The 360,472-nt window shown below is 56.0% G+C and carries 309 protein-coding genes, 2 tRNA genes and 8 pseudogenes; 142 read left to right on the forward strand and 177 right to left on the reverse strand.

Going from position 1 to position 360,472, the window contains the following annotated elements:
- Positions 1–78: 78 nt before the first annotated feature.
- Positions 79–542 (forward strand): annotated as a pseudogene (locus tag AC2FIM_RS07365) (IS5 family transposase); the annotation flags it as partial.
- A gap of 74 nt (positions 543–616) precedes the next feature.
- Here AC2FIM_RS07365 and AC2FIM_RS07370 read toward each other — a convergent pair.
- The 4 genes from AC2FIM_RS07370 to AC2FIM_RS07385 form a co-directional block, all read right to left on the reverse strand.
- Positions 617–1,627, reverse strand: a complete 1,011-nt coding sequence (locus tag AC2FIM_RS07370) for a DUF2955 domain-containing protein (protein ID WP_142636062.1) — start codon at positions 1,625–1,627, stop codon at positions 617–619.
- Positions 1,617–2,681: an HlyD family secretion protein gene (locus AC2FIM_RS07375; RefSeq protein WP_496705702.1), complete on the reverse strand. Its 1,065-nt coding sequence runs from the start codon at positions 2,679–2,681 to the stop codon at positions 1,617–1,619. The genes AC2FIM_RS07370 and AC2FIM_RS07375 overlap by 11 nt, the downstream gene beginning before the upstream one ends.
- The gene (locus AC2FIM_RS07380; protein ID WP_142636066.1) at positions 2,678–3,757 is read right to left on the reverse strand and encodes an AI-2E family transporter; all 1,080 of its coding nucleotides are present in this window, start codon (positions 3,755–3,757) and stop codon (positions 2,678–2,680) included. Before AC2FIM_RS07380 ends, AC2FIM_RS07375 begins: the two co-directional genes overlap by 4 nt.
- A 179-nt stretch (positions 3,758–3,936) precedes the next feature.
- Positions 3,937–4,203 carry a potassium channel family protein gene (locus tag AC2FIM_RS07385; RefSeq protein ID WP_246097203.1) on the reverse strand — a complete coding sequence of 89 codons (267 nt, stop codon included), beginning with the start codon at positions 4,201–4,203 and terminating at the stop codon, positions 3,937–3,939.
- Between the two features lie 422 nt (positions 4,204–4,625).
- On the opposite strand from AC2FIM_RS07385, the gene AC2FIM_RS07390 reads away from it, so the two are divergent.
- Positions 4,626–7,274, forward strand: a complete 2,649-nt coding sequence (locus AC2FIM_RS07390) for an AsmA family protein (RefSeq protein ID WP_496677282.1) — start codon at positions 4,626–4,628, stop codon at positions 7,272–7,274.
- A gap of 157 nt (positions 7,275–7,431) precedes the next feature.
- Here AC2FIM_RS07390 and AC2FIM_RS07395 read toward each other — a convergent pair whose 3' ends face one another.
- From AC2FIM_RS07395 to AC2FIM_RS07405, 3 genes and pseudogenes are all read right to left on the reverse strand, one after another.
- Positions 7,432–7,581, reverse strand: a complete 150-nt coding sequence (locus AC2FIM_RS07395) for a hypothetical protein (protein ID WP_271948684.1) — start codon at positions 7,579–7,581, stop codon at positions 7,432–7,434.
- Positions 7,582–7,671: 90 nt separating this feature from the next.
- On the reverse strand, positions 7,672–8,469 hold the full coding sequence (locus AC2FIM_RS07400) for a GNAT family N-acetyltransferase (protein ID WP_271948686.1): 798 nt from the start codon (positions 8,467–8,469) through the stop codon (positions 7,672–7,674).
- Positions 8,470–8,687: 218 nt separating this feature from the next.
- Positions 8,688–9,371, reverse strand: a pseudogene (locus AC2FIM_RS07405) (IS6 family transposase).
- Between the two features lie 219 nt (positions 9,372–9,590).
- Here AC2FIM_RS07405 and AC2FIM_RS07410 point away from each other — a divergent pair.
- Entirely contained in the window at positions 9,591–10,478 is an 888-nt protein-coding gene (locus tag AC2FIM_RS07410; RefSeq protein ID WP_496677278.1) for a LysR family transcriptional regulator, read from the forward strand.
- A gap of 79 nt (positions 10,479–10,557) precedes the next feature.
- Here AC2FIM_RS07410 and AC2FIM_RS07415 read toward each other — a convergent pair.
- From AC2FIM_RS07415 to AC2FIM_RS07430, 4 genes and pseudogenes are all read right to left on the reverse strand, one after another.
- Positions 10,558–10,650, reverse strand: a pseudogene (locus AC2FIM_RS07415) (DDE-type integrase/transposase/recombinase); the annotation flags it as partial.
- Between the two features lie 446 nt (positions 10,651–11,096).
- Positions 11,097–11,747: a hypothetical protein gene (locus tag AC2FIM_RS07420; RefSeq protein ID WP_496677275.1), complete on the reverse strand. Its 651-nt coding sequence runs from the start codon at positions 11,745–11,747 to the stop codon at positions 11,097–11,099.
- Between the two features lie 21 nt (positions 11,748–11,768).
- Positions 11,769–13,169, reverse strand: a complete 1,401-nt coding sequence (locus AC2FIM_RS07425; RefSeq protein WP_142636082.1) for a selenium-binding protein SBP56-related protein — start codon at positions 13,167–13,169, stop codon at positions 11,769–11,771.
- An 81-nt stretch (positions 13,170–13,250) separates the two neighbouring features.
- The gene (locus AC2FIM_RS07430; protein ID WP_496677271.1) at positions 13,251–14,009 is read right to left on the reverse strand and encodes an IclR family transcriptional regulator; all 759 of its coding nucleotides are present in this window, start codon (positions 14,007–14,009) and stop codon (positions 13,251–13,253) included.
- An 87-nt stretch (positions 14,010–14,096) separates the two neighbouring features.
- Between AC2FIM_RS07430 and AC2FIM_RS07435 the strand changes: the two genes are divergently transcribed.
- Both AC2FIM_RS07435 and AC2FIM_RS07440 read left to right on the forward strand, forming a co-directional pair.
- Entirely contained in the window at positions 14,097–14,252 is a 156-nt protein-coding gene (locus tag AC2FIM_RS07435) for a hypothetical protein (protein WP_271948696.1), read from the forward strand.
- A 485-nt stretch (positions 14,253–14,737) separates the two neighbouring features.
- Positions 14,738–16,564, forward strand: a complete 1,827-nt coding sequence (locus AC2FIM_RS07440; RefSeq protein WP_496677268.1) for a BCCT family transporter — start codon at positions 14,738–14,740, stop codon at positions 16,562–16,564.
- 371 nt (positions 16,565–16,935) lie between these two features.
- Here the strand turns inward: AC2FIM_RS07440 and AC2FIM_RS07445 are convergent, their stop codons facing one another.
- Complete coding sequence (locus AC2FIM_RS07445) at positions 16,936–17,697, reverse strand: helix-turn-helix transcriptional regulator (RefSeq protein WP_281972993.1); 762 nt, start codon at positions 17,695–17,697, stop codon at positions 16,936–16,938.
- Between the two features lie 128 nt (positions 17,698–17,825).
- On the opposite strand from AC2FIM_RS07445, the gene AC2FIM_RS07450 reads away from it, so the two are divergent.
- The 8 genes from AC2FIM_RS07450 to AC2FIM_RS07485 all read left to right on the forward strand — a co-directional run bounded on the left by AC2FIM_RS07450 (position 17,826) and on the right by AC2FIM_RS07485 (position 28,350).
- On the forward strand, positions 17,826–19,802 hold the full coding sequence (locus AC2FIM_RS07450; RefSeq protein WP_142636089.1) for a CocE/NonD family hydrolase: 1,977 nt from the start codon (positions 17,826–17,828) through the stop codon (positions 19,800–19,802).
- A gap of 21 nt (positions 19,803–19,823) precedes the next feature.
- Positions 19,824–21,389 (forward strand): ABC transporter substrate-binding protein, encoded by a 1,566-nt coding sequence (locus AC2FIM_RS07455; RefSeq protein WP_142636091.1) that lies wholly within the window; start codon positions 19,824–19,826, stop codon positions 21,387–21,389.
- A gap of 86 nt (positions 21,390–21,475) precedes the next feature.
- Positions 21,476–22,414: an ABC transporter permease gene (locus AC2FIM_RS07460; protein WP_496708038.1), complete on the forward strand. Its 939-nt coding sequence runs from the start codon at positions 21,476–21,478 to the stop codon at positions 22,412–22,414.
- A 12-nt stretch (positions 22,415–22,426) separates the two neighbouring features.
- Positions 22,427–23,284, forward strand: coding sequence for an ABC transporter permease (locus AC2FIM_RS07465; protein ID WP_271948708.1), 858 nt, complete (start codon positions 22,427–22,429; stop codon positions 23,282–23,284).
- The gene (locus AC2FIM_RS07470; RefSeq protein ID WP_142636097.1) at positions 23,281–24,261 is read left to right on the forward strand and encodes an ABC transporter ATP-binding protein; all 981 of its coding nucleotides are present in this window, start codon (positions 23,281–23,283) and stop codon (positions 24,259–24,261) included. The genes AC2FIM_RS07465 and AC2FIM_RS07470 overlap by 4 nt, the downstream gene beginning before the upstream one ends.
- On the forward strand, positions 24,258–25,181 hold the full coding sequence (locus tag AC2FIM_RS07475) for an oligopeptide/dipeptide ABC transporter ATP-binding protein (RefSeq protein ID WP_142636099.1): 924 nt from the start codon (positions 24,258–24,260) through the stop codon (positions 25,179–25,181). Before AC2FIM_RS07470 ends, AC2FIM_RS07475 begins: the two co-directional genes overlap by 4 nt.
- Positions 25,182–25,192: 11 nt before the next feature.
- A complete protein-coding gene (locus tag AC2FIM_RS07480) occupies positions 25,193–26,839 on the forward strand; it encodes an amidohydrolase (protein WP_271948714.1) in 1,647 nt (548 codons plus the stop codon).
- The gene (locus AC2FIM_RS07485; protein WP_496731933.1) at positions 26,839–28,350 is read left to right on the forward strand and encodes a M81 family metallopeptidase; all 1,512 of its coding nucleotides are present in this window, start codon (positions 26,839–26,841) and stop codon (positions 28,348–28,350) included. The genes AC2FIM_RS07480 and AC2FIM_RS07485 overlap by 1 nt, the downstream gene beginning before the upstream one ends.
- A gap of 151 nt (positions 28,351–28,501) precedes the next feature.
- Here the strand turns inward: AC2FIM_RS07485 and AC2FIM_RS07490 are convergent, their stop codons facing one another.
- A complete protein-coding gene (locus AC2FIM_RS07490) occupies positions 28,502–28,645 on the reverse strand; it encodes a hypothetical protein (protein WP_496693718.1) in 144 nt (47 codons plus the stop codon).
- A 237-nt stretch (positions 28,646–28,882) separates the two neighbouring features.
- On the opposite strand from AC2FIM_RS07490, the gene AC2FIM_RS07495 reads away from it, so the two are divergent.
- The 5 genes from AC2FIM_RS07495 to AC2FIM_RS07515 all read left to right on the forward strand — a co-directional run bounded on the left by AC2FIM_RS07495 (position 28,883) and on the right by AC2FIM_RS07515 (position 34,429).
- Entirely contained in the window at positions 28,883–29,479 is a 597-nt protein-coding gene (locus AC2FIM_RS07495; protein ID WP_246097204.1) for an RNA polymerase sigma factor, read from the forward strand.
- Positions 29,476–30,216 carry a hypothetical protein gene (locus tag AC2FIM_RS07500; RefSeq protein WP_496708036.1) on the forward strand — a complete coding sequence of 247 codons (741 nt, stop codon included), beginning with the start codon at positions 29,476–29,478 and terminating at the stop codon, positions 30,214–30,216. Before AC2FIM_RS07495 ends, AC2FIM_RS07500 begins: the two co-directional genes overlap by 4 nt.
- Before the next feature lie 54 nt (positions 30,217–30,270).
- Entirely contained in the window at positions 30,271–31,347 is a 1,077-nt protein-coding gene (locus tag AC2FIM_RS07505) for a helix-turn-helix domain-containing protein (RefSeq protein WP_496731856.1), read from the forward strand.
- 522 nt (positions 31,348–31,869) lie between these two features.
- On the forward strand, positions 31,870–33,264 hold the full coding sequence (locus AC2FIM_RS07510) for a bifunctional enoyl-CoA hydratase/phosphate acetyltransferase (protein WP_496677245.1): 1,395 nt from the start codon (positions 31,870–31,872) through the stop codon (positions 33,262–33,264).
- Positions 33,257–34,429: an acetate/propionate family kinase gene (locus tag AC2FIM_RS07515; RefSeq protein WP_496677242.1), complete on the forward strand. Its 1,173-nt coding sequence runs from the start codon at positions 33,257–33,259 to the stop codon at positions 34,427–34,429. The genes AC2FIM_RS07510 and AC2FIM_RS07515 overlap by 8 nt, the downstream gene beginning before the upstream one ends.
- Positions 34,430–34,432: 3 nt before the next feature.
- On the opposite strand, the gene AC2FIM_RS07520 is transcribed toward AC2FIM_RS07515, so the two are convergent.
- The 7 genes and pseudogenes from AC2FIM_RS07520 to AC2FIM_RS07550 form a co-directional block, all read right to left on the reverse strand.
- On the reverse strand, positions 34,433–34,906 hold the full coding sequence (locus tag AC2FIM_RS07520; RefSeq protein WP_281972981.1) for a hypothetical protein: 474 nt from the start codon (positions 34,904–34,906) through the stop codon (positions 34,433–34,435).
- Between the two features lie 9 nt (positions 34,907–34,915).
- On the reverse strand, positions 34,916–35,185 hold the full coding sequence (locus AC2FIM_RS07525; protein ID WP_496677238.1) for a hypothetical protein: 270 nt from the start codon (positions 35,183–35,185) through the stop codon (positions 34,916–34,918).
- Between the two features lie 127 nt (positions 35,186–35,312).
- Entirely contained in the window at positions 35,313–35,978 is a 666-nt protein-coding gene (locus AC2FIM_RS07530) for a D-lyxose/D-mannose family sugar isomerase (RefSeq protein WP_271948728.1), read from the reverse strand.
- Between the two features lie 16 nt (positions 35,979–35,994).
- Positions 35,995–36,921 carry a carbohydrate kinase family protein gene (locus tag AC2FIM_RS07535; RefSeq protein ID WP_142636120.1) on the reverse strand — a complete coding sequence of 309 codons (927 nt, stop codon included), beginning with the start codon at positions 36,919–36,921 and terminating at the stop codon, positions 35,995–35,997.
- A gap of 36 nt (positions 36,922–36,957) precedes the next feature.
- Entirely contained in the window at positions 36,958–37,938 is a 981-nt protein-coding gene (locus AC2FIM_RS07540; protein WP_271949123.1) for a glucokinase, read from the reverse strand.
- Between the two features lie 39 nt (positions 37,939–37,977).
- Positions 37,978–39,282: pseudogene (locus AC2FIM_RS07545) on the reverse strand (GH1 family beta-glucosidase); the annotation flags it as partial.
- A gap of 2 nt (positions 39,283–39,284) precedes the next feature.
- Positions 39,285–40,316 (reverse strand): LacI family DNA-binding transcriptional regulator, encoded by a 1,032-nt coding sequence (locus AC2FIM_RS07550; RefSeq protein ID WP_271948730.1) that lies wholly within the window; start codon positions 40,314–40,316, stop codon positions 39,285–39,287.
- A 222-nt stretch (positions 40,317–40,538) separates the two neighbouring features.
- Here AC2FIM_RS07550 and AC2FIM_RS07555 point away from each other — a divergent pair, with 222 nt between their 5' ends.
- From AC2FIM_RS07555 to AC2FIM_RS07620, 14 genes are all read left to right on the forward strand, one after another.
- Positions 40,539–41,807 carry an ABC transporter substrate-binding protein gene (locus AC2FIM_RS07555; protein ID WP_142636126.1) on the forward strand — a complete coding sequence of 423 codons (1,269 nt, stop codon included), beginning with the start codon at positions 40,539–40,541 and terminating at the stop codon, positions 41,805–41,807.
- A 66-nt stretch (positions 41,808–41,873) separates the two neighbouring features.
- A complete protein-coding gene (locus tag AC2FIM_RS07560) occupies positions 41,874–42,881 on the forward strand; it encodes a carbohydrate ABC transporter permease (RefSeq protein ID WP_142636127.1) in 1,008 nt (335 codons plus the stop codon).
- Between the two features lie 3 nt (positions 42,882–42,884).
- Positions 42,885–44,033: a carbohydrate ABC transporter permease gene (locus AC2FIM_RS07565; RefSeq protein WP_142636129.1), complete on the forward strand. Its 1,149-nt coding sequence runs from the start codon at positions 42,885–42,887 to the stop codon at positions 44,031–44,033.
- Between the two features lie 9 nt (positions 44,034–44,042).
- Complete coding sequence (locus AC2FIM_RS07570; RefSeq protein WP_496708035.1) at positions 44,043–45,698, forward strand: alpha-amylase family glycosyl hydrolase; 1,656 nt, start codon at positions 44,043–44,045, stop codon at positions 45,696–45,698.
- A 3-nt stretch (positions 45,699–45,701) separates the two neighbouring features.
- Positions 45,702–46,784 (forward strand): ABC transporter ATP-binding protein, encoded by a 1,083-nt coding sequence (locus AC2FIM_RS07575; protein ID WP_142636133.1) that lies wholly within the window; start codon positions 45,702–45,704, stop codon positions 46,782–46,784.
- 84 nt (positions 46,785–46,868) lie between these two features.
- Positions 46,869–47,621, forward strand: a complete 753-nt coding sequence (locus tag AC2FIM_RS07580; protein WP_496677230.1) for a sugar phosphate isomerase/epimerase family protein — start codon at positions 46,869–46,871, stop codon at positions 47,619–47,621.
- On the forward strand, positions 47,621–48,667 hold the full coding sequence (locus tag AC2FIM_RS07585; RefSeq protein WP_496677227.1) for a LacI family DNA-binding transcriptional regulator: 1,047 nt from the start codon (positions 47,621–47,623) through the stop codon (positions 48,665–48,667). Before AC2FIM_RS07580 ends, AC2FIM_RS07585 begins: the two co-directional genes overlap by 1 nt.
- 22 nt (positions 48,668–48,689) lie before the next feature.
- Entirely contained in the window at positions 48,690–49,439 is a 750-nt protein-coding gene (locus AC2FIM_RS07590; protein ID WP_142636138.1) for a basic amino acid ABC transporter substrate-binding protein, read from the forward strand.
- A 65-nt stretch (positions 49,440–49,504) separates the two neighbouring features.
- A complete protein-coding gene (locus AC2FIM_RS07595; RefSeq protein WP_496677224.1) occupies positions 49,505–51,151 on the forward strand; it encodes an amino acid ABC transporter permease in 1,647 nt (548 codons plus the stop codon).
- A complete protein-coding gene (locus AC2FIM_RS07600) occupies positions 51,115–53,112 on the forward strand; it encodes a beta-galactosidase (protein ID WP_271948746.1) in 1,998 nt (665 codons plus the stop codon). Before AC2FIM_RS07595 ends, AC2FIM_RS07600 begins: the two co-directional genes overlap by 37 nt.
- 141 nt (positions 53,113–53,253) lie before the next feature.
- Complete coding sequence (locus AC2FIM_RS07605; RefSeq protein WP_142636144.1) at positions 53,254–54,378, forward strand: extracellular solute-binding protein; 1,125 nt, start codon at positions 53,254–53,256, stop codon at positions 54,376–54,378.
- Positions 54,379–54,494: 116 nt separating this feature from the next.
- Positions 54,495–55,607: an ABC transporter ATP-binding protein gene (locus AC2FIM_RS07610; protein WP_142636146.1), complete on the forward strand. Its 1,113-nt coding sequence runs from the start codon at positions 54,495–54,497 to the stop codon at positions 55,605–55,607.
- 12 nt (positions 55,608–55,619) lie between these two features.
- A complete protein-coding gene (locus tag AC2FIM_RS07615) occupies positions 55,620–56,540 on the forward strand; it encodes an ABC transporter permease (protein ID WP_142636148.1) in 921 nt (306 codons plus the stop codon).
- Positions 56,537–57,787: an ABC transporter permease gene (locus tag AC2FIM_RS07620; protein ID WP_496677216.1), complete on the forward strand. Its 1,251-nt coding sequence runs from the start codon at positions 56,537–56,539 to the stop codon at positions 57,785–57,787. The genes AC2FIM_RS07615 and AC2FIM_RS07620 overlap by 4 nt, the downstream gene beginning before the upstream one ends.
- A 27-nt stretch (positions 57,788–57,814) precedes the next feature.
- Here the strand turns inward: AC2FIM_RS07620 and AC2FIM_RS07625 are convergent, their stop codons facing one another.
- The 10 genes from AC2FIM_RS07625 to AC2FIM_RS07670 form a co-directional block, all read right to left on the reverse strand.
- Complete coding sequence (locus AC2FIM_RS07625; protein ID WP_496731859.1) at positions 57,815–59,734, reverse strand: beta-galactosidase; 1,920 nt, start codon at positions 59,732–59,734, stop codon at positions 57,815–57,817.
- Positions 59,731–60,591: an SMP-30/gluconolactonase/LRE family protein gene (locus tag AC2FIM_RS07630; protein WP_142636154.1), complete on the reverse strand. Its 861-nt coding sequence runs from the start codon at positions 60,589–60,591 to the stop codon at positions 59,731–59,733. The genes AC2FIM_RS07625 and AC2FIM_RS07630 overlap by 4 nt, the downstream gene beginning before the upstream one ends.
- Positions 60,588–61,193: a 2-dehydro-3-deoxy-6-phosphogalactonate aldolase gene (locus tag AC2FIM_RS07635; protein ID WP_142636156.1), complete on the reverse strand. Its 606-nt coding sequence runs from the start codon at positions 61,191–61,193 to the stop codon at positions 60,588–60,590. The genes AC2FIM_RS07630 and AC2FIM_RS07635 overlap by 4 nt, the downstream gene beginning before the upstream one ends.
- Positions 61,190–62,083, reverse strand: a complete 894-nt coding sequence (locus tag AC2FIM_RS07640) for a 2-dehydro-3-deoxygalactonokinase (protein WP_496677208.1) — start codon at positions 62,081–62,083, stop codon at positions 61,190–61,192. Before AC2FIM_RS07640 ends, AC2FIM_RS07635 begins: the two co-directional genes overlap by 4 nt.
- A gap of 4 nt (positions 62,084–62,087) precedes the next feature.
- The gene (locus tag AC2FIM_RS07645; RefSeq protein WP_496708033.1) at positions 62,088–62,855 is read right to left on the reverse strand and encodes an SDR family NAD(P)-dependent oxidoreductase; all 768 of its coding nucleotides are present in this window, start codon (positions 62,853–62,855) and stop codon (positions 62,088–62,090) included.
- Positions 62,855–64,564 (reverse strand): IlvD/Edd family dehydratase, encoded by a 1,710-nt coding sequence (locus tag AC2FIM_RS07650; RefSeq protein ID WP_496708032.1) that lies wholly within the window; start codon positions 64,562–64,564, stop codon positions 62,855–62,857. Before AC2FIM_RS07650 ends, AC2FIM_RS07645 begins: the two co-directional genes overlap by 1 nt.
- Positions 64,565–64,588: 24 nt before the next feature.
- Complete coding sequence (locus AC2FIM_RS07655; RefSeq protein WP_496708031.1) at positions 64,589–65,929, reverse strand: alpha-glucosidase/alpha-galactosidase; 1,341 nt, start codon at positions 65,927–65,929, stop codon at positions 64,589–64,591.
- Between the two features lie 22 nt (positions 65,930–65,951).
- Positions 65,952–66,800 carry a carbohydrate ABC transporter permease gene (locus AC2FIM_RS07660; RefSeq protein WP_142636166.1) on the reverse strand — a complete coding sequence of 283 codons (849 nt, stop codon included), beginning with the start codon at positions 66,798–66,800 and terminating at the stop codon, positions 65,952–65,954.
- Between the two features lies 1 nt (position 66,801).
- Complete coding sequence (locus AC2FIM_RS07665; RefSeq protein ID WP_142636168.1) at positions 66,802–67,725, reverse strand: carbohydrate ABC transporter permease; 924 nt, start codon at positions 67,723–67,725, stop codon at positions 66,802–66,804.
- Between the two features lie 94 nt (positions 67,726–67,819).
- The gene (locus tag AC2FIM_RS07670; RefSeq protein ID WP_496677194.1) at positions 67,820–69,079 is read right to left on the reverse strand and encodes an ABC transporter substrate-binding protein; all 1,260 of its coding nucleotides are present in this window, start codon (positions 69,077–69,079) and stop codon (positions 67,820–67,822) included.
- Positions 69,080–69,219: 140 nt separating this feature from the next.
- On the opposite strand from AC2FIM_RS07670, the gene AC2FIM_RS07675 reads away from it, so the two are divergent.
- The 15 genes from AC2FIM_RS07675 (at position 69,220) to AC2FIM_RS07745 (ending at position 89,638) form a co-directional block, all read left to right on the forward strand.
- Complete coding sequence (locus tag AC2FIM_RS07675) at positions 69,220–70,026, forward strand: IclR family transcriptional regulator (RefSeq protein ID WP_496677192.1); 807 nt, start codon at positions 69,220–69,222, stop codon at positions 70,024–70,026.
- Entirely contained in the window at positions 70,023–71,081 is a 1,059-nt protein-coding gene (locus AC2FIM_RS07680; protein WP_496677189.1) for an ABC transporter ATP-binding protein, read from the forward strand. The genes AC2FIM_RS07675 and AC2FIM_RS07680 overlap by 4 nt, the downstream gene beginning before the upstream one ends.
- Positions 71,082–71,240: 159 nt before the next feature.
- Positions 71,241–72,200 (forward strand): dihydrodipicolinate synthase family protein, encoded by a 960-nt coding sequence (locus AC2FIM_RS07685; RefSeq protein ID WP_281995060.1) that lies wholly within the window; start codon positions 71,241–71,243, stop codon positions 72,198–72,200.
- Positions 72,191–73,123 (forward strand): 4-hydroxyproline epimerase, encoded by a 933-nt coding sequence (locus tag AC2FIM_RS07690; RefSeq protein WP_496677183.1) that lies wholly within the window; start codon positions 72,191–72,193, stop codon positions 73,121–73,123. Before AC2FIM_RS07685 ends, AC2FIM_RS07690 begins: the two co-directional genes overlap by 10 nt.
- Complete coding sequence (locus AC2FIM_RS07695; protein ID WP_496677180.1) at positions 73,120–74,358, forward strand: NAD(P)/FAD-dependent oxidoreductase; 1,239 nt, start codon at positions 73,120–73,122, stop codon at positions 74,356–74,358. The genes AC2FIM_RS07690 and AC2FIM_RS07695 overlap by 4 nt, the downstream gene beginning before the upstream one ends.
- An 11-nt stretch (positions 74,359–74,369) precedes the next feature.
- Positions 74,370–75,395, forward strand: a complete 1,026-nt coding sequence (locus AC2FIM_RS07700) for a trans-3-hydroxy-L-proline dehydratase (protein WP_496677177.1) — start codon at positions 74,370–74,372, stop codon at positions 75,393–75,395.
- A 220-nt stretch (positions 75,396–75,615) separates the two neighbouring features.
- The gene (locus tag AC2FIM_RS07705) at positions 75,616–77,832 is read left to right on the forward strand and encodes an NADP-dependent isocitrate dehydrogenase (protein WP_271948771.1); all 2,217 of its coding nucleotides are present in this window, start codon (positions 75,616–75,618) and stop codon (positions 77,830–77,832) included.
- 604 nt (positions 77,833–78,436) lie between these two features.
- Complete coding sequence (locus AC2FIM_RS07710; protein ID WP_496731862.1) at positions 78,437–79,759, forward strand: alginate O-acetyltransferase AlgX-related protein; 1,323 nt, start codon at positions 78,437–78,439, stop codon at positions 79,757–79,759.
- A 54-nt stretch (positions 79,760–79,813) separates the two neighbouring features.
- Positions 79,814–81,379, forward strand: a complete 1,566-nt coding sequence (locus tag AC2FIM_RS07715; protein ID WP_496677171.1) for a carbamoyltransferase C-terminal domain-containing protein — start codon at positions 79,814–79,816, stop codon at positions 81,377–81,379.
- Between the two features lie 290 nt (positions 81,380–81,669).
- On the forward strand, positions 81,670–83,526 hold the full coding sequence (locus tag AC2FIM_RS07720; RefSeq protein WP_271948779.1) for a GumC family protein: 1,857 nt from the start codon (positions 81,670–81,672) through the stop codon (positions 83,524–83,526).
- Between the two features lie 173 nt (positions 83,527–83,699).
- Positions 83,700–85,046 (forward strand): lipopolysaccharide biosynthesis protein, encoded by a 1,347-nt coding sequence (locus tag AC2FIM_RS07725; RefSeq protein WP_142636192.1) that lies wholly within the window; start codon positions 83,700–83,702, stop codon positions 85,044–85,046.
- Complete coding sequence (locus AC2FIM_RS07730; RefSeq protein ID WP_142636194.1) at positions 85,043–86,320, forward strand: O-antigen ligase family protein; 1,278 nt, start codon at positions 85,043–85,045, stop codon at positions 86,318–86,320. The genes AC2FIM_RS07725 and AC2FIM_RS07730 overlap by 4 nt, the downstream gene beginning before the upstream one ends.
- On the forward strand, positions 86,317–87,528 hold the full coding sequence (locus AC2FIM_RS07735) for a polysaccharide biosynthesis/export family protein (protein ID WP_496677167.1): 1,212 nt from the start codon (positions 86,317–86,319) through the stop codon (positions 87,526–87,528). The genes AC2FIM_RS07730 and AC2FIM_RS07735 overlap by 4 nt, the downstream gene beginning before the upstream one ends.
- A gap of 76 nt (positions 87,529–87,604) precedes the next feature.
- Positions 87,605–88,768 (forward strand): glycosyltransferase family 4 protein, encoded by a 1,164-nt coding sequence (locus AC2FIM_RS07740; RefSeq protein WP_496677164.1) that lies wholly within the window; start codon positions 87,605–87,607, stop codon positions 88,766–88,768.
- 33 nt (positions 88,769–88,801) lie between these two features.
- Positions 88,802–89,638 carry a sulfotransferase family protein gene (locus AC2FIM_RS07745; RefSeq protein ID WP_496677161.1) on the forward strand — a complete coding sequence of 279 codons (837 nt, stop codon included), beginning with the start codon at positions 88,802–88,804 and terminating at the stop codon, positions 89,636–89,638.
- A 24-nt stretch (positions 89,639–89,662) separates the two neighbouring features.
- Here AC2FIM_RS07745 and AC2FIM_RS07750 read toward each other — a convergent pair whose 3' ends face one another.
- Positions 89,663–90,895 carry a glycosyltransferase family 4 protein gene (locus tag AC2FIM_RS07750; RefSeq protein WP_496677158.1) on the reverse strand — a complete coding sequence of 411 codons (1,233 nt, stop codon included), beginning with the start codon at positions 90,893–90,895 and terminating at the stop codon, positions 89,663–89,665.
- Between the two features lie 424 nt (positions 90,896–91,319).
- Between AC2FIM_RS07750 and AC2FIM_RS07755 the strand changes: the two genes are divergently transcribed.
- From AC2FIM_RS07755 to asnB, 3 genes are all read left to right on the forward strand, one after another.
- Positions 91,320–92,483: a DegT/DnrJ/EryC1/StrS family aminotransferase gene (locus AC2FIM_RS07755; RefSeq protein ID WP_496677155.1), complete on the forward strand. Its 1,164-nt coding sequence runs from the start codon at positions 91,320–91,322 to the stop codon at positions 92,481–92,483.
- Positions 92,484–92,577: 94 nt separating this feature from the next.
- On the forward strand, positions 92,578–93,708 hold the full coding sequence (locus tag AC2FIM_RS07760) for a glycosyltransferase (protein ID WP_496711173.1): 1,131 nt from the start codon (positions 92,578–92,580) through the stop codon (positions 93,706–93,708).
- A gap of 3 nt (positions 93,709–93,711) precedes the next feature.
- Positions 93,712–95,661 (forward strand): asparagine synthase (glutamine-hydrolyzing), encoded by a 1,950-nt coding sequence (gene asnB / locus AC2FIM_RS07765; RefSeq protein ID WP_271948795.1) that lies wholly within the window; start codon positions 93,712–93,714, stop codon positions 95,659–95,661.
- A gap of 30 nt (positions 95,662–95,691) precedes the next feature.
- On the opposite strand, the gene AC2FIM_RS07770 is transcribed toward asnB, so the two are convergent.
- Genes AC2FIM_RS07770 through AC2FIM_RS07780 form a run of 3 tightly spaced genes read right to left on the reverse strand, consistent with a single transcriptional unit; the run spans position 95,692 to position 97,900 of the window.
- The gene (locus AC2FIM_RS07770) at positions 95,692–96,387 is read right to left on the reverse strand and encodes a PIG-L deacetylase family protein (protein ID WP_496677150.1); all 696 of its coding nucleotides are present in this window, start codon (positions 96,385–96,387) and stop codon (positions 95,692–95,694) included.
- Positions 96,384–97,298 carry a methionyl-tRNA formyltransferase gene (locus AC2FIM_RS07775; protein ID WP_271948799.1) on the reverse strand — a complete coding sequence of 305 codons (915 nt, stop codon included), beginning with the start codon at positions 97,296–97,298 and terminating at the stop codon, positions 96,384–96,386. The genes AC2FIM_RS07770 and AC2FIM_RS07775 overlap by 4 nt, the downstream gene beginning before the upstream one ends.
- Complete coding sequence (locus AC2FIM_RS07780) at positions 97,295–97,900, reverse strand: sugar transferase (RefSeq protein WP_142636214.1); 606 nt, start codon at positions 97,898–97,900, stop codon at positions 97,295–97,297. Before AC2FIM_RS07780 ends, AC2FIM_RS07775 begins: the two co-directional genes overlap by 4 nt.
- Positions 97,901–98,962: 1,062 nt before the next feature.
- Between AC2FIM_RS07780 and AC2FIM_RS07785 the strand changes: the two genes are divergently transcribed.
- The 10 genes from AC2FIM_RS07785 (at position 98,963) to AC2FIM_RS07830 (ending at position 110,577) form a co-directional block, all read left to right on the forward strand.
- Positions 98,963–100,855: a polysaccharide biosynthesis protein gene (locus AC2FIM_RS07785; protein ID WP_282027187.1), complete on the forward strand. Its 1,893-nt coding sequence runs from the start codon at positions 98,963–98,965 to the stop codon at positions 100,853–100,855.
- 84 nt (positions 100,856–100,939) lie between these two features.
- A complete protein-coding gene (locus AC2FIM_RS07790) occupies positions 100,940–101,362 on the forward strand; it encodes a GtrA family protein (RefSeq protein ID WP_271948803.1) in 423 nt (140 codons plus the stop codon).
- 1 nt (position 101,363) lies between these two features.
- Entirely contained in the window at positions 101,364–102,998 is a 1,635-nt protein-coding gene (locus AC2FIM_RS07795) for a glycosyltransferase family protein (RefSeq protein WP_281995075.1), read from the forward strand.
- A gap of 96 nt (positions 102,999–103,094) precedes the next feature.
- Entirely contained in the window at positions 103,095–103,904 is an 810-nt protein-coding gene (rfbF, locus tag AC2FIM_RS07800; protein WP_142636222.1) for a glucose-1-phosphate cytidylyltransferase, read from the forward strand.
- Between the two features lie 8 nt (positions 103,905–103,912).
- Positions 103,913–105,046 (forward strand): CDP-glucose 4,6-dehydratase, encoded by a 1,134-nt coding sequence (gene rfbG / locus AC2FIM_RS07805; RefSeq protein ID WP_271948809.1) that lies wholly within the window; start codon positions 103,913–103,915, stop codon positions 105,044–105,046.
- Positions 105,047–105,070: 24 nt separating this feature from the next.
- Positions 105,071–106,273, forward strand: a complete 1,203-nt coding sequence (locus tag AC2FIM_RS07810) for a DegT/DnrJ/EryC1/StrS family aminotransferase (RefSeq protein WP_142636227.1) — start codon at positions 105,071–105,073, stop codon at positions 106,271–106,273.
- Positions 106,273–107,517, forward strand: a complete 1,245-nt coding sequence (locus AC2FIM_RS07815; RefSeq protein ID WP_496677139.1) for a methyltransferase domain-containing protein — start codon at positions 106,273–106,275, stop codon at positions 107,515–107,517. Before AC2FIM_RS07810 ends, AC2FIM_RS07815 begins: the two co-directional genes overlap by 1 nt.
- Before the next feature lie 10 nt (positions 107,518–107,527).
- A complete protein-coding gene (locus AC2FIM_RS07820) occupies positions 107,528–108,475 on the forward strand; it encodes an NAD-dependent epimerase/dehydratase family protein (protein WP_496677136.1) in 948 nt (315 codons plus the stop codon).
- A complete protein-coding gene (locus AC2FIM_RS07825) occupies positions 108,436–109,455 on the forward strand; it encodes a glycosyltransferase family 2 protein (RefSeq protein ID WP_185956666.1) in 1,020 nt (339 codons plus the stop codon). Before AC2FIM_RS07820 ends, AC2FIM_RS07825 begins: the two co-directional genes overlap by 40 nt.
- A 3-nt stretch (positions 109,456–109,458) precedes the next feature.
- Complete coding sequence (locus AC2FIM_RS07830; protein ID WP_271948817.1) at positions 109,459–110,577, forward strand: glycosyltransferase family 4 protein; 1,119 nt, start codon at positions 109,459–109,461, stop codon at positions 110,575–110,577.
- On the opposite strand, the gene AC2FIM_RS07835 is transcribed toward AC2FIM_RS07830, so the two are convergent.
- The 16 genes from AC2FIM_RS07835 to AC2FIM_RS07910 all read right to left on the reverse strand — a co-directional run bounded on the left by AC2FIM_RS07835 (position 110,552) and on the right by AC2FIM_RS07910 (position 133,256).
- Positions 110,552–111,208, reverse strand: coding sequence for an HAD family hydrolase (locus AC2FIM_RS07835; protein WP_271948819.1), 657 nt, complete (start codon positions 111,206–111,208; stop codon positions 110,552–110,554). The two genes, AC2FIM_RS07830 and AC2FIM_RS07835, sit on opposite strands and share 26 nt — an antisense overlap.
- The gene (locus AC2FIM_RS07840; RefSeq protein WP_221929479.1) at positions 111,208–112,179 is read right to left on the reverse strand and encodes an ATP-grasp domain-containing protein; all 972 of its coding nucleotides are present in this window, start codon (positions 112,177–112,179) and stop codon (positions 111,208–111,210) included. The genes AC2FIM_RS07835 and AC2FIM_RS07840 overlap by 1 nt, the downstream gene beginning before the upstream one ends.
- Before the next feature lie 155 nt (positions 112,180–112,334).
- A complete protein-coding gene (locus AC2FIM_RS07845) occupies positions 112,335–115,709 on the reverse strand; it encodes an error-prone DNA polymerase (protein WP_142636238.1) in 3,375 nt (1,124 codons plus the stop codon).
- Positions 115,706–117,184: a Y-family DNA polymerase gene (locus AC2FIM_RS07850; protein ID WP_142636239.1), complete on the reverse strand. Its 1,479-nt coding sequence runs from the start codon at positions 117,182–117,184 to the stop codon at positions 115,706–115,708. The genes AC2FIM_RS07845 and AC2FIM_RS07850 overlap by 4 nt, the downstream gene beginning before the upstream one ends.
- 258 nt (positions 117,185–117,442) lie before the next feature.
- Positions 117,443–118,549, reverse strand: coding sequence for a transporter substrate-binding domain-containing protein (locus AC2FIM_RS07855; protein WP_142636241.1), 1,107 nt, complete (start codon positions 118,547–118,549; stop codon positions 117,443–117,445).
- A 44-nt stretch (positions 118,550–118,593) separates the two neighbouring features.
- Positions 118,594–119,835, reverse strand: coding sequence for a peptidoglycan-binding protein LysM (locus tag AC2FIM_RS07860; protein WP_496677129.1), 1,242 nt, complete (start codon positions 119,833–119,835; stop codon positions 118,594–118,596).
- Positions 119,836–119,854: 19 nt separating this feature from the next.
- Positions 119,855–120,643, reverse strand: a complete 789-nt coding sequence (locus AC2FIM_RS07865) for a PP2C family protein-serine/threonine phosphatase (RefSeq protein WP_496708026.1) — start codon at positions 120,641–120,643, stop codon at positions 119,855–119,857.
- Positions 120,644–120,646: 3 nt separating this feature from the next.
- On the reverse strand, positions 120,647–121,618 hold the full coding sequence (locus tag AC2FIM_RS07870) for an FHA domain-containing protein (protein WP_496708024.1): 972 nt from the start codon (positions 121,616–121,618) through the stop codon (positions 120,647–120,649).
- 202 nt (positions 121,619–121,820) lie between these two features.
- On the reverse strand, positions 121,821–123,980 hold the full coding sequence (locus tag AC2FIM_RS07875; protein ID WP_496677123.1) for a serine/threonine protein kinase: 2,160 nt from the start codon (positions 123,978–123,980) through the stop codon (positions 121,821–121,823).
- A gap of 334 nt (positions 123,981–124,314) precedes the next feature.
- On the reverse strand, positions 124,315–125,601 hold the full coding sequence (locus AC2FIM_RS07880) for a dynamin family protein (RefSeq protein ID WP_271948831.1): 1,287 nt from the start codon (positions 125,599–125,601) through the stop codon (positions 124,315–124,317).
- Positions 125,598–127,640 (reverse strand): dynamin family protein, encoded by a 2,043-nt coding sequence (locus AC2FIM_RS07885; RefSeq protein ID WP_271948834.1) that lies wholly within the window; start codon positions 127,638–127,640, stop codon positions 125,598–125,600. The genes AC2FIM_RS07880 and AC2FIM_RS07885 overlap by 4 nt, the downstream gene beginning before the upstream one ends.
- Positions 127,641–127,707: 67 nt before the next feature.
- On the reverse strand, positions 127,708–128,580 hold the full coding sequence (locus AC2FIM_RS07890) for a hypothetical protein (RefSeq protein WP_271948836.1): 873 nt from the start codon (positions 128,578–128,580) through the stop codon (positions 127,708–127,710).
- 22 nt (positions 128,581–128,602) lie between these two features.
- The gene (locus tag AC2FIM_RS07895) at positions 128,603–129,004 is read right to left on the reverse strand and encodes a hypothetical protein (RefSeq protein ID WP_142636257.1); all 402 of its coding nucleotides are present in this window, start codon (positions 129,002–129,004) and stop codon (positions 128,603–128,605) included.
- 30 nt (positions 129,005–129,034) lie between these two features.
- Positions 129,035–130,750, reverse strand: a complete 1,716-nt coding sequence (locus AC2FIM_RS07900; protein ID WP_496677117.1) for a dynamin family protein — start codon at positions 130,748–130,750, stop codon at positions 129,035–129,037.
- An 8-nt stretch (positions 130,751–130,758) separates the two neighbouring features.
- Positions 130,759–132,771 (reverse strand): dynamin family protein, encoded by a 2,013-nt coding sequence (locus AC2FIM_RS07905; protein ID WP_142636261.1) that lies wholly within the window; start codon positions 132,769–132,771, stop codon positions 130,759–130,761.
- Between the two features lie 2 nt (positions 132,772–132,773).
- The gene (locus tag AC2FIM_RS07910) at positions 132,774–133,256 is read right to left on the reverse strand and encodes a hypothetical protein (RefSeq protein WP_246097206.1); all 483 of its coding nucleotides are present in this window, start codon (positions 133,254–133,256) and stop codon (positions 132,774–132,776) included.
- A 664-nt stretch (positions 133,257–133,920) separates the two neighbouring features.
- Here AC2FIM_RS07910 and AC2FIM_RS07915 point away from each other — a divergent pair.
- The 5 genes from AC2FIM_RS07915 (at position 133,921) to AC2FIM_RS07935 (ending at position 138,993) form a co-directional block, all read left to right on the forward strand.
- Positions 133,921–134,005: transfer RNA gene (locus AC2FIM_RS07915), tRNA-Leu, on the forward strand.
- A 404-nt stretch (positions 134,006–134,409) separates the two neighbouring features.
- A complete protein-coding gene (locus AC2FIM_RS07920; RefSeq protein WP_142636285.1) occupies positions 134,410–135,615 on the forward strand; it encodes a YcaO-like family protein in 1,206 nt (401 codons plus the stop codon).
- Positions 135,612–136,934 (forward strand): TfuA-like protein, encoded by a 1,323-nt coding sequence (locus AC2FIM_RS07925; RefSeq protein WP_496731912.1) that lies wholly within the window; start codon positions 135,612–135,614, stop codon positions 136,932–136,934. Before AC2FIM_RS07920 ends, AC2FIM_RS07925 begins: the two co-directional genes overlap by 4 nt.
- Before the next feature lie 44 nt (positions 136,935–136,978).
- On the forward strand, positions 136,979–138,274 hold the full coding sequence (locus tag AC2FIM_RS07930; RefSeq protein WP_281972927.1) for a gluzincin family metallopeptidase: 1,296 nt from the start codon (positions 136,979–136,981) through the stop codon (positions 138,272–138,274).
- A gap of 113 nt (positions 138,275–138,387) precedes the next feature.
- Complete coding sequence (locus AC2FIM_RS07935; protein WP_246097208.1) at positions 138,388–138,993, forward strand: pentapeptide repeat-containing protein; 606 nt, start codon at positions 138,388–138,390, stop codon at positions 138,991–138,993.
- 52 nt (positions 138,994–139,045) lie between these two features.
- Here the strand turns inward: AC2FIM_RS07935 and AC2FIM_RS07940 are convergent, their stop codons facing one another.
- The 6 genes from AC2FIM_RS07940 to AC2FIM_RS07965 form a co-directional block, all read right to left on the reverse strand.
- A complete protein-coding gene (locus AC2FIM_RS07940; RefSeq protein ID WP_281286267.1) occupies positions 139,046–140,815 on the reverse strand; it encodes an adenylate/guanylate cyclase domain-containing protein in 1,770 nt (589 codons plus the stop codon).
- Between the two features lie 85 nt (positions 140,816–140,900).
- A complete protein-coding gene (locus AC2FIM_RS07945; protein WP_246097210.1) occupies positions 140,901–141,548 on the reverse strand; it encodes a GNAT family N-acetyltransferase in 648 nt (215 codons plus the stop codon).
- 153 nt (positions 141,549–141,701) lie between these two features.
- A complete protein-coding gene (locus AC2FIM_RS07950) occupies positions 141,702–142,646 on the reverse strand; it encodes an ABC transporter substrate-binding protein (protein ID WP_271948847.1) in 945 nt (314 codons plus the stop codon).
- Positions 142,647–142,694: 48 nt separating this feature from the next.
- Positions 142,695–143,702 carry an ABC transporter permease gene (locus tag AC2FIM_RS07955; RefSeq protein ID WP_496677104.1) on the reverse strand — a complete coding sequence of 336 codons (1,008 nt, stop codon included), beginning with the start codon at positions 143,700–143,702 and terminating at the stop codon, positions 142,695–142,697.
- Complete coding sequence (locus AC2FIM_RS07960) at positions 143,699–145,225, reverse strand: sugar ABC transporter ATP-binding protein (protein WP_142636298.1); 1,527 nt, start codon at positions 145,223–145,225, stop codon at positions 143,699–143,701. Before AC2FIM_RS07960 ends, AC2FIM_RS07955 begins: the two co-directional genes overlap by 4 nt.
- A 40-nt stretch (positions 145,226–145,265) precedes the next feature.
- Positions 145,266–146,819, reverse strand: coding sequence for a UxaA family hydrolase (locus tag AC2FIM_RS07965; protein WP_496708043.1), 1,554 nt, complete (start codon positions 146,817–146,819; stop codon positions 145,266–145,268).
- 83 nt (positions 146,820–146,902) lie between these two features.
- On the opposite strand from AC2FIM_RS07965, the gene AC2FIM_RS07970 reads away from it, so the two are divergent.
- The 6 genes from AC2FIM_RS07970 to AC2FIM_RS07995 all read left to right on the forward strand — a co-directional run bounded on the left by AC2FIM_RS07970 (position 146,903) and on the right by AC2FIM_RS07995 (position 151,638).
- Entirely contained in the window at positions 146,903–147,640 is a 738-nt protein-coding gene (locus AC2FIM_RS07970; RefSeq protein WP_282021760.1) for a GntR family transcriptional regulator, read from the forward strand.
- Positions 147,637–148,689 (forward strand): aldo/keto reductase, encoded by a 1,053-nt coding sequence (locus tag AC2FIM_RS07975; protein WP_142636300.1) that lies wholly within the window; start codon positions 147,637–147,639, stop codon positions 148,687–148,689. The genes AC2FIM_RS07970 and AC2FIM_RS07975 overlap by 4 nt, the downstream gene beginning before the upstream one ends.
- On the forward strand, positions 148,679–149,107 hold the full coding sequence (locus AC2FIM_RS07980) for an RbsD/FucU family protein (protein ID WP_142636301.1): 429 nt from the start codon (positions 148,679–148,681) through the stop codon (positions 149,105–149,107). Before AC2FIM_RS07975 ends, AC2FIM_RS07980 begins: the two co-directional genes overlap by 11 nt.
- On the forward strand, positions 149,104–149,934 hold the full coding sequence (locus AC2FIM_RS07985) for an amidohydrolase family protein (protein WP_142636303.1): 831 nt from the start codon (positions 149,104–149,106) through the stop codon (positions 149,932–149,934). The genes AC2FIM_RS07980 and AC2FIM_RS07985 overlap by 4 nt, the downstream gene beginning before the upstream one ends.
- 86 nt (positions 149,935–150,020) lie before the next feature.
- Entirely contained in the window at positions 150,021–150,776 is a 756-nt protein-coding gene (locus AC2FIM_RS07990; protein WP_142636305.1) for an SDR family oxidoreductase, read from the forward strand.
- A gap of 19 nt (positions 150,777–150,795) precedes the next feature.
- Positions 150,796–151,638, forward strand: coding sequence for a fumarylacetoacetate hydrolase family protein (locus AC2FIM_RS07995; RefSeq protein ID WP_496708015.1), 843 nt, complete (start codon positions 150,796–150,798; stop codon positions 151,636–151,638).
- A 32-nt stretch (positions 151,639–151,670) separates the two neighbouring features.
- Here AC2FIM_RS07995 and AC2FIM_RS08000 read toward each other — a convergent pair whose 3' ends face one another.
- A complete protein-coding gene (locus AC2FIM_RS08000) occupies positions 151,671–152,708 on the reverse strand; it encodes a GlxA family transcriptional regulator (RefSeq protein WP_246097212.1) in 1,038 nt (345 codons plus the stop codon).
- Between the two features lie 157 nt (positions 152,709–152,865).
- On the opposite strand from AC2FIM_RS08000, the gene AC2FIM_RS08005 reads away from it, so the two are divergent.
- On the forward strand, positions 152,866–153,543 hold the full coding sequence (locus AC2FIM_RS08005; protein ID WP_271948861.1) for a GntR family transcriptional regulator: 678 nt from the start codon (positions 152,866–152,868) through the stop codon (positions 153,541–153,543).
- Between the two features lies 1 nt (position 153,544).
- Here AC2FIM_RS08005 and AC2FIM_RS08010 read toward each other — a convergent pair whose 3' ends face one another.
- The 7 genes from AC2FIM_RS08010 to AC2FIM_RS08040 all read right to left on the reverse strand — a co-directional run bounded on the left by AC2FIM_RS08010 (position 153,545) and on the right by AC2FIM_RS08040 (position 161,118).
- Positions 153,545–154,501, reverse strand: coding sequence for an ABC transporter ATP-binding protein (locus AC2FIM_RS08010; protein ID WP_271948863.1), 957 nt, complete (start codon positions 154,499–154,501; stop codon positions 153,545–153,547).
- Complete coding sequence (locus tag AC2FIM_RS08015; RefSeq protein WP_142636312.1) at positions 154,498–155,475, reverse strand: ABC transporter ATP-binding protein; 978 nt, start codon at positions 155,473–155,475, stop codon at positions 154,498–154,500. The genes AC2FIM_RS08010 and AC2FIM_RS08015 overlap by 4 nt, the downstream gene beginning before the upstream one ends.
- 4 nt (positions 155,476–155,479) lie before the next feature.
- Positions 155,480–156,382 (reverse strand): ABC transporter permease subunit, encoded by a 903-nt coding sequence (locus tag AC2FIM_RS08020; RefSeq protein WP_185956667.1) that lies wholly within the window; start codon positions 156,380–156,382, stop codon positions 155,480–155,482.
- Positions 156,382–157,389: an ABC transporter permease subunit gene (locus tag AC2FIM_RS08025; protein WP_142636316.1), complete on the reverse strand. Its 1,008-nt coding sequence runs from the start codon at positions 157,387–157,389 to the stop codon at positions 156,382–156,384. The genes AC2FIM_RS08020 and AC2FIM_RS08025 overlap by 1 nt, the downstream gene beginning before the upstream one ends.
- Positions 157,389–158,483: a M24 family metallopeptidase gene (locus AC2FIM_RS08030; protein WP_271948866.1), complete on the reverse strand. Its 1,095-nt coding sequence runs from the start codon at positions 158,481–158,483 to the stop codon at positions 157,389–157,391. The genes AC2FIM_RS08025 and AC2FIM_RS08030 overlap by 1 nt, the downstream gene beginning before the upstream one ends.
- A 65-nt stretch (positions 158,484–158,548) precedes the next feature.
- The gene (locus AC2FIM_RS08035; RefSeq protein ID WP_142636319.1) at positions 158,549–160,132 is read right to left on the reverse strand and encodes an ABC transporter substrate-binding protein; all 1,584 of its coding nucleotides are present in this window, start codon (positions 160,130–160,132) and stop codon (positions 158,549–158,551) included.
- Between the two features lie 368 nt (positions 160,133–160,500).
- Positions 160,501–161,118: a TetR/AcrR family transcriptional regulator gene (locus AC2FIM_RS08040; protein WP_142636321.1), complete on the reverse strand. Its 618-nt coding sequence runs from the start codon at positions 161,116–161,118 to the stop codon at positions 160,501–160,503.
- Between the two features lie 193 nt (positions 161,119–161,311).
- On the opposite strand from AC2FIM_RS08040, the gene AC2FIM_RS08045 reads away from it, so the two are divergent.
- From AC2FIM_RS08045 to AC2FIM_RS08065, 5 genes are all read left to right on the forward strand, one after another.
- The gene (locus AC2FIM_RS08045) at positions 161,312–162,241 is read left to right on the forward strand and encodes an AEC family transporter (protein ID WP_271948868.1); all 930 of its coding nucleotides are present in this window, start codon (positions 161,312–161,314) and stop codon (positions 162,239–162,241) included.
- Between the two features lie 103 nt (positions 162,242–162,344).
- Positions 162,345–163,178 (forward strand): S-formylglutathione hydrolase, encoded by an 834-nt coding sequence (gene fghA, locus AC2FIM_RS08050; protein WP_142636325.1) that lies wholly within the window; start codon positions 162,345–162,347, stop codon positions 163,176–163,178.
- A 3-nt stretch (positions 163,179–163,181) separates the two neighbouring features.
- A complete protein-coding gene (sthA, locus tag AC2FIM_RS08055; protein ID WP_496708014.1) occupies positions 163,182–164,630 on the forward strand; it encodes a Si-specific NAD(P)(+) transhydrogenase in 1,449 nt (482 codons plus the stop codon).
- Positions 164,627–165,082, forward strand: coding sequence for a YaiI/YqxD family protein (locus AC2FIM_RS08060; RefSeq protein ID WP_142636329.1), 456 nt, complete (start codon positions 164,627–164,629; stop codon positions 165,080–165,082). The genes sthA and AC2FIM_RS08060 overlap by 4 nt, the downstream gene beginning before the upstream one ends.
- Before the next feature lie 142 nt (positions 165,083–165,224).
- Positions 165,225–165,845, forward strand: a complete 621-nt coding sequence (locus tag AC2FIM_RS08065; protein ID WP_496677076.1) for an HAD family hydrolase — start codon at positions 165,225–165,227, stop codon at positions 165,843–165,845.
- 1 nt (position 165,846) lies between these two features.
- Here the strand turns inward: AC2FIM_RS08065 and AC2FIM_RS08070 are convergent, their stop codons facing one another.
- On the reverse strand, positions 165,847–167,085 hold the full coding sequence (locus AC2FIM_RS08070; protein WP_496708013.1) for an MFS transporter: 1,239 nt from the start codon (positions 167,083–167,085) through the stop codon (positions 165,847–165,849).
- A 146-nt stretch (positions 167,086–167,231) separates the two neighbouring features.
- Between AC2FIM_RS08070 and zapE the strand changes: the two genes are divergently transcribed.
- A complete protein-coding gene (zapE, locus tag AC2FIM_RS08075) occupies positions 167,232–168,290 on the forward strand; it encodes a cell division protein ZapE (protein ID WP_496708012.1) in 1,059 nt (352 codons plus the stop codon).
- A 59-nt stretch (positions 168,291–168,349) separates the two neighbouring features.
- Here zapE and AC2FIM_RS08080 read toward each other — a convergent pair whose 3' ends face one another.
- Genes AC2FIM_RS08080 through AC2FIM_RS08095 form a run of 4 tightly spaced genes read right to left on the reverse strand, consistent with a single transcriptional unit; the run spans position 168,350 to position 174,585 of the window.
- Positions 168,350–169,624: a bifunctional folylpolyglutamate synthase/dihydrofolate synthase gene (locus AC2FIM_RS08080; RefSeq protein ID WP_271948878.1), complete on the reverse strand. Its 1,275-nt coding sequence runs from the start codon at positions 169,622–169,624 to the stop codon at positions 168,350–168,352.
- Positions 169,621–170,538 (reverse strand): acetyl-CoA carboxylase, carboxyltransferase subunit beta, encoded by a 918-nt coding sequence (gene accD, locus AC2FIM_RS08085; protein WP_142636339.1) that lies wholly within the window; start codon positions 170,536–170,538, stop codon positions 169,621–169,623. Before accD ends, AC2FIM_RS08080 begins: the two co-directional genes overlap by 4 nt.
- 59 nt (positions 170,539–170,597) lie before the next feature.
- A complete protein-coding gene (locus tag AC2FIM_RS08090; protein WP_142636342.1) occupies positions 170,598–171,494 on the reverse strand; it encodes a CPBP family intramembrane glutamic endopeptidase in 897 nt (298 codons plus the stop codon).
- Positions 171,487–174,585, reverse strand: coding sequence for an ABC transporter transmembrane domain-containing protein (locus AC2FIM_RS08095; protein WP_496677063.1), 3,099 nt, complete (start codon positions 174,583–174,585; stop codon positions 171,487–171,489). Before AC2FIM_RS08095 ends, AC2FIM_RS08090 begins: the two co-directional genes overlap by 8 nt.
- A gap of 246 nt (positions 174,586–174,831) precedes the next feature.
- Here AC2FIM_RS08095 and AC2FIM_RS08100 point away from each other — a divergent pair, with 246 nt between their 5' ends.
- Positions 174,832–175,593 (forward strand): DUF6478 family protein, encoded by a 762-nt coding sequence (locus AC2FIM_RS08100; protein WP_496677060.1) that lies wholly within the window; start codon positions 174,832–174,834, stop codon positions 175,591–175,593.
- A gap of 10 nt (positions 175,594–175,603) precedes the next feature.
- A complete protein-coding gene (locus AC2FIM_RS08105) occupies positions 175,604–175,951 on the forward strand; it encodes a hypothetical protein (protein ID WP_142636351.1) in 348 nt (115 codons plus the stop codon).
- Between the two features lie 63 nt (positions 175,952–176,014).
- Here the strand turns inward: AC2FIM_RS08105 and AC2FIM_RS08110 are convergent, their stop codons facing one another.
- Complete coding sequence (locus tag AC2FIM_RS08110; protein WP_496677057.1) at positions 176,015–176,749, reverse strand: helix-turn-helix transcriptional regulator; 735 nt, start codon at positions 176,747–176,749, stop codon at positions 176,015–176,017.
- A 97-nt stretch (positions 176,750–176,846) separates the two neighbouring features.
- Between AC2FIM_RS08110 and AC2FIM_RS08115 the strand changes: the two genes are divergently transcribed.
- Positions 176,847–177,203 carry a VOC family protein gene (locus AC2FIM_RS08115; RefSeq protein WP_271948890.1) on the forward strand — a complete coding sequence of 119 codons (357 nt, stop codon included), beginning with the start codon at positions 176,847–176,849 and terminating at the stop codon, positions 177,201–177,203.
- Positions 177,204–177,328: 125 nt separating this feature from the next.
- On the opposite strand, the gene AC2FIM_RS08120 is transcribed toward AC2FIM_RS08115, so the two are convergent.
- The 6 genes from AC2FIM_RS08120 to AC2FIM_RS08145 form a co-directional block, all read right to left on the reverse strand.
- On the reverse strand, positions 177,329–178,669 hold the full coding sequence (locus AC2FIM_RS08120; protein WP_142636359.1) for a S41 family peptidase: 1,341 nt from the start codon (positions 178,667–178,669) through the stop codon (positions 177,329–177,331).
- Positions 178,670–178,675: 6 nt separating this feature from the next.
- Complete coding sequence (locus AC2FIM_RS08125) at positions 178,676–179,806, reverse strand: murein hydrolase activator EnvC family protein (RefSeq protein ID WP_271948894.1); 1,131 nt, start codon at positions 179,804–179,806, stop codon at positions 178,676–178,678.
- A complete protein-coding gene (gpmI, locus tag AC2FIM_RS08130) occupies positions 179,803–181,320 on the reverse strand; it encodes a 2,3-bisphosphoglycerate-independent phosphoglycerate mutase (protein WP_271948897.1) in 1,518 nt (505 codons plus the stop codon). Before gpmI ends, AC2FIM_RS08125 begins: the two co-directional genes overlap by 4 nt.
- Before the next feature lie 103 nt (positions 181,321–181,423).
- The gene (locus tag AC2FIM_RS08135; RefSeq protein WP_496677051.1) at positions 181,424–183,097 is read right to left on the reverse strand and encodes a sulfatase-like hydrolase/transferase; all 1,674 of its coding nucleotides are present in this window, start codon (positions 183,095–183,097) and stop codon (positions 181,424–181,426) included.
- Between the two features lie 66 nt (positions 183,098–183,163).
- Positions 183,164–183,400: a (Na+)-NQR maturation NqrM gene (gene nqrM / locus AC2FIM_RS08140; RefSeq protein WP_271948901.1), complete on the reverse strand. Its 237-nt coding sequence runs from the start codon at positions 183,398–183,400 to the stop codon at positions 183,164–183,166.
- A 14-nt stretch (positions 183,401–183,414) separates the two neighbouring features.
- Entirely contained in the window at positions 183,415–184,440 is a 1,026-nt protein-coding gene (locus tag AC2FIM_RS08145) for an FAD:protein FMN transferase (protein ID WP_496708011.1), read from the reverse strand.
- 363 nt (positions 184,441–184,803) lie between these two features.
- On the opposite strand from AC2FIM_RS08145, the gene AC2FIM_RS08150 reads away from it, so the two are divergent.
- Complete coding sequence (locus AC2FIM_RS08150; RefSeq protein ID WP_271948907.1) at positions 184,804–185,328, forward strand: CBS domain-containing protein; 525 nt, start codon at positions 184,804–184,806, stop codon at positions 185,326–185,328.
- 3 nt (positions 185,329–185,331) lie between these two features.
- On the opposite strand, the gene AC2FIM_RS08155 is transcribed toward AC2FIM_RS08150, so the two are convergent.
- Positions 185,332–186,102, reverse strand: coding sequence for a metallophosphoesterase family protein (locus AC2FIM_RS08155; protein ID WP_271948909.1), 771 nt, complete (start codon positions 186,100–186,102; stop codon positions 185,332–185,334).
- A 159-nt stretch (positions 186,103–186,261) separates the two neighbouring features.
- Here AC2FIM_RS08155 and AC2FIM_RS08160 point away from each other — a divergent pair, with 159 nt between their 5' ends.
- Together AC2FIM_RS08160 and tviB are read left to right on the forward strand one after the other, a co-directional pair.
- Positions 186,262–187,275 (forward strand): GDP-mannose 4,6-dehydratase, encoded by a 1,014-nt coding sequence (locus AC2FIM_RS08160; protein ID WP_282021771.1) that lies wholly within the window; start codon positions 186,262–186,264, stop codon positions 187,273–187,275.
- Between the two features lie 5 nt (positions 187,276–187,280).
- Positions 187,281–188,564 carry a Vi polysaccharide biosynthesis UDP-N-acetylglucosamine C-6 dehydrogenase TviB gene (gene tviB / locus AC2FIM_RS08165; protein ID WP_496708041.1) on the forward strand — a complete coding sequence of 428 codons (1,284 nt, stop codon included), beginning with the start codon at positions 187,281–187,283 and terminating at the stop codon, positions 188,562–188,564.
- 53 nt (positions 188,565–188,617) lie between these two features.
- Here the strand turns inward: tviB and nqrF are convergent, their stop codons facing one another.
- The 6 genes from nqrF to AC2FIM_RS08195 are packed head-to-tail and all read right to left on the reverse strand — an operon-like array spanning position 188,618 to position 194,478.
- Positions 188,618–189,841 (reverse strand): NADH:ubiquinone reductase (Na(+)-transporting) subunit F, encoded by a 1,224-nt coding sequence (nqrF, locus tag AC2FIM_RS08170; RefSeq protein WP_281972904.1) that lies wholly within the window; start codon positions 189,839–189,841, stop codon positions 188,618–188,620.
- A 10-nt stretch (positions 189,842–189,851) separates the two neighbouring features.
- Positions 189,852–190,460 (reverse strand): NADH:ubiquinone reductase (Na(+)-transporting) subunit E, encoded by a 609-nt coding sequence (gene nqrE, locus AC2FIM_RS08175; RefSeq protein WP_496677037.1) that lies wholly within the window; start codon positions 190,458–190,460, stop codon positions 189,852–189,854.
- Positions 190,460–191,113, reverse strand: coding sequence for an NADH:ubiquinone reductase (Na(+)-transporting) subunit D (locus AC2FIM_RS08180; RefSeq protein ID WP_282021773.1), 654 nt, complete (start codon positions 191,111–191,113; stop codon positions 190,460–190,462). Before AC2FIM_RS08180 ends, nqrE begins: the two co-directional genes overlap by 1 nt.
- On the reverse strand, positions 191,113–191,928 hold the full coding sequence (locus AC2FIM_RS08185; RefSeq protein WP_496677034.1) for a Na(+)-translocating NADH-quinone reductase subunit C: 816 nt from the start codon (positions 191,926–191,928) through the stop codon (positions 191,113–191,115). The genes AC2FIM_RS08180 and AC2FIM_RS08185 overlap by 1 nt, the downstream gene beginning before the upstream one ends.
- Positions 191,921–193,129, reverse strand: coding sequence for an NADH:ubiquinone reductase (Na(+)-transporting) subunit B (locus AC2FIM_RS08190; RefSeq protein ID WP_282027194.1), 1,209 nt, complete (start codon positions 193,127–193,129; stop codon positions 191,921–191,923). The genes AC2FIM_RS08185 and AC2FIM_RS08190 overlap by 8 nt, the downstream gene beginning before the upstream one ends.
- Before the next feature lie 5 nt (positions 193,130–193,134).
- On the reverse strand, positions 193,135–194,478 hold the full coding sequence (locus AC2FIM_RS08195) for a Na(+)-translocating NADH-quinone reductase subunit A (RefSeq protein WP_496708010.1): 1,344 nt from the start codon (positions 194,476–194,478) through the stop codon (positions 193,135–193,137).
- A 276-nt stretch (positions 194,479–194,754) separates the two neighbouring features.
- Between AC2FIM_RS08195 and AC2FIM_RS08200 the strand changes: the two genes are divergently transcribed.
- The 5 genes from AC2FIM_RS08200 to AC2FIM_RS08220 all read left to right on the forward strand — a co-directional run bounded on the left by AC2FIM_RS08200 (position 194,755) and on the right by AC2FIM_RS08220 (position 199,023).
- Complete coding sequence (locus AC2FIM_RS08200) at positions 194,755–195,870, forward strand: THUMP domain-containing class I SAM-dependent RNA methyltransferase (RefSeq protein WP_271948930.1); 1,116 nt, start codon at positions 194,755–194,757, stop codon at positions 195,868–195,870.
- A gap of 115 nt (positions 195,871–195,985) precedes the next feature.
- Positions 195,986–196,062 (forward strand) — tRNA-Pro (locus AC2FIM_RS08205).
- Positions 196,063–196,086: 24 nt separating this feature from the next.
- Positions 196,087–197,007 carry a hypothetical protein gene (locus AC2FIM_RS08210; RefSeq protein WP_496677025.1) on the forward strand — a complete coding sequence of 307 codons (921 nt, stop codon included), beginning with the start codon at positions 196,087–196,089 and terminating at the stop codon, positions 197,005–197,007.
- A gap of 19 nt (positions 197,008–197,026) precedes the next feature.
- Positions 197,027–197,455, forward strand: coding sequence for a plasmid mobilization protein (locus tag AC2FIM_RS08215; RefSeq protein ID WP_082643591.1), 429 nt, complete (start codon positions 197,027–197,029; stop codon positions 197,453–197,455).
- Positions 197,449–199,023 carry a relaxase family protein gene (locus AC2FIM_RS08220; RefSeq protein WP_496677021.1) on the forward strand — a complete coding sequence of 525 codons (1,575 nt, stop codon included), beginning with the start codon at positions 197,449–197,451 and terminating at the stop codon, positions 199,021–199,023. Before AC2FIM_RS08215 ends, AC2FIM_RS08220 begins: the two co-directional genes overlap by 7 nt.
- A gap of 829 nt (positions 199,024–199,852) precedes the next feature.
- On the opposite strand, the gene AC2FIM_RS08225 is transcribed toward AC2FIM_RS08220, so the two are convergent.
- The 11 genes from AC2FIM_RS08225 to dctP form a co-directional block, all read right to left on the reverse strand.
- Positions 199,853–200,416, reverse strand: a complete 564-nt coding sequence (locus AC2FIM_RS08225) for a sarcosine oxidase subunit gamma (RefSeq protein ID WP_142638799.1) — start codon at positions 200,414–200,416, stop codon at positions 199,853–199,855.
- Complete coding sequence (locus tag AC2FIM_RS08230) at positions 200,409–203,366, reverse strand: sarcosine oxidase subunit alpha family protein (protein ID WP_496677010.1); 2,958 nt, start codon at positions 203,364–203,366, stop codon at positions 200,409–200,411. Before AC2FIM_RS08230 ends, AC2FIM_RS08225 begins: the two co-directional genes overlap by 8 nt.
- Positions 203,363–203,650: a sarcosine oxidase subunit delta gene (locus tag AC2FIM_RS08235; protein WP_106607275.1), complete on the reverse strand. Its 288-nt coding sequence runs from the start codon at positions 203,648–203,650 to the stop codon at positions 203,363–203,365. The genes AC2FIM_RS08230 and AC2FIM_RS08235 overlap by 4 nt, the downstream gene beginning before the upstream one ends.
- Positions 203,651–203,661: 11 nt before the next feature.
- On the reverse strand, positions 203,662–204,909 hold the full coding sequence (locus AC2FIM_RS08240) for a sarcosine oxidase subunit beta family protein (RefSeq protein ID WP_106607585.1): 1,248 nt from the start codon (positions 204,907–204,909) through the stop codon (positions 203,662–203,664).
- Positions 204,910–205,229: 320 nt separating this feature from the next.
- A complete protein-coding gene (locus AC2FIM_RS08245) occupies positions 205,230–206,330 on the reverse strand; it encodes an Ldh family oxidoreductase (protein ID WP_496677006.1) in 1,101 nt (366 codons plus the stop codon).
- Between the two features lie 30 nt (positions 206,331–206,360).
- Complete coding sequence (locus tag AC2FIM_RS08250) at positions 206,361–207,275, reverse strand: dihydrodipicolinate synthase family protein (protein WP_496705072.1); 915 nt, start codon at positions 207,273–207,275, stop codon at positions 206,361–206,363.
- Positions 207,272–208,420 carry a mandelate racemase/muconate lactonizing enzyme family protein gene (locus AC2FIM_RS08255; protein ID WP_496677000.1) on the reverse strand — a complete coding sequence of 383 codons (1,149 nt, stop codon included), beginning with the start codon at positions 208,418–208,420 and terminating at the stop codon, positions 207,272–207,274. The genes AC2FIM_RS08250 and AC2FIM_RS08255 overlap by 4 nt, the downstream gene beginning before the upstream one ends.
- A 31-nt stretch (positions 208,421–208,451) precedes the next feature.
- On the reverse strand, positions 208,452–209,717 hold the full coding sequence (locus AC2FIM_RS08260; protein ID WP_496676997.1) for an FAD-dependent oxidoreductase: 1,266 nt from the start codon (positions 209,715–209,717) through the stop codon (positions 208,452–208,454).
- A gap of 148 nt (positions 209,718–209,865) precedes the next feature.
- Positions 209,866–211,158 carry a TRAP transporter large permease gene (locus AC2FIM_RS08265; RefSeq protein WP_496676995.1) on the reverse strand — a complete coding sequence of 431 codons (1,293 nt, stop codon included), beginning with the start codon at positions 211,156–211,158 and terminating at the stop codon, positions 209,866–209,868.
- Positions 211,152–211,739, reverse strand: a complete 588-nt coding sequence (locus AC2FIM_RS08270; RefSeq protein WP_496676992.1) for a TRAP transporter small permease — start codon at positions 211,737–211,739, stop codon at positions 211,152–211,154. Before AC2FIM_RS08270 ends, AC2FIM_RS08265 begins: the two co-directional genes overlap by 7 nt.
- Before the next feature lie 81 nt (positions 211,740–211,820).
- The gene (gene dctP, locus AC2FIM_RS08275) at positions 211,821–212,822 is read right to left on the reverse strand and encodes a TRAP transporter substrate-binding protein DctP (RefSeq protein WP_496676989.1); all 1,002 of its coding nucleotides are present in this window, start codon (positions 212,820–212,822) and stop codon (positions 211,821–211,823) included.
- A gap of 197 nt (positions 212,823–213,019) precedes the next feature.
- Between dctP and AC2FIM_RS08280 the strand changes: the two genes are divergently transcribed.
- Positions 213,020–214,030, forward strand: coding sequence for a LacI family DNA-binding transcriptional regulator (locus AC2FIM_RS08280; RefSeq protein ID WP_106607283.1), 1,011 nt, complete (start codon positions 213,020–213,022; stop codon positions 214,028–214,030).
- Positions 214,031–214,249: 219 nt separating this feature from the next.
- Here the strand turns inward: AC2FIM_RS08280 and AC2FIM_RS08285 are convergent.
- From AC2FIM_RS08285 to AC2FIM_RS08320, 8 genes and pseudogenes are all read right to left on the reverse strand, one after another.
- A pseudogene (locus AC2FIM_RS08285) lies at positions 214,250–215,162 on the reverse strand (dihydrodipicolinate synthase family protein).
- A gap of 18 nt (positions 215,163–215,180) precedes the next feature.
- Positions 215,181–216,686, reverse strand: coding sequence for an aldehyde dehydrogenase (NADP(+)) (locus AC2FIM_RS08290; protein WP_496705071.1), 1,506 nt, complete (start codon positions 216,684–216,686; stop codon positions 215,181–215,183).
- Between the two features lie 12 nt (positions 216,687–216,698).
- Complete coding sequence (locus AC2FIM_RS08295; RefSeq protein ID WP_106607286.1) at positions 216,699–217,847, reverse strand: fumarylacetoacetate hydrolase family protein; 1,149 nt, start codon at positions 217,845–217,847, stop codon at positions 216,699–216,701.
- A 38-nt stretch (positions 217,848–217,885) separates the two neighbouring features.
- Positions 217,886–218,551 carry an RraA family protein gene (locus tag AC2FIM_RS08300; protein ID WP_106607287.1) on the reverse strand — a complete coding sequence of 222 codons (666 nt, stop codon included), beginning with the start codon at positions 218,549–218,551 and terminating at the stop codon, positions 217,886–217,888.
- Between the two features lie 33 nt (positions 218,552–218,584).
- A complete protein-coding gene (locus AC2FIM_RS08305) occupies positions 218,585–219,313 on the reverse strand; it encodes an SDR family NAD(P)-dependent oxidoreductase (protein ID WP_106607586.1) in 729 nt (242 codons plus the stop codon).
- 169 nt (positions 219,314–219,482) lie between these two features.
- On the reverse strand, positions 219,483–220,325 hold the full coding sequence (locus AC2FIM_RS08310) for a fumarylacetoacetate hydrolase family protein (protein WP_106607288.1): 843 nt from the start codon (positions 220,323–220,325) through the stop codon (positions 219,483–219,485).
- A 12-nt stretch (positions 220,326–220,337) separates the two neighbouring features.
- Entirely contained in the window at positions 220,338–221,084 is a 747-nt protein-coding gene (locus tag AC2FIM_RS08315; RefSeq protein ID WP_106607289.1) for an SDR family oxidoreductase, read from the reverse strand.
- Positions 221,085–221,109: 25 nt separating this feature from the next.
- Positions 221,110–222,300, reverse strand: a complete 1,191-nt coding sequence (locus tag AC2FIM_RS08320; RefSeq protein WP_496708008.1) for a pyridoxal phosphate-dependent aminotransferase — start codon at positions 222,298–222,300, stop codon at positions 221,110–221,112.
- A 95-nt stretch (positions 222,301–222,395) separates the two neighbouring features.
- On the opposite strand from AC2FIM_RS08320, the gene AC2FIM_RS08325 reads away from it, so the two are divergent.
- Positions 222,396–222,821 (forward strand): Lrp/AsnC family transcriptional regulator, encoded by a 426-nt coding sequence (locus tag AC2FIM_RS08325; RefSeq protein WP_496676975.1) that lies wholly within the window; start codon positions 222,396–222,398, stop codon positions 222,819–222,821.
- Between the two features lie 61 nt (positions 222,822–222,882).
- Here the strand turns inward: AC2FIM_RS08325 and AC2FIM_RS08330 are convergent.
- The 5 genes and pseudogenes from AC2FIM_RS08330 to AC2FIM_RS08350 form a co-directional block, all read right to left on the reverse strand.
- Positions 222,883–223,182 (reverse strand): annotated as a pseudogene (locus AC2FIM_RS08330) (IS3 family transposase); the annotation flags it as partial.
- 125 nt (positions 223,183–223,307) lie between these two features.
- Positions 223,308–223,394, reverse strand: a complete 87-nt coding sequence (mobC, locus tag AC2FIM_RS08335; RefSeq protein ID WP_367575553.1) for a plasmid mobilization relaxosome protein MobC — start codon at positions 223,392–223,394, stop codon at positions 223,308–223,310.
- Between the two features lie 4 nt (positions 223,395–223,398).
- Positions 223,399–223,485, reverse strand: a pseudogene (locus AC2FIM_RS08340) (RidA family protein); the annotation flags it as partial.
- Positions 223,479–223,733, reverse strand: a pseudogene (locus AC2FIM_RS08345) (IS110 family transposase); the annotation flags it as partial. The pseudogenes AC2FIM_RS08340 and AC2FIM_RS08345, both read right to left, overlap by 7 nt.
- Before the next feature lie 18 nt (positions 223,734–223,751).
- Positions 223,752–224,000, reverse strand: a complete 249-nt coding sequence (locus tag AC2FIM_RS08350; protein WP_496728787.1) for a hypothetical protein — start codon at positions 223,998–224,000, stop codon at positions 223,752–223,754.
- 512 nt (positions 224,001–224,512) lie between these two features.
- On the opposite strand from AC2FIM_RS08350, the gene AC2FIM_RS08355 reads away from it, so the two are divergent.
- The 9 genes from AC2FIM_RS08355 (at position 224,513) to AC2FIM_RS08395 (ending at position 233,256) form a co-directional block, all read left to right on the forward strand.
- On the forward strand, positions 224,513–225,589 hold the full coding sequence (locus tag AC2FIM_RS08355) for a sugar ABC transporter substrate-binding protein (protein ID WP_299664530.1): 1,077 nt from the start codon (positions 224,513–224,515) through the stop codon (positions 225,587–225,589).
- Positions 225,590–225,669: 80 nt separating this feature from the next.
- Positions 225,670–227,157: a family 43 glycosylhydrolase gene (locus tag AC2FIM_RS08360; protein ID WP_299985811.1), complete on the forward strand. Its 1,488-nt coding sequence runs from the start codon at positions 225,670–225,672 to the stop codon at positions 227,155–227,157.
- 10 nt (positions 227,158–227,167) lie between these two features.
- On the forward strand, positions 227,168–228,241 hold the full coding sequence (fba, locus tag AC2FIM_RS08365) for a class II fructose-bisphosphate aldolase (RefSeq protein ID WP_299664535.1): 1,074 nt from the start codon (positions 227,168–227,170) through the stop codon (positions 228,239–228,241).
- Complete coding sequence (locus AC2FIM_RS08370; protein ID WP_496731918.1) at positions 228,238–229,089, forward strand: PfkB family carbohydrate kinase; 852 nt, start codon at positions 228,238–228,240, stop codon at positions 229,087–229,089. The genes fba and AC2FIM_RS08370 overlap by 4 nt, the downstream gene beginning before the upstream one ends.
- Positions 229,082–229,726, forward strand: a complete 645-nt coding sequence (locus tag AC2FIM_RS08375; RefSeq protein WP_299664539.1) for an AAA family ATPase — start codon at positions 229,082–229,084, stop codon at positions 229,724–229,726. Before AC2FIM_RS08370 ends, AC2FIM_RS08375 begins: the two co-directional genes overlap by 8 nt.
- 75 nt (positions 229,727–229,801) lie before the next feature.
- Complete coding sequence (locus AC2FIM_RS08380; RefSeq protein WP_299664541.1) at positions 229,802–231,034, forward strand: ROK family transcriptional regulator; 1,233 nt, start codon at positions 229,802–229,804, stop codon at positions 231,032–231,034.
- A gap of 19 nt (positions 231,035–231,053) precedes the next feature.
- Positions 231,054–231,809, forward strand: a complete 756-nt coding sequence (locus tag AC2FIM_RS08385; RefSeq protein WP_299664544.1) for an ATP-binding cassette domain-containing protein — start codon at positions 231,054–231,056, stop codon at positions 231,807–231,809.
- Between the two features lie 10 nt (positions 231,810–231,819).
- On the forward strand, positions 231,820–232,821 hold the full coding sequence (locus tag AC2FIM_RS08390) for an ABC transporter permease (protein WP_299664546.1): 1,002 nt from the start codon (positions 231,820–231,822) through the stop codon (positions 232,819–232,821).
- Between the two features lie 228 nt (positions 232,822–233,049).
- Entirely contained in the window at positions 233,050–233,256 is a 207-nt protein-coding gene (locus AC2FIM_RS08395; protein WP_496676962.1) for a hypothetical protein, read from the forward strand.
- A gap of 215 nt (positions 233,257–233,471) precedes the next feature.
- On the opposite strand, the gene AC2FIM_RS08400 is transcribed toward AC2FIM_RS08395, so the two are convergent.
- A complete protein-coding gene (locus tag AC2FIM_RS08400) occupies positions 233,472–234,107 on the reverse strand; it encodes a cation efflux transmembrane domain-containing protein (RefSeq protein ID WP_496726907.1) in 636 nt (211 codons plus the stop codon).
- 72 nt (positions 234,108–234,179) lie between these two features.
- Between AC2FIM_RS08400 and AC2FIM_RS08405 the strand changes: the two genes are divergently transcribed.
- Positions 234,180–234,596, forward strand: coding sequence for a MerR family transcriptional regulator (locus tag AC2FIM_RS08405; protein ID WP_496673991.1), 417 nt, complete (start codon positions 234,180–234,182; stop codon positions 234,594–234,596).
- A 366-nt stretch (positions 234,597–234,962) separates the two neighbouring features.
- Here the strand turns inward: AC2FIM_RS08405 and AC2FIM_RS08410 are convergent, their stop codons facing one another.
- Together AC2FIM_RS08410 and AC2FIM_RS08415 are read right to left on the reverse strand one after the other, a co-directional pair.
- Entirely contained in the window at positions 234,963–235,550 is a 588-nt protein-coding gene (locus tag AC2FIM_RS08410) for a hypothetical protein (protein WP_058281576.1), read from the reverse strand.
- The gene (locus AC2FIM_RS08415) at positions 235,550–235,984 is read right to left on the reverse strand and encodes a helix-turn-helix domain-containing protein (RefSeq protein ID WP_131726293.1); all 435 of its coding nucleotides are present in this window, start codon (positions 235,982–235,984) and stop codon (positions 235,550–235,552) included. The genes AC2FIM_RS08410 and AC2FIM_RS08415 overlap by 1 nt, the downstream gene beginning before the upstream one ends.
- A 353-nt stretch (positions 235,985–236,337) precedes the next feature.
- Between AC2FIM_RS08415 and AC2FIM_RS08420 the strand changes: the two genes are divergently transcribed.
- A complete protein-coding gene (locus tag AC2FIM_RS08420; protein ID WP_058281578.1) occupies positions 236,338–237,432 on the forward strand; it encodes a tyrosine-type recombinase/integrase in 1,095 nt (364 codons plus the stop codon).
- 230 nt (positions 237,433–237,662) lie between these two features.
- On the opposite strand, the gene AC2FIM_RS08425 is transcribed toward AC2FIM_RS08420, so the two are convergent.
- A complete protein-coding gene (locus tag AC2FIM_RS08425; RefSeq protein ID WP_271948933.1) occupies positions 237,663–237,923 on the reverse strand; it encodes a hypothetical protein in 261 nt (86 codons plus the stop codon).
- Positions 237,924–238,557: 634 nt separating this feature from the next.
- Between AC2FIM_RS08425 and AC2FIM_RS08430 the strand changes: the two genes are divergently transcribed.
- Positions 238,558–239,637 (forward strand): extracellular solute-binding protein, encoded by a 1,080-nt coding sequence (locus tag AC2FIM_RS08430; protein WP_271948936.1) that lies wholly within the window; start codon positions 238,558–238,560, stop codon positions 239,635–239,637.
- A gap of 29 nt (positions 239,638–239,666) precedes the next feature.
- The gene (locus AC2FIM_RS08435) at positions 239,667–241,268 is read left to right on the forward strand and encodes a BCCT family transporter (protein ID WP_271948938.1); all 1,602 of its coding nucleotides are present in this window, start codon (positions 239,667–239,669) and stop codon (positions 241,266–241,268) included.
- Between the two features lie 382 nt (positions 241,269–241,650).
- On the opposite strand, the gene AC2FIM_RS08440 is transcribed toward AC2FIM_RS08435, so the two are convergent.
- Together AC2FIM_RS08440 and AC2FIM_RS08445 are read right to left on the reverse strand one after the other, a co-directional pair.
- Complete coding sequence (locus AC2FIM_RS08440; protein ID WP_271948940.1) at positions 241,651–243,672, reverse strand: DEAD/DEAH box helicase; 2,022 nt, start codon at positions 243,670–243,672, stop codon at positions 241,651–241,653.
- Positions 243,673–244,082: 410 nt separating this feature from the next.
- Complete coding sequence (locus tag AC2FIM_RS08445) at positions 244,083–245,246, reverse strand: ATP-binding protein (protein WP_496676951.1); 1,164 nt, start codon at positions 245,244–245,246, stop codon at positions 244,083–244,085.
- A gap of 335 nt (positions 245,247–245,581) precedes the next feature.
- On the opposite strand from AC2FIM_RS08445, the gene speD reads away from it, so the two are divergent.
- A complete protein-coding gene (gene speD / locus AC2FIM_RS08450) occupies positions 245,582–245,983 on the forward strand; it encodes an adenosylmethionine decarboxylase (RefSeq protein WP_142636388.1) in 402 nt (133 codons plus the stop codon).
- Here speD and AC2FIM_RS08455 read toward each other — a convergent pair.
- Genes AC2FIM_RS08455 through AC2FIM_RS08475 form a run of 5 tightly spaced genes read right to left on the reverse strand, consistent with a single transcriptional unit; the run spans position 245,954 to position 249,709 of the window.
- Entirely contained in the window at positions 245,954–247,495 is a 1,542-nt protein-coding gene (locus AC2FIM_RS08455) for a polyamine aminopropyltransferase (protein ID WP_496676948.1), read from the reverse strand. The two genes, speD and AC2FIM_RS08455, sit on opposite strands and share 30 nt — an antisense overlap.
- Positions 247,492–247,716: a DUF350 domain-containing protein gene (locus AC2FIM_RS08460; protein ID WP_142636390.1), complete on the reverse strand. Its 225-nt coding sequence runs from the start codon at positions 247,714–247,716 to the stop codon at positions 247,492–247,494. Before AC2FIM_RS08460 ends, AC2FIM_RS08455 begins: the two co-directional genes overlap by 4 nt.
- A gap of 10 nt (positions 247,717–247,726) precedes the next feature.
- Positions 247,727–247,891, reverse strand: a complete 165-nt coding sequence (locus AC2FIM_RS08465; RefSeq protein ID WP_185956671.1) for a hypothetical protein — start codon at positions 247,889–247,891, stop codon at positions 247,727–247,729.
- A 1-nt stretch (position 247,892) separates the two neighbouring features.
- Positions 247,893–249,194 (reverse strand): DUF4178 domain-containing protein, encoded by a 1,302-nt coding sequence (locus tag AC2FIM_RS08470; RefSeq protein WP_496676943.1) that lies wholly within the window; start codon positions 249,192–249,194, stop codon positions 247,893–247,895.
- Complete coding sequence (locus AC2FIM_RS08475) at positions 249,191–249,709, reverse strand: DUF4178 domain-containing protein (RefSeq protein WP_496710031.1); 519 nt, start codon at positions 249,707–249,709, stop codon at positions 249,191–249,193. Before AC2FIM_RS08475 ends, AC2FIM_RS08470 begins: the two co-directional genes overlap by 4 nt.
- Before the next feature lie 25 nt (positions 249,710–249,734).
- Here AC2FIM_RS08475 and AC2FIM_RS08480 point away from each other — a divergent pair, with 25 nt between their 5' ends.
- A complete protein-coding gene (locus AC2FIM_RS08480; protein WP_496731920.1) occupies positions 249,735–249,980 on the forward strand; it encodes a hypothetical protein in 246 nt (81 codons plus the stop codon).
- Here AC2FIM_RS08480 and arcC read toward each other — a convergent pair.
- Genes arcC through AC2FIM_RS08505 form a run of 5 tightly spaced genes read right to left on the reverse strand, consistent with a single transcriptional unit; the run spans position 249,977 to position 255,923 of the window.
- Positions 249,977–250,909: a carbamate kinase gene (arcC, locus tag AC2FIM_RS08485; protein ID WP_496676937.1), complete on the reverse strand. Its 933-nt coding sequence runs from the start codon at positions 250,907–250,909 to the stop codon at positions 249,977–249,979. The two genes, AC2FIM_RS08480 and arcC, sit on opposite strands and share 4 nt — an antisense overlap.
- A 3-nt stretch (positions 250,910–250,912) precedes the next feature.
- Positions 250,913–251,914 (reverse strand): ornithine carbamoyltransferase, encoded by a 1,002-nt coding sequence (argF, locus tag AC2FIM_RS08490; protein WP_496676934.1) that lies wholly within the window; start codon positions 251,912–251,914, stop codon positions 250,913–250,915.
- A 29-nt stretch (positions 251,915–251,943) separates the two neighbouring features.
- Positions 251,944–253,173 (reverse strand): arginine deiminase, encoded by a 1,230-nt coding sequence (locus tag AC2FIM_RS08495; protein ID WP_282021776.1) that lies wholly within the window; start codon positions 253,171–253,173, stop codon positions 251,944–251,946.
- The gene (locus tag AC2FIM_RS08500; RefSeq protein ID WP_281972892.1) at positions 253,170–254,507 is read right to left on the reverse strand and encodes an amino acid permease; all 1,338 of its coding nucleotides are present in this window, start codon (positions 254,505–254,507) and stop codon (positions 253,170–253,172) included. The genes AC2FIM_RS08495 and AC2FIM_RS08500 overlap by 4 nt, the downstream gene beginning before the upstream one ends.
- A 9-nt stretch (positions 254,508–254,516) precedes the next feature.
- Entirely contained in the window at positions 254,517–255,923 is a 1,407-nt protein-coding gene (locus AC2FIM_RS08505) for a YfcC family protein (RefSeq protein WP_496676931.1), read from the reverse strand.
- Positions 255,924–256,349: 426 nt separating this feature from the next.
- On the opposite strand from AC2FIM_RS08505, the gene AC2FIM_RS08510 reads away from it, so the two are divergent.
- Complete coding sequence (locus AC2FIM_RS08510; RefSeq protein WP_416383920.1) at positions 256,350–258,089, forward strand: type I secretion system permease/ATPase; 1,740 nt, start codon at positions 256,350–256,352, stop codon at positions 258,087–258,089.
- A complete protein-coding gene (locus AC2FIM_RS08515; protein WP_496731922.1) occupies positions 258,089–259,405 on the forward strand; it encodes an HlyD family type I secretion periplasmic adaptor subunit in 1,317 nt (438 codons plus the stop codon). The genes AC2FIM_RS08510 and AC2FIM_RS08515 overlap by 1 nt, the downstream gene beginning before the upstream one ends.
- Positions 259,406–259,417: 12 nt before the next feature.
- Here AC2FIM_RS08515 and AC2FIM_RS08520 read toward each other — a convergent pair whose 3' ends face one another.
- The gene (locus AC2FIM_RS08520; protein ID WP_496676925.1) at positions 259,418–261,469 is read right to left on the reverse strand and encodes a beta-propeller fold lactonase family protein; all 2,052 of its coding nucleotides are present in this window, start codon (positions 261,467–261,469) and stop codon (positions 259,418–259,420) included.
- A gap of 143 nt (positions 261,470–261,612) precedes the next feature.
- Between AC2FIM_RS08520 and AC2FIM_RS08525 the strand changes: the two genes are divergently transcribed.
- From AC2FIM_RS08525 to AC2FIM_RS08545, 5 genes are all read left to right on the forward strand, one after another.
- Entirely contained in the window at positions 261,613–265,512 is a 3,900-nt protein-coding gene (locus AC2FIM_RS08525; RefSeq protein ID WP_496676922.1) for a beta strand repeat-containing protein, read from the forward strand.
- 60 nt (positions 265,513–265,572) lie between these two features.
- Positions 265,573–266,367 carry a SapC family protein gene (locus tag AC2FIM_RS08530; RefSeq protein ID WP_271948974.1) on the forward strand — a complete coding sequence of 265 codons (795 nt, stop codon included), beginning with the start codon at positions 265,573–265,575 and terminating at the stop codon, positions 266,365–266,367.
- Between the two features lie 137 nt (positions 266,368–266,504).
- Positions 266,505–267,728 (forward strand): TolC family protein, encoded by a 1,224-nt coding sequence (locus AC2FIM_RS08535; protein ID WP_271948977.1) that lies wholly within the window; start codon positions 266,505–266,507, stop codon positions 267,726–267,728.
- Complete coding sequence (locus tag AC2FIM_RS08540; protein WP_271948980.1) at positions 267,725–269,872, forward strand: type I secretion system permease/ATPase; 2,148 nt, start codon at positions 267,725–267,727, stop codon at positions 269,870–269,872. The genes AC2FIM_RS08535 and AC2FIM_RS08540 overlap by 4 nt, the downstream gene beginning before the upstream one ends.
- Before the next feature lie 52 nt (positions 269,873–269,924).
- Positions 269,925–271,166 carry an HlyD family type I secretion periplasmic adaptor subunit gene (locus AC2FIM_RS08545; RefSeq protein WP_496676917.1) on the forward strand — a complete coding sequence of 414 codons (1,242 nt, stop codon included), beginning with the start codon at positions 269,925–269,927 and terminating at the stop codon, positions 271,164–271,166.
- Positions 271,167–271,243: 77 nt separating this feature from the next.
- Here the strand turns inward: AC2FIM_RS08545 and AC2FIM_RS08550 are convergent, their stop codons facing one another.
- The 7 genes from AC2FIM_RS08550 to AC2FIM_RS08580 form a co-directional block, all read right to left on the reverse strand.
- Positions 271,244–273,010, reverse strand: coding sequence for an ABC transporter ATP-binding protein (locus tag AC2FIM_RS08550; RefSeq protein WP_281995122.1), 1,767 nt, complete (start codon positions 273,008–273,010; stop codon positions 271,244–271,246).
- Between the two features lie 252 nt (positions 273,011–273,262).
- Positions 273,263–273,964 (reverse strand): response regulator transcription factor, encoded by a 702-nt coding sequence (locus tag AC2FIM_RS08555; protein ID WP_142636417.1) that lies wholly within the window; start codon positions 273,962–273,964, stop codon positions 273,263–273,265.
- A complete protein-coding gene (locus tag AC2FIM_RS08560) occupies positions 273,964–275,829 on the reverse strand; it encodes a PAS-domain containing protein (RefSeq protein ID WP_271948990.1) in 1,866 nt (621 codons plus the stop codon). Before AC2FIM_RS08560 ends, AC2FIM_RS08555 begins: the two co-directional genes overlap by 1 nt.
- A gap of 104 nt (positions 275,830–275,933) precedes the next feature.
- Positions 275,934–277,466 carry a sulfatase-like hydrolase/transferase gene (locus AC2FIM_RS08565; RefSeq protein WP_496676912.1) on the reverse strand — a complete coding sequence of 511 codons (1,533 nt, stop codon included), beginning with the start codon at positions 277,464–277,466 and terminating at the stop codon, positions 275,934–275,936.
- A gap of 72 nt (positions 277,467–277,538) precedes the next feature.
- On the reverse strand, positions 277,539–279,374 hold the full coding sequence (locus AC2FIM_RS08570) for a carbamoyltransferase family protein (RefSeq protein ID WP_271948996.1): 1,836 nt from the start codon (positions 279,372–279,374) through the stop codon (positions 277,539–277,541).
- Positions 279,375–279,378: 4 nt separating this feature from the next.
- Entirely contained in the window at positions 279,379–279,528 is a 150-nt protein-coding gene (locus AC2FIM_RS08575; RefSeq protein ID WP_142636421.1) for a DUF5989 family protein, read from the reverse strand.
- 16 nt (positions 279,529–279,544) lie between these two features.
- Positions 279,545–279,949 carry an SxtJ family membrane protein gene (locus AC2FIM_RS08580; protein WP_281972881.1) on the reverse strand — a complete coding sequence of 135 codons (405 nt, stop codon included), beginning with the start codon at positions 279,947–279,949 and terminating at the stop codon, positions 279,545–279,547.
- Between the two features lie 191 nt (positions 279,950–280,140).
- Here AC2FIM_RS08580 and AC2FIM_RS08585 point away from each other — a divergent pair, with 191 nt between their 5' ends.
- Genes AC2FIM_RS08585 through AC2FIM_RS08600 form a run of 4 tightly spaced genes read left to right on the forward strand, consistent with a single transcriptional unit; the run spans position 280,141 to position 284,051 of the window.
- Positions 280,141–281,265: an MlaE family lipid ABC transporter permease subunit gene (locus AC2FIM_RS08585; RefSeq protein WP_496691555.1), complete on the forward strand. Its 1,125-nt coding sequence runs from the start codon at positions 280,141–280,143 to the stop codon at positions 281,263–281,265.
- 1 nt (position 281,266) lies between these two features.
- Positions 281,267–282,082, forward strand: coding sequence for an ABC transporter ATP-binding protein (locus AC2FIM_RS08590; protein WP_271949003.1), 816 nt, complete (start codon positions 281,267–281,269; stop codon positions 282,080–282,082).
- A 5-nt stretch (positions 282,083–282,087) separates the two neighbouring features.
- Entirely contained in the window at positions 282,088–283,404 is a 1,317-nt protein-coding gene (locus tag AC2FIM_RS08595) for an MlaD family protein (RefSeq protein WP_496676904.1), read from the forward strand.
- A gap of 14 nt (positions 283,405–283,418) precedes the next feature.
- Positions 283,419–284,051 (forward strand): ABC-type transport auxiliary lipoprotein family protein, encoded by a 633-nt coding sequence (locus AC2FIM_RS08600; RefSeq protein WP_496691553.1) that lies wholly within the window; start codon positions 283,419–283,421, stop codon positions 284,049–284,051.
- Positions 284,052–284,070: 19 nt separating this feature from the next.
- Here AC2FIM_RS08600 and AC2FIM_RS08605 read toward each other — a convergent pair whose 3' ends face one another.
- The 3 genes from AC2FIM_RS08605 to AC2FIM_RS08615 form a co-directional block, all read right to left on the reverse strand.
- Positions 284,071–286,008 carry a vWA domain-containing protein gene (locus tag AC2FIM_RS08605; protein WP_496676896.1) on the reverse strand — a complete coding sequence of 646 codons (1,938 nt, stop codon included), beginning with the start codon at positions 286,006–286,008 and terminating at the stop codon, positions 284,071–284,073.
- Positions 286,005–286,544, reverse strand: a complete 540-nt coding sequence (locus AC2FIM_RS08610; RefSeq protein WP_496677288.1) for an RNA polymerase sigma factor — start codon at positions 286,542–286,544, stop codon at positions 286,005–286,007. The genes AC2FIM_RS08605 and AC2FIM_RS08610 overlap by 4 nt, the downstream gene beginning before the upstream one ends.
- A 61-nt stretch (positions 286,545–286,605) precedes the next feature.
- Entirely contained in the window at positions 286,606–288,186 is a 1,581-nt protein-coding gene (locus AC2FIM_RS08615; protein WP_496676893.1) for an FMN-binding glutamate synthase family protein, read from the reverse strand.
- 87 nt (positions 288,187–288,273) lie between these two features.
- Between AC2FIM_RS08615 and AC2FIM_RS08620 the strand changes: the two genes are divergently transcribed.
- On the forward strand, positions 288,274–288,765 hold the full coding sequence (locus AC2FIM_RS08620) for a fluoride efflux transporter FluC (RefSeq protein ID WP_246097338.1): 492 nt from the start codon (positions 288,274–288,276) through the stop codon (positions 288,763–288,765).
- 2 nt (positions 288,766–288,767) lie between these two features.
- On the forward strand, positions 288,768–289,130 hold the full coding sequence (locus tag AC2FIM_RS08625) for a fluoride efflux transporter FluC (protein WP_142639818.1): 363 nt from the start codon (positions 288,768–288,770) through the stop codon (positions 289,128–289,130).
- Between the two features lie 16 nt (positions 289,131–289,146).
- Here the strand turns inward: AC2FIM_RS08625 and AC2FIM_RS08630 are convergent, their stop codons facing one another.
- Genes AC2FIM_RS08630 through AC2FIM_RS08645 form a run of 4 tightly spaced genes read right to left on the reverse strand, consistent with a single transcriptional unit; the run spans position 289,147 to position 293,144 of the window.
- Positions 289,147–289,455 (reverse strand): cytochrome o ubiquinol oxidase subunit IV, encoded by a 309-nt coding sequence (locus AC2FIM_RS08630; protein WP_496676890.1) that lies wholly within the window; start codon positions 289,453–289,455, stop codon positions 289,147–289,149.
- A gap of 10 nt (positions 289,456–289,465) precedes the next feature.
- A complete protein-coding gene (locus tag AC2FIM_RS08635; RefSeq protein ID WP_142639822.1) occupies positions 289,466–290,098 on the reverse strand; it encodes a cytochrome c oxidase subunit 3 in 633 nt (210 codons plus the stop codon).
- On the reverse strand, positions 290,095–292,185 hold the full coding sequence (locus tag AC2FIM_RS08640; RefSeq protein WP_271949013.1) for a cbb3-type cytochrome c oxidase subunit I: 2,091 nt from the start codon (positions 292,183–292,185) through the stop codon (positions 290,095–290,097). Before AC2FIM_RS08640 ends, AC2FIM_RS08635 begins: the two co-directional genes overlap by 4 nt.
- Complete coding sequence (locus AC2FIM_RS08645; RefSeq protein WP_496676884.1) at positions 292,182–293,144, reverse strand: cytochrome ubiquinol oxidase subunit II family protein; 963 nt, start codon at positions 293,142–293,144, stop codon at positions 292,182–292,184. Before AC2FIM_RS08645 ends, AC2FIM_RS08640 begins: the two co-directional genes overlap by 4 nt.
- A gap of 183 nt (positions 293,145–293,327) precedes the next feature.
- On the opposite strand from AC2FIM_RS08645, the gene AC2FIM_RS08650 reads away from it, so the two are divergent.
- The 8 genes from AC2FIM_RS08650 (at position 293,328) to AC2FIM_RS08685 (ending at position 304,321) form a co-directional block, all read left to right on the forward strand.
- Positions 293,328–294,563, forward strand: a complete 1,236-nt coding sequence (locus AC2FIM_RS08650; RefSeq protein WP_496676881.1) for a lytic murein transglycosylase — start codon at positions 293,328–293,330, stop codon at positions 294,561–294,563.
- A 401-nt stretch (positions 294,564–294,964) separates the two neighbouring features.
- Positions 294,965–296,593 carry a peptide ABC transporter substrate-binding protein gene (locus AC2FIM_RS08655; protein WP_496676879.1) on the forward strand — a complete coding sequence of 543 codons (1,629 nt, stop codon included), beginning with the start codon at positions 294,965–294,967 and terminating at the stop codon, positions 296,591–296,593.
- A 65-nt stretch (positions 296,594–296,658) separates the two neighbouring features.
- Positions 296,659–297,582, forward strand: a complete 924-nt coding sequence (oppB, locus tag AC2FIM_RS08660; protein WP_142639832.1) for an oligopeptide ABC transporter permease OppB — start codon at positions 296,659–296,661, stop codon at positions 297,580–297,582.
- Positions 297,583–297,592: 10 nt separating this feature from the next.
- Positions 297,593–298,522, forward strand: coding sequence for an ABC transporter permease subunit (locus AC2FIM_RS08665; RefSeq protein WP_142639834.1), 930 nt, complete (start codon positions 297,593–297,595; stop codon positions 298,520–298,522).
- 1 nt (position 298,523) lies between these two features.
- Positions 298,524–300,329 carry an ABC transporter ATP-binding protein gene (locus AC2FIM_RS08670; RefSeq protein WP_142639836.1) on the forward strand — a complete coding sequence of 602 codons (1,806 nt, stop codon included), beginning with the start codon at positions 298,524–298,526 and terminating at the stop codon, positions 300,327–300,329.
- A 311-nt stretch (positions 300,330–300,640) separates the two neighbouring features.
- On the forward strand, positions 300,641–301,534 hold the full coding sequence (gene galU / locus AC2FIM_RS08675; RefSeq protein WP_281995135.1) for a UTP--glucose-1-phosphate uridylyltransferase GalU: 894 nt from the start codon (positions 300,641–300,643) through the stop codon (positions 301,532–301,534).
- A 66-nt stretch (positions 301,535–301,600) separates the two neighbouring features.
- Positions 301,601–303,037 carry a mannose-1-phosphate guanylyltransferase/mannose-6-phosphate isomerase gene (locus AC2FIM_RS08680; protein WP_271949025.1) on the forward strand — a complete coding sequence of 479 codons (1,437 nt, stop codon included), beginning with the start codon at positions 301,601–301,603 and terminating at the stop codon, positions 303,035–303,037.
- A gap of 207 nt (positions 303,038–303,244) precedes the next feature.
- Positions 303,245–304,321 carry a DUF2793 domain-containing protein gene (locus AC2FIM_RS08685; RefSeq protein ID WP_496708005.1) on the forward strand — a complete coding sequence of 359 codons (1,077 nt, stop codon included), beginning with the start codon at positions 303,245–303,247 and terminating at the stop codon, positions 304,319–304,321.
- Positions 304,322–304,353: 32 nt separating this feature from the next.
- Here the strand turns inward: AC2FIM_RS08685 and fcl are convergent, their stop codons facing one another.
- A complete protein-coding gene (fcl, locus tag AC2FIM_RS08690) occupies positions 304,354–305,331 on the reverse strand; it encodes a GDP-L-fucose synthase (protein ID WP_281972867.1) in 978 nt (325 codons plus the stop codon).
- Between the two features lie 10 nt (positions 305,332–305,341).
- Positions 305,342–306,466 (reverse strand): GDP-mannose 4,6-dehydratase, encoded by a 1,125-nt coding sequence (gmd, locus tag AC2FIM_RS08695; protein WP_142639846.1) that lies wholly within the window; start codon positions 306,464–306,466, stop codon positions 305,342–305,344.
- A gap of 160 nt (positions 306,467–306,626) precedes the next feature.
- On the opposite strand from gmd, the gene AC2FIM_RS08700 reads away from it, so the two are divergent.
- The gene (locus tag AC2FIM_RS08700; RefSeq protein ID WP_142639848.1) at positions 306,627–307,931 is read left to right on the forward strand and encodes a UDP-glucose dehydrogenase family protein; all 1,305 of its coding nucleotides are present in this window, start codon (positions 306,627–306,629) and stop codon (positions 307,929–307,931) included.
- 59 nt (positions 307,932–307,990) lie between these two features.
- Here the strand turns inward: AC2FIM_RS08700 and AC2FIM_RS08705 are convergent, their stop codons facing one another.
- From AC2FIM_RS08705 to AC2FIM_RS08720, 4 genes are all read right to left on the reverse strand, one after another.
- Positions 307,991–309,274 carry a TRAP transporter large permease gene (locus AC2FIM_RS08705; protein WP_416383921.1) on the reverse strand — a complete coding sequence of 428 codons (1,284 nt, stop codon included), beginning with the start codon at positions 309,272–309,274 and terminating at the stop codon, positions 307,991–307,993.
- Positions 309,275–309,335: 61 nt separating this feature from the next.
- Complete coding sequence (locus AC2FIM_RS08710) at positions 309,336–309,872, reverse strand: TRAP transporter small permease (protein ID WP_271949035.1); 537 nt, start codon at positions 309,870–309,872, stop codon at positions 309,336–309,338.
- Between the two features lie 92 nt (positions 309,873–309,964).
- Positions 309,965–311,017 carry a TRAP transporter substrate-binding protein gene (locus AC2FIM_RS08715; protein WP_271949037.1) on the reverse strand — a complete coding sequence of 351 codons (1,053 nt, stop codon included), beginning with the start codon at positions 311,015–311,017 and terminating at the stop codon, positions 309,965–309,967.
- 23 nt (positions 311,018–311,040) lie between these two features.
- On the reverse strand, positions 311,041–312,114 hold the full coding sequence (locus AC2FIM_RS08720) for a pyridoxal-phosphate dependent enzyme (protein ID WP_496731926.1): 1,074 nt from the start codon (positions 312,112–312,114) through the stop codon (positions 311,041–311,043).
- 101 nt (positions 312,115–312,215) lie between these two features.
- Between AC2FIM_RS08720 and AC2FIM_RS08725 the strand changes: the two genes are divergently transcribed.
- The 4 genes from AC2FIM_RS08725 (at position 312,216) to AC2FIM_RS08740 (ending at position 315,849) form a co-directional block, all read left to right on the forward strand.
- Entirely contained in the window at positions 312,216–312,680 is a 465-nt protein-coding gene (locus AC2FIM_RS08725; protein WP_271949042.1) for an Lrp/AsnC family transcriptional regulator, read from the forward strand.
- A gap of 105 nt (positions 312,681–312,785) precedes the next feature.
- A complete protein-coding gene (locus AC2FIM_RS08730; RefSeq protein WP_496676863.1) occupies positions 312,786–313,940 on the forward strand; it encodes an amidohydrolase in 1,155 nt (384 codons plus the stop codon).
- Positions 313,937–315,100, forward strand: coding sequence for a M24 family metallopeptidase (locus tag AC2FIM_RS08735; protein WP_281972863.1), 1,164 nt, complete (start codon positions 313,937–313,939; stop codon positions 315,098–315,100). Before AC2FIM_RS08730 ends, AC2FIM_RS08735 begins: the two co-directional genes overlap by 4 nt.
- Positions 315,101–315,108: 8 nt before the next feature.
- A complete protein-coding gene (locus AC2FIM_RS08740) occupies positions 315,109–315,849 on the forward strand; it encodes a maleate cis-trans isomerase family protein (protein ID WP_142639862.1) in 741 nt (246 codons plus the stop codon).
- A 33-nt stretch (positions 315,850–315,882) separates the two neighbouring features.
- Here AC2FIM_RS08740 and AC2FIM_RS08745 read toward each other — a convergent pair whose 3' ends face one another.
- The 14 genes from AC2FIM_RS08745 to AC2FIM_RS08810 form a co-directional block, all read right to left on the reverse strand.
- On the reverse strand, positions 315,883–316,644 hold the full coding sequence (locus tag AC2FIM_RS08745) for a Phenylacetic acid catabolic protein (protein WP_271949049.1): 762 nt from the start codon (positions 316,642–316,644) through the stop codon (positions 315,883–315,885).
- 13 nt (positions 316,645–316,657) lie between these two features.
- Entirely contained in the window at positions 316,658–317,731 is a 1,074-nt protein-coding gene (locus tag AC2FIM_RS08750) for a 2Fe-2S iron-sulfur cluster-binding protein (protein WP_496731928.1), read from the reverse strand.
- Between the two features lie 13 nt (positions 317,732–317,744).
- A complete protein-coding gene (gene paaD / locus AC2FIM_RS08755) occupies positions 317,745–318,206 on the reverse strand; it encodes a 1,2-phenylacetyl-CoA epoxidase subunit PaaD (RefSeq protein WP_142639942.1) in 462 nt (153 codons plus the stop codon).
- Positions 318,207–318,211: 5 nt separating this feature from the next.
- Positions 318,212–318,970 carry a 1,2-phenylacetyl-CoA epoxidase subunit PaaC gene (gene paaC, locus AC2FIM_RS08760; RefSeq protein ID WP_271949058.1) on the reverse strand — a complete coding sequence of 253 codons (759 nt, stop codon included), beginning with the start codon at positions 318,968–318,970 and terminating at the stop codon, positions 318,212–318,214.
- The gene (paaB, locus tag AC2FIM_RS08765) at positions 318,970–319,254 is read right to left on the reverse strand and encodes a 1,2-phenylacetyl-CoA epoxidase subunit PaaB (protein ID WP_142639870.1); all 285 of its coding nucleotides are present in this window, start codon (positions 319,252–319,254) and stop codon (positions 318,970–318,972) included. The genes paaC and paaB overlap by 1 nt, the downstream gene beginning before the upstream one ends.
- 23 nt (positions 319,255–319,277) lie before the next feature.
- Positions 319,278–320,255, reverse strand: coding sequence for a 1,2-phenylacetyl-CoA epoxidase subunit PaaA (gene paaA / locus AC2FIM_RS08770; RefSeq protein ID WP_271949060.1), 978 nt, complete (start codon positions 320,253–320,255; stop codon positions 319,278–319,280).
- A 15-nt stretch (positions 320,256–320,270) separates the two neighbouring features.
- Positions 320,271–321,473 carry a 3-oxoadipyl-CoA thiolase gene (gene pcaF / locus AC2FIM_RS08775; protein WP_496676849.1) on the reverse strand — a complete coding sequence of 401 codons (1,203 nt, stop codon included), beginning with the start codon at positions 321,471–321,473 and terminating at the stop codon, positions 320,271–320,273.
- A gap of 203 nt (positions 321,474–321,676) precedes the next feature.
- Positions 321,677–322,492, reverse strand: coding sequence for a PaaX family transcriptional regulator C-terminal domain-containing protein (locus AC2FIM_RS08780; RefSeq protein ID WP_271949065.1), 816 nt, complete (start codon positions 322,490–322,492; stop codon positions 321,677–321,679).
- A 49-nt stretch (positions 322,493–322,541) separates the two neighbouring features.
- Positions 322,542–324,572 (reverse strand): phenylacetic acid degradation bifunctional protein PaaZ, encoded by a 2,031-nt coding sequence (gene paaZ, locus AC2FIM_RS08785; protein ID WP_271949067.1) that lies wholly within the window; start codon positions 324,570–324,572, stop codon positions 322,542–322,544.
- Between the two features lie 106 nt (positions 324,573–324,678).
- A complete protein-coding gene (locus AC2FIM_RS08790) occupies positions 324,679–325,866 on the reverse strand; it encodes a cytochrome P450 (RefSeq protein ID WP_271949069.1) in 1,188 nt (395 codons plus the stop codon).
- Positions 325,866–327,218 (reverse strand): TRAP transporter large permease, encoded by a 1,353-nt coding sequence (locus AC2FIM_RS08795; RefSeq protein WP_496731930.1) that lies wholly within the window; start codon positions 327,216–327,218, stop codon positions 325,866–325,868. The genes AC2FIM_RS08790 and AC2FIM_RS08795 overlap by 1 nt, the downstream gene beginning before the upstream one ends.
- Positions 327,215–327,721 (reverse strand): TRAP transporter small permease, encoded by a 507-nt coding sequence (locus AC2FIM_RS08800; RefSeq protein ID WP_281972856.1) that lies wholly within the window; start codon positions 327,719–327,721, stop codon positions 327,215–327,217. The genes AC2FIM_RS08795 and AC2FIM_RS08800 overlap by 4 nt, the downstream gene beginning before the upstream one ends.
- A gap of 57 nt (positions 327,722–327,778) precedes the next feature.
- Positions 327,779–328,798, reverse strand: coding sequence for a TRAP transporter substrate-binding protein (locus AC2FIM_RS08805; RefSeq protein ID WP_142639885.1), 1,020 nt, complete (start codon positions 328,796–328,798; stop codon positions 327,779–327,781).
- Positions 328,799–328,867: 69 nt separating this feature from the next.
- Positions 328,868–330,901 (reverse strand): FAD-dependent oxidoreductase, encoded by a 2,034-nt coding sequence (locus AC2FIM_RS08810; RefSeq protein ID WP_496676841.1) that lies wholly within the window; start codon positions 330,899–330,901, stop codon positions 328,868–328,870.
- Between the two features lie 103 nt (positions 330,902–331,004).
- On the opposite strand from AC2FIM_RS08810, the gene paaG reads away from it, so the two are divergent.
- From paaG to AC2FIM_RS08830, 4 genes are read left to right on the forward strand one after another with little or no spacing between them, the layout of a single operon-like run.
- Positions 331,005–331,790, forward strand: a complete 786-nt coding sequence (gene paaG, locus AC2FIM_RS08815; RefSeq protein ID WP_496676838.1) for a 2-(1,2-epoxy-1,2-dihydrophenyl)acetyl-CoA isomerase PaaG — start codon at positions 331,005–331,007, stop codon at positions 331,788–331,790.
- A 2-nt stretch (positions 331,791–331,792) separates the two neighbouring features.
- Positions 331,793–332,218, forward strand: coding sequence for a hydroxyphenylacetyl-CoA thioesterase PaaI (paaI, locus tag AC2FIM_RS08820; RefSeq protein WP_142639944.1), 426 nt, complete (start codon positions 331,793–331,795; stop codon positions 332,216–332,218).
- Positions 332,219–332,242: 24 nt separating this feature from the next.
- Complete coding sequence (gene paaK, locus AC2FIM_RS08825) at positions 332,243–333,553, forward strand: phenylacetate--CoA ligase PaaK (RefSeq protein WP_142639891.1); 1,311 nt, start codon at positions 332,243–332,245, stop codon at positions 333,551–333,553.
- A 3-nt stretch (positions 333,554–333,556) separates the two neighbouring features.
- Complete coding sequence (locus AC2FIM_RS08830; protein ID WP_142639893.1) at positions 333,557–334,153, forward strand: TetR/AcrR family transcriptional regulator; 597 nt, start codon at positions 333,557–333,559, stop codon at positions 334,151–334,153.
- Between the two features lie 116 nt (positions 334,154–334,269).
- Here the strand turns inward: AC2FIM_RS08830 and AC2FIM_RS08835 are convergent, their stop codons facing one another.
- Together AC2FIM_RS08835 and AC2FIM_RS08840 are read right to left on the reverse strand one after the other, a co-directional pair.
- Positions 334,270–336,249, reverse strand: coding sequence for a bifunctional 2',3'-cyclic-nucleotide 2'-phosphodiesterase/3'-nucleotidase (locus AC2FIM_RS08835; RefSeq protein WP_282021800.1), 1,980 nt, complete (start codon positions 336,247–336,249; stop codon positions 334,270–334,272).
- 239 nt (positions 336,250–336,488) lie between these two features.
- Entirely contained in the window at positions 336,489–337,394 is a 906-nt protein-coding gene (locus AC2FIM_RS08840; protein ID WP_142639895.1) for a LysR substrate-binding domain-containing protein, read from the reverse strand.
- 181 nt (positions 337,395–337,575) lie between these two features.
- Here AC2FIM_RS08840 and ugpB point away from each other — a divergent pair, with 181 nt between their 5' ends.
- The 5 genes from ugpB to AC2FIM_RS08865 are packed head-to-tail and all read left to right on the forward strand — an operon-like array spanning position 337,576 to position 342,676.
- Entirely contained in the window at positions 337,576–338,886 is a 1,311-nt protein-coding gene (gene ugpB, locus AC2FIM_RS08845; protein WP_271949090.1) for a sn-glycerol-3-phosphate ABC transporter substrate-binding protein UgpB, read from the forward strand.
- A gap of 57 nt (positions 338,887–338,943) precedes the next feature.
- Positions 338,944–339,825, forward strand: a complete 882-nt coding sequence (ugpA, locus tag AC2FIM_RS08850) for a sn-glycerol-3-phosphate ABC transporter permease UgpA (protein ID WP_142639899.1) — start codon at positions 338,944–338,946, stop codon at positions 339,823–339,825.
- A 20-nt stretch (positions 339,826–339,845) separates the two neighbouring features.
- On the forward strand, positions 339,846–340,682 hold the full coding sequence (gene ugpE, locus AC2FIM_RS08855) for a sn-glycerol-3-phosphate ABC transporter permease UgpE (protein WP_271949133.1): 837 nt from the start codon (positions 339,846–339,848) through the stop codon (positions 340,680–340,682).
- Positions 340,683–340,685: 3 nt separating this feature from the next.
- On the forward strand, positions 340,686–341,741 hold the full coding sequence (ugpC, locus tag AC2FIM_RS08860; RefSeq protein ID WP_496676831.1) for a sn-glycerol-3-phosphate ABC transporter ATP-binding protein UgpC: 1,056 nt from the start codon (positions 340,686–340,688) through the stop codon (positions 341,739–341,741).
- Positions 341,741–342,676 carry a glycerophosphodiester phosphodiesterase family protein gene (locus AC2FIM_RS08865; RefSeq protein WP_496676828.1) on the forward strand — a complete coding sequence of 312 codons (936 nt, stop codon included), beginning with the start codon at positions 341,741–341,743 and terminating at the stop codon, positions 342,674–342,676. The genes ugpC and AC2FIM_RS08865 overlap by 1 nt, the downstream gene beginning before the upstream one ends.
- Positions 342,677–342,786: 110 nt before the next feature.
- Here AC2FIM_RS08865 and AC2FIM_RS08870 read toward each other — a convergent pair whose 3' ends face one another.
- The 15 genes from AC2FIM_RS08870 to AC2FIM_RS08940 all read right to left on the reverse strand — a co-directional run bounded on the left by AC2FIM_RS08870 (position 342,787) and on the right by AC2FIM_RS08940 (position 357,890).
- Positions 342,787–343,482 (reverse strand): RraA family protein, encoded by a 696-nt coding sequence (locus tag AC2FIM_RS08870; RefSeq protein WP_496708004.1) that lies wholly within the window; start codon positions 343,480–343,482, stop codon positions 342,787–342,789.
- The gene (locus tag AC2FIM_RS08875; protein ID WP_496676822.1) at positions 343,479–344,174 is read right to left on the reverse strand and encodes an alpha/beta fold hydrolase; all 696 of its coding nucleotides are present in this window, start codon (positions 344,172–344,174) and stop codon (positions 343,479–343,481) included. The genes AC2FIM_RS08870 and AC2FIM_RS08875 overlap by 4 nt, the downstream gene beginning before the upstream one ends.
- Positions 344,171–345,295, reverse strand: coding sequence for a cobalamin-independent methionine synthase II family protein (locus AC2FIM_RS08880; RefSeq protein ID WP_496676820.1), 1,125 nt, complete (start codon positions 345,293–345,295; stop codon positions 344,171–344,173). The genes AC2FIM_RS08875 and AC2FIM_RS08880 overlap by 4 nt, the downstream gene beginning before the upstream one ends.
- 58 nt (positions 345,296–345,353) lie before the next feature.
- Positions 345,354–346,316, reverse strand: coding sequence for a cupin domain-containing protein (locus AC2FIM_RS08885; RefSeq protein WP_281972845.1), 963 nt, complete (start codon positions 346,314–346,316; stop codon positions 345,354–345,356).
- 151 nt (positions 346,317–346,467) lie between these two features.
- Positions 346,468–347,442 carry a nuclear transport factor 2 family protein gene (locus tag AC2FIM_RS08890; RefSeq protein ID WP_281972844.1) on the reverse strand — a complete coding sequence of 325 codons (975 nt, stop codon included), beginning with the start codon at positions 347,440–347,442 and terminating at the stop codon, positions 346,468–346,470.
- Positions 347,439–348,458, reverse strand: coding sequence for a LacI family DNA-binding transcriptional regulator (locus AC2FIM_RS08895; RefSeq protein WP_142639914.1), 1,020 nt, complete (start codon positions 348,456–348,458; stop codon positions 347,439–347,441). The genes AC2FIM_RS08890 and AC2FIM_RS08895 overlap by 4 nt, the downstream gene beginning before the upstream one ends.
- Positions 348,458–349,225 (reverse strand): SDR family NAD(P)-dependent oxidoreductase, encoded by a 768-nt coding sequence (locus tag AC2FIM_RS08900; protein ID WP_271949099.1) that lies wholly within the window; start codon positions 349,223–349,225, stop codon positions 348,458–348,460. Before AC2FIM_RS08900 ends, AC2FIM_RS08895 begins: the two co-directional genes overlap by 1 nt.
- Before the next feature lies 1 nt (position 349,226).
- On the reverse strand, positions 349,227–350,291 hold the full coding sequence (locus AC2FIM_RS08905) for an ester cyclase (protein WP_496708003.1): 1,065 nt from the start codon (positions 350,289–350,291) through the stop codon (positions 349,227–349,229).
- Positions 350,292–350,370: 79 nt separating this feature from the next.
- Positions 350,371–351,711 carry a histidinol dehydrogenase gene (gene hisD, locus AC2FIM_RS08910; protein ID WP_496676812.1) on the reverse strand — a complete coding sequence of 447 codons (1,341 nt, stop codon included), beginning with the start codon at positions 351,709–351,711 and terminating at the stop codon, positions 350,371–350,373.
- Positions 351,712–351,722: 11 nt separating this feature from the next.
- A complete protein-coding gene (locus tag AC2FIM_RS08915; protein ID WP_142639920.1) occupies positions 351,723–352,253 on the reverse strand; it encodes an ester cyclase in 531 nt (176 codons plus the stop codon).
- Positions 352,254–352,385: 132 nt separating this feature from the next.
- A complete protein-coding gene (locus tag AC2FIM_RS08920; protein ID WP_496676809.1) occupies positions 352,386–353,375 on the reverse strand; it encodes a nuclear transport factor 2 family protein in 990 nt (329 codons plus the stop codon).
- Positions 353,376–353,553: 178 nt separating this feature from the next.
- The gene (locus AC2FIM_RS08925; RefSeq protein ID WP_496676806.1) at positions 353,554–354,435 is read right to left on the reverse strand and encodes a carbohydrate ABC transporter permease; all 882 of its coding nucleotides are present in this window, start codon (positions 354,433–354,435) and stop codon (positions 353,554–353,556) included.
- Between the two features lies 1 nt (position 354,436).
- Positions 354,437–355,465, reverse strand: coding sequence for a carbohydrate ABC transporter permease (locus tag AC2FIM_RS08930; RefSeq protein ID WP_142639926.1), 1,029 nt, complete (start codon positions 355,463–355,465; stop codon positions 354,437–354,439).
- Positions 355,466–355,530: 65 nt separating this feature from the next.
- On the reverse strand, positions 355,531–356,757 hold the full coding sequence (locus tag AC2FIM_RS08935) for an ABC transporter substrate-binding protein (RefSeq protein WP_271949112.1): 1,227 nt from the start codon (positions 356,755–356,757) through the stop codon (positions 355,531–355,533).
- An 83-nt stretch (positions 356,758–356,840) separates the two neighbouring features.
- Positions 356,841–357,890 carry an ABC transporter ATP-binding protein gene (locus AC2FIM_RS08940; RefSeq protein ID WP_142639930.1) on the reverse strand — a complete coding sequence of 350 codons (1,050 nt, stop codon included), beginning with the start codon at positions 357,888–357,890 and terminating at the stop codon, positions 356,841–356,843.
- Positions 357,891–358,048: 158 nt separating this feature from the next.
- Between AC2FIM_RS08940 and AC2FIM_RS08945 the strand changes: the two genes are divergently transcribed.
- The gene (locus AC2FIM_RS08945) at positions 358,049–359,050 is read left to right on the forward strand and encodes a nuclear transport factor 2 family protein (protein ID WP_496676799.1); all 1,002 of its coding nucleotides are present in this window, start codon (positions 358,049–358,051) and stop codon (positions 359,048–359,050) included.
- A gap of 201 nt (positions 359,051–359,251) precedes the next feature.
- Here AC2FIM_RS08945 and AC2FIM_RS08950 read toward each other — a convergent pair whose 3' ends face one another.
- Both AC2FIM_RS08950 and AC2FIM_RS08955 read right to left on the reverse strand, forming a co-directional pair.
- Positions 359,252–359,986, reverse strand: coding sequence for a DUF3726 domain-containing protein (locus AC2FIM_RS08950; protein ID WP_496676796.1), 735 nt, complete (start codon positions 359,984–359,986; stop codon positions 359,252–359,254).
- Positions 359,983–360,360 (reverse strand): hypothetical protein, encoded by a 378-nt coding sequence (locus tag AC2FIM_RS08955; protein ID WP_271949120.1) that lies wholly within the window; start codon positions 360,358–360,360, stop codon positions 359,983–359,985. Before AC2FIM_RS08955 ends, AC2FIM_RS08950 begins: the two co-directional genes overlap by 4 nt.
- Between the last annotated feature and the right edge of the window lie 112 nt (positions 360,361–360,472).

Genomic DNA, 360,472 nt, shown 5'->3' on the forward strand with positions numbered 1-360,472 from the left:
TGTTATACCCCTGAAACTCACGGGTATGAATCACGCAGGCGGGATGACGGCAACCAAATTAATAGGTCCAGAACCTAAGCCCATCGCACGGCGTCCAGCTTGGGCGTCAAAAAGGGGGGCGTGGCCGCCTGATTGGCAGAACCAAAGGCGGCATGAATACCAAGCTGCAAGCTATCTGTGATAGCCAAGGTCGCCCGCTCAACCTGTTCGTTACCGCCGGGCAGGTCAGCGATTACATCGATGCTCGGGCTCTGCTCAGCAGCATACTGAACGTGTATTGGCTGCTCGGGGATCGCGGCTATGACGCCGACTGGTTCCGTGAAGCGTTAAAAGACAAAAGGATACGCGCCTGCATCCCAGGCCGTAAGCAACGCAAGACACCGGTCAAATACGATAAGCGCAAATACAAACGCCGCAACCGGATCGAGATCATGTTCGGCAGGCTCAAGGATTGGAGGCGCGTGGCGACACGTTATGACGGTAGTCCCAAGGTCTTCCTCTCAGCCTTCGCACTCGAGGCAACCGTTATGTACTGGTTATGAATCCTGACCCTAAGTAGAATTGGTCAAGTTGAGAACTCTGTCGGTTTCAGCGCCAAGCCTTGTTGCAACAAACGTCATTGAGCCGCCTGGCGCTCTTTTTCCGGCCAGAATTCATCTACCACGACATATGCGATGATTACAAAGAAGGCGGCGCTGGCAACTTGCAAAACTCGAATGATGCTCTTGACGTCAGCCTCGTCTGAAAACGGCGCAACCGACCCGCCATATACTATGAGAGCCGTTGTAATAGCAGAGCCGGCAGCGGTGGCGAGCGGGGCTTGAGATTTACCGAGTGCTCCGAGTGTCAGGCAAAAGAAAAAACACAGCAGAATGGGCGTTAGAATAACCGGCGCTATTACGTTTATCTCATAGCAAATGATGGATACTGCCGCCCCAAGCAGGTTTGCCGTCAGCATAGCTTTTGCAACCGATTTACCCGCGGCAGGCATCGCTGCAAGTTGTTGGCTCAGCAGCGCGACAAAGAACAGAACCAGCAATGCAGACGCGCCGGAAACAAAAAATGCCATAGCAAACGGGACTGTGACAAGCGACATCCTGACTATGCGACGATATGGGTCGAAGCTTGGCGGCGCTGCAGCTTTTTTTTGAGCCGCCGTTTGAGGTTCAGCGGGTATCAATACGAACATCAGTGTCGATACGAAGCCTGCGAACAGCAGGTTCAACGGTATCCAATACACGAGCACCAAAGCCAGGTCCTGTGATTGCAGAACCAGGTTCGGAATCATCAATGCGCCCATGAGAGCTATGACACCGGGTAATACTCCGGCGCCGGAAACTGACCACATGAAAGACAGGATTATTCCAATCGCCACCAGCATCAGAAATACAAGCGGATATGGTGAGAAGATTGACGACAACAGGAACGAAATGAACATCAACCCAATAGAGAAGACAAAGAGCTTCGCAAATGCTGTCAAAGGCAATGCGGCAGGTGCTTGCAGAAAAAGGGCGGCGAACACCGCCCCAACGACGGCAAGCGGCCACCCAAGAAATAGGCCCAATGAAAAGACGCCGGTAACACCCAGCGCAAGCCGGGTGACAGAGCGTTGGTCCTCAGTACGCATAGGACAGAATTGAAACCACGTGGATATAGGTGCGACCTACGAGGTTCAGCAACGAGTTGTCGCTTAGGTACATGATCACATCGGCTTGCCCATTCAGTTGAAAGCGAAGGTCATCTTCGGTGCTTCCGGCTTCATAGCCAGGTAAAACGATCCTGACTGGGAACCTCTCAGGCTCCCGCAAAAAACCTTTTGTGCTTGGCGGGCTCGCTAATTGCCCGGGCACATCACCGCCACTTAGGGAAACAGCTGCACTAAAGCTCTCAATGACGCCCGGAATAACCTGACCTGGATGCATGTCCAACACTACATCAACCGGAGACCCTATCGAGGCTCTTCCTAGGTTGTTCTCGGAAAAATACGCCTCAATCCAGACGTCAGTTGCGTCCAGAAACGTCAACAGATCCTGACCGGATCGCGCATATGTTCCGGGGGCTATCAGCAAATTAGAGATGACACCTGTCGCCGGAGCGCGCAACTCAGTCCACTCAAGGTTAAGCTCTGCATCCGCCAAGGCGGCCAACGCGCGCTGGATTTTCGGGTTTTCAATCCCGTCGTCACCAAGTCTCTGTTTTGCTTTTTCCAGATCTGCTTTTGCGTTCTCATAGTTTGCCTCGGACTCTGCCAGTTGCCCTCGCGCATCATCGGCCTTTGAGACGGCAATCAACCCTTTCTTTTCGAGCGCAAATACGCGTTCTGTTTGAATGCGCATCGTATCCAGATCGCTCTGCGCCCTTGCTAGTTTGGCCTGTGCCGCTCTTACTTCTGCCGAAGATGCACCGACTTCTTGAGTGGCTGCTTCGAGATCAGCTTCCGCCTTGTCGCGCTGAATTTCGTAGGGTCGCGCGTCGATCCGGACGAGGACATCTCCGGCCGAGACGATTTGACCATTTTCGACCAAGACTTCAGTCACAGTTCCAGTCACCTGCGGGACGATCTGGGTCGCCACGGCTTTTACTCTGGCGTTCCCGGTGAATGGCGTTTTCCGATCAGCGACCAGGTACCAGACAAGAAAAATCAGAATGACCGCCAGGGTTGTCCAAATTGTCTTCCTCATTTCGCCGCGCCTTCAGCAGTGCCCTCGGCTTCGGGCGAGGTATCAATCCAAACTTTGAATAGCTCATAGAAAACAGCGAAGAGAACCGGCCCCATAAAGACGCCGATCAAACCGTACGCCATCATACCTCCGAGAACACCGATGAGGATGACCAACATGGGAGTCTCAAGGCCTTTTGAAATGAACACGGGTCTTAGAAAACTGTCCATTATCATGACGGGAACGGCCAATATGGTGAAGATCAAAGCAGTCCCGCCGGACATGGAACTCCAAGCGTAGATAATTACCGGTATTAGAACCAATCCGGGCCCGATTTGGATAATCGAGAGTATCAGGCAGATGAATGCCAACGTGGCGGCCGAAGAAATCCCAAACAAAGCCAACAGTATCCAAACGCAGACCGCTTGAATGGCAGCTACGCCAATCACGCCTTTTGTAACGTTCCGAATTGTTGCGCCTGCCAGTGTTACGAATTCTCCACCGCGCGGAGCGAAAACACGGTTGGCAAAGCGCTGAAGACCTTGGACCATATTTGGCCCGGGGCTGAACAACGCCCCCATTATCAATACGGACAGAGCTAAGCCAAGAAGCCCGATGCCGATGCCCAACACCTTTCCAAACAGCGACTTGGTGATCTCAAGGATTTGCGCGCCATATTTCGTAAGCGCGCCGTCAAGATTGCGCTCAAACATCCCCCAGACATCGGAAATTTTGTCTCCAACCAATGGTAATTCCTTGAGGCCCTCGGGCGCAGGAGGGACTTTCAGCTCACCCTTGTCTGCTTGTTCCGCGAATTCAGCCCCTAGTTCTGCAGCACCAGACACCGCAGTTGCGACTGGCCCCAGGGTCAAAACAAGGCCGAGCAAAACCAAGATCGTTGTGGCAAGCTTTTTCCGACCTCCCAGCTTGGACTGCAGCCAATCAAATGCCGGGTAAAGCGCCACACAGAGGATAGTTGCCCAGATAACCACGCTTGCAAGCGGGGCCACCATGACCAAAGCGCTGTAGAGAAATAGTCCGAGAAAGAGCAATCGTATTGCCAGATCGACAATCTTTGCGTCCTGTGTCTTTTCCATTCCATCCCTCCATATGTTTCTTGAATGTTATACTCAAAAAACATAATATGTATATTTTTTTAGTTTTAGTGATCATCTATCAGCTTGAAGACGCAAATGAATCCAGGCCGCAGCTTGAGATGCACAAACGGGCCAATGCCTGTGCAGGAACTCGGTTTGGCTCATTTGAGTGCAGTCTATTAGTCCGCTTTTTTGTCGTCCTGGGACAAGATTGTATCCGCCACTGTGGTCGCCGCGGTCACGAAGACACCGAGGCCCACTATGATGTAAATCATTGTGAAGATCTTCCCTGCCGCGGTTTCAGGTGAGAAGTCACCAAACCCCACAGTCGAAATCGTCACGACAGAAAAGTAGATTGAGTCGAGCCAACTCCAACCCTCGACAAAGTGGTAAAAGACCGAGGCCCATAAAATCATTCCAACCGTGAAGGCAAGAATGCCTTTCACTCTACCGTCTTTGAAAGCGACGCCTATCCCACGTGTTATTCTAGTTAGTGAGTTCATCCTGTCCTCGTCGTTTGAAGAATTCACATATAACAGTAATTAGATAAATGTGGGAAATCGAGGAAATCTGGCTGCCAATAGCTTGGGGATGCGTCGAGCCGCTGAAATCGCAACCCCTGCAACGTGTCCAGTTCTGGTCGGTCAAACTCGCTTCAAGCCAGCTGATTGGAAGCTGGGTCAGCGGTACAAAAGTTATTTTGTCATCTACCCGTGATTTAGCTGTCCGACCAAATCAGCGAGAGTTATCAGCTGTACGGTCAAGATCATTCAGAGGTCGGGAAATCTTTCGACCATATAATCCATTAACCTAACAAATAAATGGTTTAGGTTGCCCAAGGTATGAATCGGAACATTAGGAGAAAAGCGTGCGATACGTTGCAAAAGGTGTATTGGTTTGTTGCGCTGTCGCGTTTATGGCTGTGTTAGCAGCTTGGCTTTTCCTGTCTTCTACGTTGTTTTCTTCTGTAAGGACCACCTTCGTCGAAAACCTGATCTCCAAGAAACTTGGTCAGGACGTCATCATAGAGGATGAAGTGCGTCTGGGCCTTGGCCGGCACTTGCAGGTGTCAGCGGCGGGGCTGGTACTACCCGGTTCGCGGAGAGCGAACGAGAATCTGGCAGCTATCGACGAACTTGAGTTCGAAATTTCCACGCGCGACCTCTGGAACAGTAATCTATCGCTGAGCAACCTTTTTCTCTCGGGCGTTCACCTGAACCTGATCACAGGCAAAGACGGCGTCGGAAACTGGCAGTCCCTTTCCCAATCAGATGTAGAAGCCGGGCAAGCTGCTAAGTCTCCGAAAATGCCGTTGGCTGGAGTTCTAACGGACCATAAAATTGACCTGACCGATATCACCGTTTTTTACCAAAACGATCTAAACGGGCTTGAGCTGGATCTGCAGCTTTCTGAGCTGCTTCTAGAACGCGATACGGAAACCGACGTTGCGACCGCAGTTGGGGCCGGTTCGCTAAACGGAGAGAGGTTTGATCTGTACGCGACATTCCCTGCGGAAGACCCGTTTCAGGTAGCGGTGAGCTTCGAACAGATTTCGATTACCGCAGAGGAATCCCCCATAGAAGACGGGCTGCAAGTGAAGACGACCCTAGAGGTTGTAGAACTTGGCCAGCTTCTCGATATCCTGAAGCTTGACCGTGTCCTGGAAGGTTCAGGAAGTATTGGTGCAACATTCAAATCGGTCGACGGCGTTGCTCGGATTGATGATCTAAGTGTTTTGACGGAGTTGGATGGCGGGCAAAGCCTGACGCTGACAGGACAAATCGGAGAATTGGGAAATCCGGAAGACGTATCGTTGACAACCCGCATTCGGTTGTATCCTGAAGATGCTGAACCAGCCCCCGCCGCATCGCGGTATGATCTTAAACTTATCGCTGTCGACATGGTTATCGACAGCGTCCCCGGGCAGATTCCGCAGCGGCAAATGGTCATTAAGACCAACGGATTCACATTGGACACGTCTGGCGAGGGCCCGCCTCCGATCAAGTTCTCCGAACTTTCCAGAACACCAGAAGGCAGCTTAAGGGTCGGAAGCATCAACTTGAGAATTGGGGACCCGGCTGATCCGTTTATCATTTTGGACGGTTCGGTCGATGACGCGCTGCAGTTACAAGGAATATCAGCAGAAGGTCTAATGGATATTCCGGCAAGCAGTTTGATCTCACCAGAACTGTTAGGACCGGACGACCAACTCGGCAGATTTTCCGGCGACTTTCATTTGAATGGCGACATCAATCAGCTATCGCTGACGAATTTAGATGGAAAGACAAGTGAAACAGAAGTCTGGAACCTCGAAGTACATGGCACTGTGAAGAATGTACTCAAATTCGAGGACCTGGATTTAGCAATTGATGTCGAAGTCCCATCAGGAGCGGACCTTTTGGAGGCACTATCGCTTGAACGTGTGGAAACCGGACAGGCTCGCCTTGAGATTGACCTCGCTAGCGAAGGCACCGATTGGAACGCGAGTGCCAATGTAGAGGTTGCTGAATCTGTCCTCGAAATTGTCGCCGATCTTGATGATGCAACAAGTGATCCTGTGCTGAAGGGTTCCATAGAGAGTGACCTGATAAAGATAGATCATATCCGAACCATCGTTCAGGCCGCCGCACAGTTGCGGAAGCTAGGCGGTACGGAGCCCGATGAGGAAGATGTCAATCAAGAAGCAGATGACACTGGCCCTTTGAGAGATGTGACGCTTAAACCAATTGGACGTTCAGTTCTCTTGTCCGGTATGGATATGGATGTCGACATTGACCTTCGGCACATAGAGGGCGCCAAAGGCATTAGCAGTTTGCAGAGCGAACTGACGCTTAACAAAAATGAGCTTAAGGCCGGACCTTTGAAATTTGAATACGGTGGCGCTCATTTCGACGTCAGCGGGCAAATGGATCTATCGAACGATGCGCACCTGCTCACGTTGACCGGCAAGGCAGGCGGCTGGCAGCTGGATGACATTCTTCACGGACTGAACTTCAAAAAAGGTGCAAACGGTACGATTTATGCAGATTTTTCGGTGTCAGGAGGAACCGATTCACCCAAGCACTTTGCCAACAGCATGAACGGCAACGCCACAGTTTCATTACGTGATGGCTCGATCGAGACCCAGCTTTTGGATTTGGCGGGGCTGGGTGTGCTACCTTGGGTGTTTACCAAAGAAAAACAAAAGGTTGCTCCGATCGTGTGCTTGCGCGCGCCGATTAGTATCTCCAATGGAAGTATTTCGACGAAACAAACGACTTTGGAAACGGATCATGTCCAAGTTGTCGTTTTTGGCGGGGTCGATGTGGCTGGCAAGGTCTTGGATTTAGATCTACAGCCCCGCAAGATTGGCGAACCTCTTTCGAAAAGCCCCTGGCCAGTGACTCTAAAAGGCCCGCTAGCTAAGCCGAAAATCAAGGTCAAGGACGGCCCGAAGCGACTGAAACGATCAGATGGTGCAGACAAAATGCCTGCCAAAAGAAAACTCTGCGTCCCGGATATTTTGCAACTGCAGTAGTAGTAGTGGAGGCAGTTGGTTCGGGAATATATCTAGAATTAAAGAAAGATGGCAGTGCTCCCGAAAATGGATTTCCGCTTTGAGACCAAAGCGGACACCAAAGAAAATGCCAGGCGACGCCAACAATTAGCGTCGCCCGATAGTCGTGGCCGTCGCTTTATTCTACCAATTTCAGATCACCAGGACGCCAGGTTTTGTCGAACCAAGGCTCGAGCGGTCCGTTGAGGCGCATCATCACGTTGAAGCTTTGCCCTGGCATGGTTTGCGCCCAGTTGTTCTCCCAACCTTCTGGGGCTTTTGGTCCCATATGCGCTGACTTCAGACAGCTTTTTCAAGAGACCAACTCAGGCTCTTGGTAATATTGCTTACACAATGCGACCACAGACAGCCGGATGGGTCACTTGGTTAACCGATCTTCTGAGTATACGTGAGGGTCAATGATCGCGACTATGTCGTTTCCACTGTCCTCCAAGCCAAGTCTTTCGCAAAGCCGTGCAGAGGGAATGTTACCCGGAGCGATGCCTGTCTTGAACCCTGTGGCGCCAAGCTTTTCATGCGAGTGTATTAGAGCTATCGCCCCCAAGACTTTTGCAATGCCCTCGCCCATGCGTTCAGGTTTGGTCGAGAGTTGCCCCCATTGTGCGCGACTATGCAGCCGACTGCTGGAGGGATGACACAGAACTGAACCCGCAGTTGCAATTGGAGCACCTGATCGATCAACGACGACCATAGCAAACCCGGGACGAGACAATCCGCGCATCACCGGCCCTATTGGCGGTAGAACACCATGGCTCAACGCGACTTCCGCGAAAGCTTCAAGCCATTCTGGTGGAGAGCTGCGATCAATCACTCGTAGCGTTAAATCCTCGGGCAAAGCATGAGTTGCGACCACTTGGCGAGCGGCTTCGACACAGTTCAGACCGCCAAGATAGCAAGCAATCGTGTCGGTTTTTAAACCCTCGCTTTCAATTCGTTCTCGCGCCGTCGCCACCTCCTCACGCGGTATGCTTTCTATCGCCGTGATGCCAAGAATTCGGGCCATTGCGACGGCATCATCCAACGCCCCGCTATACTCGTTGGCAATCTGTATACCACGCCCATGGCTACAAAACCGAGGGTCATCACCCAACAGCTGCATAAGATGCTCGCCCATGGTTGACATGCGTCGCTGTGCTTCACTTCCGAATACTTCCATGAGATCTCCCTTGAAGTACCACATGACAGTTCTGAGATGATCGTTTGATAGGGGTCGTGTCGTCAAGCGGACGTCACGCGCAAGACTGCGACACAAAGAGGATTTTGGGAAAGGGCGAATTGCAGCTATGTCCGCAGGGCCGCCGTTCGTTCCTCATTGTGAACTGGATGTGTCGCAAACTTTTGCAACGACCATAGGCAGTCAACTACCGGACACACCTATTCTGCGATCTCGGCAAACAGCCGAAAGCCCGACGTGGTAGTGCTGGGGAATTGCCGCTTCCGGATCATTTTGGCGACCTAGATGCCGTCCAAAGTAGCTGATGCGGATCTGAACGATTTGAACCCACACATATGCCGTACACGACGCTTGATAAACCGATGACCCTGTTCGATTAGGTTATTCAAATACTTGGACCTGACCGTTTGGATTTTGGCTGGGCAGCCAAACCGATTAAGGATTTTGTTCACCACTCGAATGCCAGCCGCGTTGGCGCCGCTTTTGTCGATGACGATCTTGCTCGGGATTCCATTTGAAGACAGCGCTTTGGCAAAGAACCTTGCTGCTGCTGGACGGTTCCTGCGCTCAGACAACATGAAATCAAGAGTATTCCCAGCTTTGTCGACGGCCCGATAGAGGTACATCCAGTTGCCGCGAACACGAATATAGGTTTCGTCCATGCGCCATGAACTCGGCGTTGGACGCTTCTTTGACAGCGCACGAGCTGCGACGATTGGCGAGTATTTCACCACCCACCTATAAAAAGTGGCATGGTCAACTCGGACACCGCGCTCAGCCATGATCTCTTCCAAGTCACGATAGGACACCGTGTACCGCAGATAGAAGAAAACAGCGTACAAAACTGCATCCTTGGGGAAATGACAGCCCTTTAACGAGATCATGCTCAAATAACCTGTTCGAAAATTATTCGACCAGTAAAAACCTCAGATCATGCATGCTCGTCAACTAGACACCAGAGTTTGCGACACATCCTGTTTTTTTCAGTCATGTCCGTATCTCCTGTTCGAGCGAAAGAACAAAACCAGACCAAATTTGGGAACTTGCTGATAGAAGAAAATTGATAGATAAAACGATCTATCGCGAATTTTTCTTGGTGGTAAATGCCGTCCAACCAGATAAGTCTAACCTGGCTGCGTAGCTTTGAAGCCGCGGCCCGACATCTGAATTTTACCAGTGCAAGCGTCGAATTGGGGCTGACGCAGGCTGCCGTCAGCCTGCACATCCGATCATTGGAACAGCAGTTGCAGCACAAGTTATTTGTGAGGCGCGCAAGACACCTGTCTCTCACAGAGCTTGGTCAGGCTTATTGTTCAACTGTCCGGCAGGCGCTTGCTGATATCGATATGGCCTCGGCAAACCTTTTCGGGTCGATGGCGACGAAGACAGTTACGATCAAAGCGCCGATATCGACCGCTTCACTTTGGCTTGCGCCCCGTCTTCCGTCGTTCAAGAAAGACCACCCGACGATAAATCTTCGCCTTGTGACAAATATCTGGACAGAGACCACCAATTTAGAAGAGATCGACGTAGAGCTGCGCTTGGGTCGTGGCAACTGGACCGACGCACTCTCCGAGAAACTCTCTGATGAAGCGATCGTCCCGATATGCGCTAAAGGCCGGAAGAACAGTTCAAAGCAAGTGCAGGATCTGCTGTCTGGTCCATTTGTTCACATATTAGGCCATGAAGGCCATTGGGAACGATACTTGAGCGCATATGACTGCACCAAGCCGCAAGACGCCCCGCAATACCTGGTAGACACAACCATTTCTGCGCTGCAACTTGTCGCGAGTGGCGGTGGCTATGCCCTAGTGTTCTCGCGACTGGTTAATACCGAAAATGGGCTCGCCTCGGGCGTTCGATTTGCCGGCAAACCGTTGCCACACCCGGATGCACATTTCCTAATGCAACCTGTTTCCAAAAAAGCTGTACGACCAGAGGTCGAGATCTTTGTGGACTGGTTGCGTAACCAGTATAAAGAAGATGTTTGATCTTGGAATGAAAACAGATTTTGCAGCGAGAGGGGCGGTTTTGTCGACCACGATCTGCAACGGAATGCCTTTGTTGGCCAATGCCTCCGCGAAGAATTGCTTGGCCGTCGCGATCAACCGCCCGATACCGATACATCCAATGGCCGCGCACTTTGAGATAGGTTTCGTCCATGCGCCATGAAACTGCACCAGGGCGCTTACGTTTATGCGTCTCAATCTTGACCTGGGGCGAGAATTTCACCACCCAATCTGCTGATTGTCACATGATCAACCGCAACGCACCGCTCAGCCAATATCTGCTCCAGGTCGCGTTAAGGCACTGAGTATCGTGAGTAAAAGTAGATTGCGTGAACAACGATGTGCTTTGGAAAATGGCATCCTTTGAACGAGAGCGTGTTGAGCGTCCGCTTTGCAGATTGACTCACGCATCATGCCGGTCGGGGTTATTCCAGGCAATCAAGTTGAAAAGTTTGCGGCAGAGCCTGCAGGCGAAATTCCACCTGACTAAACCGGCAACGCGGTGCTTCAGGTGCCACTAGATGCGTTGAAAGATTAACTGTCGGGATTGCTGGTTTCTGCCAGCTCGTGAACAGGTGGCATTTGGTCGGGTAACCGATTTCAATGGCCAAAAAGTGCTGCATAGAGTCCGAATGCTCCGACGGCGATGAGGCTGAGTGCCCAAACGACATCAAGATTGAACCATGTCTTTGAGAGGAACCTGAGCCCCAGCCAAAGGTAGATCACAACTGCGATGGTGCCGCCAGCAACTGTCATCGACAACGTGTGTACCGCTGCAACAAGAAACGCAGTCGTCACGTTGCTGCTCATAAGTGTTTGTGCTGCGGCATGACCGGTTTCGTTCGCTCCAATCGCACAGATGCCCAGAAAAATCGGCACCAGCATCAAACCAGCCCCATGCGCCATCGCAGCGAGGAATGACCAGAGCGCCAACCGGGCAGGGTGCACGCGCGCCAGAATTCTCGGATGTCTTCGGTTGATCAGCAGATAGAGGCCCATGGCGATAACCAAAAGCCCGGCGACCACGCGGATTTGAACTTCCCACTGAACAAGGAACATCATCAGTGAGAATGGCAACAAGATGCCAATCATCGCGAGGAAATGCCCCGTGGCCAACATTGCCAGCGCTTTTGGCAGGGCGCTGTGCTTTCGCTCCATCAACGCCGCCGTAACGGCCAACGGCCAACCCATGCCGGGGTTGATACCGTGGTAGAGTCCAGAAAAAATGACAGCCCACCAAAGGGCTGTCATTGTTGTTATGTCGCCCATTTCTTAGACGGACGGATAGCAGAAGCTGTCGGTCGAACAGTCACCGCCTTCTAGGCGAATTTGGTGGCTGCGCAGACCTTTGGGGAAGTCGACATAAAAGTCATTGTTCAGAGTCAGCCCCCCGTTTTCGCCCACATCGGCCATCACCATTTGTCCGCCTTCGTCGTCGGGATAGAATTGGTTGTCCCAGGTGGAATAAAGCGAGTTGGTCCAGTAGACGCGCTTGCCGTCGCGGCTGATTTCTACCATTTGCGGGCCATAGGCAAAATCCTTGCCGTTGGAGTGCTTGGTGCCGCGGGCGATGCCGCCCAGCTCGACTTTTCCGGTCAGCTTCGGGTTCATCGGGTCGCTGACATCGTATTGATGCATCTCGCCCAGCCCCCAGCACGCAACATAGAGGTATTTGTCGTCTAGGCTCAGGTCGATATCGGTGACCAGCGGCGGCACGGCCTCGAACCCTTGCAACAGTGGCGGCAGGTTCTCGGGCTTTTCGGGGCGCGGGTCGATGGTGATCGTTTTCTTGGACTGCCATTTGCCGTCGTCACCGCGCCACCATGTGAAAATTGCGCCTTGCAGGTTGGTGGTGTCCACTACGACACCACAGAAACCATAAGATTTTGTCGGGTCATGCGCAGGGCGAATTTCCAGTGCCATCTGGTAATTGTCGCCGAAATCCATCGTCTGGATATTCTTGCGCGCGCGCAAGTCCCAGAAGTGGATCGAATGGCCATACTTGTTCGACAACAGGTCCTCGGGCACCACACCGTTTTCAAACTGCGGCGGCAAACCCCATTCGGAACTAACCATGTAGTCCTGCGGCAGATTCCACCAGAAATCATAGTGCTTGTCCTGCTTGCCGCGATCCATCTCGTATTGCCCGATTATTTCGAACGTCTCGCAATCCATGATGAAGATGCCCGGAGGTCCGTCTGTACCGTCTTCGCCGCCACCTCCAAGGCAGGAAACATAGATCCCTTCGGGACCGCAATGGATGGTGTGCGGGCGCGAATAACCGGTTTTTGCAAATAGTTCTTCGGGTTCGATCGTCTTGTGGATCTTGGCCTTCAACGGGTCTTTCACGTCGATGACGTAAATACGTGAGGATCGGATTCCAGGTACGATCAGATAACGACGTTCCAGAAAGGCGTGCCCGGTCAGAGGAGACAGAGATGACGAACAGGCGTTCCAGCCGAAATGGTGAAATTCGTCGCCTTTGTTGGGAACAATGACCTGATGTACGATCTGGCCATAGGTGTCGGAGTCCGGTTTGAGGTCAATGACCGCGATGCCATCAGATTGCGATCCGTCCGGGCTGAGCATTACAGTGAAGGCGTAGTTTTCCACCGGTGCCTGCATTGCAAGCTTAGGCGAGGCGTGAAACGTTGGATCTGGTCTCAGGTTCATTTGGTTTCCTCCGGTTTGTTGAATTTTTCCTATTCTCAGTGTCATCCTTTTGGCCAAAAGGGCCCTTAGTTATTCGTTTCCTTATGTATCCGTTACGTTGCACAGCTGGATTGCGCCACTGACCTTCTTGGACAAGCCTTTCAGTTTCTCGCCGATCTCGATGCGGTATTCGGTGCGGAACCGGCGAATGGGGCCAACCGCACCAATACTGAACGTAGCTCCGATGTTGCCGATCGATACCGGTGCCGCAACGCTGGCAATTCCGATGTCGATTTCCTGATCACAATCGGCAAAGCCGCGTTCGCTAATTATCTCGAATTCGCGGCGTAGCTCATCTTCGGTCGTCTTGGTGTGTTCAGTATACGCCTTCAGGCTCCCTGACATGATGCTTTCGCGAAATTCCGGTTCCGCAAAGGCGGCAATGGCTTTCGAGCACGAGCAGGCATGCATGGGACGTACGCCCAAGCCCGGATGAATGAAGGCACGAGCGGGATCATCGGGTGTTTCTACGTGGATGATTTCAACTTTGTTGTCGCGAAAGCGCGCAAGAAAAACCGTTTCATTAAAATTTGTCGCTGCGAGGCGCATGAGGGGGGCTGCACAGCGTCGGACATCGGCATCGGACTTTCCAAGCAAGGCAATCCTGATCATCCGCTCGCCAATGATGTATTTTCCGTCATCAGAGGGTTCGTCGAGGAGATTTTGTTCAACAAGTGACTGAATGAGCCGGTAACATGTGGGCTTGGGCAGATCGGTTGCACGCTGAACCTCTGCCACCGAAACAGGGCGTCCGGCGACTGCGATGATTTCAAGTATCTGGATCAGACGTTCTAGGTGCATGTTAACGAGATTCTCACAATACGAGACTGAATATCGAATGATGGGAATCTTTCGTCCAAACGCAAGTATAATCTTTGGGAAATCTATATGCGGACAATGGCGGTGGCTGCGATTGAGACCGAAAAATTCCTTGAGATCATTGAGGTGGAGTTAGATGGATCACAGGCTGGCGAAGCCCTGATAGAGATCTATGCGACGGGGACTGTAGCTGTTACCAACCCGGCCGAGGCCGAAATTGACTGAACCGGTTTCGCGTCGGATAGGGCGGGATAGGCCCAACGCTATACAAAGGTTACGACTTGTTGGCGCGGTTCAGATCATTAGTATCGACCCTATGCATGCACCTAAGTAGATCCGTGCGGTTGTTGAATTCTGGCAAGGAAAGTTACCGACTTCATCTTTGCTGAAGTTAATTAAAGCTAATTGAGTTTGACTGATATCGCCCTGTAGCTGCATTCTGCTCTGAATCGGAATTGCCGAATTTGGAGCCAGACGTGACCACTTCTGAACCTGATCGCGTCGTTTCAGTCGGCGAGCAATGCTCGCCTGCCAGATGTGAACCGTCGGTAATCCTTGAATGTGCCGCTACCGGAGACGTAGCGCTAACCGCCACGCTGCATGAGAAGATCGGCACGTGTGTTCGAACCAAAGGCCCGTCGGGTTCATGGTACAAAGCCAACTAACCTGTGCGGAAAAATAATGAAAAAGTGACAACTGGGAGGAACCTTATGTCATTACCTGAACCATTTACGGATCTAGAGATAGAAACGGCGGATGCCGGTTTCTATGAGAATTACAGCGTACCGATTGCGCTGATCAGCAAGGGCATCATGGTTGCCCTTGTGCTATGGGCACTTGTCTTTCCGGCCAATGCCAACAGCACACTTGGCAGCTGGAACGGAAAGTTGCTGGAAGTCTTCAACAGCTTCTACGTGGTCATTGTCGGCCTGTTTGTCATCTTCCTCGTCATTGTTGCCGTCCTTCCGTCGACCGGAAAACGGGTTATGGGAACAGCGGGCGAAAAGCCCGAGTTTTCGAACTTCTCCTGGTTCTCGATGATGTTCGGAGCAGGTCTGGGTGTCGGCCTGATGGTTTTTGCCACCGCTGAACCGTTGGGTCTGTGGGGATCGAACCCCGAGGTCGTCGCCGGTGCAGTTGCAGGCAATGATCCAGAGTCCGTTCAATCCGCGTATCGGTATACCTTCCTGCATTATGGCTTTCATGCCTGGGCAATTTACGTGGTGACCGGCCTGTCGCTGGCCTACTACGCCTATACCCGTGACATGCCTCTGACCATTCGCGCGGCTCTTACCCCGCTTTTTGGTCGTCTGATGAACGGTTTCCTCGGCCACGTCGTTGACGTTCTGGGCGTTGTTGCAACGATCCTGGGTGTGTCCGTTACGATCGGATTTGGTGTCAGCCAGTTCATCGATGGTCTGTATGCAATCACCGGCATGGAATGGATCATGGATTTTGGTGGTGAAGTACCCACACCAAGCAAAGTTGGTCTGATCGCAGGTCTGGTCGTCATCATGGGTCTGTCGATTATTTCGGCGGTTTCGGGTGTGGGACGCGGTGTTAAATACCTCTCGAACCTGAACCTTGTCCTGTCGATCATCCTGTTGGGCACGTTCGTGATCTTCGGGTCCTTCGTCTTTGCCATGACCACATATGGTACGGCCCTGGTTGACTACCTTCTGCACTTCCTTTCGCTGAGCTTTGGTGCATATGGTCCGTTGTCGACCGAAGCCTTTGCGGCGGCTCTTCCGGCCGAAGCGCAGGCGCATGCGGACGCCCTGATGGGTGGCGCTACCAATGCCTGGGGCAGCTTTGACGGCTTCAAGAGCGGTCTGGAAGGCGCAGCTGCGGAGTTGGACGAAGCAACTTTGGCCGCAGCTTATGCAGCGGGCGAGCAGGGCCGTCAATTCGGCTGGCAGTCTGGCTGGACCACGTTCTACTGGGCCTGGTGGATTGCGTTCTCGCCGTTTGTGGGCCTGTTCCTGGCGCGTATCTCCAAAGGTCGCTCCGTGCGTGAGTTCATTCTGGGCTGTGTCTTCGCACCGGCACTGGTGTGCTTCGCCTGGATGACAGTACTGGGTGGCACCGCGATTGATCTGGAACTGGCCGGTGCCGCAGAAGGCGCGATCATTGGTGCCTCGAACACCAACAAGCTGTTCGTGACTCTGTCCTACATGATCGACGGAGGGCTGCTGTCCATGCTGAACGTCATGTGCGTGATCCTGATCATGACCTTCCTGGTGACCTCAGCTGACTCGGGCATTCTGGTGATGAACACCATCATGTCCGGCGGCAGCCAGGAGACCGGCATCAAGCACCGCATCATCTGGGGGGTGATCCTGACGGCTGTGATCGGCGCGCTGATCCTTGCTGCAGGGGAAAACAACCCGATGGATGCGTTGCGCAACGCGATGATCATCGGTGCATTGCCATTTACCATGGTGATGGCCCTGATGATGGTCTCGCTGACCAAAGCGCTTTACCGCGACGGACAGCGTGACAAGCATGCTGACGCAAGCACACAGGCTGCCGAGTAATCAACCTATAGCGTTACGAACCTTGCGCCGCCCCTTTGATCGGGGGTGGCGTTTTCGTGCAGCGGTGGGTTAAGTTCTGACCAGTGTTTCGTGCCAGACGTCAGACAGGCAGCATGTTTGCAGAAGCAGCACAAATGCTACTGCACACACATGGTATTGCCAGATCGGTGGTGATGCCTGGGTCATAATCCGCCTCTTCGCTGCAATCAGAGACGAACATTACCCGTTGCACGAGCTAGACTTGCGGCATTGTCAGTGCTGTCTCGAAGAACTGGTACGAATTGATCTCGTACAGTTTGGACGAAAAATTGCTATCGGAATTGGAGTCGGCACCTAAAGAACGGTGCTGCCGCTTATGTGAATCCGGCGATTCAGACCTCGGTCAGGTGCTTTCTGACAGTTGGATCAATCCTATTACTTTGAATTGGGTAAATGCCACAAGCTGCGATCGCCTCGCGCGCTGTTACACGTTCGTGCAGACGTTTCCAGATTGTTTTGGCTGCGTATGGATGGGGGTATGGGCGCCAAGCAACGCCCATGGTCATCCCTCGCAAATACTTCAGTTGCTGGCGATGCGCCGAGTACAAGATTGTATTGGAAACGCTGCCTTCGCGCGCGAGCTCGTGTTCGGTCACGAATATCCTGTTCCCGCGCATAGTTACAAAGCCAGCGTAGCGCGAAATCTGATGCATGCTCTTGTCTGGAGACGTGGCAATTTCACGGGACCGGATCGTGATTAGCCCTTCAACTTCCTGAATGCGGATCAATGAACAGAAGATTTTTCCTTCCCAAGATGGCGTGCAGAAATAGGAATGATAAAAACCTATATAGCGCCTCAGGTTCTTCTGTTGCCCCCGGAAGGGTTCCAAAAATGCATCTGTGGGCGTTTTCCCAACTTGTGGCAGGACGCCTCTTAGCATTCGTTCGAAGCTTGCAGTTTCCTCGAAAAGCTGTGCTTCGGTCAGGTCGAAATGACGTGCAATGCGGCGCATGTTATGGGCAGAGGGCAGGCTGGAGCCATTCAAATAGCGATTGAATTGCTGTCTATTGACGCCGATTTCGCGGCAAATCTGCGAAATGTTTCCATGCTCTGCGCACAACGATCGTAAGTTGGCAGAAAAATACTCGGACACAAGAAAAACCTTTCGCGTTTTGACGCTATATCACTGCAAACTGCGTCAACTCGCATAAGATTGCACAATTTGATTTATCTGCAAATCGGTTTCTTCTTCAGCATCAGATCGTAACAGACAAGCTTCAGATGCCAATCGAAACAATCGAAAACACATGGATCACACTCGCCGATGGGCGACGGCTTGCGGCGCGCCTCTGGTTGCCCGAGACAGGCCCCACACCGGCCATTCTGGAATATCTGCCATATCGCAAACGTGACGGTACCGCGCCCAGAGACGAAACAACACACACGGTTTTTGCAAAGGCGGGCTATGCCTGTATTCGGGTCGACATAGCTGGCACCGGGGACAGCGAAGGGCAATTCGACGACGAATACTCGGAACAGGAACTGCATGATGGTGAGCAAGTCATAGCCTGGATTGCCGCGCAGGATTGGTGTGACGGCAATGTCGGGATGATTGGGATATCTTGGGGCGGGTTTAATGGTCTGCAGCTGGCCTTCAGGCAACCACCTGCACTGAAAGCCATCGTCAGTGTCGCTTCGACTGTGGATCGATATGCCGATGACATCCATTTCATGGGTGGGTGCCTGCTGAGTGACAACATGAATTGGGGCAGTCAGATGTTTGCCTATCTGACGCGCCCAGCTGATCCAGAGCTTCGAGCAGATTGGCGACAGGACTGGCTTGCCCGACTGCAAAACGTCCCATTCTCTTCTGCAGATTGGCTGCGACATCAGACGCGCGACCCATATTGGAAGCACGGCTCAGTTTGCGAGGATTGGACCGCGATCCAAACCCCTGTCTTGGCGATTACAGGCTGGGCAGATGCTTACGTCAATGCGCCTCCGGCTTTGGCAGCCAACCTGACGGCGCCAACCAAAGCTATCATTGGGCCGTGGGAACACCGCTATCCGCACATCTCAAAGCTTGATCCCGCAGATTTTCATTCCGAAGTCGTCGGATGGTTTGACCGCTGGCTGAAGGGACAACAAAACGGCGCCGAGGACTTGCCTGCCTATCGGACATACATGCAGGAACACTTCAATCCGACTGCGCAAAACGGTCCTCGGAAAGGTCGTTGGATTGCAGAGACGGCATGGCCGTCACCTCATGTCTCAGAACGGGTCTGGCATCTGGTTCCTGGTGGGTTTTCGCGGGACCCGGTGGTTGGCACGGTCGTTGTCACGTCGCCCAACCATGTTGGTGGGGAAGGCGGATATTTCTGTGCGGGCATGCGTATCGACAATGAACTTGCAGGGGATCAGTCCGGTGATGATGCCTTATCGGTCTGTTTTGACAGCTCGCCGCTGCAAGCACCGCTCGAGCTGCTGGGTCGGGCAAAGCTAAAGTTCCAGTTTTCAGTGGATCAGCCTGTTGCCCAGCTTGTCGCGCGGCTGTGTGATGTTTCACCCGAAGGTGTGTCACAGCGGATCAGCTATCGTCCGTTGAACCTGTGTCACTCCCACAGTCATGAGACGCCGCAGGCCCTGCAACCAGGTGAGCTCTACGAGGCTGAAATCACGCTGAACGAATGTGCGCACCATTTGCGCGAGGGCCACGTTTTGCGACTGGCGTTGTCGACGTCTTATTGGCCGATTGTCTGGCCAGCACCTCAATCGGCCACGGTAACTTTACACTTGCTGGATTGTGCTCTTCATCTGCCGGTGCGCGAAGTTGCGCATGAAATTCAAGCCTCTGAACCCGGCCCGGCGCAGGCGTATCCGGTTCTGGCAGCTGAGCAGTTGCGTTTACCTTCAGCGCAATCAGAACGCACGGTGACGGAAAGCGGTTGCGTGGTTCTGGAGACGTTTGATGACTATGGTAAAACGCGCGATCCCTACCACGATCTGATTGTTGGTAGCGACGTACGCATGCTTTACCGCATTCACCCCGATGATCCGAAAATCGCGTATTTCGAGACCGCTTGGAGTTTTTCGTTCGAGCGCGAAGAATGGCAGGTCGCCATCACGACCGAGTGCCGCATGAGCTGTGACACCGAGAATTTCTATCTCTACCGCAAACTACGCGCCGCTGAAGGCGCAAATGAAATCGAAGTCCTAACAAGGGAATGGTCCGAAACCGTTCCACGCGGACTTCTCTGACTTAATCTAAGGGAGGATACTATGAAGATCGAATGGACAAAGGCCAATGTTGGTCGCCGGAGGTTTCTGAAAGGTGCAACTGCGCTAGGGGCCGCTACAGCGCTTCCGATGGGGTGGGCGAACCGCGCGTTTGCAGCAGACGACGGTGTTCTGCGGGTGCGGGCTTATGGTGATGCACAGAACATGGATCCAGCACATTCCGTTGGTGTCGTTGAAGAAGAAGTGCATGCCTCCATCTACAACAAGCTGATCCAATACAAGCCGGGCGAGGAATGGGGTTGGCAAATGGATGCGGCAACTATGATCGAGCAGGTTGACCCGACCCATATCAAGTTTGCATTGCGTGACGATATTGGATTCACTAACGGATTTGGCGCGATGACTGCTGAAGACGTCAAATTCAGCATGGAACGGATCGTGGACGACGCGACCGACAGTCCGAATAAGCCCGACCTAGGGCCATTCAGCCATGTTGAAGTGACAGGAGACCGTGAAGGGACAATCGTTCTGAACAGCCCGTTTGCCCCGATCTGGTCGATTGCCCTGCCGTATATTACTGGCAACATCGTCTCCAAGGCAGCGGTCGAAGCCGCCGGTGGCCGGATCGGTGCTGATCCGGTTGCGGAATCCGGCCCGTATCTGCGAGACAGTTGGTCGCCCAAAGAAAAGACCGTTCTAAAGCGCAACCCTGACTGGAAAGGGGATGCCCCCGCTTGGGATACCGTCGAGATCTATCCGATCGATGATGAAAACACGGCCGAGATTGCGTTCGAGGCAGGCGAGTTGGACGTAACTCGCGTGTCGCTGGGCTCAGTTGAGCGGTATCGCGCCGGGGTTCCCAATGGTGGGTCGCTGGTTGAGAAACCCTCGCTTTACTATGTCTGGATGGGAATGAACGTCGAGCATCCAAAGCTGCAAAATCAAAAACTGCGGCAGGCAATTCAGCACGCAGTGGATGTTCCGAGCATCCTGGAGGCAGCATATTTTGGAGCTGCTGAACCGGCTACCGGCATCATCGCACCGGGCCTTGCTGGCCATCGGCCATCTTCGCTTGTACCACCTGAGGCGAACTTCGAGAAAGCCGCGCAGTTGCTCGCGGAATCCGGTGAAACCAATGTCACGCTAACCCTCGATACGTTGAACAAGACGACCTTTACAACAACTGCACAGATTATTCAGGCGACGCTGGCGCAGATCGGAATCACGGTTGAGGTTAACGTTCTGGAATCCGGGGCATTCTGGGCGTCTGGTGACAATGAGAACCTACAGCTTGTTCTGAACCGTTTCTCGATGACGCCTGATCCGTATTATGCGACGTCGTGGTTCACACCAGAACAGATCGGGAAATGGAACTGGGAACGGTTTAACAGCCCGGAATTTAACGAAATCCATGAATCTGCGGCTGCTGAAACGGACATCGCAAAGCGAGCTGAAATGTATCAGCGTGCGCAGGATCTGATGGAAGAAAGCGGTGCTTATCGCTTTATCACTCACGAGGCGACACCGGTTATTCACAGCGCACGCGTCATTCCAGCGCTGCGGCCAGATGGCCTGTCCCTGCTTCGCTATTTTGGCAAGGCGACCTGATCTCCCCAGGTCGACCAGGTGCGGCGGGTGCATAACGCTCGCCGTGCCAACACCAACGCCATCAAGCCAAAAGGAGCCAGTTGGCCATGCTGAAATTCGCAACCCGTCGGTTCGGGCTGTCGCTGCTTATCCTGTTCGTGGCGGTCACCGTCATGTTCCTGATGATCCGCGCCGTGCCAGGCGACCCGGTCCAAATCATGCTCGGCCCACGCGCCACGCCCGAGCTTCAGGCCCAACTCACAGTAGCGTTGGGGCTGGACCAGCCAATCTGGAAACAGCTTTTGATTTTTTACGGAAACCTCTTGCAGGGAGACTTGGGAACCGATGTCTTTTCGGGTCGTTCCGTGACTGACATCGTGTTCCAGCAACTACCATTCACATTGGAACTGATTTTCGCGTCGATCCTGTGGTCAGCTACGCTGGGCATCGCACTCGGCGCCTATGCGGCTGCGCATCCCAATACGTTGGTCGACCGGGTTGCCGCCGCGATATCTGTTAGTTTTGTGGCCGCTCCGGCCTTTGTTGTCGCGCTCTTGGCTCTTTTGGTTTTTGCAGTGCATCTACAGTGGTTTCCCGCGATCGGTGCCGGGGAAGGCTTCCTTGACCGTCTTGACCATTTGGTCCTGCCCGCCTTTGCCATCGGGCTCAGTTGGGTTGGCTATATTGCCCGGTTGGTACGCGCCTCGATGCTGGAGGTTATGGGTGAAAGCCATGTCCGCACGGCCCGAGCCTTTGGTATCGCCGAACGTCGCGTGGTCATGGTGTACGCGCTGCGGATCGCCATTTTGCCCGTGGTTACCGTGATCGGTGTTGGGATGGGTTTTCTTCTCAGCTCGGCGGTTTTCGCTGAAATCGTCTTTGCCCGACCTGGTTTGGGCAAACTGGTCATCGACAGCATTACGACCCGAAACTACCCGATTGTGATGGGCTCTGTCCTAGTATCTACAGCTTTGTTCGTGGTGTCGACCGCATTGGCCGATCTGATCAATGCGCTGCTTGATCCACGCGCGCGCACGGCTCATTGAGGAGGCAGGCACATGGAAAAATCTCGTTCCGAAATGGGCCAGATCATAGTCGGCGTTGCGCGCGACCCGCTTGGTCTCATGGGCTTAATCATCGTCGGTGTCATCGTTTTCTGCGCAATCTTTGCGTATTGGATCGTACCCTATGATCCGATTGCGATGGATATCAAATCCCGCTTGCAGGGACCGTCTATGGCACACCTGCTGGGCACAGATCAGTTAGGGCGCGATACGTTTTCGCGGGTCATCGCGGGGGGCCAAGTTGCGCTCAAGGTGGCATTGCCCGCCGTGTTCGGAGCAATGGCGATTGGCCTGACACTGGGCATGATTGCAGGGTATGGGCCGAAATGGCTCGATAATCTTCTAATGCTGTTCTTCGATACCATCCGGTCCTTTCCGACAGTGATGTTCGCGCTGGCCGTTGTGGCCCTGATCGGGCCCAGTCTGCAGACGGTCGTGTTTGTCGTCATGGCGACATCGATCCCAACATATGGGCGTGTGGCGCGGACCCAAACGCTGACACTTCGCAACTCTGAGTTCATCCTGGCTGAACGTTCAATGGGGGCCAGCATGGCGCGCATTCTAGGCGTTCATATGCTGCCCAACATCATTGGCGTTCTGGCTGTGTTGGCAGCCATGGATATCCCTACAGTCATCGCGCTTGAGGCCGGCCTGTCCTTCCTGGGTCTGGGCGTTAAGCCTCCGACCCCAAGCTGGGGTGCTTTGCTTAAGGATGGCTATTCCCTGATCCGCCAAACTCCTTGGTTGGTTGTTGGCGGAGGCCTGCCGATCATTCTGGCAACGCTTGGCTTCACGTTTCTGGGTGAAAGCCTGCGCGATGTAGTTGACCCGAAACTGAGGAAACAGCGATGACCGAGACACTTCTGGAAATCGACCAGCTTTGCGTCGATTACGAAACAGGCCGTGGCGACCTCAGGGCATTGAGGGACATCACATTCAACGTCAACAAAGGTGAAATCGTTGGCATCGTGGGAGAGTCCGGTTGTGGTAAATCCACATTGATCTCATCCATTCTGCGTTTGACCGCGCCCAATACCCGGTTCCGTGAAGGAGAAATTAGGTTCAAGGGGAAGGATTTGCTGCAAGCTTCTGATCGGCACATGCGGGACCTGCGCGGGGCGGATATATCCATCGTCTTTCAGGATCCGATGCAAACGCACAACCCGGTTCTGACTATCGGTCAGCAGATGCTGGATATTCAGCACCGATCCAGACAGTCCAAGGCTGACAAGTTGGCGCACGCGGCCAAAATGTTGGGCGCTGTTGGCATTCCTGACCCTGAGGCGCGTCTGGCGCAATATCCGCATGAATTCTCTGGCGGGATGCGTCAACGGATCGCCATCGCGATGGCGTTGATGTCCGAACCTGATCTTTTGATTGCGGATGAGCCGACAACTGCACTGGATGCGACACTGGAGGTGCAGATCATTGAGCGCCTGCAAGAGCTGCAGCGCGAGTTTCACTGTGCCATCCTGTTCATCTCGCACCATTTGGGCGTGATCGCAGAACTCTGCGACCGGGTTGTTGTGATGTATGCTGGCGCAGTTGTTGAAAGCGGGGACGTGCGGGAGATTTTTCACAATCCTAAACACCCTTACACACGCCGACTGATCGAATGCGACCCCGGTCACATCAAAGAGCGAGCCCGTGTATTGCCAACCATTCCCGGTGAAGTGCCCGACTTGGCCAACCTGCCTGGGGGCTGCATTTTCAGGGATCGTTGTGATCAGGCCATGGCGCGCTGCGCCACCGAAGTGCCGCCACTGGATCAATTGAAAGAAGGCCATCACGCTGCGTGCTGGCTGAACCATCAGGAGGTCGCATCATGAGCTTGCTGAACGTTGTGGACCTCAATACCAGCTATGGCCCGGTCAATGTACTGGCGGGTGTCAGCTTTACCGTAGAACCCGGAGAGACTTACGCGCTGGTTGGTGAAAGTGGGTCTGGTAAAACCACGGTCATTCGCGCCATTGCCGGGTTAGCACCTGCGCAAGATGGCTCGGTCACCTTCGAAGGTCAGGAAATTCGGGGCGCACCCGAAAGTGTCATGCGCCCGTTGCGCAAAGACATGGCGATGATGTTTCAAGACCCGGTTGGAAGCCTGTCGCCGCGTCTGACCATCCGCAGTCTGATTACCGAGCCTTACCGCATTCAGGGCATGAAAGACCGTGACATGGACGCCGAAGCCAAGCGCCTGTTGGAAATGGTCAACTTGCCCACGCATTTCGCGGACCGCTATCCTTATCAGCTATCTGGTGGCCAAGCTCGGCGTGTGGGTGTGGCACGTGCACTGGCACTGGAACCCAAATTGATCCTTGCGGATGAGCCCACTGCAGGTCTCGATGTGTCGGTTCAGGGCGAGCTGCTGAACCTGCTCAACGACCTGCGCGAAAGGCTGGGGCTTGCGATGGTGATTATCACGCATAACCTTAGCGTCGTACGCCATGTGGCTGACAGAATGGGCATCATGTATTTGGGCCGATTGGTTGAAGAAGGTACAACCGAGGCCATCTTTAACGAGCCGCGCCATCCCTATACCCGCTGCCTGCTGAGTGCCAACCCAGAGCCGGACCCGGATGCGCGGTTGGAACGGATCGCTCTCAAAGGTGAGCCCCCCAGTTTGCTCAAACGCCCGTCCGGTTGTGAGTTCCGCGAGCGTTGTCCCTTTGCCAAGGATATCTGCACCCAGACTCCGGAATGGGAAGTAAATGGCGGCCACGGGCTGCGTTGTCTGGCCCCGCTGTCGTAGTAGGAAACCCAATGCCAAGCACACTATATTTTAACGGCACAATCCTGACTATGGATGCACAGAACTCCTCTCCCGAGGCCGTTCTGACCGAGGGCAAAAGAATTCAGGCCGTCGGTGCTGAAGCAGATCTGCGCGCACGCATGCCGGCTGACTCACATGAGTATAACCTACAAGGTCGTACACTGATGCCGGCGTTTATCGACCCGCACGGGCATTTCCCGGATCCAGGGTTCATACGGCTGTTCCGTGTCGACTTATCTTCGCCCCCTTTAGGGGACTGCAAGCACATGGCGCAGGCGTTGAACAGGATTCGGGAAAAGGCTGGCGAGACGCCCGAGGGTGAGTGGGTCATGGGCGTGTTGTTTGATAATACTGCCATTCGCGAAGGCCGCATGCCTACGCGGGCTGAGCTGGACGATGTATCACAGCGTCATCCAATCTGGGTTATTCATGCGTCGGGGCACTGTGGCGTGGCCAATTCTGTTGCCCTTCAGAGGCGCGGGTTAACCTGTCAAACACCTGATCCAGAAGGCGGCCGCTTTGGCCGTGATCCTGAAACCGGAGCCCTGACGGGATTGATCGAAGGATTATCGGCCATGGGCGAGATGGGCGATACTGATTTCCTGATCGACCGCGAAAGGTTCTGGCTAGGCTTTGAGGCCTGTCGTGACGAATACCTATCCTATGGTGTGACCTATGCCCAAAACGCCTGGGCGTCGCAAACCATGTTGGAACACTTTGCCAGCCAGCCCGCGGATCTGGATCCGGGAATAGACATTGAGCTCTTACCCGTCGGAAGTCTGGAACCCGAATTGTCCGAGCATTGGATCGGTACGAACTGGCCCGGCAACCCGCATTTCACACTGGGTCCGCGCAAATTGTTCACGGACGGGGCTTTTCAGTTGCAGACCGCGTTTTTGTCTACCCCGTATTTCAAGCCGTCCGATCCCTGCCACCCTTGTGGGATGGTTTACACCTCACAAGAACAGCTAGATGCCGACGTCAGAAAACTCCACGGCAAGGGCTTCCAAATGCATTGCCACTGCAATGGTGATGCCGGTGCCGAGATGTTCATAGATGCGGTGGAAAAGGCGCTTATTGCGCATCCTCGCCAAGATCATCGCCACACCATTATCCACGGTCAGGCTCTGCGGGATGATCAGTTGGAGCGTATGGCCCAGCTTGGACTTACCGTCAGTTTCTTTCCGGCTCATATACATTTTTGGGGTGATCGCCACTACGATACATTCTTGGGGCCGCAGCGCTCCGAGCGGATATCCCCTGCGGCGTCTGCCGAGCGGTTTGGCTTGCGATATACAATCCACAATGATGCCTCGGTCACTCCGACGCGTCCGATCCATCTGGCCCACTGTGCGGTAAATCGAAAATCCGTTTCTGGTCGCGTGCTCGGTGAAGATCAGAAGATCAGCGTTCTGTCAGCCTTACGCGCTCAGACCATCGACGCTGCTTGGCAAGTCTTCAAGGACGAGCAGCGCGGTTCTGTCGAACCGGGTAAAGTTGCTGACTTTGTTGTCCTTTCGCGTAATCCACTGCACGATCCGGACCGCCTGACAGATACGCGGGTGCTTGAAACGATCCGCAATGGCCAAAGTGTTTTTGCTGCGCCCCATGCCGAACAAGAAATCGAGCACACATGATGGCGACCAAGCGTATTGCAATCGCGGGTTTTCAGCATGAAACTAATTGCTTTGGTGTGACGCAGGCCGGTCTGCACGAGTTTGAGATGGCCGATTCCTGGCCCAGCATGTTGCACGGTGCGCAGGTGATATCGGAAACGTTTGGCATGAACCTACCTATCGCCGGTTTTGCGAAGGCTGCAGCGGCAGCAGGATTTGAAGTCGCACCAACCCTGTGGTGTTCTGCCGAACCGTCCGCACATGTAACCGATCACGCATTCGAAACAATTTGCGAGATGTTGTTGGATCGCATCCGGGATGTGGGCGACATTGATGGCGTTTATCTCGATCTCCACGGGGCAATGGTCACCGAAAGCTTCGCTGACGGTGAGGGAGAGCTTCTGCGTCGTGTACGTGAAGTTGTGGGCTTCGAAGTGCCAGTGGTCGCAAGTTTGGACCTTCACGCCAACATCTCGGCTGAGATGGTCGACAATGCAGACTATTTGTCTGTTTTCAGAACCTATCCCCACTTGGATATGGCGGAAACGGGCGCACGATGCGTTCCTGTCCTGCAGCGGTTGCTAGCGGGCGAAACGCTCTACAAGGCTTTCCAACCGGTGCCTTACCTCATCCCTCTGCATGCGCAACATACGGGCTCCAAGCCATTCAGCGAGATCTATCAATTGCCGAAAAGATTTGAGAAGCAGGAAATTCTGGCAGAAATCGCCCTTGGCTTCACCGCTGCGGACTTCTCAGACACAGGCCCATCATGTCTTGCCTACGCGGCCACAGCCCAGAAAGCTGCTGCTGCCGCGGAAGAAGTCGTGCATTTGTTCGTATCTCGCGAAGCCGATCTTGATTGTTCAATGTTGTCTCTAGAGGAAACGGTTTCGATATGTCGCGAGAGGCGGGGAAAACCCATTGTTGTCGCAGATGTCCAGGACAACGCTGGTGCGGGCGGGACATCAGATACTACTGGCCTGCTGGCAGCACTGATTGAGGGCGGGACAAAGAGTGTCTTAATGGGTCTGTTCCATGACCCTGAAAGTGCAAAACAAGCCCATAAGGCCGGAGAAGGTGCACGGATAAAACTTGCGGTCGGTGCAAAGTCCAACTTGGCTGGGCACGTTCCAGTCAAAGCAGAGTTTGAAGTTCTGGCTTTGGGTGATGGCGTTTGTCGCTATACCGGAAAAATGTATGGCGGTGGGGTAGCTATGCTGGGCGAGACAGCTGCCCTACGTTTGGTTGGGCACGAGGCAAGTATTGACCTTGTTGTCACAAGTATACGGAACCAATGTCTTGATCGCGCGCATTTTACTCATATCGGATTAGACCCAACGAACTACGCGGTTATCTGTGTAAAAAGCACCGTACATTTCCGAGCGGACTTCGAACCTATTGCAGGAGATATCTGTTCCGTTTCTTCGCCAGGTGCCTTTCTCTGCGACCTGAAAGAAATCCCCTACACATGTATCACCAGAAGGCTGGCGAACACTCGCTGCGGTACCGTTGCCTCAACTGGCACAGGCTAGCGAATTCCGCTGATCTTGCGGGTCCATTATCATCTGTGAAGCGCGCCTTTTGCGGGCTGTGTGGGGTTTTGAGCGAGGCAGTTAACTGCCTCGCATTGTGCCCTTATTCTCGACGGTCAAAGTCTAGGTGGTGATTTCGGCCAAGAGAGTTTCAGCTCTCTGCCAGCAGACAATAGATGATCATCGTCATCCGCTCGGTTGGAATGTGAAACCAGGCGAACTTCTCAAAGACGGATAACGGATTTTGCGCCAGGACTTCATCCATGGACATGCCCTGATCGACGAGGGGTTTCATCGTGTCCTTGATCGCAAGCATCAAATCGACCGAAGCCTGCATGTCGAACTTGTTATGTACGTGTATCTTCGCGACCTAAACCCATCTCCTTGATCCGACTGTCTGGATGTAGACTCCGTTCCTAGTGAGGATGTTTCGATCAGAGCCTGCGGATTTCCGATCAGATCACGGGAAATTTCAAAGACCGCATGGTACTTTCCTTTTCAACATAAGTTCCATTTCTTTCCCGCGCAGGGTATGTCAGGCCTGACCCAGCGAACCTGGTTCGTGAAAATGATAGAGGTCGTGAAGCAAACTATGGTCGGTGAATTGAGTTCCGAGCAGGCCGTGCGCGGCGCGATCCAGACGCATTCGAGGCGCGTCTGGCGGTTTGGGCTTGCCCTGTCGGGTGCTTCCGATGTGGCCGATGATCTGTTGCAGGCCACTTGCCTGCGTGCACTTGAACGCCACCACCAGGTGACGTCATTTGAGCGGTTGGACAGTTGGCTGATGACGATCTGCCGTTCAATCTGGTTGAATGAGCTGCGTGCCCGCTCGGTCCGAAAAGCGCAGGCACTGTCGTTGACCCCAGAGTCAGAGCTGATTGCATCCGGACCGGACTCGGAAACGAATATATTCGCCGCCGAAGTGTTTACCCAAGTGATGCAGTTGCCAGAAGCACAGCGAGAAACGGTGATGCTGGTCTATGTCGAAGGCTATAGCTACCGCGAGGCCGCAGCATTGCTGGAGGTGCCAATAGGAACGATCATGAGCAGGCTGTCCAATGCGCGACAAAAACTGAAAGTCGTGATGCAGCATGAGGCGGCAGATGCCGTTCGACGGAGTCGCAAATGAAGTTTTCCGATGAAGTTCTCAAAGCGTACCTGGAAGGCAAAGCGAATGAAGCCGAGGCTCAGGCGATAGAAGCTGCGGTTGCGGCCGAACCCGAGCTTGAGGCGCGCCTGATGGGGCTTGATCCATTCGCACCGGTGGTACAAGCGGTGTTTGAACATGTCCCGGCCGAGATGCCCCGGATGGTTTTGCCTGACCCAAATGCCGAGATACAAACCAGTGGCGGTCCTCTGCGCCTGTTGGCAGTAGCTGCATCTGTCGCGGTGATTTCTGTGTCGGCCACATATTGGGTAACCAGGCCTCAGCCCATGGGGTGGGCTGAGCAGGCGGCGATCTATCAATCACTATATGCGGCGGACACGATCGCGGGGATGGACAGCTCGGAACAGGCGTTGACAACTCAGTTTGATCAGGCCGAGGCACAGCTGGGTCTGTCCTTGAGACGTGACACTCTTGAGGCGTTGCCGGGGATGGAATTGAAGCGTGCGCAGGTGTTGTCCTTCAGGGGCAAACCGTTGGTTCAAGTGGTCTTTGCGAATGAACAGGGCCAGCCTTTTGCCTTCTGTGTCATTCGTCAGGGTGAAGGCGCGCCAAGCAAGGATTTGAAAGAGGCAGTGCTCAGTGGGTTGGCGACGGCGACCTGGTCCAAAGACGGTTATGGCTATATGTTGATTGGTGACAGCGATCAGACTGACCTGGAAAGTAAGCTGGATATTCTGACCGCGACCTTTGCAAGCTGAGGTCGCGTCAAAAACGCCTTGTGAACCTGCGGAAATACCAGAAATATAGCGGACATGACCACCACACCCGTCATTCCCGATCCGGATGAGGACGAGGACCCCCTCGGCCCGCGCAGCATCTATGATGATGACGACGCTGATGAGGATGATCTGTGGTTCCTGCCACCTGACGAAGAGGCTGTCGAGGATTTCCTGCCGCCCGGTCCAAGGGTCGACCGCAGTCTTTTGTTTGATCCCAGGGACTGGCGTGCGGCGCAGGCAGATCTGTCGTTGGAACTGGCCGACCTGGCAGTTAGTTTCGGCGCCTTGGACGAACGTTTGCGCGCCGGTCCGGATGGGTGGACACACCGGCTGGCGCTGATGGATGTATCCGATTTGGGATGGTGGACCGGAGACCGGATCAGCGTTGATCGGCTGGCGCTTTGGACCGGGCTTCGGATTGGTGCAACCGGGGATGATGTGCAGGCCCTGTACCGCGCGGGTTGGGCCGTACGGCGGCTAACATCCGGCGCCGCGCCATCGGATGGCGGGTGGGAGACCGGCCTGACAGCCTTTTTAGATCGTATTGCGCAGGGGATTGACGAAGTCCCCGAAGCCATCGCCGATCTTGCCGAAGTCATGCGCAATTCCGAGGGGCTGCATCCGGTGACGCAGGCCGCCATCGGTTTTCATGCCTGGCGGGCCCTGTCTCAAGGCATCGGACAGGATACCGAGGCTGCAATCATTGCCGCCCGTCATGCGGCCAAGATGGGGCGGGGCGGGGCTGTGTTCATGCCCTTGGTTCTGTCGGGTCCGGGTGCGTTGAGAGGTGTTGGTGAACCATCAGAAAAGCTTGCTGCCTGGATCAGGGGAACAGGGCAGGCGGTATTGTCCGCCTTGCTGCACCTGGACCGGGTCAGCGCCTGGGAGCAGCGCGCCAGAGAGACCACTGCAGAGTTGAGCGGGCGCACACCACCAAGACTGATCGACATGTTTACGGCCTGGCCAATGGTTTCGGCCCCATTGGCGGAAGAGCTGACTAAAGCCTCACGCGCTGCGGTTCAGCGCAACATTGACCGTTTCAGCCGGAGGGGCTTGATCCGCGAGGTGACAGGGCAGGGACGTTACAGAGTTTGGACAGCGGCGCTGTAGCCCAAACAGGGCCATCAGACCAAAATGCCCGGTCTGCCGCATTGAATACTAGCTTCCGCAGGTTTTTGCCTGTGCAGATGTGAATGCCCGTCCCATTTTTGCCCCCGCATTACTGGCTAGTGGGAACAGGTCTGAGGGCGGCAAAGTGTTTGGCCGGGTCGTATATATGTCAAAAGTGGTTCTTAAATCAAAAGTTTAACTCGCAATTTGTGAAAACTATTCTTGGTTGACGGTGTGGATGGCAAGCCACCTCAGGAGCAGTACTCCTTCGAAGGGTCCGGGCAGTGCTGTTGTCGAACAAACCATCATTTTAAATTGGGCTGCTGAAACATTGTCCGGCCTATTGCCGTCAGCAGAGGATCGGCTAGAGGTAGGTGAACGTGTTATTGGCGAAGGTATGGATCCGCCATCCGATCTGGAGGATTTGGCACAGGTCGAATAGTGACCGAGAATGCCCCGCTCCGCGACCCGCCGCCAATTCCGAGGCATGCCGATGCACCGTCTGAAAAAAGGCCTGACCAAATGAAGATCCAGGAAAACCGAACCTTTTCACAGCTCGAGGTCGGAGACGAAGCCCAGCTGACACGATTGTGCACGGTTGACGATCTTTACGCCTTCGCCTCGGCATCGGGGGATCACAATCCTCTGCATCTGGCGGCCTATGATGGTGACGGCGACGGCCACCCCGAGGCGGTGGCCCCTGCGCTTTGGCCCGCCGGTCTGGTGGCTGCCGTCTTGGGGAATACTTTGCCGGGTGCGGGAACCCAGACCCGAGCGGCCAATCTACGGTTTCACGCGATCGTTCTGGCCGGAGATGAGTTGACCGCAGTTGTTCGGGTTACAGAAAAATCCGACGATGGTGATGTTATCTGCACCGCCGAGGTTCGGCGTGTTGGCGACAGCACCCTGGTCCTGAGCGGAGATGTCCGAGTCACGCCGCCCGCAAAGCATATGGAATTCGATTCGATCGAGGTGCCGGGACTTATCGTTCAACGCCACCGCCATTTCGAAGCGTTACTGGCGAAAGCCAGACCCCTTGACCCGATGCCAACTGCTGTTGTTGCACCTGAAGAGCCAAACTCATTGGGGGGTGCTTTGCTGGGGTATAGCAACAGCATTATCACGCCGATCCTTGTGGGTGATCCCGGCAAAATCGCTGCCGCAGCCGAGGCACTGGGTGCCGATCTGTCCGGATTTGAAATTATCGAGGCCTATGGCCACCAAGCCGCCGCCCATCGCGCGGTTGACCTGGTGGTTGAGGGCAGGGCGCAAACACTGATGAAGGGGCATTTGCACACCGATGACCTGTTGCGCGCGGTTCTGCGCCGCGAAAACGGGTTGAGAACCGGGCGAAGGCTGTCACATATATTCGTTATGGATGTTCCAGGGATGTCGCGTCCGATCATGGTCACTGACGCGGCCGTGAATATTGCCCCTGACCTCGAAACCAAGGCTGATATTGTTCAGAATGCGATCCATCTGGCACATTCCATCGGGATTGAGACCCCAAAGGTAGGCGTGCTTTCAGCCATTGAGACGATCAACCCGCGCATGGCGTCGTCAGTTGATGCCGCCTTGCTGTCGAAGATGGCCGAACGGGGTCAGATCACAGGAGGGTTGGTTGACGGCCCCCTGGCTATGGACAACGCGGTCGATCTGAATGCGGCACGCACCAAAGGGATTACGTCCGAGGTGGCTGGTGCAGCGGACATTCTTGTCGCCCCAAACATAGAAGCAGGCAATATGGTGGCGAAACAACTGACATTCATCTCTCATGCCGAGGCGGCAGGGATCGTGGTCGGGGCTGCGGCTCCGATTATCCTGACCTCGCGTTCGGATGATGACGACTCGCGTCTGGCGTCCTGCGCGGTGGCGGCGCTTCATGCATATGCAAGTAAAGGCAAACTCCATGGCTGACCATGTTCTGGCACTGAACGCCGGGTCCTCATCACTGAAATTCGCGCTGTACGAACTGGTTGACGACAACCGTCCCAGCATGCGGTGGCGCGGACAAATAGAACGTTTAGGTGATGCACCACGCCTATTGGCCCAGTCGGCAGGCGGCAGATCAGTAGATCGTCCCCTGTCGAGCACCAAAAGCCATGATGAAGCAATCCACGCATTTCTTGAAATGGCGCGGGAATATCTTCCTGACATTCATGTGTGCGCGATAGGTCATCGCGTAGTGCATGGGGGCACGGTCTATTCCGAGCCTGTGCGCGTGGATGACACCGTCATCAACACTTTAGAAGGGTTTATTCCCTTTGCTCCTTTGCATCAGCCCTACAGTCTTGCGGGTATTCGCGCAGCCAGCGCTGCCTTCCCCGGAACAACTCAGGTTGCCTGTTTTGACACGGCGTTTCATCGCACCCATCCGTGGGTAAACGACACCTTTGCCTTGCCGAAAAGCTACTATGACAAAGGCGTTCGCCGCTATGGGTTCCATGGGCTGAGCTATGACTACATTTCGAACAAGCTGAAAAAAACGGCACCGGGTCTGTATGATGGCCGTGTGGTTATCGCCCATCTTGGAAACGGGGCATCCATGTGCGCGGTTTCAGGTGGGCGCGCTGTGGCTTCGACCATGGGGTTCTCGGCGCTTGACGGGTTGCCGATGGGCACGCGCTGCGGTCAGCTGGATCCAGGTGTCGTGCTGTATATGCTGCAGCAGGACGGAATGACCGCAGAAGAGATTGCCGAAATGTTGTACAGAAAATCCGGCCTGCTGGGCCTGTCGGGGATATCATCGGATATGCGCACGTTGCTGGCCGCTGATACGCCCGAAGCCCGAAAGGCAATCGACTATTACGTCTTCCGTATTCGGCGAGAGCTTGGCGCCCTGTCCGCTGCACTTGAAGGGATTGATGCGCTTGTCTTCACCGGTGGCGTTGGTGAGAACGCTGCCCAGATCCGGCAGATGGTGTGTGATGGAATGCGATGGATCGGGATTGAAATGGATCACGCCAGGAATGCCGATGGTGGAACAGTCCTGTCCACGGATTTCAGCCGTGTCCGGATTCTGACGATCCCCACAAATGAGGAGATGGTGATCGCGCGGGCTGCGGTGAATTTTCTGGAATAGGTCTTATTCGTTCGGCGTTTCTTTCCGGCGCCGGGCGTATTTCAGCAGCATGCTCAGCAAGGTCGTGATGGCTTCGGGCGCCAGTACGCCAACCGGGTCGCGGCGAATTCCGGCTACGGTGTTTTGGACCTCGGCCAGGGAATCCCTGATTTCAGATTCAATGTCTTGCAGCGCCATATCCCGAAGTTCGACTGCGGCCGAGGCATCGCCGTGTTGGTTTATCGAATTGGCGAGCAGAACCAGAATCAAAGCAAGTACCAGATTGGTCCCCGCCACAAGTATCGCAGCAACGGGTTTCGACAGGATCGCGGAAAGCCAGAAAAATCCGGCGAGATTCAGCATGATGATCGCCAGGCCCACCGCCACTCCGGCGGCTATGTAAAACCCGGCCCGTTTCACGGAGATCGCAAGCTGTGCGCGTGCGATCAAGCGTTCAGCGCGCAAAATGACTGAGACATTGCGGGATATGCGGCTCATGGGCGTCTCCTAGCGTGACCGGCCAAGCATGTAGCCTAGGGCAAAAATACCAGCGGCAAACAGAATTGATTTTCTGTGCGGCAGATCTTCGAATTCCTCAAGTATATCGTCAAGCTGTGTGGACCAGGATTCGAGGTTATCTGTAAGCCGGTCGGCGATGGTTTCGCGCGGCGGGGCGTCAGCCCCTTTATCTGGCGAAGCGTTTTTTGCCGGTGGCTGCTCGGCAAGCTGCCGTCGCAACTCTGCGATCTCTGCTTCAAGCTCGGCTTTTGTCACCATTGCTCAGGCTCCTTCCCGGCAGACCACTATCTGCGTGCCAGTATCGCCCATGGTAGACTGATTTTCCGATTTAGTAAAAGGGGCTTATCGGGTTCAAAGCCGGTGCCAGCGCGCCTATGCGCCAATGTCAATAATCCGCAACCAGCAGGAAATCCGGGATGGCGTCTTCCTCGATTGTCGCAAAGCGAGGGATCGGCTGTTCGAAGACGTTGTCGGTTCGGTCGTCATTGACGGTAGACACTTCGCCAATCAAACAATCGCCTTTTTCCGCCCAGAACGCGTGCCAGATACCCGGCATCAAGGTCACGCTTTGACCGGGCTTTAGCCGCAGCAGTTCGCCAGGTTGAAGCGTCACAGGGCAGTTGTCGCTAGGCACGGTCACAGGGGTATCGCGGTCAATGCCGCCCTGAGGGTCTGAGGCGTAGATTTCCATCACCAGATCGCCACCGCCCCGGTTGATGATATCCTCGGCTTTGACGATGTGCCGGTGCATCGGCGAAAGCTGCTTGTCCCGCGACACCAGCAGTTTCTCGGCATAGAGCATGCCTTGCCCCTTGTTCAGATCGCTGACATCGCCATTGCGTAGGGTGAACAGGAACAGGCCAAGTTCGTCAAACCGACCCTGGCCATAGTCGGTTATGTCCCACCCAAGCCCGCGTTCACGGATACCGGCGGCCTGTTCGCTGCGCATTTTCTCGGGCGACCAATCCGCAAAGGGCGGCAGCACCGCGCCAAAGGAACGGATAAAGGCCTCGGCCTCGGATTTGATTTCGTTGATTTCGGAACGTTTCATCGGCTTCTTCGTTGGGTCAGAGTTCATGGGCCCAGGGCGGGTTTGCCCCGGCGCGCGCGACAGTTACAGCGGCGACTTCCGCCCCTTTCGAAAGGGCTACGCGCAGGGCGTTTGCTGGCAATGTGCGCAATTCGGATTTTGTTAAGTGGCCTGATTGATCTAGGGCGGACAAGACGCCTGCGTTGAAAGTGTCACCGGCGCCAACGGTGTCGACGACCTCGACCTTTTTTACGGGAACAGAAACGTCGGACCCGTCCGCCAGATACCCGATCGCGCCTTCGCTGCCCCGGGTGACGATCACCACCGAAGGTCCTGCCTGCAGCAACAGCGGAACTTTCTCAGCAAGGCTTTCTGGGCCCGGAATGATCCAGTTCAGATCTTCGTCCGAGACCTTGACGATATCCGCTTGCGCAATCATGCGGTTCAGCCGGGTGCGATACCGGGTCTGATCCCGGATGAAATCCGGGCGAATGTTTGGGTCCAACATGACGGCGCGCTCTGATCCAAAGCGGTCAAGCACCGCCGCATAGGCATCTGCGCAAGGCTCGCATGCCAGACTGATCCCGCCCAGATACAGCGCCGAGACCGAGGGCAGATGGGTTGGCATATCCTCTGGCGTCAACATCCGTCCGGCCGAGTTTTCATCGACGAAACTGTAGGCTGCCTGCCCATCCTTGAGCTGTACAAATGCCAATGTAGTCGGGCGGTCCGAGTGGATTACCCGGTCGGAGTCAACATGGCTGGCCTTGAGGGCGGCCATAAGCTGTTGCCCGAACATGTCAGAGGAAAGCCCGGTCAGCAGACCCACCGGCGTATCCAATCGACCCAGGGCAATAGCCGTGTTGAAAATCGCACCGCCAGAATGGGGCACAAACCCCAGTTCGCCCGAGATCGTGGGCGTCTCGATCATATCGATCAGGGCTTCACCACAGCATAGGATCATGCCGGGACCTTTCTGTTTCTGAAACGTGCGGTCAGACTACCGCCTTAGCGCATTTTTACAGAAATTGTTAGCGCCAACAATGCCAAATTCATCCTGTTCCGAGACATACAGGTTCATGGATCGGCGCAACTCGCTGAACCGGCCTCCGGCATTAAAGGCGTCTCGGAAGGCGTCCTTGAACAGCCAGCGGTTCTTTTCGGCCACGCCGCCCACAAGGAACACGCCACCGGCAGGCATCATGACGACCGCCAGATCGCCCATGACCGCGCCTAGATGTGTGGTGAACATATGCGCGGCCTTGACGGCATGGGCATCGGTTCCGTCGCGTGCATCCTGAAGGATATCGCGCGCGGTTCGGGGCTCGGCCTTTGCCCGACCCCCTGCCAGTTCGATGGCCTGATAGAGGATCGGCAAACCCGTACCGCTGAGAAACATTTCCGCCTCAAGTGTCAGGGTGTCGTCAAAAAAACACTCGGGGGCCACCAGCCGCGCGGCGTTGAATATTTCGACCTCGTCCTGACTTCGGGGCGAGAGGCCGATATGGCCGCCTTCGCCGGACACCGTGTGATAGCGGCCATTCGAATATAGCAGCGATCCGACACCTAGCCCGGTTCCAGGCCCGACGACCAGACGAGTGCCGGTCGGCGGATGCTTGGCCCCTTGCAAGACTTCAACATTGTCATGGGAAATTTCGGCAACAGACCACGCAGCGGCAGTGAAGTCGTTGATCACAAAGGTATGTCGGGCGCCCGTTGCCCGGGCGATATCATCCTCTGACAGATCAAGTTGGGCGTTGGTCAGCCTGATTGTACCGTTGCGGACAGGTCCTGCCCCGGCGGCAACCACGGCCCGTGGGTCGGTTCCGATCTCGTCGCGCAGGCTATGAAAGGCCTCAAGCAATTCGGGCAGTTTGCCGGTGGGGTATTTGCGCAGGTCCGTCAGTTCACCATTGGTGATAACGCCAAGCCGCGTATTGGTGCCGCCGATATCGGCCACGAGGTTCCAATGGTCGTGCATGGCCCCAGCCGGTTGCGCCAGCGGTAAGGACACTGTGCTTCCCGTCAGGGCGTTTTGTACTGCGGTATAGGACGCCTTGGGTGTGCGCTCCATCGTCTGAAAGTCCACATCCACAAGGCCAAACCTCTTCTCATATCCCAGCGCCCATTCGTAATTGTCCAGCAGGGACCAGATGAAGTAGCCCTTGATCGGCGCGCCCTGTGCCAAGGCGTCCTGTACCGCCGAAAGATGTTGGTTCAGATAGTCGATCCGGTCGCTATCCTGCTGCCGTTCGGGGCTGGCCATGCCATTTTCCGTCACCAGAATCGGCAGGTCCCCGGTGTAATCCTGCTTGGTGCGGGTCAGAAACCGGGTCAGGGCGGCGGGTTCGATCTCCCACCCCATCTGAGTTTTGGGCAGCGGTCCGGCGATTTCCTGCAGACTGGGCCAGGTGGTCTCCGAAGGCGCAATCAACTTGCGGGTATAGTAGTTCAGACCACACCAATCGACCGGCGTACCGATGATGTCGAAATCATCCTGCCAGCCAGCGGGCAGGTAGGGCTCTAACCCCTCCAGAACGTTGTCTGGATAGGCCTTGTTGAAAACGCCGCCCAGAAAGAACCGGTTGTAGATGCCGTCATACAGATCAGCCGCGCGGCGCGCTTCGGGGCTGTCATCTGCGGGTTCGGCCCATTCCAGGTTGAAAACCGCGCCCAGGTTGGACATGCCAAGGCCCCGCATCGCGTCGATGGCGCTGCCATGGGCCAGAAGGACGTGGTGCATCGCGCGGGCGGTTGCACGGATGTCGCGCAGACCCGGGGCGTGATGGCCTTCGAAATGGCTCAGCCAGCTGACGCACCACGGCTCATTTATGGGGGCGACGCTGTACATCCGATCGCCGATGCGGCCCATGATGACCTCGGTGAAATCGGCGAACCACCCGGCGATATCTCGATTGCGCCAGCCGCCCAGATCGGCCAGAAACGAAGGTAGTTCCCAATGGTAAAGCGTGGCGCAGGGGCGGATACCGCGTTCCAGCAGCGCATCGGCCAGCCGATCATAGTAATCCAGCCCGGCCTCATTCACCTGACCACGGCCTTCGGGCAGAACCCGCGCCCAGCTGGTTGAAAACCGGTAGCAATCAAAGCCGCCATCGCGCACCAGATCCAGATCCTGCGGGAACCGGTTCAGGTGGTCACAGGCCAGATCCCCGTTTTCATTTCGCACAACATTGCCGGGGGTCCTGGCAAAGGTATCCCAATGGGTTTGCCCGGCCCCTCCCTGTGCGTGGCCTTCGATCTGATAGGCCGAGGTTGCGACGCCAAAGAGGAAATCTTTGGGGAAATCAGTGCGGTTGTATTTCATATTCAGAACCTGTTGGGGGCGGGGCCGGTCGAGCCGCCAACTACCAGCTCAGCCTCCAGCAATCTAGTTTTGGCCGGGTCTTCGGGCGCATTTATTCGTTCGATCAGCATTTCGGCAGCTATTTCACCGGCCAACCGAACCGAGGATCGCGTGGCGGTGAAGATCGGTACATCCTGCCCGTTTTTCAGATAGGACAGGTCGTCATCATGGGCGATCACCGAAACATCGCGGCCCATCTGCAGCCCTGCTTCGTTCAATGCCCGCCGAACTCCGATGGCCGAAATCATTGACGAAACCAGGATGGCGGTCGGAGGATTCTTAAGTTGAGCCATATCGCGCGCTTCGTGGTGGCCATATACCTCTGTCATCTCGGCGCTGCGCATCAATTCAGGGTCCGGTGACAGACCGGCTTGATTCAGGGCCTGCAGGTAACCGGCCCGGCGGCGTTGGGCAAAATCCATATCTTCAAGTCCGTTGATAAGGGCGATCCGTCGATGCCCCAGGTCGATCAGAAACTGGGTGGCGCGCTTGAACGAGCTTTTGTTGTTCACATCAACCCAGTCATAGGGCGCGTCTATTCCAGTGGATCGTCCGTGCACAATGAATGGCGCGCCCATGCGATTGAGGACTTCAATCCGCTGCTCGTTCACCTTGGGTCCCTGCAGAACGACACCGTCCACGGCACCACGCTGAAACAGGTCGCGATAAGCGCGTTCAATAGATGTGTCATCGGCGCTGGTGAACATCATGTCATAGCCGTGTTCGGCATATCTACGAGCAGCCCCGGCGACAAAATCGCCAAAGATTGGGTTCACCATTTCATGCTGGGATGAGCTGGGAATCACGTGCCCGATCACGTGTGATCGACCTGTCGCAAGACCCTTGGCCCGGCTGTTCGGGCGGTACCCGTGTTTTGTTGCGGCGGCCTGAACCCTTGTGCGCGTGGCTTCGCTGACCTCGGGGTATCCGTTCAGTGCGCGGCTGACGGTTGTTTGGGACAAACCAAGGATTTCAGAGAGCTGCTTTAGGTTCATATTTGTTCAAAGCGCCTACAAATTACTGCGTATTCCTGTTTTTGCGGGCATTTTCTCTGGTGGTCAACAGATTTCACGAACATCTCGTTTGATATTTATATTTATGGTCCTTCGCAAAGCAATCGTTGACAGGTGGAGGCTGTTAGCGCATAAACTCACTCCAGCCAAAGCGCTTTGGATATTTAAGACCAAAGGCCGAGATATCGTTGGGAGGAGAAATTCATGAAACACTCGCTTTATGCTGGCGTCGCCGCATTTACCCTGATCGGGGGCGTCGCACAGGCCGACAAGGTTACCGTATTCGGCCCGTGGCTGGGGCCGGACCAAGAGAATGTCGAAAAGGTTCTGGATGGGTTCGCGGCGGCGACCGGGCATGAGTACAGCTATGTCGGCTCGGACAGCTTTGAGCAGCAAATCAGAATTGATGCCGAAGCCGGATCGGCTCCCAACGTAGCAGTGTTCCCTCAGCCCGGTCTGGCGTCAGATATGGCCAAGGCAGGTTTCCTGACTCCCCTGAGTGAAGGAACCGCGGATTGGATTCGCGACAACTATGCGGCTGGTCAGTCCTGGGTGGATCTGGGAACCTACCAAGGTCCGGACGGGCAGGATCACCTATATGGCTTCTTCTACAAGGTCGACGTGAAGTCGCTGGTTTGGTTCGTGCCGGAAAACTTCGAAGATGCCGGTTATGAGATTCCGACTACGATGGAAGAGCTCAAGGCGCTGTCCGATCAGATCGTTGCTGATGGCGAAACGCCATGGTGCATCGGGCTGGGTTCCGGCGGAGCGACAGGTTGGCCAGCGACTGACTGGGTTGAAGACATGATGCTGCGCACGTTGCCGCCCGAAGATTATGACGCCTGGGTCGCCAACAAATTGAAATTTAACGATCCTAAGGTTGTCGCCGCGATTGAAGAATTCGGAGCGTTTGCGCGCAACGATGATTACGTGGCCGGCGGAGCCGGCGCGGTTGCAACGACTGACTTCCGTGACAGCCCGAAGGGCATGTTCAGCTCGCCTCCGCAATGCTACATGCACCGTCAGGCTTCGTTCATTCCGGCCTTCTTCCCTGAAGGCACGGTTGTGGGCGAGGATGCCGATTTCTTCTATTTCCCGGCCTATGAAGGTAAGGATCTCGGCAGCCCGGTCCTTGGGGCCGGAACAGTTTGGGCAATCACCAATGACAGCCCGGGCGCGCATGCGCTGATGAAATACCTGGAGACACCCGAGGCGCATGAAGCCTGGATGGCTCTGACCGGGTTCCTGACGCCGCACAAAGGCGTCGATACCTCGGTCTTCTCAGACCCAACGCTGAAGAAGATGAACGACATTCTTCTTGGTGCAACGACGTTCCGGTTTGACGGTTCTGACCTGATGCCGGGCGGCGTGGGTGCAGGCACCTTCTGGACTGGTATGGTCGACTATACGGGCGGAACACCTGCCCAGGACGTCGCCGACGAAATCCAATCCTCGTGGGACGCGCTGGACTAAAGCGTCTGAGATTGGGCAACCCGCTCTGCCGGGTTGCCCGAACCTATCGTCGCAAGGGAGAGCGGCATGCACCCGGCATTTCAAGGCCTGCTGACCATCGCCATCGGCGTGTCAGGTTGCGTGGGCTACTTCTATCTATCCAATCAGTTTCTGGACAAAGTTCTGTTCCCGCCTCGGGGGCCGAATGCTGGCCGGAATATCAACCGCGCGAACATGATCCGGCCTTGGTTGTTTCTGTTCCCAGCGCTGGCTGCTTTGGGCTTGTATCTGGCCTATCCGGTTGTCGAAACCCTACGCCTGTCACTGACTGATCGTGTCCCGGGCGGCGGCTACAAATGGGTCGGGCTGGACAACTATATCCAGATGGCCAAGGAGCCCAAGTTTTGGGAAGCCATGCGCAACAACATGTTATGGCTGATCGTGGTGCCTGCAATGTCGACAGCGTTTGGCCTATTGGTGGCTCAGCTGACCGACCGCATCCGCTGGGGCAACATCGCCAAGTCTCTGATTTTCATGCCGATGGCCATCTCGTTCGTGGGGGCCTCGGTGATCTGGAAGCTGGTCTATGACACCCGTCCGGTTGAGCAGGACCAGATCGGGATGCTGAACGCGCTTTACATCTTTTTCGGAGGGGTCGAGCCGCAGACATGGTTGACCATTCCCTTCTGGAACAGCTTTTTTCTTATGGTTGTGCTGGTCTGGATTCAGACTGGTTTTGCCATGGTCATCCTGTCAGCCGCCCTGCGCGGCATTCCCGAGGAAACCATCGAAGCTGCCATTCTGGATGGGGCCAATCCGTTCCAGATTTTCTTCCGTATCAAGGTGCCGCAGATCAAGACCACCATCCTGGTGGTCTGGACCACGATCACCATCACTGTGCTCAAGGTATTTGACATCGTGTTTGCCATGACAAACGGCCAGTGGGAAACGCAGGTTCTGGCCAATTACATGTATGACAAGCTGTTCCGCACCAATGACTGGGGCGTGGGCTCGGCTTCGGCCATGGTGATCATGCTGCTGGTGGCACCGATCCTTGTCTGGAATGTGCGCAATGCGCGCAAAGAGATGGAGTAGGCCATGAGCGAAATAGCAGGAACCAAACCCGCCCTTCGCTGGGCTGTCCATGCCTCGGTTCTTTTTCTGGTCGTGCTCTGGGTGGTGCCGACGCTGGGGCTGTTGATCTCATCCTTTCGTACTGCCGACCAGATTGCCACAAGCGGCTGGTGGCGGTCGTTGTTCCCATCCGAGCAGAACCTGACCCTGCGCGCTGCAGCACCTGAAACTCAGGTGCTGGAGAATGGCGTTTACGTGATCGAAGGCAACCTGTTCGAGGCGGGCACACAGGCGGCGATCTCAAAATGGGGCACCAGTTCCCGGGCGATTGATGATTTTGTACCCGGTGACACGGCAGAGCTGCGCAAGGGTGGCACGATCACGGTGGATGCCGACGGCAAATACCGGATGGAAAACACCGAAGAATTCACCGGCAGTCGCGGCACGCGCGTCTTTGTGACGGCGGAACTGCCTCCCGAGTTCACCCTGGCCAATTACCACAAGGTCCTGCTTGCTGAAGACAGCACTGACAGTATGGGGCGGGCGTTTTTCAACACGCTGACGGTCACGATACCGGCGACGATCATTCCGATCCTAGTAGCCGCCTTTGCCGCTTATGCGCTGGCTTGGATGGATTTCCCAGGTCGGGCACTGTTAATCGCCGCGGTTGTTGGCCTGTTGGTGGTGCCGCTGCAACTGGCACTGATCCCACTGCTGAAATTTCACCTGAGCATCGGAATTGAGAAAGGCTATCTGGGCGTCTGGATGGCCCATACCGGGTTCGGGATGCCATTGGCCATCTACCTGTTGCGCAACTACATGGCCGGGCTGCCGCGCGATCTGATCGAAAACGCACGTGTAGACGGCGCGACCGAGTTCCAGATCTTTACCAAACTGATCCTGCCACTCAGCTTTCCGGCATTGGCGTCTTTTGCCATCTTCCAATTTCTCTGGACTTGGAATGATCTGTTGGTTGCCAAAGTGTTCCTAATCGATGCGTCCGGCCAGACCACAGTGATGACAAACCGGATTGTCGAGCTGCTTGGAACGCGGGGTGGAAACTGGGAAATCCTTGCCACGGCGGCGTTCGTCTCGATCGCTGTGCCGTTGGCTGTTTTCTTCGCAATGCAAAAATACCTGGTCCGTGGTCTGCTGGCCGGGTCGGTCAAATAGAGGCGTCTGATGAACGTGCAGAACACAGCAGAACTTTCCAATGCAACCAAGGTGGCCGCTGACTGGTGGCGTGGTGGCGTCATCTATCAGATCTATCCGCGCAGCTTTCAGGACAGCAATGGTGACGGGATCGGAGACCTGAAAGGCATCACCCAGCGATTGGGGTACATTGCCTCTCTGGGCGTTGATGCGATCTGGATTTCGCCCTTCTTCAAATCTCCGATGAAGGATTTCGGATATGACGTCAGCGACTATCGCGATGTTGATCCGATGTTCGGCACGATGGAGGATTTTCGGGACCTGCTGGATCACGCCCATGCCCAGGGGTTGAAGGTGATGATTGATCTGGTTCTGTCGCACACGTCAGACCAGCACCCTTGGTTCAGCGAAAGCTGCGCCAGCCGTGAAAACGCCAAATCCGATTGGTATGTCTGGGCCGATCCAAAACCGGACGGTACGCCGCCGAACAACTGGTTGTCGATTTTCGGGGGCTCGGCCTGGCAGTGGGACTCGCGACGTTTGCAGTATTATTTGCACAACTTCCTCACCTCGCAGCCGGATCTGAACTTTCACTGTCCGGATGTGCAAGACGCCTTGCTGGATGTTGCCAGGTTCTGGCTTGATCTGGGTGTCGATGGGTTTCGTCTGGATACAATCAACTTCTATTTCCACGACGAACAGTTGCGAGATAATCCTGCCCTGCCCGTCGATCAGCGCAATGCCTCAATCGCGCCGATGGTAAACCCGTATAACCATCAGGACCACCTGTTCTCCAAAAGCCAGCCCGAGAACATTGCCTTTCTGGAACGCCTGCGGGCCCTGACCGATCAATATGAAGGTCGCGCCTGTCTGGGCGAGGTGGGCGACGCACAGCGCGGGCTTGAGATAATGGGCGAATACACCAGCGGTAATAAGCGCATGCACATGTGCTATGCGTTTGAGTTCCTTGAAAAGCGCGCTTTGACTGCCAGCTATGCACAGCAGGTATTTGATCAGCTCGAGGACAAAGCAGGTGATGCCTGGCCTTGCTGGGCATTTTCGAACCATGACGTGGAACGTCACGCGTCGCGCTGGCGTCTGGACGATGCAGCCGCCAGACAGCATGCAGTTTTGATGATGTGCATGCGCGGCTCGGCCTGCTTGTATCAAGGCGAAGAGTTGGGCCTGCCCGAGGCGGACGTGGCCTTTGACGATCTGCAAGACCCGTATGGCGTCGAATTCTGGCCTGAGTTCAAGGGCCGCGACGGATGCCGGACGCCGATGGTTTGGGCTGCGCAGGATGAACAATCGGGCTTTAGCACCGGCAAGCCTTGGTTGCCTGTCAGTGACCCTCAGGCCGAGCGTGCCGTGGATCGATCAGAGGCCGAGCCCGAATCTATGCTTCACCATTATCGTCGTGCGATTGCATTCCGCCATGCCCATTCGGCTTTGATGTTGGGGGCGCAAAAGAACATGACGCAGATCGGGACCGTTCTGACCTTCACACGTGAAGATCAAGCGGAAGAGGTGTTCTGCGCATTTAACCTCGGTACCGAACGTTCCGAAGTAATCTTGCCAGGCGGGAACTGGCGCGTGATCGGAGAAGAGCTGGGTGGCGTCGCGGGAACGGGGACAGTGTCTCTGGGTGCTGCACAATTCTGCCTGCTGTTGAGGGAGAAGGAATAAACCATGTCAGAGCTAAACCTCACAGATGTAGCCAAAACCTATGGCAATGTGGATGTTCTGAAGAACATCAATCTTGAGATTGAGCGGGGCGAGTTGATCGTTTTCGTCGGGCCTTCGGGCTGTGGCAAATCCACCTTGCTGCGCATGGTCGCCGGGTTGGAAAAGATCTCGGGCGGAACGCTCGAGATTGAAGGGCAGGTGATGAACGATGTGCCGCCAGCACAGCGAGGTATCGCGATGGTGTTCCAAAGCTATGCGCTGTACCCGCATATGACCGTTCGCGAAAACATGGCCTTTGCGCTGAAGATAGCCAAAATGCCGGCGGCTGAAGTTGGCGCCGCGGTCGATCGGGCGGCCCGCATCCTACAGCTTGAACCTTATCTGGACCGGCTGCCCAAAGCGCTATCCGGCGGTCAGCGTCAGCGTGTCGCAATCGGGCGCGCCATTGTTCGTGACCCCAAGGTTTACCTGTTCGACGAACCGCTTTCGAACCTGGACGCGGCGCTGCGTGTCGCCACCCGGATCGAAATCGCTCGCCTGAAAGAGGCGATGCCGGACAGCACGATGATCTATGTCACCCATGATCAGGTCGAAGCGATGACATTGGCCAGTCGGATCGTCGTGCTGGCCAACAAGGGGATCGCTCAGGTTGGGACGCCGTTGGAACTATATGAGACGCCCGACAATGAGTTTGTCGCGCAATTCATCGGTTCACCAGCAATGAACCTGCTGCCCGGAGTGATCACTCAAACTGGTGCGCAGACTGTCGTAAAACTGGACGGTGGCGGAAAGGCCGTTTCGGCGATTGCAACCGAGGCCGATGACGAAGGCAAGCAGGTGAAGATTGGCGTGCGCCCGGAAGATTTTGTGTCTGTTGACGGCGATCCAATTCTCGAAGGAGTCGTGGACTTTACCGAAGCCCTGGGTGAGGTGACGTTGTTATATTTCGCGGTCGAGGATGGGACGGATGCCCTTATTGCCAAGCTTCCGGGCGTTCAGAAGAATATGCGGGGCAAGACCGTGATGGTCTCTGCGAATCCTGACAAGGTTCATTTGTTCCATCAGGGTGTTTCCATGCGGAAATAACCCTTTCCAACACGGTTCTTGACAAGACCCCTGATGCTGTTTCAACTTGATTGAAACGTTTCATTTTGTGGTAGAACCGTGGAAATGCGAGTTTCAGCGCAGTTATACACAGTCCGGCAGGTTGGGGATTTGGCGGCCCAGCTTGACTTGGTGCGTGCCTGCGGGTTCACCGATATTGAAACGGTCGGGTTCCACGATCTTACCCCCAAGCAGGTTACCAATGTGGTTAGACAGGCTGGTTTCACTGTTCGATCGGCCCATTTTGACTGGGAAGAATTTGAAACACGGTTTGATGACATTCTTAGAATGCTTGAAGCTTTGGAATGCCCTGTGGCGGTCATGCCTTGGCTGTCGCCCAAGGCTCGGCCCGGCACCGCCGAGGGGTGGAAGGCAGTGTCGGGCCGGTTGGCGAAATGGGCTGATGCCCTGTCTGCCGACGGTGTGCGCCTTGCCTATCATAACCACGATTTTGACCTTGTCGATCTTGGGCAGGGCTCGCCATTGGATATGGTCCTGTCGCATGAGGCCATTGGATGGCAGCCGGATATCGGTTGGCTGTATTCGGCGCTTTCTGACCCCGCTGCACTGCTGAGCCGTTATTCCGACCGGATCGTTTCCGTCCATGCTAAAGACGTTGATCCATTGGCCGGACAAGGCGACGAGCGCTGGCGAAATCTGGGGCAGGGGGTTGTGGACTGGCCTCTGGTCCTGCGTGTTCTGGCTGACAGTCCCTGCGCTGACCTTTTTGTGGAACATGATGAAACTGCCGATCACGCGCAAACATTGCAGACGGGACATGACCTGTTGATGCGAATGCGCAGCGTTGAGGTGACATAGTGGCGCGCGCGACGATCAAGTCGATTGCAAAGCAGACGGGGTTTTCTGTCGGAACCGTCTCGAACGCGCTGCGTGGTGCGGAAACCGTCAAGAAAGAAACGCGGCAGCAGATTCAGTCCGCCGCCGAACAGCTTGGATACCGGGTCAATCTGGACGGGCTGAAGCTGCGGACAAAAAAGTCCTATCGCATCGGCGTTCTGGTCAGCGTGTCACCTGATTCAGATGAAGAATGGGAAGGTGTCGAATTCACACGCATTGTTGCGGGTATTTCGCGGGCTTTGAATGGGTCGCGTTATGAACTTGGCGTTCACAGCGTGGCGGGCCTGCAGGGAACGATGGCGACGCTGAAGGAAATCGTTCAGAACGGATTGGCGGACGGGGTGATATTCTCGGGTACGCGCCACGCCGATCCGCGCATTGCCTATCTGCAACAGAATGGTTTCCCCTTTGTCACCATGGGTATGAGCGACAGCGGCAGATCACATGCCTATGTCGATATCGACAGTCAGGCAGCAGGTCACGATGCAACGCAACGATTGCTAGCCTTGGGGCATAGCCGGATTGCCCTGGTGAACCCGCCGGATGACCTGGTTTATGCGACGCAACGCCGAACGGGCTATGCCCAGGCGTTCAGAGCGTCCGGTCTGACCGTTGACCCGGCCCTGATCTTCAGCGGGCCTACGACCGCACGAACGGGGTATAATGCCTTTGAGGCTTTGATGCGGCTATCCGACAGGCCAACCGCGATCATCTGCGCGAACGAAGCCATGACCTTGGGTGTGCTTTCTGCTGCCCATGCGGCGGGTGTTGAGGTCGGTCGCGAACTGACCGTGATCTCGACCGATGATCTGCAACTTAGCCGTTATTTTGTCCCTCCGCCCAGCACCTATTACGTCCCTATTGAGGAAACCAGTCGATTGCTGGGTGAGTATATGCTCAAGGCTTTGGACGGGGTTGACCCTTCCGAAACACAAAAAAAGATCAGGGCCATTTTGATCGAGCGGCAACCTGACACAGTCGCGCCGGAAGCGGCGCTAAACACCTGAACCAACAAAGGAGTAACCGGAGATGTTAAGAAACCTATTTGCCGCCGCCGCCCTGACCGCGCTTGCCGCGCCTGCTGTGTTTGCAGCGGATCTTGAAGGGCGCGTACTTAAGATCGGAACAGATGCCACCTATCCGCCCATGGAGACGGTCGATGAGTCCACGGGTCAGATTGTGGGATTTGATGTCGATGTCATGAATGCGATCTGTGAAAAGGTGAACTGCGTCCCGAATTTCGTAAATACAGCCTGGGATGGGATCTTTGCCGCGCTTCAGCAAGGGGAGTTCGACCTCGTGATCTCGGGCGTCTCGATCACGCCTGAACGCGAAGAAAACATGGATTTTTCCGAGCCTTATATCATTGTAAGTCAGGCGATCCTGCTGCAGGTCGACAATGCTGACATGACGTTGGATGACTTCAAAGCAGGTGGTCAGAAGCTAGCCGCGCAGACTGGCACCACCAATGCCCAGCTGGCCGAAGAACTGGTGGGACGCGAGAATGTCAGCCTGTATGACAATTTCTCTGCTGCGATCCTGGCGTTGCAGAATGCTGACGTACAGGGGGTAATCATTGATGGAACCTCGGCATCGGCATATGAACAGGAATTTGCCGGGGAATTGGCTGTAGGCATCACAGGCCTTCAGTCTGATCCGCTGGGTATTGTGTTTCAGGAAGGTGACGCAACCGTTGACGCCATAAACGAAGGGCTGGCCGCCATTCAGGCTGACGGTACGATGGACGCATTGGTTGCCAAATACTGGGGCACTGATTGAGCCGTTGAAACCCTTTCTGACCCGGCGGGAAAACCTGCCGGGTCACGCATAACCCGAGGGACGCCATGATCCGCCTAAGCTCGATCCGGCCGAGTAATCTTGTTTTGCTCGCCGCTGCCCCGTTCATCATCTACCTGTTTGCCTCATCCTCGAAATATCTGAGGTCATTGGTTGCCATTTTGGGGATTGGTGAAAATGCGGGGCCCATTTTTGTTGGGTTTCTTCTGATACTGGCCGTGGCCATATTGACCTATCTCTCGGCGCGCCGCATCCGGTTTCAAACCATCGCGCCGAACTGGTTGAGGATTGCGGCGGTTTTGGCAATCCCGGCCTCGGCCGGGTTGGCGATCCTTGGACTTTTCCAGCCTCAGGTGCTGATGCCCTTTGCGGAATCCGTCTTCTTTAATGCGCTCAGCGAAAATACGTCTGAGTTCATTGACCGATCTTCGCAACCTTGGGTCTTGTTTCCCGAGATCGTCGCAAAGGTGCAAATGAGACTACAGGCCCTGCTGGTAGGGTTTGCGATGGTGGTCGCGGTGATCCCTCTGACGGCCCGTTTCCCACGATCCATGAAAGCCTATGTTCAGATTGGACTCGAACTGCTGACCGGGCTGGTTTTGTTTTACCTGTTGTTTCTTGCGCATTGGCAATTTGCGACCGGGGTCGCGATAACGTTCCGTGCAGCGATCTTTGCCTATATCTTTGCGGCCATTATGGGTCTGGTCTGGGTCGGTTTGCAGTCCTTCAAGCCCAAAGCTCGGACAACCGTTGTCTATGGGTCCGTCAGCCTGACACTATTGGCCGTGTCGGCGTTCTTTTTTATGCAACCAAAGGTGAGCTTTGTTCTGGTTGGCAGTACTGAAGCAAGAATTGCCATTGTTCGGGGTACGCCGCAGGCCCAGGCGGATTTGATCCGCTTCGGAGAGTTCGACGGAGGTGAAGGCCAACAGTATCGCATTCGCAGCGCCCCCGATGCCGTCTCTGCGCTGGATCAGATCGCAACCGTCGACAGCGTATCTGGTGCTTTTGTTCCGGCTGGCGTTCATACGCAGGGCTATCCGGTGATCTGGCAATCCAGTTTTCTGCCAGACAAGTTTCGTAACCCGGCGCTGACTTTTGCGGTTTTTGGGTTTTTGCTTCTGACACTGACGGTCGGAGGCGCACAGCATAAGCTACATCCGCTGGCTGTAGGGGCCGAGTTTTTTGTCGATACCATTCGCGGCATTCCAATGCTGGTCATCATCCTCTATATCGGCTTGCCGCTTGCCGGTGCGGTCAAGGATGCGACAGGTGGCGGCATCGACATGACCAACATGACTCGCGGCATCATCGCCATTTCCATAGGGTATTCGGCCTATATGGCCGAGATTTTCCGATCAGGGATTGAGGCCATCCCACGAGGTCAGATCGAAGCAGGCGGCTCGCTTGGGCTGTCCCGCTGGCAAACTGCCCGGCTTATTATCCTGCCACAGGCATTGCGCATAGTGACGCCACCTTTGGGCAATGAATTTATCGCGATGATCAAGGATACCTCATTGCTGTCCATCCTGTCGGTCCGCGACATGACTCAGCGCATGCGCGAGTTTCAGGCCTCAAGTTTTCTGCCCTTCGCACCATTCAACACAGCGGCGATCCTCTATGTCGTGGTGACGCTTGGTTGCGCTAGTTTCCTCAAATGGATCGAACGCCGCAGCGCACGGGAAAACCGATGAGCAGGCTTGAGCTGGGCGTTTGCTATTACCCCGAGCAATGGGACAAATCGCAGTGGCGCGACGATGCTAAGCGCATGGTCGATATGGGTCTGGATTGGGTTCGGATTGCCGAGTTTACCTGGGGCCTGATCGAGCCGGAAAGAGGCCGGTTCGAATGGGGCTGGCTGGACGAGGTGATCGGCATTCTGGGCGATGCTGGTTTGCGCGTGATGATGTCGACGCCTACGGCTGCACCTCCGAAATGGCTAGTGGATGACTGCCCTGAGATTCTGCCAGTGGGGCCGGATGGCCGGGTGCGTGGGTTCGGGTCGCGCCGACACTATTGTTTTTCCAGCGATATCTACCTGACCGAGGCCCGTCGGATCACCACGGAATATGCCCGTCGATATGGCGAAAATCCATTTGTTTGTGCCTGGCAGATCGACAATGAATATAACGATCACGATACGGTTCTGAGCTATTCCAATGCCGCTCGCACCGGTTTTCGCAGATGGTTGCAAGACCGCTATGGCACGATTGAGGCGCTTAACCGAACATGGGGGACAGTGTTTTGGGGGTCGCTCTATTCCGATTTTGATCAGATCGAACTGCCTATAAGTTTGGTGGCCAGCCCGAACCCGACCCATGCTCTGGATTTTGCCCGCTATTCTTCGGACCGGGTGCGGGATTTCAATCGCGCTCAGGCGGATATTCTGCGCAGGTTTGCGCCGGGCCGCGATATTACCCATAATTTCATGGCAGGCAGCTTTGAGTTCGACCATCACGCTGTTGCGGCGGATCTGGATGTAGTCGGTTTTGACAGCTATCCGCTTGGCAACCTGTTGGGATCGTCGCTGTCTGATGAAGACAAACGTCGATACCTGCGAACAGGCGCGCCGGACTATCAGGGGTTTCACTGCGATTTGTATCGCAGCCAGGGCAGGGGCCGAATGTGGGTTCTGGAACAACAGCCCGGCCCGGTGGACTGGGCCGAAAAGAACCCCTCACCAGCGGATGGGATGGTCAGGCTTTGGACGTGGGCCGCTTTTGCCCACGGTGCACAGGCAGTGATGTTCTTCCGATGGCGTCAGGCGAAGTTCGCGCAGGAACAATTCCACACGGCGCTTCTGCGATCGGATGGCAGCCCGGATCAGGCCGCGCTTGAACTGGCGCAGGTTGCAAAAGAGCGTGCTGCCCTGCCGGAAGTCACCCGGCAGAAGGCAGCTGTGGCAATTCTGTTGGATTACGAATCCATCTGGGCTGCAGATATCCTGCCGCATGACGACGCATTCCCGAATGCCGGGATTTTCCGGGTTTGGTATGCTGGCCTGCGTGCATTGGGGGTCGATCTGGATTTCGTTGGTCCCGATGATGATCTGACGGGGTATTCATTGATCGTATTGCCGCAAAACATGATCATCTCGCCAGATCTGGCAAAGAGATTGCACCACAGCCAGGCCAAATTGCTGATCGGTGCCCGTGCGGGCAGCAAGACTGTGGACATGTGGACCCCTGAAAATCTCGCTCCCGGAGAGTTGGCCGATCTTGCAGGGATAAAAGTCATACGCGTCGAATCCCTGCCGGATCTGGCGGGTGAATCCGTAAGCCTCGAGAGCACCGGAACCTTTGATTTTAAAGGCTGGCGGGAAGTCATCGAGACCGAAAATCAGGTAATCGCGCATTTCGTAAGTGCTTACAGGGCTGGCAGCCCGGCGATTGTGCAATCGGACCGGGCTATGTATCTGGCGATGATCCCAAACGGGCCGTTGCTACGGGCGATCCTGATTAAAGCGCTGACATGGGCGGGCCTTCCGATACGGGAATGTGGCCCGGACCTTCGTGTTACACAGCGGGGTGACCTCGGCTTTGGGTTCAACTTCGGGGCTGCCGCACAGGTTCTGCCGGATGACGAAAATCGGCAATATATTGTTGGTACTTCAGAAATCCCATCCTATGGTGTCTCAGTCTGGAAGTGGAAGTAAACCAGAGCTTGCGGACATGATTGCAAACTGGACCTATGAATTCTGCAAACTGTCCCTTTTGGACTGACAGCTTTGCAGCAACCCTCTAGCCTGTGATTGCATAACAATAGGACTGAAAGTCCAACTATGGGAGAATCGAATATGGCCGAACGGAAAAACCTTTCCAGACGTACTATCTTGAAGAGCGCAGGGGCGGCAGCACTTGCTGCACCGCTGTACAGCAAAAGCGCGCTGGCGTCCTCGGGTGAGATCAACATCTTGATGTGGTCCGATTACCTGCCGCCAGCATTCTTGCAGGAATTCGAGACACTGACCGGAATTAAGGTGAACTATACCGGTATCGGGTCGAACGAAGAAATCATCAACAAGATGAAGGCCACCAAGGGTCAGGGTTTCGACATCGTGTCGCCGACCAATAACCGGTCTTTGCAGTGGGAACCGCTTGAGCTGTTGCAGCCTTTTGACATGAACAAGGTTCCGATTGATCTGGTGAACCCGGCGATGGCCGCGATTGGTACAGATGCCTGGAACTTTGCCGACTCGGGCGTGCACTGGTTGCCGCATATCTGGGGCACCGAAGGCATCGCATATCGGACTGACCTGTGGCTGCCTGAAGGTGATGCACCGTCCTATGGCGATGTCTGGTCCGAGGCAAACGCAGGTAAAACCATGGGCCGCGCGCACTCGATGATGCTGGGCGCAGGCCTGTACATGGAGCGCGCAGGCGAGATGGAGCCCGGTTCCGTCTGGGCCGCTTATGGCGACGAAGATACCATGCGCAAGGTTTGGGGTCAGATCGCAGATTGGTGTATCGAACGTAAGAACCGCATCAAGCTGATCTGGAACGACGCCGACACACAGAAGAACGGTCTGTTGAACGAAGGCGTGATTGTTGGCCAGACATGGGATGGCCCGCCGCTGGCACTTAAATCTGCAGGTGAGCCTGTGCATTATCAGGCTCCGGTTGAAGGGGCGATGGCCTGGGTTGATGGTATGGCAATTCCAACAGGTGCTGCCAATATCGACCAGATTTATGCCTTCATCGACTTTGCCTACCAGGCCAAACCGGCCGGTGTTGCGATCGACAGCCACGGGTACAACTCGCCCGTTCTGGGTGCCGACCAATATTCGGGCGACACCTACAAGAAGAACTTCGCCGAAGCCTATCCGGGCGACTCGCTGGCCAACCTCAACCCGTGGCCGGCCGAAGCGCCTTGGTATGCGGAAACCCGGACCGAGTTCGTCAACAAGTTCAAAAGCGCCTGATAGCTTTTCAAAGAAGTGCCCTCCGCTAAACGCGGGGGGCTCCCAACCCGCACGCCACTGCGTGACGGAACCCATTTGGGTGCGCACCACCAGCGCATCAATCGGAGATACCAAAAATGAGTGCAGGGGTCGGTGTAGATCTTGAAAACCTGTGGATCCGTTTCGGCGATTTTGTCGCGGTGCGGGACGCAAATGTGAACATAAACGGGGGCGATTTCTTTTCGTTCCTGGGACCATCCGGTTGCGGCAAGACAACGATTTTGCGCGCTGTTTCGGGGTTTCTGGACCCCAGCGAGGGTAAGGTTCTGATCGGTGGTAATGACATGCGCGGCATCGGGCCCAACAAGCGCCCGACTGCCCTGATCTTTCAGAACCTCGCGCTGTTCCCCCTGATGAAAGTCTGGGAAAACATCACTTTCTCGATGGAGATCAAAGGCGCCAGCGCGGCCGAGCGCCGCAAGCGGGCCGATGAGCTGTTGGACATGATCGCGCTGCCGGGACAGGGTGACAAGCTGCCCAGCGAGCTTTCGGGTGGTCAGCGTCAGCGCGTGGCGATTGCCCGCGCCCTATGTGCCGAACCCGATGTACTGCTGCTGGACGAACCGCTTTCGGCGTTGGACCTCAAGCTGCGCCAGCATATGCGCACCGAGCTGCGCGAGATTCAGAAGCGTGTCGGTATCACCTTCATCTATATCACCCACGACCAGGGCGAAGCGCTGACCATGTCGGACAATATCGCCGTAATGCGTGCAGGAGTGATCGACCAGATTGCCGATGGCAAGACAATTTACAATGACCCCAACACGGCTTTTGCGGCCTCGTTCGTGGGCGAAAACAACGTTTTCCGCGGCAAGATCAAGCAAGTCATGGGAGATGAGGCGCTGATTGCAACCAACCGATCCGGCGATCTGGTTGCACGGATTTCCACTGTAAATCAGGGCAAGCTGAAAGAAGGCGATGACGCGATGATGTTCATTCGCCCCGAGGCGCTGGCGATTGCCCCGGACGGTGCAGTGGGCGACCATTTTGTAACCGCCCGCGTGAACCATGAAGAATTCGAAGGTAACGCCTTCAATATTTTCACCGAAGGCGATGGCGGCAAGGAAATTAAGGTATCGCTGCCCAATCTAGGCCAATCTTTCGATGACCATACCGGGCAGACCATCACGTTGGAATATCAGACCCATAATGCGGTTCTGGTTCCAGCGGGTGAGCTGGCCGCGGAATAAGGGGATAAAAATATGCCCCATTTTCTGAAAGAATTCTTCAACCGCAACGGCACCGGCATGGGATTGATGATACTGGGTTTGGTCCTGTTCTGGACCATCGGCCTGATCATCCTGCCGCAGCTGTCGATGCTGGATTTCTCATTCCGGCCAAACCTGCCCCCGCCCGAGATCGGGGGGCCAAAAGATGTCTATACGCTGGAGAACTACAAATACCTGATCTATGGCCCGGAAGGCGGCAGCCAGGACTATAACGCCGTCGATCTGAGGGTGTTTTTCCGCACCCTTCTGGCCGCGGTATGCGTTACGATTTTCAACCTGATCCTGTGCTATCCGATCGCCTATTATCTGGGTCAGTCCAAGGGCAGTCACATCCGCATCTTTGCGATCATGCTGATCATCCCCTACTGGATCAATGAGATCCTGCGCGCCTTTGCCCTGCGGATCATCTTTGGCGAAACCGGTGTACTGAACACGCTGTTCACTGGGCTGGGGGTCTGGGATATGCCGTTTGATTTCATCCGCAATGACATCGCGCTCTATGCCGGGCTGGGCTATGCCTATATCTTGCTGATGATCTTCCCGATGTATAACGTCATAGAAAGTCTGGATAAAAACCAGATCGAGGCGGCGCGAGATTTGGGAGCCCCCTGGTGGCGTATCCATTGGCGCGTGGTCATTCCCTATGCCAAGCCAGGGATCAGTTCGGGCTGTACTATGGTGTTCATGCTGTCCGCGGGTGCGCTGGCCGCGCCGCAAATTCTGGGCGGGCCGTCCTCCCTGTGGTTCACGCAGCTGATCTATCAGCAGTTCAACGACAACAATGACTGGCCGCAGGGTGCCGCCTACGCCATCGTTCTGCTGGTGACCTGTATCTTGTTCGTGCTGGCCGTTATGCGCCTGTTCAAGGTGAATATGGGGGATATAGGGAAATGAATTTGTCCTTCCTCCGTGTAAGCATTTGGGTCTACCTGGTGCTGTTCTTCCTGTACCTTCTGGGTCCGCTGGTGATCATGTCGGTCACGGCCTTCAACTCGTCCGAATTCCCAAGGATGACACCGTGGGAGTGTCTGACCTTCCAGTGGTTTGGCGAATTGTTTCAGGACCAACGTATCCTGAACGGCATCAAGAACTCACTGATCATCGGCGCCGGAACGGTGGTTCTATCGGTGGCGATGGGTCTTGCGGGCGCGCTGATGCTGACGCAGATCTGGCCAAAACTGCGCGCGACCTACTATACGGTCATCATCGCGCCGATCCTGATCCCGGGCGTTGTTCTGGGTATCTCGACACTGGTGTTCTGGGACCGGATCAACCGGATGTTGGGCTTGGGTGCCGACAGTTTCCTGTCAAACGGGATATTCCTGACGGTGATCGGCCAATCCACCTTTATCGCCAGCTATTGCATGCTGGTGCTGGTGGCACGGTTGCAGCGCTATGATATGGCGCTGACCGAGGCCGCGCTGGATCTGGGTGCAACCCATGCTCAGGCGTTCCGCAAGATCATGCTTCCGTTCATGCGTCCGGCGATTGCCAGCGCGGCAGTGCTGGCGTTCTTGGCCTCGTTTGAGAACTACAACACCACCACCTTCACCTTTGGTGAATACCCGACGCTGACCATCGAACTGGCGCAGAAGGTGCGCTATGGCATCACGCCCTCGATCTCGGCGCTGGCCTTCATCATCGTGGCGCTGACGGTGTTCTTTGCCCTGCTGAACGAGGCCAAGCTGAAGCGACAGGAACTGGTGGCTGCTGCACGCAAGAACGCCACGGTCGAGGAACTGGCGGGCAAAATCAAGCTTCCCAGCTTCTTTGCCGGGAACCTTGCTGCGGTTCTGCTGGTTGTCTTTGCGGTTGCCACGATCACTGTGGTCGGAACCGCAACCGCCTATAATCCGGCTCAGTGTGTCGCAGATGTCAAAGAGCAAAAGCGCCTTGAAGCTGACCTGCGTATTCAAGAGCTGCGCAATCAGCGCGAAGAACAGCGCAAAAAGCGCGAGGCGGAAGCGGCTGAGCAAGAGGGAGAGGGTGCGCAGGAATCGGCCCCGAAACCCTCGAATAACAGCGGTTTCGGCAATGTGTTTGCGCCGAATACTCTGGGTGACGAAGAAGAGGATTCTGGTACTGAAACGCCTTCGGGCAATGGCGGTGCCTTTGATCCCAACAGTTTGCAGGCGAACTAAGCGCCTCGCAGTTTGCGCCCGCCGAGGTTACCCCTCGGCGGGCGTGTCATTTTCCTGAATGAACACATCACAGGCTTCGATCATCCGGCCGTTCCATTCAACCGGCGCCGAATTGTAGTTGATCAGGAATGTATGCCCGGACGTCTGGCGTCGCCGCAGACCCTGAGGCATCGGATGCAAGGCAATGCCTGTCCGAGCAGCGGCCTTGCTGATCACGCGATCCCATAACGTGTCATTCGGGAACCCGGCCAGATACCACATGTGGTCGGTCCCTTTCAGGGCAGGTGTTCCGTCTTGAAATGTCAAAATGTCCGGGGCCTTTCCTGACAGGCGATCGACCCAGTGAAGGGCTGCGCCGCCACCATCAACTTCCCGGGTCACCTGAGGGGGCAGGGTTTCCACAAGATCGACAGTGCAATCCAGTGCAGTCAGCCCGGGGCGACCAGTTGCGGGTATCTGAAAGTCCTGCGTGATGGCGCCAGAGCGCGGGCCCAGAACAGCCAGATCACAACCATCGGTCAGGCGCTGTTCCAGATCGGGTCCGATGGTCGCCAGACCCGGTGCAAGGATCACCTTATATCCCGCCTTTGGGATGTTATCCGCAGGCAGGAAGTCCACTGACAATCCAGCCCGGCGCAGGGCTTGGTAGGTTGAAAAGACCAGTTTGAAATAGTCGAACCCAGCCCCTTGAGGTTGCGTCGCCCAGGCCCAATCCGAGGCATAGTCGAACAGGATCGCGACATCCGCTCTGGCCTGTGTGATTGCTCCCAGCCCGGCCAGATCATCGGCGGTTTGGCGCGCCTCGGCCAAAGCCGGGGCAGAGCGGTTGTCCGGCGTCAGCAGTCCTGCATGCATCTGTTCTTGCGCAAAGGGCGCCTGCCGCCAGCGGAAATAGCTGACCACCTCGGCCCCATGCGCCACGGCCTCAAGCGACCACAGGCGCACCATGCCGGGCAGAGGTGCAGGGTTGTAAGGGGCCCAGTTCACCGGGCCGGGTTGCTGTTCCATCACCCACCAACGCCCGCGCCCCACAGCGCGATACAGATCGTGATGAAAGGCCTGCATGTCGGGATCGCCTTGCTGCAGAAAGGCCGACTTATGTGCCTTATCCGCCTCAAGCCGGTCAGATAGAAACCCGATCGGATAGCTGTCCCATGTGGCGACATCCAGATCGGTACCCACTGCGAAGTGGTCGAAATCGAGCACACGCCCCATGTAATTGTGCAGCAAAGGCGCATCGGTCAGGGGCCGCAGCACTTCGACCTGTGCCCTGTTGAAGGCCACCACCTGATCTGAACTGAACCGCCGGAAGGCCAGAACATGGGCCGGGTTGGGTTCTGTCACAGTCAGGTTCGGCAGGTCGATCTGATCAAACCTGTCATATTCCATTGACCAGAACACATTTCCCCACGCTGCATTCAGGGTTTCAATCGTGCTGTATTGACCTTCCAGCCAGTTTTGAAAGGCGTGTAGGGCGGGTTGGCTATAGCTGACAGTGGTTTCGTGGCAGCCATATTCATTGTCGATCTGCCATGCTGCGACATGCGGGTTGCGCCCATAGCGTTCGCCCATGACACGTGCGATCCGAACGCATTCTTCGATATACCCGGTGTGGCTAAAGCAATAATGTCTGCGTGAGCCGAACTTGCGCGGCTGACCCTGCGCATCCACGGCAAGCATGTCCGGGTGTTTGTCCAGCATCCAGCGTGGCGGCGTCGCTGTTGGCGTGCCCAGCACCACTTTCAACCCGGCAGAACCTAAGGTTTCGATTGCGCGATCCAGCCAGTCGAAGTGCAGATCGTCCGACGTGGGCTCCATCCGGCTCCAGCCGAACTCGCCTATCCGCACCCATGTCAGGCCGGTTTCGACCATACGTGCTGCATCGTCCGCCCACATCGCCTCTGGCCAATGTTCGGGGTAATAGCAAACGCCAAGTTCGGGGTTCATAGGATGACTCTGTGCTCTGCCTGACCTTTGCCTGCGTCGGGCGCGGCAAAGGTCATTCCGTTGGTAGGTTGGGTTTCAATCTGTGTCGCATCCAGCCCTTGGCGAGCGGTGGTGCAGAACAGCGTTGTCAGGTCTGGCCCGCCAAAAGCCGGGCACGAGGCATGGGCCGCGTCAAAACCGACCGCCTTCAGGAACCGACCCTCAGGCGAGTAAGCAGCCACGCGGTTGGCGCCCCATTGGGCGATCCAGATATTTCCGCTCGTATCGACCACTGCTCCATCAGGGTTCAGCTGGTCTTTGGTAAGGTCGAGGAACACGGTGCTTTGGCCTTCTGGCCACCCGGTTTCCGGGTCCAAACTCCAGCGCATGACCTGTCTGGTGACCGTGTCGGTGAAATAGGCGCAAGAGCGATCCGGCGCAAAACAGATGGCGTTCGAGATCGTGACATCCGGCACCAGCCGCCGCAGTTCTCCGCGCCAGAACCGATAGATGGACCCAGCGCCGGGTTCGGCGTTCTTGCCCATGGTGCCGATCCAGAAACCGCCCCAGGGATCAGCGCGGCCATCGTTGGAACGGGTGACCGTATCGTCCGCCTCTAGATGGGTGACCAAGCTACGCGCGCCGGTTTTCTGGTCAAAGCGCCACAGCCCGGTCTCGGAAGCCATCAACAGCGTGTCCCTGTCCACCCAGCCCGCTGCTGAAACATTTTCCGGGAACTGCCAGCTTTGCTGATGCCCGTCCTTCTGGGTCATCAGGCGGTTGCCGGTGATGTCGAACCAGAATAGCTGCGCCCGTTCCGGGTGCCACAAAGGCCCTTCGCCCAGATCGCAGGGACGGTCGTCAAACACGACACTCATTGGGCGGCCTTGTCATAGGCCAAGACGATCTTTCGCGCGCGCTCTGCAATGTCGGCAACGGCCATTCCCGGTTTATACAGGGCCGACCCGATCCCGAACCCGTCCGTCCCGGCCTTGAGCCATTCGGCAAAGTTTTCGGGGCCTGCCCCACCGACGGCAAAGACCAGCGCGTCCTTGGGCAGGATCGGGCGTATTGCGGCCAGGCCCGAGGGCCCCGCCATCACGCCCGGAAACAGTTTGAGCCCGGTTGCCCCTGCCCTGAGCGCGCCAAAGGCCTCGGTCGGGGTATAGACGCCTGGCCAGCTTTGTATGCCCAGTTTGATCGTCTGCTGTATCACCTCAGCGTCGAAATTTGGCGAGACAATCAGCTTGCCGCCGACCCCGGCCACCGCATCGACCTGTTCGATGGTCAGGACGGTTCCGGCGCCGATCAATGCGCGATCGCCGAAACGTTCCGCCAGAATGCCGATGCTGGTCAACGGATCGGGTGAGTTCAGGGGCACCTCGATCCGGTCTATGCCCGCGTCGATCAGGGCCTGCCCGACCTCGGCGGCCTCGGTGGGTTGCAGACCGCGCAGAATTGCAATGATAGGACGGCTCATGCGGTTTGCCTCGTCAGATTTCGGGCCTGCAAAAGACCTGCCAATGTAGATTGCGTGCTGTCGGCTATTTCAACAAATGCACCCTGCTGTTTCAGCGCGATGGCATAGATTTCCGAGAGGCTTTGGTCCCCGATAATGGCAATCTGCTGGCCCAACCAATAGGGACGGGACGCGGCCAGTTCCGCTCCGATCAGGTATCCCGACAGACGCGCGCGTGCGACACCGGAGTCCTGACCCTGCAGCAGATCAGTGGCCCGCAGGCCGAAAAGGCGCGCGGCAAGTTGTTCCGGTCGGGACAGGGAATCCGCCACAGCCTCGGCAAAAGCTGCGTCGTCCCAGCCTTCGCTGACCGTATGTTTCAGGACGGATTGATTGCTGAGCAATCCGAAGATTTCGCCTGTCATGAATGTGCGGAAGCTGACGACTTCATCCGCGCTGACCTGTACCCATTTGGTATGCGTTCCGGGCAGGCAAATGATGCCGTCCCAGTTTGGCCGGTGGGCCAGAAAACCGGCGATCTGTGTCTCTTCTCCGCGCATGACATCGGGGGGGCTTGTTTGCTTTAGCCCGGGTACGACAAAGGCGCGGATACGGGGATCTGTTGCCGGAACGCGGACAGGTGCATCGGGAACAGGAACCGAAGGTACAGCGGAATATGGTGCCTCGACCCAGCCTTGGCGCGCGCCCACCATACCGCAGGCGACCACATCCATGACCGTATCGCCAAGCCAGCCCACGATCAGGTCCAGCAGTGCTTTTTGAAACCCATCCCGGGGAATTTGATCCATGCCGCTTGCGGACTGAGCCTGGTCCAGAATGGTGTCACCCTGCATTGCCCATGCCCGCAGATGAGTTGTTCCCCAATCAACAGCGATCCATTCGATTGTCATGTTCTCATCCTGTTACTACAACACCGCCATCAACGGCCATGCATTGCCCGGTCATGGCGCGACTGGCTTCCGACGCAAGAAACAGGGTCGGTGCGATCATATCCTCGGGCGTCAGGTGGTCCTTTAGGCATTGGCGTTCCAGATGTGCGGACAGATCTTCTCGCGTGGCCCACATGTCCAGCTGTTTCTGTGTCAGAACCCATCCGGGGGCCAGCGCATTAACGCGGATTTTCTGCGGGCCAAGCTCGCGCGCCAACGACCGGGTCATCCCGGTGATCCCGGCATTTGATGTCGTATAGATCGGATAACCGGAATTACCCATCATATAGCTGATCGAGCTGAAATTGATGATTGATCCGCCCTTGTCCTGCATTTGACGTGCGGCTTCTTGGCAGGCAAAGAAATACGCCTTCAGATTCACCTCGATCATCCAGTCCCAGAATTTGGGCGTGGTTTCGTCAAGCGAATGGCGCTTGTCGTTGGCGGCATTGTTGATCAGCACACCAAGGGGGCCATGGGCCTCGGCGGCTTTGGCCATTGAGGCGCGCAACAGGTCGGTATCCGTCATGTCGCCCTGCAGGAACAGCGGCGCGCGCCCGTGTTTGGCGCGCATCTCTTCGACAAAATCGCTGGCGTCGGACCGGCCAATAAAGGCGACTTGTGCACCTTGGGCCAGAAACCCATCGGTCAATGCGGCCCCGACGCCGGAGCCTCCACCGGTGATAAAGACCGACGCACCGTTCAGGTCGTGGAAAGTGGCGGATTGGTCCATCAGTGGCTCTCTCTGGTCACAAGGCGGGTGTCTTTGCCGACAAGGAAATCAAGGTCCGCACCCTGATCGGCCTGCAGGACGTGGTCTATGTAAAGCTTGGCATAGCCGCGGGTGTAATGCGGAGCGTCCGGTTGCCATGCGGCGCGCCGGGCGTCCAGTTCGGTTTGGTCTACCAGCAGATCAAGCTGTCCGGTGCTGGCCGATACGCGGATACGGTCACCGGTCTTGACCAGCGCGAGCGTGCCGCCCGCCTGCGCCTCGGGGCTGACATGCAGGATGACCGTGCCAAAGGCCGTGCCGGACATCCGCGCGTCCGAGATGCGGATCATGTCACGCACGCCGTCCTTCACCAGCTTGGCCGGGATCGGCATATTGCCCACCTCGGGCATACCCGGATAGCCCTTGGGGCCACAGCCTTTCAGCACCAATAGGGTCTCGGGCGTAACCGGCAGGTCATCCCGGTCGATATTGGCCTTCATGTCTTCGATGTTTTCAAAGACATAGGCCTCAGCCTCGGTCTCCAAAAGCGCGTCGGTGGCTGCCGAGGGTTTCACAATGGCCCCATTCGGTGCCAGATTGCCGCGCAGCACACGCAGACCCGCAGCAGGTTTCACCGGGTCGTCAAAGGGGCGGATTACATCACGGTTGAAGCATTCCGCGCCCTCGTAATGGGCTGCGATGTCCTTGTTCAAAACCGTCTTGGTCGGGCGCAGGAACGGTTTGAGCTCGTTCAGAACAACCGGTACACCGCCTGCGTAACAGAAATCCTCCATCAGATATTGGCCCGAGGGCATGCAGTTCACCAGCAGCGGTATGTCCGACCCGATCTCAAAATCCTTGAGCGTCAGGTCGACGCCAACACGGCCTGCCAGGGCCAGCAAATGTACGACGGCGTTGGTTGATCCGCCCACGGCCGCATTGGCCAGAATGGCGTTTTCAAAGGCTTCTTTGGTCAGAATGTCAGAGGGTTTGAGGTCTTCATCCACCATCTCGACAATCCGCTTGCCGGTCAGATGCGCCAGCGCCATGCGGCGGGCATCGACGGCGGGCAGGGCGGCGTTTGTGGGCAGGGACATGCCCATCGCCTCGACCAGCGAGGCCATGGTGCTGGCGGTGCCCATGGTCATGCAGACCCCGGCGCTGCGCGACATGCCGGATTCAGCATTCATGAAATCTTGCAGGGTCATTTCCCCGGCGCGCACGGCTTCGGAAAACTTCCATACATCCGTGCCCGAGCCGATATCCTGCCCGCGATACTTACCGTTCAGCATCGGACCGGAACTGACAACGATGGCGGGCAGATCGACCGAGGCGGCACCCATAAGTTGCCCCGGCGTAGTTTTGTCACAGCCACCCAGCAGAACCACGCCGTCAATCCCATAGGCGCGGATGGATTCTTCGACATCCATGGCCAGTAGGTTGCGAAACAGCATGGCGGTGGGCTTCATCTGGGTTTCACCCAGCGACATGACCGGGAATTCGACCGGGAAGCCGCCGGCCTCCCACACGCCGCGTTTGACGCCTTCGGCCAGATCGCGCAGGCCGGAATTGCACGGCGTCAGTTCGGACCATGTATTGCAGATGCCGATAATGGGACGCCCGTCAAAGGCATGGTCGGGAAAGCCCTGGTTCTTCATCCAGGACCGGTGGATGAAACCATCCTTGTCCAGCTTGCCATACCAATGCTGCGAGCGGCGTTTTTTTGTCATTATTGTCAGCCCTTTAATATTTGGTCATGCCGCTTTGGCCGGTTTGCACCAGTCTGGCAACCAATCCGCATGCGCGATCAAAAGATCGCTGACCAGATTACGGATCTGGCGCAGGTCGAGCTCGGCGGCTGTGTGTGGGTCCATCATGGCGGCGTGGTAAATGTATTCGGGGTTCTGGTCGGTCAGCGCCCGCACGGTCAGTTCCTGCACGTTGATCTGGGTGCGCATCAGCGCAATCAGCTGCGGTGGGATGTCGGTCACGACCGAGGGTTGCACCCCGTTGCTGTCCACCAGGCATGGCGTTTCCACAGCAGCCCCCAAGGGCAGTTGCGGGATCTGGCCGGAATTGGGCAGGTTGCCATAGGCGGTGTAGGGCGTATTGGTCACGATGGCGTTCATCAGGTCCGCCGCGAATTCGTGGCTGCGGCACACCTCAACCGCACGCCCGTCGGTCAGGGTCTTGGCCTGTTCTTTCCAGTCCTCGACCTGCTCGACGCAGCGGGTGGGATATTCATCCAGTGGGATCGAGAACTGCTCGATCAGATCGTCGCGCCCGTCCTTGATGAACCAGGGCACATATTCGGCCAGATGTTCCGAGCTTTCGGTGCAGAAATAGCCCAGATGATCCATCACTTCGTATCGGACCTTGTTGGGGCAGCGTGGCATCAAAAGGGGCGGTTTCGGCAGCTGTCCACCGGCATATCCCTGTCGGAGCGCAGGATAGAGATCGCGGCCCCGATGCTCGAGCTTGAGGAAGAAAGCCACATGGTTGACGCCTGCGACCTTATAGCGAAACTCGTGCTTGGGCAGGTCCAGATCATGGGCCAGTTCCTCGACCGTATTTTGCACCGAATGGCACAGGCCGACATGTTTCAATGTCGGAAACCGTTCGGCCAAAGCCCACGTGTTGATCGCCATCGGGTTCACATATTGCAACAGCGTCGCGTTGGGGCAGAGCTGCATCATGTCCTGGGCCACGTCCCACAGGACCGGAACGGTGCGTAACCCGCGCATGATCCCTCCTACGCCCAGCGTATCGGCGATGGTCTGACGCAGGCCATATTGCTTGGGGATCTCGAAGTCAGTCACTGTGCAGGGGTCATACCCTCCGATCTGAAAGGCGGTAATCACGAAATCCGCCCCCTCCAATGCGGCGCGTCGATCGGTGTGGGTGGTTATGGTGGCCCCCGTGCCGACCGAGCGCACCATGGCGCGGGCCACGGATTCGCTCTCAGCCAGGCGCTGTGTGTCGATATCCATTAAGGCAAAATGGCTGTCGGCCAGGGCGGGGGTCAAAAGGGCATCGCCCACGATATTGCGCATGAAGATCGTGGAACCGGCCCCGATAAAAGTGATTTTGGTCATCAGGCAAACCTTTAGCTTGATGTTATTTCACGGCACCGAGTGTCAGGCCCGCGATAAAATGTTTCTGCATCAGAAAGAACATGGCAACCGGCGGCAGCGCCGCGACAATGGAACCGGCACTCATCAGCTGATAGGCGGCGCGGAACTGCGCGTTAAAGCTGGTGATCCCTGCGGTTACAGGCTGGCTCTCAGCACCTTGCGTCAGCACTACAGCCCAGAAATAGTCGTTCCATATGAAGGTAAAGATCAGCACACTGAGCGCCGCAATGGCGGGCTTCATCAGCGGCAGCACCACGTACCAGAAGATACGCCATTCACTGATCCCTTCGACCCGCGCCGCCTCGATCAGTTCAAAGGGCAGGGCGCGGATGAAATTCCGCATGAACAGGGTGCAAAACCCGGTCTGGAACGCGATGTGGAACAAGACCAGCCCGGTCTTGGTGTTGTACAGGCCCAGGTCCAGCGTCAGGTCGCGCACGGGCACCATGAGGATTTGGAAAGGCACGAAATTGCCCGCTACGAACAGGAAGAAGATCCAAAGGTTCGATTTGAATTTGTAGATGCCGAGTGCAAACCCCGTCATGCTACTGAGCGCGACGCACCCGATGACCGTGGGAACGGTGATCAGGAAGGAATTCATCAGATAGCGCGGCATATCCGAATTGAAAAACACCTGCCCGTAGTTGAATGCGCCCTCAAAGCTGGACGGCATCCCCCAGTAGTTGGCATTGGTGAAATCCGCGGCGGGTTTGACCGAGAACAGGGCGACGGCCAGCAGCGGCCCGAGCCACAAAAGCAAGGCCAGCGGCAGCAACGCCTGATAGGTGATCTGCGCTGCACGAGGTTGTTTTTCGATTGGCTTGGGAAACATCTCAGTGCCCCCTTTCTTCGCGGTACATTGACCACAGGAAATAACCGATGAAACACAGCATGATCAGGAACAGGATCACCGCGATAGCCGCGCCATATCCCATGCGGAATCCGTATTCGGACAAGGCGACCTCGAACATGTAATAGGCCAGCACGCGCGATGATCCGAACGGACCGCCCTGTGTCATGATTGAGATCAGGTCAAAGCTGCGAAGCGCACCAATGATGGTGACGACAAAGGCAATGAAGGTGGCGGGGCGCAGTTGCGGCAGGATGATATGCCACAACATCCGCCAGCTCTTGGCACCGTCCAGCCGCCCGGCTTCGATTTGTTCGGGGTCCACGGCGTTGAGGCCGGTCAGGTACAGGATCATGCAATAGGCGGTTTGTGGCCAGAGGCCAGCAAAGATGATGCCATAGGTGACGAAACGCTCGTCGCCCAGCACGTTCACCGGGCCCATGCCAAAGAATCCGAGGAATTCGTTCAACAGGCCGAATGTGGGGTCATAGAACCATGTGAACACTAGGCCAACGACCACCTGAGAAATCACGAAGGGGAAGAAAAACAGGGATTTATACAGGCGGATGCCCCAGACCGTCTGGTTCAGGAACAGCGCAATGAACAGACCCGCCGGAATCGCCGCCAGATAGAGCAGCAGCCAGATCAGGTTGTTTTTGAGCGAGATGTAAAAGGCATCCCGGTCCGACCATTCCCAGTACAGGTCTTCATAATTGCGAAAGCCGACATATTCGGCAGCCCCCAGGCCGTCCCATTCGTAAAGCGACAGGTTGAAGGACTGAAAGACCGGAATGATCACATAGACCATAAAGAACAACAGGCCTGGGGCCAAAAATAACCAGGGCGCGATGCGCTGTTGGTTTCGGTGGAACCAGCTTTCTTGTTCGTGGGTATCGACGGCGGTCATGGGCGTCCCCGGTTCTGGTAGGCGGAGTAAGGCGGGTTGATACCCGCCTTACGCAGGTCATGGCTCAGGATTGGCTTTGCCAATCCTGACCGGTTCAGTTGTCGTAGATGCGCTGACGCGCCCGTTCGAGTTTGGCCAGGATTTTGTCCGCATTGTCTGGCTTGACCATGAATTCCTGGAAGCCTTCCATCGACGCCTTGGCCATTTCTGCCGGTGCGTCGCGGTCCCAGAACTGGGCGACTCCGCCCGGGCTGTTTGACGACAGCATGGTAAAGCCCTGCTGCAGGAACTTGTCGGCATCTACCGAGGACTGAGCATTGACCGGCAACTGGCCGAGATTCGAGCCATTGTTGATCTCGGTCTGTTCATCCGCAGACACAACGAAGCGCAGGAATTCACGGGCGGCTTCTTTGTTCGCCGCGTTTGACGGGATGTGGAACGTGTCGGTCGGTGCATCTTCGGCCAGTTCGACATCGGGGTTGATGGCAACAAACTGGTAGAAGTCCAGCTGGTCGTCACTCAGGCCCGCCTCACGCAGCGGCGCCACGGCGAAGTTGCCCATCAGATAAGCCGCCGCATCACCGTTGACCATGAAGGGCAGAGCTTCTTGCCAGCTATAGGTCTGGTGGTTGTCGATGAAGGCACCCATATCGATCAGCTGCTTCCAGTTGGCGAAGGTCTGCTTGACCCGGTCATCCTCCCAGCTGATTTCACCATTGGCCAGCTCGTTGTGGAAGTCATAGCCGTTGGTGCGCATGTTCAGGTAGTCGAACCAGCCACCGGCAGTCCACAGGAACTTGGTGCCGATCGTATAGCAGGCGCGACCGGAATCGACGATCTTTTGGCAATTCGCCAGCTCTTCTTCCCAGGTTGCGGGCTCGGTCAGACCCAACTCGTCAAAGATGTCTTTGCGGTAATAAACGCCCCACTGATAGTAGGTGTAGGGCACGCCCCATTGTTTGCCGTCGATCGTCATCGCACCTTTGGTTGAGGCCAGATTGTCCGCAATCGCAGGTTCCGCCCACAGGTCCGAGACGTCTTCGAACAGGCCAGCCTCGACATAGGGTTTCATCCGATTCGCCGCGTACCACGTGGCGACATCCGGCGTATCCGCAGTCAAGAAGTTGCGGATCTGGGTTTTGTAGGCCTCGCGGTCGATCACCGTTGTCTCGATGGCCAAATCCGGATGCTGTTGCTGAAATCTGTCGATCATTGCTTCCATCGTGGCCCGGGGTGCCGGGTTCGATGTGTCCAGGAATATCCGCAATTCGCCGGTAAGCTCGGCAGAGGCGGGAACAGCAAGTGCAACGCTCATGGCCAGAGCGGCCGTGGTGCGCTTGTAGATGGAATGCATGGTTTCCTCCCTTAGCTTCCATTTTAGTTCCATATATTGGAACTTAGTTTTATATGTTGAAAACTACACATCGACTCGGTTAGTCTTGTCAAGACCCTCTTGGCTGAGGCCGAAGGTTAACTGGAGGAGACAGAGCGCCCGTGGCAGGTGATGGAACGATAGGGAAAGCATGTGACGTGCTTGATCAGGTGGCCGCGTTTCAGCGGCCGGTTCGCTTTGCGGAACTGCTGGAAAGCAGCCGCTTTCCCAAGGCAACGCTCTATCGGTTTCTGCAATCCCTGACCAATCAGGGGATGTTGTCCTATGACCCGGATAGGCAGACCTATGCACCGGGTTTGAGGCTGGTTCGGCTGGCCCATGCGGCGTGGACGCAAAGCTCACTGGCGCCGATTGCCAGGCCTTTTCTCGATACGCTCAGCGGTGAAACGGGCGAGACTGTGCATCTGGCGCAGCTCGATTCTGGTCAGGTTCTGTATGTCGATAAGCGCAATGCCGCCCAGCCGGTTGAGATGTATTCCCAGGCGGGCAAGGTCGGACCGGCCTATTGTACGGGTGTGGGCAAGGCGATGATGGCCTTTCTGGATGAGGCCGAGCTGAACAAGGTGATCTCACAGCAAAGCTTTCACCGGTTTACGGAAAAGACCCTAGCTTCGGAAGCTGCGCTGCGGTCCGATCTGGAACTGATCCGCAGCCGGGGCTACGCCCTGGATGATGAAGAACACGAGACGGGGATCATTTGTGTTGCCTGCCCGATCCGAACGCCGGGCGGGCGGATGCTGGGTGCTATATCGGTGACCGGCTCGACCGAGCGGATGAATTTCGACCAGCTCGAGGCTTGGATTCCCCGCGTGCGCCGGGTGGCCGATCAAATCGCGGCCGAAGCTCAGGCCTGGCGGTTCCCTGAAACACGCCCCGATGGCCAGAAGGACAGGATACAAGCGACATGACCGGAGTAACTCTGAACCAAACGATTAAGCGGTATGGCCAGACACAGGTGATTCACGGGATCGACCTCGAAATCGAGGATGGTGAATTCTGTGTCTTTGTCGGCCCATCAGGATGTGGGAAGTCCACCTTGTTGCGGATGATCGCAGGGCTTGAGGAAACGACCGAGGGCCAAATTCACATCGGCGCGCGCGAGGTGACACATCAGGACCCTGCGAAACGGGGCGTGGCGATGGTGTTCCAGACCTATGCCCTGTACCCGCATATGACTGTGGCCGAGAATATGGGGTTTGGCCTGCGGATGAACGGCGTGGCAAAATCCGAGATCGACAGGAAGGTTCAGGAAGCCTCGGGTATCCTGAAGCTGGACCAGTATCTGAAACGCAAACCCAAGGCTCTGTCGGGTGGTCAGCGTCAACGCGTTGCCATCGGGCGTGCGATTGTGCGCGGCCCCGAGGTGTTTCTGTTCGATGAACCTCTGTCCAACCTGGACGCCGAATTGCGCGTTGAGATGCGTGTGGAAATTGCCCGGCTTCACAATGAAATTGGCGCGACCATGATCTATGTGACTCACGATCAGGTCGAGGCGATGACCATGGCCGATAAGATCGTGGTGCTGCGCGATGGTCGGATCGAACAGGTTGGTGCGCCGATGGATCTGTATCGGGATCCAGATAACAAGTTTGTAGCAGGGTTCATTGGCTCGCCTGCCATGAATTTTCTGGATTGCGACATCGTTGATGGTCAGGTGACTCATCCGGCGATCACTCAGCCTCTGCCTGTCCCAGCATCGGTTCCTTTGGGTCTGTCTCGGGTCACGCTGGGTATCCGCCCGGAACATATTCAGGTTGATCGGTCAGGCGATACCTGCACCGTTGATCTGACCGAGGCGCTTGGTGGCGTCAGCTATTCCTATTTGCTGACATCGAATGGCGACAAGCTGATCGTTGAAGAGCGCGAAGACGAGCGCAGTAAGCAGGGTACACGCATCGGTATTTCGATCCGCCCGGAACGCACCATGCTGTTTGATCCTGAAACCGGCCTGCGGTTGAGATAATCGCCGTTTAGACGGTCAAAAACACCCGCGTCAGACAAAAGGTCCAACGCGGGCTTTTTGCGTCGAATTATATATGGATTTTGTATCCAATATCCGTTATCGCGTGAAAACGGGCGCCTGACGCCTATCTGGACCCCTGTAACTAGAGGATAGCACCGTATGTCGACCAATGTATTTAGCGGTACGATGCCCGCGCTCATGACCCCTTGCTCGGCGGATAGGCAGCCGGATTTCAACGCACTTGTTCGGAAGGGCAAGCAAATGATCGACGCAGGCATGTCTGCGGTTGTCTATTGCGGATCCATGGGCGACTGGCCGCTTTTGACGGATGCACAGCGCATGGAAGGGGTGGAACGTCTGGTGGATGCCGGGTTGCCGGTTGTGGTCGGAACCGGGGCAATCAACACCAAATCCGCCGAGGCCCACGCAGCACATGCGCAAAAGGTCGGCGCTGTCGGGTTGATGGTCATTCCCCGGGTTCTGTCCCGAGGGAGCTCATCAACTGCGCAAAAGAACCATTTCAAGGCAATCCTGTCTGCTGCGCCGGACGTGCCGGCAATTATCTACAACAGCCCATATTATGGTTTCGCAACAAAGGCTGATCTGTTCTTTGCCCTGCGCGCCGAACACCCTAACCTCATTGGGTTCAAGGAATTCGGAGGCAAGGACGATCTGCGCTATGCAGCGGAAAACATCACCAGTCAGGATGATGATGTGACGTTGATGGTGGGTGTGGACACCGAGGTTTACCACGGTTTCGTCAACTGTGGTGCAACCGGGTCGATCACCGGGATCGGAACGGCCCTCCCACGTGAGGCGTTGCTGTTGGCTGCGCTTTCTCAAAAGGCCGCGCGGGGCGATGCCGAAGCCCGGTTACGGGCGCAAGAACTGACCGAGGCCATTCAGGTGCTGTCCAGTTTTGATGAGGGTCCGGATCTTGTGCTGTATTACAAGCATCTTCTGGTGTTGAACGGGGAAGAGGAATACCGCCTGCATTTCAATGAAACTGATGCCCTGACAGATGCACAGCGGAATTATTGCGAACAGCAATACGCGTTGTTTGGGGCTTGGTTCGCCGATTGGTTGAAACAAGGTGGGGTGATCGCAGAATGCATGTGATCGACAGCCACACCGGAGGAGAACCGACCCGGGTCATCCTCGATGGCGCACCAGATCTGGGCTCTGGCCCTCTGGCTGAACGCGCCCGGCGGCTGGACACCGAATACAGGGATTTCTATCGTTCGGTCATGCTTGAACCGCGCGGACAACCGGCCATGGTCGCGGCCTTGTTGGTGGAACCGGTTGATCCAACCTGTGTCACCGGCGTGATCTATTTTGATGTCGATGCTGTTTTGGGAATGTGCGGCCACGGAACCATTGGCCTGACCGTGACGCTGGCGCATCTTGGTCGGATCGATGTTGGAATACATCGGATCGAAACGCCAGCCGGAGTTGTCACGGTCGAGCTGCACGATGCAAATACTGTCACGGTCACGAATATCGAAAGCCGCCGCGTTCACAGCGACATTTCACTTCATGTGCCCGGTTTCGGTGAGGTTGCAGGGGATGTGGCCTATGGTGGAAACTGGTTCTTTATCGTCGATCCAAGCCCGCTTTCCGTCATTCCGGCCAATATTCTGGAACTGACCGATAGGGCCGTTGCTATCCGCAAAGCCTCGATCGCGCAGGGGGTTGGCGGCGAGAAGGGTGAACCGATTGACCATGTAATCTTTCAGGACGCATCGCCCGAGCACGCGATTCACAGCCGCAACTTTGTTCTGTGCCCGGATGACAATTACGACCGGTCGCCCTGTGGCACCGGCAGCTCTGCTCGGCTGGCCTGTCTGGCCGCTGAGGGTCTATTGGCCCCGGGGGAGGAAATCGTCCAGCAAAGTGTGATCGGCAGCACCTATCGCTTGTCCTATCAGGCTGGGTCCAATGGCGGTGTCATCCCCTCGATCACCGGGCAGGCCTATGTCATGGCGGAGTCGCGGTTGATTTTTGAAGCGGCTGATCCATTCCGTTCGGGGATTGAGGTATGACCCAGCAGATCGTCGTCATCGGAGCTGGTGTGATTGGCATGACCATTGCGCTGGAACTACAGCGCCGGGGTCATGCCGTGTTGGTCCTGGACAAGGAAGGCGTCGCCGCGCAGACCTCGGCCGGAAATGCCGGGGCCTTTGCTTTTTCCGAGGTTGAGCCTCTGGCAACGCCCGGCATCATGAAAAAGGCACCGAAGTGGCTGCTGGACCCGTTGGGGCCGTTGTCGATCCCGCCTGCATATGCATTGCAGATTGCGCCCTGGATGTACCGTTTCTGGCGCGCGAGCCAGCCCGGTCGCTATGCCGAGCTGTTGGCCGCTCAGGCCAGCCTCATGCAACTGTCCAGTGCCGCGCTTGAACGGTTGATCCCAGCGGTTGACGGCGAGGCGATGATGCAGCGCGACGGTCAGATGCAGCTCTATGAATCCGAGGCCGAATACCGTGCAAGCCTGCCCGCCTGGGAGGTGCGCCGCCAGCATGGTATCGACTTTGAACTGCTGGAAAGCCCCGAGGCGATTGCCGAAAAACAGCCGGGTCTCAGTCCTCGGTTCACTCATGCGGGATTTACGCCCAACTGGTTGAATACTGTTGATCCCAAGAAATGGGTCGAGCGCCTTGCCCAGACCTTTCAAAACCGGCAAGGCCGGATCGAGCGGCGCGATATTCAGGCGTTGGTGCCACAGCAAAGTGGCATGCGCCTTGAAACGGCGGAAGGGCCCGTGGACGCGACGAAAGTGGTCGTGGCTGCCGGCGCATGGTCGCATCATATCGCCCGAACTCTTGGTGACCGATTCCCGCTTGAAACCGAGCGTGGATACAACACGACCCTGCCCGAAGGTGCATTTGATCTGCGGATGCACCTGTCCTTCTGGCGGCATGGGTTCGTTGCCAGCCGGATCAACAATGGCGTCAGGATCGGCGGCGCGGTCGAGTTGGGCGGTCTGAACCTCGCCCCCAATTTCAAACGAGCCGACACGTTATTGCACAAAGCCGAAGAGTTTCTACCCGGCCTCAAGACCGAAGGAGGCACGCAATGGATGGGGTTCCGGCCGTCGATGCCTGACAGCATCCCGGTCATCGGTGTTTCTCCAAATGCGTCTGGCGTGTTCTATGCGTTCGGCCATGGGCATCTTGGGCTGACCCAATCCGCAGGCACGGCCGAACTTGTTGGGGCCATGGTTGACCGTCAGGCCCCCCCGATTTCGCCAGCCCCCTTTGCTGCTGGCCGGTTCTGAGGGAGGGGGTCGTGCGCAGTAACAAAACTCTCCATGTGATCTCTGCCCATGCCGAGGGCGAGGTTGGCGACGTCATCGTTGGCGGTGTTCTTCCGCCTCCCGGCAACACCTTGTGGGAGCAGCGATCCTTCATTGCCCGCGACCAGTCCCTGCGCAACTTTGTCCTGAACGAACCGCGCGGAGGCGTGTTTCGCCATGTGAACCTGTTGGTGCCGCCCAAACATCCGAAGGCAGATGCAGGCTTCATTATCATGGAGCCCGAAGACACACCGCCCATGTCTGGTTCAAACTCGATCTGCGTGGCCACCGTGCTGCTGGATAGCGGGATCATTCCGATGCAGGAACCGGTTACACATCTGACGCTTGAGGCACCGAGTGGGCTGGTCCCGGTGCGCGCCGAATGCCGGAATGGAAAGGCTGAGCGCATATTTGTGCAGAACCTGCCCAGCTTTGCAGACCGGCTCGCCGTTCCGCTTGAGGTGCCGGGCCTTGGCACCCTGACCGTGGATACGGCCTATGGGGGCGACAGTTTCGTGGTGGTCGATGCGGCGGCGCTTGGGTTTGATATCGTGCAGGACGAGGCGCGTGACATTGCGCGGCTGGGTGTAGCGATCACCAATGCGGCCAACGAACAAATTGGGTTTACGCATCCCGAAAACCCGGACTGGAATCACATTTCCTTCTGCGCTTTTTGTGGCCCGACCGAGCGGGTCGCAAATGGCCTGCGCGGAAAATCCGCCGTGGCGATCCAGCCGGGCAAAGTTGATCGGTCCCCTACCGGTACCGCAGTTTCTGCCCGTATGGCCTTGATGGCCGCCAAGGGAGAAATGGCAGTCGGGCAAACTTTCCAGGCGGTTTCGATCATCGGTTCGTCTTTCACCGGACAGATCGTCGAGGCCACAACGATCGGGGGGCGTGCCGCGATCATTCCCGAGATCAGTGGCCGCGGATGGATTACCGGTACACATCAACACATGCTTGACCCGGACGATCCCTGGCCGGGCGGATATAAGCTCAGCGATACCTGGGGCGTCTGAATTTTGCCCATTGGCAAGCAGTTTTGATGATTTTCCGCAAACCGTGTCAAAATGCGCGGTCTCTGGCGATTGATCCCAAGCCAAACGTCATTTAAGGGAGGCCCTGTCAATACAGAGTCATCCCGGGACGGCAGTCTTGTTACGTCCCTTACGCGCCACGCCGATGTGGCCCCAACTCTTGGATCGCACGCCCCGAAAGGCTTAAAAAAGGTAAAAGAATATGGCAGATAAATCGAACTTCGACATATTGTATACCATTGTAGACGAAGCGCCCGAGCTGGCCAGCGCCTCATTCCTGCCCATCATTCGAAAGTTTGCATCCGCCGCCGGTGTCAGCGTCGGAACCAAGGATATTTCACTTGCTGGGCGGATTATTTCGACCTTCCCCGAAAAGCTGACAGATGCGCAGCGCATCACCGATGATCTGGCCGCATTGGGTGAGTTGGTGACGACACCCGATGCCAATGTGATCAAGCTGCCCAACATCTCGGCCTCGGTGCCGCAGCTGGTGGCCGCCGTCGAAGAGCTGCAAGCACAGGGTTATGACATCCCGAGCTATCCCGAAGAACCTGCGACTGACGAAGAAAAAGCGATCCGCGCGCGGTATGATGCCATCAAGGGTTCGGCTGTGAACCCGGTTCTGCGCGAAGGTAACAGCGACCGTCGCGCCGCGCGCGCCGTCAAGAATTATGCCCAGAAGAACCCGCATTCGATGGGTACATGGGCCGCTGACAGCAAGACTAAAGTCTCGTCCATGTCCGGCAATGATTTCTACGCGAACGAGAAATCGGCCACCATCACTGCGGCGCAAGCCGGTGACGCCAAAATCGAATTTGTCGGACAAGACGGCAGTACTACGGTTCTGAAAGACGGCTGGCCGCTGGCCGAGGGCACCGTTGCCGATGCGACCTTCATGTCCGTCAATGCGCTGTCGTCTTTCCTGGCCGAGGCCATCGAAGGCACCAAAAAAGACGGCACCATGTTCTCGCTTCACCTGAAGGCCACAATGATGAAGGTCAGCGACCCGATCATCTTCGGCTATGCGGTCAAGGCGTGGCTTGCCCCGGTATTCGAGGCCTATGGCGCTGAACTGGATGCGCTGGGTGTGAACCCGAACTCGGGTCTGGGCGATCTGCTGGAGCGGGTTGCAGGCAACGCCGATATCATGGCCGCCATTGACGCGATCAAGGGCGACCGCCCGTCCATGTATATGGTTGACAGCGACAAGGGTATCACCAACCTGCACGTGCCGTCTGATGTGATCATCGACGCCTCGATGCCTGCCGTGATCCGTGCTGGTGGCAAGGGTTGGGACGAAACAGGGTCGAAAGGTGACACCAACTGCGTGATCCCGGACCGTTGTTATGCGTCTATTTATGATGAATCCGTCAAGTTCTTCAAAGCCAATGGCGCGCTGAACCCAGCCACCGTCGGGGCTGTGGCCAATGTGGGTCTGATGGCACAGAAAGCCGAAGAATACGGCAGCCACCCGACAACATTCCAGGCGCCTGCGAATGGGACCATTCGCATCGTGCTGGCCAATGGTGAGACGTTGCACGAGCATGCGGTTGAAAAGGGCGACATCTGGCGTGCCTGCACCGTGAAGAAGGCTCCGATTGAGAACTGGATTCAACTGGCGATGGACCGTCAGCGTCTGACCGGATCCGAGGCGATCTTCTGGCTGGACGCAAACCGTGCCCATGATGCCGAACTGATCAAATCCGTCCAACCCGCACTGGAAGCTGCTGGCGTGGCGGACAAGTTCCAAATCCTGGCACCGCGTGAGGCGACCCGCCAGTCGTTGGAGACCATCACCGCCGGTAACGACAGCATCGCCATCACCGGCAACGTGCTGCGTGACTATCTGACCGACCTGTTCCCGATCCTTGAGTTGGGCACATCGGCCAAGATGCTGTCGATCGTCAAGCTGATGCAGGGCGGCGGATTGTTCGAAACCGGCGCGGGTGGCTCTGCCCCGAAACACGTGCAGCAGTTGGTTGAGGAAAACCACCTGCGCTGGGACTCGATGGGTGAGTTCTGCGCGCTTGGCGAGTCTTTGAATTTCCTAGCCGACAGCAAAGGCAACGCCAAAGCCGGAGTTCTTGGCGCCGCTGCCGAGGCCGCAACGCAGGGCATTCTGGACAACAACAAGTCGCCCAGCCGCAAAGTCGGGCAGCCGGATAACCGCGACAGCCATTACTGGTTCGCGCGCTATTGGGCTGAGGCGCTGGCCGCGCAATCCGATGATGCTGATCTGGCCGCCGAGTTCGCGCCGATTGCTGCAGAGTTGGCCGCGAAAGAACAGCAGATCCTATCCGAACTGGCCAACGCGCAAGGGGCAGCGGCAGATCTGGGTGGTTACTATCACACCAACCCGACCAAGACTGCAGCAGTCATGCGCCCGAGCGCGACACTCAATGGTATCATTGACGGGTAATCCAGGTGCCCTGTCCTGATTTGGGCAGGGTTCTGAACCTGAAGTAAAAACTAAAAAGGGACCGACCCCCAAAGTCAGTCCCTTTTTGAGCGAGTGGGGAGGCCGAAGCCTCTCCGGTGTAGTTGCGTTAACTGTAACAAAACCCTGCTGGCTGGATATTAGGGGTTTCCCGTATATTCATCCGTCTGCTGTGCCGCTGACGATACACCCGCCAAAATCATTGTCCTCCGGCGACGGAAAGGACTATGTCGCCGTACTGAATTCGGGAACAATAGGCCGTACAAGGACGGATTATGCGCGCAATGTGATAGCGCCGTGCGCCCACTAGGCGTTGAAAGAGCGGGTGATTTGCTTTTCGGCATAACGGTGGTAAAAAAATCTGGTTTTTGTTTTGTATTCGAGTGTTGTGTGCTGTGTGTATTTATCCTGTTGTTTTTGAGCGTTTTTCATATTCCAGAGGGTCAGGCGATGCGTCTGCTTCCTGCGCTTTTCAGGCCGCCGCAGAAAAGCTTGCCGATGATACGCAAATCGGTTCAACTGAATTCGCCCGGTTTCGCCGTTAATGACGGCAAATGTCGATATCGGTCGAAAGGGACCAGATGGAATGACTGAAAAAACCCGCAGTTCGCGTTTCGGGTCAATCCTATGTCTGGTCGCCGCTCTCTATTTCTTTGGGGTCGTCGCATATGCACTGGTAAATTCAGCGGAATTTGCCAATGGAACAGCGCGGTTGATCCGATACATACTGGCTCCGGGCGCGATTGGGCTGGCCCTGGCCTTGTGCGCGGCCTTCTTGTCGAACGAAGCCAGGCTGACTGTTGGTTTGAGCGCGGTATCGCTTTTGGCGGCTCTGTTTGCATTTGAGGCCTATCTGACCATCAAAATAATCCCCGGACGCCTAGGGCTAGTCGGATTTGTCGACGATGAGGTAAGCGTCGAAGAATACAAGGAAAACTTGCCTCCGGGCAGGACAATGAAACATGTAAACGATGCGCTGGATACACAACTGCTCGAAACTGCGTATCTGGCCCCCATGCCGGGTGACAAGATGCTATTGTGCTCGGTGTTGGGCGAGCCGGTGACCTACACGCCGGATCGTCTGGGGTTTCGCAATCCACCATCGGTCTATGAAAGCGATGTGAGTGTGATGCTGCTGGGTGACTCGTTTTCCGAGGGGTTCTGCCTGAGAGAGGGTGAGCATCTGGCGGATAAGCTGCGTCAGGGCATGCCGAACCTGCTTAACACCGGCCACAGGGGCATTGGCCCGCTGTATCAACTGGCGGTTTTGGGCCGGTACGGGCCAGAGTTCCAGCCCGACCTCACGCTTTTCTCTTTCTTTGCGGGCAATGACTGGCGCAATCTGGAACGAGAGCTTGAGAAGCCATGGTTGAGCGCAGCACTAGACCCGGCTGTAGATTTTGGCCCGATCGAGCATCCGGACCAGTCGGAATTAACCGCACCGGTGATATCCGGATGGTGGGCAGAGACTACTTTATCCTGGGGCGATTACCTGCGGGCGCAACGGGTGTTCAGAAACTTTCTGGCATTGCAGAAAACGGCCGAGATCCTTGGGATTCACTATCCCAAGGCAACTGATGAAAATCCGGTATTTACCGATGTTCTGATGCGGGCAAAACAGATTACATCAGAATGGGATGGTGAGATTGCCATTGTGTATGTTCCGACGGTCAGCCGCTATATGGGTCTGGTCGCCCAGCCCTTTATCCACGACCCGCTGCGAGTATTGGTGAAAGATGCGGCTGCGCAGGCTGGGCTGGACGTGATAGACTTAACGGATGTTATCGAAATGCAAGAGGATCCGGCATCGTATTATGCGCCGGATTCTCATTTCAACGAAGCAGGCGCAGAACTGGCCGCTCGGGCAATTACAGAGGGGCTGCGCCAACGCAATTTGATAGAACAGTAACGAATTGGTGTGTTTTGCCAGGACCGCGCAACAAGCGCGGTAAAGAGGTGTGAAATGAAGATTTTGTCATTCAAGTCGGGTCACGACGGTACGGTTGCGGGTATTGATGCCCAAAACGGTAACCTGCTGTTTTCCTATGAATCCGAGAAAGACAGTTTTCCCCGCAACACGTCAGTCACACCGGATACATTTATCGACTCTGGCCTGTGGTTCCGGGACTTGCCTGATATCCTGGCCCTTAGCGGCTGGTCAACGACCGGAACACAACATGTGACGACCTCGGGGGCAGGGTATTTCGGCATTGGCGAAGATGCTCAGACCGTGGGGAAACGGACGTTTTTTGGCAAAGAGATCGACTTTTTCTCATCGACCCATGAAAGGGCACATATCTGGGGCGCTTATGGGATGTCTCCGTTTCGTCAAGGTGAACCTTGTTATGTGTTGGTTTGGGAAGACACGCTTGGCGATTTCTACAAGATTGATGAAGATCTAAAGCTGTCTCATGTCGGTCGGGTGATGACCGGGCCCGGTGCCCGATATTCGTTCCTGAGCGCACTGGTTGATCCCGATTATCCCGTGCTTTCGCGTGAACAACGGCGTGAAGACCCCGGGAGGATGATGGCGGCATGTGCCTATGCAGAGCCCGGTTCACATGACGCGGATGAACATGCGCTGATAGATTATCTTTTGTCAGATCAGCCATTGGCCGAGATTCTACGCAAGGACCGTCTGACCGATTCCCCGTTTTTCAACGTCGGAATGCACAGTCAGCAGTTCAGCAATCTTGCACAGAAACTCTCGGATGCGATTTTTTCACGGTTCCTTGCCTTTGCCGAACAGAACCTGACAGAGGGCTATCCGCTGGTGATTGCCGGCGGATGTGGATTGAACTGCGATTGGAACACTAAGTGGCAGAATTGCGGCTTGTTCCGAGATGTATTTGTACCACCTTGCAGCAGTGATTCCGGCTGCGCCATAGGAACTGCGGTTGATGCCATGCGCCACTATACGGGCCAGGCAAAGCTGGATTGGACGGTTTATTCCGGACAGTCCTTTGTGGATGATAAAATCGACAGTAGCGGCATGCGGGTCAGCGAGCTGCGTCTGAACGATGTCGCGGATGCGTTGATGTCCGGTGAGCTCATCGGTTGGGCCAGAGGGAACTGTGAAATCGGTCCGCGCGCATTGGGCAACCGCTCGATTCTGGCGGCCCCGTTCTGGGCCGAAACCCGCGTGCGCCTGAACAGGGCTAAAAACCGGCCGGATACAAGCCCCGTGGCCCCATCCTGCCTTGAGGAAGATGTCAGCCAGCATTTTGAGTGGGAAAACTCCGCACCTTATATGTTGCATCTGCAGAAGGTGACCAATCAGAACCTGGCCGCGATCACGCATGTAGACGGGACAGCAAGGGTCCAAACAGTCCGCCGGGATCAGAATGCTTTCTTTTACGACCTGCTGAACGCATTCAAGTCGGCTTCGGGCACGGGTGTATTGTGCAATACGTCACTGAACTTTCGCGGAGCGGGGTTCATAAACAAAACCAGTGATCTGCATCACTATGCAAGATCGGCAAAGCTGGACGGCTTTGTCGCAGGAAACACGTTTTACAGGTTTAACTAGTAATATTGGCGCGCTTGCGGTGTCGCCGCACTTTTGGAGGTTAAGTACTTTGTCGTATGAATCAGGTCTGCAAAACTTTGAAAGACGCCGCCTCTTAGCTTCTGCAACAGCAAGGATTCCGGCCTATTGTCTCTTGTGTGGAAACATTGAGCAAATAACGACAAGAAAACTCGGAAAAATGGCCAAGCTGTCCAATCATTAGGATAAGAATTCGTTCGAACATGGGCGCAGCATCAAAGATTTGTATTTCAGGCGACGGTGATCTTGGTCGCTACAAGGGACGATAGAGAATGGATCAAAACCATATCGCAAACCAATTTGGCCAGCAGCGTCTGGATGGCATATGGCGGATGATTTACCGTCATCTGAAGTTGATCCTCGGAGTGACCGCAGCTGTGATCGTCGGCACGTTTATGGTCGTCAATCAACTGGACCCAAGATACAAATCCCGCGCCGAAATCGTTCTCACATCTCTGGATATGCGCGTCCGCGCCGACAGTGTCGAACTTGAATCCTACGAGCTGACCCGCACTTTGATTGAAACCGAAATCGACATCCTGCGGTCACGAGAGTTTGCGGCAGAGGTCGCCCTGGCGCTGGACCTGTTCGAGAATGAGGCTTTTGCCGGGGCGCAAAACCCCGCAAATCCGCAATCCACATCCGTTATCCGCAATCGTGTAATCGACAATACACTGTCGACATATAACGTACTTCGGCAAGGAGAGAGCCTTGCGATTGAGATCATCTCAACAGCAGAAGACCCGCAGCTGGCAGCCGATATTGCCAATACAGTTGCAGAAACCTTTATCCTTCGCCTGCAGCAGCGGCGGCAGCAAGGTCTTTCATCTTCCATTTCTTTTCTTAAGGACCGCGTAAATGAACTGGGTGACGAACTGACCCGTGACGAACTTCAGATGGCGGCCTTTATTCTTGAAGAAAATCTGGCGGATGAATCCGTGCCGGGTAGGCTTCGGTCGGAACTTGCGCGGCTGAACTCGCAAAAAGATGTGCATGAGATCAACGGAGCCAGCAGCGAAGAGGTCAACAAAATTGCTGACCAGATTGCCGTTGTTGAACAGGCATTACGCAGCCGGACCGGTTCGGAAATAGCATTGCTGCGGATGGAACGCGCGCTAGAGCTTCTTCGGATCCGGTATCAGACGACGATTGAAAAACTGAATGATTTTGAAACCCAGCAACAGTTTCTTGGCCAGGCGGTTCAGCAGGTTTCGGTTGCTCATGCGCCGACTTCGGCATTCTGGCCGAATACCAAAGTCGCCGTCGCAGTCAGCGCGATTGTCGGGTTCTCTCTGGCTTTTGTGATCGCCCTTTTGATGGAGGGCAGCAACACGCGGATCGTCAACGAAAACCAGATCGAACAGCAAACCGATCTGACCAATCTGGGTTTCCTGCCGGATACGGTGATGGATTCGGACACGGATGGTCAGCAGGAGTTGTTGCGCTTTATCCGTGATCAGGGCCGCTCGCCCTATGTCGAGGCGCTGCGCAGTGTTTTGACGATGTGGTTTAACACAAATGATGACGGCAGCATCGTCATGGTTACCTCTGGTGTTCCTGGAGAAGGCAAGACCGTGGTTGCGGTTTCGCTGGCCCTAGTGGCGGGTACAGATGGAATGCGCGTTCTATTGTTGGATATGGATAACCACCGTTGCCGTGCCTCAAAAACACTGGGTCTTACCGGGGCGGCCCCGGTCGAGATCGAGGACGCGCTGAGCGGTGCCGTACAACCCAGCCAGATTTATGTCGATGGCGAACGGGTACCGGGGGTTTCGTCGATCAGTCTGAACCTGCGTCCGAAAATATCCCGCAAACAGTTGATGCAGCAGCTTGGCGAATACGGGCGCATGTTGCGCAATCAGTACGATCTTGTGTTGGTCGATACGCCGCCGACATTGGTCATTGATGACACGATCCGACTTGGGCCGCTTGTCGATGGTACGTTCCTGGTGGTGCGCTGGGGGCAGACCACCGAAAAAATTCTCAAGGATGCAATCGAAAAGCTGCGGATGAGCAATATCAAGATTTCCGGTACGATCATGAATGGTGTGAACATGCGGAAGCAAAGGCAATATGGGTATGGTGCCTATACATATCATTACTCGGATGAGCCTGGGAAAAGCAGCTGATTACGGTTCGCAGACCCTTGTAGGATTTGTTAGATTGGTGATTGGGTATTGGTTTTTATTTGCGAATATGAGGGCACAGCGCCCGCGACGCTTTTGCGGCGTGGTCCAATGACCGGCAGCCGCCAAGGGGTGGAATTGGCCGGTCGTTTGTGCGGCGGGCGGGTGGATCAGACATGACCTCTCAGCCCGGCGCAACCTCAATCCCGACTGCTGTGCTTCGGCGTTTACTGCGCAATTTGAAATGGATCTTTTCCTCTCAGATAGCAGTCGCTTTGCTGGGCCTTGTGTTTCTGCCGGTGGCCGCCCGCGCACTTGGGGCCGCAGGCTTGGGGGTAATGGCAATAGGCGAGGCCTATGCGCGGATCGTTTCCCGATTCCTTCATCTTGAGCCCTGGCAGGCGGTGATTAGATATGGAAGCACTGCGCTGGAGGAAGAAGACCGCGAACGATTTCGCCGACTTGTCGGGCTGTCGGTCCTGATTGACGTGGTTGGGGGCGTATTGGCCGCCGGCGCTGCGATCGCATTCGCACCGATCATCGCCGGATGGCTGGGGCTGGATCAGGATCTTGCATGGGTGCTGCCGGTCGCATCGCTGGGAATTCTGGTTTCGCTGAGGCCAACCGGGTTGGCTTTGTTGCGGTCCTTCGACCGGTTCGATCTGTTGGCCAAACTGGATATTTTTGCAGCGTCTGTGCGGATGGTGCTGGGGGTGATTGCCTGGCAACTGGGGTTTGGGCTGCCTGGCTTTGTCGCGATATTTGTTGCTGTCAGCCTTTTAGACGGCGTTCTGGCCTTTGCCGCGGGGCTGCGAGAAATGTCGCGGAATGGCTATGGCCGTCCGATGCTTGGAATAAAACAAACTCTGGGTGAAAATTCCGGGTTTCTGCGCTTTGTTTGGAACAGCAATCTCTCTGTCATCTTGCGTCAGACCACGCAGCGCCTGGACGTGATCATATTGGGTGTTCTGATTTCACCGACGATGGTGGGATATTACCATATCGCGAAACGGTGCGGCGAAGCTGCACTGCGTCTTGGACGACCGCTAAGCCAGGCGATCTATCCCGAGTTCACCCGGTTTGCCGCCCGAAATGAATTTGACCGTTTGCAAAAAATGCTAACGGGTCTCAGCGCCGGGTTCTGGGGGGTAATTGCCCTTGTCTTGATTCCAGTAATCTTGATGCTGGAACCGATCGTTACTGCGATTTTTGGCGTGGATTATGCCCCCGCAGTACCGGTCGTACGCGTGCAGGCAATCGCGGTTGGTATTTATCTTGGTGGGATACTGCTGAACCCTGCACTGCTGAGCCTGGGGCAAGACCGGGCTTTGGTTCGGATCGGTTTGTTGAACACTATTTTGTTTCTGATCCTCATTGCACCGTTGGTTTCTGTTTTGGGCGTGGTCGGTGCCGCTGTGGCGCATGTGCTGTGTAATTCCGTCTGGCTAGGGCTGTGTGTGTTACACTTGCGGCGTACATTGCTGAACCCTGCATTACACGGAAAGGAGCAGGTGCGCCCATGAGACCTGCATCGGCCCAATCAGTTTCCTTTGGCAAGCCGACCAATGGAATCGGCTATTTGCCAAGCGTAGACATGGCAGCTCTCTATTTCCTGATGGCGGCTGTAGCCCTGGCGCCGATGAACTATCTCAGAGTGGATTTCGTCTATTTCACCCTCTCGGATTTCTTCTTTGTGCTGGCTGGGTTTGTCATGCTGGCAACTGGCCAGCTGCCGGTTAAGATATTCGGGCCCGCAAGCGGGTTCTGGTACAGTTCGTTCCTGTTTTTCACAGGGGGCCTGACCATAGGTTCGTTGATCAACGGAGATCCGACCGAGCTGCTGACCGTGTTTGTTCAGTACTTCTTTTCTTTGATTGTGCTGCCAATCCTGATCGGCAATCGAAGCTTTGATCAGATCGTCCTTCTGATGAAGGCATTTATTATTGGTATGGGCATTGTTGTGCTGTTTGGCATCTATGCAATCAATTTCATGGAAGACCCGACACACCGGTTTGTATCCGCCAATGGTCGCATGCTTTCGCTGGTCGAGCGGGCAAATGAATGCGCGCTCATGCTGGCGATGGCCATCGTTTTCCTGCTTAGCCTGATCCTGCAGAAGCAAAGCAGCCGCATCTGGGGGCTGATCGTGCTGCCAATCCTGTTTTACGGCGTCATTCTGACCGGTTCGAATTCTGGTCTGATCGTGACCATAGTGGGGACTGTCGCCATTATCCTCAGCAGCGGGTCCCCGCGTCATGTTGTGATCCTGATCGCCAGCACGTTGATTGCGGTTTTGGTGGTCCTGAACTTTGGTGAGCTTTTCTTGCCCGAGGTCTTTCGCGAACGAGTTCTGAATGCCGTTCTTGCAGGTGACATTAGCCAGGCGGGCACGTTCTCGGACCGGCTATTCCTGCTGCAAGAGGCCTTCGAGGTATCCCGTGGCACTTTGTTGATCGGGCTGGGTGCAAACCAGTACAGCCTGGCCAGCGAACAGGGAATCGTGGTTCATTCGGCCTATTTGCTGACTCTGTCCGAAGGTGGCTTGATTTCTCTGCTCGGTATGGTCGGCTTTATTTTGGCCAGCATATACTTGGCCTGGATGGCCATTTCTGTCGGCCGCTCGCCATCGGTCGGGGCACTGACCATCGTTGCCATGCTGATGTATGTCGTGCTGCTTGCCGGGGCGACGACCTTTTATGCCCGGTTCTGGAACGTACCCTTTGTCCTTGCCATTGCGCTTAGCGTGTCGCGCCTGCCGGTGTTAGGACCAACGAATACACTTAGGAGATTGTCGTGAAATTATTGCAAAAACTGATGCTTTCTGTGATCGCGGCTTCGGCTTGTTTTATCGGTGCGCTTCAGGCCGAGGAATATGTTCTGGCACCGCAGGACAAGATCAATTTGCGTGCGATGCGTTGGGATCCGGTGGTTGCGTCTTTTGTGAACTGGCAAGGCGTTTCCGGTGAATATGCGCTTTCTTCGGGAGGAATGCTGATGGTGCCTCTGGCCGGTCAGGTTCATGCTGAAGGGCGAACGACCGAAGAACTGGTACTGCTGCTGGAAACTCAGATGCGCACTCGCGTGGGGATGGCAGAACCGCCTCATCTGGCGATCGAAGTCATCGGCCATCTGCCTGTATACATATTGGGGGATGTCCAGATTCCAGGCTCGTACCCTTATCGGCCACAACTGACCGCGCAGCAGGCGATGGCGCTTGCGGGCGGGGAATACCGGTTGCCTTTGCAAAATGACGTAGGAACGAACTTTACCGGATTGCGGGTTCAGGGTGAAGTTCAGTTGTACAATGAACAGATTGAAGCTTTGCAAGCCGAACAACGCCGACTGCTGGCTGATCTGTCAACACTGTCTCCGGACGGCGGTGATGCCAAAATTGAACCCCCACAAGGTCTGCAGGGGGAGATTCTGCAAGCGGATCAACAGGCCCGGGAAGGGCAGGGTGAACGCATCATCCAATTACAGGAAACCCTCAAAGATCAGATCGATAGCCTCGAACGGCAGCTGGAATTGCGGGCAAATCAGATCGCGATCACGCGCAAAGATCTGGATGATGCTCTGGCACTACAGAAAAAGGGCCTTACGGTCAGTTCCCGCGTGTCATCTCTGTCCAACTCGCTGAACGACCTGGAAAGCAAAAGCGTGGATATCGAGATCGCTCTGGGCTTGGCCCGGCAACAGCTGAACCGCGCGCAACGCGATGAGCTGGAGTTGCTTGATACCGCGCGCTCGAATGCGCTGGTGCGGCTGAATCTGGTGCAGATCGAACTCGAGGATTTGCAGACCCGGCTGGGCACCGCGAAAATCCTGCAGGCCGAGCTGGCAGCGCTTGGCGTTGTTGAAGAGGTTGATGCGGTCGAAGAGATCGTGATCGAATACTCGGTCACCCGCGCGGCCGGAGGAGCCGCAACAGCGATTTCGGGTGAGACTGTCTTGTCTCCCGGGGATACGCTTTCGGTTTCTCGAACCTTCGTCACGCAAACACAATAGATTTCAGTTCAATGATTTATGGTTCAGCGCGCGGTTTTGATGTCCGGCGCTGAGCCAAAAAAGGCGGCAGGCCAGAATGAAAAAGATACGCGTTTTATTTCCCTTTGCAGGTTGGGCAGATCTGGGCGGCAGTCATGTATCCGCGCTCAAACTTGCGTCCTGTCTGGATCGGGATCAGTTTGAACCATTGGTCCTTTGCCACAACGAAGCCGGGTCGGTCGGGCAGTATGCTCAATCGCTGGGTCTGAATGTCGATGTTTTGCAGGGCCCCAGGCTTATGGGCCCTCCAAACAATAAAACGGATGCGGATGTTGGCTTTCCGGAATACTGGACCCGGACCTACGGCCAGCTCGTCCGGTTTTTGCGGGACAAAAAGCCAGATATCGTCCACACAAATGAGGGCCGATTGCATGTGAATTGGGTGTTTCCGGCCAGACGGTTGGGAATCAAGCATATCTGGCACCACAGGCAGGATCCGCGCGCGGTAGGCGTTAACTATGTCGCGCCGGTGTTTTCGAACCGCATCCTAAGCGTGTCGTATTTTTCGAAACCCTCGCGTCCGATACGCTCGGTTGACAAAAAGTTTCAAGTCATTCGCAGCCCCTTCGACCTGAGCATTCAGCGCCCGGATCCAGACGCGGCGCGTCGGATGATCCTGAACGAAATCCGTGCGCCGGAAAATGCAGTTCTTCTGGGATATTTTGGCCATCTGGAACCGCGAAAACGGCCGGTTCATTTTGTCCAAAGCCTTGTGGCCATTCAGAAACAGTTTGGGGACAGGCCGGTACATGGCCTGCTGTTTGGCAAAGTACTCAATCCCGATGACGGGTTGGACTCAGGCTCCATGGACGTGGCCCGAGAACATGGGTTGAGCGCGCAGATTCATTTGATGGGTTTTCGGCAGGATGTTGAAAAGTGCATGGTCGCCATGGATGCCACCCTTGTGCCGGCCTTGAACGAGCCATTTGGACGCACTTTGATCGAGGCAATGCATCTTGGACTGCCTGTTGTGGCCACACGGCACGGCGGCAATATTGAGGCAATCGATCATGGCAAAACCGGTTTTCTGGTAGATCCGCAGGACCCCGAGGCCTTTGTTGAGCCGGTCGTCTCTCTGATTGAGGACCCGAGCCTGAGACAGCAGGTAACACAGGCGGCTTACCAATATGTGCAGGATAATTTTGGGTTGGATAAACACGTGGCCGAAGTGTCCGACGTGTACCGGGAATTGGTATCGTGATCCCGATGCGAATTGTAGGGTTTAGAGGGTAAAATGGGTTTGGCGAACGAGCGAAAAATAGATTTCCTGATTTTTGGTGCTGCAAAATGTGCGACCACCTGGTTGCAGAATTCTTTGACCGCGACACCGCAGATTTTCATGCCGGACCCCGAGCTGCACTATTTCTCGGATCATTATGACCGGGGGGCGGCCTGGTATCGCGATCAATACGAAGGATATTCAGGCCAGAGTATCGTGGGTGAAAAGTGCAATACCTACCTGACACATCCAGAGGCCGCCAAAAGGATCGCCCAGGATCATCCTGATGTCAGGTTGATCCTGCAGATGCGCGATCCGGTTCGCAGGGCTTATTCCGATTACTGTATGCTGTATCGCCGGGGCACTGTCGGGGACGACATTCATCGGTATCTGGACCCCGACAAAGCCGGTGATGAAAGGTTCTTGCACAATGGCAGATATGGCTATCACCTGCGCCGCTTTTACGATCTGTTTCCGACCGATCAGATTTTGTTACTGGCCTATGAAAATACCGTCTCGCAACCGGTGGAAACCTTGCGCCGTGTTGCCGATCACATCGGTTATTCCGGCGTCGTGGAGCCGCCACTAGAAGAGCGGGTCAAAAACAAAAATACGCCAATCGTGCCCTTGCCTCTGAGGCGGGTTCTGGCGCCGCTTCGACCGTTGCTTGACCCGATCCGGCATACGGGGCCGTTAAAGGCCATTCGCAGAGCGGTGGCGCGGCAGGTGGAATACCCTGAATTGCCCGATGCTTTGGCGCAGAAAATGGCCGATTTCTACAGGCCAGACGTTGCCGAGCTTGATGCGATTGATCCGGGTCTCAGCCGCGGGTGGCGCAGTTTCTCGGATTAGACGTCAGCTTAGAATGGGTGTGGATCAGTCGGTGGCAGTCGAGGGCAGCGTGGTATCGCTGTCGATCAGCCCCATTTTCCGTAGCAGGATCGTGTTGATCCGCGCGACGTCAAACTCTTGCTCGGCACGCGCCCGCGCGGCCTGACCCATGGATTCGATCAGGCTCCGGTCTTCAACGAATCTTCTCATCGCATCCGCCAGCCCCTCTGGATTGCGTTTGGGGACGATAAACCCGTTTTCCCCGTCGCTGACCGCATCGGCGCATCCCGGGGCATCGGTCGTAATGACGGCGCGCCCTGTCGACATCGCCTCAAGAATGGCGCGGGGGATGCCCTCACGATAGACGGTGGGCAATACGAAGACCGAACATTCCTTGAGAAATGGCCGAACATCCTTGGTTTCGCCTAGATACTCGATATGCCCCTGCTGGCCCCATTCTTCGAGCTGCTGTGCGTTTACCGAGTCCGGGTTGTCGTCCAGCGGGCCCAAAAGTTGACAGCGCACATCAGGGAATTGTTCCCTAAGCTGCCGGGCGGCCTCGGCATATTCGAACACGCCCTTGTCACGCAGCAAACGTGCGATCATCAGGAACACGGGTGGATCCGTAGGCTGATGGGATTTTGCGTATCTGGCGAGATTGACACCGGAACCGGGCACAATCGACAGCGCGGCCTGAGGTGCCAGCAAACGTCTGCTGCGAAACTCCTCGGCGTCGACCGAGTTGTAAACCAGAACTTCGTCGGCACCTTTCAATCCGATGCGGTAAAGGCCTGTCGCCACCGCTCTCAACACTTTTCGGCGCAGGGTCAATTCGGCATCCGCAAATACATAACCTAAACCGGTACACATCGCGAACCGCCGGCGAACGCCGGTCACCCGCGCCGCAAGGCCGCTGAAGATGATCGGCTTCATCGTATAGGCAAAGACGATATCGGGCCGTATTTCCCGGCAGATCCCGATCAGCGTGAACAGGGTGGACAGATCCTGAAATGGATTTAACCCCGCGCGCGCCATAGGGATTTGCCGAAATGTCACGCCGATCTCGGCAAGGGCTGCTTCGGTCGCCGCATCGTTTTCTGGTGCGCAAGCAAGTACGTCTGCGCGTTCAGCAAGCTCTTTCAGCAGGTCATAACGAAAATTGGTCAAAGAGGTCGTAAGATTGCCGACAAACAGAACTTTTGGACGTCCGCCAGTTGTCGAACCTCGTTCGGCAGGTACGGCTTGGGCACCGGAAGCGGTGTCGGGAAAATCACTCATCAAAGAAACATTTCAAACTTTAAAAACCAAGGTTGAGGCGATGCTGATCCATGTCGCCGAAGCTGTCAACGGCGCTGTCACCAAAGCCGATTGTTGCCTATTTTTCACCTCTGACTGTCTGCGGCCTGATTGTTGAAAAATCACGCTGTTAAGTGACCTGGAACCTTGCATAAGCAATCGATTCAGGTCAGGTTTCGCCTGCCGCGGCACAAAAAGATATTTCCGAACCTGCGGAGTTTGTTTCCAATTCAGGCGCTGAGCGCCAAAAATTTGTTAATTGTTGAGCTTGCCTGACCTCCTCGGATGGTTTGGCGCGAGGTAAAGAAATGATCCGGAAATCCTGCTGTCTAAATTTGAGCAATTATAGGCTTGGCCCATCTTCCATCGGCTATCCTCTGGCCGCTTATCTGAAGGGAAACAGCTGATGCCCAAATGGCCATTCTTCGAAGAAGATGAAATTGATGCTGTCAGCGCAGTGCTAAGATCCGGTTGCGTGAATGCCTGGACCGGCCCCGATGTCAAAGAGTTCGAACGTGAATACAGCGCCTATACCGGCGCGCAGCATGCGATCGCCATGGCAAATGGCACGGTCACTCTGGACGCCGCGCTGCTGGCGTTGAACATCCGACCCGGAGACGAGGTTATCGTCACACCGCGTAGCTTTATCGCGTCTGCCAGTTCGATCCTTCTGGCCGGTGGCAAGCCGGTATTTGCAGATGTGGATCGTGACAGCCAGAACATCACCGCAGAAACGATTGCACCGGTTCTGACCGACAGAACCGTGGGGATTATCGCGGTCCATCTGGCCGGGTGGCCATCGGATATGGCGGGTCTCATGGATCTGGCGCGCAGCCGCGACCTCTGGGTGATCGAGGACTGTGCGCAGGCGCATGGTGCCATGATCGGTGACCAGCACGTGGGAACCTTTGGCACCTGCGGCTCGTATTCTTTCTGTCAGGATAAAAACATCACAACCGGCGGCGAAGGCGGAATGCTGATCACCAATGATGATGAGCTGTGGTCCAAGGTCTGGAGCTATAAGGATCACGGTAAAAACTATGAACAGGTGTTTAACAAAAGCCACCCTCCGGGGTTTCGCTGGCTACATAGTGGCCAGCCGGGCACCAATCTGCGGATGACCGGGCTTTCCGCCGCCATCGGGCGCATTCAGCTGGCGAAATTGGACGGGTGGCGCGCCCATAGAACCAGAAATGCCGAGATTTTGGCGGGAGCTCTATCCGGATGCGCTGCGTTTCGGGTATCTGTTCCACCTGCCGGGCTGACACACGCCTATTACCGGTTTTATGCGTTCATAAGACCTGAGAATCTGGCCTCGGGTTGGAGCAGGGATCGCATCATAGCTGAGATTTCTGCGGCGGGTTTCCCCGTGTTCTCGGGCAGTTGTTCTGAAATATATAGAGAAGAGATGTTCGCACGCCTTGGTGTTGGCCCGGTTGATCCCTTACCGGTGGCGAAAGAGCTTGGTGAAACCAGCCTTGCTTTTCTGGTTGATCCGACCTGGTCGCATCAAGATATCGTCGGTCTGGCCGAATTTGTACGCGAAATCGGAGATCGGGCGCGTGCATAGGCAGTTCACACCGCCGCATCCAGGGCGCGTGTCTGAAGGTTCCGACCCGGCATGTGCCGCCGGATCAGGTTAGTGAGTTTCGGGTGTTGAACGGATGATCATGCATGTCATCACCGATTTTTCCGGTCAGGGCGGGGCCCAGGCGATGCTGGCTCGGCTGGTTGCCAAATCCGGGGATCGGGTATTGGTGGTGTCACTGACGGAGGTTTCGGACAGGATCAAAAGCCAATGTGCAAATCCAAACGCCGTTCTGATCGGATTGAATGCCAGATCACTGTCGTCCATGCCCCGCGCGATATTGCAGATATCGCGTCTTATCCGTCAGTATAAACCGCAGGCGGTTCTGTGCTGGATGTACCATGCGATGGTCATCGGGCTGATTGCCAGCTGGATATCAGGTCGAAAGGTGCCAATTTACTGGACGGTGAGGCAGGCTTTGGACGATACCAGCTCATTCACGCGCAGCACACGGATTGCGGTGGACCTGTGTCGGCGTTTGTCGGGCAGGTGCGCGGGGATCATTTATAATTCGCAACGCGCATTGGATCAGCACACGAAGAACGGGTTTGCTGCTGCGCGGTCTTGCGTCATTCCGAACGGTCTGATCATGCCTCAAGCCTCTGTGGTGCGGAGCGACCCGCCCAGGGTTTTCGGGATTGCGGCGCGGTTTCATCCACAGAAGGATCACGAAACCCTTTTCCAGGCTCTGTCCCTGGCGCTGCGGTCAGTCCCCGATCTGCGCATCATCGCGGCCGGAGAGAATATGTCGCCTGAAAACTCCGAAGTACAATCATTGCTGGCGCGCTATAACCTGACTGCCGACAATGTAGAGCTGTGCGGCGACCTGCATGATATGGCTGCATTCTACAAACGGATTGATGCGCTGGTGCTTTCATCCCGAACCGAAGGGTTTCCGAATGTCATTGTCGAAGCGATGAGCTATGGCCACCCCGTTGTGTCGACGGATGTGGGTGATGCAGTGGTGATCATTCGCAACTGCGGATTGATCGTACCGCCCCGCAACGCGGAATTGCTGGCAGACGCTTTGGTCCATGCCGCAAATTGGTCGGCCCCAGAGTATCTGGAAAAAAGAGAAAAAGCCCGGGCGATTGTGGCCAGTACCTACCAGCTTGACCGCATTGCCGCGCAGTATCGGAACATTTTGGAGAGCGGCAGTCTTGATCCCGATAAGATTGCCTCTCAGCCAGAACAGAAGGGGATCTGAGCGATGTGTGGCATTACCGGATTTATCAACTTTGGCACCGTTGATCGGTCTCAGGCCTCATCCGTCCTTGGCAGGATGTGTCAATCGATTGAACACCGTGGCCCGGATGGAACCGGGTTGTTTGTGGACCCGGATCAGGGTGTGGCCCTGGGGCATCTGCGTCTGGCCATTATTGATCTGTCGGAAACCGGGGTCCAGCCGATGGATTCCGCAGACGGTCGGTTCACCATTGTGTTCAATGGTGAGATCTATGGCTATCTGGAACTGCGTCAGGAATTGCAGGATCTGGGCATAAGCTTCAGGGGCACGTCCGATACCGAAGTTTTGCTGGCGGCGATGCAGCTTTGGGGTATCCGCAAGACACTGGACCGCGTCCACGGGATGTTTGCCATTGCCGTGTTTGACCGGAAAACCCAGAGCGTGACATTGGCGCGCGACCGGATTGGCAAAAAACCTCTCTATCTGGGCCTGGCCGGGAAAACCGTTCTGTTTGGGTCCGAATTGAAGTCACTGCGCGCGCATCCGGAATTTGGACCGGCAGAGGTGGACCGCGCAGCCTTGGGATCGTTTCTTCGGTTGGGATATATTCCTGCGCCGCGCACGATTTACCCAAATGTCCTGAAACTACCTGCGGGCTCTATGGTCGAGATCAAACTTGACACCCCACCGGCCTCGTTGGATGCGCTTCTGCAAGGGATCGAGCGGTTTTGGGATATCGAGGCCGTAGTCACCGAGGCGCGCGCAAACCCCTATCCTGACGATGAAACGGCCATAGCTGAAATCGAATCCGAACTGCTGCGCGCGGTGGGCGAACGGATGGTTGCGGATGTGCCGGTTGGGACATTTCTGTCCGGAGGCGTCGACTCGTCGCTGATAACTGCAATGATGCAAGAGCAATCCAGCAGGAAGGTTCCCAGCTTTACCGTACGCTTTGAGGACGAAGACACCAACGAAGCCGACCATGCAAAAGCCATCGCCGAGCATCTTGGGACGGATTACCACGAGGTGACGGCGACGCCGGAAATGGCGTTTCAAGCCATCGAAGGCTTGCCGCAGGTGTTTGACGAACCTTTCGCCGACCCGTCGCAACTACCAACCCTGCTGGTTTCGCAACTGGCGCGCCAGCAGCTTAAGGTCGTCATGTCCGGCGACGGCGGTGACGAGTCGTTTGGTGGCTATGCCCGATATGTTCGGATGCAGGCCTTTGAGCGCCTGAAGGGCAAGATGCCCGACCTGGCAATTCAAGCCCTGTCGCAGGCGCCGCAATCGGTTCTTGCCGCTCTGGTGCCAGTCCTAAGGCCATTCGCCCCGCGCAGCATGCGCGATGATCTGAGCGCCGACCGTCTGGCCAAGCTTGCGCCGGTTCTGCAGGGACGAGAGTTCCAGTGCCGCTATCAGGCCCAGTTTTCGATCTGGTCCTCCGGTATGCTTGGAAAGTCCGGCATCCCGCTGGGCAATGAGATCGGAACGCATGATTTGCCCGCAGGGTTGAGCCAGTTGGACAGCATGATGTTGTTGGATTCGCTATATTATTTGCCGGATGATATTCTGGTGAAGGCCGACCGCACTTCGATGTCGGTGGGCCTTGAGATGCGCGCGCCGTTGTTGGACTACCGCGTTGTCACCGCCGCCTGGCGCTCTTCGTCATCGCTTCGGTGCGACGGGAAGGTTGGCAAGGTGGCGTTGCAGGAGCTTTTGAAAAAGCGGGTTCCGCAATCGCTGTACGACCGGCCAAAGCGCGGGTTCGGTATCCCACTCAACGCTTGGCTGCGCGGGCCCCTAAAGTCCCGTGTTTCCAGCATTCTTCTGGATGGGAACGGGCTTGAGGGTTTCGTGGACAAGGCAGCGCTGGAAAAATGCTGGGCCGAGCACCAATCAGGCAAACGCAACTGGGGTGCTCAGCTGTGGACGGTCTTTATGTTCCAACTATGGTCCGAAGCGTGGATGCGCTGATCGCAGCTTGGCGATTTTGCGATCAGTCAGTCAGATAACCGACCTGACCAAGACAAAGCCCTCAGCCGCGGCCCGGTGAACCGTCGCGCCACGCAAAGTTGCCAACGCTTTCAAGCTCTGAACCGAACGCTCGTGCGGGGGCTGTTTGACCTGGCTTGCAAATAGCTGGAAGGCTTCCAGTTTACGCTCCAATGTATCCGAAATGTCCACAAACATGTTCGGCACGAATGGCGGCGTCAGATATGGCGCGTTCCAATTTGTCTCGGAAAGCGTCTCATAGGCCGCGATCGTCGTCGGGTATTTGTCCTGATAAGGTCGGCTTGCCACCAAAGTCGAAAGGAAACTCAACTGGTGGTCCAGATGGATGTCGCCGGGATGCGGCGCCAGGATGACACTTGGGTCGAGATCGCGGATCAGTGTTCCCAGACCTGCGTTCAGGTCACCATGGGGGTGCTCAGCCAGTTCAGCGGCAGGGAAATCCAACCAATGCGTATGCGTCACACCAAGATGCTCATGTGCGGCCCTGGCTTCGGCCTGTACATTGGCGATCTGTTCCGTGCTGAACCGGGGCGACCGACCCGTTGTGACAATCGCGATATGGACTGCGCGACCTACATCTGCCAGTCGTGCGATGGTGCCGCCAGCCCCAAGGACTTCATCATCCGGGTGCGGAGCAACCACAAGTACCGGTCCGTCCTGTCCGTCAAAAGGTGTCAGTGATGTCATTCGGAATTCCTGAGCTTTGAGTGCAGTTCGGGCGGCGCATCGGCGCCGGTCCAGTTTGTGATGTCCAGACATTTCCCATCCCCACAGGCGACCGTAAACCGGTTTCCTTCGATGGCCTGTATCTGACCAGGCAGGCCGATATAGTAGCCCTGCAGGGCGGTGTTCTGTACACCCAGCAGGACCAGCTTCTCACCGGAGGCAGTGTAGGTGAAAGCGCCGGGATAGGGCGGTCCGGCTGCGCGTATCAACCGGTTAATCTCTGCCGCGGGTCTGGTCCAGTCGATCAGCCCGTCCTCGGGCCGCCGCCGCGCGCAAAGGCTGATCCCGGTTTCTGGCTGCGGAGCCGCCGGGATATCGCCTTCAGAGATTTGCGTCAGAAGCTGAGGCAGCAGCTGCGTCAGGGCCTGAAGCGCCCGGTCATACAGCTCGCGTGCTGTTACCGTGTTGGGATCGACCGCATATCGAGCTTGCGCCGCAATCGGGCCGTCATCGGCCCCTTCACCCAGCCAGAACAATGACGCGCCTACATCGGTTTCGCCCAATATGACAGTCCAGGGGATCACACCGCGCCCGCGCAGACGGGGCAGGGCGGATGGGTGAAACCCGACGCATCCGATCTTTGCCTGGGCCCGAAATTCCGGCCCGCAAATCTGAGACCACCCGATGACCAGTATCAGATCAGGTTTTACGGCTTGAATGGTTTTGATTGTTCCGGCCGAGTCACTTTTGGCGGTATAGTGGACAGGAATATCATACCGATCTGCAGTGGGTTTGAGATCTGCAAAATCAGAGTGCCGGTGAGACAAGTCCGGCGGTAGTGTCACCACCAAATCCGGTACAAACCCTCGGGCACATATGGCGGATAAGGCGACATGCGATCCTTCGACCGCCCCCACAAATACCGTCTTCATGCAGGTGTCTCCTTTCGGCTGTCCAGCCAGTTGTCTGCGGCCTGAATTCGGTCAGGGCGTTTATGCTCTCCGGCCAAGGCTACCATAATGGTTTCGAACAATATCTTCAGATCAAGCGACAGTGACCGGTGCGCGACATACCATAGATCCAGCTTTAGCTTCTCGTCATTTGAAAGCGCGGTATTGCCGCTGACCTGAGCCCACCCTGTCAGGCCGGGCCGAACCGTGCAGCGCACCCGCCCATTGTCTCCAAACTCTTCGATGGTTTCGGGAAGCAGGGGACGGGGGCCAACAAGGGCCATATCTCCGCGCAAGATGATCACAAGCTGGGGCATCTCATCCAGCCTTACGCGGCGCAGAAGCTTGGTGGTTTTTGTCTGACGTTCCGAATCTGGCAGCAAAGCCCCGCTTTGATCGCGTGTGTCGGACATTGTTCTCAGCTTCCAGATGCGAAAGACGCGCCCGTTGCAGCCTGCCCGCCGTTGGCCAAAAAACAAAGGTCGCCCGACCGAAAACAGCACAATCACACAACCCGCCAGAAAAAAGGGCAGCGCGATCGTGCCCGCGATCAGGCAACACAGTATTTCGAGAAATCTGTTCATATTCAAATCCAAGAACTGTAGCTGAAAACTACGAATATCAAACCAAGAACCAACATCTCTCCGGATCATCCTGCTGGCCGGATCCAAGTTCCGGCGCACTGATCCGAAGTCTGGGCTGAGTTGATCCCAAATCGATTCTCGATTCAAGCGGCAGAGCTGACCGGCACCCTGACTATGCGGAAATTTTTCCAAGCATGCGCCAAGTTCACAAAGCCTTTGTCAGGAAAACCGGCCTGCGACTCATGAGAGGATTGGCCGAAAGGAGTTGTCATCTTTGTTGCGTCTTGGTTCACAATGCTCCGATTGGGGCTTATTGTGGATCGATTAGTCAAGATTGAGGCCCGGACAGCGGCCCACGAAGATTTCATCGGATTGAGAAAATGACTGTAATTTTCCCCGTGAGATTAGCATTTCCATTGTTTACGCTAGGTCAATCGGCGCTCAAGTCAGCCGAAACAAGGAGGAAATTCTGCAACCCTCAGCAAAATATCAGTCAAAGAGTACTTCAGGAAACGCTGCATTTCGTTAATGAAGTGTGAAGAAATTACTTTTGAGGGCGCGGAAACGTATGTTAGCGTTGAAGGAGATTGAAGAAATTGCGCTAACCGGCGAACCAGAGGAACAATTTTGTTACTTGCGTGAATTATTATTATTAACGAGTGAAGTGAGTGTGTTCAACTTGGGCGATTGAGACCAGCTCAAGTGAAGGGGGCAAAACAAAGATACGGGTACAAGGCTTTCGGTTGATCATCTGATCGCGGGCCTTTGGTTTATATAGGACAGCTGCAAGCGGTCTGTGAGTGATCAGTTGGGAGCTGTGGCAATGTTTTGATGCTGCAGGATCCTGTTGGGTAACGATGTACGAGTAATTCTCGACCGGAATTGAGCCGGTGATGAGATAAAGGGGTGAGGTAAATGGTTTCGGGTTTTCATTGCTGGCAAACGCAGATTGTTAGTGAGTTGCGTGCCAATCATCGATTAGTCTTTGGAGACATTGTTGCTTCGTCTTTCTCAGCCGTAGTGGCAATAAATCTTGCGAATGGTGGAACGGTAGCGCAACAGATGGCGCCAGCCATGTTCCCGCTGATGCTCTTGTCCAGCCTGATTGGACTGGCGGTTTTCCCGCTTGCGGGCATGTACCGGCGCCACACACGCTCGACATCACTGCGAGACATTCGTCTGATCCTGCGGGGATCGACAATGTTGGTCCTGTGCCTCATGGCTGCCAGTGCAGTTTTCGAAGTGACCAAGGCTGTACCCTTCGCTGCCTTCATTATTCAGCTTGGCTTGATGATCCTACTGCTCAGTGCCCTGCGTGTAGTTGCCCGTAGCCGTGAGCTGAATCGCCAGAATGCGCGGTTGATGGCCGAACATCAGGACAAGGTTCCGGTGCTTTTGGTTGGTACAGGTGCAAGTTGTGATCTGTTTGTCAGGTCTTTGCGGAATACGCACTCCAAGTATCAGCCGGTGGGCATTATTGACGATGCGCGCAATACCATGGGGCTGTATTTCCACGATGTTCAGATTATCGGATCTCTTCTGGATGCCGATCGCGTGGTCGAGCGGCTTAAAACCTGGGATCATTTGCCCAGACGCTTGTTCCTGACCGAACCGATCACGCATTTTGAAAGTGATGGCATCCGCAAGCTGACCAGCTGGTGTGAATCCAACGGTATCGCTGTCTCACGCGTGCCGGGTCTTGGGGAAGAAGGCCAGGATGCCGCCAATGGTTGTATTATCAACCCGGAAGAAATTCTCGAGCGGCCACAAAAAGCTGTCGAACGCTCGATGTTGCGCGAGATGTTCCGTGGGCGCCGCGTATTGGTGACCGGTGCAGGTGGTTCGATCGGTAGCGAACTGGCACGTCAGATTGCCTCTTTCGATCCGGCGGAACTGGTGATGATCGACCATTGCGAGTTCAACGCCTATTCCATCGACATGGATTTGTCGCAGAACTTTCCAGATGTTCCCCGGCGGATGTATATCGCAAGCATTCGCAATGCGTCGCGTGTGAATGACATCTTTGAACGTCATCGCCCCGAGCTGGTATTCAATGCCGCTGCGCTGAAGCATGTTCCGATGGTTGAGATGAATCCTTGCGAGGGCGTTTTGACCAATGTGATCGGAACCCGTAACGTCGCGGATGCAGCCCGGAACTATGGTGCCATCGCTATGGTGCAGGTTTCCACGGACAAGGCTGTAAACACCACCAATGTGATGGGTGCAACCAAGCGCGTTGCTGAGTTCTACGTTCAGGCACAGGACCGTGTAACCAACGGAACCGAGGAAGAAACCCGGTTCTTCTCGGTACGGTTTGGCAATGTTCTGGGGTCGTCGGGCTCGCTGATCCCGCTGTTTCAACGTCAAATCTCGAACGGTGGTCCGCTGACCGTGACTGATCCCCGGATGGAACGGTACTTCATGACCATCCGTGAGGCCGTGCAACTGACTCTGGTTGCGGCCGCCAGCGGGTTGAAAATGGAAAGCAGCCACGGAGAGATTTTCGTTCTGGATATGGGTCGGCCGGTCAAGATCGTGGATTTGGCCGAACGGATGATCCGCCTTGCCGGGCTAAAGCCTTATGAGGATATCGACATCGAATTCATTGGTATTCGTCCAGGCGAAAAGCTGTTCGAGGAATTGTTTGATGCGTCTGAGAAACGCCACGAATGCGGCATTCCGGGCGTCGGGTCCGCACGGCCCGAGGGTATTCCTGTCGCCCGCCTGCGCGCCATGATCCGGAAACTGGAACAGGCTGCGGCAGAAGGTGACGAACTGGCAGCCAAGCGCCTGCTGAAAGAGCTCGTGCCAGGGTATGGTGCAAATGGCCTGCGTCCGGTTCCGATCTCGGAATTTTCATCCAAGCCCATTTTCAAAAGCGCTGGCACAAACGCAGCAAATGCGGTCAGTCAGTCTGAAGGAGAAAACCCGGAACTGCTGCCCGCTGGCAGCTGATTTAGCATTGTTTTTTCTGGTGTCGGTTATTTTGCCGAATTTGGTTTCTGTGTTTAATATTTCCGCCGAAAGGGCCAACATTTGATGGCGAGGCTTAATACACGCTCGGCTTTAGCGCCGTCAGAGGAACGTGCGCAGGTGGTACGGTTTCTCTGGGCCGGCCTGATCAACACGGCGTTTGGCTATAGCGTGTTTGCACTTTTGATTTTTGCGGGCATGCATCCACAGCTTGCGCTTCTGCTTCAGTTTATTTTGGGTGTGATCTGGAATTTTTGTATCCACGCCCGGTTTGTCTTTGGCGTGCAGGGATACCGCCGTTTCCCGCTATATGCGATGTCTTATGTCGTGCTGTATTTTGTGAATGCGCTGCTTTTGCGCGGTTTGATGCAGGTTGGGCTTGATCCCTATCTGGCACAGGCGGTCGCATTGGGGCCCGTTGTCATATTGTCTTACCTCATGATTTCGCGTGCGCTTGGCCGGGGTCAGGCGATGGATCGGAGGGGCTGAGATGAGCGATGCGAGAATATCAAGCTTTAAGGGCACCACCCCGTCAAGTACGCGCATGGGTGCTATGCTTGGGATCGTGACCGCTGGTCTGGGGCTTGTGTTGCTGATTGCCGGTTTGTTCGGCCGCCTGATGACCTATGATCTGCGCCGGGATGAGCTGATGTTCGTCCCTCCGGCGCGTTTGCTCGGAGAGTGGGAGCTTTATTCGGACTTCTTCTACAATCACGTCCCTTATTCGGCGTGGTATTACCTTGGGTCCGGCATTCTGTTCGATGAGTTCGGCCTGTTGGGGTCCGCTCGGATCGGCCTGTTTCTGGCCTGGCTTGGATTGATCGCGGCGACTGGCTGGGTAACGCTGCGCTTGTCGGGATCACCGGTTCTCGCTGTCTTTTCAATTATCGGCATTGTGACATGCGAGCTGTTTCTGACCGGTGCCGGTATGGCCGCAACCAACAATCTGTTGCCACTGCCATTTGCGGTCATCGGGCTTGGCCTGTTTTTGATTGAGACGTCAAAGCCCGCGCCGCGATTTTTGACGCTGGTCCTATCGGGCGTCGCATTGTCTATTGCGGCGGGGATGAAGGTCAGTGCGGTACTGTTTATTCCGCCGATTGCTCTTGCCGCATTCTTGTTGCCTGCGGATGTTTCGATGGCACGACGACTGAAAGCCGTGGTCCTGCCGCTGCTGATCGGAGGGCTGATCGGGGCCTTGCCCCTGTTTGCCTTCCTGCTCGCTGATCCGGGCGTCTTTCTGGCGCATGTCTTGGGGTTTCACACTGGACCACATGTCGCCTATTGGGAGGCCAACGCCGCAACAGAACCGGGGCTGGCCCTGAGATTGTCGGGCAAGTTGATGCTGGCCCATTCGGCATGGGTGGCCGGAGTGGGCCTGGTGATGGTTATGGCCATTCTGTCCGTGCTTTGGATTATCCTGCGTGGTGGTGCGCGTGTCGACGAAATGCAGCCCTCGCAACTGCGGCATGGTGGTGTTGTTCTGGCGATCATTATCCTGACTGCCTCAATGGCTTTTGTCCCAACGCCCGGTTTTCCGCAATATTATATCCAGCCTCTGGTCTGTCTGCCTCTGCTGCTCGCGGTTCTGTTTCGTCGGCTTGACCCGCCACGGCGGCACGAGGCAGTGCCTGTGCTTGCGGCAGGTATTGTCTTGATGGTCATCCTGGGACTCCCGCGTATCGGGATGGGCCTGGTCTCGCTGACAGAGCCTTCGAAGTTCACCTCGGCCCGTTTTGCCGGTTCCGGTGCTGTCCTTCGGGATGCGGTGGCAGGCAGTGCACTGCCTGATGGTCCGGTCGCGACTTTGCTGCCGATCTATCCGCTTGAGGCGGGCCTGAGCGTTTATCCAGAATTTGCAACGGGGCCATTCGCTTACCGAATTGCACCCTTCACGGACCCGGAACTTGCCGGCAAATACGTGATGGCAGGCGCCGAAGACTTACCGGCTCTGTTTGCAGATAACCCGCCTTCGGCTTTCCTGCTTGGATACGATTCCGTTCTGGAAGCCCCATTGTTGAGCTATGCGCGGGCAAACAACTACCGCCCGGTCGAATTATCAGGTCTGAACAACCGCTACGGCCAAGGTGTGGTATACTTGAAAGCTGCAGGGGCTGAACAATGACCAGTGCCTGCGCGACTCAACCTGCCTATATTTTTCCTGGGCGGGCCCATTCACATGACCATCAATTCTATTGATCGAATAAAGGAAGGATAGACAATGAAAACGGTACTTCTGGCTGGTGGACTAGGCTCGCGTCTGGCCGAAGAAACGGTTTCCATTCCCAAGCCCATGGTTGAAGTGGGCGGGCGTCCGATCATCGCACGCGTGATGGATATCTACAGCCATTTCGGGCATCGTGATTTTGTTGTGGCTGCCGGGTACAAAGCATTGCTGCTGAAGCAGTTCTTTGCCAATTATCACCTGATCGCCAACAATATATCGGTATCGCTGGACACTGGGGAATTGCAACTGGTCCCTTCTGCTCCGGGCGGGTGGAATGTGTCAGTGGTAGACACCGGTGCGCATACCATGACCAGTGGTCGTATCCGTCGGCTCAAGGATTGGCTGACTCCTGATGAGCCGTTCATGTGCACCTATTCGGACGGCGTAGGAAATATCGACATCAATGCACTGATTGATTTCCACAAATCACATGGCAAGCTGGCGACCGTAACTGCGGTTCAGCCCCCGGCGCGGTTTGGTAACATCGAGCTCAAGGGCGACAGGGTTGACGCCTTCACAGAAAAGGTCCGCAATCGCGAAACCTGGATCAATGGCGGCTTCTTCGTCTTCGAGCCGGGCGTCTTGGACTATATGGTTGATGACAATGAGCCGCTGGAGCAGACCCCGCTGACCCAGATGGCCCGCGACGGAGAGCTGATGGCCTATCGCCACGATGGGTTCTGGCATCCGATGGACACTCTGCGCGACAGGAATACGCTGGACGGTCTATGCGAAGGTGAAACGCCGCCCTGGCTTAATTTCAACGAAGGTTCGGGCAAGAGCTACCCAGCTCTGGCGATATGAGGTGAACCGTGAGCGGGCAGGTCAATTCTCAGTTTGATGGCGTTTTTGCCGGCCGCCGTGTTCTTGTGACCGGGCATACCGGATTCAAGGGCGGGTGGATTTGTGCATGGCTGAGGCGTCTGGGGGCAGAGGTGACAGGCTTGTCACTGCCTCCCGAACAGGGGCATTCATTCTTTGATGCCTGTTCTGTTGACGGGCTGACCGACAGCCGGATTGCGGATATCCGCAATCGTCAGGCGGTGCTGGATACACTGTCAGGGGTGGACGCTGAAATCGTGTTCCACATGGCCGCCCAACCCTTGGTGCGCCGGTCTTACAGGGATCCTGCCGAAACCTTTGCGACCAATGTATCTGGAACGGCCCATGTTCTGGATGCCGCTTTGGGGATGCGCTCACTGAAGGCGGTGGTCGTTGTCACCAGTGACAAGTGTTACGACAACAAGGAATGGACTTGGGGTTATCGCGAAAACGATCCGATGGGCGGCAGGGACCCGTATAGCGCCTCGAAAGGCTGTACCGAGCTTGTGGCGCAATCTTATGGTCATTCCTTCTTTTCATCAGCGGATGGGCCGCAACTGGCAACAGTCCGGGCCGGGAATGTGTTCGGAGGGGGCGACTGGGGCGAAGATCGGCTTATCCCCGACGTGATCCGCGCATCCGAGGCGGGCGAACCGGTGGTGATCCGCAACCCGCTCAGCGTGCGCCCCTGGCAGCATGTTCTTGAACCGCTGTCGGGCTATCTGGCCTTGGCCGCGCGAATGTATCGGGATGGGCAGAGCTTTGCTGGCGCCTGGAATTTTGGCCCTGATGTGTCGGGGACGGTGGATGTCCGGCAGTTGGCAACCTTGATGCAGGATGCCTGGGGCGACGGAGCGCCACAGTTTTCGATGGCGTCTGCTGAACAGACATCTGCCGCGCCGCATGAGGCAGGTATTCTTCGACTGGACAGCACTAAGGCGCAAACGGGATTGGGTTGGCGTCCGCAACTGACATTGCCCGAAGCCGTTCGCCTGACAGTAGACTGGTACAAGGCCCATGCCGCCGGTGCGGAGATGGGTGGGATCACAAACAATCAGATCGGGTTCTACAGTGACCTGATGTCTTCACGGGATTTCGACCGGGCTCCGGTCGCCGCGCAATAGCGGGTTATTGAGGAGAAAAGAATAATGCGAGTGAATTACGGTCAAACCGTGCATGGCCAGGAAGAGATCGACGCGGTTGTCGAAGTTCTGAAAACGTCCACCCAGATGGGCCCCAAAGTGCGCGAGATGCAGGAAAAAGTGGCTGCTTTGTTTTCCAAACGCCACGGCATCATGGTGAACTCGGGGTCATCGGCGAACTATCTCGCGGTCGAGATTCTGGACTTGCCAAAGGGCAGCGAAGTTATCACTCCGGCCCTGACTTTTGCCACGACGGTTGCTCCGCTTGTCCGTCAGGGCCTGATCCCGACCTTTGTGGATGCCGCGGTCGGGACCTATAATATCGACGTAGACGCGATCGAACGCATGATCACGCCAAATACATCTGCTGTCATGATTCCGTCACTTATCGGAAACCTGCCAGATTGGCGCCGTATCCGCGAGCTGGCCGATGCGCATGGTCTGAAGGTGATTGAAGACAGCGCTGACACGCTGGGCGCAACCATCGACGGTACAAGCACGGGCGTCTATTCCGACGTCTCTACCACCAGCTTTTACGGCAGCCACGTCATCAATGGCGCCGGGAATGGTGGCATGTTGTGCGTGAATGACGAAGAGCTTGGCCGCAAGGCGCTTTTGCTGAGGTCCTGGGGGCGGTCGTCCTCGCTGTTTGTGGAATCCGAGGCCATCGAGAATCGGTTCAACGTCAAACTGGACGGGATCGAGTATGATGCCAAATTTCTGTTCGAGGATCTTGGCTATAACGTTGAACCTTCGGAAATCAGCGCGGCATTCGGGTTGGTGCAGCTGAGCAAACTGGACAACAACATCCGCGTGCGCGAAGAGGCCTTCGCTGCTCATCGCGCCTTTTTTGCCCGCTATGAAGACTGGTTCATCCTGCCTGAACAACTGCCGAACTCGCGCACCGGGTGGCTGGCCTTCCCGCTGACATTGCGCGAAGGTGCCCCATTCACGCGGCGCGAGATGCAGATATTCCTTGAGACTTCAGACATTCAAACGCGGCCTGTCTTTACCGGAAACATTCTGCGTCAGCCTGCCATGAAGCAAGTAGAATACCGAGCAGATCCCGCGGGCTATCCCAATTCCGATGCGGTTATGCGCGGGGGTATTCTGCTGGCTTGTCACCATGGTCTGATACAGGCGCAAATCGATTATATGCATGCAAAATTTGAAGAATTTGCATTGAAATTCCAAGGAGCACTGGTCTGATGAACGATCAAAGCATCAATACGTCTGTTCGCACGACCTGCCGGACCTGCCGGTCTACCAACCTTATGCTTGTGCTGCCGATGGGTGATCACCCGCCCGCCAATATGTTCGCACGGCCCGAGCAAAAGGATGTTCCTCAACCGGCTTTCCCGCTGAATACTCAGGCCTGTCTGGATTGTGGCTTGATCCAGGTTGCAGATCAGGTGCCTGCTGATTTCTTTACGGACTATCTTTATGTCCCGTCCGGTGCGGCAACAATGCATACGCATTTCGCCGAACTCGCCTCGGTCGCGGTAGAGCGTGCGCAAGGTGGGCTGATCATTGATATCGGTTGTAATGACGGGCTGATGCTGTCCCATGCCAACGATCAGGGCGGGCGCACATTGGGCATCGACCCGGCGGCCAACCTTGCCAAGATTGCCGGCGAACGGGGCGTTCGGGTCCATGTGGACTTTTTCAACCGCGCCACCGCGCAGCAGATTCGTGAAACCGAAGGGCCGGCCAGCGTCATCACGACGACCAATACCTTCAACCATATAGACGATCTGCACGGCTTTACCGAAGGTGTTCTGGACCTGTTGACAGATGACGGCGTCTTCATCATCGAAGTGCCTTGGGGCAAGATGATCCTCGAGACCAACGAGTTCGACAATGTTTATCACGAACATGTCTCTGAACTGAGCCTTCTGTCCGTCGTCAAACTGGGCCAGTCCGTTGGGCTCGATGTAGTGGATGTCACAAAACTGCCGGTTCATGGCGGTTCGATGCGCGTGTTCATGCAACCCGCCGCGCTGAACAAAACCCCGGCGCCGATTGTTGCTGATATGCTGGCTGACGAAGATGCCGCGGGCATGACCAACAAAGAGGCATACGAAGCATTTGCCGAGCGTGTTCACGCGATGCAGGAAAGCCTTGTTTCCATGCTGGCCGAGCTTAAGGCATCTGGCAAAACGATTGCTGGCTACGGTGCGCCCGCTAAGGGTAATACGCTGTTGAACTACTTTGATATCGGCACGGAAACTCTGGATTTTCTGGTTGACCGGAACACGTTGAAACAGGGCCTGTATTCGCCGGGCAAGCTTATTCCTGTATTGGCCCCCGAAGCGGTCATGGAACGCAAACCTGATTACCTGTTGGTTTTGGCCTGGAACTTCTTTGACGAAATCCGCGAGCAGATGGCTGATTTCGAAGCCGCTGGCGGCAAGTTCATCGTGCCTTTGCCAATGCCAGTAGTTATTCCCTGAAGGGAAAACAATGACGCGCGTACTGATCACCGGAGCCAGCGGATTCATCGGCTCTCATCTGGCTCGGGCCTGTTTGGCCCGGGGCGATGAGGTCGCTGTGCTTACGCGGCCGGATTCCTCTCTGGACCGTTTGCAAGATGTTTCGGGAATCCGCGTTTTCACTGATGGTTATTCGGATGTTGCCGCGATCAAACGCGTCGCGAATGCGTTCCGACCCGAGGTAGTTTTGCATACCGCCGCGCAGACAAAATTTGCCGAGACTGATGACCTGGCAGATCTGAATGCCAGTATTTTGCAAAATCTCTCGACGCTGGTTGCGATCCTGTCGGCTTTGGCCATCTGTGATCAGCCGCCCGATGCGTTTGTGCGCACAGGATCCATTGCGGAATATGGTGATATCAAGCTGCCCTATGTCGAAACTTCGCGAGAGAACCCGCGAAGTTCCTATGGTGCGTCTCTGGTGGCCGGAACGCAATATATTGAAATGGCTCAGCCCCGGCTGCCGTTCAAGGCTGTTACGGCTCGGTTGGCGCTGACCTATGGTCCCGGACAGTCAGAAGATTTCTTCATACCCCATGCCATTGGCCGCCTGTTGCGGAAAGCCCCGGTTTTCCTTCATCGTCCACATGATCGGCGTGATCTGATACATATTGACGACATAGTCGAAGCGCTGCTTTTGATTGCTGACGCGCCGGACAAGGCGGGGTCGGTCATCAATGTTGTCACTGGCGATGCTCCGGATATGGCAGCAGTCGCAGGAGAGTTGCAGGTGTTGACCGGAGCAGCTCTGGATTTGGTTTACTCTGCGCCGCCGAAGGATGACCCGGTATTGTTGGTTTCGGATCCTTCACAGATGGCGGAACGTTATGGCTGGTCGGCAAAAATCGCTTTGCGTGAAGGCCTTGAAAGGACGGTTCAATGGACAAAACAGTCACAACAAGCGGAGATGAACGCGTGACTTTGGTTTCAATCCTGATCCCCGCTTTGAACGAAGAAGATAACGTTCGCACGGCCTATGAACGTGTGACCAAGGTGTTTGACGATCTGCCCTCTTATGAGCCCGAGATCATTTTCACTGACAACCATTCCACGGATCGTACATTTGAAATCCTGTCGGATATTGCTGCTGCTGATCCCCGTGTCCGGGTTATCCGGTTTGCCCGCAATATGGGATATCAGTCATCAGTTCTGACCGCCTATCGATCCGCAAACGGGGCGTGTTCGATCCAACTGGATTGCGACATGCAGGACCCGCCCGAACTGATCCCGCAGATGCTGGATACCTGGCGGCAGGGATATCACGTGGTTTACGGCATTCGCCGTAGCCTGCCGGACGGACCTATCGTCGCTGCCGCGCGGCGCGGCTTTTATGCGTTGATCGACATGATCAGCAATGATGATTTGCCGAGAAATGCGGGCGAGTTTCGGCTGACTGACCGGCGTATTCTGGACGAGTTGCGCCGGGTCGATGATCGCTCTCCTTATGTTCGCGGGTTAATCAGTGGGATGGGTTTCCGCCAGATCGGCTTTGAATATGATCGCAATGCGCGCACCGCTGGCGAGTCGAAATTTCCGTTTCGGGCCATGCTGTCGCTTGCTGTCGACGGGTTGATCAACCACTCGCTTCTGCCCTTGCGCCTTGCCTCGATGATCAGTCTGACGGTTGGCACAGGGACGTTTTTGCTGATGATCGGATATGTGATCGGCAAGCTGTTCTTTGGCCAGAACTGGCCGGGCGGTTTTGCCACGACCACCATCCTGTTGCTGCTGTCGATGACCTTGAATGCGATGTTCCTGGGAATAATGGGCGAATATATTGGGCGGATTTTCCTTCAGTCCAAAGACCTGAACCGGCCCATTGTCGAACAAGAGTTGAACCGTCCAGAAACTCTGGATCTGGTACAGCAAGCTGATCGTGTAAAAAGCGCCGCTGAGTGAAAAATGAAACTGTTATTGGTGCAAGCTGGGTTCGGAGCAGGCGGTGCGGAAAAGATCGCCGCAATGATCGCCGCGCATCGGATCTCGGCCGGGGATGAGGTTCACGTCGCCGGGATGGCGACAGAGGATTCTGGTTCCTATTTCGCCTATCCTGAGTGCGCGCATTTGCACATGATTCAGCCGCTAAAGATTTCGCGGCGACTGACGCAGGCACGGCGCTACTTGCATATTCGCAAGATCATCCGGGCTGTGCGTCCCGATCTGATCATCTCGTTTCTGACCAAGGTGAATGTGCTGACCATGTTGGCCGCGCGTGGAACCGGGGTGCCGGTTGTAATTTCCGAGCGGAACAATCCACTGGTCCAAAGCGGAAATCCCATGTGGCTGAAAGCGGTGAACAGGCTTGCGCGGGGGGCGTCCGGAATTGTCATGCAGACCGAACGTGCGCGTTTGGATTTGCCTGCGGACCTGATCCCAAAGGCCAGTGTAATCCCCAATCCATGTGCTCCGCTGGGGGGGATTCACATCGGGTCCGGACAGACCCGGCTTGTGGCTGTCGGGCGTTTGGATCGTCAAAAGGGGTTCGATATGCTGCTGCGGGCAATGCCCGAAGTGCTGCGCAACAACCCAGACATCCGGTTGACGATCTTTGGCGAGGGCCCCGAGCGCGGCGCCTTGGAACAGCAGATATCGGCGGCGAATTTGTCGGATATCGTGTCATTGCCCGGCGCCAGCCCAAAACCCGGAGACTGGATGCAAGACGCGGATATTCTGGTATTCCCCTCCCGCTTTGAAGGGTTTCCGAACGTGGTTGCCGAAGCCACGGTCACAGGTCTGCCGGTCATATCGTTCGATTGCGCCTATGGGCCACGGGAATTGATCCGCGACAGGGGAAACGGATTGCTTGTTCCGGCCGAGGATGTTGCCGGTCTGACCAAGGCGATTGTCAGCCTGTCAAAGGATGATGCCTTACTGCATAAAATGCGTCAGAATGCACGCCATAACAGGGAATGGCTGGAACCGCAGCACGTTCTGTCGGACTGGGATTCTTTGATTGCCAATGTGCAAATCGGAGTTGCTGCCAAAGCCGGCACGGCTAAAGGTCTGACAGAACTTCTGTAAGCTGGCCTAAGCTGGTGACCGTGGCATATGCGGCATGCTTAGAACTGGGTGGAATCGGATCATGCACAGCCCCGGGTCGGAGGATTTGAACGGTCCGCCAACCCCTTGCATTCGGAGTGATAAAATCCTTGGCCGGGTTGTCCGCGACATAGACCATTTTGCGGGGTTTTTTCGCGATCAACTCCATCTCTTCATAGGCGCGGGGATGCGGTTTCCCGTAGCCATCCGGCCAGGCGCCGGTCGGGCGGATATGCGCAATAAAGCGGTCCAGATCCAGCGCGGCGATCTTGTTGCGCTGCATCTTTTCGGGCCCGTCGGTGATCAACCCCATTGGCTGATCTGCGTTTGTCAAAAACCGCTCGGCATCCTTACATAGCGAAATACTGGGCGGGTGTGATCGGTATTTGGTGATCAGGTCCTGTATGAAAGCATCGGTCGCATCAAGGCCGGTCTGCGCGCAAGCCACATTGAATATGCGTCGTCTTTCCCCCGCATTGTACGCGGCCTGACACTGTTGTCCGAACCCTTCAGCGCCGGTTTTTTCGTGGACCCAACCGTTCAGCCAGTTATAGCCGCTAAAGGCAAAATCTCGCTCCAGATACAGGGTATCGTCCAGATCAAATACCAGCATCAGCCCTGATACACCGCACTGTCATATCGCATCATTTTCACACCATCGCGCCAGTTGTTATTGGCGGTTGACGGTAATTCGGCGACCTCTTCCAAAAGCCACTGTGCGAACTGTGCGCCCGCATGATCGGCCAGAGGGTAGCCACCCCCGAAACGCGCATTGATCTCAAGCACTGCGGGGCCATGTTCTGGATCGTCGATGATCTGAAAACAGGCGACTCCGCGCAGATCGGGCAGGGCCTGTGCAATGCCTTCGGCGATGGTTTGAAGATCATTGCGTCGCCTGGTTTCACCCTTTTCAACCTCACCGGCGCGAATTTGAATGCGCAGATGCGGGATCACAGTGCAGAGCTGACCCGAGGCATCTACAAACATGTTGATTGTGTATTCCGGTCCGTTCAGCTTGTCCTGAAAGATCATCGGTTCGGGGAATTCAGAGGGGACATCAGCGAGGGTTTCGAATACATCCAGCCCCCGGCTTGCACTGCCGCCACTTGGCTTTGCAAAGATGGGCCAACTGATGTCCTGTGGCCGCTCTAGCAATTCCTGATGATCCAATGTGCGCGGAACAGGAACCCCGGCTTCGGACAGTTTCTGGATTGTCAGGCGCTTGTCCCGGACAACCTCAATCACGTTCACCGGCGAGACATGGACTCGCGCGCCCAGATTGGCAAAGGCGGGCGCGGCCTGTGCCAGGGGCATCAGTTCCGGGTCGATTGTGGGGATCACCAAGCTGACTCCGTGTTGACGCACAATCTCGAGGATCGAGGTTGCATAGTCGGGGCTGTCACATCGCGGCACGGCGGCGGCGTGATCGGCAAGCGCGCAAGCCGCGCTTTCATCTGGGTTCAGGTCGCAGGCGATGATGGTCAGGTCAACATCCAGACGTTCCGCAGCCGCCCTGAAGCATTGCAGCAGGCCAACACGGCGACCCGCCGACGTAATAAGGATTGCCAGACATTTTCGCGCCATCGAAAACTCACCAATTCATAAACAATTATACGTGCTTAACCTAGCACAGGGTGTCTTGCCCTGTGAACGGGGTAGGGGTGAGTTTGCCTCAATATTGTTTTGAGTTGCGGCAATCCGACAGTGCGGACCCTGCCAGAGATATGCAGCAGTGCGGTTCAATGAAAATCCCGGCTTGGAAACAGCCGCTTTGCCTGATCCCGTGGGTGCATTGCCCTGGCAGGATAGCGGGATTTCTTCGGTGTATCATCAGTGCGGGACCCTTCGGTGCTTAGGACCTCTGGTTGCGGGTGCCCCAATTCGGAAAGCTTATGTGACATGTCCTGAACGTCCTGGGCGATCAGGTGCACGATAATCCCTTCACGCTGCAGATACCCTGTGATCCGCAGCAGGCGCCCGCCCATCACGGCCCGGCGGAAACGCTCATAAACCTTGGGCCAGACCACCACATTGCTGACCCCGGTTTCATCCTCTAGCGTCAGGAAAATTATACCCGACGCCGTGCCCGGCCGCTGACGGGTGATAACCAGACCACAAACGCTGTGCCGCCCCAGGGGCACCTCTAGCAAGGCGACATGTGTGGTCAGCCCTGGCAGAGAGGGGCGCAGCAGTTCCATCGGGTGGGCCCGCAGGGTCAGGCGGGTGGCAACATAATCCTCGACCACCTCTTCGCCCAGCTGCATGGCGGGCAGGTTGACCGGGGGTTCGTGAACCGTTTCCCCGTCAATCGGATCATTGAACAAGGGCAGAGGTTTGGGGCTTTGAATGGCTTTGACCTGCCAGAGTGCATCGCGCCGGGTCAGCCCCATATCGGAAAAAGCGTCTGCCTCGGCCAAGCGCGTCAGTACATCAGGCCGCAGCCCCGCACGCAGCCACAGCGCCTCTGGATCCTGATATCCATTGCCGCGGGCGGCCTCAATCCAGCCGGCGTCTTCTTCCCTGAACCCCTTGATCTGGCGGAATCCCAGCCGCAGCGCCAGCGCGCCATCGGGGCGGCGTTCCAGTATATTGTCCCACTCGGAATGATTGACGCAGATGGGGCGGATTTCGACCCCATGCTCGCGGGCGTCGCGCACGATCTGAGCGGGCGCGTAAAACCCCATGGGTTGAGAGTTCAAAAGCGCGCAGGCAAAGATCGCCGGGTGATGGCGTTTCAGCCAGGCGGAGACATAGGCAAGCATGGCAAAGGCCGCCGCATGGCTTTCCGGGAACCCGTAATCGGCAAAGCCTTCGATCTGGGAAAAACACTGCTCGGCCACTTTGATGTCATAGCCGTTGCCCAGCATCCCATTGATGAATTTATCCCGGAATGTGCCGATTGTGCCCATTCGCCGGAACGTAGCCAATGAGCGGCGCAGATGGTCGGCCTCTTCCGCCGTGAATCCGGCCCCGACCACGGCAATCTGCATGGCCTGTTCCTGAAACAGGGGGACGCCCAATGTGCGCGCTGTCACCTGTTCCAGTTCCGGGCCAAAGGGTTCGGGGTTTTCCAGCCCATTGCGTCGCCGGATATAGGGCTTCACCATATCCCCTTGAATGGGGCCAGGGCGCACAATAGCAACTTCGATTATCAGGTCATAAAGCTCGCGGGGGCGCATCCGGGGCAGGAAATTCATCTGCGCCCGACTTTCGACCTGAAAGACGCCGATCGCATCCGCCCGGCAGAGCATGTCATATGTGGCGGTGTCGTCCTGAGGCACCTTGGCGATGCTCAGGGTCTGGCCTTCATGCTGTTGCAGCAGGCTAAAGGATTTGCGCAGACAACTGAGCATACCAAGCCCCAGCACATCGACTTTCAGGATGTTCAGAGCATCAATGTCATCTTTGTCCCAGCAGATGACGGTGCGGTTTTCCATTGCGGCATTTTCAATCGGGCAAAGCTCGTCCAGGCGTCCTTTGGTGATCACAAAACCACCAACATGCTGGGACAGATGGCGGGGAAAGCCGATGATTTCGCCAATCAGATGAATGGTTTGCATGAGGCGCCGGTCGCTGAGGTCCAGCCCCAGCTCGCGAATACGGTCCAGATCAACGCCGCCATTGCTCATGCCCCAGATCTGGCTCGACAGCCCAGCGGTTACATCCTGCGACAGCCCCATGACCTTGCCCACCTCGCGAATGGCTGCACGGGTGCGGAAATGGATGACAGTTGCGCAAAGACCAGCACGTTCGCGGCCATATTTCTCGTAAATCCACTGGATCACCTCTTCACGCCGCTCATGCTCGAAATCGACATCAATATCCGGCGGCTCGCCCCGGTATCTGGATACGAACCGTTCAAAGACCATGGCGATCTGGTCGGGGCTGACATCCGTGATGCCCAAGAGGTAACAGAGCACCGAATTGGCCGCGGACCCGCGCCCCTGACACAGAATGCCCTGCGACCGGGCATATTGTACGATGTCATGTACAGTCAGGAAATAAGCGGGAAACTGCAGATCCGCGACCACCGCCAGTTCCTTGCGCATCAGCCCGACCACCGTGTCGGGCGGCCCTTCGGGGTACCGGCGCTGCAACCCTTCGTGTGCCAGACGTTCCAGACGCGTTTGCGGATGTTCCCCGCTTGCAATCTCATCGGGGTATTCATACGAAAGCTCCGCCAGATCAAAGCTGCACCTGTCGGCAATCTCCATCGTGCGCCGCAAGGCGCTGGGGTGATGGCGGAACAGCCGGACCAGATCCTGGCCGGATTTGAGGCGGCGTTCGGCATTGGGCAATGCGCGGGTGCCGATCTGATCAATCGTGATGTTTTCACGCATGCAGGTCAGGATATCGGCCAGTTGCTTGCGGTGGGCGCGGTGCATCAGCACATCCCCGACCGCCACCATGGGGGCGCAGCTTTTCTGCGCCAGTTGGGCGCATTCGGCCAGATAGGTCTGATCGCTGCCGTCATAGCGTGGCACTGCACCCAGAAAAACATGATTGGGAAATCGTCGCCGCACGGTTTGAATATCCGATGCGGCCTCTGACAGGGTGGTCTGGGGCAGGGCGATCAGGATCATGCCCTTGCAGGCCGTCAGCATGTCTTGCGTATAGAGCTCGCAATCACCCTTATCCGCACGCCGCTTGCCCAACGTCAGCAGGCGGGCCAAGCGTTTGTAGGCTGCCAGATCACAGGGCAACGCCACCCAATCTACCGCACTGTCGCGCAGCAGCAGCCGGCAGCCGGTAATCAGTTTAGGCAGAACAGTGCAGTCCGGTTTCGGAAGCGCCTGCCTGTGGCCAACCTCTTGCCGGGAAGAGGCATCAACACGATGTTCGGATCTGATTTGAAGGGGCTGTTTGGTCTGCCGCTTAAGCTCTCGCAGTGCCGACCATGCGCGCACAACCCCTGCCAATGAATTGTGATCCGTGATGGCTATTGCCGACAATCCCAGCTCGGCGGCGCGCAGGACGAGCTCTTCGGGGTGGGAGGCCCCGGTCAGAAAGGTGAAATTCGTGGTGACGCACAGTTCGGCATACCCCAGCCCCTGTGCATGGGGTTTTGGCATGTGGCGATGCAGGGCGTCTATCGGGCGGTTTGCGGCGATCATGCGAACTCTCCCTGTACAAACCAGCCCGGATTCTGAGGCGTGTAAAACAGCCAGAGCCTGCGCCCCTGCGTGGTTTCCACTCGCCAGTAATCCCGCAGACCGGACCGCCAGCTTTCATCCTGATGCCACCACTCGGGCGCGATGCGTTCGGGGCCCGTGGCATGGCCGGTTGTCAGGGACATACGTCTCCAGCGGAACCGCGCGGGCGGATGCGGGCCGGTTGCCGCAATAGGTTCGGGTGGAAACAGGTAGAGCGGGCGTGGGTTCAGGATGCTCCAGCCGCTGGAGGGGTTGGAATAGGCGGCGGCCGCGATGATGAAACTGTGTTCGGGAATATGGCTGTCCGCAGGTAGGAAACGCTGTATGTTTTCAAGCCCGACCCGGGTGCCCAGCCGGGTGATCAGGTCATCCAGCCGGCTCTTGCTGTGGTCCGACACATGGCTGATTTGTTGTACTGGCAGCGCTTCAACCCCGGTGGCCTCCAACCGCATTTGATCAATGCCAAAACCGGCATCTATTTCCCCCAAACCGCGTTCGAACAAAGACAGGATACGCTGAGGATCGCGCAGAGGTCGGGCCAGACGCAGTTCAACCTGCTGGCAGTCCTGGTCCACCCGACGCAATGTCATGCAAAGTTTCCGGGCGCCCATCTCTTGCGCCTTCAGCTTGGTGCAGAGCTGGGCCAACAGCCGTTCGGTACCAGCCATCACGTCCGACAGTAATCCGATGGAGTCCGGCAGGGTCATGCGCACCGCGTAATGGGGGGGATCGGACAGCGGCGTGATTGCTTCGGGTTGCGCGCCCAGAGCCTGATCCAGCCTGAGCAGCAGACCGGGACCAAAACGCCGTGTCAGCGGTGCGCGCGGTGCTGCCGCCAATGTACCAATTTTGCGCAGGCCCATGCGCTGTAAGGCGACCGAGGTCTTCTCATCCAGACGCAAGGCCGCCACCGGCAGCGACTTTAGGGCCGTCAGCATATTGCCAGAGGCTGCGACCCCCTCGTTATAACGGGCAAGCGCCCAAGCCGCACCGCGCGTATCCCCCAACCCGATCTGCACCCAGAGCCCTGCGCGCGCAAACCGTCCGCGCATATCAGCCAACATCGCCTCTTCGCCGCCAAAGAGATGGGCTGACCCGGTGACGTCAAGCACCAGCCCATCCTCGCCTTCCATCCCCACCCAGGGGCAATAGCGCGTTGCCCAGCGACGCAGGATGTGCAGGAAACGCATATCGGCCTGAGGATCGGCTGTGCAGCTTTGCAAAGCGGGGCAAAAGGCGCGCGCATCCGCATAGGACATGCCCTGATGCAGCCCCTGTTCCGCAGCCTGAGCGTTCAGGCAATAAATACGATTGGCATTCTGTTGTTTGAGCGTCAGGACAAAGGGCCCATTCACCAGGCGTCGACGCAGAACCCGGTCGCTTGCCAACCGAGGAAACCACAATGAAACGACGCGACGCTGCATTCCATCGAACATGCCAGATACCAATATGTTCTTGATTTGTTCTTTTTATGCTTCCGCTTTTACAGAGTCGAGTCTTTTGGATCAAACGCCGGCAGATAGTGCCACCGGGACCAAGTTGTTTCGGCTTCGAAGGGAAGGTCGGCCCTTTTAGGCATCAAACCGCGGCAGCCATTATTCGGACTCTCATTCCTGTCGCAAAAATCTTTGGATCTTGAAAAAAGACAGGGCCGGTCCAAAGACCGGCCCTGCGACTGTTCATATGTATCGGTATTAGTTTGACGCGGCGTTCAGCTTTTCGTTCTGTTCACGCAGCGTGTCCGAGATGATCGCGTACCATTCGCCGGATTCACGCATCTCGTTCAGGCCCTTGTTGACCATAGCGATGTATTCGCGTGCAAACGGGTTGGTGCGGTGCGCAAGGAAGCTCATCGAGGACAGCGTGGAAACATAGGGGTTTTCTACGATATCTTCCGAGGTCAGGCCCATGTCCTTCATGGTTGCAGCGAAAAGATCGACCTCGAACGCGGCCACATCGGCTGAGCCGGTCAAAACGGCATCCAGACACTCGCGGGCCGAGCTGGGGTGAACCAACGTCAGGTTATCGGAATTCAAGCCAACTTCTTCAAGTACAACCATGCTCCAGCCGTCCATACGACACAGGGTTGCACCTTTGAGGTCTTCGAAGGCCGTCGCTTGTGAGTATTCGCTTTCCGGCAGAGTGAAGAAACCGCCGACGATGTCATAGACCGGAACCGAAGCAACAAACTCGTTGCACCGGGATTCAGTCGCTGCAGACCACTCATAGGTGTGATTTGTACAATCTGGAACTGTCCAGGCGATCGAGATGTCGAATGCGCCGAGCGGCAAGAGAGTTTCCAAATGCGAAGTCCAGTCGTCGACAAAGCTGACCGAGAAATCACGGCTGTTGCCGGCACGCTGAAGACTTGTGGTCGCCAGGCGGGTCATGATCCCACCACCACTCAGACTTTCGGTCGTGAATGGCTCCCATCCGTTACCCGCTACCAGCTTGATTGGCGGGGCGTAGACGTTCGAACGTTTCACACTGGCCGCACGCTTTTCTTCTGCTGCGATCAGTTCCTGTGCTGACTGGCCATTCGGCAGACTACCGTCTTCACAGGGCAAGGACAGAACCAATCCAGGCGCCAGCGCGTTTGGGTTGGTGATGATGTTGCGGTTGGCGTTGAAGATCGGCTGATAGTTCGAGGTGCCATAAGCCGCGATGGCGATGGTCGCCATCGTGTCACCATCCGCGACGGTATAGTTGCTACAGGCTTCCTGTGCTGCGGCAGCTCCGGCGCTCAGGGCGGTGACGGCGGTGGCCGAAATCACGACTTTCTTCAGGTTAAATTTATACATGTCCACTTCCTCCAGACTTTTTTGAGTTTAGGCCAATAAGGGCCTTAGCCATTTTCCATTTGATAACGCAGAGCGGTTGAGACGATGTCGCGCCACTCGCCTGATTGCTGCATGATCGCCAGACCCTGATTAAGCGTTTCAAGGATCGCTTCTCCATCAGGATTATCCTTATGAGTCATGATGTTAAGAGACTTGATCGCTGCCAAGTTGGGGTTTTCTACAATGCGATGCTCGTAACCCAGCCGACCGATTGCCTCGACGGCCAGATGGGCCTCAATTGCGGCGATGTCGGCGGTTCCATCCATCAATGCATGGAAACATTCATCCGGCGAAACCGGGCGCAGCATCGTGATCGCGGGCTCGTACAGCCCCACCGCGTCCATATGCGACAGGGACCAGCCCTCGGGTCGGCAGATGGTTGCACCGGCAAAGTCCGCATATGTCAGGGTCTCTTCATAGCCCGAACCTTCGCGAGCAAAGAACGTGTCCACAACTTCATAGAACGGGTTCGAGAAATTGTAGGTTTCACAACGTGAACGGTCATTTTCAGACAGTGCATCTGCGTCGTCACAATCTGGACGCGACCACGGGAAGGTTGCGTCAAATGCCAGCGTCGGCATCAACAGATCCAGATGTGAAGACCAGTCATTGACGAACTGGATCTTGTAGGACTGTTCCGGCGCTGCGCGCAACATCGCGGTTTCAACAAGATTTGTATATAGACCACGATGCGGCAGAGCTTCATCCGTGAACGGGGAATAGTTGCCGCCAGTGATCAAAATCAACTGACGGTCCCGGATTTCAGGACGTTCACCGGTACCTGCATTGCGGATTAGGGCAGCACCTTCAGCACGCGCGGCCTCGATCTCATCCTTGGCCGCAGCCTTGGCGGCGATGACCGCCTCTGCTTTGGCTTCGGCCACGCGGGACTCGGCTTCGGCGATAGCTTTGGCAGCGCGATCTTCCGCAGCCTTGACAAGTTCGGCGGCCATTTCGGCGGCCATTGCTTCGGCCTCTGTCAGCGGCACGGCAGCTGCGCGCCCGATATCTTCCAAACACGGCAGGGTCAAAACGTCGCCGACGCGGATAACATTGGGATTATTTCCGATTACATCGCGGTTTGCCTCGAAGATGATCCGAAAATCTTCGGTCGAATAGACTGCGATGGTCAGTTCCCGCAGGCTGTCGCCTCGCTGGATTTCATAGGTTGAGCATGCTTCTTGTGCCGAAGCAGCGCCCGTCGCGGCAGCTAGTGCCAGGCTGGATATGATCAGATGGAGTTTCATTGGTCCGGTTGCTTTGCCTCTAGTCGTTTCTTCTGAGTTTGATGACGCCAATCGACGTATTGTCTTGATCCGGGTCGTTCCTGGTTCTCAGTGCCCGCAACAGCGCATCCGCAATATCTTGAGCCAGCGCATCCTCGTTTTCCTCAAGAATTGCCTGAATTTCTGTGTTGCTCAGATATTGCAGCCCATCACTTCCCACGATCAGCACATCCGCGGTGCTAAGACCCAATGGTTCTTCCGGGCAATCGACCTTGGGAATTGCGGCGCCCATTATCACCGAAGTCAGTTGGTTTCGGTCGGGGTGAGACGACGCCTGGTCTGGCGTAAGGGTACCTGCAGCAACCTGAGCATCAATCATCGGAGCCATCGAATGGTCTTCGTTGATTTGGCTGAGGGTACGGTCGCGATAGAGATAAAGGGGGCTGTCGCCAATCGAAATCCAGAAGACGCGCTTTTCCAGCAGCAAAACTCCCAACATGGTTGATCCCATGTTGAAATCTTCACCCTGCTCCTCGCAGTAAGTCGAAATCGCGGCATTTGCCTGCATGGCTGCCAAGGGTAAGGCGTCGATCAGCGCAGTCTCAGCCGGAGCGTCTGCTTCAAGTTCGGTATCCAGTGCATCGCGCCAGGCTTTGACTACCAGCTCAGATGCCACTTCTCCTGCCGCATGCCCACCCATTCCGTCCGCGACGATGACATAGCCCGCATCCGCCGCGTCGAACATACGCGACGCGACCGCGTCTTCCTGCGTGTCGCGGTGACCCTGATCCAGGATCAGCGCAAGATCATATGCCGGGGTCGCCAGCATCAATTAAACATCCCGCCAATCAAAGCCGTCATCGCAGAAGGCTGCAAAACGGATTGAGGTTTCACTGATCCGGATAAGATCGCCTGTGGAGAGTGGAACCGTGCTGAGAACGGGTTTGCCGTTCAGGCGCACCAGATTGGCCTTGCCGCCGTGGCCCAGATAGCATTTGCGGTCTTCCGGGTCATAGGCAATTACCGCATGGTTGCTGCGGGAAATCCCAGTGTCGCCAAAGTCCAGCTGGATCGCCTGGTCATCATTACGCCCAATCTGCATCAGGCCTTCTGTCAGCGTAACGCTGGAACCGCGGCCGGGGCCGGAAGTTACAACAAGCCATCCTACCGGGAATGTCGCCTGCGCTGCCTCGGTCTTGGCCATAGCCACCGGCTCGGCTGTTTCCATCAAGTCCTGAACATGCGTATCCGCGCGCTCGAAGCCCAGGAAGGTGGTTTTCACACGGCTGCGTCTATCTTCTTTTGCCGCAGGAGCAGGCTGAGGTTGTGCCTCGACCTCTGGGGCAGAAGGCGCTTCTGGTTCCGGATCAACTGTCTCGACGACTACGTCTACGACCGGTTCTTCCATCGCCATTTCAGGCGCGGGATCTTCAATCGTGGCTGTCAGTTCTTCGGTTGACACATGCAGTGTCACAACCGGTTCGTCGTCCTTTGGGTCGGCATCAACTGTAACCTTGGTGGCGCTTTGCACTTCGGCGACCACTTCCTCGACGATAATCTCATCGGCAGTGGCTTGTTCTGCTTCGGAGAACTCCGGCATCTTGCCTTCGGGTAATAGTTCTTCGCTTTCATCGTAGCTATCGGCGGTAATGTTGCCGCCTGCCAGTGCATTACGAAGTGCGTTGAAATCCGCAATCGGTTCAGCGTTATCAGACTCAGGTGCCGCGACCTCCTCGGTTTCGGTCTCTTGAGGTTTGCCGGCACCTTCGAGAAGCCGGCTAAGGGGGCTTTTATATTTAAACATGGTGTCGACACCTTTGTTTCTTGGCACAGGATCTACGTCCCATGGGGCTGCTACTCACCTCTGCACGTTCGGTACACAGGCACTGATGATTGGGAACAAAAAACTCATTTACCTTCTGCGACGGGCCGGTCCCCGTCAGAGTGATGGCTTTCGCTTCACTCTCAGCAAACACACACAGGCAGATCACAATCAGACCGGATCATTACTCCTGTACCAGGGGCATAACCGCACCCGTTTCAGTACCGTTGCGCAGAACTGTAAAGCGGGCTTCGGACTGGTTTTCGGAAACAAGGAGCTGCAAAAGCGCGTCCAGCCCTTCAGGGTTGGTAATGTTCTGACCGGTATGATTTTCCGAGATCAGTACATCGCCTTTGCGCAGGCTGCCTGCTGCGGGCGCGTCTGGCGCTGTGTCAACAACAGTTGCCCAGCCGTTTCCATTGCTGTTCCTTATAGTGAACACGTAACCATTCTCGAGACCCAACATGCGAATGGCGGGCAAGGCCAGCAATCCGTTCTGCGCACGGGTTTTTCCGAGTTCCCGATAACGGGCAGTGATGCGGATATACCCATCCGGATCGACCTTCAGGTCATCCAAAATCTGGGCGGCAAAACTTGCATCTGCCTGGACCGGCACTCCGTTCACAGTATAAATTGACGCCCCATGCTGCACCCATTCTCCGATCACGGAAGTATCCAGCGTGGGGTCAATGCCGGTCACGACAACGACGCTGCCAGTCGAGGCGCGGCGTTTCGAAGTCTGGAACGGTATTTCCACATCCCAATGAGAATACGCAATCTGCGTTTCTGCCGGTTGGCCAGCAGCAGCGCTGATTTCTACCGGGTCAGCAGCAACCGGGGCTGCCTCGACAGGTTGAGCTTCCGCGTTTTGCGCCGTGAGGGTATCCGTCTGCTCAACAGGTTCTACGCTTGCGACTTCTTGTTCTGGTGCTTCAGCTTCCGCAGCGGCCGGTTCTGCCGTTTCCACGACCTCTTCCGCAGCGGCCGGTGCCGCCGTTTCCACGGCTTCTTCCGGCTGTTCCGAGGCTGGTGCCTCTGTCTCGGTCACTTGGACCGGCGCTGCTGTCGGTTCGGGGGTTTCTTCGCTGCCACTGAACAAAACGAATCCGCCTGCAGCCAAGGCAACCACCACCGCAGCAGCGCCTGTGATGACTTTACCGCTGCCGCCTGATCCGTTCTTGACGATCGTATCGACCGCAACCGCGGCCTCTTCTTTTTGTGCAAACTTGGCCAGATCGCCCTCAGACTTATCCTCATTACCCAGGGCAATGTCAGGGTTCCCAGCCAACAAGGCAGTCACCACCGCCTCGGCATTTTCACTTTCGGCTTTGATCCGGGCTTGCTCTTCGACTTCGTCCTTACGGTCCATCGCTACGATGACCGAGACCGGACGATAGGCGAACGAGTCAAACATGACGCCGGGACCACGGAACATCCGCAGCCAATCCAGGGCCGTTTGCAGACGATCTGTTGCGTGAACTTCCATCGCTTTGTCGATCGCTTCAAGGAACCCATCGGGATAGTCGCTGTACTGACCTGCGAGGGGCGTATAGGGATCATCCTGGCCATTGTTGAAGGCATTCAGTCGGGTTTGCCCGTCGATCGGACGTTCGCCACTGATGGCGTGATAAAGCGTCGCCGCGAGAACATAGAGGTCGCTGCTGGGTCCCTGATCTGCGCCGCGTACATAGAATTCGTGCGGGGAATAGCCGTCTTTGATAACCCGCAAAGTCAACAGGGCAGCTGATTGATTGGCTGCCTGTTCCCGCGCGGCACCAAAGTCGATGAGGACCGGGTCCCCGTTTTGGTCAATCAGAATATTGTCCGGTGAGATATCGCGATGCAGCATTCCGCTTTGGTGGATGAACGAAACGGCCGACAGCATTTTCTCGGTGACTTGGACAATGAAATCCGGGCCAGCGTCGTTTTCGGGGTTCTCGGAATAATCCAGAAGATCGCAACCCCGGATCAGGTCCATAGCGATATACGCCGTGTCGTTGTCTTCAAAGACCTGATGTACGTCAACGATATTGGGATGAACCAGTCGGGCGTGATTGCGCGCTTCCTGAATGAACAGGTCGATGATCGCGCGCAGATCTTCTTTGTGGTCGGGATTGATGGGTTCAACCGCGTCACCATTCCGACGGCACAGAGCGCCCGGATAGCACTCTTTGATCACGACATCGCGCTCTAGGCTGTCGCGGGCCAGGTAGGTAATCCCAAACCCGCCATTGCTGAGGAAACGAAGAATCTCATACTGCCCGCGCAACAGCTTTGCGCCAGGTTCAAGTCCTTCAATCTTAGGTTCGTCGTGCGTTGCACCGACAGCCTGGTTATGGCTCATTTCATTCCGCCCGTTCTAATCGTTTTGCGGCAAAAAACCTGGGCAAATAGCCCGCAAACACACAACCAAAAACAACCGCAGGACACTCAAGTCGGTTAGACGATTCAAATTTGACTTTATTGGGGCCGCCTGATGGCTTCACTAAGGATCGTTTTTGCGATAGATCTATATGTAGTGTATTTTTGGCAGTTTATACTACATATAGAAATATATTGTGATAAAATCGAAAGCTAAAAACAAATTCTTAAGGATTGGTCTACAAATTCGAAACAATAGATTCGTAGGAATCGCTTCTACGATTCGCGGAATTGCAGCTCAGCCTTGAGAGGAAATTTCAGGTTCCGGTCTTTGGCTGTGCCGATTCAACCCGGCTGCCGGCCCAAGCAAGGTTGTCACTCAGCTGTGCCAGGATGCTAATCGCATCCTTCAGTGGCGCAACGCCGCTTTCGAACTGAAGCAAAAGCAACAAGTCCGTGGCCTTTTCGAACTCACCCGGAATCCAATCCGCCGTCGGGTCAATCTCGCCATCGTTTTCCAGGCGCTCGGCGAAATCCTCAACGATTTCCTGACAGCTTTGCAGGAAAGCCGCAGGCTCCATATTTGAGGTTTCCCGCAGGTCTTCATAGATACTGGCAATTGCGGCAAGCCAGTCTTCCAGGATCGGATTGTCGATAGGGGGTAGCACGTTTTCCAGCGTAGCCTGCATAGAGGGCGCGTCGAGGGCGGCTATGTCCGGCACCTGAACGTCAATCGATTTCAGATAGGGTAGAAAGTGCTGTTCCAGATCTTCGCGCGCCGAACTCAGGTCTGCCTGTCGCCGGTTCGAAGCAATATCAAGCACCTGTTCGGCCAGCCCCTGTCCACCGCAGGTTTCCCAAAGGGCGAAATCCGGTTCTGGCTCTTGCGCCATGGCACGGACAGCCACTGGGGTGCCGATCGGCACAACCGAGCGGAACATATTGCGCTTTTCTTTGTTCAAGCGGGCCAACACCCGGTCAAGCGCGTCGCGAACCGGAGGCAAATCTGTATGTGTCACAGCCAATATGCTGTTTGCTCGCAACTCTTCCGGAACCTTAGCCCAAAGATGGCGTTCCGTTTCGCGCCATGCATTTGTGCCGTTGGTGCACCAGATCGCGCAATCCACAAATTTGAGCAGATCGAGCGTCGGTTTATAGGTATCATCCAAAGCGCCTGACCCAGGCAGATCGTAGAGCGATATCTCTTGCAGGGCAGGGGTGTTCAATCCAACAGAGATAAAGTCGGGTTCGTCTTTGGCGGCTTTTTCAAGTGCAATTCCAGAATAGACTTTAGGTTCCCGGTCCCACCACCCGACAGTTGTTTCGGGGGTTTCGGAATATGCCACAATAACGAGCGGCAGTTTCAGATGTTGCGGCCCGGTAGGCAGAATATCTGCCCCGGCCAGCATGTTGGCCAGGCTGGATTTTCCCGCCCCAAATTCTCCGGCGAATCCAATATTTACCGCGTTTGACAAGCGTTCGGCATGCGCCAAGGCACGGGCGCGCATATCTTCGAGCGCGACGTCGCTCGGCAGGCTTTCGGTCGCGGTCAGAAAGCGCTCGAGCTGCCTCACTTCCTTGTCGGTTCCGGGAAATTCGATCATTCCGCTGCCTCTGCTAGTCTTTCATCTGTTCGATGCTGGCTGAATAGGGTGCCCAGCTCGTCAGAAATATGTTGTGCGTGGTTGAAGGCGGCTTGCGCCTCGGCCCGGGCATTTGTTTCGCCGGTTCCGGCACGATGTTCAAGATGTGTGGCGAGCAGGGCCAGATAATGGTCCAGCACGGTATTAAGCCGCTCGGTCAAATCACCGCGGGCGGTATCCACCAGATCATCTCCGATCATCTCAAACTCCTGAACGATCATGCGTTCGGCACGGGACACGACACTTTTACGCGAAATCAGCCGGGACAACCAGTTTACCCGAAGTTCGACAGTGATGCCACGGGTCAAAGCGGACGTGTCCGGACGGAACCAGCGAACTGCGCTGGTGTTCATCCGGTTGTCGGTTGCGTCCTGCCAGCCGGGCAGAGCCCGCAGCGTGGCATTGCTTTGCATGTCGATTGCGTAGAGCTCGCTCAGCATTCTTTGGCGGACAACTTGGGTGGCCCCCTGAACAAGTTCGCGCATGCGGTCACGCAGCGGAGTGAAATTCAGCTCGGTTTCTCCGGTTTTCGACAACAGCGGAGAATCTCCGTTCGGGCCGCGAACAACGCCCGACACGGCCTCGGCCACGGTGTCATCCATTACGCCTCTCAGGTTGGCCAGGACGTCATCCATTTCGTCAATGATCTTGGTGGTCTTGTCGCTGACCGAGTTCCGCAGATCGGCCAATATCCTGTTGTTTTCACCAGCGTCTTCTGCCGAGGTTGTGGTGTCGTTCTCGATCGCGCGCAGATGCGCTTTGGACCGGTCCAATTCACCTTGGGCAAAGCTGTTGAGATGCTGCCAGGCCATACGCAGTTGTTCATCGCGCGGGCCTTCTGTCAGCGCTCGGGTCACATGCCGGCGCAGATCGGGCAACCCGGAGGCGATCATAGCGGCAAAGCGCAAAACACCTTCGCGGCTGATCGGGCCGGGGCCTTGTTTGATCTCTTCGACACCGTCCAGATATTGCTTCATCTGATCGGGGTGCGCGCGCAGCCAGGCCAGGACATCGTCGTGATTGATACCGGCTTCGTCACCGGTCAGGGCGTAATGCGCCCATTGGGCACTGCCGGTCAGCACGTCAATGTTCGAGTTTCCAAGCGCCTTCTCAAGCCCGTCCAGAACATCGGCCCGCACCTTGAAGGCATCTTCGGCACCATTTCCCAATTCGTCCACGCGATTGATAAAAACCACGATCTGGCCCAACTCCAGCGCTTGCATTAGGCGGAACAGTTTCAAGTCCGCCCGAGAAAGCGCCTGATGCGCCGACAGGACAACCACAAAGAAGTCGGACTCTTTGAGGTATTGGCGAGAGATCTCTTCGCGGATCAACAGAGGGTCATTTACGCCGGGTGTATCGGTGACCGTAAGCGGAAATGGGAAATGTCCGATGTCAAAATAGACCTCGGCCTTTCGGGTGATGTCGCTGTAAAGGCCCCGGTCCGATGCCGGATCGTGTGTCCCACCCTCGGTCGGGTCATCGCCTGCGCAAACATAACGTGCCAAATCATCCGAATTCAGGTCTTCCAGATCATGATGTTGGCCCAGCAGCTGTTCATAGCTATCGCCCAGCCGAAGCTTGGCGCGGGTCTTCATTGCGTCGACCTGTTCTTCGATCATCTCGCGCTTATAACTGTCCTCGTCATCGGGGAACATGTTGCGCAGCTCTTCGCCTTCGGCAATCAGGGACTGCCACTGACGGTTGTCGAAGAAATGGAACTCGGCACCTTGCGTCCGGCCCGACGGGTGGCCGAAATGCATATCAGTGATTACGGTTGTCCAAGGGTTCACATCCGACGGCAGATATTCGGCCTGTCCGGTAAAACCATTTATCAGTCGGGATTTGCCGGCCTTGATCTGACCAACAAAAGCAATCGAGGGCTTCAGGTTCGAAAGATCACCAATGATCCGAGAGATAAACTGCCCGGTTTCGTCATTGCTGACGCCTTTCATCTCGTTGGCTATACGAAGTAACTCGCGACGATTATTCTCACTCATAACACATACCCTGACTACTTTATTTCACGGATCGAATTCGTTGAAAAATTGAACTGTTGGCACCGGATCATTTTTCCGATCCCGTAACTGATTTCCAAAGGTTTACGACGGCTCCCAGTTTGCGCGCTTCATGAATGGCCAGCGCAAATTGTGACCCGTCATGCAGAACGGCAAGCGCATCCCCTTTGCCCCCTGAAGGCCGCATTACAATCAGCTGAGGATGATCCAGCGCGGTGGCGGCGTCACCGTCCCACCCAACAAGATCCTGTGCAAACTGACGAAGCAGATCCTGATCGGCGTGCATGGGTTGCCCGACGTCGCATACTCCTTCGAGCCGCGAGATGGCTGCACCGTCCACGGTGACTTCGGCGCGTCCCAATGCGAACCGTTCAGCGCCATCAAAAAACGCGCTGGCAATGGTTCCTGCTGTCGCCCCGGCGGCGGACGCTGGAATATCTGTTTCTTGCGGGGCAGGCGTGTCGGGAACCAAAGAAACGACCGTCTCGGGCGGCAGCTCGATAGTGCCGCAAGCCTTTGCAATCTCGCTGAAAGTCACACCGACATCATCAACCTCAAGCGCCGTGTCCGGCTGCAGAGAAAGCAACTCCAACGGGGCAGGGGCTGCTGCAATATCGGACACCAATTCGGCCAAGCGAGTCGCAAGCTCTTCACGCGGAGTAGTTTCAAAATCCGGTATCATGCCCGAGCGGACCCGGAAAACATCAGTTACCCGCGAGCTGTTGACCTCCATTGCCAGACAATCGCCATTGGCCGCGGTAAATTCCAGCCGACGCGGCAAAATGGTTCCGCGAATTGTACGCAGGATCTTTTCACGACGAATCTCACTCGTCTCAGCAGCTAATGTAACCGTCGGATTCAAACGGGCGACCGACAACCGCCCGATGTCTTCGAGCATGTCCAGTATGTCAGTATCCATCATGCCGTGACCCCCTCTGGTCCCGTTATACAGCGGCCGTAACCGGCCCTAGGCTTATGTGCGATTTAGTAAGCGCCAGCCCCACATTGGCACTGTCGCGACAGATGTAGCAGACCACATGGTCCGGGTAGTCCGGGGTCCGCAGGAAAATATTCAGCCGATCCTTTGAAAACACTGCGATTTCGCCAAACCCAGGATTTTCCGTATCGTCGGCGTCGGTCGAACGCAGCAGATTCTCAAACGCGATCACACCGCGCCCCTGAAAAAGGTTGGCCACCGCAATGGCCAGAGTATCCAAGGCTTCGGCACTTTCCGAGTCTGTGACATGGGTGCCTAGCAACATACCTGTCTTCATGTCGACATACCCGGCTGCTATGCAGTCGGGTATGGTCGCCATCGCATCGTTTAATGCTGTTTCGATAGACATCAGTTGCCCTGTCTCCTAGGTTTCTCACGGCTAAAGTACATGTCGTTCAACACCCGTGTCTTCAGAGGTATTGGCCATGGGCCTTACCGCGTTATCTGATTTTCGCGCATTGTGGTCGGCCGTGATTTGGTCAAACTCCTCAAGAAATGCTTGAAATACCTTCTTCAACGCTTCTGGGTTGGTGGGCATGTCTTCGCCATCCGTGACCTCGCGCCACATCGCCGCCGCGCTAAGCGGGGTGTCGACGGACACGTTTACAATGTCTTCAAACGAGCCCGCGATTTCCGGTCTGCTCTCTGGCATGGCGACAACCTGAGTGTTCATCAGGCCATTGGTTTCCGGCTCTGGTTCGAACTCATCCTCGGCATCATCCGATTGTTCAGCCATCAACGCTGTGATCGAGGACACGGAAAGTTCGACCGGGGTTTCTTCCGGCTCTGCCTGAGCGGTCTCTTCGGGCTCCGGAACATCTGTAAGCTGGTCCTCCAAAGAGGCCATGAATGTGTCAGCTTCGTCTTCGTCACTGAACAGGTTTTCTTCTTCAGCAACTTCGGCTTCCGCAGAAAGTGGCTGAACTTCAACAATGTCAGTTTCATCAATGACGGATACGGCCCGTGGGTCTGTTTCATCATCCTCGGTAGGAGCAACGGACAGATCGGCAACGTCCGAATCCTCGGGAGTGGTCTCCCGGAAGAACGCCCGCAATTCGTCTTCTTTTTCTTCTTTTACGATCTCGGCGCCCGAGGTCATGTCGGCGCGCAGACGTTCGGCCTCTTGTGGGTCAATGCGCGGGGCACGTTCAACCTCATCAGGGCGCAGTTCGACCCGGGCAGGGCGCACGGGGAATTGTGTTACCACCTCGGGCTCTGTTCCCTCATGCAGCGGATTTACCAGCTTCAGCGGAGCGGTTCCTTGTACATTCGAGAAATTGCGCCGCGGGCGCAGCGGGTGTACCTGAGGAGCATCGGACAAGCTGGTGTCAATTTGATAACGCGCCAGCTGATGAGCGCGGCTGTCCATGATCAGTTCTGTGATTTCCAGGAAGCTGTCGACCATCTTGCCACCGCCACTGCGGGTCCACAATTCGGCGTCCCCACTTTTGTCGCGGGCCATGATGGCATCACGGGCTGAAAACAGGATCGAACGGTTGAACAGGTGACCTGCTTCGCGGTTCACACGACGAAGGACCTTTTGGCGATCCTTGACATCCAAAACGTCTGCACGTGTGACCAGCAGCAATGAATTATGTTGCAACCGTTCGGGCAGGGAAACCCAGGTTGCCCGTTCAGTTTCGCGCCATGCCTGCGTGGCGTGCGTACACCAAATAACGCCATTTGCCTGACCGACAGCCCGTCGCCAGACATCAGTAGAAATTTTGGGGTCGGAAATACCCGGAGTGTCAATCAGGTCGACGGCTTCAAGAATGTCGGATTCCAGAAATATGCGAATAAACTGGGCATCATTCACCCCGACTTGTTCCAGCTGGTCCAGGTTGATGTTTTCGCGAGTTCCGTCAGGGCGTTGTACATAGGCCGACCTTCTACCCCAACTGAACCAAACTGGTGGCAGCTGTGTGGCTGTAACCTGTGTAGGCAGTGCCTCCGAGCGCAGCAGAAAGTTCATCAAGGTTGATTTGCCGGCGCTGAATTCCCCCATAAGTGCAAAAACAGGTTTCCTGCGGGACCATTTCTCAATGCGGTCCCATGCTTTTGAAGAGACGAAGCGGGTTTGTGAATCTTTTGCCATATCGCTACTTATGCTGCCTCGTTACTAAGATCTTTCAGGATATCGCCGAGGATATCGTCGCGGGATTTCTGAGGGGCCAGCCCCTCCATCAGCGCTGCACTGCGACCGGGGTCCTTTTCGGCTGAGGCCGAAATGTTCAACAGAGTCTCCTTTTGCTCGCGCATAAAGTCGGAAAGGGCGGCGCGGACATTTTCAAGAACTGCTGCAATCTGGTTTTCTTCGATATCCTTGGTGATCGAATTCGCCTCTGATGTGATCAGGCGCGTATAATCCGCCGCATAGGCCTCGAAACCATTGCGGCGTTGCCACCAGCGGCGCCACCATGTGCTTTGCAAGTCCAGGGCAATCGTGCGTCCGATACCCAGTGGAGGTGGTACCCGCGGGACGATTGGTGCCTCGATGCTGAACTCTCCCAGATGGTTGCCCAGCAAGCTTTGATACAACGCTTCGATGTCAGCGGCTGCCGCTGAATACAACGCACCAACTTCTTTGCGCATCGACCGGGCAAAGCTAAAATAGGCCGCTTTTTGCAAGGTCCGCAGCCCGGCAGGATCGTACTGCCACGTTCCTTGCTCGCCATTTTGCTCAAGATGCGCGATCAGAGAATCGGTGGCACGTTTGACAAAGTTGGCTTCGGCCGAGTTCAGACGCTCAAGCACTTTCGCGCGCAAGGAAGCAGTAAGCTCAGCGGCCTTTTTTTCATATTCTGCGTTGACCTCGGCCACGGCGTCTTCGGGTGCTACCCCGTTCAGCTCTCGCACGATCCCTTCGCTGTCGGATAGTTTTTTGGCCACGGCGGTCGCCCGGATCTGACTGGCGATGTTGCGCGCCCGGTGGCGTACACGGTCCAGAAGTCGAGTTCCTGCGCCTTCGGCAATGCGTTCATTCATCGCCAGCAATAGGTCGGGCAAACCGGACAACGCCCAAATCTTGTCCAGTGACGGGGCCTGATCGCCAAACCCGGCCGCCAGATAGAACGTGTTCAGGGCTTTCCGGGATTCCTCAGACAGAATATCGGGATTGCCAGTTATCGCGGCCTCGGCCCACAGGGCGCTGCCGAACACGACACTTGCCTTGGTGTCGATATTGTTCTGTTTCAGCGTGTCCAGAATCCGATCCCGAATCTCAGGAACCTGGGTGACCGGATCTGCAAGTTCGTCAATTCGGTTAACGAACAGGATAATCTGACGATTTTCGAACTGAGCGATGATCCGCATCAGCGCCATGTCCATTGTGGTCAGAGCCTGACTGGCTGCCAGAACCACAATGCAGACTTCGGACCCGCGCAGGCTGCGCAGGGTGATCTGTTCACGCACCATAAACGTATCGTTTACACCCGGTGTGTCGCACAGCTTGAGGGAAATCGGGTACTGGGGGATGTCCATGTACAGCTCAGCCGACTTTGTCACATCCGCAAAACGACCGGTCTTGGGGTTGATGTCCGGGTCGTCTTCATCACCCAGACACACATACCTTTGGATCAGTTCCTCATCGAAATAGTCGTATTGATGGCTTTGCCCCAGAATCAGGTCGAAATGCTTACCCAGTCGTTCCTCGGACTTAGCTTTCATTTCGCCGATCTGACGGCGGATATCGTCCATTTCATCGTCGGCGCCGGCCCGATTGGCCAGCTCTCCCAGCCGGCCGCCGCCAACCATCAGATTGTCCCATTCCTCTTGTTCGAAGAAAGTGAACCGGGATTTTGTATCACCCTGGGTTCTGGTGTTGATGTTCAGCGTGGTAACCACAGAGGTCCATGGGTTCACATCCGAAGGCAGCAGGGCAGGGCGTGCGGACAGAATGTTCACAAGCGAAGATTTTCCCGCCTTGACCTGACCGACCAGCGTGACGCTGGCAGTGAAATTCTCCATGCGTGTCTTGAGCGTCGCAAGACGTGCCGAGGAGCGCGCGTCCGCCACCTCTGTCAGTTGGTCAATCTGTGTCGTCAATGCCGACATGGCCGAAGTCATTGGGGTCAGCGCTTCGTTTCCAACAGACAAAAGATGATCGTTACGCGCCATGGTTAGCCTCCGGTTCCTGTAGCGGCGATATGAGGTTCGATCTGCCCGTGAGGTGCGCTAGTCAGCGTATCGATCCGGGCGATCAGGTTCAGGGCGTTGCCCAAAATTGCGGCTTCGGCGCTTGGTGTGATCGATTCATATGCGCGGGCATCGGCCAGCACTTCGATCGAGCTGAAGCAGTCGCTATTTTCCAGGCACGCAACACTGCGCCCTGTTGGGAAACCCTGGGATTTGACCTCGGGCAGAGGCATTCGAGAATTGGCAAGCAAATAATGCCCGCCAGAATGCGTGCGCAGCGAGATGCCAAACCCGGTATTCGGGTGTTCGCGATTCAGGGTTTTGAGTTCACCAAGAAAACTTTCGCGTGCAAGACCAATTGCGTCTTGCTCGGCAGATGCAGAGTTCATCATGTTGGTCACGGTAAAGACCCTTGTACTGGAGTTGAGCGAACGAACTGGTAAGACGCCCGAAGGCAAAAGACTCATTAACTCCTTCCCACCCATCAACTACTGGCAAGGCGGTCTTATTTTGACGCGAATAAGATTTTTTGGCGTTTGAATTGTGGCGCAAGTATGGCTGCGGACTTGCCCGGGCCCACTACTAAACTAAAAAGCGTATAAAAATATGAGCATATCAGCTGAAGTTCACAGCGAGCCGAATTTGATAACTGGCCCCCAAATGGGGTGTAACTATTTATTAAATTATAGTTTTACATACATGCGGTCAGCTCCATATTTGGCAAAATCTTGTCATGAGACAGAATCCATCGCCCAAACAAAGTGCGCTTTCGGGAAAGGCAACAACAACACGGCACAACGTGAGGGTGTTTAGATTTGGCAGGTTCATCAATGGTGAATTTTAATAGGACGCTAGGTTTCACATAGTCTTATTTTGGGTCTGCCTGGTCTACGAGATTTCTGTTTTAGGCGGCGTCAGGCAAAGCTTGGTCAGCTGCAAGCCCATTGGCCTTTCCGGTCGATGTGCTCGTGCGGTCTTTCATATGTTTTCGGGTCGTGTGGTGCCTCTAAGCAGAGGTTGGGTTTGTTCTGAAACGGGCATCAATATTCTTCGTGTAAACTACAATTTCCCTCTCGCACTCGTTCAAAAGCTTTGCTATTGAGCGGCATTCCGGCAGCAGCTGCTGGTCGTGCGGGTGTGGCGAAATTGGTAGACGCACCAGATTTAGGTTCTGGCGCCGCAAGGCGTGGGGGTTCAAGTCCCTCCACCCGCACCATAGTTCATTGTATTGCATTGATTATATTTTATAAATTTGACCCAATAGAGCAACTTTCCCGATTGCCCTGAGACCTTCGCACGAAAGAAGGCGCGCTTCTGACAGTTTTTCGAGACATTTTGGGTTTCCGGTCCCGCAGTAAATATCGCAGAATGAAGATTATGTTAAAATAATGCGACATCCTTTGAATATCGTAGCTGCAATTCGATTATAGGTGCTGGCTGCTGGACACAGTTGGTTCAGCCCGCGCTCATCATCGTCCAGCAAGTAGATTGTCGTGTTGAGACAATTATGGGCGGCAGAGTTGACCCCTATGAAATCATCCCCCATCCTGAGCTGATCCGGTCACCGGCATGTATTTTCGCCTGGTGGCCAATTTCTTTTGTTTTTGGCAAGGTTGCATCATGTCTGACGTATCGGAAAAGCAATATGTGCTTGATACTCATCGCCTGCGAAGCCCCAGCCAAACATTGGAAATCGTAACGCCCTATTTGCGTGAAATGGGCATTACTCGAATTGCGAACTTAACCGGCCTGGATCGTATCGGATTGCCCACGGTCATGGTTGCGCGCCCGAATTCCCGATCGGTTTCGGTGTCGCTCGGCAAGGGATTGTCAGTCCCGGCCGCGCAAGCGTCGGGGGTTATGGAAGCGATCGAAAGCTGGCACGCGGAACGGGTAACGGCGCCTCAACGTCTGGCACGATTTACCGATATAGCGCGCGATGCGCCGGTGGTGGATGTTGATAAGCTACCTCGGGTGACTGGTGGCCGATTTGATCCTGATGCGAACAGATTGTGGGTAGAGGGTCGGGATTTGAATTCCACTTGCGCCCGTTGGGTTCCAATGGAGATGGTCGATACCGATTATACGTCTTTGCCGATGGGTGGGCAGGTTGCTTTTCCCAGAACGACAAACGGTTTGGCATCCGGCAACAACCTGTTTGAAGCCAGTTGCCATGCGATCTTTGAACTCATCGAACGCGATGCCACCACACTGTGGCAATTTCAGTCCGCGCCAGCACGGATCCACCCAGACACTATCGATGATGACAGGTGCAAGGACGCAATAAGCATGGTTGAGGCGGCGGGCCTGAACCTGGGCATCTGGGACACCACCTCGGACATCGGAATCGCCTGTTTCCGCTGTACGATCTGCGAGCCGGACGGGCAGAACGGCCACATCGGTATCGGTGATGGCTGCCATCCAGATCGCGCCATTGCTTTGTTGCGGGCCCTGACCGAAGCGGCACAAACCCGCCTCACCTATATCTCTGGCGCGCGTGATGATCTGGACCCAGAAGAGTTTACTGACCAGGCGCAGATAGAAAGATGTGCCTATATTCGCAATCAGATTGACAGTTCGGACGCGACGCAGGATTTTTCGAATACTCCGACATATGCCACCGGATCATTCCAAGAGGATTTGAACTTGCTGACTACCCGCCTCGAAACTGTAGGTATTTCGCAGGTGATCACGGTCGATCTATCGCGCCCGGAATATGAGATCGCCGTTGTCCGAGCTGTCATACCGGGGCTTGAAGCGCCTCATGACGACCCCGATTACATCGCCGGGGAACGCGCGCAGCGTGTAATGGAAACATACGGATGAGTGTCGTTATTTTTGTGGGCCCGACGTTGACAGCCGATGCTGTGGCCCAATGCTTGGACCCTGTGATCTTGCCCCCGGTCCGGCAGGGGGACGTATATCGCGTGGCACGTGATCGTCCGCGTGCGATCGGGATAATAGACGGCTTTTTTGAGGGCGTCCCGTCGGTCTGGCATAAAGAGATTCTTTGGGCGATGGATCAGGGAATCCCCGTTTATGGCAGTGCCAGCATGGGTGCTTTGCGTGCGGCAGAGTTGGCTGATTTCGGTATGATCGGCGTGGGTCGAATCTTTGAGGATTTCTACAGCCGAACCCTGCAGGATGACGACGAAGTTGCGGTCCTGCACAGCCCGGCAGAATTGGGCTATTTGCCATTGAGCGAACCCATGGTCTCGGTCCGAGCAACGGTTGAGGAGGCGCAAAATCTAGGCATGTTGGTCGCTGAACGTGCCGCTGAAGTTCTGCAGATTGCCAAGGGTATGAACTATCGTCAGCGCAGTTGGCCCAACATAATTGACGCGTTGAACGGGCTTTCTGATATCCAGGGCTTTGTGGACTGGCTGCCAAACGGCAAGGTTGATGCAAAAGCGCGTGATGCCATTGAGATGCTTGGGCGTATGGCCGAAGATCTGGCAAACGACCTTCCCTTCCCGGCGACGCAGCAACCGACCGAAGAAACGCTGATGTGGAAAGGGCTGCGTGCCCGAGTGGATGCCGATCAGAAGGCCGATCAGGCGGTTATCGACGAAGTCAGGCTGAACCCGGACATGTATACGCGGCTGCGTGAACGGGCCGCGCTTACTCTGCTGGCGCGGGAAGAGGCTGATCGGCGGGATGAAGAGCCTGACCGCCCTGCCCTGATGGCACAAATGGATGCGCACCGGCAAAAAGCCGGCCTGTCGCGCCGCGCCGCTTTGATGGCATGGCTGGACGAGAATGATCTGAGTGTCGAGGAATACGAGGCGATGCTGGCCGATGCCGCTCGGGTGCACGGCCACATTACCTCTCGAGCTTCGGTCCTTGAGTCATCGCTTTTGCGCGAGTTGCGCCGTGACGGGAGCTATGCCGAATTGCGGGATCGTGCCCATCGCAAGGCACTAAGGGGAGCTAAATCATTGACTGCCCGAGGCGGTCCCGCAAGCGGGCGCCTACCTATGGTTATGTGGTATTTTGAAACACAGCTTGACCAACCAGTGCCGGATGATCTTGAATCATATGCAGTTTCACTTGGATTGGCCGGGCGGGAAGCATTTTTTGATTTGATAGAAGCAGAGTATTTGTTTTGTCACGCGGATGCCGGATTAAATAGTACCGTTGACTAGCCGCCCCAAGGCGGATCCGAGGCGTGGCCTGAAAGGGGGGTATTGTGAACTTACCAGATCACCTTGATGAAGAAGAGCCTGGAACGCGATTTCTGCTGTATCCGCAATCCCCTTTTCTGGAAGAGGACCCACAGCTTGAGCTAGTCGAAATATCGGCCCCGCAGGGCAGTATCGGCCCTGGTCCATCGGGTCCGCGCATGTACACGGTTAACCCTGTCGGAAAGACTACACCCTATGGGGCCATCGTGCCCGGACCGGATGGTCCGGGAATGTATCTGCCGCCCTGGAACGGATATATCCATCCCCCGGCAATGCCTGATGAGTTCGGTAACTTTATCCATATTGGCCCGTCGGACCCGGCTTTTGAGGCAGCGCATCTGTTTGGCTCGGCGCATTTCACGATGGACGTCTGGCAGGGCTATTTTGACCGACCAATCCCATGGCATTTCGCCCGTGATTTTAACCGGCTCGAACTGTCGCTGCTGCCAAGCCTGGACAATGCGCATATCGGTTGGGGTTTCCTTGAAACCGGGGGCACCCATGAACACGGGGACGAATATCGCCCCTACAGCCTGAATTTCGACGTGGTCGCACATGAAATCGGCCACTCAATCATTTACAGCGTCGTGGGCATGCCCACCGACGGAGATGTCTCGGGTGAGTATTACGGGTTCCATGAATCCGCCGCCGATATGGTGGCGCTTCTGGCCTCTTTGCATTTTGGCTCGGTGGTAGAGGCGCTGTTGGAAAACACCAAAGGCAATCTCTACAGCTTCAATCGACTGAATCGCTTTGCCGAGCTTTCGGAAAATGCACAGATCAGAACGGCCGCAAACAACCGGTCACTATCGGAATTCGCTGCCGGATGGTCCAGTGAACATGCACTTTCCGAGCCACTGACAGGTGCAATGTTCGACATTTTGGTGGACATCTATCATGAGCGCCTGTTGGTTCATGGCCTTATCACACAGGCAGAGGAAGACCTGTCCGATCAGCTAGAGGATTCACCCGATTACAGCGAGGTCATGCAGGGTATTTTTGACAAGCGATATGCCGAAAACCCCGATGGATTCCGCGTAGCACTTCTTGAGGCGCGCGATTTCCTGGGCACCTATCTGGCCGACGCCTGGAGCATGTTGGACGCCGATATGCTCAGCTATTTCGGTGTCGAAAAGGCCATGCTGGCGGTGGATCAGGAAATTACCGGGGGTGCCTTCCGGCGGATCATCGAAGGAAACTTTCGGATGCGTGATATCGGGGTGGCAACTGCCGGTCCGCGGCTGCCTGACCCTGATGAAGACAGTCACGCACACTCCGTCCGCACGCAGGTTCCAGACTGATGACAGCAAAATTCTTTTTTTTTCGGCAGATTTATGGCATTTAGAGGCGGGGTGATTTTTGAGGAGACACCGATGCGGTCATCCTCGGGATTTAATCGAAGGGGGTTCGGGTGATGGACCCATATTTGGGAGATGAGTTTATGGCGGAATCCTTGCTCAGTTTTTCGGAAGTGTTGATTTACGGCAGAGTTATCGACGATTTGGATTACGACCCTGCGAAAAAGAAAAGCAGAGGAAAAGGCAACAACAAACATCTTGATGAGCAACTCGCGAATTCAGGAAATGACGAAGCCAAATTTGCCAAGATCTACGGGTTTGCCTATGAAGGCACCTACTACGACCTGCCCGAGCCGGTGATTTTCCTGGTTCACGGCGATGGTCAAGATGTCGCCAAAAAGGGCGAGCCACCAAACCAGGCCTCGCGCGCGCCCACGGATCCTTCGATTGGCGGTGTTGCGGCGGCGGACTATCAGGTCGCTGACGGTATCAAGTTCTGGAGCTATGATAAGTCCGATCAGACCATGCGCATGGATGTCATGACAGGCCAGTTCGAACAGGTTCTTCTAGACCTCTATTTTGGCTTTGACAGCCCTGCTATCAGCGGTGCAAAGGTCAGCGGTGCCAAAGTGAGTGGTGCCAAGGTCAGTGGCGCGAAAGTCAGCGGTGCCAAGGTCAGTGGCGCCAAGGTTAGCGGAGCCAAAGTACGCGGCGGCGACTGATCTTCGGACAAAGTCAGCAAAGAAGGCGCGGGATCTCGCGCCTTTTTCCGTTCTAAAATCCCGCTTTTTTCAGCCCTTCGACAAAGTGCTGCGTGTCGTCTTCCAGACGGTCGGGCAGCACCTTGGCCCAGCGTGACAAAGAAAAGTTCGGGTGTGCGGCGCGGTGCTTTTCAGCAATCATACGTGCCATATCCATGTTGCCCAGCTGCGCATGGCTGGCGGCCAGCATCCGTTGACCCTCGGTTGGATTGTTCATCTTGTTGACGGTTTCGATAACATCTTCATAGCGCCTGAGATTGTAATAGGCGCCGCCGAGGTGCCAGAGATACTGATCCGGAAAGTACGGGTTCAGACGCATGGCCTGTTGCAGATGCGTGATGGCGGTCTCATTTTCCCCCGAATGTGCAAGCGCATCGGCGAAATCCGAATGCATATCCGCATCATTGGGGTTGAGAGCCAAAGCACGTTGGTAAGACTGTAGCGCCGCACTATGCTCCTTGCGATACAGATGGACAAATCCCAGCTCGCCAAATCCCCGTGCGTCTGTTGGGTCCAATTCGATCGACCGCTGTGCCAAAGACAGCGCCTGCTCGAAAGCACTGCCTGGATCTTCGGTCCACGAGTATCGCCAATCCAGATTCAACGTTCGGGACAAGGCGGCGGCGGCACGGGCATAGTTGCCGTCCCGTTCCAGCGCAGATTGATAGAAATTCTGTGCCTTGCGGTTGTCGTTGCGCGTGTATTTGAAGATGTGCTGCTGCCCCTGCAGGACAGAGCCATATGCCTCCAGATCTGAAGGAACGGCCTGAACCATAACTTGGCGCTCATGGGATTCGATCATTACGGCCGTGGCCGCGACGATACATTCAGTCACCTCGTCCAGAATATCAAATATATCGTCAATGTTTCGATCAAACCGCTCACCCCAAATCGTGCGTTCAGTGTTTGCATCGACCAGTTCCGCAGTAATGCGGATTCGACTGGAAGAGCGACGCACACTGCCACGGGCGATATACCGGACATTCAGCTTTCTTGCGGCTTCCTTCGGTGGCATGGACTGCGCCCTGAAGAAGAATGATGAGTTTCGGGCGATGACGAAAAGGTTTCTGAATTTGGAAAGGTTCAGAATGATGTCGTCGGTCAGACCATCGGCAATCCAGCCGTCAGACTCATCCCCGCCGCTGATGCTAAACGGTAGCACAGCGACCGACGGAGTGTCCGGGCGTTCCAACAGATCGACGATAGCGTCGGGACGCATGGTGCCCGCCAAAGTAGCACCGGCAACCTCGCTGCGGACACAGTAGGTAGAAACCGGCGAAAGAATGTTCTTCAGATGCTGCGGACCGAGAAATTCGTACCCATACCGCAACCGGTTACAAACCTGATCATACACCGCAGAGCTGACATAGACCCGCTCGGGTTCCGCAATTTCTTGCAATCGCGCTGCAATGTTGACGTTGTCGCCATGAATTCCACGCTCATCTATCAGGATCTCTCCAAGATGGATGCCAACGCGAAACTTGATTTGCTGTTGATCTGATCCTGAATCGTTGTGCTGGGCAGAAATTTGGTGCAGCTCAACACCAAATTCGACCGCGCTGGTCGCTGTTTCAAACAGGGCCAGGATGCCGTCACCGCGCACTTCGACCACACGCCCCTGATAACGGGCGCATGCGGCTTCGATCTGCGATAGAAGTGTCTTCAAAGCGTTGTAGGTGTCGAGTTCGTTCTCACTCATCAGGCGAGAATAGCCGACGACATCTGCAAATAAGACTGCACCCAGCTTCTGAGTGATTGATGAATTCGGGTTAACTGTATTCACTGGCGGTACTCGATTCCTGAGTTCTGAACGAACCCTAACTTTTGTATAACAAAAAAAGATTTGAAATGATTGGTAATAACGTCTCTTAGTCCGACCCAGTCTCTTGCGGGGGCCAACACCAGCAATCCGAGGCATTATTGCCAAGCTTAACGATGGTTTCACCGCCCAATTCTTTCGCCAGTGAATTTCGGTTTTCGAACCAATCGCTGCTCAGCAACCCGACCACAACCATATCGTGAAATTGACCATCTGCAAACCAGGCCTGACGCATCGACCCCTCGATCTGACACCCCAGTCTGGCAACCAGGTCTCTGCTGCTGACATTATCCGCTCTATAATATGAAGTCAGCCGGTTCAGCCCCAGTTGCCGAAAGGCGAAATCGGCGACCAAAGCCGTCGCCCTGATACCAACTCCATGGCGGCGCACCGAATGATCGACGAACATCGCAACGACAGCATCGCGATTGATCGGCGATATCCCCTCGAGGCCGCTCATGCCGACCAGTTTTCCCGCCGAATTCTCAACAACAAACCAACACCTGCGGCCGATGGCTGAGCCGGTGAACATGTCGCTCCAGCTTTCCTCTGTCTGTGCAAGATTAAGAGGAATGCGGGACACGCGTTCGAATTTGGCTAAATCCTCTACATTTTGAAACCAGGGCAGAATTGTCTCAAGGTCGGATTTTTCCAGGGGACGCAGGACATAGGTCTTGTTGCTGGGCTTTTTTTTCACCGGAATTTCAACCTTTAATAAACATCAAAAAAATAACCTGTAGAGGATAGCATGAAAACGCCGCAAACAGAAAAGATGATTGTTGCAACCCAGTAAGACAAAAAAACCGGTCCGCCGATCGGGCGAACCGGTCCGTATTAAGCTGTCAGGCTCTTAGTCGTAAAGAACTGCCGCGATCTTCGGATCGTCAATATTGGAAGCATCGTAATAGTAAAAGCCGGTGTCGATTAGGGCGGGGACTTCTTCGCCTTTCATCGCCGCGACGGCCGCCTTGACCGTTTCATAGCCGATACCAACCGGGTTCTGGGTGATTGCCCCGGTCATCAGACCACTTTTGATCGCGTCTTTTTGGGCTTTGCCGCTGTCATAGCCAATGATGACAAGGCCTTCGGTGCCCAATTCCTGTACCCCGTTCACGACACCAATGGCAGAGCCTTCATTGGTGCCAAAAATACCATCCAGATCGGGGTTTGCAGTGAGGATCGCTTTTGTCACCTCGGTTGATTTCAGATGATCGCCCTGCCCGTACTGAACGGTGACAACCTCGATATCAGGGTATTTTTCCGCAATGCGGTTCACAAATCCATCGCGGCGGTCAATGCCAGTGCGGCTGGTCTGGTCGTGGGCTACCACTGCAACTTTGCCTTTTCCACCAATCTTTTCGGCCATTTTGTCAGCGGCAAGCCCCGCTGCAGCTAGGTTGTCGGTTGTGGCAGTAGAAACAGGAATATCACTGTCGACACCGCTGTCAAAAGCGATGATCGGGATACCCTTGTCATTTGCCTGCTTCAGCAACGGAATGGCGGCCTGACTGTCGAGTGCGGCAAAGCCGATGGCTTTTGGATTGTTTGCCAGTGCTGCGGCCAGCATGTCGATCTGACGGTCGACCATCGTTTCGTTGTCCGGTCCTTCGAATGTGATTGTGACGTCAAACTCTTCGGCTGCCTGTTCGGCGCCCTGCTTTACCGCCTGCCAGAATTGGTGCTGGAACCCTTTGGATACCAGCGGAATATAGATTTCTTCCGCCATGGCCATCGAGGCCGGAGCTGCGAGGGTGGCTGCGCTGAGCACCCCCAGAACGAAACGACGTGTTAACATGATATTCTCCTCCAGTTGGTCGTTATCTTCTTTGGTCCTAAAAATTGTTCAGCCGGTCTTTTTGCGCCGCGCCATGTCGGCATAGACGGCCAGAATGATGATCGCGCCAGTGACAACGGTCTGCCATTCCTGCGCGACAGACAGAACGCGCAGCCCATTGGTCAGGACAGCCATGATAAGCGCGCCGATGAGCGTTCCCAGGATCGTGCCGCGCCCGCCGGACAGAGAGGTTCCGCCAATGACCACAGCCGCGATGGCCTCAAGTTCGTATCCCAGCCCCAAAGCGGGTTGTGCCGAGTTCAGGCGCGAGGCGATCAGGATGCCGCCGATGCCGCAAATTCCCCCGGCCAGCGCGTAGATTCGCATCTTCCAGGCGTCGGTGTTGACACCCGACAAGCGGACCGCCTCTTCGTTTGATCCCAAAGCGAACGTATAGCGGCCCAAAACAGTGCGGCTGAGGATATAGGATGCTGCAACCGCGACCAAAAACAAGATCAGCACGCCGTTCGGGATAGGTACCGAGGGAACGATTTCTCCGATCAGAGACCCGCGCGAGATCTGATCGAAACCAGGCGTGTCATTGAAATAGATCGGTCGTGTGCCCGAGATAACCAGCGATAGACCCTTGAGGATCAGCATCATGCCCAGCGTCGCGATGAAGGGCGGGATTTTCATTTTGGCCACAAATGTGCCCGAACACAGACCACAAAACGCACCCGCTGCAATGGCTGCAGCAACACCCAAAAGCAGGGGCATGCCGAGATAAGTCAGGGCTACGCCCGCAATCACGGCGCAGAAGGTCATCAAAGTGCCAACCGACAGGTCGATTCCGCCCGTGATGATCACCAGAGTTGCGGCAACGGCCAGTACGCCGTTGACCGAAGTTGCCTGCAGAATGGCGATCATGTTCGAAGTTTGCATGAAGTTCGGCGATGCGATCGAAAAGCCGATCAACAGGGCGATGAGACTGGCAAAGGCCAGCAGCTTTTGATACGCGCCGCTTTCCGACAGGCCCGCAAGGGGCTTTTTTTTGTCTATATCCGTTGCTGTGGTCATATTGCTGTCCCTGTGACCTGCATCGCCGCCGTGCGTTGGGTGGCCAGATGCATGATGTCTTCCTGAGTGGTGTTGTTTCCGCCGGGCAGAATTCCGGTCAGCCGGCCTTCGCACATGACGGCGATGCGGTGGCTGAGGCGCATGATTTCCGGCAATTCGGATGAGATCACGATGATCGTCTTTCCCTGCGCGGCCAGTTCTTCGAGCAGTTTGTAGATTTCCGATTTTGCACCGACATCAATACCGCGCGTGGGTTCGTCAAATATCAGGATGTCGCAATCTCGCAGAAGCCATTTTGCGATGACTACCTTTTGCTGATTGCCGCCGGACAACAGGCGCACCTCCTGCACATCCGAGGGTGTGCGAATGCCAAGCTGGGCGATATAGCCCTTGGCGGTCGAGCTGATTGCGCCGTCGTTTAGTACCCCGGCAGCACTGGTGAACATATCCATCGAAGCGAGAGCGATATTGTCGCGGACATTCATCCCGGTGGCGAGGCCGAAATGCTTGCGATCCTCGGACAGGTACCCGATCCCGGCGCGCACCGCGTCCTGGGGTGAGCGGATGGGAACGCGGTGCCCATGCACGCGGATTTCGCCGCCATCTAAGGGATCAGCGCCAAAGATTGCTCGGGCCACCTCGGTCCGCCCCGCCCCCATCAGCCCGGCAAACCCCAAGATTTCACCCTTCCGGACCGAAAAGCTGACATCTTTCAGATCCGTGCCCCGCGTCAGTCCTGCGACTTCCAGAGAAACCTCGGCATCGCTCAGGTCCGGCACATCCAGAGGGTCTTCGGATACTTCGCGCCCAACCATCATCGCAATGATTTTGCTGATCGGCGTGTCACTGGCACCGACAGTGCCAACATATTCACCGTCGCGCATGACAGTCACACGGTCGGCGATTTGTTTCAGCTCGTCCATTTTGTGGCTGATATAGACAATCCCCACCCCTTCCGCCCTCAGGCGGCGGATGATGACGAACAGCTCGGCAATCTCGGCGTCGTTCAGGGCTGCGGTCGGTTCGTCCATGACCAGAACCTTGGAGCGATAGGACAGCGCCTTGGCAATTTCGACCATCTGCTGCTTGGCAATGGTCAACCCGCCGACCAGCGCTTTGGGATCAAGGTTCAGGTTCATCGCCCCGAAGATTTCAGCGGTTTGAGCGTTCAGCGCGGCCTCGTCCAGGCGACCAAAACGTTTCCGGGGCTCGCGTCCGATAAAGATGTTCTGCGCTACGGTCAGATCATTCATCAGACTCAGTTCCTGATGGATGATCCCGATCCCGAGGTTCTGAGCCTCACGCGGGGATGTGGGACTGGCTGATTTGCCTTGAATGGCCAAGTCGCCGCCATCGCGCTGATAGATCCCGGACAGGATTTTCATCAACGTACTCTTCCCCGCCCCGTTTTCCCCCATAAGCGCGTGGACTTCGCCCGAAAACAGATCGAACTGCACGGATTTCAGCGCGTGCACACCGGGGAAATACTTTTCGATCCCCTTCATTTCGACCAGTTTTTCCATCTCTCCTCCCATTTTGCCCCTACCTCTGACGAACCTGCCGCTACATCACAGCGCCGATTTGCCAGGGGACAAATTCAACGCCCCCAAAACCAAGCTCTTCGCTTTTTGTTTGATCGCCCGATGCGACACGGATCAACATTTCGAACAACTCTTCGCCCTTGGCCTCGATACTGACCCCGTCAGTGACGATGTCGCCGCAATTCAGATCCATGTCCTCGGACATGCGGGCGTACATTTCCGAATTCGTCGCTAGCTTGATGCAGGGCGTGGGTTGATATCCGGAGACCGACCCCCTGCCGGTGGTAAACACGATCAAATTGGCACCCGCCGCCACCTGACCCGTGACTGAGCAAGGATCGAACCCGGGACTGTCCATGAAGACAAAGCCCTTTTTGTCGATAATTTCGCCAAATCTGTAGACGTCGCGCATCGGGGCCGTGCCCCCCTTGGCCACCGCACCCAGAGACTTTTCAAGAATGGTCGTCAGGCCACCGCGCTTGTTTCCGGGGCTTGGATTGTTGTCCATCTCGCCACCATTGCGCTTGGTGTAATCTTCCCACCAATGAATACGGTCGATCAGTTTTTTGCCGATTTCCGGCGTTTCTGCGCGCCGGGTCAAAAGATGCTCGGCGCCATAAATTTCAGAGGTTTCCGATAGGATTGTTGTTCCGCCATGGCGCACAAGCAGATCAGAGGCATATCCAAGCGCCGGATTGGCAGTGATGCCGGAATAACCATCCGAGCCACCGCATTGCATCCCGACCGTAATCGCACTGATCCGAGCGGGCTTGCGGACGGCCTGATTGGCGAGCCGAGCGATCCCCTCCACCTCGGCAAGCCCGCGCTCGATCGTGCGGCGCGTACCGCCTTCGTTTTGGATGGTCATATAGCGCAAGGCACCGTCCTCGCGGATGGGGCGGCCATCAACCAGACTGGCCACTTGCATGACCTCACATCCCAGCCCGATCAGCAGAATGCCGGCAAAGTTCGGGTGCTGGGCGTACCCGGCCAGGGTGCGCATCAACGTAGCATAGCCGTCATCCTTGGCCGACATACCGCAGCCCGTGCCATGCACGATGGGCACCATCCCGTCCACGTTGGGATATGGATCAAGCAACCCACGTTTTAAGGCCGCTTCGGCGATGAACCGGGCTACTGAACCCGAACAATTCACTGTCGTCAGAATTCCGATATAATTGCGCGTGCCAACCTTCCCATCGGACCGGTGATACCCAAGAAAACTCCGCTCTTCGTCGAAATGCGGCAAAGGGGTATTTGCGGTCGCATGGGCATAATCCTGCTGATGGGCCCCCATACCAAGATTGTGGACATGGACGTGATCTCCGGCTGCGATATCTGCCTTTGCCTGACCAATGATCTGACCATAGCGAATGACGTTTTCTCCGGCAGAAATTGGGGCAATAGCAATCTTGTGCCCACGCAGAACCTGATCCCGAAGCGGGACATTCAGCCCGGAAGGCTGCGTGTCGATCTTCAGATCTCGGAGTGCAATGACGATATTGTCGTCCGGGTTCAACCTGACTGTATCGCGCGCTGCGGGCTCAGAAGCCTTTATTTTCTGATCTGGTTGCATCATTTTCCTGTTTGCTGATCCCGACTGCTAATCGTCGGACACGCACTTGTCAACTAACATGTTAGTATGCTAGGTCACCAAATATGAATAAACCACAGGACATAAACGCTCTGCACCTGCGCGATATTTCTACGTCTGAGGGCTCGTTGTCTCAGCGCGTTTACCTCTCAATCAAGCATGCAATCCTGTCGCTGGACTTCGCGCCGGGCGACAACCTCAGGAAGGCGCCGATATGCGAACGCCTTGGCGTTTCGCGTGCGCCCGTGACCGAGGCGATTGCCCGACTTGCTTCCGAGGGTCTGGTGGATGTCGTGCCCCAATCCGGCACGCGTGTATCCTATTTCTCGATGTCCGAAATTCGCGAGGGCATGTTCCTGCGTGAAGCACTTGAACTTGCGACGGTCGCCAAAGTCGCGCGCGATTTGACCGAGGATCAGCGCAAGATACTGGGCCGCAACATGCGTCTGCAAGAGCTGCTGATCGAAGATGAAGATGTCCCCGGCTTTTACGAGGCGGATGAAGAATTCCACGGCCTGCTAATGAAATTCACAGGATTCAACAGGTTAAGCGACGTCGCGCAAACCGTTTCACTGCAAGTGACCAGAGCACGAATGCTGCTGCTGCCCACCCCGGGCCGGGTTGTGGAAACGCTGACCGAACACCGTACCATTTTCAACGCGATTCTTGAGAGAGATGAAAAAGCTGCACAGGACGCCATGCGACGTCATCTGGGGCAGTTGATGCCTCGGATTCAACGCTTGCAGCAGGAACAGTCCCACCTTTTCACGGACTCCCCTCATCCAATACGCGAGGCAGGATGACAGTTACCGCAACAGAGCTTCTAAATGGCCGCACGGCGCGACCCGTTCCGCTGACCAGGATGGGTTTTGGTGGCGCGCCTTTGGGGAATCTCTATCGCAAAGTATCAGATGAGGATGCGCAGGCTGCGCTGCAGGCAGCCTTTGATTTGGGCATCCGATTTTTTGACACCGCACCGCAATATGGGCTGGGCCGCTCCGAGCAACGATTTGGCCAGGCTATTGCCCGATTCGGACGCGAAGAGATTCAACTTTCGACCAAGATCGGGCGTCTGCTGCTGGATTGCGCACCGCATCAGGTCACACCCGAAGCCTTTGTTGATGTGCCGCAGAAACGTATCGTTTTCGACTATACCTATGACGGGGTCATGCGATCCTACGACGCCAGCCGCGACCGGTTGGGTGTCTCATGCGCCGATATCCTGCTTGTGCATGACGTCTGTGCGTTCAGTCAGGGCAGTCAGGAGGCATCTGATGCCAAGATCCGGGAACTGTTCGATGGCGGCGGATACAAAGCTCTGGTCGAACTTCGTGAAGCCGGTGAAATCTCCGCCATTGGAGCCGGTGTAAATGAATGGCAGGTCTGCGAAAGATTATTGGGCTTGGGCGACTTTGACGGGTTTCTTCTGGCAGGCCGTTATACCCTCTTGGAACAAGACGCTTTAGACAGCTTTCTACCCCTTTGCGAAAAGCGGGACGTGGGCATAATTCTTGGCGGGCCGTACAACTCGGGTATCCTCGCAACCGGCGCTGTTTCCGGTGCGAAATACAATTATGCTGATGCACCCGAAGAGATCCTTGCCCGAGTTCGCCAGATCGAGGCTGTCTGCTCAGCCCATGATACACCACTGATCGCTGCTGCCTTGCAATTTGTCCTTGGCCATCCCTGCGTCAAAACCGTTGTCCCCGGCGCGGTGAATGCGGCCGAGGTGCAGGCCAATGCGGCCCTGCTCGAACGTCAAATCCCCGCTGCGCTTTGGTCTGATCTGTGTTCGGAAGGATTGATCCGTTCCGACGCCCCCCTTCCCGGAGAGGCTGCCTATGCTGCGTAATATTGATCCCATCCTGTCGCCTGACCTGTTGTACACCCTGCGCGCTATGGGGCATGGCGATGAAATCGTGATTGCGGATGCGAATTTCCCCGGCTCCAGCTCTGGGCCGGGCTGCATACGTGCCGACGGGTCAAGCGCCAGCGAAATCCTAAGAGCTATTTTGTCTGTCATGCCGTTGGACACATTTGTCCCTGACCCGGCCCTGACCATGCAGGTTGTTGGCGATCCGGATGCTATACCTGAGGCCATAGCCGATTTTCAGACCATTATCAGCGAAATAGCGGACCACCCGGCCACGATACAGGGCCTTGAACGTTTCGCCTTTTACGACCGGGCGGCCACAGCTTTTGCGATCGTGCAAACCGGCGAACGTCGGCTGTATGGCAACATCATCCTGAAAAAGGGTGTTCTTGGATGAAGATCGACGCCCATCAGCATTTTTGGACATTGGCGCGCGAAGACTATGGCTGGCTGACACCGGATCTGGGGCCGATTTACGCGGATTTCGCGCCCGCGGATCTGGCCCCATTGCTGAAAGGAGCGGGAATTGACGGTACGGTCTTAGTACAGGCTGCGCCGACAGCTGCTGAGACCGAATATCTGCTGTCACTCGCCGAGCAGGCCCCGTTCATAAAAGGCGTTGTCGGATGGGTTGATTTTGAGGCCGCCGACGCACCGGAACAAATCGCACGACTGGCTGCCCACCCGGTCTTTGTCGGTTTGCGCCCCATGGTTCAGGACATTCCCGACCCATTATGGATGCTCAGGGATGGGCTGACACCGGCTTTTGACTCTCTGCAACAGTCAAACCTTACCTTTGATGCGCTGACCCTGCCGCGACATCTGGGGCCGCTTCAACAGCTGCTGGAACGGCACCCACATATGTGCACGGTAATTGATCACGGTGCCAAGCCCCTGATCCGGGAGGGAGTCATGGAGGGCTGGCAAGAAGACATGTCGACATTGGCCCGAAATACAAATGCCTGGTGCAAACTTTCCGGGTTGGTGACCGAGGCCGGGGCGAATTGGACGGTAGAAGATTTGAAGCCTTATGTGAATCACCTGCTGAACACATTCGGGCCCTATCGCCTGATCTGGGGCAGCGACTGGCCGGTTTGCACATTAAACAGCAGTTATGAACGATGGCTCGAGGCGACCGATACGCTGTTAACCGGTCTGTCACCACACGAGCATCAGGCGATACGGGGCGGTAATGCTGCCCATGCCTATGATCTCAGGAACTAGATTGATCTTTCCGAGGCTGTATGCCGATGGGATTTTGCCGTCGTGGTTCCCAGAAGCTTGGATTTTAGAAGGAGATTGAATTAGATATGACATCATCCGAAAACCTTGGCCGTCTGGCTGGAAAAACTGCTCTGATCACCGCTGCGGGACAGGGCATAGGGCGTGCAACAGCCGAATTGTTCGCCGCCGAAGGTGCACAGGTTTTTGCCAGCGACATTAATGATACCTCTCTGGCAGAGTTGCAAAATATCCAAGGCGTTACGTCGGTAAAACTTGACGTAACCGATGCGGCGGCAGTGCAGGACTTCGTCGCGGGCACGCCCCCGTTGGATGTTTTGTTCAACTGCGCAGGATATGTGGCTGGCGGGTCCATTCTGGAATGTGATGAACGTGACTGGGATTCCAGTTTTGAGCTGAACGTCAAATCGATGTACCGGCTGATCCAATGTGCCCTGCCAACAATGCTGGAACATGGTGGCGGGTCTATCATCAACATGTCTTCGGTCGCCTCTTCGTTGAAGGGCGTTCCAAACAGGTTTGCATACTGCGCCTCGAAAGCCGCCGTAATCGGACTGACGAAATCGATCGCAGCCGATTTCGTTACTCAAGGCATCCGGTGCAATGCGATCTGCCCCGGCACTGTCGACAGCCCCAGCTTGCACGACCGGTTGCGCGCAACTGGGGATTACGAGAAAGCAATGACTGATTTTATCGCGCGGCAACCCATGGGCCGCATCGGAACCGCAGATGAGATCGCGGAACTTGCGCTCTATCTGGCCAGCGATGCCAGCAAATACACAACCGGACAGCCCTTTGCCATTGATGGCGGCTGGACGATCTGAAGCAAATGAGGAATGTGAAATGAAATTGCTACGATACGGCCCAGCAGGCGCGGAAAAGCCGGGCATAGTTGATAAAGACGGCACTATCCGGGACCTGTCGGGGATCGTCGCCGACATTGCTGGGGAAGCGCTTAGCGATGAAACCCTCGCACGGCTGCGCGCGCTGGATCTTGAAACCCTGCCACCCGTCGATGCCGACAGCCGTATCGGCGCCTGTGTTGGACGTGTCGGCAAGTTCATCTGCATCGGTTTAAACTTTGCCGATCACGCGGCCGAAAGCGGCATGCACCTACCTGCTGAGCCGGTGGTCTTTTTCAAAGCGACATCCGCCATCATAGGCCCCGATGACACGGTTGAAATCCCCCGCGGGTCAGTCAAGACCGACTGGGAGGTGGAACTGGGCGTCGTCATCGGAAAAGAAGCAAAATACATCTCGGAGGATGAAGCACTGGCCCATGTGGCAGGATATTGTGTGATCAATGACCTGTCAGAACGGGATTTTCAGTTGCACCGTTCAGGTCAGTGGGTCAAAGGTAAATCCGCAGATACGTTCGGCCCAATCGGTCCCTGGCTGGTGACACGGGACGAAATCCCTGATCCCCAAGACCTGCCAATGTTTCTTGAGGTGAACGGGCATCGGTATCAGGATGGCTCGACCAGAACGATGCATTTCAGTGTCACAGCGGTGATCTCGCACCTGTCGCAATTCATGTCACTGCAACCCGGCGACGTGATCTCGACCGGGACACCCCCCGGTGTGGGTCTGGGGCAAAATCCGCAGGTTTACCTCAAACCTGGAGACAAGATGGAACTGGGGATCGAAGGTCTGGGGGTTCAACGTCAGAACGTTATACAGGGATAGTCCCTGGGACCTATCAAGTGGTGCTCATCCAGTCATTCTGGGTGGGTTTCCTCGGACCAGGATCGCCGGAAATTATGCGGTGATATTCTGAATCGGTTCCGGAAATGCACAGAAAGCCTATCCGTACTGGAAAACCCGGATGCAAAGGCTATCTCAGAAACGCTCAGGTTTGTTTCATTCAACAGGGCAAAAGCACGGTCCAGCCTGAGTTCATTATAGAACCGTCCCGGCGACATGTTAGTGTGCTGCCTGAACAGCCGCTCCATATGCCGGCGGGACAGGGACGCCTGATCCGCTATTGCCTCGAGGCTAAGCTGCGTTTCAATATTCTCGCGCATGATTTGCACCGCTTCGATCAATTTGGCATTTCGCGTGCCCAAAAGCGCCGAAACCGGCGATACCTGTTTGCTGCCGCCTTCTCCCAGCCTTCTGTGCAGGCACATTTCCGAAACATTGTTCGCCAAGGCGTTGCCAAACAATTCCTCGATAACTTCAAGCATCATGTCAGTGCTGGCGTGCCCGCCCCCGCATGTTCTAAGTTTCCCGTCAATTTCATAGAGGTTCTGGGTCGGCTCCATTGTTGGGAAGTTCTCACAAAAGCCAGGCCGGTTTTCCCAATGGACGGTAAAGTTTCTGGTTCCGATCACGCCCGCCTTTGCTAAGGCAAATGCACCGGTACAAATCCCACCGAACTCACATCCATGCGCCTTTTGTCGCCGAATCCAGTTCAGGACATTTGTGTTGAAAGACCTCATCGGTTGCGTTCCGGAACACACAAAGACAAACGCTCCCTTCTCCAGGTCATGGACCGAGTGATCCGCCTGAACACGTATGCCGTTGGAACAGGTCACGGGTTCTCCGTCGGTGGAGAGCACGTACCATTCGAACAGCTGCTTTCTGGACAGTTGATTTGATATGCGCAGAGGCTCAATCGCGGCACTGAAAGCCAGCATCGTCGTGTTGGGTAAAAGCAGAAAATAGAAGGCCTTGGGCGGCCCGTCATAGGAAACGTCCACGGAAATTGCGCCTTTTGGCAAAAAGCGCGGATTATCCATACGATCCTCTTTCATGTTTAATCCTTATAGAACGTGACCATTTTTACTGTGGCAGCCGAGACGGCTTGAAATCAATCAACACTTTATATTCATTAGTGAATGCAAGGCTCTTGGAAAATCGGTGTCTATTTTGTATTTTGGATACAAAATTACACCAGCAGAGACTGTAACAATGCCAAGAACCCGCGCAATTCCCAGGCAAAGTTTGCCCGATGTCATCACAAATGACCTGCGCGAGCGGATTCTAAGCGGTGAGATGGCAGAAGGTGAAGCCATCCGTCAAGAAGCCCTGGCAGAAGACTATGACGTGTCACGCATGCCCATACGAGAAGCGTTAAAACGGCTTGATGCAGAGGGTCTTGTGCAGCTGACCAACAATCGCGGCGCTGCGGTGACAAGACATTCGCTGTCAGAAATCGGCGAGATATTTGACCTGCGGATAATGTTGGAGGTCGACCTGTTCAGGCGTGCAATTCCACAGATGACCGAGGCAAATTTTGCCGAATGCGAAAGGTTTCTGGACGAAATGGAAACGTCCTACGAAGCCTATGATGTCGGGCGGTGGGGTGGTTTGAACTACGAATACCACAATGCGCTTTACGCAGCAGCAGGCCGTGGGATCACCAATGATATACTACAACGGATCAATCTACAGTCCGATCGCTATGTCCGTATGCACCTGAGCGTTATGGAACAACGCGAGCCCGCGAAAAAGGACCATCGCCAACTGCTGACGCTGGCCGAGAATGGGCAAGTTGAGGAAGCCTGCGCGCTGTTGACCCAACATATTGGGCGTACAAAAGACCATTTGCTTGCGATGGTCACCGCAACGCGCAGTTCCGAGAGCTAACCTAACCCAGCGGATGCAGGCATGCAGCCTGATGGGTTGTTCCTTGCAGATCGGGTGGTGCCGCACGGCATTCGTCAGTTGCCAGCCAGCATCGCTGAGCAAAGGCACATCCCTTGGGGATATTCATCGGTGAGGGCAACTCACCTTCCAGCTTGATCCGTTCCTTACGCGCATCGGGGTCGGCACGCGGTGTCGTCGACAACAACGCTTTGGAGTAAGGATGCCGGGGCGCCGCGAACAACTGTTCTTTCGGAGCTTTCTCGACTGCACGTCCCAGATACATGACGATTACGTCATCAGCGAAATGCTTCACCACCGACAGGTCATGCGAGATGAACAGATAGGCCAGGTTCAGACGCTCTTGCAGTTCAACCAGCAGGTTCAGGATTTGTGACTGGATCGAAACATCCAGCGCCGATACCGGCTCATCCAAAACCAGAACCTTGGGGTTCAGCATCAGGGCTCGGGCAATCGCAATCCGCTGCCGTTGGCCGCCCGAAAACATGTGGGGGTAGCGATCATAATGCTCGGGGCGCAGACCGACAAGATCAATCATTTCGCGTGCGCGAGTTTCCCGTTCCGCAGTGGTCATATCGGGCCGGTTGATGATCAGAGGTTCCTGCAGGATCTGACCGATCCGTTGTCGCGGATTAAGCGAACCATAGGGATCCTGAAACACGATCTGCACGTTTTCGCGCATCTCAGCCCATTTTGACGGGGTGATATCGACGCCGTCGATGGTCAGTGTTCCCGAAGTGGGCTCTTCAATCATCGTTACGACGCGAGCGAGGGTGGATTTACCGCACCCGGACTCTCCTACAATGGCCAGCGTCTTGCCAGGCTCTAGGGCAAAATCCACACCGGAAAGGGCTTTGACCGTTGCCGATTTCGACAGCAATCCCCCTTTGACCTCATAGTGCCGGGCCAACGCGTTTGCCTGAACGATCGGGGCGGTCATGCCAATTCTCCAGCGGTGATTTCCTTGACGTGGTGACAGCGGGCCTTGCCGAAATCTGCTCCATGCGGAGCGGGTGGTGTGTTCCGGCACAAGTCATCGGCGAATTGGCATCGCGGGCTGAACAAGCAACCTTTGGGACGGTCAAATTGACCAGGAACAACACCTGGAATCGTCGGCAGCAATTTCGAAGTTGCCCGTTCAGGCAAAGCGTTCAGCAAAGCTGAGGTATAAGGATGGCGCGGTGTGCGGAACAGATCGCGTACCGGCTGTTCCTCGACCTTTTGACCGGCATATTGGACCTGAACCCGCTCGGCGGTTTCTGCCACAACACCCATGTCATGGGTAATCAGAACAAGGCCCATCCCCTGCTCATCGCGCAATCGGACCAACAGATCCAGAATCTGCGCCTGAATCGTTACATCAAGCGCGGTAGTGGGTTCGTCCGCGATCAGAAGTTTCGGGGTGCAGGCAATCGCCATCGCGATCATGACCCGTTGATTCATGCCGCCCGACATCTGGTGAGGGAACGTATTCAGACGGCTCTCGGGTGCCGGGATACCCACCAGGTCAAACAGCTCAATCGCGCGCTGATGACGGTCTTTGCGGTTTAGCCCCAGATGGATACGCAGTGCTTCCTTGATCTGGAAACCGACCGTGAAACAGGGGTTTAGCGAAGACATCGGCTCTTGAAAGATCATGGCAATATCTTTGCCGATGATCTTGCGCCGATCCCGTGCCGAGATTTTGGTCAGGTCGCGACCCTCAAAGCTCATTTCATCTGCAGTGATTGTCGCCGTCCATGGCAGCAACCCCATCAGCGCCAGCATTGACACGGATTTCCCCGAGCCGCTTTCCCCGACAATGGCCATCAACTCGCCCTTGTTGACAGACAGATCAACGCCATCCACAGCGCGGAACTCACCCGACGCAGTAGCAAACTCGACCGAAAGATTTCGGATTTCCAACAGGCTCATGTCGTCAGCTCCGTTTCAGCTTGGGGTCCAGCGCGTCGCGCAGACCGTCGCCCATCAGGTTGATTGCCAGCACCGTGACCAGAATGGCCAGGCCCGGGAAAGTTACCACCCACCAGGCGCGCAGAATGAATTCGCGCGCTTCGGCCAGCATCGTGCCCCATTCCGGCGTGGGCGGCTGCGCCCCCATGCCCAGAAAGCCAAGTGCCGCAGCATCCAGGATCGCGGTCGAGAAGGACAGCGCCGCCTGGACAATGATCGGCGCCAGACAGTTCGGCAGCACGGTTTTGAACATCAGGCGTGCCTTGCTTGCGCCGGCCACACGGGCCGAGGTCACATAATCCTTTTGCCGTTCGGCCAGAACCGAGGCACGGGTGAGGCGCACGTAATGTGGTTGAAACACAATGGCGATGGCGATCATTGCATTGGTCAGAGACGGGCCCAGAATGGCGACCAGAACCAGTGCCAGCAGCAGCGACGGAAAGGACAAGATAATATCCATCACGCGCATGATCATCGTGTCGACCCATTTGGGTGCAAACCCGGAAAGCAGGCCAAGAACCACACCGCCTGAGACGGCCACACAAACCACGACGATACCGACAAAGAAGGAATAGCGAGATCCCATAATCAGCCGCGAAAGCATATCCCGGCCCAGTGGATCAGTCCCCAGCGGGAAGGCCCAACTGCCGCCTTCCTGCCACGCCGGAGGCTGCAGGATATGCTCGCGGAACTGTTCGGTTGGATCGTAGGGGGCCAGCAAAGGTGCGAAGGCAGCGCAAAAGACAAAGGCGGCGAATACCCACAGGCCAATCACCGCGCCGCGGTTTTCACTGAAATAAAACCAGAATTCGCGCAAGGCGCTTGGGCGGTCTTCGGTTTTGGGTGCGTTTGCGGATAGTTCAGCCATCACCGCCTCCGGATTTTTGGATTGATGATGCCATAAAGGACATCGACCAGTAGGTTCACCAGCATCACGATCACGGCGATCATCAGAAGACCGCCCTGCACCACCGGGTAATCGCGCCGGAAGATGCTGTCGACCATCCACTTGCCGATGCCCGGCCAGCTAAAGATCGTCTCGGTCAGAATTGCACCAGCCAGCAAAGTTCCAACCGACAGGCCGATCACCGTAATCACGGGGATCAACGCATTACGCAGAGCATGCAGCCCGTTGATCCGAGTGGGTGACAGACCTTTTGCCCGCGCGGTACGGATGTAATCCTCGCCCAGAACCTCAAGCATTGCCGAGCGCGTCTGACGCGCAATGACAGCCAGCGGGATCGTCCCCAGAACAATCGTTGGCAGAATCAAATGCCGAACAGCCGACGTGAATGCCCCGGGTTGCCCCGACAAAAGACTGTCGATCAGCATAAAGCCGGTCACGCTGGGGAAGTAATACAGAAGGTCGATCCGACCCGAAACAGGTGTCCAGCCCAAATTGCCCGAGAACACGATGATCAGCAGCAGCGCCCACCAGAAGATAGGCATCGAATATCCCACCAGCGCAGATGACATCAGCGCCCGATCAAAGAATTTGCCCCGGTTGACTGCGGCAATGACACCGGCGGGCAACCCAAGGGCCACCGCGAAGATCATCGCGCAGATTGACAACTCCAGCGTCGCTGGGAACAGGGCAAAAAACTCGTCCCAGACCGGTTTCTTGGTGACAAAGCTTTCGCCCAGATCGCCCTGCATAACGCCGGTCAGATAGTCCCAATATTGTTGGAGGACCGGCTTGTCGAAGCCCAGTTTGACCACCATTTCCTGATAGCGTTCCTCGGACATTCCGCGTTCACCGGCCATGACGATGATCGGATCACCGGGCAAAACCCGAATGAACATGAAGGAGATAAGCGTTACACCCAGGAATGTCGGAATGAACATACCGAGACGAGAAAGAAAGTAGCCAAACATCAGCGACCTATGATTGTGAGATCTTTGGGAAAGTGGGTCAGCGACCGACAGCCATCCCCTGTAACAAGCACGTCATCTTCTATGCGCACGCCGAAATTGTCCAGCGCGTAAAGGCCCGGCTCGTTTGTCCAAACCATGCCCGGCAGGATTTTCTGGTCGTTTCCACGCATGATATACGGCGCTTCGTGAACGTCGCGGCCCAGACCGTGGCCCGTTTTGGTGCGGATCCGATCGGCATAGGGCGACGCTTCGAGAACGCCGATCACGGCATCGTCGATATCATGCGCCGTGACACCGGGACGGCAGGCTTTGAACCCTGCCAGATTGGCGCGCAGAACGGTGTCATAGACCGCCCTGCCCTCGTCCGAGACCTCTTCGACAAAGAACGTGCGGGTGATGTCGGCGGCAAACCCATGTTTGCGGGCTCCGAAATCAAACAAAAGCGCATCGCCCGGTTTGATCTGGTAATCCGCCCGCGCCTTGCCATGGGGCCGCGCCGAGTTGTCCCCGGCGGCAACAATCGGCGAAAATGCCAGCGAGGCGGCGCCTTCCGCAAACAGTGCCTGAATCAAGGCCTGTTCAATCTGCAATTCGGTCTGACCGACGCGCACATCCGCAATCACGCGCTCTAACGCGCGTTCAGAGATGTCGATCGCGGCTTGAAGCGCTGCGATATCGTCTTCTGTCTTGATGATGCGCAAGCCAGAAATTTCACGCTCGGCATCGACAATCTGCAGGTCCGGTAACGCGTTGGTAAACGCCTTCGACACAAAGACTCGCATCACCTGCCCTTCCACAGCCAGCGATGTCAGCGGCATATGCTTGGCGAGGGCTGCAAAGGCGTCATCATACCCGGTCTGGTCGAACCAGTCGAAAACGGCGCCTTCAAATCCAACCAGGTCCCAACTGCCGAGCTCAAGGTTGGGAACGATGGCCGCAGGAGAACCTTCGCCGGGGACCACGACCACAAAGGGCCGCTCGTGGCTCATGAAAGGTTTTCCCAATGCACGGGTGAAATTTGGGCCGGGCACAAGGGCCACGGCATCAACTGACATGTCCTTTGCCAGTTGACGGTACTCGGACAAATTCGGCATCAGGGCCGACCTCCAATAAGAAACCGGAGCCGCCACGCGGGCGGCTCCGGTCGGTAAGTGATGAATTATTCGACGCTCACACCGTAGAAGATGTGGCCGCCCAGCGGGTGCACTTTATAGCCCTGCACTTCGTTGCGCATCGGCATAAAGACCACCGAGTGTGCGATCGTTGCCCAAGGCGCCTGCTCTTTGAAGACCACCTGAGCGTCTTCATACAGCTTGGTGCGTTCGGCCTGATCGGTGGACTGCTTGGCCTTGAGGATCAGCTCTTCGAAGGGCTCGTGGCACCACTGCGCCCGGTTCGAGGCTTCGCGTCCGTCACAACCCAGCAGAACCGCCAAGAAGTTGTCTGGATCGCCATTGTCACCGGTCCAACCCAGCAGAACGGCTCCGTCACGGTCCAGATCTTTCGAACGCGACAGGTATTCACCCCATTCATAGGACACGATTTCGACGTCGACACCAACCTTGGCAAAATCCGCTTGGATCAGCTCGGCCATACGGCGTGCATTCGGGTTATAGGGACGCTGTACCGGCATCGCCCAAACCTTCATCGACAGGTCGGATACGCCTTCGGCTTCCAGCATCGCCTTGGCCGCTTCGGGATCATACGCGTCATCGGTGATGGCGTCGTTATAGCCCCACATGGTTGGCGGGATCGGGTTCTTGGCAACTTGGCCCGAGCCCTGGAACACGACGTCGATGATCGCATTCTTGTCGATCGCCATGTTCAGCGCCTTGCGGACCTTCGGATTGTCGAACGGTGCCATGGTGGTGTTGTAGGCGAGGTAGCCGACGTTCAGGCCTTCCTGCTCCAACATGTTGATATCCGCATCGTCCTGCATCGCCTGAATGTCGGCCGGGTTCGGATAAGGCATGATATGACATTCGCCCGCTTTCAGCTTTTGATAGCGAACCGATGCATCCGGCGTGATCGCGAAGATCAGGTTCTCCACATCCGCAGGGGCCTTCCAGTAGTCGGCATTCTGCGCATAGCGGATCACCGCGTCTTTCTGATAGGCTACAAACGAGAACGGACCAGTCCCGATCGGTGCTGTGTTCAGCTTCTCAGGCGTACCCGCGGCCATCATCGCATCCGCATATTCCGCAGACAGGATCGAGGCAAAGTCCATCGCCATGTTGGCCACAAAAGGCGCTTCAGGCTTGGACAGGGTGAACTTCACTGTGTAGTCGTCGACTTTTTCAATCGACTCGACCAGGTCCGGCATACCCATGCCCTGGAAATATTCCCAGGTACCACCAGATACCTGATTATAGGCATGGCCTTCATCCTTCTGGCGCATGAACGAGAAGATCACGTCATCAGCATTGAAATCACGCGTCGGCGTGAATTCGTCATTCGAATGGAATTTGACGCCCTGACGCAATTTGAAGGTATATTCCAGACCATCATCGCTGGCCTCAACGCTTTCCGCCAGACCGGGGATAACATTGGTAGTACCGGTCTCAAACTCGAGCAGACGGTTGTAAATCGGGTGTGACGAGGCATCAAAGGTTGTCCCTGCAGTAAATAGCGCCGGGTCAAAGCCTTCGGGTGATCCTTCCGAGCAATATACCAAAGTATTTGCTTGGGCCGCAGCACTGGACAACGCAATCGCTGCAGTTGCGGCCATCAATCTAAGTTTCATGAGTTTCTCCCAGAAATGTTTTTTCTTCAGATTTTCGCGTTGTTCTAATTTCTAGTCAGAACAATCTTTGATGACTGTCACCGCCGCGAAATCCCTGCCCAATGTATCCAAAATACAAAATCCATTGTCAACTGAGTTCACCGCCCAGCGATCAGGAAGTAAAAAAGAGGGCAGGTACAGCGTTATGATTTGCCTGGTCGAGCCTGTTTTCTAACTGATTTCGGTTCTTTGGCGATTAGAGCCAAGCAGTGGCGAAGCCACCGGGCAGGAGCGTCCGAACTCTTGAATGCCATCAATCCTAAATGCCGCGGGCTTCAGGGATCGACCTCCACATCCATATCTTGAATCGAGTCGATCCGACCCAAATGTCAGGCGCCGTAACGGGCCATGAACATGTCGACAGCCTGCAGCGCTACCTCTTCAATCTCAGCCTCTGAAAAGCTGCTTTGAATGCCGAATGTGGATCGGGGCCAAAGGCGGACCTTGCACAATTCCGAAAACTGTTCAGCGGCAAATTGAAGGTCCTCGATAACCAATTCGCCTTTGTTCACCGCTTTTTGCAGATATTCTGCAAGTTGCCGGGTGCCATTTTGCGGCCCCGCCTCATAGAAGGCGCGGCCAAGTTCGGGGAACCGATCTTGCTCGGCCACGCAGATGCGGAACACCTGCTGCGCAAAATCCGACACCAGAAATGCGGCCAGCTGGGTCGCAGCGATGGTCAGCACCTCGCGTGCGGGTTTTGTATCGTCAACCATCGAAACGACATTCTCGGCCATACGGCAGCACTCGTTCTGAGCGACCTCCATGAAAAGAAGACGCTTATCCGGGAAATAGCTGTACAAAGTCGCCTTGGAAACACCCGCCGCGCGCGCAATGTCATCTACACTAGCTCCTTCGAAACCATCTGCCATGAACACTGATCGGGCTCCTTGCAGGACCTGATCAAATTTTCGGCCTGTTCGCAAAATGGCAGTTGCTTCGGACATGCGCTCTCCTTCAGGGGTGAATTCGTCGAATCTATAAACTGATCAGTTCAGATACAACGATTCGCATGGGATTTCGGCCATGGGCAGGCGGGATTATGGTAATTTTTCCGTTAGGTCAGTCCGCGAAGGTCGTTCGGCGGGGCCTGATTGGCCAGGGGTTGCCGCCAGAGAAAACCGTGCTAACACTCTGGCCATGGCTGATATTTTTCTGCGTACGCTGCCGTTCTTTGCGATTATCGGCCTGGGGTATTGGGCTGGGCGCAGTCGGTTCTTTTCGGAAGAAGCCACGGCCTATCTGACGAAATTCGTGTTCTATTTCGCGCTTTCGGCAATGTTGTTCCGCTTTGCCGCCACCCTGCCCTTTGCCGAGATATTCGACGGCAGATTGGTCGCGGGCTATCTGCTGGGAACGCTTACGGTTTATGCTCTGGCCAGTCTGATCGCGTGGATGCGCGGCCTTGACATACCAACCTCGGCCGTCGAGGCCCAATGCGCTGCGATCGGCAATGTGGGCTTTCTGGGGCTGCCGATGCTTGCGCTTTTGTTCACCGAAGCAGCAATCGGCCCGGTCATGCTGGTATTGACTGTCGACCTTGTGGTGTTTTCCTCGCTGATCGTGATTTTGATCAATGCCGGACGCGATGGGCGGCTGACGCCGGCAACATTTAGGTTGATTGGCCTCGGTTTGCTCAAAAACCCGATGATCGTATCTATTTCAGCGGGGCTTTTGTGGTCAGCCTTCCAAATTCCCGTGCCCGTTCCACTGAACGATTTTCTGACAATCCTGGGCGGGGCAGCCACTCCGGGAGCCTTGTTTGCGATAGGGGCATCGCTCGCCAGCAAATCCGCCGAGCGTGTTCAGATCGCTGCCTGGCTGAGTTTTTGCAAGCTGATCATTCATCCGCTCTGCGTTGCTGTCTTCGTAATCTGGCTGATCCCGGCGGAAAGCTTCTCGGCTTCGGTTGCCATTGCAGCGGCAGCACTGCCGGTCGCTGGGAATGTCTATATGCTGGCGGCCTATTACGGGGTCGCACCCCATCGGGCTTCGGCCGCAATTCTCTTGTCTACCGTGGTCAGCATCCTGACACTGCCACTGGTGATTGCCATAGCCGGAAAATTCTAAGCCACAGATAGGGAAAATACTCGCTGGCCGCAGGAACACAGACTTTACGCACGGACCGAGTAACGATAGCCATGGCGCGAACCTAACGTAAGGACGGAACCAAATGGAAACCCTTTCGGAAAACGCTTGTTTCGGAGGCGTCCAGGGCGTCTATCGCCACGCCTCGGCTGCCTGCCAATGCGACATGACTTTTGGACTGTTCCTGCCCGCCGAGGCAAAGGACGGCCCGGTTCCGGTTCTATGGTATCTGTCTGGTCTGACCTGCACCCATGAAAACGCCATGACCAAGGCCGGGGCGCAGGCCTGGGCCGCGGAACAGGGTATCGCCCTTGTTTTCCCTGACACATCCCCGCGCGGCGAAGGCGTCGCCGATCACGAGGACTACGATCTGGGCCAGGGCGCGGGGTTTTATGTGAATGCCACGCAATCACCCTGGGCACCGCACTTCAACATGTGGGACTATGTGGCCGAGGAATTGCCCGCTCTGCTGGTTGAAACCTTTGCAATCGACGCAGACCGCCAGGCCATTACCGGCCATTCCATGGGCGGCCATGGCGCCCTGACATTGGCAATGAACCTACCGGGTCGGTTCCGATCGGTTTCGGCATTTGCACCGATTTCAAACCCAACAAGCGCCGATTGGGGCCGCAAACAACTGAAGGCATATCTGGGCGATGACGCGGCCCAATGGGCCAAGCACGACGCATCGCTGATGATGAAGAACACCGGTTTCGACGGCCCTGTCCTGATCGACACCGGCGACAATGACCAGTTCATCGACCTGTTGCGCCCCGAGGCGCTGGCCCAGGCGATAGCCGAACGTCGCCAACAGGCAGTTTTCCGTCTGCAGCCCGGCTATGACCATTCTTACTTCTTTGTGTCGACCTTCATGGAAGACCACATCACTTTCCACGCCGAAGCACTGTATGGAGACTGAGGCATGAGCAAATACGACTATGACCTGATCATTGTCGGGTCCGGCCCTTCCGGTCGTTCGGCGGCGATTCAGGCAGGCAAGCTGAAACGCCGGGTGCTGGTTATCGACCGCAAGGATCGATTGGGTGGGGTCTCGGTCCATACCGGGACCATCCCGTCAAAAACTCTCCGCGAGACAGTGCTGAACCTGTCTGGCTGGCGCGAGCGCAGCTTTTACGGGCGCTCGTACCGGGTAAAGGATCAGATCCGGGCCGAAGACCTCAAGGCTCGGTTGCACATGACGCTGGACCATGAGGTCGACGTGCTGGAACATCAGTTCAACCGGAACCACGTGGAAACCTTAAATGGTCTGGCAAGATTTGTCGGTCCCCACGAGATTGAGGTTGCAACCGACGCAGGCGAAACCACACGTCTGTCCGCCGCAAAGTTCCTGATCGCCACCGGAACCAAGACCTATCGTCCCGATTATGTGCCCTTCAACGGGAAGACCATCGTCGATGGCGATGATTTTCTGGAGATGGCCGAGATACCGCGCTCGCTATGCGTGATCGGGGCCGGTGTAATCGGTGTTGAATATGCCACGATGTTTTCCGCGCTTGATGTACGTGTCACCCTGATTGAACCCCGCGAGACGTTTCTGGATTTCATCGACAGCCGGCTGATCCACGACTTTACCCACCAAATCCGCGAAAACGGCGTGGATTTGCGGCTGGGCTCTGCCGTTGAAAAGATCGAAGATGGAGGTAGCCACGTAGAAGTGACGCTCGAGAATGGACGGCATGTCCGGGCCGAGATGTTGCTGTTTGCCGCCGGGCGGATGGGCGCGACCTCGGCCTTGAATCTGGATGCGGTCGGGCTGACAACCGATCACCGCAACCGGATTGAGGTCGATCGCAAGACCTATCAGACAAAGGTACCGCATATCTATGCGACCGGAGATGTAATCGGACATCCCTCGTTGGCATCAACCTCGCTGCAGCAGGGGCGCGTGGCGGCATGTCACGCGTTGGAGACCCCAACCCTGCCGGAAAGCCCCTGGTACCCTTACGGCATCTATTCGGTGCCCGAGATATCCACCTGCGGCATGTCCGAAGAGGAGCTACAGGAGCGCGATATCCCTTACGAGGTCGGCGTCGCGCGATTCCGCGAAACTTCTCGCGGGCATATCATGGGGTTGGAACATGGCATGTTGAAGATGCTGTTTTCGCTGAAAACCCGCCGGGTTCTTGGTGTGCAAATCGTAGGCGAAGGCGCGACTGAGCTGATCCATATCGCACAGGCTGTATTGAACCTGAAAGGCACAGTGGATTATTTCGTTCAAAACACATTCAACTACCCGACCTTGGCCGAGGCCTATAAGATTGCTGGTCTGGATGCGTTTAACCGGATGCCCATCCCTGAGGAGTTCAAGGTCAAGAAGAAGCCTGCCGAGAAACAGGCAAAGAAAGCGTGACAACCCTGTACATAGACGCAGATGCCTGTCCAGTGAAGGCCGAGGCCGAGCGTGTAGCGACCCGACATAAGATTCCGATGGCTCTGGTATCGAACGGGGGCTTGAGGCCTTCGGCCAATCCTCTGGTACAGGTTGTGATCGTGTCTGCAGGTGCGGATGAGGCCGATAAATGGATCGCAGACCGTTGTGGTATAGGGGACGTGGTTGTGACCTCTGACATTCCTTTAGCCGCGAAATGTGTTGAAGCAGGTGCGCGTGTATTACGTCACAACGGCGAGGCCTTTACCGCCGCCAATATTGGTCAGCAACTGGCGATGCGCGACCTGATGGCAGACCTGCGTTCAGCAAACCCTCTGGGCGCCGGGGGCGGTGGCAAGCCTTTTGGCAAGGCCGATAGGTCCCGGTTTTTGGATGCGTTGGAACGGGAATTGCGGGCGGCACTAAGGGCATGACCTTCCCGCCCGTCACAGACGCATAGGAGATGCTTCTCCTCCGGTTGGGCCGGGCAGCGCTGCGCGCTGCAGTTCCTGTCTTGAAAAGCGCAGCAAGGATTGATTCAGTCAGCCCCAGCAGAGATTCTAAGAAGGATTATTCATGCCAATAGAAGCGGTGGTTTTCGACATCGGGAATGTCCTGATAGAATGGCAGCCAGAACGGTACTACGACGCGGTTATTGGTGAAGACCGTCGCCGGGCCCTGTTTGCCGAGGTTGACCTGCATGGAATGAATGATCTTGTTGATCAGGGGCAACATTTCACTGACACCATCTATGGCTGGGCTGATAAATATCCCCAATGGCGGGATGAAATTCGGATGTGGCACGACAAGTGGATCGAATTGGCCACGCCCGAAATTCCCCACTCGGTACGGTTGCAACGTGCGCTGCGCGCCAAAGGCATCTCGGTCTTTGCGCTCACAAATTTCGGGGTGCAGAATTTTGAGTATGCAACCACGGTCTATCCATTCCTCAACGAGTTTGACCGGCTGTATGTTTCAGGTCGCATGCAGACCGTGAAACCGCATGTCCCGATTTACGAGAAGGTAGAGGTCGATTGTGGTCTGGCGCCTGAGGCGTTGTTGTTCACCGACGACCGGATCGACAATATCGAAACGGCGCAGGCGCGAGGCTGGCAAACGCATCATTTTGAGGGCCCGCAAGGATGGGCAGACCGGTTGGTGGCAGAGGGGCTTTTGACCCGCGAAGAGGCCCGCTAGATCAGGCTGCGACGGAGAGCGGCCGGTTCTCGCGGATGGGAAGGTGAACGATGGCGCTGAAGGCGCCGATGGCCACGCCGACCCACCAGACAAAGGTGTAATCTCCGTACTGGTCATACATACGGCCGCCTAGCCAGACGCCAAGAAAACTGCCGACCTGATGGCTGAAGAAGATGATGCCGTAAAGCGTACCCATGTAGCGCAACCCGTACAAATGTGCGACAAGCCCCGAGGTCAGTGGAACCGTTGCCAGCCAGAGCGAACCCATGACCAATGAGAATACAACGACCGTGATTGGCGTGATTGGCAGGATTATGAAAGCCGCCGCTGTAAGCGTGCGGGCGGCATAAATAGAGGCCAGAAGGTATTTCTTGGGAAAGTGCATTCCGGCCCACCCCGCCAGCAATGTCCCTCCGATATTGGCCAACCCGATCAATGAAATCGACACAGCCCCTAATGCGGAAGTTGTCGTTATACCAATGGAATGCAGTATTCCACCCGGCTGAATCGGGCCGCACATTTCGGTAACGAAAGCGGGAAAATGCGCTGTGATAAAGCCAAGCTGATAACCACAGCTGAAAAATCCCAGGAAAATCAGGGTATAAGACGGGTCCCGGAAGGCCTTACCCAGAATCTGGCCCATGTTCTCTTCGATTTCGGCTTTGGTTGCGGCTTGGGGCGCGCGCATGAAGGGCAGAGTCAAGACCAGTGCCAGGATGGCAACGGCAAACACGATGAAAACCTGTTGCCAGGGCATAAAAGACAAAAGCCATTCCGCCGTTGGAGCACCCAAAACCTGGCCAAAGCTTCCTGCCGCTGTCACGACGGCCAGAGACATAGAGCGGTTATGATCAGAGGACGCCCGTCCAACTACGGCAAGCACGACACCAAACCCCGTGCCGGCAATCCCAAAGCCCACAAGCCAGGCGTACATCTGATGCTCGAAAGGGGTAACGGACCACGCCGACAACACCATGCCCGCTGCATAGGTCAATGCCCCGAGCACAATCGCACGGCGATCCCCCACCTTCTCGGCGATGGCGGCAAAAATGGGTTGTCCAATTCCCCAAGCGAGATTCTGGATGGCAATCGCCATCGAAAAATCGGTGCGCAGCCAGCCGAATTCAGTCGCAATGGGGATCTGGAATACGCCAAAGGATGCCCGCACTGCAAAACTGACTGCGATAATGATGCAGCCGACGATCAAGATCGGGTTTAGCAGGCGCGCGTGTTGGGGCATTGAATCCTCGGGATGGCAGAGCCGCGACGGTACGCAAATTTGTACAGTGGTCAATTCAGGAGTTTTGACGCCGCGGATAAGCAAAATTGATGCATCTTCCAAATGCCTTCTTTTCAACGCCCTGAGGTGAAGGTATCCCTCGGGATATGTCAGATTTGATATCGATTTACGAGGCACGCATCGCCGATGACACTTTGACGCGGGACGATGCGCAAGAGGCTGTCCTTCCGCATTTCGAACGCATTCGCGCGGCCTTGGCTACCCCGGTCAAGCGTGGTTTCTTTCGCAAGGCACCCCCGCCGCCCCAGGGACTTTATCTGTGGGGCGGAGTTGGTCGTGGCAAGTCGATGTTGATGGATATGTTTGTCGACGCGCTTGGCGACATCCCCGCCCGTCGCGTCCATTTTCATGCTTTCATGCAGGAAATCCACGCGGGAATGCACAAAGCTCGTAAGGACGGAGTTGAGGATGCGCTTGCACCGGTCGCGGACTCGGTTGTCAAATCCGTAAAACTGCTGGCATTTGACGAGATGCAGATCACCGATATCACCGATGCGATGATCGTCGGGCGGCTGTTTGATCTTTTGCATGCTGGCGGGGTCGTGGTCATCACCACATCCAACCGGCACCCGGACGAATTGTACAAGAACGGCTTGAACCGCCAGCTCTTTTTGCCATTCATCGCGCATATCAAGGAACAGCTTCAGATATGGGAGCTGGTCTCGCCCACTGATTACCGACAGAACCGTCTTGAAGGTGCGCCAGTCTATTTCACGCCGATCGGCCCCGAGGCTCGACAGAATATCCGATCCGTCTGGAACGATCTCGCGGGCGGTGCGGCGGAACCGCTGGTGTTGCAGGTAAATGGCCGTGCTGTCGAATTGCCGGCCTTTCGGAACGGGATAGCCCGAGCAAGCTTCTATGATCTGTGCGGACGGATGCTGGGCCCTGCAGATTATCTGGCCGTTGCCGAGGCGGTCAAAGTCCTGGTTCTGGAGGACATCCCGCGCCTGTCCCGGAATAATTTCAATGAGGCCAAGCGCTTTGTGACGTTGATTGACGCCTTGTATGAGGCGCGGGTTCGCCTGATCTGTTCGGCGGCCGCAGAGCCCGAGATGTTGTATGTCGAGGGTGAAGGGACGTTCGAGTTCGAACGCACTGCCTCGCGACTGTGCGAGATGCAGGCCGAGGATTGGGGGGCATAGGGGCGCTGCCCCGTCACGTTTTGCGCGCCTCCCCCAAGGTATTTCAGCCAGGTGAAGACTTATCCGTTTTCGCGTAGGATGTTGCCCGCCAAATAGAGTGATCCGCAAATCAGGATACGGGCCTGAGGGTCTTGGTCTGTGATTTTCTGCAGGGCCGCGGATACACTCTCTGCTGTGTCGGCTTTCAAGCCAACCTGGTCAGCAGCCTGCGCCGTATCTTCAGCGCTAAGCGTTGCGGCCTCACCCGGTATCGACACTGCGGTCAGGCTTTGAGCCTGCGTGGCAAGCGGTGCAAGATAGCCAGCGACATCTTTGGTGTTGAGCATTCCGCAGATCAAATGTGTCGGAGATTGCGGTAATTTTCTCAGCACTTCAGCAAGCGCAATTCCCGCGGCGGCATTGTGCCCACCATCCAGCCACAGCTCGGCCTGTGCGGCCTGTTCAACAAGCGGGCCGGATTTCAGACGCTGCATCCGTGCTGGCCACTCGGCCTTGGTAACGGCGGCCTCATAGGCCTGATCACCAAGTTCGAGATGGCGCAATACCGCTATTGCCGCACCCGCATTCTGAATTTGATGTGCGCCAAGCAGGTTGGGCAGCGGCAGATCCCGCAGCCCGATTTCGTCCTGATACACAAGACGTCCGTTTTCCTCGGTCACATGCCAGTGCTGACCGTGTACCAGCAATGGGGCGCCCAGACGGGCCGCTGTATATTCGATGACCTCAAGCGCTTCGTCCTGCTGTGGGCCGACGATACAAGGGACGCCCGGCTTGATGATCCCGGCTTTTTCGGCTGCGATCTTGCCCAACGTGTCGCCTAGAAACTGTTCATGGTCGATGGAAACCGGCGTGATAACCGTCACGGCGGGTTCGTGCACTACGTTTGTTGCATCCAGGCGCCCGCCAAGGCCGACCTCAAGCAAGGTATAATCAGCCTGTTTGCGGGCAAAGGCCAGCAGGGCCGCACAGGTCGTAATCTCGAAATAGGTGATGTTCTCACCACCATTGGCGGCATAGCACTCATCAAGGACGTTTGTCAGTTCGGCTTCCGAAATCAACTCACCTGCCAGCCGAATACGCTCGTGAAACCGGGCAAGATGCGGAGAGGTATAGGCGTGAACCGTTTTCCCCGCCCCTTCCATACCGGCGCGGATCATAGCCTGCGTAGACCCCTTGCCATTTGTCCCTGCGATATGAACGACCGGAGGCAATTTGGTCTGAGGGCTTTCCAGTGCGGCAAGCAGACGCCACACCCGATCCAGCGTCAGGTCAATGATCTTGGGATGCAGCGCCATCATCCGATCAAGGATGACGTCTGACGATGGCGAAGTCATTCCTGATCCGCGTCTTTCTCTGGGGCTTCGGGGGTGGGCGCGGGCAAATCACCTTTGACCGCAGGAGGCTGATTCATCAGCATGCGGGTAATCGTGATCAATTCGTCACGCATTTCGGTACGCTTCGTTACCCGGTCCAGCATTCCGTGGTCCAGCAGGTATTCTGCGCGCTGAAATCCTTCGGGCAGCTTTTCCCGAATGGTCTGTTCGATCACGCGCGGGCCTGCAAAGCAGATTAGCGCATTGGGTTCCGAGATATGGACGTCGCCCAGCATCGCATAAGAAGCGGTCACGCCTCCGGTGGTAGGATGGGTGAGTACAACGATATAGGGCAGTTTTGCCTCTTTCAGCATCTCAACCGCCACGGTGGTTCGCGGCATCTGCATCAAGCTCAGGATGCCTTCCTGCATTCGCGCGCCACCCGCTGCCGAGAACAGGATCAGCGGGCGTTTCAACTTCACTGCCTCTTGCGCCGCCGCAATGATGGCATTGCCGACATACATACCCATCGAGCCGCCCATGAACGAGAAATCCTGGGCCGCTGCCACGATCGGCGTACGTCCGATATCACCTTTGGCGACCAGCATCGCCTCTTGCTCGCCAGTTTTCTTCTGCGCTGCTTTCATTCGGTCGGGGTATCTCTTCTGGTCCCGGAACTGCAGCGGATCATCTTTGGGAGCGGGAACATCGACCTCGGTAAATATACCACCGTCAAACAGGTGCCCGAACCGGTCGCGCGGAGTGATCGCCATATGATGATCACATTGGGTGCAGACATTCTGGTTTTCCGCCAATTCGCGGTGGAACAGCATCGTGCCGCATTCGTCACACTTGTGCCAAAGGTTTTCCGGGACTTCCCGGCGTGAGAAGATCGAATTAATCCGGGGACGGACGTAGTTTGTGATCCAGTTCATGTCGGAACCTTGCTAGTACGGCGTTGACGTCACATAAGACGCTACGGAAAGAATTGCAATCAGCGCCTGAGCGCAAGGCGCGCGATAAACCAGCTGACAATCATCACGGCAAAATCCACATATAACCATTGCCGCAATGTCAGAGTATCGGTCATATCAAAGGGCAGTACAAATAAGGCAAGACCGCTGAGGGTGTCAGGTAGCGAGACAAACAAGAGCGCTATGACATTGTTGAAAAAATGCAGCGCTATGGCCGGGCCCAGGGTTCCCGCCCGCGCGGTCAAATCCGCAGCCAAAAGTCCAAACAGACCAGTCCACAGCACCAGCAACTCTGCATTGCCGCCCGCCGCATCGGGCGAATAGTGCCCCACCGCGAATAGAAGCGACGGTACCCCCATCCAGATGATCGGAGAACGGAATCGCGCCGCCAGGCTTTGCTGCATATATCCGCGGAAAAGCAGCTCCTCCGCACTGATTTGGACAAACACAGCCAATAGCGACAGAGGCAGGAATACCAGCCAAACCGAAAAGGACAGGTTTTGAACAAGCGGCGCGTCCATAATGACGTGCGGCACGGTTACGATAACCACGCCAAGCACCATCAGGGCGCGCAGCACAAGCCAGAACTGTCTGGCCGCTTTGCCCCGAGTCCCTAAAATAGAACCCAGGGACCGTTTCTGAAACTGTCGCGCTGCGGTCCACACACCAAATGTGACAAACCCAAAGCTTGACAGCAGGATCACCATCGAGATCGGGGTCGAGCCGTTCATCAACCCGCTGGCCCATTCCTGCGGTCCGGCCACGGTTACGACTGCAAACAGGATCAGATTGAAGACGGTTGCAACGACTACGATTGTTGCCAGGCCGGCCAGCAGGCGCCACAGCTGTGGTTTGTCGCGTGCGTCGGCGACCAGTTGCTCATGCGGGGCGTAAGAGGGCGCGCGGATTTCAGACATTCTGGTGGGAGCTTTCGGTCTGGTCCTCATCATCGAAGAACAAGGTCGATGCTTTGGTGGCGTTGATCTTTTCCGAAATGGTTGTCAGGTATCCGGCAACTGTTTCAAGCAACTGAACCGCAACGCTTGCATCGCTTTCGATCACCGCGCGCAGTTCCACTGCACCAATCCGCAGGAATGAACAGTTTTCGCCTGCCACAAGATCCAACTGCCTGGTCTCACCGGTGATAACAGACAGGTCACCGATCAGGCGCCCGGGTTCAATGACAGATATGGACCGGGTCGAACCGTCCTCTTCGTGCCACATCAGCTTCGCATGACCCGAAATGCACAGATAGGCCGCATCCGGCGCCTGCCCACGAGAGAAAATGACCTGACCAGCGGCAGCATCATACCACTGCGCCGAAAACGCCAGCAATCTCTGGTTGCGACCGTCGATATTGGCAAAAAGCGGAGTTGACGAGATAATCTTCAGCTTTCGGCTGAGGTCAGCGGTGGTGCCGGATTCTTGTTCGAGCTGCGTTTTCGAGACACCGTCAATGCGGCCATCCTTGATTTCAACAAACAGATCATAGGCCTCGGGATGGGCGAAACTGTCCTCCATGAAAATCATGATGGAATCGGGCAGCAGTTCGCGCAGTTTCAACCGGGTGCGTAAACGGCTCTCAGAGTCATGGCTGGCCAACGCTTTATCCAGGATTAGCAAATCCGGCCGTTTAATCCCGGCGCGCGAGAAGGCAATTCGTTCCTGAAAGACGGTTGTCAGATTGTTCCCACCCAGCCCTGCGGACAGATCATAGACGATGGCCGCTGCCTGTCTGCGCAGACCTGCGGCATTGATCACTTCGGCAACCACATCCTCTATCTCGTCAGCATGAGCTCCCGCCGTCACAGATACCCGCCCGAAAAGCGCATTTTCCATAACCGTCATGCGCGCGATGTATGTGTTCGGTGTGACCGGTACAAATATCTCCTGCAGGCTTCCACGTAGCCTCTCGCCCTGTTCAGTGCGGATTTTCAGAATCTTCTGTTTGTATTCATCCGGGAAATCTGGGCCAATCTGTTCGGCGGTCAGCAGGAACGGAACGGTCAGAAGAAAGGCGTGTTCGCGCTGCGACAGCTCGTCCACTCCTTTTGCCTTGCGCTTGTCTTCGATTGCCAGCAGCCGGTGGAACATATCCTTGCTCAAGCCCAGGCGCAGGAACAGCGGATGGTCGGTTCCGTCCCGCCCAAAAGCATGGCTAAGCGTTTCCAGAACAGCGCTTGAGATACTCAGCGCGTCGTCATCAAGCTCATGTGTACGCAGCATTTGCATGAACCGATTATCGCCGGCCAAAATGTCCGGCGAGATTTCTTGCGACGGTGCTGCATAAAGAAGGTTGCCACCCAAAGGCACAGTTGGGTTGAACCTGTCCGGATCGAACCGGTAGACAAAGCGGTCCAAATCTTTTTCCACCAACTTGTCATGGATGGGGCCACGGAGGTCGATGATATTTTGCACAAACTCGGGATGCTGATCCGGATTCAACTGGCTGCGCAGGGTGCGGCGGAACATGAATTCATCCGTTCCCATCGCCTCGACCAGCTTGAACCACCAATCCTGGATGTCGTCAGTGTTGTTGAGCCCGGCCAGACCGGGATCAATCCATTCATCTGACAGCGAATCCACCGAGTTTCCCGCTCGCGCGGCCTCGATCTGGCGGCGGCTAGGGGCCCTGACGGCGTCGGCTTCATGCTGAGGGCGTGTTTTCAGGGGCATCATCAAGTTGTCCCCAATCGACCCATCAAACAGATATGGTCGAGAATAGGCATATCCGATCCGCGCCGCGATGACGGATTGGTGCAAGGATTGGATGTCATGTCCAGCAATCGTGACGTCGCCCTGAACCGGCAGCAATTCGCGGGTCAGCAGCTGAGCCAATGCCCCTCTTTCGGCCGCATTCGAGGATTTGATGGCCACGCGGGCCCCTTTGGGTATGACGAGGTCTATATCCTCGAGAACAGTTTTCCCATCGTTATCCCGAACGGTAATATTCTGCAGCTTGATCTCGCCAGTCAGATGCGGAATGGAATCAGGCTCGCCCTCGAACAGCTCTTCGGGCACCATGTTGTCGGGCGCGAAGCGTTCGGTCACGATTTCCCACCGCAACGACATGTCCTGAACCTGATTGTAATAGGTCAGCAGATCCTTCCAAGGTCCGCTAAGATCCTTATATGCTCCCAGTGCCGCCACCAGCGCGCCCACTGTTACCTCGCCCGTGATCGCCAGGTATCCGCCCACCGAATAAAACAGAAACGGGGTCATCTGAGTGATCAGATTGTTGAGAAACTTCATGAAGAACTTTTTGTTATAGATCTTGAATCGGATCTCGAACAAAGTTCCCAAACGATGGCTGAACTGGGCCAATCTGTGCCGCCAGCCTCCGTTGGTGCGCAGATCGCTGATCCCGGCTGCGCTTTCGCCGATTTCTGAGCTCAAGCGCCTAACTTCCTGGATTCGGTCTTTGTTCAACAGGTTGATCTGGCGCTGCAATTTTGGAATCAACCAAGCCTGCAGCGGGATCAGCGCAATACTTGCAAGACCAAACCACACGCTTTGCATGAACAGAAACGTCACAATGGTCATCATCTGACCAAACTGGAATACGGGTTGTGCGATCGCATCCCCCATCAGGCCGCCCATCGGTTCAGCCTCGGACGTGATCATCGACACCAACTCGCCCTGACTGGTGGTGGCAAAATAGGATTTCGGGAACCGCAGAGTTCGGTGGATCAGCGTGTACCTCAGTCGGCGCAACATGCGTTCGGCCAACACACCTTTCATCGTGTTGATCCGCATTTTCATCAGACCGCTGGCGATGACCGTCGCCAGAAAGGCCAGACACAGAATCAACAAATACTGCACCTGCGTCACCGTAACTCCTAAGAAAGTTACCGAGCTGCCTGGAGCACCAATCGCATCGTTAATGATCTGCTTGGGCAGCTCCAGTGATGCATAGAGGAAGGGAAAAGAAAACAATGTCAGCAGCAACAATACCAGTTGCTGTTTCTTGGAATGCTTCCAGATGAATGCGAATAGAGTGGGTTCCATGCCCCGTCTTTGCCTCGGAAATATTGCTATAGGGTTGTAACGGATGGTCCACTGCAATCAGGTGTCAGACGGTACGCACTGACCGGGTCGATTGCAAGAACGGCGCCCTCCGTAACAGGTCACAACTTTGCTGCCTAGCCAAAAGCGTGTTCACATTTTCGGTAATTTACCGACGCTATGATGCAAATCGGCTTTATCCTCGGGTGGATATCCGACAAAAGATGTGTGGAGCAATAGATTGGGATCATGGGCAAGCTACTGGATCGCTATATTCACCGCAAAGCACTGACGCGCTGGCAGCGGGACGCCCGGGCAGCGCCCGAGGCTGTGCTTTCTGAATTGCGGCAGCAGCGTGATGATGCACGTCGCTTGCGATCCGAGCTGGATGCGCTGATCCTTCAGGCCAACAGCCGCCTTACACGGCCTGTGGCGGGATCAACCCATTTCCCGAAACCGTTGGGCACCGACTGGAGCTGGAGGCCCGAGCTGTGGCGCTATCCTCAGCCCCGCCCCGGTGTCGCCTCGGCCCCGCGTAAGGCACGTATCAACGATGAGGCAACGCTGTTTCACGACTGTCCGCGCCAGGAAATCAGCACGCGCCAGATCCGGAACACGCGCAAGCATGATCTGTCACCGTTCAGCTTGGCGGTCGAGGTTTTCGGGTTCGAGGGATCATTTCTCTCTCTCTCTATCGAGCTTCCACAAGAGGCTGTGCAAGGGCTGACGCAGCAGCATCTGATCCGAGTCGATTGCCATATTGAGGCCGAACGCCCACAGGAATTGTTCGCGCGGCTCAATATTCGACACGGCCCAAACGCCGAACAGGTTCTGCGCAAACTTGATCCCACTGGTCCTTCAAACAGCGTGGATTTTGATCTTGCACATTTACCACTGAATGAACGCCGCATGGACAAAGTCTGGCTGGATATCATTCTGGATAATCCTCGGATGAACCGGATAGTGTTGCAGGACCTGACCGTCTGTCGTCACCATCGCGCCGATTTATGAGAACCCAGCCATGACTAATCTGATACTCACATCACTGGGCCTGGAAAATGGCACCTGGATGGGCCACCTGCAGGCCGATACGCAGCCCGAGATCAGCGTGTCCTACCGTGGTGACGCGCTGGATGAGGTTCACCTGTCACCAGCCGACACCGGGTGGGAGCTTTGTGTACAGGTGCCTGATGTGGCCCTGTCTGACGGGGTCCACAGTTTTGTAATCTCAGATTCCGTTTCAGGGCTTAAACTGGGCGGGTTCTCGATCATTGCAGGAAACGCCGCCGCCGATGACCTGCGCGCCGAACTGGACCTGATGCGAGCAGAGCTTGATATGCTAAAACGAGTCTTTCGCCGGTCTCAGTAGGCGGTAGAAGTGCGTGCCTATAATTCAGGCGTCATTGTCCGCATACGGTTGGCCATGACCCGATCACATCGAAGAATCATCAATTACCAATGAGGGTTGAAATTTTTCTTTCGGCAGCAGCTTGAAGCGCGTTTCGCCCATTGAGGCCCCATGCATCCGGTCGCACCGAAATGTCCTTGGTTCGTTTCTCAGACGGTCGATCGCAACGACGTACCAAATGGGATACTTCAACAAGAGATACTGAGGCTCAATTTGCCGGTTGGAAATAACACCGTCTTCTCTTTGATATCGCAGCTCCAAGACCTTTTGATCGACGAAAGCCTGATGAACCGCTTGCACAATCCTTTTTGGTGGGGCGCTCGCGCTGGCTTGAACATAAGTCGAAGCCGTGACGCCTATGAGAATACGGGACTTGAGCTGGTTCACCTTGTTGCGTTTCCCGGGTGAAAACGAGGCCACAAGCTGCCGCCTTACCGATGCCAAGTTCGCAAGCAACATTGGTGATTTCATCTGCTCTGCGACAGCGATGCTGATTAGCAGATCGACCGCCTCAGCGTATGTCAGGTTCATGCGACCAACGCCCCAGTTGCGGTCGAGGCGCACACCTCCTCCACGACCGCGATCAGCGTCTATCTGCATGCCTTGGTCCCGCATAAGCACAAGGTCGCGGGCTATCGTGCGCATACTGACACCATGCTGTTGCGCCAAGTCTCTAACCGTACAATGGGCATCTTGCTTGAGTTGAACCGCAAGCAATTCCAATCGCCTCAGTCTGTTGTGTGTATTAGCCCGTGCCATGAATCAAATAAGACATAAAATGGCACATTAGTCGATATAGCTTGGGTCACTGAAACCAATACCTGACGCAGGCCACTCACTTGCAGGAGCTAAATCGATGAAAATGAATTACTTTGTTGTCGGAACGAATGACATGGCAGCTGCAAGAACCTTCTACGACACACTGTTTTCGCAATCGGGTCTCCAAAGCATGTCGCCTTCAGAAAGAATGACTTACTGGCTTGGAAAGGATTTTGCCTTCGCCGTGGCCAAACCCTTCGACACGTTGCCGGCCACTAACGGTAATGGAACGATGGTTGGATTTTGCGTTGGTGGCCACGCAGAAGTCAGAAGGCTGCACGCTTTAGCTACAGATCTCGGGGGTGATTGTGAGGGGGCCCCCAACCAACGCGGGCCAAAGTTCTCTGCATACGTTCGAGACCTGGATGGAAACAAGATGTGTTTTTCTGACTAGCTTTTCACAGAGCGGACGTTGGTTGGGAGACAACATAGGTGGCATCGGGCTCTAATCAGCCACCCTACCTCGATCGGCAGCGGCCCCATCAGGAAAAGGGCCGCCTGTCAGGCGGCCCGGTTTTTTTATTGCGATGGCCCGTCCGGGTTGAAGGCTGACAGCCCCTTGAGGATGTCGATGGCATAGGCCAGCTGGTAATCCTCTTCCCGCAATTCGGCGGTGGCTTCGGCCTTGGCCCTATCTTCTTCGATCTGGCGGATTTCATCCTCGCTCAGGCTGTCATTGTTCAGACTGCCACGCAGATCAGCCTCGGAACGGGTGTTCCCATTGGCCTCTTCTTCCTCGGTCTCCGGGGCTGGGCGGGGCTGTTCAACGATGATGTCCGGGCTGACACCAAGCGCCTGAATAGACCGGCCCGACGGAGTGTAGTAGCGCGACGTGGTCAAACGCATCGCGCCATCGCTCCGCAGTGGCATGACAGTCTGGACCGAGCCTTTGCCGAAACTTTTGGTTCCCACAACGATTGCGCGGCGATGATCCTGCAGCGCGCCGGCTACAATCTCGGATGCTGAGGCGGACCCACCATTGATCAGCACCACAATCGGCTTTCCTTCTGCCAGATCACCCACTGTTGCGTTGAAACGCTCACCATCGCTTGGATCGCGGCCACGGGTTGATACGATCTCACCCTCGTTTAGGAATGCGTCCGAAACCTTGATTGCCTGTGTCAGCAGACCACCGGGATTGTTGCGCAGGTCCAGAACGACACCATTCACCTTGTCGATCCCTCCGGCCTCTTCGATCTGCTCGGCCAGACCTTCCTGCAAGTTGGGATAGGTTTGGTCGTTAAAGGTGGTCACACGCAGAACCACACTGGTCCCTTCGGTGCGCGCGCGTACTGCCGTCAGTTTGATTGTGTCGCGGATGATAGGCACGTCAAAAGGTTCCTGTTCACCCTCGCGGACAACGGTGATCACGATTTCCGAGCCCACCGGCCCGCGCATCAGATCGACCGCTTTGTCCAGGGTCAGGCCCAGTATGCTTTCGCCATCGACATGGGTGATGAAATCTCCGGCTTCGATCCCGGCCTCATCCGCAGGCGTATCGTCGATCGGCGAGACAACTTTGACAAAGCCCTCTTCCTGCGTGACTTCGATACCCAGACCGCCAAACTCGCCACGGGTCTGGACCCGCATTTGTTCGGCATCATCCGGCGACAGATAGCTGGAATGCGGATCCAGCGAGGTCAGCATACCGTCAATGGCCGCCTCAATCAGGTCTTCGGGCTCAACCTCTTCGACATATTGCGCGCGGATGCGTTCGAAAATATCGCCAAACAGATCCAGCTGTTCATAGACACTGGCCTTGTTTTCGGCTTCTTGGGCAAGCAACGGACCGGCGATCTGCGTCGTTACAATCAGGCCTGCAATAGTTCCAGCCAAACCGGCCATCACAAATTTCTTCATACTCGTTTATCCATCCTTGTCGGTCCGAAACCACGATTCCGGGTCCACGGGGCTGTTATCCTGTCTTACCTCTATATAGAGCGTTTCTGACCGGTCAGTTCCAGTGCCATCACCGCTTGTTGACAAAATTGCGCCGATTTCCTTCGATTCTGCAGGCATCAATCCGACTGGCGTCCCCCGGGGAATCACCTGACCGGCTTCTCCGTAGACCTCTTGTAGCCCGGAAAAGACAAATAGAAGCCCCGGTTGCGGCTCGAGGATCACCAGATTCCCCAACTCCAGTAGTGGCCCGCGATACCGTATCGTGGCCGCCGTTGGCGAGGTGACTATTGCGCGCGGTCGGGTGCCCAATACGATACCAGGGCGTTTGACACCGGCCGCATCGGTTTCATTTGCCCGGTGCAGGATGATGCCCTGCGTCGGCAGCGCAATTTGACCCTTGATACTTGATATATCCGCATCCGTTTCGGCGATTTGCCCTTCGGAGATCTGGGAAAGCCCGCTGGCAAAACCGTCAAGCGTTTCAGTCGATGAGATCAGGATCGCTGTGCGGATCGGGTCCTCGACAAAGCGGCGCGGCAAATCCGTTCGGTCTGCGATGGCGGTGCTGAGCTGGGTGCGGGCATTCTGAACGCCGGTCAAGCCCTCGACCAAGGTTTCCGAGGCGCTTTGCTGCAACAATCGCAGCGTGCGCACTTCTTGAAGATCACGCGCAAGAGACTGCGCTTTTGCGTTCAGACCCGGCGTAACCTCGGACAGCATCATACCGGCCCGGGCCGAGCCCAACGGCCCTGACGGGTGTAGCATCAGAACCGGAGGCGCCGTGGTTTCGATCGTTTGTAATACGCCCAACAGCTGTGCCACGTCCTTTTCCCGACTGCGCAACTCGGCTGTTAACTGGGCTTCGCGTGTTGCCGCCCGTCGTAGGCCATCCCGCATGGCCGACAGGCCCGCCTCATACGCCTGTATGGTTTCGGTCAGGGCACGGACTCGGTCGCGGGCGCTTTCGGCCTCGGTCAACGATACTGATGCCTGCTCAAGCATCTGCGCTGCATTCAATGCAGCGGTCGCGGGGTCGGTCTGGGCAACCGCCCTGGATGTAAAGAAAATCGCCAGAAGCAGCGCACGAAGCGTCATGAAAGCAGGCTCTTTCCAGTCATTTCAGGGGGCTGATCCAACGCCATCAGTTCCAGCAGTGTGGGCGCCAGATCGGACAGGCGACCATCCCGCAAGGATACCTCTGCTGGTCCCCCGACTAACGCCACGGGCACGGGGTTCAGCGTATGGGCTGTATGCGGCCCGCCGGTTTCGGGATCGACCATCATCTCGCAATTTCCATGATCGGCCGTTACAATCATTGCGCCCCCCACTTTTTCCAACGCGGCGACCACTTGCGCCAGCCCTTGATCCACAGCCTCACAGGCGCGGATTGCCGCTTGCAGGTCGCCGGTATGCCCAACCATATCCGGATTGGCATAGTTGGTTATGATCAGATCATAGCCCGCCCCGATGGCTTCGACGAATTTTGCGGTTACTTCGGCCGATGACATCTCGGGTTGCAGGTCGTAGGTCGCCACTTTGGGCGATTTAGGCATAAAGCGGTCTTCGTTCGCCTCAGGCACTTCCTTGCCGCCATTGAGGAAGAAGGTCACATGCGGGTATTTCTCGGTCTCGGCGAGACGGAACTGGCTCAACCCATGTTTTGCCACCCATTCGCCCAGTGTATTGATGATGTCACGTTTGGGGAAAACAGTGGTCATATAGGCGCTGTGCCCGTCGGAATATTCGACCATGCCCAGCAGGGCTGAAAGCTGTGGACGCGGGCCGGTGTCGAAATCATCAAAGCCGGGTTCGCCAATCGCCCGCAGAATCTCGCGGGCCCGGTCGGCGCGGAAGTTGAGGCAGAAGAACCCATCTCCGTCTTTGATGCCGTGATAGCCGTCGAGGACGGTCGGGACGATAAATTCGTCCGTTTCCGACTGCTGATAGGCCTGATCCACGGCATTGCGCGCCGAAACAGCGCTGCGCCCCTGCCCTTTGATCATTGCACCATAGGCTTCGCTGACACGTTCCCATCGGTTGTCGCGATCCATTGCAAAATAGCGCCCGCAGACCGAGGCAACACGGGCGCCGTCGGGCAAGCGCTCCTCAAGCTCTGTGATATAGGTCAGCGCTGATTTCGGGGCCACATCCCGGCCATCCGTAACCGCGTGCAAGGCAACGGGCACACCAGCATCCGTTATCGCCTTTGCCGCAGCAATGATATGGTTCAGGTGGCCATGCACTCCCCCGTCCGAGACCACCCCCAACAGATGTGCGGTGCCACCTGCAGCCTTTACCTTACCGATAAAGTTCTGCAGCGCGGAGTTGGCAAAGAAAGAACCGTCCTCAATCGCCAGATCAATCTGGCCCAAATCCATCGCAACAACGCGGCCAGCCCCAATATTTGTGTGACCGACTTCGGAATTGCCCATCTGACCACTTGGCAGACCAACATCCGGACCATGGGTGATCAGCTTGGCGTGTGGGCCCTTGGCCATGATCGCATCAAATGTTGGCGTGTCGGCAAGGTAAGGCGCATTGGCCTCGGTGTCCTCGGACAGGCCCCAGCCATCAAGAATACACAGGACGACGGGTTTCGGGGCGGTCATTTCGGCTCTCCGGGTTTGCTGCTCTTGGTTGGTCTTGTATCGCCTGCCCCGCGCAGGGTGAACCGCCTTTTGCCCTGATCAGTCAGAATTCATGTTACAAAGGCTATTCCTTGCCGGTATGGTCCTGATAGGGGCGCGCTTTGCGGCCTCTGTATTTCACGGTCAAATCCAGTGGTGCGTCGTTTTCGTCATAGATTCCAATAACCACCCCTCTGCCCCGACTATTGGTGCGCATATCGATCAGTTGCTGTTCGGAACGCGTTGTGCGCTGCGACGGGCGACGCGCCCAAGTGAACAGATGGTCATACATCTTGGCGATGATATCCGCGTGTTCAGCACTGTTGCCAAGGTCTGTTAGTTCATTCGGGTCGTTTTCAAGATCGAACAGCAGTGGCCGATGCCCGCCTTCGCAATGGATCAGCTTCCATTTCTTGTTGGCCACCATGAACATCACTGCATCCCGAACCGAGGCATTCAGCTTTTCCGCCATGGGCGAGGCGGAATAGTCATACTCACTGATTGCCACTTCCCGAGGTGTCTCGACCTGATGGCCACGCAAGATCGGCAACAAGGAGTGACCTTCCAGAATGTGACCCGACGCTTCGCCTCCGGCTATGTCCAAGAATGTTGGGGCGAGGTCGATGGACTCGACCAGCGCGTCGCTGACAGTGCCACGGGTTGCCTCAGCCTCGGGGGATGGGTCATAGATGATCAACGGCACCTTGACCGATGCGTCCTGGAAAAAGGTCTTCTCACCCATCCAGTGATCGCCCAGAAAATCCCCGTGGTCCGAGGTTAACACGATCATCGTGTCCTCCATCCGACCCGTCTTTTCCAGCCATGCGAACAGCCGGCCCATCTGGTCGTCGGCCTGCTTGATCAGACCCATATAAGCGGGGATCACGGCCTCGCGCACCTCTTGTCGGGAAAACGCCTCGCCCACCTTGGTGCCCATGAACGCGCTCAGCACTGGGTGGGCATTCTGGCGTTCCGCCTCAGACCGGACCACGGGCAGGATATGTTCCGGTCCGTACATTGAGGCATAGGGTTCCGGCACGACATAGGGCCAATGCGGTTTGATAAAGCTCAGGTGGCAGCACCAGGGGCCGTCATGGGCTTCCATGAATTCGATCCCGCGCCCGGTCAGATAGGGCGTTTCGCTGTCTTCCTCGGCAATATTCGCCGGCTGGGAAGAGTTCTTGAGAAACCAGCCCGACAGAACATTGCCCTCAGCGTCGAGACCTGAATTGGCGAAGTCATGCCAGGGGTTGTCGCTGTCATATCCTTTGGCCGATAGGTATTTGTTGTATTCCTTGGCCCCGTCCGGGTCATAATACCCATCCGGCCCTTCGGGCAGCATTCCGTCATCACGCTCGAACACGTCGAACCCGCATTCGGCCACGCGCGCACCAATCAGACTGTCCGGCTCCAGCCCTAATCGCGCCATTCCCTCGGCATCCGCACGCATATGGGTCTTGCCCACCAGCCAACAGTCCATCCCAGCTTTGCGCAGATGATCACCCATGGTCATCTCACCCACTTTCAGCGGGATTCCATTCCAAGAAGCCCCATGCGAATGCACATAGCGCCCGGTATAGGTCGACATACGGGAGGAACCGCAAATAGGAGACTGGATATAGGCCCTGTCGAACCGCACACCACGCGCAGCCAGGCGGTCTATGTTGGGGGTGTGCAGATGCGGATGTCCGTAACAGCTCAGATAGTCCCAGCGCAGCTGGTCGAACATGATGAACAGGATGTTTCTTGCTTTGGCCAAATCTGCGCCCCCGTTATTCAGGGACCTGCTTAGCCAATTCCAGCCGCCAAACGAAGCGCTAAGTTATTAGGCCTGCCGTTCCATCTGCTCAAGCATCTTTTGGGCGCGTTTGCACTGAAGCTTGTCGCGCAAGGGGCTGTTAGGGTCCACGTCCTTTTGGCAGACCACACATTTATCCGCACCCGAGATCGCATTCAGGCCACCGCAGCTGCCCTTGATGGTCTTACCCATCAACATCACACCCAGCGACATGCCAACCATGATGATCAGCAGTAGAATGAAGGCCAGAATAAAAGTGCTCATCTCAGCTCAACCCGTCAGTTGGTGCCCAACGCCTCTTTGAACGCTGTGCTGTGTACCGTGATATAGGCATCCTCACCGCCTGTCACATCCCGCGAGATGAAATACACGGCAAGTTTATGCGTCTCGGCAAGTTTCAAACCCTTTTCCTGACCCAAGGCCAACATCGCTGTCGCCCAAGCATCTGCCATCATAGCATTTTCGGCCAGTACCGTGACCGAAGTGGTCCGATGCGTGATCGGGCGGCCAGTAGTTGGGTCAATGATATGCGAATACCGCACACCATCTTGTTCAAAGAAATTCTTGTAATCGCCGGATGTCGCCATACCCAGATCATCAAGTTGTACGATCAACTGCAGATTCTGCGCATCGGCCTGGGGTTTTTCGATCCCGATCCGCCAAGTCTCACCCTTGTCGTTTTCGCCTCTTGTGACCAGATCGCCGCCTATCTCGACCATATAGTCTTCAATCCCAGCCGTGCGCAGCGTTTCGGCCACGGCGTCGATGCCATACCCCTTGGCAATGGCGGACAGGTTAATGCCGACTCCGGCATCGGCCTTCGCCAAAGTTCCGGCATCGCGATCCAGTTGCAGCAATCTGGCCTGTCCGACCCTGCCCAAAGCCGCCTGGATGTCAGCATCTGCGGGCACCGGATCTTCCGGTTTGCGCGGACCAAAGCCCCAAAGCTCTATCAGCGGGCCGAGAGTCACGTCGAATGTACCCCCGGATTTCTCGTGCACATCATTCGCGGCATCAAGCACCAGCGCAAATTCATCCGAAACGGCTACAGGTTCAGTGCTGCCCGAGTCCGAGAAGGTCGAAACCTCGGAATTCGGGTCCCAGTTCGACATCTTTGCGTTAACTTCGGCCAGTGTCTGTTCGACCGCACCCGCCAGCGCTTCTTCATCAACATCGACACCGATGGCCGTGATGTTGAATGTCGTCCCCATCGTTTCGCCTGACAGGCGTACCACCTCGGGCTCTTTGTCGAACAAGCAGCCGGAAATAAGTGTGGCGACAGCCAGGACTGGCAAGAAACGCATATGGGTCCCTCCTGAGGAAAAGCGTGCCCGGCATATGACAGCGGCCCCAATCAGAGTCAAACCTGCATCAGGCTTTCAGCGGCAGGAAGCCTAGCGCCAACAAACCGATTCCGGCGGGCACCCCGAACAGCCATGCTTTCTTCTGCCATCCCGGAGCCTGTTGTTTCCAGGTCATGCGAAAATTATGGCCACAAACGACAACCGCAAAAAATATCAGCGCGGCAACAGGGGGGGTCAGATAAAAGTTGGACAACGGGCCGGATTTCCTTGGTTTTTGGCAGTTTTCCCCGGTTAGGGCATTTGTACCCTATACAGGTCATATGGCTGCGGTAAGGTGAAAAGCAAAGCAAGAGGAGATTGCCCATGGCCCCAAGCTCTTACCAGCCACCGACACGCGGCGACAAGGCCGCGGCTGCCTCGCATAGCCAGTCGGTTGAATCGAACCTTTCTCATACACAGACAACAGTCGAAAAGCTGCTTGTTGGCAAAGGGGACGCGGTTTTTACCGTGCGCCCGAAAGACACAATTCATTCGGTGGTGAATATCCTCAAGGAAAAGCGGATCGGCGCTGTGGTGGTGACAGATCAGAATGGTACGCTTCAGGGTATCCTGTCCGAGCGTGATATTGTGCGCCGTATGGCCGATACTCCCGGCCAGACCCTGCCCCAATCTGTCGAAGATCTGATGACCCGCAGTGTACAGACCTGCGCGCCCGAGGATCTGTTGAACGATGTGCTGAAAACCATGACAGAGGGGCGCTTTCGCCACATGCCCGTCCTCAGCGATGGCCATCTTCGTGGCGTGATCACGATCGGTGATGTCGTGCATTTCCGCCTCAAAGAGCTGGAGTATGAAGCCCTTCGCATGAAGCAGATGATCGTCGGTTGACAGCTATTCCGGCTGCTCGTTGGTTGCGATGAACCGGACCTCGCCGGCGCGAATATCAGTGGCGGTCAACCTGCCACTGAAGAAGGCGCCGGTGTCGATCGAAACAACGCCATTCTCAGCGCGGGGCTCTGACGTGATCGTATGACCATGGACAACCCACTGGCCATCTTCCCGCATCTGCCGTGAGAAATTCGGATGGCCCCACAGGCGGACTTGGCGTGTCTGCTCATCCAATGGCTTGCCTGGGTCCAGCCCTGCATGCACCACGGTGACATTGCCGCTGGTCCAGGTCAGGGGACGGTCGTGCAGCCATGACAGCAAATCTTCTCCCATTGCGCGTCGCAATCTGTCAGCCACCGAGACAGCATCCGCACCAACCGTGTCTTCATCCACACCGGTAATTCCAAATGAGGCGAGCGTTTGCAGGCCACCGTTTTGCAGCCAAAGCCTGCCGACCCGTTTTGGGTCATCGGTGAACCGCAACAGCATCTCCTCGTGATTACCCAGCAGGCAAATGAAATCATTGCCCCGGACCCGGCTAAGGTGCCGTAACTGGTGCAGCACCTGGGCGCTGTAATTGCCACGATCAATGTAGTCCCCGACAAAGATTGTGGGGCAATCTGGATCCAGCCTTGCCAGCAAAGTCTGCAACAGATCCAATCGCCCGTGGATATCCCCCACGGCATAAAACCTCTGGTCAGGCGCGATGTCAGAAACTGAATTCTGTGCCGCCTGAGGTTTTTTCCACCTGGTTTTGATCCAATCCCACACCATCGCAATTTCCTACCCTGACTGGCGGGCAACAACAATCCGCAAGTGAATTCGGGTTCTGGATTGCCCCATTGGCGCGGTTTGTAGGAAAATCCCCTTGACCTTGAGGGGCTGAAAGTATCCCTGATGTTTCAAACGGTTTTGGTTTGGGTCGAGGGTTAAATGAAGCGCGTATTAGTCACAGGCACAGCAGGGTTCATCGGTTTTCACCTGGCAAAACTGCTACTGGCCGAGGGGTTTCAGGTTCACGGCTACGATGGGATGACGGATTATTACGACGTCTCGCTCAAGCAGCGCCGCCATCAGATGCTCTTGCAATCCCCTGGGTTTTCCGCAACCGAGGATCTTTTGGAAAACTACGACCAGCTTGCAAAGGTCGCTGAGGAGTTCCAGCCCGAGGTGATCGTGCATCTCGCGGCGCAGGCTGGTGTCCGCTATAGCCTTGAGGACCCACGCAGCTATATCAATTCCAACGTGGTCGGCACGTTCAACGTCATGGAGATCGCGCGCGAGCATAAGGTGGATCACCTTCTGATGGCCTCGACATCCTCGGTCTATGGCGCCAACGAGGTCATGCCCTTTACTGAGGTCGAAAAGGCCGACACACCGCTGACGATTTACGCCGCAACCAAAAAGGCAAATGAGGCGATGGGCCATTCCTATGCCCATTTGTGGAACCTGCCCACGACCATGTTCCGGTTCTTCACCGTTTACGGCACATGGGGGCGACCCGATCTGGCACTCTATAAATTCGTGGATGCAATTCTGGATGACCGCCCGATCGATATCTATAACCACGGCGACATGTATCGGGATTTCACCAATGTCGAAGACCTTGTCCGCGGTATCCGACTGCTGATTGACGCCCCTCCGGTGCGGCCGGACAGCGCAGATGAGATTGAAGAAGGTGACAGCCTGTCGCCAGCGGCGCCCTGGCGCGTGGTGAATATAGGCAATGGCGACAAAGTGCGCCTGATGGATTTTATCGAAGCCATTGAGGAAGCTATCGGCAAGAAAGCCATCCGCAATTACATGCCTATGCAGATGGGTGATGTTCCTGCCACTTGGGCGAATAGTGATCTGCTGCAAAAGCTGACCGGCTATCGTCCGCAGACAAACTTCAAAGATGGAATCGCCCAGTTTGTCGAATGGTTCCGCGACTATCATGGTAAGTGACGCATATGCTTGAAACCGACCCCAATTCCCGAAAGATTGCTGTGATCGGGCTGGGTTATGTCGGCCTGCCCCTGGCCGTGGCCTTCGGCAAAACTGGCAAGGTGATCGGATTTGACATCAATGCGGCGCGGGTCGAGGCACTACGCGCTGGCGTAGATGCAACGCATGAGGTTGAGCCACATGATCTGAGCGCGGCGGGCGGCCTGAAATTCACAACCAACCCCTCGGAGATTGCCGACTGCGATACCTATGTCGTAACCGTCCCCACGCCGATCACCGCAGGTAAGCAGCCTGATTTAGCCCCCCTTCTGGCCGCGTCGGAAACAGTTGGCCACGTATTGAAACCCGGTGATTTGGTGATCTACGAATCCACCGTCTATCCCGGCGCAACCGAAGAAGATTGCGTTCCGGTGCTGGAACGCGCCTCGGGCCTGACCTTCAACACGGATTTCTTTGCAGGCTACAGCCCCGAGCGGATCAACCCCGGTGACAAGACCCACCGCATCGCGGACATCTGCAAAGTCACCGCTGGTTCAACCCCGCAGGTCGCTGATCTGGTTGACGCGCTCTATGCCCGGATCATCACCGCCGGAACCCACAAGGCCGAAAGCATCCGCGTGGCTGAGGCCGCGAAGGTGATCGAAAACACCCAGCGCGACCTGAATATCGCTCTGGTGAACGAGTTGGCGATGATCTTCGGTCGCATGGGCATCGATACCGAGGCTGTGCTGCGCGCAGCCGGAACCAAATGGAACTTCCTGCCCTTCCGCCCCGGTCTGGTCGGCGGGCATTGCATCGGCGTGGATCCTTACTACCTGACGCACAAGGCCGAGGCCGTGGGCCATCACCCGCAGATCATCCTTGCAGGGCGGCGCCTGAATGACAGGATGGGCAGCTATGTAGTGTCGCAACTGGTCAAACGTATGACCCGTTGCGGTATCAATGTTGGCGCCGCCCGTGTTCTGGTGATGGGCCTGACGTTCAAGGAAAACTGCCCCGACCTGCGCAACACCCGTGTCGTCGACATTATCGAAGAATTGCAAAGCTATGGCATCAGCGTCGATGTCCACGACCCTCATGCCGACCCCAAAGCCGCGCACGAAGAATACGACCTGGCCCTGATCGACCAACCTGAGCCAGGGCTCTATGATGGGGTCGTCCTGGCCGTCGCGCATGCGGAATATCGGGCACTCGATCCTTTGCAGTTTCGAGCCTATGGCAAAGAAAACAGCGTAGTCTTCGACATCAAATCCTGCCTGCCACGCGAGGCAAGCGACCTGCGCCTGTAATCGAACCAAAAGACCTAAAATGAAACCGGCGCCACAGGGCGCCGGATAACTGATTACCCGCCGAAATCGTCGAGCATGATATCTTCGCGGTCCACACCCAGATCCAGCAGCATGTTGATGACCGACTGGTTCATGATCGGCGGTCCGCACATGTAGAACTCGCAATCCTCGGGTGCCGGGTGGTTCTTGAGGTATTCGTCGAACAGCACGTTATGGATAAAGCCGGTATAGCCTTTCCAGTCATCCTCGGGCTGGGCATCCGACAGGGCGACATGCCATTCGAAATTGTCGAACTCTTCCGCGAGGCTGTCGAAATCCTCGACAAAGAACATCTCTTTCTTGGACCGGGCACCGTACCAGAAGGTGATCTTACGGTCGCGATTCTCAAGCCGTTTGAGCTGGTCGAAAATATGGCTGCGCATGGGCGCCATACCAGCACCACCACCGATGAACACCATCTCTCTTCCGGTCTCGCGGGCGAAGAATTCACCGAATGGACCCGAGATCGTGACCTTGTCACCCGGTTTCAGGTTGAAGATATACGACGACATCTGGCCCGCCGGTATCCCTTCGGAACCCGGAGGCGGTGAGGCAACCCGGACGTTCAGCATGATCATGCCCTTTTCGTCCGGATAGTTGGCCATGGAATAGGCGCGTTCGATGGGTTCGGCAACGACCGAGTCGTATTGCCACAGATTGAAGCGATCCCAATCTTCGCGATATTCCTCCTCGACATCGAAATCAGTGTATTTCAGCGCATGGGCGGGGGCTTCGATCTGGATATAGCCACCAGCGCGGAAATTCACATCCTCACCTTCGGGCAGGTCCAGCGTCAGCGCTTTGATAAAGGTGGCAACGTTTTCGTTCGACCGAACCGTGCATTCCCATTTCTTGACGCCAAAGACCTCTTCGGGGACCTCGATATCCATGTCTTGTTTAACTGCAACCTGACAAGACAGACGGTCGCCACAAGCGGCCTCGCGCTTGGTGATATGGCTTTCTTCGGTCGGCAGGATCGAGCCACCGCCGGAATGGACGCGTACGCGGCATTGTGCGCAGGTCCCGCCGCCGCCACAGGCCGATGGCACGAACAGTTTCTCAGCTGCCAGGGTTTGCAACAGCTTGCCACCGGCGGGCACGGACACGGTTTTCTCACCATTGATGGTGATGTTGACATTGCCCGTCGACACCAACCGCGACCGGGCGGCCATGATAAGGGCGACAAGCGCCAGAACGATCAGCGTGAAAAGAACGACGCCTAGGCTAAAGGTTTCCATTGCCGCCCCCTTACAGTTTCACGCCCGAGAAGGACATGAAGGCCATCGCCATCAGACCCGCGGTGATAAAGGTGATCCCCAGACCCTGCAGGCCATCAGGAATGTCCGAATATTTCAGCTTTTCGCGCACCCCCGCCATAGCGGTAATCGCCAGCGCCCAGCCAAAGCCGGAGGACAGACCATAGGTCGTGGCCTCGGCAAAGTTATAATTCCGCTCGACCATGAACAGCGAGCCACCCAGGATGGCGCAGTTCACCGTGATCAGCGGCAGAAAAATACCCAGCGCGTTGTAGAGCGGGGGGAAATACTTGTCCAAGACCATCTCGAGGATCTGAACCATCGCGGCTATCACGCCGATATACGAGATCAGGCCAAGGAAGGTCAGGTCCACATCCGGGAACCCGGCCCAGGCCAGCGCGCCCGGCTTCAGCAGATAAGTCAGCAACAGGTTGTTGGCGGGAACGGTGATCGCCTGCACGACCATGACCGAGATCCCAAGACCCAGCGCGGTCGAGATCTTCTTGGACACGGCGATGAAGGTACACATGCCAAGAAAGAAGCTGAGCGCAAGGTTTTCGACAAAGATGGCCTTTACGGCCAGTGAGATAAGCCCTTCCATCAGTGCGCCTCTACCTGCTGGATTTTGTATTCACGTTCTTCGACCTGGTTCGGCTTCCATGTACGGAAGACCCAGATGATCAGGCCGATGATGAAGAACGCCGAAGGTGGCAACAGCAGCATACCGTTGGGTACGTACCAGCCGCCATTGTTCACAGTCTGCAAGATGGTGACACCGAACAGCGACCCGGCCCCCAACAGCTCGCGGATAAAGCCGACTAGCAGCAGGATCAGCCCATAGCCCATGCCGTTGCCAACACCGTCGATAAAAGATGCTATCGGGGGGTTCTTCATCGCAAATGCCTCGGCACGGCCCATCACGATACAGTTTGTGATAATCAGCCCAACGAAAACCGACAGGGTTTTCGAAATCTGGAAGGCATAGGCCTTGAGAACCTGATCCACCAGGATCACCAGCGACGCGATGATCACCATCTGAACGATGATCCGGATTGAGCCGGGTATCTGGTTGCGCAACATCGAAATGAACATCGACGAGAAGGCGGTCACGAAGGTCACAGCCAGCGCCATTACAAAGGCCACCTGCAACGAAGAAGTCACGGCCAGCGCGGAACAGATGCCCAGGACCTGCAGCGTGATCGGGTTATTGTCGACAAGCGGGTCGACCAGCATCTCTTTCTTGGTCTGAGACATCAAAACTCTCCTGCTTGCAGTTTGGCCAGGAACCGGGCGTAGCCCGCGTCACCCATCCAGAATTTCACCAGGTTATCGACACCAACCGAGGTCAGAGTGGCCCCAGCAAGCGCGTCGACATAGAAATCGGGACCGGCGGCGGGCTGCGACTTGGCGACGGTAATCTGCAGCTCGCCTGCATCGTCGCGCAATTTCTTGCCATTCCACAGACCTTTCCATCGCGGGTTGTCCACCTCGGCGCCAAGGCCGGGGGTCTCACCATGCTGATAGAACTGCAGGCCGTAGATGTCGTTGCCGTTACTTTCTAGAGCGATAAAACCATAGAGCGTCGACCACAGGCCATAACCATGCAGCGGCAGGATCACTTTGTCTAAATCGCCCGCATCATCGCGCAACAGATAGATCACTCGGTACTTGGCCTGACGACCAATACCCGCCGGGTCAGTGTCCAATGCTACGCTGAGTTCAGGATCACTTGCAGCAGCCTGGTCATCAAAGGTTGCCGGATCGAACTGATCGTCGACAAATTCGCCGGTGGCAAGCTCGAGCACATGCGGCTCGAACGCAGCGAAGGCTTCGGTCACATCTATGCCCGGCTCGAAGACACCAGCCACCTGCAAAACGTTAACCTGTTTGTCCTTCAGCGCGTTGGCTTCTTGCACCGGGCGCAGGCTGACCGCAGCGGCGGAGACCACCATCGAGGCAACAAGACAGACAGCAACGGCGACGAAGATCGTCTTGCCAACCGAATCCGGCGAGGCGGCCAGAAAGCGAGCCAATGCGCCCTTGGGTTCTTGAGGTTGCGGATCAGACATGGCGACGCGCCCTCCGTTTGATATTGGCCTGCACGACGAAATAGTCGATCAGCGGTGCAAAGACATTGCCGAACAGGATGGCCAGCATCATGCCTTCGGGGAAGGCCGGATTGATCACGCGTATCATCACAACCATCACTCCGATCAAGGCGCCATAGATATAGCGGCCCAGGTTGGTGTGGCTGGCGGAAACCGGTTCGGTCACCATGAAGGCCAGGCCAAATGCATACCCACCCAGAACCACATGCCAATACCACGGCATCGCGAACATCGGGTTGGTATCCGACCCGATCAGGTTCAGCAGCAGAGTAAATCCGATGGTCCCGGCCAGACAGCCAACGATCAGGCGGTAATTGGCAATCTTGGTCATCAGCAGGAAGGCCATACCAATCAAGCAGGCCAAGGTCGAGGTCTCGCCAAAGCTGCCCTGAATGGTGCCGTAAAAAGCGCTGGACCATGTGATCCCTTCGGCAGCAAGAGCCTGTACGCCCTCGGCCGCTGACACCGCCAGCGCGGTTGCACCCGAGAACCCGTCAACCGGGGTCCAAACCGAGTCACCCGACATCTGAGCAGGATAAGCGAAGTACAAAAACGCACGACCAACCAGCGCGGGGTTAAGGAAGTTCTTGCCGGTGCCGCCAAATACCTCTTTGCCGATCACCACACCGAAGATAATGCCCAAAGCCACCTGCCACAAGGGTGTAGTGGCCGGCATAATCAGAGTGTAAAGCATTGATGTTACAAGGAAACCTTCGTTCACCTCATGGCCGCGCACGGTGGCAAAGATGACCTCGAATATACCGCCTGCGACCAGTGTGACGATGTAGATAGGCAGAAAATACATCAACCCGTGCATCACATTTGCAAAGACACTGCTGGGGTCCAGCGAGATACCAAACATCTGCAGCAGAGCGATGCGCCAACCGGTGGCAGAGTCCGGCCCGAGGCTGGCGATGGCCGAGTTGGCCTGATAGCCGGTGTTCCACATCCCCCAAAGGATACAGGGAATGGTCGCGATCACGACATAGGTCATGATCCGCTTCATATCCACGTAAGACCGCGCATGCGGGGCCACAGAGGTCACGGTTTTCGGAGTGTAGATAAAGCTTTCGACCATCTCGTAGATGGGGAAATACTTTTCGTACTTGCCGCCCTTGGTAAAGTTCGGCTCGATCCGATCGAAGAAGCTGCGCAAACCCATTTGGATCAGCCCTCCTTTTCAATCTTGTTCAGGCAGTCGCGCAGCGCCAGCCCGTATTCATATTTTGCCGGACAGGCAAAGCCGACAAGGCCCAGATCCTCTTCGTCCAGCTCTAGCGCGCCCAGAGCTTGCGCAGTATCGGTGTCCATCACCAGTAGTGCCCGCAGCAGTTGCGTCGGCAGATAGTCCTGCGGCATCAGCTCTTCGAACGTACCCGTGGGCACCATGGCGCGGCGCCCCCCATTCAGATTCGAGCTGAGCGCGTACAGCTTTTTGGCGAAAGCAGAACCCAGCACCGGCTGAACCGCAAATTTCGAAGGCATCGGGCGGATCCAACCCATCGGAATCTGGTCGTGATCCTCACGGATGATGGTCATCTGCCTTGCAAAACGCCCCAGATAAGCCGTTGGGCCATCCGCATGCTGACCAGATAGGATCGAGCCCGAAATGATCCGTGCCGTGCCCTCCACATCAATCTCATCCCTGGTCAGGTCTTCGGTCGACGCTCCCATCACCGTACGGATCAGGCGCGGCTGACGGGCACCCGGGCCAGTCAGGGCGATCACCAGATTAGGGTCCAGATGGCCCGTCTGCATCAGGCGGCCAATGGCGATGACATCCTGATACCCGATGGTCCAGACCTGCTTTTCGCCCGCAAGCGGTTCGAGGAAATGGATGTGGGTTCCGGCCAAACCCGCAGGATGCGGACCAGAGAATGCCGCCGCCTCTACGTCTGGCAGATCGCTACCCGGAACTGAAGCACCGTCCTGCTGGCACAAATAGGTTTTGCCCTCGGTCAGCTTGGATACGACTACCAGACCATCCGCAAATGCTTTGCCCGCGTCATTGATGATGAGTTCTGCATCTCCGGCCAGTGGCTCGCTATCCATGGCGGTGACGAAAATCGCTGCTGGCTTGGTGCCCGGAACTGGCATCTTGGAATAGGGACGCGTACGGAAAGCGGTCCACAGCCCCGCGGCGCATAGCTTGGCGGTAACACCCTCGGCGCTGTCCGCATCACCAACACCCGAGAAATCGATACCCGTGTCGTTGGCATCCGCAACCTCGATCACAACGCTTTGCAAAACCCGGCGCGCACCACGGTTGATGGCAACGATCTTACCACTTAGCGGGGCGACCATCATCGCCTCGGGTGCGTCCTTGTGACAGAAAAGCGGAGTGCCACGTTGAACGTCATCCCCCTCCTGAACCAGCATTCGCGGTTTCAAGCCAAGGTAATCGCCCCCCAAAACCCCAACAGTCTTGAATTCTGGACCCGGATGGATGGTTTGTTCCGGTGCGCCTTGCACCGGCAGCTCCAACCCTTTTTTCAGTTTGAAAGTTTGCATGTCGCTACGGTCTTCCAAGCCTCTTTACCTGTGCCGGCTGAGCCAACACCTATCTAGTGTCAGACAATAACGCGAGAATTCCAAGCAGTCGTCGCAAAAGCGTCGAATTGCGACTGAAATCCGCGGCCGTCCCTCTGATTGTGGCCCCTTTACGCGGGGATGATACCAAAAGCAAACCTGTAACCGTCAAAATTCCCTCACGGTATTCACTTTCTTGTATCACTTTCGCTGAAATTGCCTGTCGCGCCCCGATCATGTCCGGTGTAAGCACCCTTGATGGAACAAATGAACGATCTGGAAATTTTTCTGGTAGCAACGCCCGGACTAGAGGCGCCGCTGCATGCCGAGGCCACCGAACAGGGATTCGCCGATGCTAAGGTCATTGCTGGTGGTGTGGTTTGTCGGGGCGGGTGGCCCGAAGTCTGGCGTGCCAACCTTTGCCTTCGGGGCGCAAATAAAGTTCTGGTTCGGATTGGCAGCTTTCCCGCTGTCCATCTGGCACAACTGGACAAACGCGCCAGAAAATTTCCGTGGTCAGATTTCCTGCGCGCGGAAGTGCCGGTAAAAGTCGAGGCGACAAGCCGCAAATCGCGCATCTATCATGCGGGTGCCGCGCGCCAAAGGATCGAACGAGCGCTGGCCGAGACACTGGGGACTCCAATCTCGACAGATGCAGCCCTGCGCGTGCTTTTGCGGATTGAGAAAGACATCTGCACATTCTCGATCGACACCTCCGGAGAGCCCCTGCACAAGCGAGGTCACAAGACTTCCGTCGCCAAGGCCCCCATGCGCGAGACAATGGCGGCCATGTTCCTGCGCGAATGTGGCTATCACGGGACCGAACCGGTGCTGGATCCCATGTGCGGGTCGGGCACTTTCGTCATCGAGGCTGCCGAGATCTCGTTGGGCCTGCTTCCCGGTCGCACGCGTAATTTTGCATTCGAAAGCCTAAGGAGTTTTGATCCCGACATCTGGTCCGACATGCGCGCCGGGTCACCCTCCCCTGCCCCCGAGGTTCAGTTCTTCGGCTCCGACAGGAATGCAGGCGCAGTCGAGGCCGCAAAAGCCAACGCGGAACAAGCCGGTGTTTCGACCAATACAACATTTCATTGCCACTCCATCAGCGATCTGAAGCCCCCGCAAGGTGCTGAAGGGTTGGTGATCGTAAACCCTCCTTATGGCGCCCGGATAGGCGATGAAAAACGGCTGCGATCCTTGTATGGGAGTTTCGGCAAGGTTCTGATGTCACGCTTCAAAGGATGGCGCGTTGGCATCGTAACAAGCACCCCATCCCTGGCCCATGCCACGCGCCTTCCTTTGCTTCCGGCAGGGCCGGTAGTGGATCACGGTGGCACAAAAATCCGACTTTATCGCACTGACCGCCTGGTCTGACATGGGTCTAATCGCGGGGATTTTGAGCCTGTCCAAAGCCTGTTATTAATCACAAACCAGACCCAGAATCCCTCTTGCACATCCAAACCCTCAGGTATAGATCACCCGCCACGGTCGGAGTGTAGCTCAGCCTGGTAGAGCACTGTCTTCGGGAGGCAGGGGTCGGAGGTTCGAATCCTCTCACTCCGACCAATAAAATCAATCAGTTAAATACGAATGAACTGCGCCGCCACCGCAGCATACCCGGATTTTGTCCGGATTATTCTGTTTTCAGGGTCTGGTTTCCGAAGAAAAGTGAAAGAAAAACCGCTGAGGGGGCGGCCACCCACCTCAACGGTAATGCAAATTTATCCGCACGAACAGAATACCAAATTCGCAGCCGGTCCGCAATCGCGGGAGGCGCATATGTCTAGGCTCAATCGCTTTGAATGGCTCAAGGCCGTTCTGCAATGCGCTGACCTCAACTCGTCAACTAAGGTAGTTGCCTCAGCGCTTTCGGTACAGTTCGCCAACGACAGGACCGGCCAACTCAATCCCTCACTAAAAACGCTTGATGAGTTCCTGGTCGGAATGTCGCTAGCAACCATCAAACGCTGCCTCAAACAGCTTGTCGAGTTCGGTTGGCTGTTTCGAACTGAAGGGCGTGGCGCAGGCAATCACACAGAATACGACCTTCGCTCCCCAACAAAAATCATCCCGTTTCGCCGGAGGAAAAAGGATGCACCGATGAGCCTTTCAGAAGGGCGAAAGGGTTCGCCCGTGAGAGACAAAGGGCGCATGGGTGATCTTTCCTATATAAAGAAAGAACAATCCATAGAACAAAACCTCGCGCTTGAGCCGGATCTGCCGAATGGTGGGCCATCCGACTCGGCGCGCGTGGGCAGTGCGCAACCCGAATTCGTCTCGCGCCAATCTTTCGGCTGCCGCCAATGGGAGCAGTTCACCGAACGAATGTTTGGTGCTTGGATCGACCGGGTACTTCCTGAAGCCATCGAAAACAACGAGCGCGGCTACTGGCTCCCCGGCAGGTTCCCTCCAACGAACAAGAACGAGTGGCCCGTGTTGCGCAGCTGGCTCATCACCGAAGGCTGGACCCTGTTTGCACCATCGAAGCAGGAACTGTGCCATGCGGTCTGAGCAAAGAGCAAGGCGACCCATGTCATACGCTGGCGCTGCTGACACGGGACCTTGCGAGGGGTGGCAAGCCTCCCCTTCGAACCCCACCGGCGGAGGCACGCCGCCCGCCAAAGCGCCGCTCACCGAGACCTTCGTCTTTCGATGTAGCGTTGCTGAGAAGGCTGAGCTTCGCGCCAAAGCCGAAGCTGCCGGAGTGTCTGCCGCGACCCTCTTGCGCGAAGCCTTGGGTCTGACGGAAGCACGTCGTCGCAAGCCTGCGCCTCGCGTCGACCCCGCTCTGGTCCTGGCACTAGGGCGCATTGGCGGTAACCTCAACCAGGTTGCGCGGGTTGTGAATCGGGCGCTTCTGATTGGTCGGGTTGACATGGATACGCTGGCCGTCGCCCGACAACTGGTTGTGATTGAACGCCAGCTTACCAAGATCCTTGATGAGGCACGACAATGCTGATCAAGTTCTTTCCCAATGGCAAAGGCGCGGGTGCTGGTCCAGTTGGCTATCTCGTCACGCGTGAGGTCTTGGCCTATGACTCCAATCGCGATCTAATCCGCGATGCTGATGGCCAGCCCATGACGGTCATACGCGATCCTTTGCCTGAAGTGCTGCGCGGCGATTCCACCCGCACCGAGGCCCTGATCGACGCCAGTCGCAATCAGTGGACCTACCGCGCGGGCGTCATCAGCTTTGCCAGCGAGGACGCACCCACCGTAGCCCAGCAGGTCGAAGTCATGAACGCCTTCGAGGCACTGGCATTCGCTGGTATGGACAGTGAGCAATTCGACTTGCTCTGGGTCCGGCACAGCCACGAAGACCGAGTTGAGCTGCATTTCTGTACACCGCGTTTGGAGCTGACAACCGGTAAAAGCCTCAACATCGCACCACCTGGCTATCGGACAGCCTATGACAGTCTGCGCGACTTAATGAACAAGACGCACGACTGGGCCGATCCGATGGATCTGGAACGCACACAGGAGGTTCAAGCCACCGTTGAGGCCCCAACTAGGGCACAGGGCCGCGAAGAACTCCACGAATGGATCTTAGACCAGATCAGCATCGGCACCATCACCGACCGCGCAAGCATGGTCGATGCCCTGACCGACGCAGGTTTCGATATCCCCCGCGTAAGCAAAAATTACATCACGGCCAAAGACCCCGACACAGGCGAACGCTGGCGATTGAAAGGAGAGATTTTCCATGACGACTGGCAAGCCGACCCGGCTGAGCGAGAAATTGAACGCGGACTTGGACAAGATCCGAAAAGAGCACGCCGCCTTGATGGATTCTCAATTGCAGAGCTTCAGGAGCGATATTCAAGCATGTGTAACACTCGCGCGGAATACAATCGAAGCCGATACCCGCACGTTTTTGGATTGGAGCGGGACGACCTGGCAGAGTCACATCGACAAGATCAAATTCCTGATTCAGATCTCACCTTGGGCGGTGATAACGGCCTGTATGGTGTTGATCGCAGCAACCTTAGGACTGACTTTTCTGTGGAGCTGGAAACTCTCAACGATAGCCGCCTCGACGCAGCTAGAGAGGTTGGGCATCCAGGCGGTACTTCACGAGGGAGCGACTTATTTGATCCTGCCGCCAGAAACATCAAGCATGCGCACCTGTTCGGTGGCGAGCCGATTGGTTTCTTGCATCAGAGTGGAGCCAAACTAGATGGACCAATCCCTGACAGCCTTGGAGCGAGATTTGCTCGCGTGCGTCGAGCAGTTGGTGACGGCTTGCGAGACCTCCGCCTCGGAATTGCGCAATTTGGAAGAACGCTCGACGACCGGGATCGAGGCCAGGCTAAATGGCTTAACGCAGTGCATCGAGCTGCTGATGAAATCACATCTCAAGTCCGTAGCTACATTGGCCGACTTGCTGACCGAAGAACAGAACTACACCACGCTGGAAGAGAACTTGCAGACGAGTTTGAAGCTAGCGAGAGCCGCCGAAACTCTGCTGCAAGAGAGCTGAATCATGGGCTGCTTGAACGAGACCAAGACTACGGCTTCCATCTTTGATCTGAAGGAATGACGATGCCCACTCATCACGAACGCTTCACCATGAGCTTCCGCCAATCCTGCGCCTGCGGGATTGACTACAGAGAATTTGAAAGAGTCGACTCGCTACCGATAGGCATTCCACTAGTTGCAATTGCAGGGGTTTGGGGCGATTGCTACAACTTACGGTGTCTGTTTATGGACACTGACGGAAATCAGTATTTGCGGAATGTGTTCAGGACCAAAAACGGCTACTTGATACCAGAACTTGGGGTCGATGCGAAAATGATCAAAATAGGCCAAGTTGTTCTAGCCTAGCGCTCAACTGCGTATTCTCAGTGAATTGACGCCTGAATCCCAATAAAACTGCCGCCCAATCCCGTTAAGAACGTGCATCCAGACCGATGACCCTCGATCGCCGTGCCACAGGCTACTTGGCAGGAAGGCCACTCAGCTGCCATTCGCTGCGATTGCAGCACCGAGCACCAAGGATGGTATGAATGCGCGGAAAGCGGATATTCATGAAGTTAGCAGCAAAGGTCTGCAACGAGCCCAACCTGTTCCTTGGATTTTCTCGCTGCTTGCACTCGCAGCGTCAGGAATGCCAAGTGAGCAACAAGTTCGGTGCCGCTATGCAGCGGAAGCAACGGTCATTCATACAGGCTGCAGCGAGAATCACACGTGGAATTCACAAGTCGCGGACGAAGCCGAAACTGGACAACTGCGTGGTTAACCCTAAGCTTTGGTACCTAGGGCCAAAAGATCAAGCAGTTGTCATGGGAAGTCTCCTGTACGTGGTTCCGCCGCGGTCGCAGTAGCGGCGGGTTAGTTCAGAAAGTAAGCCGATATTTCAAAGGGCCGAACGGGCGGCAGTCTCCAAAGCATGGTGCAGAGAGCGCGCGTAAGAGCGCGGGCCAAGAACCGCGTAGTGGCTGGCAGTTTCAAAGCAGATGATCACACAGCTAAGGTGCTCCAGCAGCGCGCGTGTGGCGCTCCCGGGCTCCATCGCAGCCAGATTGACGCCGCTCAAACGTTCAAACACACCCCGGCACGCACCCTCCAGATCAAAACGGCACCAGCCGTCTGTTTGCTCTGTTACCGAGGCTAGGCCCTCCACGGCATCCGCGAGTTGGTAGGACATAAGTTCATGCTCCGGGATTTCTGCGGAGATCAGCCACTGATCCTGCGCAAACCAGCTAGCCGCGTATGAGCCCGCTGCGGCGTGCTTCCCGACCGCAGGCAAAGCTAATCCCAGCATGGCCTCGGCCGCTTTCCGGCCTTCGTCTTCGCGCCCCCTACGCAATGCAAGCGAGGCAAGCGCCCGGTTCGGAACCTCAGTGATTGTCAGCCCATTGAATCGGTCGACACGCGGCGTTTCTCCCCAAAGCGGGGTGATGGATTGAAGATCAAGCACGCAGGCGCCCTCCTTCCGGGTCAAAGAAATGTGTGGGAATGACCTGAGCCTTTACATCGGTTCCCCGCACGGGATCGACTACGCGGATAATCTCGCCCATGCGCTGATCACCGCCTTTGAGAAAGGCCATTCCGATGGAGTGCCCCAGATGTGGCGAGATACAGGCTGATGTCACATGCCCCTGTTCGCTGTCGATATGAACAGGCGCAGTTTCATTCACCAACTGGGAACCGGCGGTTATCACTTCGCTTTGGTTCACGGGCTTCAGACCGACAAGGCGCAATCCATTGGGATCAGTCACCCCCTCCCGCTGGTCCATTGTGCTGCCGATGCTGTCTTTTTTGCGGGACACCATGCGCCCCATACCCAGCATCAGTGCGGTGGCCCTGCCGTCGAGTTCGCGACCCGTCGGGTGGCCTTTTTCAATGCGCATGATGTCGAGCGCTTCAAGACCATAGGGAGCTACTCCAAGATCTTGCCCCAACTCTAGCATTCGGCGCCACAGCGCATCTCCATAACGGGTGGGAACAGCCAATTCATAGGCCAGTTCACCCGAGAATGAGATCCGAAACAGACGTGCCCTCAGGCCGCCGCACAGCGTCACGGAACCGCAGGCCATGAACGGGAATGCCTCGTTTGAGATATCGAACTCAGAGTCCACAATCCGCTGCAGCAGCTCGCGCGATTTCGGTCCGGCAACAGCAAACTGCGCCCAGGCCTCGGTGGTTGAGATCAGCTGCACGTCCATGTCCGGCCACAGGCATTGACGGGCGAATTCCATGTTTCTCAGAACCGCCCCGGCATTGGCTGTAGTGGTCGTGATGACGAAGTGTTCTTCCGCCAACCGTGCAGCGGTGCCGTCATCGTAACAGGCGCCATCTTCGCGCAGCATGATGCCATAGCGCACCTTACCCACTGCCAGCTTGGCAAAACCATTGGCATAGACCCTGTTCAGGAATGACGCGGCATCCGCGCCCTGAACGTCGATTTTTCCCAGTGTGGTCACATCGCAGATGCCCACATTCTTGCGCACGTTACAGGCCTCTCGGTCAGCGGACTGGCGCCAATGGGTCTCGCCCGGCTGCGGAAACCAACGCGCCCGCATCCAGTCGCCAGCAGTGTCAAAGGGCGCATTGTGTTCCCTGGCCCATTTGTCAGTCGGGGTTTCGCGCGTCGGGTGGAAGTGTTTGCCCACCGTGCGCCCGCCGATTGTGCCCAGTGCAACCGGTGTATAGGGCGGCCGGAAAATCGTCGTTCCCGTTTCGGGGATCGATTTGCCGGTCAGCTCGGCCATTATTGCCAAAGCATTGACGTTAGCAGTTTTGCCCTGGTCAGTGGCCATGCCGAGAGTAGTGTAGCGTTTGAGATGCTCGACCGATCGGTAGTTCTCCTGATGTGCCAGCTTAACGTCCTTGACGGTCACGTCGTTCTGCTGGTCCAGCCAAGCCCGGCCCTTGCCATGGGGCACATGGTAAAGTGGCTGGAGGTTATAGGCGCCGTTATCGGCGCGCGGCAGCTTCAATGCGCTGGCGGCGATACCCAGGCTTTCCAGGGCAGCCACAGCTTCTTCCGCCCCGCTGCGCAATGCGTCTTCAGTCGAAAACAGGCCTTTGGCCGCACCCGCCACCGACATGCCAACTGGGATGTTCCGGCCGGGAACGAAAGCTGCAATACTCTCAATCCAGACAGGACGGCCGCCCTGGTGGCAGGTCAGGTGGACGTTGGGATTCCAGCCGCCAGACACGCCCAAGGCGCCACAGGCTAGCGTTTCCTCGTGGCCATCCGCTTGACGGACCCGGATGCTGCTCAGGCCATGCCGCCCCTTGGTGCCGATAACATGCGCGCCACTGATCAGCCGCACATCCGTCAGTGTCGGCGCATCCAGCCGGGCATCGACGATGGCTGTGACATCAACACCTTTTGCCATCAGGTCTACCGCAGTGCGATGGCCATCATCATTGTTGGTGAAGACCGCCACCTTCCGCGCGGGGGTTGCAGCCCAGCGGTTGGCATAGGCCCGCATCGATCCTGCCAGCATCACCCCCGGACGGTCGTTGTCCGGGAAAGCAATTGGACGCTCGGTTGCCCCGGCACAAAGGATCGCGCGCTTTGAATAAACCCGCCACAATGTCTGCCGCGGCTTCCCTGCCACAGGGGTTTGCAGATGGTCCTGCACCCTCTCAACCACACCGTAAACCCCGTGGTCAAAGGCCCCCATCGCCGTGCTTCGCGGCATCAGGCGCACATTGTCCATCGCGGTTAGCTCGGCCACAGTCTGCTCAACCCATTCGACCGCAGGCTTTCCGTCGACATCTTCCTGTTCGACGTTCAGGCGCCCGCCAAAACGGCTATCTTCATCCGCGAGGATGACGTTTGCGCTTGCACGGCCCGCGGTCAGTGCCGCCATCAGGCCAGCGGGCCCACCCCCAATCACCAGCAGATCGCAATGGAGGAAGCCCTTTTCATATTCATCCGGGTCATCTTCCCCAGACAGGCGACCAAGGCCTGCAGCTGAGCGGATGATGGGTTCATAGACTTTCTCCCAGAAAGCCGCCGGCCACATGAACGTCTTGTAATAGAAACCGGCGCTCAGAATATCCGAGAACAAATCGTTCAGGGCAAGCAGGTCGTAACGTAAGCTGCCCTTGTAATTCTGTGAGCAAGCAACCAGCCCTTCGTACAGCTCCGCTACTGTAGCGCGTGTGTTTGGTTCCTGCCGGGCTCCACTGCGCAATTCGACCAGCGCGTTTGGCTCCTCGGAGCCAGCGGTGAAAATACCACGCGGACGGTGATACTTGAACGATCGACCCAGGAAACGCACGCCATTGGCCATCAGGGCAGACGCCAGCGTGTCGCCCTCATACCCCAGATAGGCACGCCCATCGAAATTGAAGTTCAGTGGCTTTCCGCGGTTGATCAGGCCGCCATTCAAACGGTTGGATTGGGTCATTTGCTGCGCCCCTGCTTGCGGGCCACATCGCTGGCCAGTTCGACATTAGTGATTTCATGCGTCACCGTGTTGCGTGTTACGACTAGCCACGAGCGGTCGCCATGCTCGTGATACCAAAGCTCGCGGTGCTCCCCGGCTGGATCATCACGCAGGTAGACGTATTCGTAAAACTGATCCATCGCGTTCCCGGCCTGCCAGTCGGGACGGTCAATCAGGCAAGCATCGCCGAGATAGGTGAATTCCTGCCGGTCACGCGGCCCCAAAAGAGGGTGATTGATAATCATTTGACCGCTCCTTACTGCCGGTTCGGGTTCGGGCCTTGGCCCTTTTCATCAAGCAGGTAGCCGGTCCGGAACCGGTCAAGACGATAGGGCTTGGCAAGTTCATGCGGCTGTTCTGTGCTTAGAAGATGAGCAAAGCATTCGCCGGCTGCGGGTGTTGCTTTGAATCCGCCGTAGCACCAGCCGCCGTTCAAATAGAGACCCTTGATCGGCGTTTCGTCGATCACCGCATGGCCATCCATGGACATATCCTGCAAACCGCCCCATGCCCGCAAAAGACGAGCGCGCGACAGCATTGGGAACAAGGTCACAGCGGCTTCAATCACCGATTCAAAGACCGGCAGGTTGCCCCGCTGGGCGCAGGAATTGTACTGATCCAGGTCGCCTCCCATAACCAGGCCGCCTTTGTCCGACTGCGAAATATAGAAGTGACCTGCGCCATAATTGACTTGGCCGGGAATGATGGGCTTGAGCCCTTCAGACACGAAAGCCTGAAGAACATGGCTTTCGATTGGGGTACGAATGCCCGCCATGTCCATCACTCGGCTGGTATTTCCAGCTACCGAGACACCAACCTTCCTTGCGCCGATGAACCCGCGGGTTGTCTCAATCCCCAGGACCTTACCTTGCTCAATCCGGAACCCCATAACTTCGCAATTCTGAAGGATATCTACTCCGCGCCTGTCGGCCGACCGCGCATATCCCCAGACCACAGCGTCATGGCGGGCGGTGCCACCGCGCCGGTGAAGATAGGCACCCGTGATAGGGAAACGTCCGTCGAAATTCATCGAGGGGTACATCTTGCGCACCTGCTCAGGCCCCAAAATCTCGCCATCTGTGCCTTGCATCCGCATGATGTTGGTTTTGCGATAGTGGTCGTCCCTCTCTGAGTCGTTGTGGTGCACGAACAACAAGCCACGCTGTGAGTGCATGACATTGAAGTTCAACTCCCGCTCCATCTTTTCCCACAGGCCAACACTGTGATCGTAGAAGCGGGTATTTGGAGGCAAAGTGTAGTCACCACGCACAATTGTCGTGTTACGCCCGGCATTGCCGGACCCAATCCAGCCTTTTTCGACCACTGCGATGCTTTTCTCACCATATTTCGTCGCTAGGTAATGTGCAGTCGCCAACCCGTGGCCTCCGCCGCCAATGACAATGATGTCGTAATTGGGTTTGGGTTCCGGATTGCGCCAAGCAGGCTTCCAACCTTTTTGGCCATTCAAGGCCTCTCTAATGACTCTTAGCCCTGAGTACCTCATGGCATTCTTTTCCTTTATGGCATGGGTGCCCATTTGGCACCCAGTTCGTGGAACCGGCCAGTTTCAACGCTGATGTGGGCAATGCCGAATCCCATGTTCTGGAACGCTTAATGCTCATAAGTTAATCGATTAACTTCCAATTCGTCAATCACCTTCAACGCCAATAGGAGTCGCAGTTCAAGTATCGCTTACAGTGCTGGGCGTTCGCCCGGGTGGGCGGACGCGTGCCCGATACTTGCGTATCGGGCGGGTAAACGCGATCAAATGCGACACCCTCCAAAAGACAACTCAGGCAACCAAATGGCGATCTTGTGCCTGATTCACGAATCGGGACGACTACAAAGCTCTTGAATGGTGGCGACAAGTTTCGCATCTATGGCACGGTTGGTTGTATCATTGCGGTTGTTGTGGCGCCTTGCGCCCGGCAGACGAGATCCCGGAATTGCCTCGTATTTTTCGAAAAACTCTTCGCAATGGCCCTCCCAACCTTCACCGGCCAGTAGTGATGGCGAAAATGCCAGGAAAAACTCTCCCCCACGGGGAGGGCCACCATCACCGTTGTCGGCATCTTGCGCTTCATAGCTAAACCGTTCACCGGTCGCACCAGCCGCCAAGAGTTCAACCATCGTTGCAATAGCAGAACCCTTGTGCCCTCCGAAGGGAAGCAAAACGCCTTTCAAGATTGCTGCCGGATCGGTGGTTTCATTGCCATTTTCATCCAATCCGGTTCCAAGGGGGACCGAATGGCCATCTCTTGCGGCAATTGCTACATCGCCGCCGGCCATTGCGGAAGTTGCCATGTCGAATACAAATGGTGGTTTGTTTTTCCGTGGCCAGGCAAAAGCGAGCGGATTGGTACCAAATAAAGGCTTGTTTGAACCATGTGGTGCGACATTTGGCATATAACTTACACAAGCCATCCCTGCCAAATTTTGTTCGGCCAATGCCTCAACTTCTGGCCAAAGGGCGGCAAAATGATGCGTGTGGGTAAGAGTCATTGCTGCGATACCGAACTCACTCGCTGCTTTCGCCAGCGCTGGAATACCTCGCTCGATTGCCAAGGGGGCATACCCATCGTCGCCATTCGCGTTAACAATTACAGGTGATTTGTTGGAAATCTGCGGATCGGCGGCGCCGTTGACCTTCCCACTACGTAGGGATGCCACATATCCGGGCACCCTGAACAAGCCGTGGGAATGAGACCCGTCTCGCTCAGCAGCAACAACCGTCCGGGTCAGGGCCCCGGCGTTTTGAGGGTCGCATCCATTTTGGGTGAATGCTTCTAGTGCGAGATCATGTATCTCACTTAGCGATAGGTTTACGACGGTCATTAGAAAAGCCTCCTCAGCCGGGCACGGAACGAAATCGAAATGTGTAGCGCAGTATTTTTCATGACTTTCTTCTTTTGGTGTTTGGGCCATTGTTCATGGCTGGTGATGTTGCGGAATATCTCAATTCAACGGTCCCAAGTGTTTCGAGAACCGGTGGATGCATGCTGCGCCGAAATCAGTCGCTGGCAATGAGGGTTCTCGACTGCCGCCAAGCTCAATTCCCAAACGCGCTGCGGCCAGCATCTTTCCATAGGTCAGGAAATGTGGAATTCCCTGCATGATAAAGCAGAGAACCGGCAATAGATCGGCATATAGCTTATCGGCCCGCTCTTCGGTCCCAGCAGTGAATTCAGCGAAAATTTCGCTGGTCTTATCTACCGTATCAATCGCCGGGATCAGCCCACTGGCACCCGCGCGCAGGTTGTCAGGTAATTCCAGTCCGCAGCGGCCATTGAAAAGCATCACGCTATCCCCGAGCTCTGACGCAACAGACTCAAGATCGACGGCGTTGCATTCCAGTTTCGCGATGGTGAAATTTTTGTGGTCATTCGCAAGCGCGATCAAGCTCTGGTTGCTTAGTCCGAAGCCAAGGAACTCCGGCGCATTCTGGACCCCAATCTGGCAATCGACCGCCGAGATAATCTCGGAGAAGAAGCCCGCCAGCTTTGCATCGTCCATTTTCTGCGAGGGAGGCTGGAGCATCAGCGCCGACGCACCGCTTTGAATTGCTCGCTTCGAAAACTCAATCTGCTCGGTGATCGTATCGCCATAGACGGTCGCTAAGAGCGGCTTGCGTCCATCAATGCGCTTCGCGACGACTTCAAGGACCTCGACGCGCTCATCGAATGAGAGCTTCGAGACCTCCGTACCCAACCCCAGAATCGCAACTCCGGCAGCCTGGGTGCCCAAAGCCGCATCCACCTGACGCCGAAACGGATCCTGGCGCAATACACCGCGATCGTCAAAGAACGCATAGAGCATTGGATAAATGCCGGGCGATACGACCGCAGGTGAATTGTCTTGCAATGCTATCATGTTACCTCCAAACCATTCTTCTTGTCGTAGGCTTCTGCGGCCCGACCAACGGCGTCCTCGTTCAGGGTAAATCCAAGGCCAGGGGCGGACATGACCGGAATTTTCCCGGCATTTGGCGTCAGATCCGGGCTTTCGACGATGTCCTCTTGCAGGAGCTGCCACATGATCTGATTGCCATCATCCAAATTCGGAACACCCGACGCAGCTTGTATCGAGGCGCAGGTGGTAATTCCGGTCTCCCAAACACCGTGAATACACACGTTGATGTCGAATACCTGAGCTATCGCAGCGACGCGGCGGAACCCAAGAATACCTCCAGTTTCGTGCAGACCCACAGTCAGCAGGCTTGCCGCACCGCTGGAGCACATCGAGTGAGCCTCCTCTAGTGTGTACACGGACTGGTCGGCGGCAATTGGGACTGAGCAGGATTGTTTCAATGCCTTCAATGCCGGAACGCCGGCAATCGCCGACACCGGCTGTTCAACCATCTCGAGATCATACTTGGCGAGCTTATTGATCATCACCTGGGCCTCCATCAAGTCCCAGGCCTCATTCGGGTCGATCCGAAGTCGCTTGTTGCCAATTGCCTTTCTGACAGCTTCGACATTGGCCATATCTTTATCGTTGGTGTATCCGGCCTTGAGGTAAATCACTTCAAAGCCGTCCGACGCCAACTGACCGGCATGTGCTGCAACCTCTTCCGTACTGTCTCCCTGGACAAACCCCATGAAACTCACCGTGTCATGGATCTTCCCACCCAACAGGGCATGAACCGGCAGATCCAACGATTTGCCAAGTGCATCCCAAAGGGCCAATTCAACACCTGCAAACGCAAAATTGCCTATTCTTGGATGAGATTGGCTGGCATAGTGATGTCCAAAATTTTGCGTAAAGAGCTGTTTCATCAAATCGGTGATCTGAGTGATGGGCTGCCCTATCAGGACCGTTTTAGCGGTTAGTAAGAGCGCATGGATCGCCTCTGGGGACGTCATCGTCGGGGCGGTTTCGCCGTAGCCGACGACGCCCGCATCCGTTTCGACCTCAATCAGGATTGTTGTTTGACCAAGATTCTTGCCCATGGCCCAGACATAGGGCGTCTTGAACTTGGAAAAGAGCCGTGTGAGGCGAATATCTTTTATTTTCATGACCTTGTCTTCCATTAGGTTTATCTTCTGTCTAGTGTGATCGAGTTACTGCATAGCTGGATGCGTCCAAGGCTGTTGGCTTGCCCATGATGAGGTCAGCAAGCAACTCTGCCGACCCGGTGGCGAGGGTCCAACCCAGATGGCCGTGCCCGGTATTGACCCAAAGCCCCTTGCTGGATGCTTCGCCGATATAGGGCAAACCGTCAGCACTCATCGGGCGGAATCCAGTCCACGGCTCGCGCTTGCAGCCGTCAAGCGTCTGCGCAAGGTTGGGGTAAACGGATTTGGTCAGGCGATCGAGTTGCCGGATTATTTTGGGGCTTAGAGTGTCGTCATGCCCGGCGAACTCGGCAATTCCAACAGCGCGCAATTTGCCATTTATTGGAACAATCCCGACATGCATCCCTTCGTCGATAACGGGATACGAAGGCAGGTCGTTGACGCCGGTTGTATCGTATGTGACCGAGTACCCTTTCACGGGGCGCACCAAGATTGATCTTGCGTCGTTTGCAGCCAATTTTCTTGTATTGGCCCCAAGGGCCAGAATGGTATTCTTCGCCCGAATATCTCCGATTGTTGTACGCGCGCCGATGACCTTTTCGCCTGACATCAGCAGTTCATTGGCTTGGCAACTAACATGTATTATCTGACCGGAAGCGACGAGGTCATCGCGGAGGATTTGACAGAATTTTCGCGATTCCGCCACCACATCAGCGGAAAAACGAATTCCGCCTGCCAGCTGCGGGGCCAGCGCTTGAAGGTGCGGCTCAGCCTCAACAGTTTGATCAGGCGTTAGTGCCTCCCAATCTAGCCCAACCTCACTGAGGTGACGATTGGATCTGATCTGGGCTTCCAGACCTGGTTGGTCGCGGTAGATTTTGATGGTGCCACATTTTTTGGGTTCGAATTGGTCTGCGTATCCTTTGTAGTATTCCTCAAAGACATCCATGGAAAAGAGCGCCAGTTCGAGCAATCGGCGCGTATGGAGTTCGTGCAGATGCGGCTTTGAGTTCTTGAGAAATTGCAGGCCCCATTTGAACAGGGACGGGATAGCTTTCGGCTTGATCCGCACTGCGGAATTTTGTGTCACGATTGACCTCAAAAGCGTGGACAATATCCCTGGCGAATTCCATGGCATAGTTTGTGAAGGCACCAGCATCGCACCGTTTGCAAAGTTGGCACCAAGACCGACATCCTCGTTGGCCTCCACCAGCACGACCGAGCAGCCGCGTTTGGCCAATCGGTGGGCCGTTGTGATGCCAATCAGCCCACCGCCGATTATGAGCGCGTCCGCCATCACGACTTGTCCGTGATATGAGCGTGGGCAGCGAAATCAAAATTGGCTTTCGGAGCCAGAATTTCAGCCACGACAACCGTCGCCCGGTTTGAAGGAACAGAGTTTTGCATACCAACTTCTTTCTATTCTGGCTGGTGTTTTCGTGTTGCTAGGAGCCGAAGAACATGTTCGGCAACCAAAGAGCGATCCCAGGGATAAATGTGGTGATCAGCAAAGTTGGCAGCCAAGCAAACACGATGAAAATCAGTGTCGGCCAGATCAGTTGTCGGACCGGCACGTCTGTCACTTGCGATCCGAGATACAGAAGCGGTGCCGTTGGCGGCGTGATGTTGCCCATGCCAAGATTAACACCAAGAACTGCGGCAAAGTGGATTGGATCCATTCCAGCTCCAACAGCGATGGGTAGCAGAAGCGATGCGCTCAGGATGATTCCGCTGATATCGTCCATCAGCATACCAATCAGAAGCATGACCAGATTGAGCATCAGGAAAATCATTATTGGGTTATCTGAAATGGAATAGATCAGATCCTCGGCGAGACCGGGAATATCTTCGAAAATCAGGAAGCGGCTGGCGATTAAGACTGTGAAGATCATGACCATGACCACGCCGATCGTGATCGCCGAGTGTTTCATACTTTCATAGAAGGTTTTGAGTGTCAGGCCGCGGTAGACGAAGAAGCCCACCGGAATGGCATAAATTACGGCGACGCCAGCGGCTTCGGTGGGCGTCATGATGCCACCATAAATGCCGCCCAGAATGATCAGTGGCATCAGGATCGCCGGTGTTGCGATGGCTGTTTTACCAGCAAGTGCACGGAAGAAACGGTCCGGAACTTCGGTAACCTGAATTTCGGTATCCTTCCGAAGGATCACGAAATTCACGATGATCAACAGGGTCGTAAGGATCAGCCCTGGTACGACCGTTGCGAGGAAACATTCAAGAACGTTCAACTGACCGACCCAGGCATAGAGCAACTGCGCGCCGCTTGGCGGGATCAATAGGCCTAAGGGGCTTGCACAGATCACCAATGCGCCGGAAATGCCTGCGGGATACCGTGCCTTGCGCAGATGCGGCATGATGATCGAACCGATGCAAGTCAATGTGGCCGCACCACTGCCCGAGATTGCGCCGAACATCGCACTGGCCACGACCGAGGCAGCACTTAGCCCGCCGCGGAGATGGCCGAACATGAGCTCGGCAATCTCAACGATCGGTTTTGCAATTTTGCCCCGCTGCATAATATCGCCAGCCATGATGAAAAGAGGAATGGCCAGCAGGATAACTGAATTCATCTTCCAGTGGCCCGTCGCGAAGAACCCAGAGACATCGTACCCTCCGGTATAGGCCAGAAGGATCAGCACACCGCCAAAGGCCAATGGAACCGAGACGCCGATTGCCAGCAGAACGCAGATAAGGATTATGGCGATGAGGATTACCATGTCACAACCTCCTCCTCATCGGGCTCTGCCCGTCGCGCATTCTCCATGGCCTCGGCATATCGATCGGGGCCCACGCGCAGCATCAGGAAGATCGACAAGGCGCTGTAGAACGCCATGAACACGAACCCCACGAAAATTCCAAAGCGTGGAACAATAAACGGAATCTTCAGGGCGATGGTGGTTTTCCATCCAGGATATGCCGCGATCTCATCCGCAATCATCAGCCAGGCCCAGTAAACAAGTACCAGCGTTATCGACAACTCGATGATCTGGATCACGAGCTTGCGAAGCCACAGCAGTGTTGAATTTTCGGTGACTGTATCAAGAAGATCAGCATTGATCTGCTTGTCGTAGTAAGTGCCAAGCGCACTGCCCAAGAAGAAGATCCAGAAGCAGATCGGCATGAGCCATTCTTCGTAGGCAAAAAGATCGCGTTCCAGAACATAGCGAAACAGCACAACGAAAAAGAATGTGATCGGCAGTATCGGTAGAGCGACGCTCACCAGGACCGACTTGATCCAAACCATCAGCCGAACGAACCGGCTCAGACCGGGTGGCAATGCATCTTCAAATAGTACCATCGAAAGTTCACTCCCCGTTAAGAGGGGGATGCCAGACAATCACGGCATCCCCAATTAATGAGCAACCAAAGAAAATCTTGGTTACTTGGCGGTCAGCTCGTCGATAAGGTCCTGCCCAACCACGTCCGCCAGTTCCGGCCAGACGTTTTCCTGGATGTGGGCAACCATCGCAGCGCGCTCTTCAGGGCTGTACTCAAGAATTTCCCAGCCAGCTTCCTTCAGCTTTTCGACGAAGCCTTGATTGCGGTCCCAGGATGTGTTGATCGCAACGTTGGCGGCTCTCTCGGCGGCAGCCCGGATAACGTCGCGCTGTTCCTGGTTCAACTTCTCCCAGGACTTGCCACTGGCATAGAATGATGACGCTTCGATAGCCGTGTTCACGGGAATAAAGTATTTCCCCACGCCGGCGGCCGCGAAGGTCGAATAGGCCCATTCCGGCGTACAGCAGATCGCTCCGTCGATGACGCCAGATTGAAGCGCTGGCAGAACCTCCGCCCAGTTCATCGTTGTCGTCCGATACCCGAGGCTTTCGGTGGTCTTTTTGGCGACCTCTGAACTCCAGACGCGGATGTTCACGCCCTTATCACCGAAACCGGCATAATCGGTAGGTTTTTCGTTCGCGACAATACCGACCAACCCTTCGCCGGTATTGGCAAGATAGACCAGCCCCAGGTCGTCCATGATCCCGGCCAGGATCTGGTTAAACTTGGAGTCCGGGTTGCCGTAGACCGCTTTCAATTCGTCAAAAGTCGTCACCAACCCTGGCAGGTTCATGACTTCCAGCCGAGGATCGGCCTGAGCGTAGATGAACGCTTGTACAAGGTCGATATTGCCGCGAATGGCATCCTCGATCAGTTCTTCGCCGGATCCCAACTGTGAGGCCGGGAAATAGGAGATTTTCACGCCTACGTCTGCGTCTTCAATCTCTTTGATCATGTTTTCGACAATCTCATGGCCGAAGTGGTTGACTGGATAGGTCCCGGCCAATTTCAGCCTGACCGTGTCGGCGAGGGCTGTTGTTGCAAGTAGGCCTGACAACGCCAGACCCGAGATTATGCCGAATGCATATTTTCCGAGTTTCATAGTTTTCCTCCCGTTGAAACTGCGCTTGCGCTCCGGAATGCGTAAACTGCTCTCCGTCGGTGCCGCTTCAAGTTAATCGATTAACTTTTACAAATCAAATTAAATCGATTAACTCTGACTTCTCATGGGCAACTTGCCCGAAAGAACGTTGGAAATTACTACCCTAGGCAACCATAACCATAGGAAAAATAATAAGAATGCAGAAGCCGACCCTTAGTCAAATCGCAAAACAGTTAGGACTTTCCACTGCAACTGTTTCTTTGGCGATGAAGGAAAACAGCCGAATCTCGGACCAGACGCGCGCCAGGGTCAAAGAAGCGCTGCGCGAATCTGGCTATGTCTATCAGCGTTCCGCGGCAGGATTGAGGAAGTCAAAGACCGACACGGTGGGTATCGTGCTTAACAACGTGTCCGACCCGTCCTTCAGCGAGATTCTGGGAGCGATTGAAGGTGAACTTGCCAAAGTAGGAAAAACGGTCTTCCTGTGCAATACGGATGAAAAAGTGGAGAGACAATCCGAATTCATCAGGAAAATGTCTGAGTACAATGCAGATGGCATCGTCCTGGTTCCTGCGATTGGAACTCAGGCGACCGACCTGGAAGAGATGAAGAAATTCAGCCCCCCAATAGTGTGTGTCTCGCGAGAGATCAGTGGCTATCCCATCGATTCAGTCGTGGCTGATGAGACACTTGCGGGTTACACGGCGGCAAAACATCTGCTTAACCTTGGTCACAGACGCATTGCCGCTGTTGGCGGCACAGTCAATATTTCCCCATTTAACCGTCGCATGAAAGGCATCAGGCAAGCATTTGACGAAGCGGGTCAAGAGTTCGATCGTGCGCTTGTTTTCGAATGCCGCCCTGTTCGTGCTCAGGGATACGAAGCAGCGGCGAGAATTCTGGATGTCGAAGATCCGCCGACTGCTGCCATCGGATATAATGCTATCGTCACCCTTGGACTGAAAGCCGGTTTGCAGAGGTTGGGAAAAAAAATCGGAGAAGATTTCTCGTTGATCGCGAACGAGGGGATCGATGAGTTGCAACACACCAATCCGCCGCTGAGTACGACAAGCATTGATCTGCAAGAGATGGGGAGAGTTGTCATTCAACATCTGCTAAGCCGTATCTCGGATCCGACAGCGCCAACTAAACTCACTCTCGTCCCGACAGAATTGATCCTGACTGATAGCGTTAGCTCACATCGTTAAAGTATGTCGCGTTCTATCGTATTGATTTCGACCAAGTGCAGTATACGGTCTCGTTGGGTTGAGAAGAATGTGGGAGCGGCCTATGTCGCGAACGTGAAAATCACCGGCTCCTCCCGCAAGGCACCAATCCAAGAACTGTTCTCATCATGCCATAGTTGGCCGAGCGGGGCAGTTGCGGCCTATGTTTTTGGTTCAACGATGCAACCGCCCAGTCTTACTTCACTTGCCCCAGGACAGGACGAGCGGATCAATCGGCCGAAGAATATCCAAGAGCCCCGCAAGGGTCTCAGGATGCAACGGTGCAATCGGGTGGCGGCAGCAGTCGGAATTGATCACCCCCCCTCCATCATCGCGGCCTTTGAGGCGCGCCAAAGGCACTGGCGGTTTTCGAAGTTGATCACCGGCAGCACCTGACGGTAGACTTCGGATGCACCTTCGCGGTTGCCTTCGGCGTGCAAAGCCAGAATGGGCTTGATCTTGTCGGGAATTGTGGCAGAGGTCATGGTGCCAGTAGCTCCGGCATCCAAGTCGGCCATCAATGTGATACCTTCTTCACCGTCGAAGGGGCCTTGAATCGCGTCACCGCCTGCAGCAATAAGCTCGCGCAGCTTACCGGTTGCCGGAATGCACTCGATCTTAAAGAGCTTCACCATCTCGATTTCGCGGGCCATCCTGACCAGAAGCGGCACAGTCAGATCATTGCCGGCCATCGGCGCATCCTGCACCATGATCGGGATGCCCACCTCGCCGACCGCTTCAAACTGCTGAAAAATTTGCTCCGGCGTCCCCCGCAGCGTTGTCCCGTGATAGGGGGCATCAGCATCACCATGCTGGCGCCAAGCGATTTCGCGAGACGCGCGCGCTCCACCGCAATCTGGGTTGCGAAGTGGCTGACAGTCACGATCACCGGCACCCGGTGCGCCACATGTTCCAGCGACAATCGAGTCAGCACTTCGCGCTCTTCATCAGACAGCACAAACTGCTCGGAGTAATTCGCAAGGATGCAGATGCCATCGACGCCCGCATCGATCATGAAGTCGAGCACGCGCTTCATACCCTCAAGGTCGAGTGTTCCATCGTCATGAAAAGGGGTCGGGGCAACCGGCCAGATGCCTTTGTACATTTTAGCCATAATATTATCCTTGGACGTTCATTTCAGATCTTGAGGCAGCAGTGCCTCTGGCATGTTTTGGAAGCATACAGGCCGAAGGAAACGTCGGATCGACAGAGTACCCACCGAGGTCGCACCAAAATTTGTCGAGGCCGGATAGGGGCCGCCATGGACCATCGTGTCAGATACTTCGACGCCGGTCGGAAAGCCGTTGACCAAAACTCGCCCCGCCTTGCGCTCAAGGATTGGCATCAAGGCCTGCGCCTGGGCGGTGTCGTCTTCACTCATATGGACGGTGCAGGTCAGCTGCCCTTTAAGTCCCTTCGCAACAGCAGTCATTTCGGCCGCATCTTCTGCTTCGACAACCAGGCCCAGCGGACCGAAGACTTCCTCGGCCAACGCATCATTTGCCAACCACTCACGCGCAGTGACGCGGAAAAGGTACGGCGTTGCATTGCGCAGGACGCAGGTGGTGGTGAGGATTCCCTGCACGCTGGAATTGGCGCGGATCCGGTCGCGCCCATCGCGATAGGCTGCGGCGATCCCGTCAGTCAGCATTGTCTGCGCGCCAACCTGCTCCAATGCCTTGGTAGCTGCCGCAACAAAACGTTCGGCATCTGCGCCCGACTGCACGACGGCAATCCCTGGATTGGTGCAGAACTGGCCGGCTCCCATAGTCAAGGAGCCGGACCAGCCCTCGCCCATTGCCTCAGCACGGGAGGAGAGAGATCGTGGCAGCAGGAACATCGGATTGACTGAGCCAAGTTCGCCAAAGAACGGGATAGGCTCTTCGCGGGATGCGCACAGATCGAACAGGGCCCGCCCGCCACCCAGCGAACCGGTAAAGCCAACCGCCCTAACCAATGGATGCTGAACCAGCGCAGCTCCTACGTTCCGCTTGCCTCCTTGGATCAGGTTGAACACGCCAGGGTGCAGATCCATCGCCTTCACGGCCTTGTCGATGGCTTGAGCCACCAGCTCCCCCGTTCCCGGGTGCGCTGAGTGGCCTTTGACCACTACAGGGCAGCCTGCGGCCAATGCTGCTGCGGTGTCACCCCCTGCGGTCGAGAAGGCCAGTGGAAAATTCGAAGCACCAAAGACCGCAACCGGGCCAATGGGCCGCTGAACCATATACAGCTCAGGCCGCGGCAGCGGCTGCCGGTCAGGCAAGGCGCTGTCATGGCGACGGTCCAGATAATCGCCTTTCAGGATATGCTCTGCGAACAAGCGCAGCTGGCCGACAGTCCGACCGCGCTCACCGGTCAAGCGAGCCTCGGGCAAACCTGTCTCCTGGCTTCCGATCTCAGTGATTTCATCTCCAAGGGCGTCAATTTCATCCGCAATCCGGTGCAGGAACGCCGCACGTTTTTCCACGCCAGAGTAGCCATAGGACCAGAAAGCCTCTTCAGCCGCCTCACAGGCACGTCCGACAAGATCCACCGTTCCGACAGCAAAGCTATGGGCGGAGCCGTGAGCAGGCTGTGATGAAAAAGTGCTGGCGCTGCCTAGCCATTCGCCGGCAATCAGATGTTTTCCGTTTAGCATGAGTGTCTCCGTTCAGAGCAGGCCACGGCGGGCCAAATTGCGCATCAGATGCGAGGCTGCGAAGTCCCAGGGCGGGCATTCGGTAGAAAGGCGCACGGTATTGACCAAAGCACCCAGATCAGAGTTTGAAATGGTCACGACGTCGCCCATTTTGTGCGTGAAACCACCCCCGGGGTGATCACGGTCCTGGGTTGGAGCGAAAAGGGTTCCCATCATCAGCATGAAACCATCGGGATACTGGTGGTGCGCACCATAAGCCTGCCCAACCAGGTCAAGCGGGTCGCGGCTGATCTCGGCCATTGTGCTGTGACCGTCCATCACAAAGCCATCCTCCCCGGTAACCCGCAAATCAAGTTCCGCTTTACGCACATCCGCGATCGAATAGGTTCCATCAAAGAGGCGAATGGCAGGTCCTACCGAGCTGGCAGCATTGTTGTCTTTTGCCTTTCCAAGCAGCAGCGCCGAGCGGCCTTCGACATCGCGAAGGTTCACGTCGTTGCCGAGCGTGGCACCCTTGACCTCACCCCGGCTGTTTATCGCCAGAACCACCTCCGGTTCCGGGTTATTCCAGCGCGACATTGGATGCAGGCCGACGCTTGCACCCCAGCCAACCGAAGACAGCGCTTGAGCCTTGGAGAAAACTTCTGCATCCGGGCCAATTCCGACTTCAAGGTATTGCGACCAGGCTTCCTCGGCGAGAAGCGCGTTCTTCAATTGAATTGCTTGGTCTGACCCGGGAACAATCCCGGTCAGGCTATCGCCTAAAATAGTCTCGCAGCGCCCGCGGATCACCTTGGCCTTGGTAGGATCACCGAGTGCCTGCTCTTCAATCACCCGCTCCAACATTGAGGATACAAAGGTCACGCCACATGCTTTAACTGGCTGCAGATCGCAGGGCGCCAGAAAATAGGGTAATTTAGGATCAGGCCGTTCGACGGAACTCTCCTCGAGCTCGCCCAGCGTGCAAACTGCTTCGCCTGAGGCAGACTTGATCCAGCCCGCCGGATCGTCCTGCTCAAGCAGGTCGCGTACTGTTGCCACTTCACGCGAGGTCACATCGACAATGCATCCGTCGCGCAAGTGGCAAACCGAAGGCCCTGAAACCGCTGGATTCCAGACCCGCAAAACAAAACAGCCCTGGTCAGGCAAACCGATATGCATATTCGTATCTCCAAGTGCTGTTACGCCAGTTTGACCGCTCAGAAGCGCCCGTAGGTCAGGTAGGCTTCTTTCGGATCCGTCCCGCTACGGATAGCCGAGCGGACCTTGTTCTCGGTGTTCATCACTTCCTCGACCTCAACCACGATCTCTTCTGCGATTTCACCTGGGATAAGGATGGCCCCATCAATGTCGGCAATCAGAAAATCCCCGGGCTTAACGACAACGTCACCGATCTGCACAGGGACTTCCATTTTGTCGACCGACCATGCGCCCACCACATCGCGGGCGGTGTAGAAGCGATGGAAAACGGGGAAACCGATGTTACGAATGAAATTGCTGTCCCGACACCCGCCATTGGTCACATATCCGCGCACACCGCGCATCTGGAGCGTCTCGGCAGACAGTTCCCCCATCATCGCGATGTCGTCAGTGTGGCCATTGCAAACTACGACATGGCCAGACGGCGCTGTTGAAAGGAAACCCGTCCAAGCCAGCAGAGCATCATCAGCACTAATCCCAGGTTTTGGTGTTCCTGAAATTGTGAAAACGGGACCAGCAAGAACATGAGTATCGTCAATCGGCCGGATGTCTTTGGGCAGAACAGTATTGTCTATCCCTCTCTCGCGCAGGGCGTCATAAACTGCACCGCTGTAGCATTTTGCAAGGCGTTCGGTGAGAGCGGCTTTTTTGTCATTATCTGTCATGGGTTTTCCTCCAAGTGACTTAATTTACAAGAGTTAGTAGGTGGCCCGGCCGCCAGACAGATCGAATACAGCTCCAGTGGTGAAGGAGTTTTCAGGTGAAACCGCCCAAACGATCATCTTCGCGGCCTCTTCGACTTCCAGGAACCGGCCACGAGGGATTTTGGAAAGCATATAGTCAATGTGCTCCTGGCTCATCTGGTCGAAAATCCGGGTCCGGGCCGCAGCCGGCGTCACGCAGTTTACTGCAATATCGTAGCCAGCCAGTTCCTTGCCCAAGGACTTAGTCAAGCCGATCACCGCGGCCTTGGAAGCCGAATAGGCGGAAGCATTAGGATTGCCGTCTTTGCCTGCGATGGACGCGACATTCAGGATGCGTCCATAGCCTTGCTCTCGCATTCCAGGAACGCAGACGCGGTTCACATAGAATGTGCCGTTCAGGTTAATGTCGATGATCTTGCGCCAAGCTTCGGGATCGTAGGTGTCCAGCGGTTCGTTGGGACCTGCGATCCCAGCACTGTTGATCAAAATCGAAGGAATTCCCGCTGCCTCGCAAGTACGCTTGTAGGCCGCTTCCACCGAAGACAGATCGGTGATATCGCAGTCCACCGCGAAAGCATTGCCGCCCAGAGCAGCCATTGCGTCCCCGTTGCTTGCATCAATGTCCCAGCTGACGACCTTCGCACCTTTTTCGATCAGAAGCCGAGCCGCAGCCAGGCCTATTCCCTGCGCACCGCCGGTTACGATTGCAACTTGGTTTTCCATCACTTTGTCCTCCTGATGAAAATCACGGCTACAGGCAGCCTTCATTCACTGGGCTTGCCTTTTGAGACCGATATGGATGTAGGCCTCGGGAAAAGATGGACCGGGCAACCAATATAGCTGGCCCAGGAACAGCGCCAATGGGGTGAACGGCCTGGCGCCGGGGAGAAGGTCAGCACTGCACAACGTCCTGGCGCTGCACGCCCAGGCCTTCGATGCCGAGTTCCATCTTGTCGCCCGCCTTAAGGTATACGGGCTCAGGCTTGATCCCCATGCCCACACCCGGAGGTGTGCCGGTGGAGATGATGTCGCCTGGCTGCAGGCTCATGAACTGTGACAGGTAAGAGACGATGTGAGCCACCCCGAACACCATTGTGTTCGTGCTTCCGTCCTGGCGGCGCTCTCCGTTCACTTCCAGATACATCGGCAGATTCTGCGGGTCAGAAACCTCGTCGCGGGTCACCAGCCAAGGTCCAATAGGACCGAACGTGTCGGCAGATTTGCCCTTGGTCCACTGCCCTGCGCGCTTGTTCTGGAAATCACGTTCGGAAATGTCGTTGATCACGCAGTAGCCCGCAACATGTTCGAGAGCTTCTGCCTCATCGACATATTTTGCCTCTTTGCCAATTACGACGCCCAGTTCAACTTCCCAGTCGGTGGCCTTCGAGCCGCGGGGGATTTCTACCGTGTCGTTGGGACCGCAAATTGCCGAAGTCGCCTTGGCAAAGATCACCGGCTCCGGCGGCACCTCCAGCCCACTTTCCTCGGCATGGTCGGAGTAATTGAGCCCAATACAGATGAACTTGCCAACACCGCCGACGCAGGGCCCATAACGGTCGACCTCAACGGCAGGCAGCGACGACAGGTCAGCTTCGGCAATGCCGGCCAGGCCTTGATCCGTCAGAACCTCACCGGCAATGTCATCCACCAAGCCGGACAGATCGCGGACAACACCGTCAGCGTCGACGATACCGGGTTTTTCGTGCCCTTTCGGGCCATAACGCAAAAGTTTCATGATAGTCTCCGTTCAGAGGGCCCAGCCGCCGTCGATGATATGGGCCTGGCCCGTGGTGAATCCGCTGGCATCCGAGGCAAGGTAAACTGCAAGCGCTGCAATTTCGTCTGCATCGCCAACGCGCCCCATAGGCTGGCGCGCGATGAATTGCTCCCGCGCCGCCTCGTAATCGCCCGTGGCCCGCAACCGGTCGTGCAGCGATGGGCTATCTACGGTGCCAGGGCAGATCGCATTGCAACGGATGCCTTGGGTTACGTAGTCAGCAGCGATCGCCTTGGTCATGCCGATGACCGCTGCCTTGGACGCGCAATAAACAAAGCGGTTTGGAACGCCCTTCAAGGAGGATGCCACCGAGGACATGTTGATGATCGACCCCTTGCCCTGTTCAAGCATGCCCGGAAGGACTGCCTTACACAGGCGGTACATGGCCTTGGCATTCAGATCGAAGGCAAAGTCCCAATCTTCCTCGGTGCTATCCAGGATGCTGCCGGTATGGACAAATCCAGCGCAATTGAACAGCACATCCAGCCTACCAGCTTCAGGCAGTACCCGCTTGATGTCTTCGGGATCGGTTGCATCCAGTTTCCATGCGGTAATGCCGTCAATCGCATTGAGCTCAGCTAGCGAAGTCTCATTGATGTCTGTGGCAATGACCGAGGCGCCAGCCTGGGCAAAGGCCTCGGCGCTGGCACGCCCGATACCCTGCCCAGCGGCAGTAATCAGCGCGGTTTTACCCTCAAGGCTGAGTTGATACGTCATGTCTTTCCTCCCCGATATTGAGGCATCACTTCGAGAGGAACGGCTCGAGCCGCTTGAAGGCCTCTTCCAGCACTTCTGCCGGCTGCGCGTAGCAGAGCCGCAAATAACCTTCTCCCTGCGGACCGAACGCCACGCCCGGCGCTAGCCCGACCTTGGTCTGCTCAAGGATTTCACCAGCCGCAGCGAAGCTGTCAGTCAGCCCGTCAACTCGGAAGAAGCAGTAGAAAGCACCATCAGGCTCAATGAACTCCACCCGCGAAAAAGCGTTGAGGCGTTCTGCCGTGATTTCATACCCTGCCTGGATTTTGCTCAACAGGCTGGCAATTTCCTCTTCGCCGCCGCGCAGGGCTGCAATACCCGCCTCCTGGACAAAGCCGGCTGTGCAGGACGTGTTGAACTCGGTCAACTGACCCAGCTTCCCCTCGAACGCGGCGGGAGCCACGATCCAGCCAAGCCGCCATCCGGTCATCGACCAGCATTTTGAAAACGAGTTCACAGAGATCAGCTGATCCTCAGGCTCTGCAATCGACAGGAATGAGGGCGCGTGACGCCCATGGCGGTAGAGCCGGGAATAAACGTCATCGGCAACGATCCAGATGCCGTGCCGGCGGCAATGCTCCAACACCAGACGCTGCTCCTCGGCCGACATGGTCCAGCCGGTGGGGTTGTTGGGCGAGTTAATCACCACCGCTTTGGTGCCCGGTGTCAGCGCCGCGATCAGCTCTTCCACGTCGAGCGCCCAATGACCGCCCTTCGGCACGATTGCCACGCTCGCAATCTCTGCACCGGTCGCCTTGAAAGCACCGATGATATTGGGCCAGCCCGGCTCCACTGCGATAACCCGGTCGCCGGGAGTCACAAGAAATTCAGCCGTCAGCATGAGGCCTTGCATTCCGGAAGGGGTGACTGTGACCTGAGCCGGTTTCAGACGGCTGCCCAGAAGTTCGTTGCTATAAGCACAAATCGCTTGCCGCAGCGCCATCGCGCCATTGTTCGGCTGGTACATATGATTGCCAGCCTTGAGCGCGGCAATTGCAGCGTCCACAATCAGTGAATTGGTCGGCCAGGCGCCTTCACCGAACCAGAGCGGCAACACGCCGTCTTGCTTCATGCCAAGCTCTGCAACCTCGCGGATCTTGGAGGCTTCCAAAGCCCGCGCACGGGACGAAATCGAGTTCAATAGTGTTGCGTTGTCCATAACGAAGATGTCAGTCAAAACGGCCCGTCCTGTCGATTGTTAAATCGATTGAAATCATAGGCAATATGCCTATACACTAGGCAATCTGCAATTTGGGACGGGCTTGGATATCAATGCGTGATAAGATCGACGAGCAAATACTTGAAGCGCTGCGCAGGGACTCGCGTGTGCCCGTCACCGATCTTTCGAGGAAGGTTGGCCGTTCGCGCACTGCGGTGCAGGCAAGGCTTTCAAGACTGGAGCAAACTCAGCAGATTCTTGGCTACACAATCAAGGAACCTTCGACCGTTGAAACAGGCGGCATAGGGGCAATTGTACTGATAAACATGGAAATCCGCAGCAAGGGGGAAGCAGCAGCACGCGAATTTGCGACCATGCCAGAGGTTGCAAGTTGTCTAAGAATCGTAGGAGACCACGACTTCGCGCTGCTCATCAATCCCATCGAAAAGCCGCGTCTGAATCTCGTACTGGAGCAGATCTATAAAATCGATGGTGTCAAGCGTACCGAGACGATCATGGCTCTCTCCAAAGAGTTCTAAACGACTACCGGCTTCTATGGTTACTGAACCAGACCGAGTTTACCGGAGACGTTTGAGTTTGTCATTCTACGGCGATCTTAGCCGCGCAATCTGCGTTGTAGAAGTTCCTTTCTGCTGGTGCGGGTGAGATATACCCGAGCGGGCCGAAGAGGCGCTTTTCGTTGCACCAATTGACCCAATTGAGGGTTGCCATTTCCACGTCTTTCTTGCCACTCCACGGGCCTTCGTGTTCGATGACCTCAGCCTTGTAGAGGGCGTTATCGTAACTGTCCCCGCTACTGCCGACCGAGGCACCGACCTTCGCCTCGTCAAGGCGCTCGGAATACTTGATCGACAGGTATTGAGCCCCGCGGTCCGCATGTCTTCGAGAAAGCACTTGCGCAGCGCGGGTACATAATGTTCCACCATCGGAACCTCCTGTCATCAGATTGAGAAGGTCCCAATCTGATGACAGGTGCGCCAATCTACAAAATCGCAGCACTTCGCTTACAGCACACCGCTCGCCTCGTTCAAGCGCCGCGCAATCTGGTTGACGTTGTTGCCGGTGCGATTGAGCGAAGCCGAAACCCGCAACAGATCAATCGTAGGCCGCGTCCACTATAAACTCGACCCCAAGTTCTGCACGGGCTAGCTTGGCTTCGCCGCAGGCACGGGCTGGCGCGTGACATACGGTTTGACATAGGCCGCAGGCATGAGCCGCACATCATGACCAATTTCGGTCAGCTCGCGCGCCCAGTGATGGGCCGACCCGCAGGCTTCTTTCCCGACAAGGCAACTCGGCAATTTCTCGAAGAACTTAAGCAACTGCTTGCGTCGAATTGTTCGATTGAAAACAATCGCCCCGTCTGCGGTGATGCCGTGAGCTTGGAAGACGTCCTTACCAAGATCCAGTCCAACTGTTGTAACTTCCATGGTGGGGTTCCTTTCCTGTCAGAAGATGACTTCTACAGTATGCCGCAAAGCGCGACGGTTGGCTGCAGGCGCCATCCACCCCATCCGCGTCTGAGTTGTCAGACCAGGCTGCGGCGAAACTACAGTTTCGGTCTCAGCCAAATCCGCGCTGTCGAGCGGCTGCTTCGGTGATTTGCGCTGCGCTGCCACATCGAACGTGCCGCAGATGCAAACGGATGCTGCGTCAGCAACATGCCCAAAGGCCAATGTCTGGAGAGTCCGCGTCACAGCCATCCACGAACCAGACAGGAAATGTCCGGTTTGCGCGGATCGCGACCTGCTGCATGAGCGAAAGGCTGAAGTGTGATCAATGGCGGTTCAGGGCTCATTCGACCAATTCGGGCCCGTCGCAGAGAAAGTCCGGTGCGAGCCCAACCTGCTCGTTCTTCAGGTTGCAGCGAATGGCCGATTTCAGTCGCCGTTGACAGGTGCAGACGACATCTGCGCGGATTTGTGAACGACTACGCCGATCGTTACGAGGACCACGCCCAGGGCATCCACACCGCTCGGAACCTGAGTCAGGACACCGGGTCCTGCCGTACCGCGTGGTTCGCGCGGAACTTGATGCCTTGACTGCTTGAGCCGTAAAGCCTGGATTTTTGCCACTTCGCAACCTCAAAGTTCCCGGGTTGGTTCAGCGGATTGGATATATACTTGCAAACTGCATTTAATTGCAGTACGCATTAAATAGGAGTTTACCTCTCCGCAATCAACGCGAAAAACTCTCCAGGGAGGAGATCATGACCTACAAGATGCTCAAGCCTTTGCTTGTGACAGCAGCCATGTTGCCGCTTGCGAGCGTGGCAACGGCTCAAAGCGAAGCTCGTACCGATCTGGTAATCGCTGACCTTGGCCAGCCGGAAACAAACCCTTGGGTTATCAACCGCCATCGTTTTGAACGCTGCGTCGCTGAAGCGCTGGGTGTCGAGCTGAAGGAGTTTGACGATCAGAACTCGGAAGAACAGCACGCGGCGCAAGCTGAATCCATCATCGCAAGCGGCCCGGACGGGCTGATCTTCAACCCGCTGACGTCGCCGGCCGGTATCCAGGTCGCGCGTCTTCTCGAAGAGAATGATATTCCTGGTATTGCCGTCGGTCGACTGGTGGTGTCCAGCTATGACGATGACTATGAAGGTGAGGATTTCATCGCGCAGGTGACCCAGAACAATGACACTTGGGGTCAGGCAATCGGCAAAGCCACCGCAGATCTCGGACACAAGAAAGTCGCGATGGTCTGGAACCAGAAAGGTGTGACTTCTGCGGAAGAAATCTGGGCGGGAGTTCAATCGGAATTGGACGCGGCAGGGGTCGAAGTGATCGCTGAAAGTTGGGATCGTCTGAACCGGGAGAATGGCCAGAAATATGCCGAGCAGTTCATTGCCCGCTTCGGACCCGGCGAGATTGACGCGATCATCGTGCTTGGCGCGGTCGCCGGTCTCGGCAGTCAATTTGCGGTGGAACAGGCAGGGCGTGACGACATCGCCATCATAACCACCGACATTGACGAGCAGGTCGCTCAATTCATCAAGGATGGCAAACTGAGTTTCTCGATCGGTGGCCATTGGATGGTTGGCGGGTTCGGCCTTATCCAACTCTATGACTACTTGCACGGTCACCCGATTGAAGACACCCAGCCGCGGGTCGGCCTCATTCCGGTAACAGCCGACAATGTGGATACCTATGCCAACAGTCTTCTGAACGGATGTATTCTTTCACCGGAAACCGTTCGCAGCCTCAGCAAGGTCCATAATCCCGACGCTGATTTGCCCGGTTTCATCGACGCGTGGCAGGCAAACTGGCAAGACTACGTGCAATAACTCCCCTTGCACGCAGCGAGCCCTCCCCCGGTTCAATGGGTCGGGGGACTAAAAAATCAAACTCTTTTCGAGGTCCGCAGATGAGACTTTTCGGATACGCTCCGGAGCGCGGTGCTGCCGCTGGTGATACAATGCCATTCTACCACGATGGCACGTGGCATCTGTTTTTTTCCCAACCCCCTGTGGGCGCGTGGGAATATGTTGAGCGGGCGCGCGTCTCGACCGCTTATCTTCGGTCAGATGACCTCGTAAACTGGGAGGTGATGCCCGACGCTTTTGGCCCCGGCGCGCACGGTGAGTGCGACGGCGATGGGATCTGGACCGGCTCTGTCATTGAGCACAAGGGCGTGTTTCACTTCTTCTACACAGGTTACAATCGTCAATCTGCTTCACCGCAGTCAATTTGCAAGGCAACATCGACTGATCTCAAGTCCTGGGAGAAATCCGGATCCAACCCGATGATCTTCCCCGATCCCCGCTGGTACGAAACCGTCGATTGGCGCGACCCCTTTGTCTACCGCGACGAAGAGGCAGGGTGCTTCAAGATGCTGATCTCAGCGCGCCTCAAGGAAGGTCCGCAGTTTCGCCGGGGCTGTGTTGCCGTTGCCACGTCCGATGATCTGGAAAGCTGGGAGGTTGGCCCGCCGCTGGCGTCCTCGATGTTGACGCATTGCCCGGAATGCCCGGAAATCTTCAAGTTGGGCGACTGGTGGTATCTGGTTGAAAGCCGCTACTCGGAACGAATGCAAACCGTGTATCGGGTGTCAAAATCCCCGGATGGTCCTTGGGAAAGCCGCAAGCTCGACAGTCTTGACGGGCGTCGATTTTACGCTGCCAAATCGGCCAGCGATGGCGACCGTCGCATGAGTTTCGCATGGATACCGTTCCGCAAGCATCATGGCCCCAAGCGCAGCTGGGTTTGGGGCGGAGAACTGGGCAGCCCGCGCGAACTTGTCTCGCTGCCAGACGGCACGCTGACCTGCAAATTGCCCGATAACGTGGACCAGAGTTACGCAGAGACCGTGCCCCACAAGCTGCGCCCCATGTTGGGAGACTGGACCGGCGATGCAGACCCTCGGTGTGATGCGACAGGATCATACGGATACGCGTTCATCGACGGTCCGAACCGGGATGACGTGTTGCTCGATGTAGTGATTGAACCTGATCCCGCCACCGAAGCTGTGGGTATTCTCATCGAACCCCGAGGCGGCGATCATCTGGACAGCGGTTACAGCCTTTCAATCGAGCCCATGAAGGAGCGCGTCCTGTTTGATCGCTGGCCTGCCGCGATGGATCCACTTTGGGACAGCCTGGTGCTCAATGAGCGGCATGGCATTGAGGTCCGTCAGGAGATCGACAGCCCATTGGTCGAGCGTCCGCTCGCCTTCACACCGGAGGATGGGTGTTACCGGGTCCAGATCCTGCGCAACGGGTCGGCCATCGAGTGCTTTGTGGCCGGGCAGGTTGTTGCATCCTTCAGGGTCTATGACATCTCCAATACCGATGCCTGGGGTCTCTTTGTTCAGGAAGGCTCGGCGAAATTCCACAATCTCAACTTCCGCAAGTAAAGGCCTCGCCATGCCCCTCATAACCCTCAGACAATTGCTTGATTATGCGGCGGATCAAGGATTTGGTGTGCCGGCGTTCAACATCTCCAATATGGAGCAGGGCCTTGCGATCATGAACGCTGCGCGCGCCTGCGATGCACCGGTGATCCTGCAAGCCAGCTTGAATGTTCGCAGGGCCTATGCCGGAGATCGGATGATCGTCGCCATAGTGAACGCACTGGCGTCCATGTATCCCGACAACCCAATCTGTCTGCATCAGGACCACGGCCATGATGAGCAGGCCTGCGTCAGCGCCATCGCTGCGGGGTTCACCTCGGCCATGATGGATGGCTCCCTGATGGGCGACGGCAAGACACCCGCCAGCTATGCCCACAACGTCGATATCACGGCTCGCGTTGCACAGATCGCACATTGGACGGGTGCCTCAATCGAAGGAGAGCTGGGTGTTCTTGGATCGCTTGAAACCGGCGAGGCGGGTGAAGAAGACGGGTCCGGGGCAGAGGGCAAACTGGATCACGATCAGCTATTGACCGATCCCGATCAGGCAGCGGAGTTTGTTGCTGCAACCAAGGTCGATGCGCTAGCGATAGCCTGTGGGACGTCTCATGGCGCTTATAAATTCACAAGGGAACCGGATGGCGACATCCTGGCCATCAGCCAGATTGAGGCGATCCATCGTCGCGTGCCGAATACCCATCTTGTCATGCATGGGTCGAGCTCTGTGCCACAGGGTTTGCAGGACTTGATAAACGCCTCTGGCGGTGAAATGCCACAAACCTGGGGCGTCCCCGTCGAAGAGATCGAACGCGGGATCCGGCATGGTGTTCGAAAAATCAACATCGACACCGATTGCCGCATGGCCATGTCCGGCGCAATGCGGCGCTTCTCCCGGGACAACCCATCGAATTTCGATCCTCGGGCGTTTATCTTGGCCGGGATGGCGGAGCTTGAAACGCTGGTCCGTGACAGGTTCGAGAGGTTCGGGGTGGCGGGCCACGGGCGTAAAATCAAGCCGATCCCAGTTGCAGAAATGGCAAAGCGGTATGCTGATGGCGGGCTCGATCCATCCCGGAAGGCCGCGTGAGCCGGGCGCTGTTCATAGGCCGCTCGGTGATGGATGTCACCGCGCTTGTCGAGGACTTTCCGGGTCCGGACGGGAAGACCAAGGCTTTGAGCAATGATGTGATCCCGGGCGGGTCTGCTTTGAACGCTGCCGTTACGTTCGCCCATCTTGGTGGAACGGCGGCGCTGGCCACATCGCTGGGCGCGCCGGGCCCAATGAAGACAATGCTGACGTCCGATCTGAAGGACAGGAACGTTACGGTGCACGACATCTGTAATGACCCGGACTATCGCATCCCTCTTTCGACAGTTGTTTCAACCCGGAGCCTTGGGGCCAGGATGATTGTCAATGGCGCAGGGGATGAGTGCGAAAAGGTGCGTTCTCAAGAGGGTCTGATCCTGACGGAAGGATACGGGTTGATTCAGATCGACCAGTACGAACGGCATTTTGTTGCGGCGCACGCTGACGCCTTACGTGCGTTTGAAGGGCCAATCATTTTGGATGGCGGCGGCTGGAAAGACTGGTCACCGGATTTTCTAAAGCTGGCCGATATTCCAATTGTCAGCGACGTGTTTTGTCCCGAGGGACTGCGCGCCTTTGCCAATATGTGTGAGGAACTGGACATCCAACGCTGGGCAATGACACGGGGTCACGCTGGGGTCGTCTGGCATGATCAGGGACGACGGGGCGAGATACCCGCTTTGGAGGTGGACGTTGTCGATAGCTTGGGCGCAGGAGACATTTATCACGGCGCTTTCTGCCACGCGTATCTCGAGACCGGGTCATTTGTAGATGCGTTGAATATCGCCAACCAGATCGCGGGTAAGTCCTGCACCCATGCGGGTACGCGGAGTTGGATGGATGCCTGAGCACCTCGCCGACTATGCCAGCCTTCTGGGCGCAATTGAAAAGCGGATAAGTGCAGGTCAACCGCCGCTCATTGTAGCAATTGCAGGGCCTCCGGCGACGGGTAAGTCTACGCTGTCCGAGCGGCTGTCCGAGGATCTACGCGCTGCCGGGCACATCGCTGCCTACTGCCCGATGGACGGGTTTCACAAAACAAACGCCCAGCTTGAGGCCGAAGGGCTTAGAAGCGTGAAAGGCCGTATCGATACGTTTGATGGCAACGCGTTTGCCCACGCGGTGGAACGTTTGTCCAGGGGAGATGCGTTTTGGTGGCCGCGATATTCCCGGCACATACATGACCCGGTCCCAGAAGGCGCCAGGATCGAAGGAAACGAGGCCCTTTGCATAGTCGAGGGCAACTACATTCTGATGAATGAAGCGCCTTGGATTCGAGCGGCATCGCATTTCGACCTGCGTATCTTTGTAGACACGCCGGATGAACTCCTGAAGCAGCGCTTGAAGCGACGCCACGAGCGTGGCGGCAGAGGTGAAGTCGAGACGCGGGAAAAGATCACCAAGACCGACATGCCCAACGCGGAGAGGATCCGACAAAGTGCTACATTCGCCGACATCCTGTTTCAGGAGGGCGTCGATGCGTAGCACCCGAGAGTTGATTGCAGGTTGCAAGCAAAACTCGCTATGTTTGAGCCAAATTGAAAAAATTGGGGTTCGGACATGAAACTTGCTCAAAAAGGCTTGTCGATCGAAGGTATTCAAGGCCACAACAGGCGCGCCATCCTTGCAGCTTTGCACGACATGGGAGAATGCTCGCGCAAGGAAATCAGCGTAGCCACCGGATTGGATCAGGCGACTGTCACACGTGCGATAGCACCACTTATTGACAATGGCATCGTTGAGGAAGTGGGACTTGTTCGTGGGGGGCGTGGTCGGCGATCGATCAACCTCAGCTTTGTTGGTTCCGGGCGATACATCCTCTGTCTTAGATTGCAACGCCGTAGCTTTTCCATTGCTGCATTTAATCTGCGCGGTGACCTGCTGGAGACCAGTGAATTCCCCATCGCACGGGACGGGTCCGCCAAGCAGACTTTCAAGGAGATCTCCGAGACACTGGATCGCCAGATTGGCAATTTGAAACAGGTCGATGGCATTGGCGTGGCTGTTCCTGGCCCGTTCCTGGAGCGCGATGAACGTGTCATCCTCATGACTGAAAGCCCTCAATGGCAGGGCTTCGATCTGATCCCCGAGCTGCGCTCCCGCTATCCTGACATTCCTGTTCACTCCACACACGACGCCAAGGCAGCAGCCTTGACTGAATGGCGCCATCATGGCCGGGCGCTGGGGGCCAAGGTCATGTTGTACGTGTCTGCCGGTCAGGGGATCGGCTCGGCGCTTGTCGTGGATGGCCATGTGCACCGGGGTGCGCAAGGTCTTGCAGGTGAATTGGGGCATACGTCCATCAGCGTTGATGGCGAGCAGTGCAAATGTGGAAATAGAGGCTGTCTGGAACTCTTCACGTCGCGCATTGCGCTACTGCGTGCCATACGGGAGCGCGCAGAGAACGTCAGCAGTACAACATTGACTTCAGACGCTGATTTTTCTCAGGTCCTTGACGCATACGCAGCGGAAGACGGGCTTGCCAGCGAAGAGGTGCACAGGGTTGCACGCTATCTGGCGCAAGGCATCACCAACTGCATCAACTTCGTCAATCCGGATTTGGTTGTGATCGGAGATGAATATGCCGGGTTCGGTCAAAGGTTTCTGGAACACATCAAGACCCATGTAAAAGCGACGGTTTTGCCAAGCATCTACGATGCCGTCGACATCGAGCTGAGCCAGCAAAGTGAAGATACTGTGCTGCGCGGGGCCTTTCTGGACGTACTTGCACAAACCTATCTCGGTTCTCCCAGAGCCGAGCCAGAAGCCCTTGTTGCTGAAGCAAGCGGATAGGAATGAAGGAGAACCCACTATGAATGACCAGACGGCTCAACCTCTTCTTTCGGTGAAACACGTTTCGAAGTCATTTGGTGGTGTCCAGGCATTGCGTGACGGCTCCTTTGATCTTCATCGCGGTGAAGTTGTCGCGATCGTGGGCGGAAATGGTGCCGGAAAATCAACGTTGATGAAGGTTGTGGCTGGGGCCCATGTTCCGGACGGCGGACAGATCATCATCAATGGCAAGGAAGTATCCCGGGCTGAGCACAGTGTTTCGCATATGCAGGAATGCGGGATCGAAGTCGTTTATCAGGATCTGGCACTGGTTCCCAATATGACGGCGCCCTACAACCTGTTTTTGGGGCGCATCCCCCGCAAATGGGGGATTTTTGTGGATGAACGAAAGATGCGCGAAAAAACCCGTGAAGCCCTCGCGCAGCTCAATGTCACCACCGTTCAGGATCTGTCGCAACCAATCTCCTCCATGTCCGGAGGACAACAACAAAGTATCGCGATCGGGCGCGCAATTGCCTGGGGGAGCGACATCGTAATCCTTGACGAACCGACCGCCGCACTTGGACCGAATGAAACGGCGGAAGTTGAGCGATTGGTTGAGGATGTGCGCGACAAGCAGGGCACGTCATTCCTTTTGGTAAGCCACAATCTCGATCAGGTGCGCCGCCTGGCTGACCGTATCGTAGTGACCCATCACGGGGTCACATCGCGCGAATTCAAACGCGACGAGATTACCTCGGACCGGCTCGTGAAGGCCATAACTCTCGGCGAATGAGGAGAACGACATGACCGAAACAACCGCCTCCCGCCCATTCCTGACGCCCAAACGCGCCGAAATGTTGCGAGACTATGTGCCTTTCATTGCCATTGTTCTGGTAATCTTGTTGTTCTGGGCGATCTCGGGCGACCGCTTCATGTCGATGCGCAACTGGACGTTCATTGCGCAGCAAACGCCTGTCTTGATGTTACTGGCATTCGCGCAGTTGATGATCGTGACAACTGGTTCAATTGATATCTCCATCGGGTCAAGCCTGGCATTTTCGGCGTTTCTGGGTGCACTTGGAATGCTCTGGTTCGGGGATGTGGGCTTGATCCTGGGAATTGTCGCAGGTGGCCTTGTTGGCATGGTCAACGGCCTGATTATTTCACTGCTCAAGATCCCATCATTTGTGACAACATTGGCAATGCTGATCATCGTGCGCGCCGTTGTGATTATCGCATCAGACGGCACGGCGATTTATATAACGGACGATAGCGTGTCAGGCGGCACCAACATCTCGTCTGTCGCAGCACCTTGGCTTCTGTCGATGGGCAAATTCCCCGCGATCTTCATCCTCGCGGCGATTGTCGCGCTGTTTATGTGGGCCTTTTATGAGAGGACTGTTTTTGGTCAACAGTTGCGAGCCGTTGGAGGCAACGAGAAGGTTCTCCGCCTGGTCGGCATCAATGTCACGACGTTCAAGATCAAGGTCTTTGCCGCTGCAGGGCTGATGGTGGGATTGGCGGCTTGCGTCAACCTGGCAAGGGCAGGAGCGGCGACGCCCCAGGCGGGTCTGATGATTGAGCTCGACGCAATTGCTGCGGTTGCGCTTGGTGGTACGCCGCTGACAGGTGGCTATGGCAGTGTGGTCAAAACAATCATCGGGGCATTGACCCTGACAATCGTCCGCAATGGGCTGACAATCGCGGGCGTACCCCCTTCGTGGAGCCAGGTCGCCTTGGGTGTTTTGCTGATTGCTGCAATCGCTATTTCGCTAAACAGAAGCAAGGTAGACGTTGTGAAGTGACAGCGAATGACATCGTGGTGTGGCTGCCGGAGCTGTGCGCTACGATGCCGAGGAATCAAATATTGGCTGCGTGCACCGTCGACAATCGCAACGGTCAATGGTGTGCACAGAACCTGAGACATGTAACCGTGGGGAAGGACGTTAGTTGATTGCATTTACCGGCGCAACTATCATGCCAGAGGTCTAACATCGCGTGTTCCACAGCGTTGGAGTGATCCCCGGATGAACATGTTCGAACTTCGCGTACCCTTCTTTCTTCCGCTCTGGCGGCGGGTTGCCGTCACACTCTTGAGCGTTGGATGGGCGATCTTGGAGCTTGTAACCGGGAACTTGTTCTGGGCCATTCTGTTTGGCGCGATTGGGACCATCGCGACCTGGCAGTTTTTCCTTTCTGGTTGGCCGGACGAGGCGTCAGATCAAGAGTCTAAAGAGTGAATCCCCGCGGTCACAGTGCCCTTGATTACTGAACGATTGTGTCACGATGTTTCTAAAGCACTGCAAAAGCAGACGTTTGATCGGTCATCATGTAGGGCAGCAAAGTCCCGCGTAGCAGTCGTTCAAGCAAGTTGCAGCGAATGACTGCTTCGAGCCTATACCTCCCAAGATGCCGCGCTATGGCGAAGGTCTGTTTTTGCGCTTGGTCGGCTGCATCATGCTTCCGCGTGCTTATGGTCGCTCATTTCCCGGCGCTCAGCCAAGGCTTGGCGCACAATTTGGAAGGCAGACGACAGAAAGAGCCCGGCCATGACGGTTGCCACGACAAGATCAGGCCAACCTGTCGACGTACCCCAGACACCAAGTGCTGCAAACATCACTGCCACGTTCCCAATCGCGTCATTGCGCGAACACAGCCAAACCGACCGAACATTGGCATCACCATCTTTGTAGCGGACCAAAAGCAAGACGCTTGCTAGATTGGTAAGCAACGCGAGAAAGCCGACGCCCCCCATGATCTCTGCAGTTGGAACGCCAACATAGAAGACGCGATAGATAGTCGATCCGAACACCCAAAGGCCCATCATCAGAAGGCTGATGCCTTTGAACAGTGCTGCATTCGTTCTCGCGCGGAGAGAGGCCCCGATAACAGCAAGCGAAATGCCGTAGGTGAGCGCATCGCCTGCGAAGTCGAGTGCGTCTGCCTGCAGCGCTTGGGATTTGGCCAAATGACCCGCTGTCATCTCGACAAAGAACATCGCCGCGTTGAGCGCGATCACGATCCAGAGCCGTCTTTTGTAGTCATCTGAAACACCGTCAAACTTGGCGTCATGTCCGCAGCAACCAGCCATGGGAATCCTCTTTCATCTTAGGTTGTTCATGATGTAATGTCTCTAGTGACTAGAGGTTCAAGAGGTTTCTTCATGTTTTCCATTGGCGAGCTTTCTAAGCGCACAAAGGTCAAAGTTCCGACCATCCGGTATTACGAGCAAATGGGACTACTGCCCGAGGCAGAGCGCACGTCAGGCAACCAAAGACGATACGACCAAGCTGGGTTGGAGCGGCTGAGCTTCATCCGCCATGCGCGTGATCTTGGGTTTTCAATTGAAGCAATTTCTTCGCTGATCGAATTGCAGGAGCACCCCGACCGGTCGTGCGAGGCTGCGACGGATATCGCAACATCTCAACTTGAAGAGGTCCGCGCCAAGATCAAACGCCTCCGAACACTTGAAAAGGAACTCAACCGGATATCGAAGGGCTGCAATGGTGAAGGCGTTTCCGAAGACTGCTACGTATTAGCATCGTTGGCCGACCACGGCTTGTGCGACAGAGACCACTAGAACACCGGGGGAAGCGGACATTTGACCGCTAAAAGTTAACGGCAGCTAAGTCCGCAGCCTTGCCATCCGACACTGGAATTTGAACGTCCGGAATGTGCGGTTTTTGACCTACCGCATATGCGAAAGACCGACTCTCGCTAAACGGCAGGAACGGGCTCAACGAGCCTGTCGAGGCGCTGAATATTAGCCTGAAAAAATCTCTTATTTTCAATGATCCTAACAGGACAAACACGCGCTGCAACCAAATGTTGAAGTACAAGTTCCAGGGAATGCAAATCCTAAGCCCGAGCGAAAGGCCGCAGCAGTCTGCAAATAAATCGATAGAACTAAAACTCATGCTTCCATCATACTTTTGAGGGAACCAGTCTATCCAGAAGCATCCGGACTTGAGTTCAAGATTAGATTTCTGTGTTCCAGATAGACTTGGAGAGAGGAGTTTTGCAGAAATTCAGTAGCATCATTGGTTGGGCGCGCAAGTCTTGCTTCTATAAACGCAAGAATACACACAACAACAAGCCCGGCTAGTATCCAAAGGTACGCGAAAAGCCCTAGTAGATCTGGGCTGGTAACTTGAACGGCTATCGGAGGGGTGAGAAGAAGAATTGTAAGCATCAAACCTTTTTTCAACTTCTTCTGCTTCTGCAAATAATCCGTAGATATTTCTTCAACCTCATGCTCCAGCCTACGCACCCATGACAAGTACTCGTCTTCTAGTTGGCCACGTAAATAATGGCCGCAACGACAAAACTCTCTAGAAAGATACTCAATCCCTCCGCAGGCCTCACATTCCGTGGCATTCGGGCAACCTCTAGTCGGCCTAACTCCGTTGGAGCTTCCAGGTTGGTACGGTGCATCAAGTTGGGTCTCTTCTAGGATGCTATCTACCTTGCCCAACACGCCCACTTTGCGCGGCCTCAATTGCTCGGCTTTTCGCAAAACTTCGTTCTCTAACATCAAGCGACTAACCTTAAGATGGTGTCAATTCTGGCTATATCGGGCACTTGGTTAAGGCCCTCAATCGTTTCGGGGCTCAGAGCTTCTTTGAAAAGAAAATCTATAGCGTCCCATTTCTTTTCGGGTGCTACAACAAGGCCGCGATTAATTATTCTGTGCTCAACTGCGATTCCAAGTTTACGATAGGCATGCGCCATTTCCGAATGTCGGCGGCTTTTGCCTTCAGCAGTGTCCCCTTCGAGCATCCAGAGCGGATCGACATCGAATTCTTCATAAACCTTCAGAAGTAGGGTGGCGGTTAGGTCGCGTTGGCCACGTTCATAGTACTGATATGCACTTCGACTGATGCTAAGTCGTTGCGCCATTTCTTCTTGTGACAGACGCGCCTCGGTTCGGACAGCCGCAAGGCGCACCCCTAGGTCAGGAACAGTCATGATGTACCTTTTTGTGGTTGCATTGACCACGATTATGGTTATCTCTATTCAATGTAACCGCTCATAGAGGCATTTAGTTCGTTTTAGGTAGCATTATCGTAGTTTTGTTTCGATCTGAACGCAAAACGAAAATTTTGCCTCGATATGTGTGCAGTCATTGAGGAGTTGAAATTGCAAAAAATTCTCGAGACACCAAGGGAATTAGCTGAACGAGTGGGCATCCCCGTTTCAAACGTTCGCTATCTAATCCGCGAAGACATGCTGGATCATATTTATACAGCCCCAGGCCGACGAAACCCCAAGATTCCCAATGGTGCGTGGGAACGATACCTCGATCAATTTACGGTGAAAGCATGCCCCGCAAACCGACCCCGCCCCGCCTTGCACGCGACCGAAAACGCCTCGCCGATGGCAATTGGTACATCTACTGGACCGAAGGGGGACGCAGCCGTGAGCACTCGACTGGCACTGGGGATCGCGACCAGGCTGAACTCTACTTCGCAGAATGGAAGCTAAGGCGCTTCAGGCCGGATCGCGCGGTCGAGCCACACGAATTCTATGTGACTGACGCAGTTTCGCACTATCTGGCGAAGCGATTTGACGACGTTACTGACCCGGAGCGTTTGGCCAATGCAGCAAAGCCAATCATCAGGTTTTTTGATGGCTATGCCGTGGGCGATATCAACGATGTGCTCATTAAAGAATACTGCCAGAAACGCCGGAAGAGCCGTCGAGACAAGGGGCTGAAGGACGGCACCTTGCGAAGGGAGCTCAGTTTGCTCTCCACTGCTATCCGGCGTGCCGAGGAAGATCAGCTAATCACGCGCAAAATAACGGTCCGACTACCTCCGAAACCCGAGGGTCGTATCCGATTCCTGACATGTGATGAAGCGCTAAGGCTAATCCGGGTATCGCGGAGCTTCGATACGCCTCTGGAGGATGGCGTGCCGACCGAGTCAAAGACTGAGCACCTGACTCTGTTTCTTAGGATCGGATTGCTGACCGGCCAGCGAAAGGAGGCGATCCTATCCTTGCGCTGGTCTGATATCGATTTTCATAGCAACATCATCTACTGGAACCCCGTTGGACGGCGCCGCACGAAAAAGGAACGCCCGAGTTCTAGGCTGCCTGCGCGTCTGAAGAAGCACCTGCTATGCCGACGAAGGCGGTTTCCGGTAGACGAATTCGTAGTCACCCATCGCGGCAAGTCACTGCAGAACGTCAAACGCGCATTTAGGACTGCCGTTGTGGCGGCAGGCTTGGAGACCGAGGGGGACCGAAAAGTCGTTCCACACACTCTGCGGCACACCTGTGCGACCTGGCTAATGCAAAAGGGGGCGCCCAAGTGGGACGCCTGCGGCTTCCTGGGTATGACCCACGAAACGCTTGAGAAGAACTATGGGCATCATCACCCTGATCACCAGAGAGGAGCGGCGGATGCAATCTGATATCCAGATCATTTCCGGATATAGATCGGTACAAACGTGAACAAAGGAACAGTGAAATGATAGTACATTACAATAATTACAATGGGTTAAAGTCAGGCCCGTTCCTTCGGGAGGCAGGGGCCGGAGGTTCGAATCCTCTCACTCCGACCAATAAAGCAAGGTTTCAACTGCAAAAATTTTTTGCTGTTTGACCAATAAACCTACTTTTCCGCACAATTTGGTTCGAGGATTCACTGCATGAATCCAAGGTGATAGCTGTGTGGTATGAACTGCTTTACTCCCACGAAGTCAAAATGACGAACTGGTTGGCCTACAATGAAGCGTTGAAACGGCTCGGCGCAAGGAATGAGGCCCTGCGAGCCTCTATAAACCTCTGTCGCGCCATCAGGTAAAATTGAGACAACGAGCATCGCTGGAGGCGCGTCGAGGGCAAGATAAATTGTATCAAATTGCTCGGCCGGTGCTTGATGGCTTGCGACTTCAACCAGCAAGTCACAGAGTTACTGGCCCCTATCGACATCCTGAACGGTTACACAGCGAACGACATACAAATTACAAAGCGCGCAGGATATATTTGCCTACGCCCGTGGGCGGCGGCGATCATGCAGCTGTCATGAGAATGTTGATCAAGACTTCAAAGCTCCGCGATGTTGATATCCGTCGCGTGTGCGAAGTGGCACACCATGTCCTGGGCGTCGTCATTCCATCGCCCGCGCACGCCCCTGAGGCTCTTTCGCCGAAGGTGAGATAGGCCCCAAGATCAGGTCCGTAATTAACTGTGGTCGATGAACAGGAACCGGTTTCTCTGTATCGCTGGCTTCTGGAAAACAACCTGTAACCGCAAGCCTTGTTTCTTGGTGGCTCTGCCAAATCTGTCGCTCTGTCTGGCGTAATAGTCGTATTTAGCTTTCGCAATTTTTGATTATTGCTGATCATCAGGGTGTATTTGATGTATTCTTGCTGAATGTGCTGGGAATTGACCAGGAGGACGACCCAAACAAAGCGCTTATACAAAATTAGAAGCGACTAGGGAGGAATTTGATGATGTACTATAGGCTAAAGGCGGTCAGGGGCTGTCGGATAATGATAGCTGCGCTGTTTTCTACTCTCTCTTTGAGTAATGCGATGGCGCAAAGTAACTCTGAGAGCGAAACCACAATCCCAGAGCCCGGGCCGTCCATCACCTTCACATCCTGGACCGGCCCTTACATGCGAAGTCAGATGCTTGGGTTTGTGCGCCCTTATGAGCAAGCCAAAAACGCTGATGTGCATGTTGCACATTACAATGGTGGCATCTCGGAAATCCGCGATCAGGTCGAAAGCGCAAATGTGATTTGGGATGTGGTCGACCTTACGCAAGCAGATTCACTTCGCGCCTGCGAAGAGGGCTTGCTGGAGAACATATCTGACATAGAACTGCCTGATGGCGTCGATGGCACACCATTTCGAGAGGATTTTGTCGAAGGTGCCCTAAATGATTGTGGCGTAGGAGTCATCGTATGGGGCACCGCATATGCGTATAACAATTCTCAATTCGCAGAAACGCCTCCATCAACCATTTCGGATTTCTTCGACACAGAAACCTATCCTGGGCCACGTGCCATCCGAAATGATCCGACAGTGATCATGGAATGGGCCCTTATGGCCGACGGCGTAGCCCGCGATGATGTGTATCCAACGCTAGAAACCGAAGAAGGTGTTGAGCGCGCGCTGAAAAAGATGGACGACATAAAAACCGGCCTGCAAATCTGGGAAACCGGGCGTGAACCCGTACGTCTGCTGAACTCTGGCGACATTGCGATGTCATCGATCTGGGCCACTACCGGTGCAACGGCCGCCCAGGAAGACGGTTCCGATTTTACGGTCAACATGGACGGCCGTGTGATTGAGCTGGATCTGTTCGGAATACCAAAAGGAAGCCAGAATAAAGAAGAAGCCATTGATTTTATTCGCTTTGCTAGCAGCTCAAATTCGCTGGCCGATATGGTCGGGTACCTGCCAAATGGTCCAACCCGAAAATCTTCGATGACACTCCTGTCAGACGACGTTTTGGAGCGCATCCCGAACGGTCCGGCGTATGAAGACAATCTTTACATTCTGTCGGACGCCGAGTGGTGGGCCACCAACCACGGGCGCCTGGAAGAGGCGTTCCAGTCCTGGCTCGCAACCTCCGCCCGTCAGGGCGCTGCGGGTTCTACACGGTAAGCCGAAACAACAGGTCTAAGAGGTGCAAAATGAGTGATCAATCAACACAGAAACCTGACAATCTTGTAGCAAAGAGCGGCTTGTTCAAAGGTATGAATCCGACGATGGGTATCGCGTCGATGGTGATGATATTGGGGTTTGTGTTCTTCACGATCCGTGATGTTGAAGCTTCAAGTGCGATCTTTGCGACAGGTAAAGACTTCATCATCGGTAGCCTGGACTGGTTCTATGTACTGGTCGTTAACGCGGCACTGTTTTTCGTAATTTGGCTTATGATCAGCCGGTTCGGACACGTGAAGCTGGGCAAGGATGATGACGAGCCAGATTTTTCAACGTTTTCATGGATTTGCATGCTGTTTAGTGCGGGCTTGGGATCTGGTCTGATCTATTGGGGCGTTGCAGAGCCAATGTTCCATATCCAAGGCAGCCCATTCCTTGAACGGGCGGGAATTGAACCAGGTTCGGTTGACGCGGCGGTTTCTGCGGTAACGATCACGAATTTCCACTGGGGTTTCCACGGTTGGGCCCTTTATGTGCTGGTTGGCCTCTGCCTTGCATATTTCTCGTACCGCCATGGGCTTCCTCTGACTTTGCGCACCGCTCTTTATCCTGTCCTGAAGGAACGGATCTATGGTCCCTGGGGTCATCTCGTCGATCTGATTGGCGTATTTGGTACAATCTTTGGCCTCGCAACCTCATTGGGGTTGGGCGTCACACCAATCGCCGCCGGTCTTGAGGATCTTGGCTGGATGGCAAACACCCAGACAAATCAGTTGATCCTCGTCGCAATCATCACCTGTCTTGGCACGGCTTCTGCTGCATCGGGTGTTGGCAAAGGCGTGCGTATCTTGTCTGAAGCCAACGTTATGGCAAGTGTTGGCCTGCTGCTCCTGTTCATCATTCTGGGACCAACGGCATTCCTGTTGGGCATAACCATATCCGGATTTGGAGATTACCTCTGGACGGTGATACCCATGGGTTTCTGGATCAACGGTGAGCCCGAAAACCAATGGCAGAGCTGGTGGACGATCTTTTACTGGGGCTGGTGGATCGCATGGTGCCCGTTTGTTGGACTGTTCATTGCGCGGGTATCAAAGGGGCGGACGATCAAGCAATTCTGCTATTGCGTTCTTCTTATTCCAACCTCAGTCGTGATGCTCTGGATGGGTGTCTTTGGTGGCGCAGCAGCCGGGGTTGATCTGTTCTACGACGCAGGTGTCGTCGAGGCGGTCAACAATGACTACGCCGCTGGCGTATTCCAAACGGTCAAAGGATTTGGCTACACATGGTTGGTGTACCCGATCACAGTGTTGATTACTGTTCTGCTGATTTCGTGGTTTGTCACGTCTTCTGACTCGGGGACACTGGTGATGTGCACAATGCTGTCGATGGGTGACGAGCATCCGCCAATCAAGTTCCGTGTGTTTTGGGGTATTACCGCAGGCGTTGTTGCCGGTGTCCTAATGCTGGCCGGTGGGTTGAGCGCGCTACAGACAGCGTCCATCGTCGCAGGGCTACCAATCGCTGTGATCTTGTTATTCATGATCTATGGTATTGTCTCGTCGCTTCACGCTGAGCATCCAGTGCCCGATGTTGAGGATAAGTACGAAATGGAGTTCCTCAACAGATAGGCAGCCATTGTGGTTCAATTTGTCGAGAGGCAGTTACATCTGCCTCTCGACAATTACAGACATGGGTTTCGACCTGTCCGCGAAGCTTTCCTCGTTCTGATGTGAAGTTTGCCAAACTTTCTGGGAGCAAACGAATACGAAAGAACCTCTGCCTAATGGTTTCCACCAGCATCTCTGCTACCCGCGTGGTACAGCAACTGGATAGGCTTGTCGGCTCTCCATGGTGAGCCTCTCACACAATCTCGACCCGTGAACCAAAGGTACATTGTGGGGGATAGTCCGATCCTGGTCGTGATGGAGCGGTTTCTTTCGCCCATGCCTTCCATTGTCCCTTAAAGGTAATGCCCAAAGCCAAAAAACCAGGTTCGGAATGGAATGCAGGCTAAGTCTTCCGCCGTTTCGGGACAGAATCGCCACCTTTTGTAGATTTGGCCGCTGCGACTCGCGCTCGGTTCTTCTTGCTGCTTGACTTACCTTTGGGTGGAGGTGGACCCTTTGATGCTGTTCGGGCAGATTTGATATCGCCGCCTTTGGCTTCAGATTTACCGCCCTTACGTGCCTTTGGCTTTGCACCAACCGGTTTGAACAAGGCATCTGCCTCGTCTTTCGAAGCACGCTGGCGTTCTACTTTGGCTGATTTGACGGCCCTTGTGGGACGTTCTGCAGGGCTGGAAGGTGCCCGGCCCTCGGGTTCAGGCTTGCGACGTCCATAGGTTGCAGTGCCGCTCCGTTCGGTCGGAGTCGTATCTCGTTTGCTCGTAATCGGTTTGCCTTTTTGCTTTCCGATGGGCTTGGTCCGGCCAGTTGCAGCAAAGTCCGGTGCCGTGTCCAGACGCACGAGATTCTTGACCTTTTCGATCTTCATCTCGGGCCCAACGGCTGTCAGAAACCCTTCGACGCTGGGCTCACGGATCTCGAAATAGGTCACATCATCGGCAATCCGGATGGCCCCAATGTCATCCTTCGTCAGATTGCCTGACTTGCAGATCATCGGCAGCATATAACGCGGCGACGCATTTTGATTGCGCCCCTCGGACAGCGAAAACCAGACGCTGGGGCCAAAAGCCGCGCGCGGTTTCTGGCTTTGCCGATCGACCGTCGACAACTCTTCTGGCGCGGAATGACGCAGCTTGTACTGCCGCAGGTAAGCTGCTGCAATCTGCTCAGGGGTAAAGCTTTCTACCATTTTCTGAACTGCTGCGCGTTCACTTTCCGTGATCTCTGCTTGCCAGTCATCCGATGCGAACATCCTCACCTGATCGCGTTCGGTCACCTCTTCGGCTGACGGGGCTGTCCCCCAATCGGCGGTCAGCTTGGCGAATTTCAGAATACGTTCCGCCTTTTTCCGCGACGCGGGTGCAACCACTAGTGCGCTGACACCCTTGCGCCCGGCCCGGCCTGTTCGACCCGAGCGGTGCAGCAGTGTTTCATGGCTGTTTGGCAGTTCCGCATGGACCACCAAATCAAGGTTAGGCAAATCAATACCGCGGGCGGCAACATCCGTTGCCACACAGACCCTGGCACGCCCATCGCGCATGGCCTGCAAGGCGTTCGAGCGTTCGCTCTGGGTCAATTCTCCGGATAGGGCGACAACCGAAAAGCCCCGGTTTGACAGGCGCGCTGTCAGACGTGACACCATCGCGCGGGTATTGCAGAACACGATGGCGTTCGGCGCCTCATAATAGCGCAACACATTGATAATTGCATTCTCGCCGTCGCGCGGGCCGACCAACATAGCACGATAATCGATATCGGCGTGCTGCGTCTTTTCGCTGACGGTGCTCACACGTTCTGCATCGCGCTGATACCGTGTCGCCAGATTGGCAATCGCACGTGGGACAGTGGCAGAAAACAGCAAAGTCTGACGGTCTGATGGTGTTTCATCCAGAATGAATTCCAGATCCTCTCGGAACCCGAGATCCAACATCTCGTCGGCCTCATCAAGAACCACGGCGCGAATGGCCGTCAGGTCGATCGAGCCCCGCATGATATGATCCCGCAGCCGTCCCGGAGTGGCAACAACAATATGCGCGCCACGCGCCAACGCGCGACGTTCATCCCGAATATCCATGCCTCCGACGCAGGACGCCAGAAACGCGCCCGCATCGGCGAACAACCAGCTCAGTTCACGCTTTACCTGCAGCGCCAGTTCCCTTGTTGGTGCTACAACAAGTGCCAGCGGTGCGCCCGAGGTTTCGAAAGTCTCAGCGTCACCCAAAAGTCGCGGCGCAATCGCCAGACCGAATCCGATGGTTTTACCCGATCCGGTTTGGGCCGAAACCAGCATATCCTTCCCCTCCAGTTCGGGCCGGGTTACAGCCTGCTGAACTTGGGTTAAGGTGTCATAGCCCTTGCGAGCCAGCGCATTTGCAATGGTTTGTTTCACAGCGGTGGTTCTTTTCATCGGTCAGGAGATGGGATTGTGCGGTATTGCAATCAATGCATCATCCATGGGTAAAGACAGCCCCTTAACGAGTGTCTTGTCTATTGTATAGCCACGAACCGGGGCAGATGCGCTGAAAATCCCGTATCCTGTCCGTATTGCTCCCTTTCAGTAGCGGCTTGAGACCCTCGCCACTTTCGGTTCAATTTGTTGAGACGCGGCAGAAGCGCAGGCTTGGAATAATCAAAACAGGCGTTTTTCTGTAGAGCTTTCAACCGTCTGTAAACCAGCTGTCCCTGTCGGGCTGGCGGTCAACGTGACTACTCCTTCGGGAAATCTTCTACAAGCAGTCGGATTCGATAGCTTCTACGACCACGTTTTCTTCGAATTTAGGGCATGACGTTGAGCCAATGGCGCGGTCCCTCTTGCGTCTATGCTGACGCCAGCCGTTTCATTGCGCTCATGAGAGGCATAGCCCGCACACCTCCCGGCCCCGGCACTTCCTTGTCGTTGGCATAGACAAGGATGCGCTCTGAGACGTCCAATTCTTCTGTCGCGATGTGAAACCCACGCGTAACCTTCGCTGATGTCGTCCGCTTGATCTCTATGGCCCAGAGGCCGCCGCGGGGAAGTTTCAATAACAAATCCACCTCAGCCCCTGCTGAAGAGCGATAGAAGTTTGCTTCTGTTCCGCGCGGTGCCGCGGCGATCAGGTTTTCGATGCAGAACCCTTCCCAACTGCCGCCGACAACCGGATGCCCAAGCAGGTCTTCCGGTGTTTCGATCCCAAGAAGCGCATGGGCCAGCCCGGAATCGCGAATATAGACCTTGGGAGACTTGACCAAACGCTTTCCGGCATTGGAATGCCATGGCTGCAAACGGCGCACCAGCATCAGGTCGACCAGCAAATCAAGATAACGCGCAACGCTCTGGCCAGAGACACCCAGGTTTCCCGCAAGTTTCGCCGCGTTGAGTAGCCCGCCCTGTTCATGGGCAAGCATCGTCCAAAACCGGCGCAATGTTTCCGCCGGGATGCGCAACCCAAAAGCCGGAACATCGCGTTCCAGATAGGTGCGAATGAAATCCTCGCGCCATGCCAGGCTGGTTTTGTCGTTCTTGGCAAGGTAGCTATCTGGAAACCCACCCCGCAACCACAGCGCTGAGATCGAGTCCGCTCCGGTTTCCGACAAAATGAAAGGCGTCAGCTCGTGATAGCTGACCCGGCCAGCCAAGGATTCTGCGCTTTGGTGCAGAAGCGTGTTCGAGGCCGACCCCAGCAGCAGGAATTGCCCAGTCCGATACCCTTGTCTTCGTCGTCGGTCAATCTGACCGCGTAATGCCTTAAACAGGCCGGGCATAAGCTGAACTTCATCGATCACCACCAGGCGCCCAACCTGCTCGTCGAGATAGAGGTCTGGCTCTTCGAGCACCTGGCGATCAGCAGATCTCTCCATATCAAGATAGACAGCGTCACGGCTTTCAGCGATATCCTGCGCGAGGGTTGTCTTCCCAACTTGCCGCGGCCCAAGCAGGACTACACCCGCCTGGTTCTCGAGAGAGTCTTCAACTGACTTCCTATCACCGCGCTTGATCATACCTTGCATTTATTCCATTTGATGGAAGATTTACAAGGTTAAAATTCCAAATTACTGTCCAGTGAAACCCTATCGTCTCGGCCCTTCACCCCAGAACCATGACACGCAAGTCTGGACCTTAGGTCGAGCATAATCGTGGAAAGCTGCGTCCCATTTGATCAAGAGAAAATAGAACCTGAGTACGTTCTTCTTTCTTAACTATTAAATTCGAAGAGTCCTCTTTGCATCCCTCAATTTCATTTCCATTGCCCTGAAGGGCGAAGCCAACTAGGTACTTGCCGCGCACAAACCCCTAAGAATCTGCGAAAAATCAAATCGCAGAAAGGACCAGGATCATGACCATACCAGCAATCAAAAACGCTGACACAGGCACGCTGGCTGGCTCGGGAATGCATATTCTGGTCGATCATTACGGCAGCCTATACCTAACCGACGTAATGCACATCGAAGAGGCACTGACCCGCGCGGCGCGGGAGGCTGGCGCAACGATACTGTCGGGCAAGTTCCACAAATTTGGCGGGCATGGCGGTGTGACCGGAGTGTTGTTGCTGGCAGAATCCCATATCTCGATCCACACTTGGCCGGAAAATGATTATGCCGCCATCGACATCTTCATGTGTGGCACAACGCAACCGGACAAAGCGGTCGCATATCTTGAGAAGCACCTGCGCCCTGCCCGAGTTGAAATTACGCGCGTCAACCGCGGTTTACCGGAACCAGTAGTCCCAACCGTCTAAGTAATATCCCATCAGTGCGTGCGATTGCAGTGTATTAGGTTCGGCATCGACCCGGTCGGTATCACCGCCAAAAATCTGTGCCGCGCGCCAAACATCATCGTCGAGATAGCTCAGCCCATCAGGCAGTTCGATTCTACGGTCGGTCAATGGTTCAAATGTAGCCAGAACAAACCCCCATTCGCCGAAGCTCGGCACGTAGCTGTGATAGGGAACCGCCTGCAGTCCCCGCCCGGGTCTTTGCGGATTGCGGCTGCTCTCGATCGTTTCGGCCACCGACCAAAAGGCCTGTCGGGCAAAGAACGGTGATCCGGCCTGAGTGACAAAGACCCCCTGCCCGCTTAGCCGTTCGGCCAGCAAGCCGTAGAATTGCTTGGTGTATAGCCTGGACAAGGCGATGGATTTGGGGTCTGGCAGATCAATGATCACCACGTCGTAAATCTGGATTTCCCGCTCCAGAAACCTCCAGGCGTCTTCGTTGACAACCGTCACGCGCGGGTCGCTGAGAGCATTGTCGTTCAGCTTGGACAGATCTGGATGGTCGCGAAACAACTGCGTCACACGCGGATCAAGATCCACCAGCGTCACGGACTGCACCTCGGGATAGCGCAGCACCTCGCGCGCGGCCATGCCGTCTCCACCCCCTAGGATCAGAATGTCACGCGCGCGCGGCGCAAGGGCCATGGCCGGATGCACAAGAGGCTCGTGATAGCGGTGTTCGTCAAGGGAATCGAACTGGATCGAATGATCCAGAAACAGGCGCACCCGGTCGCGGTACCGGGTGACGGTGATCTGCTGATACGACGTGGCCTCGGACAGGATGACATCATCTTCGAACAGTTCGGCCTCGGCGACCGAGACCAGCCGTTCGGACTGCCACAGTGCGCCCAGTGTTGCCACAAAGGCCACCGCCCAAACCGCAACCTGGACTCGCGTGGCCCATTCCCGAAACACCAACAGAGATAGGCCAGCGACGGCAAGGTTCAACCCTCCAAAGGCCAGGCTGGCCGACATCAGTCCCAGATATGGGATTACCAGCAGTGGAAAAGCCAGCGAGGCAACCAGCGCACCGATGTAGTCGACGCTCAGCACGTTTTCAAAGCGGAACTTCAACGCCCCAATCTGTTCCAGAACACGGGCGATCAAAGGGATCTCCATCCCCGACAGGATACCAATGGCAATCAAGGCGCCGTACAGCGGCAGGGCCACCTGCCCCATCCACGCGTAGTTCAGAAACAACACCGGCGCCAAAAATCCGCCGACAATGCCCAAAAGGATCTGAGCCCAGACAAATCCGGAAAACGCATCCGAGACAAAGCGCGATAGCCAGGCCCCGACCCCCATTGCTGACAGAAAGATACCAATCACCAGCGAGAACTGGCGGACGGAGTCCCCCAGCAGATAACTGGAGAGTGTGGCTGCAATCAGCTCATAGATCAGACCGGCGACGGCCACCAGAAAGGTGGCAAGCAACAACCACGCGGCGCGCGCCTCAACCGCGCGGGGCTGGGTCATGACAGGATGACGGCCGCGATGATGATGGACACCGCCACAAATAGCAGCCCGATCAGGATCGCCAACGCGATGTTTTGATCCTTTTCAATCTCGTGCACGACGGAAAACGGCGTCATCCAGTCGATCACCTTCCACACGACCCACATCAGCGTCACGCCCAGAAGGGTGTAGAAGATTGTGCTGATGATTTCTGCAATCTGAATTGCTGCTATATAATCCATTGATTCCTCACTATTTTATCCGATTTGACCGATAGTACCCGCCGCCACCGCTGCCGACCCGAACCGAGGTGTCCAAGTCACGGCTTTCGGCCCAATACCCATGCCACGAGACATAACCTGTGGCAGCCACGGCCAGGGTTGAAATGACGACGAAAATGATCCTGAAAGCTGTCACTTTAATCCTCATTTACCCAATCAGTTCCCGACCACCGGGCGCGTTGATGCAACCATTTGCGCCCGAACTGAAACAGGAACAGCGCTCCAAAAACCCCGGCCAGCGCGAATGTCCAAAGACCACTGGACAGTCCGGTTTTGACACTGACCTGCAACTGGCTGAACGGCTGCCCCGGTACATGGCCTACGCCCGACCCGGTCCAAAGCCCCTGCTCAGGCACGTCTAATACCAGTGTGTAATCGCCTGTGCGATCTGGTCGAAACGTCAGGCTCGCAAATTTGCTGCCTTCGCTCCACGATCCTTCCGAGTCGCGCCCGGTGTAATATTCGATCGTTCGGCCCGCCTCGAATACTGGCTCTCCTTCGGGATCAAGCAGCTCGATGTCCAGATAGATCCAACTGTTTTTGACATTGCCCGAGAAGGAAACGCGCGTCAGTTGGCTGTCGGCTTCAAGCGGGATTGTGATCTCGGCCGGGAAGTCGCCACGTTTTAGCGCCTGACGCTCTATCGCCCTCTCTCCTGATCGTTGAGAGAAAGAGACCGCCATCACAAGACAGAGGATCGTAAACACGAATGATACGACCAGCAAAAATCTATAGTTTGGGCCCTCGATGAAAGATTGCAGCGGATGCACCCGATGTGGGTTCAGGTTCAATGAAACCCCAAAAGCTGCTTCGGCCTGCTGTTTCGAAACATAGAACGAGCGATAGGTCTCACGCTCGGACCCGGTGGTCGAAAACCCCAGCATCGCCGTATCAGACATCGCCGAAATTGTGGTTGTCTTTTCCCCCAGTGACGGCGGCCAGGTGAATTCACCCTCAACATAGGTGACCGCGCTTGTGGTGGTCTCGTAATACACAAAGCGCCCAACCTCGGTGGTCACAGAGGGAGGAGATTCCGCGGTCTCAACCCACCTCTCCGACATCCAGGCCGATCCGCGATAGCGTCGTGAGAACACCAGATGCCCCGCCTCAAGCGTCAGCCAGGCATAGCCGTGGGTTGGCGAATAAAGCTGATGGTCTATCCATTGATAGACCCGTCCGCCCCAGCGTTCGGCATGCTCGATCAGACCAATTATGGTGAACTCGGCACCATACAACGACCCACTCATCCCAATCGAAAGCGGGGTTTCCGGGCGTTTCTGATCCTTGAACTGCCGCAATGTCCGATAGTTGTTCTGTGCATCCAGCTCGGCCCCGCAATACGAACAGATCTGCACGATCACCCGGCCACCGCCCAGTACATCCAGACCGGCGCCGCAGCAGGTGCAGTTGATCGAAAGAAGACTTGGATCTCGGGTCATGACTGCCGCTGAACCTTCACATCAAATGCGTCATACCACCGACCGTAGAACCAGATCGCATGACCGGGCCAGAATTCGCCGGACAACAAAGCTTCGTCCCCGGCGGAAGCGTTCACGAATTCATGGCTTTCCCCGACCTGAAGCACCTCATCGAACTGTCCACGCAGCGCGATACATTCGGCATGTTCAACTTCGGTAACCGTGAATGTGGCCGCGTCGAAATCCAGCGTTTCGCCCAGCTTGAACGGAGGCATGAATTTCGGCGTGTCCTTTTCGGTCAAGCGTTTCTGCCGAACGACATCTCCCTCATCGAGCGATATCCAGCAGGTGCGGCCATCACCATCGACACCGCAGAACTCATCCCAGAACCCCCGCCCGTAGGAATAGCGCGCATGACCAAGAATCAATGTCGACGTTCGACCCAGTTGCACTTGATCGCCTATCCCGAACAAAAGCGGTGCATCGTGCATCTCACCCTGCTGGCCCGCCGATTGAACCTGGACATCATTGATCATCAACGTCGTACCGCAGGACGCACAGGTGGCAACCTTTATCCCTTTCAGCGCAATCGGGGTTTGCGCACCGCAGTTTGGACAGTTCAAAGTCTTCATGCTTTCAAGTCGCGCAAAGAAAATGAAAGTTCAAGCCGTTATTGGTTCTGGAGAATACACGTCCGGTGCCGCCTTGCCCTTGTTGCCAGAATTCAAACAGGACCACTTAGGTGGAACTGAACATGCTGGCGGTTCTGTTAGAGGTGCCGTCAGCCCCAGCAATCATCTGAGTTAGTCGTGAAATAGGGTTTCAGCTGCGTCTTTGCTTATGGTTGTGCCCTTCCTGCCCGCAACGATATCCGCCAGATCGGCCAGTGCGCCGATGGCTGCAGATTTGCCGGTAAGCCGCGCAAACTGGGCGGCGGCCTCGACCTTTGGGCCCATCGAACCGGCGGCGAAATTGAACTTGGCCATGGCATCTGGTGAGGCGGCTTTTATGCCACGCTGAGTATCGGTACCCCAGTCCAGATAGGCACAATCAGCATCCGTTGCCGAAATGAACAAATCGGCCCCGACCTCTCGGGCCAGCAGCTCTGAGGCCAGATCCTTGTCGATCACCGCTTCTATCCCCTCCAGATAACCCGGAGAAGTATAGGCCGTGGGAATGCCCCCGCCACCGGCACAGATCACCACGGCTTGCCGTTCCAGCAGCCATTTAATCGGCCTGATTTGAAAAATCCGTTTCGGCAGCGGAGAGGCAACAACCCGTCGCCATTTGTCACCATCCGCACGAATTTGCCAGCCCTTGTCGGTGGCCAAACGTTCAGCCTCGGGTTTGTCATATACCGGACCGATGAATTTTGTGGGGTCGTCAAAGGCGGGATCCTTGGCATCTACCTCAATCATGGTCAGCAGCGTGGCCAGAGGCGTCTCGGGCGGCAGACGGTTGCCCAGCTCTTGCTCGATCATGTACCCGATCATGCCCTCGGTTTCCGCCCCAAGCACGTCCAGCGGATAGGCCTCATCCGGTTTATAGGCGTTGCCCTGTAGGGCCAGCAATCCCACCTGAGGGCCATTCCCGTGGGTCACAATCAACTCGTTCCCCTCGGCAATGGTGGCCAACGCCTGCGCGGCGATGGCTGTGTTTTCACGCTGGTTCTCGGCGGTCAGGGCCTGACCGCGCCGCAGCAGCGCATTGCCCCCAAGGGCGACGACGATCCGCATAGCTCAGGCCCCCAGAGTGGCGACCAGAACGGCCTTGATTGTGTGCATTCGGTTTTCGGCCTGTTCGAACTGAATACCGGCGGGGCTTTCGAATACCTCTTCGGTGACCTCCATTTCGGTGATGCCGAATTTCTCGTGGATATCTTCGCCCACTTTAGTCTCGGTATTGTGGAAGGCGGGCAGGCAATGCATGAATTTGACGTTTGGATTGTTTGCCGCTGCCATTAGCGCGCTGTTGACCTGATAGGGGGTCAGCTGCTTGATCCGGCTGTCCCAGACCTCGGGTGCTTCGCCCATCGAGACCCAGACATCGGTGTGGATGAAATCCACGCCATCCACGGCGGCCGCAGGATCATCGGTGATGGTCAGCGTCGCGCCGTAGCGCGCGGCGGCTTCTTCTGCCGGACGGCGGAATTCGTCGGACGGCCACAGATCACGTGGGGCGGCGATGCGGACGTCCATCCCCATCATGCAGCCCGCGATCATCAGCGAATGGCCCATATTAGACCGCCCGTCGCCCACATAGGCGTATTTGATGTCATGCAGGGGCTTTTCGCCAAATTCCTGCATGGTTAGCAGATCGGCCAGCATCTGGGTCGGGTGGAACTCATCGGTCAGCCCGTTATAGACCGGCACGCCCGCATTGGCGGCCAGAGTTTCCGCCAGTTCCTGCCCAAAACCGCGATATTCAATGCCGTCGAACATGCGGCCCAGCACGCGGGCAGTGTCCTTCATGCTTTCCTTATGCCCGATCTGTGACCCCGAGGGCCCAAGATAGGTGACACCGGCACCCTGATCCATCGCGGCCACTTCAAAGGCGCACATGGTCCGGGTCGAGGATTTTTCGAAGATCAGGCAGATGTTCTTGCCTTTTAGATGCTGGATTTCAGACCCCGCATATTTTGCGCGCTTCAGATCGCGCGACAGGTCCAGCAGATAACGCAGCTCACGCTGATCAAAATCGAGCAGTTTCAGAAAGCTGCGGCCCTTGATATTAAATGCCATTGGTCAATCTCCTTTTTCAGTAATCCGGTTCAATAATCAACGGGGTCACGCCAGATCGGGCAGGTCATGCAATGCCCGCCGCCTCGCCCACGCCCCAGTTCCGAGCCCGAGATCGTGATCACCTCGACCCCCGCCTTGCGCAGCAGCGTGTTGGTATAGGTGTTACGGTCATAGGCAACGACCACGCCGGGCTCTAACGCCACCACGTTGTTGCCGTCGTCCCACTGCTCGCGTTCCTGATTGAATGCGTCTCCGCCTGTCTGAACGATGTTCAGAGATTTGATCCCCAAGCATTCGGCGGCCACTTCGAACAGATGTTTGTCATCGCGCCGGAAGTCGATCGTGTCCTCTTTGTTTCCGGGGCGCAGGCTGATGCACTGGATGTCGTTACAGACATCAACATAGGCAGTCGCGGTCTCACGGTCGCAATGGCTGAACACTGTATCCAGATGCATAGCCGCGCGGCTGCGGGGCATCTGACAGGCAACAACCCTCTCCGCCGCGCCTTTGGCAAACAGAGCGCGGGCGACTTGACCAACCGCCTGCGGACTGGTGCGTTCGCCCATGCCAATCAACACACTGCCATTGCCCCAGGGCATGACATCACCGCCTTCGACCGTGGCGGCACCGTGATCCTTGTCTGGGTCACCCCACCAGATCTCGAAATCTGCGTCGCGGAACTCGGGGTGGAACTTGTAGATCGCGGTCACCAACAGGGTTTCGGGGCGCCGCGCCGGCCAGTACATCGGGTTGACCGTCACGCCGCCATAGATCCAGCAACTGTTGTCACGAGTGAACTGCGTATTTGGAATCGGTGGAATCACAAAGCCCAATGGCCCCAGATAGCTGCCGAACATACCTGAGGGTTTGAACGGCATATCTTCGACCGCGATGCCGCCGATCAGATATCTGGCCAGATCCTTGGCCGCCATCTCATCCAACCAGCCGCGCAGCTCATTCAGCATACCGACGCCCACCTGATTTTCGGTAATGCGGCGGTCCAGAACCCAATTACGGGCTCCCTTGTCCTTCAGCGTTTCTGCAAGCAGCGTCTGGAATTCTAAAACCTGAACCCCGCGATCCTCCATCTTCATGCGGAAATCGGCATGGTCAGAGCGGGCTTTGTGCACCCAAAGGACATCGTCATAAAGCAACTCTGCCGCATTGCCGGGGGTCAGGCGGGAATGGGCCAGACCCGGTTCGCAGACCATCACCTTTCGAAGTTTCCCAATCTCGGAATGTGCGCCAAATCCAGTCATGATATCTCCTTTGATGTAATCGCGCCGGACTGCCAACGCAGCCAGACATGGATGGGCAACCCAGCCAACAGCAACAGGACGCCCCAGAAAACGACGTCTTTTCCAGCGCCGAAAATCGCCCAGAATGAATAGACAAAACCGAGACCCGCCAGCACAAAGGCCTGCGGTGGCAGGCGGGTGCGTTCTTTGCGTTTTGCGCGGATCATAATCTCGGCACCTGCGCACAGCAGGTAGGGAACCAGCGTGGATAGGGTGGCCAACAGAATGATGAATTCAAACTGTTCAGCCAGGGATCGGGTATAGTTCATAGCGATCAAAGCGCTGGCTAGCAGGCTTGAGGAGATCAGGCCAAATGCCGGCGTACCAGTCCGTGACACCCGGGCAAAACCGGCCGGGAACAACCCGTCACGCGCCGCGCCCAGTGGCACTTGCCCGGTCAGCAGCACAAATCCGTTGAGCGTGCCGAAGGTCGAAACGCAGGCCCCGACCGCGATGAATACCGCACCGCCAAACCCCCACATCACATGCGCAACATCCGCCAGCGGTGCGTTGCTTCCGGCCAGCGTGCCGGATGGCACCACCCCAAGCGCCACATAGGTCGTGGCGATATAGACCAATGCGGCAACACAGGTTCCGACAATCGTCGCAAGAGGGATCGTTTTGGTAGGGTTCCTGACATCGCCCGCCGGAACCGTTGCGGATTCGAGCCCCACAAAGGCCCAAAGCGTCAACGCCGCGCAGGCCGAGATCGCCGATATGTTCGACATTCCACTAAGGTTGGCCGGCCGGAAGTTGGCCGGTTGGACATGGGACAGTCCCAGCAGGATCAGCACCAGCAGCGGGGCCAGCTTCATCACCGTGGTCACCACTTGCACAATCCCGGCCTGCCGAACGCCGCGCAGATTGACCCAGGTGAGCAGCCAAATCGCACCAAGTGAGACCGCCAATCCCGCGAGCGCAGTTTCCCCAATGGCGGGCACCATAAAGCTGAGATAGCCAGCAAAGGCGACGGCAACGGCGGCATTCCCAGACCACAGCGCGATCCAATAGCCCCAAGCAATCAGGAAACCGGCAAAATCACCAAAGCCCTCGCGCGCATAAGCGTATGGCCCGCCGGTATTGGAAGACAATCGCGCCAGCCGACCAAAGATCAGGGCCAGCACAATCGCGCCACCTGCGGTCAGAACCCATCCCGCCATCGAGATTGGCCCGAACACGGCCAAAGAAGACGGCAGCAGGAAAATACCGGACCCGATCATATTGCCCACCACCAGCGCGGTGCACATCCAGAACCCAAGGGTTCCTTTGGGTTTAGATCGGGTGTCGGTGGGCATAATGCGACCTCATGCCAACGCGGAAAGGCTGAGCCCGGCCATGATGATGACGATCAGGATCAGTAAAAGCGGCCAAATGAACCTGAGCCAGCGTTCATAGGGCACACGCCCCAGGGCAAGCCCGCCCATGACCACCGCAAAGGTGGGGTTAATCAGGTTCACCAAACCGCTGGCTGACTGATAGGCCGTCACGACCAAGGACCGTTCTACGCCGGAAAAGTCTGCTAGCGGCGCCATGATCGGCATGGTCAGAACCGCCAGGCCCGAGGATGACGGGACGAGGAAGGACAACAGCCCCTGCAAGGCGAACATCGCATTGATAAAGGCCACTTTGCCCAAACCATCCACGGCACCTTCGGCCCAATACAAAATGGTATCTGTGATGCTTCCTGCGTCCATGACCACTACGATCCCGCGTGCGATCCCGATCACCAGCGCAACGCCCAGCAAATCCCGGGCACCGTCAACGAAGGTCGAGGTGAACTCCTCTTCCCCGATCCGTGCGATCAATCCCACGACTATCGAGGACACAATGAACAGGCCGGACATCTCGGCCATCCACCAGCCTCCTGCCGCGACACCCCAGATCATCACGCCAAAGCTGGCCGCAAAGATCAAAAGGATCAGCCCATGCATACTCGTAAAGGTCGGAGCTTCACCGCCCGTGCGGCCACCTTTGAGGAAATGCGCCTCATTGCTTTCGCGCTTGTCGGCAACGAAGGACAGATCCGGATCGGCTTTGACCTTGGCTGCATATCGCATGACAAAAACCACACAAGCCAACCAGCATGCCAGCAACAGCGCAAAGCGCAGCATTATGCCATTGGTGAAGGGCACCCCCGCCGCATCCGAGGCGATGACTGTGGCAAACGGGTTAATCGTCGATCCCAGCGTGCCAACCCCCGCCCCCAGCATGATGATGGCCACACCCACTACCGCGTCATAGCGCGCGGCAATCATCACTGGGATGATCAGCGCGTAAAAAGCCAGTGACTCTTCGGCCATGCCATAGATTGTGCCCCCCGCAGCAAAGAAGGCCATCAAGATGGGGATCATCCATTTCTCGCGCCCCTTCAGACGCACCATTGCGCGCGCAATCCCGGCGTCAATCGCCCCGGTTCGCGTTACAACTCCCAAAAAACCGCCAATCACCAGCACAAAAAGTGCAACATCAATCGCCCGCGCTTCATAACTGACAGGGTCATAGAACCCCCCGATAGGGGCCAGTACGACATCATAGAACCCCTGCGGATTGGGCTCGACAACCTGATAGCTGCCCGGTACCGGAACATCGCGTCCCAGGGCTTCGTTAGCGACGCGGTCATATTGGCCAGCGGGAACAAACCAGGTTGCAATGGCGACCAGTGCTATCAACGCAAACAGAATTGTATATGCAGTTGGAAACTTGAGCTTCATGTCATCAAACTCCTAAAAGAGCTGAGATTGGGTTTCGAAACTTCCGGTCTCTTCATACAGTCTCAATATGAGATTTCTAAGGATGAATGACCCCGAGGCGACCTGAACGGTTCTACATGAACGCCATTCGCTGGCGCTGCGCATTGACCTGCATCAATAGAATTCAGGCTGACGCCGGATTCAGGTTCGTCAGTTTTTGCTTTCCTACAGATCGTAAGTTGCTCATCTGAGTGCAGCGGTTAGCACCTTGCGATCCATCGCCCCAGTCTGGCAGAAACCCGCTTGAGACTGTGGTGATCATGTTGACATATCAGCCCATTTCCCTGAACCGGTAAGTCGCACATTTGCATTAGGCTTACCAAAGGCTAATGTGCAAGAAATTAAGGCGCAAATGCCCGTATCGAACAGTAACCCAAGGCTAACAACGTGAGCTCTGAAATTCCCAGGTCCCTGCCTGCCAGACATGAGTTGCGCAAGGTGCGCAACAAGGGGCTGTCATTTCTGGCACTGGCCTTCCTGTTCAGCATCTTTGTCAACCTGCTGATGCTGACGGGGCCTTTATTCATGCTGCAGGTTTATGACCGGGTCCTTGCCTCTCGGGCGGTTGAAACCCTCACGGCGCTGTTTCTGATTGTCGCTCTATTATATAGCCTTATGGCCATGCTGGATTTTGCGCGAGGACGTATCGTTGCGCGGTTCGGAGCGAGGTTCCAGTCGCAACTGGACGAGCGGGTGTTCGAGGCAACGCTGCGAAAATCTCTTGTTCCGCAGGCCCGTGCAGCCCCAGCCACTGCCTTGCGCGACCTTGAGGCAATCCAGAACCTGTGTTCCTCACCTGTTTTGCTGGCCGTAATGGATATCCCCTGGACACCGGTTTTTCTGGCAGCAATCTTCCTATTCCACCCGATGCTTGGATGGCTTGCGGTTGCGGGTGGCGCGATCCTGATTGTCATCGCTCTGCTTAATCAGGCGCTCACTCATAGAAAGGTTGCCGCTGCACAGCAGGCCTCGGCGCGGGCAGGCTCATTCTCGGAACATGCCAGACAAGCCGCAGAAGTTGTCCGCTCGCAAGGAATGCAGCACGACATCTCGCAACGCTGGCTGACCCAGAGGACCGATGCGCTGAGACAGACCATCTCGGCCAGCGATTGGACCGGAAGCTTTACCTCATTAACCAAGTCGATGCGGCTGTTCTTGCAATCTGCCATGCTGGCATTGGGAGCTTTGCTGGTTTTAAGAAACGAACTGTCCCCTGGGGCAATGATTGCAGGGTCCATCCTGCTTGGGCGCGCATTGGCCCCGGTCGAGCAGGCGGTGGGCCAATGGGCATTGGTGGAGCGTGCGCGATCTGCGTGGATTTCACTGAACCGATTCCTGGACACCACCCCGCCCGAGCCGGACCGGACCAAATTGCCTGTACCAGATGCGCGCCTGATCGCCAAAGGACTGACCGTTGTACCACCCGGCGCCGATTTACCGACACTCAGGAACGTTTCACTGAAACTAGAACCGGGCAAAGCTTTGGGCGTGATCGGCAAAAGCGGGTCAGGAAAATCCACGCTTGCCAAGGCCCTGTTAGGATTGTGGAAACCGGCCGTTGGCGAAATCAGGCTTGGAGGCGCTACACTGGATCAATACGGGACTGATGATTTGGGCCAACACATCGGCTATCTGCCGCAGGAAGTCACTTTGTTCAACGGAACAGTGACCGAAAACATCGCCCGGATGTCCCAAAACCCGGATTCGGAAGCGGTCATCGCTGCAGCCAAGAAAGCCAAGGCTCATGACCTGATCCTGACATTGGAAAAGGGGTACGACACGTTTCTGGAAGGCAATGACAGTCAACTGTCGGGTGGCCAAAAGCAACGTATTGCTCTGGCGCGCGCTTTGTATGGAGATCCTGTCCTGCTGATCCTGGACGAGCCGAACTCGGCTCTGGATGCTGATGGCACTGAGGCATTGAACACCGCTATCCGAGAACTGAAGGCCGCGGGCAAATCAGCCATCATCATGACGCACCGACCACAGGCCATTTCGGAATGCGACGATCTTGCTGTTGTTGAAAATGGCCAGGTCGTGAAATCCGGCAGCCGCGATGAGGTGCTAAGCGCCATGGTTCAGAACGCAAATGCGATCAAAAAAGGTCTGGCACGGGTGGGTGAGTAATGCAAAAGCCCAATCATAATGATACGCGCCCTGTTTGGCGCATTACATTTCCTGCTCTGGTCGGGTTTCTCGCACTGGCTATTTTAATCGGCGGGTTGGGCTTTTGGGCGGTGCAGACCAGGCTGGCAGGCGCCATTGTATCGCAGGGCGTCATCGAAGTTCAAAGCAACCGCCAGGTAGTCGAGCATCCAGACGGTGGCGTGGTCGGCGAGATTTTTGTGCGCGACGGTGATTCCGTCACCGGCGGCGACATTCTGTTACGTCTGGATGACACGTTTCTGACCTCGGAAAAGACCATCATTGAGGCGCAGCTGTTTGAATTACTCGTCCGAAAGGCACGGCTTCAGGCCGAACGCGATGGCACTGATCTGACTGTTTTGACATCCGCGCTGAACGACGTACAGAAACAAGAAGACATTGACCCTGAGCTGATCGCCGGCCAGCAACGCCTGTTCGAGGCACGTCTGAATACCCTAAATCAGCAGACTCAGCAGTTGAGCAAGCAACGCATTCAGATAGAAAGCGAGATCGAGGGCACCTTGGCGCAACTGGTCTCGCTGCGCCGTCAGGTCGATCTGATACAGGAGGAGCTGCAGGACCAGCAAAGCCTGCTTCAACGCGGCCTGACACAAGCCAGTCGGGTATCCGCCTTGCAACGCGAAGAAGCCAGCCTGACAGGTGAAATAGGCAGGCTCGAAGCGGCTGCCGCGCGGCTCAAAGGCCAAATCGCGGCAACCGAGATCAAGATTGTAGAACTGCAGGCGACACGCCGCGAAGAAGCAATCACCGCCCTACGCGATGCGCAATCGAAAATCGCGGAACTGTCTGAACGCAGGCTCTCGTTGGCTGTTCGTCTATCGCGGCTGGATATTAGGGCGCCGGTTTCCGGTACAGTCTATGGAAGCCAGGTGTTTGCACTGCATTCGGTAGTGCAACCGGCAGAACCGATGATGTATGTCGTACCGCAGGAAATTCCTCTGCTGATCGCCGCTCGCGTAGATGCGATTCATGTGGACCAAGTGTATATTGGGCAGCCCGCCCTCCTGCGATTTCCCGCCTTCAACCAACGCGAAACCCCCGAAATCGAAGGGCATGTTGTCACGATTTCTGCCGATACGTTCACTGATGAGAACACCGGACACACATTTTATCGCGCTGAAATGTTACCTGATGCCAACCAGATCGAGCGCCTGAACGGGCAACGCCTTGTACCCGGCATGCCAGTCGAAGCGATGATCAAGACGGACGAGCGATCCCCGTTTTCATATCTGATAAAACCGATGGCCGATTACTTTAACAGGGCCTTCCGGGAATAGATTCCGTCGTCTTTAAACCGCTTCGAGATTGCCCAACAGGATCGAAGTCATGTCAGTCGTGATCACTCCGTCTACCGCGACGACATCGACACCGGTTTCGTAGGTCACGTTTGAACTTGTGATCCCCGACAAATCGGCATCTGCGTCCAGAAACACCCACTCTGCCTCATGCGCTGTGGGCAATCCGACGGCGATCTGCAAGATAGCCAGCGCATCCAGAGCGTTGATGAGGCCATCTTGATTTATATCGGCCGCAATCAGGTTTTCCGGTGCTGCCTGCCCCCATGTCGGGTCCAGTCCCACGGAAAGTCGCAAGACCTGCAATGCGTCCAGAGCGGTGATCTCGCCGGTCCCAGCCGAATAGGACTTTATGATATCCAGTTCACCGATAAATGTGCCCGAAGGCAGATCCAGATCGAACCTCCCTTCATCGTCGGCTTGGACACTAACCGCGCCGCCCCCTTCCGGGTTGAAACGTATTTCAGCGTTTGACAGGCCGGGATTTGCAGCTTGTGAATCAATGGTAATATCCCCTTGAATGCCTGCCGAACTGTCCGGGTCGAGCCCGCCCAAACCGTTCAAATCCACCGGAATATGGTCTGGTCCGCCAAATCCGGCGCCAAAGACATCTGAACTGGTCAGCGGAGCACCTGACGCCGAAAACACCTGAACCACATTATCCAGATACTCGATCTGCGCACCTTGCACGGTGGACGTAAAAGTGAGCTGTCCAGGTGAGCGCAGAAATGGATAGTCAAACAGATCCAGCCTGTCCGATCCGACTTCAAAATCGGTAATCGTTGTCATCGCGGTTCCGGTCTGCATCACAAAGATATCAGACCCGGAACCGCCGGTCATCGTAGTGGCCCCAATCCCCGCTATCAGGATGTCATCGCCGCCGCCGCCAAGTAGAGAGGCATCAAGGATGCTGCCACTGAGCATATCGTTCTGCGCGGTGCCAGTGACTGTCCCATAACCGTCCGCGACGATACCCAGGTCAGCGACCGAAAAAGTAAGCTGCGTCAACCCAGCCTCTTCTTGTGAGGCCGCAAAGATCTGAATTTCGTCCCCGACATGGGCCACGCTGAGCGATTCGACATTTTGCAGCCCGGTGCTCAACGTATCGGCAAAACTGTCCAGATAGACCAGTTGACCATCCGGTGTCAGGGTAAACAGTGTCACCCCATCATCGCCTCCCCCGGCCACGACAAACACCTGACCATTCACTTCGACCACGGCCAGGTCCTGAGCCGATTCAAAGCGGGTATTCAGTGTATCCAGGACATGATCGGTGGGTATCAACCGGCCATCACCAGACAGCTCCATGACGCTGATCGTGTTGCTTTCGCTGCCAGCAACGATGACCCAGGATTGGCCATGCGCCTGCACAATTTCGACGGCCGTTGGGGCGCCAATGCCCAAGGTCGAGACCCCATCGCCGGAATCTGCGAGGCTCAAGGTTCCCGCGCTGCTGTCCACCAAATAGGTCGTTATCGAATTGCTGGTGGCGTCGGCTGCGACGACAAAATGATCCGACCCGGAGTGAGCGGTCTGGATCGAGTCGGCCTGACCTGCAACGGCCCCTGCAAAGGTCAGTGAGCCATCTGAGCCGACCGTATAGGTCGAAATCAACCCGCTGCCCTCTTGCGCCACGGCCAGAATGTCGACCGATCCAAAGGAAACCTGCACTAAGGCCGAATAGCCACCCCCACCGCTCAGGGTCCCGGTTTCCTGTAATTCTCCGATAGATCCGTCTGGAAGGATTTCGTAGCTGACAAGGCCGGCTGCGGACCTGACATCCAGAACGATGTGATCGCCCCCCAACAGAGAAACCGTTACCCCGGAACGTCCAACTGTGCCCGAGATTGTACCACTGAAATATTCTATGTCTTGCTGCTGGGGAACCGCGCCTTCGACGAGGTGCCATACAACAATGCCCCCTCCCTGTCCGGTCAGGCTGTACAGATACGTTTCCCCGTTAAACGTTTCTAAAGCCGTATCGCCGATACCTGAATCGAGCGCTGCGCTCCCTGTTGCAACTACTCCGCCGAACTGAAGCATCATACCAAATCACCCCACGCCAAAATCTGGCTCTTGAACAGGATGATCTGATGCCCGGTCCAATACCAAAGCGGGATTGTGGTGAAAACGAGGAGTTCGGTTTCAGTTTAACACAATTTTTTCTGGTCCGACCGCATGAACATCCGATGGGCAACACACATGAACAAAACGTGGCTGCCCATGATTTCAGCGCGGAAACAGCATGTGAGGGCAAGATGACCAAAACACCTGATATGACACGCAATCCTGCAAGTACCCGGCCCGATGCGGGTCAGCGGCAACAGATACGCAAGTGGATCGACAACAAAATGCGCCGCTGGGTCGGGCGCGGCATCGCAGGCAGCCTAAGTTCGGCCTTGCTTGCCCTTCCTGCGTTGGCACAGGCCACGACCGAAGAACTGGACACCTTCCAATTCGCTGATGCGATTCCCGGCGTTAACAGCGCAAAGCTACTGGCAAATGGCGATGTTCTTCTCAAATTGGAAGATGGGCGCACGATTTTGGTCTCGGCAGAGAATGTTCATATCCTGGATGGCGGCTCCATCATGATTGCCGAAGATGCGGCGGCGGAAATCGCGCAATTCGCACTGGCCGCCGAAGCCGGGGGAGCCGCAGCAGCCGCTGGCGGCGTTAGCGGCGCCGGTGCTGTTTTGGGGGGCCTTGGTCTGGCGGGTGCAGCCGCAGCAGGAGGAGGTGGTGGCGGTGGCGGTGGAGATGACGAGGCTCCGGCGCCCGCGCCGGATATCCAAAGCCTGAACCTTGCTGGTCTGCAAGCGAACGCATTGAACAGCGCCAGCGCAAACCTGATGGCACCGACCGGAACCACAACGGTCGAGGTGACAATCGGGTCACTGACCAAGACGGCAACGCCCAATCCAGATGGCAGTTGGAGTATTTCCCTTACGGCGGTTGAGGCGGCTAGCCTTCCTCAAGGTGTGACAACAGTCACCGTCCGCAACCTGGATGGAGCGGGTGAGGAAGTATCGGTCGAAACGGTAAGATTTGATGTGGACACTCTTCCACCGACGGTCAGCATTACGGGCTTTTCGGTCGGGGCCATTCTGAATGCCGCCGAGCAAGCGACTGATCTTACAATCTCGGGCACTTCTGACGCCGAGAGAGGTCAAACAGTAACGGTATCTGTAAACGGGCAGACTTATACTGGGACAGTGAATGGCGGCGGCCACTGGAGTGTTACCGTGCCAGCCACAGACCTGGCCGCCCTGCCTGACGGGGTGACCGTTTCAGTGACTGCCGATGTCGACGACCGCGCGGGTAATCCGGCGGTACAGACAAGCGCAAGCTTTGACACAGACTTTAGCGCTCCAACGATCACGCTTGATCCGGTCTCTGGCGGCTCGATCGGCCTGGGGGACATTAGCTCTGATCTGGTTGTGTCCGGGTCAACGTCCGCCACAGACGGTCAGACGGTCACTGTGACGTTCGATGGCCAAGCATATACCGGCACCGTGTCAGGCGGTACTTGGAGTGTCACCATACCCAGCGGCGACCTCGGCTCGCTTTCCACCGGAATTCCGGCCACGGTAAGTGTTGTCGTAGATGATGTGGCAGGAAACCCATCGGTACCGGTCACCGCCTCGGTTCCGGTCGATCTGACGGGACCCTCGGTGAATATCGCGCCATTGTCAGTTGGCGCGGTCATCAACGCTGCCGAAACCGCCTCCGACCTGACCATCAGTGGCACAACAGGAAATGTTCAGGACGGCCAGGTGGTGACAGTCACCCTGGATGGACAAACCTACACCGGTTCAGTCAGCGGCGGCAGTTGGAGCGTCACCGTCCCTGCAAGCGATCTTGCATCGCTGGCAGATGGGGGCGATTTCACGATCACGGCGGATGTGCTTGACACAGACGGCCTATCTGCACCGCAGGCAAGTGTCCCGCTTTCGAAAGATGCCACCGCGCCGACTGTAAGCATCGACAACTTTTCCGACGGCGCTGTCATGAATGCAGCCGAACAGGGCACTGATCTGACAATCTCTGGAACAACGAACGCTGAGGATGGTCAAACCGTAACCGTTTCCATGAATGGGCAGGACTACACCGCAACCGCCTCTGGCGGTACCTGGTCGGCGACCGTCCCGGCGATAGATCTTGCTGCCCTGTCCGATGCAGCAACCGTCAATGTTACCGCAGATGTCTCGGACGCGGCTGGAAACCCTGCCCTGCAGGCCATCGGCAGTTTCACAACGGATTTCACAGCACCGGCGGTCTCTATCACCGGGTTGTCGGATGGGGCTGTCATGAACGCCGCGGAACAAGGAACCGACCTTACAGTGTCCGGAACCTCTGATACGGCAGATGGCACGGTTGTGACCGTAGAAATCGTTCGGCAGGACGGCACAGTTGACGTCACCGGCACGGCGACCGTAACGGGCGGGTCCTGGACCTATACCGCCTCAGCCGCGGATTTGGCCGGACTTCAGGATAGCGAAACCTACGATGTCGAGGCATCTGCTTCGGATGCGGCTGGGAACACAACAGCGACATCAACCAGTTTTGACACAGACTATACAGCACCAGCGGTCACCATCGACCCTCTTTCGGTCGGGTCAGAGCTGGATGTATCCGAAAAAGATAGTGACCTGACGATCACCGGGACTACGGATGCCGCCGATGGGGAAACGGTTACAGTCACACTGAACGGGCAGTCCTATACAGGCACCGCCTCAAGTGGCACCTGGTCAGCAATCGTTCCGTCCGGTGACTTGGGAGCGTTGGCAGACAGCACAACCTTCCAGGTTTCAGCGACGGTTACGGATTCCGCCGGCAACATCTCTACCGCCGCCGCCACCCCGTTAGCCACGGATTTCCGGCCTGTCCTGACAATCAATGACACCGGAACAAACGGTGCCGTTTCATTGAATGACGCCCAAAATTCAGGAGTCGTTGTCTCTGGCACGTCAATAGGCCTTGCCGCAGGCGAGGCTGTAGATGTGACGTTGAATTCCATGTCAGTCGGAACCGCTACGGTCGGTGCCGACGGAACCTGGACACTGTTGGTAAGTGTTGCGACCTTTGCATCAGTCGAGGCGGGGGATGATCTGGACTTTGGCGCAGAGGTATCTGTGGCAGGTGGCCCTGATCCTTTGCCAGTTACGGATGAAAACACGGCCCATGAACCTGCAGCCTATGTGATCACTGAAGCCGGACAAAGTGGATCAACAGTCACATTTGAAATCTACGCAGACCCTGATACGGATCTGTCCAGCGGTCTGGCGATCACAGCCGAACTGGGTTTCGATCCCTCAGTGGTGACGTTTGACACCGGATCAGATGTCGAGAATGGGGCATTCGATTTGTTCCTGACGAACCCGGTGAGTGGATCAGCCGTCAGTTTTGCTGGCGCGGCGACCACCTATTCCGACCTGTCCCAACCCATCGTCACATTCACGATGACAGTTCTAGATGCCTCTGAACCGATTGTTCTGACGTTGACGACTCCGGATGGTGGTCCATCGGTGCTGCAGATCGGGACGTCAGGCGACGACACATTGATTGCAACCAACATCGACAACGTCATTCGTGGCCAGGACGGCGATGACACAGTGGATGTCTCAGGTGCTGGTCGGGACATTGTCGTGTTCGAGCCGGACCCAACAGCAAATGGCGTTGATACGATCACTGGCTTCACGACTGGACCCGCGACTGACACCGCTGATGCGATCATGTTCAGTGGATTGGATGTCGACAGCCTGCGCGGCGACGGAACAGGTGTGGAAACGCTTTCAGTAGGGGATGCACTAGGCGCGGACACCGGAGTGGTTGGTTTGACGACAGAGCTGAGCGATCTGACTGCTCAAACCATCGAGACAGCGGTCGAAAGCCTTACCGGCGCCGAAGCAGGTGACGAGATCTATGTCCTGGCTACGGATGGAACTGACAGTGTGCTGGTCAAGGTCGACTATTCCGCATCCGATGCGGCGACAGTCGAAACGGTGGCCCATTTCACCGGATTGGATGACCTCAGCGGGCTTACTGCTGACAATATTCTGCATACCGATCCAACCGGGGCCAGTGCCTGACGCTCGACTACGCTGCCACCCTACGCGGGTGGCAGTACTCTCGATTTTCAAGAGGTAGAAATGGCACAGAATGGCCTAGTTCCGATCAATTTCAACCGTCACAGTCATCGGTATTGGAAGCGTTTCACATCTTATGACTTTGCAGCTGAACGCACCGAGAGCGTGATCGTGGAAGAAGAGGTGCTCCAGATTGCAGCCACTTTTCCAATTGTGTTTCGCAGGACCGGCCCAGAAATTGAACCGATTGCTGTATATTCACTTCTTGCTGGTGAACCCTCGCCATTTGTTTCAACAGAAGGGCGTTGGCTGGCCAGCTATATTCCGTCCGAACTGCGCAGCCACCCCTTTTCGTGCCGCCGAATGGATAACGGCAGCACCTTTCAGCTGGTGGTAGATGAAGGTTCAGGCCTGTTGACCGAAGAGTGCTCTGACAATCCCTTTTTTTCAACTCCGGATACGCTCGGCACTGAATTGAAAGAAGTTCAAAACTTCTTGAAAGCGCGCGCAACCTCTCAGATTAGAACAACCGAAATTTGCAAAATGATAGACGCCTTTGGGCTGTTTGAGCCCCTGAGCGGTAATTTGGAATTCGGCTCTGCACATAACTGGTTGCAAATCAACTCTGCACGCCTGGAACAGCTATCGGCAAAACGCAAATTGGAACTGGTCGAAACAAAAGGCTTACGCCTGATCTATGGCCATCAGGCTTCATTATCCAATCTCAGATGGCTTTTTCAGGCGCAAAAGCAGATTTCCCAGGCCGGTGCATCTGTAAAATACACCGAAAATTCAGAACTTACCGGTTTCATGAATGCATTCGCCCAAGCCCAAACCGATGACGTAATCTGGTCCTAATGAAGTGTGAATGACAAATGCCCACATGCGGTCGCTTTTTGAGTTTTCTGATTTCTGCTCTCTCTTTCAGCATAGTATCGGCCTGTACCCAACCACCTGACATTGCCGGTGTCGAGGCTTCTTTTTCAACCGGGGCCGTGGGTTTCCGCACACATGAACCATCTCAGAAACTGACCACCAGTTCCTTTGGCAAGCGCGTACGGCACGCTGTCGAGACCAGCCCCAACCTCGCGCGATCTATGTCCGCGCTGGATGTGGCGGTAGCCAATCACGACGCGGCAAAAGGGGCCTTTCTTCCGCAGGTTTCACTTGGAATCAACGCCAGATCCGAGCGGGTAGACTCGGACACAGCCGACGTGACCCCTTATCTGCGGATCTCACAGCTCGTTTATGACGGGGGGGCCGCATCCGGTGATTTGACTGCTGCAAAAGCACGGGTTTTTGAAAGTCGCAGCGGCCAGTTATCAACAGCCTCGGCAACCGCTCTGGCTGCGATTGAGGTCTATATAGTGGTCTTGGATTTACGGAAAATCCTGGATATTTCGGTGAAAAATGTGGAAGTCCACCAACAGCTCGTTCAACAAATTTCCGAGAGGGCTGCATTAGGCGCTGGTTCGAACGCCGATGTATTGACAGCGCGGTCGCGGATGGCCGATGCACGGACGCGACTGGCGGATGCAAAAGCCAGAGTGGACCTCGCAGATGCCCGGTTTCGTGAAGTTTTTGGCAGCCCGTCAGGTGATCTTCAACCCCCAGTCAAAGCGCCGACGATCTCACAATCGGATCATAGTATCGTAACGGGAAGCCTGCAGATTCGACGTTCGGAAGCGGCCCTGCTTGCCGCCAAGGCAGAACGTTCTGCCGCTTTGGCACGCCGTCAACCCGGCGTGAATGTTTCGGCATTTGCGGATCGCGATGATAGCAATGACGCAAATTTCGGGGTCGACCTGTCCTTCAATTATGAGCTGGACTCTACTGGACAGCGCCGTGCCACCATCACCGCGGCTGAAGCCAAAGTTCGCGAAGCGGAATTCGTTCATCAATCCCTAACGCGAGAAATACAAAGAGAGCTGGACACAATTCGCACTGACCAAATTGCTGGAGCACAACGGCTTAAAGAGGCGCGAATAGCTGCGCAGGCGAATGCTGACAGTGTTGCAGCGGCGCGCGCGCAATTCACAATCGGACGACGCAGTCTGATCGAAATCCTTGACGCACAGCGCGACTATGTGAATGCGCAGGAAAGACTTATCCTAGCCGAACAGAACTATTTCCTGACAGACTACGCAATCCTTAGTTTGACTGGTGACATCCTGGATCTCCTTGGGATTTCAATCAGTTCCGTTGAGGGTTCTCAATGAAACAATTGACACCTGCCTTCGCAACGCCCGAATTATCGTGCTTTGAAAAATGTCTGATGCACGCTGCGGCCCATCTTGACTGTCCAATCACTTTTGCCGGGATTCTCGCGGCCCAAACAGGGTCGAACGGAGAGCTTACAATCCGCGATTCATTGGAACTGGCACGGCGTGTTGGGATCCAGGCGGGATACGGAAGAAGGGCTTTGTCAGCTTTTGACAACACTTTGGTTCCTGCGTTGTTGATTCTTGAAGGGGGAAGATCCGTTGTGTTTCATGGCCGAACCTCAAATGGTCGGGTTCTGATCTATGATCCAGAGGTTGGTTCGGAAATAGGTGAAATTCAGCAAACCGATCTATCAGATGTCTATACAGGGTTTGCGATCCTGCTGCGGCGCAATCACCGTGAGGATTTAGCCACGGGGTCCAGTTCTGCTTCGGGCCACTGGTTTTGGTCCGCCATGACGGCAAATCGTTGGTCTTACACTCAGGTTGCGCTTGCGGCGGCGTTGGCAAATCTGCTTGGTCTATCTACCTCGGTCTTTATCATGGTCGTCTATGACCGTGTTTTGCCAAACGAAGCCACAGAATCTCTGATTGCTTTGACAGCAGGTGTTGGGATCGCGCTGCTTTTTGATTTCGTACTCAAACTTCTGCGGGCAGGATTCATAGATCGGGCTGGCCAGAAAGCAGATATTTCGATGGGCCGTAGAGTCTTTGACCAGGTCCTCAACATTCGCATGAAGGCGCGCACAGGTTCGACAGGAGCCATGGCCAGCACCATTCGTGAATTTGAAACACTCCGTGAGTTTTTCACATCCGCCACCTTGGTGGCAGTCGTGGATCTACCCTTCATAGCATTGTTTGTCTTTGTCATTTACTTGGTCGGTGGCCCACTTGCACTTGTTCCAGCTCTGGCTGTGCCTGTCGTTTTGCTAGCAGGCATCATCGTGCAACCTATACTTTCTCGCCTTGCCGAGAAAAGCTTCACCGATGGTCAATCCAAGCAATCGGTTCTGGTCGAAACTGTATCCGGGTTGGAGACCATAAAAACGACAGCGGCGGCCCGGCCCATGAGGTCGCGGTGGGAGGCTGCCATACAGCTTCAGTCATCACATGGCGCGCGCAGCAGGGCAGTGACTCAATTTGCCTTGAATCTGACCGGATTTACCCAACAGGCCGCCCAGGTCCTTATCGTTTTCTACGGTGTTTTTCTTGTGATGGATGGTCAGGCAAGCATGGGCGCGCTTGTTGCTTCGGTCATGTTGACCGGGCGGGCTCTTGCGCCACTTGGGCAACTGGCACAGACCCTGACACGGGTTAATCAGGCCCGAAATGCCTATCAAAACCTTAATGCCTTAATGCAGGCCGACAGTGAACGCCCCGAAGGGCGGAGCTGGATCAGTCGCGATCGCTTTGAAGGGAGATTAACCTTCGAAAATATCCAGTTTGCTTATCCCGAAAAACACGACAACGTCTTGTCCGGTGTTTCATTCACCATCTCGCCCGGAGAGAAGGTTGCAATCCTCGGTCCGATCGGCTCGGGGAAAAGCACGGTCGCGCGGCTAATGCTTGGCTTGTACGATCCAGACGCCGGGTCTGTTCAATTGGATGGGGTCGATATCAGACAAATTGATCCAGGTGATTTGCGGCGCAATATCGGCTCTGTTCTGCAAGATATTTGGCTGTTTTCCGGGTCAATCCGCGACAATATCAAAAGCGGCGCAATCAGGCCAAGGGATGAGGATCTGATTTGGGCGGGCCAAGTCGCTGGGGTCGAGGATTTTGTCTCTCGCCATCCCGGAGGCTATGACCAAAATCTGGAAGAGCGCGGTGAGGGATTGTCAGGGGGACAACGGCAGGCCATCGCCTTGGCCAGAGCCCTGATTGGTAAACCTCCGGTTCTTCTTCTCGACGAGCCAACAAGTGCCATGGACGTCAAAACCGAAGCTGAGGTCATTCAGCGGCTCAAAAAGGCGACCCCCGACACAACTATGCTGATCGTAACCCATCGAACCAGCCTATTGGAACTTGTCGATAGGGTTATCGTCATAGAGGGCGGCAAAGTACGGGTAGATGGACCAAAAAGCATACTGTCACAGCATTCCGGAAAGCAACGGAGGCATCTGAATGTCGCAGCATCATGACCTAGCCTCGCTTGCCCGGGAAATGCGAGGCGGGTCACCGGTCAGGAGTTCATTGCTTCTCTTGGTAATCCTGACTTTCTTGGCGGCTGCAGCGTTTTGGGCCCATTTCACTGAACTTGATGATGTCACCCGTGTAGAAGGCCGCATCGTGCCGTCGGCGGATGTTCAGATGATTGAAGCTACGGAGTCCGGCATTCTGCAGTCATTGAATGTCCGAGAAGGCGAGGTTGTTGAAAAGGGGAAGTTGCTGATGGAGTTCGATACCACCCAAATCGACAGCAAGCTCAGCCAAGAGGAACAGCGTGCATATGGCTTGAGAGCCCGATCTCAGCGCCTGCAAGCTGAGATAGACGGGACCGAGCTGACATTTGATACGATCCTGGTCCAAGGTGCGCCGACTGTTGTTCAGTCTGAGACAGCTCTGTTTCAAGGCCGGCGATCAGAGTTGCAGGCAGAAATCTCAATTCTGATGAGCCAACGGGAACAACGGTTAAGAGAATACGAAGAAGGGCTTGTCGATACGGTGACCGCGTCCGAGACTTTGAAAGTTCTGGCCGAGGAACGGGCAATCATTACCCCCCTAGTAGAACAGCAGATGGAACCCGCCACGACACTATTGTCATTGCGACGCAGCGAGGCTGAGTGGCAAGGCCGCCGGACCAGGGCTGAAGCCGCTACCAACCGTCTGAAGACAGGATTGGAGGAAATTGATGATCGGGTTCGGGCGACACAAAGCAGGTTTCGAAGCGCGGCTTTGACCGAACTTGCATTGGCAACTGCGGAACTGGCTACTCTGGAACCATCGCTGCCAGCCTTACGAAACAGAGCGGAACAGGCGCAGATCAGGTCGCCGGTACGCGGCATCGTAAATCGCATTCACCGCACGACCATAGGCGGTATGGCACGGAGCGGTGAGGAACTGATCGAAATTGTACCGCTGGATGAGTCTTTGTTGGTCGAAGCCTATGTCCGCCCCGAAGACATCGCATTTCTGCACCCTGAACAGTTGGTTCGGATCAAGATTACTGCCTATGATTTTGCTCGATACGGGGCCTTGGACGGGCAAATTATCCGTATCGGGGCTGATACCGTGACGCGATCTGAGCGGGACGATGAAGAAGTTTTTGTCGTGGAAATCCGGACCAACCACTCGATGTTGGATGGGAACGGAGTAGCGGTTGAAATTATTCCCGGCATGATTGCCGAAGTGGATATTCTTGCGGGCAAGAAAACCGTTTTGGACTACCTTCTGCAGCCGATTGTCAAAGTCAAAGATCAGGCCCTTCGTGAGTAGTAATTGACCGGGCCAACGCCCATTACTTCTCGATGCCGTTCAGAATCTATGTGGGGCCCCGCCCATTCTGACTGAGCTTAGGATCCCGGAAGCTTGAATTGCTGGTCAAACAGTTGGCGGAACGTCCCGTTATGTTCGATTAGCGCATCAAGGTTGCCTTGTTCGATAACTTCACCGTCTTGAACAACCATAATGGTATCTGCCTGAAGCACAGTCGAAAGCCGGTGTGCGATAACAATGGTTGTTACATTCTCGGTCAACTTGTCCAGCGCAGCCTTAACAAGCGCCTCAGATTCCGCATCCAAAGCACTGGTGGCTTCATCCAAAAGCAAAATCTCGGCATTGCGCAGAATTGCCCGCGCGATCGCCAGACGCTGTTTTTGACCTCCAGAAAGAAACGCGCCGTTTTCGCCTACCTGCGTATCGTACCCATTTGGCAGTTGTGAGATGAACACATCAGCATGGGCAGCCTTTGCGGCCTCAATCACCTCTTCATCGGTGGCACCAGGTCGCGCAAAACGAAGGTTCTCCATCACGGTTGTCGAGAACAGGAACGTGTCTTGGCCCACATAGGAGATCTTCCGGCGCAAAGAGGCAAAACTTACATCGACAAGGTTTTGGCCATCGATTTCGACCTTGCCCTGATCGGGATCATAAAACCGCATGATCAACCCAAAAATCGTGGACTTGCCACCACCGGACTGACCCACCAGAGCTGTCGTCTTGCCTGCCTCGAAGGTCAGGTTCATATCTCGGATTACTTTTTGCTCACCCTGATAGCCGAACGTCACGTTGTTTAGACGGATTTCACCCGGGCCGGATTTCAGCTTTTCAGGGTTCACGCTTTCGACCATCGGGTCTTCCTGATCGAGCAGCTCGAACATCATCCCCACTGGTACCAGGGCCGTTTCAATCACGACCCGCATTTTTGACAGGCGTTTGGCGGGTTCATAAGCCATCAAAAGGGCTGTGATGAATGACATCAGCTGACCTGCCGAAGTCGGTTCGCCGCCGGTAATATCAAGGGTACTGATGATCAGAACACCCGCAATCGCGACACCGGCCAGAAGCTCCATCAACGGGCTGGCAATCGACTGCAATCTGGAAATTGAGTTCGCCCGTTTTTCAACCGACCTGATCGCCCCATTCATACGGTCAGTCATGTTGTCTTCCAAAGCAAAGACCTTGATGACCCGAATGCCCGCAGATGTTTCCTGCAGAACCTTGATGATTTCAGACAGCGCCTTCATTTCTGACTGCATGATCGACCGCACACCTTTGAGAATGTAACGCACACTCAAAAGTGCAACGGGACCCACAAAGAAGAACAGAATAGACAGCACAGGCTCTTGGTAAATCATCACGAAAACCAGCCCGACCAGAGTCAGGGCATCGCGCACGAAACTGGTAACCATGACGTCGATGAGCCGCCGCGCGGCCTGAGCCCCATGGGTCACACGCATAAGCAGGTTGGATGATTCAGTTTCAGCAAAGAAACCAACACCGCGTTTCAGCAGCTTATTATACAACCTTTCCTGTTGCACAGCGATAATCCGATTGCCCGCACGCGCCAGAAAGATTGACTGGATATAAGAGGCGACAGCCTTACTCAAAAACAAGCCGACGACCGCTGCGGCAATCAGGTAGACTTGCGACTTCATCTCAGGCGTGGTCATCGCATTGACGATGTTCTCCATCATCCATGCGGTTCCCGCAGTTGTTGCTGCGACGACAATCATCGCCACCATGGCAACACCGTACAACCAACCCTGCTTCCGAAGACTTTCACTCAAAAGTCGACCGAGATGGCTGGATCGCCAGTTCGCTAAGGTCTCTTTGATCATTTTACGCTCCAAAACCTTTTCGAATTCGATATCTGATCACGTTTCAACCCAAGTTAGCCTTAGCCAAAGAACCGCGCGGTTGTGTTAGTTATGCCTGACTGTGCCGAGAATCCAGTGCCTGCCGACAGATTATCAATACGCGACCGACAATAACGGGGTGGCGACCGCAATATCTACTTTAACGCCCCTACGTTCCGACAGCTTATGAGCCCGTTTCACACCGAACGCCAGATGCACCCAGCTTCGTCATCATCATCGCCAGGCGACGTCGCCCAAAAAGATGTACCCTGCCCCATAGATGGTTTTAATCAATCGCGGGTTCTTAGGGTCCTCGCCCAGTTTTGTTCGCAATCGGGATATTCGCACGTCCATGGCCCGGTCAAAGCTGTCGCCCGCGCCTCCCCCGAGCGCTTCTTGCATCTGCGACCGGCTGATCAACCGTTTAGGACTATCTAGAAACAGACGTAACACCTCGGCCTCGGCGTGGCTGAACGGCGTTTCTGATCCGGAACCGTCTTCAAGAACGTAGCGGTCGAAATACGCGGTCCAGCCGTTGAATTCTGCGATCTCTGACTGAGGAGCTGGTGCCCGCGATGATCGAAGCCGCGCCCGGATACGAGCGACCACTTCGGCTGGATCAAAGGGTTTGGTGATGTAGTCATCCGCACCAAGCTCCAATCCGGTGACACGATCCTGTACCTGTGCCCGCCCCGAAATAATGATGACTGCGGCACCTTGTTCCAAAGCCAGGCGATGAACAAGTGCCAAGCCGTCTGTGTCCGGCAAAGACAGGTCGACCAGACACACATCGGGCACCACTCTTTTCAACGATGCTTCAAATTCACGAGCACGGGAAAAACTTTGAGTGCGGAACCCCGCCTCTTCCAGTGTGTCGGTCAGGATACGACGTATCTCAGGCTCATCATCTAAGATGGTTACCAGCGGTTGGTTCATCATGCGGCCTCATTTCGGATTAAGGCAGTAAGCTGCGCTTGTGTGAACGGTTTGCGCAGAACTGGTGCCAAAGCCAGTGCCTGACGATGCAGCGGGTCGGAATAAGGCAGCGATGTCATTAGAATACACGGCAAGTCAGGGTTCACTTTCTGCAAAAGGTCAAGCCCCGTCTCTGGTCCTTCCAGCCGAATGTCGGACAATATCAATGCAATGTCTTCGATCTGGTTCACCAATGAAAGCGCCTCATCGGTTGAGGTCGCCTCAATCACGGTGAACCCCATCTCCACAAGCATATCACGGAAATTCCGACGAAGTTGGCTGCTGTCTTCAACCAACAGAACCAGCCCTTCCAGCGCAGGCGGCGCGGCGCGGTATGGTAACCGAAGAACCACCATGGCGCCGCTTGGTGTATTGCGCAGGCTCAGATTTCCGCCGGTCAATTTGACCGTATCGTAAACCATGGGCAAACCCAAACCCGATCCCTTATCACCCTTTGTGGTGAAGAAAGGATTGAGTGCTTTTCCAAGCGCTTCTTCCGAAAAGCCCGGCCCTGTGTCCGAGACGGAAATCTCGATCCAGGTTCCACCAATCGTATGCGCGCTGATCGTGATCTGACCTGTTTCTCCGCACGCATCTCGCGCATTCAGCACCAGATTCAGGATGGCGTCCTGCATCATCCCCTGATCCAACATAAGTGCCACATCCGGCAATGTATTCACGACCGAAAGCCCCATGCCACGCGGCAGTGACGGCGTGGCGAGAATACGCAAATCCTCGAGCAGAGCACGCATATCCGTGGCTTTGGGTTGCGGCGTTCGGCTACCGGTCATGCCTGCTATGCGGTTCAGCAACTGCCCGCCGCGTTTAGCAGTCTGGCGCGTGGCGGCCACCAGCTTTTGTGCGCCTTCCGGCAGGTCCATTTTATCAAGCTTGGCCTGCATCCCCAGTATAATTGTCAGCAAGTTTGAGAAATCATGCGCAAGACCGCTTGTCATTTGCGCCGCCATTTCCCGGCGGCGTGTTTGTTGCAGGGCCACACGGGCTTGCGTTTCTTCAGTGATGTCGACTGACATCACATAGACACCGCCTTCGCTGTCGGGCGTGAACGAAACACGGATTCGACGTGAATCCTGACCCTCTGTGAATTCAAATACCGTGGCTTCCCCGTCGTAGGCACGGTTCAGGTTCTGTTCGATCCGCGCAAATGCGGCCGGTCCCAAAGCGTCAGAAATATGCATCCCAAGAATTTCAGAGGGACGGCCGGGCAAAACCGAACTGAGCTTGCGATTGGAATAATCGTACCGCCCATCGGCATCCAGATGCGCAATATGCGCTGGCATCATTTCGGTTGTCATCCGGGTACGGGCTTCGATTTCGGTTAACTGACGTTTTGCCTCTTCCAAAGCCGAAATGGTCGACGCTAGCTTTCTGTTGGTCGCTGCCAATTCCTCGGCCCGGGTCAACAATTCGTCCGACAATTCTTCGGAACGCGCCCGCAATAGCGCTTCGGCCTGTTTGGTATCCGTGATGTCGGTATAGACCGTTACCCATCCGCCGTTGGGCAGCGGTGCACCCTCGACCGAGATCACCTGCCCATTCGCCCTGACGCGCTCAATATAGTGCGGTTCAAATGTGAGGGCTTGACTGACCCTATGTGCGACGATGTCCTCGACATCCTCATCATGGCCATACTCGCCGATGCTCGCCAGAAAATGTATTGTGTCACGGAACAACGCACCCGGCCGGACCAGATCATCCGGAAGGTCGAACATCACCTGAAAAGGCCGGTTGCAAAGCACCAGCCGCAACTGACTGTCGTAGATCGACAACGCCTGACCGATCAGATTCAGCCCAGCTGTCGTCATTGCCTTTATCTGGTTATCTGTGATGTTCAATCTGCCCCCTCTCTGAAGCTATGCGTAACATCAGATTGATCGCAGGTGTAGCAGAGACAGGGCAACATTCCCGACTAATGCCTGAGCTTGGATTTTGGGCCCTCTTTGGTGATGGAATGCAGGGAAAGCGTATGGTCCATATTTCGCATACGGTGCCGCAGCATCTCGCGCCCCAACCTGGCCAGGTCTGTTGCGTATTCCGGGTTGCTCGCCACGTTTTCCATTTCGCCGCGACGCAGGTGGTCAAACAAAAGCGGTGGCAGGTTTGCCGCAAACTCGACCAGCGTAAACCGTTCGTCACGCAAGATGGACAGGCATGAATCGCTACTGCCCGTTCCCAATTCCTGTTGCCAAAGGGTTGGATTTTCCGGCTCGGCAAAGTCAAGCTCGCTGAAAGAAAAGCTTCGCCAATCCTTGGGTCCCTGCCCCTGCAGAAACGGCATCAAAGACCGCCCATCAATAGAATTCGGGATACTCTGGCCCACCCAATCCAAAATGGTTGGCGTGATGTCAATCGACTCGGTCGGTGCCGTCACCACGGCTCCGGCCTGCGCCTGATTGCCTGGCATCCGGACCAGTAAAGGCGTGTGATAAGCTGCGTCATAGACGGTCATCTTACCCCAGCTATGTCGATCACCCAGCATTTCACCGTGGTCAGCTGTGATTACGATCAATGTCTCATCATATTGATTGCTGTCCTTGAGAAACTGGACAACGCGGCCGATATGATAATCGACCTCTGTTGCAAGGCCCAGATAAACAGAGCGCAGCGCCTGAATATTGGCCGTGGAGGGTTGCACCTCATCAAAACCCAAAACGAAATCCGAAGCCGAATACCGAGCCATCGTTGGTCGAAAAAACGGGTGTATTGCCAGTTCATCTTCTGGGCTGACATGACCAACCGGCCGCGGCAACGCGACGGGATCGTACATATCGTTATAGGGAGCGGGTGCGACCAAAGGAGGATGAGGCCGGATATAGGTCAGATGCGCAAACCAGCTTTGGTCGCCGAAGGCCGCGATACTGTCCAGAAAAGCGTTGGTCAAAAAGGCGGTGTCGCTGTCTTCGGCGCGGTACACCGCCGGGTCGTTCAATTTGGATGGCTCACCTGAGGTTGAAACAGGTTTGTGCAGATCCCAGTATGTGTCGAACCTGTAACCTTTTTTCAGCAGGTCAGCGCGCCAAGGATAAGATTCTTCAAGCCGCATTTCCACGACCTCTTCAAACCCCTCCATAGGACGTTCGTAAGATTTCAGGATCGGGTCATTGGCATCGTAAACCCGTGGGTCAGCCGAGGTGTCGGTATACCCGTAGAGCAAGGGCAGATATCCCGCCTTACGCATCTCGGTTGCGATGTTTGGCGTGTCGTGCCGCAAAGGCGTTCCATTGCGAACCGATCTATGATTCATCGCATATTGCCCGGTCAGGATGGACGCACGCGACGGGCCACAAGGGTTAGTAACCGAGAAATGGCGCTGAAACGTGATGGCCTCGTCCATAAAAGCGCGCAAATTAGGCAAATTGACATGCTCGGCCAGCGCGCCGGTCAGACAATCTGCCCGAAGCTGGTCAATCACGACAAACAAGACATTTCCGCGCTGCCGCATTCCCTGCCCCCGATTCCACCAAATAGGTCTCAGGGGCAGACTGTGTCGCGGTTCCGCCGCTTGCGCAACAGATTAGTCCAGCTCGTATTTTGTCTCGTAATTCTCCCTAAGCGCGGGATCCTGATCTTCCTTACGCAACAGGCAGTTCCCGATGGACAGGACCTCGATATCCGTTCCCATGAAACAGCGGAACGCATCTGTGGGCGTGCACACAATCGGTTCGCCGCGCACATTGAATGAAGTGTTCACCACCAAAGAGCATCCGGTCAGTTCTTTGAACTTTGAAATCAGCGCGTGATAGGCTGGGTTGGTCTCTTGGTGGACTGTCTGGATGCGGGCAGAATAATCAACATGGGTAACAGCAGGGATGTCAGATCGCTTGACGTTCAGCTTTTCAATCCCGAACAGAGCGTCTTCTTCCTCGGTCATCTTGCGCCGGATTTTTTCCTGCACATCCGCCACAATCAACATGTAAGGGCTATCGCCATCCAGTTCGAACCAATCGGCTACGTCTTCGCGCAGAACAGATGGGGCAAATGGGCGGAAGCTTTCGCGATACTTGACCTTCAGGTTCAGCGTTTTCTGCATCGAAGCTGACCGTGGATCGCCCAGAATGGAGCGGGCACCCAACGCACGCGGCCCGAATTCCATCCGCCCCTGGAACCAACCAACGGCCTTACCGTCAGCCAGCGCCTGCGCCGTCTGGTCAATCAACTCACTATTTTCATAGGTGGAAAATTTCGCACCGGCCGCCGCCAGTTCTTGCGCTATGTCGTCATCTTCATAGCGCGGACCAAGATAGGCCCCCAGCATCTGATCACCCGAGGTCACCTGCCGCGGCTGCGCTAGCTCTTGATGCCAGGCCGCATAGGCAGCACCCAGCGCCCCGCCTGCATCACCCGCTGCGGGCTGCACCCAAACATTATCGAAGGCGCCATCGCGAAGGATTTTGCCATTCGCGACACAGTTCAGAGCAACGCCTCCGGCCATACAGAGGTTGCGTATACCATGCTCTTTCGCCAGGTCCCGAGTGATCCGCAGCATGATCTCTTCGGTCACGGCCTGAACCGAGGCGGCAATATCCATATGGAACTGCGTCAGCTGGTCGGTTTCGGCTTTTCGAACCGGTTGGTCGAACAGCTCTTCCATCGCTTTGCTCGTCATGGTCAGACCAGCGGTATAATTAAAATACTTCTGGTTCAGGCGGAACGAACCGTCCTCTTTCAGGTCGACAAGATGCTCAAGGATCAGATCCTTGTATTTGGGGTCGCCATAGGGCGCCAAGCCCATGACCTTGTATTCACCAGAATTCACCTTGAACCCGGTGTAATAGGTGAATGCAGAATACAGCAGACCCAGCGAATGCGGAAAATGCAGCTCTTTCACCATGGTCAGCTCATTGCCGCGACCAATACCCACGGTGGTGGTTGCCCATTCTCCGACACCATCGACGGTCAGTACGACCGCGTCTTCGAAGGGTGAAGGATAGAACGCACTGGCCGCGTGACTGATGTGGTGCTCGGCGAACAGCAGTTTTTCGAGATCGAATTCCGGGTCGATTTTGCGAAGCTGCTTTGCAAGCAGATCCTTGAGAAACAGCTTCTCTCGCAGCCAGACCGGCATTGCCATGCGGAAGGAATTGAACCCGCGTGGCGCCACTGCAATGTAAGTCTCGATCAACCGTTCGAATTTTAGAAACGGTTTGTCGTAGAAAACCACATTGTCGACGTCTTCAAGCGCAACCCCCGATTCGGCCAGCACGTAATTGATGGCTTCTACTGGAAATCCGGGGTCGTGTTTGCGCCGTGTAAAACGCTCTTCCTGCGCGGCCGCAACGATCTTGCCGTCGCAAAGCAACGCCGCTGCGCTGTCGTGATACAGCGCCGAAATACCTAAAATGTATGCCATGTGATCAGAACAACGTGTAGACGAAAGGTGCAATCGCCGAGCCTTGGCTCAACACGATCAATCCACCAAACACACCCAAAACGATCAGAATGGGCAACAGCCAGAATTTCTTTCTGACTTTCATAAATGACCAGAGCTCGGATACGAATGTCACGCCTGGTACTCCCTTGTTAAAATTGCTGTTTCATGCTGCCGGGCTGCTCTTCACGAACAATCCAGTAGCTATCTGATGAACTGTCCAGTTTCTGTGACAGCAGGTCTTTTCCCAACAGGCGCGTAACCAGCCCAAACGGGACAAACGTAGTGACAAACACCAAAAACATGACGATTGGGGCCACAATCGCACCCAAAAGCATGCCGAGTTTGAACCAAAGCCGGTTCGGCACCTTCAGAGTGGCGGGTGCAAAAACTGTCAAAGCCAGAATAACCCCAGCGATAACCATTGGGATCAGGCGCACCGACCCTCCGCCCCACAAGGGCCAAAGAGCGATAATTAAGAAGACAGCGGTGAAGACGTAACCAAAGCCCCGTTCGGACCCGATTTCGACTTCTACCTTCGCGTGATGATCAGACATTGAACACAACCATAATAACCAAACAAAAAACCTGCGCAAAGAATAACACTACTGGTTGCCGAAACAAGCCTTTTGCAAGCTCAAACCATCATTCTTGCGATGAATGCCATCTTGCATCGCCTGATGGCTAAATACTTGAAGCGTGACAAAAACCCGTTGCAGCACCATGCAGATTCACATCAGATACCCCCATGACCCCGCCTACATTCACAACTGACCTGGATACGGATCAGGTTCACCTGCAGATATCGGGTGATCTTCACACCCAATCTCTGGATATGGTTGAGCGTGAATTCGCGAATTTCCATCCCAACGGCGGAACGGTCATAGTTGATTTGACAGGCGTTAAGGCACTCGACACTGGCGGGGCTTGGCTGATTGCCAGCCTTGTCCGCAAGGTGAAGTCCAGCGGCGGGCAGGTCGAGCTGCACGGTGCAACCGCCGCGCATTCCGCGCTGATCGAAACGGTTTCCCGCAACATGCCGGACGAATCCGCCCCTGATCCCGGAAAGCCAGATTTTCTGGATTGGGTGGCACGTGTCGGCGAGCGTACAGTTGGTGGCTGGAAAGACAGCTTGTCGTTGCTTGAGTTTCTGGGCCTGACGCTACATCGGCTGGTCCGCACAATCTTGATGCCGCGGCGTCTGCGGCGGGCTGCGCTGGTATCGCAGATGGAAGAAACCGGTTTGAAAGCGATTCCGATCGTTGCCCTTATGGGTTTTCTGATCGGCGTTGTACTAGCATTTCAGGGGGCCACGCAGCTCAAGCAGTTCGGGGCCGAGATATTCGTGGTCGAATTGATCTCGATCTCTGTGCTCCGTGAGCTGGGCATTTTGTTGACGGCAATCATTGTTGCGGGTCGCTCGGGATCTGCCTTTACAGCTTCCATCGGCTCGATGAAGGTGCAAGAAGAAATAGATGCCATGCGGACGCTGGGCCTGGATCCGATCGAGGTTCTGGTCATTCCACGCGTTGTGGCGTTGCTGATCATGCTGCCAATCCTAGGGTTCATCGCCGATATCGCCGCCTTGATTGGCGGCGGACTTATGAGCTGGATCGACCTTGGAGTCAGCCCCGGAATGTTCGTGACCCGCCTCAAGGAAAACACCGGCATCTGGCAATTTGCCATCGGTATGATCAAGGCACCTTTCTTTGCGCTGGTCATCGGTATCATCGCCTGTTGGCAGGCCTTACAGGTTAAAGGATCGGCACAAAGTGTTGGGCAAAGAACCACCGCGTCCGTGGTCCAGGCGATCTTCTTGGTGATCGCGCTGGATGCCATGTTCTCGATCTTTTTCTCGGTACTGGGGGTCTGAAATGGACGGTGTAACCCGCGAACAGATGCCGATTGGCGACACCCAGCGCGAGGCGGTGATACGGGTCCGCAATCTGACCAACCGGTTCGGACCGCAGATCGTGCACCAGGATCTGAATCTGGATGTCTGGCGGGGCGAAGTACTGGGCATTGTCGGCGGCTCGGGCACGGGCAAATCCGTCTTGCTCCGCACCATCGTCGGCCTGAACAAACCGGCCGCGGGAAGCATCGAAGTTCTGGGCGTCGACGTCCTGAACGGCCCCGAACAAGAGAGGCGGCGCATCGAACGCCGCTGGGGCGTCGCCTTTCAGGACGGCGCGCTTTTCTCGTCGCTCACCGTGTTGCAGAATGTCGTAGCCCCCCTGCGCGAGCATACAGGAATAAGTGAAAGCCTTATGTCGGCGCTTGGCGGTCTGAAAATCAGCTTGGTCGGACTGCCGCAGCTGAGCTGTGGCAAATTCCCGTCTGAACTGTCGGGCGGGATGCGCAAACGTGCCGCTTTGGCGCGCGCGCTGGCGCTGGACCCTGAGATCGTATTTCTTGATGAACCAACGGCCGGTTTGGATCCCATCGGCGCCGCTGCTTATGACGACCTGATTGGCGAACTTCAGCAAGCGCTGGGTCTGACTGTGTTTATGGTCACGCACGATCTGGATAGCCTTTATGCGATTTGCAACAGGATCGCAGTTCTTGCAGAAAAACGTGTTCTGGTTGATGGTCCGATTGAAGAGATGACCAAAGTCGATCATCCTTGGGTACAAGAATATTTCACCGGCCCCCGGGCGCGCGCAGCACAAAAAAAGGGTCAGGACAGGTAACACCCATGGAAACCCGAGCAAATTATATCCTGATCGGTGCATTCACCCTGGCTGGAATACTGGGTGCGTTTGGCTTTTTTCTATGGCTGGCCAAATTCGAGGTTTCCCGGCAATACGCCTATTACAATGTACTGTTCGACAATGTTTCGGGCCTGTCTGCGGCAGGTGGCGTCAGTTACAACGGACTGCCAGTCGGGCAGGTAATCTCCCTTAACTTGGATGACGAGCACCCATCCAAAGTGCGCGTCCGCATTGAAGTAGACGCAAGTATCCCGGTGACAGAGGATACCGTCGCCCAGTTACAATCGCTTGGGGTCACTGGGGTCAGCTATGTGGAACTGACCGGAGGCTCGGCCTCGGCCAAGCGTTTAGAACAGGACAGCCTGATCAAAAGCAAACGCAGCACCATCCAGTCCTTGTTCGAAGGTGCCCCTAAACTGTTGGAAAAGGCGATTACGCTGATCGAGGATATCGACAAGGTGGTGGATGACAAGAACCGCCAGCAGGTATCTCAGATTCTGGAGAACGTATCTTCGGCCACCGGAAGGCTGGACAAAACCCTTGCAGATTTCGAAAACTTGTCCTCAGATTTGGGTGGCGCAGCTAAAGAAATTTCAGCCTTCTCAAAACGCCTCGAAAAATTGGCAGACACCGCAGAAACAACACTGGAAGCCGGAACAAATACATTAAATAGCCTGAAAACCGCATCCGACACGGCTGTATCGGCCCTAGACAGCGCAAAAGATACTTTTGACGCAGCAGATCGCATCATGCAGCAGGATCTGCAGCCCTTCATCGAACGGGCCTCGACCCTGGCAGACCGCCTTACGGTCCTGACCGAAGATGGGCGCGTCGCGCTGGCCACGGTTTCCGAGACTTTCGTGAACGCAAACAAAACGCTCGGCTCCGTCACTGGTGCGATGGAAACAGCAAAGGGCACTTTGACCTCAGCTGAACGCGCATTTGACTCGGCCAATGAGGTGATCAACAAAGATATCGGCGTCGTCATGGATGATGTCCGCAATGCCGCCAACCAAGTGGCGTCCACGGTGACGAAAGTGACAGACAGGCTTGATGATATTTCAGCCGACATCCTCAGCGCGTCCAAATCGGCCTCGGAACTTTTGGGAACGATCGACGGCATCGTTCAGGACAATCGCCGTCAACTGTCCGATTTCATGCGGGTTGGCCTGCCACAATTCACGCGTTTCATAGAAGAATCCCAACGACTGGTGATCAGCCTCGATCGTCTGGTGGACAAAGTTGAACGCGACCCCGCCCGTTTCCTTCTTGGGACCCAAGCATCGGAGTATCGTCAATGATCAGGCATTTGATTATGACCGCAGTTTTGGCGTCTTTGGGGGCGTGTACTGGACTGGAAACGCTGCGGCAGGCCTCAGAACCCAATGATCTCTATCTGCTGACACCCAAAAGCACGTTTTCTTCTTCGCTGCCACGCATCCAGAAACAGATCGTGGTCCAAGAGCCAACCGCGACTGCCGCGGTAAATACCGATCAAATTGCAGTTCAGCCGACACCTTTGCAGGTTCAATATCTGCCGCGTGCCAGATGGGTGGATCGTGCGCCGCTGATCGTCCAGGCGCTTTTGGTCGAAAGCTATGAAAACAGTGGACGGGTATCCGCCGTGGGTCGTTCGACCGTGGGGCTTCGTCCGGATTATGTGATTGTTCCCGATCTACGCGAGTTTCAGGGCATTGTCGTTAACCAGGATGGTGAAAGCTCGACCGTACGCGTCGAAGTTCGCATGAATATCAAGATCGTGGACGAGTTCGACGACAAAATCATCGCTTCGAATTCGTTCCAAGAGAACATAATTGCCAAAAGCAACCAGACCGAAGATCTGGTTACTGCCTTTGACGTTGCTCTGGGTAAAACCATGCGGGATGCTGTCGAATGGAGCATTCGTAGAATTAGTGCCCATACAGCCAACAACCCTAGGTCATTCTAGTTTCTCCCAAGCCCGGACCTTACTCAGCCAGCGTCTGGGCCAGACGCATCAAGGTGACAGCTTCAGCCCGATATCCGAAAGAATCCTCACCTCGGGACAGCGTGGCCAGATCAATGGCATCCGCATAGGACCAGCCGCCAAGATATTCTCCGCCCCGGAGCAACTGACCAAATCCTGCAATCGCATAGGAAAAGCGGATGTCATCCGTGACTGTCCCTTGTCCGGGTAAGATAGGCTGCTCCATCAGATTGCTTTGATCTTCACCAGGAAGCTTGTAACGCATTTTGAAGAAACCAATTTCCGCTGAATCATCCGATATGGATTGTTCAGCATACCGCAACGGGCCGTTTCTGATCGCATCGGAACCAACTGGCGTGACCTCGTAGATTGCCGTTACGGTGTGACCTGCTCCAATATCACCAGCATCCACTTTGTCATTTGAAAAGTCCTCGCGCTGCAGGGATCGGGTTTCATAACCGATCAGTCGGTATTCAGCGATCTGTGACGGGTTGAATTCGACCTGGATTTTGACGTCGTTGGCGATGGGGAAAAGCGCCCCGGTAAGTTGATCGACCAATACCTTTTGCGCCTCAACCAGCGTATCGATATATGCCGCCTGCCCGTTTCCGTTCTGGGCCAGAGCCTGCATGGTGGTATCGTCCAGATTGCCTCGGCCAAAACCCAGAACGCTTAGGAATGTACCACTGTCGCGCTTGCGGGCGATAAAATCCTTCAGGGCATCAGGGTCTGACAGACCCACATTGAAATCGCCATCGGTGGCCAGAATTACGCGGGTCACCTCACCGTCCGCAGCCATACCTTCTGCCACTTGATAGGCTTGCTGCAACCCGGCCTGCCCCGCTGTCGAGCCACCGGCTTCGAGCCTGTCGAGGGCTGAGAGAATGGTCGTCTTTTCGGCTGCCGCGGTCGGTGGCAAAACCTGCCCGGCACTTCCCGCATAAGTGACGATCGAAACCTGATCTTCCGGACTGAGTTCAGACAGCATCAACCTGAAAGACTGTTTCAGCAGCGGCAATTTGTTAGCATCCTGCATTGAGCCCGATGTGTCGATCAGGAAAACCAGGTTCAATGGAGGACGGTCTTCGATCTGGGGCATGACCCCTTGGATGCCGACATGAACAAGCTGCGTCCCCTCATTCCAAGGCGTCGGTGTCACGGTGATCGTAGAACGGAACGGTTCCGCCCCATCAGGCGCCGGGTAGGAATAGGGGAAATAGTTCACCATCTCTTCAACCCGCACCGCATCCTTGGGCGGCAGATGGCCATTCATCAAAGACGACCGAACAATGGCGTAAGAGGCGGTATCTACATCAATCGAAAAAGTCGAAACCGGTTCGTCCGTCGTGATCTTCAGCGAGTTGCTGTCCGCGTTGGCGAAAGTTTCGGTATTCTGTTCCGGCGAGGGAACAGTCTCATGTTGAAGGTCAAATTTCCCGACCGCCGATGCCGGCGCGCGCTGTAAAAGGTCCGCAGCCCCCAGCTGCGCAACGGCCCCCTGCCTCTTGGTGGAAGGTTCGATTGTTTCTTCAATCACAACAGGCGCCTCAACAACTGGTTCTTCGAGATTGGCCTCGGGCATATCCGCCACCAATAGGTCAGACTCCTGCCGTGCGTCGGCGCGGTCCTCGGACCAGGGCAGTGGCGCAACAACCTCGTCGCGCGTCTGCGGCAAGATCACAATCAGAGCCACAGCAGCAACTGCGGTGGTAGCGGTCAGGACACCGCGATAAGAGAGGGCATTCAACATGGCTTTCGCTCCTTCTGTCAGGCGGGCTATGAGGCCGCGCTTGACAGTGGGACGTCGCGCAGAGGTCGATCCTTGGATATTATCGAATTTTTTTTGCGCCTGGCTCAGATTTTCAATCCGTCGCGACGCATCCGGGGTCGGCGTGGCGGCGTCCATCAGCATCTTCAGCTTGTCCAGTTCATCGGTCATTGTGCCAGTTCCTCTTGCCGCAAGGCGCGCAGCCGTTTGCGGATATCTGACATCCTCCAGGACACTGTCCCTTCGGAAACACCCAGCACCTCTGCAGCTTCTGCATGAGTCATCTCATCCTCGAGGGTCAGGGCCAGAGTGTCTTGCAAGTCCTGTGGCAGGGACCGCATGGCCCGTTGCAACCAATCGACAGCCTCGGCCGTTTCCTGCACCTCGGCCCGGCGCATCTGCTCTACATCCCCCCAGCCGTGGGCCGCCTTTGTGTGACGGGTCGCGCGACGGCGTGCATCCTCGGCTGCATTGACAACAACACGGTACAACCATGTCGTAAACCGGGCTTTGGCACGAAAACCTACGATCTTTGACGGCAAGGTGGCGCATATATCCTGCGTCAGATCTTCGGCCTGATCCGCGCGTCCTGTCAGTCGAAAAGCCAACCGAAAGACCCTGTCGTAGTGGCGTGCCAATAGCGTGGCAAACGCATCAGCGTCCCCTGCAGCAGCGGCCTTTGCCAGATTCTCATCCGATGTTTTCATGCGCATCACAATGGGTAAGACGAACCAAAAACATCAATCCTTGGCAATGCACACAAAAAAATCAGAAATGATCCGCCGATGCGCGATTCCAGTCCTCTGCATATTCATCCGGAAGCGGAGCCTTCAGCAAAGCGCCTTCTTCAAGATGCAAATAGAGTTCAGCATAAGAGCGATCTCTTTCATCTGCAGTACGCCGAAGGATGTCCGAAGGGTGAAGTTCGGAGACCTTTTCCTTGCCCATGGCGCCCAGCAGCTCACGAAAGCTCTCTAATGTCGCGTCGTGATAGCGATGTACCCGTTGTCTTTTTTGCGGAACATTCACAGCGCGGCCTCGGACCGGATCCTGTGTGGCCACGCCGGACGGGCATCGGTTTGTGTTGCAGTGAAGCGCCTGAATGCATCCCACTGCAAACATCATTGCCCTTGCCGCATTACACATATCGGCCCCAAGCGCGCATTTCTCGATGATGTCATAGCCTGTGGCGACTTTGCCCGAGCAAATAATGCGGATCTTATCGCGCAAACCCACACCGCGTAGACAGTTATTCACGAAAATCAACGCCTCGTTCAAAGGCATGCCCAACCGGTTGGTGAATTCTACTGGGGCCGCGCCCGTGCCGCCTTCGGCACCATCAATGGTGATGAAATCAGGCAGGATGCCTGTTTCCAGCATGGCTTTGCATATCGCTAAAAACTCGGACGGACGACCAATGCACAACTTAAACCCAATAGGTTTGCCACCGGACATCTCGCGCAGATTCTGAACGAAATTCATCAATCCGGTAGGTCCGTCAAATGCGGAATGAATTGGCGGAGAGATCACGTCCTGATGCAGGGGAACTCCGCGTATCTGCGCAATCTCTTCATCCACCTTCGCCGCAGGCAACACCCCCCCATGCGAGGGCTTGGCCCCTTGCGACAGCTTGATTTCAATCGCCTTGACGACCTCGTTCCTGGCTCTTTCGGTGAATTTGTCTTTGTCGAACCCGCCATCCGGTGCGCGGCATCCGAAATACCCAGTGCCAATCTGCCAGATGATATCGCCACCTTCGGCCAGATGGTGCGGCGACAGACCACCCTCACCCGTATTATGCGCAAAACCTCCATCCTTTGCCCCACCATTCAATGCTCGGATTGCATTGGCGCTGAGGGCACCAAAGCTCATCGCTGAAACGTTCAGGCGCGAGGCACTATAGGGTTGGGAACATTGCGGCCCGCCCAGCATCACCCGTTCTTCGCTTTCGGGCACATGTTTGGGCGCAAGCGAGTGATTGGCCCTGTGGTATCCAACGGTTTGGATGTCGTATTGGGTACCAAATGCCTGGGTATCAACCTGCCCTTTGGCACGGGAATAAACCAGGCTGCGAATGATCCGATTATAGGGACGGCCGTTTTCGTTGGTTTCAACAAAATATTGCCGTATCTCTGGGCTGACAAATTCCAGCATGTACCGGAAATGCCCCAGAACCGGATAGTTGTTCAGCACGTTATGCCTTGTGGTCAGGATATCATATAGCCCGACCACCGCGTATGGGATCAGGAAAAGCAGCAGCCAATGGGCCGGGGGCCAGAAAAACCCGGCCACGATTGTCAGTGGCAGGCACACGAGGCTCAACACGTAATAGAGTCTGCGTATAATCATTCGTGCTCTCCCACTGTGGCTGTTAGCTGAGTCACCGTGGTACAAATTCGCGATTGCACGCAAGCCTTTGCGCCCGAAATCACGCAAATGGTTGAACTTGTGATCCGCCAAGTGCGGTTGATCCCGGTCGCACCAATCGGTATCCCCGATAACAGGCTAACGCGGGTGGGATCAGCAGCTGTGAAAAAATCGCAAACAGCATGGGCCACGGCTCTCATGTTCTGCGCCGTTTTCACGGGTGGCGCGACTGGGTCACTGGTCAGAGAAGCGTTGTCGCTCGGGATCTCGGGTCTGCCGATCCTAACCGAGACCTTTGGCATAAATATAGCTGCATGCTTTGTGCTTGGCTGGTTATACGCCATCCGGCACCGGGTGCATGCCCACGTCCTGCATCTGGGCGCGGTTGGGTTTTGTGGCGGGTTATCTACGTTTTCCTCATTTGTCGCGGAATTGGAACGTCTGGCAGAGGTCAGTTTCGGGCTTGCCCTAACCGCAGCGGTTTTGGAAATTGTGGCGGGTCTTTTTGCGGCGATTTTGGGTGAAACCGCCGGGCGTCGCTTTTCCCCGCGGAGGTCGTGAGAGTGAGCGATCTCTACCTGCATGCAATGTTTGGTTTGGGCGGCGGTCTGGGCGCGGTTCTGCGGCACTGGATCGCCATTCGAATTCGCCATGACCTGCCCGTGGCAACGCTGATCGTGAACGTCTTTGGCAGTCTGTTGCTTGGGCTTTGGGTCGGGTATCTGGGCGGACCGGCGGGCGTCAGCCAGGAGGAACAGCGCCTGGTGTTCGGCTTTTGTGGCGGCTTCACCACTTTCTCCAGCTTTGCCTACCAGTCACTGGAACTGCGGCGCGAACGCACAATCGCTACGGCGGCGGGCAATATCGTGCTGAGCCTCTTGCTGTGTTGGGGCGCACTGTGGCTTGGGCTGATGGCGATGCGCTGATCCGGTGCGGCCGGACCTACATCGGATAGGTATGCATCCGCACCGCAAGATTCCCCATTATCCAGACCGTCCCAACAATAATGATCAATAGAACCATCGTGGAAAACAGGACTAGATCCAGGTCCTCGCGGCTGCTGCGTCGACGGTCGATATGCAGGAAATACACCAGTTGAACAATCAACTGCGCCAGCCCCAACAAACCGATCGACAAATAAACGCCCTTGGTCTCGATCCCGAACGTATATGCAATGGTAAAGACCGCCAGTGTCAGCAGCAGCGATCCGCCATAGCCAATCACATATCGGCGGCGTTCACGTCGGTGCATTTCGCTGCGCCTATCCATAGGTCAGCCCTCCGAAATAGACGATCGTGATTATGCCGATCCAGATGAGGTCGAGAAAATGCCAGAACAGGGCCAGACGAACCACCCGTGACATCAGAACGTCGGTTAGACCAAACACACGCAGCTGAATACCCAGAACGATCAACCACAGGCACCCCGCAGCAACATGCAGCCCGTGCAGCGGCACTAGCCCGTAAAACGCTGACAGAAACCCGCTGCGCTGTGGAATGCCACCCTTTTCCGCCATAGCCAGAAAGTCACGTATCTCAAGTACCAGAAAGCTGAGGCCCAGAACCAGAGTTACCGCGAACCAAAGCACGATACGGGGCCGTGGCAGGTTGTATTTCAACGCCAGCATCGCAAGGCCCACTGTAAGGCTGCTGGTCAACAGGATCAGGGTTTGGGCAAAAATGCTGGTCAGGTCGAACAGCTCATGCGGACCGGGCCCACCCGCCTGCGCGTCGATCATGGTGATATAGATCGCGAACATCAGGCCGAAATAGACCAGATCGCTCATCAGAAAGACCCAGAACCCAAAGGTGACCACTTCGCTGGCCTTGTCGGCACCCGGATGCCGTCGGCCCAAGTTTAGGCCCGGATAGCTGTGTGTCGGCGCGCGTTTCATGTAGTGGCCTCCAGATCGGGACGAGCCAGGCCGCGGTTCTCGGGCGCGTATTCATGATCGCGATTGACCGGAACCGATGCGCGCACGAAATCAAGCCAGGCTTCATGCTCTTTGCGGACCTGCTCGGCCGGTATAACCTCTTCGGTGTCGGTTCTGAACGTCCAGGCGATGAAGGCCGCCAACATCGCGGCTGTCGTCGCAATAGCAAGCCACCAGATCCACCAGACCAGCGCAAACATCCAGATACCGCTGAGCACGCACAGACCGAACCCGATCGCCGTATTGCGTGGCATGAGGATATCTTCATAGGCATCAAGGGACGGATAGGCTTTGCCGCGCTCTTTTGCGGCGGCAAAATCATCCCGGTCGGTCACATGCGGAATGATTGCAAAGTTATACGGAGGCGGCGGTGCTGGAATCGACCATTCCAGCGTGCGCCCATCCCAAGGGTCGCCAACCGGCACGCGGGTTTTTTCCCGGTCTCGAATGCTGACCCAAAGCTGGACAATGATCGACAGAAGCGCTGCGAGAATGACCAAAGACCCAAGCACGGCGACGATCATATAGGGGTGAAAGCTGGGATCTTCCCAACTGTAAGATCGACGCGGCATCCCCATCAGGCCGACAAAATAAAGCGGCAGGAAGGTCAGCATGAACCCAACGGTCCACAACGCGACAGATATCCGTCCCCAGCCTTCGCTCAGGCGGAAGCCAAAGGCTTTGGGGAACCAATAGTTGTATCCCGCAAGCAGGCCAAACAGGACGCCAGGCAGCAGCACATTGTGAAAATGCGCGACCAGGAACAGGGTGTTATGCACCTGATAGTCGATGGTCGGATTGGCCAGGATGACGCCCGACAACCCTCCGATCACGAACAGCATCAGGAAAGACAACCCATAGAGCATCGGGACCGAGAACCGGATACGCCCGCGAAACAGCGTGGCCATCCAATCATAGACTTTCACGCCAGTCGGTATGGCGATCAGCATGGTGGCAATCCCAAACACCGCATTGATCAGCGCGCTTTGGCCCATGGTGAAAAAGTGGTGCAGCCAGACCGTGAAGGACAGCACCGCAATCGACATCGTTGCAATCACCAAGGAGTTGTATCCGTACAGGCGCTTGGCCGAGAAGGTCGCAAAAACCTCGGAATAGATACCATAGGCGGGCAGGACCAACAGATAGACCTCGGGATGTCCGAACAGCCAGAACAGGTTGGCATAGTTCATCATGTTGCCGCCAAGGTCATTTGTGAAAAAGTGGAAATCCAAGTACCGGTCTGCGGCCAGCATCAGCGCCGCAACACCCAACGGCGGCATGGCAAAGACAATCAGGATCGAGCTGCAGATGATCGTCCAGCAATACATCGGCAACCGCATGAACTGCATCCCCGGCGCGCGCATCTTGTAGATCGTAACGGCAAAGTTGATTCCGGTCAGCGTCGTTCCGATCCCCGACACGACGATGGCCCAAATCCAATAATCCGGCCCAACGCCGGGATTGAAGGCCGCACCGGTAAAGGGTGGGTAGGCCGTCCAGCCCCCGGTCGAGAACTCTCCGACCACCAGGGAAACCATCAGCATCATGCCCGAGGACACGGTCAGGCCTAGGCTGATCTGGTTCATCACCGGGAATGCCACGTCGCGGGCGCCGATCATCAGCGGGATCAGGAAATTGGCGGCACCGAACACAAACGGAACAGCCACGAAGAAGATCATGATCGTGCCATGGGTACTGAAAAGCTCGGCGAAATGCTCGGCTTCCAGAAAGCCTTCGCCCGGGCCAGCGGCTTGTTGGGCGCGCATGACGACACCTTCCAGAACCCCCCGCGCCAACATCACGATGGCAAAGACGATATACATGATGCCGATCTTCTTGTGGTCGGCGCTGGTCAGCCAGTCATGCCACAGCGGCCCCCACAGACGGAACCATGTCAGCAAACCCACAACGGCAATGACGCCCACAATCACGATCCCAGCCGCGGCATTTGCCACGATCTCATTTGCGTTGGGCGACTGGATCAACCCGGTGATCGGAAAAGCATCCCAGTTTAGACGGCCGAAAAAACCAGTCTCGACATCGGTCATTGTGTTTTCTCCTGACCATATTCGGCAGTGCCCGGTTGCTGATCGGCAGGCAAGGGTGTGGCCCCGTCATAGCGGTGCAGGATCGACTGAAACAGATCACCATCGGCTAGTGTGAAATACAGCGCATCAGTCGGCATCTGATCATTGCCCAACATGGCCTGCACCTCATCCCGATCGGTTCGCATGGCGAGGGTTCGGTATGTTTCAGCGCTCAACGGAATCCCGTTTGTCCGGACCTTTTCGGCCCAGTCGTTGAAGTCCTGGGGCTCCATGGCAATCGCTTTGAATTTCTGCTTGGTAAAGCCACGCCCGTTATATTGCGTGTTCTCGCCCTGCATCGTTTCGGGCCAATCGGCGACAAGGTGCAGTTTGGTCGTCATCCCCGGCATGGCATAGATCTGTCCGGCCAGCGCCGGGATCATAAAGGACTGCATCACCGTATCCGTTGTCAGTGTGACAGCGACCTGTTGGTTAACGGGGAGGCCCATCTCACCCACGCTGGCGATACCAAGATCGGGGTAGATGAACAGCCATTTCCAGTCGAGACCAACAACCTGCACATTCAGCGCCGGGTCTTCCCCGAACGAAGTCGCGTAGGGGTCCAGCCGATGGGTGGCTTTCCACAGATAAAACGAGAGGATGGCCACGATAACAACCGGGATACCCCACATGAGGAATTCCAACCGGGCAGAAAAATCCCATTCCGGTCGATAATCTGCCTGCCCCTCCTTTCGCCTTCGATACCGTATGGCAATCAAAGGCACCAGGATCAGAACCGGAACAACTGCGACCAATATCAGAACAGTTGCCCGTAAAAGGTGGCTTTTCTGAAGGGCGGCGACGGGTCCCTGAGGGTCCAAGAAATTGTTGCTGGCTTCGGCAACCGGCACAAAGCCAAGACCTGCTATGGCGGCAGACAGGACAACCAAGGATGCAAAAGACGGTCTGGAATATGTCACGCCTGTTCATCCTCATTTCAAAATTGATTGGGACAACTATCGGCAGAGTCCTGAATTTTCACAAGGATTTTTACGCAGCTCTGCCTGTTTCCCGAGATTTGATCTTGCCACCCTGATCGCAGCGGCAGAAACGCCGTTCTGGTAGGTTGACTTAAAGTAGTTCGCAGGTGAGATCATAGGACAATGCGTTGGTTAATCCTTACTCTTGGACTTTGCTACCTGTCGACAAGTGCGACAGCACAGGATCGTGCGGCGATCGAGGCTCAGTTTCAGTCATGGCTGAAACACACAGTCTGGGCGCGGGCGAAATACGAGGGTGTTTCAAAACGCACGATGAACAGGGCCTTCAACGGCGTCACGCTGAACTGGAAACTGCCAGACCTGGTTCCTCCGGGTACGGCAACAGCGGTTCCCAAGGAACAAAAGCAGGCCGAGTTCGGATCACCCGGGCGTTATTTCAACGCTGGTTCGGTTCAGGGGGCCACTTCTGTCGGACGCAAGATGGCCCGGCGCTATGACACGACACTGAAACAGGTAGAATCCGATACCGGTGTACCAGCGCGCGTCATTCTGGCGATCTGGGGCCGCGAAAGCGGATATGGGCAGGTGGCTATCCGGCATAATGCGTTTCAGGTTCTGGGCACCAAAGGTTTCATGAGCACCCGCTCAGAATATTTCACGTCAGAGCTTATCGCCGCGCTCAAGATTGCCGAGGCTGGCCACATACCGCCGGATCAAATGAAAAGCAGTTGGGCCGGTGCGCTTGGGCAACCGCAGTTCATGCCATCGAACTACCTGACTTATGCGGCCGATGGAAATGGCGACGGGCGCGCGGATATCTGGACCTCGGCCGAGGACACAATTTCATCGATCGGAAACTACCTCGACCAACATGGCTGGGTCTCGGGTCGTGATTGGGGGTTCGAAGTAACTGTCCCGTCTTCGGTTTCCTGCACCCTTGAAGGGCCGGATCAGGGCCGTCCTATTCGCGACTGGGCCGGGTTGGGGATCACCCGTGTATCTGGCAGGCCGTTTCCAAAACAAGAAATGCAGGGACAAGGGTTTTTGATGATGCCCGCCGGGCGCAATGGCCCGGCCTTCATTGTCACCCCCAATTTTTATGTCCTGAAGGAATACAACAAAAGCGATCTCTACGCCCTGTTCGTCGGCCATGTTGGCGATAGGATAGAATATGGCGTCCAGGATTTCCGCGGCCGGTGGGACAAAGTCGGCGGTCTTTACCGATCGGATATAGCAGCCATGCAGCGCGCATTGGAACAGATGGGCCATGACGTCGGCGGCGCTGACGGCCTGCCGGGCTTTCGAACACGCCGCTCTATCGGGCGCTGGCAAGAGGCCACCAATCAGTCCGCCACATGCTTTCCTCAGACCCATATGGTCCGGGCACTGACCCAATAGCGATTCGCGCCAATTTTTGGAAAGCCGCAAAAGCGGACCTTGCGTCAACGCTCAACCGCTTACTCAAGAACTTCACAAAAATGTCAAGAAACCATCGCGTATCATTATAATATTTCCATTCTCCCGTGGAATTTTTTAGATTTCGGCCGCACCTGGCCATTTTGCACGCAAAGGCTTTAACCTTTTTTGAAATAGTGCCACGTTCTGCATCAGTGAAAGGCGACTTTCGCAACTACGTTTCCGACAGCAAACCGAAAGACTGCGACGCGGTGTTCATTGCGATCTGAAAAAGCAAAATTCGAACAAGTCCCGGTCTATCTGAGTCGGACAATCATGGTGGTCAGCGACCATCCTGAACGGATGTGCGTACCTTGCCACCACACAAATGGGAGTAGAAAGATATGAACAAATACATTCGGACATCTCTGGCGGGGCTACTGACCTCGACCATGATCACCGGCGCTGCATTTGCCGCCGGCACCCATCCCGAAACCGGCGAGGCGCTGGCGGATGATCAAACCTTCACCTATCGCGTTCTGGATGAGCACAGTTCGGTTGACCCGCAGGTTGTTGAAGACGTTACCGGTGCGGAAATTGTCCGCGACCTGTTCGAAGGCCTGATGAATCAGGACGAAGACGGCAATTTGGTGCCCGGCGTCGCAACCGGCTATACCACAAACGATACCAAGGACGTTTACACATTTACACTGCGTGATAACGCCAAATGGTCCAATGGTGATCCGGTCACGGCAGGCGATTTCGTCTTTGCATGGAAACGTGCCGTCGATCCCGCTCTGTCCTCGCCTTATGCGTGGTTCATGGAGCTGATGTCGATCGAAAATGCGGCCGAAATCATTGCTGGTGAGAAGCCGGTGGACGAACTGGGCGTAACCGCCATCGACGACCACACACTTGAGGTCAAGCTGAGCGCAGCACTGCCTTATTTCGCGCAAATGACCACCCATTCCACCACCTTCCCTGCCCCGCAGAAGGTGATCGAAGAGTTTGGCGACGCCTGGACTAAGCCGGAAAACATCGTCTCGAACGGCGCCTATGTTCTGACCGAACACCTGCCACAGGAACGCTCGGTCCGTGAGCGCAACGAGATGTATTGGGATAACGACAATACGATTGTCGAAAAAGTCGTGGCCCTTGTCATCAACGACGAAAACGTAGCCCTGACCCGTTACCTCGCAGGCGAGCTGGACCGCACTGAAGTACCTGCTGGTCAGTTCCCGCGCCTACAGAAAGAGCACCCCGAAGAGGCCATCAGCTTCCCGCGCCTGTGCAACTATTACTATACATTCAACCTGTCTGACAGCGGACCGGAAGAATTCAAGAACCCAAATGTACGTCAAGCCCTGTCTCTTGCAGTTGACCGCGACATCATCACCAAGAACGTTAAAGCCGGTGGTGAGCCGCCCGCATATACGTTCGCACCCGAAGCAACCGCTGGGTTCACCGTCCCCGAAGTCGAAATGGCTTCGATGACGCAAGCCGAGCGTGACGAGCTGGCCAAGGAGCTGCTGGCCGAGGCCGGATTTGGCCCCGACAACCCGCTGAGCTTTGACATGGTCTACAACACATCAGAGGCCCATAAGAAAGTCGCAGTGGCACTGAGCCAGATGTGGAAACAGAAACTGGGCGTACAGGTCGAGTTGGCCAATATGGAATGGAAAGTGTTCCTGGAAGAGCGCGGCAACCAGAACTTCGATCTGGCCCGTGGCGCCTGGTGTGGCGACTATAACGAAGCCTCGACCTTCCTGGACCTGTTGCAGTCGGATTCCGGCTATAACGACGGCAAGTACAACAACTCCAAGGTTGACGATTTGCTGACCCAGGCCAAGACAGCAGATGACGCAGCACCACTGTATACCGAGGTTGAGCGGATCATTGCACAAGAGACTCCGGTTATCCCGATCTATCACTATGCTGGCGTCTACATGATGGACAGCGATGTCGGCAACTGGCCGGTCAAGAACGTAGAGCAGAACTGGTACTCCAAGAACCTCTACAAGATCGCCGAATAACCTTCCTTAGACCACGCTTTGCCCCGAGGATCACCCCGGGGCAAAGCCAATAATGGGGGCATGAAATGCTTGCCTATATCATCCGGCGATTGCTGATCGCCGTTCCAACGATCCTGTTGCTGATCGTTGCCTGTTTCTTTCTGATGCACTACGCGCCCGGCGGGCCGTTTACCTCGGAACGGCCATTGCCGCCGCAGGTACTGGCCAATATTGAGGCGCGCTATGGTCTGGACCAGCCGCTGTGGAAACAGCTTTGGGACTATCTGTACAACATTGTCGTGCATTTCGATTTCGGCCCGTCCTTCAAGTTCAAGGACCGGGACGTCAATGATATCATTTCGCAAGGCTTCCCGATCTCGCTGACTTACGGGTCATTGTCATTCCTGCTGGCAAGTGTCGTAGGTATTGGCCTTGGGATCGCCGCAGCCATCCGACACAACAGCTGGATCGACTATTTTGCCGTAGGTCTGGGTATCGCTGCGCAGGCTCTGCCGAACTTCATCATGGGCCCGATCCTGATCCTGACCTTCACTTTGTGGCTGGGATGGTTGCCGGGTGGTGGCTGGAACGGCGGTCAGTGGCAATACCTGATCATGCCTGTCATCGCATTGGCCACCTCCTATATGGGGTCGATCGCGCGGATTACCCGTTCGTCGATGCTCGAAGTTCTGAACTCGAACTTCATCCGCACGGCCCGGGCCAAGGGTTTGCCTACCAGGACCGTAATCTGGCGCCATGCGTTGAAGCCCACGCTGCTGCCGGTGGTGTCCTATCTGGGGCCGGTCTTTGTCTATGTTCTGACCGGTTCGGTTTTCGTCGACATCTATTTCTCGACCGGCGGTCTGGGGCAGGCTTATGTCGGCTCGGCCCTGTCGCGTGACTATGCGGTGCTGCTGGGGGTCACGATCCTGTACGGCACGCTGACAGTGATCGTGAACCTGCTGACCGACCTGGCATATGCCTGGTTCGATCCGAAAATCCGGTACTGAGGGGCACAAAATGCTAGGAAAATCACAAAAAGCCGCCCATCTGGCCGAGGACATCACCGATTTCACGGCCGTTCAGGGGCGTTCCCTCTGGCAGGATGCGCGGATGCGGTTTGTCCGCAACAAAGCCGCAATGGCGAGCGTATTCATCTTGCTGATGATCGTTCTGTTCACAATCTTCGGCCCATATTTCGCCGTTTGGAGCAATGAGGAAATCGACTGGAACGTGATGGGTGACATCCGTGGCATGGGAATGCCGTCGATTGAGACCGGGCACTTCTTTGGCGTCGACGATCTGGGGCGCGACCTTTACAGCCGGGTCATTCAGGCCACAACAACATCGTTGTTGGTGGGGCTCGTCGGGGCGGCCACCGCGTTGATTGTTGGCACCTGCTATGGCATCGCCGCCGGGTATATTGGCGGGCGCCTTGACGGCGCGATGATGCGGTTCGTCGATATCCTTCTGGCCATTCCGACAACTCTGATCATCATTCTGTTGCTTGTGGTGGCCGGTCGGTCGTTCTTTACCCTGTTCATCGCGTTGGGCGCGGTTGGTTGGTTGACCATGTCACGGATCGTCAGAGGGCAGACTCTGGCCCTGAAAAACCGCGAATTCATCGAGGCCGCGCGCGCCGCCGGTGTCAGCGAATTCACCATCATGTATCGCCATATCCTGCCCAACCTGCTGGGCGTGGTAATCGTCTATGCATCGCTTCTGGTGCCTGAGATGATCCTGACCGAAAGCTTTATCTCGTTCCTCGGACTTGGCATCTCGGAGCCCTATACCTCGCTAGGCCGTCTGATCGCTGAAGGGGCAGGCACAATGGGGTACGGAACCCTCTGGCAGCTGATGTTCCCTCTGACATTCTATGTCGCCATTATCATCACGATGTTCTTCATCGGCGATGGGCTGCGTGACGCTCTGGACCCAAAGGATCGCTGATATGAGCTTGTTCTCTGTTAAGGACCTAAGCGTCCAGTTCGACACCCCCGATGGTGTGGTCGAGGCCGTCAAAGGCATCAGCTTTGACATAAATCCGGGCGAATGCCTTGGTATTGTGGGCGAAAGCGGGTCCGGCAAAAGCCAGACTTTCATGGCCGCAATGGGGCTGTTGCCTTCAGCGGGTCGTGCAATCGGTTCGGCCACGCTGAACGGCAAGGAAATCCTGAATCTGCCGATCAACAAGCTGAACCAGATCCGCGGCGATGACGTCGGCATGATCTTTCAGGATCCGCTGACCGCCCTGACCCCGCATCTGCGGGTCGGGCAGCAAATGCGTGAGGTTCTGCAGGTTCACGAAGGGTTGCAGGGTTCGGCCGCTCGGGCGCGCTGTCTGGAGTGGTTGGACCGGGTCCGCATCCCAGAGGCAAACCGTCGTCTGGATCAATACCCGCACGAATTGTCGGGGGGCATGCGCCAACGTGTCATGATCGCCATGTCGATGTTGTGCAGCCCAAAGCTGCTGATCGCCGATGAACCGACCACGGCGCTGGATGTGACGGTCCAGGCCGACATCCTGGACTTGATGGTGCACCTGCAAAAAGACGAAGGCACTGCCATTGCGCTGATCACGCATGACATGGGCGTGGTGGCACGGATGTGTGACCGCATTCAGGTCATGCGTCTGGGTCAGTTTGTTGAGGCCGGGGACACACGCGAGATCTTCCGCGCGCCGCAGCATGAATACACCCGCACCCTGCTTGAAGCGATGCCGCGCATTGATGCTGGTGACGCGCCAAAAGCACTGGAAGAAACCGACGCACCTTTGCTTAGGGTCGATGACGTGAAAGTGCATTTCCCGATCCACGTGTCGGGCGGGTTGTTCGGGCGCAAAGTACCGCTGAAAGCTGTGGACGGTGTCAGCTTTGACATCCGTAAGGGCGAGACGCTGGGCGTTGTGGGTGAATCCGGCTGTGGCAAATCCACACTGGCGCGGGCGGTTCTGCAGCTGATCGAACCCAGCAGTGGCAATGTCAGCTGGCTGGGCCATCCGATAGTCGGGCTAAAGCGGGCCGAGCTGAACAAGTACCGCAAGGACCTGCAGATTGTGTTCCAGGATCCGCTGGCCAGCCTCGATCCGCGGATGACCATCTCGGCCTCTATCGCCGAACCTCTGAAAACCTATCGCCCGGATCTGACAGAGCGTGAGCGCAAGAAAATGGTCGGGGAAATGATGGAGCGGGTCGGCCTGCAGGCCAACATGATCAACCGCTATCCGCACGAGCTGTCCGGTGGGCAGAACCAGCGTGTCGGGATCGCGCGGGCGATGATCAACAAGCCCAAGCTGATCATTTGTGACGAGGCGGTCTCGGCTTTGGACGTGTCGATCCAGGCCCAGATCGTAGAGCTTTTGAAAGAGCTGCAGCAGGAATTCGGGCTGTCGATGATTTTCATCAGCCACGACCTGTCCGTGGTACGGACAGTGTCAAACCGGATCATGGTACTGTATCTGGGGCGCATCGTCGAATTGGGAGATGGAGAGGTGATCTGTTCGCAGCCTCTGCACCCCTATACCAAATCGCTGATCTCGGCGGTCCCGATCCCCGATCCGGATGTGGAACGGCAACGCCAGCGCCTCAAATTGCCGGGAGAGCTGCCTTCGCCGATGGACCCGAAAGCGGCGCTCAGGTTCTTGCCCAGCCGGCTATCGGCCGGTCAGAACGATTATGTTCCACAGCTCAACGAGGTCGCACCAAACCATTTCGTGGCCGAGCATGATCCGCTTGAGACAATCCTGGCGAACACATAAATTCCCTGTCCCCGAGGCCGCATGAACAGCCTCGGGGACAGGTTTGGCTTTGCACGACTTCATGACGATTCTTGGCGCATTCTTGCCAATGAATGGACGAAGGGCCGGATTGTACAACAAAACACCGGTAAATGACGGGTTTCAAAGGCATCAAACGGCGGTTCGTTTTGACTTCCCCTACCCCCGGTGGCACCTTCCTGTCAGATTTTAGACTGCGGCCGCGATGTCATTGATTGTTCTGACTGCGCAGCCTAATAGGAAACCCCGGCCTGCCCTACGCGGTCGGGCAAGAATTGAATTTGAGAGGTAACATGGTACGCAAGGTCACCAAGGCGATTTTCCCCGTTGCGGGATTGGGCACGCGTTTTCTCCCAGCGACAAAATCCGTCCCCAAAGAGATCATGACACTGGTTGACCGTCCTTTGGTTCAATACGCAATCGACGAAGCCCGCGCCGCAGGTATTACCGAATTCATCTTTGTAACTTCGCGTGGCAAATCTGCGCTGGAAGATTACTTTGATCACAACCTCGTGCTGGAACAAGAGCTCAAGGCCAAGGGCAAGGATGACCTGCTTGAGGCGCTGAATGCAACGAATATGGAAAGCGGCGCCATCGCCTATATCCGCCAGCACAAGGCGCTTGGTCTGGGCCACGCAGTCTGGTGTGCCCGCCGTCTGATCGGCGACGAGCCATTTGCAGTAATGTTGCCTGATGACGTCATTGCTGCTGATAAACCCTGTCTGCAGCAGATGGTCGAAGCCTATGAGGAAACCGGCGGCAACATGGTCGCAACGATGGAAGTGCCAAACGAAAAAACCAGTTCCTATGGCGTTCTGGATGTAGGCGAAAACGTCGGCTCCGTGGTACGCGCCAGAGGAATGGTTGAAAAGCCCAAGCCGGAAGAAGCCCCCTCGAACCTGGCCGTTATCGGTCGGTATATTCTGGGGCCGTCAGTGCTGTACAATCTCAACCAAAAGAAAACGGGCAGTGGCGGTGAGATTCAGCTGACCGATGCTATCGCAGAAGACATCTGTAACGGTGTGCCCGTGTTTGGCTATAAATTCGACGGCCAGCGATTTGATTGCGGCTCGAAAGCCGGGTTCCTTCAGGCAACTGTTGCCTTTGCGCTGGCCCGTAGCGATCTGCGTGATGACCTGAGCCAATATCTGAACGAGATAGTCGCCGCCGGGAAGGCCGCTCAATAGCGCCCGCAACCTTCAGCATGTCGTTTCTAAAGTGACAAAGTCCAAGAACCTTCGAGGCAAGCCGCAATGACCACCATCCATCCCATCATACTCTGCGGAGGGTCCGGCACCCGACTGTGGCCCCTGTCGCGCAAAAGTTACCCCAAGCAGTTCGTCCCTCTGATCGGTGATTCAAGCCTGCTTCAGGATTGTGCTGAACGAATGCAGGGACCCAAGGACGCGCCTTATGCCAAGCCGCTGATCCTTACCAATGATGCATTCCGTTTTGTGGTTCCGGAACAACTGGGCGCGATTGGCATAGATCCGGGTCCCATTTTGATCGAACCCGAAGGGCGCAACACAGCACCAGCGGTTCTGGCCGCCGCGTTGTATCTGGCCGCCAGCAACCCGGATGCGATCATGCTTGTCGCCCCATCGGACCATGTCATCCCGGACAAAGCTGCGTTTCATCAGGCAGTTACCGAAGGCGCGCGCGCGATTTCGGATCGTGGGGATCTCGTCACTTTCGGGATCACTCCGGACCGGCCGGAAACCGGCTATGGATATCTCAAGCTCAGCCATGCCCCAGATACGGGCAACACCGCCATTGCGTTGGACCGTTTTGTCGAAAAGCCTGATCTGCAGAATGCCCAAGCCATGATCGCCGATGGCAGCTATCTTTGGAATTCGGGGATATTTCTTTTCGCGGTCAAAGACATAATCGCTGCATTCAAAGAACATGCGTCCGCACTGCTGGACCCGGTCGGCAAGGCCGTCCGTGAGGCAAAGGCCGACCTCGGGTTTCTGCGCCTCGATCCCCGAGCCTGGGGCACGGTCGAGGATATCTCGATCGACTACGCGGTCATGGAGAAAGCCCGCAATCTGAGCGTCGTACCCTATGCGTCGGGCTGGTCGGATGTCGGCAGCTGGTCGGCAGTTCAAGAGCTGAGCAATCCAGACGCCGATGGCGTTGCCACTACGGGCCAGGTTACCACCATTGACTGCCGGAACGTATTGGTGCGTTCAGAAACCCCCACGCAAGAAGTTGTTGCGATGGGTCTGGAAAACATGATTGCGGTCGCCATGCCTGATGCGGTTTTGGTGGCCAGCATGGACAAGGCTCAGGACGTCAAACAGGCGGTTGCGGCCCTGAAGGCCAAAGGCGCCAAACAAGCGGAATCGCTGCCGGTCGATCATCGCCCTTGGGGCTGGTTCGAAAGCCTGGTTATCGGGGATCGGTTCCAGGTCAAACGCATACACGTTCACCCCGGCGCCTCACTAAGCCTGCAATCCCATCACCACCGGTCTGAACACTGGATCGTTGTTCAGGGCACGGCAAAAGTAACGATCGACGAAGATGTGCGCCTGATCTCTGAAAACCAGTCTGTCTACATCCCGCTCGGCGCCGTTCATCGGATGGAGAATCCGGGCAAGGTGCCGATGGTTCTGATCGAGGTCCAGACCGGGTCTTATCTGGGTGAGGACGACATCATCCGGTACGAGGATGTGTACGCCCGCAGCTAACCTTTAGCGGCGATTGGTAAGCTTAAGGGCAGCTTCGGCTGTCCTTTTTCGTTGAATCCAGACCTTTGGCTACGCCCCATGGAATCCTCCAAACGTTAGCAAATGATTATTCGAACGTTCGGTCAGATCAGACCGAATTCATCCTGGGCACGGCAATGTAGCGCGCAATGCAATAGTCGGACCGACAGCTACAGGAGGACGCCGCCCGTGTCACAAAACTCACCCAGATTGGATTTACCTTTCCTGCAACCTTCGCAGGCCCAGAAACACGTCACCCATAACGAGGCGCTGCGTGCTCTGGACCTGATTGTCCAGCTGAGCGTAGCGTCGACAAACGCCTCGGTCCCGCCTGCGGTGCCGGAACAGGGCGAGATTCACGCGCTTGGCGCCAACCCTACCGGGGATTGGGCCGCGCAGCCGGGCGCCCTTGCGGCCTGGTTGGATGACGCCTGGCATTTTGTGACCCCGGGAATCGGCTGGCGGACCTGGGATGAACAGGCCAACCGGTTGAAGATCTGGGACGGCGCAGACTGGTCCGAACCACAGGTCGCGACCCAGAACCTGGACGGGTTGGGCATCGCAACCGGGTATGACAGCACCAATCGGCTTTCGGTCCGGTCGCCTGCGACGTTGCTCAGCCATGACGGGGCTGGTCACCAGTTGAAGATCAACAAGGCGGCGTCAGGGGATACCGCGTCGCTTTTATTCCAGTCAAACTGGGTTGGCCATGCGGAAATGGGATTGTCCGGCAATACCGGTTTTTCCATCAAAGTCTCTTCTGATGGCGGATCCTGGACCGAGGCGCTGAGCTTTGACCCAGCCACCGGAACAGCCTCAGGCTCTGCCATTCAAAACGATGCCGAGGACATCACGGCGGGCCGCCTGATGCGGGCCGATTATGGCTATTGCCCCGGAAATCTGCTGGGCACTGTGTCTGAATCCGCCGGGGTGCCGACCGGCGCAGTTGTCGAACGCGGATCAACCGCCACTGGCGAATACGTCCGGTTTGCGGATGGTACACAAATCTGCACGGGCGTTCTGACGGCCACCGATTGCGTGAACGCCGAAGGATCGCTGTATTCCAGCGCCGAGACCACCTGGAGCTTTCCCGCAGCCTTTGCGTCCGGAACCTCACCCTCGGTCGGTGGCAGTGGCGGCGCGACAAGCCGGTTTATAGGTTTGGGCGCGGCCACTGAAACACAAGTGCCCTTTAAGGTTCTATCGGCATCCTCGGACACAAGCAGCCTGTCCCCAACGGTAGTCGCAACCGGTCGCTGGTTCTGAGCTTTAGACCGTCCGGAGCTATTCCCGGGCGGTCATTTGGCGCGCAAATCGGTGTCTGCCTGCTCCAGAAACCACGCATAGGTCTCGCGGATACCATCTTCGAGTCCGACGCGCGCGCGCCACCCCATATCGGCCAGTCGGGACACATCCATCAACTTGCGCAGTGTCCCGTCAGGCTTGCTGACATCCTGAGTGATCTTACCCGTGAATCCGGTTGTTCCGGCCACCAGGGCCGCCAGCTCAGCGATTGAGATATCTTCGCCGCATCCCACATTGATATGGCTCAGCATCGGCTGGGTATTCGCATCATAGATATCGCGCGGCAGATCGAGCACGAACAGCGATGCCTCGGCCATATCATCAACATGCAAAAACTCGCGCCTTGGCTTTCCTGTGCCCCAAATCACCACTTCTTCCAGCCCGTCACGCTGCGCCTCATGGAATCTGCGGATCAGGGCCGGCAGGACATGGCTGTTTTCGGGGTGAAAATTGTCTCCGGGTCCGTAAAGATTGGTTGGCATAACCGACCGGTAATCGACGCCATGTTGGCGATTATAGCTTTCACACAGCTTGATCCCGGCGATCTTTGCAACGGCATAGGGTTCGTTGGTGGGTTCCAGCACGCCGGTCAGCAAAGCGTCTTCACGCATGGGCTGAGGGACAGCCCGTGGGTAAATGCACGAACTACCCAACTGCAGCAAATGCTTTACCCCCGCTGCAAAAGCCTGATGGATCACGTTGCATTCAATCATCAGGTTTTCGTAAATGAAATCTGCGGGGTACGTGTTATTCGCGTGAATCCCACCGACCTTGGCCGCGGCTAGGATCACCATATCCGGACGCTCAGTCTGCATAAAATCACGCACGGCGGATTGGTCGGTTAGATCCAGTTCGGAATGCCTGCGCGTGATCAACTCCAGCTCTTCGCCTTCGTCCTTGCGGTTTTGCAAACGGCGCAGGATTGCGCCGCCAACCATACCACGATGCCCGGCAACATAGATCTTACGCATGAGGGCCTCCTCAGCCGTTTTCCAGGCTCATTGGCAGCTCAAACCCGTGCTCTTTCAAAAGCGCGTGACGTTTGGCCGTCTTCAGGTCTTCGGTCACCATCTCAGCGCACATTTCCTGCACGGTCAGTTCTGGTACCCAACCCAGTTTGTTCTTGGCGTTTGAGGGATCGCCCAGAAGGGTTTCGACCTCGGCCGGGCGAAAATATTGTGGGTCTATCCGCATTACGACGTCACCGGGTTTCAATCCCGGGGCTTTGTCCCCCTCGATCGAAACGACAGTCGCGGTTTCGTCAACGCCTGACCCGGTGAATTCCAGTGAAACGCCAAGCTCGGCTGCCGACCATTCAATGAACTGTCGTACCGAATACTGAACCCCGGTCGCAATCACGAAATCCTCAGGATTGTCCTGCTGCAGCATCAGCCATTGCATCCGCACATAGTCCTTCGCGTGGCCCCAATCCCGCAGACTGTCGATATTGCCCATGTACAGGCAACTTTCCAATCCTTGCGCAATATTTGCCAAACCGCGTGTGATCTTGCGGGTAACAAAAGTTTCGCCCCGGCGCGGGCTTTCGTGGTTAAACAGGATCCCGTTACAGGCATACATGCCATAGGCCTCACGGTAATTGACCGTGATCCAGTAAGAATAAAGTTTGGCAACCGCATAAGGTGACCGTGGGTGGAACGGGGTGGTTTCGCGTTGCGGGGTCTCTTGCACCAGACCGTAGAGTTCCGAGGTCGAGGCCTGATAGAAGCGTGTCTTTTTCTCGAGCCCGAGAAAACGTATCGCTTCCAGCAAACGCAAAGTACCAATGGCATCCACATCCGCAGTGTATTCCGGGGATTCAAAACTGACGGCCACATGGGACTGTGCGCCAAGGTTATAGACCTCGTCCGGCTGCACTTCGCGAATGATTCGCGTCAGGTTAGACGTATCGCTCAGATCACCATAGTGCAGGTGCAGTTTGGGATTGGGAACGTGTGGGTCTTGATAGATGTGGTCGATGCGTTGCGTGTTGAATGAGGACGCGCGGCGCTTAATGCCGTGAACTTCATAACCTTTTTCCAACAAAAACTCGGCCAGATACGATCCGTCTTGTCCGGTAATCCCGGTGATTAATGCCGTTTTTGTCATAGTTCCGCCCTACGAAAACAAATGTGTATGATTGCCGACCCAAAAACAGCAAGAATCCCCGGAATGCAACCCAAGCACGCTGACAGGCATTGAAACCGGCGGAACTTTCTTCGAATGTGTGCGCGCCAAAGGCGGTATTTGTTAAGAAGGGTATTTTAGTATGCGTATTGCGATGATCGGAACCGGCTATGTAGGTTTGGTGTCCGGGGTATGTTTTTCCGATTTCGGCCATGATGTCATTTGCGTCGACAAGGCCGAACAGAAAATTGAGATGCTGCAGGCTGGCGAAGTCCCGATATATGAGCCCGGGCTTGACGTCCTGATGGCCAAAAACGTAGCCGCTGGTCGGCTCAGCTTTTCCACGGACCTGGCCGCAGCAGTGGATGGTGCGGATGCTGTTTTTATTGCCGTGGGCACGCCCACACGTCGAGGGGACGGTCACGCCGATCTGACTTATGTGATGGCCGCCGCAGAAGAAATTGCGCATGCGATTACGGGCTACACTGTGGTGGTAACCAAATCGACCGTTCCAGTTGGCACCAATCGCAAGGTGCATCAGGTCATTTCTGCCGCCAACCCGAAGGCCGAATTCGACGTCGCCTCGAACCCTGAATTCCTGCGCGAAGGGGCCGCCATTGATGATTTCATGCGCCCGGATCGTGTGGTTGTCGGCGTTGAATCAGACCGCGCCGCCGATGTCATGGCGGAAATATACCGCCCGCTTTACCTGCGGGACTTCCCGATCCTGACCACCGATCTGGAAAGCGCAGAGATGATCAAATACGCCGCTAACGCGTTTCTTGCGACCAAGATCACCTTTATAAATGAGATCGCAGGCCTGTGCGAACGTGTTGGCGGCGACGTGAAAGAGGTCGCCCGAGGCATCGGTCTGGATGGGCGCATTGGCAATAAATTCCTACATGCAGGTCCGGGATATGGCGGATCGTGCTTTCCAAAAGACACCGCCGCTTTGGCCCGGATCGGTCAGGAACATGCCCACCCGATGCAGATCACCGAAACCGTCATCCGGGTGAATGACGAGGTCAAGAAACGGATGATCCAGAAAATCCGAGATGTCTGCGACGACAGTTTCAATGGAAAAACGATCGCTGTTCTGGGCGTGACCTTCAAACCCAATACCGACGATATGCGTGATGCGCCCTCGTTAACTATAGTGCCTGCACTGATCGGTGGTGGGGCAACGGTGCGGGTTGTCGACCCTCAGGGGCGTTCCGAAGGTGAGGCCCTGCTGCCCGGCGTCGAATGGTGCGAAGACCCCTATGCTGCTGCTGCAGATGCGGATGTCGTTGTGCTGTTGACCGAATGGAACGAGTTCCGTGCGCTCAATCTGAGCGAACTAGCTGGCACGATGAAATCCCCCCGAATGGTCGATCTGCGCAATATCTATTCCGAACCCGCCGTCAAGAAATCCGGCTTCGATAGTTACGTCGGTATTGGGCGCTGATCTTCGGATCAAGTTTGGATGGCCGATTCAAAACAACCGGCCATCCTTCATTCATTTTGTCAAAACGCCGCCAGATCCCTGAGGAACAGGGCGATACCTGGGAAGTAGATCAGCATAGCCGTCATCAGCGCCAGGATCGCGAAGAACGGCAAAGTGCCCCGGATCACCTCAAGATAAGGTCTGTTGAAAATCGCGATTGCGGTGAAGATATCGCAGCCAAACGGCGGTGTTGCTGATCCGATGGCCATCTGCAGCGTCACCATAACCCCGACAAGAACCGGATCAATCCCCGAGGCATCCACGATCGGAACGAAGATTGGCGTAAGGATGACAAGCACGACCAGCGAGTCGACGAACATACATCCCACGAAGAAGCACAGCGCTATGATGAACAGGATGTATTCCTGCGACGCGCCTTCCAGGTTCAGCGGCTCTAACAGGCCCTGTGGAATCTGTTCGAAGGAAATATACCAGGAAAACGCCTGACCGATCCCGACAAGGATGAACACAACCGCCGTAATCAATCCTGTGCTGAGAGCGGAATCCAAAACGTCGTTGAGTTTCAGTTCCCTATAAATCACGCATTCGACGATCAGCGCATAAAGCACCGAAAACGAGGCTGCTTCGGTCGGGGTCACTGCGCCGGTGTAGATACCGCCGACGATCAGGACCGGGAAACCAAGCGGCAGTATGGCCTTGCGAAACGCTGCGCGCCGCTCGGCACCGGATTTCTTTGGCACCCGCGCGATCAGATCGCCCTGCAGGACGCTGTAGAAATAGCAATAGACCGAAAACATCAGCGCCAGAACAACGCCCGGACCAATTCCTGCAATGAACAGTTCGCCCACGCTGGTATTGGCCAGCGTGCCATATAGGATCATCCCGATGCTTGGAGGGATAAGGAAGGCGATGTCGCTGGCATTGATGATCAACGCCATGACAAAACTGTCCTTGTAACCGGCCTTCAGCAGCTTTGGCCGCATGATCTGACCAATCGAAACCACGGTCGCCTGAGTCGAACCCGAAACCGAGCCGAACAATGTGCAACTGATGCAGGCCGTGATCGGCAATCCGGCTCGGCGGTGACCGACAAAGGCTTCGATCAGCCCAAGCAGATTATTGGCCGTATGACCTCTCGCCATGATATCGGCGGCGAATATGAACATCGGCACAGCGATCAGCGCGTTTGGCGAAATGCCAGTGACCATCTGTTGGATGATGACGCCAGTATCGCTTTGCGAGAAATGAACAAGGCCAATCAGCGTGGCAACCGCTAGCGGAACAACCATCGGGTAGCTGAGGAACAGCAGAACCACCATCGCCACGACCAGAGCAAAGGTGATGACATAGATATCCAGCTCACCAGCTATGACATCGCCAAGGAAATCAAGGAATCCGGGCATCTCAGACTCCTACATCCACTGCGTCATTGTCCTCGACTTCGTACGAGTGCCAGATGCCGACATGAGTGACATTCATGATGAATGCGATCAGATATTGCAGGCTGGCCATAAACAGGCCGACCGGGATCACCGAGTAGATGATATAGACCGGAAACTGCAGCGCCGGGCTCAGACGGTTCAGCTCTTTGATCTCAAGCACGTAGAACACGGACTTATAGGCCAAAAAGGCCAGCAGCATGCTGGTCGTGATCGAAATCAGCGTCAGGATCACCTTCTTGGATCGTCGGGACAGCGTGTCATAAACCGCCGTCATCCGAATGTTTCGACCTTTCCGAACCGCATAGGCAAATCCAAAAAAGGTCACGCTGACAATCAGAAACTGGTTCAGCTCTTCCGAGAAGAACAGGCTTTTGCCAAAGGCGTAGCGGCCAATAGCGTTTGCGGTCGAATTCACCATCATCAACAATATGGCCAGAATGATAACGAATTTCTCGATGAACTCGGTGCCCCTACTTAGGGCGACCAAAGCGCTTTTCATGATTTTCCCTCCCTCGGCCCGCCAGTCAGCGTTCCGTAAATGAAAGACGCGACGTCTGAATGAGACGCCGCGCCTTTCAGTGATGTCAGCTTTTATTGCGACGCATTGCTCACCTCGTTAAGCAGGCCGTCGAGGATCTTCTGGGCTTGCGCGCGGGCCGCAGGTTTCTCGGCGTCGTCATAGGCGTTTTCGACCACATCGAAGAATGTTTCGTGCAATGTGGCGCTTTGGGCTTCAAAGACAGCGCGCTCGTCCTCAGTCAAGACGATGACCTGCAGATCGGGGCGCTCGGCCTTGATCTTGTCCATGTTTTCCAGATTGATCTTGATCTGATAATCATGCGCAGCCTGCTCGCCCTTGGCGATGGCGTTCTTGACCATCTCTTGCTGATCCGCGGGCAGACCGTTGAACCATTCACTGTTGGTGGAAACGGTGCCGACGTAAGGAAGCTGGCCCGGGAAGATCAGGTAATCCTGAACCTCATGCCACTTGGCGTTGTAGATGAAATAGATCGGGTTCACCATGCCATCGACGGTCTTCAACTGCAGCGCGCCATAGACCTCGCCCCAGGACAAAGGCGTCGGGTTGGCGCCAAACGCCTTGAAGGTTTCCACCGGAATGGTCGAAGTGAAGGTACGGATTTTCTGGCCTTCAAAATCCGCCGGGCTGCGGATCGCCTTGTTGGCACCCCAGGCCATGTCGCCTTCCGAGATCATGGTGAGTAGCTTCAGGTTCACCTTCTCGAATTTCTCGCTGAGGTCTTCATAGATGGTCGGGCTGGTGGTCAGAACTTCGCGGATCACGTCGATATCACCGCCCAGAACATAGGGCAGATCAAGAACCTGTGCCTCGGGCACATAAGACCCCAGGTGACCGGTGCCCACCGATACGAACTGGACCGTACCCTTAGATGTCAGCTCGACAATATCGTTCTCGGTACCCAACTGACCGTAGTAGTAGATACGCACTTTGATGTCGCCATCGGACTGCTCTTTGACACTTTCGGCGAAGGCCTGTGCAAAGATATCCTGTACGTCGCCTTTGTCCTCTTCCGAGGCGAATTTCCAGGTGTCCGCAAAGGCAGCAGTCGACAGACCTGCCGCGAAAACCGCCGAGGTTATCAGCTTGCTAAAAATGGATGTCATTCTGTTAGTCCTTTCTTGCCCGCTCATGCGAGCCCTTCTGAGATGATGACAAGAGGACGTAATTCCTGCGTCCTCGCCTGTTGGTTGGTTCTCTTGCACAGGGCGCCGTAACCGGCCGCGCCTGACGGCGTGGTCGCGATTCCAAGTGCTGTGACAGCTTCTGCGGCTGCCTGGCCTTCTTCTTCGGAAAGGGTTTCGTAGCTCACGCCGCAGCGCTCGAGCACATCCCAGGCCACGATCGACGGTGCCTTGCAGTCAAGCCGACCCATATTCGAATCCGGCCCATCGCTGCGGGTGGCCCGTCCGGCCAAGTGACTGGCCCGCAAACAGGACGCAGCGCCGGGTTCGACAACGATCAGTTCAGGCTGTTCCGCCCAGTTCAGACGGATCATATGCGACATTGCGGCGGCCAACCCACCGACACCGGCCTGCAGATAGACATGCGTAGGCCACTGCCCCGAAGCCTCGAACCGCGCGCGCAACTCTTCGGCGATGACGCAATAGCCCTCCATCACCAGTTTCGGAATCTCGGTGTAACCAGGCCAGGTTCCGTCGGCCAAAAGCGTGGCACCGGTGGTTTTGGCGTCAGCAATAGCGGCGGCGACGCTTTCGTCATAAACATCGCCCGAACGGACAACCTCGGCACCGAAGGTTCTAAGACGGTCGCCGAACCCTTGCGGTACGGTCTGCGCCAGATGAATTCGCGCCTTTGCACCCATCGCCCGCGCCCCAGCCGCAACGCCCATTCCGTGGTTGCCTGCACTTGCGCAGACGAATGTGTGGCCAGATGCGAATTCTCGAAAAGCGGCATCCTTCATCCGCGTGAGGGAGAGCGTTTCACCGGTATTCTCGAGCCATGCATCCTCGAGAAGGCGTGCAACCGCATAGGGCGCCCCCAAAGCTTTGAACGCGCCAAGCCCCATACGCTCTGTCTCGTTCTTGACCAGAATGCTCTGACCATCAGGCCCCGTGATTTCAATCAGCGGCGATACAGCGTAGGTCTCTTGCCCCTGAAAAAACTCCTGCGCACGGACGAAATCCGGGGCGAAGCTTAGGTCGTCGGTCGCTGTCATGTATTTTTCATCCGCTTTTTCCATGTGCAGAGATTGTGCATGATCGACCTATTTCTATTTATCGTATTTGACCCTAATCTCGATAATATGTTTCAAACCTGCCTCTTCCATCGCGAGGATTTTTCATGAACCAACAACTTGATGATGCAGACACGATAATCCTCAGAACCCTGCAAAGGGATTGTCGAATCGGGCTGGAACAGCTGGCGCAAGAATGCAGTCTTTCAGTTCCCTCGGTGCAGCGGCGGCTCAAGCGGTTGCGAGATTCCGGGCTGATCCTGAAAGAGGTCGCGGTACTAAACCCGTCGCGCTTTGATTATAAGATGACCTTCATCGTTCTGGTCGAACTTGACCGGGAATCGCTTCAGCAACTCGATCTGTTCCGCAAACGCGCCAGGAACGAGCCGCAAGTTCAGCAATGCTATTATGTGACCGGTGATGCCGACTTTGTTCTTATCTGCGTCGCACAGGACATGGAGGATTTCGAGGACCTGACCCATCGCTTGTTTTTCGATAACTCGAATGTCCGCAGATTTCGCACATCCGTCGCGATGGACCGAACAAAGATTGGTCTGGAACTTCCGATCTGAACTTGGCGCTTTTGTGCAATTTTTTCTGCTTTAGGGTCGGAAATTTGATGCGAAACACGCAGCCCTATCCTGTAGAACCGATGCAACTCACACGCGGATGAAGAAATGAGCGATTTAGAAAACCGTATGATCGCGCTTCGGCGGGATTTGCACAGGCACCCGGAACTGGGCTTTCAAGAGACGCGAACCAAGTCGGTTGTCGCTGAACGGCTGCGCGCCCTTGGGATCGAAGTGCACGAAGGCGCAGGCGTTGTCGGTGTGCTTCGATCCGGCGGTGGCAACAAAGCCATTGGCCTGCGTGCTGACATGGATGCGCTTCCAATCACCGAAACCTCGTCCCATGACTATGTCTCGACCTCACCCGGTGTGATGCATGCTTGTGGCCACGATGGTCATACAACCATGCTGCTTGGGGCGGCAGAGCGTCTGGCGAAAGAACCTACCTTTGACGGTACGGTTGTTTTTCTATTCCAGCCAAACGAAGAGCACGGCCTGGGCGCGCGCGCGATGATCGACGACGGTGTGCTAGAACAATTTCCGGTCGAAGAAATCTATGCAATCCACAATTTGCCAGGCGCTCCAACCGGTCAGATTTCGACCCGCGCCGGTATTATCTGTAACAGTGAAACCCTGTTCGAGATCACGGTTAAAGGCCAGGGCGGTCATGCCTCGATGCCACAAACCGGCGTTGATGCAATTACCGTAGGGTCCGAGATTGTGGTGGCATTGCAGACCGTGGTGGCACGAAAGCTTGCGCCCGCCTCTGGCGCGGTAGTTTCCGTGACCGAATTCCTGACGGACGGCCAGCGAAATGTCTTGCCGGGCAACGCCACTCTCAAAGGAGATTTTCGCGCCAGATCGCCCGAGGACCGCAACGCCATCGAAGGTTTCATGCGTCAGATCACCGAAGGGATTGCGGCAGCACATGGCATTCAAGCATCGGTCAGCTTTGATACGCAGTTCGTCGAGACCATCAACGCCGCCACCCCGGCCCTTGCGGTATATCGCGCAGCCGAAGCCGCCGGTTGTGACCTGATCAAAGATCGGGCACCGATGAGTTTTTCTGAGGATTTCGCCCAGTTTTCGGCCGCCGTGCCGGGATGTTTCCTGTTGCTGGGCAATGGCGAGGCCGGGCCGCATGGCCAACCGCTCCATGCTTCTGACTATGATTTCAATGATGAACTGCTGCCGATCGGAGCTGAATTCTGGACCCGATTGGTTCAGGACCGGTTGCCCCCGCGAAAGGATCAAGAGTCATGAACGCCCCACGACGTGGTTTTGACCAACAAGAATTCGCAACGCGTACCGCAGCGGCCCAGACAAAGATGGCCGAAACCGGTATGGCGGGCATATTGCTGACAACTGAACCGGATGTGCGCTATTTCAGCGGGTTCCACACGCTGTTTTGGCAAAGCCCGACTCGCCCATGGTTCCTGTTCATCCCGGCAACCGGCAAGCCCATCGCAATCATCCCTGAGATCGGCGCAGACCTTATGCGGCGAACCTGGGTCACAGATATCCGCACCTGGGGCGCACCTGCACCAAAGGATGACGGTATCGGGCTGTTGACCGATCTGCTGGCGCCACATGCCAGCCGTGGTGAAACCGTTGGATTGATGAAGGGGCACGAAACCCATTTGCGGATGCCGCTTGGCGATTATGAGCGGCTGTTGGCGGGCCTGAATGGGCTAAAGATCACTGACGCGACCGAGATCGTCCGAGGCTTGCGAATGGTGAAATCCGAGGCCGAGATCGAAAAACTCACCTATATCTGCGCCATCGGGTCGCGCACATTTGAGCGGGTGCCCGAAATCGCCCGCGAAGGGCAGCCGCTTGAGGATGTGTTCCGCTCCTTTCGGCGCGAAGGGCTGGCGCAGGGTGCCGATGATGTTCCGTATTTGGTCGGCGGTGCGGATACGGGCGGCTATCACGACGTCATCTCGCCCCCGTCCCGCCGACCACTGGCGCGCGGCGATGTGCTGATGCTCGACACCGGTTCCAACTGGGACGGGTATTTTTGCGACTTCGATCGGAATTGGGCCATTGGCCGCGCCGATGACGCCTCACGCCATGCATATGATGTTCTTTGGCGCGCGACTGAGGCCGGGATGGCCGCAGCTCGCCCCGGAGCGACTTGCCGAGAATTGTTTCAAGCGATGCAGAAGGTGATCACGGAGCTCGACGATCAGGGTGGTGACGTCGGCAGGCTGGGTCATGGGCTTGGCATGCAGCTGACCGAATGGCCCTCGCACACCAGTTGGGATACAACCGAGATCGCCGAAAATATGGTACTGACCCTTGAACCATCGCTTGGCTATGGCGACGGTCGGGTCATGGTGCACGAAGAGAACATCGTCATACGTGCAAGTGGGGCGGAGCTTTTGACCAAACGCGCCGCGCCTGAACTACCAATCATCTGAGGCCAATCATGAAGCTTGATTTCGAAACAGACGAAGGCATTGGCACCCGCGCCAATCTGGGTGTGATTGTTCTTGAGACTGACGAGACGTTAGAGAACGAATTCTCTCGGATCATGTGCCTAGCTGGTGTCGCGCTCTATCACAGCCGGATTCCGATGGTGCCCGAAATCCGACCCGACACATTGGCACGGATGGAACAGGACTTGCCTGCGACGGCACGGCTTTTGCCACCATCGCTCAGCTTTGATGCAATCGGATTTGGCTGTACCTCGGCCTCGACCGTGATCGGGTCCGAGAATGTGGCCAAGGTGATAAAGACGGTCTGCCCGGATGCACGTGTGACAGATCCGTTGGCGGCAATCATCGCTGCCGGTCAGCATTTAGGAGCCCGACGATTGGGCTTCGTCACCCCCTATATTCCCGAAGTTTCCGCTGGGATGCGCACAAAGCTGGAACAGGCCGGTTTCGAAATCGCAGGTTTCGGGTCGTTCGAGGAAGGAAATGATCGCGTTGTTGCGCGGATCACAGAAGGGTCGATCCTTGACGCTATTGAAAAGGTCGCGGCTCAAGCGCCCTGCGATGCTGTCATTGTCTCTTGCACGAATCTGCGATGCCTTGACGTCATTGTTCAGGCAGAAGAAAAGATCGGGATTCCAGTCATTTCCAGTAATCAGGCGCTTGCCTGGCATATGCTTCGATTGGCCGGCATTGAGGACCTCAACCCTCAGTTCGGACGGCTCTTTGGATAGAGCGAGAAGGGTGTCCGCCTAGGGCGCTTTCGTTCAAGCAGGCGATTTGAGGCCAAGCGTTGCCAGAGTTGCAGCCATTGTCTGGCCCCAACGGTCCTGCAATGCGCTGTTTGTGTTGCGACGCAGGCCCATTGATTTCAACAGCTCGAACCGTTTCGGGTCATCGCCGCCGAAGGACACCGCAACCCGAGGCCACCAGTAAGTGACCGAGTTCTGCATGTCGTCCGCCGCACCGTTCTCGATCAGTTTGACCGCCCCTTCCAACGCCAGCTCGCCATGATGTGCCTCGACCGGGGCGATGGATCGGAAGGCTTCGGCCAGAGGCTGATACGAGATGGTGGAATACTCGGCCAGTTGTTCGGCCACCGCGCGGCTCATCAGCAGGTTCATGACTACAGCGTCCGTCCAGCCGGACAGCGGATAGTTGAACACCGCCAGACGCATGTCATGCTCGGACCGGGTGGCCCCTATATCCGCATCCCGCGACAAGCGCATGGTCCAAGGATGGTGATTGGCATAGCGTTCGGTATCTGCGCCAAATTCGCCCATGATGCTGAGAACACAATTTGCGTGGTCTGACTTTTCCAGCACGATCTTTGCGGCGGCGATCCGTTCCTTGATCCCCGGCCCCTGATTGATGATGTCGGCAAACCCGGCAGCCCCAGCCAGTTCGCTGTCGACAAATGTCGCCATCAGCTTCATCAGCTCGGCCCGATAGCGAGGCGGCACGTTCGATGGGTTGGTCAGAACACCGCCTGCGGCCAGATAGCTGTCGAGTGTCATTGAATCGGACATATCTGCCCCCTTTCTACCGGTCGTAATCGACGACCACGCGGTCTGTTACCGGATAGGCCTGGCAGCTTAGCACATAGCCTTTTTCCACTTCGTAATCTTCCAGCGCGTGATTGGCGAGCATCTCGACCTCACCCTCAAGCACCTTGCAGCGGCAGGTCGAACAGACACCCGCCTTGCAGGCAAACGGGGCATCCATAGCGTTTGCCTGGGCCGCCTCAAGGATGGATTGGTCCTTGGGTATGGTCACGGTCTGAGTGGATCCATCCAGCGTGATCGACGCGCTGCTTTGATTGCCCTGCGTACCCGTTTCTGCCGAAACGGGCTTAGCCTTGGCCCGTCCGGGCTGGGCGCTGGCGAACAGTTCAAACTTGATCTGGCTGTCATCCAGTCCGTGTTCGCGCAATGCGGCGGCAATGCCCAGAATCATCGGTTCCGGGCCGCAGATAAATGCGGTGTCGACATGGTCGATATCGACCCAATGTTTGAACAGCTGCGCGCATTTTTCCTGGGTCACCAAACCGGTGAACAGCTCGATCTCTTGTGAATCCGTCTCAAGAACGTGGATCACGTTGAGGCGACCCATATAGAGGTTCTTGAGGTCTTCGAGATCCTCGCGGAACATGATCGTGTTGATGCCCTTATTGGCATAGATAAGGGTAAAGCGTGATTGCGGTTCCTGTGCGAGGGTCGTTTTGAGGATCGACAGCACCGGCGTAATCCCCGAGCCCCCTGCAAAGCCCAGATATTGCTTTTCCGCACCCGCATCTATCGGAGTATGAAAGCTGCCCATCGGCGGCATTGCCTCGACGATGTCGCCGACATTCAGTTCAGTATTCGCCCATCCGGAAAAGGCGCCGCCTTCAACACGTTTGATGCCAACCTGCAGCACGCCTTCATCCTTGCCCGCGCAGATCGAGTAGGACCGGCGCAGTTCTTCGCCCTCAAATTCGCGACGAAATGTCAGATATTGACCGGCGGTGAAATCGAACTGATCTGCAGCGCCGTTCACAGGTTCCAGTGTCACCACCACCGCATCGCGAATGGTTTTGTGGATATCTGTGACTTTCAGGTCGTGGAAACGTGCCATCCGGTGGTCCTCCTCAGATGCACTTGAAATAGTCAAATGGTTCCAGGCAGTCGGTGCATCGCCAATGCGCCTTGCAAGGGGTCGAACCGAACTGGCTGACCTTCTCGACCGCTTTGCTACCGCAGCGCGGGCAGCGATCCGGGCCGCCCGCCGGTTGCGGTGGGGCAATGCCATAGTCCTCCAACCGGGCGCGGCCCTTTTCGCTGAGCCAGTCGGTGGTCCAGGCCGGGGCGATGCTGGTTTCGATCTGCACGTCACTGATCCCGCGATCGTGCAAGGCGGTTTCGATATCCAGGCTGATAATGGATGTTGCCGGACAGCCGGAATAGGTTGGAGTGACCGTCACCTTCAACGTCTCGTCCTGCCACTGCACATCGCGCACAATGCCAAGATCGACCACCGAAATCACCGGAATTTCAGGGTCAGGAACAGCATCCAGCCATTCCCAGATTTGTTTGGTCGATGCCCGATCCATCGGCGTTACCAGCTTGCTTCGGGATAGGCGCGTTGCAGCCACTGCATCTGTGTCAACAGATGACCCAGATGTTCCGTATGCATCCGCCCGTCACGCCCACCTTTATGGGCAAACGCGCCTTCCGGGATCGTCAAGGTCGCCTCGGACAGGATCCGCTGCACCAAAGCGTCAAACTCCGCGCTCAGATCCGCGGGGTTCGGCGCAATGCCCGCCGCGACCATCTCGGCGTCAACTTCGTCGCTGGTGAACATCTCGCCTACATACGGCCACAGGTAGTCCAGAGCCGACTGCATCCGGGCGTGGCTTTCCGCTGTTCCGTCCCCCAGACCAACCACCGTGTCGCCCGAGCGTTCCAGGTGATATGCCACCTCTTTACTGGCTTTCGCGGCAATGGCCGCGACACGGTCATCCGTAGAGTTGAGCAAGCGTCCCAGCATGATGGAATGCCATGCATCGAACAGGAATTGGCGCATCAGGGTCCGGCCAAAATCCCCATTGGGAACCTCGACCAGCAGCACATTGCGGAAATCCCAGGCATCGCGCAGAAAGGCCAGATCGTCAGCAGTTTTGCCGCCTTGGATTTCCCCCGCCAGACCCAACCACATCTGAGTCTGCCCGATCAGGTCCAAGGCCGTGTTGGCCAGTGCGATATCCTCTTCCAGCACCGGCGCATGGCCGCACCATTCGCTGACGCGATGGCCAAGGACCAGGTCGTTGTCGCCCATCCGTAGAAGGAATTGTACAAATGCCGTGTCCCGGTCCATCACATGGCCCCCACTTCATCGGGGATGTCGAAAAAGGTTGGGTGACGATAGACCTTGCTTTCGCTGGGCTCGTATAATGGGCCCTTGTCGCTGGGCGAGGAGGCCGAGATATTATTCGCCTCGACCACCCAGATCGACACACCTTCATTGCGGCGGGTATAGACATCGCGCGCGTTCTTGATGGCCATCTCCGCGTCAGGGGCATGCAACGAGCCGACGTGACGGTGGCTCATACCATGCTGACCGCGGATAAAGACTTCCCACAGGGGCCATTCGTTTTTCATCGGGTTTCCTCCTCAGGGTCGGCTTATTCGGCAGCCACTGTGCCAGAGCGTTTCTTTTCGGCATAGGCCATCAGCCCGTCGCGCACCCATTTGCCGTCGTCCCAGGCTTGGTTTCGGGCGGCCAGCCGGTCGGTGTTGCAGGGGCCATTGCCACTGATGACATCGAAGAACTCGGACCAGTCAGGTTCTGAAAAATCATAATGGCCGCGATCGTCGTTCCAATTCAGCTTTGGGTCAGGGATGGTCAGGCCCAGATACTCGGCCTGTGGCACAGTCTGATCGACGAATTTCTGACGCAACTCGTCATTGGTGTTCATCTTGATCTTCCATTTCATCGACTGCGTCGAATGCACCGAGTCCTTGTCGGACGGTCCAAACATCATCAGCGATGGGTACCAAAAGCGGTTCAAAGCGTCCTGCGCCATTCGTTTCTGGTCCGGCGTGCCTTCGGCCATCTTGCGGATGGCGTCATAGCCCTGACGCTGATGAAAGCTCTCTTCTTTGCAGATGCGGATCATGGCGCGTGAATAGGGACCGTAAGACGTGCGCTGCAACGGCACCTGGTTCATGATCGCGGCGCCATCCACCAGCCAGCCAACGGCACCAACATCAGCCCAGTTCAGGGTGGGATAGTTGAAGATGGACGAGTATTTCATGCGCCCGTCCAGCAGCATTTCGGTGATCTCATCCCGGCTGACACCCAGTGTTTCGGCGGCGCAGTAAAGGTACAGACCATGCCCGGCCTCGTCCTGAACTTTTGCCAACAGGATCGCCTTGCGTTCCAGTGTGGGTGCCCGTGTGATCCAGTTCGCCTCGGGCAGTTGTCCAACGATTTCGGAATGGGCGTGCTGGCCGATCTGGCGGATCAGCGTCTTGCGATAGCCTTCGGGCATCCAATCCTTGGGTTCGATCTTTTCGTCAGCGTCTATGCGCGACTGAAAGGCAGCGAGCTTTGCAGGATCTTCCTGTGTCGCCTCGGACTTAACCATCTGAGCATACATGTCCCGTCATCTCCCCTATACGCGTTCAAGAATAAGCGCTGCGCCCTGACCGACGCCGACACACATGGTGCACAGCGCGTATCGCCCGCCCGTGCGCCGCAACTGATAGGCCGCGGTCATAACCAACCTTGCGCCGGACATGCCCAACGGGTGGCCAATGGCAATCGCGCCCCCATTCGGGTTCACCTGTGGCGCGTCGTCTGGCAGACCCAGTTCGCGCAGTGTCGCCAGACCCTGGGACGCGAAGGCCTCATTCAACTCTATCACGTCCATTTGCTCGATGCTCAGCCCGGCGCGGGCCAAAACTTTGCGGCTAGCCGGAACCGGGCCAATGCCCATGACACGCGGCTCAACCCCGGCGACAGACATGCCCACGACTCGGGCCATCGGGGTCAGGCCGTTCTTTGATGCTGCCGCCTCATTGGCCATCAAAATGGCCGCAGCGCCGTCATTGACGCCCGAGGCGTTGCCAGCGGTCACCGTCGTATCCGGCCCGTTGACACCTTTGAGACCAGACAGTTTGTCCACGGTAACATCTGGGCGCGGATGTTCATCCGTATCAACAATGATCGGATCGCCCTTGCGTTGCGGGATCGTGACCGGGGTGATTTCATCCCGGAACAGACCTGCCTCATGCGCGGCGGCCCATCGGGCCTGACTGCGCGCCGCAAAAGCATCTTGGTCATCGCGGCTGATACCAAAGTCTTCGGCCACATTGTCGGCCGTTTGCGGCATCGAGTCGATGCCATAGGCCTGTTTCATCTTCGGGTTCACAAAGCGCCAACCGATTGTGGTGTCATAGACCGCATTGCTGCGGGTAAAGGCCGAGGTCGCCTTGGGCATCACAAAGGGCGCGCGCGACATGCTTTCGACACCGCCGGCCACAGCCAGATCATAATCGCCCGCCTTGATGCCCCGCGCTGCCATTCCAACCGCATCCATTCCACTGGCGCACAATCGGTTCACTGTTGTTCCAGGCACATCAACCGGCAATCCAGCCAACAAGGCCGCCATCCGCGCCACATTGCGGTTGCTTTCACCCGCCTGATTGGCATCGCCATAGATCACATCATCAACGCTGGCCCAATCAACCTGCGGGTTGCGCTCTTTCAGGGCGGCCAATGGGATCGCGGCCAGATCATCTGTCCTGACTGACGACAAAGCCCCCCCATATCGCCCAATCGAAGTGCGCGTCGCGTCGCAAATGAATGCGTCCATCACTTAGTTCTCCTGTAGGTGCTGATCCGTATCATTGACCGCATGGTCGGTTTTTAGGGCGTCCATCGATTCGAGGCAAGCTTAATGTTACGAGTTCTTCTTCTTTTTTAGTTTTTATGTAACATTAAGCGCGAGAGATACGCCCGCAATGATCGCCGAATGACCAGCATCGGGCGGATCAGATAGGTGACGCTAAAGAAAACCTAGCTGTCCAGCTCGGCTTCCAAGGATGTTAAATCCGGGCGCGGCAGTTTTTCCAACAACTGAGATACAGCCGCCCGGCATGCAGGGCCTTTCCAGTCAGCGGGCAGAAACGCTGCAGGAAAGGCGGGATGGCGCAGAACAATACGGCGCCAATTATGCACGATCAGGACACGCAGAATGGCCGTCTTCATCGGGTCGCCCGCCCCCTCAGATGGCATCTCTTGGTCGATGATCTGTGTCGATCTCAAGAACTGATCATAGGCGGTTTTCAACGCCTCTGGCCCGCAGAGATCCCGAAGCCAGCCAGGAACAGAGATAGCGCTGCTTTCCACGCCCATCAGCTCTTCAAGACCCGCCGGAACCTGACCCGGAGCCATCGACGTTGCGGGATTGAGAGAGATGTAGTCCCCAGTCAGCATCAGGTCAGCCAATTCTTTGCGCGATGAGTCCGAATTGCTGGCGATAAGTACATGCCAGAGGCCGGGTTCCGGCGCTTCCTTGGCATAGATACGCGGTGCGGCGGTCACACTCTGATGACGGCCAAACGCGGTCAGGCGGTGAAAGCTGCTGCGCCCTTTGCGGGTGCTTTCAATCCAGCCATCCTTGCGCAGCCGATGCAGGGCAACACGCGTGGCTTCGGCCTTGATCCCGGCAAGGCTGGTCAGTGCGGTGATCACCGCACCACTTATCTGATCTGTTTCTTCCTGCGCCAGATCACCGAATATCGTCACCAGCACGGACCACACCCGTTGCGTACCCTCAGAGGTCAGATGGCTAACGCAGGTTTCAAACCAATCGGGGGCTGAATCTTTCATGCAGCAAGTATAATCGGGCCAGATCGAATTACCATCCGGCCCAAGAATCTTAGTAGGCCACCATGGTCAGCAGCTCATATTCGGCCACAGGCTCATCATCTTGCTGGGTCAGGGTGACATGCCAGCGCACCTCGCCATATTCATCATTGCGGCGGGTTTTCTTTTTAACCGTCAGGCGCACCTTGATGCTGTCGCCTGCCTCTACCGGTTTCATAAAGCGCAGGTTATCGAGCCCAGTATTGGCCAGGACCGGCCCCTCGTTCGGTTCCACAAAAAGACCCGCCGCGAATGACAGCAAAAGATATCCATGCGCGACCCGGCCCGGAAAGAACGGGTTACGCTCAGCTGCGGCCTGATCCATATGGGCATAGAAGGTGTCGCCGGTGAATTCGGCGAAATGTTCAATGTCTTCCATGGTCACGGTCCGCGGTGCGGTGTGGATCGTCTCACCAATGGCCAGATCGTGATAGCGGCGTGTAAATGGATGGGCTGGCGCATTGACCTCGGCTGCACCCGGCACCCATCTCTCGCCAATAGCTGTCAATATGTCCGGCGATCCTTGAATCGCCGTACGTTGCATATAATGCATCACACCGCGCACACCGCCCATTTCCTCGCCACCGCCAGCACGGCCGGGACCGCCATGGACCATATGCGGTAAAGGAGAGCCATGGCCTGTGGATTCTTTCATCGAGTCTCGGTTGTTGAAATAGAGCCGCCCATGATAGGCCCCTGCCCCCATAACAAATTTGCGGGCAACATCAGCATCATGTGTGATGACCGAGGCCACCAGAGACCCCTGCCCTCTGTTCGCCAGCTCAATCGCGTGGTCGGTATCGCGATAGCCCATGATTGTACTGACGGGCCCAAAGGCTTCGGTATCATGCACACGTAGCGCGGCATCGGGATCGCTGCAATGGAACAGCATCGGTGGCAGAAAGGCGCCCTTATCTGCATCGGCCCCATCGACCACGAAGTCGTCCGGGTTGCCAAAGACGCACTCGGCCTCGTGCCCTATAATCGCGGCCTTCTCCAAAACATCGCGCTTCTGACTGGCCGAGACCAGCGCACCCATTCGGGTGGTTTCCAGTTTCGGATCCCCGATGGTGGTCTTTGCCAAACGCGCGGACAGCGCCTCAATCACGGCCTGCACATGCGGCTCGGGCGCGATGATCCTGCGGATGGCAGTGCATTTCTGACCCGCCTTGGTGGTCATCTCGCGCTGAACCTCTTTGACGAACAGATCGAATTCGGGCGTTCCCGGCGCGGCATCAGGGCCCAGGACCGAGCAGTTCAAGCTGTCCTGCTCCGCCACGAACCGGACCGAATTCTCCAGGATTACGGGGTTCGCGCGCAGCTTCAGCGCCGTATCCGCCGAGCCTGTAAAGCTGACCACATCCTGCATGGTCAGGCGATCGAGCATGTCGCCCAGCCCGCCTGACACCAGTTGCAATGCACCGTTGGGCAATATGCCCGACTCGAGCATCAGCCGAACGCACAGCTCGGTCACATAGCAGGAATTTGTGGCCGGTTTGACGATAGCCGGAACCCCCGCCAGAAGAGTCGGAGCCAGCTTTTCCAGCATGCCCCAGACCGGAAAGTTGAAAGCGTTGATATGGATCGCAACACCTTTCAACGGGGTGCAGATATGTTGCCCCAGAAAGGTGCCATTGCGCGAAAGCTGCTCGACCTCGCCGTCGAGATAGACATGCCCGTCCGGCATCTCGCGCCGCCCTTTTGAGGCAAAGACGAACATCGTGCCAATACCGCCGTCAATGTCGATCAGATGATCCGCCTGGGTTGCGCCGGTATTGAAGGACAGATCGTACATCGCCTGCTTGTGCTTGCCCAGATGAACAGACAGCGCCTTGAGCATCTTGGCCCGCTGGTGAAACGTCATCTTGCGCAGCGCAGGACCACCAACATTGCGCGCATGATCCAGCATTCCCTGAACGTCCAAGGCGTTGTTTCCGGCTGTTGCGATCACCTCTCCCGTCACCGCGCTTGCGATGTTGCGGGCACCTGCCCCCGGCGCAATCCACTCGCCCGCAGCAAAACTGGAAATCTGTTGGATCGTCATAGGTTTCTCCTTACTCGCGGCAGGGCTAGCGCGCGGGGCATTTGCGATATCTTATTATTAACCGTACGGTCGGTCAATAAATTTCAGAACAAGCAGCACGGCTAGTTCAAACCTGCGCGGGCAGGTAGGCGAACCCCCGAAACCGGATACGCCCCCCACGCTGAGCACTTTCCGTGATCTGGTAATCAGGGAACCGGTTCAAAAACCGGCTAACGGCAACCCGACCTTCCATCCGGGCCAAGGTCAAACCAACGCAAGTATGCGGTCCGCCCGCAAACGCGTGGTGCTTGTTGGGACGGCGATCCAACATCATGTCATCGGGGAAATCAAATTGTCGCGGATCGCGGTTGGCCGCGCCGATGCAAAGATGCAGATCGGTTCCTGCTGGAATGACATGTCCGTGAAATTCCACCTCTTCAGTGGTCAGGCGATTGCCGAACTGGTTCGGGCTTTCCAGACGCAAAAACTCGTCCACTGCGGTAGAAATCAGGTCTGGATTAACCAACAGCTCGGTCCGCTTATCCCTGTGGCGGTCCAACAGATCCAAAGCGTTGCCTATCAGGTTTGTCGTGGTCTCATGCCCGGCATTCAGAATGAAGATGCAGTTCTGGTACAGTTCAACCTCGGTCAGGCCGCCCTCGGTGTCATCCTGTATCAACCTGGTCAAAACATCGGTCTCCGGGTTGCCCGGGTTGGCCCTGCGGTCGTCGATGATATCGCGCAGAAAGGCTTTGAACTCGCGGACTGCGCGGTTGCCCCAATCTTCCTGCTCGGGCGTCAGCTGCGGTTCCAACGCCCCGAGAATGGCCAAGGACCACTCACGCAACGGCTCACGCTCGGACCGAGGGATGCCCAGCAGGTTGCCGATGATCTCGATCGGGATCGCCCCGGCAAAATCCTCGATCAACTCAACTGTGCCCTTGGCCTGCATTTGATCCAGCAGCCCGTCGACAAGTTCAATCAGACCCGGCTCCATCTGCGCCAAAGCGCGCGGGTTCATCGCGCCGACCATCACCTTGCGGACACGCGAGTGCAAGGGCGGATCATTGAACACAAGACTGGTGGTGTGATGTTCAAACAATGGGCTATCCACCCCGTATTTGGGGCCAAACACGGCCTTCTTGTCCGAAATGAATCGCGTTGTGTCCCGATAGATGATGTCCAGATCCTGATGTCGTGACAGGATCACCGACCCATCGGGTTGCAGGCAGACGGGCGTATCTTCACGCAGCGCCCTATAGGTAGGATAGGGATCATCGTGGAACCCGTCAGGCAGCTTGGTCAGCGCAAACATCAGTGGCCCATCGCCCCCATCTGTTCCGGCAGAACCAGCACAAGCCAGGGCACCAGAACGATCAGGACCAGCCGGAAGATATCGGCGATCCAAAACGGCGTGACGCCTCTGAAGATCGTCCCGGTCGACACATCCCCGACCACACCCTTCAGAATGAACACGTTCAGCCCCACGGGCGGGGTGATCAGGCTGATTTCGGTGACGACGACCACAACAATGCCGAACCAGATCGGGTCATATCCCAGCGATGTGACCAGAGGAAAAAAGATCGGCACGGTCAGCAATAGCATCGACAGGGATTCAAAAACACACCCCAAAATGATGTAGATGCCCAGGATCATCAGGATCACCACAAAGGGCGCAACGTCATACGCTGTGACCATGGCGATCAGCGCTTCGGGCAAACCGGCGAGGTTGATGAAGTTCGAAAATATCTGCGCCCCGATCAGGACCGAGAACAGGGCCGCAGCGGTCGCGGTGGTTTCCTTCAAAACCTCGAATGTTGAACCCAGGCTAAGCCCGCCGCGCGACAAGGCAATCAAAAAGGTGCCCATGGCCCCCATCCCTGCCGCCTCGGTCGGGCTGAAGGTCAGGTTCAGCGGTTGAAAATCGAAGGCACCATAAAGCCCGCCAATGACCAGAAAGAACAGCAGCAACACGGCCCAGACCGAGCGCAAGGCCCTCAGGCGCTCGACCCAACCGTGGCGTTCGCCTGCCGGTCCCGCCTCTGGTTTGCGCCAGACGGTCCAGCGCACCGCGAGAAGATAAAAAAGAATGCCAAGCACACCGGGGATAATGCCCGCAACAAACAGTTTGCCAATCGAGGTTTCTGTCAGCAGGCCATAAATGACCAGGATCACCGAGGGCGGGATCAGGATGCCAAGCGTGCCACCCGCTGCAATCGACGCAGTCGAAAGCTCATCCGCATAACCATACCGGCGCATTTCCGGCATCGCGACCTTGGACATGGTGGCCGCGGTCGCCAGAGACGATCCGCAAATTGCCGAGAACCCGCCGCAGGCCGCGACAGTCGCCATGGCGATGCCGCCCCGGAAATGGCCGAGAAATGCATTGGATACCGCATAAAGCTCGCGCGCGAGCCCGCCTTTGTTCACGAACAGGCCCATCAGGATGAACAGAGGCACCACCGACAATCCGTAATCCTGTGCCGTATCGGTGATCTGGCGACCCACCATCGACATCGCCGCCTTCAAGCCGCGCTCCGAAAAGATGCTGCCGCCACGTTCGTAGGCGAACCCAAGCGTACCAACCAGACCCATCGCGAAGACGATAGGCAGACGCACCAGTACAAGCACCAGAACAAGGGCAAAACCGATAAGTGCGGCGGTCATTGAGAGGTCTCCGACAAGGATTGGGGGGAGAAGATAGTAATTAGGCCCGTGACAATCATCGCCATGGCCGTGATCGCGGTGAACCCGGCGATGAACCAGCCGACATAGAATACCGGGATCGACAGGTATTCAGTCACATCGCCATAGTCCCGTGCGCGCTCGGCAAGAATCCAGACGCGTTTGATCGGCCAGATGAGCATCACGCCCGACACAATATATACAACAGCGTCACGCGCTCGGCTCAGCCGCAAGCGGGAAAATACTCCGTCCGTCAGGTCGACGGCGATCTGACCCTTTCCGGCTGAGATCATCGGCAGAACCGAAAACACCATGATCGCCATGAAAATACGTGTCAGCTCAGTCGCTGCCTCAATCGGGGCGTTGAAGACAGAACGCAGTATGACGTCAAAAAAGGTCATCACCATCAGGATGAACAGCGCTATACAGGCCAGCAGCGTCGGAGCGATGCTGACGCGACGCGCAAAAGTCACGAGAGATTGCATGATTGGGTCCCGGCTGGTGAATATGGCTGGCGAAGAGACCCCGCCAGCCGGACTGTGTTACTGGGCAGCCATTTCATTTACGATCATGTCATAGGCCGCCTGTGCGTCAACACCGGTGCCGTTGACCTCGTCAATCACCTTGGCGCGGACATCAACGGCGATCGCGTTGAATTTTTCCAGATCTTCCGCCGAGGCCGCGTTGATTGCGTTGCCCTCAGTGGCTTCGGTCGCCTCGCGGCCGATCCCGTCGATCTCGTCCCAGATCTTGCCGATTTCGCGGCTCAACGGTTCACCGAACACATTCTCCTCCAGCGCCTGCTGCAGCTCAGGGGGCAGGTCGGCAAACGTTTCTTCGTTCATGATGAAGGCAAACGACCCGCGATACAGACCGCCCGGAACCTCGTAAACGTTCTGGGCAACCTCGGTCAGCTTAAAACCCTTGCGGGATTCAAACGGCATGACAACGCCATCGGCTGCTTTCGAAGCAAGGGTCTCATAGACTTTCGGTGCAGGCACCTGGATGCCGGTCGCGCCAAGCGCTGTGCCGACGTCACCGCCAACCCCACCCGGGATACGGACCTTGAGGCCCGACACTTCATCCAGCGTGGTCACCGCGCTGCTGGAGTGCAGCTGCGCCGGACCATGCGTATGCAGGGCGATCACTTTCACGCCGCGATGCTCGTCCGCGGCCTTGAGATGTGCGTCATAGGTGCGCCAATAGGCGACCGATGCGGCCTCTGCCGAGCCTTCATATCCGGGCAGTTCTATCATCTTTGTGGTGACAAAGCGCCCCGGCTGGTAGCCGTGGAAAATGATCGAGGCATCCGCCGCGCCATCCATGATCAGATCCATCTGTGCTGGTGGCGGCGCGATGCCCAACTTCAGTTCGGCGGTGACCTGACCGTCTGTGGCCTCTTCAACCATTTCCACGAATTTTGGCCACATCTTCGCGTTGATACCGTGGGTCGGCGGCGCCCAGCTGGATATGGTCAGCGTATAATCTGCGGCCAGCGCCACGGTGCCCGAAACGGCCAAGGCGGCTGAGGCCAATAGCGTGCTCAAACTGTTGAGTTTCATGGTTTTGTCTCCTCCCTCTGAAACATACATTGAATCTGCGTTAATAGTCCGTTTTGTAACCATCAATAGTCATGGTGATGTGGTCTGCCCCGCAATCCTCCAAGACCCGGGGCTTTCAGAGGCGACGGTCTCCATTATTCCCCGCGACAGCTGCGCCCCAATTTCATCCCGATAGTTCATCGGCCCCCCGCGCCAGCGCGGGAATCCGTAGCCATGGATCTGGACCATATCCACGGCCATCGCGTTTTCGGCGATACCCTCTTCGATGATCAATGCGCCCTCATTCGCAAGTACCGCCATCAAGCGCGACGAAATCTCGGTGCTCGCAAACGCGCGCCGGGTGATGCCATGTTCAGCCGAGTTGGCTTCGATCAAAGCCTCGACCTGTGTATCACGGATCGGCGTACGGTCGCCGTCATCATAACTATACCAGCCTTTTCCGGACCGCTGCCCGAAACGCTCCATCTCGCAAAGCTGGTCGGCCACAGAGACATAGCGCTCATCCGGTGGGCGTGTTGCGGCATTGCGCTTGCGATTGGCCCATGAGATCTGAAGACCGGTCAGATCCTGCAATTCGTACGGACCCATGGGCATACCAAAGTCGCGCATGGCCTGATCCACTTGATAAGGCAGCGCACCATCTGCCAGAAGATAATCAGCCTCGCGCCGATAGGCGGCCAGCATGCGATTGCCGATAAAGCCATCGCAAATACCTGATAGGACCGCCACTTTGCCCAGCTTTTTGCCAAACGCAAATCCGGTGGCGATGACCTCTGGGTCCGAATGCCCGGTATGTACGATTTCAAGCAGTTTCATGACATGGGCTGGGCTGAAGAAATGTAGACCTATACAGCGGGCCGGACTGTCGATACCGGCGAAAATCTGGTTTGGATCCAGATAAGATGTGTTGGTGGCAAGAATTGCGTTTGTGTCCATATGCCGGGCGAGTTCCGCGAAAACCTGCTGTTTGACAGATATGTCCTCAAACACCGCCTCAATGGCCAGTTGCGCATCCCGTGCGTCGGCATAGCTGTCAACGGCGCGAAATGCGCTCAGGCGGCTCTGCATCTGCGCCTCAGTCAGCTTTCCCCGTTTGGCAGCGCCTTCGAGCAGACCCTTAACACGCCCCAAGGCCGCCGCAGCGGCTTCGGCGTTCTGCTCAATCAACGTGACAGAAAACCCCCCATTCAGGGCGGCGGTTGCAATCCCGGCCCCCATCAGACCGCCGCCGACCACCGCGATACGGCTGATGTCGCGCGGGGTTACGCCTCTGATCAAAGAAGGTTTGGACACGCTCCGTTCGGCAAAGAAAGCATGGCGAAGGGCTCGGCTTTCGGCACCTTGTCGCAGGGCCAAATGGCGGACGCGCTCTTTTGGCAAGGCATCGGCAAAGGGTTCGGTTGCCCACCCCAATGCCGTCAGATTTTCCAGCGGAGACTGCTGACCCTTTGACCGTTTCAAAAGTTCCGCGCGCGAAACCTCTATCAGGTCCGGTGCAAAGCTGGTGAGGCTACGCTGACTGACTGGCACTGGTCGCTGCGGCAGGTTGGCCGCAAAGGCCTCAACGGCAGCCTCAGGCTGTTCAGCGACAAGATCAAGGCCACCCAGCCCTAGTAACGTTTCTGCAGTCAGGATCTTGCCCCGGCAGGCCATGTCAATCGCGGCCTCCATCCCCACAAGACGGGGAATACGCTGGGTGCCCCCTGCCCCGGGGATCAGGCCGACATTGACCTCTGGCAGACCAAATCTGGTGCCCGACGCGGCAATGCGCCAAGCGCAAGCCATGGCAATCTCGAACCCGCCGCCCAGAACAGTACCGTGCATGCAGGCGATAAAGGGAACTTCACTGTCTTCGATCATCTGTACTACGTCAGGCAGATGTGGCTCAACCGGTGGGGCGTCGAACTCTGACATATCGCCACCGGCAACAAAGGTTTTACCCGCACATCGCAGGACAGCCACGCGCGCGCCTTTGATGGCACCTACCGCGTCGGCCAACCCCTGACGCACCGCAGCGGATGTCGCGTTCACTGGCGGATTGTTGATCGTTACCCAGGCAACGTCACCCTTCCGCTCAACGCTCACCACCGGCGATTTTGCCATAACCCATCCCTTTGATTTGCTCAGATTCGGCTTGCGTTTATATATTGACCAACCGTTCGGTTAATGCAATCATAAAGTTGAAACGATACCGGCCGAGGCAGTGATGAGCGATACGATTCTTGTAGAAAATCACGGGAACTGGGTCGAGATTACGTTGAACCGTCCAGACAAGCTGAATTCGTTCAACGAAGACATGCATCATGCGCTTCAGACTGCCTTGAATTCCGCGCGCGATACAGGCGCGCGGGCAGTGCTGCTGACGGGCGCCGGGCGTGGCTTTTGTGCCGGTCAGGACCTTGGTGACCGCGATCCGTCGAAAATGGACGGGCCACCGGATCTGGGCAAGACCGTCCGCAGTTTCTATGCCCCCCTCGTGCGGCTGATCCGGTCATTGGACTGCCCTGTCATCTGCGCGGTGAATGGTGTCGCTGCCGGCGCCGGGGCCAATCTGGCACTGGCCTGCGACATGGTTCTGGCAGCGGAAAGCGCGAAATTCATCCAGAGCTTTTCCAAGGTCGGCCTGATACCGGACACTGGCGGCAGCTGGCACCTGCCCCGCCTTTTGGGCGAGGCGCGCGCCAAAGGGCTGGCCTTTACCGCACAGCCGCTGCCCGCCAAACAGGCCGAAGACTGGGGCCTGATCTGGAAAGCCATACCCGACGATCAGCTATTAGCAGAGGCTCGTAGGCTGGCTGATCAACTGGCCAATGGCCCGACCCTTGGGTTGGGCAAGACCAAACACTGTATCCAAGCAGCGGCGACGACCTCTTTGTCCGATCATCTGGAACTCGAGGCTGATGCGATGAAAATCTGCGGCGAAAGCGCGGATTATGCCGAGGGCGTGTCCAGCTTTCTTGAAAAGCGCGCGCCCAATTTTCAGGGTAAATGACGATGACACCAAAGGAACGTGCCAGCAAATCAGCCGCTGCGATGTGGGCGAGTGACGAAGCCAGCAAATGGTTTGGCATGGAGCTTGTCGAGGTGGACGAAGGCTGCGCAGTTCTGGCGCTGACCGTCGTTGCGCATCACTGTAATGGGCACGGCATGTGCCATGGCGGCGTGACCCATGCCCTGGCCGACAGCGCCTTCGCCTTTGCCTGCAACAGCCGTAATCACGCGACCGTTGGCCAGCACACGATGATGAGCTATCTCGCCCCCGGCAAGCTGGGGGATCGCCTGACGGCCACCGCGACCGAGGTCTCGGTTACGGGCCGCAGCGGCATCTATGACGTGCGCGTCACCAATCAAGACAGCAACGTGGTCGCCGAATTCCGCGGCATGTCCCGCGCGATTGGTGGCACGAATTTTCAAGAATAGCTTCGCGACCGAAGGAGTAACGCGATGGAGGACCTGTCCCCTAACAAAGCTGACCTGGACCCGATCGAGATCGCCTCGGTTGACGAAATCCGCGCCACCCAGTTGGAGCGTCTGAAATGGTCCCTGCGTCACGCTTACGAAAACGTGCCGATATACACCCAGCGCTTCGACGATGCCGGCGTGCATCCAGATGACCTGCAACAGTTATCTGACCTTTCGAAATTTCCATTCACCTACAAGAACGACCTGCGTGACAACTACCCGTTCGGCATGTTCGCCGTGCCGCGCAGCCAACTGGTTCGGCTGCATGCCTCATCCGGGACAACCGGCAAGCCAACCGTTGTGGGCTATACCAAAGGCGATATCGACAACTGGGCCGATCTGGGTGCTCGGTCGCTGCGGGCCGCAGGTCTGCGCAAGGGCGATATCGTGCATAACGCTTATGGCTATGGCCTGTTCACCGGGGGTCTGGGCGCGCATTACGGCATCGAACGTCTAGAGGCGACCGTCGTTCCGATGGGTGGCGGGCAAACCGAAAAGCAGGTTGGACTGATCACAGATTTTCAACCCGATGGGATCATGGTGACCCCATCCTACATGCTCAACATCCTCGAACAATTCCATAAGGTGGGCCTTGATCCGCGCGAAAGCTCTCTGAAGGTTGGTATCTTCGGCGCGGAGCCCTGGACCGACGCGATGCGCTCGGAAATCGAGGCTGCATTCGACATGCATGCGGTCGACATCTATGGCCTGTCGGAGATCATGGGGCCCGGCGTTGCCAGCGAATGCGTCGAAACCAAGGATGGCCCTGTGATCTGGGAAGATCACTTTCTGCCAGAAATCATCGACCCCGCCACCGGCGAAGTACTGCCCGACGGTGAAACTGGTGAGCTGGTCTTTACCACCCTGACCAAAGAAGGGCTGCCGATGATCCGCTATCGCACGCGCGATCTGACCTGCCTGCTGCCCGGAACGGCCCGTTCCATGCGTCGCATGGCCAAGATCACCGGCCGCAGCGACGACATGATGATCCTGCGCGGCGTCAATGTCTTTCCCAGCCAGATCGAGGAACAGGTCATGGCGACCGGAGGCCTTGCGCCTTATTACCAGGTCGAGCTGTATAAATCCGGCCGGATGGATGCCATGCGGGTCTTTGTCGAAGCCTCTCCGGGATCTACCGATGAAATGTCCAAGACGGCGGCCGCCCGAATGCTGACCAAACGCATCAAGGACATCGTTGGAGTTTCAACTGAAATTGTTGTAGGTGAGCCGGGCGACGTCGAACGCTCTCAGGGCAAGGCGAAGCGCGTCATCGACAACCGCGATAAGGATTAAGCCTTGGCCCGGACAATCGCAAAAGACCACGACCAAAAGCGGGAACAAATCCTGAAAACGGCAGCCAAAGTATTTGCCGACCAGGGGTTTGATCGCGCTTCGATGACCCTTTTGGCCAATGAGTGCGGAATCTCCAAGGCTAACATCTACCACTATTACGACAGTAAGGATGCCATCCTGTATGACATCCTCGAAACCTATCTGCGCGAGCTGCGCGACCGCATTTGCGAGGTCGATTTGACGGGTCTTACACCCGAGCAAAAGCTGCGAAAGACCGTGCGTGAGATCCTGTTCGCTTATCAGGGTGCGGATGATGAACACCGGGTGCAGATCAGTGGCATGAACGCCCTGCGCGACGATCAGCAAAAGCTCTTACGAGGGTATCAGCTGGATCTAGTGAATTTCGTCCGGGACATCCTGAAAGACCTGTCTCCGGACTCGTTTGGCGATGACAAGGACAAGCTGCGCGGTGCCACGATGTCGGTTTTTGGCATGCTGAACTGGTATTATATGTGGAACACAGGCGCAGGCACCAAAGCACGTGAGGATTACGCTGATCTGGTCAGCACCCTAACGCTCCACGGAATACGCAAACTCTAGACCCAGGACGGGCCGCTTCGCAGGACAGTTGCCTAACAGAATAATTTTGGCTCACCCCCCAATTCCGATCCATACCATTGGGTCAGAAATAGGGGGATAAGCCTGCTTTCAATCTGTTACAGCTGGATGCGGAAGGCCGCAAAGCCATCTGCGCCCTCACCGGCATCCTCGATCGAAACACCTTTGACGTCACTCATATAGTCACGCGCCTTCGGGCCTGTTTCGAACAGGACCGTGGTGCCGTCCAGCGGCGCAAACGACCAGTTGGCATCTGCTTTGGGGTCAATCGTGCCCTGTTCGACGATATAGCGGACAATCACGTCGCGGTTGGTGTCCGGCGCCTCGAACACAACCGTGTCGCCCATCGCGCCGGGGAAAGATCCGCCACCGGACGCTCGGTAATTGTTGGTGGCGATAATGAACTCCATGTCATCCGTGACCGGAGAACCATTGAAGGCAAGGTCCACGATCCGGGCCGCGCCAGGGTTGACCTCTTCACCCTTGGGTCCAAACCGCGATGGCTGGGACAGGTCGATCTGATAGGTGACGCCGTCCATCACGTCGAAATTATAGGACGGAAACTCTGGGTTCAGCAGGACCGCGTCGCTTGCGCCCGGTTCGACCTGATTAAACATTCCGGCAGACCTCTCCAGCCAACCTCGGACCTGCGCTCCGTTCACCCGTACGGCGCGAACGGTGTTGGGATATAGATAAAGGTCGGCCACATTCTTGATGGCAACGTCACCCACCGGGACATCGGTGTAATACTCCGGGCCACCACGACCGCCGGCCTTGAAAGGCGCCGCGGCTGACAATATTGGCAGGCCTTCGTGTTCCGTGCCCTTCATCATTTCTTCGACGTACCATTTCTGCGCTATCGACACGATCTGTACAGATGGATCATCCGCTACCAGCGCGAAATAGCTGTGCAGCGGGGCCGACGTCTTGCCGACCGCTCTGCGCACATAGGCTAGTGTTTCGTCGTGATCTTTCGCGACCGAGGCCAGCACGGCCTGATCATCCTCGACCAGCGCCGTGATCGAGCGATCTTCGTTGCGAACCGAAATCGGGCGTGCCTCAGAAGTTGTGGTCACCACACGCCACTCGTTCCCATCGCGCTCCAGCAGCAGGTCCAGAAGGCCAAGATGTGATCCCCAGAACCCGCCCATGACGGCGGGTTTGCCCATCAACGTCCCTTTTGCAACGTCAATACCGGGACGGTCGGCAAATGTCTCGGACGGGAAAACAAGGTGGTTGTGACCGGTCACCAGCGCGTCAATCCCGTCAACACCGGCCAGCACGACCGAGGCGTTTTCCATACCGTCGGAATGGTCGGCATCGCCAATCCCCGAATGCGAAAGCGCGATAATCAAGTCGCAGCCCTGCTCTTTCATCTCAGGCACATAGGCCTGCGCTGTCTCGACAATGTCGCGGGCCTGCACGTTGCCTTCGAGATGCTTGCGGTCCCAGTTCATGACTTGCGGCGGCGTAAACCCAATGACGCCGACCTTGATCGGGTGTTTGCTGCCATCGCCCATTTCAATCTGGCGGTCGAGAATCGCATAGGGTTTGACCAGCGTTTTATCCTCACGCGGGTTTGCCCCCTGTTCCTTTGCGACGTTGGCCAGTACAATCGGGAAATCCGCGCCAGCAAGCGCCTTTTCCAAAAAGTCCAAACCGTAGTTGAATTCGTGATTGCCCAATGTGGCGGCGTCATAACCGACTGTGTTGAAGGCGGTGATAATCGGGTGGCTGTCGCCCTCTTTCATCCCCCGCTCATAGGCGATGTAATCGCCCATTGGGTTGCCCTGCAGAAAGTCTCCGTTATCGACCAGCAGAGAATTCGTCGCCTCGGACCGGATGCCGTTGATGATCGAAGCGGTGCGGGAGAGGCCTACCGTGTCGCGAGGCTTGTCGGCGTAATAATCATAAGGGAAGACATGCACATGAATGTCCGTCGTCTCCATTATCCGTAAATGCGCCTGATTATTGGCAGCCGCCGCAGAAAAAGGGTGAAGTGTAATGGCCGCGGCGCTGGCGGTGGTGGTCGCAAGGAACTGACGGCGGGACATCAAGCTGGGGTTGGAAAATGGCATGTGACACCTTTCATTTTCGTTTGTCGACGCGACTTGTGCAGGCCCTGCGAAACAGTGGTGTGACACTGGCTGGCAGGTCCTGCCACGCGTCGAACTGGGCATGAACCAAGTCAGTTTGCCCACAAGTTTCAGGGCGCGTAAAGCAATCCCGGGGTCTCAATTCGATTTTTGTAAAATCTTGCCAATGCCCAAAGCCGCGTTCAGGCAATCAATCGGGCAACGCTTGCGACTGTATCCAGCTAAGGATCGGCGATGAAAGGTCCAAGGCTGTCGCTGAACTGTTCTATGAATTCCAGCGTGACCAGCGATGGTTGCTTCAAAACCGGTCGCACCAGCGACAGCGTATGAGGCAGAAATGGCCTGAAAGACCGATAGCTCAACCCCCTGTTCTGATATTGTACTGCGTCCAGTTCGCTAACGACAGACACCCCAACGCCCTTCACCACCAATTCGCAAGCGGCCGTGAATTGCCGAACCTCGATATGCGAGTTCAGTTCGACATTCGAGTTTTGAAATGCACGCGACAGGCGCGCGAAAAAGTCGCTGTCGCGCCGGGTGTGGATGATCTTCTGATCGGCAATATCTGCCGGTGTCACGGTCGAAAGGTCTTCCAGCGCATGGCCTGCGGGAAAGACGCAAACTGTGCGGATATCAATATGGGTGCTTTCGACAGCCGGGTGGCCATTAAACCCATCTGTGATTCCGAAATCATATTGCTCGCCGATCATCCACTCCAGGATGCGCTCGGGCCGATCCGGCTCTATCGTCATGGTGACGCCAGGCCGGTCGCTCAGAAATCCGGCTACAACATCTGGTAAGTGACTGGTGGCGAAGCCAGGAAGGCAGGCGACGCGAATATGCCCGGCTTTGCGTTGCGTGATGTCCTGACTGACATCCGAGATCTGCCGCATCAATTCCAGCACGCGCTCTACGCTGGGTTGCAGATAGCGGACCTCTTGCGTCGGAACCAATCGACCTTCGCGGCGGTCGAACAGTTGAAACCCAAGCGATTTTTCCAAGTCTGAAAGCAACCTGCTGACCGCGGGCTGGCTGACACCCAGATCGGATGCGGCAGCCGTGACCGAGCCATTGACGGTCACCGCCATAAGCGCTTCTAGCTGCCGGATTCTCAGGGTTTGGCTCATGGAGCGTCCTGTTTTTGCTGCAAATCTCGGTCACTTCATAACATCGTATTATATTTTTTGCCAGAAAATCAGGCTTGAATTATATTTCTGTAACGTTAACGTCGTGAAATCGTCATGTGTGCCGATTACGCGTAGCGCTCGGTATTCAACGAAGCATCGCCTTTGATGCATGGGAGGAATCATGAAAACGAAATTGCTTGGCGCTCTTGCCGTATCGACAGCCTTGTCCCCGATCGCGGCAATGGCGCAAACCGAAGTTCAGTTCTGGCATGCCTTTACCGGCCGCCTGGGTGAGCTTGTGAAAGCTCAGGTTGAAGAATTCAACGCCAGCCAGGATGAATATGTCGTGGTTGAAAGCCACAAGGGCAACTATTCGGAAACCCTGAATGCAGGCATCGCCGCGTTCCGCGCCGGTGAACAACCGCAGATCCTGATGGTATTCGAGGTTGGCACCGCAACTATGATGTCGGCCCAGGGCGCGATCAAACCGGTCTATGAGGTGATGGCTGAAAGCGGTGCGTCATTTGATCCGGACGCCTATATCGGCTCGGTCAAAGGGTATTATACGACCACGGATGGCGACATGCTGTCCCTGCCCTTCAACTCGTCAACACCGGTTCTTTGGGTCAACCGCAATGCGTTCGAAGCGGCGGGCGTTGATCCTGACACCGATCTGTCGACCTGGGAAAAGGTCGGGGAAACGCTGGAGCAGCTCAAGGCCGGTGGTGAAGATTGCCCGTTGGTCACTGCATGGCAAAGCTGGATTCATCTTGAGAACCTGTCAGCCTATCACGACGTCCCCTTCGCCTCGCAGGATAACGGCTTTGCCGGTCTGGATACCGAGCTGATGCTGAATGGTCCGGCCCAGGTTGCACACCTGACCGCGATGGGTGACTGGGCCAAGGACGGCAAGTTCATCTACACGGGCCGCCGCAACGAAGGTGGCGCGAACTTCCGGTCCGGCGAATGCGCCCTGTTCACCGAAAGCTCGGCGGGATACGCCGGAATCAAAGCCGAAGCCGAGTTTGATTTCGACGTGCGCCCACTGCCCTATTGGGAAGCTGTCACGGCCGAGCCGCAGAACACCATCATCGGTGGTGCCTCACTGTGGGTCATGGAAGGTCATGAGGCCGATGAATACAAAGGCGTCGGCGAGTTCCTCAGCTTCCTGTCCTCGTCTGACGTTCAGGCGGCCTGGCACCAGAACACCGGCTATTTGCCCATCACTACTGAGGCAGGTGAGGCGACCCGAGCGTCTGGTTTCTATGACGAAAACCCGGGCACTGACATCGCCGTCATCCAGATGACCGCGAAAGAGCCGACGGCAAACTCGAAAGGTCTGCGTCTGGGATCATTCGACCAGATCCGTGGGATCATCGACGAAGAGCTTGAGGCCATCTGGGCCGGTGAAAAGACCGCCCAAGAGGCGATGGACAGTGCGAAGGAACGCGGCGACGCGCTGCTGCGCCGGTTCGAATCCGCCAATCAATAAGTCGTAATCTGATGCGGGCCTCGTTGGGCCCGCATTCTACTCTGGTGGGCCAATAGAATGGAAAAACGCGTCATTTTTCGCGGCTGGCTGCTGCCGCTTGCGCTGATCGCCCCGCAGGTCATCATTTCCGCCGTCTTCTTTTTCTATCCTGCTGGTCAGGCCGTATGGCAATCGTTGTTCATTCCCGACCCGTTCGGGCTGTCGTCTCAGTTCGTCGGACTGGGCAATTTCGAATTCCTGCTGAGCGATAAATACTACCGCGCCTCATTCGTGACGACGGCGGTGTTTTCGACGCTTGTGACCTTGTGCTCGATGATCCCGGCCTTGTTTCTGGCGGTCATCGCAGACCGGCTGATCAAAGGATCAGGCGTGTATCGGACCCTGCTGATCTGGCCCTACGCCGTTGCCCCTGCCGTGGCCGGTGTGCTGTGGCTGTTCATGTTCAACACCCGCGTTGGTGTGGTCGCATGGTATCTGGGCCAGCTTGGCTATGACTGGAACCACGTCCTGAACGATGCCGAGGCCATGGGGCTGGTCGTTGTCGCCTCGGCCTGGGGTCGCATCAGCTATAACTTTCTGTTCTTCTTTGCCGCGCTGCAATCCGTGCCTCGCTCGGTCATCGAAGCGGCGGCGATTGATGGGGCCCATTTTTGGCGCCGGTTCTTTACCATCGTACTGCCGCTTTTGTCGCCGACCGCGTTCTTCCTGCTGGTCGTGAACATTGTCTATGCCTTCTTTGAAACTTTCGGCGTGATCCACACGATCACCGGAGGGGGTCCGCAACAAGCCACAACCATCCTGGTCTACAAAGTCTTTTCCGATGGGTTTGTGGGCCAAGATCTGGGGTCGTCTTCGGCCCAGTCGGTCATCCTGCTGGTGGTTGTCGGCCTACTGACAGTGATCCAGTTCAAATATGTTGAGAAGAGGGTGCATTACTGATGGCGGCCCAACAACATGGAATGGTCGAGAAACGTGGTGCGGGCCTGTGGCTGACCCATGCGTTTATGATCCTTGGCGTTCTGGTCATCTTCTTCCCGATCTGGCTGGCCTTTGTGGCCTCGACCGTCACGCAGGCCGATATCATTTCGCCCCCGATGCCGGTTGTGCCAGGTGATCAGTTCTGGGTGAATTACAAGGCGGCCCTGTTCTCAGGCGTGAACGTCCCGGTCGCAACGATGCTGTTCAACAGCCTGGTGATGGCGATTGGCATTGCCGTGGGCAAGATCGTCATCTCGCTCCTGTCAGCCTTTGCCATCGTCTATTTCCGCTTTCCCGGGCGGAACACGTTTTTCTGGCTGATCTTCCTGACCCTGATGCTGCCGGTTGAGGTGCGGATTGTCCCGACCTTCGAGGTGGTGGCCGGGTTTGGTATGCTCAACAGCTATTCGGGGCTGATCTTTCCGCTGATCGCCTCGGCCACGGCCACGTTCCTGTTCCGCCAGTTCTTTCTGACCATCCCGGACGAACTGGCCGAGGCCGCGCGGGTGGATGGCGCCCGCCCGATGCGGTTCTTCGTTGATATCGTGATCCCGATGAGCCGAACCAACATCGCGGCCCTGTTCGTGATCCTGTTCATCTATGGGTGGAACCAATATCTCTGGCCGCTGCTGATCACCACCGATCCTGAGATGAACACCATCGTGATGGGCATCAAACAGATGTTCCCCTCGGGCGATGATTTTGCCCATTGGCCGACGATCATGGCGACCTCGATCCTGGCTATGATCCCACCGGTCCTTGTGGTGGTGTCGATGCAAAAGCTTTTTGTCCGCGGCCTTGTCGATAGCGAGAAATAAGAAATGGCAACAGTATCCCTTGAGAACGTCAAAAAGAGCTTTGGCCCGACGGACGTCATTCATGGCATCGACGTCGATATCGCGGATGGCGAGTTTATCGTGATCGTGGGCCCCTCCGGCTGCGGCAAATCCACTTTGCTGCGGATGGTGGCCGGGCTTGAGACTGTGACATCCGGCGAAATCCGGATTGGCGAAGAGCGCGCCAATGACAAGGAGCCGATGGACCGGGACATTGCGATGGTGTTCCAGAACTATGCTCTGTACCCCCATATGTCGGTACGCCAGAACATGGGCTATGGTCTGAAAATCGCCGGATTGCCCAAGGCTCAGATTGACCAGAAGGTGACCGAGGCCGCTAAGCTGTTGCAGCTTGAGCCGCTGCTTGACCGCAAGCCCCGTCAGCTTTCAGGCGGTCAACGCCAAAGGGTTGCCATGGGCCGCGCTATTGTCCGTGAACCTGCCGTGTTCCTGTTTGATGAGCCGCTCTCAAACCTGGATGCAAAGCTGCGTGTCCAGATGCGCCTGGAAATCCGCGAACTGCAAGAAAAGCTGGGGATCACCTCGCTATACGTGACCCATGATCAGGTCGAGGCCATGACCATGGCCGACAGAATGATCGTGATGAACGGTGGTGTTGCCGAACAGATCGGCACCCCGCTTGAGGTCTATGAGACGCCGCGGACGCTGTTCGCTGCGCAGTTCATCGGCAGCCCGGCGATGAATACCTTTGATGCAGAGCGCCAGGGCGGAAAGATCAGGATCAACGATGCCGAGATTGGCCCATCAGGCGGGCCCGATGGCCCGTTCAAATTGGGCATACGGCCAGAGCATCTGTTCTTTGATGAAAACGGGCCCTTTGATGTCGTAGTACAGATAGCCGAACCGCTGGGGGCGAATACTTTGCTGCACGGTCAGGTGTCAGGCTCTGGCGCGGCAATCACGATCAGCCTTCCGGGTGTTCATCCGATCGAAGGCCGTCATCCCAATATGCGTTTTTCTGTTGCGCCAGAGCATATGCATCTGTTTGACCCGGCCTCTGGCATAAGGCTCGAGGGCTGATGCCTTTCCCTCAGGTCGAGGCGTTTCGCGGCGGTAAAAACCTGATCCGTGTAGTAGGGCACCGGGGGGCACGCGGCGTCCTGCCCGAAAACAGCATGATCGGCTTCGATTTTACGCTGTCCATCGGGGTTCCACTTCTTGAGTTTGACGTGGTGCTGACGGTGGATGATGTGCCCGTCATAACCCATAACCATCGGCTACATGCGCCGACCTTTCGGGATGCCAGCGGTCAGTTTTTGACCGGAAAAGAACCCAAAGTCTCGTCCCTGTCCTTCGACCAGATTCAACAGTTCGAAATCGGGCGCTTGGACGGACACTCGGATTATGGTCGACGGTTCCCCGATCAGGCCCAACTGGACGGCGTTCGCGTACCAAAGCTGCAGGATCTGCTGGATCTGATCAATCGGCCGGAATACGGCGAAGCCAATCTGATGCTCGAACTGAAATCTGATCCGGATCTGGCCCATGACGCAGCCTATCTGGACCGCTTTGTCGCATGCGTGGTACAGCAGGTTCGGGCCGCTGGCCTATCCGATCGCGTGTTGCTGCACAGCTTTGACTGGACCCTGTTGGAAGTCTGTCAGCGGCAGGCGCCTGACATGCCGTCATCTTACCTGACGCAGCTTCCCGAAAATGCCGATGACGTTGGCGAGGATTCCTCCAAGGCCGTTTGTCCGGACTTTCGAAGCCAAAGCGAAAAAATCCCGCAAATGGTCAAGCAAGCGGGCGGCGCGCTTTGGTGTCCGTATTTCGCAGATGTGATATCTGAGGACGTCGCGGTTGCCAAAGAACTTGGGCTTTGCGTAGCCGTATGGACGGTCAATGAACCGACGGATATCAGCAGGATGATTGATCTGGGTGTCGATGCCATCGTCTCGGACTATCCTGGACGGGTTCAAAGGCATCTGTCGGATTTGGGCATGAGATGGGTGTGATCCAGCCGCGATTTCCGACACGATCGCCATCGCTAATGACGGGTCTATTCAGGATCACATCGCCTCGCTGCCGGGTTAGTCTATGGCTGGGCCGCGCGGTTGTTGCCGCACTACGTGCGCGAGGTTTCGAACGCCGCCCATGCTTGTTCAAAGGCCTCAAAATCAAACTCTGACGCGCGTGCTGGGCCAAGAATAAGCTTTTCGGTTTCAAGCAATTTGCGGATCGCCTGTTCCAGGCTGTCCACCACTTCGGGCGGAATCACCAAAGCGCCGTGCCGGTCCGCATGCACCAGGTCCCCGTCCTTGATCGAGAGGCTGAAGATGGTCACCGGGGTGCCCACCTCTTTGACGTGCACGAACCCGTGGCTTGGACCGACCGAGCCCGCCACAACGGGAAACCCAACCGGCAAGTCGCCCAGATCCCGCATCACGCCGTTGGTCAACGCACCGCTGATGCCAAACCCTTTGTGGACCGTGGTATTGATCTCACCCCAGTAAGCACCGATGCAGTCCGGGAAATCCAAATCTTCGACAACCGTAACAACCGGGCCTGTGCCCGTTGCCATGTGCCGGTAGTAATCCATCCGGCGCTGACGGATCACTTCGGGAGGGTCGTCGGGAGGGTTCACCGCCGCGATCTTTGCCGTTCTGGCATAACCGACCATTGCCCCCGCATCGGGATCCGAGCACAGCATTGTGCCCCGCGTGAAATTGTCGAACCCACGCTTGCCTTGCGCCACTTCAATCGCATTGCAAACGGTGGGGGTGTCGACGGATTTCAAAAGATCCAGCAAGGGTTTTTTCATAGTGCCTCCAGCCAACGGCACAGAGCCGCTGTCGTCCGTTCGGGTTGTTCAAGCGTAGGCAAATGCCCCGCCTGCTCGATGACCTCGAAACAGCTGTTGGGCAGAAGTTCATGCATCAAGGCGTGTCGCGAAACCGGGCACAGAGCATCATCTTTCCCGCACAGGATCAGGGCCTGCCCGGTATAACCGCGCAAGGTATCGCTTTGATCGGGGCGATCTCGCAATGCTTTGGACTGGTTGATAAAAACATCCGGTCCAAGACCCAAGGCCATATCCATGCACAGGTTCAGAATTGCCTCGCGGTTCGGGCCATCGGTCAGGTAATTCGGTTTCATCTCCTCGGCCATGACCCGGCCCAAGCCCCCACTGGACACAGAGGCGATTTGTGGACCACGCCTGGCTTTGACGTCATCCCGTTCGGCCAAGTGGTTGGTATCCATCAGCGCCACGCTGACGACGCGCTGCGGTTGCTGCCGGATTATTTCCATCGCAACGATGCCACCCATGGACAGACCCGCAAGGACAAAGCGCGGGGGCGCATAAGACAACACTTCGGCGGCCAAAGCCTGCACCGTGTCATGCCCCCCAATCGGCGCGTAGAGGACAGGATTGCTGCTCGAAAGCGCCGCGATCTGCGGGGCAAAAAGCCGGGCGTCGCACATCATGCCGGGCAACATTACAAGTGGTTTCATGTGACCAATGCAGCCCCGTCGGCCAGAGATCCAAGCTTGGCAAAGGCGATATCAGGATCAACCGCACCAAATCCGGCAAAAGTGCCAAATCCGCAATCCGAGCCCGCGATCACTCTTTCGCCGCCGACAATATTCGAAAACCGTTCAATACGTTGGGCGACCAGTTCCGGATGTTCGACAAAATTTGTCGTGGTGTCGACAACGCCAGGTACAAGCACTTTGTCCTCTGGTATTTCGGCTTTGCGGTCACGGAACACTGTCCATTCATGCGCATGACGGGGGTTCGAGGTTTCGAACAGGACATAGCGGGATTTGGTCGACATCAGCGTGCCGAACACTTTGTCCATTCCAATGTCGCAACAATGCGGTCCTTCGTAATTGCCCCAGCAAATATGGACGCGCACCTTGTCAGCGGGAACGTCCTGCAATGCGTGGTTCAGGGCCTCAACATGCAAATTGGCGACTTTGACAAATTCTTCGTCCGAAAGGTCAGAGAACAGCATATGGCGAGACAAGGCCAGGTCGGGGCAATCCAGCTGTAGATCCAGACCGGCCCCCACAATGGTTTCGTACTCTTGCTTCATCGCATCGGCGAGTGCAGCCAGATAGGCTTCACGCGTGGGGTAGAAATCATTTTGCAGAAACAGCGAGATGACACCCGGGCTGGCCGCGTTCATAAAACCACGCTCGACACCATGCGCGGCCATGGCGACCTTGAGGTTGTCGATGTCTTTTTGCAGTTCACCTTGCCCTTTTGACCGCACCTCACCCACACACATTGGGCGCGCATATTGTGGCGTACCGCCATCATCAGCCAGACGTTTCAGGAAGCCGGGAAACATCTTCAGATCCGCTGGCGCGTTGCGCGGGCTGTCCCCGTCAAAGCCGGTATAGCGGTCTTTGACATAGGTGGCGTATGAGATCTTCGATGTCTCGCCATCCGATACGATATCGACCCCGGCTTCGACCTGTTTGCGCACTGTCTCGGACACGGCCGAGGTCATACAGGCATCAAACGCATCCGCGTCAAATGGCTCTGCACGCTCGCGCGCAAAGATGAAATCCACGACCTCCTGACTACGCGGAAGGCTCCCTACATGTGTGGTTGAAATGCGGGTCATTCCTTCTTCTCCCTCTGCAAGTCTAATCTGCGCCGCCCGGAAGGCAGCGCAGTTTGTTTCATGCACCTGTCCAAGTTGTACCTGCCGGATCTTCGGTTGCGGTAACGCGATAGAGCCCCGCGTCACCGGTCATCGAAGGCGTGACGCCATAGCTTTCGCCGGGCAGAACCAGTGCGGTATCCCCATTTGTCAGGGTTGTTTCGACATCCTCAATCGTAATCCGCCAGTGGCCACTGGCCGGCATCAAGACCACAGGCTTTTCGGCTTTGACCGGATCAGACACGCACGAGCCGCGACCAAGGAAATCAACCTCGAAACCCGGCTTGTCTTTGATCAGGCCGTTTTCACCGATCACAACGGCAGGCTTGTTTGATGACAGCGCCATCAAATCCCAATAGCGGGCCACGTAATTGCCAATCACATTTTCGACGGGGACCTCGGGATAGGCTTTCAACTGCTCTTCAGTCAGCAAGGGCATGGGCTGTACGTTATGCGGCAGCGTTTCCCCTTTTTTGCTGTCGTAAAGAACCCCATTGTTTCCCAGCATCAAGCCATGGGCCTGCGCATCCTGAATAACCTGCGGCGCCCAGGTGACCCCGCCCCCGGCATCGTCACCACCAAGGACCGCCATGATCATCCCATAGTCCTGCCCCACATTTTCAAACCCGCGGAAGATACCGGTCGGGATGTTGAAGATGTCTCCTTCTTCGGCAATGAACTCACCAGCCGATCCGTATCTGCCCCAGAAGAACCGCCAACGGCCTTTGGCGACAAAGAACACTTCGGCCGTGGTGTGGCTATGCAGAGAGTTCCGGCATCTCGGCGGTTGGCCTGCGGCACCGATGTTGAAACCAATCTTGTCGGTGATGTGGACATGCTGGTCGGGGCTTTCAGATACGCCCCCGCCGATGATGGTGAAGTTTTCCTTTTGATCTGACCCCGGGGTATGGGCGTCGATGAACGCGGTTTTACAGGGTTTCAATTCGCCATAACGGACGATGCGGCTTTGGATGGTACTCATTTCAGTCTTCCTTTTGGTTGGAGTTCGCTGCGGTCAAACTCCGAAACCAGGCGGGCGGTTGTTCAGTCGCCGGGCACGCAGGCTGGCCCGGTGGGCGTGAAAAAGCCGCAGGGCCTGCCCAGCCTCCAGATTTGAGAGACGATGCGACATTTTACAGATCACCGGTTTTCAAAAGGATCTGTTTCCAGACCGACGTTTCATCAAACAGAGTGTATTCACGGCGCAGGCCCCAGGGGCCGAATTCGGCGTGGCTGATACCCAGCACAAAGACCTCGGCCCCCGTCGGCGTGCCGAACACACCCCATCCATCATGCTTGCCATGCAGCGACCAGCGGATCGCGGCGCGAGGCGGCATCATTGGGTCATCGCGACCGATCTGATGTTGAATTTTGAACTCGGCATTCGGGAAAGAGGCGCGAAGTCCCATCCAAAAGCGATCGACCGGAGCCCAGCTGTGACCAGTCGTGCCGCGCGGATATTCCGATTGCACGGCGCGGTCATACTCGGCACTGATCACGCTCAGGTCTGCAGACATGACCCGGTTCAGAATGTCGGCGTATTTCTGACCCCATTCATTGTCATTACCACGCCCTTTGTAAGGTCCAGGCTGATCATTCGCCGGCGTGTAAGGCTGGGCGCAAGCCTCTGGGCCGCCTTCGCGGGCGATCAGATCGCGGGCATATTCTTTTGGGTCCCAACCCATCTGTTGGACAATCGCACCCTGGTCGCGGATCAGCCATTCATCGTTGATCTGGTTGTTGATGGCGTGACAGTCAGCAAGGATACGGTAGACCAGCTTTTTCCCGGTAGCCTTCCCATAGACACCGTCGCCCAGATGGGTCGCAGTCGACAAAAGCCTGTGCGAGGACAGCATGCCATTTTCCGGTGTGCCGGACCAAATCACATCCTCACCCAGCAATGTGCGGTCGGGGAACTCGGCAAGCGTTGCCATGGTAGCGGCAATGACGCCCTGATTGCCAACGACAACTGACCCCGGGGATCGAACCACGATATCGGGTGCATAGTAATGGTGCAGCGTGGCAATGCCCCGATCTTCCCAGATTTCTTTTGTGATCCCAATAATATAGTCAGGGAAATCTTTGAATTTCGGGTCAAATCCCTTCATGTCTTCCATCCTTCAGGTATACGTGCAGAACCGCGAACAATCAGCGGTCCATCTATTTCCAATCGGTGCGGACCAACATCGGGCCCTTCGATTTTGCTCAGCAAAATGTCCACGGTTTCGGCAACCATACGGTTTGCAGGCTGTCGTACAGTGGTCAGGCTATAGGTTGGCCATGCTGCAACGGCCACATCGTCATATCCGACAACCGAAACATCTTCGGGAATCCTTAGGCCCAACTCGAATCTGAGGGTGTCCATCACTGCAATAGCCATGTGGTCATTGGCCACAAAAACGGCGTCGGGCGGGTCCGAAGCAAACATCTCAAGCGTTGCCGCCCGCGACTGTTCGCTGGTGAAGTTCCCAACGCCGCGCGCATGCAGTTCCGCCCCCGCATCATGCAAGGCGGCCCTGAAACCTGCTTCGCGGTCGCGCTGGGTCGACGCGCCTTCCCAACCGGCGATGTACCCGATCTTTTTATGCCCCCCGGCCAAAAGGAATTCGGCAGCCTTGCGCCCACCCGCGATATTGTCCGAGGTGACCGCCGACATGGCCGGGTCGTCCTGAACCCGGTTAAACAGCACCATCGGCACACCGGCAGCCAGACAACGATCCGACAGATCCGACGACAAAGCCACCGAAGCCGCGATAATCCCATCAACCTGAAAATCCAGTATTTCTTCGATCACGTTGTCTATGTTGCCGGCTTGATGCGACGCCATGAAGACCAGCACGTGGTAGCCGCGCTCTTGCAACTTGTTTGTCAGCTTTTCCAACGCTTCAGGATAGAACTGATTGTTCAGATAGGCGACCACAAGTCCAATGATCCGGCTTTTGCCCGAGACAACCGCACGGGCCAGAAAATTTGGCCGATATCCCAGCTCATCCGCTGCCTTGCGCACTTTCGCGACCGTTTTTTGCGAGGCAGATGCACCAGGCGTAAAGACCCGGCTAACGGCGGATTGGCTGACCCCGGCCAGCCGGGCAACGTCCAACGATGTAACCTTCTGAGTAACCATCAGTCTGCCGTCCAGCCTCCGTCCACCAACATTGCTGTTCCTGTAACCAAAGCCGACGCCTCTGATGCCAGGTACACTACCGCGCCCATAATATCCTCAATCTCTCCCGGGCGGCCCAGCTTGATCTTGTCCAAAATCCAGGCCCGTTTGGTCGGGTCCGCGAATGTAGGCCGGGACAAATCCGTCAGGATGAAAGTCGGGCAAATCGTGTTGACACGGATCTTTGCGGGCCCGAATTCCAGCGCCATCGCCTTGGTAAAGCCCTCGACCGCAAACTTGGAGGCGCAATAGACCGCGCGTTCCTGCCCGCCGACATGGCCCATCTGGCTTGAGATATTTATCAGCGATCCGGGACGCCCGGCCTCAAGCAACCCTTTGGCAACGGCTTGGGTTAGGAAATAGGCCCCCCGGACATTGACGTTCATGACCAAGTCAAAATCTTCGGGCACCGTTTCGACCGCCTTGCTATGACGTGCAAACCCTGCCGAGTTCAAAAGGATGTCAAACGGCCCGTTTTCGGCGACAGCCGCGGCAGTTCCTGCGACATCGGTGACATCCATCTCAAGCACCTTGGCAGACCATCCCCTGGCAGTCATCTGATCGGCTATCTCTTGTAACGCACTTGCGCGGCGCGCCGCCAATGTGACCTCGGCCCCATGCTCTGCCAGCGCTACGGCGCAGGCCAGACCTATGCCCGACGATGCCCCGGCGACTAGCGCACGTTTGCCGCCTAGACTGAAACTAGGGGTACTGGGAAAATTGAGCATATCAGACCTCGCCGACTGGGTATGGAATTTCACCTGCGACACGCGCTTTGTTGAATTCGCGCAGGCGGGCAAAGACATCTACGCCCAGTTGCCGGTACACGTCCAGCAGGTCGACCAACACCCAGTTCTCCCGGATCAGGCCATCTTCCAATCGCCAGAAATCCAACGATCTCATAGTGATGCGCTGGCCAGAAGGGGCGATACCCATCCAGCCGTCATGAGTGATGGTCTGGATCATGTCCGGCCAGCCGGTAACAGCTGCATAATCACCGTCACCAAAGAAATGAAAGGTGATCTCGTCGGCGTATTTGCCTCGGTCCGGCATGCCACCTAGGAAAGGGATCTGGTGCCAGTTGCGAAACCCTGCAATGCCGCGCCCGGTGCCGATCCCAGCGGGGCCGTACCAGTTCATGCGCGGATGCCAGAACCTTTCCATCTCCATCACTTCGGGGCCACCCTGACTGGGATGCTTTTCCAGATGTTCAAGCATGGAAACGATATGGTCGCAGGAGGCCTTCGATTTTGCCTCATCCCAGGGGCCCCGCACGATACCGTCCAGCGTCGCCGGGCCGGGAATACAGAACTCCTTCCCCAAAGACGGGGCCATCGGCCAGGCCTTCGCCTGCATCATCACTTCGGGAATGTCCCAGAGTGCCTGGATTTCGACAACTTTGCGATCTTCGAAGCGGTAGAATTCGTGGAACCGCATATGGGTCAGATGCCCGGTCGGCGGGATGTCCAACCAAGGGGCGACGAAGGTGCCTACGTAGTGGCCGCCACAGCAGACCCAATCATCACCATGTTGCGTCGGCCCGCCCATCACAATCCAATCCCGGCGTTCCAGATCGGGCATGGATTTCAAAAGCGGTGTGTAGCAGGCATCATAGAGTTCCTGCGGCCCGGTCAGGTCGCCGAATGGATGGGGCATGTGGATGACGGCATCGGGCGCAATCACCGCCTGCAGTGCAGCTCGGACGCCGGTTTCGTCAAAGTTATACATGGCTTCGCGCAATGGCGCGATCAGGGCCTTATGGGTAGAATGTGTGTCCATTGCGAAATCTCGCATTGTGTTATCTGCTTTTCTTTCAAAACCCGTGGTGCCCGGGCAAACCCCAAGCGCAAGTTCTGCAGCAATGACCTCACTCTTATGAGGACGCGTCTGCAGCCTCGCGATAAGCCGCACCTTCGCCGTAAGGTACGTTGATGCCCCCATAACGCCGGACGCGAATATTGCATTGCTCGGCATGGCCGACAAAGCCTTCCAGCATACACAGGCGTGAGCCGTATTCGCCGATCATTGCCGCAGCCTCGTCAGTAACAACCTTCTGGTAGCTGTGAGTTTTCATGAACTTGCCGACCCACAAGCCGCCGGTATAACGTCCGGCCTTTTTGGTCGGCAGCGTGTGGTTCGTGCCGATCACCTTATCACCGTTTGCAACATTGGTCCGCGCCCCAAGAAACAGCGCGCCATAGCTGGTCATGTTTTCCAGGAACCAGTCGTCACGGTCGGTCATCACCTGCACATGCTCAGAGGCGATATCATCGGCAACTTGCAGCATTTCGTCATAAGTGTCGCAGACAATGACTTCCCCATACTCCTCCCAGCTGACTTTTGCGGTTCCGGCGGTAGGCAGGATACCGAGGATACGGTCGATCTCGCTCAGCGTTTCTTCGGCCAACTTGCGCGAGTTGGTGACCAGAACACAGGGGCTGTTGTAGCCATGCTCGGCCTGCCCCAACAAGTCGGTCGCACAAAGTTCGGCATCGGCAGCGGTTTCGTCGGCAATGACCATGGTCTCGGTCGGGCCCGCAAAAAGGTCGATGCCAACGCGACCAAAGAGCTGCCGTTTGGCTTCTGCCACAAAGGCATTCCCGGGGCCGACCAGCATGTGGACCGGATCAATGGTTTCCGTACCGATCGCCATGGCACCAATCGCTTGGATACCACCCATGACATAGATCTCATGCGCCCCACCCAGATACATGGCAGCGATCACGGCCGCATTGGGCTTGCCCTGAAACGGTGGCGTACAGGCGATGATGCGAGGCACACCGGCCACTTTAGCGGTCGCAACCGACATATGCGCCGACGCAACCATCGGGAATTTACCGCCAGGAACATAACAGCCAACAGACTGCACCGGGATGTTCTTGTGGCCGAGGATGACCCCCGGCAAGGTTTCAACCTCGATATCCAGCATTGAGTCGCGCTGCGCCTGGGCGAAGTTTATCACCTGTTTCTGAGCGAACTTGATGTCGGCGAGCTCGCGTTCGGTCAATGAGGCAATCAGCTCGTCGATCTGTTCCTGGCTCAGGCGGAAGCTTTCCGGCGAGTAATTATCAAACTTTTCCGACAGATCACGCACTGCCGCATCACCTCGGGTTTCGATGTCTTTCAGCGTCGCTTCAACGACAGCGCGGGTTTTGGCGTCATCTTCGGCCCGGTCGGCCTCGGGTTTGCCGCTTTTCAGATATTCGATAGCCATTGTCCTAATCCTCAATTTTCGGGCCGGGGCGGAATTTCTTCTCCCCGGTCAAATGTTTCCCACCCTTTGCCCTGGAACAGATCGACTCCAAGCTGCGAGGCGACATGGGCAAAATCGACATTCACCCAGTTGTCGACGATCTTGCCGTCGACAACTTTCCAGAAATCCATGTAACGGATCTCGACGCGCTTGCCGGTGGGCGCAATCCCCAGAAATTCGCCAGAATGGGTTGCTTCCTGGCGGCCAAAAGCTGCCGCCCACTCGCCCATATAAAGCCGGGCCTCGTCGATGCAGGTCTTGTCGGAAAACGCAGCCTGGAACGGGCGTTGCCAGTTTTCCTGGAATTCCTTCAGGCCCGTCTTGGTGCCGCAACCCTGGTTGCCAAGCCAGCGGAACCCTTCGGCGAAGAATTCGCCGATGTCTTCGATACGGTGGTCGTTCAAACCATCGACCATCCCCTCGATCACGGCGCGGGTCTCGTCGGTTTTGCTCATGTCCGTGTCACGTGTCAGCACGGCCTGTTCGGGGCGGGAGCCCTTCATGTTTCTCTTCCTTTTATGGTTACCAAGGGGTCTTCTGTGTGGAGGGCGAGGATTAATCCGCCGTCAGAAAATCCCTTGGCATCCGGTTGAGCGCCGGATGGCGCGCAACGGCGTTATGTCTGGCAGAGCAGCTCATGCAGCCTGCTCGGCGATTTCAGCAAAGAGGTCATAGCCCAGTTGCAACAGCACATGCGGGACATCGACAAAAACCCAGTTTTCGACCAGCAGATCGTCCTCGCGGCGCCACCAGTCGCAGACCCGCATGAAGACGCGTTTTCCACTTGCGGACTGGCCGAGGAAAGGTTTCACCTGGACGCCAGTTAACGAGGGCCAACCGCCCGAGCATACGTAGTTACCTTCGCCATAGCGGGTGAAATGCGCCGTCATACCGTTGCCCGCAGTGCCGCCGGACCAGCCTTCAAAGGTGGCTTCGAAAGGCACCTGGAAGCTGGCAAAACTCTCGATCCCGACGAAAGAACCGAAGGCGCCGGGGCCGTACCAGACCATGTTGTCATGCCAGTAGGGGCGCCAAGCCTCGTTCTCGGTAGCAAGCCCGGCCAGCATTTCTGTGACCATATGATAGCTCTTGGCACCCTCGGCAGGATCCTGCGGAGTGGTCAAGATGCCATCATGGCTGGCAGGGCCCTGAATCATGCCGGTGAAGCCGCGGGTCTTGCCCGGGCTGTCGGGGATCGGCCATTGTCCAGCGGCCAGCATCAGCTCTGGAATATCGAGGAAGATATAGCTTTCCACCGCCTTGCCGTCCTGCATCCGGTGGAACTCGCCAAAGCGCAGATAGGCAAGCTCGCCTGTGGCCCGGATGCCAAGCCAGTCGCGCGAGAACCGACCAACGAAATAGCCGGTGGCGCTGATCCAGTCCTGCCCGTCAAATTCGCCGGCCATGACGATGTCATCGCGCCGAAAAAGCCCGTCGAAGGCAGCGGCGAGCGGGGCGATGACGTGATCGTGCAGCCCGAGGCCGCCCGCGACCTCATTGAAGGGATGCACCACGTTGACATGTGCACCGGGGGCGAAGAAAGCGTCAAATGCCGGCCGGAAGTTGCCAGGATGGCGTTGTGCTTCGGTGAATCTCAGAAAGGGTTTACGGTCGAGGTTTTTCATCTTCTCTGTCTCAATGGGGTCTGTTCGGGGCGTGTTCGGAGAAGCGCCCCGCAAGGTCCCGCGCGCATCAAAGCAAATGGAATTCGTCCCGGCCGCCGGGTCCTGCGCGCAGCCACATTCAGTCTGGCAGTATGCGCATGGGCAGATACGGACTGAGGATGAGTGCGTCCCATCAGAGTTAGCCTTTCACAGCCCCGGCCGTCAGACCGCCCACAATCTGTCGCTGGAAGAACATGACCAGAATGAACAGTGGAACTGTGGCTGAAACCACAGCCGCAACCGCGAACATCACGTTACCTTCGGTCTGCGTTGTACCAAGAAACGCGGCAATGGCAGGCACCATCGTGCGGTTGCTTTCGGACAGAAGCATCGCCCCGACGGCAAAATCGTTATAGGCCAGCAGGAACGAGAACAGCCCGGTGGTGATCACCCCTGGCCACATCACCGGAATGATCACCCGACGAAATGCCTGGAACTGGTTGCATCCGTCGACCTTGGCACTTTCATCCAGCTCGCTTGGGATGTTCTTAAAGAAAGAATGCAGCATCCACAGAGTGAACGGCTGGTTTATCGCCACAAGCACGATGATCGTGGTTGGAAGGATCCCCCAGATGTTCCATTCGAAGAAAGGCAGCAAATATCCCGAGACCAGCGTAATCGGTGGCATAGCCCGGAAGATAAGTGCCGTGATCAATAGCCAGAACGTATAGTTGTAGGTCGACCGGGACAGGGCATAGCCCCCCAGCGTTCCGATTGTGAGCGAGATGGTGACAACAAAGAAACAGATGATCCCCGTGTTGAGAACATTCCGCCAGAATTCTTCCTGTATCCAGGCGCCCTCGTACCCTGTGGTTGTGAAGGGCGAGCCATAGACGGCTTCGGTCCGTGCTCCGGTGATGGCATTGGTCCAGTCGGCGATCGAAAAGAAATCCAACTCTACCTTGAACGAACCCCAGACCGTCCAGAGGAACGGGAAAGCGGCCAGAACGAACCATAGGATCACAAATAAGGACGTGGCGATCCGGAGACTTCTAGGCATTCTTTGTGCGCGGCTGGCCATATTATCTTGCTCCTTTGAAGTCGCGCCAGGTGCGGACAAGCACCGGTGACAGCAGAATGGCGACTCCGATTATCGTGATCACAGAGGTCGCGGCCGCGGAAGAAAGCTGCCGGGTTTCACCGCCTAAGTCGTTGAAGATGAATGTACTAAGGGATTGTGCGTGCGCACCTGCGCTGAACCCGATTATCGGTTCAAACACCTTGAAGTTGTCCATCAACTGAATCAACGCAACAAATGTGACCAGTGGCATGAGATGAGGAACGACCACGAACTTAACCTGTTGCCAGCGGGTTGCCCCGTCTATCTGGGCGGCCTCGATTTGATCCTGGGGCAATGTTTGCAACCCCGCATAGAACACGACAAATGCAAATGGAGCGGCGTGCCAAACTCCATAAACCATCAGCGCCACCCACATCAGCCCGGTTGAGGCCTTCAGGCTAAAATCCGGATCCCCGGCCAGATATACCAGGGCGTTGCCGATGACCCCGCGGCTGTCAATCATCCAGAACAGGATAAGCGAGCCAATCAACGGAGTGACGATCATCGGCAGAAGCGAAAAGAAGATCAGCAGCCCTTTGAGATTTCGGTGCAGGGAGTTGATTGCCAGCGCAATCACCAGCCCCAAAATGATTGTGAGCGGCGTCACAACAAACGTGAAGGTCAGCGTAAAAGCCATTGCCCTGTAAAAGGGCAAATTACCGATCTTTGAGAAGAAACCGCCCCAGGTTTCATTCGCAGCCCAGATCTGTCCAATTTCCTGGATCGCCAGGTGGCCACGGTCCAGGTAAATGTCCAATCCGACAAATCGGCCCAGTGGTTTCTCGGCGCGAAGGGCGGCTGTTGCCTCTTGATCAATCGTGGTCTCTGTCGTGCAGCCGATCAGGGGGGTGCAGCTTTCGACCTCTAACAAAACGGCCGGATGAGGCGCGAAAATGGATTGGGTCACCACCGAGACTATCGGCATCGCGATGAACAGCAGCATCGCAAGCCCGGTGGGCAGGAAGAACCACAGGAAGGTCTTATGGCGCATGTCGCAATCCCCACGTGAATTGGTTTGTGCGGGCGGCCCTTACAGACGCCCGCACGAGTCAGGCCCTACTGGAGGAAACCTTGTTCGATGGCAGCGGCGCGATATGCGGCTTCGACATCGGCCAGCGCCTGCTCAGCGCTTTCCTTGCCTTGCATGAAGTCTGAAAGTTCATTGCCTAGCGCGCTGTGCATCAGGCCCATGTAAGGCAACATCGGATAAGGCGGTGTGCCCATTTTGGCCGCCTCAAACACGCCTTCGGCGTCCGCACCAGGCTCGTAGCCTTCGATCAACCATACCGCCAGCGGCGTGGTTTCATCGTTCAGCATGTCAGGACGGATACCGTGTTTCATCGCGATGAACGTAGCCTCGGCTTCTTCATCCGAGATGTTCTTGCCGACGGTCCAGCCGTCCCACCACAGGGTCGATGCCGGCGTCGAGCCGCCGCCGACTGTCAGTGGTGCGCCGATCGCATGACCGTCGATCACTTCCTGAAGCACGCCTTCGGTCGTGGTTTGCTGTGATGCCCGTGAACCCCACATGTTCATGATTGCAACGTTACCAGCACGGTATTCGGCATTAGTGGCATTGGAATCGTGGGTCAGGAAGTCGGGGTTCATGTATTCCGACAAAGCCTTCATCATGTTCAGCGCATTGACACCAGCCTCAGAATTCACGTTGGGCTCAGCTGTTCCGGCTTTGAAGTGGCTGCCGCCATAGCCAAGAAAAATGTTGTTGAATTCCTGTGCCAGATTCCAACCCGACGCATAGGCGCCGCCAACCGGGTTTTGCATGATGCCCTGCTCGCGAATGGCTTTGGCCGCTTCGAGCAATTCTTCATAGGTTGTCGGCACTTCGACACCGGCCTGTTCCAACACGTCCTTGCGATACATCAGGTGCTGAGCATTCGCCATGAACGCCACGGCCATAATGTCATCACCAATCTTGATCAACTGACCTGGCTGCAGGTCCTGACCATGCTGTTCCACCAGATCGTTGAGCGGCCGAATAACATCTTCGTTCATCAACGCCACGATCGAGCTGTTGGCGATGATGGCACTGGTGTATTCAGACGGGTTTCCGGACAGACCAGCCACGTTGATGGTCTGGTGCTCGGAGGTCAGGTTTGAATCGACCGATGCGCCTGTGCATTCTTTCGCGCCGGTTGCGACGGCCTGAATGGCCGCAAATTCGTTACCGACGATATTCACGCGCCCGCTAATTTCACAGGCATAACCTGCGCTGGCGGCAAAGGCGGCCAAGGACCCAGCCAATGCAATTTTCTTCAGAAACATTTGTATTCCTCCCTAGGTAGATGGGTGCATCTTCGAAGTCTGCACCTGCGTTAAACCCGGCAATGCGGGTTTGGATTTTCTGTTCAGCGCTCCAAACGCGTTCCGGTTTGCGCATCAAACAAGTGGCAGTGATCGGTGTGGATATGGATTGAAACCTGATCATCGATTTCAGCGCGATAGGTTTTGTCGGCTTTGACCGAAACCAGCGCGCCACCGATCCGAACCGAGACCATCGTGCTGTCGCCCAAAAGCTCCTGCGTGTAGATGGGCCCGTTAATCTCGCCGCCGCTTTCCACGACATTGGCGTCCTCGGCGCGAAAGCCCAGCGTAATCGGGCCGTCCGACGCATTCAGCCCATGCACCTCAGTGTTCTGAGCCCGAAACACCCCATCCTGAACCTGACCATCGATAAGGTTCATTGCCGGATTGCCAATAAAGCTGGCCACAAAAGTGTTTGCGGGTGCATCGTAAATATCGGTCGGAGAGCCAACCTGCTGCACGATACCCTGCTTCATGATCACCACACGATCTGCAAGAGTCATCGCTTCGATCTGGTCATGAGTCACGTAGATCGTGGTCACGGCAAGCTCGTGGCTGAGGTTCTTGATCTGCGCGCGCGTCGAAACACGCAGCTTGGCGTCAAGGTTTGACAGCGGTTCGTCCATCAGAAAGACATTTGGCTCGCGAACAATGGCGCGGGCCAAAGCGACGCGCTGACGCTGGCCGCCCGACAGCTCTGCCGGTTTGCGATGCAGAAAGTCATCCAGTTCGACCATGGCCGAAGCGCGGCGCACTTTTTCGTCATGTGTGGAAGGGTCGATGCCGCGCACCTTCAGCGGGAACCGGATATTCTCATAAACATTCATGTTCGGATAGAGCGCGTAGGACTGAAACACCATGGCAACATCGCGGTCCTTGGGCTCCATGTCATTGACACGCTCGCCATCTATCAGAATATCGCCCTCGCTGGCGTCCTCCAAACCCGCAATCATGCGCATGGTTGTCGTCTTGCCACAGCCTGATGGGCCAAGAAGAACCAAGAACTCTTTATCGGCAATAGTCAGGTCGAAATTATCCACCCCCACAAACGATCCCCAACGTTTCCCAACACTGCGAAGTTGAATTTCGGCCATTCTGTCCTCCCATGTGCACTTGTCGTGCATACGTTTGCAAGAGCATAGACATCTGATGGAACATCAGGCAAGCTTTTTTTGCATGCGTTTGCAAATCTACGTTTCACTATACAGAAAACCTGTGCTCAATTCCTGGTAAAGCACTGAAAGAAAAGAATATGCCTTACGAAGCCGAGAAAAATATTGTTCTGGATCTTTATGAAGCTCTGAGCCGAGCTGAAGAATCAGCGGTCCCTGACGTGATCTCGAAATATTGCGCCGATGACTATCTGTGGCGCGGATTCCATCCCTTTGACGAACTGCATGACCCCAGTGACGTAGGTGCCCAGTTCTGGCTTCCGCTGAAACAAAGCCTGACCCGAATGCAGCGCCGTATGGACGTATTCATGGCCGGAGAAAACGAGATGGACGGTTTCACCTCGGTCTGGGTTGTATCAATGGGCCATCTCATGGGGCTGTTCGACAAAGATTGGCTAGGTATCTCGCCAAACGGCAAAATGACATTTCTGCGCTATTGCGAATTCAACAAGGTCGAAAACGGAAAAATCACTGAAACGGCGATGTATTTCGACATACCTCATTTCATGATGCAAGCCGGATTGCAGCCGTTCCCGCCTCAGACAGCCGCGCAGCTCGTGCAGCCGGGGCCCATGACCCATGACGGCCTGATGGTCGGTCCGCAACCTGCGGCGGAAGGAGAGCGGACTCTGGCGGCCATCAACTCTATGATCTCCGATCTGGGCCAATGGAACAGCGGCCTCAGCCTTGAGGACGAGCTACGGCGCACATGGTCCGAAGACATGATCTGGTGGGGGCCATCCGGGATCGGGGCGACCTACACGATCGAACGCTACGCCCAACAGCATGCAGGCCCTTTCCGTGCTGGTTTCACTGACCGGTCGAAAACCAAACACATATGCCGCCTGGCAGAGGGTCATTATGGCGGTTTTTTTGGCTGGCCGAACTTCACAGCCCGTCCAACTGGCGGGTTCATGGGAATGCCTGCAACTGACAAAGCCGGTGAATTTCGGGTGATAGATATCTATCGGCGAGACGGGGATAAGTTGGCCGAGAACTGGATATTCATCGACCTTTTGCATTTCTGGAAACAGCAGGGTGTGGACATCCTTGCCAGAATGTCCGAGCTACCGCGAACATAACCGGCAGGATTGACGCACATCAGACCTTGGCCCTGTGCACTACCCCTGGCTCATGGCGCGCAGGGTCAAAAGGTTCTTTGGCGACCCAGCGCCGATTCACCGGGAATACATGCTGAACGAGTTCCGGTCCGACGCCGCCCCAATCGGGGCGGCATTTTTTTTGTTTGCAAACGGAGCAAGCGCTGGCTCATATCCCAAGCCTCACATGGGCCCGGCGCCTGAGCGGGATTGCGTATCTGAGCGAACGAGAATGGGCCAAGCGGCGGCGTTCAGGGCGTCCCATTGACCGGGGTCAACCTCAATCCCCTGTTCCAAAGCTTGGTTATAGTTGGCTGCTAGCTGCGCCGCCGAAATTTCAAACCGCTGAAGTCCGGATTGCTCCACCTGACGTGTCACCGCGTCCGCCAGCAATGCAGGCTGATTTGTGCAGATGATAGTGACGATCGAGATTTCTTTTCTGTCATCTGCATTATCCAATCGCCAGTAATGCGGGAAAGTCGCGCCGCTTTCAAAGCTCGCTCCGTGTGATCCAACCTGATCTTTCCGATAGGCTGAGATATACACGCCCAACTGCGCGACCATCGACAGGCTTCGCAGGATTAGACCAGGATAGCGGCAGTTGGCCAGTTCGATGATCGCAAAGCCCGACTTGTTGGCCTTGGAGTGCATCAGATAGGCCGCCAATGAGCCGTGCTCGCAGACATCCGCGCCACCTGCATCAAGAACGGCGATGTCGTCATTTTCGAACACCAACCGCGGAGTCGCTCCACCCTTGGGGGCCCGTGGTGGCAGGCTGATACGGTCGAACCCGCTCAGACCCGCCATTTGCAACCAAGTGACCAATTGGCCAGCGTCCTCATAGTCACCGATCTCGTGCCCGGCTCCTTCGTAGGCGCGGGACAGCGCGGTGATCATTTCGTTACGGGATACTTTCATGCCTGTGCCTCCTCAATCTGCGGTTTCAGTGGCAGGAACCAGCTTTCATAGGTCTGGCCGATGTCATCAATCAGCGGTGCCCCCTGATACATTGTGTTACGTACCCATAGCTTCGAACGAGGGTCGAACTTGCTGACGCCAAAGAAGGCAAGCTTGCAGCGCAACAGGTCCATGGGGCGCACGTTCCGGTCCGCAAGGTTGGCTCGGATTTCGGCGTATTTGTGCCTGCTCATGGTTTGGATGCGGCGCACGATGCTTTTCAGAGCTGGGCGGCGCAACAGGAAATGAATGACGTCACTGCCTGGATGCTCTTCAAGGTCTTCCAACAACACGTCATAGCAGGCGCGAACACGGCGCCCGATGGGCAGCGGCATTTGTTTCTCAATCCCCGGATCAGCACCGGCAAAACCCAGCCGCTGAGCCTCCCCAACTGAACTGGTCCCCCGTTATGTTTAGGAAACGGAGGACCTAGAATGGCAAACAAGA

The organism is Ruegeria sp. CDSC052 (assembly GCF_059610685.1).

Bases quoted from the DNA above. Each gene is read 5' to 3' on its own strand.
- AC2FIM_RS08895 (WP_142639914.1), bottom strand. From the start codon at position 348,458: ATGGTTACTCAGAAGGTTACATCGTTGGACGTTGCCCGGCTGGCCGGG.
- AC2FIM_RS07995 (WP_496708015.1), top strand. From the start codon at position 150,796: ATGAAATTGCTACGATACGGCCCAGCAGGCGCGGAAAAGCCGGGCATA.
- AC2FIM_RS07485 (WP_496731933.1), top strand. From the start codon at position 26,839: ATGGCGACCAAGCGTATTGCAATCGCGGGTTTTCAGCATGAAACTAAT.
- arcC (WP_496676937.1), bottom strand. From the start codon at position 250,909: ATGCGGATCGTCGTCGCCCTTGGGGGCAATGCGCTGCTGCGGCGCGGT.
- AC2FIM_RS07910 (WP_246097206.1), bottom strand. From the start codon at position 133,256: ATGAGTCTTTTGCCTTCGGGCGTCTTACCAGTTCGTTCGCTCAACTCC.
- AC2FIM_RS08605 (WP_496676896.1), bottom strand. From the start codon at position 286,008: ATGACCGATGAACTGGACAAGCTGAAGATGCTGATGGACGCCGCCACG.
- AC2FIM_RS07635 (WP_142636156.1), bottom strand. From the start codon at position 61,193: ATGAGCCGTCCTATCATTGCAATTCTGCGCGGTCTGCAACCCACCGAG.
- AC2FIM_RS07560 (WP_142636127.1), top strand. From the start codon at position 41,874: ATGCACCCGGCATTTCAAGGCCTGCTGACCATCGCCATCGGCGTGTCA.
- AC2FIM_RS07395 (WP_271948684.1), bottom strand. From the start codon at position 7,581: ATGGGACCAAAAGCCCCAGAAGGTTGGGAGAACAACTGGGCGCAAACC.
- AC2FIM_RS07535 (WP_142636120.1), bottom strand. From the start codon at position 36,921: ATGATCCTATGCTGTGGTGAAGCCCTGATCGATATGATCGAGACGCCC.
- AC2FIM_RS07880 (WP_271948831.1), bottom strand. From the start codon at position 125,601: ATGATCGAATTTCCCGGAACCGACAAGGAAGTGAGGCAGCTCGAGCGC.
- AC2FIM_RS08600 (WP_496691553.1), top strand. From the start codon at position 283,419: ATGACCGCAGTTTTGGCGTCTTTGGGGGCGTGTACTGGACTGGAAACG.
- AC2FIM_RS08210 (WP_496677025.1), top strand. From the start codon at position 196,087: ATGAACTGCGCCGCCACCGCAGCATACCCGGATTTTGTCCGGATTATT.
- AC2FIM_RS08730 (WP_496676863.1), top strand. From the start codon at position 312,786: ATGAGCGATTTAGAAAACCGTATGATCGCGCTTCGGCGGGATTTGCAC.
- AC2FIM_RS07865 (WP_496708026.1), bottom strand. From the start codon at position 120,643: ATGCTGGCGACCCCGGCATATGATCTTGCGCTGATCCTGGATCAGGGT.
- AC2FIM_RS08620 (WP_246097338.1), top strand. From the start codon at position 288,274: ATGGTTGAACTTGTGATCCGCCAAGTGCGGTTGATCCCGGTCGCACCA.
- AC2FIM_RS07590 (WP_142636138.1), top strand. From the start codon at position 48,690: ATGTTAAGAAACCTATTTGCCGCCGCCGCCCTGACCGCGCTTGCCGCG.
- AC2FIM_RS08090 (WP_142636342.1), bottom strand. From the start codon at position 171,494: ATGTCTGAAATCCGCGCGCCCTCTTACGCCCCGCATGAGCAACTGGTC.
- AC2FIM_RS08595 (WP_496676904.1), top strand. From the start codon at position 282,088: ATGGAAACCCGAGCAAATTATATCCTGATCGGTGCATTCACCCTGGCT.
- AC2FIM_RS08045 (WP_271948868.1), top strand. From the start codon at position 161,312: ATGGCTGATATTTTTCTGCGTACGCTGCCGTTCTTTGCGATTATCGGC.
- AC2FIM_RS08905 (WP_496708003.1), bottom strand. From the start codon at position 350,291: ATGCGAGATTTCGCAATGGACACACATTCTACCCATAAGGCCCTGATC.
- AC2FIM_RS08020 (WP_185956667.1), bottom strand. From the start codon at position 156,382: ATGGCTGAACTATCCGCAAACGCACCCAAAACCGAAGACCGCCCAAGC.
- AC2FIM_RS07450 (WP_142636089.1), top strand. From the start codon at position 17,826: ATGCCAATCGAAACAATCGAAAACACATGGATCACACTCGCCGATGGG.
- AC2FIM_RS08385 (WP_299664544.1), top strand. From the start codon at position 231,054: ATGAATGACCAGACGGCTCAACCTCTTCTTTCGGTGAAACACGTTTCG.
- AC2FIM_RS08470 (WP_496676943.1), bottom strand. From the start codon at position 249,194: ATGACCCGAGATCCAAGTCTTCTTTCGATCAACTGCACCTGCTGCGGC.
- speD (WP_142636388.1), top strand. From the start codon at position 245,582: ATGACCATACCAGCAATCAAAAACGCTGACACAGGCACGCTGGCTGGC.
- AC2FIM_RS08615 (WP_496676893.1), bottom strand. From the start codon at position 288,186: ATGATTATACGCAGACTCTATTACGTGTTGAGCCTCGTGTGCCTGCCA.
- AC2FIM_RS07550 (WP_271948730.1), bottom strand. From the start codon at position 40,316: ATGAACCTAAAGCAGCTCTCTGAAATCCTTGGTTTGTCCCAAACAACC.
- AC2FIM_RS07960 (WP_142636298.1), bottom strand. From the start codon at position 145,225: ATGGAAAAACTGGTCGAAATGAAGGGGATCGAAAAGTATTTCCCCGGT.
- AC2FIM_RS07470 (WP_142636097.1), top strand. From the start codon at position 23,281: ATGACCGAGACACTTCTGGAAATCGACCAGCTTTGCGTCGATTACGAA.
- AC2FIM_RS07615 (WP_142636148.1), top strand. From the start codon at position 55,620: ATGCCCCATTTTCTGAAAGAATTCTTCAACCGCAACGGCACCGGCATG.
- AC2FIM_RS08400 (WP_496726907.1), bottom strand. From the start codon at position 234,107: ATGGCTGGTTGCTGCGGACATGACGCCAAGTTTGACGGTGTTTCAGAT.
- AC2FIM_RS08035 (WP_142636319.1), bottom strand. From the start codon at position 160,132: ATGAAACTTAGATTGATGGCCGCAACTGCAGCGATTGCGTTGTCCAGT.
- fcl (WP_281972867.1), bottom strand. From the start codon at position 305,331: ATGCGTAAGATCTATGTTGCCGGGCATCGTGGTATGGTTGGCGGCGCA.
- oppB (WP_142639832.1), top strand. From the start codon at position 296,659: ATGCTTGCCTATATCATCCGGCGATTGCTGATCGCCGTTCCAACGATC.
- AC2FIM_RS07845 (WP_142636238.1), bottom strand. From the start codon at position 115,709: ATGATCGCCGCAAACCGCCCGATAGACGCCCTGCATCGCCACATGCCA.
- AC2FIM_RS07455 (WP_142636091.1), top strand. From the start codon at position 19,824: ATGAAGATCGAATGGACAAAGGCCAATGTTGGTCGCCGGAGGTTTCTG.
- AC2FIM_RS08015 (WP_142636312.1), bottom strand. From the start codon at position 155,475: ATGAGCCTGTTGGAAATCCGAAATCTTTCGGTCGAGTTTGCTACTGCG.
- ugpB (WP_271949090.1), top strand. From the start codon at position 337,576: ATGAAAACGAAATTGCTTGGCGCTCTTGCCGTATCGACAGCCTTGTCC.
- AC2FIM_RS08790 (WP_271949069.1), bottom strand. From the start codon at position 325,866: ATGTTTGCGCTGACCAAGCTGCCTGACGGGTTCCACGATGATCCCTAT.
- AC2FIM_RS07875 (WP_496677123.1), bottom strand. From the start codon at position 123,980: ATGAGCCATAACCAGGCTGTCGGTGCAACGCACGACGAACCTAAGATT.
- AC2FIM_RS08890 (WP_281972844.1), bottom strand. From the start codon at position 347,442: ATGAAGGGATTTGACCCGAAATTCAAAGATTTCCCTGACTATATTATT.
- AC2FIM_RS08185 (WP_496677034.1), bottom strand. From the start codon at position 191,928: ATGTCTGATCCGCAACCTCAAGAACCCAAGGGCGCATTGGCTCGCTTT.
- AC2FIM_RS07720 (WP_271948779.1), top strand. From the start codon at position 81,670: ATGGATCAAAACCATATCGCAAACCAATTTGGCCAGCAGCGTCTGGAT.
- AC2FIM_RS08025 (WP_142636316.1), bottom strand. From the start codon at position 157,389: ATGTTTGGCTACTTTCTTTCTCGTCTCGGTATGTTCATTCCGACATTC.
- AC2FIM_RS08650 (WP_496676881.1), top strand. From the start codon at position 293,328: ATGCGTTGGTTAATCCTTACTCTTGGACTTTGCTACCTGTCGACAAGT.
- AC2FIM_RS08305 (WP_106607586.1), bottom strand. From the start codon at position 219,313: ATGGAAAACCAAGTTGCAATCGTAACCGGCGGTGCGCAGGGAATAGGC.
- AC2FIM_RS08375 (WP_299664539.1), top strand. From the start codon at position 229,082: ATGCCTGAGCACCTCGCCGACTATGCCAGCCTTCTGGGCGCAATTGAA.
- AC2FIM_RS08565 (WP_496676912.1), bottom strand. From the start codon at position 277,466: ATGCGGCAGCGCGGAAATGTCTTGTTTGTCGTGATTGACCAGCTTCGG.
- AC2FIM_RS07505 (WP_496731856.1), top strand. From the start codon at position 30,271: ATGACCACCACACCCGTCATTCCCGATCCGGATGAGGACGAGGACCCC.
- AC2FIM_RS08240 (WP_106607585.1), bottom strand. From the start codon at position 204,909: ATGAGGTACTCAGGGCTAAGAGTCATTAGAGAGGCCTTGAATGGCCAA.
- AC2FIM_RS07525 (WP_496677238.1), bottom strand. From the start codon at position 35,185: ATGGTGACAAAAGCCGAGCTTGAAGCAGAGATCGCAGAGTTGCGACGG.
- AC2FIM_RS08280 (WP_106607283.1), top strand. From the start codon at position 213,020: ATGCAGAAGCCGACCCTTAGTCAAATCGCAAAACAGTTAGGACTTTCC.
- AC2FIM_RS08835 (WP_282021800.1), bottom strand. From the start codon at position 336,249: ATGCCATTTTCCAACCCCAGCTTGATGTCCCGCCGTCAGTTCCTTGCG.
- AC2FIM_RS07985 (WP_142636303.1), top strand. From the start codon at position 149,104: ATGAAGATCGACGCCCATCAGCATTTTTGGACATTGGCGCGCGAAGAC.
- AC2FIM_RS07460 (WP_496708038.1), top strand. From the start codon at position 21,476: ATGCTGAAATTCGCAACCCGTCGGTTCGGGCTGTCGCTGCTTATCCTG.
- AC2FIM_RS08460 (WP_142636390.1), bottom strand. From the start codon at position 247,716: ATGGATTATATAGCAGCAATTCAGATTGCAGAAATCATCAGCACAATC.
- rfbF (WP_142636222.1), top strand. From the start codon at position 103,095: ATGAAAACGGTACTTCTGGCTGGTGGACTAGGCTCGCGTCTGGCCGAA.
- AC2FIM_RS08160 (WP_282021771.1), top strand. From the start codon at position 186,262: ATGAAGCGCGTATTAGTCACAGGCACAGCAGGGTTCATCGGTTTTCAC.
- AC2FIM_RS08570 (WP_271948996.1), bottom strand. From the start codon at position 279,374: ATGGCATACATTTTAGGTATTTCGGCGCTGTATCACGACAGCGCAGCG.
- AC2FIM_RS07500 (WP_496708036.1), top strand. From the start codon at position 29,476: ATGAAGTTTTCCGATGAAGTTCTCAAAGCGTACCTGGAAGGCAAAGCG.
- AC2FIM_RS08030 (WP_271948866.1), bottom strand. From the start codon at position 158,483: ATGCCGAATTTGTCCGAGTACCGTCAACTGGCAAAGGACATGTCAGTT.
- AC2FIM_RS07810 (WP_142636227.1), top strand. From the start codon at position 105,071: ATGCGAGTGAATTACGGTCAAACCGTGCATGGCCAGGAAGAGATCGAC.
- paaC (WP_271949058.1), bottom strand. From the start codon at position 318,970: ATGGACCGGGACACGGCATTTGTACAATTCCTTCTACGGATGGGCGAC.
- AC2FIM_RS08190 (WP_282027194.1), bottom strand. From the start codon at position 193,129: ATGGGTTTGCGCAGCTTCTTCGATCGGATCGAGCCGAACTTTACCAAG.
- ugpA (WP_142639899.1), top strand. From the start codon at position 338,944: ATGGAAAAACGCGTCATTTTTCGCGGCTGGCTGCTGCCGCTTGCGCTG.
- AC2FIM_RS08610 (WP_496677288.1), bottom strand. From the start codon at position 286,544: ATGAAAACATCGGATGAGAATCTGGCAAAGGCCGCTGCTGCAGGGGAC.
- AC2FIM_RS08445 (WP_496676951.1), bottom strand. From the start codon at position 245,246: ATGATCAAGCGCGGTGATAGGAAGTCAGTTGAAGACTCTCTCGAGAAC.
- AC2FIM_RS07705 (WP_271948771.1), top strand. From the start codon at position 75,616: ATGGCAGATAAATCGAACTTCGACATATTGTATACCATTGTAGACGAA.
- AC2FIM_RS07495 (WP_246097204.1), top strand. From the start codon at position 28,883: ATGTCAGGCCTGACCCAGCGAACCTGGTTCGTGAAAATGATAGAGGTC.
- AC2FIM_RS08110 (WP_496677057.1), bottom strand. From the start codon at position 176,749: ATGGCACGGGCTAATACACACAACAGACTGAGGCGATTGGAATTGCTT.
- AC2FIM_RS07855 (WP_142636241.1), bottom strand. From the start codon at position 118,549: ATGTATAAATTTAACCTGAAGAAAGTCGTGATTTCGGCCACCGCCGTC.
- AC2FIM_RS08405 (WP_496673991.1), top strand. From the start codon at position 234,180: ATGTTTTCCATTGGCGAGCTTTCTAAGCGCACAAAGGTCAAAGTTCCG.
- AC2FIM_RS07935 (WP_246097208.1), top strand. From the start codon at position 138,388: ATGGACCCATATTTGGGAGATGAGTTTATGGCGGAATCCTTGCTCAGT.
- AC2FIM_RS08745 (WP_271949049.1), bottom strand. From the start codon at position 316,644: ATGTCCGATTCAATGACACTCGACAGCTATCTGGCCGCAGGCGGTGTT.
- AC2FIM_RS07655 (WP_496708031.1), bottom strand. From the start codon at position 65,929: ATGACCAAAATCACTTTTATCGGGGCCGGTTCCACGATCTTCATGCGC.
- AC2FIM_RS08700 (WP_142639848.1), top strand. From the start codon at position 306,627: ATGCGTATTGCGATGATCGGAACCGGCTATGTAGGTTTGGTGTCCGGG.
- galU (WP_281995135.1), top strand. From the start codon at position 300,641: ATGGTACGCAAGGTCACCAAGGCGATTTTCCCCGTTGCGGGATTGGGC.
- AC2FIM_RS08455 (WP_496676948.1), bottom strand. From the start codon at position 247,495: ATGACCCAGCCCCGCGCGGTTGAGGCGCGCGCCGCGTGGTTGTTGCTT.
- AC2FIM_RS08875 (WP_496676822.1), bottom strand. From the start codon at position 344,174: ATGAAACCACTTGTAATGTTGCCCGGCATGATGTGCGACGCCCGGCTT.
- AC2FIM_RS08640 (WP_271949013.1), bottom strand. From the start codon at position 292,185: ATGACCGATGTCGAGACTGGTTTTTTCGGCCGTCTAAACTGGGATGCT.
- AC2FIM_RS07530 (WP_271948728.1), bottom strand. From the start codon at position 35,978: ATGAAACGTTCCGAAATCAACGAAATCAAATCCGAGGCCGAGGCCTTT.
- paaI (WP_142639944.1), top strand. From the start codon at position 331,793: ATGACACCAAAGGAACGTGCCAGCAAATCAGCCGCTGCGATGTGGGCG.
- AC2FIM_RS07565 (WP_142636129.1), top strand. From the start codon at position 42,885: ATGAGCGAAATAGCAGGAACCAAACCCGCCCTTCGCTGGGCTGTCCAT.
- AC2FIM_RS08520 (WP_496676925.1), bottom strand. From the start codon at position 261,469: ATGATGCTTCAGTTCGGCGGAGTAGTTGCAACAGGGAGCGCAGCGCTC.
- AC2FIM_RS07840 (WP_221929479.1), bottom strand. From the start codon at position 112,179: ATGGCGCGAAAATGTCTGGCAATCCTTATTACGTCGGCGGGTCGCCGT.
- AC2FIM_RS07690 (WP_496677183.1), top strand. From the start codon at position 72,191: ATGCATGTGATCGACAGCCACACCGGAGGAGAACCGACCCGGGTCATC.
- AC2FIM_RS07835 (WP_271948819.1), bottom strand. From the start codon at position 111,208: ATGCTGGTATTTGATCTGGACGATACCCTGTATCTGGAGCGAGATTTT.
- AC2FIM_RS08920 (WP_496676809.1), bottom strand. From the start codon at position 353,375: ATGAAAAACCTCGACCGTAAACCCTTTCTGAGATTCACCGAAGCACAA.
- AC2FIM_RS08715 (WP_271949037.1), bottom strand. From the start codon at position 311,017: ATGACATCCATTTTTAGCAAGCTGATAACCTCGGCGGTTTTCGCGGCA.
- AC2FIM_RS07650 (WP_496708032.1), bottom strand. From the start codon at position 64,564: ATGACAAAAAAACGCCGCTCGCAGCATTGGTATGGCAAGCTGGACAAG.
- AC2FIM_RS08245 (WP_496677006.1), bottom strand. From the start codon at position 206,330: ATGGCCCAAACACCAAAAGAAGAAAGTCATGAAAAATACTGCGCTACA.
- hisD (WP_496676812.1), bottom strand. From the start codon at position 351,711: ATGGCTATCGAATATCTGAAAAGCGGCAAACCCGAGGCCGACCGGGCC.
- AC2FIM_RS08260 (WP_496676997.1), bottom strand. From the start codon at position 209,717: ATGGCGGACGCGCTCATAATCGGCGGTGGGCTGATTGGCATCACAACG.
- AC2FIM_RS07830 (WP_271948817.1), top strand. From the start codon at position 109,459: ATGAAACTGTTATTGGTGCAAGCTGGGTTCGGAGCAGGCGGTGCGGAA.
- AC2FIM_RS08945 (WP_496676799.1), top strand. From the start codon at position 358,049: ATGCCTTACGAAGCCGAGAAAAATATTGTTCTGGATCTTTATGAAGCT.
- AC2FIM_RS07925 (WP_496731912.1), top strand. From the start codon at position 135,612: ATGAGTGTCGTTATTTTTGTGGGCCCGACGTTGACAGCCGATGCTGTG.
- argF (WP_496676934.1), bottom strand. From the start codon at position 251,914: ATGGCATTTAATATCAAGGGCCGCAGCTTTCTGAAACTGCTCGATTTT.
- AC2FIM_RS07980 (WP_142636301.1), top strand. From the start codon at position 148,679: ATGCTGCGTAATATTGATCCCATCCTGTCGCCTGACCTGTTGTACACC.
- AC2FIM_RS08580 (WP_281972881.1), bottom strand. From the start codon at position 279,949: ATGTCTGATCATCACGCGAAGGTAGAAGTCGAAATCGGGTCCGAACGG.
- AC2FIM_RS08000 (WP_246097212.1), bottom strand. From the start codon at position 152,708: ATGAAAGAGGATCGTATGGATAATCCGCGCTTTTTGCCAAAAGGCGCA.
- AC2FIM_RS07785 (WP_282027187.1), top strand. From the start codon at position 98,963: ATGGCGCCAGCCATGTTCCCGCTGATGCTCTTGTCCAGCCTGATTGGA.
- AC2FIM_RS08780 (WP_271949065.1), bottom strand. From the start codon at position 322,492: ATGAAAGATTCAGCCCCCGATTGGTTTGAAACCTGCGTTAGCCATCTG.
- AC2FIM_RS08255 (WP_496677000.1), bottom strand. From the start codon at position 208,420: ATGAAAATAAAAGATATTCGCCTCACACGGCTCTTTTCCAAGTTCAAG.
- AC2FIM_RS07480 (WP_271948714.1), top strand. From the start codon at position 25,193: ATGCCAAGCACACTATATTTTAACGGCACAATCCTGACTATGGATGCA.
- AC2FIM_RS07710 (WP_496731862.1), top strand. From the start codon at position 78,437: ATGACTGAAAAAACCCGCAGTTCGCGTTTCGGGTCAATCCTATGTCTG.
- AC2FIM_RS07900 (WP_496677117.1), bottom strand. From the start codon at position 130,750: ATGGCAAAAGATTCACAAACCCGCTTCGTCTCTTCAAAAGCATGGGAC.
- nqrM (WP_271948901.1), bottom strand. From the start codon at position 183,400: ATGAGCACTTTTATTCTGGCCTTCATTCTACTGCTGATCATCATGGTT.
- AC2FIM_RS08250 (WP_496705072.1), bottom strand. From the start codon at position 207,275: ATGATAGCATTGCAAGACAATTCACCTGCGGTCGTATCGCCCGGCATT.
- AC2FIM_RS08070 (WP_496708013.1), bottom strand. From the start codon at position 167,085: ATGCCCCAACACGCGCGCCTGCTAAACCCGATCTTGATCGTCGGCTGC.
- AC2FIM_RS08630 (WP_496676890.1), bottom strand. From the start codon at position 289,455: ATGCACCGACGTGAACGCCGCCGATATGTGATTGGCTATGGCGGATCG.
- AC2FIM_RS07605 (WP_142636144.1), top strand. From the start codon at position 53,254: ATGGCCGAACGGAAAAACCTTTCCAGACGTACTATCTTGAAGAGCGCA.
- tviB (WP_496708041.1), top strand. From the start codon at position 187,281: ATGCTTGAAACCGACCCCAATTCCCGAAAGATTGCTGTGATCGGGCTG.
- AC2FIM_RS08880 (WP_496676820.1), bottom strand. From the start codon at position 345,295: ATGACCCGCATTTCAACCACACATGTAGGGAGCCTTCCGCGTAGTCAG.
- AC2FIM_RS08495 (WP_282021776.1), bottom strand. From the start codon at position 253,173: ATGACTGGATTTGGCGCACATTCCGAGATTGGGAAACTTCGAAAGGTG.
- AC2FIM_RS08290 (WP_496705071.1), bottom strand. From the start codon at position 216,686: ATGCTAAACGGAAAACATCTGATTGCCGGCGAATGGCTAGGCAGCGCC.
- AC2FIM_RS07380 (WP_142636066.1), bottom strand. From the start codon at position 3,757: ATGGAAAAGACACAGGACGCAAAGATTGTCGATCTGGCAATACGATTG.
- gmd (WP_142639846.1), bottom strand. From the start codon at position 306,466: ATGACAAAAACGGCATTAATCACCGGGATTACCGGACAAGACGGATCG.
- AC2FIM_RS07795 (WP_281995075.1), top strand. From the start codon at position 101,364: ATGAGCGATGCGAGAATATCAAGCTTTAAGGGCACCACCCCGTCAAGT.
- AC2FIM_RS08380 (WP_299664541.1), top strand. From the start codon at position 229,802: ATGAAACTTGCTCAAAAAGGCTTGTCGATCGAAGGTATTCAAGGCCAC.
- AC2FIM_RS07400 (WP_271948686.1), bottom strand. From the start codon at position 8,469: ATGGAAGTATTCGGAAGTGAAGCACAGCGACGCATGTCAACCATGGGC.
- AC2FIM_RS07755 (WP_496677155.1), top strand. From the start codon at position 91,320: ATGCCCAAATGGCCATTCTTCGAAGAAGATGAAATTGATGCTGTCAGC.
- AC2FIM_RS07750 (WP_496677158.1), bottom strand. From the start codon at position 90,895: ATGAGTGATTTTCCCGACACCGCTTCCGGTGCCCAAGCCGTACCTGCC.
- AC2FIM_RS07890 (WP_271948836.1), bottom strand. From the start codon at position 128,580: ATGATGGATACTGACATACTGGACATGCTCGAAGACATCGGGCGGTTG.
- AC2FIM_RS08635 (WP_142639822.1), bottom strand. From the start codon at position 290,098: ATGAAACGCGCGCCGACACACAGCTATCCGGGCCTAAACTTGGGCCGA.
- AC2FIM_RS07770 (WP_496677150.1), bottom strand. From the start codon at position 96,387: ATGACATCACTGACACCTTTTGACGGACAGGACGGACCGGTACTTGTG.
- AC2FIM_RS08325 (WP_496676975.1), top strand. From the start codon at position 222,396: ATGCGTGATAAGATCGACGAGCAAATACTTGAAGCGCTGCGCAGGGAC.
- paaK (WP_142639891.1), top strand. From the start codon at position 332,243: ATGGAGGACCTGTCCCCTAACAAAGCTGACCTGGACCCGATCGAGATC.
- nqrE (WP_496677037.1), bottom strand. From the start codon at position 190,460: ATGGAAGGGCTTATCTCACTGGCCGTAAAGGCCATCTTTGTCGAAAAC.
- AC2FIM_RS08550 (WP_281995122.1), bottom strand. From the start codon at position 273,010: ATGATCAAAGAGACCTTAGCGAACTGGCGATCCAGCCATCTCGGTCGA.
- AC2FIM_RS08555 (WP_142636417.1), bottom strand. From the start codon at position 273,964: ATGAACCAACCGCTGGTAACCATCTTAGATGATGAGCCTGAGATACGT.
- AC2FIM_RS08315 (WP_106607289.1), bottom strand. From the start codon at position 221,084: ATGACGTATCAACTCAGCCTTGAGGGTAAAACCGCGCTGATTACTGCC.
- AC2FIM_RS07860 (WP_496677129.1), bottom strand. From the start codon at position 119,835: ATGAAACTCCATCTGATCATATCCAGCCTGGCACTAGCTGCCGCGACG.
- AC2FIM_RS08885 (WP_281972845.1), bottom strand. From the start codon at position 346,316: ATGAGTACCATCCAAAGCCGCATCGTCCGTTATGGCGAATTGAAACCC.
- AC2FIM_RS07600 (WP_271948746.1), top strand. From the start codon at position 51,115: ATGGATCGAACGCCGCAGCGCACGGGAAAACCGATGAGCAGGCTTGAG.
- AC2FIM_RS07430 (WP_496677271.1), bottom strand. From the start codon at position 14,009: ATGCACCTAGAACGTCTGATCCAGATACTTGAAATCATCGCAGTCGCC.
- AC2FIM_RS07420 (WP_496677275.1), bottom strand. From the start codon at position 11,747: ATGACAGCCCTTTGGTGGGCTGTCATTTTTTCTGGACTCTACCACGGT.
- AC2FIM_RS07555 (WP_142636126.1), top strand. From the start codon at position 40,539: ATGAAACACTCGCTTTATGCTGGCGTCGCCGCATTTACCCTGATCGGG.
- AC2FIM_RS07950 (WP_271948847.1), bottom strand. From the start codon at position 142,646: ATGTTAACACGTCGTTTCGTTCTGGGGGTGCTCAGCGCAGCCACCCTC.
- AC2FIM_RS07725 (WP_142636192.1), top strand. From the start codon at position 83,700: ATGACCTCTCAGCCCGGCGCAACCTCAATCCCGACTGCTGTGCTTCGG.
- AC2FIM_RS07520 (WP_281972981.1), bottom strand. From the start codon at position 34,906: ATGAGCCGCATATCCCGCAATGTCTCAGTCATTTTGCGCGCTGAACGC.
- AC2FIM_RS07815 (WP_496677139.1), top strand. From the start codon at position 106,273: ATGAACGATCAAAGCATCAATACGTCTGTTCGCACGACCTGCCGGACC.
- accD (WP_142636339.1), bottom strand. From the start codon at position 170,538: ATGAACTGGATCACAAACTACGTCCGTCCCCGGATTAATTCGATCTTC.
- sthA (WP_496708014.1), top strand. From the start codon at position 163,182: ATGAGCAAATACGACTATGACCTGATCATTGTCGGGTCCGGCCCTTCC.
- paaZ (WP_271949067.1), bottom strand. From the start codon at position 324,572: ATGACGATCCAACAGATTTCCAGTTTTGCTGCGGGCGAGTGGATTGCG.
- AC2FIM_RS08735 (WP_281972863.1), top strand. From the start codon at position 313,937: ATGAACGCCCCACGACGTGGTTTTGACCAACAAGAATTCGCAACGCGT.
- AC2FIM_RS07540 (WP_271949123.1), bottom strand. From the start codon at position 37,938: ATGCACGACCATTGGAACCTCGTGGCCGATATCGGCGGCACCAATACG.
- AC2FIM_RS08900 (WP_271949099.1), bottom strand. From the start codon at position 349,225: ATGCTCAATTTTCCCAGTACCCCTAGTTTCAGTCTAGGCGGCAAACGT.
- AC2FIM_RS07375 (WP_496705702.1), bottom strand. From the start codon at position 2,681: ATGAGGAAGACAATTTGGACAACCCTGGCGGTCATTCTGATTTTTCTT.
- AC2FIM_RS08095 (WP_496677063.1), bottom strand. From the start codon at position 174,585: ATGGAACCCACTCTATTCGCATTCATCTGGAAGCATTCCAAGAAACAG.
- AC2FIM_RS07870 (WP_496708024.1), bottom strand. From the start codon at position 121,618: ATGTTTAAATATAAAAGCCCCCTTAGCCGGCTTCTCGAAGGTGCCGGC.
- AC2FIM_RS08710 (WP_271949035.1), bottom strand. From the start codon at position 309,872: ATGAAAAGCGCTTTGGTCGCCCTAAGTAGGGGCACCGAGTTCATCGAG.
- AC2FIM_RS07975 (WP_142636300.1), top strand. From the start codon at position 147,637: ATGACAGTTACCGCAACAGAGCTTCTAAATGGCCGCACGGCGCGACCC.
- AC2FIM_RS08670 (WP_142639836.1), top strand. From the start codon at position 298,524: ATGAGCTTGTTCTCTGTTAAGGACCTAAGCGTCCAGTTCGACACCCCC.
- AC2FIM_RS07670 (WP_496677194.1), bottom strand. From the start codon at position 69,079: ATGCATTCCATCTACAAGCGCACCACGGCCGCTCTGGCCATGAGCGTT.
- AC2FIM_RS08415 (WP_131726293.1), bottom strand. From the start codon at position 235,984: ATGACTGTTCCTGACCTAGGGGTGCGCCTTGCGGCTGTCCGAACCGAG.
- AC2FIM_RS08680 (WP_271949025.1), top strand. From the start codon at position 301,601: ATGACCACCATCCATCCCATCATACTCTGCGGAGGGTCCGGCACCCGA.
- AC2FIM_RS08420 (WP_058281578.1), top strand. From the start codon at position 236,338: ATGCCCCGCAAACCGACCCCGCCCCGCCTTGCACGCGACCGAAAACGC.
- AC2FIM_RS07715 (WP_496677171.1), top strand. From the start codon at position 79,814: ATGAAGATTTTGTCATTCAAGTCGGGTCACGACGGTACGGTTGCGGGT.
- AC2FIM_RS08300 (WP_106607287.1), bottom strand. From the start codon at position 218,551: ATGACAGATAATGACAAAAAAGCCGCTCTCACCGAACGCCTTGCAAAA.
- AC2FIM_RS08150 (WP_271948907.1), top strand. From the start codon at position 184,804: ATGGCCCCAAGCTCTTACCAGCCACCGACACGCGGCGACAAGGCCGCG.
- paaA (WP_271949060.1), bottom strand. From the start codon at position 320,255: ATGTATGCTCAGATGGTTAAGTCCGAGGCGACACAGGAAGATCCTGCA.
- AC2FIM_RS08295 (WP_106607286.1), bottom strand. From the start codon at position 217,847: ATGCATATCGGTTTGCCTGACCAGGGCTGTTTTGTTTTGCGGGTCTGG.
- AC2FIM_RS08115 (WP_271948890.1), top strand. From the start codon at position 176,847: ATGAAAATGAATTACTTTGTTGTCGGAACGAATGACATGGCAGCTGCA.
- paaG (WP_496676838.1), top strand. From the start codon at position 331,005: ATGAGCGATACGATTCTTGTAGAAAATCACGGGAACTGGGTCGAGATT.
- AC2FIM_RS08665 (WP_142639834.1), top strand. From the start codon at position 297,593: ATGCTAGGAAAATCACAAAAAGCCGCCCATCTGGCCGAGGACATCACC.
- AC2FIM_RS08750 (WP_496731928.1), bottom strand. From the start codon at position 317,731: ATGGCACGTTTCCACGACCTGAAAGTCACAGATATCCACAAAACCATT.
- AC2FIM_RS08360 (WP_299985811.1), top strand. From the start codon at position 225,670: ATGAGACTTTTCGGATACGCTCCGGAGCGCGGTGCTGCCGCTGGTGAT.
- AC2FIM_RS07780 (WP_142636214.1), bottom strand. From the start codon at position 97,900: ATGAACAGATTTCTCGAAATACTGTGTTGCCTGATCGCGGGCACGATC.
- AC2FIM_RS08915 (WP_142639920.1), bottom strand. From the start codon at position 352,253: ATGAAGGGCTCCCGCCCCGAACAGGCCGTGCTGACACGTGACACGGAC.
- AC2FIM_RS07630 (WP_142636154.1), bottom strand. From the start codon at position 60,591: ATGAGTGTCGTGTTTGACGACCGTCCCTGCGATCTGGGCGAAGGGCCT.
- AC2FIM_RS08180 (WP_282021773.1), bottom strand. From the start codon at position 191,113: ATGTCTCAGACCAAGAAAGAGATGCTGGTCGACCCGCTTGTCGACAAT.
- AC2FIM_RS07775 (WP_271948799.1), bottom strand. From the start codon at position 97,298: ATGAAGACGGTATTTGTGGGGGCGGTCGAAGGATCGCATGTCGCCTTA.
- AC2FIM_RS07825 (WP_185956666.1), top strand. From the start codon at position 108,436: ATGGACAAAACAGTCACAACAAGCGGAGATGAACGCGTGACTTTGGTT.
- AC2FIM_RS08955 (WP_271949120.1), bottom strand. From the start codon at position 360,360: ATGCCGCTGCCCATCGGGCGCCGTGTTCGCGCCTGCTATGACGTGTTG.
- AC2FIM_RS07955 (WP_496677104.1), bottom strand. From the start codon at position 143,702: ATGACCACAGCAACGGATATAGACAAAAAAAAGCCCCTTGCGGGCCTG.
- AC2FIM_RS08560 (WP_271948990.1), bottom strand. From the start codon at position 275,829: ATGACGACAGCTGGGCTGAATCTGATCGGTCAGGCGTTGTCGATCTAC.
- AC2FIM_RS08230 (WP_496677010.1), bottom strand. From the start codon at position 203,366: ATGACCCAATCCAACCGTTTGAATGGCGGCCTGATCAACCGCGGAAAG.
- AC2FIM_RS07970 (WP_282021760.1), top strand. From the start codon at position 146,903: ATGAATAAACCACAGGACATAAACGCTCTGCACCTGCGCGATATTTCT.
- AC2FIM_RS07740 (WP_496677164.1), top strand. From the start codon at position 87,605: ATGAAAAAGATACGCGTTTTATTTCCCTTTGCAGGTTGGGCAGATCTG.
- AC2FIM_RS08065 (WP_496677076.1), top strand. From the start codon at position 165,225: ATGCCAATAGAAGCGGTGGTTTTCGACATCGGGAATGTCCTGATAGAA.
- AC2FIM_RS08795 (WP_496731930.1), bottom strand. From the start codon at position 327,218: ATGACCGCCGCACTTATCGGTTTTGCCCTTGTTCTGGTGCTTGTACTG.
- AC2FIM_RS07905 (WP_142636261.1), bottom strand. From the start codon at position 132,771: ATGGCGCGTAACGATCATCTTTTGTCTGTTGGAAACGAAGCGCTGACC.
- AC2FIM_RS08940 (WP_142639930.1), bottom strand. From the start codon at position 357,890: ATGGCCGAAATTCAACTTCGCAGTGTTGGGAAACGTTGGGGATCGTTT.
- AC2FIM_RS08040 (WP_142636321.1), bottom strand. From the start codon at position 161,118: ATGTCCGAAGCAACTGCCATTTTGCGAACAGGCCGAAAATTTGATCAG.
- AC2FIM_RS08395 (WP_496676962.1), top strand. From the start codon at position 233,050: ATGTTCGAACTTCGCGTACCCTTCTTTCTTCCGCTCTGGCGGCGGGTT.
- AC2FIM_RS07895 (WP_142636257.1), bottom strand. From the start codon at position 129,004: ATGTCTATCGAAACAGCATTAAACGATGCGATGGCGACCATACCCGAC.
- AC2FIM_RS08930 (WP_142639926.1), bottom strand. From the start codon at position 355,465: ATGCGCCATAAGACCTTCCTGTGGTTCTTCCTGCCCACCGGGCTTGCG.
- asnB (WP_271948795.1), top strand. From the start codon at position 93,712: ATGTGTGGCATTACCGGATTTATCAACTTTGGCACCGTTGATCGGTCT.
- AC2FIM_RS08355 (WP_299664530.1), top strand. From the start codon at position 224,513: ATGACCTACAAGATGCTCAAGCCTTTGCTTGTGACAGCAGCCATGTTG.
- AC2FIM_RS08810 (WP_496676841.1), bottom strand. From the start codon at position 330,901: ATGGCAAAATCGCCGGTGGTGAGCGTTGAGCGGAAGGGTGACGTTGCC.
- pcaF (WP_496676849.1), bottom strand. From the start codon at position 321,473: ATGGACGCATTCATTTGCGACGCGACGCGCACTTCGATTGGGCGATAT.
- AC2FIM_RS08525 (WP_496676922.1), top strand. From the start codon at position 261,613: ATGGGCAACACACATGAACAAAACGTGGCTGCCCATGATTTCAGCGCG.
- AC2FIM_RS07490 (WP_496693718.1), bottom strand. From the start codon at position 28,645: ATGAAACCCCTCGTCGATCAGGGCATGTCCATGGATGAAGTCCTGGCG.
- AC2FIM_RS08720 (WP_496731926.1), bottom strand. From the start codon at position 312,114: ATGGAAAAAGCGGATGAAAAATACATGACAGCGACCGACGACCTAAGC.
- AC2FIM_RS08010 (WP_271948863.1), bottom strand. From the start codon at position 154,501: ATGACCGCCCCGATCGTTCAGGCAAACGCGTTGGCCCGGCACTATGAG.
- AC2FIM_RS08105 (WP_142636351.1), top strand. From the start codon at position 175,604: ATGACTAATCTGATACTCACATCACTGGGCCTGGAAAATGGCACCTGG.
- AC2FIM_RS07475 (WP_142636099.1), top strand. From the start codon at position 24,258: ATGAGCTTGCTGAACGTTGTGGACCTCAATACCAGCTATGGCCCGGTC.
- AC2FIM_RS07885 (WP_271948834.1), bottom strand. From the start codon at position 127,640: ATGAGTGAGAATAATCGTCGCGAGTTACTTCGTATAGCCAACGAGATG.
- AC2FIM_RS07640 (WP_496677208.1), bottom strand. From the start codon at position 62,083: ATGACAATCGAATGGATCGCTGTTGATTGGGGAACAACTCATCTGCGG.
- AC2FIM_RS07575 (WP_142636133.1), top strand. From the start codon at position 45,702: ATGTCAGAGCTAAACCTCACAGATGTAGCCAAAACCTATGGCAATGTG.
- fghA (WP_142636325.1), top strand. From the start codon at position 162,345: ATGGAAACCCTTTCGGAAAACGCTTGTTTCGGAGGCGTCCAGGGCGTC.
- AC2FIM_RS08235 (WP_106607275.1), bottom strand. From the start codon at position 203,650: ATGATTATCAATCACCCTCTTTTGGGGCCGCGTGACCGGCAGGAATTC.
- AC2FIM_RS07745 (WP_496677161.1), top strand. From the start codon at position 88,802: ATGGGTTTGGCGAACGAGCGAAAAATAGATTTCCTGATTTTTGGTGCT.
- AC2FIM_RS08430 (WP_271948936.1), top strand. From the start codon at position 238,558: ATGGCGCAAAGTAACTCTGAGAGCGAAACCACAATCCCAGAGCCCGGG.
- AC2FIM_RS08800 (WP_281972856.1), bottom strand. From the start codon at position 327,721: ATGCAATCTCTCGTGACTTTTGCGCGTCGCGTCAGCATCGCTCCGACG.
- AC2FIM_RS07695 (WP_496677180.1), top strand. From the start codon at position 73,120: ATGACCCAGCAGATCGTCGTCATCGGAGCTGGTGTGATTGGCATGACC.
- AC2FIM_RS08270 (WP_496676992.1), bottom strand. From the start codon at position 211,739: ATGGTACTATTTGAAGATGCATTGCCACCCGGTCTGAGCCGGTTCGTT.
- AC2FIM_RS07790 (WP_271948803.1), top strand. From the start codon at position 100,940: ATGGCGAGGCTTAATACACGCTCGGCTTTAGCGCCGTCAGAGGAACGT.
- AC2FIM_RS08865 (WP_496676828.1), top strand. From the start codon at position 341,741: ATGCCTTTCCCTCAGGTCGAGGCGTTTCGCGGCGGTAAAAACCTGATC.
- AC2FIM_RS07435 (WP_271948696.1), top strand. From the start codon at position 14,097: ATGCGGACAATGGCGGTGGCTGCGATTGAGACCGAAAAATTCCTTGAG.
- AC2FIM_RS08505 (WP_496676931.1), bottom strand. From the start codon at position 255,923: ATGAAGCTCAAGTTTCCAACTGCATATACAATTCTGTTTGCGTTGATA.
- AC2FIM_RS08500 (WP_281972892.1), bottom strand. From the start codon at position 254,507: ATGCCCACCGACACCCGATCTAAACCCAAAGGAACCCTTGGGTTCTGG.
- ugpE (WP_271949133.1), top strand. From the start codon at position 339,846: ATGGTCGAGAAACGTGGTGCGGGCCTGTGGCTGACCCATGCGTTTATG.
- AC2FIM_RS08440 (WP_271948940.1), bottom strand. From the start codon at position 243,672: ATGAAAAGAACCACCGCTGTGAAACAAACCATTGCAAATGCGCTGGCT.
- AC2FIM_RS07570 (WP_496708035.1), top strand. From the start codon at position 44,043: ATGAACGTGCAGAACACAGCAGAACTTTCCAATGCAACCAAGGTGGCC.
- paaD (WP_142639942.1), bottom strand. From the start codon at position 318,206: ATGGATCGGGCATCGACCAAACAAATCTGGGAATGGCTGGATGCTGTT.
- AC2FIM_RS07730 (WP_142636194.1), top strand. From the start codon at position 85,043: ATGAGACCTGCATCGGCCCAATCAGTTTCCTTTGGCAAGCCGACCAAT.
- AC2FIM_RS08925 (WP_496676806.1), bottom strand. From the start codon at position 354,435: ATGGCCAGCCGCGCACAAAGAATGCCTAGAAGTCTCCGGATCGCCACG.
- AC2FIM_RS08935 (WP_271949112.1), bottom strand. From the start codon at position 356,757: ATGTTTCTGAAGAAAATTGCATTGGCTGGGTCCTTGGCCGCCTTTGCC.
- AC2FIM_RS07660 (WP_142636166.1), bottom strand. From the start codon at position 66,800: ATGTTTCCCAAGCCAATCGAAAAACAACCTCGTGCAGCGCAGATCACC.
- AC2FIM_RS08155 (WP_271948909.1), bottom strand. From the start codon at position 186,102: ATGGTGTGGGATTGGATCAAAACCAGGTGGAAAAAACCTCAGGCGGCA.
- AC2FIM_RS08310 (WP_106607288.1), bottom strand. From the start codon at position 220,325: ATGAAACTTTTGCGTTATGGCCCGAAAGGGCACGAAAAACCCGGTATC.
- AC2FIM_RS08515 (WP_496731922.1), top strand. From the start codon at position 258,089: ATGCAAAAGCCCAATCATAATGATACGCGCCCTGTTTGGCGCATTACA.
- AC2FIM_RS07580 (WP_496677230.1), top strand. From the start codon at position 46,869: ATGCGAGTTTCAGCGCAGTTATACACAGTCCGGCAGGTTGGGGATTTG.
- AC2FIM_RS08215 (WP_082643591.1), top strand. From the start codon at position 197,027: ATGTCATACGCTGGCGCTGCTGACACGGGACCTTGCGAGGGGTGGCAA.
- AC2FIM_RS07410 (WP_496677278.1), top strand. From the start codon at position 9,591: ATGCCGTCCAACCAGATAAGTCTAACCTGGCTGCGTAGCTTTGAAGCC.
- AC2FIM_RS07620 (WP_496677216.1), top strand. From the start codon at position 56,537: ATGAATTTGTCCTTCCTCCGTGTAAGCATTTGGGTCTACCTGGTGCTG.
- AC2FIM_RS07465 (WP_271948708.1), top strand. From the start codon at position 22,427: ATGGAAAAATCTCGTTCCGAAATGGGCCAGATCATAGTCGGCGTTGCG.
- AC2FIM_RS08195 (WP_496708010.1), bottom strand. From the start codon at position 194,478: ATGCAAACTTTCAAACTGAAAAAAGGGTTGGAGCTGCCGGTGCAAGGC.
- AC2FIM_RS08100 (WP_496677060.1), top strand. From the start codon at position 174,832: ATGGGCAAGCTACTGGATCGCTATATTCACCGCAAAGCACTGACGCGC.
- paaB (WP_142639870.1), bottom strand. From the start codon at position 319,254: ATGAAAAACGAATGGCCCCTGTGGGAAGTCTTTATCCGCGGTCAGCAT.
- zapE (WP_496708012.1), top strand. From the start codon at position 167,232: ATGTCAGATTTGATATCGATTTACGAGGCACGCATCGCCGATGACACT.
- AC2FIM_RS08435 (WP_271948938.1), top strand. From the start codon at position 239,667: ATGAGTGATCAATCAACACAGAAACCTGACAATCTTGTAGCAAAGAGC.
- AC2FIM_RS08840 (WP_142639895.1), bottom strand. From the start codon at position 337,394: ATGAGCCAAACCCTGAGAATCCGGCAGCTAGAAGCGCTTATGGCGGTG.
- AC2FIM_RS08080 (WP_271948878.1), bottom strand. From the start codon at position 169,624: ATGACTTCGCCATCGTCAGACGTCATCCTTGATCGGATGATGGCGCTG.
- AC2FIM_RS08265 (WP_496676995.1), bottom strand. From the start codon at position 211,158: ATGGTAATCCTCATCGCCATAATCCTTATCTGCGTTCTGCTGGCAATC.
- fba (WP_299664535.1), top strand. From the start codon at position 227,168: ATGCCCCTCATAACCCTCAGACAATTGCTTGATTATGCGGCGGATCAA.
- gpmI (WP_271948897.1), bottom strand. From the start codon at position 181,320: ATGACCGCCCCGAAACCCGTCGTCCTGTGTATTCTTGATGGCTGGGGC.
- dctP (WP_496676989.1), bottom strand. From the start codon at position 212,822: ATGAAACTCGGAAAATATGCATTCGGCATAATCTCGGGTCTGGCGTTG.
- AC2FIM_RS07820 (WP_496677136.1), top strand. From the start codon at position 107,528: ATGACGCGCGTACTGATCACCGGAGCCAGCGGATTCATCGGCTCTCAT.
- AC2FIM_RS08410 (WP_058281576.1), bottom strand. From the start codon at position 235,550: ATGTTAGAGAACGAAGTTTTGCGAAAAGCCGAGCAATTGAGGCCGCGC.
- AC2FIM_RS08125 (WP_271948894.1), bottom strand. From the start codon at position 179,806: ATGACGCTTCGTGCGCTGCTTCTGGCGATTTTCTTTACATCCAGGGCG.
- AC2FIM_RS07515 (WP_496677242.1), top strand. From the start codon at position 33,257: ATGGCTGACCATGTTCTGGCACTGAACGCCGGGTCCTCATCACTGAAA.
- AC2FIM_RS08585 (WP_496691555.1), top strand. From the start codon at position 280,141: ATGACCCCGCCTACATTCACAACTGACCTGGATACGGATCAGGTTCAC.
- AC2FIM_RS07680 (WP_496677189.1), top strand. From the start codon at position 70,023: ATGACCGGAGTAACTCTGAACCAAACGATTAAGCGGTATGGCCAGACA.
- AC2FIM_RS08725 (WP_271949042.1), top strand. From the start codon at position 312,216: ATGAACCAACAACTTGATGATGCAGACACGATAATCCTCAGAACCCTG.
- AC2FIM_RS07850 (WP_142636239.1), bottom strand. From the start codon at position 117,184: ATGTTCGATGGAATGCAGCGTCGCGTCGTTTCATTGTGGTTTCCTCGG.
- AC2FIM_RS08540 (WP_271948980.1), top strand. From the start codon at position 267,725: ATGAAACAATTGACACCTGCCTTCGCAACGCCCGAATTATCGTGCTTT.
- AC2FIM_RS08805 (WP_142639885.1), bottom strand. From the start codon at position 328,798: ATGAAACTCAACAGTTTGAGCACGCTATTGGCCTCAGCCGCCTTGGCC.
- nqrF (WP_281972904.1), bottom strand. From the start codon at position 189,841: ATGGAAACCTTTAGCCTAGGCGTCGTTCTTTTCACGCTGATCGTTCTG.
- AC2FIM_RS07625 (WP_496731859.1), bottom strand. From the start codon at position 59,734: ATGAACCCCGAACTTGGCGTTTGCTATTACCCCGAACATTGGCCAGAG.
- AC2FIM_RS07440 (WP_496677268.1), top strand. From the start codon at position 14,738: ATGTCATTACCTGAACCATTTACGGATCTAGAGATAGAAACGGCGGAT.
- AC2FIM_RS07665 (WP_142636168.1), bottom strand. From the start codon at position 67,725: ATGACCGCCGTCGATACCCACGAACAAGAAAGCTGGTTCCACCGAAAC.
- AC2FIM_RS07510 (WP_496677245.1), top strand. From the start codon at position 31,870: ATGAAGATCCAGGAAAACCGAACCTTTTCACAGCTCGAGGTCGGAGAC.
- ugpC (WP_496676831.1), top strand. From the start codon at position 340,686: ATGGCAACAGTATCCCTTGAGAACGTCAAAAAGAGCTTTGGCCCGACG.
- AC2FIM_RS08590 (WP_271949003.1), top strand. From the start codon at position 281,267: ATGGACGGTGTAACCCGCGAACAGATGCCGATTGGCGACACCCAGCGC.
- AC2FIM_RS08200 (WP_271948930.1), top strand. From the start codon at position 194,755: ATGGAACAAATGAACGATCTGGAAATTTTTCTGGTAGCAACGCCCGGA.
- AC2FIM_RS07610 (WP_142636146.1), top strand. From the start codon at position 54,495: ATGAGTGCAGGGGTCGGTGTAGATCTTGAAAACCTGTGGATCCGTTTC.
- AC2FIM_RS08530 (WP_271948974.1), top strand. From the start codon at position 265,573: ATGGCACAGAATGGCCTAGTTCCGATCAATTTCAACCGTCACAGTCAT.
- AC2FIM_RS08120 (WP_142636359.1), bottom strand. From the start codon at position 178,669: ATGAAGAAATTTGTGATGGCCGGTTTGGCTGGAACTATTGCAGGCCTG.
- AC2FIM_RS07920 (WP_142636285.1), top strand. From the start codon at position 134,410: ATGTCTGACGTATCGGAAAAGCAATATGTGCTTGATACTCATCGCCTG.
- AC2FIM_RS07990 (WP_142636305.1), top strand. From the start codon at position 150,021: ATGACATCATCCGAAAACCTTGGCCGTCTGGCTGGAAAAACTGCTCTG.
- AC2FIM_RS08390 (WP_299664546.1), top strand. From the start codon at position 231,820: ATGACCGAAACAACCGCCTCCCGCCCATTCCTGACGCCCAAACGCGCC.
- AC2FIM_RS08740 (WP_142639862.1), top strand. From the start codon at position 315,109: ATGAAGCTTGATTTCGAAACAGACGAAGGCATTGGCACCCGCGCCAAT.
- AC2FIM_RS07595 (WP_496677224.1), top strand. From the start codon at position 49,505: ATGATCCGCCTAAGCTCGATCCGGCCGAGTAATCTTGTTTTGCTCGCC.
- AC2FIM_RS07685 (WP_281995060.1), top strand. From the start codon at position 71,241: ATGTCGACCAATGTATTTAGCGGTACGATGCCCGCGCTCATGACCCCT.
- AC2FIM_RS08220 (WP_496677021.1), top strand. From the start codon at position 197,449: ATGCTGATCAAGTTCTTTCCCAATGGCAAAGGCGCGGGTGCTGGTCCA.
- AC2FIM_RS08655 (WP_496676879.1), top strand. From the start codon at position 294,965: ATGAACAAATACATTCGGACATCTCTGGCGGGGCTACTGACCTCGACC.
- AC2FIM_RS07425 (WP_142636082.1), bottom strand. From the start codon at position 13,169: ATGAACCTGAGACCAGATCCAACGTTTCACGCCTCGCCTAAGCTTGCA.
- AC2FIM_RS07760 (WP_496711173.1), top strand. From the start codon at position 92,578: ATGATCATGCATGTCATCACCGATTTTTCCGGTCAGGGCGGGGCCCAG.
- AC2FIM_RS08145 (WP_496708011.1), bottom strand. From the start codon at position 184,440: ATGCGTTTCTTGCCAGTCCTGGCTGTCGCCACACTTATTTCCGGCTGC.
- AC2FIM_RS08005 (WP_271948861.1), top strand. From the start codon at position 152,866: ATGCCAAGAACCCGCGCAATTCCCAGGCAAAGTTTGCCCGATGTCATC.
- AC2FIM_RS08870 (WP_496708004.1), bottom strand. From the start codon at position 343,482: ATGAAAAAACCCTTGCTGGATCTTTTGAAATCCGTCGACACCCCCACC.
- AC2FIM_RS08950 (WP_496676796.1), bottom strand. From the start codon at position 359,986: ATGAAAGTATCCCGTAACGAAATGATCACCGCGCTGTCCCGCGCCTAC.
- AC2FIM_RS08475 (WP_496710031.1), bottom strand. From the start codon at position 249,709: ATGATCAATGATGTCCAGGTTCAATCGGCGGGCCAGCAGGGTGAGATG.
- AC2FIM_RS07965 (WP_496708043.1), bottom strand. From the start codon at position 146,819: ATGCAACCAGATCAGAAAATAAAGGCTTCTGAGCCCGCAGCGCGCGAT.
- AC2FIM_RS07645 (WP_496708033.1), bottom strand. From the start codon at position 62,855: ATGGACCAATCCGCCACTTTCCACGACCTGAACGGTGCGTCGGTCTTT.
- AC2FIM_RS07370 (WP_142636062.1), bottom strand. From the start codon at position 1,627: ATGCGTACTGAGGACCAACGCTCTGTCACCCGGCTTGCGCTGGGTGTT.